402 protein-coding genes, 6 tRNA genes, 1 other RNA gene, 3 pseudogenes and 2 riboswitches (1 of these 414 only partly in view) are annotated in these 429,730 nt (G+C 67.5%); of the genes and pseudogenes, 191 read left to right on the top strand and 221 right to left on the bottom strand.

The window, feature by feature from the left end; translation table 11 throughout:
- The 5 genes and pseudogenes from U9J39_RS05905 to U9J39_RS05885 form a co-directional block, all read left to right on the top strand.
- Window positions 1–120: pseudogene (locus U9J39_RS05905) on the top strand (2-methylcitrate synthase); the annotation flags it as partial.
- Window positions 121–296: 176 nt separating this feature from the next.
- Window positions 297–857 carry a hypothetical protein gene (locus U9J39_RS05900; protein ID WP_115680686.1) on the top strand — a complete coding sequence of 187 codons (561 nt, stop codon included), beginning with the start codon at window positions 297–299 and terminating at the stop codon, window positions 855–857.
- Window positions 858–1,071: 214 nt separating this feature from the next.
- Window positions 1,072–3,777, top strand: coding sequence for an aconitate hydratase AcnA (gene acnA / locus U9J39_RS05895; protein WP_115710208.1), 2,706 nt, complete (start codon window positions 1,072–1,074; stop codon window positions 3,775–3,777).
- A 224-nt stretch (window positions 3,778–4,001) separates the two neighbouring features.
- A complete protein-coding gene (locus U9J39_RS05890; protein ID WP_172581746.1) occupies window positions 4,002–4,166 on the top strand; it encodes a hypothetical protein in 165 nt (54 codons plus the stop codon).
- A gap of 108 nt (window positions 4,167–4,274) precedes the next feature.
- Window positions 4,275–5,477, top strand: coding sequence for a DUF2863 family protein (locus tag U9J39_RS05885; RefSeq protein WP_115680688.1), 1,203 nt, complete (start codon window positions 4,275–4,277; stop codon window positions 5,475–5,477).
- 63 nt (window positions 5,478–5,540) lie between these two features.
- Here the strand turns inward: U9J39_RS05885 and trmB (U9J39_RS05880) are convergent, their stop codons facing one another.
- Complete coding sequence (gene trmB / locus U9J39_RS05880) at window positions 5,541–6,227, bottom strand: tRNA (guanine(46)-N(7))-methyltransferase TrmB (RefSeq protein ID WP_326346737.1); 687 nt, start codon at window positions 6,225–6,227, stop codon at window positions 5,541–5,543.
- A gap of 118 nt (window positions 6,228–6,345) precedes the next feature.
- Here trmB (U9J39_RS05880) and U9J39_RS05875 point away from each other — a divergent pair, with 118 nt between their 5' ends.
- Window positions 6,346–7,986: an ABC transporter substrate-binding protein gene (locus U9J39_RS05875; protein WP_326346730.1), complete on the top strand. Its 1,641-nt coding sequence runs from the start codon at window positions 6,346–6,348 to the stop codon at window positions 7,984–7,986.
- A gap of 55 nt (window positions 7,987–8,041) precedes the next feature.
- On the opposite strand, the gene U9J39_RS05870 is transcribed toward U9J39_RS05875, so the two are convergent.
- From U9J39_RS05870 to U9J39_RS05845, 6 genes are all read right to left on the bottom strand, one after another.
- Window positions 8,042–8,914, bottom strand: a complete 873-nt coding sequence (locus U9J39_RS05870; RefSeq protein ID WP_326346729.1) for a spermidine synthase — start codon at window positions 8,912–8,914, stop codon at window positions 8,042–8,044.
- Between the two features lie 64 nt (window positions 8,915–8,978).
- Window positions 8,979–9,731: a tetratricopeptide repeat protein gene (locus tag U9J39_RS05865; protein ID WP_116312853.1), complete on the bottom strand. Its 753-nt coding sequence runs from the start codon at window positions 9,729–9,731 to the stop codon at window positions 8,979–8,981.
- A 225-nt stretch (window positions 9,732–9,956) separates the two neighbouring features.
- The gene (locus U9J39_RS05860) at window positions 9,957–10,394 is read right to left on the bottom strand and encodes a universal stress protein (RefSeq protein WP_111521449.1); all 438 of its coding nucleotides are present in this window, start codon (window positions 10,392–10,394) and stop codon (window positions 9,957–9,959) included.
- Window positions 10,395–10,625: 231 nt separating this feature from the next.
- Window positions 10,626–11,129, bottom strand: coding sequence for a DNA-deoxyinosine glycosylase (locus U9J39_RS05855; RefSeq protein WP_115710217.1), 504 nt, complete (start codon window positions 11,127–11,129; stop codon window positions 10,626–10,628).
- Window positions 11,130–11,242: 113 nt separating this feature from the next.
- Window positions 11,243–13,144 carry a molecular chaperone HtpG gene (gene htpG, locus U9J39_RS05850; RefSeq protein WP_326346728.1) on the bottom strand — a complete coding sequence of 634 codons (1,902 nt, stop codon included), beginning with the start codon at window positions 13,142–13,144 and terminating at the stop codon, window positions 11,243–11,245.
- Between the two features lie 118 nt (window positions 13,145–13,262).
- A complete protein-coding gene (locus tag U9J39_RS05845) occupies window positions 13,263–14,813 on the bottom strand; it encodes an aminotransferase-like domain-containing protein (protein ID WP_326346727.1) in 1,551 nt (516 codons plus the stop codon).
- Between the two features lie 84 nt (window positions 14,814–14,897).
- On the opposite strand from U9J39_RS05845, the gene U9J39_RS05840 reads away from it, so the two are divergent.
- The 7 genes from U9J39_RS05840 (at window position 14,898) to U9J39_RS05810 (ending at window position 20,439) form a co-directional block, all read left to right on the top strand.
- Window positions 14,898–15,575 (top strand): VOC family protein, encoded by a 678-nt coding sequence (locus U9J39_RS05840; protein WP_115710223.1) that lies wholly within the window; start codon window positions 14,898–14,900, stop codon window positions 15,573–15,575.
- A gap of 32 nt (window positions 15,576–15,607) precedes the next feature.
- Entirely contained in the window at window positions 15,608–16,321 is a 714-nt protein-coding gene (locus U9J39_RS05835; protein ID WP_326346726.1) for an alanyl-tRNA editing protein, read from the top strand.
- Entirely contained in the window at window positions 16,318–16,980 is a 663-nt protein-coding gene (locus U9J39_RS05830; RefSeq protein ID WP_326346725.1) for a LysE family translocator, read from the top strand. Before U9J39_RS05835 ends, U9J39_RS05830 begins: the two co-directional genes overlap by 4 nt.
- Window positions 16,981–17,099: 119 nt before the next feature.
- Window positions 17,100–18,017, top strand: coding sequence for a DMT family transporter (locus U9J39_RS05825; protein WP_116378962.1), 918 nt, complete (start codon window positions 17,100–17,102; stop codon window positions 18,015–18,017).
- Between the two features lie 11 nt (window positions 18,018–18,028).
- Window positions 18,029–18,496, top strand: coding sequence for a RidA family protein (locus U9J39_RS05820; protein ID WP_115680699.1), 468 nt, complete (start codon window positions 18,029–18,031; stop codon window positions 18,494–18,496).
- A gap of 75 nt (window positions 18,497–18,571) precedes the next feature.
- The gene (locus U9J39_RS05815; RefSeq protein WP_326346724.1) at window positions 18,572–19,756 is read left to right on the top strand and encodes an aminotransferase-like domain-containing protein; all 1,185 of its coding nucleotides are present in this window, start codon (window positions 18,572–18,574) and stop codon (window positions 19,754–19,756) included.
- Window positions 19,757–19,794: 38 nt separating this feature from the next.
- Window positions 19,795–20,439, top strand: a complete 645-nt coding sequence (locus tag U9J39_RS05810; protein WP_115710232.1) for a glutathione S-transferase family protein — start codon at window positions 19,795–19,797, stop codon at window positions 20,437–20,439.
- Between the two features lie 27 nt (window positions 20,440–20,466).
- Here the strand turns inward: U9J39_RS05810 and U9J39_RS05805 are convergent, their stop codons facing one another.
- Window positions 20,467–21,117 carry a LysE family translocator gene (locus U9J39_RS05805; protein WP_115710234.1) on the bottom strand — a complete coding sequence of 217 codons (651 nt, stop codon included), beginning with the start codon at window positions 21,115–21,117 and terminating at the stop codon, window positions 20,467–20,469.
- Window positions 21,118–21,529: 412 nt separating this feature from the next.
- Here U9J39_RS05805 and U9J39_RS05800 point away from each other — a divergent pair, with 412 nt between their 5' ends.
- Window positions 21,530–23,212, top strand: coding sequence for an L-lactate permease (locus tag U9J39_RS05800; protein ID WP_115681473.1), 1,683 nt, complete (start codon window positions 21,530–21,532; stop codon window positions 23,210–23,212).
- Window positions 23,213–23,392: 180 nt separating this feature from the next.
- On the top strand, window positions 23,393–25,222 hold the full coding sequence (locus tag U9J39_RS05795; RefSeq protein WP_115710235.1) for an ABC transporter ATP-binding protein: 1,830 nt from the start codon (window positions 23,393–23,395) through the stop codon (window positions 25,220–25,222).
- A 68-nt stretch (window positions 25,223–25,290) separates the two neighbouring features.
- On the opposite strand, the gene parC is transcribed toward U9J39_RS05795, so the two are convergent.
- The 3 genes from parC to U9J39_RS05780 all read right to left on the bottom strand — a co-directional run bounded on the left by parC (window position 25,291) and on the right by U9J39_RS05780 (window position 30,595).
- Window positions 25,291–27,630, bottom strand: a complete 2,340-nt coding sequence (parC, locus tag U9J39_RS05790; protein WP_326346723.1) for a DNA topoisomerase IV subunit A — start codon at window positions 27,628–27,630, stop codon at window positions 25,291–25,293.
- Window positions 27,631–27,709: 79 nt separating this feature from the next.
- Window positions 27,710–28,507: a lytic transglycosylase domain-containing protein gene (locus U9J39_RS05785; protein ID WP_115710239.1), complete on the bottom strand. Its 798-nt coding sequence runs from the start codon at window positions 28,505–28,507 to the stop codon at window positions 27,710–27,712.
- Between the two features lie 96 nt (window positions 28,508–28,603).
- Window positions 28,604–30,595 (bottom strand): DNA topoisomerase IV subunit B, encoded by a 1,992-nt coding sequence (locus tag U9J39_RS05780; RefSeq protein WP_326346722.1) that lies wholly within the window; start codon window positions 30,593–30,595, stop codon window positions 28,604–28,606.
- Window positions 30,596–30,942: 347 nt separating this feature from the next.
- Between U9J39_RS05780 and U9J39_RS05775 the strand changes: the two genes are divergently transcribed.
- Together U9J39_RS05775 and U9J39_RS05770 are read left to right on the top strand one after the other, a co-directional pair.
- Window positions 30,943–32,154, top strand: a complete 1,212-nt coding sequence (locus tag U9J39_RS05775; protein ID WP_115680706.1) for an MFS transporter — start codon at window positions 30,943–30,945, stop codon at window positions 32,152–32,154.
- On the top strand, window positions 32,154–32,294 hold the full coding sequence (locus tag U9J39_RS05770) for a hypothetical protein (RefSeq protein WP_198035988.1): 141 nt from the start codon (window positions 32,154–32,156) through the stop codon (window positions 32,292–32,294). Before U9J39_RS05775 ends, U9J39_RS05770 begins: the two co-directional genes overlap by 1 nt.
- 28 nt (window positions 32,295–32,322) lie before the next feature.
- Here the strand turns inward: U9J39_RS05770 and U9J39_RS05765 are convergent, their stop codons facing one another.
- The gene (locus tag U9J39_RS05765) at window positions 32,323–34,257 is read right to left on the bottom strand and encodes an ATP-binding cassette domain-containing protein (protein WP_116312860.1); all 1,935 of its coding nucleotides are present in this window, start codon (window positions 34,255–34,257) and stop codon (window positions 32,323–32,325) included.
- A 341-nt stretch (window positions 34,258–34,598) separates the two neighbouring features.
- Here U9J39_RS05765 and U9J39_RS05760 point away from each other — a divergent pair, with 341 nt between their 5' ends.
- The gene (locus tag U9J39_RS05760) at window positions 34,599–35,777 is read left to right on the top strand and encodes a benzoate/H(+) symporter BenE family transporter (RefSeq protein ID WP_326346721.1); all 1,179 of its coding nucleotides are present in this window, start codon (window positions 34,599–34,601) and stop codon (window positions 35,775–35,777) included.
- A gap of 19 nt (window positions 35,778–35,796) precedes the next feature.
- Here the strand turns inward: U9J39_RS05760 and U9J39_RS05755 are convergent, their stop codons facing one another.
- Window positions 35,797–36,315, bottom strand: coding sequence for a hypothetical protein (locus U9J39_RS05755; RefSeq protein ID WP_115710245.1), 519 nt, complete (start codon window positions 36,313–36,315; stop codon window positions 35,797–35,799).
- Window positions 36,316–36,579: 264 nt separating this feature from the next.
- Here U9J39_RS05755 and U9J39_RS05750 point away from each other — a divergent pair, with 264 nt between their 5' ends.
- On the top strand, window positions 36,580–36,912 hold the full coding sequence (locus U9J39_RS05750) for a DMT family transporter (protein WP_115680710.1): 333 nt from the start codon (window positions 36,580–36,582) through the stop codon (window positions 36,910–36,912).
- A 96-nt stretch (window positions 36,913–37,008) separates the two neighbouring features.
- On the opposite strand, the gene U9J39_RS05745 is transcribed toward U9J39_RS05750, so the two are convergent.
- The 3 genes from U9J39_RS05745 to U9J39_RS05735 all read right to left on the bottom strand — a co-directional run bounded on the left by U9J39_RS05745 (window position 37,009) and on the right by U9J39_RS05735 (window position 37,889).
- Window positions 37,009–37,287, bottom strand: a complete 279-nt coding sequence (locus U9J39_RS05745; protein WP_115681475.1) for a hypothetical protein — start codon at window positions 37,285–37,287, stop codon at window positions 37,009–37,011.
- A 124-nt stretch (window positions 37,288–37,411) separates the two neighbouring features.
- Window positions 37,412–37,633: a DUF2188 domain-containing protein gene (locus U9J39_RS05740; RefSeq protein WP_115710247.1), complete on the bottom strand. Its 222-nt coding sequence runs from the start codon at window positions 37,631–37,633 to the stop codon at window positions 37,412–37,414.
- Window positions 37,634–37,814: 181 nt separating this feature from the next.
- Window positions 37,815–37,889: transfer RNA gene (locus U9J39_RS05735), tRNA-Arg, on the bottom strand.
- 169 nt (window positions 37,890–38,058) lie between these two features.
- On the opposite strand from U9J39_RS05735, the gene U9J39_RS05730 reads away from it, so the two are divergent.
- On the top strand, window positions 38,059–39,099 hold the full coding sequence (locus U9J39_RS05730; RefSeq protein ID WP_326346720.1) for a site-specific integrase: 1,041 nt from the start codon (window positions 38,059–38,061) through the stop codon (window positions 39,097–39,099).
- A gap of 171 nt (window positions 39,100–39,270) precedes the next feature.
- Here U9J39_RS05730 and U9J39_RS05725 read toward each other — a convergent pair whose 3' ends face one another.
- From U9J39_RS05725 to U9J39_RS05715, 3 genes are all read right to left on the bottom strand, one after another.
- Window positions 39,271–40,434, bottom strand: a complete 1,164-nt coding sequence (locus U9J39_RS05725; RefSeq protein WP_326346719.1) for an FAD-dependent oxidoreductase — start codon at window positions 40,432–40,434, stop codon at window positions 39,271–39,273.
- 135 nt (window positions 40,435–40,569) lie between these two features.
- Window positions 40,570–41,538 carry an AraC family transcriptional regulator gene (locus tag U9J39_RS05720; protein ID WP_326346718.1) on the bottom strand — a complete coding sequence of 323 codons (969 nt, stop codon included), beginning with the start codon at window positions 41,536–41,538 and terminating at the stop codon, window positions 40,570–40,572.
- A 632-nt stretch (window positions 41,539–42,170) separates the two neighbouring features.
- Window positions 42,171–43,019 (bottom strand): carbon-nitrogen hydrolase family protein, encoded by an 849-nt coding sequence (locus U9J39_RS05715; RefSeq protein WP_326346717.1) that lies wholly within the window; start codon window positions 43,017–43,019, stop codon window positions 42,171–42,173.
- 903 nt (window positions 43,020–43,922) lie between these two features.
- Between U9J39_RS05715 and U9J39_RS29445 the strand changes: the two genes are divergently transcribed.
- The gene (locus U9J39_RS29445) at window positions 43,923–44,546 is read left to right on the top strand and encodes a response regulator (protein WP_442784885.1); all 624 of its coding nucleotides are present in this window, start codon (window positions 43,923–43,925) and stop codon (window positions 44,544–44,546) included.
- A gap of 342 nt (window positions 44,547–44,888) precedes the next feature.
- On the opposite strand, the pseudogene U9J39_RS05710 reads toward U9J39_RS29445, so the two are convergent.
- Window positions 44,889–46,416, bottom strand: a pseudogene (locus U9J39_RS05710) (ATP-binding protein).
- Between the two features lie 1,033 nt (window positions 46,417–47,449).
- Between U9J39_RS05710 and U9J39_RS05705 the strand changes: the two are divergent.
- The 5 genes and pseudogenes from U9J39_RS05705 to U9J39_RS05685 all read left to right on the top strand — a co-directional run bounded on the left by U9J39_RS05705 (window position 47,450) and on the right by U9J39_RS05685 (window position 50,572).
- Window positions 47,450–47,725 (top strand): hypothetical protein, encoded by a 276-nt coding sequence (locus tag U9J39_RS05705; protein ID WP_326346716.1) that lies wholly within the window; start codon window positions 47,450–47,452, stop codon window positions 47,723–47,725.
- Window positions 47,726–47,931: 206 nt separating this feature from the next.
- A complete protein-coding gene (locus tag U9J39_RS05700) occupies window positions 47,932–49,044 on the top strand; it encodes a porin (RefSeq protein ID WP_326346715.1) in 1,113 nt (370 codons plus the stop codon).
- Window positions 49,045–49,231: 187 nt separating this feature from the next.
- A pseudogene (locus tag U9J39_RS05695) lies at window positions 49,232–49,449 on the top strand (SOS response-associated peptidase family protein); the annotation flags it as partial.
- Between the two features lie 616 nt (window positions 49,450–50,065).
- Complete coding sequence (locus tag U9J39_RS05690) at window positions 50,066–50,293, top strand: DUF2188 domain-containing protein (RefSeq protein ID WP_326346714.1); 228 nt, start codon at window positions 50,066–50,068, stop codon at window positions 50,291–50,293.
- A gap of 75 nt (window positions 50,294–50,368) precedes the next feature.
- On the top strand, window positions 50,369–50,572 hold the full coding sequence (locus U9J39_RS05685) for a DUF2188 domain-containing protein (protein ID WP_326346713.1): 204 nt from the start codon (window positions 50,369–50,371) through the stop codon (window positions 50,570–50,572).
- Between the two features lie 16 nt (window positions 50,573–50,588).
- Here U9J39_RS05685 and U9J39_RS05680 read toward each other — a convergent pair whose 3' ends face one another.
- The 31 genes from U9J39_RS05680 to U9J39_RS05530 form a co-directional block, all read right to left on the bottom strand.
- Window positions 50,589–50,879 (bottom strand): hypothetical protein, encoded by a 291-nt coding sequence (locus tag U9J39_RS05680; RefSeq protein WP_326346712.1) that lies wholly within the window; start codon window positions 50,877–50,879, stop codon window positions 50,589–50,591.
- Window positions 50,876–51,271: a hypothetical protein gene (locus U9J39_RS05675; RefSeq protein WP_326346711.1), complete on the bottom strand. Its 396-nt coding sequence runs from the start codon at window positions 51,269–51,271 to the stop codon at window positions 50,876–50,878. The genes U9J39_RS05680 and U9J39_RS05675 overlap by 4 nt, the downstream gene beginning before the upstream one ends.
- Window positions 51,268–51,759 (bottom strand): lysozyme, encoded by a 492-nt coding sequence (locus U9J39_RS05670; RefSeq protein ID WP_326346710.1) that lies wholly within the window; start codon window positions 51,757–51,759, stop codon window positions 51,268–51,270. The genes U9J39_RS05675 and U9J39_RS05670 overlap by 4 nt, the downstream gene beginning before the upstream one ends.
- A complete protein-coding gene (locus tag U9J39_RS05665; protein WP_062798388.1) occupies window positions 51,756–52,031 on the bottom strand; it encodes a hypothetical protein in 276 nt (91 codons plus the stop codon). The genes U9J39_RS05670 and U9J39_RS05665 overlap by 4 nt, the downstream gene beginning before the upstream one ends.
- Before the next feature lie 517 nt (window positions 52,032–52,548).
- Window positions 52,549–53,172 (bottom strand): hypothetical protein, encoded by a 624-nt coding sequence (locus U9J39_RS05660; RefSeq protein ID WP_326346709.1) that lies wholly within the window; start codon window positions 53,170–53,172, stop codon window positions 52,549–52,551.
- A gap of 770 nt (window positions 53,173–53,942) precedes the next feature.
- Entirely contained in the window at window positions 53,943–56,246 is a 2,304-nt protein-coding gene (locus U9J39_RS05655; RefSeq protein WP_326346708.1) for a hypothetical protein, read from the bottom strand.
- 71 nt (window positions 56,247–56,317) lie between these two features.
- Entirely contained in the window at window positions 56,318–57,145 is an 828-nt protein-coding gene (locus tag U9J39_RS05650) for a hypothetical protein (RefSeq protein ID WP_326346707.1), read from the bottom strand.
- A complete protein-coding gene (locus tag U9J39_RS05645) occupies window positions 57,138–57,386 on the bottom strand; it encodes a hypothetical protein (RefSeq protein ID WP_326346706.1) in 249 nt (82 codons plus the stop codon). The genes U9J39_RS05650 and U9J39_RS05645 overlap by 8 nt, the downstream gene beginning before the upstream one ends.
- 9 nt (window positions 57,387–57,395) lie before the next feature.
- The gene (locus U9J39_RS05640; protein WP_326346705.1) at window positions 57,396–58,712 is read right to left on the bottom strand and encodes a hypothetical protein; all 1,317 of its coding nucleotides are present in this window, start codon (window positions 58,710–58,712) and stop codon (window positions 57,396–57,398) included.
- A complete protein-coding gene (locus tag U9J39_RS05635) occupies window positions 58,712–60,208 on the bottom strand; it encodes a hypothetical protein (protein ID WP_326346704.1) in 1,497 nt (498 codons plus the stop codon). Before U9J39_RS05635 ends, U9J39_RS05640 begins: the two co-directional genes overlap by 1 nt.
- Window positions 60,205–66,201: a phage tail length tape measure family protein gene (locus tag U9J39_RS05630; RefSeq protein ID WP_326346703.1), complete on the bottom strand. Its 5,997-nt coding sequence runs from the start codon at window positions 66,199–66,201 to the stop codon at window positions 60,205–60,207. The genes U9J39_RS05635 and U9J39_RS05630 overlap by 4 nt, the downstream gene beginning before the upstream one ends.
- A 45-nt stretch (window positions 66,202–66,246) precedes the next feature.
- Entirely contained in the window at window positions 66,247–66,654 is a 408-nt protein-coding gene (locus U9J39_RS05625) for a DUF1799 domain-containing protein (protein ID WP_326346702.1), read from the bottom strand.
- Complete coding sequence (locus tag U9J39_RS05620; protein WP_326346701.1) at window positions 66,618–67,001, bottom strand: hypothetical protein; 384 nt, start codon at window positions 66,999–67,001, stop codon at window positions 66,618–66,620. Before U9J39_RS05620 ends, U9J39_RS05625 begins: the two co-directional genes overlap by 37 nt.
- Before the next feature lie 80 nt (window positions 67,002–67,081).
- Entirely contained in the window at window positions 67,082–68,014 is a 933-nt protein-coding gene (locus U9J39_RS05615; protein ID WP_326346700.1) for a phage tail tube protein, read from the bottom strand.
- On the bottom strand, window positions 68,011–68,226 hold the full coding sequence (locus tag U9J39_RS05610; protein WP_326346699.1) for a hypothetical protein: 216 nt from the start codon (window positions 68,224–68,226) through the stop codon (window positions 68,011–68,013). The genes U9J39_RS05615 and U9J39_RS05610 overlap by 4 nt, the downstream gene beginning before the upstream one ends.
- 10 nt (window positions 68,227–68,236) lie before the next feature.
- Window positions 68,237–68,659, bottom strand: coding sequence for a hypothetical protein (locus U9J39_RS05605; protein WP_326346698.1), 423 nt, complete (start codon window positions 68,657–68,659; stop codon window positions 68,237–68,239).
- Complete coding sequence (locus tag U9J39_RS05600) at window positions 68,656–68,952, bottom strand: head-tail joining protein (protein WP_326346697.1); 297 nt, start codon at window positions 68,950–68,952, stop codon at window positions 68,656–68,658. The genes U9J39_RS05605 and U9J39_RS05600 overlap by 4 nt, the downstream gene beginning before the upstream one ends.
- 2 nt (window positions 68,953–68,954) lie before the next feature.
- Window positions 68,955–69,959, bottom strand: coding sequence for a major capsid protein (locus tag U9J39_RS05595; RefSeq protein ID WP_326346696.1), 1,005 nt, complete (start codon window positions 69,957–69,959; stop codon window positions 68,955–68,957).
- 66 nt (window positions 69,960–70,025) lie between these two features.
- Window positions 70,026–70,367, bottom strand: a complete 342-nt coding sequence (locus U9J39_RS05590) for a head decoration protein (RefSeq protein WP_326346695.1) — start codon at window positions 70,365–70,367, stop codon at window positions 70,026–70,028.
- A gap of 31 nt (window positions 70,368–70,398) precedes the next feature.
- Window positions 70,399–71,529 carry a head maturation protease, ClpP-related gene (locus U9J39_RS05585; protein WP_326346694.1) on the bottom strand — a complete coding sequence of 377 codons (1,131 nt, stop codon included), beginning with the start codon at window positions 71,527–71,529 and terminating at the stop codon, window positions 70,399–70,401.
- 2 nt (window positions 71,530–71,531) lie between these two features.
- Window positions 71,532–73,034 (bottom strand): phage portal protein, encoded by a 1,503-nt coding sequence (locus U9J39_RS05580; protein ID WP_326346693.1) that lies wholly within the window; start codon window positions 73,032–73,034, stop codon window positions 71,532–71,534.
- Entirely contained in the window at window positions 73,034–73,243 is a 210-nt protein-coding gene (locus tag U9J39_RS05575; RefSeq protein ID WP_062801151.1) for a phage head-tail joining protein, read from the bottom strand. Before U9J39_RS05575 ends, U9J39_RS05580 begins: the two co-directional genes overlap by 1 nt.
- Window position 73,244: 1 nt before the next feature.
- On the bottom strand, window positions 73,245–75,344 hold the full coding sequence (locus U9J39_RS05570) for a phage terminase large subunit family protein (RefSeq protein ID WP_326346692.1): 2,100 nt from the start codon (window positions 75,342–75,344) through the stop codon (window positions 73,245–73,247).
- The gene (locus U9J39_RS05565; protein ID WP_326346691.1) at window positions 75,345–75,869 is read right to left on the bottom strand and encodes a terminase small subunit; all 525 of its coding nucleotides are present in this window, start codon (window positions 75,867–75,869) and stop codon (window positions 75,345–75,347) included.
- 137 nt (window positions 75,870–76,006) lie between these two features.
- On the bottom strand, window positions 76,007–76,666 hold the full coding sequence (locus U9J39_RS05560) for a hypothetical protein (protein WP_326346690.1): 660 nt from the start codon (window positions 76,664–76,666) through the stop codon (window positions 76,007–76,009).
- Window positions 76,667–76,931: 265 nt separating this feature from the next.
- A tRNA-Gly gene (locus U9J39_RS05555) sits at window positions 76,932–77,005 on the bottom strand.
- A gap of 128 nt (window positions 77,006–77,133) precedes the next feature.
- A complete protein-coding gene (locus U9J39_RS05550; RefSeq protein WP_326346689.1) occupies window positions 77,134–77,499 on the bottom strand; it encodes a hypothetical protein in 366 nt (121 codons plus the stop codon).
- Window positions 77,500–78,969: 1,470 nt separating this feature from the next.
- On the bottom strand, window positions 78,970–79,191 hold the full coding sequence (locus U9J39_RS05545) for a hypothetical protein (RefSeq protein ID WP_326346688.1): 222 nt from the start codon (window positions 79,189–79,191) through the stop codon (window positions 78,970–78,972).
- A gap of 9 nt (window positions 79,192–79,200) precedes the next feature.
- Window positions 79,201–79,350 carry a hypothetical protein gene (locus U9J39_RS05540; protein ID WP_326346687.1) on the bottom strand — a complete coding sequence of 50 codons (150 nt, stop codon included), beginning with the start codon at window positions 79,348–79,350 and terminating at the stop codon, window positions 79,201–79,203.
- 612 nt (window positions 79,351–79,962) lie between these two features.
- Window positions 79,963–80,430 (bottom strand): YmfL family putative regulatory protein, encoded by a 468-nt coding sequence (locus tag U9J39_RS05535; protein ID WP_326346686.1) that lies wholly within the window; start codon window positions 80,428–80,430, stop codon window positions 79,963–79,965.
- Window positions 80,431–80,620: 190 nt separating this feature from the next.
- Window positions 80,621–80,887: a transcriptional regulator gene (locus U9J39_RS05530; RefSeq protein WP_326346685.1), complete on the bottom strand. Its 267-nt coding sequence runs from the start codon at window positions 80,885–80,887 to the stop codon at window positions 80,621–80,623.
- Window positions 80,888–80,959: 72 nt separating this feature from the next.
- Here U9J39_RS05530 and U9J39_RS05525 point away from each other — a divergent pair, with 72 nt between their 5' ends.
- The 18 genes from U9J39_RS05525 to U9J39_RS05440 all read left to right on the top strand — a co-directional run bounded on the left by U9J39_RS05525 (window position 80,960) and on the right by U9J39_RS05440 (window position 93,281).
- The gene (locus tag U9J39_RS05525; RefSeq protein ID WP_326346684.1) at window positions 80,960–81,352 is read left to right on the top strand and encodes a hypothetical protein; all 393 of its coding nucleotides are present in this window, start codon (window positions 80,960–80,962) and stop codon (window positions 81,350–81,352) included.
- Window positions 81,353–81,581: 229 nt separating this feature from the next.
- Window positions 81,582–81,722, top strand: coding sequence for a hypothetical protein (locus tag U9J39_RS05520; protein WP_326346683.1), 141 nt, complete (start codon window positions 81,582–81,584; stop codon window positions 81,720–81,722).
- 7 nt (window positions 81,723–81,729) lie between these two features.
- The gene (locus tag U9J39_RS05515; RefSeq protein WP_326346682.1) at window positions 81,730–82,236 is read left to right on the top strand and encodes a hypothetical protein; all 507 of its coding nucleotides are present in this window, start codon (window positions 81,730–81,732) and stop codon (window positions 82,234–82,236) included.
- Window positions 82,229–82,372 carry a hypothetical protein gene (locus tag U9J39_RS05510; protein ID WP_326346681.1) on the top strand — a complete coding sequence of 48 codons (144 nt, stop codon included), beginning with the start codon at window positions 82,229–82,231 and terminating at the stop codon, window positions 82,370–82,372. The genes U9J39_RS05515 and U9J39_RS05510 overlap by 8 nt, the downstream gene beginning before the upstream one ends.
- The gene (locus tag U9J39_RS05505) at window positions 82,372–82,710 is read left to right on the top strand and encodes a hypothetical protein (protein WP_326346680.1); all 339 of its coding nucleotides are present in this window, start codon (window positions 82,372–82,374) and stop codon (window positions 82,708–82,710) included. The genes U9J39_RS05510 and U9J39_RS05505 overlap by 1 nt, the downstream gene beginning before the upstream one ends.
- A complete protein-coding gene (locus U9J39_RS05500) occupies window positions 82,711–82,941 on the top strand; it encodes a hypothetical protein (protein WP_062801169.1) in 231 nt (76 codons plus the stop codon).
- Between the two features lie 10 nt (window positions 82,942–82,951).
- Window positions 82,952–83,326 carry a hypothetical protein gene (locus tag U9J39_RS05495; RefSeq protein ID WP_326346679.1) on the top strand — a complete coding sequence of 125 codons (375 nt, stop codon included), beginning with the start codon at window positions 82,952–82,954 and terminating at the stop codon, window positions 83,324–83,326.
- Window positions 83,323–83,709 (top strand): hypothetical protein, encoded by a 387-nt coding sequence (locus tag U9J39_RS05490; RefSeq protein WP_326346678.1) that lies wholly within the window; start codon window positions 83,323–83,325, stop codon window positions 83,707–83,709. The genes U9J39_RS05495 and U9J39_RS05490 overlap by 4 nt, the downstream gene beginning before the upstream one ends.
- Window positions 83,710–83,725: 16 nt before the next feature.
- Complete coding sequence (locus U9J39_RS05485) at window positions 83,726–85,666, top strand: ParB/RepB/Spo0J family partition protein (RefSeq protein ID WP_326346677.1); 1,941 nt, start codon at window positions 83,726–83,728, stop codon at window positions 85,664–85,666.
- Window position 85,667: 1 nt separating this feature from the next.
- The gene (locus tag U9J39_RS05480) at window positions 85,668–86,147 is read left to right on the top strand and encodes a hypothetical protein (RefSeq protein ID WP_326346676.1); all 480 of its coding nucleotides are present in this window, start codon (window positions 85,668–85,670) and stop codon (window positions 86,145–86,147) included.
- Window positions 86,144–86,455: a hypothetical protein gene (locus U9J39_RS05475; RefSeq protein ID WP_326346675.1), complete on the top strand. Its 312-nt coding sequence runs from the start codon at window positions 86,144–86,146 to the stop codon at window positions 86,453–86,455. The genes U9J39_RS05480 and U9J39_RS05475 overlap by 4 nt, the downstream gene beginning before the upstream one ends.
- Complete coding sequence (locus tag U9J39_RS05470; protein WP_326346674.1) at window positions 86,448–87,035, top strand: hypothetical protein; 588 nt, start codon at window positions 86,448–86,450, stop codon at window positions 87,033–87,035. Before U9J39_RS05475 ends, U9J39_RS05470 begins: the two co-directional genes overlap by 8 nt.
- On the top strand, window positions 87,032–87,514 hold the full coding sequence (locus tag U9J39_RS05465) for a hypothetical protein (RefSeq protein ID WP_326346673.1): 483 nt from the start codon (window positions 87,032–87,034) through the stop codon (window positions 87,512–87,514). Before U9J39_RS05470 ends, U9J39_RS05465 begins: the two co-directional genes overlap by 4 nt.
- A gap of 266 nt (window positions 87,515–87,780) precedes the next feature.
- Window positions 87,781–88,020 (top strand): hypothetical protein, encoded by a 240-nt coding sequence (locus U9J39_RS05460; protein WP_326346672.1) that lies wholly within the window; start codon window positions 87,781–87,783, stop codon window positions 88,018–88,020.
- A gap of 557 nt (window positions 88,021–88,577) precedes the next feature.
- Entirely contained in the window at window positions 88,578–89,429 is an 852-nt protein-coding gene (locus tag U9J39_RS05455; protein ID WP_326346671.1) for an AAA family ATPase, read from the top strand.
- Window positions 89,426–91,654: a S8 family peptidase gene (locus U9J39_RS05450; RefSeq protein WP_326346670.1), complete on the top strand. Its 2,229-nt coding sequence runs from the start codon at window positions 89,426–89,428 to the stop codon at window positions 91,652–91,654. The genes U9J39_RS05455 and U9J39_RS05450 overlap by 4 nt, the downstream gene beginning before the upstream one ends.
- A 490-nt stretch (window positions 91,655–92,144) precedes the next feature.
- Entirely contained in the window at window positions 92,145–92,438 is a 294-nt protein-coding gene (locus U9J39_RS05445) for a hypothetical protein (protein WP_115710249.1), read from the top strand.
- 66 nt (window positions 92,439–92,504) lie between these two features.
- On the top strand, window positions 92,505–93,281 hold the full coding sequence (locus tag U9J39_RS05440; protein ID WP_115680713.1) for a PP2C family protein-serine/threonine phosphatase: 777 nt from the start codon (window positions 92,505–92,507) through the stop codon (window positions 93,279–93,281).
- Window positions 93,282–93,315: 34 nt separating this feature from the next.
- Here the strand turns inward: U9J39_RS05440 and U9J39_RS05435 are convergent, their stop codons facing one another.
- The 9 genes from U9J39_RS05435 to U9J39_RS05395 all read right to left on the bottom strand — a co-directional run bounded on the left by U9J39_RS05435 (window position 93,316) and on the right by U9J39_RS05395 (window position 106,038).
- Window positions 93,316–94,659 (bottom strand): sigma-54 interaction domain-containing protein, encoded by a 1,344-nt coding sequence (locus U9J39_RS05435; protein ID WP_115710251.1) that lies wholly within the window; start codon window positions 94,657–94,659, stop codon window positions 93,316–93,318.
- Window positions 94,656–97,769: a peptidase domain-containing ABC transporter gene (locus U9J39_RS05430; RefSeq protein WP_326346669.1), complete on the bottom strand. Its 3,114-nt coding sequence runs from the start codon at window positions 97,767–97,769 to the stop codon at window positions 94,656–94,658. Before U9J39_RS05430 ends, U9J39_RS05435 begins: the two co-directional genes overlap by 4 nt.
- Window positions 97,750–98,502: a peptidylprolyl isomerase gene (locus U9J39_RS05425; protein ID WP_115680715.1), complete on the bottom strand. Its 753-nt coding sequence runs from the start codon at window positions 98,500–98,502 to the stop codon at window positions 97,750–97,752. Before U9J39_RS05425 ends, U9J39_RS05430 begins: the two co-directional genes overlap by 20 nt.
- Before the next feature lie 78 nt (window positions 98,503–98,580).
- Window positions 98,581–99,963, bottom strand: coding sequence for an HlyD family efflux transporter periplasmic adaptor subunit (locus U9J39_RS05420; protein WP_115710254.1), 1,383 nt, complete (start codon window positions 99,961–99,963; stop codon window positions 98,581–98,583).
- Window positions 99,960–102,683 carry an FHA domain-containing protein gene (locus U9J39_RS05415; RefSeq protein WP_326346668.1) on the bottom strand — a complete coding sequence of 908 codons (2,724 nt, stop codon included), beginning with the start codon at window positions 102,681–102,683 and terminating at the stop codon, window positions 99,960–99,962. The genes U9J39_RS05420 and U9J39_RS05415 overlap by 4 nt, the downstream gene beginning before the upstream one ends.
- A 229-nt stretch (window positions 102,684–102,912) precedes the next feature.
- Complete coding sequence (locus U9J39_RS05410; protein ID WP_326346667.1) at window positions 102,913–104,376, bottom strand: efflux transporter outer membrane subunit; 1,464 nt, start codon at window positions 104,374–104,376, stop codon at window positions 102,913–102,915.
- A 177-nt stretch (window positions 104,377–104,553) separates the two neighbouring features.
- On the bottom strand, window positions 104,554–104,820 hold the full coding sequence (locus U9J39_RS05405) for a hypothetical protein (RefSeq protein ID WP_115680719.1): 267 nt from the start codon (window positions 104,818–104,820) through the stop codon (window positions 104,554–104,556).
- A gap of 305 nt (window positions 104,821–105,125) precedes the next feature.
- A complete protein-coding gene (locus U9J39_RS05400; protein ID WP_092307142.1) occupies window positions 105,126–105,554 on the bottom strand; it encodes a DUF4399 domain-containing protein in 429 nt (142 codons plus the stop codon).
- A gap of 58 nt (window positions 105,555–105,612) precedes the next feature.
- Entirely contained in the window at window positions 105,613–106,038 is a 426-nt protein-coding gene (locus U9J39_RS05395) for a DUF4399 domain-containing protein (RefSeq protein ID WP_115710260.1), read from the bottom strand.
- A 256-nt stretch (window positions 106,039–106,294) separates the two neighbouring features.
- Between U9J39_RS05395 and U9J39_RS05390 the strand changes: the two genes are divergently transcribed.
- On the top strand, window positions 106,295–107,596 hold the full coding sequence (locus U9J39_RS05390; protein ID WP_442784884.1) for a formylglycine-generating enzyme family protein: 1,302 nt from the start codon (window positions 106,295–106,297) through the stop codon (window positions 107,594–107,596).
- 49 nt (window positions 107,597–107,645) lie between these two features.
- Here U9J39_RS05390 and U9J39_RS05385 read toward each other — a convergent pair whose 3' ends face one another.
- A complete protein-coding gene (locus tag U9J39_RS05385; protein WP_116312862.1) occupies window positions 107,646–109,730 on the bottom strand; it encodes a serine/threonine protein kinase in 2,085 nt (694 codons plus the stop codon).
- Between the two features lie 408 nt (window positions 109,731–110,138).
- Between U9J39_RS05385 and U9J39_RS05380 the strand changes: the two genes are divergently transcribed.
- The 5 genes from U9J39_RS05380 to U9J39_RS05360 all read left to right on the top strand — a co-directional run bounded on the left by U9J39_RS05380 (window position 110,139) and on the right by U9J39_RS05360 (window position 114,133).
- Window positions 110,139–110,408, top strand: coding sequence for a hypothetical protein (locus U9J39_RS05380; RefSeq protein WP_115710266.1), 270 nt, complete (start codon window positions 110,139–110,141; stop codon window positions 110,406–110,408).
- 56 nt (window positions 110,409–110,464) lie between these two features.
- Window positions 110,465–110,734, top strand: a complete 270-nt coding sequence (locus tag U9J39_RS05375) for a hypothetical protein (RefSeq protein ID WP_111521419.1) — start codon at window positions 110,465–110,467, stop codon at window positions 110,732–110,734.
- Between the two features lie 87 nt (window positions 110,735–110,821).
- A complete protein-coding gene (locus tag U9J39_RS05370; RefSeq protein ID WP_062801221.1) occupies window positions 110,822–111,094 on the top strand; it encodes a hypothetical protein in 273 nt (90 codons plus the stop codon).
- A 106-nt stretch (window positions 111,095–111,200) separates the two neighbouring features.
- Window positions 111,201–111,443 carry a hypothetical protein gene (locus U9J39_RS05365; RefSeq protein WP_115680724.1) on the top strand — a complete coding sequence of 81 codons (243 nt, stop codon included), beginning with the start codon at window positions 111,201–111,203 and terminating at the stop codon, window positions 111,441–111,443.
- Between the two features lie 803 nt (window positions 111,444–112,246).
- Window positions 112,247–114,133 carry a DEAD/DEAH box helicase gene (locus U9J39_RS05360; RefSeq protein WP_115680725.1) on the top strand — a complete coding sequence of 629 codons (1,887 nt, stop codon included), beginning with the start codon at window positions 112,247–112,249 and terminating at the stop codon, window positions 114,131–114,133.
- A gap of 79 nt (window positions 114,134–114,212) precedes the next feature.
- On the opposite strand, the gene U9J39_RS05355 is transcribed toward U9J39_RS05360, so the two are convergent.
- Both U9J39_RS05355 and egtD read right to left on the bottom strand, forming a co-directional pair.
- Window positions 114,213–115,469 (bottom strand): SUMF1/EgtB/PvdO family nonheme iron enzyme, encoded by a 1,257-nt coding sequence (locus tag U9J39_RS05355; RefSeq protein WP_115710270.1) that lies wholly within the window; start codon window positions 115,467–115,469, stop codon window positions 114,213–114,215.
- Between the two features lie 165 nt (window positions 115,470–115,634).
- Window positions 115,635–116,729, bottom strand: coding sequence for an L-histidine N(alpha)-methyltransferase (gene egtD, locus U9J39_RS05350; RefSeq protein WP_115680727.1), 1,095 nt, complete (start codon window positions 116,727–116,729; stop codon window positions 115,635–115,637).
- A gap of 577 nt (window positions 116,730–117,306) precedes the next feature.
- On the opposite strand from egtD, the gene U9J39_RS05345 reads away from it, so the two are divergent.
- The 3 genes from U9J39_RS05345 (at window position 117,307) to U9J39_RS05335 (ending at window position 119,444) form a co-directional block, all read left to right on the top strand.
- The gene (locus tag U9J39_RS05345; protein WP_115710272.1) at window positions 117,307–118,014 is read left to right on the top strand and encodes a TerC family protein; all 708 of its coding nucleotides are present in this window, start codon (window positions 117,307–117,309) and stop codon (window positions 118,012–118,014) included.
- Between the two features lie 138 nt (window positions 118,015–118,152).
- Window positions 118,153–118,947: a thymidylate synthase gene (locus tag U9J39_RS05340; protein ID WP_115710273.1), complete on the top strand. Its 795-nt coding sequence runs from the start codon at window positions 118,153–118,155 to the stop codon at window positions 118,945–118,947.
- Window positions 118,944–119,444, top strand: coding sequence for a dihydrofolate reductase (locus tag U9J39_RS05335; RefSeq protein ID WP_116312864.1), 501 nt, complete (start codon window positions 118,944–118,946; stop codon window positions 119,442–119,444). The genes U9J39_RS05340 and U9J39_RS05335 overlap by 4 nt, the downstream gene beginning before the upstream one ends.
- Window positions 119,445–119,506: 62 nt before the next feature.
- Here U9J39_RS05335 and pmbA read toward each other — a convergent pair whose 3' ends face one another.
- Window positions 119,507–120,874, bottom strand: coding sequence for a metalloprotease PmbA (gene pmbA, locus U9J39_RS05330; protein WP_326346665.1), 1,368 nt, complete (start codon window positions 120,872–120,874; stop codon window positions 119,507–119,509).
- 58 nt (window positions 120,875–120,932) lie between these two features.
- On the opposite strand from pmbA, the gene yjgA reads away from it, so the two are divergent.
- Both yjgA and mog read left to right on the top strand, forming a co-directional pair.
- A complete protein-coding gene (gene yjgA / locus U9J39_RS05325; protein WP_442784883.1) occupies window positions 120,933–121,547 on the top strand; it encodes a ribosome biogenesis factor YjgA in 615 nt (204 codons plus the stop codon).
- On the top strand, window positions 121,544–122,182 hold the full coding sequence (gene mog / locus U9J39_RS05320) for a molybdopterin adenylyltransferase (protein WP_115710281.1): 639 nt from the start codon (window positions 121,544–121,546) through the stop codon (window positions 122,180–122,182). Before yjgA ends, mog begins: the two co-directional genes overlap by 4 nt.
- Before the next feature lie 46 nt (window positions 122,183–122,228).
- On the opposite strand, the gene U9J39_RS05315 is transcribed toward mog, so the two are convergent.
- Together U9J39_RS05315 and orn are read right to left on the bottom strand one after the other, a co-directional pair.
- Window positions 122,229–123,110, bottom strand: a complete 882-nt coding sequence (locus tag U9J39_RS05315; protein WP_115710283.1) for an AEC family transporter — start codon at window positions 123,108–123,110, stop codon at window positions 122,229–122,231.
- A gap of 80 nt (window positions 123,111–123,190) precedes the next feature.
- Complete coding sequence (gene orn / locus U9J39_RS05310; protein ID WP_115710285.1) at window positions 123,191–123,817, bottom strand: oligoribonuclease; 627 nt, start codon at window positions 123,815–123,817, stop codon at window positions 123,191–123,193.
- A gap of 220 nt (window positions 123,818–124,037) precedes the next feature.
- Here orn and U9J39_RS05305 point away from each other — a divergent pair, with 220 nt between their 5' ends.
- The 3 genes from U9J39_RS05305 to U9J39_RS05295 are packed head-to-tail and all read left to right on the top strand — an operon-like array spanning window position 124,038 to window position 126,591.
- Window positions 124,038–125,285, top strand: a complete 1,248-nt coding sequence (locus U9J39_RS05305) for a M48 family metallopeptidase (protein WP_116312867.1) — start codon at window positions 124,038–124,040, stop codon at window positions 125,283–125,285.
- Window positions 125,282–126,253 carry a ribosome small subunit-dependent GTPase A gene (gene rsgA, locus U9J39_RS05300; RefSeq protein WP_115710289.1) on the top strand — a complete coding sequence of 324 codons (972 nt, stop codon included), beginning with the start codon at window positions 125,282–125,284 and terminating at the stop codon, window positions 126,251–126,253. Before U9J39_RS05305 ends, rsgA begins: the two co-directional genes overlap by 4 nt.
- Before the next feature lie 32 nt (window positions 126,254–126,285).
- On the top strand, window positions 126,286–126,591 hold the full coding sequence (locus U9J39_RS05295) for a putative signal transducing protein (RefSeq protein WP_062801252.1): 306 nt from the start codon (window positions 126,286–126,288) through the stop codon (window positions 126,589–126,591).
- 55 nt (window positions 126,592–126,646) lie between these two features.
- Here U9J39_RS05295 and U9J39_RS05290 read toward each other — a convergent pair whose 3' ends face one another.
- Together U9J39_RS05290 and U9J39_RS05285 are read right to left on the bottom strand one after the other, a co-directional pair.
- Complete coding sequence (locus tag U9J39_RS05290) at window positions 126,647–127,651, bottom strand: CobD/CbiB family protein (RefSeq protein ID WP_326346664.1); 1,005 nt, start codon at window positions 127,649–127,651, stop codon at window positions 126,647–126,649.
- A gap of 193 nt (window positions 127,652–127,844) precedes the next feature.
- Complete coding sequence (locus U9J39_RS05285) at window positions 127,845–128,543, bottom strand: pirin family protein (RefSeq protein ID WP_115680739.1); 699 nt, start codon at window positions 128,541–128,543, stop codon at window positions 127,845–127,847.
- A gap of 152 nt (window positions 128,544–128,695) precedes the next feature.
- Here U9J39_RS05285 and U9J39_RS05280 point away from each other — a divergent pair, with 152 nt between their 5' ends.
- Entirely contained in the window at window positions 128,696–129,616 is a 921-nt protein-coding gene (locus U9J39_RS05280; RefSeq protein ID WP_111521403.1) for a LysR family transcriptional regulator, read from the top strand.
- A gap of 10 nt (window positions 129,617–129,626) precedes the next feature.
- Window positions 129,627–130,553, top strand: coding sequence for a tRNA glutamyl-Q(34) synthetase GluQRS (gene gluQRS, locus U9J39_RS05275; protein WP_116312868.1), 927 nt, complete (start codon window positions 129,627–129,629; stop codon window positions 130,551–130,553).
- A gap of 57 nt (window positions 130,554–130,610) precedes the next feature.
- On the opposite strand, the gene U9J39_RS05270 is transcribed toward gluQRS, so the two are convergent.
- Window positions 130,611–132,113 carry a DEAD/DEAH box helicase gene (locus U9J39_RS05270; RefSeq protein ID WP_115680741.1) on the bottom strand — a complete coding sequence of 501 codons (1,503 nt, stop codon included), beginning with the start codon at window positions 132,111–132,113 and terminating at the stop codon, window positions 130,611–130,613.
- A gap of 325 nt (window positions 132,114–132,438) precedes the next feature.
- On the opposite strand from U9J39_RS05270, the gene U9J39_RS05265 reads away from it, so the two are divergent.
- The gene (locus U9J39_RS05265; protein WP_326346663.1) at window positions 132,439–132,594 is read left to right on the top strand and encodes a hypothetical protein; all 156 of its coding nucleotides are present in this window, start codon (window positions 132,439–132,441) and stop codon (window positions 132,592–132,594) included.
- A gap of 34 nt (window positions 132,595–132,628) precedes the next feature.
- Here U9J39_RS05265 and U9J39_RS05260 read toward each other — a convergent pair whose 3' ends face one another.
- Both U9J39_RS05260 and U9J39_RS05255 read right to left on the bottom strand, forming a co-directional pair.
- Window positions 132,629–133,627 carry a Bug family tripartite tricarboxylate transporter substrate binding protein gene (locus U9J39_RS05260; protein ID WP_326346662.1) on the bottom strand — a complete coding sequence of 333 codons (999 nt, stop codon included), beginning with the start codon at window positions 133,625–133,627 and terminating at the stop codon, window positions 132,629–132,631.
- Between the two features lie 173 nt (window positions 133,628–133,800).
- Window positions 133,801–135,438: an acyl CoA:acetate/3-ketoacid CoA transferase gene (locus U9J39_RS05255; protein ID WP_326346661.1), complete on the bottom strand. Its 1,638-nt coding sequence runs from the start codon at window positions 135,436–135,438 to the stop codon at window positions 133,801–133,803.
- Between the two features lie 191 nt (window positions 135,439–135,629).
- On the opposite strand from U9J39_RS05255, the gene U9J39_RS05250 reads away from it, so the two are divergent.
- Both U9J39_RS05250 and U9J39_RS05245 read left to right on the top strand, forming a co-directional pair.
- Window positions 135,630–136,409 carry an IclR family transcriptional regulator domain-containing protein gene (locus U9J39_RS05250; protein ID WP_116312871.1) on the top strand — a complete coding sequence of 260 codons (780 nt, stop codon included), beginning with the start codon at window positions 135,630–135,632 and terminating at the stop codon, window positions 136,407–136,409.
- 771 nt (window positions 136,410–137,180) lie between these two features.
- Window positions 137,181–137,690 (top strand): nucleoside deaminase, encoded by a 510-nt coding sequence (locus U9J39_RS05245; protein WP_326346660.1) that lies wholly within the window; start codon window positions 137,181–137,183, stop codon window positions 137,688–137,690.
- A gap of 141 nt (window positions 137,691–137,831) precedes the next feature.
- Here the strand turns inward: U9J39_RS05245 and U9J39_RS05240 are convergent, their stop codons facing one another.
- The 5 genes from U9J39_RS05240 to U9J39_RS05225 all read right to left on the bottom strand — a co-directional run bounded on the left by U9J39_RS05240 (window position 137,832) and on the right by U9J39_RS05225 (window position 140,525).
- Complete coding sequence (locus U9J39_RS05240; protein ID WP_326346659.1) at window positions 137,832–138,410, bottom strand: hypothetical protein; 579 nt, start codon at window positions 138,408–138,410, stop codon at window positions 137,832–137,834.
- Between the two features lie 56 nt (window positions 138,411–138,466).
- Window positions 138,467–139,531, bottom strand: a complete 1,065-nt coding sequence (locus U9J39_RS05235) for an extracellular catalytic domain type 2 short-chain-length polyhydroxyalkanoate depolymerase (protein WP_326346658.1) — start codon at window positions 139,529–139,531, stop codon at window positions 138,467–138,469.
- Window positions 139,532–139,689: 158 nt separating this feature from the next.
- Window positions 139,690–139,860, bottom strand: coding sequence for a LuxR C-terminal-related transcriptional regulator (locus U9J39_RS29440; RefSeq protein ID WP_414247730.1), 171 nt, complete (start codon window positions 139,858–139,860; stop codon window positions 139,690–139,692).
- Window positions 139,857–140,132 carry a response regulator transcription factor gene (locus U9J39_RS05230; protein ID WP_115710313.1) on the bottom strand — a complete coding sequence of 92 codons (276 nt, stop codon included), beginning with the start codon at window positions 140,130–140,132 and terminating at the stop codon, window positions 139,857–139,859. Before U9J39_RS05230 ends, U9J39_RS29440 begins: the two co-directional genes overlap by 4 nt.
- Before the next feature lie 99 nt (window positions 140,133–140,231).
- Entirely contained in the window at window positions 140,232–140,525 is a 294-nt protein-coding gene (locus U9J39_RS05225) for a hypothetical protein (protein ID WP_147309720.1), read from the bottom strand.
- A 115-nt stretch (window positions 140,526–140,640) separates the two neighbouring features.
- Between U9J39_RS05225 and U9J39_RS05220 the strand changes: the two genes are divergently transcribed.
- From U9J39_RS05220 to U9J39_RS05200, 5 genes are all read left to right on the top strand, one after another.
- Window positions 140,641–141,396 (top strand): hypothetical protein, encoded by a 756-nt coding sequence (locus tag U9J39_RS05220; protein WP_116312877.1) that lies wholly within the window; start codon window positions 140,641–140,643, stop codon window positions 141,394–141,396.
- 118 nt (window positions 141,397–141,514) lie between these two features.
- Window positions 141,515–143,224 carry a S8 family serine peptidase gene (locus U9J39_RS05215; RefSeq protein WP_326346657.1) on the top strand — a complete coding sequence of 570 codons (1,710 nt, stop codon included), beginning with the start codon at window positions 141,515–141,517 and terminating at the stop codon, window positions 143,222–143,224.
- 68 nt (window positions 143,225–143,292) lie between these two features.
- Window positions 143,293–144,162 carry a hypothetical protein gene (locus tag U9J39_RS05210; RefSeq protein WP_326346656.1) on the top strand — a complete coding sequence of 290 codons (870 nt, stop codon included), beginning with the start codon at window positions 143,293–143,295 and terminating at the stop codon, window positions 144,160–144,162.
- A gap of 4 nt (window positions 144,163–144,166) precedes the next feature.
- Window positions 144,167–144,997, top strand: coding sequence for a bestrophin-like domain (locus tag U9J39_RS05205; RefSeq protein ID WP_116312880.1), 831 nt, complete (start codon window positions 144,167–144,169; stop codon window positions 144,995–144,997).
- Between the two features lie 50 nt (window positions 144,998–145,047).
- Window positions 145,048–145,587 (top strand): glycoside hydrolase family 19 protein, encoded by a 540-nt coding sequence (locus tag U9J39_RS05200; RefSeq protein ID WP_115681480.1) that lies wholly within the window; start codon window positions 145,048–145,050, stop codon window positions 145,585–145,587.
- A 62-nt stretch (window positions 145,588–145,649) separates the two neighbouring features.
- Here the strand turns inward: U9J39_RS05200 and U9J39_RS05195 are convergent.
- Both U9J39_RS05195 and rpoD read right to left on the bottom strand, forming a co-directional pair.
- Window positions 145,650–145,728 (bottom strand) — tRNA-Ile (locus U9J39_RS05195).
- Window positions 145,729–145,738: 10 nt separating this feature from the next.
- Window positions 145,739–148,012 (bottom strand): RNA polymerase sigma factor RpoD, encoded by a 2,274-nt coding sequence (rpoD, locus tag U9J39_RS05190; protein ID WP_172581750.1) that lies wholly within the window; start codon window positions 148,010–148,012, stop codon window positions 145,739–145,741.
- Between rpoD and U9J39_RS05185 the strand changes: the two genes are divergently transcribed.
- Window positions 148,002–148,409, top strand: a complete 408-nt coding sequence (locus U9J39_RS05185) for a hypothetical protein (RefSeq protein WP_326346655.1) — start codon at window positions 148,002–148,004, stop codon at window positions 148,407–148,409. The genes rpoD and U9J39_RS05185 overlap by 11 nt on opposite strands.
- A 106-nt stretch (window positions 148,410–148,515) precedes the next feature.
- On the opposite strand, the gene dnaG is transcribed toward U9J39_RS05185, so the two are convergent.
- The 4 genes from dnaG to U9J39_RS05165 all read right to left on the bottom strand — a co-directional run bounded on the left by dnaG (window position 148,516) and on the right by U9J39_RS05165 (window position 152,708).
- The gene (dnaG, locus tag U9J39_RS05180) at window positions 148,516–150,327 is read right to left on the bottom strand and encodes a DNA primase (RefSeq protein WP_115710321.1); all 1,812 of its coding nucleotides are present in this window, start codon (window positions 150,325–150,327) and stop codon (window positions 148,516–148,518) included.
- Window positions 150,328–150,526: 199 nt separating this feature from the next.
- On the bottom strand, window positions 150,527–150,976 hold the full coding sequence (locus tag U9J39_RS05175; RefSeq protein ID WP_115681481.1) for a GatB/YqeY domain-containing protein: 450 nt from the start codon (window positions 150,974–150,976) through the stop codon (window positions 150,527–150,529).
- 125 nt (window positions 150,977–151,101) lie between these two features.
- The gene (rpsU, locus tag U9J39_RS05170) at window positions 151,102–151,314 is read right to left on the bottom strand and encodes a 30S ribosomal protein S21 (RefSeq protein WP_326346735.1); all 213 of its coding nucleotides are present in this window, start codon (window positions 151,312–151,314) and stop codon (window positions 151,102–151,104) included.
- A gap of 134 nt (window positions 151,315–151,448) precedes the next feature.
- On the bottom strand, window positions 151,449–152,708 hold the full coding sequence (locus U9J39_RS05165; RefSeq protein ID WP_326346654.1) for an NAD(P)/FAD-dependent oxidoreductase: 1,260 nt from the start codon (window positions 152,706–152,708) through the stop codon (window positions 151,449–151,451).
- 150 nt (window positions 152,709–152,858) lie between these two features.
- On the opposite strand from U9J39_RS05165, the gene tsaD reads away from it, so the two are divergent.
- Entirely contained in the window at window positions 152,859–153,893 is a 1,035-nt protein-coding gene (tsaD, locus tag U9J39_RS05160; RefSeq protein ID WP_115681482.1) for a tRNA (adenosine(37)-N6)-threonylcarbamoyltransferase complex transferase subunit TsaD, read from the top strand.
- A gap of 60 nt (window positions 153,894–153,953) precedes the next feature.
- Here the strand turns inward: tsaD and folE2 are convergent, their stop codons facing one another.
- The 4 genes from folE2 to U9J39_RS05140 all read right to left on the bottom strand — a co-directional run bounded on the left by folE2 (window position 153,954) and on the right by U9J39_RS05140 (window position 158,093).
- Window positions 153,954–154,757: a GTP cyclohydrolase FolE2 gene (gene folE2, locus U9J39_RS05155; RefSeq protein WP_115710324.1), complete on the bottom strand. Its 804-nt coding sequence runs from the start codon at window positions 154,755–154,757 to the stop codon at window positions 153,954–153,956.
- A gap of 208 nt (window positions 154,758–154,965) precedes the next feature.
- Window positions 154,966–156,882 (bottom strand): 1-deoxy-D-xylulose-5-phosphate synthase, encoded by a 1,917-nt coding sequence (gene dxs, locus U9J39_RS05150; RefSeq protein WP_115710326.1) that lies wholly within the window; start codon window positions 156,880–156,882, stop codon window positions 154,966–154,968.
- A 24-nt stretch (window positions 156,883–156,906) separates the two neighbouring features.
- Window positions 156,907–157,791, bottom strand: a complete 885-nt coding sequence (locus tag U9J39_RS05145; protein WP_092307059.1) for a polyprenyl synthetase family protein — start codon at window positions 157,789–157,791, stop codon at window positions 156,907–156,909.
- Window positions 157,788–158,093 (bottom strand): exodeoxyribonuclease VII small subunit, encoded by a 306-nt coding sequence (locus U9J39_RS05140; RefSeq protein ID WP_115661532.1) that lies wholly within the window; start codon window positions 158,091–158,093, stop codon window positions 157,788–157,790. The genes U9J39_RS05145 and U9J39_RS05140 overlap by 4 nt, the downstream gene beginning before the upstream one ends.
- 375 nt (window positions 158,094–158,468) lie before the next feature.
- Between U9J39_RS05140 and U9J39_RS05135 the strand changes: the two genes are divergently transcribed.
- The 3 genes from U9J39_RS05135 (at window position 158,469) to U9J39_RS05125 (ending at window position 161,623) form a co-directional block, all read left to right on the top strand.
- Window positions 158,469–159,572, top strand: coding sequence for an aromatic ring-hydroxylating oxygenase subunit alpha (locus U9J39_RS05135; RefSeq protein WP_115710327.1), 1,104 nt, complete (start codon window positions 158,469–158,471; stop codon window positions 159,570–159,572).
- Between the two features lie 205 nt (window positions 159,573–159,777).
- Complete coding sequence (locus U9J39_RS05130; RefSeq protein WP_116312884.1) at window positions 159,778–160,701, top strand: DMT family transporter; 924 nt, start codon at window positions 159,778–159,780, stop codon at window positions 160,699–160,701.
- 55 nt (window positions 160,702–160,756) lie between these two features.
- On the top strand, window positions 160,757–161,623 hold the full coding sequence (locus U9J39_RS05125) for a sulfurtransferase (RefSeq protein WP_326346653.1): 867 nt from the start codon (window positions 160,757–160,759) through the stop codon (window positions 161,621–161,623).
- Window positions 161,624–161,628: 5 nt separating this feature from the next.
- Here U9J39_RS05125 and U9J39_RS05120 read toward each other — a convergent pair whose 3' ends face one another.
- The 4 genes from U9J39_RS05120 to polA form a co-directional block, all read right to left on the bottom strand.
- Complete coding sequence (locus U9J39_RS05120) at window positions 161,629–162,537, bottom strand: ZIP family metal transporter (protein WP_115710333.1); 909 nt, start codon at window positions 162,535–162,537, stop codon at window positions 161,629–161,631.
- 118 nt (window positions 162,538–162,655) lie between these two features.
- Window positions 162,656–163,534 (bottom strand): dienelactone hydrolase family protein, encoded by an 879-nt coding sequence (locus U9J39_RS05115; RefSeq protein ID WP_116312886.1) that lies wholly within the window; start codon window positions 163,532–163,534, stop codon window positions 162,656–162,658.
- Window positions 163,535–163,666: 132 nt separating this feature from the next.
- Entirely contained in the window at window positions 163,667–164,992 is a 1,326-nt protein-coding gene (locus U9J39_RS05110) for an NAD(P)/FAD-dependent oxidoreductase (protein WP_116312887.1), read from the bottom strand.
- Between the two features lie 186 nt (window positions 164,993–165,178).
- Window positions 165,179–167,998 carry a DNA polymerase I gene (gene polA / locus U9J39_RS05105; RefSeq protein WP_115710339.1) on the bottom strand — a complete coding sequence of 940 codons (2,820 nt, stop codon included), beginning with the start codon at window positions 167,996–167,998 and terminating at the stop codon, window positions 165,179–165,181.
- Window positions 167,999–168,002: 4 nt separating this feature from the next.
- Between polA and U9J39_RS05100 the strand changes: the two genes are divergently transcribed.
- The 4 genes from U9J39_RS05100 (at window position 168,003) to U9J39_RS05085 (ending at window position 171,544) form a co-directional block, all read left to right on the top strand.
- Window positions 168,003–168,950, top strand: coding sequence for a TIGR00730 family Rossman fold protein (locus U9J39_RS05100; protein ID WP_231942137.1), 948 nt, complete (start codon window positions 168,003–168,005; stop codon window positions 168,948–168,950).
- Between the two features lie 220 nt (window positions 168,951–169,170).
- Window positions 169,171–169,599, top strand: coding sequence for a hypothetical protein (locus tag U9J39_RS05095; protein ID WP_326346652.1), 429 nt, complete (start codon window positions 169,171–169,173; stop codon window positions 169,597–169,599).
- Between the two features lie 128 nt (window positions 169,600–169,727).
- On the top strand, window positions 169,728–170,732 hold the full coding sequence (locus U9J39_RS05090) for a homoserine kinase (RefSeq protein ID WP_326346651.1): 1,005 nt from the start codon (window positions 169,728–169,730) through the stop codon (window positions 170,730–170,732).
- Between the two features lie 5 nt (window positions 170,733–170,737).
- The gene (locus U9J39_RS05085; RefSeq protein WP_092307039.1) at window positions 170,738–171,544 is read left to right on the top strand and encodes a BPSS1780 family membrane protein; all 807 of its coding nucleotides are present in this window, start codon (window positions 170,738–170,740) and stop codon (window positions 171,542–171,544) included.
- Between the two features lie 90 nt (window positions 171,545–171,634).
- Here U9J39_RS05085 and U9J39_RS05080 read toward each other — a convergent pair whose 3' ends face one another.
- A complete protein-coding gene (locus U9J39_RS05080; RefSeq protein ID WP_116312889.1) occupies window positions 171,635–173,983 on the bottom strand; it encodes a UvrD-helicase domain-containing protein in 2,349 nt (782 codons plus the stop codon).
- A 255-nt stretch (window positions 173,984–174,238) separates the two neighbouring features.
- On the opposite strand from U9J39_RS05080, the gene U9J39_RS05075 reads away from it, so the two are divergent.
- Both U9J39_RS05075 and galU read left to right on the top strand, forming a co-directional pair.
- Complete coding sequence (locus tag U9J39_RS05075; RefSeq protein WP_115710342.1) at window positions 174,239–177,106, top strand: valine--tRNA ligase; 2,868 nt, start codon at window positions 174,239–174,241, stop codon at window positions 177,104–177,106.
- 138 nt (window positions 177,107–177,244) lie between these two features.
- Entirely contained in the window at window positions 177,245–178,135 is an 891-nt protein-coding gene (gene galU / locus U9J39_RS05070; RefSeq protein ID WP_115710344.1) for a UTP--glucose-1-phosphate uridylyltransferase GalU, read from the top strand.
- Window positions 178,136–178,240: 105 nt separating this feature from the next.
- On the opposite strand, the gene U9J39_RS05065 is transcribed toward galU, so the two are convergent.
- The 6 genes from U9J39_RS05065 to U9J39_RS05040 form a co-directional block, all read right to left on the bottom strand.
- The gene (locus U9J39_RS05065) at window positions 178,241–178,468 is read right to left on the bottom strand and encodes a sulfurtransferase TusA family protein (RefSeq protein WP_010813669.1); all 228 of its coding nucleotides are present in this window, start codon (window positions 178,466–178,468) and stop codon (window positions 178,241–178,243) included.
- Window positions 178,469–178,519: 51 nt separating this feature from the next.
- Window positions 178,520–179,104, bottom strand: a complete 585-nt coding sequence (locus U9J39_RS05060; protein WP_326346650.1) for an NUDIX domain-containing protein — start codon at window positions 179,102–179,104, stop codon at window positions 178,520–178,522.
- A 55-nt stretch (window positions 179,105–179,159) separates the two neighbouring features.
- Window positions 179,160–180,191 carry a threonine aldolase family protein gene (locus U9J39_RS05055; protein WP_115680769.1) on the bottom strand — a complete coding sequence of 344 codons (1,032 nt, stop codon included), beginning with the start codon at window positions 180,189–180,191 and terminating at the stop codon, window positions 179,160–179,162.
- Between the two features lie 28 nt (window positions 180,192–180,219).
- Window positions 180,220–180,408 (bottom strand): 4-oxalocrotonate tautomerase, encoded by a 189-nt coding sequence (locus tag U9J39_RS05050; RefSeq protein ID WP_012353493.1) that lies wholly within the window; start codon window positions 180,406–180,408, stop codon window positions 180,220–180,222.
- A gap of 56 nt (window positions 180,409–180,464) precedes the next feature.
- Window positions 180,465–181,238 (bottom strand): class II aldolase/adducin family protein, encoded by a 774-nt coding sequence (locus tag U9J39_RS05045; protein ID WP_326346649.1) that lies wholly within the window; start codon window positions 181,236–181,238, stop codon window positions 180,465–180,467.
- A gap of 134 nt (window positions 181,239–181,372) precedes the next feature.
- A complete protein-coding gene (locus U9J39_RS05040; RefSeq protein ID WP_326346734.1) occupies window positions 181,373–182,665 on the bottom strand; it encodes a YbfB/YjiJ family MFS transporter in 1,293 nt (430 codons plus the stop codon).
- Window positions 182,666–182,791: 126 nt separating this feature from the next.
- Between U9J39_RS05040 and U9J39_RS05035 the strand changes: the two genes are divergently transcribed.
- The 3 genes from U9J39_RS05035 to U9J39_RS05025 all read left to right on the top strand — a co-directional run bounded on the left by U9J39_RS05035 (window position 182,792) and on the right by U9J39_RS05025 (window position 185,997).
- Window positions 182,792–183,691, top strand: coding sequence for a LysR substrate-binding domain-containing protein (locus tag U9J39_RS05035; RefSeq protein ID WP_115680771.1), 900 nt, complete (start codon window positions 182,792–182,794; stop codon window positions 183,689–183,691).
- An 84-nt stretch (window positions 183,692–183,775) separates the two neighbouring features.
- Window positions 183,776–185,230 carry an NfeD family protein gene (locus U9J39_RS05030; protein ID WP_326346648.1) on the top strand — a complete coding sequence of 485 codons (1,455 nt, stop codon included), beginning with the start codon at window positions 183,776–183,778 and terminating at the stop codon, window positions 185,228–185,230.
- A gap of 2 nt (window positions 185,231–185,232) precedes the next feature.
- A complete protein-coding gene (locus U9J39_RS05025) occupies window positions 185,233–185,997 on the top strand; it encodes a slipin family protein (protein ID WP_115710353.1) in 765 nt (254 codons plus the stop codon).
- 110 nt (window positions 185,998–186,107) lie between these two features.
- On the opposite strand, the gene alaS is transcribed toward U9J39_RS05025, so the two are convergent.
- On the bottom strand, window positions 186,108–188,732 hold the full coding sequence (gene alaS / locus U9J39_RS05020; RefSeq protein ID WP_115710355.1) for an alanine--tRNA ligase: 2,625 nt from the start codon (window positions 188,730–188,732) through the stop codon (window positions 186,108–186,110).
- A gap of 293 nt (window positions 188,733–189,025) precedes the next feature.
- Here alaS and U9J39_RS05015 point away from each other — a divergent pair, with 293 nt between their 5' ends.
- From U9J39_RS05015 to U9J39_RS05005, 3 genes are all read left to right on the top strand, one after another.
- Window positions 189,026–190,246, top strand: coding sequence for a CaiB/BaiF CoA transferase family protein (locus U9J39_RS05015; RefSeq protein WP_326346647.1), 1,221 nt, complete (start codon window positions 189,026–189,028; stop codon window positions 190,244–190,246).
- A 124-nt stretch (window positions 190,247–190,370) separates the two neighbouring features.
- A complete protein-coding gene (locus U9J39_RS05010; protein WP_115680776.1) occupies window positions 190,371–190,826 on the top strand; it encodes a DUF2214 family protein in 456 nt (151 codons plus the stop codon).
- 29 nt (window positions 190,827–190,855) lie between these two features.
- Window positions 190,856–191,851, top strand: a complete 996-nt coding sequence (locus U9J39_RS05005; protein WP_115680777.1) for a tripartite tricarboxylate transporter substrate binding protein — start codon at window positions 190,856–190,858, stop codon at window positions 191,849–191,851.
- A gap of 115 nt (window positions 191,852–191,966) precedes the next feature.
- Here U9J39_RS05005 and U9J39_RS05000 read toward each other — a convergent pair whose 3' ends face one another.
- Window positions 191,967–193,748 (bottom strand): potassium/proton antiporter, encoded by a 1,782-nt coding sequence (locus U9J39_RS05000; protein WP_116312893.1) that lies wholly within the window; start codon window positions 193,746–193,748, stop codon window positions 191,967–191,969.
- A gap of 383 nt (window positions 193,749–194,131) precedes the next feature.
- Between U9J39_RS05000 and U9J39_RS04995 the strand changes: the two genes are divergently transcribed.
- Window positions 194,132–194,593, top strand: a complete 462-nt coding sequence (locus U9J39_RS04995) for a tripartite tricarboxylate transporter TctB family protein (protein WP_115710360.1) — start codon at window positions 194,132–194,134, stop codon at window positions 194,591–194,593.
- Window positions 194,594–194,606: 13 nt separating this feature from the next.
- On the top strand, window positions 194,607–196,109 hold the full coding sequence (locus U9J39_RS04990) for a tripartite tricarboxylate transporter permease (RefSeq protein WP_115680780.1): 1,503 nt from the start codon (window positions 194,607–194,609) through the stop codon (window positions 196,107–196,109).
- A 95-nt stretch (window positions 196,110–196,204) separates the two neighbouring features.
- On the opposite strand, the gene U9J39_RS04985 is transcribed toward U9J39_RS04990, so the two are convergent.
- Window positions 196,205–197,089: a LysR substrate-binding domain-containing protein gene (locus tag U9J39_RS04985; RefSeq protein WP_115710362.1), complete on the bottom strand. Its 885-nt coding sequence runs from the start codon at window positions 197,087–197,089 to the stop codon at window positions 196,205–196,207.
- 160 nt (window positions 197,090–197,249) lie between these two features.
- Between U9J39_RS04985 and U9J39_RS04980 the strand changes: the two genes are divergently transcribed.
- The 3 genes from U9J39_RS04980 (at window position 197,250) to U9J39_RS04970 (ending at window position 200,809) form a co-directional block, all read left to right on the top strand.
- Window positions 197,250–198,227, top strand: a complete 978-nt coding sequence (locus U9J39_RS04980; RefSeq protein WP_115680782.1) for a Bug family tripartite tricarboxylate transporter substrate binding protein — start codon at window positions 197,250–197,252, stop codon at window positions 198,225–198,227.
- A 48-nt stretch (window positions 198,228–198,275) separates the two neighbouring features.
- Window positions 198,276–199,901 (top strand): gamma-glutamyltransferase, encoded by a 1,626-nt coding sequence (ggt, locus tag U9J39_RS04975; RefSeq protein ID WP_326346646.1) that lies wholly within the window; start codon window positions 198,276–198,278, stop codon window positions 199,899–199,901.
- A gap of 290 nt (window positions 199,902–200,191) precedes the next feature.
- Complete coding sequence (locus tag U9J39_RS04970; protein WP_115710368.1) at window positions 200,192–200,809, top strand: pyridoxamine 5'-phosphate oxidase family protein; 618 nt, start codon at window positions 200,192–200,194, stop codon at window positions 200,807–200,809.
- Here the strand turns inward: U9J39_RS04970 and U9J39_RS04965 are convergent.
- Window positions 200,806–202,242, bottom strand: a complete 1,437-nt coding sequence (locus tag U9J39_RS04965) for a CoA transferase (RefSeq protein WP_326346645.1) — start codon at window positions 202,240–202,242, stop codon at window positions 200,806–200,808. The genes U9J39_RS04970 and U9J39_RS04965 overlap by 4 nt on opposite strands.
- A 222-nt stretch (window positions 202,243–202,464) precedes the next feature.
- Here U9J39_RS04965 and U9J39_RS04960 point away from each other — a divergent pair, with 222 nt between their 5' ends.
- The 7 genes from U9J39_RS04960 (at window position 202,465) to U9J39_RS04930 (ending at window position 206,984) form a co-directional block, all read left to right on the top strand.
- Window positions 202,465–204,222 (top strand): glutamine--tRNA ligase/YqeY domain fusion protein, encoded by a 1,758-nt coding sequence (locus U9J39_RS04960; protein ID WP_326346644.1) that lies wholly within the window; start codon window positions 202,465–202,467, stop codon window positions 204,220–204,222.
- On the top strand, window positions 204,222–204,464 hold the full coding sequence (locus U9J39_RS04955) for an RNA-binding S4 domain-containing protein (RefSeq protein ID WP_115680787.1): 243 nt from the start codon (window positions 204,222–204,224) through the stop codon (window positions 204,462–204,464). Before U9J39_RS04960 ends, U9J39_RS04955 begins: the two co-directional genes overlap by 1 nt.
- Window positions 204,465–204,530: 66 nt before the next feature.
- Window positions 204,531–204,914: an MAPEG family protein gene (locus U9J39_RS04950; protein WP_115710373.1), complete on the top strand. Its 384-nt coding sequence runs from the start codon at window positions 204,531–204,533 to the stop codon at window positions 204,912–204,914.
- A 5-nt stretch (window positions 204,915–204,919) separates the two neighbouring features.
- Window positions 204,920–205,507, top strand: coding sequence for a YceI family protein (locus tag U9J39_RS04945; RefSeq protein WP_115710375.1), 588 nt, complete (start codon window positions 204,920–204,922; stop codon window positions 205,505–205,507).
- 112 nt (window positions 205,508–205,619) lie between these two features.
- Complete coding sequence (locus U9J39_RS04940) at window positions 205,620–205,928, top strand: hypothetical protein (protein ID WP_115680790.1); 309 nt, start codon at window positions 205,620–205,622, stop codon at window positions 205,926–205,928.
- Between the two features lie 97 nt (window positions 205,929–206,025).
- Window positions 206,026–206,574, top strand: coding sequence for a YaeQ family protein (locus U9J39_RS04935; RefSeq protein ID WP_012353517.1), 549 nt, complete (start codon window positions 206,026–206,028; stop codon window positions 206,572–206,574).
- A gap of 62 nt (window positions 206,575–206,636) precedes the next feature.
- Entirely contained in the window at window positions 206,637–206,984 is a 348-nt protein-coding gene (locus U9J39_RS04930) for an FKBP-type peptidyl-prolyl cis-trans isomerase (protein WP_018008195.1), read from the top strand.
- 80 nt (window positions 206,985–207,064) lie between these two features.
- On the opposite strand, the gene U9J39_RS04925 is transcribed toward U9J39_RS04930, so the two are convergent.
- Window positions 207,065–207,385: a hypothetical protein gene (locus U9J39_RS04925; protein ID WP_062801360.1), complete on the bottom strand. Its 321-nt coding sequence runs from the start codon at window positions 207,383–207,385 to the stop codon at window positions 207,065–207,067.
- A gap of 267 nt (window positions 207,386–207,652) precedes the next feature.
- On the opposite strand from U9J39_RS04925, the gene U9J39_RS04920 reads away from it, so the two are divergent.
- Together U9J39_RS04920 and U9J39_RS04915 are read left to right on the top strand one after the other, a co-directional pair.
- Window positions 207,653–208,417, top strand: coding sequence for a gamma-glutamylcyclotransferase (locus U9J39_RS04920; RefSeq protein ID WP_115680793.1), 765 nt, complete (start codon window positions 207,653–207,655; stop codon window positions 208,415–208,417).
- 17 nt (window positions 208,418–208,434) lie between these two features.
- Window positions 208,435–209,235 (top strand): ankyrin repeat domain-containing protein, encoded by an 801-nt coding sequence (locus U9J39_RS04915; RefSeq protein WP_116312896.1) that lies wholly within the window; start codon window positions 208,435–208,437, stop codon window positions 209,233–209,235.
- A gap of 84 nt (window positions 209,236–209,319) precedes the next feature.
- On the opposite strand, the gene U9J39_RS04910 is transcribed toward U9J39_RS04915, so the two are convergent.
- Window positions 209,320–211,014: a long-chain fatty acid--CoA ligase gene (locus U9J39_RS04910; RefSeq protein WP_326346643.1), complete on the bottom strand. Its 1,695-nt coding sequence runs from the start codon at window positions 211,012–211,014 to the stop codon at window positions 209,320–209,322.
- A 193-nt stretch (window positions 211,015–211,207) separates the two neighbouring features.
- Here U9J39_RS04910 and trxA point away from each other — a divergent pair, with 193 nt between their 5' ends.
- Together trxA and U9J39_RS04900 are read left to right on the top strand one after the other, a co-directional pair.
- Entirely contained in the window at window positions 211,208–212,053 is an 846-nt protein-coding gene (trxA, locus tag U9J39_RS04905) for a thioredoxin (protein ID WP_326346642.1), read from the top strand.
- A gap of 72 nt (window positions 212,054–212,125) precedes the next feature.
- On the top strand, window positions 212,126–212,503 hold the full coding sequence (locus U9J39_RS04900) for a cupin domain-containing protein (protein WP_326346641.1): 378 nt from the start codon (window positions 212,126–212,128) through the stop codon (window positions 212,501–212,503).
- An 18-nt stretch (window positions 212,504–212,521) separates the two neighbouring features.
- Here the strand turns inward: U9J39_RS04900 and U9J39_RS04895 are convergent, their stop codons facing one another.
- Window positions 212,522–212,962 (bottom strand): bacteriohemerythrin, encoded by a 441-nt coding sequence (locus U9J39_RS04895; RefSeq protein ID WP_116312899.1) that lies wholly within the window; start codon window positions 212,960–212,962, stop codon window positions 212,522–212,524.
- 131 nt (window positions 212,963–213,093) lie between these two features.
- On the opposite strand from U9J39_RS04895, the gene U9J39_RS04890 reads away from it, so the two are divergent.
- On the top strand, window positions 213,094–213,672 hold the full coding sequence (locus U9J39_RS04890; RefSeq protein ID WP_326346640.1) for an AAA family ATPase: 579 nt from the start codon (window positions 213,094–213,096) through the stop codon (window positions 213,670–213,672).
- Window positions 213,673–213,693: 21 nt separating this feature from the next.
- Here U9J39_RS04890 and tcdA read toward each other — a convergent pair whose 3' ends face one another.
- On the bottom strand, window positions 213,694–214,563 hold the full coding sequence (tcdA, locus tag U9J39_RS04885; RefSeq protein WP_326346639.1) for a tRNA cyclic N6-threonylcarbamoyladenosine(37) synthase TcdA: 870 nt from the start codon (window positions 214,561–214,563) through the stop codon (window positions 213,694–213,696).
- A 210-nt stretch (window positions 214,564–214,773) separates the two neighbouring features.
- On the opposite strand from tcdA, the gene U9J39_RS04880 reads away from it, so the two are divergent.
- The 5 genes from U9J39_RS04880 to U9J39_RS04860 all read left to right on the top strand — a co-directional run bounded on the left by U9J39_RS04880 (window position 214,774) and on the right by U9J39_RS04860 (window position 222,014).
- Window positions 214,774–217,140, top strand: a complete 2,367-nt coding sequence (locus U9J39_RS04880) for an AsmA family protein (RefSeq protein ID WP_326346638.1) — start codon at window positions 214,774–214,776, stop codon at window positions 217,138–217,140.
- Window positions 217,141–217,450: 310 nt separating this feature from the next.
- Window positions 217,451–218,662, top strand: a complete 1,212-nt coding sequence (locus U9J39_RS04875; protein WP_116312902.1) for an MFS transporter — start codon at window positions 217,451–217,453, stop codon at window positions 218,660–218,662.
- 138 nt (window positions 218,663–218,800) lie between these two features.
- Complete coding sequence (gene pdxH / locus U9J39_RS04870; RefSeq protein ID WP_116312903.1) at window positions 218,801–219,439, top strand: pyridoxamine 5'-phosphate oxidase; 639 nt, start codon at window positions 218,801–218,803, stop codon at window positions 219,437–219,439.
- A gap of 241 nt (window positions 219,440–219,680) precedes the next feature.
- Window positions 219,681–220,922 (top strand): cyclopropane-fatty-acyl-phospholipid synthase family protein, encoded by a 1,242-nt coding sequence (locus tag U9J39_RS04865; RefSeq protein ID WP_326346637.1) that lies wholly within the window; start codon window positions 219,681–219,683, stop codon window positions 220,920–220,922.
- A 15-nt stretch (window positions 220,923–220,937) separates the two neighbouring features.
- Window positions 220,938–222,014 (top strand): DUF72 domain-containing protein, encoded by a 1,077-nt coding sequence (locus tag U9J39_RS04860; protein ID WP_326346636.1) that lies wholly within the window; start codon window positions 220,938–220,940, stop codon window positions 222,012–222,014.
- A gap of 41 nt (window positions 222,015–222,055) precedes the next feature.
- Here the strand turns inward: U9J39_RS04860 and msrA are convergent, their stop codons facing one another.
- The 5 genes from msrA to U9J39_RS04835 form a co-directional block, all read right to left on the bottom strand.
- Window positions 222,056–222,598 carry a peptide-methionine (S)-S-oxide reductase MsrA gene (gene msrA / locus U9J39_RS04855; RefSeq protein ID WP_326346635.1) on the bottom strand — a complete coding sequence of 181 codons (543 nt, stop codon included), beginning with the start codon at window positions 222,596–222,598 and terminating at the stop codon, window positions 222,056–222,058.
- Between the two features lie 77 nt (window positions 222,599–222,675).
- The gene (locus U9J39_RS04850; RefSeq protein ID WP_326346634.1) at window positions 222,676–224,226 is read right to left on the bottom strand and encodes a class I adenylate-forming enzyme family protein; all 1,551 of its coding nucleotides are present in this window, start codon (window positions 224,224–224,226) and stop codon (window positions 222,676–222,678) included.
- Window positions 224,223–225,476, bottom strand: coding sequence for an acyl-CoA dehydrogenase family protein (locus U9J39_RS04845; RefSeq protein ID WP_116312908.1), 1,254 nt, complete (start codon window positions 225,474–225,476; stop codon window positions 224,223–224,225). Before U9J39_RS04845 ends, U9J39_RS04850 begins: the two co-directional genes overlap by 4 nt.
- A 91-nt stretch (window positions 225,477–225,567) precedes the next feature.
- A complete protein-coding gene (locus tag U9J39_RS04840) occupies window positions 225,568–226,389 on the bottom strand; it encodes an alpha/beta fold hydrolase (protein WP_326346633.1) in 822 nt (273 codons plus the stop codon).
- Window positions 226,386–227,456, bottom strand: coding sequence for a peptidase M29 (locus tag U9J39_RS04835; protein ID WP_116312910.1), 1,071 nt, complete (start codon window positions 227,454–227,456; stop codon window positions 226,386–226,388). Before U9J39_RS04835 ends, U9J39_RS04840 begins: the two co-directional genes overlap by 4 nt.
- A gap of 165 nt (window positions 227,457–227,621) precedes the next feature.
- Between U9J39_RS04835 and U9J39_RS04830 the strand changes: the two genes are divergently transcribed.
- Together U9J39_RS04830 and U9J39_RS04825 are read left to right on the top strand one after the other, a co-directional pair.
- Window positions 227,622–228,182 (top strand): flavin reductase family protein, encoded by a 561-nt coding sequence (locus tag U9J39_RS04830; RefSeq protein WP_111519473.1) that lies wholly within the window; start codon window positions 227,622–227,624, stop codon window positions 228,180–228,182.
- A 17-nt stretch (window positions 228,183–228,199) separates the two neighbouring features.
- Window positions 228,200–228,658, top strand: coding sequence for a MarR family winged helix-turn-helix transcriptional regulator (locus tag U9J39_RS04825; RefSeq protein ID WP_116312911.1), 459 nt, complete (start codon window positions 228,200–228,202; stop codon window positions 228,656–228,658).
- Here the strand turns inward: U9J39_RS04825 and U9J39_RS04820 are convergent.
- Entirely contained in the window at window positions 228,655–229,137 is a 483-nt protein-coding gene (locus U9J39_RS04820) for an Lrp/AsnC family transcriptional regulator (protein WP_115710414.1), read from the bottom strand. The two genes, U9J39_RS04825 and U9J39_RS04820, sit on opposite strands and share 4 nt — an antisense overlap.
- Before the next feature lie 157 nt (window positions 229,138–229,294).
- Here U9J39_RS04820 and kynB point away from each other — a divergent pair, with 157 nt between their 5' ends.
- From kynB to kynA, 3 genes are read left to right on the top strand one after another with little or no spacing between them, the layout of a single operon-like run.
- Window positions 229,295–229,945: an arylformamidase gene (gene kynB, locus U9J39_RS04815; RefSeq protein WP_326346632.1), complete on the top strand. Its 651-nt coding sequence runs from the start codon at window positions 229,295–229,297 to the stop codon at window positions 229,943–229,945.
- A gap of 37 nt (window positions 229,946–229,982) precedes the next feature.
- A complete protein-coding gene (gene kynU, locus U9J39_RS04810; protein ID WP_326346631.1) occupies window positions 229,983–231,239 on the top strand; it encodes a kynureninase in 1,257 nt (418 codons plus the stop codon).
- Between the two features lie 13 nt (window positions 231,240–231,252).
- Window positions 231,253–232,143 (top strand): tryptophan 2,3-dioxygenase, encoded by an 891-nt coding sequence (gene kynA / locus U9J39_RS04805; protein WP_115710420.1) that lies wholly within the window; start codon window positions 231,253–231,255, stop codon window positions 232,141–232,143.
- Window positions 232,144–232,192: 49 nt separating this feature from the next.
- Here kynA and U9J39_RS04800 read toward each other — a convergent pair whose 3' ends face one another.
- Window positions 232,193–233,023, bottom strand: a complete 831-nt coding sequence (locus tag U9J39_RS04800; protein ID WP_442784882.1) for an IclR family transcriptional regulator — start codon at window positions 233,021–233,023, stop codon at window positions 232,193–232,195.
- Between the two features lie 271 nt (window positions 233,024–233,294).
- Here U9J39_RS04800 and U9J39_RS04795 point away from each other — a divergent pair, with 271 nt between their 5' ends.
- Window positions 233,295–234,488 (top strand): acyl-CoA dehydrogenase, encoded by a 1,194-nt coding sequence (locus U9J39_RS04795; RefSeq protein WP_115704244.1) that lies wholly within the window; start codon window positions 233,295–233,297, stop codon window positions 234,486–234,488.
- Window positions 234,489–234,636: 148 nt separating this feature from the next.
- On the opposite strand, the gene U9J39_RS04790 is transcribed toward U9J39_RS04795, so the two are convergent.
- On the bottom strand, window positions 234,637–235,275 hold the full coding sequence (locus tag U9J39_RS04790) for a peroxiredoxin (protein ID WP_012353545.1): 639 nt from the start codon (window positions 235,273–235,275) through the stop codon (window positions 234,637–234,639).
- 276 nt (window positions 235,276–235,551) lie between these two features.
- Between U9J39_RS04790 and U9J39_RS04785 the strand changes: the two genes are divergently transcribed.
- The 3 genes from U9J39_RS04785 (at window position 235,552) to U9J39_RS04775 (ending at window position 236,985) form a co-directional block, all read left to right on the top strand.
- Window positions 235,552–235,878 carry a DUF883 family protein gene (locus U9J39_RS04785; RefSeq protein ID WP_010813729.1) on the top strand — a complete coding sequence of 109 codons (327 nt, stop codon included), beginning with the start codon at window positions 235,552–235,554 and terminating at the stop codon, window positions 235,876–235,878.
- 223 nt (window positions 235,879–236,101) lie between these two features.
- A complete protein-coding gene (locus U9J39_RS04780; protein ID WP_115680817.1) occupies window positions 236,102–236,482 on the top strand; it encodes a phage holin family protein in 381 nt (126 codons plus the stop codon).
- Entirely contained in the window at window positions 236,479–236,985 is a 507-nt protein-coding gene (locus U9J39_RS04775) for a DUF3318 domain-containing protein (protein ID WP_116312913.1), read from the top strand. The genes U9J39_RS04780 and U9J39_RS04775 overlap by 4 nt, the downstream gene beginning before the upstream one ends.
- 13 nt (window positions 236,986–236,998) lie before the next feature.
- Here U9J39_RS04775 and U9J39_RS04770 read toward each other — a convergent pair whose 3' ends face one another.
- The 11 genes from U9J39_RS04770 to ybgC all read right to left on the bottom strand — a co-directional run bounded on the left by U9J39_RS04770 (window position 236,999) and on the right by ybgC (window position 247,735).
- Window positions 236,999–239,827, bottom strand: a complete 2,829-nt coding sequence (locus U9J39_RS04770) for an EAL domain-containing protein (protein WP_326346630.1) — start codon at window positions 239,825–239,827, stop codon at window positions 236,999–237,001.
- 200 nt (window positions 239,828–240,027) lie between these two features.
- A tRNA-Lys gene (locus U9J39_RS04765) sits at window positions 240,028–240,103 on the bottom strand.
- A 67-nt stretch (window positions 240,104–240,170) separates the two neighbouring features.
- Complete coding sequence (locus U9J39_RS04760; protein WP_115710425.1) at window positions 240,171–241,286, bottom strand: YeeE/YedE family protein; 1,116 nt, start codon at window positions 241,284–241,286, stop codon at window positions 240,171–240,173.
- A 34-nt stretch (window positions 241,287–241,320) separates the two neighbouring features.
- Complete coding sequence (queC, locus tag U9J39_RS04755; protein WP_012353550.1) at window positions 241,321–242,004, bottom strand: 7-cyano-7-deazaguanine synthase QueC; 684 nt, start codon at window positions 242,002–242,004, stop codon at window positions 241,321–241,323.
- Between the two features lie 123 nt (window positions 242,005–242,127).
- A complete protein-coding gene (gene ybgF, locus U9J39_RS04750) occupies window positions 242,128–242,886 on the bottom strand; it encodes a tol-pal system protein YbgF (RefSeq protein WP_115710426.1) in 759 nt (252 codons plus the stop codon).
- Between the two features lie 18 nt (window positions 242,887–242,904).
- Entirely contained in the window at window positions 242,905–243,414 is a 510-nt protein-coding gene (gene pal / locus U9J39_RS04745; protein ID WP_115710427.1) for a peptidoglycan-associated lipoprotein Pal, read from the bottom strand.
- A 15-nt stretch (window positions 243,415–243,429) separates the two neighbouring features.
- Window positions 243,430–244,803 (bottom strand): Tol-Pal system beta propeller repeat protein TolB, encoded by a 1,374-nt coding sequence (gene tolB, locus U9J39_RS04740; protein WP_115710428.1) that lies wholly within the window; start codon window positions 244,801–244,803, stop codon window positions 243,430–243,432.
- Window positions 244,804–245,029: 226 nt separating this feature from the next.
- Entirely contained in the window at window positions 245,030–246,109 is a 1,080-nt protein-coding gene (tolA, locus tag U9J39_RS04735; protein WP_115710429.1) for a cell envelope integrity protein TolA, read from the bottom strand.
- 36 nt (window positions 246,110–246,145) lie between these two features.
- Entirely contained in the window at window positions 246,146–246,589 is a 444-nt protein-coding gene (gene tolR, locus U9J39_RS04730) for a protein TolR (protein ID WP_111519458.1), read from the bottom strand.
- Between the two features lie 61 nt (window positions 246,590–246,650).
- A complete protein-coding gene (tolQ, locus tag U9J39_RS04725; protein ID WP_012353556.1) occupies window positions 246,651–247,334 on the bottom strand; it encodes a protein TolQ in 684 nt (227 codons plus the stop codon).
- Window positions 247,331–247,735: a tol-pal system-associated acyl-CoA thioesterase gene (gene ybgC / locus U9J39_RS04720; protein WP_111519457.1), complete on the bottom strand. Its 405-nt coding sequence runs from the start codon at window positions 247,733–247,735 to the stop codon at window positions 247,331–247,333. The genes tolQ and ybgC overlap by 4 nt, the downstream gene beginning before the upstream one ends.
- Before the next feature lie 165 nt (window positions 247,736–247,900).
- A riboswitch (ZMP/ZTP riboswitch) is annotated at window positions 247,901–248,026 on the top strand.
- Between the two features lie 120 nt (window positions 248,027–248,146).
- Here ybgC and glyA point away from each other — a divergent pair.
- Window positions 248,147–249,394, top strand: coding sequence for a serine hydroxymethyltransferase (gene glyA, locus U9J39_RS04715; protein ID WP_062801448.1), 1,248 nt, complete (start codon window positions 248,147–248,149; stop codon window positions 249,392–249,394).
- A gap of 155 nt (window positions 249,395–249,549) precedes the next feature.
- Window positions 249,550–250,014 (top strand): transcriptional regulator NrdR, encoded by a 465-nt coding sequence (nrdR, locus tag U9J39_RS04710; protein ID WP_012353559.1) that lies wholly within the window; start codon window positions 249,550–249,552, stop codon window positions 250,012–250,014.
- Window positions 250,015–250,029: 15 nt separating this feature from the next.
- Here nrdR and U9J39_RS04705 read toward each other — a convergent pair whose 3' ends face one another.
- From U9J39_RS04705 to U9J39_RS04680, 6 genes are read right to left on the bottom strand one after another with little or no spacing between them, the layout of a single operon-like run.
- Window positions 250,030–250,488: a type IV pilin protein gene (locus U9J39_RS04705; RefSeq protein ID WP_326346629.1), complete on the bottom strand. Its 459-nt coding sequence runs from the start codon at window positions 250,486–250,488 to the stop codon at window positions 250,030–250,032.
- A 5-nt stretch (window positions 250,489–250,493) separates the two neighbouring features.
- Window positions 250,494–253,880 carry a pilus assembly protein gene (locus tag U9J39_RS04700; RefSeq protein WP_326346628.1) on the bottom strand — a complete coding sequence of 1,129 codons (3,387 nt, stop codon included), beginning with the start codon at window positions 253,878–253,880 and terminating at the stop codon, window positions 250,494–250,496.
- Window positions 253,880–254,467 carry a pilus assembly PilX family protein gene (locus U9J39_RS04695; protein ID WP_115680873.1) on the bottom strand — a complete coding sequence of 196 codons (588 nt, stop codon included), beginning with the start codon at window positions 254,465–254,467 and terminating at the stop codon, window positions 253,880–253,882. The genes U9J39_RS04700 and U9J39_RS04695 overlap by 1 nt, the downstream gene beginning before the upstream one ends.
- Window positions 254,464–255,219 carry a PilW family protein gene (locus U9J39_RS04690; protein WP_116312917.1) on the bottom strand — a complete coding sequence of 252 codons (756 nt, stop codon included), beginning with the start codon at window positions 255,217–255,219 and terminating at the stop codon, window positions 254,464–254,466. Before U9J39_RS04690 ends, U9J39_RS04695 begins: the two co-directional genes overlap by 4 nt.
- Complete coding sequence (pilV, locus tag U9J39_RS04685) at window positions 255,216–255,779, bottom strand: type IV pilus modification protein PilV (RefSeq protein WP_326346627.1); 564 nt, start codon at window positions 255,777–255,779, stop codon at window positions 255,216–255,218. Before pilV ends, U9J39_RS04690 begins: the two co-directional genes overlap by 4 nt.
- Window positions 255,770–256,366, bottom strand: coding sequence for a GspH/FimT family pseudopilin (locus U9J39_RS04680; RefSeq protein ID WP_240991274.1), 597 nt, complete (start codon window positions 256,364–256,366; stop codon window positions 255,770–255,772). The genes pilV and U9J39_RS04680 overlap by 10 nt, the downstream gene beginning before the upstream one ends.
- A gap of 548 nt (window positions 256,367–256,914) precedes the next feature.
- Between U9J39_RS04680 and U9J39_RS04675 the strand changes: the two genes are divergently transcribed.
- The 8 genes from U9J39_RS04675 (at window position 256,915) to U9J39_RS04640 (ending at window position 263,480) form a co-directional block, all read left to right on the top strand.
- Window positions 256,915–257,232: a hypothetical protein gene (locus tag U9J39_RS04675; RefSeq protein ID WP_147299316.1), complete on the top strand. Its 318-nt coding sequence runs from the start codon at window positions 256,915–256,917 to the stop codon at window positions 257,230–257,232.
- On the top strand, window positions 257,229–258,176 hold the full coding sequence (locus tag U9J39_RS04670) for a PilW family protein (protein WP_326346626.1): 948 nt from the start codon (window positions 257,229–257,231) through the stop codon (window positions 258,174–258,176). Before U9J39_RS04675 ends, U9J39_RS04670 begins: the two co-directional genes overlap by 4 nt.
- Window positions 258,170–258,763 (top strand): pilus assembly PilX family protein, encoded by a 594-nt coding sequence (locus U9J39_RS04665; protein ID WP_116312920.1) that lies wholly within the window; start codon window positions 258,170–258,172, stop codon window positions 258,761–258,763. The genes U9J39_RS04670 and U9J39_RS04665 overlap by 7 nt, the downstream gene beginning before the upstream one ends.
- Window positions 258,760–260,592, top strand: coding sequence for a pilus assembly protein PilY (locus tag U9J39_RS04660; protein WP_326346625.1), 1,833 nt, complete (start codon window positions 258,760–258,762; stop codon window positions 260,590–260,592). Before U9J39_RS04665 ends, U9J39_RS04660 begins: the two co-directional genes overlap by 4 nt.
- The gene (locus U9J39_RS04655) at window positions 260,592–261,047 is read left to right on the top strand and encodes a type IV pilin protein (protein ID WP_326346733.1); all 456 of its coding nucleotides are present in this window, start codon (window positions 260,592–260,594) and stop codon (window positions 261,045–261,047) included. The genes U9J39_RS04660 and U9J39_RS04655 overlap by 1 nt, the downstream gene beginning before the upstream one ends.
- 7 nt (window positions 261,048–261,054) lie before the next feature.
- Complete coding sequence (locus tag U9J39_RS04650; RefSeq protein WP_414247671.1) at window positions 261,055–261,612, top strand: GspH/FimT family pseudopilin; 558 nt, start codon at window positions 261,055–261,057, stop codon at window positions 261,610–261,612.
- Window positions 261,613–261,682: 70 nt separating this feature from the next.
- Window positions 261,683–262,798 carry a bifunctional diaminohydroxyphosphoribosylaminopyrimidine deaminase/5-amino-6-(5-phosphoribosylamino)uracil reductase RibD gene (ribD, locus tag U9J39_RS04645; RefSeq protein WP_326346624.1) on the top strand — a complete coding sequence of 372 codons (1,116 nt, stop codon included), beginning with the start codon at window positions 261,683–261,685 and terminating at the stop codon, window positions 262,796–262,798.
- A 58-nt stretch (window positions 262,799–262,856) separates the two neighbouring features.
- A complete protein-coding gene (locus U9J39_RS04640; RefSeq protein ID WP_115710449.1) occupies window positions 262,857–263,480 on the top strand; it encodes a riboflavin synthase in 624 nt (207 codons plus the stop codon).
- Window positions 263,481–263,488: 8 nt separating this feature from the next.
- Here U9J39_RS04640 and U9J39_RS04635 read toward each other — a convergent pair whose 3' ends face one another.
- Window positions 263,489–263,731, bottom strand: coding sequence for a hypothetical protein (locus U9J39_RS04635; RefSeq protein ID WP_115710451.1), 243 nt, complete (start codon window positions 263,729–263,731; stop codon window positions 263,489–263,491).
- A gap of 400 nt (window positions 263,732–264,131) precedes the next feature.
- Between U9J39_RS04635 and U9J39_RS04630 the strand changes: the two genes are divergently transcribed.
- From U9J39_RS04630 to U9J39_RS04605, 6 genes are all read left to right on the top strand, one after another.
- Window positions 264,132–264,419 carry a hypothetical protein gene (locus U9J39_RS04630; protein ID WP_326346623.1) on the top strand — a complete coding sequence of 96 codons (288 nt, stop codon included), beginning with the start codon at window positions 264,132–264,134 and terminating at the stop codon, window positions 264,417–264,419.
- A gap of 75 nt (window positions 264,420–264,494) precedes the next feature.
- Window positions 264,495–264,746 carry a hypothetical protein gene (locus U9J39_RS04625; protein WP_115680883.1) on the top strand — a complete coding sequence of 84 codons (252 nt, stop codon included), beginning with the start codon at window positions 264,495–264,497 and terminating at the stop codon, window positions 264,744–264,746.
- A gap of 314 nt (window positions 264,747–265,060) precedes the next feature.
- Complete coding sequence (gene ribBA, locus U9J39_RS04620) at window positions 265,061–266,170, top strand: bifunctional 3,4-dihydroxy-2-butanone-4-phosphate synthase/GTP cyclohydrolase II (RefSeq protein ID WP_115710455.1); 1,110 nt, start codon at window positions 265,061–265,063, stop codon at window positions 266,168–266,170.
- A 92-nt stretch (window positions 266,171–266,262) separates the two neighbouring features.
- Window positions 266,263–266,763, top strand: a complete 501-nt coding sequence (gene ribH, locus U9J39_RS04615; RefSeq protein ID WP_115680885.1) for a 6,7-dimethyl-8-ribityllumazine synthase — start codon at window positions 266,263–266,265, stop codon at window positions 266,761–266,763.
- Window positions 266,756–267,274: a transcription antitermination factor NusB gene (gene nusB, locus U9J39_RS04610; protein WP_115680886.1), complete on the top strand. Its 519-nt coding sequence runs from the start codon at window positions 266,756–266,758 to the stop codon at window positions 267,272–267,274. The genes ribH and nusB overlap by 8 nt, the downstream gene beginning before the upstream one ends.
- A gap of 133 nt (window positions 267,275–267,407) precedes the next feature.
- Window positions 267,408–268,589, top strand: a complete 1,182-nt coding sequence (locus tag U9J39_RS04605; RefSeq protein ID WP_326346622.1) for a pyridoxal phosphate-dependent aminotransferase — start codon at window positions 267,408–267,410, stop codon at window positions 268,587–268,589.
- An 84-nt stretch (window positions 268,590–268,673) separates the two neighbouring features.
- Here U9J39_RS04605 and U9J39_RS04600 read toward each other — a convergent pair whose 3' ends face one another.
- Window positions 268,674–269,783 (bottom strand): lytic transglycosylase domain-containing protein, encoded by a 1,110-nt coding sequence (locus U9J39_RS04600; protein WP_326346621.1) that lies wholly within the window; start codon window positions 269,781–269,783, stop codon window positions 268,674–268,676.
- A gap of 650 nt (window positions 269,784–270,433) precedes the next feature.
- Here U9J39_RS04600 and ubiD point away from each other — a divergent pair.
- The 3 genes from ubiD (at window position 270,434) to U9J39_RS04585 (ending at window position 275,043) form a co-directional block, all read left to right on the top strand.
- Window positions 270,434–271,960, top strand: coding sequence for a 4-hydroxy-3-polyprenylbenzoate decarboxylase (ubiD, locus tag U9J39_RS04595; RefSeq protein WP_326346620.1), 1,527 nt, complete (start codon window positions 270,434–270,436; stop codon window positions 271,958–271,960).
- Between the two features lie 130 nt (window positions 271,961–272,090).
- The gene (locus U9J39_RS04590) at window positions 272,091–274,115 is read left to right on the top strand and encodes an acetoacetate--CoA ligase (RefSeq protein ID WP_326346619.1); all 2,025 of its coding nucleotides are present in this window, start codon (window positions 272,091–272,093) and stop codon (window positions 274,113–274,115) included.
- Between the two features lie 25 nt (window positions 274,116–274,140).
- The gene (locus U9J39_RS04585) at window positions 274,141–275,043 is read left to right on the top strand and encodes an aldose epimerase family protein (protein WP_326346618.1); all 903 of its coding nucleotides are present in this window, start codon (window positions 274,141–274,143) and stop codon (window positions 275,041–275,043) included.
- 14 nt (window positions 275,044–275,057) lie between these two features.
- On the opposite strand, the gene U9J39_RS04580 is transcribed toward U9J39_RS04585, so the two are convergent.
- Window positions 275,058–275,435 (bottom strand): DUF5594 family protein, encoded by a 378-nt coding sequence (locus U9J39_RS04580; RefSeq protein WP_115710464.1) that lies wholly within the window; start codon window positions 275,433–275,435, stop codon window positions 275,058–275,060.
- Between the two features lie 165 nt (window positions 275,436–275,600).
- Between U9J39_RS04580 and U9J39_RS04575 the strand changes: the two genes are divergently transcribed.
- The 3 genes from U9J39_RS04575 (at window position 275,601) to trmB (U9J39_RS04565) (ending at window position 276,760) form a co-directional block, all read left to right on the top strand.
- Window positions 275,601–275,786, top strand: a complete 186-nt coding sequence (locus tag U9J39_RS04575) for a hypothetical protein (protein WP_326346617.1) — start codon at window positions 275,601–275,603, stop codon at window positions 275,784–275,786.
- 68 nt (window positions 275,787–275,854) lie between these two features.
- Window positions 275,855–275,929, top strand: a tRNA-Gly gene (locus U9J39_RS04570).
- Between the two features lie 66 nt (window positions 275,930–275,995).
- A complete protein-coding gene (gene trmB, locus U9J39_RS04565; protein ID WP_326346616.1) occupies window positions 275,996–276,760 on the top strand; it encodes a tRNA (guanosine(46)-N7)-methyltransferase TrmB in 765 nt (254 codons plus the stop codon).
- Window positions 276,761–276,831: 71 nt separating this feature from the next.
- Here the strand turns inward: trmB (U9J39_RS04565) and U9J39_RS04560 are convergent, their stop codons facing one another.
- The 3 genes from U9J39_RS04560 to U9J39_RS04550 all read right to left on the bottom strand — a co-directional run bounded on the left by U9J39_RS04560 (window position 276,832) and on the right by U9J39_RS04550 (window position 278,695).
- Entirely contained in the window at window positions 276,832–277,713 is an 882-nt protein-coding gene (locus U9J39_RS04560; RefSeq protein ID WP_062801473.1) for an undecaprenyl-diphosphate phosphatase, read from the bottom strand.
- 78 nt (window positions 277,714–277,791) lie between these two features.
- Window positions 277,792–278,352, bottom strand: coding sequence for a DUF1439 domain-containing protein (locus U9J39_RS04555; RefSeq protein ID WP_326346615.1), 561 nt, complete (start codon window positions 278,350–278,352; stop codon window positions 277,792–277,794).
- Between the two features lie 58 nt (window positions 278,353–278,410).
- Complete coding sequence (locus tag U9J39_RS04550) at window positions 278,411–278,695, bottom strand: YkgJ family cysteine cluster protein (RefSeq protein ID WP_115710475.1); 285 nt, start codon at window positions 278,693–278,695, stop codon at window positions 278,411–278,413.
- A 251-nt stretch (window positions 278,696–278,946) separates the two neighbouring features.
- On the opposite strand from U9J39_RS04550, the gene U9J39_RS04545 reads away from it, so the two are divergent.
- From U9J39_RS04545 to U9J39_RS04520, 6 genes are all read left to right on the top strand, one after another.
- Window positions 278,947–279,771 carry a TetR/AcrR family transcriptional regulator gene (locus U9J39_RS04545; RefSeq protein ID WP_326346614.1) on the top strand — a complete coding sequence of 275 codons (825 nt, stop codon included), beginning with the start codon at window positions 278,947–278,949 and terminating at the stop codon, window positions 279,769–279,771.
- The gene (locus U9J39_RS04540; RefSeq protein ID WP_326346613.1) at window positions 279,768–280,877 is read left to right on the top strand and encodes an efflux RND transporter periplasmic adaptor subunit; all 1,110 of its coding nucleotides are present in this window, start codon (window positions 279,768–279,770) and stop codon (window positions 280,875–280,877) included. Before U9J39_RS04545 ends, U9J39_RS04540 begins: the two co-directional genes overlap by 4 nt.
- A gap of 20 nt (window positions 280,878–280,897) precedes the next feature.
- Window positions 280,898–284,152, top strand: coding sequence for an efflux RND transporter permease subunit (locus U9J39_RS04535; RefSeq protein ID WP_326346612.1), 3,255 nt, complete (start codon window positions 280,898–280,900; stop codon window positions 284,150–284,152).
- A gap of 113 nt (window positions 284,153–284,265) precedes the next feature.
- Entirely contained in the window at window positions 284,266–284,919 is a 654-nt protein-coding gene (locus tag U9J39_RS04530; RefSeq protein WP_111519380.1) for a protein-L-isoaspartate O-methyltransferase family protein, read from the top strand.
- A 12-nt stretch (window positions 284,920–284,931) separates the two neighbouring features.
- The gene (locus U9J39_RS04525; protein ID WP_326346611.1) at window positions 284,932–285,255 is read left to right on the top strand and encodes a rhodanese-like domain-containing protein; all 324 of its coding nucleotides are present in this window, start codon (window positions 284,932–284,934) and stop codon (window positions 285,253–285,255) included.
- 74 nt (window positions 285,256–285,329) lie between these two features.
- The gene (locus U9J39_RS04520) at window positions 285,330–286,862 is read left to right on the top strand and encodes a TolC family outer membrane protein (protein WP_326346610.1); all 1,533 of its coding nucleotides are present in this window, start codon (window positions 285,330–285,332) and stop codon (window positions 286,860–286,862) included.
- 18 nt (window positions 286,863–286,880) lie between these two features.
- Here the strand turns inward: U9J39_RS04520 and U9J39_RS04515 are convergent, their stop codons facing one another.
- Window positions 286,881–287,687, bottom strand: coding sequence for an META and DUF4377 domain-containing protein (locus U9J39_RS04515; RefSeq protein ID WP_326346609.1), 807 nt, complete (start codon window positions 287,685–287,687; stop codon window positions 286,881–286,883).
- A gap of 355 nt (window positions 287,688–288,042) precedes the next feature.
- Here U9J39_RS04515 and U9J39_RS04510 point away from each other — a divergent pair, with 355 nt between their 5' ends.
- Window positions 288,043–289,332 carry an O-antigen ligase family protein gene (locus U9J39_RS04510; RefSeq protein ID WP_326346608.1) on the top strand — a complete coding sequence of 430 codons (1,290 nt, stop codon included), beginning with the start codon at window positions 288,043–288,045 and terminating at the stop codon, window positions 289,330–289,332.
- Entirely contained in the window at window positions 289,329–290,420 is a 1,092-nt protein-coding gene (locus U9J39_RS04505; RefSeq protein WP_326346607.1) for a glycosyltransferase family 4 protein, read from the top strand. Before U9J39_RS04510 ends, U9J39_RS04505 begins: the two co-directional genes overlap by 4 nt.
- A gap of 7 nt (window positions 290,421–290,427) precedes the next feature.
- Here U9J39_RS04505 and waaA read toward each other — a convergent pair whose 3' ends face one another.
- The 3 genes from waaA to U9J39_RS04490 are packed head-to-tail and all read right to left on the bottom strand — an operon-like array spanning window position 290,428 to window position 294,189.
- The gene (waaA, locus tag U9J39_RS04500) at window positions 290,428–291,717 is read right to left on the bottom strand and encodes a lipid IV(A) 3-deoxy-D-manno-octulosonic acid transferase (protein WP_326346606.1); all 1,290 of its coding nucleotides are present in this window, start codon (window positions 291,715–291,717) and stop codon (window positions 290,428–290,430) included.
- A complete protein-coding gene (gene waaC, locus U9J39_RS04495) occupies window positions 291,717–292,823 on the bottom strand; it encodes a lipopolysaccharide heptosyltransferase I (protein WP_326346605.1) in 1,107 nt (368 codons plus the stop codon). Before waaC ends, waaA begins: the two co-directional genes overlap by 1 nt.
- Complete coding sequence (locus U9J39_RS04490; protein WP_111519373.1) at window positions 292,804–294,189, bottom strand: phosphomannomutase/phosphoglucomutase; 1,386 nt, start codon at window positions 294,187–294,189, stop codon at window positions 292,804–292,806. The genes waaC and U9J39_RS04490 overlap by 20 nt, the downstream gene beginning before the upstream one ends.
- A 243-nt stretch (window positions 294,190–294,432) precedes the next feature.
- Here U9J39_RS04490 and U9J39_RS04485 point away from each other — a divergent pair, with 243 nt between their 5' ends.
- From U9J39_RS04485 to U9J39_RS29435, 5 genes are all read left to right on the top strand, one after another.
- On the top strand, window positions 294,433–295,575 hold the full coding sequence (locus U9J39_RS04485; protein WP_326346604.1) for a glycosyltransferase family 4 protein: 1,143 nt from the start codon (window positions 294,433–294,435) through the stop codon (window positions 295,573–295,575).
- On the top strand, window positions 295,572–296,891 hold the full coding sequence (locus U9J39_RS04480; RefSeq protein ID WP_326346603.1) for a sugar transferase: 1,320 nt from the start codon (window positions 295,572–295,574) through the stop codon (window positions 296,889–296,891). Before U9J39_RS04485 ends, U9J39_RS04480 begins: the two co-directional genes overlap by 4 nt.
- Entirely contained in the window at window positions 296,891–298,024 is a 1,134-nt protein-coding gene (locus tag U9J39_RS04475; RefSeq protein ID WP_326346602.1) for a glycosyltransferase, read from the top strand. Before U9J39_RS04480 ends, U9J39_RS04475 begins: the two co-directional genes overlap by 1 nt.
- A complete protein-coding gene (locus U9J39_RS04470; protein WP_326346601.1) occupies window positions 298,024–299,274 on the top strand; it encodes a lipopolysaccharide biosynthesis protein in 1,251 nt (416 codons plus the stop codon). The genes U9J39_RS04475 and U9J39_RS04470 overlap by 1 nt, the downstream gene beginning before the upstream one ends.
- A 306-nt stretch (window positions 299,275–299,580) precedes the next feature.
- Complete coding sequence (locus U9J39_RS29435) at window positions 299,581–299,796, top strand: SymE family type I addiction module toxin (protein ID WP_442784881.1); 216 nt, start codon at window positions 299,581–299,583, stop codon at window positions 299,794–299,796.
- Window positions 299,797–300,000: 204 nt separating this feature from the next.
- Here U9J39_RS29435 and U9J39_RS04465 read toward each other — a convergent pair whose 3' ends face one another.
- The 13 genes from U9J39_RS04465 to rfbB form a co-directional block, all read right to left on the bottom strand.
- Window positions 300,001–301,104, bottom strand: a complete 1,104-nt coding sequence (locus U9J39_RS04465) for an MraY family glycosyltransferase (RefSeq protein ID WP_115710498.1) — start codon at window positions 301,102–301,104, stop codon at window positions 300,001–300,003.
- Window positions 301,105–301,123: 19 nt separating this feature from the next.
- Complete coding sequence (locus U9J39_RS04460; protein WP_326346600.1) at window positions 301,124–301,906, bottom strand: glycosyltransferase; 783 nt, start codon at window positions 301,904–301,906, stop codon at window positions 301,124–301,126.
- On the bottom strand, window positions 301,890–302,888 hold the full coding sequence (locus U9J39_RS04455) for a glycosyltransferase family 2 protein (protein WP_326346599.1): 999 nt from the start codon (window positions 302,886–302,888) through the stop codon (window positions 301,890–301,892). The genes U9J39_RS04460 and U9J39_RS04455 overlap by 17 nt, the downstream gene beginning before the upstream one ends.
- Window positions 302,878–304,116 carry a hypothetical protein gene (locus tag U9J39_RS04450; RefSeq protein ID WP_326346598.1) on the bottom strand — a complete coding sequence of 413 codons (1,239 nt, stop codon included), beginning with the start codon at window positions 304,114–304,116 and terminating at the stop codon, window positions 302,878–302,880. The genes U9J39_RS04455 and U9J39_RS04450 overlap by 11 nt, the downstream gene beginning before the upstream one ends.
- Complete coding sequence (locus U9J39_RS04445; RefSeq protein WP_326346597.1) at window positions 304,117–306,708, bottom strand: glycosyltransferase; 2,592 nt, start codon at window positions 306,706–306,708, stop codon at window positions 304,117–304,119.
- 132 nt (window positions 306,709–306,840) lie between these two features.
- The gene (locus tag U9J39_RS04440; protein ID WP_326346596.1) at window positions 306,841–307,587 is read right to left on the bottom strand and encodes an ABC transporter ATP-binding protein; all 747 of its coding nucleotides are present in this window, start codon (window positions 307,585–307,587) and stop codon (window positions 306,841–306,843) included.
- Entirely contained in the window at window positions 307,584–308,393 is an 810-nt protein-coding gene (locus tag U9J39_RS04435) for an ABC transporter permease (protein ID WP_252675521.1), read from the bottom strand. The genes U9J39_RS04440 and U9J39_RS04435 overlap by 4 nt, the downstream gene beginning before the upstream one ends.
- Entirely contained in the window at window positions 308,380–308,889 is a 510-nt protein-coding gene (locus U9J39_RS04430) for a GNAT family N-acetyltransferase (RefSeq protein ID WP_326346595.1), read from the bottom strand. Before U9J39_RS04430 ends, U9J39_RS04435 begins: the two co-directional genes overlap by 14 nt.
- Window positions 308,886–310,013 carry a DegT/DnrJ/EryC1/StrS family aminotransferase gene (locus tag U9J39_RS04425; RefSeq protein ID WP_115704352.1) on the bottom strand — a complete coding sequence of 376 codons (1,128 nt, stop codon included), beginning with the start codon at window positions 310,011–310,013 and terminating at the stop codon, window positions 308,886–308,888. Before U9J39_RS04425 ends, U9J39_RS04430 begins: the two co-directional genes overlap by 4 nt.
- A gap of 33 nt (window positions 310,014–310,046) precedes the next feature.
- Complete coding sequence (gene rfbC, locus U9J39_RS04420; protein WP_326346594.1) at window positions 310,047–310,598, bottom strand: dTDP-4-dehydrorhamnose 3,5-epimerase; 552 nt, start codon at window positions 310,596–310,598, stop codon at window positions 310,047–310,049.
- Window positions 310,595–311,476, bottom strand: a complete 882-nt coding sequence (gene rfbA, locus U9J39_RS04415) for a glucose-1-phosphate thymidylyltransferase RfbA (RefSeq protein WP_326346593.1) — start codon at window positions 311,474–311,476, stop codon at window positions 310,595–310,597. Before rfbA ends, rfbC begins: the two co-directional genes overlap by 4 nt.
- Window positions 311,477–311,478: 2 nt before the next feature.
- Window positions 311,479–312,441 carry a dTDP-4-dehydrorhamnose reductase gene (rfbD, locus tag U9J39_RS04410; protein ID WP_326346592.1) on the bottom strand — a complete coding sequence of 321 codons (963 nt, stop codon included), beginning with the start codon at window positions 312,439–312,441 and terminating at the stop codon, window positions 311,479–311,481.
- On the bottom strand, window positions 312,431–313,495 hold the full coding sequence (gene rfbB, locus U9J39_RS04405; RefSeq protein WP_115710521.1) for a dTDP-glucose 4,6-dehydratase: 1,065 nt from the start codon (window positions 313,493–313,495) through the stop codon (window positions 312,431–312,433). The genes rfbD and rfbB overlap by 11 nt, the downstream gene beginning before the upstream one ends.
- Before the next feature lie 231 nt (window positions 313,496–313,726).
- On the opposite strand from rfbB, the gene U9J39_RS04400 reads away from it, so the two are divergent.
- Entirely contained in the window at window positions 313,727–314,575 is an 849-nt protein-coding gene (locus U9J39_RS04400) for a symmetrical bis(5'-nucleosyl)-tetraphosphatase (RefSeq protein ID WP_326346591.1), read from the top strand.
- A gap of 35 nt (window positions 314,576–314,610) precedes the next feature.
- Here U9J39_RS04400 and U9J39_RS04395 read toward each other — a convergent pair whose 3' ends face one another.
- From U9J39_RS04395 to U9J39_RS04365, 7 genes are all read right to left on the bottom strand, one after another.
- Complete coding sequence (locus U9J39_RS04395) at window positions 314,611–315,444, bottom strand: lysophospholipid acyltransferase family protein (RefSeq protein WP_326346590.1); 834 nt, start codon at window positions 315,442–315,444, stop codon at window positions 314,611–314,613.
- The gene (locus tag U9J39_RS04390; RefSeq protein ID WP_115710527.1) at window positions 315,441–316,724 is read right to left on the bottom strand and encodes a dihydroorotase; all 1,284 of its coding nucleotides are present in this window, start codon (window positions 316,722–316,724) and stop codon (window positions 315,441–315,443) included. Before U9J39_RS04390 ends, U9J39_RS04395 begins: the two co-directional genes overlap by 4 nt.
- Window positions 316,725–316,795: 71 nt before the next feature.
- The gene (locus U9J39_RS04385) at window positions 316,796–317,767 is read right to left on the bottom strand and encodes an aspartate carbamoyltransferase catalytic subunit (protein ID WP_115704367.1); all 972 of its coding nucleotides are present in this window, start codon (window positions 317,765–317,767) and stop codon (window positions 316,796–316,798) included.
- A gap of 104 nt (window positions 317,768–317,871) precedes the next feature.
- On the bottom strand, window positions 317,872–318,408 hold the full coding sequence (gene pyrR / locus U9J39_RS04380) for a bifunctional pyr operon transcriptional regulator/uracil phosphoribosyltransferase PyrR (RefSeq protein WP_115680931.1): 537 nt from the start codon (window positions 318,406–318,408) through the stop codon (window positions 317,872–317,874).
- Window positions 318,405–318,830 carry a Holliday junction resolvase RuvX gene (ruvX, locus tag U9J39_RS04375; RefSeq protein WP_010813827.1) on the bottom strand — a complete coding sequence of 142 codons (426 nt, stop codon included), beginning with the start codon at window positions 318,828–318,830 and terminating at the stop codon, window positions 318,405–318,407. Before ruvX ends, pyrR begins: the two co-directional genes overlap by 4 nt.
- Complete coding sequence (locus tag U9J39_RS04370; protein ID WP_025583981.1) at window positions 318,823–319,395, bottom strand: YqgE/AlgH family protein; 573 nt, start codon at window positions 319,393–319,395, stop codon at window positions 318,823–318,825. The genes ruvX and U9J39_RS04370 overlap by 8 nt, the downstream gene beginning before the upstream one ends.
- A 102-nt stretch (window positions 319,396–319,497) precedes the next feature.
- Entirely contained in the window at window positions 319,498–320,205 is a 708-nt protein-coding gene (locus U9J39_RS04365; RefSeq protein ID WP_115710529.1) for a pseudouridine synthase, read from the bottom strand.
- Window positions 320,206–320,342: 137 nt separating this feature from the next.
- Between U9J39_RS04365 and U9J39_RS04360 the strand changes: the two genes are divergently transcribed.
- Window positions 320,343–321,902 (top strand): cryptochrome/photolyase family protein, encoded by a 1,560-nt coding sequence (locus tag U9J39_RS04360; RefSeq protein ID WP_116312965.1) that lies wholly within the window; start codon window positions 320,343–320,345, stop codon window positions 321,900–321,902.
- A 21-nt stretch (window positions 321,903–321,923) separates the two neighbouring features.
- On the opposite strand, the gene U9J39_RS04355 is transcribed toward U9J39_RS04360, so the two are convergent.
- Genes U9J39_RS04355 through hemC form a run of 3 tightly spaced genes read right to left on the bottom strand, consistent with a single transcriptional unit; the run spans window position 321,924 to window position 326,289 of the window.
- Entirely contained in the window at window positions 321,924–323,114 is a 1,191-nt protein-coding gene (locus U9J39_RS04355; protein ID WP_115680934.1) for a heme biosynthesis protein HemY, read from the bottom strand.
- A gap of 4 nt (window positions 323,115–323,118) precedes the next feature.
- Window positions 323,119–325,269, bottom strand: a complete 2,151-nt coding sequence (hemDX, locus tag U9J39_RS04350; RefSeq protein WP_115710532.1) for a fused uroporphyrinogen-III synthase HemD/membrane protein HemX — start codon at window positions 325,267–325,269, stop codon at window positions 323,119–323,121.
- A gap of 9 nt (window positions 325,270–325,278) precedes the next feature.
- Window positions 325,279–326,289: a hydroxymethylbilane synthase gene (gene hemC / locus U9J39_RS04345; RefSeq protein WP_115710533.1), complete on the bottom strand. Its 1,011-nt coding sequence runs from the start codon at window positions 326,287–326,289 to the stop codon at window positions 325,279–325,281.
- A 74-nt stretch (window positions 326,290–326,363) separates the two neighbouring features.
- Here hemC and ppc point away from each other — a divergent pair, with 74 nt between their 5' ends.
- Entirely contained in the window at window positions 326,364–329,408 is a 3,045-nt protein-coding gene (gene ppc / locus U9J39_RS04340) for a phosphoenolpyruvate carboxylase (protein ID WP_115710535.1), read from the top strand.
- 131 nt (window positions 329,409–329,539) lie between these two features.
- Here ppc and U9J39_RS04335 read toward each other — a convergent pair whose 3' ends face one another.
- Window positions 329,540–330,151 carry a ferritin-like domain-containing protein gene (locus U9J39_RS04335; RefSeq protein WP_198035993.1) on the bottom strand — a complete coding sequence of 204 codons (612 nt, stop codon included), beginning with the start codon at window positions 330,149–330,151 and terminating at the stop codon, window positions 329,540–329,542.
- Between the two features lie 156 nt (window positions 330,152–330,307).
- Here U9J39_RS04335 and U9J39_RS04330 point away from each other — a divergent pair, with 156 nt between their 5' ends.
- The 5 genes from U9J39_RS04330 (at window position 330,308) to U9J39_RS04310 (ending at window position 335,654) form a co-directional block, all read left to right on the top strand.
- Entirely contained in the window at window positions 330,308–330,907 is a 600-nt protein-coding gene (locus U9J39_RS04330) for a sigma-70 family RNA polymerase sigma factor (protein WP_116312967.1), read from the top strand.
- Window positions 330,904–331,656, top strand: coding sequence for an anti-sigma factor (locus tag U9J39_RS04325; protein WP_115710538.1), 753 nt, complete (start codon window positions 330,904–330,906; stop codon window positions 331,654–331,656). The genes U9J39_RS04330 and U9J39_RS04325 overlap by 4 nt, the downstream gene beginning before the upstream one ends.
- A gap of 132 nt (window positions 331,657–331,788) precedes the next feature.
- Window positions 331,789–333,201, top strand: a complete 1,413-nt coding sequence (gene argH / locus U9J39_RS04320) for an argininosuccinate lyase (protein ID WP_115710539.1) — start codon at window positions 331,789–331,791, stop codon at window positions 333,199–333,201.
- 195 nt (window positions 333,202–333,396) lie between these two features.
- Complete coding sequence (locus U9J39_RS04315) at window positions 333,397–333,939, top strand: TRAP transporter small permease subunit (RefSeq protein WP_012353642.1); 543 nt, start codon at window positions 333,397–333,399, stop codon at window positions 333,937–333,939.
- On the top strand, window positions 333,936–335,654 hold the full coding sequence (locus tag U9J39_RS04310) for a TRAP transporter large permease (protein ID WP_115710540.1): 1,719 nt from the start codon (window positions 333,936–333,938) through the stop codon (window positions 335,652–335,654). The genes U9J39_RS04315 and U9J39_RS04310 overlap by 4 nt, the downstream gene beginning before the upstream one ends.
- 49 nt (window positions 335,655–335,703) lie before the next feature.
- On the opposite strand, the gene U9J39_RS04305 is transcribed toward U9J39_RS04310, so the two are convergent.
- Window positions 335,704–336,618 (bottom strand): LysR substrate-binding domain-containing protein, encoded by a 915-nt coding sequence (locus U9J39_RS04305; protein WP_116313294.1) that lies wholly within the window; start codon window positions 336,616–336,618, stop codon window positions 335,704–335,706.
- Between the two features lie 126 nt (window positions 336,619–336,744).
- Between U9J39_RS04305 and U9J39_RS04300 the strand changes: the two genes are divergently transcribed.
- From U9J39_RS04300 to U9J39_RS04290, 3 genes are all read left to right on the top strand, one after another.
- Window positions 336,745–337,440, top strand: a complete 696-nt coding sequence (locus U9J39_RS04300) for a glutathione S-transferase family protein (RefSeq protein ID WP_326346589.1) — start codon at window positions 336,745–336,747, stop codon at window positions 337,438–337,440.
- A gap of 241 nt (window positions 337,441–337,681) precedes the next feature.
- A complete protein-coding gene (locus tag U9J39_RS04295; RefSeq protein ID WP_115680944.1) occupies window positions 337,682–337,918 on the top strand; it encodes a FitA-like ribbon-helix-helix domain-containing protein in 237 nt (78 codons plus the stop codon).
- The gene (locus tag U9J39_RS04290; protein WP_326346588.1) at window positions 337,905–338,330 is read left to right on the top strand and encodes a type II toxin-antitoxin system VapC family toxin; all 426 of its coding nucleotides are present in this window, start codon (window positions 337,905–337,907) and stop codon (window positions 338,328–338,330) included. The genes U9J39_RS04295 and U9J39_RS04290 overlap by 14 nt, the downstream gene beginning before the upstream one ends.
- Before the next feature lie 54 nt (window positions 338,331–338,384).
- On the opposite strand, the gene U9J39_RS04285 is transcribed toward U9J39_RS04290, so the two are convergent.
- The 14 genes from U9J39_RS04285 to apbC form a co-directional block, all read right to left on the bottom strand.
- Window positions 338,385–340,655: an arginine/lysine/ornithine decarboxylase gene (locus tag U9J39_RS04285; RefSeq protein ID WP_115680946.1), complete on the bottom strand. Its 2,271-nt coding sequence runs from the start codon at window positions 340,653–340,655 to the stop codon at window positions 338,385–338,387.
- A 147-nt stretch (window positions 340,656–340,802) separates the two neighbouring features.
- On the bottom strand, window positions 340,803–341,369 hold the full coding sequence (gene dcd / locus U9J39_RS04280; RefSeq protein WP_018008077.1) for a dCTP deaminase: 567 nt from the start codon (window positions 341,367–341,369) through the stop codon (window positions 340,803–340,805).
- Between the two features lie 94 nt (window positions 341,370–341,463).
- On the bottom strand, window positions 341,464–342,294 hold the full coding sequence (locus U9J39_RS04275) for a formate dehydrogenase accessory sulfurtransferase FdhD (RefSeq protein ID WP_115710542.1): 831 nt from the start codon (window positions 342,292–342,294) through the stop codon (window positions 341,464–341,466).
- Window positions 342,295–342,349: 55 nt separating this feature from the next.
- Entirely contained in the window at window positions 342,350–342,706 is a 357-nt protein-coding gene (locus U9J39_RS04270; RefSeq protein ID WP_116312971.1) for a hypothetical protein, read from the bottom strand.
- A gap of 48 nt (window positions 342,707–342,754) precedes the next feature.
- On the bottom strand, window positions 342,755–343,981 hold the full coding sequence (locus U9J39_RS04265; protein WP_115710543.1) for a formate dehydrogenase subunit gamma: 1,227 nt from the start codon (window positions 343,979–343,981) through the stop codon (window positions 342,755–342,757).
- 49 nt (window positions 343,982–344,030) lie between these two features.
- Window positions 344,031–344,267: a hypothetical protein gene (locus U9J39_RS04260; protein ID WP_018008073.1), complete on the bottom strand. Its 237-nt coding sequence runs from the start codon at window positions 344,265–344,267 to the stop codon at window positions 344,031–344,033.
- Window positions 344,264–344,965 (bottom strand): formate dehydrogenase FDH3 subunit beta, encoded by a 702-nt coding sequence (fdh3B, locus tag U9J39_RS04255; RefSeq protein WP_092306741.1) that lies wholly within the window; start codon window positions 344,963–344,965, stop codon window positions 344,264–344,266. Before fdh3B ends, U9J39_RS04260 begins: the two co-directional genes overlap by 4 nt.
- Before the next feature lie 15 nt (window positions 344,966–344,980).
- Entirely contained in the window at window positions 344,981–348,013 is a 3,033-nt protein-coding gene (locus U9J39_RS04250) for a molybdopterin-dependent oxidoreductase (RefSeq protein WP_116312972.1), read from the bottom strand.
- A gap of 73 nt (window positions 348,014–348,086) precedes the next feature.
- Window positions 348,087–348,302, bottom strand: a complete 216-nt coding sequence (locus U9J39_RS04245; protein WP_115710545.1) for a formate dehydrogenase — start codon at window positions 348,300–348,302, stop codon at window positions 348,087–348,089.
- Window positions 348,303–348,469: 167 nt separating this feature from the next.
- Window positions 348,470–349,108 (bottom strand): TorD/DmsD family molecular chaperone, encoded by a 639-nt coding sequence (locus U9J39_RS04240; RefSeq protein ID WP_115710547.1) that lies wholly within the window; start codon window positions 349,106–349,108, stop codon window positions 348,470–348,472.
- Between the two features lie 36 nt (window positions 349,109–349,144).
- Window positions 349,145–351,310 carry a 4Fe-4S binding protein gene (locus U9J39_RS04235; protein ID WP_326346587.1) on the bottom strand — a complete coding sequence of 722 codons (2,166 nt, stop codon included), beginning with the start codon at window positions 351,308–351,310 and terminating at the stop codon, window positions 349,145–349,147.
- Window positions 351,311–351,410: 100 nt separating this feature from the next.
- A complete protein-coding gene (locus U9J39_RS04230) occupies window positions 351,411–352,055 on the bottom strand; it encodes a DUF3306 domain-containing protein (RefSeq protein ID WP_115710550.1) in 645 nt (214 codons plus the stop codon).
- 29 nt (window positions 352,056–352,084) lie between these two features.
- Window positions 352,085–352,624, bottom strand: a complete 540-nt coding sequence (locus U9J39_RS04225; RefSeq protein ID WP_115710552.1) for a DUF3305 domain-containing protein — start codon at window positions 352,622–352,624, stop codon at window positions 352,085–352,087.
- A gap of 16 nt (window positions 352,625–352,640) precedes the next feature.
- Complete coding sequence (gene apbC, locus U9J39_RS04220) at window positions 352,641–353,729, bottom strand: iron-sulfur cluster carrier protein ApbC (protein ID WP_111519324.1); 1,089 nt, start codon at window positions 353,727–353,729, stop codon at window positions 352,641–352,643.
- 336 nt (window positions 353,730–354,065) lie between these two features.
- Here apbC and U9J39_RS04215 point away from each other — a divergent pair, with 336 nt between their 5' ends.
- Both U9J39_RS04215 and metG read left to right on the top strand, forming a co-directional pair.
- Window positions 354,066–354,704: an OmpA family protein gene (locus U9J39_RS04215; protein ID WP_115704410.1), complete on the top strand. Its 639-nt coding sequence runs from the start codon at window positions 354,066–354,068 to the stop codon at window positions 354,702–354,704.
- Window positions 354,705–354,992: 288 nt separating this feature from the next.
- Window positions 354,993–357,056 carry a methionine--tRNA ligase gene (gene metG, locus U9J39_RS04210; RefSeq protein WP_326346586.1) on the top strand — a complete coding sequence of 688 codons (2,064 nt, stop codon included), beginning with the start codon at window positions 354,993–354,995 and terminating at the stop codon, window positions 357,054–357,056.
- Window positions 357,057–357,134: 78 nt separating this feature from the next.
- Here the strand turns inward: metG and bamE are convergent, their stop codons facing one another.
- The 3 genes from bamE to U9J39_RS04195 are packed head-to-tail and all read right to left on the bottom strand — an operon-like array spanning window position 357,135 to window position 363,695.
- On the bottom strand, window positions 357,135–357,683 hold the full coding sequence (bamE, locus tag U9J39_RS04205) for an outer membrane protein assembly factor BamE domain-containing protein (RefSeq protein ID WP_115680966.1): 549 nt from the start codon (window positions 357,681–357,683) through the stop codon (window positions 357,135–357,137).
- Window positions 357,684–357,726: 43 nt separating this feature from the next.
- Window positions 357,727–361,884, bottom strand: coding sequence for a translocation/assembly module TamB domain-containing protein (locus tag U9J39_RS04200; RefSeq protein WP_326346585.1), 4,158 nt, complete (start codon window positions 361,882–361,884; stop codon window positions 357,727–357,729).
- Window positions 361,884–363,695, bottom strand: coding sequence for an autotransporter assembly complex protein TamA (locus tag U9J39_RS04195; protein WP_116312978.1), 1,812 nt, complete (start codon window positions 363,693–363,695; stop codon window positions 361,884–361,886). The genes U9J39_RS04200 and U9J39_RS04195 overlap by 1 nt, the downstream gene beginning before the upstream one ends.
- A gap of 189 nt (window positions 363,696–363,884) precedes the next feature.
- Between U9J39_RS04195 and U9J39_RS04190 the strand changes: the two genes are divergently transcribed.
- The 3 genes from U9J39_RS04190 (at window position 363,885) to panC (ending at window position 365,982) form a co-directional block, all read left to right on the top strand.
- Window positions 363,885–364,076: a DUF3460 family protein gene (locus U9J39_RS04190; protein ID WP_018008060.1), complete on the top strand. Its 192-nt coding sequence runs from the start codon at window positions 363,885–363,887 to the stop codon at window positions 364,074–364,076.
- Window positions 364,077–364,104: 28 nt separating this feature from the next.
- Window positions 364,105–364,995 (top strand): segregation and condensation protein A, encoded by an 891-nt coding sequence (locus U9J39_RS04185; RefSeq protein ID WP_115710570.1) that lies wholly within the window; start codon window positions 364,105–364,107, stop codon window positions 364,993–364,995.
- Between the two features lie 138 nt (window positions 364,996–365,133).
- The gene (gene panC / locus U9J39_RS04180) at window positions 365,134–365,982 is read left to right on the top strand and encodes a pantoate--beta-alanine ligase (protein ID WP_018008058.1); all 849 of its coding nucleotides are present in this window, start codon (window positions 365,134–365,136) and stop codon (window positions 365,980–365,982) included.
- A gap of 52 nt (window positions 365,983–366,034) precedes the next feature.
- Here panC and U9J39_RS04175 read toward each other — a convergent pair whose 3' ends face one another.
- Window positions 366,035–367,228 (bottom strand): PepSY-associated TM helix domain-containing protein, encoded by a 1,194-nt coding sequence (locus U9J39_RS04175; RefSeq protein WP_115710572.1) that lies wholly within the window; start codon window positions 367,226–367,228, stop codon window positions 366,035–366,037.
- Window positions 367,229–367,379: 151 nt separating this feature from the next.
- Window positions 367,380–368,897: a cobyric acid synthase gene (locus U9J39_RS04170; RefSeq protein ID WP_326346584.1), complete on the bottom strand. Its 1,518-nt coding sequence runs from the start codon at window positions 368,895–368,897 to the stop codon at window positions 367,380–367,382.
- 38 nt (window positions 368,898–368,935) lie between these two features.
- Here U9J39_RS04170 and cobU point away from each other — a divergent pair, with 38 nt between their 5' ends.
- Genes cobU through U9J39_RS04150 form a run of 4 tightly spaced genes read left to right on the top strand, consistent with a single transcriptional unit; the run spans window position 368,936 to window position 372,543 of the window.
- Window positions 368,936–369,640 (top strand): bifunctional adenosylcobinamide kinase/adenosylcobinamide-phosphate guanylyltransferase, encoded by a 705-nt coding sequence (cobU, locus tag U9J39_RS04165; RefSeq protein ID WP_115710576.1) that lies wholly within the window; start codon window positions 368,936–368,938, stop codon window positions 369,638–369,640.
- Window positions 369,634–370,608 (top strand): CobD/CbiB family cobalamin biosynthesis protein, encoded by a 975-nt coding sequence (locus tag U9J39_RS04160; RefSeq protein ID WP_116312981.1) that lies wholly within the window; start codon window positions 369,634–369,636, stop codon window positions 370,606–370,608. The genes cobU and U9J39_RS04160 overlap by 7 nt, the downstream gene beginning before the upstream one ends.
- Window positions 370,605–371,624, top strand: coding sequence for a threonine-phosphate decarboxylase CobD (gene cobD / locus U9J39_RS04155; RefSeq protein WP_326346583.1), 1,020 nt, complete (start codon window positions 370,605–370,607; stop codon window positions 371,622–371,624). Before U9J39_RS04160 ends, cobD begins: the two co-directional genes overlap by 4 nt.
- Window positions 371,625–371,637: 13 nt before the next feature.
- Entirely contained in the window at window positions 371,638–372,543 is a 906-nt protein-coding gene (locus U9J39_RS04150; RefSeq protein ID WP_116313295.1) for a cobalamin-binding protein, read from the top strand.
- Here the strand turns inward: U9J39_RS04150 and U9J39_RS04145 are convergent, their stop codons facing one another.
- From U9J39_RS04145 to U9J39_RS04115, 7 genes are read right to left on the bottom strand one after another with little or no spacing between them, the layout of a single operon-like run.
- Window positions 372,544–373,125: a histidine phosphatase family protein gene (locus U9J39_RS04145; protein ID WP_326346582.1), complete on the bottom strand. Its 582-nt coding sequence runs from the start codon at window positions 373,123–373,125 to the stop codon at window positions 372,544–372,546.
- Window positions 373,110–373,946, bottom strand: coding sequence for an adenosylcobinamide-GDP ribazoletransferase (locus U9J39_RS04140; protein WP_326346581.1), 837 nt, complete (start codon window positions 373,944–373,946; stop codon window positions 373,110–373,112). Before U9J39_RS04140 ends, U9J39_RS04145 begins: the two co-directional genes overlap by 16 nt.
- Window positions 373,943–374,983 (bottom strand): nicotinate-nucleotide--dimethylbenzimidazole phosphoribosyltransferase, encoded by a 1,041-nt coding sequence (cobT, locus tag U9J39_RS04135; protein ID WP_115710584.1) that lies wholly within the window; start codon window positions 374,981–374,983, stop codon window positions 373,943–373,945. Before cobT ends, U9J39_RS04140 begins: the two co-directional genes overlap by 4 nt.
- A 32-nt stretch (window positions 374,984–375,015) precedes the next feature.
- Window positions 375,016–375,648: a cob(I)yrinic acid a,c-diamide adenosyltransferase gene (gene cobO / locus U9J39_RS04130; protein ID WP_115710586.1), complete on the bottom strand. Its 633-nt coding sequence runs from the start codon at window positions 375,646–375,648 to the stop codon at window positions 375,016–375,018.
- On the bottom strand, window positions 375,641–376,483 hold the full coding sequence (locus U9J39_RS04125; RefSeq protein WP_326346580.1) for an ABC transporter ATP-binding protein: 843 nt from the start codon (window positions 376,481–376,483) through the stop codon (window positions 375,641–375,643). Before U9J39_RS04125 ends, cobO begins: the two co-directional genes overlap by 8 nt.
- Window positions 376,480–377,487, bottom strand: a complete 1,008-nt coding sequence (locus U9J39_RS04120) for a FecCD family ABC transporter permease (RefSeq protein ID WP_115710590.1) — start codon at window positions 377,485–377,487, stop codon at window positions 376,480–376,482. The genes U9J39_RS04125 and U9J39_RS04120 overlap by 4 nt, the downstream gene beginning before the upstream one ends.
- Before the next feature lie 15 nt (window positions 377,488–377,502).
- Entirely contained in the window at window positions 377,503–379,395 is a 1,893-nt protein-coding gene (locus U9J39_RS04115) for a TonB-dependent receptor domain-containing protein (RefSeq protein ID WP_326346579.1), read from the bottom strand.
- 74 nt (window positions 379,396–379,469) lie between these two features.
- Window positions 379,470–379,762: riboswitch (cobalamin riboswitch) on the bottom strand.
- A 210-nt stretch (window positions 379,763–379,972) separates the two neighbouring features.
- Here U9J39_RS04115 and U9J39_RS04110 point away from each other — a divergent pair.
- The 6 genes from U9J39_RS04110 to U9J39_RS04085 all read left to right on the top strand — a co-directional run bounded on the left by U9J39_RS04110 (window position 379,973) and on the right by U9J39_RS04085 (window position 383,388).
- Window positions 379,973–380,293 carry a hypothetical protein gene (locus U9J39_RS04110; RefSeq protein WP_012353681.1) on the top strand — a complete coding sequence of 107 codons (321 nt, stop codon included), beginning with the start codon at window positions 379,973–379,975 and terminating at the stop codon, window positions 380,291–380,293.
- On the top strand, window positions 380,290–380,622 hold the full coding sequence (locus tag U9J39_RS04105) for a cell division protein ZapA (protein WP_062801552.1): 333 nt from the start codon (window positions 380,290–380,292) through the stop codon (window positions 380,620–380,622). The genes U9J39_RS04110 and U9J39_RS04105 overlap by 4 nt, the downstream gene beginning before the upstream one ends.
- A 235-nt stretch (window positions 380,623–380,857) precedes the next feature.
- A non-coding RNA gene (ssrS, locus tag U9J39_RS04100) (6S RNA) lies at window positions 380,858–381,075 on the top strand.
- A gap of 97 nt (window positions 381,076–381,172) precedes the next feature.
- Window positions 381,173–381,655 carry an EVE domain-containing protein gene (locus tag U9J39_RS04095; protein WP_172581755.1) on the top strand — a complete coding sequence of 161 codons (483 nt, stop codon included), beginning with the start codon at window positions 381,173–381,175 and terminating at the stop codon, window positions 381,653–381,655.
- Between the two features lie 76 nt (window positions 381,656–381,731).
- A complete protein-coding gene (locus U9J39_RS04090) occupies window positions 381,732–382,556 on the top strand; it encodes a sulfite exporter TauE/SafE family protein (RefSeq protein ID WP_115711720.1) in 825 nt (274 codons plus the stop codon).
- A 133-nt stretch (window positions 382,557–382,689) separates the two neighbouring features.
- Window positions 382,690–383,388 (top strand): SIMPL domain-containing protein, encoded by a 699-nt coding sequence (locus U9J39_RS04085; protein ID WP_115680984.1) that lies wholly within the window; start codon window positions 382,690–382,692, stop codon window positions 383,386–383,388.
- 85 nt (window positions 383,389–383,473) lie between these two features.
- Here U9J39_RS04085 and U9J39_RS04080 read toward each other — a convergent pair whose 3' ends face one another.
- The 5 genes from U9J39_RS04080 to U9J39_RS04060 form a co-directional block, all read right to left on the bottom strand.
- Window positions 383,474–385,027: a malonate--CoA ligase gene (locus tag U9J39_RS04080; protein WP_326346578.1), complete on the bottom strand. Its 1,554-nt coding sequence runs from the start codon at window positions 385,025–385,027 to the stop codon at window positions 383,474–383,476.
- A 69-nt stretch (window positions 385,028–385,096) separates the two neighbouring features.
- Window positions 385,097–385,879 carry an enoyl-CoA hydratase/isomerase family protein gene (locus tag U9J39_RS04075; RefSeq protein WP_115680986.1) on the bottom strand — a complete coding sequence of 261 codons (783 nt, stop codon included), beginning with the start codon at window positions 385,877–385,879 and terminating at the stop codon, window positions 385,097–385,099.
- Window positions 385,880–385,918: 39 nt separating this feature from the next.
- The gene (locus U9J39_RS04070) at window positions 385,919–386,929 is read right to left on the bottom strand and encodes a Bug family tripartite tricarboxylate transporter substrate binding protein (RefSeq protein WP_116379117.1); all 1,011 of its coding nucleotides are present in this window, start codon (window positions 386,927–386,929) and stop codon (window positions 385,919–385,921) included.
- A gap of 165 nt (window positions 386,930–387,094) precedes the next feature.
- Window positions 387,095–388,528 (bottom strand): malonyl-CoA decarboxylase domain-containing protein, encoded by a 1,434-nt coding sequence (locus U9J39_RS04065; protein ID WP_115710597.1) that lies wholly within the window; start codon window positions 388,526–388,528, stop codon window positions 387,095–387,097.
- Window positions 388,529–388,598: 70 nt separating this feature from the next.
- Window positions 388,599–389,339 (bottom strand): GntR family transcriptional regulator, encoded by a 741-nt coding sequence (locus U9J39_RS04060; protein ID WP_115710599.1) that lies wholly within the window; start codon window positions 389,337–389,339, stop codon window positions 388,599–388,601.
- Between the two features lie 768 nt (window positions 389,340–390,107).
- Here U9J39_RS04060 and U9J39_RS04055 point away from each other — a divergent pair.
- Together U9J39_RS04055 and U9J39_RS04050 are read left to right on the top strand one after the other, a co-directional pair.
- Window positions 390,108–391,199, top strand: coding sequence for a YjgN family protein (locus tag U9J39_RS04055; RefSeq protein WP_326346577.1), 1,092 nt, complete (start codon window positions 390,108–390,110; stop codon window positions 391,197–391,199).
- A 6-nt stretch (window positions 391,200–391,205) separates the two neighbouring features.
- Window positions 391,206–392,225 (top strand): M48 family metallopeptidase, encoded by a 1,020-nt coding sequence (locus U9J39_RS04050; protein WP_115680991.1) that lies wholly within the window; start codon window positions 391,206–391,208, stop codon window positions 392,223–392,225.
- 21 nt (window positions 392,226–392,246) lie between these two features.
- On the opposite strand, the gene lgt is transcribed toward U9J39_RS04050, so the two are convergent.
- A complete protein-coding gene (gene lgt, locus U9J39_RS04045; RefSeq protein WP_115680992.1) occupies window positions 392,247–393,065 on the bottom strand; it encodes a prolipoprotein diacylglyceryl transferase in 819 nt (272 codons plus the stop codon).
- Window positions 393,066–393,363: 298 nt separating this feature from the next.
- Here lgt and ilvD point away from each other — a divergent pair, with 298 nt between their 5' ends.
- Window positions 393,364–395,037 carry a dihydroxy-acid dehydratase gene (ilvD, locus tag U9J39_RS04040; RefSeq protein WP_116312993.1) on the top strand — a complete coding sequence of 558 codons (1,674 nt, stop codon included), beginning with the start codon at window positions 393,364–393,366 and terminating at the stop codon, window positions 395,035–395,037.
- A 127-nt stretch (window positions 395,038–395,164) separates the two neighbouring features.
- Here the strand turns inward: ilvD and U9J39_RS04035 are convergent, their stop codons facing one another.
- Genes U9J39_RS04035 through U9J39_RS04025 form a run of 3 tightly spaced genes read right to left on the bottom strand, consistent with a single transcriptional unit; the run spans window position 395,165 to window position 397,705 of the window.
- The gene (locus tag U9J39_RS04035; RefSeq protein ID WP_326346576.1) at window positions 395,165–395,689 is read right to left on the bottom strand and encodes a hypothetical protein; all 525 of its coding nucleotides are present in this window, start codon (window positions 395,687–395,689) and stop codon (window positions 395,165–395,167) included.
- Window positions 395,686–396,120 (bottom strand): DNA polymerase III subunit chi, encoded by a 435-nt coding sequence (locus U9J39_RS04030; RefSeq protein WP_115680995.1) that lies wholly within the window; start codon window positions 396,118–396,120, stop codon window positions 395,686–395,688. Before U9J39_RS04030 ends, U9J39_RS04035 begins: the two co-directional genes overlap by 4 nt.
- A gap of 34 nt (window positions 396,121–396,154) precedes the next feature.
- A complete protein-coding gene (locus U9J39_RS04025) occupies window positions 396,155–397,705 on the bottom strand; it encodes a leucyl aminopeptidase (protein WP_116312995.1) in 1,551 nt (516 codons plus the stop codon).
- 187 nt (window positions 397,706–397,892) lie between these two features.
- Here U9J39_RS04025 and lptF point away from each other — a divergent pair, with 187 nt between their 5' ends.
- The 3 genes from lptF to U9J39_RS04010 are packed head-to-tail and all read left to right on the top strand — an operon-like array spanning window position 397,893 to window position 400,605.
- Entirely contained in the window at window positions 397,893–399,023 is a 1,131-nt protein-coding gene (lptF, locus tag U9J39_RS04020; RefSeq protein ID WP_115710611.1) for an LPS export ABC transporter permease LptF, read from the top strand.
- A complete protein-coding gene (gene lptG, locus U9J39_RS04015; protein ID WP_326346575.1) occupies window positions 399,020–400,198 on the top strand; it encodes an LPS export ABC transporter permease LptG in 1,179 nt (392 codons plus the stop codon). Before lptF ends, lptG begins: the two co-directional genes overlap by 4 nt.
- Before the next feature lie 8 nt (window positions 400,199–400,206).
- A complete protein-coding gene (locus U9J39_RS04010; protein ID WP_326346574.1) occupies window positions 400,207–400,605 on the top strand; it encodes a sirohydrochlorin chelatase in 399 nt (132 codons plus the stop codon).
- A gap of 83 nt (window positions 400,606–400,688) precedes the next feature.
- Here U9J39_RS04010 and cobA read toward each other — a convergent pair whose 3' ends face one another.
- Genes cobA through U9J39_RS03975 form a run of 7 tightly spaced genes read right to left on the bottom strand, consistent with a single transcriptional unit; the run spans window position 400,689 to window position 407,717 of the window.
- Window positions 400,689–401,489, bottom strand: a complete 801-nt coding sequence (cobA, locus tag U9J39_RS04005; RefSeq protein WP_115710616.1) for a uroporphyrinogen-III C-methyltransferase — start codon at window positions 401,487–401,489, stop codon at window positions 400,689–400,691.
- A gap of 38 nt (window positions 401,490–401,527) precedes the next feature.
- Complete coding sequence (locus U9J39_RS04000; protein ID WP_115710618.1) at window positions 401,528–402,832, bottom strand: sulfate adenylyltransferase subunit 1; 1,305 nt, start codon at window positions 402,830–402,832, stop codon at window positions 401,528–401,530.
- A gap of 25 nt (window positions 402,833–402,857) precedes the next feature.
- Window positions 402,858–403,823, bottom strand: a complete 966-nt coding sequence (cysD, locus tag U9J39_RS03995) for a sulfate adenylyltransferase subunit CysD (RefSeq protein WP_025583934.1) — start codon at window positions 403,821–403,823, stop codon at window positions 402,858–402,860.
- 11 nt (window positions 403,824–403,834) lie between these two features.
- A complete protein-coding gene (locus tag U9J39_RS03990) occupies window positions 403,835–404,638 on the bottom strand; it encodes a phosphoadenylyl-sulfate reductase (RefSeq protein ID WP_115710620.1) in 804 nt (267 codons plus the stop codon).
- Entirely contained in the window at window positions 404,635–405,216 is a 582-nt protein-coding gene (locus tag U9J39_RS03985) for a DUF934 domain-containing protein (protein WP_116313000.1), read from the bottom strand. The genes U9J39_RS03990 and U9J39_RS03985 overlap by 4 nt, the downstream gene beginning before the upstream one ends.
- A 16-nt stretch (window positions 405,217–405,232) precedes the next feature.
- Window positions 405,233–406,915 (bottom strand): nitrite/sulfite reductase, encoded by a 1,683-nt coding sequence (locus tag U9J39_RS03980; protein ID WP_326346573.1) that lies wholly within the window; start codon window positions 406,913–406,915, stop codon window positions 405,233–405,235.
- A gap of 28 nt (window positions 406,916–406,943) precedes the next feature.
- Entirely contained in the window at window positions 406,944–407,717 is a 774-nt protein-coding gene (locus U9J39_RS03975) for a sulfite exporter TauE/SafE family protein (RefSeq protein ID WP_115710626.1), read from the bottom strand.
- A 164-nt stretch (window positions 407,718–407,881) separates the two neighbouring features.
- Here U9J39_RS03975 and U9J39_RS03970 point away from each other — a divergent pair, with 164 nt between their 5' ends.
- From U9J39_RS03970 to U9J39_RS03955, 4 genes are all read left to right on the top strand, one after another.
- A complete protein-coding gene (locus U9J39_RS03970) occupies window positions 407,882–408,823 on the top strand; it encodes a CysB family HTH-type transcriptional regulator (protein WP_018008018.1) in 942 nt (313 codons plus the stop codon).
- An 86-nt stretch (window positions 408,824–408,909) separates the two neighbouring features.
- Complete coding sequence (locus tag U9J39_RS03965; RefSeq protein WP_326346572.1) at window positions 408,910–410,067, top strand: class I SAM-dependent methyltransferase; 1,158 nt, start codon at window positions 408,910–408,912, stop codon at window positions 410,065–410,067.
- Between the two features lie 89 nt (window positions 410,068–410,156).
- A complete protein-coding gene (locus U9J39_RS03960; RefSeq protein ID WP_115710630.1) occupies window positions 410,157–411,320 on the top strand; it encodes an ABC transporter substrate-binding protein in 1,164 nt (387 codons plus the stop codon).
- Window positions 411,321–411,364: 44 nt separating this feature from the next.
- Window positions 411,365–412,246, top strand: coding sequence for an NAD(P)-dependent oxidoreductase (locus U9J39_RS03955; RefSeq protein WP_326346571.1), 882 nt, complete (start codon window positions 411,365–411,367; stop codon window positions 412,244–412,246).
- A gap of 20 nt (window positions 412,247–412,266) precedes the next feature.
- Here U9J39_RS03955 and U9J39_RS03950 read toward each other — a convergent pair whose 3' ends face one another.
- Window positions 412,267–413,187, bottom strand: a complete 921-nt coding sequence (locus U9J39_RS03950) for an alpha/beta hydrolase (protein ID WP_326346570.1) — start codon at window positions 413,185–413,187, stop codon at window positions 412,267–412,269.
- Window positions 413,188–413,352: 165 nt separating this feature from the next.
- On the opposite strand from U9J39_RS03950, the gene U9J39_RS03945 reads away from it, so the two are divergent.
- A tRNA-Leu gene (locus U9J39_RS03945) sits at window positions 413,353–413,437 on the top strand.
- A gap of 65 nt (window positions 413,438–413,502) precedes the next feature.
- Here the strand turns inward: U9J39_RS03945 and U9J39_RS03940 are convergent.
- The 3 genes from U9J39_RS03940 to U9J39_RS03930 are packed head-to-tail and all read right to left on the bottom strand — an operon-like array spanning window position 413,503 to window position 414,282.
- Window positions 413,503–413,595: a hypothetical protein gene (locus U9J39_RS03940; RefSeq protein ID WP_240987689.1), complete on the bottom strand. Its 93-nt coding sequence runs from the start codon at window positions 413,593–413,595 to the stop codon at window positions 413,503–413,505.
- A gap of 44 nt (window positions 413,596–413,639) precedes the next feature.
- The gene (locus U9J39_RS03935) at window positions 413,640–413,951 is read right to left on the bottom strand and encodes a helix-turn-helix domain-containing transcriptional regulator (RefSeq protein WP_326346731.1); all 312 of its coding nucleotides are present in this window, start codon (window positions 413,949–413,951) and stop codon (window positions 413,640–413,642) included.
- Complete coding sequence (locus U9J39_RS03930; protein ID WP_326346569.1) at window positions 413,932–414,282, bottom strand: type II toxin-antitoxin system RelE/ParE family toxin; 351 nt, start codon at window positions 414,280–414,282, stop codon at window positions 413,932–413,934. Before U9J39_RS03930 ends, U9J39_RS03935 begins: the two co-directional genes overlap by 20 nt.
- 216 nt (window positions 414,283–414,498) lie before the next feature.
- On the opposite strand from U9J39_RS03930, the gene U9J39_RS03925 reads away from it, so the two are divergent.
- The 3 genes from U9J39_RS03925 to U9J39_RS03915 all read left to right on the top strand — a co-directional run bounded on the left by U9J39_RS03925 (window position 414,499) and on the right by U9J39_RS03915 (window position 419,063).
- Window positions 414,499–415,242: a M48 family metallopeptidase gene (locus U9J39_RS03925; protein ID WP_115710638.1), complete on the top strand. Its 744-nt coding sequence runs from the start codon at window positions 414,499–414,501 to the stop codon at window positions 415,240–415,242.
- A 415-nt stretch (window positions 415,243–415,657) separates the two neighbouring features.
- Window positions 415,658–417,343 (top strand): aspartate-alanine antiporter, encoded by a 1,686-nt coding sequence (gene aspT / locus U9J39_RS03920; protein WP_115710640.1) that lies wholly within the window; start codon window positions 415,658–415,660, stop codon window positions 417,341–417,343.
- 94 nt (window positions 417,344–417,437) lie between these two features.
- On the top strand, window positions 417,438–419,063 hold the full coding sequence (locus U9J39_RS03915) for a bifunctional aspartate transaminase/aspartate 4-decarboxylase (RefSeq protein WP_116313007.1): 1,626 nt from the start codon (window positions 417,438–417,440) through the stop codon (window positions 419,061–419,063).
- A gap of 71 nt (window positions 419,064–419,134) precedes the next feature.
- Here U9J39_RS03915 and hutG read toward each other — a convergent pair whose 3' ends face one another.
- The 10 genes from hutG to U9J39_RS03865 form a co-directional block, all read right to left on the bottom strand.
- On the bottom strand, window positions 419,135–419,947 hold the full coding sequence (gene hutG, locus U9J39_RS03910; RefSeq protein WP_326346568.1) for an N-formylglutamate deformylase: 813 nt from the start codon (window positions 419,945–419,947) through the stop codon (window positions 419,135–419,137).
- 32 nt (window positions 419,948–419,979) lie between these two features.
- Window positions 419,980–421,386, bottom strand: coding sequence for a formimidoylglutamate deiminase (locus U9J39_RS03905; protein ID WP_326346567.1), 1,407 nt, complete (start codon window positions 421,384–421,386; stop codon window positions 419,980–419,982).
- A complete protein-coding gene (gene hutI / locus U9J39_RS03900) occupies window positions 421,383–422,636 on the bottom strand; it encodes an imidazolonepropionase (RefSeq protein ID WP_326346566.1) in 1,254 nt (417 codons plus the stop codon). The genes U9J39_RS03905 and hutI overlap by 4 nt, the downstream gene beginning before the upstream one ends.
- The gene (locus tag U9J39_RS03895; protein WP_326346565.1) at window positions 422,633–423,235 is read right to left on the bottom strand and encodes a HutD/Ves family protein; all 603 of its coding nucleotides are present in this window, start codon (window positions 423,233–423,235) and stop codon (window positions 422,633–422,635) included. Before U9J39_RS03895 ends, hutI begins: the two co-directional genes overlap by 4 nt.
- Window positions 423,232–424,932, bottom strand: coding sequence for a urocanate hydratase (gene hutU / locus U9J39_RS03890; protein WP_116313011.1), 1,701 nt, complete (start codon window positions 424,930–424,932; stop codon window positions 423,232–423,234). Before hutU ends, U9J39_RS03895 begins: the two co-directional genes overlap by 4 nt.
- Window positions 424,933–425,007: 75 nt before the next feature.
- Complete coding sequence (gene hutH, locus U9J39_RS03885) at window positions 425,008–426,582, bottom strand: histidine ammonia-lyase (protein WP_326346564.1); 1,575 nt, start codon at window positions 426,580–426,582, stop codon at window positions 425,008–425,010.
- 63 nt (window positions 426,583–426,645) lie between these two features.
- Entirely contained in the window at window positions 426,646–427,407 is a 762-nt protein-coding gene (hutC, locus tag U9J39_RS03880; RefSeq protein WP_018008004.1) for a histidine utilization repressor, read from the bottom strand.
- Window positions 427,408–427,413: 6 nt separating this feature from the next.
- Window positions 427,414–428,193, bottom strand: coding sequence for an ABC transporter ATP-binding protein (locus U9J39_RS03875; RefSeq protein WP_012353726.1), 780 nt, complete (start codon window positions 428,191–428,193; stop codon window positions 427,414–427,416).
- Window positions 428,190–429,059, bottom strand: a complete 870-nt coding sequence (locus U9J39_RS03870) for an ABC transporter permease (protein ID WP_326346563.1) — start codon at window positions 429,057–429,059, stop codon at window positions 428,190–428,192. The genes U9J39_RS03875 and U9J39_RS03870 overlap by 4 nt, the downstream gene beginning before the upstream one ends.
- Window positions 429,060–429,087: 28 nt before the next feature.
- Window positions 429,088–429,730: the 3' portion of an ABC transporter substrate-binding protein gene (locus U9J39_RS03865; protein WP_115681024.1), read on the bottom strand. 326 nt of this gene lie beyond the right edge of the window; 643 of the gene's 969 nt are visible here — the last part of the coding sequence; the start codon falls outside the window, past its right edge; its stop codon occupies window positions 429,088–429,090.

The following is a 429,730-nucleotide window of genomic DNA, read 5'->3' as shown; positions in this document are numbered from 1 at the left end:
ACCTCGGGCTGGGCCGCGCACATCATCGAGCAGCGCATCGACAACAAGATCATCCGCCCCAGCGCCAACTACACCGGGCCGGAGAACCTGAAGTTCGTGCCGATCGGCAAGCGCAAGTGAAGCCGGCCCAAGTGAAGCCGGCCCAACAGCGGCGCCGATTATGTAACCAAAGCCCAGAGCACTACGCCGCCCCGGCCAAATCGTAGAGAATAGCGGCGGCAATGATCCCAGCGCCGCCCGCCTGCCGGGGGCACATGACCATAAATCGATTTCAGTATCCGAAAGGCACTCACAAAATGAAACATCTTGTCCTTGCCGCCTGCATCGGCGCCTTCAGCCTGACCACCGCCACCGCCGTGATGGCGCAGGAGCCGGCCAAGAAGACCACCACCAAGAAGAAGTCGTCGACCAAGAAGAAGGCCGCCGCCGGCGCGGCCGCCGCGGCCGGCACCGCTGCGGCGGTGACCCCGAGCGGCGAGAAGTGGCAATGCGAACTGGGCAACAGCCTGTATATCGCCGGCGACATGCTGCGCGACGAAATCCTGACCGTGCACTGGCAAGGCCGCGACTACAAGCTGCCGCGCCAGGCCACGGTGACCGGCGCCGACCGCTACTACGACGCCCGCACCGGCCTGGACCTGGTGGTGATCCCGAGCAAGGCCATGCTGTTCAACAAGAACTTGGGCCAGCGCCTCGCCGACGATTGCCAGAGCGCCGCCATGCAGGCCGGCGCCGCGGCCCCGACCCAGGCCGGCGGCCTGCGCGCGCCGGCCACCACCCCGCTGCTGGTGACCCCGCCGGACGGCCAGACGATTCAGCCCGGAAGCACCCAGCAAACCGCCGCGCCCAAGCAGTAAGCCGTACCGGGGCGCTGGCGGCCGCTGCCTTGCGGCCGCCAGCGCCCTTTTGCCTTGCCGTGCCGGGTGGCGGCGGAGCCGCACCCCGGTTAGAGTATGCAGTTGCAGTGCGCTGCCTGCCTCGGACCGCGGTCAAACGCCGTGGCAGCGCACCGGGGTCTCGATTCAGGTCCGAGCCAATGCCATCGCATCATCCTTCGATCGGAGTACGGCAATGCCCCACAACCTCAAGAACACGCTAAAAGAATTCAGCATCGGCTCTTCCGGCAAGGGCCAGTATTACTCCCTGCCCCAGCTGGGCGAGGCACTGGACCTGGACATCGGCCGCCTGCCGGTGTCGATCCGCGTGGTGCTGGAATCGGTGCTGCGCAACTGCGACGGCAAGAAGGTCACCGAGGAACACGTCCGCCAGCTGGCCAACTGGAAGCCCAACGCCGAGCGCGTCGACGAGATTCCCTTCGTGGTGGCGCGCGTGGTCTTGCAGGACTTCACCGGGGTGCCGCTGCTGGCCGACCTGGCGGCGATGCGCAACGTCGCCGAGAAGATGGGCAAGAACCCCAAGCAGATCGAGCCGCTGGTGCCGGTGGACCTGGTGGTCGACCACTCGGTGCAGATCGACCACTTCCGCGAAAAGAAGGCCCTGGACCTGAACATGCAGCTGGAATTCCAGCGCAACAACGAGCGCTACCAGTTCATGAAGTGGGGCATGCAGGCCTTCGACACCTTCGGCGTGGTGCAGCCGGGCTTCGGCATCGTGCACCAGGTCAACCTGGAATACCTGGCGCGCGGCGTGCACCGCAAGGACGGCGTCTACTACCCTGACACGCTGGTCGGCACCGATTCGCACACCACCATGATCAACGGCATCGGCGTGGTCGGCTGGGGCGTCGGCGGCATCGAGGCCGAGGCCGGCATGCTGGGCCAGCCGGTGTACTTCCTGACCCCGGACGTGGTCGGCGTCGAACTCAAGGGCCGCCTGCGCGAAGGCGTGACCGCCACCGACCTGGTGCTGACCATCACCGAGATGCTGCGCAAGGAGAAGGTGGTGGGCAAGTTCGTCGAGTTCTTCGGCGAAGGCACCGCCAGCCTGGCCCTGCCCGACCGCGCCACCATCGGCAACATGGCGCCCGAATACGGCGCCACCATGGGCTTCTTCCCGGTGGACGAGAAGACCATCGAATACTTCCGCGGCACCGGCCGCACCGACGAGGAAATCGCCGCATTCGAGGGCTATTTCCGGGCGCAGGACATGTTCGGCATCCCCGGCGCCGGCGAGATCGACTACAGCAAGGTAGTGACGCTGGACCTGGCCACGGTGGCGCCGTCGCTGGCGGGCCCCAAGCGCCCGCAGGACCGCATCGAGATCGGCAACGTCAAGAGCACCTTTGCCTCGCTGTTCAGCAAGCCGGTGGCCGAGAACGGCTTCAACAAGGATGCCGCCGACCTGAACCGCAGCTACAGCACCGCCGACGGCATCGAAGTGCGCAACGGCGACGTGCTGATCGCCGCCATCACCTCGTGCACCAACACCTCCAACCCCAGCGTGCTGCTGGGCGCCGGCCTGCTGGCCAAGAAGGCGGTCGAAGCCGGCCTGAGCGTGGCGCCGCATATCAAGACCTCGCTGGCGCCGGGCAGCCGCGTGGTCACCGAATACCTGAAGGCCGCGGGCTTGCTGCCGTACCTGGAAAAGCTGGGCTTCGGCGTGACCGCCTACGGCTGCACCACCTGCATCGGCAATGCCGGCGACCTGACGCCCGAGCTGAACGAGGCCATCACCAGCAACGACCTGGTCGCGGCCGCGGTGCTGTCGGGCAACCGCAATTTCGAGGCCCGCATCCACCCCAACATCCGCGCCAACTTCCTGGCGTCGCCGCCGCTGGTGGTGGCCTATGCCATCGCGGGCAACGTCACGCGCGACCTGATGACCGAGCCGGTCGGCAAGGGCAAGGACGGCCGCGACATCTGGCTGGGCGACATCTGGCCAAGCTCGGACGAAATCCACGCCCTGATGAAGTACGCGATGGACGCCAAGACCTTCAAGGGCAACTACGAGCAGGTCAAGAAGCCGAGCAAGCTGTGGGGCGCGATCCAGGGCACCAAGGGCCAGGTCTACGACTGGCCCCGCTCCACCTATATCGCCGAGCCGCCCTTCTTCCAGGACTTCAGCATGGAGCCGTCGGCGACCTCGGCGAGCGTGCGCGGCGCGCGCGCGCTGGGCATCTTCGGCGATTCGGTGACCACCGACCATATCTCGCCGGCCGGCTCGATCAAGGACACCTCGCCGGCGGGCAAGTACCTGCTGTCGCACGGCGTGCTCAAGGCCGACTTCAACAGCTACGGCTCGCGCCGCGGCAACCATGAGGTGATGATGCGCGGCACCTTTGCCAACGTGCGCATCAAGAACCTGATGATCCCGCCGACGGCGGACGGTGCGCGCGTGGAAGGCGGCATCACCATCCACCAGCCCACCGGCGAGCAGATGTCGATCTATGACGCGGCGATGAAGTATGTCGCCGAGGGCACGCCCACGGTGGTGTTCGGCGGCGAAGAATACGGCACCGGCTCGTCGCGCGACTGGGCGGCCAAGGGCACGCAGCTGCTGGGCGTGAAGGCCGTGATTGCGCGCAGCTTCGAGCGCATCCACCGCTCCAACCTGGTCGGCATGGGCGTGCTGCCGCTGCAGTTCAAGGGCGCCGACAGCGCCCAGACGCTGGGTATCACCGGCAACGAGACCTTCGACATCGAAGGCATCGAGGGCGACCTGAAGCCGCAGCAGGACGTGGTGCTGGTGATCAAGCGCGCCAACGGCGACGTGCAGCGCGTGCCGGTGCTGCTGCGCATCGATACGCCGATCGAGGTCGACTACTACAACCACGGCGGCATCCTGCCGTTCGTGCTGCGCCAGCTGCTGGCCGCCTGAGCGCCATCAGCGCCATCCGCGCCAACGACGCCGCCCGTCCCGTCCTTTCCAGGTCCGGGGCAGGCGGCGTTTTTTCATTGGCGCTTGCGACTCGGGCATCACCTGCGGGCCCGCGCATCGCGTGTAAGTTTGACGCAAGCCATGGCTGTCAAACTGTGTCGCACAAGAACGCGGCCGAACGACCGCAAGCCGGACCCCGGCATCACCCAGAACCAGGAGACACCATGGTCAAGATCCTCATCGCATTCATCGTGGTCGCCGGCGCGGCCCTCTACCTGCTGACCAAGGGCGGTAGCGACGTTTCCATTTCCGGCGAATCGCACAGCGTCGAGAGCCATGCACCCGCGGCCCCGGCAGCGTCCGCGGCCCCCGCCCCGGCCGAGAAATAATCGTCGCGCAGGCAGCAGCATCCACATCGACCGCACGCATATAGCGGTCTCCCTGTCAACGCAACGAGTAGAATACCGTTTTACGCAAAAAACGGACGGTTTCTTTCTATGGCAGGTTTTCGCCCCAAGGCTTCCCCGCGACTCTCTCCCGACGCCGAGCGTCTGGTGGCCGATGCGCTCGCCCTCGACGCATCGGGCAGCCGCATGGAAGACGGATACTGGGAGCGGCGGCTTTCGCAGCGCCTTGGCCGCCTGCTGAAGAACGGTAGCCAGACCGCGCTCGACGCGGCGCTGGAGCACCTGTTCAAGCACAATGCCGACGCCTCCGACGTGCTCGCCGAGCAGGCCGAGACGCTGGCCGAATCCGCCTCGATCGAGGTCGACGGCCAGCACTATGACGCGCTGCTGATCGCCGCGCCGATCCTGGCGCACACCCGCTACGCGATCCCGTCCGGCACGCTCAAGCCCGAACTGGCGCAGACCCTGGCGGTGCACCTGCAGGCACATGTGCTCGCCAACGGCACCAAGGTCGCGCTGTCGCCCTACCTGTACAGCATCGACCAGCTGCCGCGCACGCACAGCGACACCTTCGCGCTGACACACAAGCTGGCCGCGGCCGCCCTGGCCGGCGCGGTGCCCAAGGTCGACCTGCGCGACCTGCCCGAGACCGCGCCGATCCTGGCCGATCCGCGCTACCTGCTGGCGGTGGTGGTGGCGCCGCGCGAACAGGCGCTGTTCCGCTGGCAGGAAGACGCCAAGGACCATCACGCCGAGCGCTCGACCTGCCTGGAACAATGGCGCAGCCAGGTGCAGCCTTCGGTAGCGCTGCTGCTGCCGGGCTGCGAGTTCGAGCTGCTGCTGCCGGACGCGTTCTTCCTGTCCTGCCGCGAATCCGACAAGAGCATCCGCCCGCTGACCGTGCGCGCCGCCGTCAACTACCTGTGCGGCACGCTGGACATCTCCGCGGGTCAACTGGCCGCGGTGGTGGCCGCCTTCGGCGAGGAAGTGGTCGAGGAATACCGCGTCGGCTTCACCATGCGCGGCGAGAAGGATGTGATCTACGGCATCGTCTGGCCGGTCTACGGCCGCGAAGCCGGCGAGGTCGATGCCGACGAAAAAGGCAATCCGCTCGAGCAGATCTGCGAGGAACTGCGCAATGCCGGCGTCGAGGACATCTTCCGCCACGCCGCGCTGTTCGATCCGGAATACTGCGAAGACTGCGGCACGCCGCTGTACGCCGACCGCAACGGCGAGATCGTCCACGCCGAGCTGCCGGAAGACGCGCCGACGCAGCAGCCGCTGTTCCACTAAGCGCGCTGGCAGCGAGCCAGGCAGCGAAACGGCCCGCACTGCGGGCCGTTTTTCATCGTGCGTTCAGCCGGGCTGCCGCTCGCTGACGCAGCGCCACAAGCCATGGCCCGAGGCCGCGTACTTGCGCTCGAACGGCGTCATCGGCTGCGCCGGCGCCCAGGCCTCGATCCGCGCCGGCCGTCCCGCCAGTTCCAGCGCCTGCGCGAACTCGTCGATATAGATGCGCCAGTTGCTGCGGCACTCGAGGTAGTCGCCGCACGCCGCCAGCGCCGGGAACACCGCGTGCCCTTGCCAGCGCCGCCCCAGGTGGCCGATTTTCGGCCACGGGTTCGGGTACAGCACGTAGTGGCGCGCCACCGGCACCGCATCCGCCTGCAGCAGCCGCCAGACATCGACCAGATCGGCGCGGGCCCAGCAGAAATTCGCCGGCATCGGCGCGTCGCCCCACCAGTCCTTGCCGGCGGCCAGGCGCTTTTCGGACTGGTCGACGCCGATGACGAAATGGCCGGGGAACTGCGTGGCCAGGCGCAGCGTGCTTTCGCCGACGCCGCAGCCGGCATCGAGGATCAGCGGCGCGCCGCCAGCCTGCTGCCAGCGCTGCAGCGCCGCGGCCAGCTCGCGCCGGCTGGGCTCGCCGATGGGCTTGCGGAACGGCTCGGCCAGGTGGCGCGCGACGCGCGCGACCAGGTGTTCATGGACATCGGACTGCGCCGAGACGATGGTGCGGGAATTGGCGAACATGGACGCCATTTTACCGGGCAGCCCTGCCAGCAAGGCTGCAACCATGCCACTTTAGCGGCACAATGCGGGACAAACCCGTCTGAGAACCCGTCCGCGACCGCGCGGACCCGTACGAGGAGCCTGCCCGATGACCATGATCCACGCCCTGCCGCCGCAACGTCCGCCGCGCCGCCGTGCCACTCCCGCGCGCCGCGCGGTGCTCCGTGCCGCCGCGGCGCTCGTCTTCGGCAGCGCCGCCTTCACCCTGCTGCCGGCCGGCGCCGCGCATGCCGAAGACCTGCGCATCGGCCTGGCCGCCGACGTCACGTCGATGGATCCGCACTGGAACAATGCCGGTCCCAACAACGCCATTGCCCTGCACGTGTTCGAGTCGCTGGTGTTCATGGACAAGAACGCGCGCTACATCCCCGGGCTGGCGCTGTCGTGGAAGCCGGTCAACGCCATCACCTGGGAAATCAAGCTGCGCCCCAACGTGAAGTGGCACGACGGCTCGCCCTTTACCAGCGAAGACGTCAAGGCCTCGCTGGAGCGGCCGGAGAAGCTGGTCAACAGCCCGGGCTCGTTCACCAGCTACACCAAGCCGATCGCCCGCATCGACACGCCCGACCCGCTCACCGTGCGCCTGACCATGAGCGTGCCCAACTACGCCAACCTGGCCAATGACCTGAACAGCGTGCCGATCATGCCGAAAAAGATCGCGGCCACGCTGACGCAGAACGATTTCGACTCCGGCAAGGCCATGATCGGCACCGGCCCGTTCAGGTTCGTGCGTTTTGCGCGCGGCCAGGAAATCGTGATGGCGCGCAATCCCGACTACTGGGGCCCGAAGCCCGAGTGGGACCGCGCGGTGTTCCGCATCATCACCGACAACGGCGCGCGCAGCGCCGCGCTGCTGGCGGGCGATGTCGACGTGATCGAGAGCGTGCCCTCGGCCGACGTCGCCAAGCTCAGGCAGAACCCGAAGTTCAAAATCGAGCAGCAGGTGTCGTGGCGCACCGTGTTCTGGCAGATGGACCAGTCGCGCGACAACCCGCCCTTTGTCACCGACAAGGCGGGCAAGCCGCTGGGCAAGAATCCGTTCAAGGACGGGCGCGTGCGCGCCGCGGTCAGCAAGGCGCTGAACCGCGACGCCATCGTCAGCCGCATCATGGAGGGGCTGGCGGTGCCGGCCTCGTCGATCGTGTCGCCGCAGATCTTCGGCCATCCCGGCACCAAACCCGACGCCTACGACCCGGAAGGCGCGAAGAAGCTGCTGGCCGCGGCGGGCTACCCGGACGGTTTCGCCCTGACGCTGCACGCCACCAACAACCGCTACCTGAACGACGCCGCGGTGGCGCAGGCCACCGCCAGCATGCTGACCCGCATCGGCATCCAGACCAGGGTGGAAACCATGCCGGTGGCGGCCTACTTCACGCGCGCGCGCCAGGGCGAGTTTGCCTTCCAGATGCTGGGCTGGGGCTCGGCCGCCGCCGACGTGGCGCTGCGCTCGATCACCGGCACGCCCAACCCGAAGACCGGCTACGGCACCTGGAACTGGGGCAAGTACAGCAACCCGCAGCTGGACCAGCTGATCGAGAAATCGCTGACCACGGTCAGCAGCGACAAGGCGCGCGAGGACAACGCGCGCGTCGCGGCAAAGTTCGCTCTGGCCGACCACGCGATCATTCCGTCGCACAGCCAGCTGGCGATGTGGGCGATGAAGAAGGGTCTGAAGTACGAGGCGCGCACCGACGAGTGGTCGCTGGCGCAGTTCTTTCACAAGGAGTGAAGGCGTCCGCGCGCCGAGGGTTTTCTCCTCTCTCCCGCTTGCGGGGGAGAGGTGCTTAAATCATCAACCGCTCTTCCTGCCGTGCATTGGCCGCGCGCAGCTTCTTCACCCAGTCCCGCGCCGGCAGCCCGGTGGTGCCCTCGACCACGTCGGCGCGCGCTTCCAGCACGTCCCACGCCACATCGATTTCCGGCCCGTTGAAGGCCAGCGCGATGATGTTGCCGTCATGCACTTCCGGAAACACCAGCACGCGGTTGTCGAAGGCATCGCAGATGCGCTCGATGTTCTTCGGAAAGCTGTCGTGGTCGCCGAACAGGTTGATCGTCATCACACCCGGCGCCTTCAGCGTGCGGCGGCAGGCGCGGTAGAACGCGGTGGTGTCCAGCACCGGGCCGCGCGCGGTGGCGTCGTACAGGTCGACCTGCAGCACGTCGACGGCGCCGGCGTGGGCGCCGTCCATCACGTAGTCCCAGGCGTCCTGCTCGCGCACGGTCAGCCGTGCGTCGTCCTCGCGCAGGCCGAACATGCTGCGCCCGGCGACGATCACGGCGGGGTTCAGCTCCACCGCGGTCACCCGCGCGCGGCTGAACTGGCGATGGCAGAACTTGGTCAGCGCCGCGGCGCCCAGGCCCAGCTGCACCACGTGGAATTCATCGACCGACGGCGACAGGAACAGCAGCCAGGCCATCATCTGCTGCGCGTATTCCAGCTCGATCGCATCCGGCTTGCGCAGGCGCATCGCGCCCTGTACCCACTCGGTGCCGAAGTGCAGGTAGCGCACCCCTTCCATTTCCGAGAACGTCACCGGCGCGAAGCGCGGCGTCATGCGTTTTTCTTCGCGGGCTGGCGCCTCGCCACGGGTGCGGGTGCCGCGGGCCGGACGGCGCGAGGCCACGGCTTCAATCGATTTGCGTTTCAGTAGGGTCATGTCGTCGAGAAAGGCATTCGCCGCCCACGCCGAGGCGATGGAGGCGATGGGAACGAACGCGGATTTACCTGGCCAGCGCCGCCTGCGCGCGCTGCAGCCAGGCGCGGTTGTGGTCGCGGGCGTGGCGCGGCCAGTGGCGGGCGTCGTGGACGATTTCGGCATACAGCCGCTGCGCGCGCTCGCGGTCGGCCGGGTCGGGCTGGGCCGCCAGCCAGTCGGCGAACAGGCAGCGCGGCGCGGCGTCGCTGGCGCTGGTCAGCGCCTGCTCGAAGGCGGCGCGCGTGCCGGCCGCGCCGGTGGCGGCCAGGGCTTGCGCGTACAGCAGGGCCGGCTCCGGCTGCTGGCGGGCGCGCGGCTGGGCCGCGAACAGCTTCTCCAGCGTCGCTAGCGCGCCGGGCGCATCGCCGGTGGCGAACTGCGCCTGCGCCAGGCCCTGCAGCAGCGCGGGATCGGTCGCGAACGGGCCGTTGGCGGCCGCCTGGTAGTGCTGCAGCGCCTCGGCCGGCTCGCCGGCGGCCAGCAGCGCCGCGCCCAGGCGCATGCGGTGCGCCACCGTCGGGGCCCGATCGAAATCCGAGCGGGCCTCGCGCACCGCGCGGTTGGGATCGACCAGCTGCGTGATGGCGCGCGTCGCCGCGCGCGCCCCGCGCGACTGGCGCAGCTCGGGCAGGTAGATCGCAAAGAAATAGACCACGCTGCCGAGGCCCGGGAACAGGAACAGGATCAGCAGCCAGTACATGTTCTGGTGCGTGCGCACCGCGTGCACGGCAAAGAACAGTGCAACGATGATATGGATGCTGATGCCGAAAATACGCATAGGGAAATCACCTTTGAAACCACGGCGGGCGCGCCAGCCGCCGGCATTGTGACAGAAAGGCGCGGCGGCGGCCCGGGCGCGGGCGCCGCATAGGGTTGCAAACGGGGCTGCGGACAGGCCCTCAGGATGCCAGAAGCGCCTCGCGCCGGCAAAAAAGCGGCCCCGGCAGCGCCGGTTTTGCAACCGGTGCCCGCCAGGGCCTGCTGCTTGACGCGCGTCGCCGTGCTAGCGATAGACCAGCACCGGGATCTTGCTGTGCGTCAGCACCTTCAGCGTCTCGCTGCCGATCAGCATGCCCTGGATGCCGCGCCGCCCGTGCGATGCCATCACGATCAGGTCGCAGCCCTTGTCCTCGGCGGTCTTGATGATGGCTTCGTAGGGATGGTCGTTGACGGCGTAGGCGGTGTCGCACGGCACGCCCGCCGCGCTGGCTTCCTCGGCGCGCTCGCGCAGGTACTGCGTGGCGCCCGCCGCGGCTTCCTTGACGTAGGTTTCGCGGGTGTCCTCCAGCATCTCGACCTGGTAGGTCAGCACGTGGTAGTTCGGACAGACCCGCACCGCGGTGGTACGCGCCCCCATGTCCCGCGCCAGCGCGAGCGCCTTGCGGAACGCCGATTCAGACAGGTCGGAGCCATCGACCGCCAGCAGCAGATGCTTGAACATGATTGCCTCCTTGCCGCATGTTTGCCGGCTCAGGCAACTCACTTCCGATGCATTCGCGCCATGCGTCAGAAAGTGCGAGCCCGCAAGGCGCACAAGGAGCGGCCGATACTCCCGGTTTGGAATCATGGGCCAGCCCGATTCCAGTATAGGTGCGCGATCGCCCACGACAATCCGGAACGCGTCACTTCCAGGCAGGCCGATTCCATACGCGCAATGCCGGCAGCGAGCCCCTCAGTCCAGCAGGCTGCGCCATAACGAAAGCTTCTGCTCGAAGCTGCGCGCGGCATGCGCCGGGCTGGACGAGGGCAGCACCACGGTCTCGTAGCCCTGCGCGGCGAACTGCGGCGCAAAGCGGCCTGAGGTGCCGCCGTTGAAGCCGATGCGCCGCAGCGACGGCGCCAGCGCGCGCAGGCGCGTGAAATCGTTGGCCTGCGGATAGCGGATATTGCTGTCCAGGCTGCCTTCGCGCTGGCACGCGCCCAGCACGTCCCACACGCCGATGCGATGCGCCAGCAGCCGCACCAGCCGTTCGGCATAGGGCAGCTCCGCCAGCGGCTCGCCGGTCAGCGCGCCCAGCAGCGGCCAGAACTGGTTGCGCGGATGGGCGTAATACTGGCGCGCGGCGAGCGACGCGGCACCGGGAAAGCTGCCCAGCACCAGCACGCGGGTGTGGGCGTCGATGACGGGGGGCAGGCCCTGGTGGAGGTCGGGTTGAGGCGGGAACGTGTCGGGCATGGCAAGAACGCAGGGGCCTGCTGACAGTGCAAAAACTGCGATTGTTGTCTCCCCTCTCCCGCAAGCGGGAGAGGGGAGCAAACCAGCGGTGTGCAAGGCCGAATCGCGTCCGCTCAGGCCAGCAGCTTGTTCACGCGCTGGACGTAGGCTGCCGGGTCTTCCAGCATGCCGCCTTCGGCCAGCAGCGCCTGGTCGAACAGCACCTGCAGGCGGTCGCTGAAGGCATCCCCTTCCGGCAGGTCCCGCAGCTTCTTCACCAGCGCGTGCTCCGGGTTCAGTTCCAGGATCGGCTGGGCATCCGGCGCCTTCTGGCCGGCCTGCTTGAGCAGGCGCTGCAGGTAGCCGCTCATGTCGCCCTCGTCCGAGACCAGGCACGATGCCGATGCAGTCAGGCGCAGCGTCACGCGCACGTCCTTGGCCTTGCCGGCCAGCACGGCCTTGGCGCGCTCGACCACGTCCTTCCAGTCGGCTTCGGCCTTTTCCTGCTCGGCCTTTTCGGCCTCGTCGGCCAGCTTGCCCAGGTCGAGGTCGCCGCGCGCCACCGACACCAGCTCCTTGCCGTCGAATTCGCGCAGGAACGACAACATCCATTCATCGACACGGTCGGTCAGCAGCAGCACTTCGATGCCCTTCTTGCGGAACACTTCCAGGTGCGGGCTGTTCTTCGCGGCGGACCAGGTGTCGGCCGTGACGTAGTAGATCTTGTCCTGCCCTTCCTTCATCCGCCCGACATAGGCGGCCAGCGACACGTTCTGCTCGGCGGTGTCGTTATGGGTCGAGGCGAAGCGCAGCAGCTTTGCCACGCGCTCCTGGTTGGCCTGGTCTTCGCCGGCGCCTTCCTTCAGCGCCTGGCCGAATTGCTGCCAGAAGGTGTCGTACTTGGCGCGCTCGGCTTCGTCCTCGCTGTCGGCCATCGATTCCAGCATCGACAGCACGCGCTTGGTGCAGCCCTCGCGGATCGCCTTGACGTCGCGGCTCTCCTGCAGCAGCTCGCGCGACACGTTCAGCGGCAGGTCGGCGGAATCGACCACGCCCTTGACCCAGCGCAGGTAGCCCGGCAGCAGCTGCTCGGCGTCGTCCATGATGAAGACGCGCTTCACGTACAGCTTGAGCCCGGCCTTGTGGTTGCGGTCCCACAGGTCGAACGGCGCGCGCGCCGGGATGTACAGCAGCTGGGTGTATTCGCTGCGGCCTTCGACGCGGTTGTGGGTCCACGCCAGCGGCGCCTCGTTGTCATGCGCGATGTGCTGGTAGAAGGCGGTGTACTGCTCGTCGGTGATGTCGGACTTGGCGCGGGTCCACAGCGCGCTGGCCTGGTTCACGCTCTCCCACTCGTCGGTGCGCTTGTAGCTGCTGGCTTCCGCATCCCATACTTCCTTGGGCATGCGGATCGGCAGCGAGATATGGTCCGAGTACTTCTGGATGATGCTCTTCAGGCGCCACGCCGACAGGAAATCGTCCTCGCCCTCGCGCAGGTGCAGCGTGATGGTGGTGCCGCGCTCGGTGCGCGCGATCGCGTCGACGGTGAACTCGCCGTCGCCGGTGCTTTCCCAGCGCACCGCCTCCTCGGCGCCCAGGCCAGCGCGGCGCGTTTCCACGGTGACCTTGTCGGCGACGATGAAGGCCGAATAGAAGCCCACGCCGAACTGCCCGATCAGCGCCGCGTCCTTCTGCTGGTCGCCGGACAGCTGCTGGAAGAATTCCCTGGTGCCCGAACGGGCGATGGTGCCGAGGTTGCGGATGGCCTCGTCGCGGCTCATGCCGATGCCGTTGTCGGTGATCTTCAGCGTGCGTGCCTGCGCATCGGCCTCGATGCGGATGGCCAGGTCGGCGTCGTTCTCGAGCAGGGACGGATTCGCGATCGCCTCGAAGCGCAGCTTGTCGGTGGCGTCCGAAGCATTCGAGACCAGCTCGCGCAGGAAAATTTCCTTGTTGCTGTACAGCGAGTGGATCATCAGGTGCAGCAGCTGCTTCACTTCCGCCTGGAAGCTCATCGTCTCGTGCGGTGCGGTCATGGTTCTCCTCTTGAAAACAGGCGAATCTGGATAGGTTGGCTGGCCACCGGGGCCGTGCCGGCAAAAATAGGGACGCCCGGGCCATTTTCAAGACCCGGGGGGCGCGCCGGGCGCTCGGCTACAGCCGCTCGAGCTGCCGCGCCAGGAAGCGCAGCATGTCCGGATCGCCGCTGCTGGCGACGTTGAAGCGCATCCAGCCGGACGGCATCTGCGACGGCGAAAACAGGCTGCCCGGGGCGAACAGGTAGCCTTCTTCATGGCCGGCGGTGGTGATGGCGTTGGAATCACGGCCGGTGTCGGCCCACAGGTACATGCCGGCATGCTGGCCGGGGAACAGGCGCAGGCCCAGTCGTTCCAGCTCGCGCCGGGTCTCGTCGCGGGCGCGGTCGAGCCGGGTGCGCACGCGCTCGACGTGCTTGCGGTAATGCCCTTCGGTCAGCACCTTGTACAGCACCCGCTCGTTGATCTCGGGCGTGGCCAGCCCGGCCAGCAGCTTGCCGTCGGTCAGCGCCGCGGCCGTCTCCGGATGCGCCGCGACAAAGCCGACGCGCAGGTTGGCCGCCAGCGTCTTGGAAAAGCTGCCCAGGTAGATCACCCGGCGCAGCTGGTCCAGGCTGGCCAGCCGGGTGGCGGCGTGGCCGGGCGGGCACAGATCGCAGTAGATGTCGTCCTCGACGATCAGGAAGTCGTACTGCTCGGCCAGGCGCAGCAGCTGGAACGCCTTGGCGGCCGACAGCGAGGTGCCGGTCGGGTTGTGCAGCACCGAGTTGATGACGAACAGCCGGGGCCGGTGCGCCTGCACGATGCGCTCCAGCGCCTCCAGGTCCGGGCCCTCCCCGGTATAGGGCACGCCGATCACCTGCGCCCCCTGCGCGGCAAAGCGGCCGAACATCACGAACCATGCCGGGTCGCCCACCAGCACCGCGTCGCCGGGCTGCAGGTAAAGCCGGGCGATCAGGTCGAGTGCCTGGGTGATGCCCGAGGTCAGCACGATCTGCTCGGCGCCGGCGCGGATCTCCAGTTCTTCCAGCCGGGTGCGCAACTGCTGGCGCAGCGGCAGGAAGCCCTGCGGGGTGCCGCTGGCCAGGAAATGGTTGCCGGGCTGGCGGCCGAGCCCGCGCAGCGCGCTGGCGATCAGCTCGCCGTCGAGCCAGTCGTTGGGCAGGAAGCCCAGTCCCGGCGCCTTGTGTGCCTCGGCGGTATGGAACATGCTGCGCAGCAGCCAGGTCACGTCGATCTTGCGCGCCGCCGGCGCGTCGCGCGAGACCGGCGCCGCCGGCGCGGCCGGGGCCCGCTCGCGCACGTAGAAGCCCGAGCCCCGGCGCGATTCCAGGTAGCCCAGCGCCACCAGCCGCTCGTAGGCCTCGACCACGGTGAAGCGCGAGATGCCCTTCTCCTGCGCCAGCTGGCGGATCGACGGCATGCGCATGCCGGCGCGGAACACGCGCTCGTCGATGCGCATGCGGGCCCATTCGGTCAGCTGCTCGACCAGCGTCATCTGCGCCGACGGCACCGGGTCCGGCAAGCGCGCGGTGGACGGCAGCGCCAGCTGCAGCGCGCGCGCGGCTGCGGCGCCGGCTGGGGCTTGCGCGCCGCCTCGGCTATCCTTCTCGCGGGCCACGGCGGCGCTGACGCCGCCGGCGTCGCCCTTGCTGGATGGGGCATCCATGTGCTGCTCCTGCAACTGTACTGAAGACGATCCGCTGAACTGTACCGGTACTGTACCGAGTACCTTGTCTACCATCAAGCCAAGATGAAGCTAGCTCTCGATCACCTCGTCGTTGCCGCCCCCGACCTCGACACCGGCACCGACTACGTTGCCGGCGTGCTGGGCATTGCGCCCCAGGGCGGCGGCGCGCATGCGGCCATGGGCACGCACAACCGCGTGCTGGGCCTGTTCGGCGGCATCTACCTGGAAGTCATCGCGATCGATCCGACCGCTCCGGCGCCGGCACGGCCGCGCTGGTTCGGCCTGGACAGCGAAGCGCTCCGGCAGCGCCTGCGCGATGGCCCGTTCCTGCTGCACTGGGCCGCGCGCGTGGAACGGCCCGCCGACATTAGCCGCTGGCAGGCCCAGTATCCCGAACGCATCGCCCCGGTCATCCCGATGAGCCGCGGCAGCCTGCACTGGCGCATCACCGTACCCGCCGACGGCAGCCTGCCGGCCTGGCCGGGCGAAGCCGGCAGCGCCGGCGACGGCGCGCTGCCCAGCCTGATCCAGTGGGACGTGACCCCTGCCCCCGGCGCCAGCCTGCCGCGGCAGGACCTGGCGCTGCGCCGGCTGTGCGCGCGCCACCCGCGCGCCGAGCTGCTGCGCCAGGGGCTGGCATGGCTGGGTGCCGACCACCTGCTCGCGGTGGAGCAGGACGACGGCCCGCCCGGACTGATTGCCGAGATCGAAACCGCGCAGGGCATCCGCACCCTGCGCTAGCCGTCCCCACAACAAGCCCCAAGGAGCCCCCGATGTCCGCCACCCGCAAGCGTTTCGACGAATACCCGTACCTCGACCACTGCGCCGCCACCGTGGTGGCCGCCAGCGCCGAGGGCATCGAGCTCGACGAGACCGTGTGCTACGCGCGCAGCGGGGGCCAGGCCGGCGACACCGCCACGCTGACGCTGGCCGACGGGCGCACCGTGGCCATCGTCGACACGGTCTACGCCGACGACCGCCGCCGCATCCTGCATGTTCCGGCCGCCGGGGCGCCGCTGCCGCGCGTCGGCGAGCGCGTCACCGTGGCGATCGACTGGGACCGCCGCCACCGGCTGATGCGCCTGCATACCTGCCTGCACCTGCTGGGCTCGCTGATCCCGGTGCCGGTGACCGGCTGCGGCATCTCGCCGGACAGCGCGCGCATCGACTTCGACCTGCCCGAATCCACGCTCGACAAGGCCGACCTGAGCGAGCGCCTGAACGCGCTGATCCGCGCCAACACCGCGGTGCGCACCACCCTGATCACGCCGCAGGAACTGGCCGCGCAGCCCGACCTGGTGCGCACCATCGGCGCCGCGCCGCCGGCGGGCACGGCCAGCATCCGCATCATCGAGATCCCCGGGGTCGACCGCCAGCCGTGCGGGGGCACGCACGTGGCCAACACCGGCGAGATCGGCGCGGTGGTGGTGACGAAGATCGAAAAGAAGAGCCGCACCAACCGGCGCGTGGCGGTGGCGTTCGCATGACCGCTTCGGCACTGCTCACGGACCTGCTCACCGGCCTGAGCACGGCGCAGTTCGCGGCGCTGCTGACGCTGCTGACGGTCGGCCTGTTCACACCCGGACCCAACACCACCATCGCCGCGGTGAGCGGGGCCAACTTCGGCCTGCGCGCGACGCTGCCGCATTGCGTCGGCGTCGCCTTCGGCTTTGCCAGCATCCTGGCGCTGTGCGCGCTGGGCGTGGGTGCGCTGGTGCTGGGCCAGCCCGCGCTGGCCGCCGCCGTGCACGCGGCCGGCGTGGCCTACCTGCTGTGGCTGGCGTGGAAGATCGCGCGCAGCACCGCGCTGGCCGAAAAGCAGGTGCTGCGCCCGCTCAGCGTGTGGCAGTCGGCGGCGCTGCAGTACGCCAATATCAAGGCGTGGATGCTGGCGCTGGCGGTGGCGGCCTCGTACATGGCGGGCGCGGCGTCGCCGGTGCAACGCGTGCTGCTGGTGTGCGGCGTGTTTGGCGTGCTGGGCTTCGTCAGCAACGGCGTCTATGGCGCGGTGGGCGCGTCGCTGCGGCAGTGGCTGCAGCACGGCCAGCGCGTGCGCTGGTTCAACCGCGCCATGGGCGCGGCGCTGGCGCTGACGGCGCTGTGGATTGCGGTCGGGGCCCGCCCCGGCGTGCCCGCGGCAGCCTGACCCGCGAGTTCAACACCCTGACAACACCGAGGCCAATCATGCCCGCCAGCCGCCCCGCTCCGCCAACACCCTTGTCATCGACGACACCCCCGGCTGCTGCCGTGCCGGCCTCCGGCGGCATGCTGCTGGGCCTGGTCGGCGTGGCGATCTTCAGCCAGACCCTGCCGTTCACGCGCATGGCGGTGGCCGAACTGGACCCGATCTTCGTCGCGCTGGCGCGGGCCGTGCTGGCCGCGCTGCTGGCGCTGGCGCTGCTGGCCTGGCGCGGCGCGCTGCGCGCGGGCCGGCGCCCGCGCGGCGGGCAATGGACGCGGCTGGCCGTGACCGCGCTGGGCGTGGTGGCGGGCTTTCCGCTGTTTTCCTCGCTGGCCATGCGCGAGGTGCCGGCCAGCCACGGCGCCATCGTGATCGGGCTGCTGCCGCTGGCCACCGCGGTGTTCGCCGCGTGGTTCGGACGCGAGCGGCCGTCGCCGGCGTTCTGGCTGTCGGCGCTGGCCGGCAGCGCGCTGGTGGTCGGCTTTGCCGTGTGGCAGGGGGCCGGCGGCCTGCAGCATGCCGACTGGTTCCTGTTCGGCGCGGTGCTGCTGGGCGCCCTGGGCTATGCCGAGGGCGGCAAGCTGTCGCGCGAGCTGGGCGGGCTGGAAACCATCAGCTGGGCGCTGGTGGTATCGCTGCCGGTGCTGGTGCCGGTGGTGGCCTGGCTGACGCTGCGCGACCTGCCGGCGATCGCCGCGGCGTCGCCGCGGGCCTGGGGCGGCATGGCCTATGTTTCGGTGTTCTCGATGTTCGTGGGCTTCCTTTTCTGGTACGCCGGCCTGGCAAAAGGCGGCGTGGCCCGCGTCGGCCAGATACAATTGCTGCAGCCGTTCCTGACGCTGGCGGGCGGCGCGCTGATCCTGTCCGAGCCGCTCGACGCTGCCACCATCGCCTTCGCGGTGGCGGTGATTGCCGTCGTGGCCCTGGGCCGCCGCGCCGCCGTGCAGCAATCCGCACCTGCCCCGGAACCCTCACCGATCCTTCCCGGACGCATTCACTGACTGGAGCCTACATGTCCCAAACCTCGGTCTACGATACCCTTGCCCGCCTCGGCATCGAACTGCCGGCCGTCAGCGCCCCCGCCGCCGCCTACGTGATGGCCGCGCAGACCGGCAACACCGTGTTCCTGTCCGGCCATATCGCGCGCAAGGACGGCAAGGTCTGGACCGGCAAGCTGGGCCAGGAGATCGACACCGAAACCGGCAAGGCCGCCGCCCGCGCCGTCGCCATCGACCTGCTGGCGACGCTGCATGCGCATGTCGGCGACCTGAACCGCGTCACCCGCATCGTCAAGGTGATGAGCCTGGTCAATTCGACCACCGACTTCACCGAGCAGCACCTGGTCACCAACGGCGCCTCCGAGCTGCTGGCCGAGGTCTTCGGCGACAAGGGCAAGCACGCGCGCAGCGCCTTCGGCGTGGCGCAGGTGCCGCTGGGCGCGTGCGTCGAGATCGAACTGATCGCCGAAGTGCAGGGCTGAAGCTTTATCGTTGACTGAGCGGCCGGCCGTTGCCGTGCCGCTCTCCCAAGAATCACCGCAGACTAGAGACACATCATGAAATGGGCCATTTCCCGCCGGGCGCAGCAACTCACCAGCTCGGCCATCCGCGAAATCCTTAAGGTCACCGAGCGTCCGGAAGTCATTTCGTTCGCCGGCGGCCTGCCGTCGCCGGCGTCGTTCCCGGTAGCGGCGATGGAAGCCGCGACGGCCCGCGTCTTCGCCGACAACCCGCAGGCGGCGCTGCAGTACGCCGCGACCGAAGGCTACCTGCCGCTGCGCGAGTTCGTCGCCCGGCGCCATGACGTGGCGGTCGAGCGCGTGCTGATCACCACCGGCTCGCAGCAGGCGCTGGACCTGATCGCCAAGGTGATGATCGACCCCGGCAGCAAGGTGATGGTGGAAACCCCCAGCTACCTTGGCGCGCTGCAGGCGTTCTCGCTGTTCGAGCCGGAATTCGTCTCGATCCCCAGCGACGACAAGGGCCTGCTGCCCGAGGCGCTGACGCCCGAGCTGACCGCCGGCGCGCGCTTCCTGTACGCCCTGCCCAACTTCCAGAACCCGACCGGGCGCCGCCTGCCGCTGGAGCGCCGCCAGGCGCTGGTGGCGCGCGCGCAGGAACTGGGCGTGCTGCTGGTCGAGGACGATCCGTACGGCGCGCTCAGCTACACCGGCGACCAGCTGCCGAGCCTGCTGTCGATGAACCCCGATGGCGTGATCTACATGGGCTCGTTCTCCAAGATCCTGGCCCCCGGCATGCGCCTGGGCTACGTGATCGCCCCGCCCGAGCTGCATTTCAAGCTGTGCCAGGCCAAGCAGGCCTCGGACCTGCACACGCCCACGTTCACGCAGCGCGTGGCCTACGAGACCGTGCGCGACGGCCTGCTCGACACCCATATCCCGACCATCCGCGAGCTCTACGGCAAGCAGTGCCAGACCATGCTGGATGCGCTTGCGCGCCACATGCCCGAAGGCGTCAGCTGGAATACGCCGGAAGGCGGCATGTTCATCTGGATGGAGCTGCCCGAGGGGCTGGACAGCATGGTGATCCTGGAAGAAGCGGTCAGGCGCAACGTCGCCTACGTACCCGGCGCGCCGTTCTATGCCAACAACCCGAAGCGCAACGCGCTGCGCCTGGCCTTCGTCACGGTGCCGGCGGAGCGCATCGAGCAGGGCGTGGCGATCCTCGGCGAGCTGTTCCGCGAAGCCATTGCCGCGGCGCGGCAGCCGCGCGCGGCCTGACGCCACGGCAAACGGGCGCACCTGACTTGGGAGACGACATGTTGCGTATCTGGGGCCGGCTTTCCTCCATCAACGTGCAGAAGGTGGTCTGGTGCGCACGCGAGCTGCACCTGGACCATGAGCGCGTCGATATCGGCGTGACCAAGGGCGACCTCGACACCGAGGCCTACGTGCGCCTGAACCCTAACCGCCAGATCCCGGTGATCGAGGATTTCCGCGGCACGGATGTCGGTGGCGAGCCGTTCGTGCTGTGGGAGTCCAATGCGATCGTGCGCTACCTGTGCGCACGCTACGGCGAAGGCACGCTGTGGCCCGAGGACGTCAAGGCGCGCGCCTCGGCCGACCGCTGGATGGACTGGCAGACCACCGCCTTCAGCCCGGCGATGGTGACCGCGTTCCTGAACCTGGTGCGCAAGCCCGAAGCCGAGCGCGACCCGGCCGCCATCGAGGCCTCGTGCGAGCGCACCGAGCCGCTCGCCGCGCTGCTGGACAAGGCGCTGGCCGGACGCGAGTTCATCGGCGGCGACCGCTTCACCATGGCCGACATCTCGCTGGCCTGTGCCGCGCACCGCTGGATGGGACTGCCGCGCCAGCACCAGCCGCGCCCCGAGCTGGAGCGCTGGCTCAACGCCATGCGTGCCCGCCCAGCCGCCGGCGGCATCCTCGAACTGCCGCTGCGCTGAGCCGCGGCAGTTTTTTCACCCGCCCTTCTACTTCGGCGCGCGCGAGCCCGATGCCGCGGTGAACACACCCAGCCCGATAAAGGCCGCGCCGGTCAGGTAGCGGCCCAGCGCGCGCGCCCGGCCGGCGCGGCGCAGCGCCGGCATCACCGCGGCGGCGGCCATCACGTAGCACGCATCCGTGGTCGCGGCGATCAGCACGAAGGCCACGCCCAGCGCCAGGCTCTGCGCCAGCGCCGAGCCCGCCGGGTTCATGAACTGCGGCAGGAAGGCGGCGAAGAAGATCGCGGTCTTGGGGTTGAGCAGCGCCACCACGAAGCCGTCGCGTACCACCTGTCGCAGGCTGCGCGGCGACACCTCGGGGGTGCCGCCATCGGCCCCGCCGCCGCCGCGCAAGGCTCGCACGCCCAGCCAGATCAGGTACGCCGCGCCGGCGTACTTGACCACCGTAAAGGCCAGCGCCGACACCGAGAACAGCACGGCCAGCCCCAGCGAGGCGCCGATGGCATTGCCCAGGTTGCCCAGCGCCACCGCGCCGATCGAGGCCAGCCCGGCCTGCCGCCCCTGCGCCAGCGTGCGGGTGACGATATAGACCACGGCCGGACCCGGCGTGATCGCCAGCGCCAGGCTGGCCACCACGAAGGCCGTCAGCAGCGGCCACGGCGGAAGGAATTCAGTCATGGGGAAACCTCGTCTCGGAGTGGAATCGGTTCCGGCGTGTGCCGGCGCACTGCCCGCCAGTATGGCGCCACCGCGATGCCGGCGCCAGCCGGGGCATCGTCGTCGCCGCCAGTCATGCTGCCGCGCCGCTGGCTTGCATACTTTTGCAACGGGCGCCGTTTAGAGTACTCTGGCCGGTGTGCCGCAAGGGCCCCATGTGCGCCGCGCTGCTCGTCCGGGCAAACCCTGATCCCTGAATGTGGCTCATCGCGATCATGACGCGATGTACGGCAGGCGCCGGCAGGCCCTTTTTTAAAATCCTTGTTCTTTGCCGGCGCGGCGGCTAGCGCACGCCGGTGCAAAGCGCATGCGGGAGTTCCAGGGCACGCAGATCGCCCGGGCGCCCGAGCCAAACCAGAGGAGGATTTCGATCGTGTGGAGTCAAGTCTATGACCCGCTAGGCAATATGGCGCTGTCGACCATTGCCGCGGGCATTCCCGTCGCCGTGCTGCTGGCAGCGCTGGCGTTCTTTCATATGCAGGCGCATCTGGCGGCGGGCCTGGCGCTGGTGATCGGCATCGTGGTGGCGTCGACCGTGTTCGGCATGCCGGCGGCCATGGCGGGCAAGGCGGCGGGGCTGGGCATCGTCTCCGGGCTGTTCCCGATCGGCTGGATCGTGCTGAACATCATCTTCCTGCACCGGCTCACCACGCTGAACGGATCCTTCAAGGTCTTGCAGAACTCGATTTCCGGCATCACCGAAGACCGCCGGCTGCAACTGCTGCTGGTGGCGTTCAGCTTCGGCGCCTTCTTCGAGGGCGCGGCCGGCTTCGGCACGCCGGTGGCGGTGACCGGCGCGATCCTGATCGGGCTGGGTTTCTCGCCGCTGGCGGCTTCGGGCCTGGCGCTGATCGCCAACACCGCGCCGGTGGCATACGGCGCGCTGGGCGCGCCCATCATCGGGCTGGCCTCGGTGACCGGACTGGACCTGCTCGACCTGTCGGCGATGATCGGGCGCCAGCTGCCGTTCTTCTCGGTGATCGTGCCGTTCTGGCTGATCTGGGCCTTCGCCGGCTTCCGCGGCATGCTGGCGATCTGGCCGGCGATCCTGGTGGCGGGCGTGAGCTTCGCCGTGCCGCAATACCTGGTGTCGAATTTCCACGGCCCGTGGCTGGTGGACGTGATCGCCGCGCTGGTGTCGATGGGTTCGCTGACGCTGTTCCTGAAGGTCTGGCATCCGAAGGAAATCTGGACCTCGACCAAGATCCTCGGCCGCCACGACGACTCCAAGGTCGACCACCCCGAAGCACTGGAAGCCGACGCCCGCGCCAGCGCCGCCTCGGCCGGGATCTCGGTGGCCAAGGCCTGGATGCCGTGGGTGATCCTGACGGTGTTCGTGTTCGTCTGGGGCATCCCCGAGTTCAAGAAGCTGATGGACAGCCTGTGGGCCTGGAAATTCCCGGTGCCGGGCCTCGACAAGGCCATCGTCAAGGTGCCGCCGGTGGTGCCCAAGGAAGTCATCGAAGGCGCCGTGTTCAACTTCAACGTGCTGTCGATGGCCGGCACCGGCATCTTCGTCTCGGCCATCGCCGGCGGTCTGCTGATGGGCTACTCGGTGCCGCGGCTGTTCCGCGAGTACTGGGAAACCATCAAGCTGGTGCGCTACTCGCTGCTGACCATCTGCGCCATGTTCGGCGTCGGCTACCTGACCCGCTACTCGGGCCTGGATGCGACGCTGGGCCTGGCCTTTGCGCACACCGGCGTGTTCTACCCGCTGTTCGGCACCATGCTGGGCTGGCTGGGGGTGGCGCTGACCGGCTCGGACACCGCCTCGAACGTGCTGTTCGGCGGCCTGCAGAAGACCACCGCCGAGCAGCTGGGCCTGTCGCCGGTGCTGATGGCTTCGGCCAACAGCTCAGGCGGCGTGATGGGCAAGATGATCGACGCGCAGTCGATCGTGGTCGCGTCGACCGCGACCAAGTGGTACGGCCACGAAGGCGACATCCTGCGCTACGTGTTCTTCCACTCGATCGTGCTGGCGATCCTGGTGGGCCTGTTCGTGACGCTGCAGGCCTACGTGCCGCCGTTCACGCATATGGTGATCCACCACCCCTGACGCGGCCGGCGCGGCCGACGCCGCGGCGGATTTTCGCAGCGCGTATCAGACAAGGCCCCGCCCCCGGCGGGGCTTTTCCATTGCGCAAGGCGCGTATCATGTTGCGTCTGATCCGCCGCAAGCGCCCGGCATCCCACCAGGACGAGCAGGCGTGCCGTGGCACACAACGGGAACCCTGCCATGTTGCGTCGCCTGGAAAGACTGATCGACCCCTTCCGCCATATGCCGGACCGCGAGCCGCCGGGCCAGGTGCTGCGCTTCTACACCTGGTACCTGCGCGAGGTCTGGGGCGTGTTCGTGCTGCTGTTGCTGGTGGGCCTGGTCGGCGCGCTGATCGAGGTGGCGCTGTTCAGCTTCCTCGGCCGGCTGGTCGACATGGCGCAGACCACGCCCGGCGCCGAGTTCTTCAGCCGGCACCGCAACGAGCTGGTGTGGATGGCGGTGGTGGCGGTGCTGCTGCGTCCTATCTTCTTCGGCCTGCATGACGTGCTGGTGCACCAGGTGATCAGCCCCAGCCTGTCCAACCTGATCCGCTGGCAGAACCACCGCTACGTGCTCAAGCAGAGCCTGTCGTTCTTCCAGAACGACTTTGCCGGGCGCATCGCCCAGCGCATCATGCAGACCGGCTTCTCGCTGCGCGACTCCGCGGTGCAGGCGGTGGACGCGCTGTGGCACGTGGCGATCTACGCGGTCAGTTCGCTGGTGCTGTTCGCGCAGGCCGACTGGCGCCTGATGATCCCGCTGCTGCTGTGGATCGTCTGCTACGTGGCCGCGCTGCTGTACTTCGTGCCGCGCGTCAAGCAGCGCTCGGTGATCGCCACCGAATCGCGCTCGCGGCTGATGGGGCGCATCGTCGACGGCTATACCAATATCACCACGCTCAAGCTGTTCGCGCATACCCGGCAGGAAGAAGACTACGCGCGCGACGCCATGGCCGAGCAGACCGAGAAGACGCGGCAGGCCGGGCGCATGGTCAGCGGCATGGACGTCACCATCACCGCGATGAACGGCGCGCTGATCGCCGGCACCACCGGGCTGGCGGTATGGCTGTGGAGCACCGGCCATGTCACCACCGGCGCGATCGCGCTGACCACCGGGCTGGTGATCCGCATCAACAATATGTCGGGCTGGATCATGTGGGTGGTCAACGGCATCTTCGAGAACGTCGGGCAGGTGCAGGACGGCATGAAGACCATCGCGGTGCCGCGCCAGGTCACCGACCGCGCCAACGCGCAGCCGCTGCGCGTCACGCACGGCGAAGTCCGCTTCGAGCAGGTGGGGTTCCACTACGGCAAGGGCTCGGGCGTGATCGAGGGCGTCAACCTGACGGTGCGGCCAGGCGAGAAGATCGGGCTCGTGGGCCCGTCGGGCGCGGGCAAGTCGACGCTGGTCAACCTGCTGCTGCGGCTCTACGACGTCGAGCGCGGGCGCATCCTGATCGACGGCCAGGACATCGCCACGGTCACGCAGGAAAGCCTGCGCGCGCAGATCGGCATGGTCACGCAGGACACCTCGCTGCTGCACCGCTCGATCCGCGAGAACCTGCTCTACGGCAAGCCCTCCAGCACGGACGCCGAAATCGCCGCCGCGCTGCACCGCGCCCGCGCCGACGAGTTCATTCCGCACCTGGTCGATGCCCACGGCAATACCGGGCTGGAGGCACAGGTCGGCGAGCGCGGCGTGAAGCTGTCAGGCGGCCAGCGCCAGCGCATCGCGATCGCGCGGGTGCTGCTCAAGAACGCGCCGATCCTGATCCTGGACGAAGCGACCTCGGCGCTGGACTCCGAAGTGGAAGCCGCGATCCAGGAAAGCCTGGAAACGCTGATGCAGGGCAAGACCGTGATCGCCATCGCGCACCGGCTGTCGACCATCGCACGGATGGACCGGCTGGTGGTGCTGGACAACGGGCATATCGTGGAGAACGGCACGCATGCGGAACTGCTCGCGCATGGGGGGCTGTATGCGCGGCTGTGGGCGCATCAGACTGGGGGATTCGTGGGGGTGGATTGATATGTTGCCCGCCGGATTGGGGGCTCCCTCTCCCGCTTGCGGGAGAGGGGAGCAAACCAGCAGGCCACTCAATTGCCCGCAGGCACCTCCACCCGCACCGGCTCGATCCTCGGCTCCTTCAGCTTCGCCTCGAGCTGCCTGCCCTTGCGCGCCCGCTTGCCGACATACGGCAGCAGCGACTGCCCGGCCAGCTTCTGCGACGACGGTTTGCCGCCGCGGCCCGCGCCGGACAGCACCAGCCCGGGCGCGCCCACGGCAACCGCCTGCAGCAGCTTCTCCTTGGCTTCCAGCTCCATCAGGATCACGCCGCGCCCGCCGGCGGACAGCACCTTCACTTCATCCAGCGCCACCAGCAGCAGGCGGCCGTTGCCGGACAGGCACGCCGCATGGGTGGCCTCGTCGCCGATCGGTGCCGGCGGCAGCGGGGCATCGCCCTCGTCCAGCGTCAGGAACGACTTGCCGCCCTTCTGCCGGCCGGTCATGTCGCCCACCGTGGTCTGGAAGCCGTTGCCGTTGGCCGTGGCAATCAGCACGCGCTGGCTGGCGCTGCCGGCAAAGGTGTGCGCCACCTGGCTGCCGGATTGCAGCTCGATCAGCGTGGTGATGGGCACCCCGTCGCCGCGCCCGCCCGGCAGGCTGGAGACCGGCACGGAATAAACGCGGCCATTGGTGCCGAACACCAGCAGCACGTCGACGGTGCGGCAGTCGAAGGTGTTGTACAGCGCATCGCCCGCCTTGAAGGTGAACTGCTGCGGATCGTGGCCATGGCCCTGGCGCGTGCGTACCCAGCCCTTCTGCGACATCACCACCGTCACCGGCTCGTCGATCACGCGCACCTCGGCCGCGGCGCGGCGCTGTTCCTGGATCAGCGTACGGCGCGGGTCCTTGTCTTCCGGGCTGTATTGCTTGGCGTCGGTCTCGATCTCCTTGATGATGCGACGGCGCATCATGGTCTCGGACTTGAGCAGCACGTCCAGCTCGGCCTGCTCCTCGCGCAGCTCCTTCAGCTCCTTCTCGATCCGGATCGCTTCCAGGCGCGCCAGCTGGCGCAGCCGGATTTCCAGGATGTCCTCGGCCTGGCGGTCGCTCAGGCCGAAGGCCTCGATCAGCGCGGGCTTGGGCTCGTCGCTCTCGCGGATGATGCGGATCACCTCGTCGATATTGAGCAGCACCAGCATCCGGCCTTCGAGGATGTGGATGCGGTCCTCGACCTTGCCCAGGCGATGGCGCGTGCGGCGCGTGACGGTGTCGAAGCGGAACGCGATCCACTCGCCCAGGATCTCGCGCAGGCCCTTCTGGCGCGGACGGCCGTCGGTGCCGATCATCACCAGGTTGATCGGCGCGCCGGATTCCAGGCTGGTATGCGCCAGCAGCGTCTGGATGAACTCCTGCTGGTCGATGTTCTTGCTCTTGGGCTCGAACACCAGCCGCACCGGCGCGTCCTTGCCGGACTCGTCGCGCACCGCGTCGAGCACCGCCAGCACGGTGGCCTTGAGCTGCTGCTGGTCCGGCGTCAGCGCCTTCTTGCCGGTCTTGATCTTGGGGTTGGTGATTTCCTCGATCTCTTCCAGCACCTTCTGCGCCGAGGTATTCGGCGGCAGTTCGGTCACCACCAGCTGCCACTGGCCGCGCGCCAGCTCCTCGATGGTCCAGCGCGCGCGCACCTTCAGGCTGCCGCGGCCGTTCTCGTAGATCTGGGCAATGTCCGCCGCCGGCGAGATGATCTGGCCGCCGCCGGGATAGTCCGGCCCGGGCATCAGCGCCAGCAACTCGGCCAGCGCGATGTTCGGGTTGCGGATCATCGCCACGGTCGCGGCGGCGACCTCGCGCAGGTTGTGCGGCGGGATCTCGGTCGCCATGCCCACCGCGATGCCCGAGGCACCGTTGAGCAGCACGAACGGCAGCCGCGCCGGCAGCAGCCTGGGCTCCTGCATCGAGCCGTCGTAGTTGGGGATGAAGTCGACCGTGCCTTCGTCGATCTCGTCGAGCAGCACCCGCGAGATCGGCGTCAGGCGCGCTTCGGTGTAGCGCATCGCCGCGGCGCCGTCGCCGTCGCGCGAGCCGAAGTTGCCCTGGCCGTCGATCAGCGGATAGCGCAGCGAGAAGTCCTGCGCCAGCCGCACCAGCGCGTCATAGGCGGACTGGTCGCCGTGCGGGTGGAACTTGCCCAGCACGTCGCCGACCACGCGCGCCGACTTGACCGGCTTGGCGTCGGCGCGCAGCCCCATCTCGTGCATCGCGAACAGGATGCGCCGCTGCACCGGCTTCTGGCCATCGGCCACCTCGGGCAGCGCGCGGCCCTTGACCACGCTGACGGCGTAGTCCAGGTAGGCGCGCTCGGCGTAGCGGGCCAGCGTCAGCGAATCGGCCGGCTCTTCAGGTTGAAACGTGATGTCTTGTTGTTCCATGGATATGCAAGGATTCGGCGCGCCACGCGTTCGACCTCGACGGCCGGCGCACCGGTTGCTTGTGATTCTTCGGTGCCGGTCAGGGCATGGGCCGGCGCGCGCCGATCACCATCTTCACGCGCGGGCCGTCGTCGCCGCCGGCGCTGGCGCGCTTTAGCACCACGCCCTGCTGCGGCTGGTACAGCCGGTAGAACTGCAGCACGGTGCTGACATACTGCCGGGTCTCCGGATAGGGCGGGATACGGTTGTTGTAGCGCTGCACCGCGCCCTCGCCCGCGTTGTACGCCGCCAGCACCAGCTCGAGGTTGTCGGGGAACTGCTGCATCAGCCAGCTCAGGTAGCGCACGCCCGCGGTGATGTTGGTGCGCGGATCAGCCAGCTTCTGCTCGATGGTGCGGCGCGCATCGGCGCTGACGCCAAAGCGCGCGCCGGTGTCGGGAATCACCTGCATCAGGCCGATCGCGCCCTTGGGCGACACCGCCGCCGGGTTGAAGCCCGACTCCACCGCCATCACCGCCTTGACCAGCGCGGGATCGACATCCTGCTTGCCGGCGATCTGGTGGATCAGCGGCTCCACGGTCTTGATGTTGGGATGGTTGAGGACGTAGCGGTACAGCTTGTGCTGCTCGAAGTCGATGTCGCCGCGCGCCGCCTGCGCCTGCTTCGCCGCCAGGCGCCCGGTGTCGAGCCTGCCGCCGTCCTTCATGAACAGCTTGTAGCGCGCGTCGAGCTTCTGGTCGGCAAAGTGCGCCACGCCGTCGGCGTCGATAAAGCCCCACAGCTCGGCATGCGCCGCCGGCACGCAGGCAAGCCCGGCCAGCGCCAGCAGGACTGTCGTTGCCTTGCGCCAGGGATTGCCGGGGGTTCTCGTCTTCATCGTGCGTTCCAGAGTAGGCGGACCGGAGCGGGCATTATGCGCCAATCGGGCCTGGCCGGCACCGGAGCGGCCGCGCTCGCGGCGCGGCGCCCCGGCTCAGATGTCGGCCTCGACCTCGTTGCCCTTCTCTTCCAGCCAGCTGCGGCGCTGGGCGGCCTCGCCCTTGCCCATCAGCATGTTCATCATCTCGACGGTCTGCGGCAGGTCGTATTCGCCCAGCATCACGGGCAGCAGGCGCCGCGTGTCGGGGTTCATGGTGGTTTCCCACAGCTGCTCGGCGCTCATCTCGCCCAGGCCCTTGAAGCGCGAGATCTGCCACGAGTTTTCCTTGACGCCGTCCTTGAGCAGCTTGTCCTGGATCGCTTCGAGCTCGCCTTCGTCCAGCGCGTACAGCTTCTGCGCCGGCTTCTTGCCGCGCGCCGGGGCATCGACGCGGAACAGCGGCGGACGCGCCACATAGACGTTGCGGGTCTCGATCAGCTTGGGGAAATGCCGGAAGAACAGCGTCAGCAGCAGCACCTGGATATGCGCGCCGTCCACATCGGCATCGGACAGGATGCAGATCTTGCCGTAGCGCAGGTTGGACAGGTCGGGCTCGTCGTTGGCGCCGTGCGGGTCCACACCGATCGCCACGGCGATGTCGTGCACCTCGTTGTTGGCAAACAGGCGGTCGCGCTCGGTCTCCCAGGTGTTCAGCACCTTGCCGCGCAGCGGCAGGATGGCCTGGAATTCCTTGTCGCGGCCCATCTTGGCCGAGCCGCCGGCGGAGTCGCCCTCGACCAGGAACAGTTCGTTGCGGGTCACGTCGGTGGACTCGCAGTCGGTCAGCTTGCCGGGCAGCACGGCCACGCCGGAGCCCTTCTTCTTCTCGACCTTCTGCGCCGCGCGCGTGCGCGCCTGGGCCTGGCGGATCACCAGCTCGGCCAGCTTCTTGCCGTACTCGACATGGTGGTTCAGCCACAGCTCCAGCGCCGGGCGGCTGAAGGTGGACACCAGCCGCACCGCGTCGCGGCTGTTCAGGCGCTCCTTGATCTGGCCCTGGAACTGCGGGTCCAGCACCTTGGCCGACAGCACGAACGAGGCGCGCGCGAACACGTCCTCGCTCATCAGCTTGACGCCCTTGGGCTGCAGCGCGTGCATCTCGATAAAGCTCTTGACCGCCTGGAACAGGCCTTCGCGCAGGCCGGACTCGTGCGTGCCGCCGGCCGGCGTGGGGATCAGGTTGACGTAGGACTCGCGCACCGGGGCGCCGTCCTCGGTCCAGGCCACCACCCACGACGCGCCTTCGCCGTCGGCGAAGCCTTCCTCGCCGGGGTTGGCGTCGGGATCGGCAAAGTGCTCGCCCTCGAACATCGGGATCACCAGCTCGGCGCCACTGCCCTGCGCCAGCGCCTCCACCAGGTAGCCCTTCAGGCCCTGGTCGTACTGCCAGGTCTGGCGCTCGCCGGTCTTCTCGGTCACCAGCGTGACCTTGACGCCCGGCAGCAGCACGGCCTTGCTGCGCAGCAGGCGCTGCAGCTCGGCCAGCGGGATCGCGGCCGAATCGAAATACTTGGCGTCCGGCCACACCTGCACGCGCGTGCCGTTCTTCTTCTCGCCGCGTTCGAGCTTGCGCGAGGCCAGCGGCACCGTTACGTCGCCGCCCGAGAAGGTCAGCGTCGAGCACATGCCGTCGCGCCAAACGGTCACGTCCAGCTGCGTCGACAGGGCATTGGTCACCGACACGCCGACGCCGTGCAGGCCGCCGGAAAAGGCATAGGCGCCGCCCTTGCCCTTGTCGAACTTGCCGCCGGCATGGAGCCGGGTAAAGACGATCTCGACCACCGGCACGCCCTCTTCCGGGTGGATCCCCACCGGGATGCCGCGGCCGTCGTCTTCCACGCTGAGGCTGCCGTCGCGGTGCAGGGTCACCAGGATCTCGGAGCCATGACCGCCGAGGGCCTCGTCCGAGGCATTGTCGATCACCTCCTGCACGATATGCAGGGGGTTGTCGGTCCGGGTGTACATGCCGGGGCGCTGCTTGACCGGCTCCAGGCCCTTCAGGACCCGGATGGAAGATTCGCTGTACTGACTGGTTTTGCTCGCCATGGAGTCGCTACGAAAGTGATGGTCCCGGCTGCCGCGAGGCGCACAACTGTGCACGCGCCGGGGCACCGGGCACTGCATTGTAATGGAAGCGCGCGACGCCAATCCCGCAGAAAAAAGCCAACGCCCGCCAGGCCCGCACCGGCTCCGGCTTGCCGGGCCGCCGGCAGTTTTTGCCGGAGCGCCGCGTCTGCGGGCTGCGCCGTACGCGTTTTCCCGAGGCAGAGTAAACTCCCCACCACCCGGCCCCGGCAAGCCTGATTGCCGTTCCGGCGCGGTAAAACAACAAGCACAGACAATCCTGTCGGCACCGCTTCACCCGGCGCGGCCGCCGCACACCGAGCCAAGACATGCAGAACCGACAACTCTCCCTGACCACCGTGCTTGTGTGCGGTGGCCTGCTGGTCACGCTTTCGATGGGCATCCGGCACGGCTTCGGCCTGTTCAACCTGCCGATCACCCAGGCCCACGGCTGGAACCGCGAGACCTTTGCCTTTGCGCTGGCGCTGCAGAACCTGATGTGGGGCGCCAGCCAGCCCTTCGCCGGGGCCCTGGCCGACAAGTTCGGCGCGCTGCGCATCATGCTGGTGGGTGTGGCGCTGTACGTCGCCGGGCTGGTGGTGATGGCGCTGGCGACCAGCGGCACCGCCTTCGCCACCGGCGCCGGGGTGATGATCGGCATCGCCCAGTCCGGCACCACCTACAGCATCGTCTATGGCGTGATCGGCCGCGTGGCCAGTCCGGAAAAACGGGTCTGGGCCATGGGCATTGCCGCCGCGGCGGGCTCGTTCGGCCAGTTCCTGATGATCCCGGTGGAACAGGGGCTGATCTCCGGCCTGGGCTGGCAGAACGCGCTGTACGTGATGGCGCTGATGGCGTGCGTGATGCTGCCGCTGGCGCTGACCCTGCGCGAGCCGCGCGAGGCCGCCCACACTGGCGGCCACCACCAGACCATCGGCCAGGCCATCCACGAAGCCTTCGGCAACCGCAACTTCCAGCTGCTGACGCTGGGCTACTTCGTGTGCGGCTTCCAGGTGGTCTTTATCGGCGTGCACCTGGCACCGTACCTGAAGGACCAGGGGCTGACCGATCCCAAGGTGGCCGTGGTGGCGCTGGCGCTGATCGGCCTGTTCAATGTCTTCGGCACCTATACCGCCGGCGCGATGGGCCAGCGCCTGCCCAAGCGCTACCTGCTGGCGGCTATCTACCTGGCGCGCTCGGTGGTCATCGCCGCCTACCTGCTGCTGCCGCTGACAGTCGCCAGCACCTGGGTGTTCGCGGCGGTGATGGGTTTCCTGTGGCTGTCGACCGTGCCGCTGACCAACGGCATCATCGCGCAGGTGTTCGGGGTGAAATACCTGTCGATGCTGTCGGGGGTGGTGTTCTTTTCACACCAGATCGGCAGTTTCCTGGGCGCGTGGCTGGGTGGTTATCTCTACGACCGCACCGGGGGCTACAACACGGTGTGGATGATCGCGATCGCGCTGGGCGTGCTGGCGGCGCTGGTCAACCTGCCGATCCGCGAGCAGGCGGTAGTGCGGGCGCAGCCGGCGGCGGCGTGATGAGCACGGCCCAGGCGCGCATCGCGAAGGCAGCCGGGCTGGCGGTGCTGGCCGGGGTGCTGGCGCTCGGGTTCGTGGCCTACCTGCGGCCGGGGTTCATGGTCGACCTGACCAATATGGTGCTGGCCTGGTGTGGGTGAGGTCCGGCGCTTGCCGGACCCTCGGGCCTCAGGCGCCTTCGCCCTTCGACTTCGCCTCCAGCACTTCCCAGCGCTCCAGCGCTTCCAGCAGTTCCATCTCGATCTCGTCATGCCGCGTGCCGAGCTGCGCGGCCTTGGCCGCATCGCTGACATAGAGCGAGCCGTCCGCGAGCTGCGCCGAAATCGTTTTCTGCTCGGTCTCCAGCGCAGCGATGCGCTCGGGCAGCCCATCCAGCTCCCGCTGCTCCTTGTACGACAGCTTGACCGTGCGATTGGCCCCGCGCGCCTCGCGCGAATCCTTGCCCCTGGCCGGCTCCGCCGCCTTCTGCTCTGCCGGCTTGCGCGCCGCCTGCAGCGCCGCGCTGCGCGCTGATTGCTCGACCCAGTCGGAATAACCGCCCACCGACTCGCGCCAGACCCCATCGCCTTCGGCGGCCAGCGTCGAGGTCACCACGTTGTCGAGGAAGGCGCGGTCGTGCGACACCAGGAACACGGTGCCGCCGTAGTCCTGCAGCAGCTCCTCCAGCAGTTCCAGCGTGTCGATGTCGAGATCGTTGGTGGGTTCGTCGAGCACCAGCACATTGGCCGGCCGCGCAAACAGCCGCGCCAGCAGCAGCCGGTTGCGCTCGCCCCCCGACAGCGACTTGACCGGCGAGCGCGCGCGCTCCGGCGCGAACAGGAAATCGCCCAGGTAGCTCATCACATGCTTGCGCTGGCCGTTGACCTCGACCCAGTCGCTGCCCGGGCTGATGGTGTCGGCCAGGGACTTCTCCAGGTCCAGCGCGGTGCGCATCTGGTCGAAGTACGCCACCTGGAGGTTGCTGCCGTTGCGCACGGTGCCGCTGTCCGGCGCCAGTTCGCCCAGGATCAGGCGCAGCAGCGTGGTCTTGCCGGCGCCGTTGGGGCCGATCAGGCCGACCTTGTCGCCGCGCATGATGGTGGCGGTGAAATCGCGCACCACCACCTTGTCGCCGTACGCCTTGCCCACGTCGGTCAGCTCGGCCACGATCTTGCCGGAGCGGTCCGCCTGCGAGACCTCCAGCTTGACGTTGCCCTGCACCTCGCGGCGCGCGGCGCGCTCGTTGCGCATCGCCACCAGCCGCTGGATGCGCGACACGCTGCGGGTGCGGCGCGCTTCCACGCCCTTGCGGATCCACACCTCTTCCTGTGCCAGCAGCTTGTCGAACTTGGCCTGCTCGACCTGCTCGGCGGCCAGCATCTCGGCCTTGCGCGCCTGGTAGGCGGCGAAGTTGCCGGGAAAGGACACCAGCCGCCCGCGGTCCAGTTCGACGATGCGCGTGGCGACCCGGTCGAGGAAGGCGCGGTCGTGGGTGATCAGCAGCACGCTGCCGCGGAACTGCAGCAGCAGGTCTTCCAGCCAGCGGATCGCTTCCACGTCGAGGTGGTTGGTGGGCTCGTCCAGCAGCAGGATGTCGGGCTCGGCCACCAGCGCCTGCGCCAGCGCCACGCGCTTCTGCAGGCCGCCCGAGAGCGCATCGACGCGCGTGTGCGAATCCAGCCCCAGTCGCGCCAGCGTGGTTTCCACGCGGGTGCGCAGCTGCCAGGCGCCGGCGGCATCGAGCTCGGACTGCAGCCGGTGCAGTTCGGCCAGCGCCGCTTCGTCGTCATGGTGCTCGGCAACGCGGTCGGCGGCGGCCTCATAGCGCACCAGCAGGTCGTGCGCGTCGCCCATGCCCTGCGACACCGCGTCGAACACGGTGATGCCGGGCGCGAACTGCGGCTCCTGCGGCACGTAGGCGCTGGTCACGCCGCTCTGGCGGGCGATCAGCCCGTCATCCGGCGCCGACAGCCCCGCCACGATCTTCAGCAGCGAGGACTTGCCCGAACCGTTGCGCCCGATCAGCCCCACGCGCTCGCCAGCCTCCAGCGAAAAGTCGGTGTGATCGAGCAGGGCCACGTGCCCGAAGGCAAGCTGGGCGTCGGTAATGGAAAACAGGGCCATGGGAAGGAAGGCGAGACCGCGAGGAAAGAAGGGACGGGCCGGCGGCGCGGGGCCACCCGGCGGCAGCCCGCATTGTAGACGACCGGCCGCGTGGGCCGGCCGGGCAAAAAGAAGGGCCCGCGCATTGCGGGCCCAAGAGTCTCTCCTCGGTGCCCTGCTCGCAAGGCACGGAACCAGCATATCAACGGCCCACGGCCCGCTCCAGTCGGACAAGTCCGTAAGGGAAAGCCCCGTCAACGGCGGTCGCCGCGCCGCCGCCTGGCCGGGCCCGGCCAAATTGGTACGACCAAGGCACTCATGCGAAGATGGCGGCCGTACCCAAGTGCCTGCTGCCCGTCCCCATGACCACCGCCACCCTCAAATTTTCCGACCTGTCCGTGTCGGCGCTCGTCGCCGGGCTGGTCGCCACGCTCACCGGCTATACCAGTTCGCTGGTGCTGATGATCCAGGCTGGGCACGCGGCCCACCTGACCGACGCGCAGATCTCGTCGTGGATCTGGGCACTGTCGATCGGCATGGGGGTCACCACCATCGGCCTGTCGCTGGCGTTGCGCGTGCCCATCGTGGTGGCATGGTCCACGCCCGGCGCGGCGCTGCTGATTGCCAGCCTGCCCGGCGTGCCCTATGCCGAGGCGATCGGCGCCTTCCTGATGGCGGCATTGCTGATGACCGCGGCCGGCATGACCGGCTGGTTCGACAAGCTGATGCGCGCCCTGCCCGCCAGCATCGCCTCAGCGCTGCTGGCCGGGATCCTGTTTCGCATCAGCGTCGACGTGTTCGTGCAGGCGCAGCACCAGACCGTGCTGCTGCTGGCGATGTTCGCCGCCTTCCTGCTCGGGCGGCGGCTGTGGCCGGCCTATGCGGTGCCGGGGGTGCTGCTGGCCGGCGTGGTGGTGGCAGGCGTGCTCGGGCAGCTCGATTTCTCGGGCGTGCGGCTGGAACTGGCGGTGCCGGTGTGGACCACGCCGGCGTTCTCGATGCCGGCCTTCATCAGCCTCGCCATTCCGCTGTTCATCGTCGCGCTGGCGTCGCAGAACATCCCGGGGCTGGCCGTGCTGCAGGCCGATGGCTACCACGTGCCGGCCTCGCGGCTGATCACCATCACCGGACTGGCATCGGCCGCGCTGGCGCCGTTCGGCTCGCACGGCATCAACCTGGCGGCCATCACCGCGGCGATCTGCACCGGCCCGCAGGCCGATCCCGACCGACATCGGCGCTATACCGCGGCGGTGGTCTGCGGCGTCGGCTACCTGGTCGCGGGCACGCTGGCCGCCAGCATCGCGGCGCTGTTCGCGGCCTTCCCGCAGGCGCTGGTGGTGGGCGTGACCGCGTTCGCGCTGCTGGGCTCGATCGCCAACGGCCTGACCGTCGCCATGCAGGTCCCGGCCGAGCGCGAAGCCGCCCTGCTGACCTTCATGATCACGGCCTCGGGCATGACCCTGGCCGGCATCGGCTCGGCCTTCTGGGGCGTGGTGGGCGGCATGCTCGCCTACCACGTGCTGCGCCGCCGGGCAGGCTGACAGCAGATCCGGCGCGGGGCTACAGCAGCAGGAAAGCCAGGTCGGACAGGCCGATGTCCTCCGGCGGCACGCCCTTGCGCCGCTGGAACAGGATGTGCTGCAGCACGCGGTCGCGATTGCCGGCGAAGGTTTCCGGATCCAGCCGCAGCGCCACGCGCGCGTAGTGCTCGGCCAGCAGCCGGTAGACCCGGTGCCGCACCCGCAGCATCTCGTTCTCGGCATGCAGCTGGCTCATGGCGCCGGTGTTTTCTTCTTCCAGCTGCCGCATGCTCACCACCACCCTGGCGTGCATGCCGCGGTAGCGGTCGGTCTCCGCATGGGCCTTGCGCAGTTCCTCGCGCAGCGCGCGCAGGTCCTGCAGCTGCTTCAGGTTCTGCTGCACGCCGCGCTGGATGCGCGCGGCCTCTTCCAGCGCCTGGTCCGCCGCTGCGATGGTGTCCTGCCAAGGATTGCCGTCCGGCGCCATGGCCGTGTCCCCGGACGCCGAGGATGCCAAGGACGCCGGGACGGGTGCGCCGTCGATGCCAGTGTGTTGCATACCGCTCCCCTATACCCCATGCCCGCCGCCGGCATCGTCAGGGATGTGCCGGCCTGGTCAGGCGAGACTGCCGCGACTGCCTGGAACGACCGTCTTGCCGCGGGCCGGCCTGCGCCCGCCTGCTGCGGTCTTGTGCGGCACATTCAACCGTGCGTTGCCGCTTCGCACAACCACCGCGAGGGAGGGACGCGGCTTTGGCGCAACATGCGCGGGACGCTAAGATGCCGGCTCAGGCCCATTGCCGGCCAGCCTCTTCTGCATGCCATGAACGGATACGTGCTTCTCGCCCTCGCCATCGTCGCCGAGGTCATCGCCACCAGCAGCCTGAAAGCCTCGCAGGGCTTTACCCGGCTGCTGCCCAGCGTGCTGGTGGTCACCGGCTACGTCGCCGCCTTCTATCTGCTGATGCTGGTGATGCGCACCGTCCCGGTCGGCATCGCCTATGCGATCTGGAGCGGCGCGGGCATCGTGCTGGTATCGCTGATCGCAGTGGTGTTGTACCGGCAGGTGCCGGACCTGGCGGCCTGTGTCGGCATCGGGCTGATCATTGCCGGGGTGGCGGTGATCCAGCTGTTTTCCAAGACCAGCGCACATTGACAGGGCGGGAAAATCCAACACCGGTCAGTTCCGGGACGCCGGATTCCCCGCATTGCCGCGCACTTGCCGAGCGCCGCTTGGCCGACTCCAGGTCGGCTAGTTGTGAAACCGGGCCACGCGGGTACGCCCGGCACCGCGCCGGGCCATGGCATGCACCACCAGCGCGCGATGCATGACGAGCTGCTTGAGGCTCGCGCGCATGTTTGCCAGCATCGATTCCGCCGTGTCGGCGTTGACGCGCTCGCGCTTCAGCTGCGCAACCCGCAGCTGCTGGGCATCGATTCGGTTGGACAGGCGCTCGATCGCCTGATCGGTTTCGTCCAGATCCTGGAGATCCTCCTCGATGCTGCGAAGGGGCTCGACTCCCGGTTGCATGGCCATCTCCCATCTGAGCGATATGGTTAGGTGATAGGCCAGATGCAAAGCCCTGTGTATCAGGCTCCGTCCTACAAATCGGTAATTCACCGGGCAACGCGAATCATTCGCGCTGACAAGGGCATTATGGGTGGATCCGGACCTTGTCCTTGCCAAAGGAGATGCGCCGGCCGACGCGGCCATCGCGCGTGTGGACGATCAGGTCGACGCGATCTTCCTCGGCCTTCGCCGTGCCGGCCGCGATGGCCGCCTCCCGGTTGGGGAAAAGCAGACGGCCCTCGCTGCCGCAGGCGCGTTCCACCACCCACTGAAGTCCCTCGATCCGCAAAACGTGAACGTCCGACATGGCTGCTCCAAAACTGACGGAGAGAGTATCTGCAGTCGGCCCCCGGGTCGGTATCGGATTTTGTCCGACAGGGCAGATTTGCAACGGCGGAGGATGAGCTACGGCAGACGATAAGGCCGCTGAAAATCCTGGAGTGACGCGGGAGGAAGGATTTTTGGCAGACGGTTGCCAAAAGGATCGGTGGTCCCGCCGACAGGAATCGAACCTGTATCTAGCGCTTAGGAGGCGCTCGTTCTATCCATTGAACTACGGCGAGGGGATAGATTCTTCCCATTGACCGGGGACCCTTGCCGGAAGCGGCTTCGCCTTATTTGGCGCGGGTTTCCGGGAATGAGACCGACGTCACAACTGTCACTCCATGTCACCCCATATCATCCTGTCTCACGCACCGCGTGCTACAGATTTGCTACAGGGAGACAGACCGTATGGCGTCGATCCTCAAGATCGGGGAACGCTGGCGCGCCCAGATTCGGAAGCAGGGCCGGAGTATATCAAAAACCTTTCGCACCAAGGCGGAGGCCCAAGCCTGGGCCCGCGAAGCGGAAATCGGACTGGCAACGCCCGCCACCGCGGCGCAAGGATCGGTCGTCGACTGGATTACTGACTACCGCAACTTGCGCAAGGAGTCTGGCCGGCCGGTGGCCCCACAGTCGAACGAAGAGTACATGCTGCGCAAGCTGGCCAGCGCTCTGGGCCAACACCTGGTGCCGCGCCTGACGACCCAGGATTTGATCGAGTTCGCCCAGCATCGCAAGTTGGCCGGCGCCGGCGCCTATACCATCAGCATGGATATATCCAAGCTTGGGACGGTCCTGCGCCACATGGCAAGCATCAAAGGCATCACCATACCCGACATCGTCAAGAACGCCTGGCCGGCCCTGAACCATCTCAAGCTGGTCGGCCCCGGCGGCAGGCGGGAGCGCCGCCCTACCCAGGCCGAGCTACAGGCGATCTTTGCCTGGTCGCGTGAGAATCCCCAATACAAAGTGCCGCTCGAGGACATCATTCGCGTGCTCATGCAATCGGCCTTTCGCCGCGGCGAGATTTTTCGGATCACCTGGGACGACCTCGATGCGCAGCGCGCGCTCGTCCTGGTGCGCGATCGCAAAGATCCGCGCAAGAAGCAAGGCAACGACGAGCTCGTGCCGCTCATCGGCGATGCCCTGGACATCATCAACAGGCAGCCCAGAGGGTCGCCCGATAACAGGATCTTCCCCTACCTGCCGGGGACGGTCAGCAAGTACTTCAAATGGGCCTGCGACGCCAAAGACATCACCGACCTCCATCTGCACGATCTGCGCCACGAAGCGACCAGCTCTCTGTTCGAGGCAGGCTGGGACATTCCTGAGGTGGCGGCCGTCACCGGCCACAAGGACTGGCGCAATCTGAAGCGCTATACGAACCTTGACCCGGCCGACGTCGCGGAGAAAGGCAAGCTACTGGCGTTCAAAAGGAGGGCCGGCTGACCAGGTCCATGGCTGTTACCGCCCCATCTCGGTCAACAACAAATCGGGGATCAATGGCCGGATTGGGGTCGGGAACAGACTCCCCGATCAGGCCGACGAGAAATGGAAAGGCCCGAGCAAGCATCGCAGGCCAACATCGGACTGAGCCTGTCAGGCGCACTGTGCCGTGCGCTATTGAAAGCGTAACGCTTTTATCCGCGCGTAGAAGTCATCCACCTGCTGCTGTGCATTACGCCGCATTGTTTCGTTGCGCACGTTCAGAATGGCCGCGTCTTCTTGCGCTCCGGCCTCGCCGACTTTGCGCGAGGTGTCCTGCACGAACTTGCACAAAGGATAGCGTGCCTCGCCGAAGGCGTGCAGCGTGGCCTCTACGTCGCCACCGCGCGATAGCATCTCCGCCAGCAACACCGCGTCTTCGAGTGCCATCGCGCCGCCTTGTCCCATGAAGGGAGTGGAGGCGTGCGCGGCGTCACCAATCATGATGACGCGGCCACGGTGCCAGGGCAGTGGGGCGGCTACCTCCTCCACTGCGGTGTAGAGGACCTCGCTATCGGCGCAGAGGGCGTCCAGGAATTGGCGCGCCGGGCCGCCGAACTCCGCAAAGCGAGCTTGCATCAGCGCCGGCCAATCGGCGCGTTCATACCATTGCCCGGCGGGCTCAGGCAACGTGCCGAACAGGTACAGTTGGTCATCGCTGATCGGCATGATGCCGAGGCGCTTACCGGTGCCCATCATCATGATCTTCGCGGTGAGGTCTTTCGGTCGGCTGTGTACGCTGCGCCAGACGCCGAGTCCGGTATAGACCGGTTCCAGCGGGCCTGCGACGAGGCGGCGGATCTCCGAGCGAATGCCATCTGCCCCGACCACAAGATCGTATCGGCCCGAGGTGCCATCGGAGAGTGCGACGGTGACGTGGTCCGCCATGTCCTGATCGATCCGCACGGCCGTCGTGCTTAGGCGAATATCGGCGTGCAGCGCGTCGAGCCGGCTGGCGAGGATGCGATGCATCTCGGCCCGACGAATGCCGATGATCGGCGGAATGTCCGGGTGCGAGGAAGGATAGTACGTATCGGTGATCGGCTCGCCGCGCTCGTCCAGGTAGACGTTCCGGCCATCGGCGATGGCAAAGCCAGCCGACACGATCGGTGGCAGCACCCCGAGACTACCGAGCGCTGCAAGTCCGTTGTGATAGATAAAGATGCCGGAACTCTGGAATTTCCATTCCCGCTGCTTCTCCAGCATCGTCACCTGTACACCGGCCTGTGCCAACGCAATGGCCGCTGCACAGCCAGCAATGCCACCCCCCACGATCAGCGCGTGCTCCACCTGCTTCATGCCCATGTCTCCTTGTTTGCGAGCGAGTGCAATTGAGCGGCATTATTGGGTGGTGGCCATACCACGCTCAACATCCGGAACGCCGGATTGGGGCACCGATCGTCCGGATCGGCCCCGTGGGGCGAGGCAGTAACGTCAGCGCCCGGAGGCGTCGCGCTGGTATTGACTGGGTGAAACGCCGATCCAGCGCCGGAATGTGCGTGAGAATGCCTTCTCTGACGCATAGCCGACGGCTTCGGCGACGTCGGCGATCCGCGTGTGCGGCTGACGCAGTTGGTCGGTGGCCAGGTTCATGCGATAAGCTGACAGATACTGCATTGGCGGCACGCCAAGCAGCGCACGAAAGCGCTCGGTGAACACAGTGCGCGACTGTAATGCCACTGCGGCGAGGCGAGGGATGCTCCAGTCCCGTTGTGGAGATTCCTGCATGGCTGCAACCGCACGCGCAATGCCAGGGTCGTCAAGAAGGTTCGACTTACCCTGGCGCGCCGCTACGGGCGTGCGCAGGTACTCGCCCAGGATGTGCACGAGCAGCAGATCGCCCATGCGTGCCGCGGACAACTGCCAGCCCGGACGTTGGGCCAGCGAGTCCTGCACCAGCATTTCCATTGTGGTTGCGAGCGTGTGTGCCAGCAGAAGTTCGTCGCTGCGCAACACGATCAGCGGAGGCAATTCCGCCGGGATGGCGCCCACTCCAAGCGCAGGCATCCACAAGTGCAGGGAGAACAGTTGCGTGGGGGTAGCGCTCGCGCTGGCCGTGCCATATGTCAATTCGATCGGATGATCGCCGTGGCGCCCAATCATGTGTGCCTCCAGGAGATCGGCAAAGGGCACGATGTCATCACCGGGATCACGTGTCGATGACACCGTATGGGGAGTGCCGCGCGGCAGCATGACGATATCGCCCGGGCCAATCTTTGCAGGTGTGCCGCCGTCGGTGCAAATCCAGTAGCCGGATCCCGTACACATACGGATCAGTGCGCCCTCGGTGCCGGCCGACCGCAATGCCCACGGCGCGAAGAGCCGGAAACTTGCCGTTACGGCGCGTTCGGCTTTGCATGCGGAAAGGATCCGGCTCAGGACGTCATGCGGTCCGGGATTCATCACTAGGGGCTGGGGATAACGGGGGAGGCTTGGGCTACGGGATTTTAGCGCAGTGCCTTTGGCGCCAGAGACAAATGTCCGCTTTGGTCAGCTTCCGCCATTGGCGAGAGGAAGGTCGAACGTCAGCAACTGGCCGGTCTCAGTCTCAGCCATCCGCCCATCTGGGCGCAGGCTTGCCGGGGTCACTGGCGACTGCCGACCCATCACAGCCATTCGACAACAATCGGGCCCAATGTCCGTTAGGTGTAGGAAAGGCGCCACGGCAAACGTCTGCCCATGTGCCACCACTGGAAGTATGGGTCGATAGCGTCCCGTTCCGTGTCGACGGCGGTCGAGACGATGGTCTTCTTGACCTCCGGGTCCCTGTTCGCTGCCTCCATCATCGACCGGAATTGCCCATACAGCGCTTCCTCGCCGGGGCAACGGCGGGACAGTGACCGAAGTGACACCGGTCGGCTTGCTGCCTTTCCAGTTCGGCCCGCAAGCAGAAACCTGGCTGGGTCTTGTATGGCTTGCCGATGTGATCAAACTGATTGGTGCGGGCGTCGCGAGATCTGCGTGCGTCCAAAGCTGTTCGACCGTCATAGAGTACTTTCCAACGAGTCGACGGCCTGTCATATGGATTGGCGCGGTTACGCCGCGCTCCCCGCCTTTCGGGGGATGATCAGCACGTTCGCTCCGTCCGCCGTCGCCCGGCTGCGCGGCAGATCGAGCGACACCCGCGCATCGTCCAGATACCGATAGTCCTTGCGGCTCGCCGCAAGGCGCGAGCGGTCGATCTGCACCTTGATGGTGGTTTCGTCGGCGCCCGCCAACGCGACGATCTCGCCGAACGGATCCACGAGCGCCGATTCGCCGGGGAATGTCAGGTTGTCGTCGCCGTCGCCGCAGCGATTCACCATGACCGCGAACGCCTGATTCTCCATCGCCCGCGCGGCAATCGCTCGCCGGTGCACCGGGCCGAGCGGATCCATGTTGCCGTCGGTGACGATCAACAGATCGGCGCCGAGCGTCGCGAGCGCACGCGCGCCCTCGGGGAATTCGATGTCGTAGCAGATCTGCAGGCCGACGGTCATTCCGTTCCACGCGCAGGTCTCGTAACGGTCGCCCGGCGAGAATACGCCGACATCCGTCGCCCACAGGTGAACCTTTCGATAGCGCAAAACTACCCCGCCTCTCGCATCAATCAGGACCGAGGTGTTGTAGCATTCGCCACCGTCACGCTCCGCGAGACCGACCACAACCGCGACGCGCGCACGCCGGGCCGCCGCACGGACGGCGCTCAATGCCGCACCGTCGATCGGCTGCGAGATGTCGAATACGTTCTCGCGCGTCGGAAACCCCGACAACGTCGTCTCGGGAAAGACGACGAGCTGAGTGCCTCCGGCCACGTCGGCGGCCTCGATCGCGTTGATCACTTTGCTCGTGTTGTGTTCGACGTCGCAGTCGACGAGTGTGAGCTGAGCCAGTTCGACTTGCATCCGGATGCTCCTTTTGAATATGCAGCAATGGTTGGCCGCTTCGTCGCGGGCCGCATGACCTGATCAACACATTATCATCATAAAATCTTTGTCCGTTACGCCCCCAGATGGGTTACCTCAATGGAGCCGTCATGAACCTGGCCTGCGACCAAGATATGTCCCTTGTACTGCAGAGCATAATTCCCAATCGCGGCCGGCCCTCTAATCGAGGTGACGGCACATATAGTGAGTCCTTATGCCGAAGCGTCGGAGCGTCCCTCTGCATAATTGCAACTCATGCGTCACGCTGTCTGCAGGAGTCAAGGTGAAGCCGCATCGGGCAAAGAAGCCAGGTTGCTCGGGGTTGAGGACTGTTGCCTTCATGCAGCCATGGGCCCGTGCGCGCATCAGGAGTGTGCTGACCAGATAATTGGTCTGCTCAATGCTTGGGGACAGTGGAGATTCGGTCAAGTCCCGCAACCCAAGCCAGCTCGGTGCAAAGGACCGGAAATCATACAGGGCCATTCAGCAGCAAGGTAACGACATTGGCTCGGACGCGACAGTTCGCGGGCAACGGCGCGCGCTCCTAATAAGGAGCCGTGCTGCGTCAGAAATAGTTCCAGCGCGAGGCTTGAACACTTAGCGCGGGAACGATCCTTGCGATCGCTATCTTGGAGGTCGCAGGTAGTGTAGTGCGACAGGAACATCCTTGTTACTCACCGCATTAAGCGAGGGAACGTAGCCTGCTGGACCGTGCCAGATACACTGAGTTTCCTCTTGGTCACTTCCGCTTCGCATTTCGACACCGACCATTTCGTCCTGTCGGCTCCTCTGTGCAGTCATTACTGCCACGTCGGCATCATTACTTACAACTCATCGGAAGAGAAGAGCGATGGAGGGCAACGGGATCGCTCGTTTGGTGGCATGGCCTGGAATATATGGGGGCTTGAAGTGGCACGGTTCCTGCGGCTCAAACACAGGGAAATTGGTAGTGAGAGTACCGACATGGCGGCCCAATCTTTCGGAGGCAGGCTGTGTCGCGTTCGCCGACTCTCCCGAGCTATACGGGGTGCGGTCTTCAGTACAAGCGAACAGACAAGGGGGAAGACTGTGGACGGAAAGAGTGATACCGATGTCTGCGAACGCTGGTCAGAACGAACGATCGCGGTCCCGACTGCCTCATTGAAGGTCTTGGTTGTGGACGATCATGTTGAATCTGGAGAATCCCTCACGTTTTACCTTCGGACGCAAGGAATCGATACAAAGTATGTTGATAGTGGAGATGCTGCGATCGCGTTGGCCGAAGGGTGGGCACCACATGTGGTCATCCTTGATATTACAATGCCGATTCGAGATGGGTACTCGACAGCGTCTGCGTTGAGACGCTCCAAACGCGGCTCGGACGTTATCATCTTGGCACTGACGGCGCTTGATGAGGCGCAGGTGAGACGGCACGGGACGGGGTTCGATGCGTACTGCCAAAAGGGCACGAAGCTGCCGTTGTTGCTCACTTTGCTGGCCAGCTTCGTGGCCAGTCCAGCCGTTTAGCATTTTGTGACGCGGCCGGCCCGCAATCACGACAAGGGCGCGTTCGATGCGCTTCGACCGGGGTCGCTTCGCAACGAAGAAATCGCCGAGCCTGCATCCCGGATTCAGCTCGCGGCAAGGATTGGATCCCACAGCGATTGGCCCGCCCCGCCAATTGGAGTAGTGCACCTGAAACACGGTCTTCCCGATATCCACAAAACTCCGATTGCCGGGAAATGTGTACGAATGCTATGCGTCGGTACGACAGCCGGGGATCAAGCGATCGTGAGGTTGATCCCGAAGTACAAGTTCCCTTCAAGGAGCATTCCCGTCCGGCAACCAGACGCGTGTCTGGCAAGTCAATCAGGTTCTTAGCGCCTTCGCGATATCAGCTATGCGGTATGGCTTATATACGAATGGAAATTCGCTGATTGTTCCATGCTCGCGGCGCAGCGCGGCCCGTAAGAAGCCCGAGGTCAGGACCACCTTGGTATGCGGATATTCCGACCTGATGATGCGCGCCAGTTCCATGCCGCTTATACCCTGCGGCATGGAAATGTCCGCGAAAACGACGTCGATATCGATGCGTCTGCGCAGTATAATCGGCCTCAGCGGTGCTACTGACGGCCACGACTTCGTATCCAATGTTCCTGAACAACTCGGTCGCAAGTCCGAGCACATCGGGCTCGTCATCCACCACCATGACCGTCTCAACCTTTGAGGAAGCCCGGCAAATAGTGGCTTCCTACGGCTCGACCACTGGAAAATAGAGTTCGACCGTCGTACCTTTCCCACCTTCGCTCGAAATGACGATGTCGCCGCCCGACTGGGTAACGAATCCGTACACTTGACTGAGTCCTAGCCCCGTTCCCTTACCCGCCGGCTTGGTCGTGAAGAACGGCTCAAATGCCTGCGCCAGTATTTCCTTGGACATGCCGGTGCCCGTGTCGGAAACTGATATCCGCGCGTAGTGACCCGCAGAAAGCGCCGTCGTCACTTCTCTGTCTGATTCGACGGTGTCGACGGTGATCGTCACGGTACCCCCTTCGGGCATGGCGTCGATCGCATTTACCACGAGATTGAGGAGGGCCGCCTCAAACCTCGCCACGTCAACAAGAGCGAAGGCATGTTGAGTCTGAACTCTCAGTTCGACGCGCGTTTTGCGATCGCCGGCGCGCGTAAGCATCGGCTCAAAATCGCGCACCAGCGAACTGAGGTTGTGCACTTCCGCTTGCAGCGGCTGTTGACGCGCAAATGAAAGAAGTTGCTGCGTGAGCGATGCTCCCCGGTCGATCGCCCGGCGCATGCCTTCAATCATCTTCATGTCCATATGCGTGCGCGACTGCATCGCGAGAATCTGCAGGCCATTTGACAGCACCGCGAGCAGGTTGTTGAAATCGTGGGCGACACCTCCGGTCAATCGTCCAATGGCCTCCATCTTCTGCGCCTGAAACAATGCCGCCCTGGCTTTCTCTAGCGCAGCCGAAGCCTCCTTGCGCTCGGTAATGTCCCGCGTGACCTTCGCAAAACCGACTAGTGAACCTGTCTCGTCACGAATGGCGTCCACCACGACATGTGCCCAAAAGCGGGTGCCGTTCTTACGTATCCGCCATCCCTCCCGTTCGACGCGCCCCTCCCGAGCTGCCGTCGTGAGAGTGAGTGCTGGCACCCCCGCCGCCCGGTCCTCTTCTGTATAGAAACACGAGAAATGTCGGCCGATGATCTCTGAGTTGCAGTAACCTTTGATGCGCTCGGCCCCGGGGTTCCAGGTCGTCACGATACCTGCCGGTGAAAGCATGAAGATTGCATAGTCCGTGACCCCTTGAACTAGGAGCCGGAATTGCTCTTCGGTCTGGCGGGCCGTGTCTTGTGGCTTCTGAAGATCGGTCATAGGAGGAATTTACCGTCGCAAAAACACTTTTCCCTGTGGAAGTTGAGTTCTCCGCCGTCGGGCATGCTTCATTCCTACCCTCTTACAGCCGAAACCGCACGCGCCGGCTGCTCACATGGCGAGTACCAGCCAGGTGAAGAGGCCCATGAAGCACTTTTTTTAATCGAGATATGGCGCACAATCCGTGGTAAGCGGGCCGGCGGCGATCAGCGCCATGGATGCCTGGCGCCGTAGATGGCCTTGAGTCGCGGACGGACGCAGCGCATTGTCATTGTAGCTTTTACCGCCGACAATGAATCCGCCATCCGGACGGTGGAGATCGTGGGGCTCACGAGAGAGGCCGTTGACGAGGGTGCAACAACGGACCTTCGAATGTACAAGGCTATGCCTAGGTCGAATGACTAAAACCGGCCCGGCTACTGCCGTTGCTCTTCCGCCATTCCTGGGTACCTTGATGTCCCGTTTCTCCTGGCGCCCCTCCTGCTTCGTGTCGCGCTTGTCTTGCAGTCACTGGGAGTTGCTCTTCTGGTTTGCTGCCCGGCAGTCGACCTTGCCCCCGCGCGCTTCCTGTTTGGCAGCCTGGTTTGCGTCCCTGCCTTGTTGGCGCTGTTGTGACTGGTGGGTGGCCAGGCAGCCCCCGATAGTGCCAGGAGTCCGGCTACGGACAGCCCACCAGCAACGTGCGGATTTCCCTTGGGAGACGCAGGGCGCCAGTGCCACCTTCTGCGCCCGTGGCGAAGACGCATCGCACCCCCCGGGTCGAAAGCGCATCCGCCAGTGCATACCGTGGGTTCGCCGTGGAGATCGAGGTCGAGGATGGCCATGTCGACCCCGAACTCGGGCCCGGCCACGACCGTCAGGGCACGGAAATGGCTAGCGGCGGCATAAATTCCACGCTGCGCGACGCTGCCCGGTTTGCCGAGGCGGTGCGCCGGGCGGCGGAGGCCGATGCCTCGGGCGGGATCTCGCCGGGGCGGTACGTATCGCGCTGCAGCCGGCCGGCAACCAGGCCCGCTTTGCGCGCGGGAATTCCATGCCGGGCCGCGATGGCTACGGCTATCGCAACTACTGCTTCCAGCGCAACGACGGCGACGGCAGTATCGAGGCCAGCGGACGCTTTGGGCAGAAGATCTATATCAACCCGGCCAAGGGGCTGACTGTGGTGAAGTTCTCCGCCAGCCCCGATGGCGCCGCGCGCGCGACCAGCGCCGCCGGGGTGCGCAAGCGCGACGATCCGGCGCGCGCGATGAAATCCGCCGAGGCCATGGTGGCCGCGGCGCTCGCGGTCCATCGCGCGGTCAGCCGCTGATCCACGCCGGGCAGGGCCCGGCAAATCCCCCTGACTTACCTCTCACGCACGCCGCCGAGGCGTGCGGAGGACAACTGCGCGCCTGCGGCCGCGCAATGCCGGACCGTTGCTGTCCGGCAAGCCTCGCACGCTTGTGCAGTCCGCAATCCAGCCATCGGCACCTTCGCCGTGGCGATGACCAACCACAACGACACAGGATGGAGACCATGAAGATCAAGCTTGAGAATCTAATGCTGCCGGCGGCGCTGGCCATGCTGGCCGGCACGGCGCAGGCGAACGTGACGCTGTATGGCCTGGCCGATGCCAACATCGAATACGTCAATCACCTGTCGACGATGCTGCCCACGCAGGCGGGCTTTCCGGGGCCGGGGCATAGCCGCGTGGCGCTGGGCTCCGGCGGCTTGTCTGGCTCGCGCTGGGGCCTGCGTGGCACCGAGGACCTGGGCGGCAGCCTCAAGGCGGTGTTCGTGCTGGAGAACGGCTTCGGCATCGACGACGGCCGGCAGACGCAATCCGGCCGGCTGTTCGGCCGCCAGGCCTTCGTTGGCCTGCTGAGCGAGCGCGCCGGCCGGCTGACCTTCGGGCGCCAGTACACGTCGATCTTCGATGCCTTCTCCAACTTCTCGCCCAGCAGCTATTCGACCCAGTATGAGCCGATCGCGGCGCAGCTTGGCCTGGACTTTCGCTCGGACAACAACGTCAAGTACACGGGCGCGTTCGGGGGCTTGACCGCCATCGGCAACTATTCGCCCGGCAACGGCGTGTTCGGCGCCGGCGAGGTCGCGGGCCAATCGCGCCGGGATACGGGCTATGGCGCGGGCCTCAACTACTTTGCCGGTGGCTTCGGCGCGGCGCTGGCGTTCAACCGCTACAACCCGACTCTGGGGGCCGGCGGCGCCGTCGGCAACTTCCGCAAGGCCGGTGCCGCGCTCAGCTACCGCACCGGCCCGGTCAAGCTGATGGGCGGCTATCGCTGGGGGCTCAACACGTCGACCAACGGCGCGACTATCGTGCGTGACGACTACTACTGGGCCGGCATCAACTACCGTGCTACCTCCAATCTTGACCTGACGCTTGCGTACTACTACGACGACGTCAAGACGCTTGGCGGCAGCAATGTGAAGAACCCCTGGCAAGTGAGCTTCATCGCCGACTACAGCCTGTCTAAGCGGACCGATGTTTATCTGACCACGGCTTACGTCCAGCACGCCGGCATTAACTTCGATACCTCGGCGGTGAGCTTTGCCAACGGGTATTTCCTTGGTAGTGGCCATCGCAGCATGACGGCGGTGGCGGTGGGCATGCGGCATCGGTTCTGAGCGCGGGTTACAAACGGCTAGCAATGTCTCGCTTCGTTCGGGCCTTGCCTGCCTTTCGGCTTATTTGCTTACCAACCACGGATGGTACGGTTATCTGTACGAAGCCGACCGTTATCGACCTCATCTCGGTCGTTCGCATGTCGTTTATCGAATGACCTTTGTTGGCCGAAGACGGTCAATCCTCGCAATCTGGCTGCCTGACGAGCCCGCCTTCGCATCGCGGGACTGTGGCGAGACTGGCCCGACGGTGCCTACTCGTTCACCATGCTGACCGTCAACGCGGAAAAGCACCCCGTCATGAGCCGGATGCACGCCCCCGGCAAGGAAAAGAGGTCGGTGGTCATCGTGCCGCGGCAGCAGTGGGACGAATGGCTGGCGTGCCGCGACCCCGAAGTCGCGCGAACCGTTCACGCCACCGGCGGGCGCGATGCGGGCGAGGGGGGCGGCGTCTGGTACTACCAGAACGGCTCGCCGGAAGCGGTGGCATGGGCGCTGCGGCGCATCACCGGCAAGAGCTGAGCGCAACTGGTAACTGAGCGGCTGTGGTCGCGCTTTGCCGACGATGATGCCTACACCCAGTTGGGTTCGAACTCCGCTGGCATCAGCCATCACCTGATGGCGCACCTTCGTCAACTGCCTGGCCCAATGGTGTGCACCGCCGCACGCCTCCATTCCGATTAGGCAGGGAGCCTTCATGAGCCTCTTCACGGCGGAGGCGATGGCCACCGAGCCGGCGCCGATCATGAGGCGCCCGAAAGAGCCACCGTTGACTGCCGGTGCTCAACTGCAGCTTTAGCCGCTTTGGCGGCTTCGCGTGGCACCGTAGCAACACCACCAATAGGTGGGGTTCGAAAACGCCAGGCGGTTTGCGAACATTTTTTTGGGCGTCATCCGCGATTGCCCCACCCAAACTTGATGCCCTCGCCACCCGGCCGAGGGCTTTTCTTTTGTCGGACGGCGCCTGATAGCGGCGGCTGCATGGCGGGCACAGACTGGCTTCATCAACAGCCAGGAGACAGCCATGCCAGGAAAAAATATCCACGTCCTGCCCGCCGGCGACCAGGGCTGGGCGGTCGCGGTTGAAGGCACCGATGGCGCGACCACGCACTACCCCAGCCAGGAAGAAGCGATCGCTGCAGGAACCGAGAAGGCAAAGCAAGATAAGGTCGAGCTGCTGATCCACGGCCGCGATGGGCAGATCCGGGAGCGCAACTCGTTTGGGCACGCCCCCCGCAACATCAAGGGCTGAGGCAATGTGTTTCTGTTCGGTACCGTACATACCAGTTCTCGGACTAGACTGGCCTATGGCGCTCAGGAGCTAACCATGCCGCGCAAGCACGTGCATATAGTTTTGGCCGGGGACCGCTGGGCCGTTGTGGCTGACGGTGGTCACGGCCGCGAGACGTTTCGGACCCTTGAGGACGCTATCGCTGAGGGAGCTAGGAAGGCGCAGCAGAGGCAAGCGGAACTCTTGATCCACGGCCGCGACGGTCAAGTCAGGCAGCGAAGCAATTTCAGCGAAGCTTAGTCCCCCCGTCTTGCGATTACTGGCAGGCGGCGATCGCCGCCTGCTGCTTTTGCTCGTAAGCTCGGCGCTGCTCGAGCTCAACCAGCGCGGCTTGCCCCTTCGTGTAGACATCGGCGGCCGGATCCACTTGGTCAAGCGCCCAGGCTGGCCGCTCAATCAATGACACCCGACAGGGCACGCCCACGGGTATCTCCACAGTCCGCGTCTGAGTGATGGCCCCGGGCGTGCTGGCGCAGCCAGCAAGCATCGCGAGTGCCGTCAACCCTCCAAGCGTTTGTCCTTTCGAAATTTCCCAGATGCGCTTCATCGTCCGGCCCTCCGCTCTTTGATTGCCTCGGTCAGCAGCTCGTCGAGCGAGCCGCATAGGTCTTTCGGCCTGGCCGGCGGCCGGCGGGCTAAGTCGCCGGCCCGCCGCTCGTACACCGCAGCACGCTCTTCCGCTGCGGCCACGGCAGACGCGGCCTGCCTGGCACGCTCAGCGGCTTCCTGCTTCAAATCCTTAACAGCCTTGTCGGCCTTGCCCAGGTCAATCGAGCACTGTTTGTTAGCCCCCACGGCTAGATCCCGCTTCCCCTCGGCATCCTTCTGGCTCTTTCTGGCCAGCTCCAGGCGGGGGGTGTACCAGGACGCCGAGCCGAAGACGCCCAGCACCAGCCCCAACGCCAGCGCACCCACTGCCGCGTAGATCGCGGACCTCATGGCAGCCCCCTTTCACAAACACTGCGCTCAATCGCACGACGTTTGACCAAGCCGGGCAGCACCTTACCGCGTGCGGTTACCCATTGAGGCCGTCCGCTGTCACTCTCGTTCATCGCCTTACAGGCCCCGCGGAAGTTCCCAGCGTTGAATCGCGCCGCCGTCGCGCTGTCGCAGTAGGCACCGGCGCCCACGTTGATCGCGAAGCTTATGGCCGCCCCCAGTTGCCAGGGCCGTCCCTTCAGTCCCGGCGTGCAAGCGAGCACCGGCTCTGCATGCTCGATGAGATCATCGACAAGTAGCTTTTCGCATTCGGCCTCCGTGTATGGCCTGCCAAGCACGGCGGTCTTCGTGTGTCCCGAGCAAGCGGTGACAATGCCGATTGGGTCCCTGTACCCGCGCAGCACCTTGCCCTCAAGCTGAGGCGTGATGGCGAGCAGCCAAGCCGCCGTTGGCGCGCCGACCAGCGCGATCAATTTGGCCTTGCTCATTTGATTCCGCCTCCCTTGATGGCCGTCCACAAGCCAATGACCGCCGCCAGCGCGCCCGCGATGTAGCCGATGGGCTTTGCAGCCCGCCCAAGCCAGGCGATGACCTTGAATCCACCGGAGAGGGCATCGAACAGCTCGACCAGTCCCTGTGTGTTGGCTTCCGTCCTGCGCGTGCACTCGGTGTTCTCCGCCACGCTTTCCTTAAGAGCCTTTACCTCACCGACCAGCTGCTCGAACTCTTCCCGGCTGACATGGTTTGCGTTATCCGGCATGTATTCCCCGTCAAATGAAAAAGCCCGCATGCGGCGGGCACAAAAAAAAGCCGCACGAAGCGGCTTGTGATCTGCATCACAGAAACTTATGGCTGTCGGACTACAGTCAGTGCGTTCGGGGTCCTCCCCTCGAGCTTTGCCCGAATGCCAGGCTTCCCCCCCGGCTGCCTGGCTCTTTGTAGGCTAGTCGTGGTCGGCGTCAACACCAGCTCGCGAGATTACCTCTCCAATTCCTTGGTGACAATTCCAGCAGTTACCTATGGCGTGCCGTAATACCTCGCGCCGAAACTGCTCCCATGCCGACACGGCAGCAGGAATTGGAGCAACACGGACGTGAGAAAGAGCTTCCGAAACGCGAAGGCGAAAAGGACGCCGAATGGTTGGATCGTCGAATGGCCCATCCGAGGTTACACCCTGGTATTTAGTACCCCATACCCGACAGAACAGGCCGCGCTTTCCGCAGTGCACCGGATGTTATGGGACCACAGTTGTGAGGAAAACGGCTGCGAGCGCCAGCTCAGACCGGCCACCCCACCTCAATCTCGTCGCAAAGTGCCTTGACCTCCGGGACGCTTGTGCAACCGCGCACCGCGTCCTGCTTTCGCCCACACGTGCCCGCAATGCCTGCTTCAAGTTTGGACAAGGCCGCCGCTTTGGACAACACCTTCGCCACCAGCTCGACCAAGGGGATGTCTCGCACCTGCGCCTCCATCGCCAGATTCGGCGATCGGCTTGGGTCTTGTGTATCCTGATACGTGACCGCCTCCCAACGCTTGATGCCCCAAGATGCCATCTCTGCCGGGCTGTAGTTGGAAACCACTGCATCGCGCTTGCTCTTGGCCAGCGCTTCGATCGCCTCGATGGCGATGGCCTGCGCCGCCTCCAGTGAGCCAACCATGGCGATCGACCAAGTCTGGTAATAGGTACCGTCAACCAGCTTGAAGCCTGCATCCTCGACGGACTCGAGCAGTCCGACGGTGGGCTGTGCCATATCCATCGCCGGAACAAAACCATACTCCGCCGCCAGCTCGCCCGGAATCACCACTGGAAACGAGATTCCCGCCGGCAGCTGATGTCGAAGTTGGTGCTGGTTGATGATTGGGCCGGCCGGTTGGCCGTTTTCAATCTTCACGTAGTGCATGTCGTGTCCTCAAAGGTCCGCAGCGTTATTTGGATAGGAGCGCCCACCTCCCCACAGGATGCGCACAGCGCCCTTGCCACCTACACCGCCATCCGTGCTGCCGTTGCGCCCTCCAGCGCCGCCCCCACCGTAGTTGCCGCCGTTCTTGCCGATGCCAGCGGATCCGCCGGACCCGCCTCCACCGGGCGAACCACTTGAATAGGTGCCGTTCGGCCCTTGGCCTCTCAAGGCGACGCCACCTCCCCCATACTCGCGCCCGCCCCCGCCTCCGGCGCCGCCCCCGCCCGCCGTGCCGCTGCCGCTACCCTGTCCGTTGCCGCCTGCACCTGTGTAGCCACCTGCGCCTCCGCCTCCACCACCGAACGAGTACGAGGCACTGCTGCCGCCGCTGTAGACCGTGGCCGAACTGAACGCTCCCGATTTAACGCTCGCCTGCCCTGCATACACGTAGAGATCGCCAGCACCGTTCGGCAGCGAGACGCGACTGTAGATCTGCGCCCCACTGGATGAAAATTGGACAATGATCTTTGTGCCTGGAGTAACAGGGATTTCGTTTGCCCAGCCAAAATCGCCACCTTTGCCTCCTGTCGCAGTCGAGCCGCCCCAATCACCCCCATTACCCCCAGGCGACACAGCTGCAACGCAAACATGCGTGACACCATCCGGGACGGTCCAGCTATAACCATCAAAGCCGCCCGTTGTGGTGGATTCGAAGACCACCTGGCCTGGCGCAGCTTCTTGCGCACCACACATCATCAGCATCTTCGTACTCATGAGTTCTGCCCTGCCTTGAAGGCGCGCCAGGTTGCGCCACCATCACGAGTGCGCAGCACGAACACATCTGCCTTGCCGTTGGCTGCAGTGAGTGAAGGGGACGTGCCCCCCGGCCACTTCACGGTACCTGGCCACGCAATCGTGCGCGCAGTGCCATCTGCAACGAATTCCAGGTCCATGGCGTAACTCTTACCAGCCGCCGGCGGATTCGCGATTGTCAGCGTGGTGATGTTGGCGTTCAGCGAGACCGTGAACTGGTTGCCAGCGCTGCAGTCAAGCACCAGCGTCCCGCCGCTGATAGCCGGCGCGGTCGACGTTTCACTCATGCTCGTCAGCTGCTTCCCGGTCATCACAGACGGCAGTCGCGCATCATCCAGCGAGCCGCTGGTCAGGTTGCTCGCGTTCGCGGCAGCCGCCGCGTTGTCGGTGATCTGCCGCTGCAGTTTGCCCAGCGCCGCCAGCATTGTGTCGGTCGCCGCGATTGCAGCGTTGACCGCCGTCGACAGTCCGGTCAACACAGCGGCGCGCACGCGTGCGGCTGTGAAGTACTGGTTCATCGCCCCTTCGGGGACCGCATCTGTGCTGCCCGGACTCGCACTGATCTCGACGTAGGCGGATCCAGACCAGCGATAGGTCTTGTTCGTGTCAAGCGCAACATAGATTCTTCCGCTCTCACCGACGACCGGAAATGCGGCTTGACTGGCGTACTCGAGGACATCATCCACGAAGCTTGGCAGCTGCGCCGCAGGCACCTTGCCGCCGCCATCAAGCGTTGCAACGCCACCGACTGCACCCTTCTCCGCGAGCGGGATCTTGCCGTCCAGCGCGGCCTGCAATCCAGTCACCGCGCTGATCGGCTCCTCTCCGGTGTGATTTGCTCGATCCAGCAGGTGCGAATCCGCCGCGTTGGCCGTCGCCCCCGCAGCCACGCCATCGAGCTTGCCTTTGTCCGCCGCGGGCATCAGGCCAGCTGCAGCGGCAGTCGCCTCGGGCAGCGTGACGTCGCCACCGCCGTCCGGCGCAATGCCTTGAACCGACACCACTGACCCGGAGCCGTCGATCCCGCGCCGAGCGAACACCCGCCAGTTGACGGGATCCGCGGCCGGGTTCGTTGGCGTGGTACCTGCCACGATGCGCTCCCAGGTGGCACCGTCGTCTGTGGCGAGATCCCCGACGGCGTAGGCCGCCGCCGCCGCCCATGGGCCACGCGAGACCAGGCCTGGGACACCCTGTGCACCGCGCCCCCCGACCAGAGCGATGTTCCAGTCGGCATGCTCGACTGCGCCGACGAAGTACTCCACCGCCAGAGTCAGGCTCGTGCCGGCGTAGGCGGAGACCGGCCCTTCGACGAACACGGACCCGTCGTCGCTCGCCGCGCGCAGGCGCTGACCAAGCGTCCAGGCCTTGCCCGCCTGGGTGGCGAACACCGCAGGGCCGGCACCTGGAACCAGCGGCGTCACCGAGGATCCCGCCAGTGCCGCCGCGTAGTTCTGCGCGGCGTCCCGCGCCGCCTCGGCTTGGCCCTTTGCCGCAACCGCATCACCCTTTGCCGCAACTGCCTGGTCGCGCGCGGTATCAGCATCTGCCCTCGCCTGCCCGGCATCCGTGGCTGCCTGGACAGCTTCGTCGCGCCTCGCCGCGGCCGTCTCCGCGCTGGCGGCCGCCTCATCCGCTTTGTCGCCAGCAGACGAGGCACTGGCGGCCGCTGCACCGGCTGCCTCATCGGCGGCCTGTGCACGCTGACCAGCCAGCTGGGCGGATTGGCCAGCAGCCAGTGCGGCATCCGCTGCGCCCTGCGCATCGAGCTCCACCTGATCGCGCAACGCCTCTAGGGCAGCCGTGACGTCGCCCTGCGGGCCGCGAATATCCACGGCCTGCGCGATATCGGCCACCAGGCCCGCGGCGCCGACGTAGGCCCCGGATGACGGCTTGGCGCCCTGCCCACCGGCCCAGTCGATCACGCGCATGACGCGGCGTGCGCCGTCGACGATCACCGCGATCACCGGGCTCCAACCCTTATCCCCGACGGCTCCGGCCGGCCCACTCTGGCCGGACAGGCTGATCGTCCAGTTGGAGAACGTCCCTGCGCCTGAGGTGGCGGCAACCAGGACCGACATATCGCCAGTCTCGGCGTCGTAGGCCGACACCTGACCATCCATCCACTGCGTGACGTCGCTCGTGCGTGTGATACGCACCGGCATGCCGACGGCAAACTGCTTGCTCGCCTGCGTAATAAGGTTCTGTGTGCCGGTGCCGATCGTGAGGTCCGACGCACTGGTGCCCGAGATCTGCTCCGTCACACGATCCCAAAGGTTGTTCAACCAGCGGACCGCGTGAGGCCCTAGCATTTTGACGTAGAACGGTCCCGCCATCACCATCCCTCAATGTCGAACTGCGTTGAATAGAGCGTCGGGGAACCATGCCCGACGCCTGGCACCTGCTTGAGCTTCCCGTAGACCATGTTGTCCTGCTCGAGCAGCACATCATCCCACTCCGGATAGAGGCTGACGAACAACCAACGTCGCGTGCCCGCGCGCCTGAGAATCTCAGCCACATGGGCCCTGTCAGAAGTGCCAAGCCACGCCAGGTCGAAGCGGAGGGCGGTCAGACGAGTGCCGGGATCCGACCAGATGTCCCCCGACTCGGCCGTCGTGTTGCGCGTACTGTCTGAGTGCGTCACCGCGGCCCCGAACGACGCGTTCCAGCGCGGCTCGAAGTAGCCGCCGGCGATCAGCCGCACCACCTCGAGGAAGCCGGCCGCGTTCTCTGGATCTCGCAGATCTACGATCATTCGGCGGCCGGCAACTGCCTCGAACCAGATCGACGCCTTCGACAGCCCGTGCGAGCTGGCGGCGTTGACGCAAAGCGGCTGAGACCAGTCCCACTCGCCGAGCATCGCACCGGGGCACGCATACCGCCAACCGGTGTCGACCAGCAGCTCGCCCCCTGCCGCGGCGTCGAAGACCTGCACCCGGATTTCAGCGTTGGGCGACAAGTTGCAGCCCGGCAACGCCACACAGCCCACAGCTTCAAGTTGGGGCCAAGTCAGCGTGTAAGTTACGCTGGTACCGGCCGATCGATGTACCAGGCCAAGCGTGTCATTCTGCAGGTTTGCTGCCACCAGCCCGCCCGCGGTACTCGACGCGACGATAGCTGCCCTGTCGGCGGCGTTGTCGTGAACGATTCGCAGGTTAGGCATCCAAGCGCTCCAGCCTCAGTCCAACCGCGCCCAGCTTGTCATTCAGCGCGGCCAGCAGTTCCTGCGTGATGTCATCAGGCACCACCGCCTGCACCTGATGCGCCGGCTGGCCGACAATGCGGCCCTGGGGGTCCGTCACCACTTGCACGACGCTCATGGTCACGCCCTGACCGAAAGGCGCCGGCATGAACTGGTTATCCAGGTGGACTTGCAGGTTTGCCATCTGTTGGGTGCGTTGCATGTAGGCCTCCTAGCCGCAGTGGTAGTAGCACGCCACCAGACGGACGTCTGTTGGCGAATCGAAATGAATGGACTCGCGCGCCTGCGCGATCGTGTAGGCCATGAGGCCATCGCCATCCTGGCGCATGCCGATACCCGGCAGGCCGGACGATGTAATGAACTCGCCTTGCGTGATATCGCCGTTGGCACCGCACACGAGCACCTGGCCCTCACCAACGGCATTCATTTTCACCAGGTCGTACCGCTCGCAAAGCTCAGCGTAGGAGCGGACAGGAATCGGCTTGCCGTCCGCATCGAAATCCTCGATAAGCGCCGCAGGCAACGATTCATCGAGGGGAGCACGATGACTCACCACCCCGGCCCGCCTCCTGCTCGTGGTGCCCTGCACAGGGCGCACCTCGAAGATCGCGTCTGATATTCCGCGCTTGCGGACGCAGACCAGGTCCTCGAGCACCATGCCCTGCTCTGTCGGGGTTTCCTTGCGCACAAGCGCATCATGGCTGGCCGTGAATGGACCGACTGTGCCGGTCTCGGAATAGAACGAGTTGCCGCCGACCGTGGCTACGATGCCTGATGCTGTGATGGTGCCGCCGACGGCATTGCGCCGCATGCAACGAGCAGCATGCGCGTCGCTCGTGCCGGGCACGGCTTCGACCGTAAGGGTCGCTTTGTTGTTCTGCGGACGTCCCATCATGGCGACGTAGCCGGAAGACTGAAAGTTGTAGCCCGCGATCATCAGGATGCCGTTCGCGCCCTCCGTCGACGTGTTCGGTTGCCCCGACTGGCCAACGAAGATGGCGCCCATGTTGCAGAAAAGGCCCACATCGAAGGCAGCGCGGTTTTGGTAGAACTCGACACAGTTCGGAATCTGGATCGTGGCGGACCCGATGATCGAGACGCCGCTGAAGGTCCCTCCGGTGAAGGTCTTCCCCGCGAACGAGCCTGCGACAACCTGGCTTGCGTAGATGTTCTGTGCCGATAGATTCCCGGCCGTGATTACATCGGAAGCCAGGCGCGACGTGCTGATGGTCCCGGAGACGATCTGGTTGGCGCTGATGTTCTGAGCGCTCAGGTTAGCCGTGGTGACAACGGCAGCACTGAGTTGGTACGTCTGCAGCGTGCCAGTGACGCTAAGCGCCGGTACCGAGACGCTGCCCGGCAACGCCCCAGAGCTGAGGTTTCCTGGCGGCACAGTAACGCCGCCCGGCAGCTGCCCGTTGCCTAGTTGGCCAGGCGGAACCGTCACGTTGCCCGGGAGCGTGGTGGGCATGACCCGCGGTGACGCGGCCTGCAGCAACACATCGCGATCATTGACAATGGTAGCCATCAGATCAAAACCTCAACCATCGCTTCCCCGTTCAGCCAGTCAGACTCGATGCCAACCACCAAGCCCGTCTTTCCTCCAGCCAAACCGAACCGGCTGTTGTAGACAGTCACCGGCTCGCCGAGCTCCAGGGTCAGGAAGCTCGCGTTGCATTGCATCTGGTACACGTGTCGCGGAACCTTCCATAGCGCCAGCCGGCGATCGGCCTCGGCCTGCGCCTCTGCTCGGATCTGGAGCAGCGTGTCCTCTTGCTCCGGATCGCTGTGCAATCGGTACTGGGTGGCCACGCCCGAATCGCTCGCCGTAGCGACCAGCCATTCCTGGGCATACAGCGTCTTGTGAGCCTCCGGAATGCCTGTCTGCAGATTGGTTTGCTGCGTCCAGTTGCGGCAGTAGCCCACTTTCACGCCGGCACGCACGGTGCTGCGAGCCTTCGGGCGAAGACTGCCCTCCTTGTAGTCAGCTGGCCCGATCACACGCGCCTGCCCCGCGGGCGGCAGCGCCAGGCGCACCAGCCGCAGGAGTCCTGCCCGGGACATCAGGATCTGAGCCCCGACACTTGCGGCAACTTGCCGGCAGGCCTCCAGAACGTTCATCCGGTCCTTGACGTACAGCCCGATCGTCTGCGGATTGGCCGCAGCGAAGGCCATGAGATTGGCCGCATCGAGATCCGCTGCAGTGAAGCGCTCCGAAGCCTTGCCAAACATGGTCACCAGGCGCTGCACGATGCCGGCGGCATCCCTGGCGTACGTCCCGCCCTGCCGGTCGCCTTGGACGCTCGCCGTGATCTGCCCCGCAGGGGACTGGTTCAGCGTAAACTGGCTATTCGCCAACTGGGGGGTGAAGCTCACCGGCGCGCCGTTGTCGCGCACTTCGATCAGCCGCTCGCACTGGTAAGGGTTCACCGCATAGTTGTGCGTCGCTTCGCTCACCAGGAGCGGTTCCACGTTGTGGCACTCCCCCAGAACCTGGGGGATGAGCGCATCTTTGTTCTGGCCGCTCGTCAGCTTCACCTCGGACAGCGGCGCGTTCAGCCGCTGCAGCTTGTCGAGCATGCGAAGAGTCAGCTCGCCCCTGTCCGTGGGATCCAGATCGGCGACGATGCCGTCGAAAAGCAGATAGAACTGGCTACGCAGCCATCGCGCATCGCCCACGAACACGCGGATCTGTCGGTTCGCCCATACATCGGCCAACCAACCGTCCAAACGCCCGTCGGCATTCGCCAGGGCAAAGGATGCTGTCGCAACGCTCACGGACCCACTCGTCGCTGGCCCGTCAAAGCCATCCAAGGCGAGCCGCTCTGCAGCCTTGACGCCACCGGAGATGCACGGCAAGTACGCTGTATTGGCCGGAACCTCGGCGGGGCCGGTCACATAAGGCCGATTGGAGAGGTACCGAGTCACTTCCGCTCCGCCGGCGCGCACGTTGACCTCGACGAGGAAGACCGGATTCCGGTCGTCCCGCCGCAGCCACTGCTCAATTTCTGCTTTAGTCGTCATACTGGCTTGAACTGGCGTGTCGCGGCGACCTGCGCCGCTTCCTTCGTTGCTTCCCTGGACGCTTCCGCAATTGCCGCGGCGCTCTCGCGATTCGATCGGACGCTGTCGTCATGCTCCTTCTTCTGCTGAGCGCGCAGCTTGGCGACTTCCTCCTTGACGGAGCGCAGCTCTCCCACCAGCGCCTGCAGCGCGCCATCCCCCCGCCCAAACTGCCGCCAGTCGATTCCGGAAAAGATCCGGTTATCCTCAGCCGTCAGCACGCGCTCGCCGGCGTGCAAAATCGCCCGGTAGCCATCGAACGGCACGCTGGCCAGACCGTCGGCATGGCTACCGTTGGCCTTCGCCCATTCGAGCTCTTTCACGATCTCGCCGATCGGCTTGCCGCCCTGCATCTGCTGTACGTAGAACCGCAGGCCTGACGCATCCGCTTCCCTGCCCAGCACGTCCTTGTAGGCCTTCTTGATCTGCTCCTCGTAGGCGCCCCACATGAAGTCGTCGACCGTGCGCGTACCCTCGGCAAGCTGCTGGGCCCAGTAGTCAACGCCGGCCTTGTCTCCCGGCCGACCGAGATACTGCTGGTAGAGCTCATTGGCGTACTTCGTGCTGCCGCTCGCCGCGTTGATCAGCGGCTGCAGCGCGGCCGCCAGCTCCGCCGGCAAACCTGCCAGCAAGCCGGGCACGGTCGCCTGTAGCCCCAACGCCTTCTCCATAGCCTGCAGCACGCCGAGTTCGCTGGCCAGCTTGCCGGTCAGGTCCAGGTAGTTCGCATCTGCAGCCGACTCCACGCCCTGCACGAACGTCTGCAGCCGTGCCAGTTCGTCCAGCTGCGCCTGGGACAGGCCTGTCTGCTGCTGGGCCGCATTGAGCTGTCCCTGGGCGACTTCGATCTGCTTGTTAGCGGCATCGAGCTGAGCTTGCGCTGCGGCCGCCTGGCTGCTGCCCTGGCTCATCAAGCCCGTCCCGAGAGCGTCCACCGCACCGGTGACCTGGTTGAAGATTGCGGTGTACTGGTCGCTGCTGGCGTAGTAGGTGCGCGCGAGCTCCAGATAGCTGCTGGCCACCGCCTGCAGGTTGCCCAGAGCTGTCTGGTCGCCAGCCTGCGCCGCCGCAAGGGTCTGCTGGTACTGTCGTGCCGCTTCAGCCACCTTCTCGCCCATGGTGAGGGGCGACAGGTTCCCTGTCTTCAGGCTCTGCACCCAGTCGTGCAGCCTGCGGCCGGCATCCTCGAGGGCCTTCGCAGCGCTCAGCTGAGAGTTGGCCGCACTCGCTGCTGCCTGGGCTCCCGACATCAGTTCCTGGGCCGCCGACGTGTCGACGGCAGCCACCTGGGTGATCAGACCGAACAGCTCGCTAGCAATGTCGAGTTGCTGCTGCGGGGAAATTCCCGAGTTGAGCATCCCCCACAGCTGGTCCTTGCGGCCCGCGGTGCCGCCTGCCTGACCTAGTGCACCACTGATCTGGGAAAGCAACGACCGGGCATTGCCACGCAGCTGCAGCGCGGCCTGCGCCTCCGCTGCCAGCGCGGACACCTTACCGCGCAGCGCCTCGACCGCTGCCATCTGCTGCGCCATTACGTCTGCCAAGCCAGTGCCGAGTTGCTTTCCCTGCGCCTGCACCTGCTGCAGGAACGTCGACATCTGTTGCGCAAGCGCCATCAGCCCATCCTTCAGCTTGCGCCCACTTTCCGTGCTGGTGTCGATACTGTCGACGAGCTGGGTGTAGGCGCCCGCGCTCATCGGCAGCGCATGCCCGAGCTTGGCAAACTCGGCGGCGAGCTGCTCCTGCAGCCGCCCCAGTTGCTCAGCGGGCGACTTGAACCGGCTGAAGTAGCCGTCAGTCAGTTCGCGCGTGCGGGCAGCTGCCGCTTCAGCGGCGGCGGCGGCCTGGGCGGCGGCGGCCTCTACCTCAAGAAACGCGGGTGCGACCCGCACCAGCGCCTGATACGCCCGCTCGCCGGCTTCGCTGTTCCGGTCCAGGCCGCGCGCGTACTCCAGCAGGCCCTCGCGCGTGGTAATGCTGGACAGGCCGAGCTTGTCCAGCTCTTCCCGCATCGAGCGGATGCGGTTTTCCTGCTTCTGCTGGTCCGTCAGCAGAATGTGCTCGACATCGGCAATTCCGGTGCGGGCTTCCACCACGGTGCCATTAAGGCTCCGCATGGCGTCTTCGAGTTGCTTGTACGCCGGCGTCAGAGCCATGAGCGCCACGGCATGTTGAGCCTCGTTCTCACGGGACAAATCCTGTTGCTCAATCCACTCCCGCAGCTGCGCCGTGCTCTGAGGCATCGAGAACCCAAGCGCAGCGAACTGATCGCCCAGTTGCTTTGCGGCAAAGGTAATTTTCTCCTGTTCGGAGAACGCTGCCTCCATGTAAGCCGAGGTGATGGCGCCGAGCTGTTGGGTACCGCCGGCGGCGTCGACCATTGCCTCGCGCTTCGCGGCGCCGCCGATGCCGCCGATGCCGAAGGCGGCGTCCAGGTTCTTGCCGAGGGCTTCCGCGACCACGTTGGTCGACTTGAAGATATCGGTCAGACGCAGTGCGGTCTGCACCAGGTTCTCTCCCTCCTCCCGGAACGCAGCGATGCCTGGAATCATGTTCTCGGCAAGCGCGTCACCCAGATCGCCCCACGACTTCTTGCGATTCTCTTCACTGCGCCAGTCATTGCGAATCGAGTAGTCGAACATGCCAAGGCGACTATCCATCTCCCAACGATTCGAGACAGCGTTGAGACCCTTGAAGATGTCCACCATCCCGAAAAACTCGGTCTGGATAGCGCTGAACTCCTTATCGCTGAATGGTTTCGACTCGCTGCTGTACCGGTCGCTGCGGAACCATCCGCCCTTCTGCTTGTAGTCGGCATACTGGCCGCCGCTGAAGCCAGCGCCAGTGAAGCGCCCCTCGATGCCGGCACTCTGGAGCTCCTTAGGCCCGCGGCCGAACATGCGATTGACCACCCCGCCAATCGCGCCGCCGATCACGCCTCCGAGCAGCGTGCCCAAACCTGGGACAATGGAGCCGATGGCAGCGCCGGCTGCAGCGCCGCCGCCCGACGCCCAGGCCTGGGAATTGCCGATCGCCGCGTAGTTGCCGGAGATAAGGGAGCCCAGACCATAACCGGCACCCACACCACCGATGAAGTTCACTGCCGGTGCGACATAGGATCCTGCCTGCAGGCCAGACGCGAAGTTCCCCATACCGACTGCATTGGCGGTATCCGCCAGTGCGGATGCCGTGTAGGGGTTCAGTGCGAGACCCTGGCCAAAGCCGGTAAGGGTCTGGGAGCCCAAGAAACTGCCGATGCTGGACAGTCCTGCGCCAATGCCGACGCCGGCCTGCCCGCTGGTGAATGCGCTCCAGAGATTGGTTGCATTGCTGGCGAAGCCCAAAGCGTTCCCCACCGCGCCAAGTCCCCCGGAGCCGCTCCCCAGGAGCGTGCCAGCCATGTTCATGATGCCGCCCATCATGTTGCCGACAATTGGCTGAACAAACGCCTTGATTGTCGTCTGCAGCACCGTGGTCTTGAACAAATTTTTGAGGCTGTCGATCAGATTCTCACCAAAGCCCTTGCCGTTCTCAAAGCCGCGCATGAGCGAGTCCGTCAAAGCTCGCTCGATGTCGTCCCCTGCCGTCTGCCAGCTCTTGGCGGCTTCCTCGGCGGACTTGCGAGCTGCGTCTTTATCCTCCTTGTTGGTGAGCGCGATGGCGTAGTCGCGTTGCGCCTGCGCGAGCTTGGTCACGCCGGCGATCGCCTGGTCGTAATACGCGATCTCCTCGGCGGTACCGCCCAGCATCTGCGCACGGGCGCGACCCTGCTGCAGCAGCGCGAGCGACTCTTCGTAGCGCGCCGCGGTAATGGCCGCCAGCTCGCCCTTGGTCTTGCCGTAGTTTTCGTTCTCGAGGTTCAGCGCATCGGTCTGTTCCTGGAGCGACTTTACCTGCTTGTCGATCCCGTCGCGGTAGGCCTGCTCCAGCTTCACCTGCAGCTCCGCAACCTGGTCGACATATGCGCGCTCGTTCTCGACGCGCTTGGTCTGCAGGCCGGCCAGCTCGGCCATGTACTTGTTGTACGCAGCCGTCTGCTTCTTACCCAGTGCGGCCTCCGCCTCGAGCTCGACCACGGCCATACGGTCGACCAGATCGTTGTCCCGCAGCTGGCGCAACTCGTCCAGATAGCCGAGCTCGTCGAGCAACCCTTGTTCGCGTCGGCTCTTCAGCGCACGCTCGCCGCCCTTGAGGATGACATCGAGCTGCTTCTGGTAGCCCTCATACAGGGCGATCTCTTCAGTCAGCGTCCTGCGCAGCGCGCCGGCCCCGGTTGCTGATCCCTTGGGATCCGCGTACTTCGCCTCAATCGACGCGCGCAGTTTGACAATCTCCGCTGCGGACAGGCCCAGCCGTTTGGCATGGCGCTCCATGTCTGCGATCTCGTCTGCGCGAACCTCCTGGCGAGACCGCATCTGCTTGCGCATGCCATCGATCGCGTTCTGAGCTTGGATCTTGGCATCCTCGTCCGCCTGCTTCGCCGCATCCTGTTGCGCTTTGGCCGCCTTTCCCGCCAGCTCGGCTTCCTGTTGACGCAGCGCCGCCAGGTCATCCTGCAGCTTCTTCAGCGCGGCGATCCGCCCCTGCCCGCCGCGGCCGACGGCAGCGCCACCGTCAGTGGATCCGAATCCGTTGCCGAACTCGTCAATCTCACGCATGGTGGCCGCGATCTTGCTCTTGACGTCCCCCAACGTCGCAGCGCGGCCCAGGCCAAGCATAGCGTCCCACGCGCCCAGGGCAGCGCCCTTGAGCGCGTTCCAGCCGCGCTGCATGTAGCCGAGGTTCTCCAGTACCTGGTTAGCCCGCTCCTTCATGGCGTTGGCATACGTGCGTTGTGCAAGTGCCGCCGCTTCGTCCTGCCTTCCCTGCTCGGCAAGGGCCTTGATCTGGTTGTAGACCGACAGGGTCAGGTAGTGATATTGCTCGTTCAGCGCAGCCGAGGCCTTCACCGGCTCGTCTGCCAGCTTGACGTACTCCTTGATCGTGTCGTCGATGCCCTTCCCTGTGGCCTTGCTCATGGCAATCGCAGCCTCGCCGAGATCCACCATGACTTCCCCGGCAATCCTGCCGGTTTGTGCCATTTGGGTCAGCGTGTCTGCGGCCTGGCTATGCGTGCCGATGGTGCTAGACACCTTTGCTGCCATGGTGGCCATCTGGTCCGCTGTCGTGCCGGCGGCGTTGCCCGACAGGATCAGTGCTTTGCTGAACGTGCCGGCCTCCTGGCTCCCCTGATACATGGCGGTCGCCAGAAGTGCGCCGGCGCCAGCCGCGAGTGTCGCAGGGTTGACCAGGCCAGCGACGTAAGCGCCGAGAGCCTTGGCTGCAGGTACCACACCGCCAAATGCGTCCTTGAGCTGACCGCCTTGCTGCATGAGCACCGTCAGCGGCGCCTGGCCCGCCTGCAGGCTGACAATGATGTCCGTCATCTGCGCCGGCACCATTCGCATGGCGGCGGCCGTCTGCGCGGCGGAAACGCCGAGGTCGCCAAAGCCCTTTTTGCTTTCGAACAGCTTGGCAATCAGGGGATTGGCCTCGTGGCTCACACCGAGCTGGGCGGCCCTGAACTCCATCATCTGGCGGGTGCTCATGCCCAGTGTCTGCACCTGCTCCTGCAGGCGCGCGATATAGGCCATCGCCGCGCCCGCTGCCTGCTGATGCGCGGTGGCACCCACACGCGCGGCCTCCGCCTGGCGCGCGATGGCATCGCCCGCCGCAGCCGCCGCAGCGGCTTCCCGCCGCCCCGCGCTCTCGACCGCCACCGCGGCGGTTGTCGCGGCTGCCGTGGCCCCCTTGACTGCCGCGGTAGCCGCTTCCGCACTGCTGGACACGACGTCCATGGCGCGCTTGCCGCCAGCACCGAACGCCTGCAGGCGGCTCCCGCCCTCATCGATCGCGCTCAGGAACTCCCGAACATCAGCCCGGAAGCGAAAGACGAGATCCCCCAGCCCAGCCATTGTCGATCCAGTAATTGATTGCCCCCGAGACAATCGGTGGCGGATTTAGTTGCGTTGATCGGCCCACACATCAAGCGCGGCACGCTCCATCAGGCGGACAAGGCGATACAGATCGCGACGATGGTCCCGTCCGTCGACCGCGAACTCCAGATGGCTCAGTACCGAGGCGTAGTCCAGTCCGGTTCGGACCACGCCGGCAAGGCCACCGACGTGTCGCCACTGGGTGCTCAGGTCATCGGTAAACAGAACGAACGCCTCGGCGTTCTCCTCCCACACCACGAAGTCGTCGCCCGCCGCAAGACGCTCTGCTTCGGCAATGATTCCCGCCGGCGCACCGGCCTGCCGCAGGAGCTGGACGGCGTCGCTGCCCTCGACAAAGGACTGACGATCGCCGGCCCAGTAGCGCGCCGCCTCAATCAGTTTTTTTCTTTCGGCTTCTTGCCGTCGCCCCACGAGTTCATCCAGAAGGAGGCATACAGCGCCGCCGAGACGTGGGGAATGCTGAGCAGGTAGTCCCGGGCGTCTTCGTCGTAGGGAACCCTTTGATTGTCCGGGCCGACCAGGTCATCCATCGTCACGAGGACCTTGCGCAGCTGGCTTGCCTGCGCGCGCCAGAGCTTTTCCGGCGGCAGATCCCGCACTTCCTCTTCATACTCGGCGCGGAGCTGCTCGAGCTCTTCCTGGTTGCACCGGCGAAACGTCGCGGAGAATGTCGAGCGCTCCACCACGCCGCGCTCGTTGCGCATGTCGACTTCAATCTTGTCTTTGAAGTTGGTAGCCGCGCCGATACGAATTGCCATAGTTTTTCTCCTGTACAGAATGACGAAGGGCCGCGCGAGCGGCCCCTCTCCGGATGGTGCGTGCGCCAGGGCGCCCGCGTCTACTTGACCGTGATCACCAGCTCATCGTTGCCGACGTTCGGGTTGATCGTGAGTTGCGAGTTCATCATCAGCACGCCCTCCTGGTCGGCGTACTGGAGATTGGTGAGCTGCGCCTTGGGGGCATCGAGCTTGACGATGTTGCCCGCGGTCTTGCCGTGGGTGATGCTCAACGGCGCAGATGTGCCATCGAGGATGGCTTTCCACCAGTCTTTCTCCGCAACGGCGCCCAGCTCCATGCTGACGGAGCCGGTCGGCTTGCGGTCGGTCAGGTCGGTCCCCTCGCAGCCGATCAGCGATCGCCAGGGCGTGCTGTTCGCCATGTCGATCTGGAGCGACTGGAGGCAATTCGACTTGCCATGCAGCGACCAGGCCGGCGTGTTCTGCTTGCTGGCCACCAGCGGCGTCAGGAACTTGGTGTAGTCGATGTTTGGCGGCAGCGCCTGGTCGACCACATCATGGTAGGCGCCCACGAAAGCGAACTTCATGAACGGGATGGCCTTCGCCGAGATGTCGAACTGCACCGTGCCGAGTGCGCCGGTCATTTTGTGGAACAGGCCATCGATGAGCACGTAGAACGTGATCGTTTCCACGTCGTCGGTGACGGGCGCATACTTGACGTCGGTCCCCGCGGTGACGGTCTCGGCGAAGCCGCAGCTGCGCAGCACAGGGCCCCAACCCGGCGCGTCACCGGCGGTACCGCTTCCCGCCAGCTCGACCTCGAACTCCAGGCGGTTGTGTACACCGACGAGCAGTTGCTCGCTGTTGCCAAGGTACGGCCGGATCAGGTCCCGCGAGACCGTGTCGCCCTGCAGCGGGCTCAAGGTCATGTTGCGGATCAGAATGGCATTGGCCGCGCCAGTCGGGGTCGGGTCCACGCCGGGCGTGACCTCGTTCTTGGCGAGGATGAGAGAGTTGCGCAGGCGTTTCGTCATGTCGCTTGCTCCTTCGGGAGATCAATGGGTTGGTCATCGGCCGGCACCATGGCCGCCGCGGCTGCGATGGGTCGGCGCTCTCCGGTGACGGGGTCAAACAGATACTGGCCACCGCGGCCGGCGTAGGCATCCTTGGCCAATACGCTGGCCGAGTCCTGCGGTGGCGCAGGTGCAGTGAGCGCCAGCACGCCGGCGTGCTTCGTTTGCTTCATGGCTTCCCCCTTAGTGGGACAGACTGTCTTCCAGCGTGCGGTAGGCAATCCGGTACCGAACCACCACCACCGCCGCCTTGATGCCGTCCGGCCCATACTTCGGCTCGTCGGTGCCCACTTCCGTAATGCCGGTAACCCCTTCGGCCCGGTAGCGCATCACGACTGGATGGAACAACTCCGCGAGCGCGCTGGCATCGGCATCCGGTGCGTCGCCCCAGGAGACCACGATGCACTGCAGCTCTCGAAGCCGGTCCGCCATCGGAATGGGTGCGCCGGGGACGACAACTTCCTTGCCGCCGCGCAACACCAGCCCCTGCCGGTCGACTTCGGAGAAGGCGCGAACAATGCTGCGCTCCACTGCCGCCGGGAAGCCCGGGATTGCGCGGATGTCAGCCTCGAGTGCAGCGATGTAGCTCTCGAATCTGGTGGTCATGGCGCGGTCTCCAGTACAGCGCGGGAGAAGAAGCCGTCTCCTTGTTTCTGCGGCGTCTGGCTGAGCCGGTACCGCTTCCCGTCGATGGTCACGACGTCGTCGCGCCGCAGGGTGGGAGCGTCGTGCGTCTGGTACTCGATTGAGCGCTCCGCGACATGTAGTGAACCCTCGACCATCAAGGTTTCGGGCTCCTCGAAGCCAACGTCGAAGTCGGGCCCGCCTGACCAGGATGCCGTCGTGAGCATCCCGGCCGAGCGGAAAGCCGACCAGAAGACGGCCGGATCGAAGCCCATGCTCAGCTCTTCCGGAGCTTGATCACGCCGCGGGGCCGGGTATTCAGCGTAAGCGGATTGGACTGGGCTTCCAGGTCGACGCCCTTCCTGTGATCCAGCAGTTCCTGGCTGGCGTAGTACGGCAGGCCGAGTGTGTTCACCACATCGAGGTAGTCCCCCGGCGCGAAGTTCGTGACGAACATATCCGGTACGCCCAAGGGGATCAGATACCCCTCGTCGGGATTGATGAAATCGATGTTGCCGACCCGGCCGTAGAATTCCTTCCACACCACATTGCCGAAGTTGAAGCCGGCACGCATGTCGTCGCGCAGGAATTGCCCATCGTTCCAGCGATCGAAAGCCTTCTCGACGGATGCGTGCGTCGTGAAGGCATCGTAGAAGTTGCGCCCGACGATGCCGAGCCAGCCCGTGATTACGCCGGCGCCGGTCAGCGCGTCCTCGGCCTTGCGCCGAGCGTCGGTGATCTTGGTCAGGACCTTGGTGCCCGCGTTGTCCAACGCGAAGTTCACCGTCTGTTGCGCAATGCCGAATCGCTCATAGAGATCGACCAGCACGCGCTGGCCGTCGGCGTCATAGATCTTGCCCGTCACGGCGCCGACACGGTGGTAGGTGAGCGTCGCATCGATCTTGCGACGCATCTTGGCGATTCGTTGATTCACGACGGTCTGCACCGCCTGGGCCTCGGTCTCGCTACCGAAAGCGCGGATACCCTGTACCTCGTCGGCCCGCACGACTCCGCGCACCGGAAGATGCAACGCCTGGAACGGGATCACGTCGCGCTTGTTGCCGACCACGACCTGGCCGGGCGCGCCGCGGGGCGTGTCGGGCACAAGGGCCAACTGATCATTCTCCCGCTCGATGGCGATTTGCGTGGTCGTCACGCCCTCTTCGGTGAAGAGGCCATCGAGCAGCATCGGCACCTGCTGGCCTTCCGGGACCTGGTTGAGCGCCCTGGTCAGCGACATCACGCTGAAGGCATCATCGTTGAAGACGTCGAGACTTGCCATGGTGTTCTCCAATGAAACGGGGCCGCACAAAGCGGCCCCGTCGGGTCGTAATTGAACGGCGCCGGATCAGCGCACGATGATGTTCTTGCTCGCCAGGCCAGCCTTGGCGGCGACCGTATAGCCGGTCAGCCGCGCCTGAGCCACCTCGGCCAGTCTCGCGACATACGAGATCGGTTGGTCAACCGCGCTGGCGGGCACCGCGCCATACAGAACGGCTTCCGCCGGCTGGGTGGCCACGTCGGCTTCGTCGAACGGTTCGAACTTGCCGTCAGCGTTCTTGGCCAGGACCTGCCCGGACGGCAGCGCTGCCGCCGTCGGCGCCAGGACGCCTTGCTCGCGCGAGATCTGTCCCGGTCCCTCCGACAGCAGGAACTCCGCGGAGTGGTTTCCTTCTTGCAGGATTTGCATGTGTGCTCCTGAGAAATGTGGTTGAGTTGGGTCAGGCGGAATATCGACCTTGGCGGGCACGCGCCTGACCTCGCGCCGCATATACGCTGGCCGCCAGCGGCACTTCCGGGGCTGCTGGGCCAGTCGGATGCTTGTTGTCGATCTGCTGGCCGGACCGGTCGATCACGGTGTCGAAGAGTCTCGCTCGTGCCTGTTCCACGGACAGCCCTGCGCTGATCAGTTCGACCGCGCGATCCGGGGCCTTTGCCGCGACACAAAGTCCCGCGATCTCTCTTGCCTGGGCGATGCGTGCGTCAGCGCCGGCGCGGTCGACAAGCCCGCAACTCAGCAGAACCGACTCGCCGAGGTGTCCGATCTGCGCTGCCCGACACGAGGCCAGCACGTGGGCAACGAGACTTGCTGCCGGCTCCGGGGGTTCAGCGGGCGCCGGCACTTCCGTAGGCGCCGGTGCATCGACCGATGTCTGTGGGCCCGTCGGCGGCTCGGTTGCCGGATCGGTCAGCTCGGGCGGCTCCGCTGCCGGCGCGTCCTGTAGCTGCGCCCGAAGGTCTTCCGGTGTGCGTCGGTACTTTGCGATCACCTCGACGCTGCGGGCGGAGGCAGCCAGCCGTACGGGCGCTTCGATGACGTCGCACATGCCGAGGGCCTGCGCTTCCAGTGCAGTGAGCCAGGTCTCCTCGTCCATCATGCGGATCAGCTCCGCCTCGTCCTGACCGGATTTGTTCCGGTACGCAGCCATGATGCCGTCGCGGGCGTTGTCCATCATGTCCGCGACTCGCCGGAGATCAGAGGCCTCGCCGGCCGTTATCGTCCACGGGTTGTGGATCATCAGCTGCGCGTTCTCCGGCATGACGATCCGGTCGCCGGCCATGACGACTAGCGACGCGGCGGACGCGGCAATGCCGTCGACGCGTGTGGTCACCCGACCCGAGAAGCGACGCAGCGCGTTGTAGATGGCAAACGCATCGAAGACATCGCCGCCAATCGAATTCACACTGACAAGGACCTCGTCGGCCGTGTCGGCGATGGCATTGAGCGCGGACACGAACGCTCCGGCCGTCACGCCCCAGAACCCGATCTCGTCATAGATGCGCAGCTCGGCAATCGTCCGTTCGCCGTCTGTCCTTGCCTGCATCGCGTACCAGTTGCGAGGTTTCGGCATCGTTACTCCCCTTTAGTTGGTTGATCCTTGACCGGGCCGCCAGCGGATGTCGTCCGCCGCGGATCGGAATCGAGCACCAGGCCGTGACTATCCGCGCGCGCATTGTCCGCGTGGATTTCCTGGTCGGTCTGGTCCGGATCCTCGCCGCGCGCGAGGATGACGGAAGACCGGCTGCGGAAGCCGGCACGCACCTCGCGGGCCTGTGCCTCGACGTCCTGGACCGGATGGACATATGCCCAGCCTTGTGGCACCCAGCGCACCCGCAGATACAGGCGGCGGTTTCGGTGATAGTCGTTCAGCGACACCACGCCTGACAGGACCGCCGCATCGAGCCACGCCGCCCAGATTGGCCGGCAGTACTGGTGGATGAAGGTCGTCCAGATCAGTTGCTCGATCTGCCGGTGAAACTCGTTGAGGATCACACGCAAAACGCGATCGCTGACGTTGCGCAAGTCACCGGTCAGCACCTCGTAGGGCACGCCGACTGACGCGCATGCAGCCATCAACTGCTGACGCATGAAGCCTTCGTAGTTGTCGCCGGCATCCGGCGGCTGGGAGAACTTCACCTCCTCGCCTGGGCCAAGCTCCTGCATCGTTCCGGGCTCCAGCGACGTGAGGGGCGTGTAGCCGTCGTTGTCGTACTCCGCTAGCAGGCCCGTTGCCGGATCCTGGCCCTGCGCCTCCGGTTCGGGCTTGGTGACGAAGCCCGCGAACAGGTTCGCCACCTCCTGGCGGAAGAGGACCGCGTCGTCGAAGTTGTCGAGGGACTTCAGCCGCAGCAGCACCGTCGTGAGCTCGGGCATACCGCGAACCTGCCCGGGCCGCGTGATCTGGTAGACGTGCACCACCTGATCCGCCTGTACCGGTACCAGCGACTGCGGCAGCCTCGTGCCGAACTGGTAGTCACCGGGGTGGTGCCGCCACAGGTGGTAGTTCACTCGCTTGCCGATGCGGCCGTCGAACTCCACGCCGTGGACGATCTGGTTGCCGTTTGGCAGCCCCTCGCATTTCTCGACAGGCAGGTGGTCCGCCTCGATCGCCTGGATCTGCAGCGGCACGGCCAGACCATCCTCCGGCCGCCGCGGGCGCAGACGAGCCAGCGCCTCGCCGTCGGCGAACATGGCTCGCGCGGCCAATGCCTGCTGCCCATAGGCGTCGAGCTGCCCGTCCGCGTCCGCATCCGGCACCCAGTCCGCCCACAGGTCTTTCAGCAGTACCCGGACCTCCTTGTCCGGGTGCAGCGGGAAGGGCTGGATCCCAGTGCCGATGGTGTTGCTCACCAGCCGGGCAATGGCAGCCCTCGCCCACGGATCATTGCGGATGGCATCGCGGGAGCGACGCCGGATCATTGGCAGCGCCTGCGTCGCGGCGTTCGGCCCCGCATTGCTAGGCCGCCAGTTCGCCGAGCGGCTCCCACCCGTCGCACCGGCCTCGTAGGCGCTGCCCAGGTTGTTCAGGCGCCGAGGGAGGAGGAAGCCCCTCCCGCGCAACGTGGAATAGGCCATCAGACCCCCTTGCCGCCATGCCGTAGCCGCGACACGCGCGACTGCTTGCGCGGCGCCTGTTGCTCCAGGTCCTTCAGGATCGTCGCGCGCGCCTGGAGCAGTTCCCCCTGCGAGCGGTACCGCACCCGCTTGCCGTCGTACTGCACCTCCAGCTCGGAGCTGGCGATCGCGCGATTGACGCGCTCGAGATCCGCCTGGGTGTATGCCACTTCATCGCCTCTTCAAGTAACTCGAGCGGATGACTCGCCGCTGAGCAGGTTGCCGCTGTCGCGCCGCCACCGGTTCGGCTGCCGGCGGCGCTTCCGGTACCAGCACCCCCGACGCTTCCTGCGTCGGCTGGGCACCATGCAAAAGCCCCGCCGAAGCGGGGCTGGAAGCCGTCTCTTGCACCATATCGGGTGGACCGTCCGCCATGGCGAACAGGCTCAGATTGCGCGGCTGAACCTGTCCTTCCAGCGCATCCCACCAGGCCTCCGGGCGGCGACGGAGCTCCATGTGGTGCTCCAGCCAGATCGCGTAGACCGCGCAGTCCTTCGCCTCCAGACGCTTGCGCTGCGCCACCCATCGCGTCTGCGAACCAAACTGCGTTTTACGGGTTGCCCGCGCCTCGCCGGCAAACTGCCGGAACCACTCGTCACTGAGGTCCCTCGACAGATGCACGTAACCAGGCCCTGGCTTCTCGACCTCGAGCCGCCCATGCAGCAGGTCCTTGACCAGGTTGGTGCCGACCCACCAGAGCGTCACGCCCTTCTTGCGCCGCTTGCCGCGCCAGTCGATATCGACCTGGCTTGCGCCGTCGCGGATGTTGCGCTCGCCGGTCGGGCGGCCTTTGACCGCAAAGACCTTGTGTCGCGCATTCACCCGGGCGAACTCGTAGACCCGATGCGTACTATGGCCGCCGGAGTCGACGGCCGACGCCGCGATCTTTAGTTCGGTGCCGCTGACATGCGGGAACCGCGTTTCGACCAGGTAAGTCAGGACCTTGTCCCAGACTTCATCTTCCTGTGTATTCCCGAAGAAAATCTGATGATCGATCGTCCACATCTCCGAGCCGCGTCCGAACCCCCAGACACTTACCTCGACGCGGTTGTCCTGCGTATCACAACTCGCCAGGAGCAACAAGCAACCCCATGGCACCACGGCGAGCCGGAACGGCTCAGCCCGATGTTTTACCTCTTCCGCATCGGTGCGCTCGATCTCACCTTCCCACGTCTCGCCCAGCGTCGTGTTCCGGAAGGCCTTGAGCTTCGAATCGTCGCCCTCCTGCGCCTTGTCATATGCGGCCAGGAACTCCTTGACGATATCGGCCCACGACGCCGCCGGGCTGTATGCAGTCCAGACGCGGAAGGCAATGTGTCGCGGCGGCAGGACCCGCTCACCGGCGGCGTTGCGAAAGACGCCGTCGTGGTCGATCGTGCTGCCGTCGTCGCCGTACCAGAAGCCCCGCTCCCACACGGCCAGGTATTCGGCCTGCGTGATCAGTGCCCCGCAGTGCGGGCAGAGGTGCCGCGCTGACTCGGCATCGCGACCGGTCCACTTGAAGCCGTGCGGCTCGCCCTTGCCGCCCCACGTAATGGCGTGATGCCCATCGCAGTGCGGGCAGTGGACGTGGTAGTCGTAGCGCGCGTCGGCCTGCATCTCGCGCGCCTCGATCAGGCTGAACCCCTTCAGCTTCGGGGTCGAGCCGGTGACCATCTTGGGGAACGTCGCCCCTTCGATGCGCTTGCCGGCCAGAACATCGGGCGCGCCCTCCTTCTCGACATCCGCGTCGAACGCGTCTAGCTCGTCCAGGTAGACCACATCTACCGAAATCCGCCGGTAGCTCTTCGCCGCCTTGCCGCCGCGGAAGTGAGACATGCTGCCGAGGAATTTCTTCGCCTGCAGCGTGTTGTCCTTATGCCGCGCGAGGTAGGCCGGGAACACCTCCCGCATCGCCTTCACGTCACGCAGCATCGGGTCGAGCTCTGTCTTCACGAACTCGTCGCGGTCATCGTCGGTCGGCTGCCATAGCGCCTGGTTCCGGCGCTTGTGGTGAGCGAAGTAACCGATCGCGGCCAGGATCATCTTCGTGTACCCGACTCGCGCGGACTTCCTGAAGTCCACCGCCCGGATGTCGTCATTGCTGATGCAGGCGAGAATGGCGCGCTGGAAAGGCCACGGCCGCCAGGCCTGCTCGACGTAGGACGATTCCGCCGACAGGTAGAAGTGCTTGCGCGCCCATTCGTCGAGCGACATCGGCTCGGGCACACCGAAGGCGGCCAGGCCTCGCGAGAGGCGCCGCGCGATCGCCTCTCGCGAGTACTGGAACATTTAGCCGCCCTCGTCCGGCATGACTTCGGCCGTCGTGCTTCCGCCATCCTGCGGATCCCCCGGCTCCTCAAACATGTCCGCGGGCCGCAGGTCCTGCAGCGACACCGCCGCCGCGATATTCCGCGCCCGGGCAACCTCGAGCTCGATCAGCTTCACGCCTTCGGCCGACAGGCTAGGGATCCGCCGGCGCACAGCGCCGGGAATCGCGTCCAGGATGCCAGCCACCCGCGTGCCCGCCATTGAGAGGACCTGCTCAATCACGTGCACCGGCGCCAATTCGCCGCGAGTCTCCGCGTTTTGCATGGCCAGTCGGTCCGCCTGCTCTTTGGCCAGCCTGGCACGCTCCTCCACCAGGTCGAGGTCACCTTCCGAGTAGCGACCGGCGGCCTGCTCGCGCAGATGGCCGCAATACGCATGCAGCCAGCTCCCGGCACTGTCGCCGGCATAGAGCACCCCGCGAGAAATCAGATCACTCACTGCCTGCTGGCTGATGCCGACGATTGCCCCGAAGGCTGCCTGGGTCATCCTCTCATCCAGGCTTACCATACAACCCCCTTACATCTGCCCCAAGACTAGAGAAAAGGCGGGGCGCGAATTACCCTTGCCAGCCGGGACCCGCCAGGGGCCCCCGAGCCGGCACACGAGGCGGCGGCGAAGCCACATCAACGCGCCGACGCGATCGCCTTGGCCCAGGCCACCGCCATCTCGCGCGCGAAGCAGTCCCGCCCAGCCTGCTCCGCGATCTCCCCGAACGGAAAGCGCTCTTCGTAGACTGGTGGGCGGGCGAATACGAGGAGCGGCCTGATCGCTCCGCCATCGCGCCGGTTTTGACCAATCCGCTGGTAGATGCCACCCGGTAGATCATGTCCCTTCGGAACGCCGCGGAAGTAGCGCTTCGAAGCGCCCTGCCGCAGTTCGCTGCCGATCCTCTTGATCGTGGCCTTCGCAACATTGCCGTACTGGTTTCGCCTGACGCCGGCGCCCGGGACCACGTAGCCACCCGCGAACATCTCTTCGAAGGTCTTCAGGTCGCGCGGCCCTCCTTCGATCTCGGGGCGCAGGTACGAGGCCTGCCGTTCCTTGACGTAGACCGTCGCCTCCAGGTTCTGCTTGTCCGCGCGCTGGACGCCGACGGCACGCAGCGTGAATGGCGTGGGGTTGTCGAATGACCGCTGCAGCGCCTCCTCTTCAACCTTGCCGGCATGCTGCGCTGTACGCGTCAATGCCAAAGCAACCGCGAACGGCACCTGCTTGCCGTGCAAGCCATACAACTCTCGCACCACTTCTGCGACCGTCGTCGATATGGAGAAGCTCGTGGTCATATCAGCAATACGAGATGCCTGGCCCTCGGTCCATCGCGACTGCCTGCTCATTGACATCAGGCAAGACGGGAACGTTGTCGAGACGTCGGGGCGAATCACATCGCGTCATGCCGATGAAGACCACCACGGGCACGGTGTGAGCCGGCGCATCGCCCGCCTGATCGTGCTGCCAGTCGTTTGAGTCCATTACCACCTCGCAGAATATCGGCCCGCGGCCGGTAGCACCGGACAGGGCCTCAAACAGGCCGGACGCCCAGCGAGACGCTGGAGCGGACTGCCGGAATCGAACCGGCGTAGGCGGCTTGGAAGGCCGACGCCTGACCACTCGGCCAAGTCCGCAATTCTTTGAGTTGACGTCGTCCCAGACGAGCAAAACAAAAAACCCGACCTGGTAGTTACCGGATCGGGCTTTACTCTTACTGTCGACGCACGCATCGCACAGCGTAGCGGAAATGTACCACCGAATTTCACGATTTCAAGAGAATCACTACGGGTGGGGTTCTAACACTTTGATTTTCAAGGCAATATTTCACACCCTGCACAAGCATCTGTTTTAGCCGCGTCACCCTCGGCTCGTTGATGGACAGTTCGCGCGCGACCTCTCGTCCCGTCAACCTCCGGATGTAGAGCAGCTGTGCTATGCGCTGCAGCTCCCGCGGTTGCTTCCGTACAGCTTCGTCCGTCGCTTCGCCGTGGCCCGCCAGTTCCGGGACGAAACCATGCGGCCTTCCGGACCGGATCTCCGGCAGTGTGAGGCAGCTCTGACCATACCCGCCACCGCCGGTCCAGCCGTGCCGTCGCGCGGCCCCCCACTGCTCCAGACGCTCGATCACCCATCCATCCGTAAGGCCTTCGTAGCGCCGCGCTCCAAGGCTCTTCCCATTCGCCATCAATGCCTCCCGCCCACGATGTCCCTCATGTGTGCCAAAGCCCTATCCGCACGCGTAGCGTGCCGGCCCAGGGTATCGGCCTCCGCTTGACCTGGGATTGGCGGCAGGTGCTCCTGGTCGGCTTCTGCCAACAGCGCGGCCCATCGCTGCGCAACCGCTGGCCAAATCTCCGCACGTAATTCGCCGCACGCACTGAAGCGCACGGCCGCCCAAAACACCGTGCGCGATGACCACCGGTCCCGCCCCTGCCGACGAAGCGCCATCTGCTCAACAGCCTCCATATACGACGCCTGAGCCAGCCCGTCTGCAGTCATGGCTCAACCTCGGGCCACTCACCTGCGGGCCACGTATCGCCGGTCAACGCAGCCACCGGCCGGGGGGCGAGGCCCCAGCGCTCGGCGTGCGCCGCCTCCTGTGCTGCGAGTACCTCCTGAGTCTGGCGCCAGCGCGCCCGCTGTTCGGCGATACGGTCCGCATGCTCGGGCCGCCAGCCGGGCTCATCCCGGGCGCGTTGAAACAGATGTTGCATTAGCCCCCATGGATAATGGACCGTGCCGGCCTCCATAGCGCCCCTCAGTTCGTCGAAAACACGCTGGCCGAGCTCGGGCCCTACCTCGTCGTGCATCTTCGCAACGTCGCGCCTCTCTGCGGCTGTCAGCCCTATCGGCCAGGCACAGCCTGGTTTCCACCCGAGGCTTTTGCCTCGCCCCTTCTCTGATTGCCGGGCCGCAGGCCCATCCCCACGGCGGCTTGCAGACCTGCGGCGTTCCTCTGAGGGCCCCTGCCGTGTGCTGCGCGATGGGGGTTGGCAATCTTTGCCGTCCTCCCGCGCGCCAGGCGCGGGGGGCTCGATCTGCTGTTGGGGGTCCAACTCGCCCGCCCGCGCCGAAGGCGTGGGGGGGACGACTTGTTCCCCCTCGTGCTCCGGCACGGGGGGGTTAGGGGGGGTGGTTTTTATAGGGTTAACCGGACACTCCAGATGAGGTGCGGCTTTCGGCGAACTTTCATTGTGGACAATCCTGCGAGCCGGCTTCCGTGGCGGCTTCGCGGGCGGCGCTACCCCTTGTGGAGGGGGTGCGGGTTTTTTGGGCGCGCGCGAAAGCCTTGTGGCGAGCAGCAACCGGAACCGCAGGTGCGTGCTGGTGCTAATCACCTCCACCAGGCCCACCCGGACCAGTTGGCCTACGCGGCGGCGCAGCTGATGTTCAGATGGCTTGACGGTCTTCACCCCCGGCCTGCCAAGAACCTCCGTGTCCTCTCGCAGCGCTTGCCACGAGATCCGTTTGGCCTTGTCGCCAACGATGCCGGTCTTGAAGTCCATGCTGCGCCTGATTGCGCCGTAGAGATCCCTGGCCAGCCAGTCGACTCCGCGCAGCGCCAGCCACTCGGCGTTGTTTACTAGATGCCCGCCGCTCATGCCGGTCCCTCTTCGCGCCTGCAGGTGTCGCATTCGACGTGGCATAGCGCCGCGGCATCGCCAGCGCGGCCGCCTCCCCAGATGTAGCCGAGCCCCCACAGCTGGTGATGCTCTGTGCCGTGCAGGTAAGGATTGCCTTTCGTAGCGCATAGGCCGCCCTGGGCGGCAATACGTCCCTGTCCCATCACCGAACTGATGGGCAGAATTTCAAGATCCATCGGAGAACCTCAGATGCGGCCGAGAACCGCCTGGAAGAGAACATCAAAGGTGGCAACGAACTCGGGAGACGTCGACGCGACGAGTTCGGCGCGATAGCGGTCACGCTCGATCTGTGTTTGACCTGCTGCACAACGCTCGGCGCAGATTTGCGCGAGCACAGATGTCTCGCCGGCCGTACGGAAAACCCAGTGCACTTGGCTAACGGGCCAGCCGCATGTGCCCAGGAGTTGGATTGCGAATGCCCGCATCGGCTTCTCGCCGCGGGGCTTGAGAGCTGTGGCCAAGTGGTGCCAAGCGCAGCATTGCTGCGTCGAGCGATTGCAGCAGTAACCGCCAAACGCTCGCCAAGGCTTGCAGCACGAAATGTTCGGGGCAAACCGAAGGGCATCGGACTTGGGAGGTTCACCGCAGCGCTCATCGGCCATCGTTGAATCCGACCACGTCGTCCAGGACGTGGCAATCATTCGATCGGTGGCTGTAGTTTCCCAGCCAGTGCCGTAAGGTCGGCTCTCGCCCTAGTTCCACTTGAGCCTTTGTTGAGCCGCTTTCATAGGCGACCGTAACAACGCGGCCTGGCTTACGAAAGAGGAACACGCTGAAAACGAACTCGCTTGCCTCCCACCGCCGCCGGCGCAGCTTTGACACTACTTCCGCATAGACAACGCCCATTTCCCGCTCGGTCAAGCGGCCCGGACCGACAGTTCCTTGCCGCGCCAGAATCCGACGAGCAATGCGCGCGCCTGATGGGCTGCGCAAGTCCACCGCTGCCATCAGCGACGCCCCTCGGGCGGCGCCTCGTGCCGCTCGTAGATCCGGACCGCGACGGCCATGAACTCCTGCAAGCTTCGGTGGACTTCATCTGTCAAGCCGCGCAGCTTGGTGCTCTCTCGCAGGTCAAGCTCCCCGTCGGCGGTGAACTCTCGGAAGCGCCCGAAGAGGTCACCTAGTTCGGCGAGCAGTTCCTGCTGCTTGTCGAAGAGCTCTTCGCGTCCGGTAACGGCAATCTCTGGTAAAGGCACGAAGACGCCACCGGACTCCTGCGCGATCGCCTCGGCAAAGCGTCGCGTGCCGGAAAAGGCCTGCATTTGCATCGCCGTATCAACGTGCATGCGCTGTTCCTTCCGCTCGTAGATGCGGTTCTCGAGCGCAGCCTTCGACATGCCGAGCGCGGCTGCCATCGCGTCCCAGCCACCAGGCATCGCCCGGATCAGCGAGAGGTAAGCGTTACGAATTCCCATAGGTTCCAGTGGATTTGAGTGGTGGTGCGCCGGGATCTCGGCGCCTACATTGGCAATGTGGAAGCTCGCCTCGTGCCCAGGCATGCGCTACCAGCCAAACAACAATCGGCAGCTGGCGCCCAAGAAGGGCCAGTCCGTGGTGCGCATGGTGCGATCAACCTCGGAATAGATGAGGCGTAGAGAACCCTGATCATTCTGTCGTTGCTCCAGGGTGTGTGCCGGATGGCGCAGGGAGATTGGCCAGCTCCGGCCATATGCGATGCCAATCCTGAGGCCGGAGATCCCGTCGCCCGACAACTCCGAGCGTGTGTTGCTCGATCAAGACACAGCGCTCCGGCGAGATGGCCGCCGTCCCTTTTGCCATTTGCGAGAGAAATGACGGGGAGACGCCGAGCCCTGACGCGAGCCGCGCCGCCGTGCCACGGCCACCTTGTGAGATGTAAGTCTTGAGGTTCATGGCGCCGAGTTTAGTTGTTACTAAACCATAGAGTCAAGTGAATACTTGTTTAGAAAAAAATAAACTGCCACGATGGATATGCAAGAAAATCGCCGCCGGCAGTTGCGCCTTTGGCTTCAGGGACGCACAGCCCCAGCCAAAGAGAAGAGCTACTTCTCTCAATTGCTCAATGGCGCCTCGTTTGGCGAGCGCGCTGCACGACGCCTTGAGCGCGACTACGGTATGGGCGAGGGCTTTCTTGACCGTCCACCTACGCCACAAAGCAGCTACGATGACAACCCCAAGACAATGGCGCGCAGGCCAGGTGGCTCAACCGGTCATGGCGGATGGCCGTTCGTGAGGGTGACAAAGGAAGATTTTGATGCCCTGCCCGACTCCGTGAAGGAGGACATTGAGGACAATGTAGAACTGCTTGTGCGGAAATACGTTGTAGCAAAGAGAGCGCGCACGAAGCGCGCGAGCTAGCCCGCCCCTGCTGCGACTCGTCGCGATAGACGGGGTCCGGATCCGCTGAAAGCCGAGCATCCTGCCCGCTCAACCGAGTCGATTGAGGCAATAGTAGCAACCCGAATCGACGCGATCAGGTGACGCGTGTCACAAATCGCTTCTTGCTACTTGCGCGCCCTGTGGTTTAGTCTTTACTGTACTCGCAGTGCAGTATTTACTAAATTTCTCGAGCCACACAGGAGCCACCATGAAGCGCAACACCCGCATCAACGACTGGCTGCTTGCCCTTGCCTGGGCAGCCTTCATCCTAGTCGCCACATCTTGGATCGACGACGACCAAGCCGCACCGGCAACCGCGCCGGCTGTCCGGACCACCTATCGGACGTGAGGCGGCCATGCATCTCGAATTCGATCGCAACGGCAAGGTCTCAGTAAATCACTGGGCCGTCATCGACGACTTCGGCACGGAGCATGACTCTGTGCATGCCGGCGTTTTCGGCGGCTACACCGACCCTGTGGCCCAGGCGCGCCGCGATTTTATGGACACCGCGCTTCGCGACCCAGATTACAGCCGCGCGTTCTGGGGCAAGCCCACGTACCACCGCGCGTTCGAAACTGTTGCTTTCGCCAGCCCGATTGGCATGAGCATCGAGCTCGAGATCCGCATCGAGTTCGAGCTCCACCCCTTCTGGGATGAACGAACTTGGGAACCGCTCTGGACGCAAGCCGAGGGCGCGGCGATCAAGATCCTGCATGCCGGCACCAACGAGTGGAGATGGCAACCGGCCTCGACCGTTCTCACACGAGTAGCACTCGAAGCCTTCTGCTGGGCCTACCTCGACCTGGAGAAGGCCCGTGATGCAGAGGAGGTACGGGCCCGCAGGGAGGCGCGCCATGCATGAATCGCCTATCGACCGCCTCGCCAATGGCTACTTCTCTCGTCATCCCCTCCAAGCGCTTCTGCTGATCCTGCTCGGCTTCGGTCTGGCTGGCGACATTGCGCCGGGCGCGGACTGGCTACTTGCTGGAGGTATGTAATGGCATTCGCCGAAATCCTTCAACTGCAGGAGCTATCCAACCTGCTGGCAAGCGCGCTCCCCGCAGGCTTCTCCGCAGCAGCGCAGTTCTCCCTCCCCCATCCCAACGCAGTACACGAGGCGCCGGTCATCAACCTGACGGGCGCGCGCGACCCCGCCATGGCGTTGGCGTGGCTGGCATGGGCGGGCTTCATGGAGATCGGCCGTACCGCGCCATTTGTTGGGCAGGACTGCCTTTCCGGCCTGCTGACGGATCTAGTCTCGATCGAGCTGGTGCACGCGCAGTTGCCGGGCTCTGCCTGGCTGCACCTTCCTGCTGAGATCTCCTGGAGCAACTGAGTGGCCAAAGGCGCGTTCTCTCTTGCTGCGATGAGGGCCGAGTTTCTCCGCCAACGTGGCGATCCGGCTCTCTTCGACGACTACATTGCCGAACCTCATCACCGCAAGAAGCTCGTCGCAGACATCCAGGCGCGCCTCAACGCCAACCGCGCCCGGCGACGGCGCACCAGCCGCAAGCAACACCCCAACACGTTCGACCTCAAGAAGCTGCAGGCGAACGATAAAGACTGAGGAGCAAACCATGTTGTTAGGAATCGCGGGCGACGCCAATCGCCACCTGCGGCTGCTCGCCGCCATGTACTTGGTTGAGGTCCACCACTTTGTGGCAACGGAGCTCTATACCGAGCCCGGTCCCGCCTGGGATCGCACGCTCGATGGCTTCGCGGCACGCGGCATTGACGTTGTCATCTTGAACGTACACACGGAGAACGGTGGTGCAGTTGTCCACCGCCATGCGGGCCACTTGCTCTATCTCTCCTCCCTGGCAAAGGTCGCGCGCACGCTCAACCTCGCACCTGGCGACGTGGAGCTGCTCCCTGCCAACAGTGCGTGCAATCTCTACGCCCAGCTCGACGCCATCGTCGGCAACGTTGCATTCTCTGGGACAGTGCAATGACGCTGCCGAGCCGAACGAACGTCCTAGCCTCGGACGCGGCGATCTACGTGGCAATTGTCAGCTTTACGCATGCACCGACAATCGCTGCGTGCGCTCACCTGCAGCGAACTCTGGCGACCATCGACATTGCCCTGGACCTCCAAGGACTATCCGATGAGTTAGTCCATACGCGATCTGCCCAACTCGCCCTTGTTTCAGTGATCGACCGTCGGGACCGCATCGGTGTCCTGGCCGTCTCCGCGCTCGAAGCACTCACGCTTCGGGCCGCTGCGCCGCACATCGCTGAAGCCTTCGGGCGAATCCGCCTTAACACGTTTTTCTTCGCCCACGCAGTCGCCGAACGCGCACAAAACCATGAGCGCGACGCACTCCTATTCCTCTGAACCTTGGAGATAAACCATGAGCCATAAACCAGGTGATCTTCTTCACATCCGCGCGCGAGACCTGATCCTCTCGCCCCGCAACCAACGCACGCGCTTGCGCAAGCGCGTTCTGGAAATCGGCGCCTCGCTGGTTTCGCATGGACAGATCGAGAACCTTTCCGTCATTCCGCATGTCAGCCGCAAGAAGAATGCCCCTGCGTTCGAGGTGATCGACGGCGGAACGCGCCTCGAGGCGGCCATGCTCAAGATCTCGGCCGGCGAATTACCGGCGTCATTTGAGTTCCTTTGTATGGTGGCTGATCCAGACCAGGCCGAGGAAATCAGCGTGGCCGCAAACATGCACGAACCGATGCATCCCGCCGACGAGTTCGACGCATTCAAGGGCATGATCGATGCCGGCAAATCGATCGAGGACGTCGCCGCGAGGTTCGGCGTCACGCCACTGACTGTCCAGCGACGCCTCAAGCTCGCCAATGTCTCGCCCCACCTGGTCCAAGGCTACCGCGACGGGGAGCTCACCTTGGATCAGCTCATGGCATTTGCGATCAGTGACAGTCACAAGGCACAAGAGAGCTTGTGGAAACGGCTCACTAGCGCCTCCCCATGGGAGAAGACCGCCGACAAAATTCGAGCCGCGCTCGCCACACCTGGCGCAATCAACGCGAAGACGGATCGGCTCGCACGCTTCGTCGGCTTGGACGTCTACGAAGCTGCCGGCGGCAAAGTGATGCGCGACTTGTTCAGCGACGGCGGCGGCTTTGTCAGCGACGCCGGACTGCTGCAACGCCTGGCCGAAGAAAAGCTCGCGGCCGCCGCTGAGGACGTTCGCGCAGAGGGATGGAGTTGGGTCAAGGCAGTCGACAAATGGACCTACTCCGACGAGATGGCCTACAGCAAGAGCCAACCCCAAAAGCGCGATCTGACCGATGAGGAATGCCGCCTGCTGGCCAGTCTGCGCGAAAGGGAAGCGGCACTCGACAAGAAGATCGACGCGCTTGATTTCGAAGACGAGGAGCTGGATGCCGAACTGGACGATATCAGGGGCCAGATCGAAGCGATCGAAGCGCTTCAGCTGGAATTCAGCGATCGCCAGAAGTCAAAAGGTGGCTCGGTGCTTACCATCGACCACGGTGGCCAGCTCAAGATCGTGCGCGGTCTGATTGCGCCCACTGAACGCAAGGCGAAGAAGGATATAGCTGGCGACACGAGCAGTGACCGCCTCGACAAAGGCGCCACACCTGCGGAAGAGTCCGAACGGCCGCTGTCGGAGCGACTGGTGACCCAGCTCACTGCCCACCGTACCGCGGCCCTGCAGGCGCTGATAGCGCAATCCCCGCGCATTGCCCTGGTCTCCCTGCTGCACGCGCTGGTTCCCCAGGTCTTCATGCCCCCTGAGGACCGGTATCGCTACAGCGCGGCAGCCAAGGTGTCGCTAACCAACAACCGCGGCCTTGGGCGCGACGCCTCTGGCGACCTGGAAAATTCACGCGCCTGGCTTAGCCTGGACCAGAGCATAGGGCACTGGCAGGCTGAGCTGCCTGGCGAGGATGAAGATCTCTTTGTGTGGCTCCAGAACCTCAGCCCAACCAAGCAGCTTGAGCTGATGGCCGTGTGCGTGGCTCACAGTATTAACACAGTCGAACTCAGTGAAGTAGCAGCTGGCCACGCACGCGCGCATCAATTGGCCGCCGCTGTCGGTCTCGATATGGCGGACTGGTGGGAGCCCACCGGCGCGTCATACCTTGCCAGCGTACCTAAATCTCGACGCATGGATGCGGTGCGCGAAGTTGCCGGAGACGAAGCGGCCGAACGCATCGGCACCATGAAGAAGGACGCCATGATCGGTGCGGCAGAGGAATACCTCGCCGGCCGCCGTTGGCTGCCCCACATCCTCCGCCAACCGGGTGCACCGGCCACAGACGGGAAGCTGCCCACGACTGCCGAAGCGGAGGCCTGAAATGGAAAGCCTCGATCTCCTCCACATGGCTACTAACGCCGGCGGCATCCCCGAGGGCCGGCATAGCGTGCGTATGCGCGCTCCGGACCTGCACCACCTGGCTACGCGAATCATCCGTGCTGCCGGCGCGGTGCGTGCGGACTTGCAGCCCGCCCCGGTGGTGAGGCAGCCCGACGGCACGTTCTGGCACCCCGCCCTGCCAGCGGCTATGCACGACAGCTTCCGTCTCGACTGGTTCGCCTTCGCCAACGGCATGGACGCGAAGTGCGTGGCCATGAACGAGGCCGACCTGAGTCCAGCGGCGCTTGCCCGGTACGAAAGCGAAGCCACCGCCGGTGACTTTTCGGGCTGGGAGCCGAAGTGCCCCGCTGGCAAGGGCTGGTTTTGCCTGGCGATCTACGACACCGAGGACGGGCCGCATGCTGTCTTCGTGCGACCGATGGCTGCACAGATGGATGGCCATGCAGGAGAGCCATCATGACCGGCGACACCATGTGCCAGATCGAAGGCGAGGAACTGGTCATTCGCGTGCGCATTGACGCGCTGGCGGCCGCTGCCGAGATCATCTTGCCCGAGCTCCTGGGCATCGACCCGCTTCGCGAACGTCCCGTCAAGGTCACTGACCCTCTGGTGTGGGCCAACGAGGTCGTCAACACACTACTCGAAGAAGGCGAAATCGGACAGACGCGCATCACCAACATGTTTGACGAGGCCTTCGAGCACGCGCTGGAGTATGGCGCCGAAGGCATCGAGGTCGAAGAAGCGCCAGAGGAGGATAGCGATGACTGACCGCGGCATCGAACAACCCTCGCAGCGCACTGTGCCTGCCGCGGTCGCGCCCAGCCCTGTGGCATTCCCGGCGAGCGTCTTCAATCTAGCGGGAGCTGGCCCGGCGGCCGCTCGCGAAGCTCCTGCCGAAAAGAAGACCCGCGTCCCACGCGGCCTCGATTACGTCCGCGAGCATGGGTGCGCAACCAATGACGAGATCGCAAAAGCGATGGGCCTGAGCGCTGGATCGCACCCTGGAAGCTACCTTGCCGTCGCTGTGAAAGACGGCCGCCTCGAGACCCGTGAGGGCCGATGGCATCTGGGGCCCGGCAGGCGATCAGCGGTACTTCCGCCCACCTCTCAATCGAATCAGGACCCGCCAGAGGCAACCGAGCAAGAGCGGCTCGAACAGATTCCAGCGATGTCTGACCCGGCGCCGGCGAGTATCCAGATCTTCCCAACGGATGTTGCTGTTGTAGCCAGAGTTGACGGCTCCATCCTGATCGCCGTCGACGGCCAAGCCGTCGACCTCACGCCAAAACAGGCTCGCCTGATGCAGGCATTCAGCGCGATGCTTTCCCACACTGGAGTCGAGCAATGAAGAGGATTCCCGGAGGCCTCCAGATGATCGAATCCATCATCAAGCCCAAGCGGCCGACTGGCGCCGGGTGGGTCCGGAAGAGTGGCGCGGCCCTGGAGGCCATTATGCGTGCCGCAGCCATGGCCACAACTACCGAGGCTTGGTTCCACCGTGGGAGCGGCATCCAGGTCTTCAGCTCAGTGGAAGTCGCACGTGAGCCTGGCCAAGCAGATCTTGGCCCGGAGTACCACCTCAGCTTGAGCAGGAACGGCGGCCACCACGGCCCGCTCCGGACAACGAGCGCCGAGGCTCTTTGGTGCATAGCGCAGTTCGACCTGGTCGACGCCAGAGAAGACAACCACGTGCCCAGCGGCAAAGTTCGTAACTTCTGGAGACCTGTCGCTGATCACTTGTCCGACTATGAGTGCCCCTGTGCTGACCACGAGCCACCTATGCGCGAAGACAAGGGTGACTATGTCTGGCGAGGAGTGACGCGATGAAGGCACCGCACACACTTGCTCTGACAACTGCCGTGCTGGCCGCGGTGACGCTGCCGACTGGATGCTCAGACCCAGCTGGCGCCCATCGCGTGCTGGAGGCGGCCGGCTATAGCGGGGTCCAAGTAGATGGCGTCGCCTTGTGGGCCTGCGCAGACGACGACAGGTTCCAAACCGCGTTCCGCGCGTTGGGGCCGGAAGGCAAGCCGGTCCAAGGCGTTGTCTGCGCCGGCTGGCTGACGGGCTCAACGATACGGCTGGAGTAGCACATGAGCCTGCTAACACACGCATATGTGCTGGACAAATACGGCCCGCGGTTGAGTGTCGCCCAGCTGTCAACGCTACTTGGAATCGCCGAAGGGACGATAAGGAATCAGATCAGTACTGAAGCATTCCCAATCAAGACCTACGTAGAAGGTGGCCGCCGCTTTGCGTCCTACCAGGCGGTAGCCGAGTACCTTGACGCAATGGACGCTTTAGCGCGCGGACAACAACTGAGGGCCGCGTAGAAGCCCCTACCTGTGGTCTTCCACGGCGAAAGACTTAGCCTGCCCGCCCACCTTGCCAGGGCAACGGCTATGTCCCGTGATGCATGACGTTGCACTTCTCTGACTGGATCGGCGCCCCTACTAGCCCTGTCCTCCGCCCCCCCAAAACTGCCGTCATCGGACTCGTCAAGTCCCCTTCCAAGTTGATTTCCGATGTCACGGGTGCCATAATTGCAACTAGGCCATACATGGCATAGTTTTTTTCCTGATTTTTCAATAGTTTACAGAATTTCTGGCCTAAAATGACAGACACAATCTCAGAACTAGTCCAGATAGCAAGGTACGGCGCAGCGGGTGATGCGGAGCGCGTGCGTATACAGCTCATGCGGCTGATCCGCGCTTTGCGCGCGAACAATGACCCTTTGGCCGAAACTCTAATGCAGGTCATAGGACGGCCGGAGGCCGGCGGCGCCCCCACTCGCGCAGTCAGAAAGTCACCACCGACCGGGGTGGCCCACGCTGTTCCCGTCGACATAGACAGCCGGTTAGATCTACTACGCGTTGAGGATCCTCCTTCAATGCCGCACCCGCTCGTGTGTGCCGATTCAGTTGAGATACAGCTTGGGCGACTGCTTGATGAACGGAAAGCCGCATCGAAGCTTAGAAAGCTCGGACTTGTACCAACACGCACCGTACTTTTTACTGGCCCTCCAGGCGTCGGTAAGACACTTGCGGCACGCAAGGTAGCTGTTGAATTGAAACTACCGTTGCTTGTCCTTGACCTTGCAACTGTGGTGAGTAGTTTCCTTGGGAAAACAGGAAATAATCTTAAACAGGCATTCGAGTTTGGAAGGAAGCAACCCTGTGTTCTACTTCTCGATGAACTGGACGCGGTTGCAAAACGCCGTGACGACGACGCCGATGTCGGTGAACTGAAGCGACTGGTAACTGTTATCTTGCAAGAGATGGATTTATGGCCATCAGAAAGCCTACTCATTGCCGCAACAAATCACGCCCAACTGCTGGACCCCGCAGTCTGGAGACGTTTCGATATAACAATTGACTTTCCCCGACCATCTTCTGTTGAACTTAAACGGCTAGGCTCAATTCCCACAATCAAGAACGACCCACTCCCCAAAAGCTGGCGCATGGTTTTAGCCATATTAATGGCAGGAACCTCGCAAAGTGACTATATTCGTGAATCCGACAGATTACGAAGGACAATTGTTATCGGCGGAATAGAGACCGGAGAAGAACTATTATCTGAGATTGTCCTGGAAAGATCTAAGAACCTGGAAAAGACAGATCGCAAAAACCTAGCAGTTGCTCTCGTTATTGAAGCAGGACTGTCTCAACGAGCCTCCAGCCGGGTCACCGGAATCGCTAGAGAAACTTTACGCACAGCCCTCGAAGAGGAGAAGAAAAAGTGAGTGATAAAGTAAATTTCATTTTGGGTCGCGGTGAAAATTTGACAGCACCCGTTCCATACCGGAGCCGTGACGGTCGCACTGAACCTCCGTATGAATTTGGCGCGCAGATAAAGCATCTACGCCCATTACTCAAGAAGCAGGTCGCGGACATGGACGCGCTAGCAGCTGGTGCATGCCCCAATGATCAGGCCGTTTCTATCGTAACACTTCATCCACAGTACTTATCACGCAGCGCTTTTCCCGAAAGTCTGTTGAAAGAGTATGACTTGCGACTTGTGGGCAGCAAACCGGTCAAGGTTCGTCCACGCGAGGGAAGGGGCAGCGACAATGCCGCAGGGGCCGCATCTACTGCCCTGTTTGTCGCAGGAAAGAGAGACTCATTTCGCGACCTCTACCTGGGAATTGGCGATATTTCCTCAACGGACAAGGTAGCAGCCGATATCCTAAAGATTGAGAATATCGCGGCCCTCTCCTGGAAAGATCGCATCATGGGCAAGATCGATCCCAAGGCCTCCGAAGAACTCGAAATCGTAGTTCACTTCGACACTTATACTGATATCGAATGGGAAGATGATTTTCTAGAATTTGCAGAACAATCAGGAATTGTTATCGACAGATCGCGGCTCTTCCAAACTCGCGGGTTGCTATTCTTCCCAGCAAGCGGAAATGCCCATGCCGCCGAACGGCTAGCACAATTCTCGTTCATTCGCGCCATTCGTCCAATGCCGAAGTTTCGGATATTGGAACAACCGTCCGTATTACGATCCGCCAAGTTATCGTCTCACGTTTTTTTACCAGCGGATGGCCCGGTGGATCCTGATTGCCGGGTCGCCGTCTTTGACGGTGGCTTACGGAAAGATCATCCTTTCGGCCCTTGGGCGACGCCTATTGAGCCCGGACAAAGCGATAACATTGGCAGGCCCATTGATGAACTTTTGGACCACGGGACCGCTGTCACGTCCGCGGTATTATTCGGCCACGTTGAACCCGGCCATCAACCGCGTCCATACTGTACCGTAGACCACTACCGAGTGCTCGGCTCCAAAACGAACGACCGCTCTCTATATAGTGTCATGCTCTACGTCGATAAGGTCTTATCGCAGAGCAATTACTCATTTGCCACATTCAGCTTCGGGCCTTATGAGGTCGCTGGGGACGACTTGGTAACCGCCTGGACCTCAATGCTTGATGATCACCTTGGATCCTCCGAATTGCTCGCGACTGTGGCGGTCGGTAACGATGGAAATGAACCATGGCCGCAGTGTCGCATCATGGTGCCAAGCGACAGCGTGAACGCTATCGCCGTCGGAGCTTCGGATTCGATGGACGCGGATTGGAAAAGAGCGCCATATAGTTCAATCGGACCTGGGCGACACCCCGGCACCGTTAAACCTGATTTAGTGTATTTCGGCGGGGTCCCCGAAAACCCGTTTCGATTCGTATTTCCGGGGCCCGTATTGGCTGAAGACTGCGGAACAAGCTATGCTACGCCGGCCGTCATGCGAATCGCAACAGGTTTGCGTGCTTATTTCGGGAGCGCCCTGTCACCTCTTGCGATCCGCGCTTTACTGCTGCATTGCGCATCGCCTGCCAACCATCACCGGGACGAAGTAGGCTGGGGTTCCATTCCTAACGACATTGCAAGTATCGCTGTCTGCCCTGACGGATCCGTTAGAGTTCTGTACTACGGTAAGCTAAAGCCTGGCAAGGTCCTACGAGCGGCGATCCCATTACCGAAGGAACCTCTTAAGGGTGAAGTCTCGATCCGGGCTACTTTCTGCTATACGTGCACGACGGACCCTCATACACCAGGTGATTACACCAGGGCCGGTCTGGAGGTGACATTCCGGCCTCACTCCCAAAAATATGAACGTGACCCGCTGTTCCCAACCTCTACAAGCTTCTTTAAGCGCCATGAACGAAGTCAAGAACAAGACCTTCGGCTCGACGCCCATAAGTGGGACACGGTTCTTCATAACGAGGTGAAGAAGCGAGCGACATCGTTACATGATCCTGTGTTCGATATCCACTATCTCGCTAGGCGGCCAGGTGACGCGGGCAGTCCTTCAGACGCGCAAAACCTCACATACGCACTTGTTGTGACAGTGAGCAGTCCAAAGAACAAAGATCTTTACGACAAGGTCTTGGCGCGATACGCGAATCGCCTAGCAGCCATTCGTCCGCGCGTGGATCTTCCGATTCAAGTATCAACAGGGAAACAGTAACACCCATCAGGGAAGTAGAACGGGCCGGACTAAGTCTCGGTCCGTTCTTCACGCACGGTCCCGCAAGGACAAGGCCCCGCCGACGTGTGCGCTACAACATTGCTATAGCAAGAGGAAAAATCCCTGCAAATCAGGGGCTTATGCTCTCATTCCACACCGTGAACTACGGCGAGGGACAGGACTGCCAGGACCGGAAGCCGCGGGCGCGGTGATCCTGGAGACGGGCGGGAGTATATCAAAATCCGCACGCCCGCGGCCCGGCGCCGCCGGGGTGGTGGGTGTTGGCCGACACCGGCATGCCGGGGTGTCGGCGCGCATCCAACGCGGCGGCGCCGGCGGCAAGTGGCGGCGGGTCCCCCGCCCTGCCGGGAACCCGCGTCAGGCCCCGGCCCTCCGGCCCGAGCCGGCCCGCTGGCCGTCGGTGGCACGCCGCTTGCTCGATAGCCCGTACCGCCCCCGGCGCATCGGCGCCTTCCACCGGAGACCACATATGGCCACCCTCTCGATCAATGACCTTGCCGCCTGCCGCGAACTGGCTCCCGCCGCCATGGCGCGCGTACGCGGCGCGGGTGGGCAATGGGTATTCGGCTGGATCCGGCCGTTCGTGCCGTCGTCGCCGGCGCCGCTCGGCACGGTGATCAACTTTTACGAGATCAACTACAGCTTCTATGCTGATCAGATAAACAACCAGTTCCAGAACATCGATATCCGCAACAACGCGCCGAACGCCAATATCAATGTGCGGGGCGACCAGGGTGCCAGGAACGACGGCCGGCTGGTCTGATTTGGCCGTAGCCCGGGTGCCCTCCGGCGCTGGCGTGGAGCGTTGCGGATCGCAGCGGAGACCAGCTTGGGTTTCGACTCGCATTTCCGGTGGACCTCGGCGGCGTGCACCGACGTCGGGCGCGTGCGCGAGCGCAATGAGGACGCCTGCCTGGACCTGCCCGGGCAGGAACTGTGGGCCGTGGCCGACGGCATGGGCGGCCATGCCGTGGGGGATTTCGCCAGCCAGGCCGTGGTGCGGGCGCTGACAGCCCTGCCGCCGCAGGCGCGGCTGGAAGACCGCATCGACGCCACGCGCGCGGCCTTGCAGGGCGTGAATCTGGCGCTGGTCGACGAAGCCGCGCGCCTGGGCGTGCGCTGCATCGGCAGCACGGTGGTGGTGCTGCTGGCCGGCGACAGCCGCTGTGCCTGCCTGTGGGCCGGGGACAGCCGCCTGTACCGGCTGCGCGGCGGCCAGCTGGCGCGCCTCACGCGCGACCACAACCAGGTCGAGCGCCTGCTCGCGCGCGGGCTGATCACGCCGGAGCAGGCGCGCCACCATCCCGCCCAGAACACCATCACCCGCGCCGTCGGCGCGGCGCCGACGCTGGCGCCGGAACAGCTGCTGACCGACGTGGCCGACGGCGACGTCTACCTGTTGTGCAGCGACGGCCTGAGCAACGAAGTCGACGATGATGCGATCGCCGCGGTGCTGGCGCAGCAGGACGTGGCGCAGGCCGCGCTGACGCTGGTGCAGAAGGCGCTCGACGCGGGCGGGCGCGACAACATCTCGGTGGTGGTGCTGCGCGCGGCCGATCCTTGCGGATCGGACCGCACCCTGGTCAACCCCGAGCTCGACACCTGACGCCTGACGCCTGACGCCAGAAACCCGCCGCGCCCTAGCCCTTGCCGGCTTCGGCCTGCCGGCTGGCGCGGAAATCCTTCGAGTGGATGCCGTGCTTCTTCAGCAGCATCTGCAGGTGCGAGCGGTTCATGTCGAAGCGCCGCGCCAGTTCGGCGACGGTGCCGCCCACCTCCTGCAATCCGCGCTCGAGAAAGGCGCGCTCGGCCTCGTCGCTGGCCGCGCGCTTGGCTTCGCTCAGCGAGGTCGCCATGGCGATGTCAGCGCCGGATGCGCCCGCGCCGACCACCGCCAGCGCGGCAGGCTTCGGGCGGATGTCCTGCGGCAGGTGCGGCAGGTCGGCGGTATCGCCGGCCAGGCAGCTCAGCCGGTACAGCAGGTTGCGCAGCTCGCGGATATTGCCGGGGTAGTCGTAGTGCAGCAGGAAGTCGCGCAGCCGCGGCGTCAGCCGCACCGGCGCGCGCCGCAGCATGCCAGCAGCCTCGTCGCTGAAGTACGACACCAGCAGCGGGATCTCGTCGCGCCGTTCGCGCAGCGCCGGCAGGCTGACGTGGATCACGCTCAGGCGATAGAACAGGTCCTCGCGGAAGGTGCCGGCCTGGCTCATGCGGCGCAGGTCCTTGTTGGTCGCGGCGACGATGCGCGCATCGACCGAGATGATCTCGTCCGAGCCGACGCGCTGGATCTCGTGCGCCTCCAGCACGCGCAGCAGCTTGACCTGCCCGGTCAGCGGCAGTTCGCCGATCTCGTCCAGGAAAATGGTGCCGGTATGCGCGCTCTCGAACTTGCCGCGCCGGTCGTTGCTGGCGCCGGTGAAGGCGCCCTTCTTGTGCCCGAACAGCTCAGACTCGAGCAGGCTGTCCGGAATGGCGCCGCAGTTGACCGAGATGAATGGCTTGTCGGTGCGCGCACCGTTGGCGTGGATCACCTTGGCCATCAGCTCCTTGCCGGTGCCGCTTTCGCCGTCGATCAGCACCGGCAGGTCGGTCGGTGCGGCCTTCTCGGCGATTTCCAGCGCCTCGAGCAGCCGGGGATTGTCGCCGAAGGTCCCCTCGAAGATAAAGCTGCGCTCCATCAGCGCCTGGCGGCGCTCGCGCGGCAGCCGCTCGACCTCCGCCTGCGGCGGCGCATCTGTGGCCGTGGATCCTGCCGCGGTGTCGGCAGACGATGCCGCCTGCACGAAGCGCTCCTTGTGCGACAGCCCCATCACCTCGTCGCGCAGCGTGGTGGCCTGCTTGAGCAGCTTCTCGATCTCGGGCCGGTCAAGCTTCGACGCCCAGCGCAGCGTCGAGCGCAGGATCTCGATTTTCTCGATCAGCCCGGCGAACGACACCGGCGAAGTCACCGAGACGGGGGTGGCACCCTGGTTGTATAGCTTCATGCGGCACTCAGTTGCTTCTGCACCAGTTGGAAATACATGCCCTTGCGCTCCAGCAGCTCCTCGTGCCGGCCCTGCTCGACGATGGCGCCTTCGTACAGCACCAGGATCTTGTCGGCCTGCATGATGGTGCTGAGCCGGTGCGCGATGATCACCGCCGTGCGCCCGCGCAGGATTTCCTGCATATTGGCCAGGATGTTGCTCTCGGACTGCGTATCCAGCGCCGAGGTGGCTTCGTCGAACACCAGCAGGCGCGGGTCGTGGTACAGCGCGCGCGCAATGCACAGCCGCTGGATCTGCCCGCCCGACAGTCCGATGCCGCGTTCGCCGACAACCTGCTCGTAGCCCAGCGGCAGCTTGCTGATAAAGGCATGCGCGTCGGCCATGCGCGCCACTTCCTCGATGCGGCGCCGGTCCGGGCTGTCGTCGCCGCAGGCGATGTTCTCGGCGATGGTGCCGGAGAACAGCAGGTTGGACTGCATCACATAACCGACCTGGGCGCGGTAGAACGCCGCATCGATCACGTTGAGGTCGTAGCCGTCGACCGTCATCGAACCCTCGGTGGGCTTGTAGAAGCCCACCAGCAGCTTGGCCAGCGTGGTCTTGCCCGAGCCGCTGCGGCCGACGATCGCCACCATCTCGCCGGGCCGGATGGCGAAGCTGATGTTCTCCAGCACATAGGGCGTGTCTTCGCCGCCGTAGCGGAAGTACAGGTCCTTCATCACGATCTCGCCCTGCAGGTCGGGCAGCATCACGCGCGACAGCACGTCCTGCGGCTTCTGCTCCGGCTCCAGATCGAGCACGTCGCCAAGCCGCTCCATCGCCACGCCGGCGTCGTTGAGCTGGCCCCACAGCGCCACCAGCCCCATCAGCGGTGCCAGCACGCTGCCCATGAAGGCGTTGAAGGCCATCAGCTGGCCGATGGTCAGCTCGCGCTCCAGCACCAGCGTCGCGCCCACCCACAGCACCGCGATGGTGGTGGCGGCATTGAGCAGCTGGCTCGCCAGCCCCACCAGGATATGGAACTGCTGCGCCTTGTATTGCGATTCCAGCGCCTTGGTGTACTTGCGCTCCCAGCGCAGCCGCACCGGGCGTTCGATGCCCATGCCCTTGACGGTCTCGGCGCCGCCCAGCGTTTCCATCAGGTAGGCCTTGGCATCGGTGGAGGTAGCGAACACGTCGCGCGCATAGCCCTTGACCCGCGGCGTCACCACCACCGTCAGCGCGGCGATCGGGATCACGAAGGCGATCAGCAGCAGCGTCAGCTTGACGTTGTAGAGAAACATGATGGTGAAGTAGATAAACACCATCAGCAGGTTCAGCGCCGTGGTCACCGTCGATTCGGTCAGGAAGGCGCGGATGGTCTGGTTCTCCTGGAAGCGCGCGAAGATGTCGCCGGTCTTGCGCTTGGCGAAGAACGACAGCGGCAGCGACAGCGTGTGCCTGAAGAAATGCGACATCATGGCGAAATCCATGTTGCGCACCATGAAGTTGGCCAGGTAGGCGCGGATGGTAGACATCAGCTGCGAGAACACGCTCGAGATGATCAGCCCCGCGATCAGCAGGTGCAGCAGCCCCACGTTCTGGTGCACCACCACGCCATCGAGGATGTTCTGGATGATCAGCGGCGGCACCACCCCCAGCATCTGGATCACGAAGGTCGCCAGAAACAGGTGCGCCAGGATCTTCTTGTACGGCGCCAGGTAGCCGATGAAGCGCAGCCACGGCGAGCGCTGCACCGAAAGCTGGGTCATGCTCTCGCCCGGCGTGAACAGCAGGCAGGTGCCGCTCCAGCCGCGCTCGAATTCCTCGGCACTCATCTTGCGGAAGCCGATGGCGGGATCCGCCACCCACACCCAGCGCGACGAGATCCCGTACACCACCACGTAGTGGTAGCCCTCCCAATGGACGATGAACGGCAGCTCGAAGCCCATCAGCGAATCGCGCGTGCATTGCACCCCGCGCGTGGTGAAGCCCAGCGATTCGCCGGCACGCGCCAGGCTGTCGAGCGTGGCGCCCTGCGTGGTGACGTTGGCCAGCTCGCGCAGCTTGCCCAGCGTCATCGGGATGCCGTAGTGCCGGCAGATCATCGCCAGGCAGGCCGCGCCGCAATCCATTTCCTCGGCCTGCTCCACCAGCGCGAAGCGGCGGATCAGCTTTTCGCCGAGCTCGGGCCGGGAGGCCAGGTCGAGCAGTACCGGACGCTTGCGCCGCTCGGCCAGCTTCTTCTGCCGATGCAGCTCGCGGTCCAGTACCCGGATGCGCTCCTCCAGCACCTCGCGCAGGCGCGGATTGCGCTCCAGGATCAGCTGCACGGTTTTCTCGGGAATCACCAGCAGGCGCACGTCGGTCTCGGCCATGGCCGACGCCAGCTGCTCCTGCCGCATCACGCAGGCGCGCTCGCCGAAGATATCGCCCTGGCCCAGCGTCGCCAGCGGAAACTCGCTGCCGTCTTCGCTGCGCACGATGCGCACGGTGCCCTGGCGCACCACGTACAGGCGCCGGTCCTCGCGTCCGTCCTGCTTCAGGATTTCCCGGCCGGCCGCGACGCGCTTCACACCGACGCTGCGCACCGCGTCTTCCAGTTCCTGCTTGTCAAGCTTGCCGCGCAGGTCGAACAGCCGCGCGACAAAGCCGCCGGCCGAACTGATCGCGACATAGCTGGTGATGAAGGCCAGCGCCGCGGGATTGCCCGCCACCACGGGCTCGCTCACGCTGCGCGGGATCATCAGCAACTCGGTCTTGCCCGAGGCGCGCACCGACGACTCGTGCCGGTATTCGCGCAGCAGCGCGAGATCGGCAAAGACCTCGCCGGTCTTGCGCACCCCCATGCTGATTTCCTTGCCGTGCTCCTCGTTGAACACGCGCACCGAGCCGGACCTGACGATAAACAGGCCGGGCGCGGCTTCGCCGGCATTGCAGACGGTGTCGCCAAAGCCGAAGTTCAGCACCTGCGCGGCGTCGGCCAGGCGCGCCAGTTCATCCGGCGTCAGCACCGACAGGATCTCGACCGTCGCCAGGAAAGCGGCCAGCGCCGGGCCCGCCTCCAGCGGCTGCGGCGCGGCGGTGGCGGCGTCGGCCGGACCGGCCTCGCTAGCGGGCTTCGATGACATGTTCCTGCGCCCTGGCCATCAGCCAGTCCTCGCGCAGCAGGCGCCGCACTTCGACCGCCACCTCGCTGTCGAGCGTCGCCGGGTGCTTGGCCCGCACCAGGAAGACCTCGAAGAACGAGCGGTCGGCGGCCGGGAACGGCCCCAGCAGGTCACCCGGCTCGGCATTGAATACCTTGGCCTCGATCTCGGTCTTGAGCGAGCCGCGCAGCACCTTGCCGATCTCGCCGCCGCGCTCGCGCGTGTCGGCGATGGAATGCTCGCGCGCCATCTCGGCAAAGGCGTCGGGATCGTCCTGCAGGTACGAGATCAGCTCCCTCGCCTTCCCTTCGCTGTCGACCACGATATGGCTGACCTCGATGCTGTCGAAGCGCGGCGAGTTCAGCGCAAAGTATTCCTGCACCGCCGCATCGCTGCACACCTGCGCCATCATCCGCTCCTGATACAGGCTGTCGGTGATGAAGGCCTCGAACTCGTCCAGGCTGACATTGAGCGCATCCAGGTAGTGGTTCATGTCGGCGGCGCGGTGCAGGCCCTGCACGCGGCGGAACTGGTCGGCGCGTTCCTGGATCTCTTCCGGCGTGACCACCAGCCCCTGGCGCCTGGCGGCGTGCACGGTCAGCTTGTCGCGCACGACCTGCTCGACCAGCCCTTCGAACTGCCCGGTCAGCTTGAGCAGGCGCACGAATTCCTCGACGCCGAGCACCTCATCATCGATACGCACGATGCCAGTCATTTTTCCGACTCCTTTGGCGGCCTGGCGCGGTGGCGCGCCCGGCTGTCCAGATTCCTGTTCCTGTGTGCCACCACGACGCTAGCCCGCCACCTCGCGGAAGGGATCGAGCCCGAGGTCGATCAGGCGCCGTTCGCGCACCACGATCTCCGCCGTGGCGGTCATGCCATAGCGCAGCGGATACTTGTTGTCGGCCACGGTGTAATAGTCGCGCGCCAGGCGCACGCGGCCCTCGTAGACCGGCTGCTTGTCAGCCCCGCCCGGCTTGGTCGCAGGCGAGATGAACTCGAGTGTGCCGTCGATGATCCCGTAGCGCTGGTACGGGAAGGCATTGAACTTGAGCTTGACCGGCAGCCCTTCGCGCAGGAAGGCGCGGTCGCGCTCGGCAATCACGATCTTCACCACCGGGCGCGCATCCTTGGGCGCGATGCCGCCCAGCGGCGTATTGGCCTGCACCTTGTCGCCGCGCTGGGTCGAGGTGACGTCGGTGATCACGCCGGACACCGGCGCCAGGATCAGCAGGAAATTGTCCTTGTCGATGTTCTCGAAGCGGATGCGCGCGGCGGCGTCCGCCACCAGCCGGGCGGTCTGCACCTGCAGGCGCAGCTTGTCCTCGGTATTGGCGATCTCGCGCAGCGCCGCGTCATATTGCACGCGCAAGCCCGCGAGGTCCTGGCCGCTGCTTTCCAGCTCGGAGCTGGCCTGGGTCAGCTCGCGGCCCAGGCGCGCCTCCAGTTCGCCCAGCCGCGACTGCGCCACGCGCAGGTTGTTGTCCGCATCCTGCGCCGCGGCACGCTTGGCATCGACCTGCGATTGCGAAACCCCGCCCCCGCCGGGCAGCGCCAGCAGGCGCGCATAGCGGTCCTGCTCCTGGCGCGCGAACTCGCGCGCGCGGCGCGCATTGTCCAGGTTGCTGCGCGCTTCCTGCAGTTGCGCGCGCTGCTGCTCGGCCAGCCGCGTGGTGCCTTCGGCGATGCGGGTCTCGTGCTGGCGCGTGGCCACGTCGATCTGCTGCTTGAGCGCCGCCGCGCGGCGTTCCATCAGCGCCTTCTTGTCGGGGAACTGCTTCCACTCGCGCTCGGAGTCTTCCAGCTTGAGCTGCGCCTCCAGCGCGTTGGCGGCGGCTTCGATCGCGCCACGCGCATTCAGTCGCGCCAGCACATCGTCCTTGGACACGGGCTGCCCTTCGGCCACGTAAAGGTCGGCCAGCTCGCCGTCCACCGGGGCATAGAAGCGCCGCACCTCGGATTCGGGCGCCAGCGTACCCTGCGCGGTGACGATGACATCGGCGTGGCCGACGAAGGACCAGACCAGCCCGCACAACACCAGTGCGAAGGTGGTGACGATGGTCAGCAGGCCCAGGCGCGACGGCTCCGCGCTGAGCAGGCCGATGCCTTCGGCGCCGTGGTCTTCGAGCGCCTCGGACAGCGGCTTGAGGCCGGCGTGGCGGGCATCGTCCTTCATGGTTTCCCCTGTGGCGGGACCGTGGCTGCAGCCGCAGACGCAGCCGCGACTGACTCCGGCGCCTTGCCGGTGTCTTCACCGCCGATCAGCGCGAGCTTGGCCTTGAGCACGGCGGGGTCGAGCACCGTGCTTAGCTCGCGCAGCGCGTGCCGCTGCTGCTCGGCCTCGGCGCGGATCTCCTGCTCGACCTTGGCCAGTTGCGCCAGGTCGGCGCTCTCGCCCGCGCGCAGTTGCGTGAAGATGCGCATGCCCTGGCGCGCGTCGTCCTGCGCCTGCGACAGCAGCCGCGCCTGCGCGCGGAACTTCGGCGAGATGCCGGGCTCGAGCCGCTGCTCGCCGCCGATCACGCCGTTGGCGCGATACTGCTTCCACGCCGCGAGCGCGCTCGCCATCAGCTCGCGCGCGCGGCGCAGGGCGCTGTCGCGCACGCCGTTGACATCGGCCTCGACCGCCTTGGCGAAATAGCCGTCCTCCTCCGCCTCGAGCATGGCGTAGAAATCGAGCAGGCGGTCCTCGTAGCCACGGCTGCCGCGCGCGGACTGCAACGCGGCATACTGCGCCGCCACCTTCTGCTTGTGCGCCAGGTCGCGCGCCAGGTCGTCGGCCCACGGCCCGCCACGGATCTGCCCGAGCGCGGCCAGCGCGGTGGTGCTGTCGCCGCGCTGCCACGCCCGGGCCGCGGTCGCATACGCGCGCGCCACCTCGGCCGGCGGCAGGCGCGCGCCCAGCGTGGCCAGCTGCGCCTGGAACGGCGGCGTGGCGAAACGGCTGTCGGCCAGCCGCGCCACCAGTTGCCCCGGCCGGCGCGCGCGCAATGCCTGCAGCAGGCCGGTGTAGCGATCCAGGTCCGACTGCAGCCGGTCCAGGCCGGCCAGGCGCGGATACTTCTCGCGGTATTCGGCAAGCACCGGCTGCAAGGCCTCCGGGCGGTCGCGGCCCAGTTCGGCAGCGATGGTGGCATTGAGCCGGTCGATCGCCGCCAGATAGACCGAGGCATCGTTCTGCAGCCGGCGCACATCGCTGAGCGCATCGGCATACAGGTCGCGGAACGCCGGCACGTCGGCCGCGATGCGCCCGAGCGCGCGCTGGTGCGCGGCGGTGTCCTGGTTCCAGTACGCCAGCAGCTGGCGCATCGGCGTCTCGTCGGTGTAGAGCCGGATCGGCGCATCGACGGCGCGCGGCGCGGTGAAGCGCTCGAGCCTGCCGACCCAGTCGAGCTCGGCCACCAGCGGCCGTGCTTCCGCGTTGTGCGTGCTGAGCTGGCGCAGGCGCGCCAGCACGGCATCGGCGCCGGCCATGTCGCCGGCCTTCAGCCTGGCGGCAAAGTCGGGCACGTAGGCGCGCAGCAAGGCTTCGGTGCCGACGGCCTGGACTTCGACATCGTCGGGATGCCGCGCCAGGTAGCTGTCGGCCGCCTGCGCCGCCCCCGCATGGTCGCCCGCGGCGAAGCGCGACTGCACCGCGCGCTCCGGCGCGCCACGCCAGTAGACCGCGGCGCCCGCCACCAGCACGAGCAGCAGCAAGGCGCCGCCCCAGCGCGTCGCGCGCCGCATGCGCGGCGGCTGCTCCAGTCCGAACAGCCGGGCCCCTTCCGCCAGCAGCAGCGCGGCACGGCCGCGCGCACGGTGTCCCCCGCGCGCGCCGTCAGCGGCGGCGGTGGCTGCCGCGGCCTGGGCCTCGGCTTCGGTGTTGACCTCGTCTTCCTGATGGGCGGCATAGTCGACGCAGAAGATATCGAGGAAGGAATCGGGCGCGCCGACAAAGGTGGTGCGGTCGCCGTCGTCGCGGGCGGGCGGCGTGGCAATTGCGGCAGCCAACGCGGCAGGCGATGCGGGCGTGCCGGGCGTGTCAGGCGCGGCCGGCGGGTCTGGGAGCTGCAGCAGCGAACGCGTCGCCGTGGCATCGCCGGCGCCGTCGGATCGCACCTGGGCCTGGTAGACAAAGTGGTTGCCGCCGAACGCGATCAGGTCGCCATCGTCGAGCGGCACGCCGTGGTCGGCCAGGCGCTTGCCGTTGACGAAGGTGCCATTGGTGCTGCCAAGGTCCTCGACGAAGGGGATGCCGCCCTTCAGGTAGATATGGGCATGGCGCCGCGACAGGTAGTTGACCTGGTGCGGATAGCTGTCGCGAAAACGCGCGAAGGCATCGTCGCCCTTGCTGATCAGGTAGGGGAACTGCTCCACGTGCAGCGGCTGCAGCCCGACGTCATGGCGTTCCGGGACCAGCGTCAGCGCCACGCGCGGCGGCTCGGGCCGCAGCGCGCGCGGCGACAGCCGCACCCGGAACGACAGCATCGGCCCGAACGCGACTTCATCGCCATCGCAGAGGCGCGCCGGCTGGCGCGCCACGGCCACGCCGTTGACGCGCGTGCCGTTCTTGCTGCCGAGGTCCGCCACATAGACTGCGCCATGCTCGGCAAAAATGCGCGCATGGCGCCGCGATAGCGGTGCGGCCAGCGCTTCCGGGTAAGTCGCGAACGGCAGCTCGCTGCGGCCGACCGCGAACAGCGCTTCGTCGATGCGGATTTCGCCGAGCTCGGGGCGCGCCACCGGCGTCAGGAAGACATCGAATTCCTGCGCCGCGTCTTGCGCGGCGTTTTGCGCCACGTTCGGCGCCACATTCGGCGCCACGTCCTGCGCCGCATGCTGAGCGAGTTCCCGTGCGGATCCCTGGGCCATTTTCACCGGCATTTCCATGATCAGTGCTTCGTCAGGAGCCATGTTTCCAGCGAGCCAACAGCGCGGCTGCCGCGGCCGGCGGGCCAGGGGGGATGAAGCGACTAAGAACATAGTAGGCGACGGCCTAGGCTAGTCAATCGGCCACGGCAGGCGTGGTTGGGGTGGCAGCGGCATCGGCTTGAAGCCAGCGGCCGGCGTGCGCGCAGGCGTTGCGCAACGCGTTGCGTGCGCCGGCATCACCTTTGCACCGGCACGGCATCGCCGGCACCACTTACTGCGGTGGATTCAGGGCGGTGTTGCGTACATCGGCCTCGGGCCAGCCGCCGCCGAGCGCCTTGTAGAGCGTGATGGTGTCGCCCAGGATTTGTTGGTGGACCGCCAACAACTGCAGCTGCGCGGCCAGCAGCGAGCGCTCAGTCTCGAACACTTCGAGCTGCGAGACCACGCCTTCCTTCAGCTGCGCCTCGATCTGCGCGGATACCACGCGCAGCTGTTCCACCTGCTGCTGCAGCTCGATGCGCTGTTTCTTGTGGGCGTCGACGTTGACCAGCGCGGTTTCGACTTCCTCGAACGCGGTCATCACGGTGCGGCCATATTCGTTTTCCGCCACGCCCACCTGCGCCTCGGTGGTCTTGACCCGCGCACGCACGTTCGGGTCCAGCATCGGCAGGTTGATGCTCGGCATGAAGCCGAAGGTGAAGGACTTGAGCAGGTCGCTCAGCGCGAAACTGGCGGTGCCGCCGCGCGCGGTCAGGCTGATGCTGGGCAGCTGCGCCAGGCGCGCCTGGCCGACGATGTTGTAGGCGGCCAGCACGCGGTACTCCGCCGCCACCACGTCCGGGCGCCGCGCCAGCAGCTGCGACGGCAATCCCGCCGGCACCGCCGGCGGCTGCACGCGATCCTGCAGGCGCCCGGCCGGCACCTTGAGATTGCCGGCGGGCACGCCCACCAGCGTCGCCAGCGCGTTCTCCGCCACATCGCGCGAACGGCGCAGCTCGAGCAGGTCCTTGTTCAGGCGATTGATCTCCGCCTGCTGCTGCATCACGCGGATCTTCGGCACCAGCCCGTTCTGGTACATGGCCTGGTAGGTCGACAGGATCTGCCCGTTCCTGGCCACGGTGCGCGACTGCTGCTCGATCTGCTCGTCGAACTGCAGGATCTGGAAGTACGTGGTCGAGACATTGGCCACCAGCGTCAGGTAGCCGGCGCGCCAGTCGGCCTCGGTGGCACGGAACTCGGCCGTCTGCGCCTGCACGCCCTTCTCGACCTTGCCCCAGATATCGATGTCCCAGTTCAGCTGGGCGCCGGCGCTATAGGTCCATGTGGACTTCTGCCCGGTGCTTTTTTCGAAGCTCGCGCCCGCGCCGATGTCGATCACCGGCAGCCCGCCGGCGCGGGCCTCGCCGATTTGCGCGTTGGCTACGCGGATGCGCGCCGTGAGCACCTTGATGTCGTAGTTGCCGCCAAGCGCGCGTTCGATCAGCTGGTTCAGGTACGGGTCCTTGAAGCCCAGCCACCAGTTGGGCTGCACCGCTTCGGACGGCGATACCGTGATCGAGTCCTGGCGCGACCATTCGGCCTTGGCGGGCGTTTCGGGACGCTGGTACACCGGCGGGCGGAAATCGGCGCAACCCGCCAGCAACGCCAGGCCGGCCGCCAACGCGGCAAGCCAGGCCGCACGGCGCGGCGCGCGGATCACCGCAGGCACGGACGGAGCGATGGGGAATTCGGGCACGATGTGTTCCTGCGTGCGGCGTTCGGCAGGGCTGTGCCGGTTCGCCGGTCCAGTGGGGCCGCCGCGTCTGTCTGTATTGTGGTGCGCGCGGGCGCGCGCTCCAACCCCGATCGGCACGGGGTCGGCAAAAGCGCCGCGGGGTCGCCCCCGCGGCGCTGCGCCATCTCAACCATCCTCTCAACGATAGATATTGTTGCTGGCGTTCTGGTTGGTATCCACATGCGAACGGACATGGTCGAGGAAGGCCGAGCCGTTGCCGTTCAGGTTGGTGACGGACTGCATCTGCGCGATCTCCTGCACGGCGGTGATGCTCTTGTCGAACGACAGGTTCAGCGGCTGGAACACGGCCACGAACGGCAGCGCGCGGCCGCCGCGCACGGCGTGCATGCCCTTGCGGTCCAGGGTTTCGACGGTGGTCAGGTCGGTGAGGGTCAGCTTGGTCATGATGGTCTCCGGTAGAGGAAGGGTGTTGCCTGGGGTTTCGGGGTTCGAGCATCGGGTTGGTGTCGCGCTCGGGAGGGACAAACGCAGGGACTGTGCCAGCGCGCCCGCGATGCCGGGGCAGATGGCCGAAGTGCCTGTAAACACGGGGTTTTTTTGTTTCCGGCGCGTGGCCGGGAAGGACTGCGGCACGATTGCCGCGCGGCGTGGTGGCGGGAGCGCGCCAACAGATGGGGGGATGCGTGTTGGGATCGGGCCAACAATCCGGCCCGATCCCGCGCCAGGTCAGCTGGCCGCCTGCAGCAGGCTTACTTCACGTAGATCGTGATCCGCTTGGAATACACCGGCGGGTTGGTCGGTATGTGCTTGTCATCGCCCATCAGCAACTGCAGCGTGTGCTTGCCCGGCGCCAGCTCGATCATGGTTTCGGTCTCGCCCGCGCCGAAATGCAGGTGATTGCGGTCGTTGGGAATTTCCTTGTCCATCGGCGGCAACTCTACGTCGATCAGCAGGTGATGGTGCCCGGTATTGGGAAACTTCACGTCCTTGGGCGCCACCCCCATGTTGCGCAGCCCGAACCACACCTTGAACGGCTTTCCGGCGGGCAGGGTCTGCCCGTCATTGGGCCAGCCGATATACAGGTAGGCATTGGGCGGCGCGGCCGTGGGGCCGCCCTGCACCCACGCGGACAGCAACAGGCTGACGGCGAAGACAGCCGCGGCAAGTAGTCGGGACATGGCGCTCTCCCTGTCTGTTGATCGGCATCTGCGAGCGTGCGCGGCGCACGCTGCGTCGCTATTTCACCGTGATCGTGATCTTCTTCGAATAGATCGGCGGCTCGAACGGAACATGCTTCGCGTCGCCCATCAGCAATTGCAGCGTGTGCTTGCCGGGCGGCAGTTCGATGCGCGCATCGGTCTCGCCCGCGCCGAAGTGCAGGTGGTTCTTGTCCGAAGGGATTTCCTTGTCGAGCGGTGGCAGCTCGGTGTCGATCAGCAGGTGATGGTGTCCGCAGCGCGGCGATTCGACGCCCTTCGGGCAGACGCCCATATTGCGCAGGCCCATGCGCACCCAGAACTTGCCGCCGCCGATGACAGCGCCGTCGTACGGCCAGATGATATAGACCTCGGCATTGGGCGGCGCCGCCGTCGGCAACGACAGCGAAGGCGCAGCGGCCAGCGTGGCGGCCGCCAGCAGGCGGAGCAGGAATCGTCTGGACATACGCGTCGCCTCCCCGAGATTTATCCCGAAACCCGATCACGTTGTCCCGAAAGCCCCTTGTTGTTGCTTGTTGGTCAGCGCTCGGCGATTCGTCATTCAGGTTAGAACGCAAGCGCGGAAAAGGCGACCCCGGTTTGCGGCGGCGGCCTCGCAATGCTCCGCCGCATCCACACCCGCTGTGCTATCTTGAAGCAAGCCGGTCGACGTCCTGCCACACCCCGATGTGCCCAGCGCATGCCGGCGGGTACGGCATGCAATGGAATCGCGGCGGCTCCAGCGAGGTGTGAAGATGTGGCGCAACCTACCAGTGGTACGCGTGGCTGCGATGATTCCGATGGCCGCCACGGCCGCGCTGCTCGCCACGGCAATGCCCGCGGCTGGCGAATCGGCGCAAGATTCGGCGGCGCAAGATTCGGCGGCGCAAGATTCGGCGGCGCAAGACCGGACACTGCTCGCCGGCATCATGCCGAAGAACACCGACGAGCAGTATGAGCTGAGCTTCTGGGAATCGATCAAGAACAGCAACTACGCCGCCGACTACGAGGCCTACCTGAAGCAGTACCCCAACGGGCGATTCGCGGGACTGGCCAGGGCACGGCTCGAGCGCCTGGCGGGCAGCGCCCCCGCGCCCAAGGCACAGGCGCCCGCGCCACGCGCCGGCGCCGCGCCCGGCGGACAAGCGTCGCGATCCCCGGCGCCTGCTGCGGCTTCGGCGCCCCCGCCCAAGGCCGCGCCGCCTGCGCCAGCGGCCGCGCGTCCTGCAGCGCCCGCACCAGCGCCAGCGGCCCAGGCGCCGCGCGCCGGCGCGGCGGGCGACGGCGTGGTCAGTACCACGCTGCGCACCGCGGAGATCCGCGATTGCCCGGCCTGCCCGGCGCTGGTGACGGTGCCGGCGGGCAGCTTCACCATGGGCAGCAGCGCCAGCGACCCGGCCGAAAAGCCGCCGCATCAGGTCTCGATCGCCCAGCCCTTTGCCATCGGCCGCTATGAAGTCACGGTCGAACAGTGGAACGCCTGTGCCGACGCCGGCGGCTGCCAGCGCATTCCCACCGTCGCCGACAGCGCCAGGAACGCACCGGTACGCGACGTCAGCTGGGACGACGCCCAGCAGTACGTGGCATGGCTCAGCAAGACCACCGGCAAGAACTACCGGCTGCCCACCGAAGCGGAATGGGAATACGCGGCGCGCGGCGGCAGTGCCTCCACTTACTGGTGGGGCGACCAGATGCGCAAGGGCAATGCCAACTGCAAGGACTGCGGCGATCCGTGGAGCCAGGATGCGCCGGCGCCGGTGGGTTCGTTCGCGGCCAATCCCTACGGCCTGCATGACGTCAACGGCAGCGTGTGGGAATGGGTGGCCGATTGCTGGCACAGCTCGTACAAGGGCGCGCCCGCCGACGGGCGCGCATGGAACGAGAACGCCTGCGGCGCGCGTGTCATCCGCGGCGGCTCGTGGCGCGAAGGCGCCAGCTACATGGTGTCGTCGACACGCTTCAAGTACAGCCCGAGCGTGCGGCAATCGCAGAACGGTTTTCGCGTGGCACGCGACATGAAGTAGCAAGCCGCTGCGGCGTAAAGCGCAAGCCCGCGCACCGTGGTCAGCGCCGTCAGCGTGCGCGCGTGGAAATCTGCACCAGGTCCGCGCTGATGCGGTCGCGGCCATACGTGCGCGCCATCTGCGCCAGCGGCTTTTCCAGCGCCCGCAAATACTCCTGCCGCGACTCGACCTCGGCCCGGCGCGCCGCGAACAGCGGCGCCGGCGTGGTCAGCAGCACCACCAGTTCGTTGCCGAAGGGTGCCGATACGACCCAGTCGCCGCTGTCGCCGATGGTGGCGTGATACGCCGGCGGCGCCTGGTGAGCCGGTATGCGCTGGCTCGGCACCATATGCGCCACCTTGCCGTCGGCGGCAAAGTAATCGACATAGACATAGGAATCCTGCGCCGGCGTGCGCAGGTCGAGCACCATCGGCGCGCCCTCGGTCAGTTGGGTGCCCTTGCCGCGCAACTGCAGCGAAGACGCCGTCTCGCCCTGCCGGTTGCCAGACCAGTACGGCGCGATCATCCTGGCCACTTCGCATTTGTCGGCGGCCAGCGGCTGGGCGTCGACCACTACCTCGCGCAGCGCCTTGGCGCCGGGCAAGCCACTGAGCTGTTCGCGCAGGCGCGCGGCACCCACGCTTTCCGCCAGGTAGCCGCGCACGTGCAGGGTCTGGTCCTGGCGCGCGCCGGCAAGCAGCGAGCACGGCACCGCGGCCAGCAGCTTGCCGACCTCGGCCATCGACAACTCCGCCGGCGCGGCTGGCGCGGGCGCTGGCGGCGCCGGCACGGGCGCGGCAGGCGGCTCCGCCGCCGGCGCGGCAGCGCTGAGCGGCGCCGTCGTACCGGCATCCGCGGCCGGGGCTTCGGCCTGCCGTTGCGACTGCCAGGCGTAGTAGCCGAGTGCCGCCACGCCTGCCAGCGCGGTCAGCACGCCACCCGCCACCAACGGCCCGGAGCGGCGCGCCGGACCGCTTACGGCGGCCGACGCCACGCTCATGCCCTGCAGGAAGCGCGCGACCGTCGGCGTGCGCGTCTCGCGGTCGAGCGAAAGTGCTTCACGCAGGGTCTTCCATTGCGTGCGGCCCAGCTGCGGCAGCGGCGCCGGCTTGAGCCCCGCTTCGCGCGCCTGGTTGGCCGACAGCCGCTGGTAGGGATGCTTGCCGCTCAGCAGTTCGTAGGTCACGCAGGCCAGCGCGTAGATATCGTCGCGCGGGTCGGGCTCGCGATGCTCGAACATCTCGGGGCTGGCATAGGCCGGCGTCATGCCGCCCAGCGAACCGGGATCGAATACGGTGCGGTCGGACTCGTCGGCCGGCGGCAGGAAGCCGCGTGCGATGCCGAAGTCGATCACCTTGACCTCGCCGTTGCCGGTCAGGAAGACATTGGCGGGCTTGAAGTCGCAGTGCACGAAGCCGCGCTCGTGCGCATACGCCAGCGCATTGCCCATGCCCTGGATGATGGGCATGGCGCGCGCCATCGGCATGCCGGCAAAGCCCGGGGCCTTGAGTACATGGTTGAGCGACGAGCCCGACAGGTACTCCATGGTGAGGAAGACCACCGGCCCGTCGCGGTCGAAGTCATAGACCGTGACGATGTTCCGGTGCGCCAGCGTCTGCGCCTTGCGCGCCTCGCGCTGCAGCGCCATCAGCGACTTGGGATGGCCGCTGAATTGCAGGTTCAGCACCTTGATGGCGATATAGGGCCGGCGGTCCGAGGCTTCCAGCTTGCGCAGGTCGAGCGCCTTGTAGACCGTGCCCATGCCGCCGACGCCCAGGCATTCCTCCAGCACGAAGCGGCCGTTGAGCGTATCGCCCACGCCCTTGGTGGCCGGCGTCTGCGGCAGCGTGCCGGGTTCGGGCGAGGCCGCATACATCGAGCCGGTCTCGGTGCCGGCCAGGCGCGTGGCGTCGGTGGCGCCATCGTATTGGGTGGCGCCGCGGCGCTCGATGCGCCGCATCACTTCGGCATAGACCGCGGGCGGAAACGGAAAGCGCGTGTTTTCCTCGATCACCACCCGGGCCGCCTGGCTCGGCGTGGTGGGGTCTTGCGCCAGCGCCGTTTCGAACGACGCGACGAACTCGTCGTCGGAGAGACCACCGTTCTGGAACTTGCGGATCAGGTCTTTGAGACTGGCCACGGAATGCCCTGACATGGTTGCTGGCAGGGCCTGTCCCACCGTGCGGATATGCCCTCTCCTCGCTGGATACTAGTGCGCACCCAAGGCATGCGCAAACCGTGCGAGGACGGCATGCCACCGCACCTCGGCGCGCTTTGCATGCGCCATCGCCGCCTGCGCGCGGCACTGTCGCGGCGGCACCAACACCGGCGCCCCCAGTGTTGGCCGCGGCCCGTCACAGCGGGCCGCCGGCAGCGCCGCGCGGGGGGTGGCCGCGAGCCGACATCGGCCGCGAATACCCCTTGTTTTCAGGCACTTGCGTGCGCGCAGCGCGCGCGCCCATAGCCCTGGCACAGTCCCTGCGTTTGTCCCTCCCGAGCGCGACACCAACCCGATGCTCGAACCCCAAACCCAAGGCAACACCTTCCTCTACTGGAGACCATCATGACCACGCTGACCATCAAGGACCTGTCCTCCGCCGCAACCCTCGACAGCAAGCGCATGCACGCCGTGCGCGGCGGCATGTCGTACCTGCCCTTCGCCGCTGTCTACAGCCCGGTAAAGCTGTCGATCGACAAGAGCATCACCGCCGTGCAGGAGATCGCGCAGATGCAGTCCGTCACCAACCTGAACGGCAACGGCTCGGCCTTCCTGGACCACGTCAAGTCCGACGTGCGCACCAACCAGAACGCCACCAACAACATCTTCGGCTGAGCCTTCGCGCCCCGCTGACTGAATCCAGACACTGACTACCGATACCGGAGACCATCATGACCACGCTGACCATCCAGGACCTGTCCGCCGCCGCAACCCTCGACCGCAAGCGCATGCACGCCGTGCGCGGCGGCATGTCGTACCTGCCCTTCGCTGCCGTCTACATGCCGATCAAGGCGTCGGTCGACAAGAGCATCAGCGCCGTGCAGAGCATCGCGCAGATGCAGTCCGTCACCAACCTGAACGGCAATGGCTCGGCCTTCCTGGACCACGTCAAGTCCGACGTGCACACCAACCAGAACGCCACCAACAACATCTTCGGCTGAAACCCGATGCGCAGCGCGCGCAGAGCCTGCCCGACCGCAGCAATCTCCGCGCCTGCCACCCCCACACCGATTCAAAGGAGCCCCATCATGTCAACCATCCTCGTCCGCGACCTTGCCCTGAGCAAGGAACTCGACCGTGCCTCGCTGGGTGCCGTACGCGGCGGCAGCTCGTGGCTCAGCCGCGGTGTCGGCGATGTCGGCCCGCTCGCCAATGTCACCGTCAACGTCAACCAGAACATCGCGCAGCTGCAAAGCATCAACGTCAACACGCTCAACAACAGCTTTGTCGGCCCCGGCGTCGGCCCGGTGCGCGTCAATGTCAACCCGTCGCAATGGGCCGGCAACTTTGCCGCCGTCTGAGCGCAGCGCGCGGCGGCCCGCGGCAGGATCGCGGGACCGCCTCGGCGCCTATACTGAAGCGGTCCCGCGGCCGCAAGGCCGTGGTCCCGCTTGACCGGAGACAGCCATGGCAGTGATCGTCATCAAGGATTTGCCCGACAGCATGGATCTCGACCGGCAGGCCATGACCACCATCCTCGGTGGCGGGCGCACTGCCGGCGGCCAGGCATGGCATGGCTTGCGGCGCCAGGGCGCCGCGCGCATCGTCGACTACCCGGGTGGCCTGCCCGGCAACCGCCATGTGATGCCGCGCGAGGCGCCGCTTGGCCGGCTGCCGCGCAAGTCCGCGGGCAAGGATGCCGGGGACTGAAGCGACCGCCGGCCCAAATGAAAAGCCCGCCATCTCTGGCGGGCTTTGGATGCGGACGGGCCCGGACCGCCTGGGTCACGCGGTCAGCAGTTCGGTCATTCTGTGTCCATGCAGGCTTCCCATGATTCCGCCCATGACGCGGACGCCCATCCGGACCACCCGGAGAGTCGCAGGAAGACTGGCGCCTGGAGTCAATGACCGCAGTGCTTGCCGCGAACAGCGGCGCAATGCCGCTGAAGGAGGTCAAGCGGGAACGTTTTCGTCCGCCCCGTGCGGGCATCCTGTGTGCTCGCGCCTAAAGTATAGGCGGGGCATTTCCGCTTTCAACCAGCGGGCCGGTCACTGCTACGCAGGTGCTGCAGCGCAGACATATCCGGTTACGTTTTCGCAGTGCAACAAAATTCTGGCACTCTGCTATAATCCGCGCCGTGAGTTTCGCAACTGTGAGATCCGCCAAGCGCCCGGCTTCCTGCCCGGCGAATCCGCTGCCCTCCCAAGCTCTGTTTCCTCGCTGCCGGACGCCTAGTCATCACAAATGGCCCCAGCCGCCCAGCAGAACGCACCGCTCACCTGACGTCGCCTCGTCTCCGATCCTGTTGAACAGCCTGAACTGAGCTGTTTGCCTGCCAGGGACATGGCCGGACCGCCCCGCGGTTACCAGCCACCACCCTGCCTGCCGCCGTACTGCCAGCTGTGTCTGTCGTAACGGCCTCACCGATTGGCGCCGAAGCCTTTTTAAGACTTTGCACTGCGCCCACCCCATTCTGCGTTCGGGGTGCCATGCATTTATTTGACCATTCGACATGACCCAGCACGACATTCGTGCGGAGCAAGCTATTGCCTCCGCGACCGACGCTTCGATCACTTCCGACGCTGCCCAGAGCCCGCTCGACAAGCTCGACGCCCTGCTCAACCCCAGCCCGGCAGTTGAAGAAGCCCCGGCCGTGGAAAGCGGTTTCGCCAAGCTTGGCCTCGATGCGGCCATCCTGCGCGCCCTCTCCGAACTGAACTACAACACGCCCACGCCGGTGCAGGCCCAGGCCATCCCGGCCTTCCTGGCCGGCCGCGACCTGCTGGTCTCGAGCCAGACCGGCTCGGGCAAGACCGCCGCGTTCATGCTGCCCGCGATCCAGCGCATCAGCGAAATGCCGGCGCCGCAGCGCGCCACCGAGCCCGCCAAGCGCATGAAGGGCAAGCGCCCCCGTCCGGCCCCGGCCCAGCCGGCGCTGCTGGTGCTGACGCCCACGCGCGAACTGGCGCTGCAGGTGACCGAGGCCGCCGCCAAGTACGGCCGCAACCTGCGCCGCATCGTCTGCGCCAGCATCCTGGGCGGCATGCCCTACCCCAAGCAGCTGGCCATGCTGGCCAAGATGCCTGACATCCTGGTGGCGACGCCGGGGCGCCTGCTCGACCATATCGATGCCGGCCGCATCGACCTGTCGGCGCTGCAGATGCTGGTGTTCGACGAAGCCGACCGCATGCTCGACATGGGCTTTGCCGACGACATCGACGCCATCGTCAATGCCACCCCGGCTTCGCGCCAGACGCTGATGTTCTCGGCCACGCTGGATGCGCGCATCGCCCAGCTGGCGTCGCGCCAGCTGAAGGATCCGCAGCGCATCGAGATCGCCGCGGCCCGCGCCGACCAGAGCCATATCGAGCAGCGCCTGCACTTCACCGACGACATGTCGCACAAGGAGCGCCTGCTGGACCACCTGCTGCGCGACGCGTCGCTCAAGCAGGCCATCGTCTTCACCGCGACCAAGCGCGATGCCGATTCGCTGGCCGAGCGCCTGTCCGACACCGGCTTCTCCGCCGGCGCGCTGCACGGCGACATGACCCAGGGCGCGCGCAACCGCACCCTGACCGCGCTGCGCCGCGGCAACCTGCGCGTGCTGGTGGCCACCGACGTGGCCGCGCGCGGCATCGACGTGCCCGATATCACCCACGTGGTCAACTTCGACCTGCCCAAGCAGGCCGAGGACTACGTGCACCGCATCGGCCGTACCGGCCGCGCGGGCCGCTCGGGCATCGCCATCAACCTGGTCAACCACAACGACATGTTCCAGTGGCGCCGGATCGAGCGCTTCACCAACCAGCGTGTCGACGCGTCGGTGATCGAGGGCCTGGAGCCGCGCCGCGCGCCCAAGCCGCGCTCGAACTTCGGCGGCAAGCCGGGTGGCGGCCGCGGTGATTTCCGCGGCAACGGCGGCGGCAATGGCGGCTACCGTGGCGGCGAACGCAGCTTCGGCGACCGCAAGTTCGGCGGCGACAACCGCACCGGTTTCGGCGAGCGCAAGTTCGGTGGCGAGAGCCGCGGCTTCGGCAACCGCACGGAAGGCGCGCGCCCGTTCGGCGACGACAACCGTGGCGGCTTCGGCAACCGCGAAGGCGGCTACCGTGGCCAGGGCGGCGGCTACCGCGGCGCCAGCGACGGTGCCCGCGGCTTCGGCAACCGTGACGGCGGCCGTCCGTTCGGCGACGATCCGCGCGGCGGCTTCGGCAACCGTGACGGCAACCGCGGCTTCGGCGAAGGCCGTGGCAATGGCGGCGGCTACCGTGGCAATGGCGGCAGCGGCGAAGGCCGCAGCTTCGGCAACCGCGACGGCAACCGCGGCTTTGGCGGTGGCTTCGCCGGCAACGGCGGCAACGGCGGCAACCGCAACAGCCGCTCGCGCTACGAGCGTTGAGCGCGCGGTGCGCTGAGCGCACCTGCCGCATGACAAAACAGGGCACCTTCGGGTGCCCTGTTTTTTTTTGCTGGCGCTGCTACAACGCGCAGGTACGAAAGCCGATGAAGGACAGGTCGTCCTCGGGCAGCCTCGCCCAGCGCGCGCGCACATGGCGCAGCCGCGCCGGGCTGGCGAACGAGACCGCGCGCACCGCCTGGTGCGTGCCGAAGCGCCCCACCATGTCGCCGTCGGACGGCGCGGCGACAAAGCCGGCATACGGCTCGTACGGCGTGGCGGTCCACTCGCGCAGCGCGCCCCACTGCAGGCCGCGGTTCTGGGTCGCGGCGAGTTCCCATTCCGATTCCGCCGGCAGGCGCCGGCCGGCCCAGATGCACCACGCCTGCGCCTCGTACAGCGTGACGTGGCGCACCGCCTCGTCGGGATTGAGCGTGCGCAGCGTGCCGAAGCGTTCCAGCATCCATGCGCGCGACTCCGGATGGCGCGACCAGTAGCGCGGCGCGGAGCGTTCCTGCGTCATCAGCCATTGCCGCCCCGCCGACGACCACCAGGCCGGATGCTCGTAGCCGCCGTCCTCGACGAATTCGAGGAACTGCGCGTTGCTGACCAGCGCCATGTCGATTTCGAACGCGGGCACGTAGGTCGGCTGAGGCGGCAACTCATCGGGCCAGGCAAAGCCATCGGCATCGCTCCAGCCGAGGGTGAAGCGCCCGCCCGGGAAATGCAGCGTGCCGCCATGTCCGGCGGGCGGCGCCGGCGCGGCGCCGGCGGCCTCCGCGGGGGCCATGCCAAGCGCCTGCAGCAGCGCGGCCACGCCCTCGCCCTGCGCGTCTTCGTGCAGCAGCGCGCGACGGTACGGGTACAGCGTCAGGTCGGTGTCGTCGGGCAGCAGCGCAATCCGGCGCAGCACGCCGTCGAGCACCTCGGCGGCATAGCGCTTGATCACCGCGACGTCGGGCAGCGCGATCTCCCAGCGCTCGTCGGGCCCGATGCGGTCGGGATCGAACCATTCATCGGCGCCGTCCAGCAGCGACGGCTCCGATGCCACCGGCACCGGCACGCCGCCGCGATCGACCTGGCGCACGCCGCGCAGGCACCACCACTCCGCATGCCAGGCAACGTGGCCGAGCGTCCACAGCGGGGGGTCGGCATCGTACTGGCGCGGCACGTCCCAGGCGCGGCGGGTCTGCCCGAACGGCGCCAGCCACGCCAGCGTGCGGCTGCGCGTGTCGACCAGTGCCTGCGCCAGCCCTTCGCGCGGCAGCCGGCGCGGGTCCGACCACGTCGCCTTGCCGCCGGTGAAGTAGAGATCGGGAAGCATGGGAAAGCCGCTCATCGGGAAGTCCGCGCAGGGGGTGGAGGGTGGACAGGCAGCGGTCCGGACGGCCGCGGGCGACCGGGGCGACCGGGACAACCGGGGGCAGCCGCGGCCGGAGGTGGCGCGCCGTGACACGCCGCGCCGGACTGCGGCCATTATGACACTACCCGACCCACGGGCCGGTCAGCCGCGCGCGTGGAACACCGCGAACCAGCCGCGCGGGTCGGACCAGTACACCGGGTCGTCGAAACCGGCGGCTTCGAGCAGCAGTGCGAAGTCCTCCGGGCGGTACTTGTACGAATCCTCGGTATGGATGCGCTCGCCCGCGGCGAACTCGCGCGCGCCGCCGTCCCATTGCACGCGCACGTCGCGGCTTGCCTGCAGGTGCATCTGGATGCGCGAGGCCGCGCGGTCGAAACTGGCCTGGTGGCGCCAGTCGTCCAGCGCGAAATCGGTGCCGACGATGCGGTTCACATTGCGCAGCACATTGCGGTTGAAGGCCGCGGTGACGCCCAGCGCATCGTCATAGGCCGATACCAGCGTGGCTTCGTCCTTGTGCAGGTCCACACCGATCAGCACGCCGTCGCCGCGCCCGGCCGCGCCGCGCAGGCGCTGCAGCAGCGCCAGCGCCTCCACCGGGGCGAAATTGCCGATGCTCGAGCCCGGATAGAAGAACAGGCGCCTGCCGCGCCTGACCTGGGCCGGCAGGTCGAACGGCGCGCACAGGTCGGCGCCCAGCCCGAGCATCGGGATCTCGGGATGCTGCTGCTGCAGCGACGACAACGTCGCGCGCAGAAACTCGACCGAGATATCCACCGCCACGTACTGCGCCGGGCGCAGGCTGCCGAACAACCGCGCCGCCTTCTCGCAGTTGCCGGCGCCCAGGTCCACCAGCACGCAGCCGCTGCCCGCGCGTGCGGCGATGGCGGGCGCCGCGCTGGCAAAGATCGCGGCCTCGGTGCGGGTCGGGTAGTACTCGGGCAGGTCGGTGATGGCTTCGAACAGGCGCGAACCCAGCACGTCGTAGAAGAACTTGGGACTGATCGCCGCCTGCGCGGCGCGCAGGCCGGACAGCACCTGCTCGCGCAGCGCGCCGCTGTCTTCGCGGTACTGCTGCACGAACTCCGGCTGCGGCGGGCGCTGCGCGCGGCCGTTGGCCAGCGCCACCAGCGCCGGCGGCGCCACGGCATGGCCGTTATGGTGGTTCAGGGGCGGGAGGGGGGTCTGTGGAGCTTTGTGGCGCGAGGGCGGGTTGGGCGGGTTCGGGACAACCGGCATGTCGTTTCCTTGTGTGGTCGCAAATGGGCACTGCTTCACTGCGTATTCCCCAAGGCCGCGCTGTGCATGTCGTGCGCGCCGGTCTCCGCAATGCACGCCTGTGCTGTCCGGGGCGCATCGGTCGGAGCCGAACCTCAAGGATAGGCCGATCCGGCGGATCGCGCAGCCCCATGGCCGGGCCCGATACAAAATCGCCATCTACGCGGCGGCGCCCTGGCGCGGCCGGATGGCGCGACGGGGCGAGACGATTACGGCACCCGTGCGAACTTGAGTCAGTATCTTTCCTAATGGGGCATGTCCCTTGCAGTTCGTTTATAATCCCGCCCAACGCGGCCCTGAACCGGCCGTGCCCTCAAAGGGGAGTAGCTCCGGGGCTGATGCCCTTAGCACAATCGTCATTCCGGGACCGCAGTCCCCGGTTGTGCTGACTACCGGCGCGCATACCGCGCCAGTGGTCGAGCAAGACCTTTGCAACCTGGACTTCATGGTTTGCAAAGGCGCCCCCACGCTCCCGTGCCCGTGAATCCAGGCGAACCCAATGCGCGCGCTTGCGCTGATTCGTACCTGAGGAGAGTTCATGGAGTGGTTTACCGATCTGTTCACGATGCAGTTCCTGACGGCGCTGCTGTCCATCGTCGTCATTGACCTGGTGCTGGCCGGGGACAATGCCATCGTGATCGCGCTGGCGGCACGCAACCTGCCGCCCCACCTGCAGAAGAAGGCCATTATCTGGGGTACCGTGGGTGCCGTGGTGGTCCGCTCGGCCATGACGATCGGCGTGGTCTGGCTGCTGAAGATTCCGGGCCTGATGCTGGTGGGCGGCCTGGCGCTGGTGTGGATTGCCTACAAGCTGCTGTCCGACGACAGCGGCGAAGAAGGGCACGGCGCGGGCGCAGCGACCCTGTGGGGCGCGATGAAAACCATCATCATCGCCGACGCGGTGATGGGCGTGGACAACGTGCTGGCCGTGGCCGGCGCCGCGCACGGCAGCTTCCTGCTGGTGGTGCTGGGCCTGCTGATCAGCATCCCCATCGTGGTGTGGGGCTCGAGCCTGGTGCTCAAGCTGATGGCCCGCTTCCCGGTCATCATCTACCTGGGCGCCGGCGTGCTGGCGTTCACGGCGGTCAAGATGATCGTGCACGAGCCGATGATCAAGGCGTTCTTCGAAGCCAACCCGGTGGTCAACTGGGGCCTGTACGTGCTGATCGTCGGCGGCGTGCTGGGCGCCGGCTACCTGGTGCAGAAGCGCCGCGAGCAGCAGCAGGAGCCGGCCGGCAGCCACTAAGCCTGCCCCGGCGCCAGGGCCCCGTGCCCTGGCCCTGCCGCAAAAGACGGGCCGCCCGGAGGGGCGGCCCGTCTTGCTTTAAAATGCCAGCTTTGCGGGCCCTCGCGCCCGCGCCACCTTCCATCCCGCCCCGCGCCGATGAAACAGTACCTCGACTTCATGCGCCATGTTTACGAGCATGGCACCGACAAGGCCGACCGCACCGGCACCGGCACGCGCTCGGTGTTCGGCTACCAGATGCGCTTCGACCTGCGCGAAGGCTTCCCGGTGGTCACCACCAAGAAGCTGCACCTGAAGTCGATCATCTATGAACTGCTGTGGTTCCTGCAGGGCTCGACCAACGTGCGCTGGCTGCAGGAGCACGGCGTCACCATCTGGGACGAGTGGGCCGACGAGCACGGCGAACTGGGCCCGGTCTACGGCTCGCAATGGCGTTCGTGGCCCGCGCCGGATGGCCGCCATATCGACCAGATCACCGAGCTGGTGGCGCAGATCCGCGCCAACCCGGATTCGCGCCGGCTGATCGTGTCGGCCTGGAACGTGGCCGACATCCCGCGCATGAAGCTGCCGCCCTGCCATGCGTTCTTCCAGTTCTACGTGGCCGACGGCCGGCTCTCGTGCCAGCTGTACCAGCGCAGCGCCGATATCTTCCTGGGGGTGCCGTTCAATATCGCCAGCTATGCGCTGCTGACCCACATGATGGCGCAGCAGACCGGGCTGGAAGTGGGCGACTTCATCTGGACCGGCGGCGACTGCCACCTGTACAACAATCATTTCGAGCAGGTGCAGACCCAGCTGGCGCGCGCGCCGCTGGCGCTGCCGCAACTGAAGATCCTGCGCCAGCCCGACAGCCTCTTCGATTACCGCTACGAAGACTTCGAACTGGCCGGCTACCAGTCGCACCCCGCGATCAAGGCACCGGTGGCCGTATGACGCTGCTGACACTGGTTGTAGCGCGCGCCCGCAACGGCACCATCGGCCGCGACAATACGCTGCCGTGGCGCCTGCCGGAAGACCTGGCGCACTTCAAGCGCACCACCATGGGCGCGCCCGTGATCATGGGGCGCAAGACCTGGGATTCGATCGGCCGCCCGCTGCCGGGGCGCCGCAATATCGTGGTCAGCCGCAACCCCGGGCTGCGCATCGAGGGGGCCGAGGTGGCGCCTTCGCTGGAAGAAGCCCAGCGCCTGTGCGTGGGCGCCGAGCAGATCTTCCTGATCGGCGGCGCGCAGCTGTATGCCGAGGCCATTCCGAGCGCGGACCGGCTGGTGGTGACCGAGATCGATGCCGATGTGGAGGGCGACGCGTTCTTCCCCGAGATCGACCGCAGCCAATGGATCGAAACCGCGCGCGAGACCCATCATTCGGCGGCGAACGGCTTCGACTACGCCTTCGTCACGTACGAGCGGCCGCCGTCGGAAGAATCTTGACCGGCGCATGAAATAAAAAAAGCGGGCCCTGGCCCGCTTTTTTATTGGGGGATCGATGCCGCTCAGTTGCCCGCGATGGTCATCTGCTCGAGCAGGATCGAGCCGGTTTCCTTGGTGCCGCGCACCAGCGCATCCGCGCCGATCGCGACGATCTGCCGGAACATCTCGGCCATGTTGCCGGCGATGGTGATTTCCTCGACCGGATACTGGATCGCGCCATTCTCGACCCAGTAGCCCGACGCGCCGCGCGAATAGTCGCCGGTGACGTAGTTGACGCCCTGCCCCATCAGCTCGGTCACCAGCAGGCCGGTGCCGAGCTTGCGCAGCATGGCGGGGAAATCGTCGCCGGGCTGGGTCAGGCTGCTCGACAGCGTCAGGTTGTGCGAGCCGCCGGCATTGCCGGTGGTCTGCATGCCGAGCTTGCGCGCCGAATAGGTGGACAGGAAATAGCCCTGCACCACGCCGTCCTTGACCACGTCGCGCTCGCGGGTGCGCACGCCTTCCTCGTCGAACGGCGCGCTGCCCATGGCGCCGGGGGTATGCGGCTGCTCATGGATCTGGATATGCGGGGCGAACACGGCCTGGCCCAGCGAATCGCACAGGAAGGTGGACTTGCGGTACAGCGCGCCGCCCGACACCGCCTGCACGAAGGCGCCCAGCAGCCCCGCGGCCAGCGGCGCCTCGAACAGCACCGGGCAGCGGCGCGTCGACAGCTTGCGCGCCTGCAGCCGCGCCAGCGCGCGCTCGGCGGCGTAGCGGCCGATGTCCTCGGGCGCGGCCAGCGCCAGCGGCGAGCGCTTGGACGAATACCAGTCGTCGCGCTGCATGCCGCTGCCGCTGCCGGCGATCGGCGCGCACGAGATGAAATGGCGCGAATACGGATAGCCGCCGGTGAAGCCGCGCGTGGTCGCCAGCACGAACTGCGAATGCTGGGCCGAGACGCTGGCGCCGTCGCTGTTGCGGATGCGCGGCGATACCGCGAAGGCCGCGGCCTCGGCGCGGGTGGCGATGTCGATCGCGGCTTCGGCGTCGAGCGCCCAGGGGTGGAACAGGTCCAGGTCCTGCGGCGCGCGCTCGAGCAATTCCTCTTCGGCGAGGCCGGCGCAGTCGTCCTCGGCGGTGAAGCGGGCGATGTTGTAGGCCGCCTCGGCGGTGGCGCGCAGCGCGGCCGGCGAGAAGTCGGAGGTGCTGGCGTTGCCGCGGCGCTTGCCGATCATCACCGTGACCCCGACCACCTTGTCGCGGTTCTGCTCGATGGTCTCCACCTGCCCCTTGCGCACCGACACCGACAGGCCGCTGCCTTCGGAAATCTCGGTGGCGGCGTCGGTCGCCCCCAGTTCGCGTGCCACCCGCAGCACATCGGCGGCCATCTCGCTGAGCTGGGCCTGGGTGTAGGTGAAATGCGCGGTCTGTTCGGCGATCTGGTCCATGCTGGGCGGGTGTCATCAAAAGTCCAAGCGGCAATCATAGCAAGATAAAATGCCGGGCATGACGCGAAATTCCCGTAACTCCCAAGGCGCGCGCTTTCCCGGAGGCTTTGCCCCCGAGCCGGAAGACGACGAACCGAAAAGCAAGTCGCAGCGCAAGCGCGACATGACCGCCCTGCAGGACCTCGGCGCCGAACTTGAAGCACTGCCCAAGGACCGCCTGGCGCGCGTGCCGATGCCCGAGGCGCTCGCCGATGCCATCCATGAGGCGCGCCGCATCAACAGCCACGAAGGCAAGCGCCGCCAGATGCAGTACGTCGGCAAGATCATGCGCGGCCTCGAGGACGAAGAGGTCGAGGTGATCCGGCAAGCGCTGGAGGGCTTCAAGGGCACCAGCAAGGCCGAAACCGCCCGCATGCATCTGATCGAGCGCTGGCGCGAGCTGCTGCTGGCCGATGACGCTGCGCTGACGCGTTTCCTCGGCGAGCATCCCGGCATCGACGTGCAGGCGCTGCGCAACACCATCCGCAACGCACGCAAGGAAAAAGAGCTGGGCAAGCCGCCGCGCTATTTCCGCGAGCTGTTCCAGGCAATCAAGACGGCGCTGGACCTGAAGGACGGCAAGGGCCGCGCCGCCGAGGAACCCACCCCCGACCATCCGGAGCCCCAGGCATGACCCAGACCACCCAGCCGGTTGTCCGCCACCACCCCGACGAACTCGTGGTCGGCTTCGTTTCGATCTCGGACCGCGCCTCGGCCGGCACCTACCAGGACGAGGGCATCCCGGCGCTGCGCGACTGGTTCGGACGCACGCTGACCTCGCCCTGGCAGGCGGTGGAGCGCCTGATCCCCGACGAGCAGGCGCAGATCTCGCGCACGCTGATCGAGCTGGTCGACGTGGCCGGCTGCGACCTGGTGCTGACCACCGGCGGCACCGGCCCGGCGCGCCGCGACGTGACGCCCGAGGCCACGCTGGCGGTGGGTACCAAGGAAATGCCTGGCTTTGGCGAGCAGATGCGCCAGGTCAGCCTGCATTTCGTGCCGACCGCGATCCTGTCGCGCCAGGTGGCGGTGATCCGCGAGACCGCCAGCCGCGCCGCGCTGATCATCAACCTGCCCGGCCAGCCGCGCGCCATCCGCGAAACCCTGGAAGGCCTGCGCGATGCCGACGGCAAGCCCGTGGTGCAAGGCATCTTTGCCGCGGTGCCGTATTGCATCGACCTGATCGGCGGCCCCTACATGGAAACCGACGAGGCCATGGTCAAGGCCTGGCGCCCCAAGAACGCCGTGCGGGCCAAGCCAGCGGCCTGATCCGAACGCGTCCGCCCGCCGGCATGCGCCGCGCGGGCATGCCGCCTCAGCGCAGCCCCAGGTACAGCCCCACCGGCACGAACACCACCGCGGCGATATTGCCGAGCAGCACGATCGACGCCACCTGGTCCGGCTCCTGCCGGAAGTGGTCCGCCACCAGGAAATTCAGCACCGCCGGCGGCAACGCCGCAAACACGAACAGCAGGCCGCGCTGCAGTTCGGACAGAGGCACCCACTGCGCCAGCGCCAGCGCCACCGCGATGCCGGTCAGCGGGCACACCGCCGCGCCGACCAGGCCCATGCCCCAGTTGCGCAGGCTCACATCCTTCATGCGCACGCCCAGCGCAAACAGCATCAGCGGCACGGTGGCATCGCCCAGCAGCTTGACCGACTGGTAGACCGGGTCCGGCAGCGTGAACCACGGCCGCGCCAGCGCCAGCGCCACGCCCGCCACGGTGGCCAGCACCATCGGGTTGCGCGCGATCTGCGCCAGCGACGCATGCCGGTTGACGATCTTCATGCCGATGGTGAAGTGCATCAGGTTCGACGCCGCGAACAGCGCCACCGCCGGCGCCAGCCCGGCCGGGCCGAAGGCGAACACGGACAGCGGCAAACCCATGTTGCCGCAGTTGTTGAACATCATCGGCGGCACGAAGGTGCGCGGATCGACCTTCATCCAGCGCGCCAGCCCCCACGCCAGCACGCCCGAGCCCAGCACCACCGCCACCGCGCAAGCCAGCAGCACCAGCTGGTCGGCCAGCACGAAATCCTTGCTGACGAAGGCCGATACCACCAGCAGCGGCGCGATCACGTCCAGCGTGGCGCGGTTGATGCCGGCCATGTCCGGATGGGCCTTGCGCCCGTACAGCCACCCGACCAGGATGATCAGGATGACCGGCGTGATGATGGAGACGATGCGCTCGAACATGGGCAGGCGGACGGGAACGCGCCGCCTGCACGGCACGGCGCGCCGGGAATGGTGATGGGCTTGCGGGAGCCGCGCTCCGCTTACTGCGCCGGCGTGCCGGCGGCCGGGGCCTCGCCGGAGGGCGCCGCGCCGGGCGCGGCGTGCCGGATAAAGTGGGTGCGGTAGTAGCGCAGCTCTTCCACCGACTCAAGGATGTCGGCCAGCGCCGTGTGCAGCTGGCGCTTGACGAAGCCCTTGTGGACGGCGGGCTCCCAGCGCTTGCACAGCTCCTTGAGCGTGGACACGTCCAGGTTGCGGTAGTGGAAGAACGCTTCCAGCTTGGGCATGTAGCGCGCCATGAAACGGCGGTCCTGGCAGATCGAGTTGCCGCACATCGGCGACTTGCCTGCCGGCACCCAGCGCTTGAGGAAGGCCAGCAGCTCGGCCTCGGCCTGCTCTTCGGTCAGGGTCGAGGCCTTGACCTTGTCGATCAGGCCCGAGCGGCCGTGGGTGCCCTTGTTCCAGTTGTCCATGCCGTCGAGCACGGCATCGCTCTGGTGGATCACCAGCACCGGGCCTTCGGCCAGGATATTGAGCTCGGAGTCGGTAATCACCACCGCCACTTCGATGATGCGGTCGGTATCCGGCTGCAGGCCGGTCATTTCCATGTCCAGCCAGATCAGGTTGTTTTCGCTTTTGACGGATTTGGCGGCGGCTTGGCTTGTCATCGGGACTGCGGGAGAAAGGGATTTGGGGAAAGCGGCCGCGGCGGCGCCGGGCGCGAACAATTTATAATTCTCGCATATCCGTCCGGGATGGCTGACCGCGCACCAGCGCGGCGCCGTTTCCGGAATTCCCGGACTGCCGCCTGCCCCACCCCGCGGCGCGGTCCCCACGGGCACCCGTCGCCTGCAGCGCCGGGCGCCCGCACCCACAAGGCGCTTGCCGATGTTCACGATTGTCTTTCTCGCCGCCCTGGTGCTGATGGTGCTGACCAAGCTGTGGCTGGCCGCGCGCCAGGTGCGCCATGTCGCGCAGCACCGCGCTGCCGTGCCGGCGCGCTTTGCCGACACCATCAGCCTGGCCTCGCACCAGAAGGCCGCCGACTACACCATCGCCCGCACGCGGCTGTCGATGCTGGAGGTGCTGGCCGGCGCCGCGGTGCTGATCGCCTTCACCATGCTGGGCGGGTTGCAGTGGCTCAACCAGTTCTGGCTGGGCGTATTCGGCCCGGGCTATGCCTACGGCGTGGCGCTGGTGGCCAGCGTGGCGCTGATCGGCGGCCTGGTCGACCTGCCGTTCTCGCTGTATGGCCAGTTCGGCATCGAGCAGCGCTTCGGCTTCAACAAGATGACCTTCGGGCTGTGGTTGGCCGACCTGGTCAAGATGCTGCTGGTGGCCAGCGCCCTGGGCCTGCCGCTGCTATTGGCGGTGCTGTGGCTGATGGAGCGCGCCGGCTCGCTGTGGTGGGTGTGGACCTGGCTGGTGTGGATGGCCTTCAACCTGTTCCTGCTGGTGGTGTTCCCGACCTTTATCGCGCCGCTGTTCAACAAGTTCGAGCCGCTCGACGACGCGTCGCTGCGCCAGCGCATCGAGAGCCTGATGCAGCGCTGCGGCTTTGCCAGCAAGGGGCTGTTCGTGATGGACGGCAGCAAGCGCAGCGCGCACGGCAATGCCTACTTCACCGGCTTCGGCGCGGCCAAGCGCATCGTCTTCTTCGACACGCTGCTGTCGCGCCTGTCGGGCGACGAGATCGAGGCGGTGCTGGCGCACGAGCTGGGCCATTTCAAGCGCCGCCACGTGGCCAAGCGCATCGCCGTGACCTTCGCGCTGAGCCTGGTGTTCCTGGCGCTGCTGGGCTGGCTGGCGACGCGCAGCTGGTTCTACACCGGGCTGGGGGTGGCGCCCAACCTGGGCGTGTCCAACAGCGCGCTGGCGCTGGTGCTGTTCTTCCTGACGCTGCCGGTCTTCACCTTCCTGCTGGGGCCCCTGTCGAGCCAGTCGTCGCGCCGCCATGAATTCGAGGCCGATGCCTTCGCCGCCGACCAGACCAACGCCAGCCACCTGGTGTCGGCGCTGGTGAAGCTGTACAAGGACAATGCCTCGACGCTGACGCCCGACCCGCTCTACAGCGCCTTCTACTACTCGCATCCGCCCGCGGCGCAGCGGATCGACCGCCTGCTGGCGCACGCATGAGCCGCGCCACGCGTCACCGCAACGCCGGCGGCGGCACCCACGCCGGCACCGCCACCGAATCCGCGCTGATCGTCGCCGCCCATGGCCGCCACTATGTGGTCGAGCTGGCGGACGGCGCGCGCATGCACGCCTTCCCGCGCGGCAAGAAAAGCGACTGCGCGGTGGGCGACCACGTCAGCGTCGAAAGAGCCGCCGCCGACCAGTGCGTGATCACCGGGGTTTCGCCGCGCAAGAACCTGCTGCACCGCTCGGACCAGTTCAAGTCCAAGCTGCTCGCGGCCAATATCGACCAGGTCATCATCGTGCTGGCCACCGAGCCGGGATTCTCCGAAGACCTGCTCGGGCGCGCGCTGGTATCGGCCGAGGCGCTCGGGATCCGGCCGCTGGTGGTGCTCAACAAGACCGACCTGCCCGAACGGCTGGAAGAGGCGCGCGGCCGCCTGGCGCTGTACCGCGGGCTGGGCTACGACACGCTGGAACTGTCGGTGCGCGCCGATCCGGCGCAGGCCCTGGCCGCGCTGCGGCCGCGCGTGGCGGGGCTGGCCAGCATCCTGATCGGGCAATCGGGCATGGGCAAGTCGTCGCTGCTGAACCTGCTGATCCCGGGCGTCGATGCGCAGACGCGCGAGATCTCGGCCAAGCTCGATTCCGGCAAGCACACCACCACCTTCACCCGGCTCTACCACCTGCCGGCGGACTGGGGTACCGTCGATGGCCGCCAGGGGGCGCTGATCGATTCGCCGGGCTTCCAGGAATTCGGGCTCTACCACCTCAGCGAGGGCATGCTGGAACGCGCCTTTCCGGAATTCCGCCCGTTGCTGACCGCGTGCCGCTTCTACAACTGCCATCACGTCAACGAACCCGGCTGCGGCGTGCTGGCCGCGGTGGCCTCCGGCGATATCTCGGAGCGCCGGCACCAGCTCTACACGCAGCTGCTGCACGAATCCAGCCAGCAGAAGCCGTGGTAAGGTAAGCGCACCTGGGTTCCCGGTGCGCTGTCATGAAACTGCTGTTGTCCGCCACGTCCCTCGTCCACGCGGCCCATTGCCAGAACGTCCTGCGCGCGGCCGGCATCCGGGCGGAACTGCGCAATACCTGGCTGGCCGGCGCGACCGGCGAGATCCCGTTCCGCGAGAGCGCGCCGCAGGTGTGGCTGGTCGATGACGAGATGGAGGCGCAGGCGTGGGCGGTGCTCAATGCCGCGGCCAACCCGGTGCCGGGGCCCAGCTGGCAATGCGACCGTTGCGGCGAATGGCACGAGGCGCAGTTCGGCGCGTGCTGGCGCTGCGGCGCGGCGCGCGGCTAACCTGCCTTGCTCGACTGGCCACACTCGCCGGCCGCGCTTGCCGGCCAGGCGCTGCTCAACCCACCCACAGCGCCAGCGACAGCATCGCCAGCAGCAGCATCCACAACACCACCGCGCGCCACACCAGGCCCACCGCCGATTGCAGCGTGCGCACGCCGGGCTCGGTGCCGAACTCGGGCGGTGCCGGCTCCGGGCCGCCGTTGGCGCCGTCGGCGTCTTCCATGCCGGGCGCATAGTCCACCGCCGGGCCGGCCACGCTGGTGCGCAGCACCACCGTGGAATCGTCCTCGGCCAGCGGCGTGCCCAGGCGCACGCCCAGCGCGCCGCCGCCGCTCGCCAGCAGGATGCCGTTGACGGCATCGTTCCACTTGCGCGCATGGTTGCGCCAGGCGTAGACCGCGTCCTCGAAGTTGCCGACGATGGCAAAGCCGATCGAGGTCAGCCGCGACGGGATCCAGTCCAGCAGGTAGAAGGCGCGCGCGGCGAAGCGGCCCAGCGCAGGGCTGCGCTCGGTCGATGGCAGGTTCCAGTGGCGGCCCAGGTATTCGGCGGTGCGGTACAGCACCACGCCGCCGGGGCCGACCGGCACCAGGAACCAGAAGAACACGCCGAACACATGCCGGTGCACGGCGATGATCGCCGCTTCCAGCGTATGGCGCACGATTTCGGACACCGGCATCTCGACCGTGTCGAGCCCGGTCCACTCGTGCAGCAGCGTGCGCGCGGCATGGAGGTCGTCGCGGTTGAGCGCCTCGTGGATATCGGTGAAGTAATGGCTGAACTGGCGGAAGCCCAGCGTCATGTACAGCACCAGCACGTTCCACGCGAGCGTCAGCGCCACGCTGATCGACGCGAGCAGGTAGTGCACCACGATCACCGCCAGCGTCAGCGGCAGCACCACGGTCAGCCAGGCCAGCGCGGCGTCGCGCGGGCGGCCGGTGTCGAAGGCGTGCTCGGCGCGGTCGCCGAGCGCGCGCACGATCTCGTAGATCGGGTTGTTGCGGCCCAGGGCGCGGAACTGCTCGGCAATCAGCGCCAGGAGAATGGAAACAAAGGTCATCTTGGTACGGGGTGCTCCAAGGGCACGCCGGCCCGTTGGGGCCGGCCGGCGCGACTGGCCAGCGATGTGCCGGCGCAGGCGCAATGCATAGCGAGAAGATAGCACAGCGCTACCCGCCGGCACCCGCTGCGCGCCGCGCCAAAGGCAAAAGCCCGCCATGGGGCGGGCTCTTGCATGGGACCGCAAGCGATCCTCAGGGCAGGTCGAACACCAGCACTTCGGCGCCATCGCCGCCGGACAGCGCGACCTCGGCCACGTCTTCCAGCCGGGCGGCGTCGCCGGCCTCGAGCGCCTTGCCGTTGACCGTGACCCGGCCGCGCGCCACGTGCACATAGGCGCGGCGCCCCGGCGCCAGCGCCAGCGTGGCGGCCTCGTCGCCGTCGAACAGGCCGGCGTAGAGCCGGATGTCCTGGTGCACCAGCACCGAGCCGTCGGCGCCGTCGGCGCTTGCCACCAGGCGCAGCTTGCCGCGCTTGTCGGCCGCGTCGAAGTGCTTTTCCTCGTAGCCGGGATCGATGCCGTTTTCGGCCGGGATGATCCAGATCTGCAGGAAGTGGGTGGTGTCGTGCGCGGCGTGGTTGTATTCCGAATGGCGCACGCCGGTGCCGGCGCTCATGCGCTGCACGTCGCCCGGGCGGATCACGCTGCCGTTGCCCATGCTGTCCTTGTGCGCCAGCTCGCCTTCGAGCACGTAACTGATGATCTCCATGTCGCGGTGGCCATGGGTGCCAAAGCCCATGCCCGGCGCGACGCGGTCTTCATTGATCACGCGCAGCGGCCCGTACTGCACATGCTGCGGGTCGTAGTAGTCGGCGAATGAGAACGAATGATAGGACTTCAGCCAGCCGTGATCGGCGTACCCACGCTCTGCGGACTTTCTGATTTCAATCATTTTGATGGCCCTCCTTGAGCCTTTTCGCCGACAGCACAGTCTGGCTAACCGTGTCGCGGCATGTGTTTTCGCTTTGGATGCTAGGCAGTTTAGGCCTTCAGGCGTATATTGACGGGGACCACCTTAGAAGCAGTCATTCAGAATTTCTGAACATGGCCCTCTCGCTAGAATCCCTCGAAGTCCTCGACGCCATCGAACGCAAAGGCAGCTTTGCCGCCGCCGCCCACGAGATGGGCAAGGTCCCCTCCGCGCTGACCTACGTGGTGCGCAAGCTGGAAGAAGACCTCGACGTGCTGCTGTTCGACCGGCGCCGCCATCGCGCCGAACTGACCCCCGCCGGCCGCGCCCTGCTCGACGAGGGCCGCCACCTGCTGCACGCCGCCGACGACCTGGCGCGGCGCGTCAAGCGCCTGGCCACCGGCTGGGAGGCGACCCTCACCATCGTGGTCGACGACCTGATCAATTTCCGCGCGCTGCTGCCGGTGATCCACGACTTCTACGCCGAAAACACCGCCACCCGGCTGCGCTTTTCCAAGGAAGTGCTGGGCGGCGCGTGGGACGCGCTGGTCAGCAACCGCGCCGACCTGGTGATCGGCGGCGCCTACGACGCGCCCAGCACGCAGGGCTTCCAGATCCGACCGCTGGGGTCGGTGCCCTTTGTCTTCGCCGTGGCCGCGCACCACCCGCTCGCCACCGAGGAAGGCCCGCTCACCACCATCCAGATCGCCAAGCACCGCATCGTCGCGGTGGGCGATACCTCGCGCAACCTGCCGGCCCGCACCCATGGCGTGCTGGCCGGCCAGGACGTGCTGGTGGTGCCGACCATGCGCGACAAGCTCGAAGCGCAGATCCGCGGCCTCGGCTGCGGCTGGCTGCCGGCGCCGATGGCGCAGCCGCATATCGAAAGCGGCGTGCTGCAGGCGCGCGAAACCGTCGAGGTGCGCGCGCCGGGCAACTTCAAGGTGGCATGGCGCACCAGCAACCGCGGCAAGGCGCTGCAGTGGTGGGCCGGCAAGCTGGAAGACCCGCGCCTGGCGCAGGCGCTGCTGCAGCAACCCGACTTCGCCGGCTGAGGGCGGGCTGATGGCAGAGCGGGCTGCAACCGCAGTGCAGGAGAGCGCCGCGCGCGGCTATCGCGGCCGCTTCGCGCCCTCGCCCACCGGGCCGCTGCACATGGGCTCGCTGGTGACCGCGCTGGCCAGCTGGCTGGATGCGCGCGCGCATGGCGGGCAATGGCTGGTGCGCATCGAGGACATCGACACGCCGCGCTGCGTGCGTGACGCGGACCACGACATCCTGCGCACGCTGGAGCGCGTCGGCATGACGCCCGACGAGCCGCCGGTGTGGCAGAGCCGGCGCGAGCCGCACTATGCCGAGGCGCTGCGCCGGCTCGATGCCGCGGGGCAGCTCTACCCGTGCGGCTGCTCGCGCAAGGAGATCGCCGATTCGCTGGTGCACGTGCGCGAGCGCCACCAGACCCTGGGCTATCCCGGCACCTGCCGCCACGGCCTGAACGGCAAGCTGCCGCGCGCATGGCGCGTGCGCGTGCCGGACGGGCCGGCCGCCGTCGTGTGCTTCGACGACCGCTGGCAGGGACGCCAGTGCCAGAACCTGGAAACCGAGCTGGGCGACTTCGTGCTGCGCCGCGCCGACGGGCTGTGGGCCTACCAGCTGGCGGTGGTGGTCGACGACGGACTGCAGGGCATCACGCATATCGTGCGCGGCGCCGACCTGCTCGACTCCACGCCGCGGCAGATCCACCTGCAGCACCTGCTGGGGCTGCCCACGCCGGCCTACCTGCACGTGCCGGTGGTGGTGAACCAGGCCGGCGAGAAGCTCAGCAAGCAGAGCGGCGCGCAGCCGATCGACACCAGCGCCCCGCTGGACGCGCTGCGCGAGGCCGGCGCGCACCTGGGACTGTCGAATCCCGCCGGCACGGTCCAGGACTGGCTGGCGCGGGCCACCGACGGCTGGCGCGAGCGGCTGGCCACGCTGCCGGCATCGGTCTAGCCGCCGCAAAAACAAATGGCCCGCGCAGGCGGGCCATTCATCGGAACGACAATCCGTTCAGGACTTGCGCGGCACACCGCCGAGCAAGGCCGCCACCGGCCGCTTGGGCGCCTGGCGCCCGCGCGTGAGCGCGGCGGCGACTTCGTCGGCGGCCTTGGCCTGCGCCGCGCTGGCGGGGCTGGGCTCATACGGGCGCGAGAAGAACGGGTCGTCCGAAGCGCGGAAGGCCTGGCGGCTGGCGCCGTGGTCGTGGCGGCGCGGACGGTCTTCGCTGTCGGCGCTGCCGCGCGCGCGGCGCACGTCGCTGCGCTCGCGGCGGCGCTCGCCGTCGGCCTGGCGGGCACGCTCGCCGGTGGGATCGAAGCCCTCCAGCTTGCCGCGCGGGATGCTGCGCTTGATCAGCTTTTCGATATCGGACAGCAGGCGCTCGTCATTGCCCGGCACGTAGATCGACAGCGCATCGCCGCTGGCGCCGGCGCGGCCGGTCCGGCCGATGCGATGCACGTAATCCTCGGCGCTGTACGGCACGTCGAAGTTGATCACGCACGGCATGTCGGGGATATCCAGCCCGCGCGCCGCCACGTCGGTGGCGACCAGCGCATCGATGGTGCCGCTCTTGAAGCCGTCGAGCGTTTGCATGCGCTCGGTCTGGGTCTTGTCGCCATGGATCGCGGCGGCGTTGATGCCCTCGCGCTCCAGGTGGCGCGCCAGCCGCGAGCAGCCAATCTTGCTGTTGACGAAGACGATGCACTGGCGCGACATGCCCTGCGCCGCGCGCTGCTTGAGCAGGTGCACCACCGCGGCCTGCTTGTGACCGTCCTCGACCTGGTACACCGCCTGGCGCACGTTCTCGTTGGTCGAGTTGCTGCGTGCCACTTCGATGGTGACCGGCTGCTTCAGGTAGCTGGAGGCCAGCCGCTTGATTTCCGGCGAGAACGTGGCCGAGAACAGCAGCGTCTGGCGCTGCGCCGGCAGCAGGTTGATGATGCGCTGCAGGTCCGGCAGGAAGCCCATGTCGAGCATGCGGTCGGCTTCGTCCAGCACCAGCATTTGCACCTGCGACAGGTTCACCGACTTCTGCTGCACGTGGTCGAGCAGGCGGCCGGGGGTGGCCACCAGGATCTCGACGCCGCGGCGCAGCGCGTCGGTCTGCGGGTTCATGTCGACGCCGCCGAACACCACCGTGCTGCGCAGGTCGGTGTGCTTGGCGTAGCGGGCGACGTTGTCGTAGACCTGGTCGGCCAGCTCGCGCGTCGGGGTCAGCATCAGCGCGCGCACCGGGTGGCGCGCCGGCGAGGCACTGGCATTGGCCAGCGGCAGCAGGCGCTGGATGATCGGCAGCGCGAAGCCGGCGGTCTTGCCGGTGCCGGTCTGCGCGGCGCCCATCACGTCCTTGCCCAGCAGCACGACCGGAATGGCCTGCGCCTGGATCGGCGTGGGAGAGGTATAGCCCTGCTCGGACAAGGCCCGCAGGATGCGCGCGTCCAGGCCGAAGCTGTCGAAGGTCTGCACAGCGGTCGCAACCGCGGTGGTAGGTTCTGGTGCGTTCGTAGTGGTCATGGGTATCGGTATTGGCGGGAGGCGAACCCGGCACAAACGGATACGCGTCTGGAACTCATCTCGCCCTGAATCTCGCCTGGCGCCGGGGAGTTTCCGGCGCGGCCCTGCTGGCTACAGCATTTGGCCAAGAGAATCAAAGACTTAGATTTTAGCATCTCTGCCCGCGCAGTGGGCGCTCCGGCGCCGCCGTGCGCAGGGCGCGACAAGCCGGCGCCAGCGGCTTGCGCACGCGCACATTGTCAAGACATTGTCATATCGGCCAAGCAAGATGCCGGCGGCGCGGCGGCCATGCCGGACCGCGCGCCTTCTTCACATCGAGACCGACATGGACTTCGAGCTGTTTCGCCAGACCTGCCAGCAATTCCTGCGCACCTCCAGCCAGTTCCTGGGACTGGCCGCGGCCGGGCGCCAGGCCACGCTGCCGATGCCGGCGCTACCGACGCTGCCGGCGAGCCAGCCCCAGGGCCGGCAGCCCGCCTGAACCGGAGCGCGCCGCCGGTTCGTCATCCAAAAGCTCAGTCGCCGCGGATGCCGTTGTCCTGGATCACCTTGCCCCACTTGCTGTAGTCGGCCTTCATGCGCGCGGCCAGCTGCTCGGGCGGCATATAGGCGGCCACCGTGCCGGCGCCCAGCATCTTCTGCTGCACGGTCGGATCGGCCAGCGCCTTCTTCAGCTCGGCCGACAATGTCGCCACCACTTCCTTGGGCGTGCCGGCCGGCGCCAGCAGCCCGCCCCATGCGGTGGCGTCGAAGCCCGGGAAGCCCTGCTCGGCCACCGTCTTGACCTCCGGCGTAAAGCTGACGCGCTTGTTCGAGCCGACCGCGATCGGGCGCAGCTTGCCGGCCTTTATATGCGGCAGCGCCGCGATCATGTCCGAGAACATCATCGGCACCTGGCCCGCCAGCAGGTCTGAGATCGCCGGTGCGCTGCCCTTGTAGGGCACGTGCTGCACGTCGAAGTTGCCCAGGTTCTTCAGCAGCTCGGTCGACAGGTGGCCGAAGCTGCCGTTGCCGGCGCTGGTGTAGTTGAGCGCGCCCGGCCTGGCCTTGGCCTTGGCGATGTATTGCTGCAGGCTGGTCACGTCCGGCATCGCCTGGGGATTGACCACCATCACGATCGGCAGGTCATAGGCGGCGCCGATCGGCGCGAAATCCTTGAAGATGTCGTAGCCCTTGCGGTTGATCAGGTGCGGCGCCAGCAGCGTGGGCGTGGCCAGCACCAGCAGCGTGTAGCCGTCGGCGGGGCTCTTGGCGACGTTCTCGGCGCCGATGGTGCCGGAGGCGCCGGGGCGGTTGTCCACCACCACCGGCTGCTTCAGCGTTTCGCTCATCTTCTGGCCGATGATGCGCGCGGCGGTGTCGGTCGGGCCGCCCGGCGGGAACGGCACCACCAGCCGGATCGGCTTGCTGGGGTAGGTCTCGGCCAAAGCCGGTGCGGCGGCGAGCGGCAGCGTGGCGCTCAGGAGCACGGCGCCCAGGCGGCGCTGGAAGGTACGGCGGCTGGTGTTCTGCATGGTGTGACTGTGTCCTGCGGTGAATCGCGGTGAATCAGAATCGATGCGCGGCCCAGGCCGCGCCGGGATGAGGCGACTGCGGTTGCGTAACGTCATGACAGATCTGGCGTGCCTCCTTGCGAACCGGTCGTGGCCGGCCCGTCCGATGGAATGGTTTTCTGGTGCGGCGGCCGTTACAGGCGCATGGTGCCGGCCTGGAACAGGCGTGCATCCATCTGGCGCAGGTCGGGCGCCACCGCCACCGGCGTGGCGCACTGGTCGAGCACATCGCGCTGCAGGTCGACGCCGGGAGCGATCTCGACCAGCGTGAGGCGCGCTTCGCCGCCTTCGCCGGCGCGCATCTCGAATACCGCGCGTTCGGTGATGTACACCACCGGGATGCCCAGCGATGCCACGTAGGGGCCGTTGAAGCTCAGGTGCGACACCTCCGGCACGATCTTTTTCACGCGGCCTTCGCGCACGATCCGCAGGCTGCCGTCACCGGCGCTCACTTCGAGGCCGCCCGCCGTCAGCGTGCCCATGAACACCACGGCACGCGCGCTCTGGGTGATGTTGATGAAGCCGCCGACGCCGGCAATCAGCGCGCCCTCGCCTTCACCGAACTTGCTGACATTGACGTTGCCCTGGCCATCCAGTTCGGCCAGGCCGAGGACCGCCAGGTCGATGCCGCCGCCTTCGTAGAAATCGAACTGCGCGGGCTGGTCCACCACCGCCTCCGGGTAGGCCGAGGCACCGAAGCTGAGGCCATCCGCGGGCGTGCCGCCGATGGGGCCGGCTTCGACCGTCAGCGTGAAGCCGTCCAGGCCGGCCTGGTGCGCGAGCATCCCCACCGCGGCCGGCATGCCGACCCCCAGGTTGACCACGTGCGGCGCGCGCCGCGCCAGTTCCATCACCGCGCGGCGCTGCACGATGGTGCGCGCGTCGAGCGGCACGGCCTCGGGCGACGGAGCGGCGGCATCATCTGCGTCATCGGCAGCGCCCTCGCCCTGCCACGGCGTGACGTAGGCCGGGTTGAAGGATTCCGCGAACGTCATCTGGTGGTTGGCGGGGTTGTCGCAGACCACCACGTAGTCGACCAGGATGCCGGGCACGTGGATGGCCTGCAGGATCTCGTGGTGATCGACCAGGCTTTCGACCTGCGCGATGACGATGCCGCCCGAGTTGTGCGCCGCCTGCGCCAGTGCCAGCAGTTCATGGTGGAAAGCTTCGCGATGGGTGCTGAGATTGCCGCGCGCGTCGGCGGCGGTGCAGCGGATCAGTGCGCAGTCGATCGGGAAGCTGGGGTAGAACAGGTATTCGTCGCCGCGGAACTCGACCGCATCGACCCAGCACGCCTTGCCCTCGGCGATGGCGCGGCGCGCGCGCTGGTTGACGGCGCCGCCGTGGTAGCGCGCGTCCTGCGCGGTGCGCGGGTCGACAAAGGTGTGCAGGCCAATTTTCGTCATCACGCCGGGCTTGCCGCCGGCAATGGCCCGGTACAGGTGGGTCAGCACGCCCTGCGGCAGGTTGTAGCCCTCGCACTGCTCGGCCATCGCCAGCGTGGCCAGCCGCGTGGCCGAGCGCCAGTGGCCGCCGACCACGGTGGCAGTCATGCCGGCGTTGCCGAAATGGTTCACGCCGCGCGCGCCGCGGTCGCCCTGCCCGGCCGAGTACACCAGCGTCAGGTCGCGCGGCAGGCCGTGCTGCAGGAAGCGCTGCTCCAGCGCCTCGGTCACGGCCTCGGCGTGGCCGGCGCCGACAAAGCCCGCGCTGGCCACGGTCCAGCCATCCTGCACGAGCGCCGCCGCTTCACGCGCGGTGATTACCTTCATCGTTGTCTCCGTTTCCGGTCGTACCGTCCCGCATCGCTGGCGGCACGCTTTCCGTGAATTCGTTTTGCGAACATTTGTTCGGAAAACGCTATCATACGGAGATGCTGCCGGTCGGCGCAAGTCCTCCGCAAAGGCATCGACCGGCACGTGCCTGATCGTTCATTTCACCACTGCTCTCTGCCAGACGCCCCATGCCGCAAGCCGAAACCGCCAAGAAGGAAGAACTGCTGGAATCGCTGAGCAAGGGCCTGGCGCTGCTGCGCCTGCTGGGTGCGGGCGCGGAGCGGCTGACCATGCAGGAGGTCGCCGACCAGCTCGACGTGACCCGCGCCGCCGCGCGCCGGCTGCTGCTGACGCTGGAGCACAACGGCTACGTGGCGCAGGACGGCCGCCACTTTGCGCTGACGCCGCGGGTGATGGAACTGGGCTACGCCTACTTTGCCTCGATGAGCCTGCCGCAGGTGGCGCGGCCCTACCTGCAGCAGCTGTGCGAGTCCCTGGGCGAAAGCTGCTCGCTGGGCGTGCTCGATGCCGAATCGGTGGTGCTGGTGGCGCGCGAGGAGCCGCGCCAGCTGCTGCGCGTGGACATGGCGCTGGGGCGGCGGATGCCGGCCTATGCGCATTCGCTCGGCCGGGTGCTGCTGGCCGGCCTGGACGACAGCGCGCTGGAGGCCTACCTGGCGGGCGCGACGCTGCGCAAGCTGACGCCGTTCACGGTCAGCTCGCGCACCACGCTGGCGCGCACGCTGCGCCAGGTGCGCGCCGATGGCTATTGCGTGCTGGTCAGCGAACTGGTCGACGGCTACGCCGGGATCTCGGTGCCGCTGCGCGACCAGGCCGGCGAGGTGGTGGCCGGGCTGGGCTTCAGCATGGTCCTGGGCAGCCGCGACCGGGCCCACCTGGAAACGCGCTTCCTGGCGCCGCTGCGCGAGGCCGCCGCCCGCATCGAAGCCATCCTGCAGGCGCGCTGAGCCGCGGCCCGGCCCAAGTAGAAAAGCCCCGCGTGCCGGGGAGGCAGCGGGGCTCAAGCGGTAGCGGGGCAATCGGTTCGACCACCCACGCCGTCGATCTTGGCGCATCGCGCCGACTCGGGCATCCCCCAAATGCGGGCCATTGCATGCGCCGTGGCTGGCGGACTGCAGGCGCGCCCGGCAAAGCCAGTCAATCATGGCCCTGTCACACGCTCGTAGGAATCCGGGTTTTCGCCGAGCGGGTTTTCGCCAGCTTCCGGCCGGCCGCCGGATGCGGTCTACTGGTCTCACATCGACGCCCCTGGCACCGCCCACGCCGGCTTGCCACCGCCGATGGTGCTGTAAAACTAGTCCACTGACCGGGAGACAGACCATGGTGACGAAGAAAGAAGAGGCATTCGTACTGAAGAACCTTCTCGCCCTTGCCGCGGTGGAAACCGTGGGCGGCGCGATTGCCCTGAGCATGGTCTTCCACCTGATCTGATACGCCCACCCTGGCCGCCGGCGCTGCCACGCCGGCGCCGCGCCTGCCCGTCGCCTTCACCGCATGGCCGGTTGCCCGCGTTCGCCTCGGGCACCATGTTGTCGCGCAAGCGCTGCCGCAGCGATTGCCTGGCCCGGCCCAGCCCCCCTTTCACCATCCCCACCCGCGCCAGGTAGCTTTCTGGCGCGCGCAGCGCCATCATCGTCCCGTTGCCCCGACGCGGCTGCAAGACCGGGCCGAAACGTTCTCCCAATCCTGCTGCCTTCCCCAACCGGAGATCCCCGAGCATGAGCCGAATCACCGATCCGTCCGGCGCCGAACTGTCGCCGCTCGACCTCGCGCTGCTACGCCGGTCGATTGCGCTGTCCGACGAATCCAGGACCCGCGGCCGCCATCCGTTCGCGGCGCTGGTGGCCGACGCGGCCGGCAATATCATCGCCAGCGCCGGCAACAATTCGATGCCGCCCGAAGGCGACCCGACCCAGCATGCCGAGCTGGTGGCCGCCGCGCAGGCCGCGCGCGTGCTGCCGCCCGAACAGCTTGCCGGTTGCACGCTCTACACCAGCGCGGAGCCGTGTTGCATGTGCGCGGGCGCGGTCTACTGGACCGGCATCGGGCGCGTGGTCTATGCGCTGTCGGAACACAAGCTGCTGGGCCTGACCGGGGACCATCCGGAAAACCCGACCTTTTCGCTGCCGTGCCGCGAGGTATTCGCGCGCGGCCAGCGCAAGGTCGAGGTGGTGGGGCCGGTGCTGGAAGACGAAGCCGCGGCATCGCACGCGGGCTTCTGGCAGTAGCGCGGTATCCGCTGCCCGCCTCCCGGGCGGACGGCATCGGGAAGGCATCCAATCCTGTCATCGGCACGTCACCGCGCCTTCCTACATTCGCCTGGCTCCGGCTCGCAGCAGCCGAGCAGCGGGCCCGCGCCGCCGCGGGGTTCAACCGTCCTGCGCCGCGCGCGGTCCCGCCGCGCCCGCGACGGCGCGCGACGCGCCGGGTTCGGCCAGCGCCGACTGCAGCCACTGCGTCCACGCCGGCATCATCGCGGCACTCATTGCCGCGACTTGCCCGGCGCAGGTCTTGCCAGCCTCCTGCCAGTCGGTCAGCGCGCGCAGCAGCGCCAGGCCGAGGTCGTTGCCGTCGCGCGCCTCGCCCACGTCTTCGAGGCAGCGCGCCAGGGCTTCGCGCACGGCATCGTTGTAGCTGGACCTGGCCTGCGACGCGCGCGCGGCCAGGTCGGCCTCGATGGCATCGAGGCCGCGCCACGCATGCGCGACGCCGGCCAGGTCGAGGCGGTCGCGCTGCGCGCGCCACCATTGCGCTTGCTGCGCGGCGCGTTCTTCGGCATAGCGGTTCAGCACGGCCAGCGCCTGGCGCGCCGGCGCCCGGGCCGCGGCAGGATCGGCGGCGCTGAAGGGTGACTGCGCCAGCACGGTGGCGGCTTGCAGCTGGCACAGGGTCAGGTCCAGCGCCGTACGGCTGGCGCTTGCCCATTGGGCTTGCAGAATCGAAAGCATGGCGGATCTCCTTGCGGATTGGAGCAGTGGATCGGAAGGGGCCGGCGCGGCAGCGCTCACTGCGGCGCGGCGCCGAGCCGGCGGACCATGCGCATGACCGCGGCCATCTGCGGCGCCTCGCGCGAGAAGAAGTCCGGCTGGGCCGGGTCGTCGCTGGTATAGCCCCAGAAATCCCAGCACCCGAGCGGGTTATGCCGCGACGCCACGACCTGCGGAAACAGCACCACGATGCGGTTGGCCTCGGCACTCTCCAGGTAGCCGGCGCCACGGACGAAGCGTTCGCCGATGGTGCCCTCGCCCTGCAGGCAGCCATGGAAGGCCACGTGCACGCGGCAAGCCGCAGCACCGCCGTCGGTGCCGCCCGCGCCGCACTCGCGCGGCACGTAGGCATAACCGCTGTCGGCCAGCAGCGCCTTGCCGCCGGGATCGAACGCGCGCTGGTCAAAGCGCAGCAACTCGCCCGCCGGCCGCGCCGCCGGCTTCAGCGCACCATAGATCCACTGCAGGATCTGCCGCGCCTGCTCGAGCCCGCAGTTGTTGATGTAAGGCGATGCGCTCACCGCGCAGGCGGCGTCGCCCGCCTGGCTGGTGATGAAGGCATGGCCGGCCGCGACATCGGCCACATACTGCAGCTGCGACGCCGGCACACCGGCCAGGGTATAGAACCGCCCCACCTGCGCTGCGACGCGTGGCAGCACGGTCTGGTCGCGCGTGCCGGAAAACACGTAGACGCGCTGCCGCGCGAGGTTCTGCACCGGGTCGATGCGGCCATCGCGGGCAAAGGTGCGCGCCGCGTCCAGCGCCGCCTGCGCGTCGGGGCCGGTATCGCCGACCGGCTGCATGCACTGGGTCGCTGCGGCGGTCGCGGGCGGCGTGGGCGCGAACAGGCCGGCGCAGTAGAACGGTCCGCCCGCGACCACGCCGGCGCCGACCATGGTGCCGGAATACGCCACGTGGAACTGCGTGGCCATGAACGCACCGGACGACAGCCCCGACACCGAGGTCTGCGCCAGGTCCGCGCCCAGCGCGGGCAGCGCCTGCGCGGCGACGCCCCCGCTGACGCCGAGCGCGCACGCTGCGGCAAGTGCCCGGTAGCGGGCGGTTGGCTTGCATCGAATCATGATGGCTCCAGCACGGCGACGGGAATCGGAGCGCCGCGCGGATCGCGGCAGGCAGCACGCTGGTCGCCATGCGGCGGCTGCGTGGACCATTGTCGGGAGCCACCGCCACGCCGGGCCATTGGGCAAATGCGGTAGCGCGCCACACTGCCACGCACCCGCTATGCCTCGAAGGCCTGCTGCGGCGGCAACTCCAGCCATCCCTGCTGCACGCTCAGGAACAGCAGGGCGCACACATTGCTGGCGCCCGCCTTCTGCAGCAGCCGGGCCCGATGCGTGCGCGCGGTCTGGTCGCTGATGCCGAGCGCGCGCGCGATTTCCTTGTCGCTCAGGCCGCGCCCGAGCCATTCCAGATATTCGCGCTCGCGTTGCGAGAATGGATTATCCGCGGCTGCCGGCCCGCTTTTTTAAACGGCTCATGCTGGCGCGCGAGATAGTACAGGGTCAATTGCGAGGATTTTCGCAATTGCATTTTCGCGAGCAAATGCTCACGGTGCTTTCGCGCCGTGGATACGGAAAATGCGAGACGTGCGGCGATCTCGCGATCGCTCATGCCGCGCGCAATAAAGGCGAGCACCGTCTCTTCCCGAGTGGTGAGGTTCATGCGGAGGACTCCATGCGATGGAACGAGTGGTTCCGTCGCAGGAGCGGCAGCCGCGCGTCTATCTGTGCATCAGTGCATCACAGGACCCTTCGTGCAAGGCTAGTGCGGACCTACGAGCGGAACCGGGGACAGCCCGGCCGGGCTCCAGATCACTGCTTTTGTTTTCAAACTCTTGCGGTGTTGCGCCGGCATGGGATTGCGCACTACCCGACGGTGCGTTCCGGATTTCCGGATGCCGGCAGCAGAGGCGAATTCTAGGTGCTGGTTTTTATATTTAAAAGCCCATTCATGCTGCGCGATATTTAACTCTGATTGTTGTCCGGCATTATCCACTGCCAATACCGCATTTGCCCAATGGCGACGGCGTGCCGGAAAAACCAAGAATGATTCCACCTGTCCGGTGCCGCGCCATGGCGCAGCAACGCGGCAGGCGCGGCATCCGGAGCCAGCCCTGCGCGGCCCGCCGCCCTAGCTTCCTCAATCCACGCAGTCATTCAAAGGAGTCATCATGACCTACCCCATCCACGCCGCCGTCCTGGCGCCGCAAGGCGTGCTCGGCAATCTCGTCAGCGGTATCGGCAGCCTGCTGCCGTTCGCCGCGCAGCCGATGCTGGTGCCCCAAAGCGCGATGACCGACGCGGTCGCTCCGGCGGTGCGGGACGGCGTGCAGGCCGTGGTCACGCACTACGTGAACCCGGTGATCGGCCATGCGGCCGGCGCCGCCGCCGGCGCGCTGGCGCAGCATCTTCCGTTCCCCGAGCCCGGGCATACCGGCCCGATCGGCAACGCGATCTCGGCGCACGCACCGGGATTCATCCAGGCGGCGGGCACCGCCGCGGGCTATCCGACCATCGCCATCCATGGCGCCAACATCGTTCGCGAAGGCGCGCGCTACCTGCCGTTCTCGGCCATGCCCGCGGTCACGCTGGCACCCCAGGGCGTGTTCGGTTCGCTGATCGGCGCGGTGGCACCGACCCTGGGCCATGCCGTCGGCGGCCTGCTGGGCAATGCCAACGTGGGCCAGCAGATCGGCACCGTGGCAGGCCACCTCGGCGGCCTGCTGCCGTTCTCCGCGCAGCCGCAGGCTGCGCTGGCCCCGCAGGGCGTGTTCGGCTCGCTGATCGGCGCGGTGGCGCCGACCCTGGGCCATGCCGTCGGCGGCCTGCTGGGCAATGCCAACGTGGGCCAGCAGATCGGCACCGTGGCCGGCCACCTCGGCGGCCTGCTGCCGTTCTCGGCGCAGCCGCAAGTGGTCTATGCCTGAAGGCGCATGACGTCCTGGGCATGACCGTGGCGCTCGACGGCGCCGCCGCGGGCCGGCGTACGCGCCGGCCCGCCCGAATCGATGCGCGCGCCGCCTGGCGCCGCGGTGGAGATAGCAAATGGAACGAGACAAGAAAGGCGAGGCCACGCGCGCCGGCGCAGACCGCGCCGCCACGCCCGGCGCGGGCAGCCGCGAGGCCGTGGCGCTGGACGCCGGCCGCAAGCAATACCTGATCGCGCCGCGGCGCCACGTACTGGCCCGGCAGGCGGGCGTGGCACCGATGTCGGCCAGCGAACTGCACAGCACGGTGACGCAGCTGCCCGGCGTTGAAGTGGTGCATGTGGTCGAAGGCCACAAGAACACGCACCTGCATTCGGTACGGCCCGACGAGGCCGCCCACACCTATGTGGTCAAGCTCGACGCCGCGCACGCGCAGATGCTGCAGGCCACGGCGCCGCCGCACATGATCGTCGAGGAAGACCATCCCCTCGGCTATGGCCGCAAGGCCGAAATCGAGACCTCGGACCGGCTGCATCCGCAATCGGCATTCGATGGTCCGTTATCGCGCGAGGTGCTGGTGCGGGTGCTGGGCACCGGCGACACGCCGCTGCCGGGCGTGGCCATCACGCTGGCGGGCGATGGCTTCCCCGCAACCGCCACCACCGATGCCAGCGGCGAAGCAACGCTGACGCTGGTGCAGCAGCAGCCCGGCCCGGCGCGCTCGCTGTTCGTGCGGCCGCTCAGCGGCTACTGGAACAAATATTTGCTGTCGCCCAATGTCGTTTCCGGCCAGGCCAATGTGATACGCGTGACGCCGCTGTCGCAGCCGAATCCGGACGTGCCGCCGCACGGGCGCTTCGGCTGGGGCCAGCGGCTGATGGGGCTGGACCGGCTCACGCGCAGCTTCGGCGGCCGCGGCGTGCGCGTGGCGGTGGTCGACTCGGGCGCCGATGCCGCGCACCCGCTGCTGGCGCATATCCGTCATGGCATGGACTTGACCGGCACCGGCGCCGACGCCGGCACCAACGCCAACGACACCTGGCGCCTCGACACCATCGGCCACGGCTCGCACTGCGCCGGCGTGGTCGGCGCGCGGCCGCAGCCGGGTGCGCCGGCCTCTGCCAGCGCAGAGGCCCAGGCCACCATGCTCGGCTTCGCACCCGAGGCGGAAATGCATGCGCTCAAGATCTTTCCGGGCGGGCAGTTCAGCACGCTGCTGCGCGCGCTGGACTACTGCATCGACCACGACGTCGACGTGGTCAACCTGAGCCTGGGCGCGCCCCAGCCATCGCAGGCGGTCGAGCAGAAGCTGATCGAAGCCGTGCACAGCGGCGTGGCCTGCATTGTCGCTGCCGGCAACTCGGGCGGACCGGTGCAGTACCCGGCGGCCTCCGCCTCGGTGCTGGCGGTCTCGGCGCTGGGCCTGCAGAGCGAACTGCCGCACGACGTATGGGAACGAACCCAGGTAGTGCAGCACGCGGCCACGCGCGCCGGGCTGTTCGCGCCGACGTTCTCGTGCTTCGGCCCGCAGATTGCGGTGTGCGGCCCCGGTGTGGGAATCATCTCGACCGTGCCGGGCGCCGCCTTCATGCCCGACTCCGGCACCTCGATGGCCGCGCCGCATATCGCCGGGCTGGCCGCGCTGCTGCTGTCCGATCCGCAGCTGGCGGCGTGGATGGGTCCGCGCGGACCGCGCCGCGTCGCGGCGCTGTTCCAGCTGATCCGCGCCATCAGTTCGCCGGTCGTTGCGCACGATCCCGAGAACCGCTTCGGCAGCGGACTGCCGCAGCTGCAGAACCTGCAGCGCCTGCTGGGCCGGCCGCAGTAGCGCGCCGCCCGCCGCGCGGGAAACAACGCGGCCCGGGCCACCGGGCCGCCCTACTTCTTCCACAGATCATGCGCACGCTCGACTTCACCGCCGCGCCGTTGCGGCGCGCCGCTGCCGCGGCCGCCGAACCCGTCGCGGCAACGCCCCGGCTTGCCGCGGCGACGGCTGCCCCGTTGCCGCTCGATGGCCAGCTGCGCCGCGAATGCGAGGCCATGGCCAGCCATGCACTGCGGCTCGGCATCGCCATGCCTGCCGGCTGGACCATGCTGCTCGGCAGCGATCACGAAGCGGGCCCGGCATCATCGGCTTCGTCGCAGCAGCAAGCCGGGACGGGCCTTGCCGCGCAGCAGCTCGCACAACTCCACCAGGACCTGGCCCGCGCCATCGCGCCCGCCACGCCGCAATGCATCACGCTGCTTGACGATGAGCGCCGCCGCGCGCATCCGCTGGCCTGCCTGGGGCCCGTGCCGCTGGTGCGCGCATTGACCGGCACCGCGGTGTGCTGCCTGCTGGCGGTGGTGCTGACCGGCTTGCCGGCAGAGGTGTCGATGGAGAACATGCGCGCCGGCATCCTGGCCTCGTCGGGCCGCACGCTGCTGTTCAACATGCTGTTCCTGCTGTTCTGCGCCGGGCTGGGGGCCTCGTTTGCGTCGCTGTTCCAGGTGCACGGCTACATCGCCCGGGGTACCTATGACCCCAAGTACGACGCCGCCTACGCCGCGCAACTGATCCTTGGCATCATGTCCGGGCTGATCCTGGTCGAGATGCTGCCGCCGCAGTTGTTCGATTCGGCCGGCATGCGCAGCTTCGGCAAGCCGGCCTTGTCGATGCTGGGCGGCTTCTCCGCCACCGCGGTGCATCGCCTGCTGCAGCGCATCGTCGAGATCGTCGAGACCGCGGTGCGCGGCAGCACGCCGCGCGAGCCGCGCAAGGAGTAGCGCCATGCTGTTCCTCTACAGCCTGCCCAGCACCGGCATGGCCGCCATCGTGGTCACGGCCATCGTCGCGGTGGTGCTGGCCGGCTATGCGGTCGCGCGCCGCTTCGCGCTGATCGAGCTCGATGCCGAGCAGCGCGCAATGGCGGTGTCGATGGTCTCGATCATCACCACCATCAACTCGCTGCTGGTCGCCTTTGCCGCGATCAACGTCTGGGACACCTACAACGCCGCCGACCGCACCGTCGCCGCGGAAGCCACCGCCGCGGGCGAACTCGCGCGCGACCTGGCCGCATTCGACAGCAGCGCCGCCGATGCCGCCGCGGCGGCATTGCGCACCTACCTGGTAATGGTGGTGCATGAGGAATGGCCGCGCATGCAGCGCCTGGGCAGGCCCGATGCGCACACCGAACAGCGCTTCGACGCGATGTTCGATCTGGCCAACCGGATCCGTCCGCTCGACAGCCGCCAGACCGTGCTGCTGGGCGAAGTGCTGATGCGCGTCAACGAGATGGTTAAGTACCGCCAGCAACGGATCCTGACGCTGCATGCGGCGATGCCGAACACCTTGTGGGGCGTGATCCTGATTGTCAGCGCCCTGTCGTTCGCGTTGCTGTACGTGCTGCCGGCAACGCCCTTCAACCTGGCGCTGATCACCGCGTGGGCCATCACCATCGGCCTGGCGTTCTTCTTCCTGCTCGCGGTCGACCGGCCCTTCGCCGGCGAATTCAGCGTCAGCGCCGACCCGCTGCAGCACACCATCGACACCCTGGTGGCCAATGGCACATGGCCGGAGTCGCAACCGGCGTCACAGCCGATGCCATACCCAGCGCCATAACGGCACGCCGCAACGGTCGCCAAATCACAACAAGGAGACACAAGATGCAGATGACCCCGGAGCAATTCCGCGCCGCCACCGGACTGAGCGAGCCGCAATGCGAGCGCTGGTTCGCGCGCCTGTGCGAAGCGATGCAGGCGTACGACATCACCGGCGCGGCGCGCATGGCCGCGTTCCTGGCGCAGACCGGGCACGAGTCGCTCGGCTACCAGTTCACGCATGAGCTGTGGGGGCCGACGCCGGCGCAGGCGCTGTACGAGCCGCCGTCGCGCAAGGCCATGGCGCTCGGCAATGTGCGGCCGGGCGATGGCAAGCGCTTCCGCGGCCGGGGCCTGATCCAGATTACCGGCCGCGCCAACTATGCGGCATGCGGCGCCGCGCTCGGCGCCGACCTGACCGGCACCCCCGAACTGCTCGAGCAGGACGCCTGGGCCGCGCGCTCGGCGGCATGGTGGTGGCGCACGCACGGCTGCAATGCGCTGGCCGACAGCGGCGACTTCATCGCGCTGACGCGGCGCATCAACGGCGGCACCAACGGACTCGAGGACCGCCTGCGCCGCTGGAAGGTCGCCACCGCGGCGCTGGCCTGAAGCGACACGGCACCATGAAAAAAGGGGCTACGGCATTTACCGTAACCCCTTTTTCACTGCATTGGTGGGCCTCCCGTGAGTCGAACACGGCACCAACGGATTATGAGTCCGCTGCTCTAACCAGGCATGAGCTAGAGGCCCTTGGAAGCGTTTAGTTGCCTTCCAGGAAACTCTTCAGCTTGTCGGAGCGGCTCGGGTGGCGCAGCTTGCGCAGCGCCTTGGCCTCGATCTGGCGGATCCGTTCACGCGTGACGTCGAACTGCTTGCCGACCTCTTCCAGCGTGTGGTCGGTGCTCATTTCGATGCCGAAGCGCATGCGCAGCACCTTGGCTTCGCGCGGCGTGAGCGAGTCCAGCACGTCCTTGACGACGTCGCGCATGGAGCCGTGCAGCGCCGCTTCGGCCGGGGCCAGCGTGTTGGTGTCCTCGATGAAGTCGCCCAGATGGGAGTCGTCGTCGTCACCGATCGGCGTTTCCATGGAGATCGGTTCCTTGGCGATCTTCATGATCTTGCGGATCTTGTCTTCCGGCATCTCCATCTTCTCGGCCAGCGTTGCCGGATCCGGCTCGTTGCCGGTTTCCTGCAGGATCTGGCGCGAGATGCGGTTCATCTTGTTGATGGTCTCGATCATGTGCACCGGAATACGGATGGTGCGCGCCTGGTCGGCGATCGAGCGCGTGATGGCCTGGCGGATCCACCACGTGGCATAGGTCGAGAACTTGTAGCCGCGACGGTATTCGAACTTGTCCACCGCCTTCATCAGGCCGATGTTGCCTTCCTGGATCAGGTCGAGGAACTGCAGGCCGCGGTTGGTGTACTTCTTGGCGATCGAGATTACCAGGCGCAGGTTGGCCTCGGTCATCTCGCGCTTGGCTTCGCGGGCGCGGCGCTCGCCTTCCGACATCTTGCGGTTGACGTCCTTCAGTTCCTTCAGCGGCAGCACCACGCGCGCCTGCAGGTCGATCAGCTTCTGCTGCAGCTCGTGCACGGCCGGCACGTTGCGCTCGACGATGGTGCTGTAGCCCTTGCCGTCGGCCACCACGGTGTGGATCCACTCGAGGTTGGTCTCGTTGCCCGGGAAGCGGGCGACGAAGTCCGAGCGCGGCATGCCGCACTTGTCGACCACGATGTTCAGGATGGCCCGCTCGAGCTTGCGCACTTCGTCGACCTGGCCGCGCAGCGTGTCGCACAGGCGCTCGACATTGCGCGCGGTGAAGCGGATGCCCATCAGCTCGGCCTGGATCGCTTCCTGCGCCTTGACGTAGGGCTTGGACTTGTAGCCTTCCTTCTCGAACGCACGACGCATCTTGTCGAACTGCTCGGCGATCACGCGGAATTTCTCCAGCGCGTTCTGCTTCAGTTCTTCCAGCTGGCGCGCGGACGCGCCGGCGCCGGCGCCGCCTTCGTCGTCATCGTCCTCGTCGCCTTCCTCGTCTTCGTCGGACTCGAGGTCCTCGTCGTCGGCCGCCGCGGCCGGGGCCGACGGGGCTTCCGGGGTTTCGTCGGCGTTCGGGTCGATCAGGCCGTCGACGAACTCGTCGATCTTGATCTCGTCGTTGGCGACGCGCTCGGCATGGGCCAGGATCTCGGAGATGGTGACCGGGCACGCCGAGATCGCCATCACCATGTCCTTCAGGCCGGCCTCGATGCGCTTGGCGATCTCGATTTCGCCTTCGCGCGTCAGCAGCTCCACCGTGCCCATCTCGCGCATGTACATGCGCACCGGGTCGGTGGTGCGGCCAAACTCGGAGTCGACCGTGGACAGGGCCGCCTCGGCCTCTTCCTCGGCTTCTTCCTCGCTGGTGGCGGACGGGGCGTTGTCGTTGAGCAGCAACGTCTCGGCATCCGGCGCCTGTTCATAGACGGCGATGCCGATGTCGTTCAGCGTCGCGACCAGGGTGTCGATCGTTTCCGAATCGACCATGTCGTCCGGCAGGTGATCGTTGATTTCCGCGTAGGTCAGGTAGCCGCGCGACTTGCCCAGCTTGATCAGCGCCTTGAGCTTCTGGCGACGCAGCTCGAGCTCTTCCTCGGTGCCTTGCTGGGTCGAGGCGAACTCCTTGAGCAGGGCCTTTTCCTTGGCCTTGCGGTCCTTGGCTTTCTGCTTTTCGGTCTTCGGCGCCGCCGGGGTTGCCGGCGCGCGCGTATCGTTCTCGTAAAACTCTTCGGTCACGTCGTCTGTTGTGCTGTCGTCGTGCTGCATCTCGGCCTTGGGCTTGCGGCCACGCTTTTTCGGCTCCGGCTTGATTGCCGGCGCAGCGGGACGCTCGGATGCAACGGATGCAGGTGTCGCGGCACGCGCCTTGGCGGCCGTCGCGGCCGCGCCTTGCTTGGCGCCTCCGCTCTTGGCGCCGGCGGCTGCCGCTCGCTTGCTCTCGACTTCGGTATTCTGCTGTTTCGCCACGGTGATACTCTTGCCTTTCACTGGTGCAGATGCTGCTGCAGATGCGGCGACCTTGCCGCTCGTACTGGCGCTCTTGCCGCTCTCGCGTGCCGAAGTCGAGGCCTTTGTCTTTTCGGATGTGCGGGTTCTGGTGGGAGTCGTCACGGCGGGCGCTTGCGCGCGGCGCACGGACTTTGATGGCGCAGACCGGGCTGGCGTCTTGACGGTCGCGGTCGATGTCTTCGCCGCCGTGGTTTTCACAGACGCCTTGCCGCTCCCTGATTGGGGAGCTTTCGAGGTAACCCTTTCGGTTGCTTTGGCCTTTGCCATTGGCACGCTCACTTTCACCAGAACTGGAGAGAAAGATTTCGCAATCCAAACCGGCTATTGTAGCACGCCACGCATAGCCGGCTCCCTGTCAGGTGAGGTTTTCACCTGAAAAATCAAGGCTTAAGCTCGGCGCGGCCGGGCCCGGTCCCTGATCCACTGCTTGTCCAACGCTTGATGCCGCCTCCCGGTTGAAGGCCAGGGCGCCCGCCGGCGCCTCAGCCCAGTTGGCGCCGCCGGTGGATTTCGCCCACCAGCCAGCGCATGCGCTGCTTGGCCGCCTCGTCGGCCGTGCCGGCGACCACCTCCGCCTGCAGGCTGTCAAGTTCGCGCCGCAGCGGCTCGGCCAGCAGCTTGGTGATGGCCGCATCGAATTCCTGTGTTGCAGGTGCCTCTTCAATCTCTTCGCGCAATACCGCCGTGCGCGCCGCGGCATAGACCTCGGCATACGGCGACTGGGCCAAATGCTCGCTGAAGGCCGCGAAATTCACTTCGCCCTGGACGCCGTCGCACGCGCTGACCAGGTGCGCCAGCACTTCGCTGTCGCCACCTTCGCCTTCCAGCAGCAACGCCCGCGCATCCTCGTCCAGCCGTGCCGACAGCGTCGGGTAGCACATCAGCAACTGGATCACCCGCTGCTCCAGCCCGGTCGGGGCCTGGCGGCGCGCGCGCGGGCGCGGCTGGGCGAAGCGCCCGACCCGTGCCGGATCACTGCGCAGGCCGCAGATCGCCTCGATCTCCGCGGGTGTCGTACCAGTGGCATCGGCAAGTTCGCGCACGATCTGTAGCCGCAGCCCGCCCGCCGGCATCGCCTGCAGCAGCGGCTTGGCGTCGTACTGGGCGCGGGCGCGGCCCTCGGGCTGGCGCAGGTCCAGTTCCTCGGTCACCGACTGCAGCAGGAAGCGCGACAGCGGCATGGCATTGCGCACCTGCGCGGCGAAGGCTTCGGTGCCCTCTTCGCGCACATAGCTGTCGGGGTCGTGCTCGGCCGGCAGGAACAGGAAGCGGATGGTCTTGTTGTCGGCCACGTGCGGCAGGCAGGCTTCGAGCGCCCGCCTGGCGGCGCGCCGCCCTGCCGAATCGCCGTCGAACGAGAACACCACCGCGTCGGCCTGGCGCAGCAGCTTCTGCACGTGCACGGGCGTGCACGCCGTGCCCAGGGTGGCGACGGCGTTGGCAAAACCGAGCTGGGCCAGTGCCACGACGTCCATATACCCTTCGACCACCAGCACATAGCCGGTTTCCCGGATTGCATGGCGGGCCTCGAACAAGCCATACAGCTCGGTGCCCTTGCTGAACAGCGGGGTCTCGGGGGAGTTCAGGTACTTCGGTTCGCCCTGCCCCATGACGCGGCCGCCGAAGCCGATCACCGCGCCCTTGGTGTTGCGGATCGGGAACATGATGCGGTCGCGGAAGCGGTCGTAGCGCCGCGGCTTGCCGTCGGCGTCGCGTTTGTCGCTTTCGATCAGCAGGCCGGCCTCGACGAGCGGCGCGGCCACGTTGTCGTCGCGGTAGCTGCCGAACACCGCTTCCAGGCCCTGCCAGTCATCGGGCGCATAGCCCAGTCCGAACTGACCGGCGATCTCGCCGGTCAGCCCCCGCCCCTTCAGGTACTGGATCGCCTGCGGCGCGCCGCGCAACTGGCGGCGGTAGAAATCGGTGGCGCGGGTCATGGCGTCGGACAGCGCCACCGAGCGTGCCTGTTGCTCGGCGCGCTGGCCGGGGGGCAGGCGGTCGCGCTCTTCCGGCACGGTCATGCCGACCGACTGCGCCAGCTCGCGCACCGCCTCCGGATAGGACTGGCCGGAAAACTCCATCAGGAAGCCGATGGCCGAGCCATGCGCGCCGCAGCCGAAGCAGTGGTAGAACTGCTTGGTCGGCGACACCGTGAACGACGGGGATTTCTCGTTATGGAACGGGCAAAGTCCCATGAAATTGGCGCCGCCCTTCTTCAGCTGCACATACTTGCCCACCACATCGACAATGTCGACACGGTTGAGCAGGTCCTGAATAAAGGATTGCGGAATCACCCGACTGACCGTCCTGAGGCTTGGCCGTCCCTGGCGGGCGGCCCTTTTAGGAATGCGTGACCGGTGCGGCGCCCGGCTGCTATCGGAATATTGTAGTGCAGCGCGGAACGGCCGCCCGGATTGCTTCACTTCTGCGCGCAACCTCCGCTATCCGCGGTGAGATTGCGCGCATCATGTCGGCAATCGTTTAAATCAGTACTTACTTTGGCGCCAACGCGGCCTTGACCAGGGCCGATACCGCGGTCATGTCGGCACGGCCGGCCAGCTTGCCCTTCAGCACGCCCATGACCTTGCCCATGTCCTGCGGGCCCGCAGCGCCGGTGGCGGTCACGGCTTGCTGTACCTCGGCGGCCACCTCCTCGTCCGACAGCGCGGCCGGCATGTAGACCTTCAGCACCTCGACCTCGGCCAGCTCCTTGTCCGCGAGGTCGTTGCGGCCGGCCTGCTGGAACTGCGCGATAGAGTCCTTGCGCTGCTTGATCAGCTTTTCGACCACGGCCAGCACGGCGGTATCGTCCAGCTCGACGCGCTCGTCGACTTCGCGCTGCTTGATCGCCGCCAGCAGCAAGCGGATGGTGCCAAGGCGCTCGGTCTCGCGGGCGCGCATGGCGGTCTTCATGTCTTCGCTGATACGGGCTTTGAGGGACATCGTGATCTTCCAGAAAGTGGGCAGGCACTTACACATGGCGGCGGATGCCGTTCCTGCAAGGCCCATAACGCAAAAACCCGCCGAGCATACGCCACAGCGGGTGATGGGCAAGCGCGAAGCCGGTGTCAGTACAGCTTCTTCGGCAGCATCTGGCTGCGGATGCGCTTGTAATGGCGCTTCTCTGCCGCAGCCTTCTTGCGCTTGCGCTCGGCGGTGGGTTTTTCGTAAAACTCGCGGGCCCGCAGTTCCGGGAGCAGCCCGTTCTTCTCGATGGTGCGCTTGAATCGGCGCAGGGCAACTTCAAAAGGCTCGTTTTCCTTGAGGCGGATCGTAGTCATTTGGCCGGAAAATGAAAGTATTTTCGGGATGGCGGCGTTACGAAGCTCTGGATTGTAGCACCAACAATCCGGCGCGGAAGTGGCGTGCGACTGGCGTGCCGCGTGTGATTCACGCAGCACGATACAGCCTGGCTCTAAGCTGCCGATTGCCCGGCGCGGGCCTGCCGTGCCGCCTCCGCCGCGGCCTGCCCCGCCGCCACCGCGGAGGCCCAGGCCCACTGGAAGTTGTAGCCCCCCAGCCAGCCGGTCACGTCGACCACTTCGCCGATGAAATACAGGCCCGGTACGTCGCGGGCCATCATGGTGGCCGACGACAGCGCGCGCGTATCCACCCCGCCCAGCGTGACCTCGGCCTTGCGGTAGCCCTCGGTGCCGGACGGCACGATGCGCCAGTCGTTGAGCGCGCCGCCGAGCTTGCGCAGGGCCTTGTCGGTCACGTCATGCAGCGGCATCGTCGCCGCCACGCCCGCGGCCGCGCACCACGCCTCGGCCAGCCGCGACGGCAGCCGTTGCGCCAGCAGGTTGCCCAGGTGCTTGCGGCTGCCGGCCTTCTGCTCGAGCAGCCAGGCGGCGGCGTCCTCGCCATCGAACAGGTCGATGGCGACCGGCGTGCCGGGATGCCAGTAGCTGGAGATCTGCAGCACCGCCGGGCCGGACAGGCCACGGTGCGTCCACAGCAGGTCCTCGCGGAAGGCGCCCGCGGCCTTGCCGCTGCCGGTAGCGATGTCCACTTCCAGCGAGACCCCCGCCAACGGCACGAACGGCGCCCAGTCCTTGCCATCGAAGGTCAGCGGCACCAGCGCCGGGCGGGTCTCGACGATGCCCAGCCCGAACTGCCGCGCAATGCGGTAGCCGAAGTCGGTGGCGCCGATCTTCGGGATCGACAGGCCGCCCGTGGCCACCACCAGCGCTCCGGCCCGCACCGTGCCCGCGGCGGTCAGCAGCAGGAAGTCATCGCCCTCGCGCCGGATCTCCGCCACCGTGCAGCCGGTCTGCCAGCGCACCTGCCCCGCGTCGCATTCGGCGCGCAGCATGGCGATCACGTCTTCGGCGCTGTCGTTGCAGAACAGTTGGCCACGGTGCTTCTCGTGCCAGGCGATGCCATGGCGGCGCATCAGCGCCAGGAAATCCTGCGGCGTGTAGCGCGCCAGCGCCGAGCGGCAGAAGTGCGGATTGGACGACAGGTAGTTGGCGGGGCCGGCCTGCAGGTTGGTGAAATTGCAGCGGCCGCCGCCCGAGATGCGGATTTTCTCGGCGAGCCGGGTGGCATGGTCGATCAGCACCACGCGCGCGCCGTTCTGGCCCGCCACCGCGGCGCACATCATGCCCGCGGCGCCGGCGCCCAGTACCGCCACGTCATACCGGCCGGTCCGGGCCTGGGCTGCCCCGCTCATTGCACGCCTCGCGAATCCATGTGTCTTGCCACCGCCTGAGAAAGGGCAGATTGTAGCGAAAAGCGCGCCGCGCGCCGCTGTGCTACCCTGCGCGCTTCCCGCACACCCTTGTTTCGACGGCCGTTTCCCGGAGACGGCGTCATGGCTCCCATGCTTGTCCTCGGCATTGAATCTTCCTGCGACGAAACCGGCCTCGCGCTCTATGACACCGGCGCCGGCCTGCTCGCGCATGCACTGCACTCGCAGATCGCCATGCATCGCGACTATGGCGGCGTGGTCCCCGAGCTGGCCTCGCGCGACCATATCCGCCGCGTGCTGCCGCTGCTGGAGCAGGTGCTGGCCGACGCCGGCCGCACCCGCCAGGACATCGACGCCATTGCCTTCACCCAGGGCCCCGGACTGGCCGGCGCGCTGCTGGTCGGCGCCTCGGTGGCCAATGCGCTCGGCTTCGCGCTGAACGTGCCGATGGTGGGCGTGCACCACCTCGAAGGCCACCTGCTGTCGCCGCTGCTGACGCGCGAGCCGCCGCCGTTCCCGTTCGTGGCGCTGCTGGTATCGGGCGGGCATACGCAGCTGATGGAAGTGCGCGGCATCGGCGACTACGCGCTGCTGGGCGAAACCCTGGACGATGCCGCCGGCGAAGCGTTCGACAAGACCGCCAAGCTGCTCGGCCTGGGCTACCCGGGTGGGCCGGAAGTGTCGCGCCTGGCCGAGTTCGGCGTGCCCGGCGCGTTCGAGCTGCCGCGGCCGATGCTGCATTCCGGCAACCTGGATTTTTCCTTTGCCGGCCTGAAGACCGCGGTGCTGACGCAAACCCGCAAGCTCGCCAATACCTGCGAGCAGGACCGCGCCAACCTCGCGCGCGCCTTTGTCGATGCGATCGTCGACGTGCTGGCGGCCAAGTCGATGGCGGCGCTCAAGCAAACCGGCCACAAGCGGCTGGTGGTAGCCGGCGGCGTCGGCGCCAACCGGCAGCTGCGCGAACGGCTGGACCAGGTTGGCAGGCAGCGCAAGCTCGAGGTCTACTATCCTGACCTGGCGTTCTGCACCGACAACGGCGCGATGATCGCGTTTGCCGGCGCGATGCGCTTGCAGGCCGCGCCCGAACTGGCGCGGCACGAGTATGGTTACGGCGTGACGCCGCGCTGGGACCTGGCGGATATCCGCCTGCCTTCCGCGGCCTGAACCGGACCGAAAAAATAGCCACCGCATGCGGTGGCTATTTCCATTGCAGCGACAACGCGGTCAGTCGACGCGCTTGTCCCGCTCGATCACCGCATACGCGCTGTGGTTGTGGATCGACTCGAAGTTCTCCGCCTCGAGCACATAGGCCACGATGCGGTCGTCCGCATTCAGCCGCATGGCGATGTCGCGCACCAGGTCCTCGACGAACTTGGGATTCTCGTAGGCACGCTCGGTGACGAACTTCTCGTCGGGCCGCTTGAGCAGCCCCCACAGCTCGCACGACGCCTCTTCCTCGGCCATGCGCACCAGCGCCTCCACCGGCAGCTCGCCGGCCAGCTCCACGTTCATGGTGATATGCGAGCGCTGGTTGTGCGCGCCATACTGCGAGATCTTCTTCGAGCACGGGCACAGGCTGGTCACCGGCACCAGCGCCTTCAGGAACACCCGCGTGGCGCCGTTGCGCACTTCACCGGTCAGCGTGACCTCGTAGTCCAGCAGCGACTCCACGCCGGACACCGGCGCGATCTTGCTGATGAAGTACGGGAACGTGACCTCGATGCGGCCGGCCTCGGCTTCGAGCTTCTCCAGCATCTTGTCCAGCATCAGCCGGAAGCTGGCCAGCTCCAGCGGCGCCCGCTCTTCTTCCAGCAGCGCCACGAAGCGCGACATATGCGTGCCCTTCTGGTCGGCGGGCAGGTGCACGTCGAGGTTGAAGGTGCCGACGGTCGGCACGATGCCGGTCGGGGTCTTCAGGGTCACGGGATAGCGCACGCCCTTCACGCCGACTCGCTGGATCGGGATCTGGCGGGTGTCGGGGCTCGACTGGACGTCGGGCATGATGAAGGCGGGGTTGATGTCATTCATCTACGGTTTCCTCCAGGGTTGCGCAGCCTGGCGCAAGCCCTTACGGTCGCGGCATTTTCGCAGTCCCTCATGCCGCGCAACGAGTGTGAAACCACGGGACCCGGCACTGGCGTGCCGACCCGCAGCTGCGAACACAAAAATCGGAGTGTAAGGGAATTCGGACGCACCCGTGGCGCGGCGGCCCGAATCCCCTCGGGATGGCAGGTGATCAGGCCACGCGCGAGGCGACCGTGACCTGCGGCTGGTCGAGCCCGAAACGCTCGCGCACCGAGCGCTCGATGCCGGCCGCATCCAGGCCGCATTGCTGCAGCAGGTAGGCCGGGTCGCCATGGTCGACGAAGCGGTCGGGCAGGCCCAGCGTCAGCACCGGCTTGTCGATGCCGGCCTCGGCCAGGGCCTCGAGCACGGCGCTGCCGGCGCCGCCCATCACGCTGCCCTCTTCCACCGTCACCAGGTAGTCGTGGTCGGCGGCCAGGCGCTTGACCAGCGCGACGTCGAGCGGCTTGACGAAGCGCATGTCGGCCACGGTGGCGTCCAGCGCCTGCGCCGCGCCCAGCGCCGGCTGCACCATCGAGCCGAACGCCAGCATGCCGACGCGATGCCCGGCGCGCGCGCCGCCCTCGCGGCGCACCACGCCCTTGCCCACCGGCACCGGCGCCAGGTCGGCGGCGATCGCCGCGCCCGGGCCGGAGCCGCGCGGATAGCGCACCGCGCTAGGGCAGTCCTGCTGGAACGCCGTGGTCAGCAACTGGCGGCACTCGTTTTCGTCGGACGGCGTCATCACCATCATGTTGGGGATGCAGCGCAGGTAGGCGATATCGTAGGCGCCCGCGTGAGTCGCGCCGTCGGCGCCGACCAGGCCGGCGCGGTCCAGCGCGAACACCACCGGCAGGTTCTGCAGCGCCACGTCGTGGATCAGCTGGTCGTAGCCGCGCTGCAGGAAGGTCGAGTAGATCGCCACCACCGGCTTCAGCCCTTCGCACGCCAGGCCGCCGGCGAAGGTCACCGCATGCTGCTCGGCGATGCCGACGTCGTAGTAGCGCTCCGGGAAGCGCTGCTCGAACTCGACCATGCCCGAGCCCTCGCGCATGGCCGGGGTGATGCCGACCAGGCGCTTGTCGGCCGCGGCCATGTCGCACAGCCAGTCGCCGAACACCTGGGTGTAGGTCTTGCGCGCCGGCTTGGCGGCCGGGCGGATGCCTTCGGCCGGATTGAACTTGCCCGGGCCGTGGTACAGGATCGGGTCGGCCTCGGCCAGCTTGTAGCCCTGGCCCTTCTTGGTGACCACGTGCAGGAACTGCGGGCCGCCGCCTTCGAGCGCGCGCTCGCGGATATTCTGCAGCGTCGGCACCAGCGAATTCAGGTCGTGGCCGTCGATCGGGCCGATGTAGTTGAAGCCGAACTCCTCGAACAGCGTGGCCGGCACCATCATGCCCTTGGCATGTTCCTCGAAGCGCTTGGCGAACTCCAGCACCGGCGGCGCCACCGACAGCACCTTCTCGATGCCCTTCTTGGTGGCGGCGTAGAACTGGCCGCTCAGCAGCCGCGCCAGATGCCGGTTGAGCGCGCCCACCGGCGGCGAGATCGACATGTCGTTGTCGTTGAGCACCACCAGCAGCGGCAGGTCCTTGTAGACGCCGGCGTTGTTCAGCGCCTCGAAGGCCATGCCCGCGGTCATCGCGCCGTCGCCGATCACCGCCACCGAGACCCGCTTCTGGCCCAGCGTGCGCGCGCCCAGCGCCATGCCCAGCGCGGCCGAGATCGAAGTCGACGAGTGCGCGGTGCCGAAGGTGTCGTATTCGCTCTCGCTGCGGCGCGGGAAGCCCGAGATGCCGCCCCACTGGCGCAGCGTGCGCATGCGCTCGCGGCGTCCGGTCAGGATCTTGTGCGGATAGCTCTGGTGGCCCACGTCCCACACCAGCCGGTCATCGGGGGTGTTGAAGACATAGTGCAGCGCGATGGTCAGTTCGACCGTGCCCAGGTTGGACGACAGGTGGCCGCCGGTCTGCGAGACCGATTCCAGCACGTAGGCGCGCAGTTCGTCGGCCAGGGTCTGGAGCTCGCGCCGGTCGAGCTTGCGCAGGTCCGCGGGGGCGTCAATCTTGTTGAGGAGTGCGTAGGTCATGATGTCCGTTCGGCCGGCTCTAGTTTAATGCGTGCGCAGCACGATCAGGTCCGCCAGGTCGCGCAGGCGCGCGGCGCGCTCGCCGAAGCCGGCCAGCGCCTCGTACGCCTCGGCGCGCAGCGACCCGGCCAGTTCGCGGGCCGCGTCCAGCCCCAGCAGCGACACGTAGGTCGGCTTGTCATGGGCGGCGTCCTTGCCGGCGGTCTTGCCCAGCGTCGCGGTGTCCGCGGTGACGTCCAGAATATCGTCTACCACCTGGAACGCCAATCCCACCGCCGCCGCGTAGCGGTCCAGCGCGGCCAGGCCCTGAGCATCGATCTCGCCACACAGCGCGCCCATGCGCACGCTGGCGCGCAGCAGCGCGCCGGTCTTCATGCGGTGCATGGCCTCGAGCGCGTCGCGCGTCATGGCCCGGCCCACGTTCTGCAGGTCGATCGCCTGGCCGCCGGCCATGCCGGCCGAGCCCGACGCCCGCGCCAGCTCCGCCACCAGCTGCAGCCGCACCGCGGGCGCGATCGGCCCGGCTTCCGCCAGCACGATGAAGGCCTGGGTCTGCAGCGCATCGCCTACCAGCAGCGCGGTGGCCTCGTCATAGGCCTTGTGCACAGTGGGGCGGCCGCGGCGCAGGTCATCGTCGTCCATGCACGGCATGTCGTCGTGGACCAGCGAATAGGCGTGGATCATCTCCACCGCGCAGGCGGCCGCGTCGCAGGCCGCCGGGGCCGCGCCGCTGACCTCGCCGGCGGCATGGACCAGCAGCGGGCGCACGCGCTTGCCGCCGCCCAGCGCAGCATAGCGCATCGCTTCGTGCAGCGTATGCGGCACCGTGCCGGCATCGGGCAGCGCGGCCTGCAGGGCGGCCTCGGTGCGCACGCCCTGCGCCTGCATCCATTGTGCGAAGTCGCTCATGCCTCGTCCGTCCCCTGTGCTCCATTGGCACCGTTGCCTTCGCCCGCCAGCGGCCTGAGCGCGTCGCCCTCCAGTACCCGCACCTGCTGCTCGACCCGCTCCAGCTTCTGCTGGCAGTAGCGCACCAGCTCGGCGCCGCGGCGGTACGCTGCCAGCGAGGCCTCGAGCGGCAGCTCGCCGCTTTCCATGCTGGCCACCAGCGTCTCCAGTTCGGCCATCGCCGCCTCGTAGGAGGCGGGCGGCGCCGAGGCGGCGTCGGCGGTGTTGTCGGTCTGGACCGGAGCGGTCGTCGTTTTTGGCATATCAGGCCCTGGAAGCTGGAACCGGGGGAAACCCGGATGGGGAAGCCCGGATTTTACGCCAAAGCGCGGGCCTGCCCCCATCTCGCAGGGGGATACCGTGCCCCGATCGGGTGCTTCCGATGCAGAAGTGACTTGTGCGCTCGGGTCGTCTTTCCGAATGCGGCCGCTACGGCACCCCGATGACGACCCGGGTCGACTTTTTCGCTAAAAAGGCAAAAAAATCAGTCCCTTAACTTTTTGGGTCGGGTACAATCTTCCGTTCGCCGCCGGGGGTTGCCAGCGCATCCCGCTAGGCGGCAGTCTTTCCCAAATCGATTCCATTTTCGATGGTTGGGTTGTTCACTGCTTTCACCTGTTCATCTGGGAGTGGGGATAATGTCCAATCTCAGCACCGCGCTCAACCTGGCGCCGGCTGATACGCAACTGCCCGTCGGCGTCTACTTCGACGAAGCGCTGCATCAACAAGAACTCGAACTGCTGTTCAGCAATGGCCCGGGCTATGTCGGCCATGAACTGATGGTCCCGGAAACCGGCGACTACCACACGCTCAAGGCCGAGGACGAGGGCCGCATGCTGGTGCGCAACGCCGCCGGCGTCGAGCTGATGTCCAACGTCTGCCGCCACCGCCAGGCCATCATGCTGAACGGCCGCGGCAACAAGCAGAACATCGTCTGCCCCCTGCACCGCTGGACCTACGACCTGAAGGGCGAACTGCTCGGCGCGCCGCATTTCGACCAGCAACCCTGCCTGCACCTGAAGCGCTCGCCGCTGCAGAACTGGAACGGCCTGCTGTTCGAGGGCCCGCGCGACGTGCGCGCCGACCTGGCGCGGCTGGGCGTGGCGCAGGACCTGAACTTCGACGGCTACATGCTCGACCACGTCGAGGTGCACGAGTGCGACTACAACTGGAAGACCTTTATCGAGGTCTACCTCGAGGACTACCACGTGGTGCCGTTCCACCCGGGGCTGGGCAGCTTCGTCTCGTGCGACGACCTCAAGTGGGAGTTCGGCGAATGGCACAGCGTGCAGACCGTCGGCCTGCACGCCGGCCTGAAGCGCCCCGGCAGCCCGACGTACCAGAAATGGCATGACGCGGTGCTGCGCTTCAACAACGGCGTGCTGCCCAAGCACGGCGCGATCTGGCTGACCTACTACCCCAACATCATGGTGGAGTGGTACCCGAACGTGCTGGTGATCTCGACGCTGCACCCGATCGGCCCGCGCAAGACCCGCAACGTGGTGGAGTTCTACTACCCCGAGGAAATCGCGCTGTTCGAGCGCGAGTTCGTCGAGGCCGAGCGTGCCGCCTACATGGAAACCTGCATCGAGGACGACGAGATCGCCGAACGCATGGACGCCGGCCGGCTGGCGCTGCTCAAGCGCGGCACCAGCGAGGTCGGCCCGTACCAGTCGCCGATGGAAGACGGCATGCAGCACTTCCACGAGTGGTACCGCCGCGCCATGGCCTACACGGGCTAGTGCGATCAGCGCACAACGCAAGCTGCAACGGACCGCCACGGCGGTCCGTTTTGCTTTGGGTGGCGATGTGCGCTGCTAGAATCTTTGTCCGGCGCGGCGGTTCCCGCCGCCGCGCCGGACCGCATGCGCGACGCGGGGCCTCAGAGCCCCGCTCGCGTGCCGGCCTCCTCTCCTTCGCTCCTGCCCGCTTCACCGCGCCCTCGCCATGCAATCGCTCTGGATGCTGTTCGCCGCCTTCGCTTTTTCGCTGATGGGGGTTGGCGTCAAGCTGGCGTCCGACCTGTACACCACCGGCGAGATCGTGTTCTACCGCGGCCTGATCAGCGTGGTGATCATGTGGGTGCTGCTGTCCTCGCGCGGGGTCTCGGTGCGCACTCCGTACATGCTGTCGCATATCAAGCGCAGCGTGTTCGGCGTGACCTCGCTGATGCTGTGGTTCACCTCGATCTCGCTGCTGCCGCTGGCCACCGCGATGACACTGAACTACATGTCGCCGGTGTGGATCGCGCTGATCCTGGGCGCCAGCGCGGCGCTGGCCGGCACCGGCGGCAATGCCGACCGGCGCCTGGTGCTGGCGATCCTGCTGTCGTTTGCCGGCGTGATCTGCCTGCTGCAGCCGTCAGTCGGCAAGGACCAGCTGACCGGCGGCCTGGTCGGGCTGATCTCGGGCATGTTCACCGCATTGGCCTATGTCGAGGTGCGCCAGCTCGGCCAGCTGGGCGAGCCCGAAGGCCGCATCGTGTTCTATTTCTCGCTGGTCGGCATGATCGCCGGGCTGGTGTGGATGCTGCTGGGCGGCACCAGCCCGCATACCTGGTACGGCGCCGGCCTGCTGCTGGCGATCGGCATCCTGGCCACGCTGGGCCAGACCGCGATGACGCGCGCCTACAAGCGCGGCAACACCCTGCTGACCGCCAACCTGCAATACGCCGGCATCGTCTTCTCCAGCGTGTGGGGCATGCTGATCTGGTCCGACCGCCTGAACTGGCTGTCGTGGCTGGGCATGGGGCTGATCATCGCCAGCGGCATCGCCACCACGCTGATGCGCGCGCGCCAGGGCACCGACGCCAAGCCCACGCCCGCCACCCCGGTCAAGTCGCCGGAGGCGGAAGTGCACCCCGAGGTGTAGCATTCGGTAAGCCCGACCGCCCCGGATTTCTTTCTCCGCTCGCTACAGGATTCCCATGCAGAAACCGCTGATTTCCGTCACCGTACTGCAGTCTCTGCTGGCCGGCCCCGGCCGCTGCGTCGTCGTCGACTGCAGCTTCGACCTGGCCGACCCGGCCGCCGGCCGCGAAGCCTACCGCACCGGCCACGTGCCCGGCGCCTTCTACCTGCACCTGGACAACGAACTGTCCGGTCCCAAGACCGGCCGCAACGGCCGCCATCCGCTGCCGGACGCCGACGACCTGGTCGCGCGCCTGCAGGCACTCGGCATCGACGACGACACCCCGGTGGTCGCCTATGACGCCCAGGGCGGCATGTTCGCCGCGCGGCTGTGGTGGCTGCTGCGCTGGATCGGCCACGATGCCGTGGCCGTGCTCGATGGCGGCAAGGACGCCTGGGTCAAGGCCGGCCTGCCGCTGGAGCACGATGCCGCGGCAGAGCCCGAGGTTCCGGGCACGATCCGCCGCGGCAAGTCACTGGTGCCAACCGTCGATGCGGACGCACTGGTCGACAATCTCGGCCAGGGCCGGCTGCTGGTGGTCGATGCGCGCGCGCCCGACCGTTTCCGCGGCGAGAACGAGACCCTGGACCCGGTCGGCGGCCATATCCCGGGCGCGGTCAATCGATTCTTCAAGGACAACCTGGACGCGGAAGGCCGCTTCAAGCCGGCCGCGACCCTGCGCGCCGAATTCGGCGCGGTGCTGGGCACGCACGCCGCCGCCCAGGCGGTGATGCAGTGCGGCTCGGGCGTCACGGCCTGCCACAACCTGCTGGCGCTGGAAGCCGCCGGCCTGGGCGGCGCGGCGCTGTATCCCGGATCGTGGAGCGAGTGGTGCGCGGATCCGGCGCGCCCGGTTGCTACCGGGGCCACCGGGGCGGCCTGAGCCGGCTAGCGTGACGACGACGCCACGGGCGCGGCGTGGCTGTGGCCGTCGCGGCCCTGAGCGCCGTGAGCGCCGTGGCTGTGGCTTTCGTGCACGCCGTTAGTGATGAAGACGATGGCCGAGATCCCCGCGGCCACCAGCACCACCTGGATCGCCGACTCGCGCCAGCGCGGCTTGCGCTGCATCTGCGGCATCAGGTCGCTGACCGCGATATAGATAAAGCTGCTGGCGGCGATCACCAGTACGTAGGGGATCCACCCGCTCAGCTGGTCGAGCAGGAAGTACCCCACTACCCCGCCGGCAATCGCCGCCAGGCTCGACACCAGGTTGAAGGCAAAGGCGCGCGCCTTGGAGAAGCCGGCGTTGAGCAGCACGATAAAGTCGCCCACCTCCTGCGGGATCTCGTGCGCCGCGATCGCCAGCGCGGTGACCACGCCGATATGCGGATCGGCCAGGAACGCCGCCGCGATCACGATGCCGTCGGCGAAGTTGTGGAAGGTGTCGCCGACCAGGATGGTCAGGCCGCTGCGGCCCGCTTCCTCGCGGTCATGGCCGTGGTGGTGGTGGTGCCCGTCGCCCTCGTGATGGTGCGAATGGCGCAGCAGCGACAGCTTTTCCAGCAGGAAGAAACCCAGCAGCCCGGCCAGCAAGGTGCCGAACAGCGCGCGCGGATCGGCGCCGGACTCGAACGCCTCGGGCAGCGAATGCAGCAACGCGGTGGCCAGCAGCACGCCCACCGAGAAGCTCACCATGCGCTCGACCACGCGGGACGCCACCGTCAGCGACAGCAGCGCCGCCCCGAAGATGCTGCCCACGCCCGAAATCGTGGCGGCGAGCAGGATATACAAAAGCGTCGAATGGATGATGGGCTCCCGGGGTAGCGGTGCCGGGCGGCCCCGCCGTTCCGCCCGCATCGCGCCGGGCGGCAAACGCAACAATGTTGCAATAACTCAAAGGCCGCATTGTACGTATCCGCCGGGACTTTGCAATCCTGCCGTCGGCCGGCCCCACGGGCGGGGGCCGCGTGCCAGGTCAGGCGACGCCGTACTGCCGGAACCAGTCCAGGCACTTCTGCCAGCCGTCCCTGGCGTCGGCTTCGCGGTAGCTGGGCCGGTAGTCCGCGTGGAAGGCGTGGCCGGACTCGGGATAGACGATAAAGCGCGAGCGCTTGGCGTCCGGGTCGGACGACGACGCCAGCGCGGCCTTCATCCGGTCCACCTGCTCCAGCGGGATGCCGGTGTCCTTGCCGCCGTACAGGCCGAGCACCGGCGCATGGAGCTGGCCGACCAGGTCGATGGGATTCTTCGGCTTGATCGGCGTCGGCTCGGGCGCCAGCTGGCCGTACCAGGCCACGCCGGCCTTCAGGCGCTGGCTGTGCGCGGCGTAGAGCCAGGTTATGCGGCCGCCCCAGCAGAACCCGGTGATGGCCAGGCGCGAGACGTCGCCGCCGTTGGCGCCGGCCCAGGCCACCGCGGCATCCAGGTCGCCCATCACCTGCGCGTCGGGCACCTTGGCGATCACCTCGCGCTGCAGTTCCTGGATCGTGCCGAAGCTCTGCGGATCGCCCTGGCGCGCGAACAGTTCGGGTGCGATCGCCAGGTAGCCCTGCTTGGCAAAGCGCCGGCACACATCGGCGATATGCTCGTGCACGCCGAAGATCTCGCTGATCACCAGCACCACCGGCAGGCTTTTCTTGCCTTCCGGCTGGGCACGGTAGGCCGGCATGCTGAAGCCGCCCGACGGGATGGTGACCTCGCCCGCGTTCAGGCCGGCAAAATCGGTCTTGATCGCCTGCTGGGCCATCACCGGCAGCGCCGCGGCCGCAAAGGCCGAACCCAGCGCGGTCTTGACGAAGCCGCGGCGGTCGAAGGTCTGGCCGGGGACCAGGCTGTCCACTTCTGGTTTGAGCATGCTTGTCTCCAGGATCGTTGGTGGCTGGGCCGCCACGCGGCGCCCGCGCCCGATTTTAAGCAGACATGGAGAAAACATGGCGGCGCAGGCCCGCCGGCACCCCCACCCACAAGCGGGGGGCCGGTCCATGCGTCAGTGCAGCTTGACGCGCGGACTGGTCTTGCTGCGCAGCCAGTGCGAGACGGTATGCAGCGCCATCCCCACCGCGCCGTGCAGCGCCATCACGTGCATCCGGTACAGCGAGGTGTACATGACGCGCGCCAGCAGCCCTTCGATAAACATCGAGCCGCCGATCAGTCCGCCCATCAGGCTGCCCACCGCGCTGAAATGGCCCAGCGACACCAGCGAGCCAAGGTCCTTGAAAGCGAACGCCTGCAGCGGCCGCCCCGCCAGCCGGGCGCGCAGCGTGTTGTACAGGAAGACGGCCTGCTGGTGCGCGGCCTGCGCGCGCGGCGGCACCGAGGTCTGCTTCTCCGGCCACGGGCAGCTGGCGCAATCGCCGAAGGCGAAGATGTCCGGGTCGCCCTCGCTCTGCAGCGTCGGGCCGACCACGACCTGGCCCTGGCGGCTGACCGGCAGGCCCAGGCTGGCTAGCACCGCGGGCGCGGTGATGCCGGCCGCCCACACCGTCAGGTCGGCGTCGATGGTCTTGCCGCTGGCGGTCAGCACGGCCTGCGGCGTGACTTCGGTCACGCGTTCGCTGGTGAAGACGTCGACATCCAGCTTCCTGAGCAGCTTGGCGGTCTCGGCCGAGACCCGCTCGGACAGCGCCGGCAGGATGCGCGGACCGGCCTCGATCACATGGATGCGCACGTCGCGGCGCGGATCGAGCCGGTGCAGGCCATAGGCGCTTAGCACGTGCGCGGTGTTGCGCAGCTCCGCCGACAGCTCCACGCCGGTGGCGCCGGCGCCGATGATGGCCACGTCCACGCGCGGACGGCCGTCCTCGCCGACGCGGCCGCGCCCGTTCTGGGCACGCACGCAGGCCGCGATCAGCCGCTTGCGGAAGCGCTCGGCCTGGGCCACGGTGTCCAGCGCAATGGCGTGCTCGGCGGCGCCCGGCACGCCGAAGAAATGCGTGACGCAGCCGATCGCCAGCACCAGCGTGTCGTACGGCAGTTCGCGCGCGGGCAGCAGTTCGGCGCCGTCCTGGTCGACGCAGGCCGATACCGAAATGGTCTTGCGGCTGCGGTCGATGCCGGTCAGCTCGCCCTGCTGGAACTCGAAATGATGCCAGCGCGCCTGCGCTGCGTATTCCAGCTGATGGGTGTTGGGATCCATGCTGCCGGCGGCGACTTCATGCAGCAGCGGTTTCCAGATATGGGTAGGCAGGCGGTCCACCAGCACCACCTGCGCCGCGCCCTTGCGGCCGAGCTTGTCGCCCAGCTTCGTTACCAGTTCCAGCCCCCCTGCTCCGCCGCCGACGACGACGATGCGGTGCGTCCTTGTTTCTGTCATGGTCTACCTGCTGCGTTTTTGTAAATTCTTTGCCTGAAGCGCTTGCCGAGGCGTTTGCCACAGTCTGCTGCATTGCAGCATGGCTGGCAAGCGCCGCACGCTGACTCAGCAGTCGCTTCATTCGATACCACCACGCAGGGCAGCGAGCCGGCCGGGGCGCCGGCTCGCCAGGGGGCCAGTGCAGCCTCAGTGCGCTTCTTCCCAGTTGGCGCCGCTGCCGACTTCGGCCACCAGCGGCACGCGCAGCTCGGCCACCGCGCACATCAGTTCGGGCAGGCGCGCCTTGACCAGTTCCAGCTCGTGCTCGGGCACTTCCAGCACCAGTTCATCGTGCACCTGCATGATCTGGCGCGTCTGCAGGCCATCGCGCTCCAGCCAGTCCTGCACCGCGATCATCGACAGCTTGATCAGGTCGGCCGCGGTGCCCTGCATCGGCGCATTGATGGCGGCGCGCTCGGCGGCCTGGCGGCGCGGGCCGCTGCCGCCGTTGATATCGGGCAGCCACAGCCGCCGGCCGAACACGGTCTCGACATAGCCCTGCTCGCGCGCGGTCTGGCGGGTCTCTTCCATGTAGTGCGCCACGCCTGGATAGCGCATGAAGTAGCGGTCGATGTAGTGCTTGGCGGCCTCGCGCTCGATGCCCAGGTTGCTGGCCAGCCCGAACGCGCTCATGCCGTAGATCAGGCCGAAGTTGATGACCTTGGCGTAGCGGCGCTGCTCGCTGCTGACGGCCTCGCGCTCGACGCCGAAGATCTCGGCGGCGGTGGCGCGGTGGATGTCCTCGCCGTTGGCAAAGGCGCGCAGCAGGTTCTCGTCGCCCGAGATATGGGCCATGATGCGCAGCTCGATCTGCGAATAGTCGGCCGACACGATCACGCTGCCCGGCTCGGCGATAAAGGCCTCGCGGATGCGGCGGCCTTCCTCGGTGCGCACCGGGATGTTCTGCAGGTTGGGCTCGGTCGACGCCAGCCGCCCGGTCACCGCGGTGGCCTGGCCGTAGCTGGTGTGCACCCGTCCGGTCCGCGGGTTGACCATCTTCGGCAGCTTGTCGGTATAGGTGGACTTGAGCTTGGACAGGCCGCGGTAGTCCAGCAGCAGCTTGGGCAGCGGGTAGTCCTCGGCCAGCTTCTGCAGCACCTCTTCGTCGGTCGAGGGCGCGCCGCTGGCGGTCTTCTTCACCACCGGCAGCTTCATCTGGTTGAACAGGATCTCGCCGATCTGCTTGGGCGAGCCCAGGTTGAACGGCTGCCCGGCGGCCTCGTAGGCCGACTGCTCCAGCGCCAGCATGCGCTGGCCCAGCTCGGCGCTCTGCGCGGCCAGGCGTTCGGCGTCGATCAGCACGCCGTTGCGCTCGACCTTCTGCAGCACCACCGAGACCGGCATCTCGATCTCTTCATAGACCCGGCGCAGCCCGGCCGCGGCTTCCACTTGCGGGAACATCCTGCGATGCAGGCGCAGCGTCACGTCGGCATCCTCGGCGGCGTACTCGGTGGCGCGCGCCAGGTCGATCTGGTCGAAGCCGATCTGGCTCGCGCCCTTGCCGCACACCTCTTCATAGGTGATGGTCTTCAGGCTCAGCAGGCGCTCGGCCAGGCTGTCCATGCCATGGTTGCGGTGCGAGGCCAGCACGTAACTCTGCAGCATGGTGTCGTGTGCAATGCCGCGCAGCTTGATGCCGTGGTTGGCGAACACATGGACGTCGTACTTCAGGTTCTGGCCGAGCTTGGGGCGGCTGGCGTCTTCCAGCCAGGCACGCATGCGTTCCAGCACGAACTCGCGTGCAAGCTGGCCGTGCTCGGGCAGGCCGGCCACGTCAGGGCCGCGGTGCGCCACCGGGATATAGCAGGCCTCGCCCGGCGCCGCCGACAGCGAGATGCCGACCAGCTGCGCCTGCATCGGATCGAGCGAGGTGGTCTCGGTATCGATCGCCACCAGCGGCGCCGATTCGATACGCCGCAGCCAGTCTTCCAGCATGCCCGCGGTGGTGACGGTCTCGTAGCGGATCTCGGTGGGCGCCGCGTCCTCGGCCGGCGCCGCGCCGGCCTCGGCCGACGGTGTGGGCGCATCGAACAGGCCACCCTGCGCGGGCGCGCTGGCCGCGGCGCGGGCACGGGCCTGGGCGCGCGCGTCGGGCAGGCTTTCACCGGTGGCTTCGCGCAGCCAGGTCTTGAAGCCATAGCGCTGGAAGAACGCCACCAGCTGTTCCTTGTCCTCGCCGGTCTCGCGCAGCGCGTGGAAGTCCGCGACCGACTTGCTCAGGTCGCAGTCGGTCTTGACCGTCACCAGCCGGCGCGCCATCGGCAGCCATTCCAGCGTGTTGCGCAGGTTCTCGCCCACCACGCCCTTGATGCCGGGCGCGGCCGCGATCACGCCGTCGAGCGAGCCATGCTCGGCCAGCCATTTGACCGCGGTCTTGGGGCCGACCTTGGGCACGCCCGGCACATTGTCGACCGCATCGCCGATCAGCGACAGATAGTCGATGATGCGCTCGGGCGGCACGCCGAACTTGGCCACCACGCCGGGAGGATCGAGCACCTCGCCGCTCATGGTATTGACCAGCGTGACGTGCTCGTTGACCAGCTGCGCCAGGTCCTTGTCGCCGGTGGACACCACCGTGCGCACGCCCTGCTCCATGGCCTGGCGCGACAATGTGCCGATCACGTCGTCGGCCTCGACGCCGTCGACCACCACGATCGGCCAGCCCAGCGCGCGCACGGCCTCGTGGATCGGCTCGATCTGGCGCGCCAGGTCCTCGGGCATCGACGGGCGGTGCTCCTTGTAGGCCGGGTACAGGTCGTCGCGGAAGGTCTTGCCCTTCGCGTCGAACACGCAAGCGGTATACTCTGCCGGGTAGTCGTTGCGCAACTTGCGCAGCATGTTGATCATGCCGTAGATTGCCCCTGTGGGCAGACCCTCCCCATTCCTCAGGTCCGGCAAAGCGTGATAAGCGCGATACAGATAGCTCGATCCATCGACGAGCAAGAGTGTTTTTGGACTATCCGACATTCCCATGGACTCAAAATTGACTGGTGCCGCTGCAGGCGGTGCCTCGACCGCCCCCCTTGCTGACCCGGATGTTGCTGATATCTCCGGCGATACCGTGCAACCCCCGCCGGAAGCTGCCTCCGAGCACGCCGCGGCCATTGCCGCGGCCGCCGATGCTGCTGCCGCGGGTCATCCGCCTGAAGTTGCTGCTGAAAAGGCTGCTGCGGCGGCGGCGCGCGCCAATCCGCGCAAGATGATCCCCAGCCTGCGTGCGCTGGCCGACGAAGACCGCGCGACCGCTAAGAAGGCGCGCGCCTCGTGGCAAATGTTCACGATTATGGCAGAGTTCATCGAGGCCACCGAGTACCTGTCCGAGATCCGCCCGGCGGTGTCGATCTACGGCAGCGCGCGCCTGCGCGAGGACTCGCCCTACTACCAGCGCACCATCGAGATCGCGCGGCTGTTCTCCGACGCCGGCTTTGCCGTGATCTCCGGCGGCGGCCCCGGCATCATGGAGGCCGCCAACAAGGGCGCGCATGCCGGCAAGTCGGCCAGCGTGGGCCTGAACATTGAACTGCCGCACGAGCAGCAGGGCAATCCGTACCAGGACATTGCCATGCGCTTCCGCCACTTCTTCACCCGCAAGGTCACCTTCGTCAAGAATTCCGACGCCTTTATCGTGATGCCGGGCGGTTTCGGCACGCTCGACGAACTGGCCGAGGTGCTGACGCTGGTGCAGACCGGCAAGTCGCGCTCGGTGCCGGTGATCATGTTCGGCAGCCGCTTCTGGAAGGGCCTGCTGGACTGGTTCCGCTTCACGCTGCTGCCGATGGGCCTGATCGCCGAGCACGACCTGGACCTGATGAAGATCGTCGACGAGCCGCACGAAGTGCTGGAAGCGGTCTACGACTATTACGAACAGCGCGGCGGCGACAAGCCGATCCCGCCGAAGGAAGAGATGTTCTACCTGTAAGGCCGGGATCCGGGGATCGCCGCGGCACCGCGCCACGCATGCGCCACCCGGCGCCGTGGCGCAGGTGCCCCCCGGGGCACGGCGGCGGCCTGTGCGGGGCAGGAATTGCTAGAATGGAACCTGTCCGTCTGCCAAGCCCGGCGCCGCCGGGTTGCAGACCAACCGCCGCATGCCGCGGCGCTGCGTGCCGCTTGCGCCGCAGCCCGCACAGGAGCATCTGATGACCTCCCCTTCTCCCGTCCGCCCGGTCCGGTCCACGCGCGCCGCCGCCGTGGCCGGCGAGCCTGAATCGCCTGCCAGGCGGTCCGTGTCCGGCCTGGCCGCGGCCGCCGCCCTGGCACTGGCGTCCGGCTGGGCCGTCGCGCAGGAAAGCAATGCGCTGACCCAGCAGGAACTGAACCAGATCAACAACCAGCCGATCGCCCCGGCCGCCAGGTCGCAGCTGAACCAGCCGCGCGAGCCGAGCTTCCAGCTGAACGAACGCGATGGCACCCAGGTGCGCGAGTACCGCGACAAGGGACGCGCCACCGACATCCAGGTCAGGTCGGGCTTCGGCACCAGGTACGAGATGAGCAAGCCGGAAGACAGCTCGCCCAAGATCCGCGAGCACGACGTCAACCGCGTGCCATCGGTCAACCTGAAGTTCTGAACCCGCTTGCCCACGGCCTGGCCTGAGCGCCAGGCCGCGCCGGCCCTCCGGCAGTCATGCCGCGGCGGCGGCCCGGACTTTGTCCGCAACTGGCGCCGCCGCTTTCCGATTCGCTTCACACAACAAGTATGGCCGTATTCACCACGGTCTCGCAGGACGAGATCGCACGCTGGCTGCTGGATTTCGACCTTGGCGAAGTGCGCGACCTGCGCGGCATCGCCTCGGGCATCGAGAACAGCAATTTCTTCCTCACCATGGAGCACGAGGGCCAGACGCGCCATTACGTGCTGACCATCTTCGAGCGGCTGTCGTTCGCGCAGTTGCCCTATTACCTGCACCTGATGGCGCATCTGGCCGAGCGCGGCATCCGCGTGCCCGCGCCGATCCCGGCGCGCGACGGCGAGATCCTGCGCCCGCTCAAGGGCAAGCCCGCCACCATCGTCACGCGCCTGCCCGGCGCGTCGCAGCTGGCCCCCGACGCGCAGCACTGCGCCGAGGTCGGCGACATGCTGGCGCGCATGCACCTGGCCGGCGCCGATTACCCGCGCCGCCAGCCCAACCTGCGCAGCCTGCCATGGTGGCAGCAGACCGAGCGCGAGATCCTGCCCTTCCTCGATGCCGGCCAGCGCGCGCTGCTGCAACGGGAAATCGCCCACCAGGCAGCGTTCTTCGCCAGCGCGGCGTACGCCAGCCTGGGCGAAGGCCCGTGTCACTGCGACCTGTTCCGCGACAACGCGCTGTTCGAGGAAGACCCCAGCGGCCGCCACCGGCTGGGCGGCTTCTTCGATTTCTACTTCGCCGGCAACGACAAGTGGCTGTTCGACCTGGCGGTCACCGTCAACGACTGGTGCATCGACCTCGCCAGCGGCGAACTCGACCCCGCGCGCGCGCAGGCGCTGCTGCGGGCTTATCATGCGGTCAGGCCGCTGACCGGGACCGAGGCCGCGCACTGGCAGGACATGCTGCGCGCGGGCGCGCTGCGCTTCTGGGTGTCGCGCCTGTGGGACTTCTACCTGCCGCGCGAAGCCGACATGCTGCAGCCGCACGATCCGACCCATTTCGAACGCATCCTGCGCCGGCGCCTGGACGCACAACCCGCGAACCCCGAGAGCGCCCCGCTCCCCTGGATCTGACCCGTATGCAACTACTGGAAGTCCCTGCCAAGGAAGGCTACACCTGGTTCCGCCAGGGCATCTGGCTGTTCCGCAAGAACCCGCTGACCTTCCTGATGCTGCTGTTCGTCTACCTGATCGCCGCGCAGCTAGCCATCGTGGTGCCGCTGATCGGCATCATCGCGCTGCTGGTGGTCACCCCGGGCCTGTCGGTCGGCGTGATGACCGCGTGCCGCGACGTGATCCAGAACAAGCGGGTGCTGCCCACCGTGCTGCTGGCGGGCTTCCGCGCCAACGGCAAGGAAGCCACGCGCAACCTGCTGGTGCTGGGCGGCATCTACGCCGGGCTGGTCTTCATACTGGGGCTGATCGCTGGCGCGGTGGTCGACATGAGCGCGCTGGTGCCGATCGTGCTGAAGGAAGAAGCGCCGACCGCCGAGGCGGTGCGCCAGCTGTACTACGCCATGCTGATCGGCGCGCTGCTGTACACCCCGATCGCGATGATGTTCTGGTTCGCACCGCTGCTGGCGGCCTGGCACGGCGTGCCGCCGGTCAAGGCGCTGTTCTTCAGCTGGACCGCATGCTGGCGCAACCGCGGCGCGTTCTTCACCTACGCGGTGCTGTTCGCGATGCTGCTGGTGGCGATCCCGTTCTTCCTGGAGGCGGTGTTCAGCGCCTTCGGCGCCGAGACGGTGCTGTCGTTCCTGGTTACGCCGTATTCGCTGCTGATGCTGGCGATCTTGTACTGCTCGTTCTATGCGACGTACCGCGGCTGCTTCAACGTGACCCCGCCGGGGGTCGAGCCGGCTGCGCCGGCGACGCCGGGCGCCTGACCACAAGCGCTTGCTACCCGATGGTTTGCTCCCTCTCCCGCTTGCGGGAGAGGGAGCAAACCAGCATGACGCGAGACGGCGCTCGCTACCTCAATCGATCGCGTCCAGCTTCGCCACCGCCAGCGCCAGCCACTTGGCGCCATGCCGCTTGAAGTTGATATTGGCGCGTGCATCGGCGCCCTCGCCTTCCAGCGCGGTGATCACGCCTTCGCCGAACTTGTTGTGGAACACCGACTGGCCGACGCGGAACCCGCTGCCGGCTTCGCGTTTGGCATCGGCATAGCCGTTGCCGTTGTCCATGCCGCCGGTGGGCCGGGTGCCGGTATAGGGCACGTCCTCCGGCTTGCGGAACCAGTCGCGGCCCCAGGCATTGTCGCGTTCCTGGCGGCGCACGCCGCCGTAGCTCTGCGCCGGCGGGGTCAGCCATTTGAGCGAGGTCTCGGGCAGTTCCTCGAAGAAGCGCGAGCGCACGTGGTAGCGGGTCTGGCCGTGCAGCATGCGGCTTTGCGCGAACGACATGTAGAGGCGCTTGCGCGCGCGCGTGATCGCCACGTACATCAGCCGGCGCTCTTCCTCCAGGCCGTCGGGATCCATCATGCTGTTCTCGTGCGGGAACAGTCCTTCCTCCAGGCCGCTGATGAAGACCACATCGAACTCCAGCCCCTTGGCCGCGTGCACGGTCATCATCTGCACCGCGTCCTGGCCGGCCTGGGCCTGGTTGTCGCCGGCCTCGAGCGAGGCGTGGGTCAGGAACGCGACCAGCGGCGTCATCACCACCGGCAGCGCTTCGGGATCGAGCAGCTGCTGTGACTGGTCGCCGTCGGCCAGCACCGGCGTGGCGGGGCCGCGCTCGGCCGGGATCACCGCGGCCAGCGCTTCCAGGCCGTAGCCTTCCTCGACCACGAAGGCCTGCGCCGCGGTGACCAGTTCCTGCAAGTTCTCGATGCGGTCCTGGCCTTCCTTCTCGCCCTGGTAATGCGTGATCAGGCCGCTGTGGTTGATCACGTATTCGACGGTCTCGGCCAGCGTCAGGCGGCGCGTGTCCGCGCGCATCTGGTCGATCAGCCGCGTGAACGCGGCCAGCTTGCTGCCGGCCGCGCCGGGCACGTAGGCCACCGCCTCGGCCAGCGCGCAGTCATACTGGCGCGCCATGTCCTGCAGCACTTCCAGCGAGCGCGCGCCGATGCCGCGCGCCGGGAAGTTGACCACGCGGCCGAAGGCGGCGTCGTTGCGCGGGTTCTCCAGCAGCTGCAGGTAGGCCAGCGCGTGCTTGATTTCGGCGCGCTCGAAGAAGCGCAGGCCGCCGTACACGCGGTACGGGATGCCGGCCGAGAACAGCGCGTGCTCGATCACGCGCGACTGCGCGTTGCTGCGGTACAGGATCGCGATCTCGGCGCGGCTGGCGCCCTGTGCGATCTGGTCGCGGATCTCCTCGATGATCCACGCGGCTTCCTGCCCGTCGGAGCCGCCCTGGAACACGCGCACCGGCTCGCCGTGGCCGGCGTCGGTGCGCAGGTTCTTGCCGAGGCGACGGGCGTTGTGCGAGATCAGGTGGTTGGCCGAATCCAGGATATGCCCGTGCGAGCGGTAGTTCTGCTCCAGCTTGATCATCCGGCGCACGCGGAACTCATGCTCGAAGTCGCGCATGTTGCCGACATTGGCGCCGCGGAAGGCGTAGATGCTCTGGTCGTCGTCGCCCACCGCAAAGACCGCGGCCGGGTTGTGCGTGCCGTGGCCGGCCAGCAGCTTGAGCCACTGGTACTGCAGCACGTTGGTGTCCTGGAACTCGTCGACCAGCACGTGGCGGAAGCGGTGCTGGTAGTGCTGGCGGATGGCGTCGTTGTAGCGCAGCAGCTCGTAGCAGCGCAGCAGCAGCTCGGCGAAGTCGACCACGCCCTCGCGCTGGCATTGCATGTCGTAGGCGGCGTAGAGGTCGACGAAGCGCTTGTTGAAGTCGTCGTTGGCCTCGACGTCGGCCGGGCGCAGGCCCTGCTCCTTGGCGTTGTTGATGAAGTACTGCAGGTTCTTGGCCGGGTACTTCTCGTCGTCGACGTTGAGCGACTTGAGCAGCCGCTTGAGCGCGGAGAGCTGGTCCTGGCTGTCCAGGATGGCGAAGGTCTGGGGCAGCCCGGCGTCGCGGAAATGCGCGCGCAGCATGCGGTTGCACAGGCCGTGGAAGGTGCCGATCCACATGCCGCGGGTGTTGATCGGCAGCATCGACGCCAGCCGGGTCTGCATTTCCTTGGCGGCCTTGTTGGTGAAGGTCACCGCCAGGATGCCCGCCGGCGAGACATGGCCGTTCTGGATCAGCCAGGCAATGCGCGTGGTCAGCACGCGCGTCTTGCCGCTGCCCGCGCCCGCCAGGATCAGCGCCGGTTCGTCGGGCAGGGTGACGGCGGCTAGTTGTTCGGCGTTCAGGTTGGCAAGCAGGTCGGGCATCGGAAAGGCCTAATGGAATCGCCCGCAATTATACCGGGGGCCCCTGTTGCATGAATCACATCCGGCCCCGCCGCCAGGGCGCGCGCACGGGTCGCGGACCGGCCGCCGCCGGCCACGAAATAGGCACCACGCGCCCGCCCCCGTATAATTTGTGGTTTCACTGGCGCCAGGCCGGCCATCACAGGCCGCCAGCGACCGCCAGGCGCAGGGCACCGCACCTGCCACGCATCCAGACGCCAACCTCGACATCCCAGCATGACCGCCCAAGACCAATCGCTTGCCAAGAGCTTCGAACCCGCCGCCATCGAGGCGAAATGGGGCCCCGAGTGGGAGAAGCGCGGCATCGCCAAGCCGACCTTCGACCCAGCCCGCCCGGACTTCGCGATCCAGCTGCCGCCGCCGAATGTGACCGGCACGCTGCACATGGGCCATGCCTTCAACCAGACCATCATGGACGGCCTGGCGCGCCACGCGCGCATGCAGGGCGCCAATACGCTGTGGGTCCCGGGCACCGACCACGCCGGCATCGCCACCCAGATCGTGGTGGAGCGCCAGCTCGAGGGCCAGGGCGTGTCGCGCCACGACCTCGGCCGCGAGAAGTTCACCGAGAAGGTGTGGGCCTGGAAGGAAGAGTCGGGCTCGACCATCACGCGCCAGGTGCGGCGCATGGGCGCGTCGATCGACTGGAGCCGCGAGTACTTCACCATGTCGCCCGAGATGTCGAAGGCGGTCACCGAAGTCTTCGTGCGGCTGTACGAACAAGGCCTGATCTACCGCGGCAAGCGCCTGGTCAACTGGGACCCGGTGCTGGGCACCGCGGTGTCGGACCTGGAAGTCGACAGCGTCGAGGAAGAAGGCTCGCTGTGGCATATCCGCTATCCGCTGGTCGAGGCCGACGCCAAGGGCGGGCTGACCCACCTGACCGTGGCCACCACGCGTCCGGAAACCATGCTGGGCGACGTCGCCGTGATGGTGCATCCGGAAGACGAGCGCTACGCGCACCTGATCGGCAAGTCGGTGCACCTGCCGCTGACCGGCCGCCAGATCCCGGTGATCGCCGACGAATACGTCGACCGCGAGTTCGGCACCGGCGTGGTCAAGGTGACCCCGGGCCATGACTTCAACGACTATGCCGTGGGCCTGCGCCACAACCTGCCGCAGCTGTCGATCCTGACCCTCGACGCGAAGATCGTTGCCGACGCGCCCGCCGCCTATGCCGGCCTGGACCGCTTCGATGCGCGCAAGGCCATTGTCGATGACCTCGACAAGCAGGGCCTGCTGGAAGACGTCAAGAAGCACAAGCTGATGACCCCGCGCAGCGAGCGCACCGGCAGCGCGATCGAGCCGATGCTGACCGACCAGTGGTTCGTCGCCATGAGCAAGCCGGCGCCGGAAGGCACCTTCTACCCGGGCCGCTCGATCGCCGAGGTCGCGCTCGAGGCCGTGCAGAGCGGCGAGATCAAGCTGGTGCCGGAAAACTGGATCAGCACCTACAACCAGTGGCTGGGCAATATCCAGGACTGGTGCATCTCGCGCCAGCTGTGGTGGGGCCACCAGATCCCGGCGTGGTACGACGATGCCGGCAACTGCTATGTCGGCCGCACCGAAGAAGAAGCTGCCGCCAAGGCGAAGGCCGCCGGCAGCACCGGCGCGCTGCGCCGCGAGGAAGACGTGCTCGACACCTGGTTCTCGTCGGCGCTGGTGCCGTTCTCCTCGCTGGGCTGGCCCGAGGAAACGCCTGAGCTGAAGCACTTCCTGCCGTCGTCGGTGCTGGTCACCGGCTACGACATCATCTTCTTCTGGGTGGCGCGCATGGTCATGATGACCAAGCACTTCACCGGCAAGGTGCCCTTCCACACCGTCTACGTGCATGGCCTGGTGCGCGATTCGGAAGGCAAGAAGATGAGCAAGTCCGAGGGCAACACGCTCGACCCGGTCGACCTGATCGACGGTATCGACCTCGACACGCTGCTCAAGAAGCGCACCACCGGACTGCGCCGGCCCAAGGATGCGCCCAAGATCGAGAAGAAGACGAAAAAGGAATTCCCCGAGGGCATTCCGGCCTTCGGCGCCGACGCGCTGCGCTTCACCTTCGCCTCGCTGGCCACGCTCGGGCGCAACATCAACTTCGATACCGGCCGCTGCGAGGGCTACCGCAATTTCTGCAACAAGCTGTGGAATGCGACCCGCTTCGTGCTGATGAACACCGAGGGCCATGACTGCGGCATGGGTCCGTGCAACCAGGACTGCGGCCCGGACGGCTACCTCGATTTCTCGCAGGCGGACCGCTGGATCGTGTCGCTGCTGCAGCGCGTGGAGGCGGAGGTCGAAAAGGGCTTCGCCGAGTACCGCTTCGACAATATCGCCAACGCCATCTACAAGTTCGTCTGGGACGAGTACTGCGACTGGTACCTGGAACTGGCCAAGGTGCAGATCCAGAACGGCACCGAAGCGCAGCAGCGCGCCACCCGCCGCACGCTGCTGCGCGTGCTCGAGACCGTGCTGCGGCTGGCGCATCCGGTGATCCCGTTCATTACCGAGGAACTGTGGCAGAAGGTGGCCCCGCTGGCGGGGCGCGCCAGCGGCGATGGTGCGGAAACCATCGCATTGCAGCCGTATCCGCTGCCCGCCGTCGCCAAGATCGACGAGAATGCCGAGCAGTGGGTCGCGCGCCTGAAGGAAGTGATCGATGCCTGCCGGAACCTGCGCGGCGAGATGAACATCTCGCCGGCCCAGCGCATCCCGCTCTATGCGGAGGGCGACAGCGCCTTCCTGAAGGCGGCGAGCGCACATATCCAGGCGCTGGCGAAACTTTCGGAGGTGCGGGTCTTCGAAGATGAAGCCTCCCTGCAAGCGGAGGGCGCCGGTGCGCCGGTCGCCATTGCCGGGGGCAACCACCTGCTGCTGAAGATCGAGATCGATGTCGCCGCCGAGCGCGCGCGCCTGTCGAAGGAAGTCGAACGCATCGGTGGCGAAATCGGCAAGTGCCGCGCCAAGCTGTCGAACGAGAGCTTTGTCGCCAAGGCACCGCCGGCGGTGGTGGCGCAAGAGACGCAGCGCCTGTCCGATTTCGAGCAGACGCTGGCCAAGCTGCAGGGCCAGCTGCAGCGGCTGCCGGCCTGACCCGAGGGTCAGTCAGGCGGCCTGCATCACGCCCCTGCCAGCCGGGGGTTCTGTGCGGCATCGTCGGACAGAACCGGACAGACGGCGCCCACGCTGGCTGGCAGGGTTATGGACTGGAATCTGAGAGGTACACCTGATATGGAAAATCGCGTCACCAAGGCTGTGTTCCCGGTTGCGGGCCTGGGCACCCGCTTCCTGCCAGCCACCAAGGCCAGCCCCAAGGAAATGCTTCCGGTGGTGGACAAGCCGCTGATCCAGTACGCCGTGGAAGAAGCCATGGCCGCCGGCATTACCGAGATGATCTTCGTCACGGGCCGCTCCAAACGTGCCATCGAGGACCATTTCGACAAGGCCTTCGAACTGGAAGTGGAGCTCGAGGCCAAGAACAAGCAGGCGCTGCTGGACGTGGTGCGCTCGATCAAGCCGGCCAACGTCGAGTGCTACTACGTGCGCCAGCCCGAGGCGCTGGGCCTGGGCCACGCGGTGCTGTGCGCGGCCAAGCTGGTGGGCGACACCCCGTTCGCGGTGATGCTGGCCGACGACCTGATCGACGGCAACCCGCCGGTGATGAAGCAGATGGTGGATGCCTTCAACCACTACAACTGCTCGGTGCTGGGCGTCGAGGAAATCACGCCCGAGCAGAGCCGTTCCTACGGCGTGATCGATGGCCGCGAATGGGACGAGGACGTGATCAAGGTCTCGGGCATCGTCGAGAAGCCGGCGCCGGAAGATGCGCCGTCCAACCTTGGCGTGGTCGGCCGCTACATCCTGACGCCGCGCATCTTCGACCACCTGCGCGAGCTCAAGCCCGGCGCCGGCGGCGAACTGCAGCTGACCGACGCGATCCAGTCGCTGCTGGGCCAGGAGCAAGTGCTGGCGTACCGCTACCAGGGCCGCCGCTATGACTGCGGCAGCAAGCTGGGCTACCTCAAGGCGACCGTCGAGTTCGCGCTGAAGCACCCCGAAGTGGGCAACGATTTCAGCGCCTACCTGGAATCGCGCGAACACCTGAACGGCCTGGGCCGCTGAGCTCGCCCGGACGGGTTACGAAGAAAAAGCCGCTTTCGAGCGGCTTTTTCCTTTTCGGACGGATGAACCCTCCCCTGCCCCGCGGGCGGGAACGGGAGCAATCCATCAGCGACGGCGCATGTAGAACACGAACACCTTGTCCACTTCCGAGTGCGACAGCAGCTCGTTGCCGGTCTGCTTGGCAAAGGCCTGGAAATCGCGCGTGGCGCCGGGATCGGTGGCCAGCACCTTGAGCACGTCGCCGCTGGCCATGTCGGCCAGGGCCTTCTTGGTGCGCAGGATCGGCAGCGGGCAGTTCAGGCCGCGCGCGTCCACTTCTTTCTGGAACTCCATTCGTCTCTTCCTCTGATGCTTGGGGGCTGGAGGCTGGCTGAAAAACCGGCCTTACCAGCGGTATTGTAGCGAAGCCCCGACCTGGCTGAAGTCGTGGGGTCGGCGCGGGTCCGCAATGTCGGCGCCGGTCTGGCGATCGAAGAAGCGCACCGGGTAGCCGCGCGCGGCAAGCCAGTCTGCCACCGCGAAGCCGGTTCCGGCCGACCACACCCGCACGTCCTCTGGCGCCACCAGCTTGTATTCGGCCAGTTCCTCGGACAGTTCGACGGTGCCGGTCGCCTTGACGTGATAGGCGATGATCAGCTCGTTCTTGCGCATGAACTCGTAGACGCCGATCAGCGCGACCGACTCGGTATCGAGGTTGGTCTCTTCCTTCAGTTCGCGCGCCACGCCCAGCTCGGGCGGCTCGTCGCGCTCCAGGAAGCCCGTCACCAGCGCAAACATCTTTTCCGGCCACGCGGCGTTGCGCGCCAGCAGCAGCTTGTCCTGGTACTCCACCACCGCCGCCAGCACCGGCAGCGGGTTGTTCCAGTGCACGAAGCCGCAGTCCTGCTGCACGCAGGCGTGGCGTTCGCGCCCGGACAGCGGCAGCACCTCGAGCGGCGCGCCGCACTGCGGGCAGAATCGGTATGACATGGGGGCTCCTGAAGTCTCGTCGTTATCAGAATGAATATGGCGGAATTCGGCCCCGCTATGCGCCGCAAGCAGCGCGCATGTCGGCGGCCAGCGCCTCCACGGTCTGCGGCTGCAAGTCCCAGGCGCACATGAAACGGCAGCCGCCCGCGCCGATAAAGGTGTAGAAGCGCCAGCCCTTTGCACGCAGCGCCTCGATCGCCGGCAGCGGCAGCTCGGCGAAGACCGCATTGGATTGGGTCGGGAACATGATGCGCACACCGGGGATGTCGCGGATGCGCTGCTGCAGCAGTTGCGCCATCGCATTGGCATGGCGCGCGTTGGCCAGCCACACGTCGTTCTCGAGCAAACCCAGCCACGGCGCGGAGATGAAGCGCATCTTCGACGCCAGCTGCCCGGCCTGCTTGACGCGGTAGGCAAAGTCCTCGGCCAGGCGGCGGTCGAAGAACACCACTGCCTCGCCCACCGGCAGGCCGTTCTTGGTGCCGCCGAAGCACAGCACGTCGACGCCGGCGCGCCAGGTGATTTCGGAAGGATGCACGCCCAGCGACGCCACCGCGTTGGCAAAGCGCGCGCCGTCCATGTGCACGCGCAGCTGGCGGCGCTTGGCGATGGCGGCGATGGCGCGCACCTCTTCAACGCTGTAGACGGTGCCGACTTCGGTCGACTGCGTCAGCGACACCACCTTGGGCTTGGGGTAATGGATGTCGGCGCGGCGCGTGACCAGCGCCTCGACCGCATCGGGGGTGAGCTTGCCGTGCTCGCCCGGCGCGGTCAGCAGCTTGGAGCCGTTGGAGAAGAACTCCGGCCCGCCGCATTCGTCGGTCTCGATATGCGCCAGCTCGTGGCAGATCACCGAGTGGTACGACTGGCACAGCGCCGACAGCGCCAGCGAGTTGGCCGCCGTGCCGTTGAACACGAAGAACACTTCGCAATCGGTCTGGAACAGGTCGCGGATGCGGTCGCAGACCTTCTGCGTCCAGCTGTCGTCGCCATAGGCCTGCTCGTGGCCGCTGCCATTGGCTTCCAGGAAATACTTGAGCGATTCCGGGCAGAAGCCGGCGTAGTTGTCGGAGGCGAAGTGCTGCATGGTGTTCAGTGTGGAGCGGCCTGGCGCCTTACTTCTTGTCGGCCCACAGCTCGCCGCCGGTGGCCCAGTTCTCGCGCTTGATATCGGTAATGATGATGTCGACCGCCGACGGCGAGCAGCCCAGCGTTTCGCAGCTGACGCGGGTCACTTCCTCGACAAACTTGCGCTTCTGCTCGATGGTGCGGCCTTCAAACATTTCGACGTGGAAAGTCGGCATACATTGCTCCTGTGCTTGATTGATTGTTGTGGTCCGGGCGGGGACGGCGCTTGCCTTCAGTCCCGGTAGGAAGGATCGATTCTATCCAGTTTGCGCAGCAGCGCGGGCCATTCCAGCACGCCCTCGACCGCGCCATCGTCATAGAGCTGCGCCGAGGTCTTGTCCGCCACGGCGGCGTCGGGCTGCACCAGCGCGCCGCCCGCCTGCGCCGCGATCTGGATTTCGCAGGCCTTGATCAGCGTCGCCATCAGCACATAGGCTTCGGCCACGGTGCGGCCCACCGTCAGCGTGCCGTGGTTGCGCAACAGCATGGCCGGATGCGTGCCCAGCGATGCGGTCAGCCGCGCGCCCTCGGCCGGGGTGAAGGCCAGGCCCTCGTAGTCGTGGCAGGCGATGCGGCCATGGAAGCGCATGGCGTGCTGCGACAGCGGCAGCAGCCCGGCCGCCTGCGCCGACACCGCGATGCCGGCGGTGTTATGCAGGTGCATCACGCACATCGCGTCGGCGCGCGCGGCATGCACCGCGGCGTGCAGCGCGAAGCCGGTCACGTTGACCGGATGCACGGTGTCGCCGACCACCTCGCCGCGGCCGTTGATCTTGACCAGGTCGCTGGCGCGGATCTCGTCGAAGGCAAAGCCGAAAGGGTTGATCAGGAAGTGTTCCGGCTCGCCCGGCACCGTGGCCGAGATATGGGTGTAGATCAGGTCATCCCAGCGCTCGCGCGCGGCCAGGCGATAGGCCGCGGCCAGGTCGACGCGCACGCGCTGCTCTTCGGCTGAGACGGGATGGGAAGCGCCCGCGGCACGCGCGGGCTGCAAGGCAAAAGACATGGGGTCGCTCCTGCGCCGCCCGGTCTGGCGTGCCGGGTACGGCCCGGCCTTCTGTGCCGCGCCGCGGGACCGCGATGCCGGCTGACCGGCCCCGCGATCCCTCGCGCGGCGCGCCGGACGGCAAAGGCAATACTTTAGCGCACCTTGGCGGCCGGGCTCGGGCCGCTGCTTGCCGACTCCCCGGCCGCCGGCAGCGGCCACGCGCGGCGCATCCAGGCGAATACCAGCGCGCCCAGCGCCAGTGCCGCGGCGGCACACGCCAGCGAACCGGCGAAGCCGCCGCTGCGCGCCACCAGCGCGGTCGCCAGCGGCGGGCCGGCGATCTGGCCCAGGCCGTAGGACGCGGTCATCAGGCCCATCAGCCGCGGTGCCTGCGGGCCCCACAGCCGCCGCGCCTCGCGCATCGCGAACGCCACCAGCGCGGTGAACGGCAGGCCCGCCAGCAGGCTGCTGAGGGCAAAGCCGGCGACGCTCGGCAACACCACCGCAATCGCCACGCCCAGCGCCTGCATGCCGTACAGCAGCGCCAGCAGCTTGCGGTTGTCGTGCGCCATGCCGACCCGCGTTGCCAGGAACGCGCCCACCGCCACGCCTGCGCCGAAGACCGGCCAGAACAGGTCAGCCCACACCGTGCCGGGCAGCGCTGCGCGCGCGATCACCGGCAGGAAGGTCGCGGTGATGATGTAGCCGAAGCCGGCCAGGCCGTAGGCCAGGGTCAGTACCCAGGTCTGGGCATCGAGCCGCGCGGCGCCAGGCCCGGCATCCGCGGTACCCGGCGACGGTGCCGCTGCCGCCACGGCGGGCGGCGCGGCGAAGACCCGCCAGACCGCCGCCGCGAGCACCGCCGCCAGCGCGGCGAATGCCAGCCAGCCGTGGTCGGCATGCCAGCCCGCTGCGACCATGCCGGATGCGCCCAGTCCGGTGACCACGATGCCCAGGCCCGGGCCGCAGAAGATCAGCCCGGCCAGCTCGGGCCGGCCCAGCTCGGCCAGGCGCTGCAGGCACCAGCCGGCGGTGTAGACCATCACCACGGCGCTGGCCACGCCCGCGGCGGCGCGCCACAGCGACCACGCCGGCATGCCGCCCGGCAGGGCCATGCCCAGCGTCAGCAGCACGGTGGCCACCAGGCCCCAGCGCACCATGCGCACCGCATCGGGCTGGATAAACATGCAGACCGCGGCGCCGGCGAAATAGCCGATGTAGTTCACCGTGGCCAGCCACCCGCCCTGTTCCAGCGTGACGGTGCCGTCATGCAACATCATCGGCAGCAGCGGCGTGAAGGCGAAGCGGCCGATGCCCATCACCACCGCCAGCGACACCAGGCCCGCCAGCGCCACCGCGAACGGGCCGGCTGCATGGCCCGGCCGGGACGCGGCCGCTACGCACGCGGCAGGGGGCTTGGTCTCCAGGCTGTGCGGGGTCGGCATGATGGTGGCTGGGGGCAGCGGTTGCATTGCGATCCCTGTATGCTACGCTGCCATCAGCATCCCGAAAAATGAATTATCAAGATGTCATGCATCTTGAATTCAGATGAATAACGCCGGAGCCTCGTCATGGACCTTGCCGCGCTCGAAATTTTCCGTGCCGTCGTCGAAGCCGGCGGCATCACCCGCGCGGCCGAGCGGCTGCACCGGGTGCAATCCAATGTCACCACCCGCATCCGCCAGCTGGAGCAGTCGCTGGGCGTCGAGCTGTTCGTGCGCGACGGGCGGCGCATGGTGCTGACCCCGTCCGGCCAGACCCTCTTCGACTACGCCTGCCGCATCCTGACCCTGACCGAAGAGGCGCGCCACGCGGTGTTGCCGGCGCGGCCGCATGGCCGGCTGCGCATTGCCTCGATGGAGAGCACCGCCGCGAGCCGCCTGCCCGGGGTGCTGGCCGCGTATCACCAGGCCTGGCCCGAGGTGCAGCTGGAACTGGTGACGCTGGCAACGCGGCAGGCGTTCGACGCGCTGGCGCGCTTCGAGGTGGACTGCGCCTTCGTCGCCGAGCCGTTGGCTGATCCGGCGCTGCGCGCGGTGCCGGTGTTCGAGGAAGAGCTGGTGGTGATCACGCGCGAGCACCACCGCCCGGTGCACAGCGCGGCCGACCTGGAGGTGCCGACGCTGCTGGCGTTCGAGCCGGGCTGCAATTACCGCGCGCGGCTCGAGACCTGGTACGGGACCGGCCCGGCGCCGACGCCGCGCGTGCTGCAGCTCAGCTCCTACCATGCCATCGTCGCCTGCGTCGCGGCCGGCATCGGCGCGGCGATCGTGCCGCGCTCGGTGCTGGGCCTGTACCGCGACCTGCCCGCCATCCGGCAGCACAGCCTGGGCGCGGCGGGCCGGGTGCGCACGCTGCTGGCGTGGCAGCCGTCGATGGCCAGCGCCGCGCTGCATGCGCTGGTCGAGGCCCTGCCCGAACTCACGCCCGCACCGCCCGGCTCGGCGGGTCCCGAACTGGCGGCGGCCTGACCCGCGGGGTTGCGTGCAAGATGTGCCCGGTGGCCTACACTTGAAGTGGCGCCACCAAGGCACCTTGCCTGCCCTGCTCCTGCCATGAACCCTGCTTCCGCGTTGCTGCGGGCCTTCCGGCTGCTGTCCAGCCTGGCGCTGGCATGCTGCGCGCTTGCCTTCGGCGGCAGCGGCGCCGCGGCGCCGCCGGCGGGCACGGCCACCGCCACCGCCACTGCGCCGGTGTACGTGATCCCGCTGAAAGGCGCGGTCAGCCCGGCCAGCGCCAGCTTTATCCTGCGCGGCATGGCGCGCGCCCGCGAAGCCGGCGCGCAACTGGTGGTGCTGGAAATGGACACGCCCGGCGGGCTGGATGCGTCGATGCGCGACATCATCCAGGCGATCCTGGCCTCGCCGGTGCCGGTGGCCAGCTATGTTTCTCCCGGCGGCGCGCGCGCGGCCAGCGCCGGCACCTACATCCTCTATGCCAGCCATATCGCAGCCATGGCGCCGGGCACCAACCTGGGCGCGGCGACGCCCGTGCAGGTCGGCATCGGCGGCCCGCAGAAGCCCGACGCCCTGCCCGGCGCCAGCCCGGCCTCGGCCCCGGCCAGCGCGCCCGCGGCGGGCGACACCATGGCGCGCAAGCAGATGCATGACGCCTCGGCCTATATCCGCGGCCTGGCGCAGCTGCGCGGTCGCAACGCCGAATGGGCCGAGCGCGCGGTGCGCGAATCGGTCAGCCTGTCGGCCGACGAAGCGCTGGCGCAGCGCGTGATCGATGTGGTCGCGGCCGACCTGCCCGCGCTGCTGCGCCAGCTCGACGGACGCAAGCTGACCACCGCCGGCGGCAAGGCCAGCACGCTGCACACGCGCAACGCCCCTTCGGTGACGCTGGAGCCGGACTGGCGCAACCGCTTCCTGGCCGTGATCACCGAGCCCAGCGTCGCGCTGCTGCTGATGATGATCGGCATCTACGCGCTGATCTTCGAGTTCTCCACGCCGGGCATGGTGGTGCCCGGCATCGTCGGCGCGATCTGCCTGCTGCTGGCGCTGTTCGCGCTGCACATGCTGCCGGTGAACTACGCCGGGCTGGCGCTGGTGGCGCTGGGCATCGGCTGCATGGTGGCGGAGCTGTTCCTGCCCACCTTCGGCGCGCTGGGCGTCGGCGGCATCATCGCCTTCGCCTTCGGCGCGGTGATGCTGATCGATACCGACGTGCCCGGCTTTGGCGTGCCGCTGCCGATGGTGGCGGCGATGTCGGCGCTGTCGGCGGTGTTCGTGTTCGGCATGTCGGCGATGCTGATGCGCTCGCGCAAGCGGCCGGTGGTCAGCGGTGCCGACACGCTGGTCGGCAGCCGCGGCGAGCTGCTCGACGACCTGCGCGAGGAAGGCTGGGCCAGCGTGCGCGGCGAGACCTGGCGCGTGCGCAGCGCCACCCCGCTGGCGCGTGGCACGCCGGTGCTGGTCACTGGACGCAGCGGCCTGCTGCTCGAAGTGATCGCCGCCGGCAGCGCGCCGGCCTCCTCTTCCCAACCGACCCCCGACAAGGGAGCCTGACCATGGCCTACGGATTCAGCTTCGGCGGTGTGATCTTCCTGCTGGCACTGCTGGTGATCACCTCGTTCCGCGTGCTGCGCGAATACGAACGCGGCGTGGTGTTCATGCTCGGGCGGTTCTGGAAGGTCAAGGGCCCGGGACTGGTGCTGCTGATCCCGGCGGTACAGCAGATGGTCCGGGTCGACCTGCGCACGGTGGTGATGGACGTGCCGCCGCAGGACGTGATCTCGCGCGACAACGTCTCGGTCAAAGTCAATGCGGTGGTGTATTTCCGCGTGGTCGATCCCGAACGCGCCATCATCCAGGTGGCGAACTTCCTCGAAGCCACCAGCCAGCTGGCGCAGACCACGCTGCGCTCGGTACTGGGCAAGCATGAGCTGGACGAGATGCTGGCCGAGCGCGAGAAGCTCAACCTCGACATCCAGCAGGCGCTGGACGCGCAGACCGACGGCTGGGGCATCAAGGTCTCGAACGTCGAGATCAAGCATGTCGACCTGAACGAGACCATGGTCCGCGCCATCGCCCGCCAGGCCGAGGCCGAACGCGAGCGGCGCGCCAAGGTGATCCATGCCGAAGGCGAACTGCAGGCCTCGGAGAAGCTGCTGGAAGCGGCGCAGATGCTGGCGCGGCAGCCGCAGGCGATGCAGCTGCGCTACATGCAGACGCTGACGCAGATCGCGGGGGACAAGAGCTCGACCATCGTGTTTCCGCTGCCGATCGATTTATTGACGACGCTGGGCGGCGGCAAGGGAACGCCGGAAAAATAAAAAGCAGGAAGGGCGCCGGGGCGCCCTTCCTGCTTTTATGACAACGTGGCCTCGACCAATTGTGTACTCCCTCTCCCGCATGCGGGAGAGGGGAGCAAACCCTTAGCCGTTCAGACCTTGCCAGCCACCCACTCGCTGACACCCGCCAGCGCCTGCGGCAGCTTGGCCGGCTCGGTGCCGCCGGCCTGGGCCATGTCGGGACGGCCGCCGCCCTTGCCGCCCACCTGCTGGGCGACAAAATTGACCAGCTCGCCGGCCTTGACCTTGCCCGTGGCATCGGCGGTGACGCCGGCGATGAGGCTGACCTTGCCGTCGGCGACCGCACCCAGCACGATGGCGGCGCTCTGCAGCTTGTCCTTGAGCTTGTCCATGGTCTCGCGCAGGGTCTTCACGTCGGCGCCGTCCAGCTGCGCGGCCAGCACCTTCAGGCCCTTCACGTCGACCGCCTGCGCCGCCAGCTCGTCGCCCTGCGACGCGGCCAGCTTGCTCTTCAGGCGCTCCAGCTCCTTTTCCAGCGCACGCACCTGCTCCTGCACCTGGCCGATGCGCGGCACCAGCTCGGACGGCTGCGCCTTCAGCACGGCGGCGGCTTCGTTCAGCCTGGCGTCCAGGCCCTGCAGGTAATGCAGCGCGTTGTCGCCGGTGATGGCTTCGACGCGGCGGATGCCGGCGGCGACGCCGCCTTCCATCACGATCTTGAACAGGCCGATATCGCCGGTGCGGTGCACGTGGGTGCCGCCGCACAGTTCCTTCGAGGTGCCGATCGACAGCACGCGCACGTCGTCGGCGTACTTCTCGCCGAACAGCGCCATCGCGCCGCTCTTGACCGCGTCGTCGAACGGCATGATCTCGGCGTGGGTGTCTTCGTTGCGCAGGATCTCGGCGTTGACGATCTCTTCGACCTGGCGGATCTGCGCGTCGGTCAGCGCGGCGTTATGCGAGAAATCGAAGCGGGTCTTGTCCGCGTCCACCAGCGAGCCCTTCTGCTGCACGTGGCTGCCCAGCACTTCGCGCAGGGCCTTGTGCATCAGGTGGGTGGCCGAGTGGTTGCGCACGGTGCGCGCGCGGCGCAGCGCGTCGACCTGCGCCGACACGGCATCGCCCACCTTGAGCGCGCCGCCCTGCAGCGTGCCCTGGTGGCCGAACACGTCGGCCTGGATCTTGGTGGTATCGGCCACGGCGAAGGTGGCATTGCCGGCCTGCAGCACGCCCTGGTCGCCGGCCTGGCCGCCGGACTCGGCGTAGAACGGGGTGTTGTCGAGCACCACCACGCCGGTCTGGCCCGGCTGCATGGATTGCACTGCGGCGCCATCCACGTACAGCGCGGTGACCCTGGCCTGCGGCAGCTCCAGCTTCTCGTAGCCGTGGAACACGGTCTTGTCGCCGGTGTACTCGAGGCCGGCGGCCATCTTGAACTTGCCGGCGGCGCGCGCCTGTTCGCGCTGGCGGTTCATGGCGGCGTCGAAGGCGGCCTCGTCCACGCCGATTTCCTGCTCGCGGCACACGTCCTGGGTCAGGTCCAGCGGGAAGCCGAAGGTGTCGTGCAGCTTGAAGGCGAGTTCGCCGTCCAGCGTCTTGCCGCCCTTGAGCTTGAGCTCGGCCAGCGCGGCGTCGAGGATGGCCATGCCGTTCTCGATGGTCTCGAAGAAGCGCTCTTCCTCGGCCTTCAGCACTTCGGTCACGCGCGACTGCGCCTCGGCCAGCTCCGGATAGGCCTGGCCCATCTGCTCGACCAGGTCCGGCACCAGCTTGTGGAAGAACGGGGTCTTCTGGCCCAGCTTGTAGCCATGGCGGATGGCGCGGCGGATGATCCGGCGCAGCACGTAGCCGCGGCCTTCGTTGCCGGGGATCACGCCATCGACGATCAGGAACGCGCACGCACGGATATGGTCGGCGATGACCTTCAGCGAGTTCTGGTTCAGGTTGTCAATATGGGTCTCGCGCGCGGCGGCCTTGATCAGCGCCTGGAACAGGTCGATCTCGTAGTTGCTGTGCACGTGTTGCAGCACCGCGGCGATGCGCTCCAGGCCCATGCCGGTGTCGACGCACGGCTTGGGCAGCGGCGTCATGTTGCCCTGCTCGTCGCGGTTGAACTGCATGAACACCAGGTTCCAGACCTCGATGTAGCGGTCGCCGTCTTCCTCGGGCGATCCCGGCGGGCCGCCCCATACGTCGGGGCCGTGGTCATAGAAGATTTCCGAGCACGGGCCGCACGGGCCGGTGTCGGCCATCTGCCAGAAGTTGTCCGAGGCATAGCGCGCGCCCTTGTTGTCGCCGATGCGCACGATGCGCTCGGCCGGCACGCCGACTTCCCTGGCCCAGATGTCGTAGGCCTCGTCGTCTTCGGCGTAGACCGTGACCCACAGCTTCTCGGCCGGCAGCTGGTAGGTCTTGGTCAGCAGTTCCCATGCGTACTGGATGGCTTCGCGCTTGAAGTAGTCGCCAAACGAGAAGTTGCCCAGCATCTCGAAGAAGGTGTGGTGGCGGGCGGTGTAGCCCACGTTCTCGAGGTCGTTGTGCTTGCCGCCGGCGCGCACCGAGCGCTGCGCCGAGGTGGCGCGGCTGTACGGGCGCTTGTCGGTGCCCAGGAACACGTCCTTGAACTGCACCATGCCGGAGTTGGTGAACAGCAGCGTCGGGTCGTTCGCCGGCACCAGGCTGGACGAGCGGACCACGGTATGGCCCTTCGATTCGAAGAACTGCAGGAACTTGCTGCGAATGTCTGAGACTTTCATGGGATGGCGGACGCTTGCCCTGGCGTGGCCGGGCGCGACGAATCAGTATGGGATTTGCAAACCGTTGATTATACGGGCAAGGCAGGCCGCCGGGCAGGTCAGCCACGGGGCCCGGGAAGCGGCCGGCTATCGCCCTGAATCCCACCGCATCGAGATACGCATAAATCACTTATGGCGGCAACGGCGGTTGGCCGGTGGTACAGTGCAGCCAGCCCGCGCCGCCCTGTTTCCGGGGCGTGCCGACCACCGCATCCCGGATCCGATCCCGCCTTACCTCTGCCTTGAATACCGCCATGGGAGCCTTGAGCCATCTCCGCGTCCTCGACCTCACCCGCGTCCTCGCCGGGCCGTGGTGCGCCCAGAACCTTGCCGACTTCGGCGCCGATGTGATCAAGATCGAGCGCCCCGGCGCCGGCGACGACACCCGCACCTGGGGCCCGCCCTGGCTCAAGGACGAAGACGGCCGCGACACCGCCGAGGCCGCCTACTACCTGGCTGCCAACCGCAACAAGCGCTCGGTCACGTGCGACATCAGCACGCCGGAAGGCCAGCAGATCGTGCGCGACCTGGCCGCGCAGAGCGACGTGGTGCTGGAGAACTACAAGGTCGGCCAGCTGAAGAAATATGGCCTGGACTACGACTCGCTGAAGCAGGTCAAGCCGGACCTGGTCTACTGCTCGGTCACCGGCTTCGGCCAGACCGGCCCGTACGCCGCGCGTCCCGGCTATGACTTCATCATCCAGGGCATGGGCGGCTTCATGAGCCTGACCGGCGAGCGCGACGATCTGCCCGGCGGCGGCCCGCAGAAGGCCGGCGTGGCGATTTCCGACCTGATGACGGGCCAGTACGCCACCATCGCGGTGCTGGCGGCACTCGCCCACCGCGACCGCACCGGCGAGGGCCAGTACATCGACATGGCGCTGCTCGACGTGCAGGTGGCCATGCTCGCCAACATGAACACGAATTACCTCGCCAGCGGCGAGGCGCCGCGCCGCTGGGGTAACGCGCATCCGAACATCGTCCCCTACCAGACCTTCCAGGCCGCCGACGGCTGGATCATCGTCGCGGTGGGCAACGACGGGCAGTTCCGCAAGTTCGTCACCGACGGCGGCAAGCCCGAGCTGGCCGACGACCCACGCTTTGCCACCAATCCGCAGCGCGTGGCCAACCGCGACGTGCTGGTGCCGATCCTGGCCGAGATGGTGCGCCCGCGCACGCGCGCCCAGTGGATCCGCGACCTGGAAGCCGCGGGCGTGCCGTGCGGCCCGATCAACACGCTCGACGACGTGTTCGAGGACGACCAGGTCAAGGCGCGCGGCCTGCGCGTGGACCTGCCCCACCCGAGCGCGGGCGAGGTCAGGCTGGTCGGCAGCCCGATCAAGATGAGCGCGACCCCGCCGCAGGCGCTGCGCCACCCGCCGCTGCTGGGCGAGCACACCGACACGGTGCTGGCCCAGACCCTGGGCTACAGCCCTGCGCAGATCGCCGCACTTCGTGCAAAAGGTGTGCTGTAAGATTCTCCTCCTGCCCGCGGCGGGCCAGCCGGCCGCGGGTGCTTTCCGGAAGTTCAGTCCCCACTGAAGTACTTTCCCCGGGCCCGCGCCTTTGCGCGCGCCCGTGCAAAGCGAAGGAGAACCCATGCTGACCGACGCCATCCTCGCCTTCCTGCATTTCCTGGCGATCTTTGTCCTGATCACGCTGATGGCCGCCGAGGCCGTGGCGCTGCGCCCGGACCTGACCCCGGCCACCGTGCGGCGCCTGTCGCTGTACGACCTGTTCTATTTCCTGTCGGCGATGCTGGCGCTGGCCACCGGCCTGCTGCGCCTGTTCTACGGCGCCAAGGGCGCGGACTTCTACCTGCACAACCCGTGGTTCCACGCCAAGATGGGGGTGTTCGTGCTGATCGCGCTGTGTTCGCTGCCGCCGACCCTCGCCATCGCGCGCTGGCGCAAGCAGGCGCGCAGGCTGCCCGATTACGTGCCGCCGCCGTCCGAGATCAAGGCGGCGCGGCGCTGGGTCATGATCGAATCGCACCTGGTGATCCTGCTGCCGCTGTGCGCCGTGATGATGGCGCGCGGCATCGGGGCCCGCTGAGAATCCCTATCCCTTTTGTCCTCCGCAACATGCTGAAGAAACTGCTCGCCGCCGCGCTGACCGCGGCCCTGGTGCCGGCCGCCGCCGTTGCCGCCACCAACGCCTACCCGACCAAGCCGGTCCGTTTCGTCGTGCCTTACCCGGCCGGCGGCCCGCTCGACACCGTGGCGCGCGCCATCGGCGACAAGCTGCGCGACAGCCTGGGCCAGCCCGTGATCGTGGAAAACAAGCCGGGCGCCGGCGGCAACCTGGGTGCGGACTACGTTGCGAAGCAGCCGGCCGACGGCTACACCATCGTCATGGGCGCGGTGGCCACGCACGCGATCAACCCGACCCTGTTCAGCAAGATGCCGTACGACCCCGTGAAAGACTTCGCGCCGATCACGCTGGTCGCCGACGTGCCCAACGTGCTGGTGATGCACCCGGGCAAGGCCGCCGAGCTGCATATCGACAACGTGCGCGACCTGGTCGCCTACGCGCGCAAGAACCCGGGCAAGCTGGACTACGCCTCGGGCGGCAACGGCAGCGCCGGCCACCTGTCGGGCGAGCTGTTCAAGAGCATGGCGAAAGTCAGCATGGTCCATATCCCCTACAACGGCGCGTCGCCCGCGCAGTTGTCGGTGCTGTCGGGCCAGACCGACCTGATCTTCGACAACCTGGCGTCGGCGTCGGCCAATATCAAGGCGGGCAAGCTCAAGGCCTTCGCCGTCACCACCGCCGGCCGCGCCGCATCCTTCCCGGACCTGCCGACCATTGCCGAGGCCGGCAAGGGACTGGGGCTGGAAGGCTTCGACATCTCGACGTGGTTTGGCGTGTTCGCGCCGGCCAACACGCCGCGCGAGATCGTGGAAAAGCTGAACCACGAGATCGTGGCGATCCTGAAGACCGACGACATGAAGGCCCGCCTGGCCCGCATCGGCGCCCAGCCGGCGCCGACCACGCCGGAGCAGTTCGCGGCGCTGATCCAGAAGGAACTGAAGAAGTATGCGCAGATCGTGAAGGTGTCTGGGGCGAAGGTCGACTGACCCCCAAACAGCGAGAGGAAGAGCGGTTCTGGTGCTCCCAAGCCGCACGAGCTAGCCTTAGCAAGAGGTGTTCTCCCTCTCCCCTCACGGGGAGAGGGGCGCAAACCGGCAGCGATTACACACCTTCGCGGCTCTCGCCCCCCTTGCGCCGCCGCACCCACAACTTCCCGCCCGAATCCCCCTCCAGCCGCGGCAGCAGCAACCCCACCTGCACGATCTGCGCACCTTCCATGCGCGTTACCGTCAGCGGCAGCCCCGCGATCACGACGCTGTCGCCCTCTACCGGTGGCGACGTGAACGCGCGCTGCATCGCGCTTTCCAGCGTCAATGGCTCCTCGTCAGCGGTCAGTTCGCGCGTGCCGTAGAGCGCGGCCACGTCGCGCAACGGCGCGTCGCCCGACAGCAGGAAATCGTGCGAGACCTGTTCCCAGGTGGGTCCCCGGCCCGGCGTCTGGAACAGCGCCGACAGCAGCGGCAACGAGACCGTCGGTCCCAGCACGCAGACTGCATCGCCGGCGCGCAATACCGTCTGGCCGGGCTCGGCCAGCGCGTCATCGCGGGCCACCGTCAGCAGCCGGCAGCGCGGCGGCAGCTCCAGCTGGTCGGCGCGCACGTTCTCGACCGGCGCGTTGGGCCCGACCTCGAACTGCATCACTTCCAGGATCGGCGCGCGCGTGCCCCGCAGGCGCGAGCGCGCCAGCGGCTCGGGGTAGCCGGGGCGCAGCACGCGTGCCAGCCGCGCCGCCACCGCCACGGTGGTGCCCTGGAACAGCAGGCTGGCCAGCACCACCGCGAAGGCAATGCGGAACAGCAGGCCCGACTGCGGCACCTCGCGCAGCAGCGGGAACAGCGCCAGCACGATCGGCACCGCGCCGCGCAGGCCCATCCAGGCGATAAAGCCGGTCTCGCGCGCGTTGAAACGGAACGGCAGCAGCGCCAGCCATACCGCCACCGGCCGCGCCACCAGCATCAGGAAGGCCGCCACCGCCACCGCGGGGCCGGCGACTTCCCAGATCCGGTGCGGCGCCACCAGCAGGCCCAGCAGCAGGAACATGGCGGACTGCGCCAGCCACGCCATGCCGTCCATGGCGCGCATGGTGTCGGCGGTGACGGCGCGCTCGCGGTTGCCGATCAGCATTCCGGTCAGGTACACCGCCAGGAAGCCGCTGCCGCCGGCGCTCTGCACGATGGCAAAGACCATCGCGCCGCCCGAGCACAGCAGGATCGACTGCAGCCCTTCAGCCACGCGCGTGCGCTCCAGCACATTGGCCAGGCAATAACCAAGCCCGAGCCCCAGCACGCCGCCCACGCCGAACTGCACCAGCAGGCGCAGCACCAGCCCCAGCGGCGTCAGGCCCTCGGGCGCGGTCAGCCATTCGATCAGCGTCAGCGTCAGGAAGATCGCCATCGGGTCGTTGATGCCGGACTCGATCTCCAGCACGCTCGCGACCCGGTCCTTGAGCCGGATGCCGCTGCTGTTGAGCGTCGAGAACACCGCGGCGGCGTCGGTCGAGCCGACGATGGCCCCCAGCAGCAGCCCCAGCCGCCAGTCGATGCCCAGCAGCCAGGCGGCGAATATCCCCACCAGCGCGGCGGTCACCAGCACCCCGACCGTGGCCAGCGACAGAGACGGCTTGAGCGCGACGCGAAAGGTGGCGAAGCGGGTGCGCAGCCCGCCGTCGAGCAGGATGATGGCCAGCGCCAGGTTGCCGACCAGGAAGCTGAGCCACGTATCGGAGAAACGGATGCCGCCGGGGCCGTCCACGCCGGCCAGCATGCCCACGGCCAGAAACACCAGCAGGACCGGCACGCCAAAGCGCGCCGAGAACGCGCCCAGCACGATGCCCAGCGACATCACGACGGCGCCGAGCAGGATGACATGGTCGATGCTTTCCAAAACGCTCCTTGTGTTGCCTGGGGATTCGCCTGCGGAAGCTTTCAGGACCTTTCAGAACCTTTCAGAACCTTTCAGAACCCTGCCGGCACGGTGGGCCGCCATGGCGCGCAAGACCGTTCCGGATGATAGCGCAGCGGCCGGGGCCGCAACCCGCCAGGCCGCCTGCAGCCTGGCGCAGCGGCACTTTTAAGCGGGCTCTCACTAGGGGATACCCGAACCATGACCCCATTTGCAGACATCTGAAAGGTAGCTGAAAGGTCGCCCCCTTACCTTCCACCCTGCCCGTCGGAAGGCCTCCGGAATTCGCTGCATTGATGCAATGCAACAAAACCAGCAAAGAGGCCCGCCGCAGATTTCAAGCAGTCTTATCGAGGAGATTCACTTTGCGCATACGTAGCCAAAAGGACTTTGCCTCCGGCCTGATGTTCATCCTGGTCGGATTCGGCTTTTCCTGGGTCGCGCGCGGTTATTCCATGGGAACCGCCGCAAAAATGGGACCGGGATACTTCCCGTTCTGGCTCGGCATCGTGCTCGCCCTGCTGGGCGTGCTGGTGCTGTTCGGCTCGCTGTCGTCCAAGTCGGAAGAAGACAGCCTGGCCCGCTGGGACATCAAGACGCTGTTGTGGATCCTCGGTTCGGTGGTGCTGTTCGGCCTGCTGCTGAAGCCGCTGGGCATGGTGCTGTCGGTGCTGGTGCTGGTGCTGGTGTCGTCGATGGCCAGCCACGAGTTCAGCTGGAAGGGTGCCATCCTGAACGCGGTCATCCTGGTGCTGATCAGCCTGGGCGCGTTCGTGTACGGCATCAACCTGCAGATGCCGGTGTGGCCGGCTTTCCTGGCAAGCTAAGGAGGCCGCCAACATGGAACTACTCACCAACCTGGGTCTGGGCTTCTCCACCGCCCTGACCTTCCAGAACCTCGCGTACGCCTTCCTCGGCTGCGTGCTGGGCACCCTGATCGGCGTGCTGCCGGGCCTGGGGCCGCTGGCCACCATCGCCATGCTGCTGCCGGTGACCTACACGCTGCCGCCGGTGGCCGCGCTGATCATGCTGGCCGGCATCTACTACGGCGCCCAGTACGGCGGTTCGACCACCGCCATCCTGGTGAACCTGCCCGGTGAATCGTCGTCGGTGGTGACCACCATCGATGGCTACCAGATGGCCAGGCGAGGGCGAGCGGGGGTGGCGCTGGCGACCGCGGGCCTGGGCTCCTTCTTCGCCGGCTGCGTCGCCACCATGATCCTGGCCGCGTTTGCCGCGCCGCTGTCGGAACTGGCGTTCAAGTTCGGCCCGGCCGAGTACTTCTCGCTGATGGTGCTGGGCCTGATCGGCGCCGTGGTGCTGGCCTCGGGTTCGCTGGTCAAGGCCATCGCCATGATCGTGCTGGGCCTGCTGCTGGGCCTGGTCGGTACCGACGTCAACTCGGGCGCCGCGCGCTTCTCGTTCGACGTGCCGGAACTGACCGACGGCCTGAACTTCGTCTCGGTGGCAATGGGTATCTTCGGCTTTGCTGAAATCATCGCCAACCTGGAGCAGAAGGAACACCGCGAGACCTTCACCGACCACATCACCAACCTGTTCCCGACCAAGGACGACTTCAAGCGCATGATCCCGGCCGTGCTGCGCGGCACGGCGCTGGGCTCGGCGCTGGGCATCCTGCCGGGCGGCGGCGCCTCGCTGGCCTCGTTCGCGGCGTACTCGCTGGAGAAGAAGACCTCCAAGTATCCGCAGGAATTCGGCAAGGGCGCGATCGAAGGCGTGGCGGGTCCGGAATCGGCCAACAACGCCGCTTCGCAGACCTCGTTCATCCCGCTGCTGACGCTGGGCATTCCGCCCAACGCGGTGATGGCGCTGATGGTGGGGGCTATGACCATCCACAACATCCAGCCCGGCCCGCAGGTGATGACCAGCAACCCGGCGCTGTTCTGGGGCCTGATCGCCTCGATGTGGATCGGCAACCTGATGCTGATCGTGCTGAACCTGCCGCTGATCGGCATCTGGGTGAAGCTGCTGAAGGTGCCCTACCGCTATCTGTACCCGGCCATCCTGACCTTCTGCTGCATCGGCGTGTACTCGGTCCAGAACACCACCTTCGACGTGTTCCAGACCGCTGCCTTCGGCGTGATCGGCTACCTGTTCATCAAGCTGCGCTGCGAACCCGCTCCGCTGCTGCTCGGCTTCGTGCTGGGGCCGATGATGGAAGAGAACTTCCGCCGCTCGCTGCTGCTGTCGCGTGGTGACTTCAGCGTGTTCGTGACGCGCCCGCTGTCGCTGGGCCTGCTGATCGCCGCCGCGGTGCTGGTCGTGATCGTGGCGCTGCCGTCGATCAAGGCCAAGCGCGAAGAAGCGTTCCAGGAAGAATAAGCAGGGAACATCGCCGGCCTGGCGCCGGCGGCAACAAAGCTGAAGGGCACCGCAAGGTGCCCTTTTTTTCGTCCACCGTCCGTCGCCAGTGGCCGCTAGGCCCCGAACAGTTCGCTGCAGGCCGCCCGCACCGCCGCCGTGACCTGCCCGCGGCCGTGGTCGCGCCGCTCCAGCATGCCGATCTGGCGCATCACCGGCGCGCCGTTGACCAGCAGCGGCAGCACGCGCAAGGCGTCGTCGTCGCGCCAGCGCGCGCGCCGCAGCAGCGGCACCACCGTCACCCCCACCTCCTGCCGCACCAGTTCGACCAGCGCCTCGATCGCGTTCAGCTCCAGGAACTCATTGACCTTCAGGTGGGCGCGGCGCAGCGCGCGCTCGACCAGCACGCCGGTGCGCTGGCTGCGGTCGAAGCGCAGGTAGGGGTTGGCCGCCAGCGCCTCGCGCGCGTCGCGGCCCGGGCTGCCGCGCGCGGCGATGGCCACCAGCGGCTCCTGGTACAGCGGCGTCCAGCGCAGCGTGCCCGGCACGCGTGCCGCGCCTTCCACCAGGATGGCGGCGTCGAGTTCCCCGGCTTCCACCTGCGCCGCCAGCTCGATCGACTTGGCGCCGACCAGTCTCACATCGAGGGCCGGATAGGTGCGCTTCATGCGCGCCACCGCGTGCGACAGGCCGCCCATCACCGACACCACCGCGCCCACCGCGACCGCGCCCGCCATGGCTTCGGCCGACGCCAGCGGCAGCCGCATCTCGTCATACAGCGCCAGCAGCTTGCGCGCCTGCGGCAGCAGCGCGCGGCCATCCGCATTAAGCACCGCCACGCGGCCGTTGCGGTCGAACAGCTCGCGGCGCAGCTCGGTCTCCAGCGCACGCATCTGCAGGCTGACTGCGGCCTGGGTCAGGGCCACCTGCGCCGCGGCGGCGGCGAACGAGCCGTGCTCGGCCACGGCGACGAAGGTTCGGAGGAAACGGACAGTGCTCATGCTGCACACCAGGCAAGGAACGCCGGTGTCGCCATGGCGTTCGATACTTAAAAAATTCTTGCGACATCGGAAAGAAATATTAGCTTTCTTTGTGACCGGCGGCACGGAATAATGAAGGCCGATCATCAATCCGCCCTGCGCGTGATTCTCGGAGACACCCATGACATCCTGGCTGCGCCGCCTCGGCACCGGCCTCGGCATCGGCCTGTGCCTGGCCGCCACCCCCGCACTGGCCGACAGCTACCCGAGCAAGCCGATCCGGCTGCTCGTGCCTTTCCCCGCCAGCGGCGCGACCGATCTGCTGGCCCGCGCCATCGCGCAGAAGGTGGGCAGCAACATGGGCCAGCAGATCGTGGTCGACAACCGTCCCGGCGCGGGCGGCGCGATCGGCTCCGACATGGCCGCCAAGGCCGCGCCCGATGGCTATACGCTGCTGATCGCCACCACCAGCACGCATGCGATCGGGCCGCATATCAATCCCCGGCTGCCGTACCAGACCGAGACCGACTTCACGCCGGTGGGCCAGGTCGCGATCGCCACCAACGTGCTGGTGGTGCCCAACAGCCTGCCGGTAAAGAACGTGCGCGAGCTGGTCGACTACGCCAAGAAGCATCCCGGCGAGCTGAACTACGCCTCGAGCGGCAATGGCACCGTGGTGCACCTGACCACCGAGGCGTTCAAGACGCAGGCGGGCGTGTTCATCACCCACATCCCCTACCGCGGCACCGCGCTGGCCGTGCCTGACCTGATCTCGGGCAAGGTGCAGGTGCTGTTCGACAGCATCGTCTCGGGCCTGCCGCATGTGAAGGACGGCAAGCTCAAGGCGCTGGCGGTGACCAGCGCCAAACGCTCGCCGCTGGCGCCGGAAATCCCCACCGTCAGCGAATCGGGCCTGCCAGGCTTCGTCTCCGATACCTGGTTCGGCATCTATGGCCCCAAGGGCATGCCGGCCGATATCGTCAACCGCCTCAATGCCGAGTTCAACAAGGCCATCCAGTCGCCCGAGGTGAAGGAACGGCTGGCCAAGCTGGGCGCCGAACCGGTCGGCGGCACGCCCGCCCAGTTCGCCGCCATGGTGAAGCAGGACAGCGCGCGCTGGGGCAAGCTGATCAGGGATCGCAAGATCACGGCAGAATAAATACGCCACCGAGCGCCCCCGCGCGCACCGAGCACAAAGGACATACCCATGCAGAACTTCAACTGGACCAACCCCTACCCGTCCGTGCGCATTCCGCTGTTTGCGCGCAACGTGGTCTCGACCTCGCACCCGCTGGCCGCGCAGGCCGGCCTGCGCATGCTGCTCAAGGGCGGCAATGCCGTCGATGCCGCCATCGCCGCGGCCGCCGCCATCACTATCGTCGAGCCGGTGTCGTGCGGCCTGGGCAGCGACGCCTTTGCCATCCTGTGGGATGGCAAGTCGCTGCATGGCCTGAACTCGTCGGGCGTGGCGCCGGCGGCATGGAGCCCGGAATACTTCAAGGCCAAATACGGCACCGACGCCAACGGCCTCGCCAACCGCCCGATCCGCGGCTGGGACTCGGTCACCGTCCCCGGCGTGGTCGCCGGCTGGGCCGCGCTGCACGAGCGTTTCGGCAAGCTGCCGTTCGCGGATCTGATGGAACCCGCGATCGAGATCGCAGAGCGCGGCTACGCCGTGCCGCCGGTGGTGGCGCACAAGTGGGCCGCCGCGGTGCCTGAACTGAAGGACCAGCCCGGCTACGCCGAGACCTTCATGCCCAACGGCCGCGCCCCGGCGGTGGGCGAGAAGTTCACCATGAAGGACGCCGCCGAGACCCTGCGCCAGATCGGCGCGACCCGCGGCCGCGCCTACTACGAAGGCGCGATCGCCGAGAAGATCGCCGCCTTCAGCAAGCAGTGCGGCGGCGCGATGACGCTCGACGACCTGCGCAACTACCAGCCCGACTGGGTCAAGCCGATCAGCAAGTCCTACCGCGGCTATGAACTGCACGAGATCCCGCCCAATGGCCAGGGCATCGCCGCGCTGATCGCGCTGGGCATCCTCGACCAGTTCGACCTGGCCTCGATCCCGGTGGATTCGGTCGATTCGCAGCACCTGCAGATCGAAGCCATGAAGCTGGCCTTCGCCGACCTGTACCAGTACGTGGCCGATCCGCGCAGCATGGAAGTCACGCCCGAACAGATGCTGGACGACGCCTACCTGAAGTCGCGCGCCAAACTGATCGACATGCAGCGCGCCACGCATTTCAACTTCGGCATGCCCAAGGTCGGAGGCACCATCTACCTGACCGCGGCGGACGAGAACGGCATGATGATCTCGTTCATCCAGTCGAACTACATGGGCTTCGGCTCGGGCGTGGTGGTGCCGGGCACCGGCATCAGCCTGCAGAACCGCGGCGTCGGCTTCTCGATGGATCCCAGGTCCGCCAACGTGGTCGCGGGCGGCAAGCGTCCGTTCCACACCATCATCCCGGCCTTCCTGACCAAGAACGGCCAGCCGGTGATGAGCTTCGGCGTGATGGGCGGCGACATGCAGCCGCAGGGCCACGTGCAGACCGTGGTGCGCATGCTCGACTACAACCAGCAGCCGCAGGCGGCCTGCTGCGCGCCGCGCTGGAAGGTCAACCGCGACTTCACGCTGGACGTGGAAGGCACCATGGACTCGGCCACGGTCGAGGGCCTGAAGGCGCGCGGCCACCAGCTCAAGTCGGTGGACGATCCGTACATGGACTTCGGCTCGGGCCAGTTCATCTGGCGAATGTCGGACGACGCCGAGCACGGCTACGTCGCCGCCAGCGACAGCCGGCGCGACGGGCAGGCGGTGGGGTTCTAAGGCAAAAAAAAGCGCGGTTTTGGGTGCGCCAACGCCGCCCGAACTCGCCCAAGCAAGGTGTTCTCCCTCTCCCCTCATGGGGAGAGGGACCGGGGTGAGCGGTGGGCTAGCAAGGTACCAAACGGAGCGAAGCCTTTGGTTTTCACCCACGGGCGTCAGCCTTTGACCCGCCGGCCCTCTCCCCCGCCCCTCTCCCGCAAGCGGGCGAGGGGAGCTTGCTGCAAGCGGCAGCGCGAGAATTGTGCGCTACATTGACGCTTTCGCCTCCCAGCCCCACTGCCCAGCCTGCCATGACCCCGCACGCCATCACCACGCTGGCCGAACTGGAAGCGCTCTACGCGCAACCGGCGGCGCCCTCGCTGTCCAAGCAAGTCGATTACCTGCACCCGCACTACCAGGCCTTTATCGAGGCGGCGCCGTTCTGCCTGCTGTCGACGGTGGGCCAGGACTGGGCCGAATGCTCGCCGCGCGGCGACGCGCCCGGCTTCGTCCAGGTGCTGGACGAGCGCACGCTGCTGCTGCCGGACCGGCGCGGCAACAACCGCATCGACAGCCTGCGCAATATCGTTGCCGATCCGCGCGTGGGCCTGCTGTTCGTGATTCCCGGCATCAACGAGACCATCCGCGTCAACGGCACCGCGCAGATCAGCGTCGATCCGGCGCTGATCGCGCGCTGCGTGGTCGACGGCAAGGCGCCGACCACGGTGCTGGTGATCACGGTGCAGGCGGTGTTCTTCCAGTGCGCCCGCGCGCTGATCCGCTCGCGCCTGTGGGCCGCGCAGTCGCAGGTCGCGCGCCAGACCCTGCCGAGCAACGGCGAGATCCTGGCCACGCTGAGCGGCAACGCCATCGACGGCGCCGCCTATGATCGCGAGCTGCCCGAGCGGCAGCGCACCACGCTCTACTAGCGCGGCAGCCACTCCGGCGCATGCGTGCCGAGCGGCTCGGACGGCAGCGTCCAGCGCGCCGGCGTCGCGGACAGCTGCGCGGCGTGGCGCACCGCCGTCAGCATGCCGAAGCCGGACGGCACCGCTTCGAGCAGATCGGCCACGTCGTCGATCTTCTGCTCTGGCGCCTTGAGCCCGTCCGTCACGCGCCCCAGCCCGCGCAGCCACTGCCCCACCTGCGCCAGCGACACGCGCACATGCCAGCTGCCGCCCTCCACCGCGCGCCGGTGCAGCGCGGCCATGGCGCCGAACGCCAGCAGGTAGCCCGCGGCGTGGTCCAGCACCTGGGCCGGCAACGGCCGCGGCGTGTCGCCGCCCGCGGCTTCCGCCTCGGCGTGGTTGAAGCCGGTGGCGGTCTGCACCAGCGAATCGAAGCCGCGCTTGTGCGCCCACGGCCCGACGTGGCCATACGCGCTCAGCGACACATAGATGATGCCCGGACGGGCGCGCGCGGCGGCCTCCGGGCCGGCGCCCAGTTCGGCCAGGCCGCCCGGCCGGTAGCCTTGCACCAGCACGTCGGCGCCGTGCAGCAGCTTGTGCAGCGTGCGCTTGTCGTCGGCATCGCGCAGGTCCAGCTGGCAGCTGCGCTTGCCGCGGCCGGTGTCGATCACCAGCGGTGCGATCGACGGCAGGTGCGGCGCGGTCACCAGCAGCACGTCGGCGCCATGCGCGGCCAGCGTGCGGCCCGCCACCGGGCCGGCGATGATGCGGGTGAAGTCGAGCACGCGCACGCCCGACAGCGGCTGCGCGTCCGCGGACAGCGGCGCCGGCAGCGGCTGCGGCGGGGCGTCGCCGATCCGCTCCAGTGTTACCGGCGGCAGGCCGCGCAGCGCCGCGGCTTGCGGATGGCGGTCCCATGCGTCGAAGCTGCGCAGCGCAGCCACGACCAGGCCGGCGTCGGACGCAGCCGTTTCGAACGCCTCGGCTTCCCATTTTTCCAGCGCCGCCTGTACCGCGTCCTTGTCATAGGCGCATCCGAGCAGGCGCAGCACGCCGTCGCGGTGATGCGGGAAATTGGTGTGCAGGCGGACCCAGCGGCCGTCGCCGCAACGGTAGATGCCGGCGATCCGGTCCCACAGTTCCGGTGCCGGGCCGCCATCGACGCGCAGGTAGCGCTCGCTGCGGAACTCGGTGATGGCGTGGCGCATGTCGACGCTGACCTGCTGCCCGTGGCCGCTGCGCCCTTGCCACAGCGTGGCGGCGGCCAGCGCCGACGCGGCCAGGCTGGCCTGCGCCGCGGTGCCCACGGCAAAGCTCGAAGGCAGCACCGGCTCGGCGCCATCCAGGCGCAGGTGGGCCAGCGCCCCGGCGGGCAGGCCGGCATCGCGCCATAGCGCGGCAACGACATCGTGGGGCATGGGCGGCACTTGTGCCGCAACGGTGGGGGCATTCATGGGCGTTCCTGATGCGATGGGTCACGCTCCATGCTACTCCGACACATCACTTTGCGGTGCGGCGGCCGGCGCGCGGCAACGGACAAGACCACAAATGAGCCGGTGCTCAAGGCGTGCGGCGCCGCCGGCACGGTAAAATCCCGCTATTGGCATTCCGCCACGCAATCCGACGACCCGGCCCCACGCCTTGCAGGCGCTTGCGGCCGGCCAACCGGCGCCATCATGAGCCACGACAACAAGCCTACCGACAGCACCCCAGCCGCCTCCAACTTCCTGCGCAGCATCATCGACCAGGACCTCGCCGCCGGCACGTACGCCGGGCGCCAGGACCAGCAGGGCGAGCCGCTGCCGGCCGTCATCACCCGCTTCCCGCCGGAGCCCAACGGCTACCTGCATATCGGCCACGCCAAGAGCATCTGCCTGAACTTCGGGCTGGCGCGCGACTACGGCGGCCGCTGCCACCTGCGCTTCGACGACACCAACCCGGTCAAGGAAGACACCGAATACGTCGACTCCATCATCGACGCCGTGCACTGGCTCGGCTTCTCCTGGGACAGCACCGGCAAGGACGGCGCCGCGCAGCCGCACCTGTACTACGCCAGCGACTACTTCGACCAGCTCTACGCCTTTGCCGAGACGCTGATCGAGCGCGGCGCCGCCTACGTCGACAGCCAGTCGGCCGAGCAGATCGCCGCCAGCCGCGGCAATTTCTCCGAGCCGGGCAAGGCCTCGCCCTTCCGCGACCGCAGCGTCGAGGAAAACCTGCAGCTGTTCCGCGACATGCGCGCCGGCAAGTACGGCGACGGCGAGCACGTGCTGCGCGCCAAGATCGACATGGCCGCGCCCAATATCGTCATGCGCGACCCGGTGCTCTACCGCATCCGCCACGCGCATCACCACCGCACCGGCGACAAGTGGTGCATCTACCCGATGTACGACTTCACGCACTGCATCTCGGACGCGCTGGAGAACATCACCCACTCGCTGTGCACGCTGGAGTTCGAGAACAACCGCCCGCTGTACGACTGGGTGCTGGAGCACCTGCGCGACAGCGGCGTGTTCCGCGACCCGCTGCCGCACCAGTATGAGTTCGCACGGCTGAACCTGACCTACGCCATCACCAGCAAGCGCAAGCTCAAGCAGCTGGTCGACGAAAAGCGCGTCGATGGCTGGGACGATCCGCGCATGCCCACGCTGGTGGGCGTGCGCCGCCGCGGCTACACGCCGGAATCGATCCAGCTGTTCTGCGACCGCGTCGGCGTGGCCAAGGCCGACAGCTGGATCGACATGAGCACGCTCGAAGGCTCGGTGCGCGACGACCTCGACGGCCGTGCCGCCCGTGGCGTGGCCGTGCTGGACCCGCTCAGGCTGATCATCGACAACTACCCCGAAGGCCAGAGCGAGGAATGCTCGGCGCCGGTCCACCCCAAGAAGCCGGAACTGGGCAAGCGGGTGTTCCCGCTGTCGCGCGAGCTGTGGATCGAGCGCGAGGACTTCAACGAGGCGCCGCCCAAGGGCTACTTCCGCCTGTTCCCCGGCAACAAGGTGCGCCTGAAGTACGGCTATGTGATCGAGTGCACCGGCGTGGACAAGGACGCCGACGGCAACGTCGTGGCGGTGCACGCCACCTATCTGCCCGACACCAAGAGCGGCACGCCGGGCGCCGACAGCGTCAAGGTCAAGGGCGTGATCCACTGGGTCAGCGCGGCGCATGCGTATGAAGCCGAGGTGCGCCTGTACGACCGCCTGTTCAGCGATCCCAACCCGGATGCCGGCGGCAAGAACTTCCTCGATGCGCTCAACCCGGATTCCAAGCAGGTGATCACCGCCTACCTGGAGCCGGGCCTGCGCGAGGCGCAGCCGGAAGACCGCTTCCAGTTCGAGCGCCATGGCTACTTTGTCGCCGACCGCAGCGATTCGACGCCGGGCAAGCCGGTGTTCAACCGCATCGTCGGCCTCAAAGACAGCTGGGGCAAGTAATGGGCAGACCTGGCAAGGCAGCCGTGCAGACCATCACCTTCCCGCTCGAGGGCGAGTTCATCGCCCTCAATGACCTGCTCAAGCTGGCGGGCGTATGCGACAGCGGCGGCGCCGGCAAGGCGCTGGTCGCGGCCGGCGAAGTCTCGGTGGACGGCGCGCCCGAATCGCGCAAGACTGCCAAGATCCGCGCCGGGCAGGTGGTGGGCCTGGCGGGCATCGAGATCCGCGTGGTCGCCGCCTGAACGCGCGGACCAGCCGGCGCGCCGCCCCAGGCGGCCAGCGCCGGCACAGCAACCGAAAGGACGACTATGCCGATCGCTTTCTGGTGCGTGCTGCTGGCCGGCGTGCTGCCGCTGGCGACGGTGGCCATCGCCAAGGCCAGCGCGCCGGGCTACGACAACCATGACCCGCGCGGCTGGCTGGACCGGCAATCCGGCCGCGCGCGCCGCGCCGACCTGGCGCACCGCAACCATTTCGAGGCCTTCCCCTTCTTTGCCGCGGCGGTGCTGAGCGCCACCTTGCTGCAGGCGCCGCAGGCCCGCATCGACGAACTGGCGATGGCCTTCATCGCGGTGCGCCTGCTCTACACCCTGTGCTACATCACCGACCGCGCCACCCTGCGCACGCTGTGCTGGACCATCGGCTACCTGACCGTGGTGGGGATCTTCCTGCTGCCGGTCTTTGTCCACTGACGCCCATGGGCCTGCGCGCGCTGGTGCTCATGGCCGCCATCGGCATCACCGCCGCCCACGCGGCGCCGGTCGAGTACACCCTGGATCCGGCCCATACCACCGTCTATTTCTCCGCCAGCCATTTCGAGCGCAGCTCGGTGCGCGGGCGCTTCGGCAAGCTCGACGGGCGCCTGCTCTATGACGCGGACAGCGGCGCCGGCGCAATCGACGTGACCGTGGACCTGGGCTCGGTCGATACCGGCAACCGCACGCTGGATGGCGTGCTGCGCTCGCCACAGTTCTTCGATATTGCCGAGCATCCGGTGGCGCGGCTGCGTGCTGACCGGTTCCTGACGGAAGCCGGCCGCCTTGTCGCCGTGGAGGGCGAGCTGACGCTGCACGGCGTGACCCGGCCCGTGCGCCTCACGGCCGAGCGTTTCCGCTGCGGCGAGGTCACGCTGTTCGGCGTGCGCCGCCAAGTCTGCGGGGGCGACTTCCGCGCCGAAGTGCCGCGCAGTGCCTTTGGCATGACCCGGTTCCTCCCTGAGGTCGGCGACATCGTTACGCTGCAAGTGGCGGTCGAGGCATCGCCTGCCGCAAGCCTTCCGCGCTGACTCCGCGCTTACCCTACTCGTCACCTGCGCCACAAATTTCTCTTGTAGAATCAGCGCTTTGCAAAATCCCTGCCACGCCCGTCCGCGTGTGCGGCGACGCGAGACAGAGACCATGTTCGAGATTCATTCCGGCGACATCGTGGCCGCCGCGCTGGCGGCTGCCGGGGCCTGCCTGGCCTGCAGCATTCCGGGCGACTTCCTGCGCCGCTTCCCGCTGTGGGCAGTACGCACCTACGGGCGCGGCGCGCTGCTGATGCCGTTCCTGGCGATGATGGTCGGCACCTGGCTGTTTCGCCTTGGCCTGGCCGGCCAGCTCGACACCCCGCCGGGCCAGGCACTGCTGGTGGCGGCGGCCTTCCTCGGCACCCTGCTGGTGTCGGCGCTGCTGCGCTTCTACCTGAAGGAATACCGCAAGCGCTGAGGCGCGGGCTTTGAATCGACGGGGCTGAATCGCGTATGATGCGGCCTTTTGCGTCGTACGCACCCCAGCCCGGGGCGCCTGCCGCTTACCTCACCTCATGGCGCTCAAATCCACCATCTTCAAGGCCGAACTGTCCGTGTCGGACATGGACCGGCCCTACTACGGCAGCCACAGCCTGACCATCGCCCAGCACCCGTCCGAGAACGACGCGCGCATGATGGTGCGCCTGCTGGCCTTTGCCTGCGAAGCCAGCGAAACCCTGGCCTTTACCCGCGGCCTCGACGAACCCGACGAGCCCGACCTGTGGGACAAGCGCCTGACCGGCGACATCGCCCATTGGGTCGAACTGGGCCAGCCCGACGAAGCCCGCCTGAAACGCGCCGCGGCGCGCGCCGAGCGCGTGACCGTCTACACCTACAATGCCGCGAGTGCGCGCGAATGGTGGAAGGGCATGGCGGGCAAGGCCGGCAAGCTGCGCAATGTGACCGTCTACAATGTCCCGGCGGAGGCCGTCGACGCGCTGGCCGCGCTGGCGCAGCGCGCCATGCGCCTGTCGGTGACGATCCAGGACGGCGATATCTGGGTGGCCGACGACGACCGCAACGTACAACTGACGCTGGAAGTGCTCCAGCGCGCCCAAGCCTGAGCGCAGCGGCGCTGCGCTCATCTTCCCTGTCCACGTCTTTTCCATCGCAAGGAAACCACGCCATGCAAACCACGCCCTCTGGCCTGCAATACGAAGACACCACCGTCGGCTCCGGCGCCGAAGCCACCGCCGGCAAGCACGTCACCGTGCACTACACCGGCTGGCTGTACGAGAACGGCCAGGCCGGCCGCAAGTTCGATTCGAGCAAGGACCGCAACGACCCGTTCGTGTTCCCGCTGGGTGCCGGCCATGTGATCCGCGGCTGGGACGAGGGCGTGCAAGGCATGAAGGTCGGCGGCGTGCGCCGCCTGGTGATCCCGGCCGACCTGGGCTATGGCGCGCGCGGCGCCGGCGGCGTGATTCCGCCGAACGCGACGCTGCTGTTTGAAGTGGAACTGCTGGCGGTTTAAAGCTAGCGATTCAGGCCGGCGCCGCCGCTCCCGCGCCAGCAGGAGCGGCGTCCCGGCCGAAGCATTCAGCCCGGACGCTCTCAGAAACCGATGGCGGCGTTGCCGACATCGACGCGGACCTTGTCCCGGTCCAGCAGCCGCGCCGCATGGCGCGCATAGTCCTGCGCCCAGGCAGCATCGCCGGAGAAGCGCGCTTCTCCAGAGAACTTGGCGACGTTCAGGATCTTGTCGATCACCAGCACCTTGCCCACCGGGCTCGAGGCCTGGCAGTCCAGCTCGGTGTATTCCCGGTCGAACCAGCGCCAGGCGGCATCCTCGGTGACCGCGGCCAGCTCGTCCGTGCCGATCGTGAAGTCATATTCCTTGCCGCTGCCGAACACCACCGTAAGCGTACGTGCCATCGCAGGTTCCCCCTGGGTTGGATTGAGGCCCCATTGTAAGGACTCGGCGGCGCAAGCGGCGCGCCATTGCACCGCATTTCGCGCCGGCCTGACCACCGACAAGGCGCGCCGCCGCACCGCCATCGCACGTGGCAACGGCGACACGCGGCCGCGACCGTTGTCTGGCGCCCACACCGCGACCGCTGACTCGGACAATTCCGAGTAAAAGTGCCACTTGTGGCATTTCCGCGACCCGCCCGGGACGCCGCTTTGATTTATGCTTGCAGCATGGGCATCACGCGACAGGACCTCGAATCCGACCGGCTGCGCACCTCGCTGTGCAGCACCCCGGTTGCGTCCTCGCTGTTGCCCGAGGCCGCGCTGGAACAGTCGCTGGCCGATACGCTGGCGCGCCGCCCCGACGATCCCGCGCTGGGCGGCGATGTCTGGGTGTTCGGCTACGGCTCGCTGATCTGGAACCCGATGGTGGTGCACACCGAGCGCCAGCGCGCCACGGTGCACGGCTACCACCGCGGCTTCTACCTCTATTCCCGTATCAACCGCGGCACCTGGGACAATCCCGGGCTGGTGCTGGGCCTCGACCGCGGCGGCTGCTGCCACGGCATGGCCTTCCGCGTGCCCAGCCATGTGGTCGAGCAGGAGTTCCGCGTGCTGTGGCGCCGCGAGATGCTGACCGGCGCCTACCATCCGCGCTGGCTGCGCATCCGCGTTGGCGCCGCCGGCGCGCCGGAGCAGCGCGCGCTGGCCTTCGTCATGAACCGCTCCCACGAGGCCTACGCCGGCCGGCTGCCGGACACCAGCGTGGTGGAGCGGCTGCGCCACGCCACCGGCCTCTACGGGCCGGCACGCGAGTACCTGCAACAGACCCTGCTGGGACTGGCCACCAACGGCGTCGACGATCCCTACCTCGGGCGGCTCTGGCGCCAGTTGCAAGCGGGCGATGCCGCCGATGCCGCCGATGCCGCCGAACCTGCCGGCGGCCAGGTGCCGGACCACGCCACGCTGCCGACCAGCCCTCACGAAACCGTCTGAGCCCAGGAGCTGCCGCCATGACGCGCCCCGCCGCCCGCACCCGCAGACAGGCACTCAATGAGTTGCTGGGGCTGGTGGGCTTGCTGATGGGCGGCGGCCTGCTGGCGGCGCAGGGCGGCCAGACCCTGGCGGCGCGTCCCGCCGGCGGCGCCGCCAACCCGCCCGCGGCGCGCCTGCCGCGCACCCCCGCCACGCAGGCGCCGGCACGTCGCGACGCCATCGGCACGCTCGACCGCAACCTGATCACCGCCGCCAGCGCCGGCGACCAGGCCCTGGTGGCGCGCCTGCTGGCCGCCGGCGCCTCGGCCCGCGCCGCCGACGAACGTGGCCACAGCGCGCTGCTGGCGGCCGTGCAGAACCGCCACACCGAGGTCGCGCGCACGCTGATGCTGGCCGGCGCCGACGTCAACCTGAAGGATGCCGATGCCAACAGCCCGTTCCTGCTGGCGGCCGCCAGCGGCCAGGCCGACATGGTGCGGCTGGCGCTGGCGCACGGCGCCGACCTCGCCAGCACCGACCGCTACCATGGCACCGCGCTGATCGTGGCCAGCCAGCAGGGCCACGTGGAAGTTGTGAAGCTGCTGCTCAAGGCCGGCATCGCCGTCGACCACGTCAACGACCTGGGCTGGACCGCGCTGCTGGAGGCGGTGATCCTGGGGGACGGCAGCGCGCGCTACGAGGATACGGTGCAGCTGCTGCTGGACGCGGGCGCCGACGCCAACCTGGCCGACCGCGAAGGCGTGACGCCAACGCGCCATGCGCGCCAGCGCGGCTACAAGACCATGGTGAAGATGCTGATGCGGGTGCGCGGCCATTGAGGCTGCGCACCCGCCACCACGCTCGCGATTGTGTACTCCCTCTCCCCATGAGGGGAGAGGGAGTACCCCCTTCTGCCTCTTGGCCTAGGCGCCGGCCCGTGCGTTCTCGCTTTCCTGCAGCTGCCGCCACATCACCTTGCCGGTGCCCGACTTCGGCAGCGCCTCGACGAATTCCACCACGCGCGGGTACTTGTAGGCGGCCATGTTGTCCTTCGCCCAGTCGATGATCTGCTCGGGCGTGGTCTTGCCCCTGGCATGGGCGCGCAGCACCACCACCGCCTTGACGGTCTCGCCGCGGTATGGGTCGCGGGTGCCGATGATGCAGGCTTCCTGCACGTCCGGGTGCTTGTACAGCAGGTTCTCGACCTCGGCCGGCCACACCTTGAAGCCCGACGCATTGATCATGCGCTTAAGCCGGTCAGTGATGAAGTAGTAGCCCTCTTCGTCCATGCGGCCCAGGTCACCGGTGCGGAAGAAGGTCTTGCCCTCGAACTCGATGAAGGCCTCGCGGGTGGCTTCCTCCTTGCCCCAGTAGCCCTTGAACACCTGCGGGCCGCTGACGATGATCTCGCCGATCTCGTTGGGCGGCAGCTCCTTGAGCGTGACCGGGTCGATCACGCGCGCGTCGGTGTTGAAGGTCGGCACGCCCAGGCACTGCAGCTTGGGCCGGTCCGACGGGTTGCTGTGGGTCGGCGCCATGGTCTCGGACAGGCCATAGCCCTCCAGGTAATTCAGCCCGAACTGCTCGCGCAGGCGCTCGGCCACCGCCTGCGGCATGGCCGCGCCGCCGCCGCCGATATAGCGCAGGCTCGACAGGTCGAATTCGGCCAGGTTGGGGCTGGCCAGGAAGTCGATCACCATGGTCGGGATATTGGTCCAGTGCGTGACCTGGTAGCGCGAGATCAGGCGCCCCGCCACTTCGCGGTCCCAGCGCGGCAGCATCACCACGGTGGCGCCGCTGTAGATCGGGCCGTTCATGCCGTACTGCATGCCGGTGACGTGGAACAGCGGCAGCACCGACAGCACCACCGACTCCGCGCCCGAGCCCGACCAGGTCGCGCCGCCGACGATGTTGTGCATCACCGAGCGGTGGGTGTGGATGCAGCCCTTGGGGAAGCCGGTGGTGCCCGAGGTGTACGGCATCACCGCCATGTCGTCCGGGCCGGCGGTATGCGGCCCCGGCTGCAGCCCCGCGCCGAGCGCGTCGGCCCACGTGGTGGCGCCGGCGGGCAACGGATGCGGCGTGGTCAGCCAGGCCGGCGGCGCGTCTTCCGGATGTTCGTGGGCCGGCGGCAGCGCGTCGGCGTATTGAGTCACCAGCAGGTGCTGCAGGCGCTGCGCCGGCTCCAGCTCGGCCTGCGCCTGCTCGACGCCGGCGGCGAGGTCGGCGGTGAAGATCGCCACGCGCGCCTGGGCGTCGGTGACGTAGTGCTTGAATTCCTCGGCGCGGTTCATCGGGTTGACCGGCACCACCACCGCGTCGGCGCGCAGGATGGCGTAGTAGCTGACGATGAACTGCGGACAGTTCTGCATGTACAGCAGCACCCGGTCGCCCTTCTTCACACCCGCCTTCTGCTGCAGCCAGCCGGCCAGCGCGGTGGCCTGGTCTTGCAGCTCACGGAAGCTGATGGCGTTGCCGAAATAGCGGATCGCGGCCTTGTCGGCATAGCGCAGCGCCGAGACCTCCAGGTTGGCCCACAGCGATGTTTCCGGCAGCACGATGGCGGGCGGCAGGCGCTTTGGCCAGAACTGGAAATGCGGGCGGTCGGGGTTCGGCATGAAGGGTCTCCTGTGCGGTCTCGCGGACCGGGTCTGTCGTATGGTCAAGGACTATAACCGAACGATCGTTCTATTTTCAACCGGTGACTTCCCGCACGGCGCGTGCGAGGGCGGCCGCGGGCGTTGCAATCGGCGCCTTCGCCCTCACAATAAGGGGTATCGATTCCCCTTTCTCTCCCGACCAGGATTCCCCATGAGCGACGTCACCCTGCAGAATTTCGAAACCGAAGTGATCGACGCCTCGCGCCAGATGCCGGTGCTGGTCGATTTCTGGGCGCCGTGGTGCGGCCCCTGCCGCACGCTGGGCCCGATGCTGGAGCGCCTGGAAGCCGAAGCGAACGGCCAGTGGAAGCTGGTCAAGGTCAATGTCGACGAGAACCAGGAGCTGGCCGCGCACTTCGGCGTGCGCAGCATTCCCCATGTGGTGGCGATCGACGACGGCCAGGCGGTGGACCAGTTCACCGGCGTGCTGCCGGAATCGGGCCTGCGCGAGTTCCTGAGCCGGCTGGCGCCGGGCCAGGCCAGGTCGCCGCTGGCCGACGCGCTGGCACTCGCCGCCGCCGGCAACCGCGACGGCGCCGAGACCTTGTTCGCCGATGCGATCGCAGCCGATCCGGAATCCGATGCCCCGCGCCTCGCCTATATCGGCTTCCTGCTGGACGGCAACGCCGTCGACCGGGCCCGGGCCGAGTTCGCGGCGCTGTCGCCACGGGCGGAACAGGAAGATGGCTATGGCGCGCTGCGCACGCGCATCGATGCGATGGAGAACGCCGCCGGGCTGCCCGATGCGGCCACCCTGGCCGGGCGCATCGAAGCCGATCCGCGCGACCTCGCCGCGCGCCTGGACCTGGCGCGGCTGATGATCGCGCAGCAGCAATACGAGCCGGCGCTGGAACAGCTGCTGGCGATCGTGCGCGCCGACCGCGGCTTCGACGACGATATCGGCCGCCGCACCATGCTGTCGGTATTCGAGATGCTGGCCGACCGGCCCGAGGTGGTGTCACGCTGGCGCCGCCAGCTGAGCACGTCGCTGAACTGACGGTGACGCGGGCCCGGCGCGGTAAACTGGCGCATTCTCAGTTCCGCCGCCTCCGCGATTCCCCCCGCTGACATGACCGCGCCCCGCCTGATCGACTTCAAGACCGCACCCGCCCCCAGCCACGACCGGCCGCGCCCCGACCGGCTGGTGGCGGGCAATCCGGACCGCACCACCTGGACGCACTACAGCGCGCAGCATGGCGATTTCGATTGCGGTATCTGGGCGTGCGAGCCGGGCGCGTGGCGCATCGCGTTCCCGGCGGGAAAGGAAGAATTCTTCCACGTCATCAGCGGCCGCATCCGCATCAGCGACGACAGTGGCCAGGCCAGCGAATTCGGCCCTGGCGATGCCTGCGTGATCCCGGGCGGCTTTACCGGCGTGTTCCAGGTGCTGGACCCGGTGCGCAAATACTTCGTGGTGATCGACCGCGATGCGGCGCGCCAGGCCTGAGCGCCGGGCCCGCGGCGATCACGCCGCCGTGGCGGGACCTTCGATCAGCGTGAAGCCGTTTTCGCGCATATGCTCGACCATCATCGCGTCCATCGACTTGACGTGATGGTCGAACCAGCCTGACAGCTCGGCCACCAGCCGGCGGCCAAGCTGGAACTCCGCCTCGCTGTGCACCTTGTCGCGCACCGCGACCGCCACCGCCAGCACCTGCTGGTGCTCGCCCGCGTGGCAATGGCGCGGGCCGAACCCCATGGCCTCCATCCACTGTTCTTCCTGGGCGAAATGATGGCGCGTATGGTCGATCCATGCGTCCATCGCCGCCAGGAAGGCGTCGTCGTCGGCGCTGGCGACCGCCGCCAGCAGCTGCACGAACTCGGCGTGGGTGGCGTCGGTGACCGGTTCGCCCAGGTGCAGGTGGTCCGGCAGGCCGGCGGAGGAAAGCTGGTCTTTGGCGTCCATGGGGAGGGGCGGCAAGCGTGGAGAAAAACGGCAAGGATACCGAATCGGCGCGACCCGGGCCTGATCTGGCGCAAGCGAGCGGGTATGCTGTGAGCAATGCGGCCGGTCCGTCACCCTACCGTCTTACGCTCATGCCACGACTGATCTTCTTCTGCGGCCATGCCGGCACCGGCAAGACCTCCCTGGCCCACCGCCTGATCGGCCCGCTGATGCAGGCCACCGGCGAGCCGTTCTGCCTGCTCGACAAGGACACGCTATACGGCCGCTACAGCGCCGCGGCCATGGCCGCCATCACCGGCGATCCCAACGACCGCGACAGCCCGGCCTACCTGGAGCACCTGCGCGACCCCGAATACCAGGGCCTGCTCGACACCGCGCGCGAGAACCTGGCGCTGGGCATCAGCGCGATCGTGATCGGGCCGCTTTCGCGCGAGGTCCGCGCCCACCTGCTGAACGACCCGGACTGGCTGCACGTACCCGCCGGCACCACGGTGCGCACGGTCTGGGTCCACCTGCCCGAGGACGAGGCCCACGCGCGCATCATCCGGCGCGGCAACCCCAACGACGCCTACAAGCTGGCGCACTGGGACGCGTACCGGACCCGGCGCTTCATGCCGGCGCCCGCCGACTATCCGGAACTGATCTTTTTCGACAACCGGGCACCGGAGCAGGCCGACATCGACGCGCTGCTGCGCGCGCTGAGCGCCTGAACGGCGCGGCGGCGCCAGTCCTCAGCCGCGCGCGATCGCGCCGATCGCCGCCGACGCCGCGACAAAGCCGAACACCGCCGTCACCGCCACCGACGAGCCGAAGCCGGCGCAGGCCAGCCCTTGCGGCCCGCGCGCGGCGGGCTGGCCCGGCTGCACCTCCAGCGGCGGCGCCTCGTCGATCTCGCAGGCCTGCTGCTCGGGCTCCGGATATTGCAGCGGCTCGTCGGAGTAGACCGCGGCGATGCCGAACTTCTTTTTCGGGTCGCGGGTAAAGCCCCACTGCTTGCGCAGGCCGGCGCGCACCTTGGACAGCAGCGGGTCCTGGATCGTGCGCGCGAGGTCGTCGATGCGCACGCGCGTGGGGTCGAGCTGGCCGCCGGCGCCGCCGCAGGTGATCACCGGCACGCCCTGACGCCGTGCCCAGCCCAGCATGGCGGTCTTGACCCGCACCGCGTCGATGGCGTCGATCACATAGTCATAGCCGGCGCCGAGCAGGTCCGGCACGTTGTCGGCGGTAACAAAGTCGTCGACCTGGGTCACGCGGCAACGCGGGTTGATGGCGACGATGCGCTCGGCCATGGCATCGACCTTGGCACGCCCGTAGGCGTCGCCCAGCGCATGGATCTGCCGGTTGGTGTTGGACAGCGCGATATGGTCCAGGTCGATCAGCGCGATGCGGCCCACCGCGTTGCGTGCCAGCGCCTCGGCCGCCCAGCTGCCGACCCCGCCGATGCCGACCACGCACACGTTGGCCGACTCCAGCCGCGCCAGCCCGGCGGCGCCGTACAGCCGCGCCACGCCGCCGAAACGGCGGTGGTAGTCGTCGTCGGCCGGGCTTTCGTGGGTCAGCGGCTCGGGCAGGCCAGCCAGCTCGTGTGCGGCATCGTTCATACGGAAAGGAGCGGATCCGGGGACGCGTGGCCATGCCACCCACGCCAATGCCGGCGCAAAAAATCCGGCATTTTCCGGCGGCGATGTCAGCCAGTCCCCGACAAGGACGGGAAGCGCGCAACTATACAATAGACCTGCAGTGGTCCGTTCGCCGCGCCGCCCCGCGCGGGTTCCGCGGGCCCTCGCCCCCGCCAGCCAGGAGCCCGCCTCATGCCCGTGCGCCGCAAGGTCGTTCTGTGGAGTGTCCTGACACCGGTCGCGCTGATCGCGCTGCTGGTGGTCGTGATCCTGACCTTCGACTGGAACCGGATCAAGCCCTGGCTCAACGACCGCGTCTCCGAAGCCATCGGCCGCCCCTTTGCCATCAATGGCGACCTCACCGTGACCTGGCGCCGCGGCGAGGGCGAGCAAGGCTGGCGCACGCTGGTGCCATGGCCGCGGCTGTCGGCGCGCGACATCACCGTCGGCAACCCGGACTGGGCCGCGCAGCCCCACATGGCGACCGTGCGCGAGCTGATCTTCGTGCTGCGCCCGCTGCCGCTGCTGGCCAACGAGATCGCGGTGCCGACCATCGTCATCGACAGCCCCGCGGTATGGCTGGAACGCCTGGCCGACAGCCGCAACAACTGGACCTTCGACACCGGCCCGAAAAAAAATGGCACCTCGAAATGGCAGCTGGATGTCGGCGAGGTGGTGCTGGCGCGCGGCAACCTGGCGCTGACCGACCAGCTCAAGAAGATCTCGCTGCAGGCGGAACTCGACACCATCGGCAACGCGCCGCTCTATGACAAGGCGCGCGATGGCGCGCTGGTCGAGCCGCAAGCCTCGGCCGTGCCACCCGGGCCGCCGGGCAGCGCCGCCCAGGCGGCCTCGGCGGCGCCCGCCAATGGCGGCGACGGCCGCTATGGCGTGCGCTGGAAAGCGACCGGGCGCTACAACGAAGCCACCATCAACGCCAGCGGCAAGGCCGGCACGGTGCTGAGCCTGCGCAATACCGACGTGCCGTTCCCGATCCAGGCCGATGTGCGCGTGGGCACCACGCGCGCCCAGATCGAAGGCACGGTCACCAATCCGGCGCACCTGGCGGCGCTGGACGTGCACCTGACCCTGGCCGGCGACAGCATGGCCAGGCTCTACGCGCTGACCGGCGTGGTGCTGCCGTCGACGCCGCCATACCAGACCCGCGGCCGGCTGATGGCGACGCTGCGCAAGGAAGGCTCGATCTACGAGTACCAGAAGTTCACCGGCCGCGTCGGCGGCAGCGACCTGTCCGGCACGCTCACCTTCACCAAGCGCGACCCGCGCCCGCTGCTGGCCGGCAACCTGGTGTCGAACCAGCTCCGCTTTGTCGACCTGGCCCCGCTGATCGGCGCCGACGCCAAGCCCGGCCGCCCGGCCAAGGACAGCCCGGTGGCCCAGCCGGCGGACAAGGCGCTGCCGGTGGCGCCGTTCCGCACCGAGCGCTGGGACGAGATCGACGCCGACGTTCACTTCACCGGCAAGCGCATCATCCGCGACGCCGAGCTGCCGATCACCGACCTGGTCACGCACCTGAAGCTGCAGGACGGCGTGCTGCTGCTCGACCCGCTCAACTTCGGCGTGGCCGGCGGCAACCTGGTGTCGACGGTGCGGCTCGACGGCAAGCGCGAGCCCATGGGCGCGATGGTCGACCTGAAGGCGCGGCGCATGAAGCTCAAGCAGCTGTTCCCGACCATCGACCTGATGCGCGCCAGCATCGGCGAACTCAACGGCAGCGCCAAGCTGTCGGCCACCGGCAATTCGGTGGCGGCGCTGCTGGGCTCGTCCAACGGCGAGGCGCGGCTGCTGGTCGAGAACGGCACGGTCAGCAAGTTCCTGCTCGAGGCGATCGGCCTCAATGTCGGCAGCCTGGTGGTGTCGAAGCTGTTCGGCGACAAGCCGGTGCAGATCAACTGCGGCGTCAGCGACTTCGCCATGACCGACGGCGTGGCGCGCGCGCGCACCTTCGTGCTCGACACCCAGGACGCGGTGATCGAGACCACCGGCGGCATCGACCTGCGCAGCGAGCGGCTGGCGCTGACCATCCACCCGGACTCCAAGGGCCTGCGCGTCTTCTCGCTGCGCTCGCCGCTGTATGTGGGCGGCACCATGAAGAACCCGCGCGTCAGCCCCGATATCGGCGTGCTGGCGCTGCGCGCCGGCGGCGCGTTGTCGCTGGCGCTGCTGGCGCCGGTCGCCACCGCGGTGCTGCCGCTGCTCGACCTCTCGCCGGGCGGCGACGACACGCAGTGCGCCAAATTGCTGGCCGAACTCCGCAAGCGCCCCACCGCCCCGCCGCCGGGCAAGACCTACAAGGACCCGAAGGCCGCGGCGGCGCCCGCCGACGCCACCGGCGCGACGGACACAAGCCGGTCCGGCGCGGAGGCCACGGCCAGGCGCCCTGGCCAGCCCGCGGCCGAAGCCCGTGCCGGCAAGCCGCCCGCCGCCAGTCGGCAAGAACCGGCCCGGCCCGCCGCCCAGCGCCCGCCACAGCGCCCGGCCAACGAACGCGCGCCGCAACGCCCCGGCAACGACCGGTCGTTCTACCAGGGCGGATAGATGCACTCGCCACACCGGGCCCCTCGCCGTTTAAACAAAATCGCAACACTTGGCGCCGCTGCGGCAAGTTGACGCACGTTGTCGTTGTGCCGCGCCGCGCTCAGGCGCATAATTAAACGGCCATTTACAAGAAGCTCAAGCATGGCAAGCATTGGCTGCGACGCGGGCTCGCCCGTGTGGCATCCTTGAAGGTGCGGCTGCGGCCGCCCTTTGTTCTTGCTGCCTGTTTTGCGGCCATTTTCCGATTCACCGCTCTGGTACGGCACCCGGCCGGCACCGGACGCGCCTCACCGACGCTTCGCCCCGCCCCATGACGCTGACGCATGCCGCCGTCCCGCCGATCACCTGGCTGATCGCACTGACGGTGTGCAACCACGTGGCCTTCAATGCCAGCCGCGTGGTGGTGTCGCTGTTCGCGATTTCCCTCAAGGCCTCCACCGTCACGCTGGGCGTGCTGATGTCGCTGTACGCGCTGCTGCCAATGCTGCTGGCGATCCGCGCCGGCAAGCGCATCGACCAGATCGGCCCGCGCAAGCCGATGATGGCGGGCTCGCTGATGGTGGTGGCGGGCACGCTCCTGCCGGCGCTGTGGCACGAGCTGGATGCGCTGTACCTGTCGTGCGCGCTGATCGGGGTCGGCTTCATGCTGGTCCAGGTGGCGATGCAGCTGCTGATCGGACAGGTCTCGACCGATGCCACCCGGCTGCGCAACTACACCTGGCATGCGCTCGGGCTGTCGGTGTCCGGCACGCTCGGGCCGGTGGCGATGGGCTACGTGATCGAGCATGCGGGCTTCCGCCCCGCCTTCGCCGTGCTGGTGGTGGTGGCATTGGCGGGTCAGGCCGGCCTGCAATGGGTGCGGCCGCGGCTGCCCGCGCGCGGCGGCAACGCCGGGCGCATCGCCATCGCGGACGGCACCCGCCATTCCACGCTGGACCTGCTGCAGCATCCCGAACTGCGCGCGGTCTTCGTCGCCAGCGCGGTGCTGTCGGCCGCGTGGGACCTGCACGCGTTCCTGATCCCGATCCAGGGCTCGCGCATCGGGCTGTCGCCGTCGTCGATCGGCTGGGTGCTGGGCGCTTTCGCCATCGCCACCTTTGCCATCCGGGTGGCGATGCCGGCGGTGTCGCGCCGGCTGTCGGAATGGAAGATCATCCGCGCCGCCCTGCTGGTGGGCGCGCTGGCCTACCTGGCCTACCCCTTCGTCGCGCACTTCTGGCTGATGTGCGCACTGGCCTTCGTGCTGGGCCTGGCGCTGGGCAGCGCGCAGCCCAATGTCATGAACATCCTGCACGCCGCGTCGCCGCACGGCCGCGCGGGCGAGGCGCTGGGCCTGCGCTCGGCGGTGCTGAACACCAGCCAGGTGGTCTGGCCGCTCACCTTCGGCGTGGTCGGCACGGCGCTGGGCATGCTGCCGATCTTCCTGTCGATGGCGGGGGCGATGGGCGCGGCCGGCTACTATTCGCGGCGCCAGGGACGCAAGGCGCTGGCGGCGCCGGCGCAGCCGACCGCCGGCGGGTGACGCGCCCGGGACCGCCGGTTGGGCTTGTCGCCACGCAAATGCGGCCCCCGATGCATTCGCTATACTCGAATCAGCCGGACCCGCGCTCCCGCCCCCCGGCGCACCGCGCTTCCGGACCGATTCCCTGATGATTGCGACATGACCCAACTTGCCGACCTGCGCCGCACCTATGTGCTGGGCGCGCTGTCCGAATCCGACGTGGCCCCCGACCCCATGAGCCAGTTCAGACGCTGGTTCGACGAAGCGGTCACGGCCAAGCTGCCCGAGCCCAATGCCATGACCCTGGCCACGGTCGACGCCGACGGCCAGCCCTCGGCGCGCATCGTGCTGCTCAAGGGCATCGACGACCGCGGCTTCACCTTCTTCACCAACTATGAAAGCCGCAAGGGCCTGGACCTGGCGGCAAACCCGCGCGCCGCGCTGCTGTTCCACTGGGTCCAGCTGGAACGCCAGGTGCGCGTCGAAGGCCGCGTCGAGAAGGTCTCCGACGACGAAAGCGACGCCTATTTCGCCACGCGTCCGCTGGGCTCGCGGGTGGGCGCCTGGGCTTCCGCGCAGAGCCGGGAGGTTCCCGGCCGCGATGTGCTGGAGCAGCGCGAGCAGGAATACCGCAGCAAGTTCGGCGAAAACCCGCCGCGCCCGCCCTACTGGGGCGGCTACCGCCTGGTGCCGACCGCACTGGAATTCTGGCAGGGGCGGCCGTCGCGTCTGCACGACCGCATCGCCTACCGGGTCCAGCCGGGCACGGGCTGGCAGATCGTGCGGCTGTCGCCCTGAGCCCGGCCGGCGGACGCCACGCGCGTCCACGCTGATGCGTCTACGCCTCTCCCGGGACGACGGCAGGGTCTTCCGGGGGTGCGCTGCACGGGCTGCGGAATTGGACTAAAGTGAGACAGGCGTCGCTTGGCTACTCTTTTCTTGCAGCGCTCGCGATGGATCGGGCAAGGTTTGCGCGGTGTTTCTCCTTGCCGGATGCGTCCGCCGAAGCGTGTGCCGCAACCATCGGGAGGTAAAGCGCATGTTTTTCAAGCAAACCCTGGAAAAGCAACTCGACAACTGGATCGCCGACCTGCGCGAGAACGCCAATCTCCCGGTCAGCCTGCGGCTGTGGAATGGCACCGAATACCCGTTGGGGCAATTCGACAAGCCGGTGGTGACGCTAACCGTGCGCGAAGCCGCGGCCCTGCCGCTGTTGCTGACCCCAAGCCTGGACAACCTGGGCGAGGCGTACGTCCAGGGCAAGATCGATTTCGACGGCCGGCTCGCGGACATCATCAAGGTGGGCTACGGCTTCTCGGCCGCCGCCACGCGCCGCGCCGGCGGTGCCCTGTACAAGGTGGCGCAGCACTTCTCGCATTCCAAGCAGGAAGACAGGGAATCGATCCAGTACCACTACGACGTCTCCAACGACTTCTACCAGCTCTGGCTCGACCCCAACATGGTCTATTCCTGCGCCTACTTCGAGCACGGCGACGAAGACCTGGCCACCGCGCAGGTCAAGAAGATCGACCACATCCTGACCAAGATCCGGCTGCAGCCGGGCCAGACCCTGCTCGACATCGGCTGCGGCTGGGGCGCGCTGGTGCTGCGCGCGGCGCAGAAGTTCGGCGCGCGCTGCGTGGGCATCACGCTGTCGCAGAACCAGTTCGACCTGGCCACCGAGCGCGTCAGGGCCGCGGGCCTGTCCGACCGCATCGAGATCCGGCTGCAGGACTACCGCGACACCACCGGCACCTTCGACCGCATCACCAGCGTCGGCATGTTCGAGCACGTGGGCAAGAACAACCTGGCCGGCTATTTCGGCCGCATCCGCGAACTGCTGGCCGACGACGGCTTTGCCATGAACCACGGCATCACCTCGCCCGACCCCGACAACGGGGCGACGCCGATGGACGGCGCCGAATTCATGGACCGCTACGTGTTCCCGCAGGGTGAGCTGCCGCATATCGGGCTGGTGCTGCGCACGCTGCAGCAGGGCGGCCTGGAGGCCTTCGATGTCGAGCTGCTGCGCCGGCACTACGCGCGCACGCTGCACCACTGGGCCGACAACTTCGAGGCGCGCGGCGACACCATCCGCAGCATGGTCGGCGAGAAGAAGTACCGCATCTGGCGCGTGTACCTGGCCGGCTGCGCCCACGCCTTCGAGACCGAGAAGATGTCGATCTACCAGGTGGTGTGCCACAAGTCCGGGCTGCAGGCCGACTCGCTGCCGTGGTCGCGCCGCTATATCTACGAGCAGCCCATCGGCCGCAACGACTGAAGGCAACCGAAACGATTGACTGAAGACCTCTTCGGCGGGCTGCCCCTGCCCGCCCCCGCAGCCCCTCCCGGGCAGCCCGCGACGCCAGCCGGCGCCGCCCGACCCGACTCCCCAGGCAGACCGGCGCGCGGCAAGAGCGTGCAGCCGTTTCCGGCCGCGCCAGCGCTGCAGGCGCTTGCTGCGCAACTGCCGCCCCACCTGCATTTCGGCACCTCGTCCTGGGCCTATCCCGGCTGGAACGGGCTGGTCTACGACGGCGAGTACAGCGACAGCCTGCTGTCGCGCAAGGGCCTGGCCGCCTATTCGCGCCACCCGCTGCTGCGCGCCGCCGGCATCGACCGCGGCTTCTACGGCCCGATCCCGCTGGCCGATTACCTGTCCTACGCGGCGCAGGTGCCGGAGGGCTTCCGCTTCCTGGTCAAGGCCCCGGCCAGCGTCTGCGACGCGTGGCTGCGCGGCCCCGACGGCGCCGGCCGGCTCGCCAACGCCGCCTTCCTGGATGCGGAGATCGCGGCGCGCGACTTCATCGTGCCGGCCACCAGCGGCCTGGGGCACAAGTGCGGGCCGTTGCTGTTTCAGCTGTCGCCGATGGGGCCGCTCGCCGACAGCGCGGTATTCCTGGAGCGGCTCGACGCCTTCCTCGGCGCACTGCCGGCGCTCGATCCGGCGCTGACGCCGCACGCAGCCTATGCCGTCGAGCTGCGCGACCCGGCCCTGCTGACGCCGCGCTATATCCGGCTGCTGCGCCACCATGGCGTGCGCTTCTGCCTGTCGGCGCGCGACCGGCTGCCGCCGGTGCCGCGCCAGGCGGCGGCGCAGGCGCTGATGGATGAAGCCGGGGCGGGCCCGCTGGTGCTGCGCTGGATGCTGCATGCGGGCCGGCCCTATGCCTACGCGGAAAAGCGCTATGCGCCGTTCGACCGCATCGTCGACGACGATCCCGACACCCGCGACGCGATTGCCGACGTGGTGGCGCGCACGCTGCGCGCCGGGCAGCCCGCCATCGTCATCGTCAGCAACAACGCCGAAGGCTGCGCGCCGCTGAGCTGCGCGCGGCTGGCGGAGGCCATCGTGGCGCGGCTGGAGCGCTGAGCCCGCCGCCGCGCCGGCGCACGACTTTACTTGCGCACGACTTACTTGCGCACCTTCGCGCCGAACTGCTTGCGGAATTTCGCCAGCTTGGGCGAGATCACGAACGCGCAGTAGCCTTGGCTGGGATGGTCCTGGTAGTAGTTCTGGTGGCCGGCCTCGGCGCGCCAGTACGGCTGCTCCGGCTCGACCTGGGTCACGATCGGCGCGTCGAACGCCTTGGCGGCGACCAGCTCGCGCATCACGTATTCGGCCGTCGCGCGCTGCGCCTCCGAGTGCGTGAAGATGGCCGAGCGGTACTGCGGCCCGACGTCGTTGCCCTGCCGGTCCGGCGTGGTCGGGTCGTGGATGGCGAAGAAGATCTCGAGGATCTCGCGGTAGCTGATCACCGACGGATCGAAGCTGACGCGCACCACTTCGACGTGGCCGGTATCGCCTGCGCAGACCTGCTGGTAGGTCGGGTGGTCGACATGCCCGCCGGTATAGCCGGACTCGACCGCGACCACGCCTTCGACCTGCTGGTAGACCGCCTCCAGGCACCAGAAGCATCCGCCGCCCAGCGTGGCGGTTTCCAATCCATGTTCCATTTGCGCCGCTCCCTTGCGTAATCGTCTGTCTTGCCAGGCCTCAAGCATAAGCGCAGATCGACGCGCTTGCAGCGGATTCAGCCGGGCTCGCGGCGCGCCTCCAGCAGCGCGCGCAATTGCGGCTTGAGCACCTTGCCCAGCGCGCTGCGCGGCAGGTCTTCCATCAGCACCACCTCGCGCGGCAGCTTGAAGCGGGCGATGCGCGCGGCCAGCAGCTCGCGCAGCGGCTCGGCCGCCAGCGCGCCGCGCGGCGCGCCCGGCGCCGGCACGATCACCGCCACCGGCACTTCGCCCCAGCGCGCATCGGCCACGCCGACCACCGCGCATTCCTGCACGCCGGGCAAGCCGGCCAGCACGTTCTCGATCTCGGCGGGATAGATGTTCTCGCCGCCCGAGATGATCATGTCCTTGCTGCGGCCCACCACCTCGATGCAGCCGTCGGCATCGCGGTGCCCAAGGTCGCCGGAATGAAACCAGCCGCCCGGCAACCCGTTGTCGGTCAGCCCACTCTCGGGCTGGTTCCAGTAGCCCGCCATGACGTTGGCGCCGCGCACCCACAGCTCGCCCACCGCGCCCTGCGCCACCTCGGCCCCGTCGGGGCCGGCCAGGCGCACTTCGGCCTCGGGCTGCGGCCAGCCGGCGTAGCCTGGACGCGCCATGGCCTGCTCCAGCTTCAGCACCACCGACACCGGCCCGGTCTCGGTGGCGCCATAGACCTGCCCGAGCGGCACGCCGCGGGCGTGGAAGGCGTCGATATACGAGCGCGGGATGGTCGACGATCCGGCCATCACCCCGCGCAGCGCCGTCAGGTCGGCATCGGCCCAGCCCGGGTGCTCCAGCACCGCGCGCAGCGTCGCCGGCACCATCAGCGACAGGCTCGGCCGCGCCCCGGCCACCGCGTCCAGCCAGGCCTGCGGCGCGAAGCGGTCATGCAGCGTGACGCGCGCGCCGGCCAGCAGCGCCGGCAGGGTCTGGATGCACAGCCCGCCGACATGGAACAGCGGCAGCACCGACAGCACGTGGTCGTCGGCGCTCATGCCGTGCGCCCACCAGCTGGCGCGCGCATTGGCCAGCAAGCCAGCCTGGGTATGCACCGCGCCCTTGGGCTTGCCGGTGGTGCCGGAGGTATAGGCCAGCAGCAGCGGCGCATGCTCCGGCACGGGGGCATGGACCACGCCGGACGGCGCCGGACAGTCGACCAGCCGGTCGAGGTCAGCCACGCGGGCATCGCCACAGGCCTCGCGCGCCAGCGCTTCATGGTCCGCATCGTGGAACAGCAAGGCCAGTTGCGCGTGATCGCAGATCGCCCGCAACTCGGCCGGCGCCAGCCGGTAGTTCAGCGGCGCAAAGATGGCGCCGACGCGGGCGCAGGCGAACAGCAGCACCAGTTGCAGCTCGTGGTTCAGGCACAGCGTGCCGACCCGGTCGCCGGGGCGGATGCCCCAGGTCGCGGCCAGGTGGGCGCTGGCGCGCTCCACGCGCCGCCACAGCTTGCCGTAGGTGAAGGTCCGGCCCCGGTAGTGCAACGCCGGCCGGCCCGGCGCCGCGTCGGCATGGCCATGCAGCATGGCCGGCAGCGCGCCCAGGCCAGCGGCACCGGCGCGGATGGCCCGGCGGGGGGCGCTCATTCGTCGCGCTCGCCGGATTCGTACAGGGTCTCGCGGCCCATGCGGTCGAGGATCAGCTCGGCGGTCCACGGCAGCATCAGCGCGCCGCAGCGCGAATCGCGATAGAGCCGCTCCAGCGGCAGGTCCTTGAGCATCGACTGGCCGCCGCAGGTGCGGATCGCCAGCCGGGCGATATCGTTGGCGCCTTCCATCACCGTGTAGTGCGCGGCGTACAGGCGCAGGCGCTCGTCCTTGGACGGATTGGGCTTCGCTTCGTGGATCGCGCGCCAGAAGATCGAGCGCATGGTCTCCAGCTGGATGCGCATCTGCGCCACCGCGATCTGCTTGGTTGGATACATGCGCCGCTTGACCGGCGGCTGTCCCGGCACCTCGCCGCGCAGGTACTGCACGGTGAAGTCGTACGCCGCCTGCGCCACCCCGAGGTAGGTCGGCGACAGCGTGAAGAACATTGCCGGCCAGGTCTGCGCGGCGCGGTAGTAGACCCCGCGCGGCATCAGCTGCTCGTGGTCGGGCACGAACACGTCCTTGAGCAGCAGCGTGCGCGACACCGTGCCGCGCATGCCCATCGGGTCCCAGTCGCCGGTCACGGTGAGCCCGTCCGCCTTTCCGGGCACGGCGATGTAGAGCGTGTCGCGCATGTCGGGATGCTGGTCGCCGCGGTCCTCGGTGCACAGGATGCCGTAGTAGTCGGCCGCGCCGGACAGCGAGGCGAAGATCTTGCGACCGTTCAGCACCCAGCCGCCGTCGACCTTGCGCGCCGTGGTGCCGAACGGCGCCTTGCCGGCGGCCGCCGCCGAGCCTTCGGAGAACGGCTGTGCGTAGACCGCGCCGTCGCGCACCACCCGCGCGAAATGCAGTTCGCGGCGGGCCTGGTGTTCGTCGCGCTGTGCCGGGGTCATGTCGATGCCATCGGACAGCACGCCGGTCCACATGGTCGAGCAGATATGCATGTTGTAGGTGAGCGCGGTGGCGCCGCAGAAGCGGCCGATCTCGGCGCCGACCATGCAGTAGGTGGCAAAGTCCGCGCCCGCGCCGCCAAACGCCCGCGGCACGCACAAGGCCAGCAGGCCGGCCTCGCGCAGGTCGTCATAGTTGGCGAACGGGAAGCTGGCCTCGCGGTCCCAGGTGGCGGCGCGCGGCGCGAAGCGCTCGCGGCCCAGGCGGTTGGCCAGCGTCAGCCATTGCGCCTGTTCCGGCGAGAAGTCGGCCGTACCGACGGCGGGAATGAAGTCGAGCTGGCCGGATGGCATGTCGCGTCTCCTTTTTGTCCTGCTCGCGCCGGATGGGGAACGGGGGCGGCGCGGCGGTTGTTGTGTTGGCGTGGCCGGAAAGCGGCGCGCTTCAGTGCACGGGAAAGTGCCGGCGCAGGAAATCCAGCACCGCGTCGTTGAACAGCTCGGGGCGCTCCATGCAGGCCAGGTGGCCCACGTCGGGCAGGCAGCGGTACTCGGCGCCGGCAATGCGTTGCGCCATGCGCTGCATCACCTCGGGCGCGGCGTTGGTGTCGTGCTGGCCGGCCAGCGCCAGCACCGGCACCGCGATGCGGGCCAGCGCGTCGCGCTGGTTGAAGCGCACCAGCGCACCCAGCGCGGCGCGGTAGGTCGGTGCCGGCACCGCCGCCATCACCGCGGTGGCGAAGGCCACGGCCTGCGCGTCGGCATCGGGCGCGACCATGGTGCGCACCAGCCCGGCCGCCATCTGCGCCATGGTCTTGCCGGCATCCAGCGGCGCGGTGCGCGCGGCGATGAACTCGCGCTGCCACGGGCCATCGCCCTTGCCGAAGGCGGGCGAGGTGCCGGACAGCACCATGCCGTCGACCAGCGCTGGCGTGGCCGCGCAAGCCTGCTGCGCCACCATGCCGCCCATGCTGTGGCCCAGCAGCACCACACGCCGGCCGGCGTCGCGTTCGAACAGCAGCACGGGCGTCAGCGCCTGCGCCAGTCCGTCGAAGTCATAGGGGTCGATCAGGGCACTGTCGCCATAGCCCGGCATGTCCCACGCCAAGGCGCGGTAGCCGGCCTGCGCCAGGGCCTCGCCCTGCGCGGGCCAGGCGGTCTTGCCGCCGCCGATGCCATGCAGCATCACCACTGCCACCGGCCCGTCGCCCCAGGCCAGCGTGGCGATGCCGTTGGCGTGGCGCTGCATTGTCGCGGCGGCGCTCATGCGGCCACCTCCACCAGCGTGCCGGCCTCGACCTCGTTGCGGCCGTCGAGCGAAACCGTGCAGTGTCGCAGCGGCAGGTCGAAATGGCCCAGCGTATGCCGCCCGGCGACCTCGTTGGCGCCGGTCGAGAACAGGAAGTTGCCGGCGAACGCGCGCAGCTCGGTGCCGTTGCAATCGCGCTTGTCGTAGAACGTCATCGCGTCCCAGCGCGCCATCCGGTTCAGGCCCCAGCCCACGTGCGAGACCGCATAGGCATCGCGCGTGCCTTCGCGGTCGGCCCAGGCCTGGTAATAGCCGCGCATCATGTCGGCGTCGACGCCCTGGCCCTCGACCGCGACGATGTAGTCGTCCTCGATATGGCATACCACGGTGTCGCGCAGGTAGGTCTTGAAGGTCAGGTTGACGTCGCCCGGCGCCAGCACCAGCGTGCCGTTGACCTGGCGCCCGGCCGGGAACGCCAGGCACAGCCCGCCAGGCCAGTGCGAGACCTGGCCGGGCTTGTTGCAGAAGCCCCAGACACCGCCCACGCGCGCCTCGGCCAGGCCGATGCGCAGCTCGGTGCCGGCGGCCGAATGCACGCGCATCTCGCGCGCGCCGCGCAGGCGCTTCATCGCCGCGCGCACGGTGGTCTCCAGCGACGGATCGGGTTGGCAGCGCTCCAGGATCTCCGGGTGCTCGTTGCTGACCATCAGCATGCGCGGGACCACGCCGTCGGCGCCGCGCAGGATCTGCGGCAACTCAGGCGCATGCAGCAGGCCTTCGACGGTGCAGTCGAGCACCAGCTGGCAGCGCGACAACGCCGCCAGCACCGGGGCCAGATTCTGCAAGGCATCGCTGGCACCGGTCGAGCGTACCGGCGCTGGCGCCGCAAGCGCCGGGCTCGGCACCTGGATCCGAACCGGCGTGGCGCCAAGGCCCTGCACGGCCAATTCGGCCAAGGCCACGTTGACAGGGCGGGATTGGGACTCCGTTACAATTCCCACGACATCCCCGTGCCGCAGGGCACAGAGTTCCAGCGTGCGGCGGAACGCCGCCAGCCAGCGGTGTTCGATCTGCTCGATGAGCATGCGCTTGTCTCCTGCTGCTTGTTGCTTGTTATCGGCTTCTTGTTCTATGGGGCCCGGGCCGCCCACGCATTGTGTAGCGGCCAGCGCCGGCGGCGCCGGACTTGAACTCGCCGCCCCTGGCGCGAATAATATATATGAAATTTCATGAACTCCAGTGGAGCCCCCATGGGCATGCCTGAGGCCCAGCCACGGATCGCCAGCGTAGCCGCCGCCCCGGACTTCGATGCGATGCACTTCCGCCGCACCCTGTCGCAGTTCGCGACCGGGGTCACGGTGATCACCACGCGCGCCAGCAACGAGTCGGTTGCGGCCGGCGCGCCGCCCTTTATCGGCATTACCGCCAGCTCGTTCAACTCGGTATCGCTGGAGCCGCCGCTGGTGCTGTGGAGCATGGCTACGCGCGCCAACAGCCTGCCGATGTTCCGCGACGGCACCCACTACATCATCAATGTGCTGTCGGCCTCGCAGCTGGACCTGTGCCAGCGCTTCGCCACGCTCAAGGGCGACCGTTTCGCCGGTGTCGACTACCGGCTCTCGGCCACCGGCCTGCCGATCCTGTCGAATGCGCTGGCCTGGTTCGAATGCCACAACCGCAGCCGCTACGACGAGGGCGACCACGTCATCTTTGTCGGCGAGGTGGAGCGCTGCGGCGTGCTCGATGGCAAGGACGGCCCGCTGATATTCCAGGGCGGCCAGTTCACCACCACCACCCCGCTCGATCTCTGAACACCCACTGAGCCATCATGGCGGACCTGCCGGCAGTGCCCTCGCCCCAAACCTTCGTCGACGGCTACCTGGCCTACCTGCTGGCCCGCGCCAGCCATCTGATCTCGGGCGAATTCCATCGCGAGGTCGAGGCCAGCGGCCTGTCGGTGCAGGAATGGCGCGTGCTGGCGACGCTGGCCGACCGTCCCGACTGCACCGTCGGCGCGCTGGCGGAAATCACGCTGACCAAGCAGCCCACGCTGACCAAGCTGGTCGACCGCATGGCGCACGACGGCCTGGTCCGGCGCCGCGCCGGCAAGACCGACCGCCGCCAGGCGCTGGTGTCGATCACGCCGCGCGGCCTGGCGCTGGTGCAGCCGCTGCTCGAGCGCGCCGCGCAGCACGAGCGCGCGGTGCTGGACGACTTTGGCGCCCGCCAGGGCGCGCAGCTGAAGGAAACCCTGCGCCAGCTGATCGCGCTGCACACGCAGCGCTAGGCTTGTTCAGCGACCTTCAGGATTGCCAGCGGCGAACTGTCCACCTTGATCCGCTGCAGCACGATATTCGAGCGGATATCCATCACGCCCGGGGTGCGGTACAGGCGGTTCACGATGAAGTCCGAGTAGTGCTTCAGGTTGCGCGCCTGCACGCGCAGGATGTAGTTGCTGTCGCCGGTGATGATGTACGCCGACAGCACTTCCGGCCACGACTGCACCGCAGCAATGAAGGTGTCGTGCCAGCCCTCGACGTCATGGCGCATCGACACCTGCACGATCGCCTCCAGCTCCAGCCCCAGTTGCTCGGCATCGAACCAGGCGCGATAGCCGCCAATCACCCCTGACTCTTCCAGCAGCCGGACCCGGCGCAGGCACGCCGACGGCGACAGCGCCACGCGGTCGGCCAGGTCCTGGTTGCTGATGCGGCCGTTCTCTTGCAGGCAGGTCAGGATGCGCAGATCGGTGGGATCGAGGTTCATTCGAATTTCCTTCGATTATTTGTCATTTTTTCGCATTCTATGCGAAAGAGAGACCGGATGACGGGCCATTTAGCAAGCCTCTTGCCGTCGATTTTGACTATGATTCCCGACATCGAGGCACACAGAAACGGCGCCCGCAGACGGCGCCGCGCAACCCATGACCGCCCCCAATCCCGACCCGCGCCGACTGTGGGACATCAGCCCGCCGCTGTCGCCCGCCACGCCGGTGTGGCCCGGCGACACGCCGTTCCAGCAGCAGCCGGCCTGGCAGATCGACGCACATTGCCCGGTCAATGTCGGCCGCATCACGCTATCGCCGCACACCGGCGCGCATGCGGACGCACCGCTGCATTACACCGCCGACGGCGCCCCGATCGGCGCCGTGCCGCTGGCGCCCTACCTGGGCCGCTGCCGCGTGATCCACTGCATCGGCGCAACGCCGCTGGTGCAGCCCGATCATGTCGCGCACGCGCTCGAGGCGCTGCCGCCGCGGGTGCTGCTGCGCACCTACCGGCAGGCGCCGCAGGCGCAGTGGGACCCCGGCTTTTGCGCGGTGTCGCCGGACACCATCGCGCTGCTGGCCGCGCACGGCGTGCAGCTGGTCGGCATCGACACGCCCTCGCTCGATCCGCAGGACTCCAAGACCATGGACGCGCACAACGCGGTGCGCCGCCATGGCCTGGCAATCCTGGAAGGCATCGTGCTGGACCAGGTCGATGCCGGCGACTATGAACTGATCGCGCTGCCGCTGCGCTTCGCCGCGCTGGATGCCAGCCCGGTGCGCGCGGTGCTGCGCAGCCTCGACTGAACCTTTTCCCGAAACCCGCCTGGCCTTTCTGCACGACATGACGACCATTGACCGCGAGCACTGTATCCGGCTCGACCAGCAAGACCCGCTGCGCCCGCTGCGCGACCAGTTCGCGCTGCCCCAGGGCGTGATCTACCTCGACGGCAACTCGCTCGGCGCCCGCCCGCGCGCCGCCGCCGCGCGCGCCGCGCAGGTGGTGGCCGAGGAATGGGGCGACGGCCTGATCCGCAGCTGGAACACCGCCGGCTGGTTCGACCTGCCGCAGCGCCTTGGCAACAAGCTGGCACCGCTGGTCGGCGCGGGCCACGATGAAGTGGTGGTCACCGACACCACCTCGATCAACCTGTTCAAGGTGCTGGCCGCGGCGCTGCGCGTGCAGCAGACGCGCGACCCGGCGCGCAAGGTGATCGTCTCCGAGGCCAGCAACTTCCCCACGGACCTGTATATCGCCCAGGGCCTCGCCGACCTGCTGCAGCAAGGCTATTCGCTGCGGCTGGTGGACTCGCCGGCCGAGATCGACGCGGCCGTTGGCGCCGACACCGCGGTGCTGATGCTGACCCACGTCAACTACAAGACCGGCGAGATGCTCGACATGGCCGGGCTGACCGAGCTGGCCCACGCGCGCGGCGCGCTGACGGTGTGGGACCTGTGCCATTCGGCCGGCGCCGTGCCGGTCGACCTGAAGGCGGCCGGGGCCGACTACGCCATCGGCTGCACCTACAAGTACCTGAACGGCGGCCCGGGCTCGCCCGCCTTCGTCTGGGTCGCGCCCGCGCTGCGCGATGCCTTCTGGCAGCCGCTGTCGGGCTGGTGGGGCCACGCCGCGCCGTTCGCGATGGACCCGCAGTACCGGCCGGTCGAGGGCGTGCGCCGCTTCCTGTGCGGCACGCAGCCGGTCACGTCGCTGTCAATGGTCGAGTGCGGGCTGGACATCTTCGCGCAGACCAGCATGCAGGTGCTGCGCGCCAAGTCATTGCTGCTGACCGACCTGTTCATCGAACTGGTCGAAGCCCGCTGCGGCCACCACCCGCTGACGCTGGTGACTCCGCGCGAGCATGCGCGCCGCGGCAGCCAGGTGAGCCTGGAGCATCCGGACGGTTATGCCGTGGTGCAGGCCCTGATCGAGCGCGGCGTGATCGGCGATTACCGCGAGCCGCGCATCGCCCGCTTCGGCTTCACGCCGCTCTACACCAGCTTCGCCGAGGTGTGGGATGCTGTGGAAATCCTGCGCGACGTGCTGGACAGCGGCGCCTATCGCGACGCGCGCTTCCAGACGCGCGGCCAGGTGACCTGACCGGGAGCGCATCATGAGCGATTTCAAGGGATGCCCCTTCTCCGGCGCGGCGCCGGCAGCCACGCCGGCAACCACCCCGCAAGGCGACGGCTGGCACGGCGCGCAGATGGATTTCGCCCGGGACATGAGCTATGGCGACTACCTCGGCCTGGACCAGATCCTGAGCGCGCAGCATCCGCTGTCGCCGGACCACAACGAGATGCTGTTTATCGTGCAGCACCAGACCACCGAGCTGTGGATGAAGCTGATGCTGCACGAGCTGCGCGCGGCGCGCGAGTCGGTCAAGGCCGACAGCCTGCCGCCCGCGTTCAAGATGCTGACCCGCGTGTCGCGCATCATGGACCAGCTGGTGCAGGCGTGGAACGTGCTGGCCACCATGACGCCGCCTGAGTATTCGGCGATGCGGCCCTACCTGGGCATGTCGTCGGGCTTCCAGTCCTACCAGTACCGCGAGATCGAGTTCATCCTGGGCAACAAGAACGCGGCCATGCTCAAGCCGCATGCGCACCGGGCCGAGCATCTGGCGCTGGTGGAAACCGCGCTGAAGACGCCGTCGCTGTACGACGAGGCGATCCGGCTGATGGCGCGGCGCGGCTTTGCCATCGACGCGGATTGCGTCGAGCGCGACTGGACCCAGCCGACCGCGTACAACGCCTCGGTCGAGGCGGCGTGGCTCGAGGTCTATCGCAATCCCGGCGCGCACTGGGAACTCTATGAACTGGGCGAGAAGTTCGTCGACCTGGAAGACGCATTCCGGCAATGGCGCTTCCGCCATGTGACCACGGTCGAGCGGGTCATCGGCTTCAAGCGCGGCACCGGTGGCACCGAGGGTGTCAGCTACCTGCGCAAGATGCTGGACGTGGTGCTGTTTCCGGAATTGTGGAAGTTGCGGACCGATCTTTGATCCACGCGGTCCCTGTGCGCAGGGACGGTGCTACGACCGGCGGGCTGCCTCAGCCCGCCGGTTCGGACAACCTTGCCGCCAGCGTCTGCAGCGCCGGCGCCAGCGTCTGGTGGAACACCGCCTCGTCCACCGCCCCGTAGGAAGCGCTGCAGCTCAGCATGTGCAGCTCCTTCTCCCCCACCGGCCGGAACGCCACTGCACAGGCATGGATGGCCGGATGCCAGTCGCGAAACGATGCGGCATAGCCGCGCTGCTGCGCCTCCGCCAGCGCGGCGCGGGTGGCGGCCTCCTGCTGTTTCCATTGCTCCGGGAAGGCCTGGCTGAACTCGGCCATCACGCGCTCGCGGCGCGGCGCCGGCAAGGCGGCCAGGTAAGCCCGCCCCATCGAACTCGACACCAGCGACAGTCGCGAGCCGACGCCCAGCCCGAGCATCACGCCGGCGTCGTTGCGGATCGACTCCAGGTAGATCACCTCCATGCGCTCGCGCTTGCCGAGCGACACCGAGACCCCGTACGACTGCGCGAACGCCAGCATGTGCGGGCGCGCCAGCGACACCACGTCCGACGCCGACAGGTAGGCATAGCCCAGCGCCAGCACCCCGGCATCGAGCGCGTACTTGCCCAGGCTCTCGTCATAGCGCAGGTAGCCCAGCTGCACCAGCGTACCCGCGAGCCGGCTCACGGTGGCCTTGGGAAAGCCGGTGCGCCGCACGAATTCCTGGTTGCCCAGCATCGCCTCGCCGGTGCGGAAGCAGCGCAGCAGTTCCAGGCCGCGTGCCAGCGCGGTGACGAAGTTCGGGTCGCTGTCGCGCACGGGTGCCGCGGCAGGCTCCTGGGAAAGCGACGGATCGGGCTGGGGGTTGGGATTGAGGTTGGCCAAGGTTCGCGGCTCCAGTCGGCGCTTGTTCGTTCATCGCACAAAGGCGCGGAGGTTCAGGGTTTTGCCTGTTGCGTGGCAAGACCATTGCGATATACTAATTCAACGGAACACAGTTCCGCAATGCGGAACATCAAGGATCCCGAAAAAATCCTCCGCACGGATCACCCGACCGATCACCAAACCCGTTACGAATGACGGAATCCGCCGGCGCGGACCGTGGCACACCAGCCGCCCGCCCGGCGCTTCCCCTGCGCTACCGAAGGAGACCTGCATGGCTGCCAACGCCGAATTCCACTGGGCCGACCCCCTGCTGCTGGACCAGCAACTGAGCGCCGACGAGCGCATGGTGCGCGACGCCGCCGCGGCGTACTGCCAGGACAAGCTGATGCCGCGCGTGCTGCAGTCGTTCCGCAACGAGAAGACCGACGTCGAGATCTTCCGCGAGATGGGCGAACTCGGCCTGCTCGGCCCGACCATCCCCGAGCAATACGGCGGCCCGGGCCTGAACTATGTCAGCTACGGGCTGATCGCGCGTGAAGTCGAGCGCGTCGATTCGGGTTACCGCTCGATGATGAGCGTGCAGTCGTCGCTGGTGATGGTTCCCATCTACGAATTCGGCACCGAGGCGCAGAAGCAGAAGTACCTGCCCAAGCTGGCCACTGGCGAGTGGATCGGCTGCTTCGGCCTGACCGAGCCGAACCACGGCTCCGACCCCGGCTCGATGGTCACCCGCGCCAAGAAAGTCGACGGCGGCTACGAGCTGACCGGCGCCAAGATGTGGATCACCAACTCGCCGATCGCCGACGTGTTCGTGGTCTGGGCCAAGCTGCAGGGCGAAGACGGCAAGGAAGACATCCGCGGCTTCATCCTGGAAAAGGGCTGGAAGGGTCTGAGCGCCCCGGCCATCCATGGCAAGGTCGGCCTGCGCACCTCGATTACCGGCGAGATCGTGCTCGACCAGGTGTTCGTGCCGGAAGAGAACATCATGCCGGGCGTGAAGGGCCTGAAGGGTCCGTTCACCTGCCTGAACTCGGCCCGCTACGGCATCGCCTGGGGCGCGCTGGGCGCCGCCGAATTCTGCTGGCACACCGCGCGCCAGTACACCCTGGACCGCAAGCAGTTCGGCCGCCCGCTGGCCCAGACGCAGCTGGTGCAGAAGAAGCTGGCCGACATGCAGACCGAGATCACGCTGGGCCTGCAGGGCTGCCTGCGCCTGGGCCGCATGAAGGACGAAGGCACCGCGGCGGTGGAAATCACCTCGATCATGAAGCGCAATTCGTGCGGCAAGTCGCTCGACATCGCCCGCGTGGCGCGCGACATGCTGGGCGGCAACGGCATCTCGGACGAGTTCGGCGTGATCCGCCATGTGGTCAACCTGGAGGTGGTCAACACCTACGAAGGCACCCATGACATCCACGCGCTGATCCTGGGCCGCGCCCAGACCGGCCTGCAGGCCTTCTTCTGAGCCCCGTCCCGATCTTCCGGACAGGCGCTCCGCAATAAAAAGGCCCGGCGATGAAGCCGGGCCAAGCACACTACCAAGGAGACGACGAGGCTGCCCCCGTCGATACAACAGCTGCCTTGCACACGGCCCCGCCCTGGCGGGGCCGTGTTCATTTGTTGGGCTGGGGCGTCAGGCGCAGGTACGGACGCACCGCCTGGTAGCCCTTGGGGAATTTCTCGCGCAGCACGGCTTCATCCTTCAGCGACGGCACGATGACGACGTCGTCGCCGTCCTGCCAGTTGCCCGGCGTCGCCACGCTGTGGCTGTCGGTCAGCTGCAGCGAGTCGATCACGCGCAGCACCTCGTTGAAGTTGCGTCCGGTGCTGGCCGGATAGGTGATGATCAGGCGCACCTTCTTGTTCGGGTCGATGATGAACAGCGAGCGCACCGTCAGGGTTTCGTTCGCGTTCGGGTGGATCATGTCGTAGAGCTGCGACACCTTGCGGTCGGCGTCGGCCAGGATCGGGAAGTTGACCTCGGTCGACTGGGTCTCGTTGATGTCCGCGATCCAGCCGCGGTGCGAGTCGACGGTATCCACCGACAGCGCGATCGCCTTGACGCCGCGGCGCGCGAATTCGTCCTTCAGCCGTGCGGTGAGGCCCAGTTCGGTGGTGCACACCGGGGTATAGTCGGCCGGGTGCGAGAACAGCACGCCCCAGCTGTCGCCAAGCCACGCATGAAAGCGGATGCGGCCTTCGCTGGAATCCTGCTCGAAGTCCGGCGCGATATCGCCAAGTCGCAGTGCCATGTCCTGTTCTCCTGATTTCACGGTGGAACCAGAGTAACTGGATTGATATCCAACCCAAACGAATATAAAGTCACTACAAAATCACTCGTAGTCATATAGACATTCTCTGACAGTCATCACGCGCGCTTTCGTGCATGCTGGCAATACTTGGACGTCCGACCCCGCAGCAACCCTGCAGCGAACCTCGTTCCGGGTGCGTTGCCTTGAAAGGGCGACGTGTCGCCACATATGCTAAGTATCAGACCGACAAATGCCGTTAGCCTCGGAGCGTAGAAAATGTCAGAATCCGCACAAACCGAACCAACCGCCCGCAAACAGGAGAAACTGATGAGCGATGTCAAGACCGTGCTGTCCGACGCCGAGGAACTGCTGAAGCAAGCCGCCTCGACCACCGGGGAAAAGGCCGCCGAACTGCGCGAGCGTGGCATGGGCCTGCTCAAGCAAGCCAAGGAAAAGGCCCAGGACCTGCAAGACGCCGTCGTAACCAAGAGCAAGGCCGCCGCGCGCGCCACCGACGACTACGTGCACGACCACCCGTGGCGCGCCGTGGGCGTGGCGGCCGGCGTGGGCCTGCTGATCGGTCTGCTGCTCAACCGCAAGTAAGCGCTGCAAATCCGGCGCGGCACGCCAAGGCCGCGCCATCGCGGCACCCCGCCCGGCGGGTTGCCAATGGCCGGGGCGCCCGGTGTGCCGGTAACGCTGTCGCGGTTGGCCCGTCAGGGCCAACCGCTCGTTGCCGACACAACCTGGCGCCGTCATCCGGCCCCGCCAGCTGGATAGGTGCGTACGGCCATGCCGGCGCACCGCTCTTTCACGCCGGAGCCGCATGAGCGAAGCCACCCCTTCCCCCAAGTTCCTCGACGCCGTGCGCAACCTCGCCGGCTCGCTCGTGGCGATGGTGCAGACGCGCCTGGAGCTCGCCAGCGTGGAGCTGGCCGAGGAGCGCACGCGCTTGCTGAAGGTAGCCCTGCTGGCCTTGTTCGGGCTGGCGTTCTTCGGGCTGGGCCTGGTCACGCTGACCGCCCTCATCGCGATCCTGTTCTGGGACACCTACCGCTGGCAGGCCCTGGGCGCGCTGACGGTGCTCTACCTGGTGCTGTGCGCCGTCTGCCTGGCGTACGCCCGCAACGTGCTGCGCAACGCGCCGCCGATGCTGGAAGCCACCCTCGCCGAAATCGACAAAGACCGGGAGATCCTGCGCCGATGAGCACACTCGACCCTGACGACGCCACGCCCGCACGCGAAGGCGGCGAATACCCGCGCGCGCCCCGGTTCACGCAGGAGGTGCGCCTGCCGCTCGCGGTGCGCAAGGAACTGCTGCTGACCCGCGCCGCCCTTGAACGCCACGATTGCCGGCAGGCGCTGCACGCGGTACGCGGCGGCGTGCACCGCCTCGGCACCGTCAGTGCCTGGCTGCCGCGGATCGCGCGACCGGGCTCGTGGATGAAGGTGGTCGGGTTGACCAAGGACTACCCGATGCTCAGCACCGCGGTGACACTGGCGTTGCCGCTGGTCAAGCGCGTGCCGGTGCTGCGCCTGACCTGGAAGCTGTCCAAGCTGGGCCTGGTCGCGGGCGCGGCCTACTGGGCCTACAACACCTGGCGCGAAGCCAAGGGCCAGGCGGTGCCGCCGGCCAACGTGCCGACCCCGGCCCCGGCCGGCACCCCGCCCGACGCCGACACCGGCTTCCGCGATCCACTGATCCCCTGACCCTCCTGCCGACTCACCCGGCCAGCGCCAGCGCCGGCCGCGCGCCGGCTTCGGGGCCGGCCGGCGCGAACGGCACCGGCGGCGCAATGTGATAGCCCTGCGCCAGGTCCACGCCCAGCTCGCGCAAGCGCGCGAGCATCGCCTCGTTCTCGACGAATTCCGCAATGGTCTGCTTGCCCATGGCGTGGCCGATGCGCTGGATCACCTCGACCATCACCAGGTTGACCGGATCGGCCAGCATGTCGCGCACGAAGCTGCCATCGATCTTCAGGTAAGCGGCGGGCAAGTGCTTGAGGTAGGTGAACGACGACATGCCGGCGCCAAAGTCATCCAGCGCGAAGCGGCAGCCAAGCTGCTGCAACTGCATGATGAACGCCCCGGCCTGCGCCAGGTTGGCAATGGCCGCGGTCTCGGTGATCTCGAAGCAGACGCCGTCCAGCGCGATGCCGAAGCGCAGCGCCTGCTCGCGCACGAAATCCGGGAACTGGATGTCCGCCAGCGACGCGCCTGACAGGTTGATCGCGCAGGTCGCGATCTCGGCCTGGCGCCCCGCCAGCGTGGCAAACGCGGTCTCTACCACCCAGCGGTCGATCATCGGCATCAGGTTGTAGCGCTCGCAGGCCGGCACAAACGCCATCGGCGGCACCAGCCGGCCGCGCTCGTCGACCATGCGCAGCAACAGCTCCACATGGCGCCCCGCCGCCGGCACCGTGCCCTGCTGCACCGGCACGATCTCCTGCGAGAACAGGCAGAAGCGTCCGGCGGCCAGCGCCGCGTGCACGCGGCTGACCCACTCCATCTCGCCTTGGCGCGCCTGCACCGCGCTGTCCAGCGGATGGTAGACCTGGACGCGGTTGCGCCCGCCCTCCTTGGCCACGTAGCAGGCCGCGTCGGCCGCGCTGAGCGCCTCGGCCACGCTGCCGGTGTGCCGGTCCAGCGTGACCAGGCCGATGCTGACCCCCACCGCGAAGGTGCGCTGCCGGTGCGCAAAGCGGAAGCTGGCAATGGCGTGGCGCAAGCCCTCGGCCACGCGCTCGCCGTCGGCGCTGCCGCAATGCTCGAGCAGCACGCCGAACTCGTCGCCGCCCAGTCGCGCCAGCATGTCGCTGCGGCGCAGCTGGCCGCGCATGATCTCGGCCATCTGCCGGATCAGCTCGTCGCCGGCGGCGTGGCCGCAGGTATCGTTGACCACCTTGAACTGGTCCAGGTCCAGGTACATCAAGGTGTGGGGGGTGCCTTGCGCGCGCGCACGCTCGATCGCCGCGGCCAGCCGGCGCTCGAACTCGGCGCGGTTGACCAGGCCGGTCAGCGCGTCATGGCTGGCCTCGTAGGCCAGGCGCGCGGCATGCGCGCGTTCCTGGCTGATGTCGTGCAGCACCACCACCACGCCGATGGCCTGCGCGGCGCGGTCGCGGATCAGGGCCACCGACGGCTTGACCGCCAGCGCCTGCCCTGGCTGCCCGGCACCATCGCGCTGCACCAGCTGGGCAGAGCGGCTGTGCCAGCGCTGGCGCAGCGCCAGCGTCACGATATCGGGCAGCGGCGCCAGGCTGTCCTCGTCGCGCAGCACGCACACCTCGCTCAGGGGCACGCCGCGGGCATCGGCCTCGCACCAGCCGGTCAGCGCTTCGGCGGCCGGATTCAGCGACTGCACGCGGCCCCATACGTCGGCGGTCACCACCGCGTCGCCGATCGCCTGCAGCGTGACCTGGGCGCGCTCCTTTTCGGCAAACAGCTGGGTCTTGTAGCGCTTGTGCTCGGAAATGTCGGTCAGCGAGCCCGCCATGCGCGCGCGCCGGCGCCCGGCACCGCGTACCAGCCGGCCGCGCGCGCGCACCCAGAGGTAGTCGCCGGCGCGGTTGCGCAGGCGGAATTCGGCGTCGTAGGGCTCGCCGCTGCGCAGGTGGTGCGCCAGCTTGGCCTCGAACGCCGCCAGCTCGGACGGATGCAGCAGGCCCAGCACGGTTTCGCGCGCATGCGGCAGCTCGTCGGCGCGGTAGCCCAGCATCTGCGCGCAGCGCGGCGAGAAATACAGCTCGCCGCGGCCAAGATGCCAGTCCCACAGGCCGTCGTTGCTGCCTTCGACCGCGAGCTGCAGCTGCTCTTCACTTTGCGCCAGGGCCTCGCGCAACCGGCGCTCGCGCCGCAGCGGCCCGACCGACAGCAAGATCGCCGACATCAGCAGCGCCGCCGCCATCACCGCGCTGCCGGTGGTGAGCAGCCGCGTGACCCGGCGCGACGCCTGCCCCAGGTGGCCCGAAAAGGCGCGCTCCAGCGGCGTCAGCCGGGCGTCGATCTGCGCGATGTTGCGCAGCACCGGCGCAACACAGGCGTCATCGCAGTCGGGCTGGGCGGCCAGGCGCCGCAGCGCCAGCGCCTGCTCATGCAAGGCAAAGATCTCGAGATCGCCCTGCGCCCACACGCGGATGGCGGCATCGACTTCATGGATCTGGCGGAAATTCCGGTACAGGCGCACCATCCGCGGGATGTCTTCGGGGTCATTGCCGCCGGCGAGCAGGCCCTCGTGCACGCGTTCCAGGTCAGGCTCGGCACGGTCCAGCTCCAGGCGCGCGCGATGGTCGCCGAACGGGATCGCGATGGACGCAAGGTAGGCGTCGAAATCCGCCGGATCGCGGTCCTCGCCGTAGCGCAGCAGGTGCAGCACGGCGTTCTTCTGGCCCTTGGACCACTGGCTCTCGCCCGCCACGAAGGCGCGCGCGGCCGACAGCAGGTCCAGGCTGGCGATGCTGAACAACGCCAGCGCGACCACCACCGGTACGAACGGCCAGATGATGCGCAGCACATGCCCGCTGGCCGGCAAGGAAACGCCTGCTCGCCGCATAGGTCTTGTTCGAGGGGCCGTGTCTCGCGGCCGTTCCGAGGGCCCGCGGTCCACACGCCGCGGTTAGACCCATTGTGCTGCGCTGGCCGGGCGTGCGTCTCTACCTCGAACTAGTTAAAGCACCCCCCACCCTCGGGGCATGCCGGACGGAAAAAATGCAAAAAGGGCCTGTGGCGTGCGCCACAGGCCCTTCGTAATGCTGGTGGGTCGTGCGTGACTCGAACACGCGACCAACGGATTAAAAGTCCGCTGCTCTACCGACTGAGCTAACGACCCGAAAAAACAGAACCGCGATTATAGTGATGCGATTCTCGATGTGTCAAGGGAAAGGCGCGCCAGCGGCTCACACCATGCGTTCCAGGCGCCACATCTGGTAGCGGAACGCCAGCACCGCGCCGGCCAGGATGCCGGCCAGCGCAATGAACGAGCCCAGCGCCAGCGTCGACACGCCCGACAGCCCCTGCCCCACCGTGCAGCCCAGCGCCGTGACCCCGCCCGCGCCCATCAGGATGCCGCCGACCATGTGGTTGGCGACGTCCTCGGCATTGCCGAAGCCTTCCCAGCGGAAGGTGCGCGTGGCCAGCGCATACGCTGCCGCGCCGGCGATCACGCCGAACACGCTGACGATGCCGATGGTCAGCACCTTGCTCTTGTCGCTGAACATCATCAGCCAGTCGAGCGTGTAGGCATACGGCGCGACGAAGCTCAGGCTTTCCATGCGGCCGCTGTTGGTCGAGACAAACAGTTCTTCCAGCGTATTGGGGTCTTCGGCGACGTAGCCGAGGTGGCCGGACACGTACCACATCGCCACGATGATCAGGCCCACGCCGATGCCGCCCAGCAGGTTGTCGAAGGTGCGGAAACCGCGCCCGGCCAGCGCCCACGCCGCCAGCACGCCGCCCAGCGCCAGGCCCAGGCCGAGTTGCAGCACGGAACGCGCCGCGCCGGTGCCCTGCGCCAGCACCGACGGCAGGTCCTGCGTGGTCGGCAGCGCCAGCGCCACCGCGTCGACGGTATTGACGCGCACCACGCCGAACAGGCCGCGCAGCGTCATGTAGGCCGACAGCCCCAGGAACACGAACACCACCAGCGACTTCAGGTTGCCCGCGCCGATGCGCACCAGCGTCTTGCTGCCGCAGCCCGACGCCAACACCATGCCGAAGCCGAACATCAGCCCGCCGGCCAGCGCCGACAGCCACGCCAGCTTGCTCGCGGCATAGATGGTCTTGGTCGGGTCGATGGCGCCGTTCCAGGCCAGCACGCCGGTGCCGATCATGGCCACGCCGATCGCCAGCACCCACATGCGCATGCGGCTCCAGTCGCCCATGTTGACGATGTCCGAGACCGCCCCCATGGTGCAGAAGTGGGTGCGCTGCAGCACCGCGCCGAACAGGAAGGCCAGGACAAAGGTGCTCAGCAGCACCGAGCGCGACAGCGCGGCAAGATCGATTTCAGGCATGGGGCGGGAACGGCGGGCTCAGGCTCGGGATCAGTCAGGCGGCGGCCTGGTAGCGGGTCGGGTCGGGCACGCCGGCGGCCTCGAAGCCGGCGCGGCGGATGCGGCAGGAATCGCACACGCCGCAGGCGCGGCCGTCGTCGTCGGCCTGGTAGCACGACACCGTCAGGCTGTAGTCGACGCCCAGCGCGATGCCGGCGCGGATGATCTCGCCCTTGGTCATGTCGATGATGGGCGCATGCACGCGGAAGCGGTCGCCCTCGACACCGGCCTTGGTGGCCAGGTTGGCCAGGGTCTCGTAGGCCGCGACGTATTCCGGGCGGCAGTCCGGGTAGCCCGAATAGTCGACCGCGTTGGCGCCGAAGAACAGGTCGCGCCCGCCCACCGCCTCGGCCCAGCCGAGCGCCAGCGACAGCATGATGGTGTTGCGCGCCGGCACATAGGTGACCGGGATGCCGCCGCTGGCGCCGTCGGTGGGGACCTCGAGCGCGTCGTCGGTCAGCGCCGAGCCGCCGAAGCGGCGCAGGTCGAGGTCGACGATCTCGTGGCGCACGGCGCCCAGCGCCGCGGCCACGCGCTTGGCGGCCTCCAGTTCCGAGGAATGGCGCTGGCCATAGCGCATCGACAGCGCATAGGTCTCGAAGCCCTGGGCGCGGGCCATGGCAAGTACGGTGGCGGAGTCGAGTCCGCCGGACAGCAGGACGATGGCGCGTTGGGTCATGGTGCGGTTCGCGCCGGGGGCGGCGCGCAAGAACATTCAGGCGAATCGCATATTCTAGCGCGACAAACGAAAGAGGCCCGCCGAAGCGGGCCTTGCGATGGCGGGCGGCGGCGCCGGCGGCGCTTACTTCAGCGTCTTGAGCCGGTTGCTCGCCGCCTGCGCCCCCTCGGTGCCGGGATACTTCGCCACCACCTGCTCCAGCGTCTTGCGCGCGGCCGCCTTCTGGCCGGACTCGAGCTGGTTGTTGGCGATGGCGATCATCGCGTCCGGCACCTTGGGGTGGGTCGGGTTGGCGTTGACCATGTTCTGCAGCACGAAGGTGGAACCCTTGTAGTCGCGCTGCGCGTACAGCGAGTTGCCGAGCCAGTACTGTGCCAGCGGCAGGTACGGGCTCTGCGGGTACTTCTTCGCGAACGCCGAGAACGAATTCCCCGCGCTCTTGAAGTCGCCCGCCTGGAACTGCTTGAGCGCGGCATCGTATTCGGGCTTTTCGCCCGGCTGCGCGACCCCTTCGCGGCCTTCGACCGTGACCTGCTGCGGCTCGAATTTCTTCAGGCGCGCATCCAGGTCGGCGTAGTAGTCCTTCTGCTGCTTCTGCAGCGTGTCCACCGTGTTCTGCAGGACTTCGTTCTGGCCGCGCAGCCGCGCCACTTCCTGGCGCAGGCCTTCGAGCTGGTTCTGCATGTCGAGCAGGGTGCGGCTGTTCTGCTCGATGCGCTGCGTCGCGGTCGCCTGGAAACCGTTGAACTGGTCGCGCAGGCCGATGACGGCCTTGCGGGCCTCGTCATCGTCGAACACTCCGGCATGCGCCTGCGACAGCGGCAGCATGCCGCCGCCGGCCACGGCGGCGAGCCACAACAAGGTGGAAACGCGTGCTTTCATGGAGGGTCAGTCCGCAGATCAGTAGTTGATGTCCGCGCGGCGGTTTTCCGCCCACGAGGCTTCATCGTGGCCGGTGGCCTTGGGCTTTTCCTTGCCCAGGCTCACGGCTTCCATCTGGCCGTCGGGCACGCCCATCGAGGCCAGCGAGCGGCGCACGGCTTCGGCGCGCTTCTGGCCCAGCGCGAGGTTGTACTCGCTGGTGCCGCGTTCGTCGGTGTTGCCCTGGATCAGGATCTTGCGGCCCTGGTTGGTGCCCAGGTACTTGGCGTGCGCGCCCAGCATGCCCTGGTAGTCGGCCTTGACGGTGTAGCTGTCGAAGTCGAAGTAGACGCTGCGCTTGGCCAGCGGGCTGTTCGGATCGTTCAGCGGATCGGCGGCGGTCACCGGGGTGACGGCGCGCGGATCGGCACCCGTGCCGCCGGCACCGGCGCCGGCATTGGCGGTGTCGTCCAGCTTGACGCCGGAGCTACAGGCGCCAAGGGCCAGCAGTGCGGCAACGGCAAGGGTTTTGGTCATCAGTTGGGCCATGGTGGTTGACTCCTGTTATTGCATGAAAGGACCCCAGGACGGCTCGCGAACATCGCCGGACTGGAGGGACAGAACCTGCCGGGTACGCCCGTCAGTGGACACCGCCGCCAGCACCGCACGACCGCCCACGCGGGTGGCATAGAGGATGTACTTGCCGTTGGCGGCGAAGCTGGGCGCCTCGTCGTTGGCCGTATCGGTCAGCGACGTCACGTCGCCGTTGGTCAGGTCCTGCAACTGCAGCTTGAAGCCGCCCCCGCGCGAAATGTACGCCAGGTACTTGCCATCCGGCGAAATGCGCGGGCTCACGTTGTAGCTGCCCTTGAAGGTGACGCGTTGGGCCCCGCCGCCCTCCTCGCCGGAGGCGGGCATGCGGTAGACCTGCGGCGCACCGCCGCGGTCGCTGGTGAAATAGATGCTCTTGCCGTCGGGCGAGTACTGCGGCTCGGTGTCGATGGCGCTGCTGCGCGACAGGCGGCGGATGCCCGAGCCGTCGGCGTTGACCTGGTAGACCTGGGTATTGCCGTCGCGCGACAGCGCCAGCGCCAGGTGGCGCCCGTCCGGCGACCACGACGGCGCGCTGTTGTTGCCCTTCTGGTTCGACACCAGCGTGCGCTTGCCGCTGGCGAGGTCGTGCACGTAGACCACCGGCTTCTTGGCCTCGAACGAGACGTAGGCCACGCGCGCGCCGTCCGGCGACCACGACGGCGAGATGATGGGCTCGTTGCTGGTCAGCGCCACCTGGGCGTTCTGACCGTCCGAATCGGAGATCAGCAGCTGGTAGCGGCCGCCCACCTTCGACACGTAGGACAGGCGCGTGGCAAACACGCCGCGCTCGCCCAGCAGCTTTTCATAGATGTAGTCGGCGATCTTGTGCGCGGTCACGCGCAGCTGCGACTGGTTCACGGTGAAGGCCAGCCCGCCCAGGCTCTGTCCCTTGACGGTGTCGTACAGGCGGAAGCGCACTTCGTACTTGCCACCCGCGGCCGGGGTCACGCTGCCGGCGACGAAGGCATCGGCGCCGCGCGCCTTCCAGCTGCCCAGGTCGACATTGGCGGACTCGGCCACGGTGGCGCCGCCGGGGTCGACGTTGCGGAAACGGCCGCTGCGGGCCAGGTCCGAACGGATGATCGCGGTCAGGTTCTGCGGGGCCTGGGCCTCGCCCTGGAAGTTGGCGGTGGCCACCGGGAACTGGCTGCTGCCAACCCCGGAGATCTCAACATTGAGCTGCGCGTGCGCGGCGCCCGCGGCCATGGTCATGGCCGCGGCCAGCCACGCCATCAGCGCGCGCCGGCCGGCCAGCGGCATCGGCCGGCTCGCACCTCGGGATGCGGGGGAATCTGCGTTGTGCCGCCTCGCGGACAGCCAGTTGGGGGCCCAAAGCTTTCGCATGCTGCTCCTCAGTCGATTTCAAGTTTCGTCGGGCACCGTCGGGCACGCCGGGCAATCGTCAACACGGGCAAATGCGGCATTGCAGCGCGTGGCGCATGCCCCGTCCGTGTGCATACCGCACCGTCGGCTGCGTCGGGCAACCTGTCATGCTAGCGCTGGGACCGGAACCCGACGATGAAGGTTGCATTATGTTGCAAATCGTGCCGTGCCGTTCACCCGGTCCCACTCAGTCCTTCGGCCGGAAGGTAATGGTGAAGCTGGCCGGCGCCTTGCCGTTCTCGTCGCGCGGCAGCGGATCGGAACGCTCGACCGCGCGCAGCACGGCATTGTCCCAGCCGGAGTTGCCGCTGGACTTGGACAGCCGCGCCGACAGCAGCGAACCGTCCGGCGCCAGCTGCACCGAGACCACCGCGTTCGGGTTGCCCGGCACGTCTTCGGTAAAGACGATGTTCGGCTTGACGCGGCGGCGCACGCGGTCGGCATAGCCGGGCGAAGCCTTGCCGCCACCGCCGGCACCGGCGCCGGCCGCGTTGCCGACCCCGCCACCACCCGCGCCGGAGCCGCCGGCCAGCGCCTGCAGGCGCGCCAGCTCGCTCTTGCGCTGGGCGTTGGCGGCGGCTTCGCGCTTGGCCTTGGCGTCGGCATCCGCCTTGGCCTTGGCGTCGGCCTGCGCTTTCGCCTTGGCGTCGGCCTGGGCCTTGGCCTTGGCATCGGCCTGGGCCTTGGCCTTGGCCTCGGCGGCTTCCTTGCGCTCGCGCTCGGCCAGTTCCTTGCGTTCCTGCTCCTGCTGCGCGGCCTTCTTCTTCGCGTCGTCCTTGCGCTGCGCTTCCTTGCGCTCGGCCTCGCGCCGCTCGGCTTCCTTGCGGTCGGCCTCCTTGCGCAGCGCTTCCTTGCGCGCCTCTTCCTTGCGCTCAGCCTCCTTGCGCTCGGCCTCCTTGCGGGCCGCTTCCTTGCGCTCGGCTTCTTCGCGCGCGGCCGCCTCGGCGCGGCGCTTCTTCTGCTCCAGCGCGATATCGGCGTCGTCCTCGACCTTGCTCTTCACCTGCGGCGGCGGCGGCGCCGGACGCGGCTGCACCACCGGCTCGGGCTCTGGCTGCGGCTGCGGCCGTGGCGGCGGGGGCGCGGTGGCGGCGGGGATTTCCTCCCATAGTTCGGCCTCGGCCCCGACCGGGGTGCTGCTCTGCCAGCTCACGCCGTAGTACAGCACCACGGCCAGCAGCAGGTGCATGAGCAGCGCGAGCAGGAAGGAACGCAGGGTTCCCCGCTCCTTGACCGGCTGGTAGGGATAGGCGGCGGCGGTCGTCATCAAGCGCAACGGCAATCGGATAGGTGCTTCAATACGTCAGGAGGTCTTGGACTTGACCATCAGGCCCACGCGCTTGACGCCGTCGGCTTTCAGGACCGACATCACGTCCAGCACCGCCTCGTACTTGACCGCGCGGTCGGCGGCGATCACCACCGGCTGGTCCGGGTTCTCGTTCTGGCGCTGGTGGACGAAGTCCAGCAGGCCCTGCTTGTCGAGCTTGCGTTCGAAGGCGTTGCCGGCGGTGTCCTTGCCGCGCGCGGTGAGCTGGCCGTCTTCATGCACGGTGACGACGATCGGGGGCGCCTTCTGCTGCGGCGTGGCATTGGCCACGGTGGGCAGGTCGACGGTGGCGGGGCTGACGATCGGCGCTGCCACCATGAAGATGACCAGCAGCACGAGCATGACGTCGATATACGGCACGACGTTGATCTCGGCGCTGGCCCGGCGGCGCGAGCCGCCGCGGCGCTGAATGGCTGCCATTGCAGGACTCCTGGAAACGCCGGCCCGGGCTCACCGCCCGGGCCGTTGATAGGGAATACGGTTAGCGGGTCTGCCGCTGCAGGATGTTCAGGAACTCTTCCATGAAGCTCTCGAAGCGGATCGCCAGACGATCGATTTCGGTGGCATAGCGGTTGTAGGCAATCACTGCCGGGATCGCCGCGAACAGGCCGATCGCGGTCGCCACCAGCGCTTCGGCGATGCCGGGCGCCACCGACGCGAGCGTCGCCTGCTGCACATTGGACAAGCCGCGGAACGCGTTCATGATCCCCCACACCGTGCCGAACAGGCCGATATACGGGCTCACCGAACCGACCGAGGCCAGGAACGGCAAATGCGATTCGAGCACGTCCATCTCGCGCTGGTAGGCCGCGCGCATGGCGCGGCGGGCGGCGTCGAGCAGCGCGCCGGCCTCGTTGCCGCGCTCGCGCGCCTTCAGGAACTCGCCCATGCCGGATTCGAAGATCCGTTCCAGCGCACCGGTGTTGTGGCGGTTGTTGACGGCACTGTTATAGAGCGCCTGCAGGTCGCCGCCGGCCCAGAAGTCGCGCTCGAAGCCTTCGGTCTGGGTGCGCGCCGAACGCACCGCCAGGTGCTTGCGGAAGATATAGGTCCACGAAAACAGCGACATGACGAGCAACAGCGCCATGACGGCCTGTGCCAGCACGCTGGCGTGGAGCACCAGCGTTACGATCGACATGTCTTGCGTGACGGTCACGGGATTCATCGTGCTGACTTGATGGTGGCTAGAACGGGGTCGGGGATCGGGGCGGGGCGGAAAGTGCTTTTGTCGACGCAGCCAACGCGGATCGCGCCGGTCGCGAGCATCAGCTCGCCACGCCAGGCTTCCTGGGTGAACTGCACCGAAGCCGGGCCGACCCGGTCGATGCGCGTGCGGATCTCAAGCTGGTCGTCCAGCCGGGCGGGCGCATTGTAGTCCACCGCCGTACTGCGGACGATGAAGACCACGCCCGCCTGGTCGGCGAGCGCCTGCTGTTCGATGCCGAGCGAGCGCAGCCACTCGGTGCGGGCGCGCTCGAAGAACTTGAGGTAGTTGGCGTAGAACACTACGCCGCCTGCATCGGTGTCTTCCCAGTACACCCGCAGGGTCCAGACAAAGTTTGGCATGGCCGCGATTGTAACGGAGAGCGATACCCGTTTCGTGTAAACCCGCAGGACGACTTTGCAACAGCAAGTTGCTGGCCAGGGCCGCGCCAGCCCTTGCCAGCCCTCGGCTGGCGGGTCCACGGCTTGCGGCGGGCGGCCGCCTCGCGCTACACTGCGCGCAACCATTCCATCTTGCGCGACTGGCGAAGTCAGTGGGCACTACCACGAGGAAGCGCAAGTTCTCTGGCGTGAAGTTTCCAAACGCCATGGCGTTGACGCGAGTCATGCCTGCCGCTCGCCTGGGCAGCGAATGGGAAGCAGGGTGCGCCTGCGCCGACGGCCAAGCCGCCGGTGCCGGTCGCCGCTAGCCTTCCCCGCGCGCCCTACCCCCGATGCCTGCATCGGATTCCCTTTTTTCAGACGAGTTTCGCCATGTTCGAACGCAGCCGTTTTACGATCGACCAGATCGACCCCGAGGTCTTTGCCGCCATCCAGCAGGAAAACCAGCGCCAGGAAGACCACATCGAGCTGATCGCCTCCGAGAACTACACCTCGCCCGCGGTGATGGCCGCGCAGGGTTCGCAGCTGACCAACAAGTACGCCGAGGGCTATCCCGGCAAGCGCTACTACGGCGGTTGCGAGTATGTCGACATCGTCGAGCAGCTGGCCATTGACCGCGTCAAGCAGCTGTTCGGCGCCGAAGCCGCCAACGTCCAGCCCAACTCGGGCTCGCAGGCCAACCAGGGCGTGTACTTCGCCGTGCTCAAGCCGGGCGACACCATCATGGGCATGAGCCTGGCCGAAGGCGGCCACCTGACCCACGGCATGGCGCTGAACATGAGCGGCAAGTGGTTCAACGTGGTCAGCTACGGCCTCAACGCCCAGGAAGACATCGACTACGACGCGCTGGAAAAGCTGGCGCAAGAGAAGAAGCCCAAGCTGATCATCGCCGGCGCCTCGGCCTTCGCGCTGCGCATCGACTTCGAGCGTATCGGCAAGGTCGCCAAGTCGATCGGTGCCTACTTCATGGTCGACATGGCCCACTACGCCGGCCTGATCGCCGCGGGCGTCTACCCGAACCCGGTACCGCACGCCGACTTCGTCACCACCACCACCCACAAGAGCCTGCGCGGCCCGCGCGGCGGCGTGATCCTGATGAAGGCCGAGCACGAGAAGGCGATCAACTCGTCGATCTTCCCGGGCATCCAGGGCGGCCCGCTTATGCACGTGATCGCCGGCAAGGCGGTGGCGTTCAAGGAAGCGCTGACGCCGGAGTTCAAGGAATACCAGCAGCAGGTGGTGAAGAACGCCGCGGTGCTGGCCGAGACCCTGATCGCGCGCGGCCTGCGCATCGTCTCGGGCCGCACCGAAAGCCACGTGATGCTGGTCGACCTGCGCGCCAAGAACATCACCGGCAAGGAAGCCGAGCGCATCCTGGGCGAGGCGCACCTGACCGTGAACAAGAACGCGATTCCGAATGACCCGGAAAAGCCGTTCGTCACCTCCGGCATCCGCGTGGGCTCGCCGGCCATGACCACGCGCGGCTTCAAGGAAGAAGAAGCCCGCATCGTCGGCAACCTGATCGCCGACGTGCTGGACAACCCGCACGACGCCGCCAACATCGCCGCGGTGCGCGAGCAGGTGTCGGCCCTGACCAAGCGTTTCCCGGTCTACGGCTGACGCGCCCAGGCCGCCCGCGCGCACGCGCACGGGCGGCCGGCAGCTCCGCGGTCCGTGCCACCCCCGGCGCAGGTCGCGGGCCTCGCCAACCCGCCCCGCCGCCGCAGAACGACAACACGGACAAGGCGATGGGGTTCAACTGAAGGTGGTCCGGCATGAAATGCCCCTTTTGCGGTCATTCCAATACCCAGGTTCTCGACACCCGCATGTCGGAAGACGGCGATGCCGTGCGCCGGCGCCGCCGCTGCGAAGCCTGCGATCGCCGCTTCACCACCTATGAGCGGATCGAGCTGTTCTTCCCCGCCATCGTCAAGAAAAACGGCTCGCGCGTGGACTACGCCCGCGCCAAGCTGAAGGATTCGATGCGCCTGGCGTTGCGCAAGCGCCCGGTCTCGGCCGAAGCCATCGACGAAGCCATTACCCGGATCGAGGAAAAACTGCTGGCCCTGGGCGAGAAGGAAATCCCCAGCAGCCAGGTCGGCGAACTGGTGATGCGCGAGCTGCGCAAGCTCGACAAGATCGCCTATATCCGCTTCGCCTCGGTCTACCGCAGCTTTGAAGACGTGTCCGAATTCTCGGACGTGCTGGCCGAAGTCACCGCCGGCAGCGGCAAGCGCTGACGCCTGCGTCTTCTGCTACCAGCACTGCGCCGACGCCACGCCGGCGCGCATCCCCGTGTTCCCCTGCAGCCCCAGGTGGTTGATGGTATAGCTGCCGCAGTCGTCCCCCGCCTGCGCGCCGACCGGCGTTGCCGTCGCGCTGTAGCTGGTCGCAGGATTGCCGGCCACCACGCTCAGCTGGTAGTAGGCCTGGCCGCCTGACTGGACCGCCACCGGGAACGCCGCGCCGGCATATCCCAGCGCCGCGGGCGTGCCGCCATAGACGTTCTGCGTGCTGAACAGCCGCTCCTGGCGCGCCGCGAGATCCAGCAAGGCGGTCTTGGCGTCGGTGCGGCGCGACTTGCGCACGTGTTCGGTGTAGGACGGGTAGGCGATCGCGGCCAGGATCGCGGCGATCGCCACCGTGATCATCAGCTCGATCAGCGTGAAGCCGGCGGCGGCACGCCGCGGCGATGGGGATGCGGACAGGTTCATGGGCGTCAGCGCAGGCGTATCCAGTTGAGGCGGGCGCCGGCGCCATTGGCGCCGGGGTTGATCTGGGTGATGGCGCCGCTGCCGCCCACGGTCTGCTGCACCAGGTAGGGCCGCTTCTTCGCCGTCACCACCGACGGCGTGCCGGTGCCGCTCAGGCCGATGCCGCTGACGATGCCGTTGTTCAGCAACGGGAAGGTGCTGCTGTTGGTGCTGCTGAAGAACGACTGCGCGGCCGCGCCGCCCGAGCCCATCGACACGCCCATGGTAAAGCCCGACGGCACCTCGGCATTGCACGACAGCGCCTGCGACAGCGCCGAACTGGGCGGGATGGTGGTGTTGACGATCACCATGCCGTAGGCGATCACCGGGTTGTAGATCACCTGCTCGCGCGTGGCCGACGGCAGCGGCAGTTGCCAGCCGTACTTGTTGTTGCCGCTGGCGCAGGCGTTCGAGCCCTGCCAGCACACCTTGCCGGCGCTGACCGTGCGCACCGTGACCGTGCTGCCGGCCGCGCGCCCTTCGGCGGTAATCGACTGCTGCGTCAGGTTGGCGCCGGACAGCGGCCGCGTGGCGCTGGCCAGCGAGGCATAGCGGGCCTGTGCCCCGGCCACGGCGTTCCATCCCGCCATGTCCCAGTCCCACACGCCATACAGTCCCTGCCCGCCCGGCTCGAACACCGCTTCGCTGCCCTGGGTCTGCTCCAGCCGGCGGCCGGTGCCGAACGCCACCACCACGCGCGGCATCGCCGCGGCGCCGGTTCCGGTGCCGGGCACCGAGCCCACCGCCACCCTGGTGGAGATCGGCTTGCCGCCGGTCTGCATCAGCGGGCGGCTGCCGGCGCGCCAGTGGTCCGGATTGTCCGAGGTCAGGTCGAAGCGCCACAGATTGCCGAACACGTCGCCAGCGTAGACGTAGTCGGTGATGTGGTCGCCGTCGAGGTCGGCCGGCGTGACATAGGCAATGCCGTTGCGGCTGCTGGCGCCGGCCGGGTCCTGCTGCGGCCCGTAGCCGGTGCCGAGATAGCGGAAGCTGCGCGAGCCGTCGGCCGGGTCGACCAGCATGATGAAGAGCCCGGCCGAGCCGCTCTTGCTGCCCAGGCCGTTGCCGAACAGCACCGCCCACTGGCCGTTGTGCAGGCGGCGGATCACGGGCGTGCCATAGGTGTTGCCGAGGTTGTCGCCGCACGCGCTATCGCCGGTGCACTGCAGCGTGTTGTTCCACTCGCCGATCACCGTGGCGCTGGCCGCCGCCGGGGTATCGCTGAAGCGTTCCGGATCGGTCACGTCGAGCGCGTAGAGCGCGCCGCCGGTCGCGGCCGCGGTCTTGCTGGCGAGCGGGCCGCCGCGGTTCGCGCCCGGCCCCAGGCCGCCGACCAGCCAGGTATGCCAGGCACCGGCGTAGTAGAGGTCGCCGGTGCCTGGCGTGGCATCGACAAACAGGTTGTGCACGTATTGCGGCGAACTGTAGGCGAGCGCCGCATTCGTCGACTGGATGGTGTCTAGCACCGCGCCGGGCATGTACGCCAGCACCTCGCGCCCGTCGTTGGGCTTGCTGGCGTCGTTGCCGACGAATGCTCCCGCGGCGTTGTAATAGCCGGAACGGAAGCCGTGCAGCAGCCCGTCGTTAGCGCCGACATAGACCACGTTGAGCCGCTGGGCCTTGGCTTGCCGGAAGGCGTCGTAGCTGCCGGCGGGCTCTGGCGGGCTGGCGCGCTTGTACAAGGCATCGGTCCACGGCCCGCTGTACGGCGATGACGGTGCGCCGACCCAGGCCGGGCTGGAATCGATGATGTCGCCCAGCACGCCGGTGCGCTTGCGGAACTGCCCGGCGCCGGCCGCGGTCAGCTCCTTGCTGCGGTCCCCGCGCAGGTAGTCGAGGCGGTCGCCGCCCGGCGCGGCATCGCCCGCGCTCAGCTTCGCCTTGTGCGCGTCGGGCAGGTTGGCGTCCCAGCGCAGCGGGATGCCGCTGCTGCCGCTCCAGGTCAGGATCCTGCGGCTGTCGGGCGCCTGCGCCACCACCGCGGTGCCGGTCGCCGCGCAGTGGCCGCCGGTCAGCGTGCAATGCGCGTTCCAGTTGGCCACGGTGGCAATCGACACCGAGTCGGTGGCGGGATCGTAGAGCAGGTTCTGCGCGCTCAGCTCGCCCCACCAGTTGGTCGGGTGGTAGTAGGCCAGGTACACCTGCGAGCCGGCCTCGACCCGCGCCGACTGCTGCACGTTGGTGCCGGCCGAGCTGCTGGACTGGCCCACCGGCTCGGCCTTGAAGCAGGTGATCTCGTGCACGTTGCTGCCGCTGCCGGTGCCCGCGGCGAAGCCGAAGCGCAGCGACGCCGGCACCGGTCCGTTGGCCTGCGTGATGTCCTGGTCGGTGATCACCGGCGTGGCGGCGCCGCCGTTGTAGCTGTAGGACATGCTCAGCAGCCCGTTCTGGGTCAGCTTGAGCGAATAGACGATGGGGATGCCTTTGGCCCGCGTCGGCCTCGACACCGCCTGCTGGTTGGCGATCTTGTCGGGCAGGTCGCTGATGCCGAGCATGCGGTAGTTGTAGGCCAGCCGCCGTCCCCTGACATCGCCGCCGTCCTTGCCGCTGCTCCAGTCCTGCACATAGCCGCGCGCACAGGTGTTCTGCACCGCCTGCGCGCGCTTGCTGGCGCTAAGGCTGTCAGGGTAATAGGCCGGATAGGCGGCGCGCAGGCCGGCCCAGTTGGTGTCGCCCGAGCCGCGCACGCTGATGCGGTTGGCCTGGAAGGCCGGGCCCGAGTCGGTGTTGTCGGCCTTGTTCGAGAAGTTGCCGAACTCATCAATGCCGATGCCGATATAGCCCCCGGCGACGCCGTCGTACGCACCATTGACGTTCGAGCAGCTGTAGCCCAGGCTGCCGCCCAGCCCGCCCACGGTTGGGCTCTTGCTGCCGTCGGCGAGGTAGAAGCTGATGCCGTCGGCGCCGGTGCCGCGCAGGTTGTCGCCGCCGTAGGTGACGGTGGAGAACGTGACCTGCAGCCCTTCCTGCATGCCGAAGGTGAACCGGGACACCACCGCGCCGTTCTGGTTGTCGCCGTTCGCGCCCTCGGCCGTATCGCCGTTGGTCAGCCGCAGCGCGCCGTAGCCCGCGGCATCCGGCACGCTGCCGCTGGCGCCGCCGACCAGCTTCGAATTGCGGTCCCGGTAGTAGGTGAAGCTCGACGTGGCGCAGCCAGGAATCGAGCCGGTGCCGTTGCCTGCGGTCAAGCACGCGCCATTCAGCGCCACCCAGTCGTAAGAGGACGCAGCCCCGTTCAGGTTGTCCTGGATCACCAGCGCATGCGCCGGCCCAGCCAGCAACACGTTGACGGCGGCGCTGACGGTGGCACCAACGGCGGCGGCAATGCCAGCAAGGCGTGGAGGTTGGCTCATCACTCTTTCCCGAGATCCTTGGTGCCGGCGCCAAGCTGGTAGGTGCTCTGCACCACCGCGGCGGTGCCGTCGCTGCCGCCGTAGCCAGCGCCGGTCACGCGGAACAGCATCGACAGGCCATCCGGCGACAGCCCCAGATAGTGGATGTAGAGGCTGGGCGCGCGCGCATAGTTGATGTCGGTGCCGTTCAGGCCGCCGGGGCTGCCGGCCGTCGCAAGGCGCATCGACGGCGGCAGGTAATCCGCCCGCGCCGGCGTCCACGGCAGGCTGGCCGGATCCGCCAGCGCGTTGGCGCAGACCTGCAGGTTGGCCGGGTCGTTGGCGTCGATCACGCTGTTGCAGGCCGCGCCGGCGGAGCCGTTGCCCTGCCCCAGCCACCATTCGCCGTACTGAAGCGCGCCCTGCGCGGCCTCGAACGCGCGCTGCTTCTCGCGGGTGTTGCCGGCGATCTTCTCCTGCAGGCCGAAGCCGCGGAACATCGTCACCGACAGCAGCGACAGGATCAGCAGGAACAGCAGGCCGATGATCAGGACATAGCCGCGCGGCGCGGCGCCGGCGCGCAAGCGGTCTGGCTGGGCGCGTGTCATGGGCGGTTCATCAGGCTGATGGTCTGGGTCCAGCCGAGCGTGGCCGGCTGGCCGGGCTGACCGGCAAAGGGATTGGCAAAGGTCAGCGTCACGCGCGCACTGCGCACCTGGCCCCACAGTGCGCCGGCGCTGACCGCGCTGGCGCTCAGGTAGGTGTCGACGTTGCCGCCGTTGCCGGTGTCGGTGCCGTAGCGCACCCGCAGCGCGGAGATGCCGCCGGCCAGCGGCACCGGCGCGCCGCCGTTGACCGCGCAGGTCAGCTCGTTGGCGGCATTGACCGCAAAGGTGTTGAGGTAGGCGACACTGGCGCCCGAGGTATTGGCCGCCCCCTGGCAGTTCATGATGCCGTCGCCGCTGGCGGTGACAAAGCGCGCCGTCAGCGTATCGCTGGCGCCGTCGGCACCGGACTGGCCGACGATGGCCTGCCCCGCGACGAAATCGCCGAAGGCATTGTCCGCCAGCGCCGGCAGCGCGTCCGCCGCGACCTGGTTCAGCGGATCGGGGAAGTACCCGGCCGACTGCACCGTGTTGGCCAGCATCGTCATCACCAGGCGCTCGCTGTCCTGCAGCGCGGCCAGCCGCTCCTGGTCGCGCACGGTGCCGCGCAGGTTGAGGAACACCGTCATCAGCGCCGCCAGCATGAACAGCGCGATCACCATCGCCACCAGCACCTCGACCAGCGAGACACCGGCCTGCGCGCATCGATACCCGCGGCGAGACCCGCGGAGCGGGATTTGAAGGATCGCTCTCATGGCTGGACGTGCAGCGTCAGGCTTTGCGTGGCGGCCATGGCCGAGGTCCGCGCCGCGGTGGTCTGGTTGTAGGCCAGGTAGTGCTCGCTCCAGGTGGCGGTCAGGCTGCAGCGGATCGGGCGGCTGATGTCGTTGCTGCAATTGACCGTGGCCGCGTAGGTGGGGAAGTGTGCTGCCATTTCCGCGGCCCAGTGCTGCACGTCGTAGGCGGCCATCTGGATCGGCGTGCAGGCTACGCTGGCGCAGTCCGGCGCGGTGGCGCTGAGCGCGCCGGTGCTGTCGGTCACCGTCGCGCCGGACAGCGTGAAGGTCTGCGGTGCCGTGCCGGCCGCCCAGAAGCCGCGGTTGCCGTGCATCGCCGCGGCCAGGCTTTCAAGTTGCAGCGCCACCAGCGAACGCCCGCGCGCAATCTGCGTATTGGCCAGCGCCGCCGCCTGCATCTTGGCCAGGCCGAGCAGTCCCACCGAGGTGATCACCAGCGTGATCAGCACCTCGATCAGCGAGAGTCCGCGCGCCATGCGGCGCCGGTGCAGGCAGCCGTCCCGTCCGGTCACTGGCATGCGCCCTCCCCGGCGCGCTGGATGGTCTGCCGGCCGGCAATATTGATGGCGATGCAGCGCGTGGCTGCGTCGGCCACCGGGCTGGTGCGCAGCGTCATCGTCAGCGCGCCGCCGGGCAGCACGGCGAAGCCGTCGCGGTTGTAGCTCAGGAAAGCCGCGCCGGCGGGCGTGGTGAAGGTGTCGGTGGCGGACCAGCCGGCGCGGTAGTGCAGCACCTCGTCGGCCGGCGGGGCCGCGTCCACCGTTCCCGACCCATTGCGGTCGACGAACGCGATCCAGCCGCGCGCCCAGTTGCCGGCGCCCAGGCAGGCGCTGCCATTGGCGGACGGGCACACGCTGACCGGCAGGCCGCGCTTGACGGCCTCGCTGCGCGCGAGCTGCAGGGTGCCGACCATCGACTGGATCTCGCTGTCGACGCGGCTGGTGCGCAGCAGCGAGACGAACGAAGGCGTGCCGATCGCCGCCAGGATCGCCACCATCACCACCACCGCCATCAGCTCGACCAGCGTCAGCCCGCGGCAGCGCCGGCGCAACGCGCGCGGACCGGCGCCAGCGCGGCTGCCGCTGCTAGCCACGCGCACAGGCATGCCCGGGCCGGGCAGGGCCACATCGCGGTGAAGGCAGGGAGGCGCGGTATCGCGAAGGCGAACCGTCGCCGGCATGTCAGCGCGCGGGCAGAGGTGCCGCCGCCGATGGACAAGGAACTGCCAGGATGACCCGATGCATGTTGACCCCCGATAAATGGCTTTGTTACCTGGGCAAGGCGATCCGCTCTGACGGTGGAAAGGCCTGCCCGCACCCGAAATTCTTATTCTGTGCCTCGCTGCCGCCGGAGTGGCTGGCAACGGGATACCGCGAAATCGCGATTCGCCATTCGAATAGCGGAATCGTTACGACTTTGCAACACCCGCGATAGTGGGGAATTTGATAATTCCTGTCAATTGCATCGCGTCAGCGTCTGGCGGCGAGCCGGCAACGCGTTGGGCCGCCGCAACTGACTGCCGGCAAGCGTCACGATCGGGGCCGGCATGCCCGCGCTTAACACAATGGTGCGGATCTTCCCGCTTTACGTTTCGGCACGTTCGCGGCCGGGAGGGCTGGCTAATCTGGGCCCATCGCCTTCACCGCCCATGCCATGTCCTCACCCGCAACCCGGCGTCCACCGCCGCCGCCAACTACCCCGCAACCCAGGCTCCAGCGCGCCTACGCACTGATCGAGGCACTTGGCGCCCTGTCGATCGTACTGGCCGGACTGCTGCCGATGGCAGTGGTCGGCACCACTGGGCTGGGCTGGCTGCGCGAACTGGAGCGCCTGGCGCAGGCCACGCGCAACGCGGCCGACGATGCTGAGCTGGGGCGCTGCGCCACGGCGCTGGCCGCCGTCGCCGTCATCGCGCCGTTGCCGGATGTCGGCGGCTGCCAGCCGGCCGGCGCAACATTGGGGCGCCCATGAACGTGCTCATTGACGCGCGCAGCTCACGGCCCCACCCGCGCGGCTTCTCGCTGGTCGAATTGATGGTCGGCATGGTGCTGGGCCTGATCGCCTCGGCCGCGGCCGGCGCCGCCTTCCTCAACGCGCACGCGGCCTACCTCGCCGCCACCGACCGCGTGCTGATCGAGGAACGCGGCCAGCGCGCGCTGGCCATTCTGTCCACGCTGCTACGCCAGTCCGGCTGGCCGGGCGAGCCCGCGTCCGGCATGGCCGCCACCGCCCTGCCCGCGGTCAGCGGCACGGACAATTGCGGCCAGCCCGCCATGGCCGCCGTGCCCGCCTGCGCCAGGGCCGCGGTCGGCCAAAGCGACGCGCTGCTGGTCCGCTTCAGCGGCAGCGGCCTGCCCGCCGCGCCGGCGCAGCCGGACGACACCATGACCGATTGCAGTGGCTATCCGGTTGCGGCAAGTGCAGCGGGCGCTGCGGGCACCGGAACAATCGCCGGCTACGTCGCGGAGAACCTGCTCTATGTGGCGGCTGGCGCCGACGGCGTGCCGCAACTGCTGTGCCGTTACCCGGCCCGCCGCAATGGCCTGATCGACGGCAGCGGCTGGACCTCGGGCGCGCTGGTGCGCGGCGTGGAATCGCTGCAATTGCGCTATGGACTCGACCTGGACCAGGACGGCCGCCCCGAGCGCTTCGAGACGGCATCGGCGATCCCGCCGCTGGGCGATGCCGCCTGGCAACGCGTGGTGGCGGTCCAGATCGCCGTCGCCGTGCGCGGCGACCGGCCGGGCTCGGCCACGCCAGTCCGGAGCAGCGCTACGGACACGCTGTCGCTGCCCGGCACCGCCGCGGCGGACCTGCCGCCCGCTGCGCCGACGCACGCCGGCACAGCGCGCCGCGTGTTCGCCGCCACAGTGCGGCTGCGCAATGCGCCACGCTGCCAGGAGACGCTGTGCTAGCGCCCCGCCCGGCACGCTCGCGCCACACCGGCGCCGTCACGCTGCTGCTGTGCGCCACCCTGCTGCTGATGGTGGTGCTGATCGCGGCCGCCACACTGCAGATGCTGCTGGCCGGCCGGCAGCTTGCCGTCATGCAGCGCGAGCGCGAACTCGCCTTCCGCGCCGCCGAGGCGGCGCTGCGCGACGGCGAGGCCGAGCTGCTGACAGCCGCCACATCGCCGGACACGCACGACCGCCTGGCGCTTTTGCCTGCGCCGGGTCGCTGCGGCAGCGGCCAGCAGGCGGGCGTCTGCCGGCCCGCGCTGGCCGGGCCTCCGGTGTGGCAGCCGTGGCTGCGGGTCGATGCCGACGTCGACGCCATCGGCGTGCCACTGGGCCGCTTTACCGGCGCTGCGCTGCCGGCCAACGCAGCCGCACAGGAGCCGCCGCGCTATGTCGCGGAAATTCTGGATGAAGCGCCGGCCGGCTACAGCGCGCCGGACCCCACTGTCGCAATCGCCCCGTGGCCGCGGGTCCGTGTGACCGCGATCGGCTTCGGCCCCACGCGCGCCGTGCGCGCACTGTTGCAAAGCGTGATCCAGCCATGACCCGCCTCGCCCGCTGCGCGCTCCTCTGCCTTGCCCTGATGCTTGTTCCCGCGTGCCATGCCGCCGGGTCCGAAGCGGGCCGGCTGCCGCTGGCCTACCGGAGCGCGAACGGCGCCTATCCGTGGACCGGGCGCTTGTTCGCCATCGGCTGGCAGGACCTGACGCAGGCGCCCTCGCCTGGCTTGTGGGAGGCCGGCGACCATCTCGACCGTCGGACGGTGCCATCGCGACGGATATTCACCTACGCCGCGCCGGACGGCGCAACGGCACGCGCCATGCCGCTGCAGTGGGATGCTGTAACCGAGGCCCCGCACATGGGCGACAGCGCATCGGTGGACTGGCTGCGCGGCGACAAGACCCGCACCAACCTGCGCCCGCGCGATACCCGCCTGGCCAATGCGGCAGGCGCGCGCGTGCGGGTGGTGGCGCCGCCGGCCTGGTCGCCCGGCAAACCCGGCCACGCCGGCTTTCGTCTGCGCTACAGCCTGCGCCCGCACGTGGCCTGGCATGGCAGTGTCGACGGCCTGCTGCACGCGTTCGATGCCGCGACCGGCGAAGAGCGTGCCGCTTACCTGCCGGGCGCGCTGCTGCCCTATGCCCTGGCCATGCCGGCCCCGGGCACACCGACGCTGCCACCGCCATGCCCGCGCCCGGAAGCGCAGGACGTCACCCTCCGCGGCGAATGGCGCACGGTGCTGCTGTGCGGCGTCCCGGCCAATGCCGCGGTCGGCAACCCCGCCGCAGTCTTCGCGCTTGACGTCACCGATCCCGACGGACAGATGCCGTTCGTGCCGATCTGGGAGATCGCTGCGACCCACGCCTTGCCACTGGCCGCGCGCGGACCGGTACGCGCTGCCGGCATCCGTAGCCAGGATGGGTTGCGCTGGTTCGCGGTGGTGATCGTCGATGCGAGCGCCAATGGCGAATCGGGTGTTGCCCGCGCCGGACTGGCGCTGCTGCCACTGGACAAGCCCGCCGGCGCCGCATGGGCCGGCCAGTACGCTGTACGCACCTTGCCCTTGCCGGAGCGCGATTGCCTCGGCGGCCCTGCGGCCGGCCGGCTGGTGGCGGTCAGTGTGTTGTCCGATCTCACCGGTGCCGCGCTCGCGGCCTATGCCACCGACGATGCCGGCCAGCTCTGGCGCTTCGCGCTCGCCGACGCGCCGCCGGCCGGGGCAAGCCCTGCCGCGGCCTGCCTGTACCGGATGCAGGTGTCCGCGCGACCGGCCAGGGAAGAGGCCCCCGTATTGCTCGGATCCCCCACCGCGCCCGTGGTGATCTACGGCGCCGGCAACGAACTGGCCGCGGTGCCCGATGGCGCTGCGACACGCAGCGCCACGGCCCGCACGCCCCGGCAGGTCACGGCCCAGGTTGCGGACAACGGCCATATCCTGCGCGCGGCCCCCGACGGCACACAGGATCCCGGCTGGCGCCTGACCCTGCCCCATGCCGGCGAACAGCTGGTCCAGGTCGAGCCGGTCTTCCCCGGCTACCTGCTGTTCGTGACCCGCACGCCCGATGGCGCGCAGCGCAGCTACCTGGTGCTGGCGGCGACGGGGGAATCCGTCGTGCAGCGCAGCTCCGGCGAGCGCCTGCTGGTCGCCACCGGCCAGTTGCTACCGCCCGGGGCCAGCGTGTTCGCGACCCGCACCGAATTGCCCGGCACGCCCGCTCAACCGGGCGGCGCCGGACGCCAGGCCTTTGCCCTCTCAGTGTGGGCAGCGACGGGCAACGCCGTCACGCAGATCGCACAAACGCTGGCCACGCGCCGCACCGGACGCCTGCGCTGGCGCGAGATCGTCGGCCCGGCCAGGGAGGATGCGCCATGATGAGCCTGGCATCGGCCGGCCGGCGCAAGCGCGGCTTCAGCCTGATCGAACTGGTGGCGGCGCTGGCCGTGATGGCCTTCCTCGCAGCCATCGCCGTGCCCGCGTGGCACCGCCATCTGGCGCGAGGCTGGCGCGCGCAAGCCCGCGCAGCGCAGACCGGCGCGATGCTGCGGCTGGAGCGGCATGCGCTCGAAGCCATGACCTTTGCCGCCGCGCCAGGGTCCGACATGGTTGCCGGCGAGTGGCCGCTGCGCGTGCCCGCCAATGGCCCGGTGCGCCACCTGGTAAGCGCCGGCGCTTGCCCGCAAGCCACGCTCGATACCTGTGTCGAACTCCGTGCCGTGCCGCAAGCCGCGGATCGCGAATGCGGGACGCTGATCCTGCGCAGCACCGGCCAGTGGCTGGCGCTTCCCGATGGCGCGGCGGTGCCGCAGCCTTTGCCGCACCATTGCTGAGGCGCGCATGGACATGACATGGGATGCCGGCAGGCATCGACACACTGCCGGGCTGACGCTGGTCGAACTGGTCGCCGGCCTGGCCATTCTCGGCGTGTTCACGGCCGCGGCCTATCCAGTGTTCAGCGGCATGCTCGCGCGCCAGCAGGTCACGCTGGCCGCCGACCGGCTGGCGATGTCGCTGGCGCTGGCACGCGCCACCGCGCTGTCGCGCCGCGTCGAGGTGACGCTGCAGCCGCTGCCGGGGGAGTCCACGCTGAGTCCGGGCTGGCAACTGGCGACGGCAGGCGCCAGCCCTGACCAGCCGGTGGTGCTGTCCGTGGTCGAGCCCGGCACGCCGTGCCTGTCCGTGACCCTTCGGCAGACCGTGCGCGGCGCCAATGTGCTGAAATTCCTGCCTGTGGGATACTCTCGTTCTGAGCAGGGCGGTTTCCAGGCCGCCACCTTCACGCTTGGCTGCCGTGGCGAGCAGCGGCAAGTCAGGATGGGCGCGCAAGGACGTATCCGACTCTGCACACCCGGCCGCGACGCCGACTGCGAGGCGGAATCCTCAGAACCGCCATGACCCGGCAGCCCTGCCACCTCCCTGCCACCTGATCGCAGCGCCAAGGCCCAAGGCCCTACCCAATCGCCGAATGTTTTCCGATACCGACCACGCCGCCATGCAGCAGGCGCTCGCGCTCGCCGCGCGGGGCATGTTCAACACCACGCCCAATCCGCGCGTCGGCTGCGTGCTGATCAAGGATGGCCAGGTCATCGGACAGGGCTTTACCCAGCCGGCCGGACAGGACCATGCCGAGATCCAGGCGATGAAAGACGCGCTGTCGCGCGGGCTCGATCCGGCCGGCGCCACCGCCTATGTCACGCTGGAGCCGTGCAGCCATTTCGGCCGCACCCCGCCGTGCGCCGATGCACTGGTGCGCGCCGGCGTGGCGCGCGTGGTGGCGGCGATGGAAGACCCCAATCCGTCGGTCTCCGGGCGCGGCCTGCAGCGCCTGCGCGATGCCGGCATCGACGTGCGCTGCGGCCTGCTGGAAAAGGAGGCGCGCGACCTGAATATCGGCTTTGTCTCGCGCATGACGCGCGGGCTGCCGTGGGTGCGCGTCAAGGTGGCGGCATCGATGGATGGCGGCACGGCGCTCCATGACGGCACCAGCCAGTGGATCACCGGCCAGGCCGCGCGTGACGACGGGCACGCCTGGCGCGCCCGCGCCTGCGCCATCCTGACCGGCATCGGCACCGTTCGCGACGACAATCCCGCGCTGACGGTGCGCGCCATCGCCACGCCGCGCCAGCCACAGCGGGTGCTGGTCGATTCTCGCCTCGAAGTGCCGCTCGACGCGCAGATCCTGACGCCCGACACCGGCGAATTCGCCCGGCCCGTGCTGGTGTTCTGCGCGGTGGAAGACCGCCAGCGCCAGCGCGCGCTGGAAGGCCGCGGCGCTGAAGTCGTGGTGCTGCCCAATCCGCACGGCAAGGTCGAGTTGCGCCGCATGCTGGAAGAACTCGGCCGGCGCGGCATCAACGAATTGCACGTCGAGGCGGGCTTCAAGCTCAACGGTTCGCTGGTGCGCGAGCGCTGCGCCGACGAACTGCTGATCTACCTGGCGCCCAAGCTGCTCGGCGATGCCCAGGGCATGTTCAACCTGCCGCCGCTGGCGCGGCTGCAGGATGCCGAGCTGTTCCACTGGCATGAAGTCCGGCAGATCGGCGACGACCTGCGGCTGATCGCCCGGCGCAACGATGCGTAGCGCCAGAACGCCGGCAGCCGATTCGAGATTCCCAACACCTCAAGCACAAGACTCCACCATGTTTACTGGCATTGTCGCGGCGGTCGGCCGCATTGAATCCGTGACCCCGCTCGGCGCCGCCGCAGACGCCGGCGTGCGCCTGCGCATCGCCGCGGGCGGGCTCGACCTGTCGGACGTCATCATCGGCGACAGCATCGCCATCCAGGGCGCCTGCATGACCGTGGTCGCCATGGCGCCCGACGCCTTCGAGGTCGAGGTCTCGCGCGAATCGCTGGACAAGACCGTGGGGCTCGACCGCGCCGGCCGCGTCAACCTGGAGAAGGCGCTGCGCCTGGCCGACCGGCTCGGCGGCCACCTGGTGTCGGGGCACGTCGACGGCCTGGGCGAAGTGGTGCATTTCGCCCCGGTGGGCGAGTCGCACGAACTGCGCATCCGCGCCCCGCGCGAGCTGGCGCGCTACCTGGCCTACAAGGGCTCGGTGGTGGTCAATGGCGTGTCGCTGACCGTCAACCGCGTCACCGATGAAGCCGACGGCTGCGTGTTCTCGATCAACCTGATTCCCCACACCGTCGAAGTGACCACGCTGCAGGAGCTCAAGCCCGGTGCGCGCGTGAACCTGGAGATCGACCTGATCGCCCGTTACGTGGAACGGATGCTGTCGAACACGCAGGCTCCCGCGTAAGACGCACGCTAGCGGCCCTCGTCGGGCACGTTGTAAGCCTGGCGCAACTGATCGGTGAAGGGCCGCAGCGCTTCCATGCACGCGGCGCTGTCGCCGCCTTCCATGGTCGACAGGCTCCAGTTGCAGCCGCTGGCATCCGGGGCGTGCCAGACAATATCGCCAAAGCAGGCGCCCTCGCACGCGGGCACCTTGGCCTGCTCTGCCCGGACCATCGCACGCAGTTCGGCCTTGTTCTTGATCTGTCTCGGCATGGCTGTCTCCCTGGGTAATGCGAACCTGCGGACGCGCCCGGACCGGTCTCAACCCCCGGTGCCGCGCGCAGTCCGGCGAACACTTCAGATGCGCCACTGGTGCAGCTTACGCTACCGCCCCTTGCTGGTGGCAAGTTTTCTCGCCGCGAGGCCTATGTTGTAAGTGAACTGGGAGGGACGGCGCGGTACGCCTAGAATGAAAGGGCTGTGCCGACGGCTGGTCTGGCCCACGGCGCACCCCCGCGCATTTCGCATTTCGCTTTTCCCTCGCCTACGCCTTATCGGACGCTGCCGCCTGGCGATCGCGTCCTGCTCACTGGCGTTTCCATACATCCGCCACGCCGCGCAACCGCGCCGTGACCGCCGCGCCGCTTGCGCCCGGCGACCAGGAGGATCTCGCATGCCCGCGCCTGCTTCCCGAATGACTTACCGCTGGATTCCGGCGATGCCGCGGCTGCAGTCGCCGCACCATGCCGCCCGCGCGCCGCATCACATGGGCCTGCTGAGGCTCGGTTCGACGCCGATGCGGCGCGCGGTCACGCTGCTGATCGACTGGGATCGCGCCGTCGGCGACGGCTGGCCGCGCCTGCAGCCGCCGTCATTGCCGTTGTGGCGCTTCCGGCCGTTCAAGCGCCCCGCCGCGCGGCGGTATGCCGGTTTTCCGTGGTGCCATGGCCGGACCGACTGAAACGCTGAAACGCAGCGTACCGCCATCCCGCCATCCATCGCGCGTTGCACACGCGCCAACCACGCCGGAACCAGCATGGACGAAAGCTTCTTCTATCAGCACTGCCACGTGGTCGTAACGCTGGCCGAGGTGACCTTCGGCAAATGGGAATGGTCGTATGCGCTCGATGCGCACGCCAGGTTCCACCGGCCCAACGCCGGCTTCCCCACCCGCGAGCTCGCGCTGGCTGACGCCACGCGCGCAGCCCGGACCCGCATCGCCAGGACTTCGCGCCTGCGCACCCCTGCCGCCGCCGCGGACTGGACGCCGCTGGCCGAAGCCGCGTAAGGCAAGATACCGGCAGCGCATACGACCAGGCGCCGCAGCCGCCACGCGCCTGGCTCCAGCGTCCTTCCGCGGATCCCCCTTCCCCGCTCGCCACGCCAGCCGGCGCACTTTCCGCTGCCGCTGCCTCCCGCGTGGGCTGCCTTGGCGTACAATAGCCGGCTTGACTGGGCAACCTGCCGGGCGTATATGGCCCGGCCGGCCCGGCCCGAAGCCCCGCCTCAGTCCGGCCGCTTTCCACCGCGGCCATGGTTCCTGCCACAGCCATTCGCCGGTTTTTCGCCTGATTTCCGCCCCAACCTGCCGTTCAGCACGCCATGACAATCGCCCGTACCGAAGACATCATTGCCGACATTCGCGCCGGCCGCATGGTCATCCTTGTCGACGAGGAAGACCGCGAGAATGAGGGCGACCTGGTCCTGGCTGCCGATTTCGTCACGCCGGAGGCGATCAACTTCATGGCCAAGCATGGCCGCGGCCTGATCTGCCTGACGCTGACCGCCGAGCGCTGCCGCCAGCTCGACCTGCATCCGATGGTAAGCCGCAACGGCACCCAGCACGGCACCAACTTCACCGTCTCGATCGAAGCTGCCGAGGGCGTGACCACCGGCATTTCCGCCGCCGACCGCGCCCGCACCGTGCAGGCTGCCGTCGCCCGCGACGCCAAGCCGGCCGACCTGGTCCAGCCGGGCCATATCTTCCCGCTGACGGCGCAGCCCGGCGGCGTGCTGATCCGCGCCGGCCATACCGAGGCCGGCTGCGACCTGGGCGCGCTGGCCGGGCTGACGCCGGCTGCGGTGATCTGCGAGATCATGAAGGACGACGGCACCATGGCGCGCCTGCCGGACCTGGTCGAGTTCGCGCGCGAGCATGACCTCAAGATCGGCACCATCGCCGACCTGATTCACTACCGCAGCCGCACCGAGAGCATTATCGAGCGCGTCGGCGAGCGCGCCATGCAAACCCCGTACGGCACCTTCCACAGCATCGCCTATCGCGACAAGCCGACCGGCCAGGCCCACCTGGCGCTGGTCAAGGGCAAGCCCACGCCGGAACAGGAAACGCTGGTGCGCGTGCACGAGCCGTTCTCGGTGCTCGACCTGCTGGAAGTGAAATGCACGACGCACTCGTGGAGCATCCCCGCGGCGATGCAGGCCATTGCCGAGGCCGACAAGGGCGTGATCGTGCTGCTGAACTGCGGCGACACCGTCGAGCAGCTGTTCACGCAGTTCAGCGCGCTCGACGCCCCGCAGTCGCGTCCGCGCCGCAAGCCGGACCTGCGCACCTATGGCATGGGCGCGCAGATCCTGAAGGATGTCGGCGTCGGCAAGATGCGCGTGCTGGCCGCCAGGCAGCGCATGCCCAGCATGACCGGCTTCGACCTGGAAGTGACCGGCTACCAGCCGATGAGCGGCCAGGCCGACTGAGCCGGCCCCGGTACCGAGCCGCCCCCCCCCCCGAATACCCGGGCCGCGGCGCATGCCGCCGCGGCCCTCCCGAAAAACTGGAGAATTGAACAATGGATCACGGCTTCTACCCCAGCAACCTCGACGGTGAAGGCCTGCGCATCGGCATCGTGCAGGCGCGCTTCAACGAGCCGGTCTGCGCCGAACTGCTCGAGGCCTGCGTGGCCGAGCTGGAAAAGCTTGGCGTCGAGGGTGAAGACACCCTGGTGGTAACCGTTCCGGGCGCACTGGAAGTCCCGCTGGCACTGCAGAAGATGTGCGAGAGCGGCCAGTTCGACGCGCTGGTCGCGCTGGGCGCCGTGGTGCGCGGCGAGACCTATCACTTCGAGCTGGTCTCGAACGAGTCGGGCGCGGGCATCACCCGCGTCGGCCTGGACTTCAACGTGCCGATCGCCAATGGCATCCTGACCGTCGACACCGACGAGCAGGCCCATGCCCGCACCCGCGAAAAGGGCCGCGACTGCGCGCGCGCCGCGGTGGAGATGGCCAACCTGGTGGCGGCGCTCGATTCGCTGCGCGGCCAGGAAGACGAAGACGAGGACGATGATGAGTGATACCTCGAACACGCCGGACAACGACGCCGGCAAGGCGGCCGGGGGCAAGCCCGGCGCTGCCCGCACCGAAGCCAAGGCGCCGCCCAAGAGCGCGCGCCGCCGCTCGCGCGAACTGGCCCTGCAGGGCCTGTACCAGTGGCTGCTGAACCGCAACGACATCGGCGCGATCCAGGCCCACCTGCACGACGCCCAGGGCTTCAACAAGGCCGACCGCGAGCACTTCGACGCGCTGCTCAATGGCGCCGTGCGCGAAGAGGCACGCCTGACCGCCGCGTTCGAGCCGTTCCTGGACCGCTCCGTCGATGAACTGTCGCCGGTCGAGCGCGCCGCCCTGCTGGTCGGCAGCTATGAGCTGGTGCACTGCCTGGACATCCCGTACAAGGTCGTGATCAACGAAGCCGTCGAGCTGACCAAGACTTTCGGCGGCGTCGAGGGCTACAAGTACGTCAACGGCGTGCTGGACAAGCTCGCTGCCCAGGTACGCGCCGCGGAAGTGGCTGCGCGCCGCTAAACCACCCCGGGGCTGCGCCGTGCCGTCGCGCTGGCCCTGGCGCCAGCGGCGATGAAGACGACACCCGCCGCGGCGGGTGTTTTCATTCCCACCGACCCCTTTTGCTGAACGGGCCCCTGCCGCCCGGAACACCATGGACTTGCAGCACCTGGCCACCGCCTCCCGCCTCGCCAACATTGACGCCTTCCATGTGATGGAGCTGGCCAAGCAGGCCGCCGCGCTGGAGCGCGCCGGCCGCCATATCGTGCACATGGGCATCGGCGAGCCGGACTTCACCGCCGCCGAGCCGGTGGTGCGCGCCGCCGAAGCGGCGATGCGCCGCGGCGTCACGCAGTACACCGGGGCGCTGGGCATCCATCCGCTGCGCGAGGCCATCGCCGGCTATTACCAGACCGCCTACGGCCTGGACATCCCGGCGCGGCGCGTGATCGTCACCGCCGGCGCCTCCGGGGCGCTGCTGCTGGCGTGCGCGGTGCTGGTCGAGATCGGCGCCGAAGTGCTGATGCCGGACCCGAGCTACCCGTGCAACCGCCACTTCGTCGCCGCCTTCGACGGCGTCGCGCGCATGATCCCGAGCGGCCCGGCCGAGCGCTTCCAGCTGACCGCCGCGCAGGTCGAGACCCACTGGGGCGAGCAGACCCGCGGCGTGCTGCTGGCCTCGCCGTCCAACCCGACCGGCACCTCGATCCTGCCCGACGAACTCGCGCGGATCCTGCAGGCGGTGCGCGCGCGTAACGGCTTCGCCATCCTGGACGAGATCTACCAGGGCCTGTCCTACGATGCCGCGCCGGTGTCGGCGCTGAGCCTGGACCCGAACGTGGTCACGGTGAACAGCTTCTCGAAGTACTTCAATATGACCGGCTGGCGCCTGGGCTGGCTGGTGGTGCCGGAGGCGCTGGTCGAGGCCTTCGAGAAGGTCGCGCAGAACCTGTTCATCTGCGCCTCGGCGGTGGCGCAGTACGCCGCGCTGGCGTGCTTCACGCCCGAGGCGCTGGCCATCTACGACGAGCGCAAGGCCGAATTCCGCCGCCGCCGCGACCTGATCGTGCCGGCACTGGAGTCGCTCGGCCTGCGCGTGCCGGTGCGCCCCGACGGCGCCTTCTATGTGTATGCGGACTGCCGCGGCGTCAACCACCCGGCCGCCGGCGACGCCGACCGCCTGACGCAGGCCATGCTGCACGACGCGGGCGTGGTGATGGTGCCGGGGCAGGACTTCGGCCCGCATACGGCCCGGGACTACATCCGGATCTCGTACGCGACCTCGCGCGAGAATATCGAGGAGGCGATGGCGCGGCTGGGCCAACTGTTCCGCTGACCGGCACCCCTGCCGCTGTGGCGACAGGCCAACAAAAAAGCACCCCGCGGGGTGCTTTTCTTCTGGGCGATGCCGGGGCCAGGCTCAGGCGTTGTGCGGCCCGTTATTGGCTTCCAGCTTCTCGGTCGGTGCATGCTCGACCGGCGCCTTGTCCTCCGCGGCCGGCTTGTCGGCATTGGCCGGCGCGCTGCGCACGCCGATCAGCTGGCGCAGGCGGGCACGTTCGGCCAGCACCTTGGCGCCGTAGCCGCCGTCGGTGGCCGTGGTGGCGCCGACGTAGTACTTCAGGCCACCCTCGAGCGAGCCGGCGCGGGCGATGCAGTCCTTGAGCACCAGCGCACCGATCTTGATGTTGGCGTACGGGTTCAGCGCCGCGGACACGCCGCCGACGGCTTCGTACTTGTCCTGGTGGACCTTGGTCATGACCTGCATCAGGCCCTGCGCGCCCACGCCGCTTTCGGCGTACGGGTTGAAGCTGGACTCGATCGCGATCACGCCCAGGATCAGCAGCGGGTCGATGCCGACCTCGCGCCCGGTCAGGTAGGCCGCCTTGACCAGCTGCGCGGTCGCCTGGGCGGCCACGCGGTACTTGCGGGCGATATAGTCCGCCACCGCGGCCTGCTCGCGCGCGCTGCCCAGCGTGGCGCCGGTGCTGCGGGCGTCCATCGCCACGCGCGTCACCGGGATGCGCGCGGCCAGGTGCGCGACCGACGGCACCTTGGTATTGGCCGCCAGGCTCCATTCGTCGACGCCCGACACGGTCGGCAGGCCGAGCTTGCCACCGCGGCCAGTGCCATAGCCGAACTTGGCCGCCGCGACGTCCGCCGTGCTCGGCGGGACGGCGCTGGATACGGCCGGGCTGTTGGCAGCGTTGGCGGCAGTGCCGGCATGGGCGGGCGCTGCCACGGCGGCGCTCACCAGCACCGCCGGCGCTTCGTCACCGGCCAGCAAGGCGGCCAGCGTGGTGCGCCACTCCTGGCTCACCGACAGCGACACCGCCGAAACCACCGCCATCACGCCCAGGCTGTTCAGGGCGTACTTCAGCGTCGTGCGGCCACCGCGCAAGGCGCGGCCCGCGACCGGATGCGCAAGACGGACCTGCAATGCCCGACTCACTCCGGGTACCGGCTGTCGGAGGCGGACCTGCAGGGCCCGCCCGATGCCGGGAAGATGAAGGGTTTTCCAACCGCTCATGCTTACCTCCATCCGTTGCCCGCTTCGCGTGCCAGACTGCGGCATGCGCCCGATCTCAACGTACTCAAGTAAGGATGCCGCGCCGTCTAGCAGTGACGACCAAGCACCTGTTGGCAGGGCGCTCCCCATGCGCCCAACTGGAAACAGGCCACGCCCTGGGGGGGCGCTACCTGCCACGACTTAACTCTCTACACTCCGGCAAGTCGCCGGAGGCGACCGGTCGCCCGCCATGCGCGCGGGTCTATGACCATCGGTCCTTGCTGGAGGGACTTTCTGGCACGTTGTTTTAATGTGCACCCCTTGACACAGGGAGAAAATCCATGTTGCGACGCAACACTCCATGGAGCAGACCGGATTGTAGGAACGGTGTTATATCCCGTCAAGAATAACAATTCGATAATTCACTACTTTCAGTTATTTGTAACAAGGCGGTTTTGGTCGACCCGGCATCACTCCGATGCCCGCAAACGCAGGCGTAGCCTTGGCTCGCCACGTTACGGCCCGCCCCGGGGCGGGCAAAAAACTTACAATTTCCGCGGCACCGGCTGGACGATTTTTTTGCCGCCGCCCCGAGGAATGTGTATCGTCACCGACCTGACCGCCGCCTCCCTGGATCCGGTGCGGGATGCCGCACCACAACAGAATTCACCATGCAATACAAAGACTTGCGCGATTTCATCGGCCAGCTCGAAGGGCTCGGCGAGCTGCGGCGCATCGCCCGCCCGGTATCGCCCGCCCTGGAAATGACCGAAATCTGCGACCGCCTGCTGCGCGCCGGCGGTCCCGCGGTCGTCTTCGAGCAACCTGCGGGCGCTCCCCATGGCGACATCTATAGCGTGCCGGTGCTGGCCAATCTGTTCGGCACGACACGCAGAGTCGCATTTGGCATGGGCGCCGAATCGATGGAAGACCTGCGCGACATCGGCCGGGTGCTGTCGGCGCTGAAGGAACCCGAGCCGCCGCGCGGGCTGCGCGAGGCCGGCAAGCTGTTCACGCTGGCCAAGTCGGTGTGGGACATGGCGCCCAAGCGCGTCAGCGGCCCGGCCTGCCAGGAGGTGGTCTGGGAAGGCAACGATGTCGACCTGGCGCGCCTGCCGATCCAGACCTGCTGGCCCGGCGACGCCGCCCCGCTGATCACCTGGGGCCTGGTGGTGACCAAGGGCCCGCACAAGAAGCGCCAGAACCTGGGCATCTACCGCCAGCAGGTGATCGGCCGCAACCAGGTCATCATGCGCTGGCTGGCGCACCGCGGCGGCGCGCTCGACTTCCGCGAGCATGCGCTGGCCAACCCCGGCAAGCCGTTCCCGATCGCGGTGGCGCTGGGTGCCGACCCGGCCACCATCCTGGGCGCGGTGACACCGGTGCCGGATACGCTGTCCGAATACCAGTTCGCCGGGCTGCTGCGCGGCAGCCGCACCGCGCTGGCGGGCTGCCTGACCCCGACGCTGTCCGAACTGAGCGTGCCGGCCTCGGCCGAGATTGTGCTGGAAGGCCATATCCAGCCCGATCCCAATCACCCGTCCGGCTACCAGCACGCGCTCGAGGGCCCGTTCGGCGACCACACCGGCTATTACAACGAGCAGGACTGGTTCCCGGTCTTCACCATCGACCGCATCACCATGCGGCGCGACCCGATCTACCACTCCACCTACACCGGCAAGCCGCCCGACGAGCCGGCCGTGCTGGGCGTGGCGCTGAACGAGGTTTTCGTGCCGCTGCTGCAGAAGCAGTTTCCGGAAATCACGGACTTCTACCTGCCGCCCGAAGGCTGCAGCTACCGCATGGCGCTGGTGCGCATGAAGAAGCAGTACGCCGGCCATGCCAAGCGCGTGATGTTCGGCGTGTGGAGCTTCCTGCGGCAGTTCATGTATACGAAGTTCATCGTGGTGGTCGACGACGATGTCGACGTGCGCGACTGGAAGGAGGTGATCTGGGCCATCACCACCCGCGTCGATCCCAGCCGCGACACGGTGCTGGTCGACAACACCCCGATCGACTACCTCGACTTCGCCTCGCCGGTGTCGGGCCTGGGCTCCAAGATGGGGATCGATGCCACCGACAAGTGGCCAGGCGAGACCACGCGCGAATGGGGCACCCCGATCGCCATGGATGCCGCGGTCAAGGCGAAGGTCGACACCCTGTGGGAAACGCTGTTCGAGCGTCCCGCCGGCCGATGATGGCAGCGGGCACGCGCCTGCGCCCAACCGCCGTTATCATGTCACGCTGATGCAGGGCGCCCGCGACAGGCGCCCGCAACCTACCCTCGCACCATCCGATGCCCGCAACAGACGGGCCCAAGGAGGAGACATGACCACCGCCGCCCCGCTCGCCGAAGGCAACCTGATGTGGACGCCGTCCGAGGCGTTCCGCGACCGCAGCCAGATTGCGCAGTTCATGCGCTGGCTGCGCACCGAACGCAGCCTGGCCTTCGACGACTACGACAGCCTGTGGCAATGGTCCGTCACCGAGCTCGAAGCCTTCTGGGATGCCGTGCGCGCGTACTTCGACGTGCGCTTCGACACCCCGGCCAGGCAAGTGCTGGACCGGCGCACCATGCCGGGCGCGCGCTGGTTCGAAGGGGCCACGCTGAACTACGTGCAGCAGGTGTTCCGCCACGCCGGCAGCGGCAGCGCCCGCCAGCGCACCGCGATCCGCCATGCCGGCGAGGCACAGCCGCTGGCCGATATCAGCTGGCACGCGCTCGAGGCGCAGGTCGCCTCGCTCGCGCATGCGCTGCGCCGGATGGGCGTGCAGCGCGGCGACCGCGTTGCCGGCTACCTGCCCAATATCCCTGCCACCGTGGTCGCCTTCCTGGCCACCGCCAGCCTGGGCGCGGTCTGGTCCGGCTGCGCGCCGGACATGGGCCAGGTGGCGGTGGTCGACCGCTTCCGCCAGATCGAGCCCAAGGTCCTGATCGCCGTCGACGGCTACCGCTACGGCGGCAAGACCTACGACCGCGCGCCTGTGCTGGCCGAACTGGTCGCCGCCCTGCCCTCGCTGACCGACCTGGTGCTGGTGCCGCAAACCGGCAGCGGCGCCGCGACGCCCGCCGGCGTGCGCGTCCATGCCTGGCACGACGTGCTGGCGCATGACGTGCCGCTGGCGATCGAACCCGTGCCGTTCGACCATCCGCTGTGGATCGTCTATTCGTCCGGCACCACCGGCATGCCCAAGCCGATCGTGCACGGCCATGGCGGCATCGTCATCGAGCAGCTCAAGCTGATGGCGTTCCACAACAACCTGGGCCCGGACGACGTGTTCCACTGGTACAGCAGCAGTGGCTGGATCATGTGGAACGCGCAGGTGGCGGGGCTGCTGCTGGGCACCACCATCGCGCTCTACGACGGCAACCCGGCCTGGCCCGACGCGGGCGTGCTGTGGCGTTTTGTCGACGATGCCGGCGTAACCCTGTTTGGCGCCGGCGCGGCGTTCTTCACCAACTGCATGAAGGCCGGCATCGAGCCCGCGCGCATCGCCGACGTGTCGCGCCTGCGCGGGCTGGGCTCGACCGGCTCGCCGCTGCCGGTCGAGGCCTACGACTGGATCTACCGCCATGTGCGCGAAGACATCTGGCTGGTGCCGATGTCGGGCGGCACGGACTTCGCGGGCTCGTTCGTCGCCGGCTGCCCGCTGCTGCCGGTCTATTCCGGCGAGATGCAATGCCGCTGCCTGGGCGCGAAGGTGGAAGCCTTCGACGATCACGGCCAGCCGCTGGTCGACGCGGTTGGCGAACTGGTCTGCACCGAGCCGATGCCGTCGATGCCGCTCTACCTGTGGGGCGACACCGATGGCAAGCGCTATCGCGACAGCTATTTCGACACCTACCCCGGCGTCTGGCGGCATGGCGACTGGATCAAGATCACAACACGCGGCGGCGCGGTGATCTACGGGCGGTCGGACGCCACCATCAACCGCCACGGCATCCGCATGGGCACCAGCGAGTTGTATCGCGTGGTCGAAGACCTGCCCGAGGTGATGGACAGCATGGTGGTCGACCTCGAATACCTCGGCCGCGAATCGTATATGCCGCTGTTCGTGGTGCTGCGCGAAGGCATGGTGCTGGACGACGCCTTGCGCGACACCCTGCGCGCGCGCATCCGCAACGCGCTGTCGTCGCGCCATGTGCCCAACGAGATCGTGCAGGCGCCCGGCGTGCCGCGCACGCTGTCGGGCAAGAAGATGGAGGTGCCGATCAAGAAGCTGCTGCTGGGCCATGCGCCGCAGGGCATCGCCAACCGCGACGCCATGGCCAACCCCGGCACGCTCGACTGGTACTTCGACTACGCCGCGCGCTTCCTCAAGGCCCGCCAGGCCGAGCCGGCCGCGAACTGAGCGCCATGCCCTGATCTCTCCCCCCATGCACAACCTGCCAACCGAAGACTTCCAGGGCCAGCCGCTGGTGCGCATCGGCCAGGCCGACACCTACCTGCTGCTGGCGCCGCAATTCGGGGCTCGGCTGGTCCGCTGGGTGCACCGCGGCCAGGACCTGCTGTACTGGCCCGACGCCGCCGACTGGAGCCGGCCGGCCAAGATCCGCGGCGGCAACCCGCTGCTGTTCCCGTTCATCGGCCGGCATTTTGTCGACGGAACCCCGGGGCAATGGCGTGACGGACAAGGGACGGTCCATACCTTGTCGCAACACGGCTTTGCGCGCGACCTGCCCTTCGACGTCAGCGCCATCGACCCGCTGGCTGCCATCACGATGACGCTGCGCGACAGCGAGGCGACGCGCGCCGGCTATCCGTTTGCCTTCGTGTTCGATGTGGTCTACACCTTGCTGCCCGACGGCCTGGAGGTGGCGCTGCGCACCACCAACACCGGCACGCAGCGCCTGCCCTGTTATCCCGGCCACCACTTCTATTTCGCCCTGTCCCACACGCAGCGCGCGGCGGCGTCGCTGGCGCTGCCCGACACGGAGCGCAAGCGTCAGTTGCCGGATGGCAGCCCGGGGTCAGCCGAGTCTGGCGAGCCGACCTACCAGCTGGACGATCCCCGGCTGCAGGACACGTTCCACGTCTTCCGCGGCAGCCCTTCGGCGCAACTGGCCATGCCCGGCCGCAACATCCGGTTCGAACTCGACCTGCAGGGCAGTGCGCCCTGGCACGCGGTGACCACGTGGTCCGAGACCGAGACCTCGGACTTCTATTGCGTGGAACCGTGGGTGGGCCTGCCGGATGCCATCCACCACGGCCAGGGATTGCGCTGGATCGAGCCAGGGCAATCGGAAAGCGCGGTGTGCCGGCTGCGTGTGACTGGCTGATTCCTGCCAGCCGCTCAGTGTTCGAAATCCAGCCCGCCGATCAGGATCCGCGGGTCGGCCTGCGACAGCGAGCGGAAATCGATGCCGCGCGGTTCCTGCCACGCCCGCAGCTTGGACGGCAGCGCTGCCAGGTAGCCGGCAAAGCGCGCCTCGCCGCCCGCGGCGAACAGCCGCTGCACCTCCAGCCCGTCCCACGCCAGCGTGATATCGAGCGCATACGGATGGCGCCGCAGCTCCGGCGGGCCTTCTGCCGTCATGCGCAGGCGCGGCGGCATCCCGGCACCATCGGCAGGCAGCGGCTGGAGTTGCAAGCGCCGGTGCTGCTGGCCGATCGCATCGGCGATGCGCGGCAGGCATTCGGCTTCGAAGCGGGCGAAGAAGTCGGTGGTCAAGGTGGGGGGTATCCTGACATTGCGGGAGGGCGCCGGCGCTTGGGGCCCTGTGCGCCGGCGTGCCAGCCACTATACGCCGCGCGTCGCCGGCCGCGGCAAGTCAGTCCAAACACGGCCTATCATTGGCAGCTATGCAGCCCTATCGGAATCTCAGCGGCAAATCGGGTGTGGTCGCCTACGAACTCGGTCCTGAGCACATCCCGCTTCGACAACGGCCACGTCTACACCTATGACTACCGCAGGCCCGGCCGCCGTCATGTCGAACAGATGAAGCGCCTCGCCACGGCGGGACGCGGCCTGTGCAGCTATATCAGCCAGGAGGTCGGCAAGGACTTCGCGTACAAGGCCTGAGACGCCGAATGCGCCCCATCGGCCACTCGCTTGCATCCCCCCGGGATCCCGCATAGAATCGCGGGTTCGCGGGCGTCGTATAATGGCTATTACCTTAGCTTCCCAAGCTAAAGACGTGGGTTCGATTCCCATCGCCCGCTCCACTTCCAGTCGAGACAAGCCGCCTTTGCCACCGTTACGGTGATCCGCCCGGCGGCTTTTTTGTTGCCATGCTTCCCCAAGACCCCAGCACCGGGCCGGCCGACGACGCCGTGCCAGCGTCCGCCCCCTCTCCTGCCGATCCTGAAGGCGTTGCGCATCCGCGCCGCATCCGTTCGTTCGTGCGCCGCGCGGGCCGGACTTCGACCGGGCAGCAGCGCGCCATCGACGAGGTCGGGCCGCGCATGCTGGTGCCGTACGCGCCGCAGCCGCTGGACTGGGAGGCGACCTTTGGCCGCCAGGCGCCGTCGATCCTGGAAATCGGCTTCGGCATGGGCGAGACCACGGCGCATATCGCCGGCCTGCGGCCGCAGGACAATTTCCTGGGCTGCGAGGTGCATGAGCCGGGCGTGGGCGCGCTGCTCAAGCTGATCGACGAGCGCGGCCTGTCCAATGTGCGGATCCTGCAGCATGACGCGGTGGAAGTGATCGCGCATATGCTGACCGACGACTGCCTCGACGGCGTGCACATCTATTTCCCGGACCCGTGGCACAAGAAGCGCCACAACAAGCGCCGGCTGGTGCAGCCGCCGCTGGTGAAGGTGCTGGCCGCGCGCCTGAAGCCGGGCGGCTATATCCACTGCGCGACCGACTGGGAAGAGTACGCGCACCAGATGGTGGAAGTGCTGTCGGCCGAGCCGCTGCTGGAGAACACCGCGGCGGCGCCGGACGGTTTTGCCGAGCGGCCGGACTACCGGCCCGTGACCAAGTTCGAGCGGCGCGGTGTGCGGCTCGGGCATGGCGTGTGGGACGTGGTGTTCCGCAAGCGCGCCTGAGCGCAGCAAACGCGCAAACAAAAAAGCGTGGCATTTGCCACGCTTTTTTTGTTGCCCGCGGTACGGCGAGGTCAGGCGTGCCAGGACACCAGCCCGGTGTAAGCGGTCAGCAGCACCACGATGCCGAAGGCGATGCGGTACCACGCGAACGGCTTGAAGTCGTGCGTGGCGACGAAGCGCAGCAGCCAGCGCACGCACAGGAAGGCGGACAGGAAGGCAAAGACGAAGCCGACCGCGAAGATGCCGAGGTCGTCGCCGTTCAGCAGCGCGCGCGCCTTGTACAGTTCGTAGACGGTGGCGCCGAAGATCACCGGGATCGCCAGGAAGAACGAGAATTCAGTGGCGACCTGCCGCGACAGCCCGAACAGCATGCCGCCGATGATGGTGGCGCCCGAGCGCGAGGTGCCCGGCACCAGCGCGAAGCACTGCGCCAGCCCCACCTTGAGCGCGTCGCGCCAGTTCAGGTCGTCGACCGACTCGATGCGCGGCGCGCCGGCCTTGGCGGCTTCCAGCAATGCATTGCCCTGCGGATGCGAGACCGTGCCGCGGCGCGCATCGCGCCATTCGGCCAGCAGGATCACCACGCCGCCGACGATAAAGGCCAGCGCCACCGAGATCGGGTTGAACAGGTGGGCCTTGATCCATTTGCCGAAGATAAACGCCAGCACGATCGCCGGCACCGAGGCGATCACCACGTTGGCGGCAAAGCGCTGCGACAGCGGGTCGTCGCGCAGGCCGCGCACCACCTTGCCGATGCGCGCGCGGAACTCCCAGCACACCGCCAGGATGGCGCCGAACTGGATCACGATCTCGAAGATCTTGCCCTTTTCGTCGTTGAAGTCGAGCAGCTGGCCGGCCAGGATCAGGTGGCCCGTGCTCGAAATGGGAAGAAACTCGGTCAGGCCTTCGACGATGCCGAGGATCACGGCCTTCAGCGCTAGTGCGATTTCCATGCGGAACGAAAGAGACGTAGGCGCGGGCGTTGTCCGGCCTGGTGCCGGACCGCCTGCATTGTTGTTCGATGCGCCCGGTCAGGGGCGGTTGATCTTGACGTTGATGCCGTCGGGCAAAACGGTGATTGTACCGGGCTCGACGTGCGTGCCGGCAATGCGCAGCTGGTCTTCGCGGAAGGTATAGAGCGGATAGCCCTGCAGCAGCTGCTCGGCCAGGATGCCGCCCAGCGCATTGAGCTGGCGCGAGAACTGCGCGGGCATGCCCTGCACGTCGAAGCGCTTCACCTCCGGATCCTGCAGCACCACCGAGCGGGTGGGCTCGTCATAGCGCAGCCCGCTGTCCAGCGCGAAGCGGCCGCTCAGGGCCTGGCTGAAGAACAGCTTGTTGTCGATGGTCGCGTCGAACTGCACGTTGACGCGGTTGCGCACGGAATCCAGCGTCAGCTGCGGGTTGGTCAGCTGGATGTCGAACAGCTCCATGTAGCGCTTGTTGAACGGGAACTTGCGTTCCAGCGCCGCCTGCAGCTGGCTTTGCGAAAAGGTGTATTCGCTGCGGAAGGCGCCGCAGGCGGCCAGCCCCACGGCCAGCGTGGCCGCGGCGGCGGCGGCGAACCAGCGCCGTCGGGAAGTCCGGATCATATTGCCTCCGATTGCGGAACATCAGGAATGAATGCCAGGCGGCATGCCACCGGACGGCTCAGGCGTGCGCTTGCGGCGCGGTCAGGATCTCGAGCCGGGTCAGCCAGTGCAGCGCCGCTTCGCGCGAATCGCCGCACATCTCGGCCGACGGCTTCAGGCCACCGCAGAACGCGGGCCGGTCCGGGCTGCCGAACACCGCGCAGCGCATGTCCGGCAGCAACTGCGCGCACGGCACGCCCGCCGGCTTGCCGCCCGGCATGCCCGGCAGCGGCGAGGCGATCGACGGCGCGATACAGCACGCGCCGCAGCCCGCGCGACAGGAAAGGTCTGACCGGCAACTCATGACGATGGTTCGGGATCGGCGGCCGTTGAGGCTGCCAGCACAAAGGCGACATTGTGCCCGAAGGACCGCGGGTCTCCTGTAAGAAAAGGAAAACGCCGTAAGCGGGCGCAGGTGACAAGCAACCGTGCATTTAGGATCACATGACGGGACGGGTTGCGGCCCCGAGCATAGTGCATGGCCTGCTTGACCCTCTGGGGGGCCTCATCTACATTACTGACCCACAAGTTATTAACTTTTCGACGCGCCCCCTCGTGCCCCGAAGTCTTCGCAAGCCCGCCGTGACCAAGCCACCCGCCGATCCGCACAAGGACACCGACAGCCCGCGCTGGAGCCGGCGCAAGGCGGCGCGGCCGCAGGAACTGGTGGCGGCCGCGCTGGACCTGTTCGTCGAGCGCGGTTATGCCGCCACGCGGCTGGAAGACGTGGCCGCCGCGGCCGGCGTTTCCAAGGGCACGGTGTATCTGTACTTCGCCAACAAGGAAGAACTGTTCAAGTCGGTGGTGCGCGAGAACCTGGTGCCGGCACTGGCGCGCGGCGCCGACCTGGTCGATGCCTACCAGGGCAGCACGCCCGAGTTGCTGCGCGAACTGCTGCGCGGCTGGTGGGGCCTGATCGGCGCCACGCCGGTGGCGGGGCTGACCAAGCTGATCATGGCGGAGTCGGCCAATTTCCCGGACATCGCGCGCTTCTATAACCAGGAAGTGATGGTGCCGGGCGACGAGCTGTTCGCCAAGGTGCTGGCACGCGGCGTGGCGCGCGGCGAGTTCCGCGCGCTGCCGGCCAACCCCACCACCACGCTGATCTGCGCGCCGCTGGTATTCCTGATGATGTGGCAGCGCGCGCTGCGCGCCACCGCCGAGAAAGACATCGATCCCGAGGCCTTCCTCGATGGCCTGCTCGATACGCTGCTGTTCGGGCTGACCGCCGGCGAAGCCCGTGACCGCCCGCTGCCGCCGCAGCACGGCCCCTATATCTGGGAAGTGATCCGCGACGACATGCTGGCGCAACGCGCCGGCGCGCTGGCCGCCGACGCCACGCCCGCCGCTTCCGCGCCGCTACCCGGCACCTCCACATGAAACGAAAGCCCCTGCTGATCACTGCCGCCTGCCTGGCGCTGGCGCTGAGCGCCACCGTGGCCGTGCGCAAGGCCGGCAGCGCGCGGCAGCCGCAAGTCGCGGCGCCGGCCGCCAATATCGTCGAGTTCCTGCAGACCGACCTGGTACGCGTGGCGCGCCAGGACCTGCAGCTGTCGCTGCCGCTGTCGGGCAGCCTGCGCGCGCTGAACCAGGCCTCGGTCAAGGCCAAGGTCTCCGGCGAAGTGAAGCAGGTGCTGGTGCGCGAAGGCGAGCCGGTGCGCGCCGGCCAGGTCATCGTGCGCATCGACGCGACCGAATACGAAGCCCGGGTCGCGCAGGCGCGCGGCCAGATGCTGGCCGCGCGTGGCCAGTTCGAGAACTCGCGCCAGACCTGGGAGCGCAACCGCGAGCTGGTCGACAAGGGCTTTATCTCGCAGACCGCCTTCGACAAGTACCAGTCCGACCTGGCGGTGGCGCGCGCCAACCTCGACGCCGCCCAGGGCGGACTGGCGGTGGCGCAGAAGGCGCTGGCCGACACCGTGGTCAAGGCGCCGCTCGACGGCATGGTGGCCGCGCGCGCGGTGCAGCCGGGCGAGAAGGTGTCGCCGGATACGCGCCTGGTCGATGTGGTCGACCTGCGCGTGCTGGAGCTGGAAGCACCGGTACCGATGGCCGACGTGGCGCGCGCCGCGGTGGGCCAGCCGGTGGCGCTGGAAGTGGAAGGCGCCGGCCGCTTTGCCGGCAAGCTGGTACGCATCAACCCGGCCGTCAGCGAGGGCACGCGCAGCATCATGGTCTATGTCCGCGTCGACAACGCCGACCAGGTGCTGCGCGCGGGCATGTTCGCGCGCGGCGCGCTGGTGCTGGGCCAGCGCGCCGCCGTGGTGGCGGTGCCGGTGTCGGCGGTGCGCACCGAGGGCGAACGCGCCTTCGTCTATGCCATCGACCGCGACACGCTGGCCGAACGCCCGGTGCAACTCGGCCTGCGCGACGAAGCCAACGGCATGGTGGAAATCGTCGCCGGCCTCGACGCCGGCGCCGAAATCGTGCGCAACAACCTGGGCACGCTGCGCGGCGGCAGCCAGGTCAGGCGCGTCAAGGCCTGACGGTACAGAGGACGCGCGCCATGTGGTTCACCCGCCTGTCGATCCGCAATCCGGTGCTCGCCACCATGATGATGATGGCGTTCATCGTGGTGGGGCTGTTCTCCTACCAGCGGCTGCCGGTCGACCAGTTTCCCGACATCACCTTCCCGGTGGTGGTGGTGCAGACGGAATATCCGGGCGCGGCGCCCGAGTCGGTGGAATCCGACGTCACGCGCAAGGTCGAGGAGATCGTCAATACCATCTCCGGCATCGACGAGATCTTTTCGCATTCCTACCAGGGCACTTCGGTCGTCGTCATCAAGTTCGACCTGAGCGTCGATGTCGGACAGGCCGCACAGGACGTGCGCGACAAGATCGCGCTGATCCGGCCGCAGTTCCGCGACGAGGTCAAGGAACCGCGCGTGCTGCGCTACGATCCGTCCGACGCGCCGATCTTCTACCTGTCCGTCTCCAACGCGCCGGGCGCCAGCCGCAGCCAGCGCGAGCTGACCACCATCGCCGACCAGATCGTGCGCAAGCGGCTGGAAACCGTGCGCGGCGTGGGCGCGATCAATCTTGTCGGCGGCACCAAGCGCGAGGTCGAGATCCGCATCCGTCCCGCGCAGCTGGAAGCGCTGGGCATCGGCGTCGACCAGGTGATGAACGCAATCCGCAACGAGAACCAGGAGTTGCCCGCGGGCGAACTGCGTTCCTCGGCGACCGAGACCGTGGTGCAGATCAAGGGCCGCGTGCCCACGCCGGATGCGTTTCGCCAGATCATCGTGGCACGCCGCGCCGGCCAGCCGGTCACGCTGGGCGAGATCGCCGACGTGCGCGACGGCGAGGAAGAGCAGGAAAGCCTGGCGCTGCTCGACGGCAAGCGCGCCCTCTTCCTGTCGGTGGTGAAGGCGCAGGGCCAGAACACCGTCGATACCGTCGACGGCCTGGTACGCATGACCGACGAGGTGCGCAAGCTGGTGCCCGCCGGCGTGCAGCTCAACGTGGTCAACGACACCGCGCGCGGCATCCGCAGCAGCGTGAAGGAGGTGCGTTCGACGCTGCTGGAAGGCGCCTTCCTGACCGTGGCGATCGTGTTCCTGTTCCTCGGCTCGTGGCGCAGCACGGTGATTACCGGGCTGACGCTGCCGATCGCGCTGATCGGCACCTTCGGCGTGATGTATCTGTGCGGCTTCACGCTCAACGTGATCACGCTGATGGCGCTGTCGCTGTGCGTGGGCCTGCTGATCGACGATGCCATCGTGGTCCGCGATAACATCGTGCGTCACAACCTGATGGGCAAGGACCACCGCACGGCGGCGCTGGATGGCACCAACGAGATCGGGCTGGCGGTGCTGGCCACCACCTTCTCGATCGTCGCGGTGTTCCTGCCGGTGGGCTTCATGGGCGGCATCATCGGGCGCTTCTTCCACCAGTTCGGCATCACCGTGGTGGCGGCCGTGCTGATCTCGATGTTCGTCTCGTTCACGCTGGACCCGATGCTGTCCTCGGTCTGGCATGATCCCGACCTGCACGGCACCGGCAACAAGCGCAGCTGGTACGGACGCACCGTGGGGCGGCTGCTGGACTGGTTCTCGGCCAGGATGGACCGGCTTGGCGACGGCTATGCCGGCATGCTGGGCTGGGCGCTGAAGCACCGCCTGGCCACCGCCATCATCGCCGCCGCCACCTTCTTCGGCAGCTTCGCGCTGGTGCCGCTGATCGGCACGGAGTTCGTGCCCAATGCCGACCTGGGCGAGACCCAGGTCGGCTTCACCACGCCGGTCGGCACCTCGCTCGACGTCACCGAAGCCAAGGTGCGGCAGGTGGAAGCCGCGCTGAAGGCCTTCCCCGAAGTGGCCTACACCTACGCCACCATCAACTCGGGCAACGCGTCGGGGCGCAACAACGCGCTGGTGTCGGTGCGCCTGACCGAGCGGCGCGCGCGCACCCTGACCACCGCGCAGCTCAACCCGTTGATCCGCGAGCGGCTGGCCGGCATTGCCGGCATCACGCTGACCCTGGTCGGCATGCCCGACGGCGCCGGCGGGCAAAAGGCGATCCAGGTGTCGATCCAGGGCGACGACCTGGAAGAGCTGCGGCGCCTGTCGCGCGAAGCCGGCGCACGCATGGCGGCGATCCCGGGCCTGACCGACCTGGATTCGAGCATGAAGGACGACCGCCCCACCATCGAGGTCCGTATCCGGCGCGAGCTGGCCTCGGACCTGGGGGTGGGCGTGGCACAGATCGGCAATGCGCTGCGTCCGCTGCTGGCCGGCGATGCCATCAGCTCCTGGCGCGCGCCGGACGACGAGAACTATGACGTGCGCGTGCGCCTGCCGAAGGACGCGCGCACCGGCATGGCCGACCTCAGCGCGCTGATGATCGCCAGCAGCCACGCCAACGCCGACGGCTCGCCGAAGATGGTGCCGCTGCGCCAGATCGCCGAGCTGGTGCCCACCACCGGCGCCAACCAGATCAGCCGGCGCGACCTGAACCGCGAGGTCGAGCTGACCGCCAACGTGGCCGGCCGCTCGGCCGGCGAGGTGGCGCGCGACATCAAGGCCGCGCTGGACGGCGTCAACTGGCCGGCCGGCTACAAGTACCGCTTCGGCGGCTCGACCAAGTCGATGAACGAGTCGTTCGGCTACGCGGTGTCGGCGCTGGCGCTGGCGGTGATCTTCATCTACATGATCCTGGCCTCGCAGTTCGCCAGCTTCTTCCAGCCGATCGCCATCATGACCTCGCTGCCGCTGACGCTGGCCGGCGTGTTCGCGGCGCTGCTGCTGTTCGGCTCGACCCTGAACATGTTCTCGATCATCGGGTTCATCATGCTGATGGGGCTGGTAACCAAGAATGCGATCCTGCTGGTGGACTTTGCCAACCAGGCGCGCCAGGGCCATGTTGACGGCGCCTGCGGTCGCGAGCCGCTGTCGCGGGAGGCCGCGCTGGTGGAAGCCGCGCGCGTGCGGCTGCGCCCGATCCTGATGACGACGCTGGCGATGATCTTCGGCATGGTGCCGCTGGCCTTCAGCCTGGGCGAAGGCGCCGAGCAGCGCGCGCCGATGGGGCAGACCGTGATCGGCGGGATCATCACTTCGTCCATCCTGACGCTGGTGGTGGTCCCGGTGATCTATACGTATCTTGATGATTTCGGCGCGTGGCTGCGCCGGCTGTGGCAAGGCAAGGCGCGTAATGCGTCAGCGGCGCCAGCCGAGCCGGCAGCGCCCGCGCAGGCCGGGACCGGCCGGCCTTCGGCAGCGGAACGCCCGGCCCCGGTGGAGGCCAGCGCGGAATGAGCCCGCAGGCGCCCGCAAGGTTAAAATAACGGGTTTGATAAGACTGTCCGGCCGTGGCACCGCGCGGCCGGCGCACAGACCGACAGCGGTTGGCATTGGTAAGGAATGGCAAGATGGATCTCGAAAAAGCCCGATTCAATATGATCGAACAGCAAATCCGCCCGTGGGACGTGCTGGACCAGGAAATCCTGGACCTGCTGGCGGTGGTCAAGCGGGAGCAGTTCGTCCCGTCCGCGTACGCCTCGCTGGCGTTCGTCGACATGGAGATTCCGCTGCCCGCCGGGCAGAACATGCTGGCGCCGCGCGTCGAAGCCCGCATCCTGCAGGACCTGGCCGTGCGCAAGCATGAGACCGTGCTGGAAATCGGCGCCGGTTCCGGCTACATGGCCGCGCTGCTGGCCAACCGTGCCCGCCACGTACTGACGGTCGACATCGTGCCCGAGTTGGTCGAACTGGCCCGCACCAACCTGGCCAACGCCGGCGTGACCAACGTCGAGGTCGCCGAAGGCAATGCCGCCGACGGCTGGGCCGCCGCCGCGCCCTACGACGTGATCTGCATTTCCGGCTCGCTGCCGGCGATCCCGCCGTCGATCCTGGCGCAGGTGAAGGTGGGCGGGCGCATCGCCGCGTTCGTCGGCGAACTGCCGGTGATGGAAGCGCGCCTGGTCACGCGCGTATCCGAGACCGAGTACCAGGTCGTCAACCTGTTCGAGACCGCGGTCAAGCCCCTGCAGGGCGCGGCCCGGCCGTCGCAATTCCAGTTCTGAGGACGTACCGCCATGCAGGTCATCCAAGCGACCGAACTTGCCCAGTGGCTGGCCGACGCCAGGCGCGCCAAGCCGGTCCTGCTCGACGTGCGTGAAGGCTGGGAGGTGCAGACCTGCGCCCTCCCCGGCATCACCCACATCCCGATGCGCGACATCCCGGCGCGCGCAGCCGAACTCGACGAAGACGCCGACATCGTCTGCATCTGCCATCACGGCGCACGCAGCATGCAGGTGGCGGCCTACCTCGAGCGCCAGGGCTTCGGCAAGGTCTACAACCTGACCGGCGGCGTCGACGCCTGGGCCAGCCAGGTCGACCCCGCCATGCCGAAGTACTGACGCGGCAGCCAGCAGCAACACGAAGAAGAAACGACTGTCGGCCGCGGCACCCGCCGCGCCCACCTGGAGGTGTCATGACGTTTGCGCCCAACGCCCAGCCCGGAGCGATCCGGACGCGCCTGGCGATCGCGGTTTCCCTGCTGGGCCCGCTGCTGGCCCCGCTGCTGGCCCTGATGCCCGCGGCGCCGGCCAGCGCGGCCGACCTGCTGCAGGTCTACCGCGATGCGCAAGCCAATGACGCCCAGTTCGCCAGCGCGCGCGCCCAGCTGCTGGCCACGCGCGAGAAGCTGCCCCAGGGCCGCGCCGGCCTGCTGCCGCAAGTGGTGGGTACCGCGGGCGCCAACCGCACCAAGCTGGACCAGACCGCGTCGCTGCCGATCGGCGGCGCACCCAGCGCCTCCGGCACGCGCTTCTTCAACAACAACAACTGGCAGCTGCAGCTGAGCCAGCCGCTGTTCCGCTGGGACCGCTGGGAAACCTACAAGCAGGGCGAGCTGGCCGCGCAGGCGGGCGAAGTCACCTTCCACCAGGCCGAGCTCGACCTGATCACGCGCAGTGCGCAGGCCTACTTCGACGTGCTGGCCGCGCAGGACAACCTCTACCTGGCGCGCGCGCAGAAGAAGGCCATCTCGGAGCAACTGGAACAGGCCAGGCGCAATTTCGAGGTCGGCACCGCCACCATCGTCGACGCCAACGACGCCCAGGCCCGCTTCGACCTGGCGACCTCAACCGAGATCGCCGCGCAGAGCGACCTGGAGATCAAGCGCGCCACGCTGCAGCAGGTCACCGGCAAGCCCGTCGACGAACTGATGGGCCTGCGCGCCGAAGCGCCAATCCCCGGACCCCAGCCGCCCGATGTCAACGCCTGGGCGGCGCAGGCCGAGACCAGCAACCTGCAGGTCAACCTGGCCAGCTACAACCTCGAGACCGCGCAGCGCGAGACCAACAAGGCCAAGGCCGGGCACCTGCCGTCGGTGGACCTGGTGGCCTCGTATGGCTTCAACAACCAGACCGGCAGCGCCACGCAGGCGATCTCGACGCACTACAACGCGTCGCAGATCGGCGTGCAGCTGACCCTGCCGATCTTCGCCGGCGGCCAGATCCAGTCGCGCGTGCGCGAGACCCTGGCGCTGGCCGACAAGGCCGCCAGTGACCTCGAGTTCGCCCGCCGCACCGCCGCCCAGACCGCGCGCCAGACCTACTCCGGCGTCTCCAACGGCCTGGCCCAGGTCAAGGCGCTGGAGGCAGCCGAGCGCTCGGCCACCAGCGCGGTGGAATCCAACCAGCTCGGCTATGAAGTGGGCGTGCGCATCAATATCGACGTGCTCAACGCCGAAGCCCAGCTGTTCTCCACCCGCCGCGACCTGGCCAAGGCGCGCTACGACACCATCATGAACGGCCTGCGGCTGAAGGCTTCCACCGGGGTACTGCAGGAAGAGGACGTGGTGCAGATCAACACCCTGCTGACCTCGTCGCCGGGCGCGCTGTACAAGCTGCCGGTGCCGGCACAGGCGGGCGCGAAGGTGCCGGCAAACCCGCGCGCGTCGTCGGCCGAGCGCGGCGGCACGCGGCGCGAAGCCACGCCCGCGGGCACGCCGCGCTCCTGATCCTCCGCCTGGTGCGCCTTACTGCGCGCGCGTGCGGGACTCCACGTTGAGCAACTGCCAGCGGATCGCCGATGCATCCGCCGGCGGGTTCGGCACCTGGTATTCGCGCACGCGCAGCCGGTAAGCCACGCCCGGCTCGAAATCCAGCCCTTCGATCGGCCCATACCACAGCTGCCACGGCGCATCCGGCGACTCGCGCCAGCGGTAGCACGTCATCTTGCCGACGCCCGTGCACTCCACACGCTGCGAGTCGATATAGACGGTCTTCTCCACGCCCGCGGCTTCCACGCGCGCACCACGCTTGCCCACGCCTTCGCGCTCGACGAACTGCAGCAGGTCGCCGTCCACGGTCTTCCAGATGATCTGCCGGCCGGTACTGGCCGCCGACGGCTGCGTGCCCACGGTGGCAAACGGCGTCTGCATCGCCTTCAGCAGCGCCGACTCCAGCGCCATGCGCGGCGGCGGGCAAGCCATGCGCGTGCCGGCGATGCGATCGAAGCGGATGCCGGTTTCGGTCTTGCCATAGCTGCCGGTAAAGCGATTGCAGCCGCTGGTGCCGCTGACCGTGCCCTGCGCGGCATCGATGCCCTCGTTGAACTCGAAAATGATCGGCTGGCCATTGTCGCCGTGCGGAATCTCGCGCAGCGAGCCGTCAGGCTGCTGCCAGCGCACCAGTTCCCAGCGGCTCGGTCCGGACGGCTGGGTCTGGTTCAGGTTGGTGCCGGCCGAGGGAAGATTGGGCGCGGTCGCGGTGGTGCAGGCGCCCAGCACGGCGGCGACCAGCACGGCGGCCGCCAAGGGGATCGGGCGATTACGGCTATCCATAAGAGCTCCTGTTGCGGGCTGCCCCGGGGCGCCCGTAGCGATGTCATCGATGGATGTGACAAGCAGCATGCCGGAAAGTGCACCCCGGCCATGGACCTTCAGTTTAGCAAGCCGATCCGGCAAGGCCTCCACCAAGCGCCTGACCCTCCACACACATCCTGTAACGGGTAGTCACGCTCACCCGGCTAGGATGCGGAACTCCTGGAAATGCCACCGTGGCCATCCGATATAATCGCTTCGCCCCGAGCCGCAATGCCGGCGCCGGGCACCGCTCCTCAGGAGACGGCGACAATAATAAGACGGACGGAACGGCACGCATCTCCCATGCACCACCTTCCTCCGGAAACCTTTCTCCATGCTCTTGATGACGAGATTGCAAGGGTCCCTACCGTTGGGGATCGACAAAGCTCTGTACCTGAGCGCCTGTGTTGTCCTGGCTGCGTTTCCCGCGCTGATGTTCGTCAAGCCGTCGCTCAGCAACACCTGCTTCGGGCTGTTGCTGGGGTGGAGCGCCATCGCCCTGGCTGCCGGCGGCCGCGCGGCCCTGGCCGAATACGGCGCGATCCTGAGCCGCTACTGGCCCTTCATGCTGGCCATGGCGGCGCTGCCGCTGGCCGTGCTGCTTCAGCAACTGCTGACTGGGGCCGAAGACCCGCATGTGCCCTATCTTTACCTGCGTTTTGCGCTGTTCATCCTTCTGGTCCCTGGCATGCTGCGCCTGGGCCGGCGCGGCATGCAGAGCATCCAGTGGGGCTTCGTCGCCTGTGCGCTGATAGCCGCCTTGTGGCTGCACGAAGTGGCCGCAGCAGGCCGCCCCAGCCATGTCGGCTTCTCCAATGTCATTCCCTTCGGCAACCTCGCCCTGCTTACCGGCATGCTCGCCGTGATCTCGATCGGTTGGAACCGCCCCGGCGATCACTGGCTGGCCGGCCTGAAACTGCTGGCCGGCTTCGCGGGCCTGTATGCCTCATACATGAGCGGTACGCGGGGCGGATGGCTGGCGATTCCGGTGTTGGCATTGATCGCATTGGCCGCCTCGCGCCGGTTGACGCGGCTGCACAAGGCGGGGGTGCTGGTGGGGCTGGCCGGGCTGATGGCGCTGGGGTGGTTCAGCAGCGCGATGGTGCAGCAGAGGACGGCTGCGGTTGTATCGGAACTGTCTCAATTTGTTCAGCATGTAACGTCGGACACTTCGATCGGAGTTCGCCTTCAGCTCTGGCGCGCGTCGCTTGAACTGTTCCAGGCCCAACCCTGGACCGGCGTCGGACCGGAACACTTCGAAACGACCCTGCAGACCCTTGCCACTCAGCATGTGATTACGCCGCTGGCGGCGACCATGCCGCATTCTCATAATGAACTGCTGCATGCCGCCGCGACGCTCGGCATTCCTGGATTGCTGGCGATCCTTGCGTTGTACCTTGTGCCCGCCGTCTTCTTCCTGCGCCACCTGCGCGGAACCGACCGCGGCACCCGGGTCGCCAGCGCCATGGGCCTGGCGCTGTGCTGCGGCTTCATGGTGTTCGGGCTGACCGAAGTCATGTTCGCCACGACGCTGGTCAATGCCTTCTATAGCCTGGTCATGGCGTTTTGCTTTGCCTACGTCGTCGCGCGCCAAAGCAAACTGCCGGCACCGGCAACGCCTTGAACCCGGACTCGCGGCGCCATATCTGCTTCCTGACCGGCACCCTGAATGCGATGGCCGGCGCGGAGCGGATGACCGCCACCATCGCCAACGCGCTGGCTGCGCTCGGACACTGCGTCACCATCCTTAGCCTTTGGGACAGGTCCAGCCAGTTTCCATTGCACCCCGAAGTGCGCCATGAAGCGGTGTTCGCGCAACGCCCTTCGTTCAAGCGCGCCTATTTCGCCACCGTTGCCGGCATCCGCCGGCACTGCATTGCGCATCGCATCGATGTGCTGGTGCAGGTGGACCCCATGCTGGAACTGTTCGTGCTGCCTGCCACGCTCGGCCTTGGCCTGCACCATATCGCCTGGGAGCACTGTCACTTCGACCAGGACCTCGGCAAGCCCGCACGCAAGCTGGCGCGTCGGCTGGCGGCGCGGTTCTGCCGCCAGGTGGTGGTACTGACGGAGCGCGACCGCAGCCGCTGGCTGGAAGCCCTGCGGCCGCGCAGCGAGGTCGTGTGCCTGCCGAACCCGCTGCCGTTTGCATTGCCGGATGCGCCGGCGACACGCGCGCAAAGGACGGTGCTGGCCATGGGGCGACTGGTCCCGGCCAAGGGTTTCGATGTGCTGCTGCGCGCCTGGAAGATCGTGGCGGCACAGGCGCCGCAATGGCAGTTGCTGATACATGGCGAAGGCGAGGAGCGCCCCGCCCTGGCGGCATTGATCCGGGAACTGGGGCTGGCAGACAGCGCCAGCCTGCCCGGCATCTGCCATGACCCCGTGCAAACCTATGGCAGTGCCTCGGTGTTCTGCCTGAGTTCGCGCTATGAGGGCTTCGGGCTGGTGCTGATCGAAGCGATGGCCTTCGGGCTGCCGATCGTAGCGACCGATTGCGAGACCGGCCCGCGCGAATTGCTGGATCCGGGCCGGGACGCGCTGGTGGTTGCCCCCGACGACGCCAATGCCTTGGCCCAGGCGCTGCTGGCCGTGATCCGCCAACCGGAACTGGCAGCAAGGCTCGGCGCCAGCGGCCGCCAGAAAGCCAGCCGGTTCGCGCTGGAACAGATCGCGCAACAATGGGACGCCCTGGTCAGGGCGCCGAGCTAATCTTCAGTCAGCCTTCCAACGTCGGTGCAACGGCCGCCAGGGTGCGCACCGTGGCGCCGCGATGCAAGCCCGAAAAAGTCTGCGCATGCGCACGCATCTCAGCCAGGCGCGCCGGATCTGCCAGCACGCTGGCCGCGGTACGCATCAGCACGTCGGCATTGTCGACACGCATGCACGCGCCCGCGGCAATTGCATCCTCGGTCGCCTGCGCAAAGTTGAAGGTGTGCGGCCCGATCAGCACGGGGGTGCCGACGGCGCAGGCTTCGATCAGGTTCTGCCCGCCCAGTGGCAACAAGCTGCCACCGATAAACGCCAGGTCCGACGCGGCAAAGTACATGGCCATCTCGCCCATCGAATCGCCCAGCACGATGTCGGCCGTCAGCGGCGACCGCACGCGATCGAGATCCAGATTGCTGCGGCGTTCGACCGAAAACCCGGTCCGCGCCGCCATCGCGGCCACTTCATCGAAACGCTGCGGGTGGCGCGGAATCAGCAGCAGCGCCGGCCGGGGCACGCCTGGCGCCAGGGACTCCCAGCGCGAGAAGGCGTCGAGCAGCATCGCCTCTTCGCCCTCGCGGGTACTGGCCGCCGCCAGCACCGCGCGCGCGCCGAAGGCCTGGCGCAGCTGCCCGCCCAGCGCCACGCCGGCCGGCGCGGGCTGCATGTCGAACTTGAGGTTGCCGGTGATCTGCACCGCCGGCACGCCCAGTGCGCGAAAGCGCTCGGCATCGCCCGCCGTCTGTGCCAGCACGCCGGCAAAGTCGCGGTACATCGACGTTGCGGCGCGACCGAAGCGGGCCGTGCGCCGGTAGCTGCGCGGCGACAAGCGGGCGTTGACGAGGTACAGCGGCACGCCCGCCTTGCGCGCGCCATGTACCAGGTTCGGCCACACCTCGGTCTCCATCAGCATGCCCACCTGCGGCCGGAAATACCGCATGAACCGCCGCACCAGCCACGGCAGGTCGTACGGCAGGTAGCACTGCACCACGCGCGGCTCCTTGCCAAACAACTGCGCGCCGGTCTGGCGGCCGGTTGGCGTCATGTGGGTCAGCAGCAGGCGGTGATGGGGATGCGCAGCCAGCAGCGCCTCGACCAGCGGCTGGGCGGCGCGGGTCTCGCCCACCGACACGGCGTGGACCCATAGCCACGGCCCCGGCTTCGGCAGGCCGCCATAGGCCCCGAGGCGTTCGCCGACATGCTGCAGGTAGCCCGGCTCCTTGCGCGCGCGCCAGGCCAGGCGCAGCAGCGCCAGCGGCAGCACCGCCACCCATAACAAGCTGTACAGGAGACGCAACATCAGGCAGCCACTCCGCGCACGCGGCACGCCGCCTCGTAGACTTCATCGACCGACGGCACCACGCCGTCGTCGCCGACATTGGCAATGCGCTCCGACCAGTAGCCTTCGGTCTTCCAGCGCCAGGTGGCGGTATAGATTTCCACGGTGGGCCGGCACAGCGCCGCGGCGATATGGACCAGGCCGGTATCCACGCCGATCACCACTTCGGCGCGATTGATCAGGCCAAAGCCCTGCATCACCGAGAAGCGCGGCAACACCCTGGCCCGTGGCACGCCGGCGGCGATGGCTTCGGCGGCCTGGCGCTCCTTGTCATTGCCCCATGGCAGCAGCATCACCAGGCCAGCTTGATCCAGGCGCCTGCCCAGCGCGTGCCAGTTCTGCAGCGCCCATTTCTTGCGAGCCCCCGCGGTCGCATGGAAGCACACGGCATAGCGCGCCGGCAAATCCGCCCATAGCGGATCGTCGACAGACAGCGTCCGCGCGCCCTCCCCGAAAAACAACGGCGGCTCGGCCGGCGCGGTCCCGGTCAGCGCTGCGCCCAGCAAGCGCGAGCGCCGCACCGAATGGGTCTGGCGCGGCACTGACACCGGATCGGTATAGAGCCGCCGTGCCGCCGGTTCATAGCCCGAGCCCTGCGTGGCGTTGCCAAGCCCGATGATGGGCGCGCCCGGCGCGCGCGCGGCGACGCGTGCCACCACCGCCGTCTTGAGCAAGCCCTGGCTCTCGATCACGGCGTCATAGCGTTCCTGGCGCAAGGCGTCGCGCACCGCGCCGATCTCGCGCCAGGTGCCGCCCTGCAGCAGGCGCTTGCGCCAGCGCCGCAGCGCAAACGGGATCACGCGGCGCACCTCGGGCAGCAGGCGTACCAGCTCAACGTAGCCTTCTTCGACAACCCAGTCGATCTCGGCGCCCGGCCAGCGCGCGCGCAAGTCGTGCACCAGCGGCATGTTGTGCACCACATCGCCGAGCGACGATACCTTGACCAGCAGGATGCGCGGCCGCTCCGGCAGCGCAAAAGGCACCGCGGCCGGCATGGGCTGTGCCACACCGGCCGCGTCAGACGATGCCGCAGGCACCGTCGCGCCCTCAGAACGGGAGCTGAGCATCCGGCTTCTCGGCGAGGATCACGCGCTTGAACTCTGCCTGGATGCGCGCCAGCGCGGCGTCGTTGTCCGCTTCGAAACGCATCACCACCACCGGCGTGGTATTGGACGGACGCGCCAGGCCAAAGCCGTCGGCATATTCCACCCGCACGCCGTCGATGGTGATCACTTCGCGCGCGCCGTCGAACCTGGCGTTGGCGCGGATCTTGTCGAGCAGCGTGAAGGGCTCGCCCTCGGCGCACTTCAGCTGCAGTTCAGGGGTGTTGTTGGCGTTCGGCAGCGCGTTCAGCACCGCGCTGGGATCGGCATGGCGCGACAGGATTTCCAGCAGCCGCGCGCCGGTGTACAGGCCATCGTCAAAACCGTACCAGCGGTCCTTGAAGAAGACATGGCCGCTCATTTCACCGGCGATCGGCGCGCCGGTTTCCTTCAGCTTGGCCTTCACCAGCGAATGCCCGGTCTTCCACATCAGCGGCTCACCGCCGTGCTGTCGGATCCACGGCGCCAGCTTGCCGGTGCACTTGACGTCGTAGATCACCTGCGCACCGGGATTGCGCGACAGGATTTCCTCGGCGAACAGCATCAGTTGGCGGTCCGGGAAAATCACCTGTCCGTCCTTGGTCACCACGCCCAGGCGGTCGCCGTCGCCATCGAAGGCCAGGCCCAGCTCGCAGTCGGTCTCGCGCAGGGTCTTCATCAGGTCCTGCAGGTTTTCGATATGCGCGGGATCGGGATGGTGGTTGGGGAAGTTGCCGTCGACCTCGCAGAACAGCTCGACCACTTCACAGCCCAGGCCGCGGAACAGATCGCCGACAAAGGCACCGGCCACGCCATTGCCGGCATCGAGTGCAATCTTCATCGGGCGGGACAGCTTGACGTCTCCCAGGATGCGATCGAGATACTTCGCGCGCACATCGACTTCCTTGTACGCGCCTGCGCCCTGGGTGAAAGCGCCGGCCTCGATGCGCTTGCGCAGGTCCTGGATCTGCTCGCCGTAGATGGCCCGGCCCGCCAGCACCATCTTGAAGCCGTTGTAGTCGGGCGGGTTATGGCTGCCGGTGACCATGATGCCCGAGGTGGGGCGCACGCCGTCGATCTCGATATTGGTTGCGAAATAGACCATCGGCGTCGCCACCATGCCCAGGTCCAGCACGTCCAGCCCGGTGGCGCGCAGCCCCTCGACCAGGCCACCGATCAGGTCCGGGCCGGACAGCCGGCCGTCACGGCCGACGGCGATGGAAGTCTCGCCAAGCTCCACGGCGGCGGAGCCGAACGACAAGCCGATCTGGCGCGCGACGTCGCGGGTGAGCGTTTTACCCACGATGCCGCGAATGTCATAGGCTTTGAAGATGGAAGGATCGATTTGCATGTAGGGTCCTGAGTTGCTTGTCGTCCGCGCCACACCTTGCCAGCAGGCCGATGCGGCGCCCCAAAGGCAGCTATTTTGCCGGATTGCGGCGGGCCCGGGCGGTATAATCGCCGCATTATCACGGATGGACACAATTTTCGGAGTCTGTCCTACATCCGGCGGTGCCCTGCCCAGCGCTCAGGGGTATTTTGTCCTGCCGCGGCACCCGCGGCGGACCCGATCCGTCACGAAACGTACACAGCCTTGAAGCCATCCGCGCAACCGTCGTCCCGACCTCGCATTGCCTACCTGATCACCAATGCGGAGATCGGCGGCGCGCAGTCGCATGTCGCCGACCTGCTGCGGTCGATGGCCGGCAAGGCGGATACCGTGCTGCTGGCGGGCGGCGAAGGCCCCCTCTTCGAGATCGCCGCACGCACCGGCGCGCAGACCATCCGGCTGACACGGCTGGACAATGCCCTGTCGCCCTGGCGCGCCATCCATGCCTTGCGTGAACTGGTCGGGGCATTGAAACACGCCGCGCCGGACCTGATCCATGCCCACAGCGCCAAGGCAGGCGCCCTGGGCCGCATCGCCGGACTGTTACTCGGCATACCCGTGGTATATACCGTCCACGGCTTTGCCTTCAAGGCCGAAGCCCCACCCCGCCAGCGCCTGGCCGCGCGCGTGGCGGAATGGCTGCTGGCACCGCTGGCCGCGCGCGTAATCTGCGTCGCGCAAGCGGAACGACAACTGGCCCGATCGCTTCCGCTTACCGCCGAACGCATCTCGGTCATTCCCAACGGCATCCCCGATACACCCCATCGCGCCGACCCGCAAGCCCCCCTGCGAAGGATTGTGATGGTCGCGCGCTTTGCCGCGCCCAAGCGCCCGGACGCGGCGATCCGCGCGTTCGCGCGCGCAGGGCTGGAGTCGTGCGTACTGACCCTGGTCGGAGACGGCCCGCAGCGGCACGCCATGCAGCAGCTGGCGCAACAGCTTGCACCGGGGCGCGTGGAGTTTCCCGGCAACGTCACCGAAGTACCGGCGCTGCTGGCTTCGGCGCAGGCCTTTGTGCTGGCGTCGGACCACGAAGGCTTTCCGCTGTCCGTGCTCGAGGCGATGCGTGCCGGACTGCCGGTAGTCGCCTCAAACCTGCCTGGCATCCGCGAGCAGCTCGAAGACAACCGGTACGGGCTGCTGGTCGATCAGGATGACGAGCATGCGTTCGCCGCAGCGCTGCGCCGCCTTGCCGACGACAGCGCCCTGCGTGTGGCGCTTGGCCATGGCGCGCGCCAGCGCTGGGAGCAATGCTATGGCCTGGAACGCATGACCGACGCCACCTGGTCCGTCTACCGCGACGCCATCGCCCAAACGCCCCGCGCCGCGCGGGTGCCGACGTCATGACCATCAAGGCCGACAGCATGCGGCACCGCGCCCTGCGCATGCGCACCGGCGGCTCGGAGACCGTGCGCCGCGTGAGCCGGATGGTGGCGTGGGCGTTGCTCGGCCTGGCGCTGTTCGCGCTCAGCGCGGTCGGCGCCGAAATGGCCCACCGCGCCGGCATCGTGACCTACGTGTTCACGCGCACCCTGCTATGGTCCGTCGTGCCGTACCTGGTCGCGTTCATGCTGCTGCATCGCTCGCTGCACCTGCCGGCGATGGAAGGCAACAGCCTGGCCGGACTTGCCGCGACGCTGCCGTTCTGCGGCCTGCTCTTCGTGTTTGCCGCCTTCCATATCGAATACTCGCGCGGCGCGCTGCTGCTGTCCTACCTGATCACGCTGGCGTGGCTCTGGACCGGCTATCGACGCTTCGTGCAGAACTACGTGCCGCTGTTCGGCTATACCGATCCGGGTACGCTGGCGCAGCTGGACGCCATCCTCGCCATGCCCGGCGCCGCGGCGCCGGCGCGCATCCGCTTTGAACCGGTGGGCTCGCTGGAGGACGCCAGGCACTTCGACGGCCTGATGGTAGAGCGCAGCGCCACCGGCGACCCCGAACGCACGCGGCTGCTCGCGCACTACAAGATGAGCCATGTCCGCATGTACTCGGTCGAGCGCGTCGGCGAAATGCTGACCGGCCGCGTCGGCCTGGCGCACATCGACGAGAACTTCCTGGACGACTACGCCGCGCACTACCTCTACGGCTACCTGAAGCGCGCGATCGATATCGTGGCCGTCACCTGCCTGGCACCGCTGGCCGTGCCGCTGGGACTCGCCGTCGCGCTCGCCATCCGACTCGAAACGCCTGGCGGCGCCATCTTCAGGCAAGAACGCGTGGGCCTGTTCGGCAAGCCCTTCGTCATGCTCAAGTTCCGCAGCATGGGCGTCGACGCCAGCGCGCCCGCCCTGTTCGCGGCACGCCGCGATCCGCGCGTGACGCGGGTCGGGCGCATTATCCGCAAGTACCGCCTGGACGAGATTCCGCAGCTGTGGAACGTGCTGCTCGGGCATATGAGCCTGATCGGCCCGCGGCCGGAGCAGGCGCCCATGGTCGACCGGTTTTCCGAGACCATTCCCTATTACCCGTACCGGCACCTGGTGCGACCCGGCCTCTCCGGCTGGGCGCAGGTGCAGCAAGGTTATGCCGGCAGCCATGAAGAGACTGTGACCAAGCTCAGCTATGACCTGTACTACGTCAAGCATTGTTCGCTGGCACTGGATTTGCTGATCGGGGTGAAGACGCTCAGGACCCTCGCGACCGGTTACGGAGCCCGCTGATGGGCAGCGTCGACGAGACTGCCGCGCCGGCGCCATTGCGCATCCTTGTCATCACCACTGGCCTCAAGCTGGGCGGCGCCGAGCAGCAGATCGCGGCGCTGGCGCGCGCCTTCCTGGCACTGGGCAACGAGGTCGCCATCCTCAGCCTGACGCAGGGGCAGGAGATCGACTTGCCTGCCGCCATCCACGTCACCGAACTGGACATGCGCAAGACCCCGCTGTCGATGCTGGCGGCCCTGCGCAAGGCCCGGCTGCTCGTGCAGCAATGGCGCCCGGATGTTATCCACGCCCATATGGTCCACGCCAATCTGTTCGCACGGGTGCTGTCCAGGACGGGACGCATGCCGCCAGTCATCTGCTCGGCGCACAGCGCACGCGAAGGCGGCCGCCTGCGCGCCCTCGCCTACCGCGTCACGGACCGCTGGTGCGCCCTGACGACCCACGTCAGCGACGCCGGCCGCCTGGCGATGGTGGCCAGCGGCGCCGTGCCGGACGGGCGTGTGATCGTGATGCCGAACGGCATCGATACCGGCCGCTTTCGCCCGGACCAGGCTTCGCGCGAACTGGCCCGACGCGACCTCGGCCTGGGCCCCGACGACGTGCTGGTCCTCAACGTCGGCAGGCTGGTACCGGAAAAGGACCAGGCCATGCTGATCGAGGCCTTCGCCGAGCTCAGCCGCGACATGCCCAAGGCACGGCTCATGATTGCCGGAGATGGTCCGTTGCGCGATGAACTGGCGCATCGGGTCGCCCGGCGTGGGCTGAATCATGCCGTACTGTTGGCCGGCGCCAGGAAGGACATCCCGGAGCTGCTACGCGCCGCCGATGTCTTCGTGCTGTCTTCGCGTATCGAAGGCATGCCGCTGGCGGTAGGCGAAGCGCTGGCCAGCGGTCTGCCGGTCGTGGCGACCGCCGCGGCAGGTGTATCCGAACTGGCGGCAGACACCGCCACGCTAACCCCCCCGGGAAATCCACAAGCCCTGTCGAGCGCCTTGCGCAACGCCATCGCAGGCCTGCCCGGCACCGAAACTGAACGCGACCGGCGCCGCCAGCGGATCGTCGGCCATTTCGACGTGAATGGTGTGGCGCGGCAATGGCTGGCGCAATACCGCAGCCTGAGGAAACAACCCTGATGCGCCGCAAAGTCGCGGGCAACCTGCTCTGGCTGCTGGCCGACCGTGGCTTGCAGGTGGTCGTGGGCATCGGCGTGGTGGCCATGCTGGCGCGGGCGCTGGGCACCGAAGGGTTCGCGCATTTCCAGTATGCGCAGTCGCTGGTGTTTATTGCGGCGTCGATACCGTTGATCTGTTCGGCGGAAGTCGTGGTACCGCGGTTGGTGGCACGGCCGGACCCAGGAGCTACGCACGCGCTGCTCACCCATGCCTTTACGATCCGCCTGACCGCAGGCATTGCTGGCTATGTACTGATGAACGCCTATCTGGCATTCACACAACAGCCGGCGGACACATGGATCCCCGCAGCCATCCTCGGCACAGCCATCATGCTGCGCGAACCGTTCGGCGTGGTCATTGCATGGATGCAGGCGCGTTCGCATAACCGGCCGAACGTGGTCTTCAACCTCGTTGCAATGGCTGCGAAGGTCGCTCTGATCGGCGCGCTGTTCTTTACAGGCGTCAATTTGGTGCCTGCGTATGCGACAGCCTTTGCCATCGAACCGCTGATTGCCGCTGCGTTGTTAGCCTGGTACTACCTGGCGCGCGCGCCGCGTACCGTACCAATCCGCGACGCGTCGCTGACACGGGACCTGGTACGCGATGGGACGCTGTTCTGGGTTAGCTTCATGCTGATGGTGTGCGCGCGGCGTGCCGACCAGTTGATTCTCAAGCCGCTTGTGCCGCTGGCGGAACTGGGGGCGTATGCGGCGACGATGCAAGTGCTGGATAACTTTACGACTGTCGCTACGATCCTGGCGGCCGGGGTCGCGCCGATGTATGTGTTCGGTCAGCAATCGGTGGGGGCGGCACGACGCAATGTGCTGCGCGTAACCGGCGGCATGATCGCAGTTGGGCTTTGCGGGGCAACGATCCTGGCACTTTGTGCTGAATGGGTGGTTCAGTTGCTGTATGGGCAGGCGTTTGGCGAGACGGTCGTGCTGCTGCGATTGGCAGCGCTCGCGTCGACGCTGATCTTTGCGGACGTTGGATTGAGTTTATTTCCGGTGTATTTGCGTAAGCCGCGCTGGGTGGCGGTGAAGTGGGCGCTGGTGCTGGTTACGACCGTTGTCGTCGATTTCGTCGCGGTACCGCGTCTTGGTACGCGCGGGGCCGTCCTTGGCTATGCGGTGGGTAACGCCGTAGCATTGGTCTTTGGCTTAGCCTTGGTGCTTCGCACTAGGACTGCGACTGCTGTTGCCTCTGCTTGAGCGAATCCTTTTCTTGCATGCCAACCATTCCTGCCAGCGCAGTTCTCAGAATTCTGAGAGTCGTCTCATTCCCCCAACTATCCGTGCAGCGTAGCGTTGCCAGTGGTGCTGACCACACCTCTCACGGCGACTAAGTTGCACTCGGCAGTCGTAGTTACATAGCAGCCAAAGCTCCGCTTTGGCCGGGTAGCGCGCATTGATACAAGACCCGAAAGGGGAAAAAATGCGGGCCGTCTGTGAGCGGTGGTCAAAGTACCCGGCCGCCCCCTTGACCAGGGGCGAAGTGAAACCTCACAGGAGTTGGCTATGACGGAGCAATCTGCTTGCACTCAGGTACGCACTCTTACCACTGGGCGTACATACTTTCCGGTTCGGTGCGCCAAGGATAACGGCTTTAGTGGGTTGCGGGCCGTGCCTTGGATTCGGTTGAAAGGGGTCTGGCTGGAGGAGGCCGGATTTGCCATCGGGCGGCCGATAAAGGTCGAGGTACGGCAAGGGCAAGTTGTTATTTGGCTTGCATAGTGCCCGAGCCTGGAACCACGGCCGGCAGGAGTCCTGGTCGACCTGGCTGCAATCCTCAGCTTGGCGTCGGCGGCGCCGTGGCCGGATATGCGGCCGCCAATGCCGTCGCCGTGGTGTTTGGCTGATCCTGATCCTTCGCGTCCGCGCCACCGCTATCAACGCGGCAATATCCGCCTGACCAGATCGGAATACCCCGAGACGGCCCTACTCTCCATTATTGCCCGAGTTGAAACTGCGCTTACCGCGCAGCACGATTCGGCGGCCAACGCGCAGGCAGCGCCATGCGTTACGCATAAGCAACAGATGAAGCCCGGTGACACCAAGGAACGAAAGAAATAGCACCTGCTCCGAGACCCCTTGCTTCCAGCAGTAAACGCCGACGAAACCCAGCAAGGCGTTGCTGACGAGGATGACCCAGACAATGGCATCCGGGCTCAGGCCAAGGCGAAGCAACACGTGGTGCAAATGAGTGCGGTCAGCAGAGAGCGGATTGCGGCGCTTCAATGCGCGACGAATGACCACCACCAGCAGGTCGATCAGCACAAAACCCAGCACCCAGAGCATGACAACTGGCGGCACATGACGGCCGTTGTTGTAAGTTGGCTGCGACAACTCCACCGCAAACCAGACGATGCCATATCCGAGCATCAGACTGCCGGCATCGCCGAGAAACACGCGCAACTTTCCCCGGAAGGGGTTGCGCATATTGAAGATCAGAAAGCCGAGAATAGCGCCGCAGAAAATCACGCATACGCGCTGCGCAGCGAGATTGCCCAACTCGCCTGCCAGATAGGCGTACCAGCCGAATACGATCAGCGAAAGCCCGCCCGCCAGGCCATCGAGCCCGTCGCTCATGTTCATGGCGTTGATGACGGCGACTACGGCAAAAAGCGTCAGCGGGATCGCCCAGTTTGCCAGTTCGATCTCGCGCCGGCCGAAGATGTCGCCCAGCGACGTCAGATAGACACCACCCCATGACGTCATCAGGATCGCCGCAAAGATCTGTGCGCCCAGTTTGGCCACCGGAGACATGCCTTGCATGTCGTCGATCAGGCCGACAAAGGCCAGCAAAGTCAGCCCTCCCAACAGGGCGACGTAGTAACCCTGGTTGCGCATGAACAGCAGGCAACCCGCCCAGATCGCCAGCGTTACGGCGATGCCGCCGACCAGGGGCACGGCTCCGTGGTGTCGCTTGCGATTGTCGGGACGATCCAGCAGGCCGCCGACCATGGCAACTGGCCGCAGCAGCAGAACGCTCAGCGCGGAGACCAGGAAGGCAAAAGCTGGAACCCAGAAGAAATCGAACATGGAATCGTTCTAATAATGTTCAATTGCCGGCGGCGAGATGGCGCAAGCGGAACCGCCAATAGGCGGAAGACGTAAACAGACGCATCATGCTTGCCAGATGCCAGCGTAGGTAGCGAAGACGGCGGTGGCTGTCGCGGCGGGCATCGTGCATCACGATGACATCATTGGCGAGATGGACGCTCCCTCCATTCAGCCATGTACGCAGGCAAACGTCCACATCCTCGCAATAGAGATGGTACCGGTCGTCGAAGCCGCGCAGCCGCTTGAATACGCTGGCATCAAAAAGCAGAAACATGCCGGCAGCCCAGTCAACCGGAACCGTGCCTTCGCCGGCGTAGTCCGGAGGCATGCGGTTGTTGGTCAACCGGGTCAGCGCACGTCGCAGCAAAACCAATGGTCTCGGCACTTTCCGCGCACTGTCCTCGACGGCGCCGTCGTTGGCGACCACCCGCGGCGCCACGACTCCCGGTCGCGCCCGGGCTTGCGCCAACAGCGCAGGAAAGGGATTTTCGATCAACCGGACATCGGGATTGACCACGCAAAAATACGGCGTGTCGCAAAAAGCGAAGGCTGCGTTGTGGTTTGCCCCGAACCCCTTGGGCTCGGCATTCTGGATATACCGGATGTCGAGATCGCCGAAGCCGTCATCCGCGGCACGGCGTTCGGGCAGGTTCTCGGTAATTACGACTTTCAGGGGGACTTCATGGGCAATCGCAGACAATTGCCTGATCAGCGGACGCATCAATTCCCCCTGGCCGTGGCTGACCAGGGAAACCGTCAACAGCTTAGCGGTTGCTTCCACGACCTGGCCTCGCATCCACCAACGCACCACCGCGGCCCTTTACGCCGTCGATGATGCCTCGGGTCATCAATCGGATTCGCTTCAGCCGCGGCGACATGCCGAGGCCGAAGAACACCGCAAACTGCGACAGGCGGAACACATGGGTAATCCGCCACGCAAGACTCATCGGCGTCGTCAGCAGCATGCGCACGGTATTGCGGAACATGTAGTAATCGCGCGCAGGAGAATGCACGGGCACCTCACGCCACCGGCCAAGCCAGACCCGTACCACATGGTCGCCCAGCGCATGCTCCAGCCGCGCGCCTGGTATTGCAAAGAGTCGCATGCCCCGCGCCCTTACGCGCAGGCACCATTCAGTGTCGACGTGGTCGATAAAATAGCCCTCGTTCATCATGCCGTAGCGTTCGAGGACCGAGATGGCGATCATGGTGCCGGAGGCAATCAAGAAGTCGGCCTCGACATAAGGCTCCGAGGTCACGGTGGCAAGCCGCTGCACGCGTCCGCGCACCATGCGCACCACCTTGGAAGTCGTGCCGGTTCGGCGGTCGTGTGCCACCGCCCCCACCGCCCCAACCTCGACACCGGCGTCGCGCAACTGCCGGTCTGCTTGCCGCAGCGCGGCGACCATGTTGTCGGCCGGCACGCTGTCGTGGTCCAGCAGGAGAACGTATTCGGCACCAGCGGCCTTTGCGGCTTCGATACCGCGGTTTTGGGCCGCGGCGATGCCGAGGTTGGTGCCTAGTGGCACGAATGTGACCGGACATCGGGTCTCGAAAGGACGGCAGAGGGCTGGGACATCTACCGCTGTCGTTCCGTTGTCAACCACAATGATCCGCGCTACCTGATCAGCGCAACGGTCTAACAAGCGTGGCAACACCTCCCCATCCGGGTTGTAGGTGATAACCACCGCAGCAACGCCACCGCCCGGCTCGTGGGCAGGAGCCACTGCGCCGGCGCTCCCGACGCGCAGATCAGTCACCATGCGAGCCCCCGATCAACCGCCTCGCCCATCCACGGATGCGCAGCAGCTTCAGCGTTACCCGCAGGCGCGTTTTGGCAATCCAGCCGCCGATGCGGATTGCGACCGTGTCCGCGGCGACGACGCCCGGAGACAGTACTGGTTTTGGACTTTCAAAGGCAAACTGCAGCAGCAACTCGCGCCATTGCGCGGCCACCACTGTCTGGGCGTAGTTTTCTTGAACGTCCATGTACGCGCCATCGGCAAGGCACTGCCGCAATTGGGGGTCGCGCACCAAGAGCGCTATCGCGTCATACCACTTGTCTGCTTGCATCGGCACGAGCAATCCGTTTTCGCCGCTCCGGATTGATTCGCGATATGGCGAACTGTCGGAATAGACGCCTGCAACATGCAATGCACCGTACTCGCGGTATTTGTTGTTCGTCTTGTAGAGGTTCGAACTAGTATTGGCCATCGGCGCGAGCCCGATGTCGAGCGCGCTCTCATTCTTAAGCCGAATAAAGTTCTCATAGCTATCGACATGCGCGAAGAAATACACGCGATCGACACCGCGCAAGACCGGCGGACAGTACCCGAAGAAATACAACGACACCTCGTTGAAGTCAGCGAGTATGCGCTGTAGCGCCGGAATGATTTCGATGAAATCCCGATCACGGGTCACACTCCCCGCAAAACCGATGCGTACTTCCCCGGGATGCGAGGCGCGCGAACACCGATCTCCGAGAATGCTGAAATCGAAAGGCGCATGCAAAACGCAAACGTTCGCATCGAAATGCTCGCTCAGGTAAGCTCCTAACAATGGCGAATTGACAATCACGGTGTGCGCGTTGCGTATTGCCAATTCAAGCGTCGCCCTGACTTCCGGAGCCTGGTAATACTGCGCTAGCGGGCTATCCCCCTTCAATTCCCAGAAATTGTCATCCACGTAATACAGAAACGGGATGCCACGCCGGATCATCCATTTCAACATCTGCCGGCTGCCAGGGTCCCCCACTCGGATAAGCAGGGGCAAGGCGTTGCCTGCCAGCCGCGAAGGCAAGAACTCAGGAACGAGCATCTGCTCGACCGTCCCCTCTTTCCCAATAGCTTCGCGGACCAGTCGGCCAATGATATGCGTAGTCGGGATCTCGCCTTCAATAACTAATTTTACTGACGCGGCATCCTCGGAATTCTTACGAGCCGTGCTGCTCCCACCGACACGAAAGGATGATACGGTTGCTACCTTCGTCATTTAATCGGCCATTACAAATTCTGCGAATGGCGTCGCAGCTGCAAACCGCAGCCCAAAGAGACGGCGATTGATAAATTCATATACATAGACCGGACACTGCGAACGGCAGAAAACGCGGAACCGCCAGGTTTCATCAGCGGACACAGGCAAATCGCTGAAGGAAAACTGCACCGGGCGCGTCAAATCAAGCGACGCAAGATCATGTCCAACTTGAGCAACAATTGCGTCATTCGGAGCAACCACCTCTACACCTATCATTCCTTGCTTCAGCCAGTCCACTGCTATGGCGAAAGACACGCCACGCAACCTGCCTGCAGGTAGCTTCACCTTGTACTCACGAAACGCAATGTCATGCAGGGAGTCGCTTAGCTCCAATGACGATTTCGGCCCCCGCCAACCTACCGATTCACTGTACTTGCAAAGTGACGAAAACTCCGGGGCGCATGACCCCCACAGATCACTGGGACGACGAAAGACGCGGTGCCGCCAAGAATAACGATGCATCTTCCGATACCGCGCAAGCTGTGTCCCGTCGGTGGACGCACCCCCCATCGCGATAACCCCGGACCCAAGGTGCGCGGTAGAGACGCGTAACCATCCGGCCAATTTATGCAAACGTCGCTGCTGCTCCATCGCGTCCGGCTCACCGCCGTGCTTCGTGAAAATTTGCTCGAGCACTCGCGCATTCTCGGAGCCGGAAAAGTGCTCTTCACAATATTGTGCATTCCGTCGCTTCAGACCTTCGCAATCAACCTCTCCGTCCATAAGCTTCTTGAATGCCTGATACCAATAAGAGGTCAGGAACGGCTCCTCAACCACGACGGCGATTTCTTTCGCCGCTATATCACGATATGGATCGGTATCCGGCAAAACTGCGACCGCGCCCAGCAAATTTGCCGTCAATAGGACATTCTTTGTTTTGTACTGGTTATTTTCAGTTTCGCTAGGACCATGAACCACGAAATCTGGCTTGTATCGTCCATATCTTCTTACAGCGAAAGCATAACCTGGGTCATACGGCAGAAACGTAACCCTGAAATTCTCATGCCCCACAGCTTCACTCGACACATCTTCATCCACCTCAGTCGTAACAAAGTGAATTGTTCGACCTTCATCAGCTAATTTCTGAAGAGCTGGAACAACAGCTTCCCATAAGCCTTTATGCCGGTGGGAACCTCCGGCAAAGGCCACGACAAAATCTTCCTCGCGCGGAATTGGCTCCGCGTTCCCGATGAAATTTCGCTGGTCGACACATGCCGGCGGAAAATAGATCAAATTATCATGAATAATCCGATCCGCAAAGTATTTGACCAGCGCCTGTGAAGTGAGCAAGACCCCCTCAAATCGGCGCAATGCATTTCGCAGGGCTCGCGGCGAATAGTCTTCTCCCGGAATTTTAAGTTCGTTTCGCTCCATCAGGAGCGAAAGATTATCATCCAGATAGAAATAAACCGGAATACTCATACGGCTGGCCGCGTCTATCCAAAAATCGAATGGGTACAAGCGCCGCACAAAAATCACGCATGTAGCGCGCGCCATTTCCTCCATCCCAAACGCGCCATTAGTGGTTAGCACGCGCACACGTTGGGCATACTTTTGCGGCAGCATATCGAAGCACAGCGCCGTCGAGGCGTTGTAGTCGATATTCACTATGAGAGCATATCCGTCTCCAGCATCAGGAGATACTTGCCGCTCTTTCCAACCCCGCTGCAAGGCATGCTTATCGCCCAGACTTTTGCACACTGCACGAGTGCTATGGCCATGCAGAGGGTTTGGCTCAAGCACCTCATATTCGAGGAACGACGTTGGCCTTAGCTGATCATTTCTTGCAGTGCGCATCCACTCGTCAGCTGCCCATGAGTCCAGTTGGTAAGTATTGCCCAGGCTGTCGGTCGTAGAGGGACCATCAACCAATGCGACTGCAACGTCGACGAAACGCAGCTCATAGCGATCGGCAACACGGCACCACAAATCCCAATCGCAAACGCGTGCCATTACCACATGGGGATCATAGAAGCCTACATCCTCTACTATGTGCCGGGGCAGCAACACACCGTTGTTGGGAACAAAATTCCCCCCTCTAAGGGCGCCTTGCGAGCTTCCCCCGCCCAGTCTTGCTGTTGCTGTCTCTCCTGATACGGGATGGCGAACTGTCCACTCAACATAGCCATAGCAAACGGCCCAAGGGCATTTCTCCGCTTGCTTCAACAGCTCTTCCAGAGCATCCGGGTAAAACGCATCATCATCAAATGCGAAGGCAATCATATCTGCCCGCGCACGCATATAAGCTTCGTACTCGGAAATAGCGGGCAACCCGATATTCTTGGGATGCCTCAAACAACTCACCCGGCCGTCGCGCCGCATGAACTCGGCAATCTGGTCAGCGGTCCCATCGGTACTAGCGTCATCGACGATGATTAGTTCAAGATCCGTCAGGGTCTGCTCGAGGACGGCTTCCACCGCGCGGCGGAACAGCCCGCTCTTGCCGCGCCGAAATGTTGGCAGTAGCACAGAAATCTTCGGCTTGGCGTGCTCGGAGTAATCCGAACCCGGCATCCAGATGGTATCCCTGACGAGATCTTTGACTTTCATTCACTATTCCCTAACGGAGAAACCCAATTATTGGAGCCCATTGCTACAGGGTCTTCTAATCATCTTGGGCATTGGCACAGGCAGGACACCAAGCCTGGCCCCTCACCAACGATCATCCCTCTGCCGCTTCCGCTATCGCACAGGATGCGCTGTGTACTCTGAGAGAACGTCCTTCACAGGCCCGTCCATGGCGACCTCGCCTTTCCTCAGCCAGATCGCGCGCTCGCAGAAATCTTCGACGAGGGGAAGCGAGTGGCTTGAAAAGACGAGGATCTTTCCCTGCTCCATAAATTCATACATGCGGCGCTTCGCCTTTTCAGCAAAGACGAGGTCACCGGCACCCATCACCTCGTCCAGCAGCAGGATTTCAGGGTTGATTGCCGTCGAGACGGAAAAGGCCAGCCGGATGAACATCCCCGCCGAGTATGTCTTCACGGGATAGTCGAGGAAATGTCCGAGCTCGGAAAACTCGGCGATGCTATGAATACGTTCCTCGACCTCGTCCGGCGTCAGACCTAGCAACATCGCTCTGATGCGGATGTTGTCCCAGCCGGTCTGCGTCATTTCGAAGCCAGTCGCAAGTTCAAACATCGGCGATACATGGCCCACAATTTCCGTTTCACCTGCGGTCGGAGGGTAAATACCCGCCATCACCTTCAGGATCGTACTCTTGCCAGCGCCATTCAAACCCACAAGCCCAACGCGCTCGCCATGCTTGATTTCCAGGTTGATACCTTTTAGGGCATCGACATATTCGCGGCTGCCGTTCGTCTGACCACGCAGCAAATTCAAGACCGTGCCTTTTAGGCTGTCCTGACGCATCGACACGTCAAAACGCACGCGCACATCGCGCAGACTGATCTTTAGCTCAGAGGTCATAGAACATACACAATGCGATGAGACATGCGCTTCATCACTGCGAACGCAGCGATACCAATCAGGACGGCGTAGCCGACGGCAACCATCCAAACTTCCTCCGGAGGCGACGCGTTATTGAGCAGCGGGTACCTAACGATCTCGATCAGGTAATACAGCGGATTGTATTGATAGATGAAGCCGAGACCGCGGTCCTTGAGCATGGTGACGGTGTACATCACAGGTGTGACGTAGAAGCCAATCTGGATCAAACCGCTCAGAAGATGCGGCAGATCGCGGAACCTTGCGCCAAGGTGAGCAACGATCACCAGGTGGAAGAAATTAATAACGATGAACAGCAGGAAGCCGGGCAAGAACCACAGCGCACCGAGATCGAATTTCCGCCCATAGGCCAGGGCCACTGCAAAGAAAACCAGCATGCCGACGCAGAACACCACCAGGTAGGGCACCATAGCCCGATACAGGTAGGTGACTTTCGGGAAGGAAAACTGCTTGATATAACCCTCGGCATTGACGAAGGCGGAACCGCCCTCCGTCAATGCCGAAGTCATGAATGCCCAAATGGCCAAGCCAAGTGTCAGAAACGGTAGAAACTCTTCCATCGGTTGATGGAAGAGCTTCCCGAAGATAATGCCCACCGCCGCCATCGTGGCCGACAGGTTGATCAGTATCCAGAGCGGTCCCAGCACCGAATTCCGAAACCGCCCCTTGACGTCTTGCACTCCCATATGGAGCCACACACGCCACAGTTTGGCTGCAGCAGCATACTCCGTCAGCGGATGCTTGCGGCTGCTGTTATAGACTGTCATCTAGTACACGCTCCATTGCGACCCGCCCATCCTGACGACCTGTTTCCACGAAGCCCAGCTTCTCGTAAATGCGAGCAGCATGGAGATTCGATTCCAGCACCTCTAGGTAAGCCTTGGACAAACCAAGCTTGTCGCGCGCGAACACCAGCAGCGCCTCGATCGCACGGCGCATCTTCCCTTGCCCGGCTGCCTCCGGCGACACGACAAAGCGGCCGATCTCGGCGCGGCCGGTCGACCCATTGACGTCGTAGATCGCGACCTGGCCAATCAGCGCGCCCGTCTCCGGGTCCTGCACTACGAAGACAAAATCGTCGGGCTTCTCGGAATACTTTCGAAACCAGCCCTGATGGCTCTCCAGGGTCAGAAGGTCGGAAAAAATGAATTGCTGCCTGACGCCCTCGCGGTTGCGCCAGGCCAGCGTCAACGGAAGGTCTTCCGTCGCAAGGGGGCGCAGACGCACCCCCTTGGCTTCGAATGGCTCGAAGATGGGCTTCATGCAGCGTACTTGCGAACCAGTTCGCAGACGAATTCGACGTCGTTGCGGCTGATACCCATGTGCATAGGCAGGGACAGCACTTCGTTGCTGGCCGCGTGTGCGCGCGGGCACTTGCCCTTGCCGCTAGCGTACATCCGGTATTCGGTATTGTCGCGGTAGTGCACACCCGGATAAACCTCATGCTCGTGCAGCGCCAGCATGAGTTCGTCACGATTCTTTACACGGATCTGGAACAGGTGGCGCGACGAATCGCAGCCTTCGGTAATCGTCGTCAGGCGGATATTGTCATGGCCAGACAGCAGTTCCTCATACCAGTTTGCCAGTTGGCGGCGGTAGGCGTTGTCGTTGTCCAGATACTTCAACTGCACCAGGCCGATCGCTGCCATGATGGAGTTGCCGTGGTACTTATAGCCGACCTCTTCCACGTCGTACATCCACTTGTATGCGCCTTGCGTCGTGGTACGTGCAAAGGTGTCCTTGTTAATGCCCAGCCACGTCATCTTGCGCACGCGCTCGTCATCTTCGGCCTCCTGGAAGCAAATCATGCCCGAGTCGGCGGTGGGCAGGTTCTTCACGGCCTGGAAGCTGAACACCGTCACATCGGCATCGTGGCCGACGTGGCGTCCGTGATAGCGCGTACCCGACATGTGGGCCGCGTCGAGCACCAGCTTGATGCCCTTTTCCTTGCACAGGGCAACCACCTTGTCGTACTGGCCGACATTGCCACCCAGGCCGACAAAGATGACAGCACGAGTGCGGTCCGTGATGCGCTCGGCAATGCTGTCCGGGTCCAGGCACAGCGAGTCATCGACATCGGCGAAGACCGGCGTCAGCCCGGAATACAAGATGGCATGGTTGGTCGAAACAAAAGTCAGCGGCGTGGTGATGACCTCATCGCCGTCCGCCCAGCCATACTTGGTCTTGAACAGTTCGAAAGCGAGGTGCAGGCCAACGGTATTGGAGCCGAGGAAATGCGCGTACGGCAGGCCGGTGTAGGACTTCCAAGCTTCTTCCATTGCGTTGGTCTTGAAGCCGAGCCCGGTCCAGCCTTTTTCCAGACATTCCTGGATTTCTTTCAGGCATTCTTGGACACGGAAATTAGGTACAAACAATTGGATTGCCATTTTTTTCTCCCAGGAATTCAGATATGTATTTAATCACTCAAACAATTCAGCAGCTGCGAAAGCCGGCGCGTCCTCATCTTTCTTCGAGAGCACAGGTGCGCCGTCGATTGGCCAGTGGATGGCCAGTGCCGGGTCGTCCCAGCGCAGCGATCGCTCGAACTGCGGGGCATAGTAGTCGGTGGTCTTGTAGAGGAATTCTGCGCTCTCGGACAGCACCACAAAGCCATGCGCAAAGCCTTCGGGCACCCACAGCTGGCGCTTGTTCTCAGCCGAGAGCTCGACACCAACCCACTTGCCGAAATTCGGCGAGCTGCGGCGGATATCCACTGCCACGTCGAACACAGTACCCGCTACGACGCGCACCAGCTTGCCTTGGGGCTGCTGGATCTGGTAGTGCAAGCCACGGAGTACATTCTTCGCAGAGCGAGAATGATTGTCCTGTACGAAGTCCCGCTTTAGTCCCGTGGCATCCTCGAACTGGCGCGCATTGAAGCTTTCAAAGAAAAACCCCCTGTCGTCGCCAAAAACCTTGGGTTCGAGGATGAGCACCTCGGGCAAAGCTGTCTTGACAATATTCATACTCATGCAATCGACTCCTTCAATACCTGCTGGAGGTACTGGCCATAACCGTTCTTTGCCAATTCCGCCGCAATCTTCTGCATCGTATCCGCCGAAATCCATTGATTGCGGAAAGCAATCTCTTCCGGACACGCCACCATCAGCCCCTGCCGCTTCTGCAGTGTCGCGATGAAGGTCGCGGCCTCCTGCAGCGAATCGTGAGTACCGGTGTCCAGCCAAGCATAGCCGCGCCCCATGATTTCAACTTCCAGTCGAGCGGCTTCGAGGTAGCGCTTGTTCACATCCGTGATTTCAAGTTCGCCACGGGCCGACGGCTTGATATCTGCCGCAATGTCGCAAACCTGATTGTCGTAGAAATAAAGGCCCGTCACGGCATAGTTGGAGCGAGGCTGCGCCGGCTTCTCTTCCAGCGACAAGGCACGGAAATTCGCATCGAATTCGACCACCCCATAACGCTCGGGGTCGTGCACATGATAGGCAAAGACGGTGGCGCCCGCCTCACGCGACGCGGCGCGCTGCAGTTGCTTGGCCAGATCGTGACCGTGAAAAATGTTATCGCCGAGAATCAGCGCTGAGGGATCAGAACCGACGAACGACTTGCCGATAACGAAAGCCTGGGCCAGCCCATCCGGGGAGGGTTGCACCGCATACTCGAGGTTCAGGCCCCACTGACTGCCATCACCCAGCATCTCGGTAAAGCGCGGGGTGTCCTGCGGCGTCGAAATCACCAGGATGTCACGAATACCTGCGAGCATAAGCGTGCTCAGCGGGTAATAAATCATCGGTTTGTCGTAAACGGGAAGCAGCTGCTTGGACACCGATCGCGTGATGGGATACAGACGGGTGCCGGAGCCACCAGCCAGAATTATGCCTTTACGTTTCATGTCTACTCTTTAGAGTTCTTGCAAGCATCTGTTACCAGTGCGAATTCCGCAATATCGATGAATTCGCGTAGCGTACGTTCCACGTCACGGTGCCATTGTGGAAGTGCAACACCCAAGCCATCCCTCAACTTTGTCGTATCGAGGCGAGAGTTTGCCGGCCTTGGTGCCGGGCTGCCGTATTCCTCGGCAGTGATCGCGCGGATATTGTCCACGCTAAGTGCCAGCGGCACGCCATTGTCCGCTAGATACCGGACAATCAGTTTTGCATACTCGCACCAGTTGGTCTCGCCCAGCGCAGCAAGGTGATAAACCCCAGGAACGAAGCCCTGCTTCGCCCGGTTCAGGTACCGGCCCACGGCAACAGCCGTGATGTCCGCAACCAGCGAGGCCGGGGTTGGGGCACCCCACTGATCGGACACCACGCTCAGCGATTCGCGAGTCGTAGCGGCACGAACGATGCTCTTTAGGAAATTGCCGCCATGCAAGCCGTAGACCCAGCTCGTACGGAAAATCAGGTGGTTCGCCGTCGCAGCCTGCACCATTCGCTCGCCGCCCAGCTTCGACTTGCCATAAGCGGACAACGGATTGGGCACGTCGGTCTCCACGTATGCACCGGCCTTCAAGCCGTCGAAAACGTAGTCAGTCGAATAGTGGACGACCAGCGCTCCCAGATTCGCGGCTTCTTCTGCCAGAATCCCCGGCGCAACCACATTGACCGCATTGGCCAGGTCGATCTCGCGCTCCGCGAGGTCGACCGCGGTGTAGGCGGCGGCATTGACGATGATGTCCGGGCGGGCTGTCCTGACAGCACCTCGCACACTGTCGGCATCGGTCAGATCGCATTGACGGCGGTCCACGGCCACCACGGTACCGTGCAGCGCGAGGCTGCGTGTCAGCTCAAAACCCAGTTGACCATTGGCGCCGATGAGCAGAATCCTTGGGAACATGCCGTACTCAAGCGGCATATTGCTTCGCCACCCAGTTCCGATACTCCCCCGACATCACGTCCTGCACCCAAGCTTGGTTATCCAGATACCACTGGACCGTCTTGCGCAGGCCGCTTTCAAACGTCTCGGCCGGCTTCCAGCCCAGTTCGCGTTCCAGCTTGCGGGCATCGATCGCATAGCGGCGATCATGACCGGGGCGATCCTTGACGAAGGTGATCTGGTCGCGGTACGAGCCGGTAGCCTTGGGCGACAGTTCGTCGAGCAGGTCGCACAAGGTGTGCACGACGTCCAGGTTGGTCTTCTCGTTCCAGCCGCCCACGTTATAGGTTTCGCCCAGGCGGCCGCGTGCCAGCACCTCGCGGATGGCCGAGCAGTGGTCGCGCACATACAGCCAGTCACGCACGTTCTTCCCGTCGCCATAGATGGGCAGCGGCTTGCCGGCGAGGGCGTTGGCGATCACCAGTGGGATCAGCTTTTCCGGGAAATGATACGGCCCGTAGTTGTTCGAGCAGTTCGTCGTCAGAACCGGCAAGCCGTAGGTATGGTGATACGCGCGCACCAGGTGGTCCGATGCGGCCTTCGACGCCGAGTACGGGCTGTTCGGTGCGTATGGGGTGGTTTCCGAGAACTGCGGATCGGTTTCGCTCAACGAGCCGAACACCTCGTCGGTTGACACATGCAGGAAGCGGAATTCGGACTTCGCGGGCTCTTGCAGCCCGCTCCAGTAAGCGCGCGCGGCCTCAAGCAGCGTAAACGTGCCAACGATATTGGTCTGGATGAACTCGCCGGGCCCATGGATGGACCGGTCAACATGGCTCTCGGCGGCGAAGTGCACCACGGCACGCGGCTGGTAGGTGGCGAAGAGCCGGTCCAGTGCGGCACGGTCGCAAATATCGGTTTGCGAAAACACGTGGCGGGGGTCGTCCTCGACCGCTGCGAGGGTCTTCCGATTGCCCGCATAAGTGAGCTTGTCGACGTTGACGACCCCATCCGCCGACTTATCGCCCAGCCATGCCAGAACGAAATTGGCGCCAATGAACCCAGCGCCCCCAGTGACCAAAATATGGGACAAAACTTGCTCCTTGCCTCGATATGTTTCGATGGCCCGACAAAAGCCGAGCGCCCACCTTGTCCTCTTCCGGGACGGCGGGGCGTTAAGTGCCTGCAGAAGTGGCGGTATTCTATCTGACTGAATGCACCAGCTTACGGGCTGCCTCCCACTTTTTGTTGCCTCATGTAACCGTGCCACGGTATATCGGTCACAAAACTACAAATAGAAGCGAATTTATTCTGACTGGACCCGATGCCCGACCATAACGTTACCCATACATCACTTTACGCCATCGGTGACCTGCAAGGCTGCGCACCCTCCCTGGACGCCTTGCTGGCTCGCCTGCCGGCGCAACCCGCGGTGCGCCTTGTCGGCGACCTCGTCAACCGGGGCCCTGCCTCTCTTCAAACCCTGCGCACCATCCGCGCCATGGGCGAGCGCGCGGAAACCGTCCTCGGCAACCACGACATCCACCTTCTGGCCGTAGCGTCCGGTGTCCGAAAAAAAGGCCGCCACGACACGGTGGACGACATCTTGGCCGCCTCCGACCGTGACGACCTGCTCACCTGGCTGCGCCACCGCCCTCTGGCCCTGCTGGATAACAACTTCCTGCTGGTCCACGCAGGCGTCCTGCCCCAATGGACCGCTGCACAGGTAATCGACCTCGCCCACGAAGTCGAAGAACAACTCCAGGGCCCCAACTGGCAAGGCTTCCTCGCCGACATCTTCGGCAACACGCCTGACCGCTGGCACGACGGCCTGCGCGGCATCGACCGCCTCCGCGTGGTGGTGAATGCTCTCACCCGCCTGCGCTACTGCACGATCGACGGGGTGATGGACTTCAAGGCCAAGGATGGCCCGGGCAAGGCGCCGGAAGGGTTCATGCCATGGTTCGACGTACCGGGGCGGCGCACCGAGGCGGTGACGGTGGTCTGCGGGCACTGGTCGACGCTGGGCCTGGTCATGCGCCCGAACCTGATGGCGCTGGATACGGGTTGCGTCTGGGGTGGCAAGCTGACGGCGGCGCGCCTGGCGCCGGAACCCGCCGAGCGAACCGTGATCCAGGTGGATTGCCCGCAATATTGCGATCCGCTGGCGTGACTCGCTATCCTGCGTTGGCGGGGACGACAGGGCGGCTAGCCGATGGCAGCGGGCGCGGGTTGGGGTGCGCTGCCGGGCTCGGGCGGTTGGTTCAGGCGTTGGGCTGCCGTGGCGGCGTGCTCGGCGGCACCCTGGCTGAGATGGGCGACGACTTCCCTTGCAGAAGCCGCCAGTTCGCGGCGGTCGCCCGAGGCCGGCACCAGCGCCGGCCCGACCACCAGCCGCGCCTTGATCCGCGGCGCACGCAAGACCGCCTCCAGCGATTGCAGCAGCGTGGTGTCGCCGATATAGGCGGCGGCCAGCGTCGGCTGGCCGGTGGCAGCATCGAGGTAGTTCAGGCCCAATGGCTGCACCGGCAGCCCGCCTGAGATCGGCGCCTGCATCAGGTTGGCATGGAACGGCAGCACGCTGGTCCCATCCGTCGTCGTCCCTTCCGGAAACACCCCGACCAGGTCCCCCTGCAGCATCACATCCGTAATGTCATGCAACACGCGGTGCGCGTCACGCTTGCGCGCCCGTTCGATAAAGATGGTGCCGGTCTTGTCGCACAGCCACCCGATCAGCGGCCAGTTGCGAATCTCGGATTTGGCGACGAAGCGCACGGGCTGCCAGCTGTGGATGACGTAGATGTCCAGCCACGAGATGTGGTTGGACACCACCATCGCGCCCTGCCGCGCCGCGCCGGTGTGCGCGGCGCCGGTGGCGTCGACCACCTCCACTTCCACCCCGCAGATCCGCAGCAGGCGGCGCGACCAGCGCCGGATATGCCATGCGCGCGAGCGCACGCCCAGCCATGGGAACAGCAAGGCGCAGGTCAGCAACCCGCGCAGCAGGTGCAGGACCAGTGCGGTCTTGCGCAGCCAGATCATGCCTGGGCGTGGTTGCCGTAGACGACTTGCCCGCTGACCAGGGTCATGCGGACCTTGCCTTCCATTTCGTAGCCGAGCCACGGCGAGTTCTTGCCCTGGCTCTTGAGTGAGCGGCGCTCGACCTTCCACACCTGCCTGGGATCGAACACGCACACGTCGGCGGCGCTGCCGACGGCGAGGGTGCCGGCCTTGAGGCCGATCACGCGGGCGGGCTCGGCGGTGATGCGGGCCAGCGCCTGCGCCAGCGGGACCTTGTGCTCGCTGGCCCAGCGCAGGGTCAGCGGCAGCAGCAGTTCCAGGCCGGTTGCGCCCGGCGAGGCCTCGGCGAAGGGCAGCAGCTTTTCGTCATCGTCGACCGGCGTGTGGTCCGAGCACAGCGCGTCGATGGTGCCGTCGGCCAGCGCGGCGACGATGGCGTCGCGGTCGCGCGGGCTGCGCAGCGGCGGCGAGAAGCGCATCTGCGAATTGAAGTAGCCGATATCCATGTCGGTCAGCGAGACGTGGTGGATATTGACGTCGCAGGTCACCTTCAGGCCTTCGCGCTTGGCCTGGCGCACCAGTTCCAGCCCGGCGGCGGACGACAGCCGGCACAGGTGCACGCGGGCGCCGGTGCTGCGCATCAGCTCGAAGATGGTGTGCAGGCGCACGGTCTCGGCGATCACCGACACGCCCGACAGGCCCAGGCGCGATGCCACCGCGCCGCTGGCGGCGACGCCGCCTCCGAGGAACGGGTCTTCCGGGCGCAGCCACACGGTGAAGCCGAAGGTCTGCGCGTACTGCAGCGCGCGCAGCAGCACCTGGGTGTTGCGCACCGGCGCCTCGGCCTGGCTGAAGCCGACGCAGCCGGCCTCGGTCAGCTGGCCCATCTCGGTCAGGGTCTCGCCCTTCAGGCCCAGCGTCAGCGCGCCCAGCGGGTAGACGTGGGTCTGGTTCAGCGTGCGGGCGCGGAACTTCAGCATTTCGACCAGGCCGGGCTCGTCGAGCACCGGGTCGGTGTCGGGCGGGCAGACCAGGCTGGTCACGCCGCCCGCGGTGGCGGCCGCGACCTCGGATTCGAGCGTGGCTTTGTATTCGTAGCCGGGCTCGCGCAGGCGCGCGGACAGGTCGACCAGGCCCGGGCACACGATCAGCCCCTTGGCGTCGATGACCTTGTTGGCGGTGAAGTCTGCCGGGGCGCTGCCGACGCCGACGATCTTGCCGGCGGCGATATAGAGGTCCTGCGCGGCGTCGGTGTTGCTGGCCGGATCGATCAGGCGGCCACCCTGGATGTGAATCTTCATAGCTTGGCTTGTCGTGTCGCTGGGCTGGTTCGGTGTGTTCTGGCTGGCGTGCGGGGTCGGGCTGGCCGGCATCAGTCGTTGTTCCCGGCAACGATGCCCATCACCGCCATGCGCACGGCGATGCCGAAGGTCACCTGGTTCAGGATCACGGACTGAGAGCCATCGGCCACGGCGGAGTCGATCTCGACGCCGCGGTTCATCGGCCCCGGGTGCATCACGATGGCGTCGGGCCTGGCCAGCGCCAGGCGCTCCGGCGTCAGGCCGTAGGCCTTGAAGTATTCCTGCGCCGAGGGCAGCAGCGCGCCGCTCATGCGCTCGTTCTGCAGCCGCAGCATGATGACCACGTCGACGCCCTTGAGGCCCTCTTCCATGTTGTGGAACACGCGCACGCCCATCTGCTCCAGCCCGGACGGCAGCAGCGTGCGCGGGCCGATGGCGCGCACTTCGGGCACGCCCAGCGTGGTCAGCGCATGGATGTCGGAGCGCGCCACGCGCGAGTGCAGGATGTCGCCGACGATGGCCACCGTCAGGTTGGTGAAGTCCTTCTTGAAATGCCGGATGGTGTACATGTCCAGCAGCCCCTGCGTCGGGTGGGCATGGCGGCCGTCGCCGGCGTTGATCACGTGCACGTGCGGCGCGACGTGCTCGGCGATCAGGTAAGGCGCGCCCGAGCTGGCATGGCGCACCACGAACATGTCGGCGGACATCGCCGACAGGTTGTTGATGGTGTCCAGCAGCGACTCGCCCTTGCTGGTCGACGACGCGTTGATGTTCAGGTTCAGCACGTCCGCCGACAGCCGCTTGGCGGCGATCTCGAAGGTGGTGCGGGTGCGGGTGGAGTTCTCGAAGAACAGGTTGAACACGCTCTTGCCGCGCAGCAGCGGCACCTTCTTGACATCGCGGTCGGAGTCGGACAGCGAGACAAACTGGCTGGCGGTGTCGAGGATGTGCGTGATCATGTCACGCGACAACCCCTCGATCGACAGCAGGTGCTTCAGTTCGCCGTTCTTGGTGAGCTGCGGGTTGCGGAACGTCTTGGTCATGGCTGGTCGGGCGCGGGCAAAAAACGGGGAGGTGGTCTGGTCTCGGGGCTGGCTTTCGGGCTTTCCGGCGTTCGGGCGCGCCGGGCGCGCCCCGCGGTGCCGGTTCAGCCGGTGGCGGAATCGGTGGGTTCGGTGGCGAAGGTGAATTGCGCGGCGGCGCCTTCGCCCTGGCGCGACAGCACCAGGGTCGTGCCGGGCGGCAGCGCCATCTCGCCGGCGCACAGGTCGGCGGCGATCGGCAGCTGGCGCCCGCCGCGGTCCACCAGCACGCCCAGCGCCACGCGCGCGGGGCGGCCGTAGTCGAACAGCTCGTTGACGGCGGCGCGGATGGTGCGGCCGGTGGCCAGCACGTCGTCGATCAGCAGGATGTTGCGCTCGTCCACGGCAAACGGCAGCGTGGTTGGCTGGGCCTGGCTATGCAGGCCCTTCTTGGCATAGTCGTCGCGATGGAAGGCGACGTTGATCACGCCGTGCTCGGGCAACTGCAGGTCCGCCGCCAGGCGCGCGGCGATCCATGCGCCGCCGGAATGGATGCCGGCCACCGACCAGCGCGCGCGCTCGGCCTCGGGGATCAGTGCCTGCGCCTGCTCCAGCAGCTTGCGGTACAGCGACTCGGCGTCGGGAACGGAAATCTGCGTCATAGCGGGAATTGGTCGAAGTACTGTTGCAGGATGATGCGGGCGGCCTCGGCATCGAGTTCGCCGCGGCGGGCGCCGGCCATCGACGCGGCGCGCGAGGTATAGCGCTCGTCCACCCATTCCACCGGCAGGCCGAAGCGGCCGTTGAGCTGGTTGCCGAAGCGCCGCGCCAGCTTCATCGACGGCTGCTCGCCGCCTTCGGGGTTGACCGGCATGCCGACGATCAGCTGCACCGGGTTCCACTCCTGGATTAGCGCGGCCACGGCCTCGAAGCGGCCTTCGACGGTGATATTGGGAAGAATGGTCAGGGCCCGCGCCTCGCGCGTGATGAAGTTGCCCAGCGCAACGCCGATCTTTTTTTCGCCGTAGTCGAATGCCAGGACCGTGCCGTCGCGGGGCAGTTCACGCCCCACGGCATCAGGCATGCCCGGCCTCCCCGGACAGCATGGTGAAGTCGATGCCGAGCAGCCGGATGGCGGCGGCAAAGCGCTCGTCGGGCGGCACGCTGAAGATGATTTCGGGATCGGCCTGGACCGTGAGCCAGCCGTTGCGGCTGAGTTCTTCCTCGAGCTGGCCGGCGCCCCAGCCGGAATAACCCAGCGTCAGCAGGAAGCGGTGCGGGCCGCTGCCATTGGCCACGGCTTCCAGCACGTCCTTGGAGGTGGTCATCTCCAGTCCGCCGGGCACGGCCAGCGACGAGACATAGACGCCGACCGGGTCGTGCAGCACGAAACCGCGCTCGGTCTGCACCGGGCCGCCGAAGTAGACCGGCTGGTGCGCCACGGGCTGGATCTCGAGCTTGAGGTCGATCTTGTCGAACAGCGTGGCCATGTCGATGTCGATGGGCCGGTTGATCACCAGCCCGAGCGCGCCACGCTCGTTGTGTTCGCAGATGTAGACGACGGAACCCGAAAAGGTCGGATCGGCCATGCCGGGCATGGCAATCAGGAACTGATTGGTCAGATTGATGGGTGCTTCGGGCTTCGCCATGCCTTGCATTTTATCAAATCGCCGGGGGTCTTCCGGAAAAGATTGGCGGGCGTTCCAGTGCAGCAAGGGGCGCTCCGCCACGCGCGGTGACCGCGGGCTGGATTACGCCTTGCCGGTCAGCGCGGCCAGTTCCTGGGCCGTCAGCCAGCGCCACTCGCCTTCGGCCAGCGCCGGATCCAGCTGCAGGCTACCGATGGCGCTGCGATGCAGCGCGTCGACGTGGTTGCCCGCGGCCGCGACCATGCGCTTGACCTGATGGTACTTGCCTTGCACCAGCGTCAGCCGCAGGCTGCGTTCGCCGGTGATCTCGCAGGCTTCCGCGGCGATCGGCGCCGGTTCGTCCAGCAGCTGCACGCCGCTGCGCAGCGCCTCGGCCTGGGCCGGCGTGACCGGCTCGGCGGTGGTCACTTCATAGATCTTGGGCACCTTGCGCTTGGGCGAGGTCTGGGCGTGGATGAACTGGCCGTCGTCGGTCAGCAGCAGCAGTCCGGTGGTGTCGTGGTCGAGCCGCCCCACCGCCTGCACCTCGCGCTGGCGCAGCGGCACCGGCAGCAGGTTGTAGACGCTCGGGTGATGGCGCGGGCGCTGCGAGCATTCATAGCCGGCGGGCTTGTTCAGCATCAGGTAGGCCTTGGTGCAGGCCAGCCACTCCTCGCCGTCGACGGTCAGGCGCAGGCCGTCCACGTCGAACTGCGCGCGCGGGTCTTCGCACAGTTCGCCGTTGACCTCGACCAGCCCGGCGGCGATCAGGTCGCCGCAGTACCGGCGCGTGCCAAAGCCCTGGGATTGAAGAATTCGGTCGAGAGTCATGAGCTTCTGTAGAGAATGGGATGGCGGCATGGCGGCCGGCGGCCGGCTCCTGTACCGCTATGTTAGGGTATCGGCGCGATCGATCCGGCGTTGCACGAGGTTCAGCGCCGGCAAACCCGTCAGACAGGCAAGCGAACATGCAGGCAGCAGCCACCCCGGCTACGTCCCGGCCACCGTACCGGATCGGCAAGACCTTTGCGCGCGGACTGGTCTGGTTCCGGCGCGACCTGCGCGCCACCGATCACGCGGCGCTGCATTATGCCTTGCGGCACTGCGCGCAGGTGTGGTGCGTGTTCGTGTTCGACCGCGACATCCTTGAGCCGCTGCTCGCACGCGGCCTGCGGGCCGACCGGCGGGTCGAGTTCATCCGTGAATCACTGGTGGAACTCGCCGGGACACTGGCCGCGGCCGGCGGCGGCCTGATCGTACTGCACGACCGCGCGCGGACCGCCATCCCGGCGCTGGCGCGCGCACTGGAAGTGGAGGCGGTCTTCGCCAACCACGACTACGAGCCCGCTGCCAATGCCCGCGACGAAGCGGTGCGCCAGGCGCTGTCGGAACAGTCCTGCGCGCTCTTTACCTTCAAGGACCAGGCGGTGTTCGAGCGCGACGAGATCCTGAACGGCCAGGGCAAGCCGTTTTCGGTGTTCACGCCGTACAAGAACGCCTGGCTCAGGAGCGTGGAGCCGTTCGACCTGCGCCCTTATCCCGTCGAACCGTACCTGCCGGCGCTGGCGCCGGTGCCCGCCGCGTACCGCCAGCCGGTGCCGACGCTCGCGCAGCTCGGCTTTGGTGCCAGCAACCTTGCCGAGATCGCAATGCCCACCGGCGCATCGGGTGCCCAGGCCTTGTTCGAGGAATTCAGCGGGCGCATGGGCGACTACGGCCGGCGGCGCGACTACCCTTCCCTGCGCGGCCCCAGCTACCTGTCGGTGCACCTGCGCTTCGGCACCATCTCGATCCGCACGCTGGCGCGCACGGCGCACGCCGTCATGCTGCGCGGCGGCGCCGACAGCGCGGGCGCGGCGGTGTGGCTGTCGGAACTGATCTGGCGCGATTTCTACTTCATGATCCTGCATCACCATCCGCGTGTGGCCGCCGGCGCGTCGTTCCAGCCAGCCTATGACGCCATCCGCTGGCAGGACGGCGACACCGGCGAGCGCTATTTCCGCGCCTGGCGCGACGCCGCCACCGGCTATCCGCTGATCGACGCGGCGATGCTGCAGATCCGGCAAAGCGGCTATATGCACAACCGCCTGCGCATGGTCACGGCCAGCTTCCTGGTCAAGGACCTGGGCGTCGACTGGCGCCGCGGCGAGCAGTATTTTGCCGACCAGCTCAATGATTTCGACCTGGCCGCCAACAACGGCGGCTGGCAATGGGCCGCGTCCACCGGCTGCGATGCGCAGCCGTGGTTCCGCATCTTCAATCCGGTGACGCAGTCGCAGAAGTTTGATCCGCAGGGCCGCTTTATCCGCAAATATCTGCCGCAACTGGCCGCGTTGCCGGACAAGTACCTGCACGCGCCGTGGACCGCCCCGGAAGCCGTGCTGGCCGAGGCCGGCGTGCGGCTGGGCGACAACTACCCGCGCCCGCTGGTGCAGCACGACGTGGCGCGCCAGCAAACGCTGCGGCGCTATGAAGTGGTGAAGCAGGTGGTGAAGCCGGAGGTGAAGGGCGCCGGCGCGGAGGACTGAACGCGCCGGCCGCCGTGCCGCTCAGGCGGCCAGCATCGCGCTTTCGCGATAGTGGCGCTGCGCGTCTTCGAAGCGCTCGGTTTCCTCGAACAGCCGCGCCAGCGCCAGGTGCGTGCGCACGCGCAGGCGGCGCTGCTGATCGGGGTCGGCATACTTGAGCGCGCGCTCGAAGCTGGACTGCGCCTTGCCCCACAGCTTCTCGCCCAGGCACAGCACCCCCAGCGTGTAGTACAGGTCGGCGTCCGCGGGATGCGCGGCCAGCCATTTCTCGGCCTGCTGGATCTGCGGCAGCGCATGGCCGGGCACGGCGCAATCGGCATAGCGCAGCACCAGGCGGCTGTCCCAGTTGACCTTGAGCGCGTCTTCGATGATGCGGCGGGCCTCGTTCTGCCGACCCAGCGCCGCGAAGTAGCGCGCCGCCGGCTCGGCGATGCGGGTGGCGCGGCGTTCGTCGGCGGACAGCGAGCGCCAGAACTCGGACAGCGCCTCGGCATCGTGGCGGCGCTCTTCCAGCATGGCTTCGACGGCCATCTGCTTGAGCCGCAGCGCCAGCACCGGATGCAGCGCGTTGCGCTTCTCCAGCGAGCGCGCCAGGCGCAGCACCTCGGACCAGTTCTTCAGGTGCTGGTGCGCGCGCAGCGCGATGCGCTGCACATGGATCTGGCGCGCGCCCTGCGACTGCAGCTGGGCGATGGTTTCGAGCGCGCCGTCGGCATCGCGGGCATCGACCAGCAGCTCGGCCATCGACACCAGCCGGGCCTGCTCGCGCTCGGGGTCGGTCACCTGCGCCATCCAGGCGTCGCGCCGCTCGGTTTCCTGCATGCGGTGGGCGGCGCGCGCGCCGATCAGCGCGGCGGTCTGGGCCTGGTCGTCCCACGACTGGGCTTCGCGCGCGGCGCGCTCGGCGCGGGCGAAGCGGCCGGCGAACAGGTTTTCGATCGACTCGCGCAAAGCCGCCTGGGCCTTGCTCATGCGGCTGCGCTCGCGATAGGCGGCGGCGCGGCGCGGCATCTCGGCCAGATGGCGGATGGTGGACATCACCGTCCACACCACGAAGAAGATCAGCAGCAGCAGCGCCAGCGCCAGGTTCAGCGACAACTCGACGCGGTACGGCGGATAGAACAGCACCACATTGCTGTGGTTGAACTGCGTGAACAGGGCCAGCCCGACGGCGCCGCCGAACAGGACCGCAACCCAGAACAGAAGGCGCATGGGCTTACTCCTTCTTCAGGGCTTGCAACGCGCCCAGGCTTTCGGCCATGGTCGGCAGCTGCACCGTGACCGCGCCGGCCTGCGCCTGGCGCAGCAGCGTCAGCACACCCTGCACGCGGCGCGACTTGGTATCGAAATAGCGGCCGATCATCGCCTGCGCCGCGGCCAGGTCGTTGCGGAACACGGGCTCGTTGCGCGACAGCAGCGCCAGGCGCGCATTGAGCAGGCGCAGCTTGACGTTCTCGCGCAGGAACCAGCCCTGGTCGCCCGAGAGCAGCAGCGCCTCGGCATCGTCGACCTTGCGGATGCGGATCACCTGCGCCAGTTCTTCGCGCAGGTAGTCCCAGAAGCGGGTGAACCAGCCCGGGCCGGTGCCGTTGGCGGCGGCCGGCGCGCTGGCGCCATTGCCACCGTTGGCGGCGGCGCCCTTGCGGGCATCGGCCTCGCTGCGCTCGAGCATGCGCTCGCTCGACAGCAGCGGCAGCGCATCGACCTGGTTGATGGCTTCGTCCAGCTTGATCGCGGCGCCGGTCAGGTCGGTGTCGGGCACCGCCTTCATGCGCGCCACGTCGCGCGCGATGGCCCGGCGCAGCAGGTTGTATTGCGGCTTGTCGGCGCGCGCCAGGCGCGCGTCGGCGCTCTGCAGCGCGGCCAGCGCGACCTGCACGTTGCCGGTCAGCTGCAGCTGCTGGCCGGCGCTGGTCAGCAACTGCTGGATCTCGGCGATTTCCCAGTCGTCACGATTACGCATCAGGTCCTGGTAGACCTGCTCCAGCGCCACCTGCTTGTCGCGGGTCTCGCCCACCTGGTTCTCCAGCGCGCCGACCTTGGCCTGCAGTTCCTTGACGGTGTCCTGCGCGTTGCGCGTCAGCACGCGCGACTCCTGCACCAGCGCGTCGTTGCTTTGCTGGCGGCGCGCCAGCTCGCCGGTCAGGTGGTCGACACGCTGCTGCAGCCACCAGAAGCCGCCGGCGGTCGCCACCACCAGCACGGCGACCAGCGCCCATAGCGCGGCGGAGCGGCGCGCGGCGGGACGGGCAGCGCCGCCGTCGCCGGCGCCTTGCGGCGGCACCGCCTGCGCGGACTGCGCCGGGTGGACAGAGGCCGCGCCAGGCGGCGGCGTAGCGGAGGAGGACGTGGTTTCTTGCGTCACGCGTTCGACCTTCGTTGACATTGCAGGGACTGCGGCAGGCGCGCTGGCGGCCGGCGGCGTTGCTTCGACCGGCTTGGCGGCCGCGGGGGCGATCGGCGCTGGCAGGCTCGATGGCGCAGGCCCGGCAGGCGCAGGACCGGCATACGCATCGGCCCACTGCAGGCACGCCGCCAGCAGGCCGGCATCGCCGGGCGCGGCACGCTGGATATGGGCGAAGCCTAGCGCCAGCGCCTGTTCGGCGATTCTCGCATGGGGCGCGATGCACTGCACCTGCCGCAGCGAAGCGTCTTCCTGGGGCGACAGATGCTGCCGTGCCAGCACGTCGAGGTTGCGCACCGCCTCGGAACTGGTTAGAAGCCAGGCATGCGGTGCGGCGCCGGGACGCAGGTTGTCGCGCACGGCCTGCCATTGCATCGCAGTCGGTTCGGGCAGCGTGCGCTGGTAGGCCTCGACGGCTTCGACCTGGGCGCCGGCCTCGCGCAGGCGGTCGCCGAGCCAGTCGCGTCCGCCGTTGCCGCGGATGATCAGCACCGGCTTGCCGGCCAGTGCGGCGGGATCGAGCTGCGCCCACAGCGCCTCGGAATCGAAGCGCAACGCCTCGGCATCGGGCACCGTATCGTCATGGCCGGCCCCGTTGGCGTTGGCACCCGCGGGCGCAATCACGCGATACGCCGGTGCGGCGATGCCGCGCTCGGCCAGCGCGGCGACGCTGGCCGGGCCGACCACTGCCACCGCGACCTGAGCCGGCCAGCGCGCCACGGCCGAGCCCTGCACGCCGGCGAGCGCGTCCAGCGCAAAGGCAATGGCATTGGGGCTGACGAACACCACCAGCGCAAACGTGTCCAGCCGCGCCAGCGCCGCGCGCAGCGGCGCGTCGTCAGCGGCCGGGCCGATCGCCAGCAGCGGGAAGCTGAGTACATCCAGACCGGCGCCCTGCAGGGCCTCGGTCAGTTGCCGGGACTGCCCGGCGGGTCGTGTCACAACGACGGTCGGGCGGGGCATCGGGCAGCCTCAGGCAGGAGATGGAGCAGCGGCGTCGCCTGAATCGGCCAGCGCGGCGAGGATCGACTCGGCGCCCTGCGCCAGCAGGTCGCTGGCGCAAGCCTGGCCCAGCGCTTCGGCGGCAGCCAGGTCGGCGGCGGGCCCCGCCGCCGCGGCGCGGATGGCACGGCTACCGTCGGGCAAGGCGACGAAGGCCTCCAGCCGCAACTGGTCACCGTCCCAGCGCGCGTGCGCCGCCAGCGGAACCTGGCAGGAGCCGCCCAGCCGGCGCGACACGGCGCGCTCGGCGGTCACGGCCAGCGCGGTCGGCTGGTGGTTCAGCGGCGCCAGCCACTCGGCCAGTTCCGGGCGGGTGGAAAGGGTCTCGATCCCAAGCGCGCCCTGCCCCGCGGCCGGCAGCGACGCCTCGACCGTGATCAGCGCGCGGATGCGATCGCCCAGCCCGAGCCGCTTCAGGCCCGCGGCGGCCAGGATGATGGCGCCATATTCGCCGCGATCGAGCTTGCCGAGCCGCGTGTCGAGGTTGCCGCGCAGCGGCTTGATCACCAGGTGCGGGTAGCGGCTGCGCAAAGCAGCTTCGCGGCGCAGGCTGGAAGTGCCGACCACGGTGCCGGGCGGCATCTCGTCCAGCGATGCATAAGCCGATGACACCAGCGCGTCGCGCGGATCTTCGCGCTCCATCACCGCCGCCAGGGTGAAGCCCGGGGGCAGCTCCATCGGCACATCCTTGAGCGAATGCACCGCGAGGTCGGCCCGGCCTTCGTCCATCGCGAACTCCAGTTCTTTGACAAACAGACCCTTGCCGCCGACTTTCGACAGCGTACGGTCTAGAATCTGGTCTCCCCGGGTGGTCATGCCAAGAATGGACACGTCGCACGCGGGATAGTATTGTTGCAATGCAGCACGCACATGTTCTGCCTGCCACAGCGCCAGACGGCTCTCTCGGGAGGCAATGACGAGCTTTTGCGGAAGGTTGCGAGACACGACAGCGGTAGCGGAAGACGGGGTGGCGGACGACATGCGTCAATGGTAGCACGCGCCCCAATCGCCCCTCCGCACCATTAGATAAGCTTAGAGAAGCAAGAGGAGATTGCATGACGCAGCATGCTGCGCGGCCCAACGGTCGGAAGACCGGCGCGGCCGCCAAGGATTCGTCCGCCGCGAAAGGTGACGCAACCGGCGCAACCAGCGCTAAACCGCCCCGCTCCGCCCCCCGCGCAGCCAAGCGTTCTACCAAGCCCACGCTTTCGATCGTGTCGAGCAACGGAACCACCATCGCCACCGCCCCCTCCCGCCGCACCGCCCGCACCGCTGACAAGGACGTGCCGCTGCGCGAGGACATCCGCTTCCTGGGCCGCCTGCTGGGCGACTGCCTGCGCGAGCAGGAAGGCGACGCCGCCTTCGAGGTGGTCGAGACCATCCGCCAGACCGCGGTGCGCTTCCGCCGCGAGAACGACCGCGCCGCCGGCGCCGAGCTGGACCGGCTGCTCAAGCGCCTGTCGCGCGACCAGACCAACCAGGTGGTGCGCGCCTTCAGCTATTTCTCGCACCTGGCCAATATCGCCGAGGACCAGCACCATAACCGCCGCCGCCGCGTGCATGCGCTGGCCGGCTCGCCGCCGCAGGACGGCAGCCTGCAGCACGCGCTGGAAAAGATCGACGCCGCCGGCGTCACCGGCAAGCAGCTGCGCAAGTTCCTCGACGAGGCGCTGATCGTGCCGGTGCTGACCGCGCACCCGACCGAAGTCCAGCGCAAGAGCATCCTCGACGCCGAGCGCGAGATCGCCCGCCTGCTGGCCGAGCGCGACCTGCCGATGACCGCGCGCGAGCGCGAGCACAACACCGCGCAGCTGCGCGCCAAGGTCACCACGCTGTGGCAGACCCGCATGCTGCGCGACGCGCGCCTGACGGTGGCCGACGAGATCGAGAACGCGCTGTCGTACTACCGCACCACCTTCCTGCGCGGCATCCCGCAGCTGATGAGCGAGCTGGAAGAAGACATCGCCGCAGTGTTCCCGGGGACGCGCAAGCGCAAGGGCGCCGCTGGCGCCTCGGGCACGCAAGCCGCGCCGCTGGCGCCGTTCCTGCAGATGGGTTCCTGGATCGGCGGCGACCGCGACGGCAACCCCAACGTGACCGCCGAGACCCTGGAGCACGCCGCCAGCCAGCAGGCGCAGCTGATCCTGGACTGGTACCTGGAAGAAGTGCACGCGCTCGGCGCCGAGCTGTCGATGTCGATGCTGATGGTCGACGCCAGCCCGGAACTGCTGGCGCTGGCCGAGCGCTCGCCCGACCATTCCGAGCACCGCGCCGACGAGCCCTACCGGCGCGCGCTGATCGGTATCTACGCGCGCCTGGCCGCCACCTGCAAGGCGCTGAGCGGACATGCCGCGACCCGCCGCCCGGTGGCGCCGGCCGAGCCCTATGACAGCGCCGAGGCCTTCGGCGCCGACATCCAGGTCGTGATCGATTCGCTGCGCGCGCACCACGGCCAGGCCCTGGCCAGCCACCGCATCGATGCCCTGGCCCGCGCCATCGCCGTGTTCGGCTTCCACCTGGCCTCGGTCGACATGCGCCAGGTCTCCGACGTGCACGAGGCGGTCATCGCCGAACTGTTCGCCGCGGCCGGCATCGCCCCCGACTACGCCGCGCTGCCCGAGGCGCGCAAGCTGGAACTGCTGCTGGCCGAACTGCGCCAGCCGCGCCTGCTGACGCTGCCGTGGCACGAGTACTCGGAGCAGACCCGCAAGGAACTGGCGATCTTCGCCGCCGCGCGCGAGCTGCGTGCGCGCTATGGCAAGCGCGTCGCGCGCAATTACATCATCTCGCACACCGAAACGCTGTCGGATCTGGTCGAGGTGATGCTGCTGCAGAAGGAATCCGGCATGCTGCAGGGCACGCTCGGCAGCAAGACCGACCCGGCGCGCATGGAGCTGATGGTGATCCCGCTGTTCGAGACCATCGAGGACTTGCGCAACGCCGCCGGCATCATGCAGTCGCTGCTGGACCTGCCGGGCTTCGATGCGGTGCTCGCCCACCATGGCGTCGAGCAGGAGGTGATGCTCGGCTACTCGGATTCGAACAAGGACGGCGGCTTCCTGACCTCGACCTGGGAGCTGTACAAGGCCGAGCTGGAACTGGTGCAACTGTTCGAGCAGCGCAACGTCAAGCTGCGCCTGTTCCACGGTCGCGGCGGCACCGTCGGCCGCGGCGGCGGCCCGACCTACCAGGCCATCCTGTCGCAGCCGCCGGGCACGGTCAACGGCCAGATCCGCCTGACCGAGCAGGGCGAGATCATCAACAGCAAGTTCGCCAATGCCGAGATCGGCCGGCGCAACCTGGAAACGGTGGTCGCCGCGACGCTGGAAGCTTCGCTGCTGCCACAGCAGAACGCGCCGAAGGACCTGGATACCTTCGAGGCCGTGATGCAGCAGCTGTCGGACCGCGCCTTCACGGCCTATCGCGACCTGGTCTACGAAACCCCCGGCTTCAAGGACTACTTCTTCGCCACCACGCCGATCACCGAGATCGCCGACCTGAACCTGGGTTCGCGCCCGGCCTCGCGCAAGCTGATGGACAAGAAGAACCGCCGCATCGAAGACCTGCGCGCGATCCCGTGGGGCTTCTCGTGGGGCCAGTGCCGCCTGCTGCTGCCGGGCTGGTACGGCTTCGGCAGCGCGGTGCGCTCGCTGCTCGACAGCGCGCCGGACGACAAGGCGCGCAAGCAGGCCGTCACCACGCTGCGGCGCATGGTCAAGACCTGGCCGTTCTTCTCGACGCTGCTGTCCAACATGGACATGGTGCTGGCCAAGACCGACCTGGCCGTAGCCTCGCGCTACGCCCAGCTGTGCGACGACGCCGCGCTGCGCCGCAATGTGTTCAACCGCATCAGCAAGGAATGGCACCTGACCTGCGACATGCTGGCGCTGATCACCGGCCACCAGGAGCGGCTGGCGGACAACCCGCTGCTGGCGCGCTCGATCAAGAACCGCTTTGCGTATCTGGATCCGCTCAACCACTTGCAGGTGGAACTGCTCAAGCGCTACCGGGCCGGCAAGGATGGGGATGATATCCGCGTACGGCGCGGGATCCACCTGACTATCAATGGGGTGGCGGCGGGGTTGCGCAATACGGGCTGATAGCCCAACCCAAGCCTCGGCCAAAGAGAGCGGTTTTGGTGCTCCAAAGCCGCCCGCCCTGGCCCAGGCAAGGTGCTCCCCTCTCCCGCGCGCGGGAGAGGGGAGCACCCACCCGGCAAGCTTCAACCGCCTCACCCCACAAACGCCCCCGGCACCGGATCTTCACCCAGCGCGTGCAGCAGCACCGCCCAGTGCATCGCCTCGTCGCCGAGGATGCTGCCGGCCGCGCGCGTCAGCTCGCGGTTGTAAAAGTTCGGCAGCACGCCCAGGTAAGCCGACGTGGCGCCCTTCTCCAGCCCCGCGGCAAAGCGCAGCACGTCGGCCTGCGTCTTCAGCTTTTCGGTCGGAAACTCATACGCCGACGCCTTCTTTGCCGTCACCGGCGTGCCGCCGAGCTTCGACACCGTCCCGGCCAGCACCTGCGCATGGGCCTTGTGGTGGTCCTGGAACTTGACCGCGGTGGCCAGCACCGGCTTCTGCAGCAGCCCGCTTTCGGCGCCGACCTGGTAAGCCGCGATCGCCTGGTATTCCAGCCCCAGCGCGGTATTGAGGATATTGATGTCGTCCTTGGTGCTGCCCGATTGCGTCTGCGCCCACGCCGGCATCGATTCGCCGAGCGTGATGACGGCCAGCGAGCCCAGCGCGAACAGGCCGGGCGCCTTGAGCAGCCCGCGCCGGCGCGCGTCCGGCGGCGTGATGAGGGTTCCGGGCTCGCGTGCGGGCTTTTGTGACATGCGGTCCATGGTGTGCTCCTGTGAGGGATGACAACGTGGCGCCCCCGGGACGGGGTGCCTGGCTTGCGCCTGTCAGCATCTACGCAGCTGCCGGGCGTTTGGATGCGCGTTTGGATGCAGCGCTACCTATAATCCGGCAAAGCTTGCTTGCAAGGAGCCGTCCCGGTGCCGCCCTCCCCGCAGCCGTCCTATGCCACGCCCGCCAGCCCCGACCGGCTGGAAGGACTGCTGCAGGCCGTGGCCGTGGGTGAGCGCCAGGCACTGCGCGCACTCTACGACCTCACCGCAACGAAACTGTTTGGCCTTGCGCTGCGTATTACCGGCAGGCGCGATTGGGCGGAGGATGTCGTGCAGGAAAGCTTTGTCAGCATCTGGCACCACGCCGGCGACTACCGGCCGCAGCTGGCCGCGCCGATGACGTGGATGACCGCGATCGTGCGCAACCGCGCGCTCGACTGCCTGCGCCGGGCGGCGGCCGCGCGCGTGCCGCAGACCGCCGAGCTGGAGCAGGACCTGGCCGAATGGCTGGCCGACGACTCGGCCGGGCCCGCCGAACTTGCCGAGGCCAGCCAGCAGGCGCGCGCGCTCAACCGCTGCCTGCAGCGGCTGGAGCAGCCCCAGCGCCAGGCCATCATGCTGGCGTACCTGCAGGACCTGAGCCACGCCGAGCTGGCCGAGCGCCTGCGCACGCCGCTGGGCACGGTCAAGTCCTGGATCCGGCGCGGGCTGGAGCGGCTGCGCAACTGCATGGAGGGCGCGGCATGAAGCTGGCCAGCCACCCCGACCTGCTCGACCGGATCGCAGCCCAGTACGCGCTGGGCGTGCTGCGCGGCGGCGCGCGCCGGCGCCTGGAGCGGCTGGCGCATGAAGAACCGGCGGTGCGCACGGCGATCCACCGCTGGCAGGCGCGCCTTGCCGGCGTGGCCGAATTGCAGGCGGCGGCCGAGCCGGTAGACAAGGTCTGGTGCGGGATCGAGGAAAGGCTTGGCTGGAAGGCGGCCGAGGAGCGCAGTTCGCTCGCCGCACCCCGCGCCGCTGGGCCCGGCGCCGGCGGCTGGTGGCAGCGCCTGTGGTGGGCGCCGGTGTTCTGGCGCGGCGCCGCGGCGGCGATGGCGGTGGTGGCGGTGCTGGCCATCGGCATCGGCATGCACTTGGCACAGCAGCGCGAGGCGGTGCCCGCCGACGTCATCGCCGTGCTCAACGACGACCGCGCGCAGCCGGCCATGCTGGTGTCATGGGATGCAGGCAGCGGCGACCTTGTGGTGCGCCGGCTGGATCACCTGAAGCTGAACGATCAGCAGGTACTGCAGTTGTGGGCGCTGCCGGCAGGCGGAAAGCCACAGTCCCTGGGCTTGATCGGCCGTGTGCCGCAAGCGCGGCTGGCGCTGGCGCAGCGGCCAACGGCGGTGCCCGCGCTGGCCGCCAGCATCGAACCGGCCGGCGGCTCGCCCCGTGCCGACGGGCCCAGCGGCCCGGTGGTGTTCAAGGGACCCGTGATCCACAGCCGGCCCTGAGCAGCGCGCCGCCGTCGCGGGCCGCACCGCCAGCGTGCCGCCGGGCGATATAATCGCCGTTTCCCAATTTTTCGCGCCCGCCGCCGTCCGCACGCCGGCCGCCTGCCGCGCGAGCCACTGCAGCCGACGTCCATGTCCACCTCCCAACTTGCCAAGAAAGGCGAAGCCTGGTCCGCCCGCTTCTCCGAACCGATGTCCGACCTGGTGAAGCGCTACACCGCCTCGGTGTTCTTCGACAAGCGCCTGGCCCTGTTCGACATCCAGGGCTCGCTGGCCCACGCGGCCATGCTGGCACAGCAGGGCATCATCGCCGAGGCCGACCGCGCCGAGATCGAACGCGGCATGGCGCAGATCCGTGGCGAGATCGAGGCCGGCAGCTTTGAATGGAAGCTGGACCTGGAAGACGTCCACCTGAACATCGAGGCACGCCTGACCGCGCTGGTGGGCGATGCCGGCAAGCGGCTGCACACCGGCCGCTCGCGCAACGACCAGGTCGCCACCGACATCCGCCTGTGGCTGCGCAGCGAGATCGACAATATCATCGCGCTGCTGGGCGCGCTGCGCACCTCGCTGCTCGACCTGGCCGAGCAGCACGCCGACACCATCCTGCCTGGCTTCACCCACCTGCAGGTGGCGCAGCCGGTCACCTTCGGCCATCACCTGCTTGCGTACAACGAGATGTTCACGCGCGATGCCGAGCGCATGGCCGACTGCCGCAAGCGCGTCAACCGCCTGCCGCTGGGTGCCGCCGCGCTGGCCGGCACCAGCTACCCGATCGACCGCGAGTTCGTCGCGCAGCAGCTGGGCTTCGACGGCGTCTGCCGCAATTCGCTGGATGCCGTGTCGGACCGCGACTTCGCCATCGAATTCTGCGCCGCCGCCGCGCTGGTGATGACGCACGTGTCGCGCTTCTCGGAAGAGCTGGTGCTGTGGATGAGCCCGCGCGTGGGCTTTATCGACATCGCCGACCGCTTCTGCACCGGCAGCTCGATCATGCCGCAGAAGAAGAACCCCGACGTGCCCGAGCTGGCGCGCGGCAAGACCGGCCGTGTCAACGGCCACCTGATCGGCCTGCTGACGCTTATGAAGGGCCAGCCGCTGGCGTACAACAAGGACAACCAGGAAGACAAGGAGCCGCTGTTCGACACCGTCGATACCGTGGTCGACACGCTGCGCATCTTCGCCGACATGGTGCCGGGCATCAGCGTCAAGCCCGAAGCGATGCGCGCCGCCGCGCTGCAGGGCTACGCCACCGCCACCGACCTGGCCGACTACCTGGTGAAGAAGGGCCTGCCCTTCCGCGATGCGCATGAAGCCGTGGCCCACGCCGTGCGCGCCTGCGACGGCCGCCAGTGCGACCTGGCCGACCTGAGCGTGGCCGAGCTGCGCGAGGTTTCCGGCCTGGGCGACCAGGCCGCGCTGATCGGCGACGACGTGCACGCGGTGCTGACGCTGGAAGGCTCGGTCGCGGCGCGCAACCATGTCGGCGGCACCGCGCCGGACCAGGTGCGCGCGGCCATCGCCGCGGCACGCGCGGCGCTGTAAGAGCCAGGCAGCGCCCTGTAAGTTTCGCGTAAGTTCTCAGCAAGAAATAGCCACCGTGGCGCGAGCCCGGTGGCTTTTTTCATTGTTGCTGCGCGCTTTGGCGCAATCTCGCCCGCGCCCGTAGGTAGTAGCCCCTAGCGCCGCCACTTTTTGTTACAGATAAACTAATCGCCGCAAAAACCGGGGAGACAACCCATGTATTACTTGCTTGGTCTGTCACGACAGATCGACAGGTTGAATCAGCACACTGGCAGGCTTGCAAACATCATGATCCTGCTGTCGTGCCTGATCAGCGCCGGCAACGCCCTCCTGCGCTATGGCTTCAACTTGAGCGACAACTGGCCACTCGAACTGCAGTGGTACATGTTTGCCATTGCCGTGATGTTCGGCGCCTCCTACACCTTCCAGCGCAATGAACACGTGCGCGTGGACCTGATCTACGGCAACGTCTCGGAACGCGCGCAGCACTGGATCGACATCTTCGGCATCCTTGTGTTCCTGCTGCCCTCGTGCGTGCTGTTCACCTGGCTGTCGTGGGAATCGTTGTTTCTGCCCTCGTGGCGCATCCTCGAGCAATCGGGCAACTCCGGCGGCCTGCCGCGCTACCCGATCAAGCTGGTGGTGCCCGTCGGCTTCGCCCTGCTGACCCTGCAAGGCGTGTCCGAGCTGATCAAGCGCTTCGCCGCCCTCAAGGGCCTGGTGCGCATCGAATCCAAGTACGAGAGGCCGGTTCAATGATCCCGTTGGAATATATGCCGCCGATGATGTTCGGCGGCCTGGTGCTGTTCATGCTGATCGGCTTCCCGGTCGCATTCTCGCTGTCAGCTGTGGGGCTGGCCTTCGGCTTCCTGGCCATCGAATGGGGCTATTTCCCGCTCAGCTTCCTGCAGGCCATCCCGAGCCGCATCTTCGGCAGCGTGCTGGGCAACGAGCTGCTGCTGGCGATCCCGTTCTTCACTTTCATGGGCGCGATCCTGGAGAAGTGCGGGCTGGCCGAGGACATGCTGGACTCCATGGGCCAGCTGTTCGGCCCGGTGCGCGGCGGCCTGGGCTACTCCGTGATCCTGGTGGGCTTCATCCTGGGCGCCATCACCGGCACGGTGGCCGCGCAGGTGATCGCCATGGCGATGATCTCGCTGCCGGTGATGATGCGCTACCGCTACAACATGAAGTACGCCACCGGCGTGCTGGCGGCATCGGGCACCATCACGCAGCTGGTGCCGCCCTCGCTGGTGCTGGTCGTGCTGGCCGACCAGCTCAAGACGCCGATGGGCAGCGCCGACGTGGGCAGCATGTACCTGGGCGCCTGGGGGCCGTCGGTCATCCAGATCGCGCTGTTCGCGCTCTACACCTTCTTCCTGACGCGCTTCAAGCCTGACTGGCTGCCGCCGGTCCCGCCCGAAGCCCGCACCCTGCGCGGCTGGGCGCTGTGGCGCAAATGCCTGCGCGGCATCGTCCCGTGCGCGGTGCTGATCTTCCTGGTGCTGGGCACCATCATGCTAGGCATTGCCACGCCGACGGAATCCGGTGCCATGGGCGCGGTTGGCGCGCTGGTGCTGGCCGTGATCCGCGACAAGGCCTTTACCCGCATCGACCGCCAGGTCTACCGCGTCGGCATCGCCGCCACGCTGGTGGCCGCCGCGGTGGGCGTCTTCGCCTTCGGCTCGCACGCCTTCCGCATCCCGCTGGCGGTGATGTACCTGGTGATCGTCTGGCTGCTGCTGCGCGCCGGCCAGATGACGGACCTGCGCCTGCTTATCGTCGACGCCTACCAGTCCACCGCGCGCATCACCGCGATGGTGGTATTCATCCTGATCGGCTCCACCTGCTTCTCGGTGGTGTTCCAGGGCGTGGACGGCGGCGCGTGGGTCGAGCATCTGTTCACCTCGCTGCCGGGCGGCTGGATCGGGTTCCTGATCGTGGTGAACCTGTTCATCTTCTTCCTGGCCTTCTTCCTGGACTTCTTCGAGATCGCCTTCATCGTGGTGCCGATGCTGGCGCCGGTGGCGGTCAAGGTGCTGGCACCGGTGGTCGCCGACTCCATGGGCGGCAACCCGGAAGCCGCGGCAACGGCAGCGCTGGTGTGGTTTGGCGTGATGCTGTGCGTGAACATGCAGACCTCCTTCATGCACCCGCCCTTCGGCTTCGCGCTGTTCTACCTGCGCGGCATCGCCCCGAAGGAAGTGAGGAGTTCGGACATCTACTGGGGCGCCCTGCCCTGGGTCGGCCTGCAAATGGCCATGGTGCTGCTGGTGATGTTCTGGCCCGGCATGGTGACCGGCCTGCTCGACAAGGGCTCGCTCAAGCATAGCAACGCGGCGGAAGTCAGTATCCCGCTGGGCGAACCCGAGAAGCCGGCATCGGCGCCGGCCTCGCCGGGTTCACTGGAGCTGCCGGGTGCCGCGCCGGCGCCGGAACCGGCCGTGCCGCAGTTCGAGTTCGAGAAGAAATAGGTCGCGGCCTGATCGCCGCCCGCAGGCCCCGCAGCGATGCGGGGCCTTTTTATTGCGGCATGGCAGTGCCGGCGCCGCCCGGCGCCAGGCATTGGGCGAGGAAGTCGACAGTGGCCCGCACCGCAGGCAACTGCCCGCGCCGCGCCGGCAGCAGCAGCGTGGTGGTCACGCTGCCGGCCGTCCACTGCGGCAGCACGCGCGCCAGTTGCCCGGCCGCCAGCGCCGCGCGGCACAGCTCGTGCGGCAGCGGCACGATGCCAAGCCCCGCCACGGCGGCGCCGAGCAGCACGGTGGATTCATTCACGGTCATGCGCGGCACCGGGGTGGCTTCTGCACGCGCGCCCTGGCCCCCCCACAGCCGCCATGTGCCGGCGGTGGCACCGGTCAGCAGACCGTCGTGGCCAGACAGCGCGGCGGGCGTTTCCGGCATGCCGCGCCCCGCCAGGTAGTCGGGCGACGCCACCAGCACGATGTCCTCGACGGCAAGCTGGCGTTGCACCAGGCCGGAGTCCGGCAGCGGCGCGAAATGGCTGCGCACCGCGATATCGAAGCCCTCCTGCACCAGGTCGACCATGCGGTCGGACACCTCCAGCTGCACGTGCAGGCGCGGATAGGCGCGCGCCAGCGCCGGCAGGTGCGGCGCCAGGTAGCGCTGCGCGGTGGGCACCGCGGCGGTGATCCGCACCGTGCCGCTGGGCTCGGCCACGCGCCGCTGCACCGCCTCTTGCGCGGCCTCGGCTTCGATCAGCGCGGCATGCGCGTGATCGTAGAAGTCGCGGCCGGCATCGGTCAGCGTGAAGCTGCGCGAACTGCGGTAGAGCAGCCGCGCCTGCAGGGCCTGCTCCAGCTCGGCCACGCGCTTGCTGACCGTGGACTTGGGCACTCCCAGCGCCCGCCCCGCGGCGGCAAAACCCCCATGGGTCACGGCGACGACGAAGAAGCGCAGGTCGTTGAGATTGATCATCGCAGGCAAAGTCTATGTGTGTAGACGATAGGTCGAATTTTTGCCTACTACTCACGCAAAGTCCACGCATCTACAGTTCACCTGTGCCCGATCGGCGGGCCCTAACCGAATCCAGGAGAACTACCCATGACTACCCCCACCCTCTTCTACGGCGTTCCCTCCGGCTGCTCTTTCGGCTCGATCGTGGCGCTGGAATGGCTTGGCCAGCCCTATCTCCTGAGCCGCATCGAAATGCCCGAAGTCGTGACCAGCGATGCCTACCGCCAGATCAACCCGGTCGGCGAAACGCCGACGCTGATGGACGCGCAAGGCAATTTCCTCAGCGAAAGCATGGCGATCCTCAACCACATCGGCGCGCGCGGCATCGAGCGCAAGCTTGGCTTTGCCCAGGGCACGCGCGATTTCGACCGGCTCAACCAGCAACTGGCCTACCTCAACACCAGCTACTTCGGCGCCTTTGCCCCGCTCTGGCATGCATTGGAAGGCGTGGACGAGACCGACCGGCCTGCACTGGTGCGCTATGGCACGGAGCAAGTCCGCCACGTGCACCAGGAACTCGAAGCCATGCTGGGCGAGCGGCCCTGGCTGCTGGGCGAGCATCGCACCGTGGCCGACGCCTACTTCAGCGGCATCGCGCGTTGGTCGAAGTACCACAAGGTGCTGAACGTCGAGGACTTCCCGAACCTGCAGCGTCTTTACAACCAGCTCGAAGCCGATCCGGCGGTGCGCTTTGCCCATGCCATCGAGCGGCAGGCGCCGGCGCAGAGCGCGGGGGCTTTCCAGGGCCACGTGACGCTGGAGGAAGTGCTGGCGCAGCGCTGACGCGACAGGCATCGGCGTCGCGACGAGGCACCCGCGCAATTGCGAATCGGCTCATCGACCAGCGGGCCGGCACGGCCCAGACTGGTTCCTGCGTTCAGCCCATATCCAGGAGAACACCATGCCGAGCACCAAATGCGCGGGGCACTTCGCCGCGACCCCGTTTTACTGCCTGCCATCGATACGTGACCGCCGTAATGATAACAATGCTATCATCGCACCATCCAACGGTGAGGAGTTCACGATGGCAACCCTACTGGTTCGTGGCGTCGATGAAGCGCTGGTCCAGCGCCTGCGCGAGCAGGCCGTCGCCAATGGCCGCAGCGCCGAGGCTGAACACCGCGCCATCCTGGCGCAGGCGCTGGGCGGCACGGCCCGGCGCACTTTTGCCGAGGTGCTTGCCGGCATGCCGGACGTCGGCCAGGACGCCGACTTCGAGCGCATCCAGGATACGGGCGAGGCGCCGCGTGTATTTGATTGATACCAACGTCATCAGCGAGACCCGCAAGCGGGAGCGCGCCAACCCCGGCGTCCGCGCCTTCTTCCGGCAGGCGGCGCGCGACGGGGCCGCGCTCTACCTGTCGGCGCTGACCGTGGGCGAACTCCAGCGCGGCGTGGCACTGATCCGCCATCGCGGCGACGCGGTGCAGGCGGCGCTGCTGGAGCGCTGGCTGGCCCATGTGCTCGAGGACTTCGGACGGCAGGTGCTGCCGGTCGATGCCGAGGTCGCGCAGGTCTGGGGCCAGTTGCGCGCGGGGCGGCCCGAGCACGCGCTGGACAAGTTCATCGCCGCCACCGCGCTGATCCACCGCCTCACCATCGTCACGCGCAATGTCGCGGACTTCCGCGGCACCGGCACGATGGTGATGAATCCGTTCAGCCAGGACAAATAGAAAGGGCCCCGCCTTGGCGGGGCCCTTTCTGCATCCACGGATGCCGGCTGGCGCTCAGGCGCCCTGCTTCACGCAGTCGACGAAGTACGCCTTCTTGCCGTCGACCTCGTCCTCCACCAGGCCGTGGATGTCGGTCTCGAAGCCCGGGAACAGCTTGTTGAACTCGCGCGCAAACTTCAGGTACTGCACGATGGTGCGGTTGAAGCGTTCGCCCGGGATCAGCAGCGGAATGCCCGGCGGGTACGGCGTCAGCAGGATCGCGGTGACGCGGCCTTCCAGGTCGTCGACCGGCACGCGCTCGATCTCGCGGTGGGCCATCATGGCCCACGCGTCCGACGGCTTCATCGCCGGCTCCATGTCCGACAGGTACATCTCGGTGGTCACGCGCGCCACGTCGTTGGCCTTGTACACGCTGTGGATCGCATCGCACAGGTCACGCAGGCCCATGCGCTCGTACTGCGGATACTTGCCGACGAATTCCGGCAGCACGCGCCACAGCGGCTGGTTCTGGTCGTAGTCGTCCTTGAACTGCTGCAACTCGGTCACCAGCGAGTTCCAGCGGCCCTTGGTGATGCCGATGGTGAACATGATGAAGAACGAGTACAGCCCGGTCTTCTCGATGATGATGCCGTGCTCGGCCAGGTACTTGGTGACGATCGCCGCCGGGATGCCGCGCTCGCTGAACTCGCCGTCGACGTCCAGGCCCGGGGTGATGATGGTGGCCTTGATCGGGTCGAGCAGGTTGAAGCCGTCGGCGAGGTCGCCGAAGCCGTGCCAGCGCTCGTTGGCCTTCAGCATCCATTCCTCGCGGTCGCCGATGCCGTCTTCGATCAGCGCGTCCGGGCCCCACACCTTGAACCACCAGTCGCCGTTGTTGCCGGCATCGTAGTCGCCCTCGACCTTGCGCATGGCGCGGCGGAAGTCCATCGCTTCCTGGATGCTCTCCTCCACCAGCGCGGTGCCGCCCGGCGCTTCCATCATCGCCGCGGCCACGTCGCACGAGGCGATGATCGAGTACTGCGGGCTGGTCGAGGTGTGCATCAGGTACGCCTCATTGAAGCGGTAGCGGTCCAGCTTGCGCGTCTCGGAGTCCTGCACCAGGATCTGCGAGGCCTGCGACAGGCCGGCCAGCAGCTTGTGCGTGGACTGCGTGGCGAACACCAGCGCGTCCTTGCTGCGCGGGCGGTCCTTGCCGATCGCGTGCATGTTGCGATAGAAGTCGTGGAAGGCCGCGTGCGGCAGCCAGGCCTCGTCGAAGTGCAGCGTGTCGATTTCGGCCGCCAGCATTTCCTTGATCTGCTCGGCGTTGTACAGCACGCCGTCGTAGGTGCCCTGGGTGATGGTCAGGATGCGCGGCTTCTGGTTCTTCGCCTTGCTGGCGAACGGGTGGCTGGCGATCTTCTTCTTGATCGTCTGCGGATCGAACTCGCTCTTCGGGATCGGGCCGATGATGCCGTAGTGGTTGCGCGTCGGCATCAGGAACACCGGGATCGCGCCGGTCATCATGATCGCGTGCAGGATCGACTTGTGGCAGTTGCGGTCCACCACCACGATGTCGCCCGGCGCCACGTTGGCATGCCACACCATCTTGTTCGAGGTGGAGGTGCCGTTGGTGACGAAATACATGTGGTCGGAGTTGAAGATGCGCGCGGCATTGCGCTCCGACGCGGCCACCGGGCCGGTGTGGTCCAGCAGCTGCCCCAGCTCGTCGACGGCGTTGCAGACGTCGGCGCGCAGCATGTTTTCGCCGAAGAACTGGTGGAACACCTGGCCCACCGGGCTCTTCAGGAAGGCCACGCCGCCCGAGTGCCCCGGGCAGTGCCACGAATACGAGCTGTCCTGCGCGTAGTCGATCAGCGCCTTGAAGAACGGCGGCGCCAGCGTGTCCAGGTAGACCTTGGCTTCGCGGATGATGTGGCGCGCCACGAACTCGGGCGTGTCCTCGAACATGTGGATGAAGCCGTGCAGCTCGCGCAGGATATCGTTGGGGATATGGCGCGAGGTGCGGGTCTCGCCGTACAGGAAGATCGGCAGGTCGGAATTGCGGCGGCGCACCTCGGCGACGAAGGCGCGCAGCTTCTCGATCGCGGCGGCCTCGAGTTCCTCGCTGTCGCTGGCGAACTCGTCGTCGTCGATCGACACGATGAAGGTCGATGCCCGGCTGGCCTGCTGGGCGAACGAGGTCAGGTCGCCGTAGCTGGTCAGCCCCATGACTTCCATGCCCTCTTTCTCGATCGCCTCGGCCAGCGCGCGGATGCCGGAGCCGGAGATGTTCTCGGAGCGGAAGTCTTCGTCAATGATGATGACGGGGAAGCGGAATTTCATCGGGCATCCTTGATGGAAAGCGGGACATAAAGGACTTGAGCCACATGGCCGGCAGGGGTTCCCCGCGACGGCGACATGTGGCTCTCACGTCAGATTTGGCGGCCCTGGCGGGCCCGCCGTGCCGGCAGACGCCGGATTGTAATGCGCTCAGGTCTTCGGCAGTGTGACACCGTGCTGGCCCTGGTACTTGCCGCCCCGGTCGGCGTACGAGGTCTCGCAGATCTCGTCGCTCTCGAAGAACAGTACCTGGGCGCAGCCCTCGCCGGCGTAAATCTTGGCCGGCAGCGGCGTGGTGTTCGAAAACTCCAGCGTCACATAGCCTTCCCATTCCGGCTCGAACGGCGTCACGTTGACGATGATGCCGCAGCGGGCGTAGGTGCTCTTGCCCAGGCAGATGGTCAGCACGCTGCGCGGGATGCGGAAATATTCCATCGTGCGCGCCAGCGCGAACGAATTGGGCGGGATGATGCAGACCTCGCCCTTGAAGTCCACGAACGACTTCTCGTCGAAGTTCTTCGGGTCGACGATGGTGCTGTTGATATTGGTGAAGATCTTGAATTCGTCGGCGCAGCGGATGTCGTAGCCGTAGCTCGAGGTGCCGTACGACACGATCTTGCGGCCGTCGGCCTCCCGGACCTGGCCTGGCTCGAACGGCTCGATCATGCCGTGCTGCTCCGCCATGCGGCGGATCCATTTGTCGGATTTGATGCTCATAGGGTTGGGAGGATAGACGGCTCGGAGTGCGCCGCATTGTACAACCATTCGGCGCGCGCCCCCCAAAGCCTCGAAGCGGCCATGCAAGTGGCCGCTACGCCACTACATCCTCGGGTTGGCGGTGGCGGAAGCGCTCGCGCCCGGTATAGAGCAGGAAGTGCTTGCCGGTGCAGCGCGCGAACAGCGTCAGGTTGACGCGCCGGGCCATCTGGTAGCCCATCTGCGTCACGCCCGAGCGCGACAGCAGGAACGGGATGCCCATCTGCGCGCCCTTGATCACCATTTCGGAAGTGAGGCGCCCGGTGGTGTAGAAGATCTTGTCGCCGCCAGTCATGCCTTCGAGCCACATGCGCCCGGCAATCGCGTCGACGGCATTGTGGCGGCCAACGTCCTCGATGAACATCAGCAGTTCGGTGCCCTGGAACAGCGCGCAGCCATGCACCGAGCCGGCCTGCTTGTACACCGACTGCTGCAGCCGGATGGTGTCGATGATGCCGTACAGGGTGTCCTGGTCGAGCGTCGGGCCCAGCGGCAGGCGGATGCTGTCGACCTCGTCCAGCAGCGAGCCGAACACGGTGCCCTGGCCGCAGCCCGTGGTCACCACGCGGCGCGCGGTGCGCTCCTCGATGCGGTCGACGCCGGTGCGGGTGGTCACCGCGGCGGATTCGGTTTCCCAGTCGACCTGCACCGCGGCAATATCCTCGATCGATTCCACCAGGCGCTGGTTGCGCAGGTAGCCCAGCACCAGGTGCTCGGGCGCGCCGCCCAGCGTCATCAGCGTGACCAGCTCGCGCTTGTCGAGATAGACCGTCAGCGGCCGCTCGCCCGGCAGGTAGGCCGCGCGCACGCGCCCTTGCTCGTCGACGACTTCAACCTCTTCGATCAGGGGAACGGCTGCCTGGGTAAGCTCGGGACGCAAGGTCATGACGAGGGACTCGGGGCTGCGGGTGAAGCCCCGAGCGGCATGCAGGGGGCAGAAGTTATGGCGCCTTTGCGGACGATTGTACCGCGCCTGCCGCGGGGGCACCGGCGGTGCTGGCGATGGCCGGGGCCGGCGCCACGAACGGTCCCGGATCGGCGCAGGCGGCGGTCTGCACCGGCTCGCGCGCCTGCTGCCCGTGCGCCTTGCGGTCGGCCAGGTAATGCGCGGCGATCTTGTCCTGGGCACGGCACAGCTGGTACGCCGCGACCTTGTCGGACCAGGCGGCGCGCGCCCGGGTCTCGGCGGTCTTGGCCTGCTGGGCTTCGGTCGGCGCGGGCAGCTTGGCCAGCGCGCCCGGGGCGAAGGCCGTGCATGCGGCACCGGCAACGGCAATCAGCGTCAGGATGCGTGTCATGGTTCTGGATTCCTGCTGTGTCGTGGGGACCCGCTCGCCAGGCCTGCGTCAGGCTTCGCCGGGACTCTGCCGGGCCGGCCGGGCCGCGGCGGCGTCCGGGCTGGCCGAACGCTGGGCCGGGATCTTGCCGGACTTGATGTCGTCGTACCAGAGCTCGTGGTGCTCCTTGGCCCAGGCCTCATCGACCCAGCCATCGCGCATGGCACGGTACGCGCCTTCCATGCCGATGGTGCCCATATAGATATGGCCGCACGCCATGGCAGTCATCAGCACCGCCGAGATGCCGTGGATCACGTTGGCGATCTGCATGGTGGCGCGGTAGTAGTCCATGCCGGGCACGATCATGTCGAGCACCCAGCCCGAGGCCGACAGCACCAGGCCGAACACAAACACGCCCACCCAGAACCACATCTTCTCGCCGGCGTTGAAGCGCCCGCTCGGCACGTGCTTGCCCGAGGCCAGCCCGCCGAGGCTGGTGACCCAGCGGACGTCGTCGCGGCTGGGCAGGTTGTCGCGCAGGAACACCACGAAGGCGACGATCACTGACAGCGTGAAGATCGGCCCCACCACGTTGTGCAGGTTCTTCAGGATGTAGCTGAGCCAGCCGAACAGCATATGGCCCATCAGCGGTAGCAGGAAATGCTTGCCCAGCAGCATCACGATGCCCGACACCGCCAGCACCACGAAGGAAATCGCCATGGTCCAGTGGACGATGCGCTCGAGCGGGGTAAAGCGCTCGATCATGCGACCGGTCTTGGGCGTGCGCAGCGGGATGGTGCCGCGCCACAGGAAGAAGCCAAGGATCGCCACCGGCACGATCAGCAGCAGCCAGCCGCCCCAGACCGTGATGACGCCGTTGCGGAACAGCCGCCACGACTGGCCGGTGCGCTGGATCAGCACCCCGGCTTCCTTGTCGGGCAGGCTGCTGTAGTGGCGCTGGTCGGAATTGACCTCGCGCCACATCGGCGCGTTGTTGCCGGGCTGCGTGACGCTGCGCTGCTGCTGCGACCTGGCCTCGGCGGCGATGTCGCGCGGCGGGATGTCGAAAATGTTCTCGGACGCAATGCCGGCCAGCGGCTGGGCGGGATGCGTGGCCGGGTTGTTGGCGTCGGCGCTGGCCGATGCGGTCGCCGGTCCGGTCGACGGCCCGGGCGCGGGTGCCGGGGCCTGTGCCACGGCATTGCCGGCCGCGGCCAGCGCCAGCGCGCCGGCGGTCAGCCAACCCCGCCAGCCACGCCAGCCTCCGGCGCGGCATCGATTGTGCGACGGCGTCATAGCCCCTCCTTCAGTTCCCGGCTGGCGGGAAGTCCACACGGCGGCGCGGTCATTGCACCCGGTTGTACTCGTTCTGCAACTGGTTGCGCTGGCGGATCTGGTTGTTCCAGCTGTTGCGGTCGCCCGCGGTCCAGCCCTTGGCCACGAACGGATCGTCCGGGGCGCCCTGGAACGCCTGGGCGTCGGCCTTGCGGTGCGACGGACCGATGGTCTGCGGCTTCTCGCCGCACGCGGCCAGCAGCACGCCGCACAGCGACACCAGTGCAACGACGCGGATGCGATTCATGACGCTTTCCCTCCTGCAGGTGCCGTGGCGGCCGGCGCGGTCGGCGCGGCGGGCGCGGCCGGTGCGGGCGCGGGCTGCTGCGCCGGGGCCGCGGGCTTCGCGCCGGCCTGGGCATTGCCATAGGCCGTGCCCCAGCCGAATACGTCGCCGCCGGTGCCGCGCTTGATCACGCGGTTGCGCAGGATGTCGGCGATCACGTCGCCGTCGCCGCCCAGCAGCGCCTTGGTCGAGCACATCTCGGCGCACAGCGGCAGCTTGCCTTCGGCGAGCCGGTTGCGGCCGTACTTCTCGAACTCGGCTTCCGAGCCGTTCTTCTCCGGGCCGCCCGCGCAGAACGTGCACTTGTCCATCTTGCCGCGCACGCCGAAGGTGCCGGTCGACGGAAACTGCGGCGCGCCGAACGGACAAGCATAAGAGCAGTAGCCGCAGCCGATGCAGACGTCCTTGTCGTGCAGCACCACGCCGTCCTCGGTGCGGTAGAAGCAGTCGACCGGGCAGACCGCCATGCAGGGCGCGTCCGAGCAGTGCATGCAGGCCACCGAGATCGATTTCTCGGCGCCGACCATGCCATCGTTGACCGTGACCACGCGGCGCCGGTTCACCCCCCAGGGCACCTCGTGCTCGTTCTTGCAGGCAGTGACGCAGCTGTTGCACTCGATGCAGCGCTCGGCGTCACAGATAAATTTCATGCGTGCCATGGTGTTCCTCTGCGCTTAGGCAAACCGCTCGATCTGGCAAATGGTGGTCTTGGTTTCCTGCATCATCGTCACCGCGTCATAACCATACGTGGTGGCGGTGTTGACCGCTTCGCCACGCACCACCGGCATCGCGCCCTCGGGGTAGTAGTCCTTCAGGTCCTTGCCCTGCCACCAGCCCGAGAAGTGGAACGGGACAAAGGCGGTATCGGGCCCGACCCGCTCGGTTACCAGCGCGCGCACCTTCAGCCTGGCGCCGGTCGGGGTCTTGACCCAGCAGTAGTCCCCGTTGCGGATGCCCCGGTCGGATGCGGCGCGCGGGTTGATCTCGACGAAGTTCTCCTGCTGCAGTTCCGCCAGCCACGGGTTGGAACGGGTTTCCTCGCCCCCGCCCTCGTACTCGACCAGGCGCCCCGACGTCAGGATGATCGGGAATTTCTCGGCCACCTTGTTCTCGAGGTTGCGCTGCTGCACCGATTTGTACAGCGTCGGCAGCCGCCAGAACGCCATCTTGTCGTCGTGGGTCGGGTACTTCGCGACCATGTCGGGACGCGTGGAGTACAGCGGCTCGCGGTGCTGCGGGATCGGGTCCGGGAAGTTCCATACCACCGCGCGCGCCTTGGCATTGCCGAACGGATGGCAGCCATGGTTCTTCAGCACCACGCGCTGGATGCCGCCGGACAGGTCGGTCTTCCAGTTCTTGCCCTCGGCCTTGGCCTTCTCGGCATCGGTCAGGTCGTCCCACCAGCCCAGCTTCTTCAGCAGCACGTGGTCGAACTCGGGATAGCCGGTGGTGATCTCCGCGCCCAGCGAGTGCGAACCGTCCTCGGCCAGCAGGTTGACGCCATCGCGCTCCACGCCGAAGTTGGCGCGGAAGTTGCCGCCGCCGTCCATCACGTGCTTGGTGGTGTCGTACAGGTTGGGCGAGCCCGGATGCTTCAGTTCCGGCGTGCCATAGCATGGCCACGGCAGACCGAAGTAGTCGCCGGTCAGGTCATAGCCGGTCACCGGATCCTTGCCCGACTTGCAGCGCAGCGTCTTGACGTCGAACATCTGCATATTGCGCATGTGCGACTTCAGGCGTTCGGGCGACTGGCCGGTGTAGCCGATAGTCCAGTTGCTGGCGTTGATCTCGCGCAGGATCGACTCGGGCTCGGGTTCCATCCAGGTCCGGCCGGCCCGCTTGACCTCGATCATCTTGTAGTTCTTCGACAGCTCCTTGCCGAAGCCGAGCTTGTCGGCGAACGCCTGCATGATGGTCTGGTCGGGCATCGACTCGAACAGGGGCTCGATCACCTTCTCCCGCCATTGCAGCGAGCGGTTCGAGGCCGTGCACGAGCCCGAGGTCTCGAACTGCGTCGCCGCGGGCAGCAGGTACACCGCGCGGTTGGGGTTGACCTTGTCGCCCTCGGCCGGCGGCATGTTGGCCATGGCCGCGGTCGCCGACGGGTACGGGTCCACCACCACCAGCAGGTCGAGCTTGTCGAGCGCCTTCTTCATTTCCAGGCCGCGCGTCTGCGAGTTCGGGGCATGGCCCCAGAAGAACACGCCGCGCACGTTGTTGTCCTGGTCGATCAGCTCGTTCTTCTCGGTGACGATATCGATCCAGCGCGACACCGTGGTGCCGGACTTCTCCATCATCACCTGCGAGGCGAACTGTTTCTTGATCCATTCGTAGTCCACGCCCCAGACCGCCGCATAGTGCTTCCACGCGCCGGTGGCCAGGCCGTAGTAGCCCGGCAGCGAATCGGGGTTGGGGCCCACGTCGGTGGCACCCTGCACGTTGTCGTGGCCGCGGAAGATGTTGGCGCCGCCGCCCGCGACGCCGATATTGCCCAGCGCCAGCTGCACGATGCACGAGGCGCGCACCATTGCGTTGCCGATGGTGTGCTGGGTCTGGCCCATGCACCACACCAGCGTGCTGGGCCGGTTCTTGGCCATGGTCTCGGCCACCAGGTAGACCTGCGCCTCGGGCACGCCGGTGACCTCCTCGACCTTGTCGGGGGTCCACTTGGCGAGCACCTCTTCCTTGATCTTGTCCATGCCGTAGACACGGTCGTTCAGGTACTTCTGGTCTTCCCAGCCGTTCTTGAAGATGTGGTACAGCACCCCGAACAGGAATGCGATATCGGTGCCCGAGCGGATCCGCACATAGTGGTGCGCCTTGGCCGCGGTGCGCGTAAAGCGCGGATCGACCACGATCACCTTGCAGCCGTTCTCCTTGGCATGCAGCAGATGCAGCATCGACACCGGGTGCGCCTCGGCCGCGTTCGAACCGATATACAACGCAGCCTTCGAGTTCTGCATGTCGTTGTACGAGTTCGTCATCGCACCGTAGCCCCAGGTGTTGGCCACGCCCGCCACCGTGGTGGAGTGGCAGATGCGCGCCTGGTGGTCGGTGTTGTTGGTGCCGAAGAACGACACCCATTTGCGCATCAGGTAGGCCTGCTCGTTGCTGTGCTTGGAAGACCCGACGAAGAACATCGAGTCCGGGCCGCTCTGCTGGCGGATCTCCTTCATCTTCGCGGTGATCTCGTCGAGCGCCTGGTCCCAGCCGATGCGCTGGTACTTGCCGTTGACCAGCTTCATCGGGTACTTGAGCCGGTATTCGCCGTGGCCGTGCTCGCGCAGCGCCGCGCCCTTGGCACAGTGCGCACCCATGTTCAGGGGCGAATCGAACACCGGCTCCTGGCGGATCCACACGCCGTTCTGCACCACCGCGTCGACCGCGCAACCGACCGAGCAGTGGCCGCACACGGTGCGCCTGACCACGATGCCGGTCTTGCCATCGCCGGCGGCCTTCTTGTCGTCGGCGGCATCGGCCTTGCGCAGCAGCGTCAGCTGCCCGGCCGCGAGGCCGGCGCCGACGCCGATGCCGGAGCGCTTGAGGAAGCCGCGGCGGTCCATGGTCGGCATGGCGCCGGCCAGGCTGGCCGCGAGTCGTTGGGAGAGCCGGCCGGAGCTTGCGTCGGCGGAGTCGGGCCGGTTGGCGTGGCCGTCAGCGAGGCGGGCGGATGCGCCCTGCGCCGCGCGTTTGCGGGTCAAGATCATGTCTCACCTCAGAAACGGACGACTGGATTGCGTCCGGTTGCAGGCGGCGCGCCAGACCACGCCGCCTTGGCAGTTACACCAGCGTGGTCCGGTAATACTTGCGGATGTGGTCGGAGACCCGGTAACCCTTGCTGTCCGACGGAGGATCGGTGGGTTCCGGCAGGGCTGCAGCCTGGCCCGGCATGGCGGGTGTGTGCGCGCTCAGCGCTGCCGCACCGGTGGCGGCGGCTACAACTCCGGCGCCCGCGAGAAACGTGCGGCGCGCGACCCTGGTTGGCTTCTCTCTCATGTGGGGGCTCCTCGGTTGTCAAAGCCCGATGGTTGTGCCGTTATGCGTTGTTATGCATATTCTAGAATCAACTGGAAGGAAAGACCATGACAAGCACGGGTTTTTCCTTACCTTCTGCTTCAACTTGAGCTAAGAAACCTGCGCCTTGCGCCGCATCGGTCCCGCGCTCAGGCCATCTCGAGCGCCACCGCCTCGATCCCGGCGAAGGCGCCCAGCAGTCCGGCCACGCTGCGATAGAAGCGCGCCTGCGGGTGCGCCGCCACCGCCTCGCACAAGGGCTCGATCCAGGGCTGCATATGCTTCGCATAGAAGCGCTGCTGCTCGCCCAGGTTGGACACCGACAGGTCGTCGCCCGCCACCAGGAAGCGCATCACCTCGCACAGCGTGGCGATGTGGTCCTCGGTCTCGCTGACGCCTTCGTGGCGCTCCAGCCCGTAGCGGGCCAGGTCTTCGCGCAGCGCCACCAGCGGGCGCTCGTTGAGGAAGCCTGTCATATAGAAAGAGCCGTAGAGGAACACGTCCTGGCGTCCCACGCCGACGAACAGTTGCCGGTACTCCTCCTCTGCCTCGGCCGCGGTAGTCTCGGATGCTGCGTCGCACAACACATTCCACGCCTTGCCCAGCACGGTCTGCGCGTCTTCGCCCACGGCGCGGTTGGCCGCGATGTGATGCAGCAAGGCCGCGTCCGGGGCGCGGTAGAACAGCGTCGCGAGCAGACCGTACAGGTCGGCGCGGGCGGTGTCTTCGCTGTCCGCGGGGTCGGCGGGCGGCGCGGCGGTGAGCTGGATCGGCTGGAAATCTGTCATGTCGTGATGAATTGTGCCCGGCGGGCCGGGCGGGTCTCAGCGCAGGGTGGCGCCGGTGACGGCGCCTGGGTCGCGTTCCATCATGTCAACCACGCGGCAGTCCGGGCACATCTTGAGGCGCTCCGCGGCGGCGCCGGCAAAGGCGGGATGGCCGGCCAGGCGCACCAGCATCGACTCGACCATCTGCGCCGTGCCGAACGGCTTGGCGCAGCGCACGCAATGGAACGGCTGGGCCTCGTTGAGCGTGACCGGGCGCCGGGCCGCGTCGCCGGCCAGCAGGCGCGGCACCAGCGTCACGGCGTCTTCCGGGCAGGTCTTCTGGCACAGCCCGCACTGCACGCAGTTGCGCTCGATAAAGCTGAGCACCGGGCGCTCGGGGTTGTCACGCAGCGCCTGCGACGGGCACGCGCCCACGCACGCCAGGCACAAGGTGCACTTGCCGGTATCGACGGCGATGGCGCCGATGGGCGCGCCCGCCGGCAGCGGCACGCTCTGCGCCGGCGACGGCGCATGGCGCACCAGGTGGTCGAACGCGAAGTCGAGCAGCTCGCGCTTGGCCGCGACCGGGCCGAAGGGCGCGGGCGGCAGCGCGTTGCGTGCCGGCCGCAGCGCCGCCAGGCCGGCATCGAGTGTTTCCGTGTCTGCGGCCTCGACCAGCGACAGCGCCTCGTCGTCATAACCCAGGCCCGACAGCAGCGCGCGTCCCACCGCCATCTGCTCGAGCAGCGCGGTGCGGTATTGCGGGGCCTCGTCGCCGGTCAGCAGCACCGCGACGCGGCTGGCGCCCCAGCACAGCGCGGCCAGCCACAGCTCCAGCCCCACCGAGGCCGGATGGAACAGCGACAGCGGCATGACCTGCGCGGGCACGCCGCGCGCCTTGCCACCACGGGCGGCGCGGCCCAGCGCCAGCAGCGCGGGCGTGCCGGATTCCTCGCCGTGCAGCAGCACCACCGGATCGCGCGCGCCGGCGTGCCGGTACGCGGACAGCAGCGTGCGCAGCCGCGCGCCGGTCGTCTCGGGGCCGGGGTAACCGTAGCTGATGGCACCGCTGGGGCAGACCGTGGTGCAGGCGCCGCAGCCCATGCAAAGGTTGGGCGTGACCTCGATGCGGCCCTTGCCGTCATGCCAGCGCGAGGTGATGGCCTGGGTCGAGCAGATATCGATGCAGGCGGTGCAGCCGGTGGTCTGGTTGCGGCCGTGCGCGCACAGGCTGTCCTTGTAGCGGAAGAATTTGGGCTTCTCGAACTCGCCCACCAGACCGGCCAGCGCCAGCGCCTGGGCCTGCTGGCGGGCCGGATCGGCGCCGGCATGCAGGTAGCCTTGCGGCGGCTGGTGCATGGTGAAGGCGGGCGTGTCGCACAGGTCGAAGACCAGGTCGAAGCGGCCCGCGCCGGTGCCCTGCGGACGGTCGAAGTCGATCGCCGCGGCGGCGCCGCAGGCGCGCACGCAATCGCGATGCGCGCGGCAGCGAGACAGGTCGATCTGGTAGCTGAAGTCGATCGCGTCTTCGGGACAGGCATCGATGCAGGCATTGCAGCGCGTGCACAGGTCCAGGTCGATCGGGTTGCTGCGGCCCGCGCCGGTTTCCCAGCTGGCCTCGAAGGCGCCGAGCCAGCCCGTCAGCGCGGCCAGCTGGCCGCTGTGGACCGGATAGGCGCGCGCCGCGGGCTGCGCGGCGGTCCCGTCGCGCGGGTCGCCGCCGGTCAGCAGCACCGTGACTTCGAGCTGCATCGCGGCCAGCCGCTCGGCCCAGGGCAGCGCGCGCGCGGCCGGCCCCAGCACCAGCACCGCGCCGTCGCTGCGGTAGTCCACCACCGGCACCGGTTCGGGTTCGGGCAGCGCCGCCACCGCCAGCAGCGCGGCGATCTTGGCATTGGCGGTCCTGGGGTCGCGCCGGGCACCCTGCGACCAGCCGCCGGTTTCGCGAATATTGACGAAGCGCACCGGCGCGGTCACCACCGCCTGGCCATCGCGGCCCTGCGCGGCTTGTGCGGCCACCTCGGTGAACAGCTGGCGCTCCTGGGTGCAGGCGACGATCACGTCCTCGGTGCCGTCCAGCGCGGCGGTGAAGTCACCGATTTCACGCCGGCACAGCAGTCGATGGACCTTGAGCGGCCCCTGGCTGGCGTCGCGGGTTGCGTCTGACAATGCCGCCCCGTCCAGCGGCATGGTGTCGTTGCAATTGCAGATCAGCGTCGGCATGGCGAGTGCGGCTGACCGGTCCGGACGTCCCTTCTTGGCGGGGGTCTGCGGGCCGGCGGATTGTGGGGATGCCTATTGTAGGCTGCGCTGCCCCCTGGGGCTACGCGCACTTATGCGGATCTTGCCGCGGGTCTTGCTGGCCCCGTTGTTCGCTTTGACCGGGATCCGTCGGCGGCGTTTCGGCGCCTGCCGGTGCATCGGCCAGCACCAGCGGCGCGGCGGCGTCTTCGCCTGGTGCCGGACCCGTCTGATGCGGTGCCTGCTCCGCTTCCGTTTGCGCTGCCGGCGGTACCTGTTCCGGCTCCGACAGCCGGGCCGCGGCTTCGGCCGCGGCGCGCTCCTCGTCGGTCGGCTCGAACAGGCCCAGGGTCTCCGCCTGGCGCAACTGGCGCAGGATCTCGGGCGGGATCGGGTCCGGCTTGCTGTAGTCGTCGATATAGATATCGAGCCCGTCCATCACATTGAAGTGCGGATCGGCAAACAAGGTCTTTAGCGCGGCGCGCTTGACCGATTCGTCCACGCCGCGCGCGACGAAGCGGGCGATCTCGTCACCGGGCCGCAGCGCCGCGACATCGGCCAGCGTCGGCGGGGGATCCCGCGGCGCCTCGGGAGCGGCTTCGACGGTCGCAGGGACAGGCTCGCTCTCGGTCCGTAGCGGCTGCGGCGGTTCGGCGGGAACGGCCACGCCCTCGCGCACCGCGGCCTTGCGGCGCGACCAGCGCGACAGGAAGGACGATTCGCTCATGAGCAGGGCCGTTTGCCAGTGGTGTCGGATCAGTAGCGGGCGCGCTCGTCCGGCGCCTTGAAGGATTCGGGCCGGCGCCGCTGCTTGGGCTCGGGCCGGTAATGTTCGTTGACGTAGGCCTGCAGCCAGTCGCGCTGCTCGGGCGCCAGCGGCACGTTCTCGACGGTCTCGCCGGCATCGAGCCAGCGGCCGGCCTCGTTGTACGACAGCGCCACGGTGACCGGCACCGGATGCGCATCATCTGCGTCGCCCTTGCCTTCATCCTCGGGCATGCGCCACAGCACGAACCAGCACGGCGTGGCCGAAGTCAGGTTCAGGTAGTAGCCCTCGCCCTGGTCACGGAACAGCTCGACCTCGTAGCCCGGGTACAGCCAGCGCGCGCCGTGGGCATCGTGCTCCAGGCACACCGGCTGCGTGCCGAACTCGCCCAGGTCGGGCAGCACCGCGTCCAGCTGCCATTTCCAGGGCTGCCAGCGATTCGCCAGCGCCACCTTGCGCATCACCACGGCCATGGTGACGGCGGGGCGGGCGCCGGGCGGCGGCAGGTTGGCGGTGGGCTGGCTGTCCATGGCGGCAGGCGGGCGCTCAGGTGTTCTGCACGACGATGCTGGGGAACTTGCTGGTCATGTCGCGCGCCTTGTCGGCGACCTTGATCGCCACCTTGCGCGCGATGGCACGGTACATCTCGGCCACCGGGCTGTCGGGCTCGGCCACCACGGTCGGGCGGCCGGAATCGGCCTGCTCGCGGATGCTCAGGTTCAGCGGCAGGCTGCCCAGCAGGTCGACGCCGTAGTCGGCGCACATCTTCTCGCCGCCGCCGTGCCCGAAGATATGCTCGACATGGCCGCAGTTCGGGCAGCAATAGACCGCCATGTTCTCGACGATGCCGAGGATGGGAATGCCCACCTTCTCGAACATCTTCAGGCCCTTCTTGGCGTCCAGCAGCGCGATGTCCTGCGGCGTGGTCACGATCACCGCGCCGGTGACCGGCACCTTCTGCGACAGCGTCAGCTGCACGTCGCCGGTGCCCGGCGGCATGTCGACGATCAGGTAATCGAGGTCGCGCCAGTTGGTCTGGCGCAGCAGCTGCTCCAGCGCCGAGGTCACCATCGGGCCGCGCCACACCATGGGATTGTCCTGCTCGATCAGGAAGCCGATCGAGTTGGCCTGCAGGCCGTGGCCCTCCAGCGGCTCCATGGTCTGGCCGTCGGCGGATTCGGGGCGGCCGTCGATGCCCAGCATCATCGGCAGGCTGGGGCCGTAGATGTCGGCGTCGAGCATGCCCACGCGCGCGCCTTCGGCGGCCAGCGCCAGCGCCAGGTTCACGGCCGTGGTCGACTTGCCCACGCCGCCCTTGCCCGACGCCACCGCGATCACGTTCTTCACGCCCGGCAGCAGCTTGACGCCGCGCTGCACCGCGTGGGCGACGATCTTCATGCTGACGGCCACGCTGACATTGGTCACGCCCGGCAGCTGCCGCACCGCGGCCACCACCAGCTTGCGGATCGGATCGAACTGGCTCTTGGCGGGATAGCCGAGTTCGACCTCGAGCGAAACCTCGCCGCCATCGACGCGGATGTTCCGGGCCGAGCGGGTGGAGACCAGGTCCTTGCCCGTATTGGGGTCGATGACGGTGCGCAGGGCTTCGGTAACCTGCTCAGTGCTGAGGCTCAAGACAAACTCCGCTTGGGTAGTGGGGAATGGGCGCATGATGGCCTGCGCCTAATGTATCAAAGTATGCAGCACCGGCCATGAACGCCGGAAATCCGCGCGCAATCCCCTCTGTTGGGTGGGGGATTACAGACAATTACAACTCTCACAAGCTTGCACTTGTGCGCGCGCCGCCATATCCATATTGTAGTGCGGTTGGACGGCCCGGCATGCCGACACCGCAAGCGGTGCCGCGCCCGGCCGGGCCGACGGGCACAATGGGTTACCTGCCGCTTGCCTTGGCGTTACCATCGCCACGCGGTACCAAGAACATTTACGGGAACATCAGAAGGAGAAAGCATGAAGATCAAGCTCGTTACCGTTTCGCTCGCCGCCGCCACGCTGCTGGCCGCTGGCTGCGCCACCGAACAGCAAACCCACACGGCGGTTGGTACCGGCGTCGGCGCCGCGGTCGGCGCGGGGCTTGGCAACCTGATCGGCGGCAACACCACCGGCACGCTGGTGGGCGCGGCCGTCGGCGGCGCCATCGGCGGCGCGACCGGTTACAACTGGAACGCGATCCGTGGCAAGCTGAACAAGGACACCGCGGGCACGGGCACCCAGATCACCGAGCAGCCGGACGGTTCGCTGAAGGTCAACATCCCGAGCCAGGTCACCTTCGACACCGACAGCGCCTCCATCAAGCCGTCGTTCCGCTCGGTGCTCGACCAGGTCGCGCAGACCCTGGGCCAGCACCAGGACGTCAGCGCCAACGTGGTGGGCCATACCGACAGCACCGGCAACCCCAACTACAACATGCAGCTGTCGCAGCGCCGTGCCCAGAGCGTGGCCGGTTACCTGGGTGATCGCGGGGTCGCACGCAACCGGCTGAGCGCCGAAGGCCGCGGCCAAAGCCAGCCAGTCGCGGACAACGGAACCGAGGCCGGACGGGCACAAAATCGCCGCGTCGAAATTTTTTTGAAACCAATTCAAGGGTGACCCTGTCATAGAAACAGGTGCCGCTTGCCACCGTTGCTGGCTCGCGATGGGTGGCTGACCTCCCGGGCGGTACCTGATTTCTCCTCCTTTTCCGTTGTGGAAAGCTGCGCCGGCACTGACCGGCGCTTTTTTTTGCCCGAACGGGTCCGGCGGCCCGTCTATTCCGCGATGCGGAACCGCCGCGCGGCGGCCGGCCAGTTGTTAAAATAGCCCCTTCCCGGCACGCGCCCGCCCGTCCTGGCTGGCGCCGTCCCCCTCGATTTCCCCGCTCCTGACCGGCTCCTGTTTATGACCGCACGTCGCATCCTCGTCACATCCGCCCTGCCCTACGCCAACGGCCAGATCCATATCGGCCACCTGGTGGAGTACATCCAGACCGATATCTGGGTGCGGTTCCAGCGCATGATGGGCAACGAGGTCTACTACGTCGGCGCCGACGACACCCATGGGACCCCGGTCATGCTGCGTGCCGAGAAGGAAGGCATCACCCCGAAGCAGCTGATCGACCGCGTCTGGACCGAGCACAAGCGCGATTTCGACAGCTTCCTGGTGTCGTTCGACAACTACTACAGCACCGACGCCGAGGAAAACCGCGAGCTGTGCGAAAAGATCTACCTGTCCCTGAAGGCCGAGGACCTGATCGCCGAGCGCGAGGTCGAGCAGTTCTACGACCCGGTCAAGAACATGTTCCTGCCCGACCGCTTCATCAAGGGCGAGTGCCCGAAGTGCGGCGCCAAGGACCAGTACGGCGATTCGTGCGAGGTATGCGGCACCACCTACGTGCCGACCGACCTGAAGAACCCCTACTCGGTGGTGTCGGGCGCGACGCCGGTGCGCAAGTCGTCGGCCCACTACTTCTTCAAGCTGTCCGATCCGCGCTGCGAGAGCTTCCTGCGCGAGTGGGTGGCCGACCTGGCGCAGCCCGAAGCCGCCAACAAGATGCAGGAATGGCTGGGCGTCGAGGGCGAGGCCTCGACCCTGTCCGACTGGGACATCTCGCGCGATGCGCCCTACTTCGGCTTCGAGATCCCGGGCGCGCCGGGCAAGTACTTCTACGTGTGGCTGGACGCGCCGATCGGCTACTACGCCAGCTTCAAGAACCTGGCGCAGCAGCGCGGCATCGATTTCGATGCCTGGGTCGGCCCGCACTCGACCGCCGAGCAGTACCACTTCATCGGCAAGGACATCCTGTATTTCCACACGCTGTTCTGGCCGGCGATGCTGCGCTTCTCGGGCTACCGCACCCCGACCAATGTGTTCGCCCATGGCTTCCTGACCGTGGACGGCGCCAAGATGAGCAAGTCGCGCGGCACCTTCATCACCGCGCAGAGCTACATCGACACCGGCATGAACCCGGAGTGGCTGCGCTACTATTTCGCCGCCAAGCTCAACGCCAGCATGGAAGACCTCGACCTGAACCTCGACGACTTCATCGCGCGCGTGAACAGCGACCTGATCGGCAAGTACGTCAACATCGCCAGCCGCGCCGCGGGCTTCCTGGTCAAGCGCTTCGACGGCAAGGTCGATGAGGCCGCCCTCGCCCATCCGCTACTCGAGCAGTTGCGCCAGGCCGCGCCGCAGGTGGCGCACCTGTATGAAAGCCGCGAGTACAGCAAGGCGCTGCGCCTGGTGATGGAACTGACCGACGCCGTCAACGCCTTCGTCGACACCGAGAAGCCGTGGGAGCTGGCCAAGGACGACAGCAAGCGCGCCGCGCTGCATGCGGCGTGCTCGGTCTCGCTGGAGGCGTTCCGCCTGCTGACCATCTACCTGAAGCCGGTGGTGCCCAACGTGGCCGCCGGCGTCGAGCGCTTCCTCAACGTCGCGCCGCTGGACTGGCGCGCGATCGACCAGCAGTTGTCGGCCGCCAGCCCGGTGCAGCCCTACCAGCACCTGATGACGCGCGTCGACGCCAAGCAGGTCGACGCGCTGCTGGCCGCCAACCGCGAATCGCTGCAGGCGACCGCGGCGCCGGCCGCCAGCGGCAACGCAGCAATCGAGCCGATCGCCGACACCATCACCATCGACGACTTCGCCAAGATCGACCTGCGCGTGGCCAGGATCGTCGAATGCCAGAAGGTGGAGGGCTCGAACAAGCTGCTGCAGCTGACGCTGGATCTCGGCGAAGGCCGCACGCGCAACGTGTTCTCCGGCATCCAGTCGGCCTACTCGCCCGAGCAGCTGGTCGGCAAGCTGACCGTGGTGGTGGCGAACCTGGCGCCGCGCAAGATGAAGTTCGGTGTCTCCGAAGGCATGGTACTGGCGGCCTCGGCCGCGGATGAAAAGGCCGCGCCCGGCCTGTACATCCTGGAGCCGCACAGCGGCGCGGTGCCGGGCATGCGCATCGGCTGATCGTCTTTTATCGCTGCACCCTCTCCCGGCACGCGGGAGAGGGTTGCATCCCGCGGCACGCCCGTGACGCGGTACGCCTCAGCCGCCCTGCATCCGCGACGGATCGTCGCTGCGCGAGGTCGTGGTGACCGTGCCGTCGCTGTTGAAATGCACGTTGAAGAAGGCCTTGTCGGTCGAGGTTTCCATCCAGCGGTAGCCCCACACCTCTTCCTTCTTCAGCGCGAACGCTTCCACCTTGGTGGGCTTGCCCAGCAGGCGGCGGATATCGTCCTTGCTCATGCCGGCGCGCACGCGCGCAAAATTCTCGGCCGACAGCACCTGCTCGATCTTAGCGACCTTGCCGTCGGCGCCGATGGTGACCATCCACGTGGTGGTGCCCTCGGGGCCGCGCGGGTATTCCAGGCGGCGCCCGCCGTCGGCCTCTTCCCAGACGATCTCGGGCTTGCCGGCCTGGCGGCGCAGGTCTTCCTCGGTCGACTGGCCCGGCACGATGCCCTTGAACAGCTCGCTGTCGGGCTTGATCGCGTTCCAAGTGTTGCGCGCGGTCTCGCCCGCCTTCTTCATGGCTTCGTCGACCTTCTGCTGGTCGCAGCCGAACAGCGCAAGCATCGAGGCAATCAGTCCCATGGCGGCAAGGCGTCGTGGCGACGCGGCAAAGGTCGAAGGGAAGTCATCGGCGCACCGGCTCGGCGATGACGGCCGAGGCCGCCTGTGCGGCGCCCTGGGGGTCGAGTGGCTGGCTTTCATCCTGCTGGCTCCTCCTGGTGCCGCGATTCGGGGCCCCGCTGAACAGGTTGGCCCAGGTATCGAAGCGGCGGTTGAACAAGACCGACAAACCGTTGATGGAACCGCCCTTGGCAATCAGCGACCAGCGCCGCGAGAACTGCCAGCTCAGCTTCACCACGTTCGAGGCCGAGGTCAGGCTCTGCTCGTAGCCGACCGACATGCGGTCGGTGATGGCCTTGCCCATACTGACCACCTGCTGGTCGTTCAGGCCCGCGGTGCTGGGCCCGATCGAGAATTCGTCGATGCCGAAATGCGAGACGATGCCCTTGCCGGCCTTGCCGCCGATCAGCCCCAGCGCGGCGCCGCCCAGTGCCGAGCCGCTCAGCTGGCGCTGCTGGCCGGCGCCCGCGCTTTCCGCGCCGTAGCCGAACATCAGCCACGACAGCTTGTCCTCGTCGGGCACGTTGGGCTCCGACACCAGCCGCACGCGCGGCAGCCGCACCGTGCCGGTGACTTCGACGCCGGCCTCGACCTCCTGGTTGCGGCGCATGGCGCGGATGTTCATGTTCGGGTTGTCGATCGGGCCGTTGAAATTGATGATGCCGCGTTCGATGTCCAGCTTGCGCCCGAAGGCCTCGTAGGTGCCGTCGGTGACGCGCACCGTGCCGGTGGCCTTCATCGGCGCCAGCGGTTCGCTCTTCACGCCCATCTGCCCGGCCAGCAGCAGGTCGGCGCCGGCACCGCGGAAGCGGAAGTTGTTGCCAAGGTCGACGGTCAGGTCGATCAGCGGGCTGAAGCGGCTGGCGGGCTTGCTTTCCGGCACCGGCGTGGCCGCGGTCTTGACCGCGCGCTGGTCCTTGCGCCGGATCACCACGACATCGTCGCCCAGCACCGGGGCACCGGCCTTGGGCAGGTCGAACAGCCCCCGGTCGACGCGGAACTTGCCGCGGATCACCACCTGCTTGTTCTCGTTGGCGATGCTGGCATCGCCCGACACCACGAGGGTGCGTTCCGGGCTGGCGAACAGCTGCAGCTTGTCGGCGACGATGCGGCCGGTCAGGTTGGGATCGGCCTCGCCCAGCTTGATATTGCCGGTGGCGGTGAGCTTGCCCTCGCCGCCATGGAACTCCACCTGCCTGAGCTCGACCGTGTTCTGGTCCAGCACCACGCGCACGGTGCCGTCGGTCAGGCGCAACCCCTGGTCGTACAGCGTGACCGCGAGGTCGTCGCCATTGATGGTGCCGGTCAGCAGCGGCGCCGCCACCGTGCCGGCCAGCCGCATCGCCGCGGCCAGGCGGCCGTCGAAGGCGTACTGCGGGCCGGTCAGCGCTTCCAGCGACTTCAGCCGCGGCACGTCGACGGTGACGGTTCCGCCCAGCGTCGAGGCCGGGCCCACGGTCTGCAGCCCCTGCTCCTGCACCAGCCCGGCCGAGGCATCGACCACCACCTTGCCGATGCGCCCCGACACCATGCCGCCGCGCAGCGCGATGCGGTTGCCGCCGGCGTCGGCGCGCAGGCTGGTCTCGCCCAGGCCGAGCGTGGTGAAGCCCCGGCCCGCGTTGACCGACAGGTCGCCGCTGCGCCGGCGCACTTCCGCAAACCCGCTGGCGGTCTCGGCCAGCGCCAGGTTCCAGCGGCCGTCGATGACCAGGTCGGAACGCACCGGCGGGCGCTCGCCGGTGATGGTTTCCATCAGCTCCAGCACGCGCGCCACCTGCAGGCCGTCGAGGCTGCCGGCGCTGCGGATGCGGCCGTGGTCCCAGTCCAGGCTGTCGATCACCAGCGTGGCGCGGTCCAGCAGCAGGCGCGTCGCGCCCAGGCGCACGCGCTGGTCGGCCACCAGCAGCTGCGTCGGCGCGGCCAGGCGCAGGTTGACGGTGCCGCGCTCTTCCAGCGTCCGGATGGTGCCGTTCCAGCCGTCCTTGCCCCGCCACGCGCCCTGACCCGCCAGCGCCAGCTGCAGGGGCCGCTGATTCATACTGCCGGCCGCCTTGACGTCGAAGCCGTGGTTGGCCTGGGTGCCGTTGAGGGTCGCGTCGAGCGTGGCGAGGCTGGCATGCGGGCCACGGTAGCCACGCGCCGCCAGTTGCACCGACAGTGGGCCGTCGAGCCCGCCGCGGATCTCGGCGCGGCCGCTGGCGCTGGCCAACTTGTGGGGGCCCACTTCCAGCGTTTGCGCGTTGTAGTCGGCCACCACCTCGGGCTTCTTCAGCGTGCCGGTGATGGTGGCGTCGAGCTTGAGCTGGCCGGCCACGCCGAACTTCAGGCGCTCCAGTTGCGGCGCATCGACCGCCAGTTTCAGCGCATCGCCGCGCGCGCCGAAGCTGCCGCGCAGGCTGGCCTGGTTGCCGGCCATGCTGAGCGCGGCCTCGCTCGGCAACAGCCGCTCTCCCGCCAGGCGCAGCTTGCCGCCGCCGGTCATCGGCAGGCCCGCGTATTCGCTTTCATGCACGGCGAAGTCCAGCGCCACGCCCAGTTGCGGCGCGAGTTCGCCGGTCGCGGTGAAATCCGCATTGATCCGGCCCGCGGCCACCTTGGCCAGGCGCGACGGATCGAACGCCGACAGCTTGCCCTTGAAGCTGTACGGCTGCTTGTCCTTCAGCCCCAGCTTGCCCTCGGCGGTCAGCAGGCCGGTGCCGACCACGGCGCGCAGCGCGGCCAGGGTCACGGTCTCGGCGTCCATGCTGGCGTCGGCAAATAGCTTGAGCTGGCCGCCCGACAGGTCCAGCGCCACGCTCTGGCGGCCCGGCTCGATGCGGACCACCACCGGGCCTGACAGGCTGGCGCTGGTCAGCGAGCCATGCAGCGCCGCCGGGTCCAGCCTGCGCACGTCCAGGTCGAAGCCGCCGCGGCCGCCGCGCAGCGAGCCGCTGCCGGCGATCTCGGCCTTGCCGGGCAGCGCCACGCGCAGGTTCGACACCGTCTGCGCCGCCTCGCTCAGTTCGACCCGGGCGCGCACCGACTGCACCGGCAGCCGCTCGCGGTCGAGCGGGCCGGCCTCCAGGTTGCGGATCTCGATCTCGCCGGCGACCGCCAGCGGCGCCGGCGCGGGCGCGGCCGCGGGGGCAGAGGCCGCCGATGCCGGCGATGGCGCGGAGGCGGCCGGCGCGGAAGCCGCAGGCGCCGAAGCACCCGCCGCGTTGCTGCCGGCCGCCACGCCATCCACCGGCCGCAGCTCGGCATGCACGGTCAGGTTGGCGTGCGGCGCCGACGGGCTGAACAGGCGCGGGTTGATGCGGTCGCCGTCGACCAGCAGGTGCGTGAACGGGACCTTGCCGAACGGCGTCAGGTCGGCGCCGGCACGCAGGCGGATGCGGTCGCCGCTGGCCTGGACTTCGGCGCGCAAGGCGTCGAGGTTGCCGTTGGCGGTGGCATTGACGGCAAAGGCCTCGTCCTGCCAGCTGCTTTCCAGCAAGGCTTCGGCGCTGAGCGCGAACGGCGCGGCGGCGCCCAGCTGCGCGTTGGCGGCGAGCTTGCCGTAGGGCGTTTCCAGCTTGTCGACGCTGACGCGGTGGCGCTGGCCGTCGCTGTGCAGCGCGCCTGACAGGTTGCCGAACACCATCGGCTCGGCGGTGGGCGCCGGGCCCTGCACCAGCGCCAGGCGCTCGAGCGTCAGCGCATCGACATCGACGGCCAGCGGCAGTTCGAGCGAAGCGGGTTTGCGCATCGGCTCCGTGCTGGGCTCGGACGGCCCGAGCCGAACTTCGGCCTTGCCGATGCGCAGCCACTGCACATGCAGCCGCCGCGGCTGCCAGCTCAGCTTCCAGCTGCCGTCGACGCGGTCGACCGTCACGCGCGTCTGGCCGCTCACGAACACCACGTCGCGCAGGCGCAGGCCGTGCGCCACGGTGCCGCCTTCCAGGCGGCCGCCGAGCATGCCGGCCGACAGCCGCGTGGCCAGCGTCCACAGGTGCCGCGTGCCGGTTTCGGTGCGCAGCGCCGCCACGCCGGCGGCCGCCAGCACCACCACCAGCAACAGCAGGATGCCGGCCAGCCAGCCCAGCGCGCGCCACAGCCGCCGGCGCTTGCGCGGTGCCGGACCGGACGGCGGCGGCGCGGCGTCGCCGCCGCCGGGCACGGAAGGCAGGTCGTGCACGTTCATCAGAACGCCACCCCCAGCGAGATATGCGGCCGGAACTGCTGCTCCTGGATGCCATAGCCCACGTCCAGCTGCAGCGGGCCCACCGGCGTGCGCCAGCGCACGCCGACGCCCACGCCGTTGTAGATGGTCACGCCGCGCAGGTCGTTGGCGGCGGTGCCGGCATCCCAGAACACGGCCACGCCCCAGTCCGGCTTGAACCAGTACTGGTACTCCAGGCTGCCGGTGGCCAGGTACTTGGCCGGCAGGATGCTGGCGCCGCTGGGCGTGCCGATCGACTGGTAGCTGTAGCCGCGGATCGAGTCGGTGCCGCCGGCGCGGAAGCGCAGCGTCGCCGGGATCTGGCTGGCGCTGTCGCCGGTGACGTTGGCGCCCAGCTCCAGCCGCGCCACCACCAGATCGCGCTTGCCCACCGGGACGTACTGGCGGATCCGGCCGTACAGCCGCAGGAAGGTGGCATCGCTGAGCAGGTTCTTGGCGGCCACCCCGATCTGGGTGTTGATGACGTTGCCGCGGCGCGGGAATACCGGGTTGTCGACATCGCGCCGGGTCCAGGCAAAGGCCGGCACCAGCGCCTTGCTGATCTGGCTGGCCTGGCCCACCGGCAGCAGCTTGTCGTAGTAGAAATCCAGCGACGTGGTCACGTCGTACTTCTCGCGCGAGCGCGAGCGCTTCAGGCCCGCGCGCAGGCTGGTGGTGTCGGTGTTCTCGATATCGATGGTGCGCTCGTAGCTGCTGTAGACGCTGTTGCGGTAGGCACCGCGCGACGGCGGCATCGCCGCCTCGGCGAACAGGTAAGAGCGCTTCTGTTCGATGCGCGCCTGCGAATCGAAGGTCCAGGCGCGGTTGAACAGGTTGTAGTAGGAATAGCGCCCTTCGACCTGGGCCCCGGTATCGGTGGTAAAGCCGACGCCGCTGTTGAGCCGGTGCACCGGATATTCGCGCACGCGCACCGACACCGGCGCGGTGACCACCCCGTCCGGCGCCTGCTCGGCATCCGGCGGCGGCTCCAGGTCGACCTGCACGTTGGAGAAATACGGCTGGTTCTGGATCGCGCGCTGCAGCTCCAGCAGCCGCTCGACCCGGTACGGTTCGCCCTCATTGAGCGGGTTGACGTTGACGATGATCTGTTCCGGGTAGCGGCGCGTGCCCGTGACCTTGAGCGGGCCCAGGCGGTAGGCCGGGCCGCTGACGTAGTGCGCCGACAAGTCCGCGCGCAGCTCGTCCGGCTCGACCCGCGCCTGCGACGCGGCCAGCCGCGCGCCGTAGTAGGTATGGCTCTGCAGCGTCACCAGCGCGTCTTCCTTGGCCTTGTCCCAGTCGTCCTGGCGAAACGGCTCGCCCGCGGGCAGGCCCCACTTGGCCTTCATCTCCGCCACCTGTTCGGGCGACTGGGTCGCCGCCGGGCCGGTCACCTGCAGGTCGACGTTGCGGATCAGCGTGCGCGCGCCGGGGTCGACCATCACATGGACCACGCGCTGGTCGCCCTCGCGCTCGACGCGGGTGGTGGTGGTGGGATCGAAATAGCCTTCGGTGGAGGTGAAGGCCCGCACCTGCTCGCCGACGGTCTCGACCATGTAGTCGAACTGGTCCTGCGACAGGTCGGTGCGATCCTTGTAGCGGGCCAGGTCGAGGTGCTCCTCGAGCATCTCGCGGATCGGCTTGGGCGCTTCGACCTCGACCTTGTAGGCGGCCTGGACCGCACCCGCGGCAAGTGCCAGCACCAGCGCCGCGAGCACGCCCGGTGCGCGCGCGGCCAGGCTCCTGGCGGCACGGCCAGCCGAGTCAGCGGTGTTAGCGGTGTCTTGCGGCATCGCCCCATTGTCCACACATACAAAGTCGGTATTTGACCACACCCGGCCGCGCGCCCGGAACTTTCCCACGCGTTGCGGTGCCGTCGCGGCCCCCGGCTACGGTCTGGCGTGCATCCCGGGGGGCCGATACTGTAAAATCATGGCCCACTGTACCTATCTGGCGCCCGCACGGGTGCATCCCGGTTGAACATGGCCCTCTACGAATCCGATATCACCCAGTTCCTGAAGCAGCTCAAGCAAGAGCGCCCGACGCTGGAGGCCGAGCAGCGCGACGGCCGCGCCCTGCTGTGGGACAAGGCACCGATCGACCTCGAAGAGCGCGCCCGCGCCCAGGCTTCGCGCGTGGCGCAGAAGCCCTACGTCTACTCGCAGGACAACTGATCCCCGCCGCCCCCGAGCCGAGCGCACCATGAGCGCAGCCGACCAGGACAAGCTGCCGCTGCCCGTGGAGCTGCCCGCCGTGGCGCCCGCCGCCGCCGGCCCGGCCGGCCCCGCCGACATGGTCGACGGGATGGCGTTCGCGCGCCTGTACGGCGAGCCGCTGTTCAAGCTGCCGCAGGATCTCTACATCCCGCCGGACGCGCTCGAGATCTTCCTCGAAGCCTTCGAAGGCCCGCTGGACCTGCTGCTGTACCTGATCCGCAAGCAGAACTTCAATGTCCTCGACATCCCGATGTCGCAGGTCACGCGGCAGTACCTGTCGTATATCGAGCAGATCCGCAAGACCAACCTTGAGCTGGCGGCGGAATACCTGCTGATGGCGGCGATGCTGATCGAGATCAAGTCGCGCATGCTGCTGCCGGTCAAGAAGGCCGACAGCGACGAGGAAGCCGAGGACCCGCGCGCCGAGCTGGTGCGCCGCCTGCTGGAATACGAGCAGATGAAGCTGGCCGCGCAGCGCCTGGATACGGTGCCGCAGCTGGGCCGCGACTTCCTGCGCTCGCAGGTGTATATCGAACAGAGCCTGGCGCCGCGCTTTCCCGACGTGGAAACCGTCGACCTGCAGGCGGCCTGGGCCGACGTGCTCAAGCGCGCCAAGCTCAACCAGCACCACAAGATCTCGCGCGAGGAGCTGTCGGTGCGCGAGCACATGAGCCAGATCCTGCGCCGTTTGCAGCATGCGCGCTTCATGGAGTTCTCGGAGCTGTTCGAGGACGCGGTGCGCTCCGGCAAGGGCGTGCCGGTGGTGGTGGTGAACTTCATCGCCATGCTCGAGCTGTCGCGCGAATCGCTGGTGGAGATCACCCAGGCCGAGCCGTTCGCGCCGATTTATGTGCGATTGGCGTACAGCCCCAGCTGACCCGTCCGAACCGCCGAGGCCAGCCCCGCCCCAGTTGATCTACAATCCGCCGACAGCCGGCCCAGACCGGCACGGCAGCCGCCGCGCGCCGCGGACCGGCGTCCGGGTCACCCCTACACGACCAGCACACCAAGGCAGATGAAAGTCATTTCCTCCATCCAAGAGCTGCGGGACCAGTTGCGCGGCCAGAACCGCGCGGCCTTCGTCCCCACCATGGGCAACCTGCACGAAGGCCACCTGTCGCTGATGCGCCTGGCGCGCCAGCACGGCGACCCGGTGGTGGCATCCATCTTCGTCAACCGCCTGCAGTTCGGCCCGAACGAGGATTTCGACAAGTACCCGCGCACGCTGCAGGACGACATCGAAAAACTGCAGAGCGAAGGCGTCTACGTGCTGTTCGCGCCCTCCGAGCGCGACATGTACCCGGTGCCGCAGGAATACCGCGTCGAGCCGCCGCACGACCTGGGCGACATCCTCGAAGGCGAGTTCCGCCCCGGCTTCTTCAAGGGCGTGTGCACGGTGGTGATGAAGCTGTTCTCGTGCGCGCAGCCGCGCGTGGCGGTGTTCGGCAAGAAGGACTACCAGCAGCTGATGATCGTGCGCCAGATGGTGCAGCAGTTCGCACTGCCGATCGACATCATTCCCGCCGAGACCGTGCGCGCCGAAGACGGCCTGGCGCTGTCGTCGCGCAACCGCTACCTGAGCCCGGACGAGCGCGCCGAGGCGCCGGTGCTGTACCGCACCCTGCACGACGTGCGCGACACCGTGCTCGGCGGCGACCGCGCCTCGGCCGACCTGCTGGCGGTGGAGGCCAGCGCCCGCGCGTCGCTGGAACAGCGTGGCTGGAAGCCGGACTATGTGTCGATCCGCAAGCGCGTCAACCTGCAGGCACCGACGCGCGAGGAATTCCTCGCCGGCGAGCCGCTGGTGATCCTGACCGCGGCCCGGCTGGGCGCGACCCGGCTGATCGACAACCTGGAAATCTGAGCGGCGCAGCCGCGTCCGCCAAAAAAAGGCAGGCCCGCAGGCCTGCCTTTTTTCATGCCCGGCGCATGCCGGCGCGCTGCGCGCTCTTCACCACATGGCGCTGGTGGCCGCGCCGCCGCTTCCACCAGATCAGCGTGCCGGTCACGGCAAATGCCAGCGGCGCCAGCCCGAACAGCGTGACGAAGATCCGCCCCGGCAGGCCGAAGGCCTCGCCGGTATGCAGCGGAAACTGCCAGTTCAGCAGCGTGTCGCCGGCGGGCGCCTGGTGCGGGTCGCGCACGCCCAGGGGCGCGCCGGTCCAGGCATCGAGCCAGAGCCGCGTGGCGCCGGTGTGCTGGCGCACCTCGCCGGGCTGGCACAGCCGGATCTCGAAGGCGTCGCCGGGCTTGCGCGGAAAGCCGATGCGGGTGACCTGCGCCTGCGGGAACTGCGCCTGCGCCGCGGCCATGATCTCGCCCGCTTCCAGCGGCCGCGCTCCCGCCGGCGCGGGCGCCGAGACGTGCTTGGCCGGTGGCGTCACCGTCATCACGCCCGCCACGATCGGCGTGACCCACTTGGGCAGGTTCAGGTACCAGCCGGAAAACGCGATCACGGCCAGCACCGGCGCGGCCAGGATGCCGCCGGCGCGGTGCAGCGAATAGTTGAAGCGCGACCATGAACCGCCATGCGTAATGCGGAACGCCTGCACCACCGAGCGCAGCTTCATCTTGGGCCACCATGCCGCCACCCCCACCAGCGTGGTCAGCAACAGCAGCATGCCGGCGACGCCGGTGATGGTCTTGCCGGTATCGCCCGACAGCAGGTAGCGGTGCAGGTGGAACAGCGTGGGCAGCAGCAGCTGGCGCGACAGCCCCGCCTCGCCCCAGACGCGCTCGCCCTTCACCGCCAGCGTGACCGGGTCGACCATCACCTGGCGCGAGCGCCCCGCCACCACGCCGCCGGGTCCCTTGACCGGATACCAGGCGATAAAGACCCCGTCGGCATGGGTCGGCAGCATCAGCAGGTTGGGCTTGCCGTAGGGCGGCGCCGCCAGCCGCTCGGTCACGGCCTGGACCGTGTCCGGAGTCACCGGCGCGGTCATCGGCGCGGACGCCACCAGCAGGTCGGGATTGAGCCAGGCGTCGAGTTCATCGCGCCAGGCGATGGTCATGCCGGTCAGCCCCATCAGGACGAACAGCAGGCCGAGACTCAGGCCGATATAACGATGCAGCTTGACGAGGACGACGCGCAGGCGGCCGGTAACCATGACGGGGTGAAGTACGTTGAGCGGACGCTGCAAGGCGCGGAATATGGCGGAAAAGCCATCTCCATGCCACGATGCGAATGCGAAGGATTCGCGATTCTAGCAGGGCCGCTGCTTGCCGCCGCCTGCCCGTCGCAACCTCAGCGCCACGACCTCAGCGCCGCAACGGCGCCAGCAGTGCCGCCAGGTCCAGGTGCGCGGCCAGGGTGTCGGCCAGGCGCTCGATCGACGCTTCACGCAGCGCGTCGAGATCGACCGCCTGGGCGTGTTCCAGCCCGGCCCAGCGCAGCAGCGCCTGGCAGCCGGCGGGATCGTCGAACAGGCCGTGCACATAGGTGGCCAGCACCTGGCCATCGGCCGAGCGCGCCCCGTCCGGCCGCAGGGTGCCGTCGCCGCGGTCGAGCCACAGCGCCGGCTGCTCCAGGCCCTTGCCGGTGGTGACGCCGAGGTGGATCTCGTAGCCGCGCACCGGCGCGTCGGCCGGGTCCAGCGCAAGCCGGCCGCGCACCTGGCGCAACTGCTTGTCGGCGGCCAGCGTGGTTTCATAATCGAGCCAGCCCAGCCCCGCGCTGCTGCCGGCGGGGCCTTCGCGGCCATCGGGGTCGTGCACCTGCCGCCCCAGCATCTGCATGCCGCCGCAGATGCCGACCAGCTTGCCGCCGTAGCGCAGGTGCCGCGCCAGCGCCGCGTCCCAGCCCTGGGCGCGCAGGAAGTCGAGGTCGCCGCGCACGTTCTTGCTGCCGGGCAGCACCACCAGGTCGGCAGGCGGGATGGGCCGGCCGGGGCCGACAAACTGCAGGTCCACCTGCGGATGCGCGCGCAGTGCGTCGAAATCGGTATGGTTGGCGATGCGCGGCAGCACCGGCACGATCACGCGCAGGCGCCGCGCGGCCTGGCCAGCATCGGCCTGCGCGCCGATGATGGCGTCCTCGGCATCGAGGTGCAGGCCGTGCAGGTACGGCAGCACGCCGAACACCGGCTTGCCGGTGCGCGCCACCAGCCAGTCCAGTCCCGGCTCCAGCAGCCCGATATCGCCGCGGAAACGGTTGATGATGAAGCCGGTCACGCGCGCGCGCTCGCTCTCGGACAGGCAGTCGAGCGTGCCCACGAGATGCGCGAACACGCCGCCGCGGTCGATGTCAGCGACCAGCACCACCGGGCAGTCGACCTGCTCGGCAAAGCCCATGTTGGCGATGTCGCGCTCGCGCAGGTTGACCTCGGCCGGGCTGCCAGCGCCCTCCACCAGCACCACCTCGTGCGCCTGCGCCAGGCGCGCGTGCGAGGCCAGCACCGCCTGCATCGCCTGCGGCTTGTAGGCGTGGTAGGCGCGCGCGTCCAGGTCCAGCCGCGCGCGGCCGTGGATGATGACCTGGGCGCCGGTGTCGCTGCTGGGCTTGAGCAGCACCGGGTTCATGTCGGTATGCGGCGCCAGCCGCGCGGCCTGCGCCTGCAGCGCCTGCGCCCGGCCGATCTCGCCGCCATCGGCGGTGACGGCGCTGTTGAGCGCCATGTTCTGCGGCTTGAACGGCGCCACGCGCGTGCCGGCGCGGGCCAGCACCCGGCACAGGCCGGCGACGATGGTGCTCTTGCCGGCATCGGAGGTGGTGCCCTGGACCATCAACGTGCCGCGCAGGGCACCCGGCGGCAGGAATTGCGGAGAGTCGGGTTGCATCGGCGGATTATCGCACCGGCCCGCACGCGGGCCGTGCCATGCCCGGATGCGGCGGCTACAATACGCGGATGGAAACCCCGGCCATCGCACCCGCTAACGCATCCGGCATCGCCCCTGCCGCACAGCCGCGCGCTGCCGCCAGCGGGAGCGGCGGCCGCCAGCTGACCCTGGTGCTGGGCGGGGCACGTTCCGGCAAGAGCCATTTTGCCGAACAGCTCGCCACCGACCACGCCACCCTTACCGGCGGGCCGGTCACCTACATCGCCACCGCGCACCAGGACCCGGCCCACGCGGACCAGGAACTGGAGGTGCGCATCGCGCTGCACCGCGCGCGCCGCCCCGCCGACTGGCGCCTGGTCGAAGAGCCGGTGCACCTGGCCGACGCGCTCTATGCCAACGCGCGCCACGACGGCTGCATCCTGGTCGATTGCATGACGCTGTGGATCAACAACCTGCTATTCCCCAATGGCCGCAGCTATCCTGAGCATGGCGTGATCACGCCACCGGCGGCCTTCACCGAAGAAATCGAGGCGCTGCTCAACGCGCTGCCGACGCTGCCCGGCCACGTGATCCTGGTCTCGAACGAGATCGGCTTCGGCGTGATCCCGATGGGCGCCATCACCCGCTTCTATGTCGATGAACTGGGCCGCCTGAACCAGAAGCTGGCCGCCGCGGCCGACTGCGTGCGGCTGCTGGTGGCGGGCATCCCGGTGGCGGTAAAGGGGCCCGATCCCGCATGCTGATGCTGGCCTGGCCGGCATGCGTGGCAGCGGCATGGATCGGGGCACTGCTGGACCGCTGGCTCGGCGAGCCGCGCCGCTGGCATCCGCTGGTGGGCTTCGGCCGCATCGCGGCCGCATTGGAACGACGCCTCAACCCTCCCTCGCAACGTAATGCTCCATGGCGCCCGCGCCTTGCCGGACTTGCCGGGTGGTGCGCGCTGGTGCTGGTCCCGGCCGCGCTGACATGGTGGCTGGTGGCCGCCGCGGCCCGCTGGCACCCGCTCGCCGCGCTGGCGCTGCATGCGCTGGTGCTGTACGCGGCGCTGGGCGCGCGCAGCCTGCACCAGCATATCGCCCCGATCGCCGACGCGCTGGGCGCGGCCGACCTGCCCGCCGCGCGCGCGCTGACCGCGCGCATCGTCTCGCGCGACACCGCCGATGCCGACGCCGAGGCACTGGCCCGCGCCGCCTGCGAATCGGCGCTGGAAAACGGCAATGACGCGGTGTTCGGCGCGCTGTTCTGGTTCCTGGCCGGCGGCGCGCCGGCCGTGGTCGTGTTCCGGCTGGCGAATACGCTCGATGCGATGTGGGGCTACCGCACGCCCCGGCTGCTGCATTTCGGCTGGGCCGCGGCGCGCCTCGACGATGCGCTCAACCTGGTACCGGCGCGGCTTACCGCGCTGTCGTATGCGCTGCTCGGCGCCACCGCGCAGGCGCTGCGCTGCTGGCGCACGCAGGCGCCGGCGTGGTCGAGCCCCAATGCCGGCCCGGTGATGGCCGCGGGAGCCGGCGCCGTCGGCGTGCGGCTTGGCGGCCCGGCGCGCTATCACGGTGAAATCGAGCAACGCCCGCCGCTGGGCACCGGCACCGCGCCGCAGGCGGCGCATGTGATGGCCTGTCTGCGGCTGGTCGAACGCACGCTATGGCTGTGGCTGGCACTGGCAGCCGCCAGCGCGCTTGCCGCACTGATGGTGTCCGCACCGGCATGAGCACCGCCGCCCTGCCCCCGATCCGCCATGGCGGCGACCTGCTTGCCGCGGTGCGTCGCTACGGCCGCGCGGCCGACGACTGGCTCGACCTGTCCACCGGCATCAACCCCGACGGCTATGCGGTGCCGATGCTGCCGCCGCAGGTGTGGCAAAGGTTGCCGCAGGACGACGACGGCCTGGCCGAACTGGCCGCGGCGGCATGCGGCGCGCCCCATACGCTGCCGGTGGCCGGCTCGCAGGCCGCGATCCGTACGCTGCCGGCGCTGCTGCGCCCGGGACGGGTCGGCGTCGCCGCGCTGGGGTACAGCGAATACGCGCCGGCGTTCGCCGCCGCGGGGCACACCGTGGTGCTGCTGGACGAAGCCGACTTCAACCGGCCTGATCTGGCCGACGCGCTCGATCATCTGGTCGTGGTCAACCCCAACAATCCGACCGCGCGCGTGCTGCCCGCCGCCACGCTGCTGCGCTGGCATGCCGCGCTGGCGGCGCGCGGCGGCACGCTGCTGGTCGACGAGGCCTTTATCGATTGCCTGCCCGGCGGTTCCGTCGCCGCGCACAGCGAACGCCCCGGGCTGGTGGTGCTGCGCTCGATCGGCAAGTTCTACGGGCTGGCAGGCATCCGCTGCGGCTTCGTGCTGGCACAGCCGGCGCTGCTGGACGCGCTGCGCGCGCGCCTGGGCCACTGGACCGTCGCCGGCCCCGCGCGCGAGGTGGCGCGCCGCGCGCTGGCCGACCAGCCGTGGCAGCACGCCACGCGGGCACGGCTGCAAGCGTGCGGGGCGCGACTGGCCGCCGTGCTGGAACACCACGGCCTGCCGCCGGTGATGCATCCCTTGTTCTGCTGGGTCCCGCATCGCGACGCGGCGCAGCTGCAACACGTGCTGGCGCAGCACGGCGTCTGGACCCGTTATTTCGATGCCGCCGGCGGCTGCCCGCCGAGCCTGCGCCTTGGCCTGCCACCGGACCAGCCGCTGGCCTGGCAGCGGCTGGACGCGGCGCTGGCGGCCGCTGCCTGACCTTGACCATGCCATGCCGAATCGCCTGACTCCTGTCCTCGCCTGCGCGCTGCTGCTCGCGGCGCTGCCCGCCAGCGCCACTGTCTCCGCCATCGACGACGCCGGCCAGACCGTGACCCTGGCGCAGCCGGCGCGCCGCGTGGTCTCGCTGGCGCCGCACGTCACCGAGATGCTGTTCGCCGCTGGTGCGGGCGACCGCATCGTCGGCACCGTCAGCTACAGCGACTACCCGCCGCAGGCGCGCGAGATCGCGCGCGTGGGCGACAACAAGGCGCTGGACCTGGAGCGCATTGCCGCACTCAAGCCCGACCTGATCGTGGTGTGGCGCCACGGCAATGCGCAGAAGCAGGCCGACCGCCTGCGCGCGCTCGGCATCCCGCTGTTCTACAGCGAGCCGCGCAGGCTGGCGGCAATCCCGGACAACATCGAGAAGCTCGGCACGCTGCTCGGCACCGAAGCCACCGCGCGGCGCGCCGCCGACGGCTTCCGCCAGCAAGTGGAAACGCTGCGCAAAACTTATGCGGCACGCCCGCCGGTGACGGTGTTCTACCAGGTCTGGCAGCAGCCGCTGATGACGCTCAACGGCCAGCACCTGGTCAGCGACATGCTGGTGCTGTGCGGCGGCCGCAACCTGTTCGCGGCCGAGACGCCGCTGGTGCCGACGGTGTCGGTCGAAGCGGTGATCGCGGGCAATCCGGAAGCGATGGTGACGGCGGGCATGGGCGCCACGCGCTCGGACCAGCCGCTGCCGGATTTCGAGATGTGGCGGCGCTGGAAGCAGGTCACGGCGGTGGCGCGCAACAACCTGTTCGTGATCGACGGCGACCTGCTCAACCGTGCCGGCCCGCGCGTGGTGCAGGGCGCGGCGCAGCTGTGCAAGGACCTCGACACCGCGCGTAGCCGCCGGCCGGCGCGCTGATCAGCCGGCGCGGTTCCACCAGCCCAGCCGCGCCCCGCCCTGGCCCAGCCTGAAGCCGCAGCTGGCGCCGAAGCCCAGCTCCCAGCTGACCGTGGTCGACAGCGGCACGCCCAGCCAGTGTGCCGCCAGCATGCGCATCGGCCCGGCATGGCCGACCACCCACAGACATTGCGCGCGAGCTTCGGCCAGCGTCGCGGCCCAGCCAACCACCCGCGCCATCGCCTGCGCCGGCGATTCGCCGCCGTGCGGGCGCGCATGCAGCAGGTCGGCCGCCCACTGGTCGAGCGCGCCGCGGTCGATCGCATCCCAGGCCACGCCCTCCCAGCTGCCGAAGTCGATTTCGCGCAGCGCAGGTTCGGTGTCGATGTCCGGCACGCCGCCAGGCCATGCCCGGGCCAGTGCCTGTGCCGTGCCGAGCGCGCGCGCCAGCGGGCTGGCCACGATGCGATCGGGAGCCGGCAGGCCGCCAACGATACGCGCCGCGGGCGGCGTCAGCGGCGCCAGCAGCGGCAGGTCGAGGCAGCCATAGCAGGTGCCTGCCGGCACCTGCGGCTGCGCATGCCGGATCAGGACCACGTCCATGCGGCGGCCACCAGGTAGAGTCCGATCTCGGCGCATTGCTGGGCCATGCCGAGGCAATCCCCGGTATAGCCGCCGATGCGGCGCACGAAGTAGCGGCCGAGCAGCAGGCGCAGCACCAGCAGCATCCCGACCGCCACCGCGCAGAAACCTGGCGACACCAGCCACAGCGGCACCAGCCCGCACAGCAGCGCGAACACCAGGCCCGTGCCGGCCAGCTTCTGCGCCACCGGCTTGGCCTTGCCCTCGGGGCGCACGTAGGTCAGCGTGGCTAGGTAGCTGACCGCCATCGCGCGGCTGGCGGCATGCGCGGCGACCAGCACGGCAAGCAGCACCGCGATGCCGCCGCGCCCGGCGATCGCCACCAGCAGTTGCCACTTCAGCAGCAGCGCCACCACCAGCGCGATCGCGCCGAACGCGCCGATGCGCGAATCGTGCATGATGCGCAGCACGTCCTCGCGCTGCCACGCACCGCCGAAGGCATCGACGCAATCGGCCAGCCCGTCTTCATGGAAGGCGCCGGTGAGCAGCAGCGTCGCGGCCATGCCCAGCAGCACGGCCACGCCGGGCGGCCACCACAGCGCCGCGCCCCAGGTGGCCAGCGCGCCCGCGCCGCCCACCAGCAGCCCGACCAGCGGGAAATAGCGTGCGGCGGCATGCAGGTAATGGGGTTCGAAGCCGACCCAGCGCGCCAGCCAGCCCGGCAGCGGCACGCGCGTAAAGTAGCCCAGCGCCGTCAGGAAATAGCGCAGTTCGCCGGCCACGCCCGCGGGGCTGCGGGGTCCGGGTTCGGGCACGGGCACCGGGTCGGTCGGCACGCTCATGGCGATGCGGTGCTGACGCCGGCGCCGCTGAAGGTGGCCATCTCGTTCAGGAACGCCGCGGCCGAGGCCAGCAGCGGCCACGCCAGCGCACAGCCGGTGCCTTCGCCCAGGCGCAGGTCCAGCGCCAGCAGCGGCGCGGCCTCGAACTGCGCCAGCAGCGCGCCGTGGCCGCGCTCGTGCGAGCAGTGCGTGAACACGCAGTACGGCAGCACGTTGGGGTCCAGCCGCTGCGCCACCAGCAGCGCCGCCGTGGCGATAAAGCCGTCGACCATGATCACCATGCGGCTGGCCGCGGCGGCCAGGAAGGCGCCGGCCATCATCGCGATCTCGAAGCCGCCGAAGGTGGCCAGCACGTCCAGCGGTGCCTGCGCATCGGCATGCCGCGCCAGCGCGCGGGCCAGCACCTCGCGCTTGCGCGCCAGGCCGGCGTCGTCCAGCCCGGTGCCGCGCCCGATGCAATCCTCCAGCGGCAGGCCGGTCAGCCGCTGCATCAGGCACGCCGCGGCCGAGGTATTGGCGATGCCCATCTCGCCGAAGCCGATTACGTTGCAGCCCTGCTGCGCATGGCGCAGCACGCGCGCCATGCCGGCGGTCATCGCCGCGGCCGCCTGTGCCGGCGTCATCGCGGGCTCGGCGGCGAAGTTGCGGGTGCCATCGGCAATGCGGCAGTTGACCAGGCCCGGCGCCGCCGGCAGCGGCACGCGCACACCCGCGTCGACGATTTCCAGCGCAATGCCGTGCTGGCGCGAGAACACGTTGATGGCCGCGCCGCCGGCCAGGAAGTTCTGCACCATCTGCGCCGTGACCTCGGCCGGATAGGCGCTGACACCGGCGTCGGCCACGCCATGGTCGGCGGCGAACACGATCACCGTGGGCCGGCGCAGCACCGGCCGCGCGGTGCCCTGGATCAGGCCCAGCTGCAGGGCCAGCGCTTCAAGCCGGCCGAGCGCGCCGAGCGGCTTGGTCTTGTCATCGATGGCGGCCTGCAGCACGGGGCGCAGCGCTTCGTCGAGTGGAGGGATTTCGGGAAACTGCATGATGCCTGGATCGGGTACTCAGAAAAAAAGGGCTACATTTCCACGCCACGCTGGGCCTTGATGCCCTGCTGGAACGCGTGCTTGACCGGGGTCATGTCGGTGACGGTGTCGGCCGCCTCCACCAGCGCCGGCGGCGCGCCGCGGCCGGTGATGACCACGTGCTGCATCGGCGGGCGCGCGCGCAGGTCGGCGATGACCTGCTCCACATCAAGATAGTGCAGCTTGAGCGCGATGTTGAGTTCGTCGAGCAGCACCAGGCCGATGCCGGGATCGCGCAGCATGGCGCGCGCCACCTCCCACGCGGCCTGCGCCTTGGCCACGTCGCGGGCGCGGTCCTGGGTTTCCCAGGTATAGCCCTCGCCCATCACATGGAAGGCGCATTGGTCGGGAAAGCGGCGCAGGAACATTTCTTCGCCGGTCGGCTGCGCGCCCTTGATGAACTGGACCACGCCGGCGCGCATGCCATGGCCGAGCGCGCGCACCACCATGCCGAAGCCGGAGCTGGACTTGCCCTTGCCGTTGCCGGTGGTAATGACGATCACGCCGCGCTCGTCCTGCGCGGCGGCGATCTTGGCATCGACGACTTCCTTCTTGCGCACCATGCGCGCCTTGTGGCGGGCATCGCGGTCGGGGTTCTGCTCGGCGGGGTTGTGGTTTTCAGTCATGGTGTGAGTGTGGTGTAGTCGGGCGCGCGCCGTCGGGAATCAGCGCGGTATGGGCGCCGTCGCTGACGCTGACGATCGCGGTGCGCAGCGCGCGCGAGCAGTGTTCGGGGGTCAGCACCTGCGCGGCGGGGCCGTGCAGCGCGGTGCCGTCTTCGGCCATCAGCAGGGCATGGGTGGCGTAGCGCAGCGCCAGCGTCAGGTCGTGCAGGATCACCACGATGGCGTGGCGCCCGGCCCTGGCCAGCGCGGCCAGCTGCTCCAGCACCAGGATCTGGTGGCGCAGGTCCAGGTGCGAGACCGGCTCGTCCAGCAACAGCAGCGGCGCCTGCTGCGCCAGTGCCGCGGCCAGCGAGACACGCTGGCGCTCGCCGCCGGACAGCGTCAGCACATCGCGCGCGGCCAGCGCCTCGATATCCATGGCGCGGATCACGTCTTGCACGATGCGGTCGTCCTCGCGGCCGGTCCAGCCCCAACCCGAGAGGTGCGGATGGCGGCCCACGCGCACGGCGTCGAGCACCGGCATCGGGAAGGTGTCGTGTACGGCTTGCGGCAGGTAGGCGCGCTGGCGCGCCAGCAGCGCGGGGTCGACCAGCGCCGGCGCGTTGCCGTCGATCTCGACGCTGCCGCCGTCGGCGTGACGCAACCCGGCCAGCACGGTCATCAGCGTGGACTTGCCGGCACCGTTGGGGCCGGCGATGCACCACAGCTCGCCGGGGCCGACGGCCAGGCTCAGCCGGTCCACCAGCACGCGCTGGCTGGTGCGCAGCCGCAGCTCGCGCAGCGTCAGCCGCGGGCAAGCCGTGAGCGGCAAGGACCAGTGCCTGGCGGCGCTCATCGCGGCCTCCGCAATAGCAGGTAGAGAAAGGTCGGCACGCCCAGCAGCCCGGTGATCACCCCCACAGGCAACTGCGCCGGCGCCACCACGGTGCGCGCGATCAGGTCGGCCGCCATCAGCAGCGCGCCGCCCAACAGCGTCGCGGCCGGCAGCAGCATGCGCTGGTCGTTGCCCCAGGCCAGCCGCACCAGGTGCGGCACCACCAGCCCGACAAAGCCGATCGAGCCGGCGGTGGTGATGGCCGCGGCAATGCACAGCGATGCCAGCATGAAGGTCGCCAGCCGCACGCGCCCGACGCGCACGCCCAGCGCCTGCGCCACGGTCTCGCCCAGCAGCATCACGTTGAGCGCGCGCGCCATCGGCATGGCCAGCAGCAGCGCCGCCACCAGCATGGCCAGCGCGCCGCCGTAGCTGGCGGTGCCGCCCAGATCGCCGGTGAGCCAGAACAGCATGCCGCGCAGGCGCGACTCCGGCGCGACCGACAGGATCAGCGTAATCACCGCGCCCCAGCCGGCAGCCAGGATCACGCCGGTCAGCAGCAGCCGCGCGCCGGCTTCGCGGTGCCCGCCCTGCACCTGCGGATGCAGCAGGTCGCGCCGCGCCAGCGATGCCACCAGCACCATCGCCAGCAGGGCGCCGAGCGCGGCGGCCGCCTGCACGCCCCACCACGGCGCCAGCGCCAGCATCGCCAGCAGCGCGGCGGTGGAGGCCCCGCCCGATACGCCCAGCACGTAAGGCTCGGCCAGCGGGTTGCGCAGCAGCACCTGCATCAGTGCACCGGACAGGGCCAGCAGCCCGCCGCAGGCAAAGGCCGCGGCCGCGCGCGGCAGCCGCAGCTCATGCACGATGGCGCCGGCGGTGCCGGTGTCGGCGCCGCTCAGCGCCAGCCACAGCGCGCGCGCATCGAGCGCAACGCTGCCCAGCGCGAGCGACAGAGCGAACGCCAGCAGCGCCGCAAACGCCAGCGCCAGCCAGATCGCCAGGGCGCGCCGGAATTCAGACATGGCGCGCCCGCGCGCTCATCGCTGGCGCCAGCCCAGCGTGATGAAGCCCGCGCGCCCCTGCGTGTTGTAGGGGTAGGCGAGCTGGTAGTCCTTGTCGAACAGGTTTTCGACGCGGGCGGCGATGAACCATTGCTTGTCGATGTTGTAGCGGGCGGTGAGGTTGACGATACCGTATCCGCCCAGCCGGCGCGAGCCGGCATCCATGCGCGACGACGACAGCAGCCATTCGCCGCCGAAGCGCCAGTTGCCGATATCGCGGCCCACGTCCAGCGCGGCATGGCGGCGCGCGCGGCGCAGCAGCTGGGTGTTGGTCTGCTCGTCGACCGGGTTCTGGAAGGTCACGCTGGCGCCAAAGTCGGTGCCATACACGGTGGCGCGCCACGATGCCTCGATGCCCTGCACCTTGGCCTGGTTGACGTTCTGCGCCAGGAACATGCCGTTGGGCTGCTGTGCCGACACGATCAGGTCGTGGTAGCGCGTCTCGAAGGCGGTCACGCGCAGCAGGCCGGCGCTGGCGGTGGTGTACTGCACGCCGGCCTCGATCGACTTGGCGCGCTCGGGCTGCAGGTTGGGCTGGCCGAAGTTGGGGTAGTACAGCTCGTTGAAGGTCGGCGCGCGGAAGGCATTGCTGACGCTGGCGATCAGCTTGAAGGCGTCGGTCAGGTTGTAGCCGTAGCCGGCGAAGAAGCTGCCCTGGTTGCCGAAGTCGGAATAGTGGTCGTTGCGCGCGTTGAGCTGCAGCTGGTGCTTGCCGAAGCGCCCGTCATAGCCGCCGAACACCGAGAACACATTGCGCGTCGGCGCGCCGTAGGCGCTCGAGTCCAGCTCCTGCTGCAGGTAGTCGGTGCCGAACAGCAGCGTGTGGTTGGCGGCCAGCGCATACTCGTTCTGCCAGTTGAACTGGCGGTTGCGGGTATTGAAGGTGCCGTTGGGCCTGCCGTTGAGGAAGGTGTCGCTGCGGTCCTCGCTCTGCGACAGCTTGAAATGCGTGGTCCAGTCCGTGCCCAGCTTGCCGTTGACGAAGGCCGACAGCGTGTACAGCTCGCTGTCGGTGCGGTTCTCGTCGGTGGGGCGGCCGAAGGCGCTGTCGAACGACAGCTTGCTCTTCGAGTAGTAGCCGGTGATGCCGGCATCCCAGTTGGGCGTGAAGCGGTGCTTCACCTGCCCCGACACGCTCTGGTTCTCGTACGGGTTGTCGTTGGGGTTGGCGCGCGGCGCCTGCTTCGTATTGATCGACGAGAAGCCGTCGGTCTTGAACGCCGAGCCGGTCAGGTTGAACGAGGTATCGCCGACCTGGCCGCCATAGCCGACCGTGCCCTGGCGCGTATTGTTGCTGCCGTACTCCACCGCGGCGTTGGCCGCCGGCGCCTGGCCTGCACCGCTCTTGGTGAAGATCTGCACCACGCCGCCGATCGCGTCCGAGCCGTACAGCGCCGAGACGTTGCCGCGCACCACCTCGATGCGGTCGATCTGGTCGGGCAGGATATTGGCCAGTTGCGCGGTGCCGCTGCTGGCCGACGACACCCGTACGCCGTCGATCAGGATCAGGGTCTGGTTGGAGTTGGCGCCGCGCATGAACAGCGAGGTATTGCTGCCCATGCCGCCGTTGGTCGCGAACTCGACGCCGGCCTGGCTGCGCAGCAGCGTGCGCAGGTCCGGCGCCTGCGCATTGGCGATGTCCTGCTGCGTGACCACCGTGGTATGCGGCAGCGCCTCGGTGATCGACTGCGCGGTGCGGGTGGAAGTGACCACCACCGGCGCGAGCTGCGCGGTGCGGCTGTCCGCCGCCTGCGCGGAAGCGGTACCGGGAACCAGGGTGAACGAGGCCATGGCCGCCAGGATGGCGGGCACGGACGGACGCACCGCCGGGCTTGCCGGGCGGGTCGACCTGTGAAGCGATGAACGCATGATGCAGGACTGGATAGGAACGGCCGGGCCCGTTCCCCCGCGGGCCATATGGCGATGAGGCGTGCCGCGCACGGGCGGCAGCCCGCGTTCAGGCCGGTATCCGGGCTGGCGACACGGAACCGGCGCCTTCCCGAACCTGCGGTTCAGTGGCGTGTGGCCGGTCCTGCGGGCATGTGGCCTGGCATCCGATGACGGATCGGGCCTTGCCAGCGATGTGGCTGGCGCATGCGCACCGCGGTCGCTTACCGTTGCGGGGGCAGCACAGGTTGGCCTGTCCGGCGCGCAGCCGGCCCGGCTCCCTGTTTCCCGTTGAACTGCCCCTTCGCCAGGGACGAAAAGGGCGAGCACCTGGAACGTGCGCGAGTCTATGGCGTTTCGCCCCCCGCGTCAACGCGGCAACCCCACTGCGCGCATGGGCCGCGTGGTAGCGTTTTGTCACACTCTCGCGGCGTCTTGGGTGCAGAAGCCTGCAACTTCCATGCGGGCGGCCGGTCACAAACCTTTCCTCCGCATTGTGCATGCCGGCGCATCGGCTAGAATCGCGATACCTGACACTACTCCCATCATGACAGGCCCTATGCTCACCGAACTCGAACAACTGGCCGCCAAGATCGGGCGCGTGCTGCACCATGCGGACACCCTGGCGGCGGAGAACCAGCGGCTGCGCGACGAGATCGCGCGGCTGGAGGGCGAAGCCGCGCAGTTGCGCGGCGAGCGCGAGGCCATGGCCGCCGACCGCGAACTGCTCAATATCAAGATCGAGGAAGCGCAGCTGCGCATCCAGTCCATCCTTGACAAGCTGCCGACCGCCAGCGACACGCGCCAGCTCGACCTGCTCGGCGAAGAAGCCGTGGCGCAGGGCGCCGAAGCGCACAAGGCCCCCGGAGAACACGCATGAGCAACAAGCAAGTCGAAGTCAACATCGCCGGCCAGGCCTACCGCTTCGCCATCGCGCCCGAGAACGAGGCCGCGCTGCTCGAGGCCGTGGCCCTGGTCGACACGCAGATGAACAAGCTGCGCAGCGGCAGCGCGGCCAAGGGTGTCGAGCGCGTGGCGGTGATGGCCGCGATCAGCATCGCCTCGGACCTGCTGTCGCTGCAGCGCAAGCAGCAGGCCGAGGGCGCGATCCCGGTCGACGCCATCCGCGCGCGCATCCGCGAACTGAACGATCGCGCCGACGAAGCGCTGCGGCAATATGCCCACGTGGGCACCGGTACGCGCGGCTGAGCAGCACGGGTGGGATGTGCTGCGGATGCCGCGCTGCCGCGCAAAATGTAACGACACGCGCGAGCGCACTTGGTATGGCCTGCAACGCGGTGTATAGTGTAGCCAGACTGCACGAGGCACCACAGAAGTGCAGCTGACAGGTCAGGTTATCGCGCCTGGCCGCCGTTTTCATCCCATCCTTGTTAGAAACGGCAAACGTCTGACATCCAGCACGTGGACAGTCAGACGTTTGACAGTTTCCCTGCCTGGTTCGTGAGGGTCATAAACTCCTTGAACCGATATGCATTGCATGGTGCGGGATTATGTCGCGTGGGCGAGCGCGTCGTCGCATTCATAGTCCGGGCCTGGCCTGGACTCCCTGAGTGGATGATGTACCCGAAATGCGACTTCCGCAGCCACTCTGAACCTCACTTGGGTTCAGGATGCCGACCCAGCGGCCGAGGCGGGGACCCCCTAAAAAAGGCGGTGGTTTTCTGAACCATCGCCTTTTTTCTTGCCTGCATGCTTGCCCGTGTTTTCCCGCTCGGGCCTTCCTTTCCTGAGCAGCGCCGTGAGCCCTAACCAGAACCAACGCGCCCGCCAGTACTGGCTGATGAAATCGGAACCCGACGAGGCCAGCATCGACGACCTGGCCCGGGAACGGACGCTGCCGTGGACCGGCGTGCGCAACTACCAGGCGCGCAACTTCATGCGCGACGCCATGCAGGTGGGCGACGGCGTGCTGTTCTACCACTCGTCGTGCCCCGAGCCCGGCATCGCCGGACTGGCCGAGGTCTGCTCCGCGCCTTACCCCGACCCCACGCAGTTCGACCGCAAGAGCCCGTATTTCGACGCAGCATCCAAGGCGGAGGCGCCGCGCTGGCTGCTGGTCGACGTGCGCTTCGAACGCAAGAGCCGGCTGATCCCGCTGGCCGAGCTGCGCGAGCATGAAGCGCTGGCCGACATGGTGGTGCTCCGGCGCGGCAACCGGCTCTCGATCACGCCGGTGACGCCTGCGGAATGGCGCTATATCACCGGCAAGCTGATGGGCTGACGGGCTTGGCGTTGCCACGCCGCACCAGGCCTTGCGCGGCAAGGCTGACGACAATAACAACCACCTTGCTGACACGATGCCGTTCGACAACCTGCCGGTGCTGATCCCCGCCCTGCTCGCACTGGGCGCATTCACCGGCTTCTGCGCCGGCCTGCTCGGCGTGGGCGGCGGCATGATGATGGTGCCGTTCCTGACGCTGCTGTTCACCAGCCTGGGCTTTGCCGGCGAAGCCATCGTCCATATGGCGATCGCCACCTCGATGGGCACCATCCTGTTCACCTCGCTGTCGTCCGTGCGCGCGCACCACAAGCGCGGCGCGGTGCGCTGGCCGATCGTGCTGGCGCTGGCGCCCGGCATCGTGATCGGCGGCATGGTCGGCGGCGGCAAGGTCTTCGCGGCGCTGAAGACCAGCTGGCTGTCGCTGGCGTTCGCGGGCTTCGTCGGCTTCTCGGCGCTGCAGATGCTGCGCAACCGCCGGCCCAAGCCGGGGCGCCAGCTGCCGGGCTTCGCCGGCATGGCCGGCGCGGGCGGCGTGATCGGCTTCCTGTCTAGCCTGGTGGGCGCGGGCGGCGCCTTTGTCTCGGTGCCGTTCATGACCTGGTGCAATGTGCCGATCCACAACGCGGTGGCGACCTCGGCCGCGCTCGGCTTCCCGATCGCCGCGGCCAGCGTGGCGGGCTACATCTGGAGCGGCTGGCACGCGCCGGGGCTGCCGCCCGCCTCGCTCGGCTATCTCTACCTGCCCGCGCTGCTGGTGATCGCCGCGGCCAGCGTGCTGACCGCGCCGCTGGGCGCGCGCACCGCGCACCGCATGGATGTGGGCCAGCTGCGCAAGGTCTTCGCCGTGCTGCTGCTGTGCCTGGCCACGTATATGTTGTGGAAGGCCTGGCAGGCATTCTGACGATCCGCGTCACCCGCACGGGGGAAGCAAGACCACTCGCGCGACGCCACCGCAACAATCGTTTGCAATATCGCGGAACGATCGCCCTCGCGGCCACGTCTGATACCCATCACGTTTTGATTGGGAGAACCACATGAAACAATGGCTCGCCGCCACCCTGCTCGGCACCACCGCCGTCGTCGCTTCGGCCCACGGCGGTCCCACGGAAACACCGTCGGGCGTGCTGTCGCTGACCGCGCAGGCCGTCACCGAGGTGCCGACCGATATCGTGCACCTGACGCTGGCCGCGGAGCAGGAAGGCGCGGAACCGGCCGCGATCTCCTCGGGCCTGTCGACCCGGACCCAGGCCGTCATCACGCAGGCGCGCCGCGTGCAGGGCGTGACCGCCGAATCCGGCGGTTTCACCATCCACCCCAGCACCGACCGCAACGGCCGCATCAGTACCTGGCGCGGACGCTCCGAGGTCATCCTGAAGTCGCGCGATTTCTCGGCGGTGTCCAAGCTCGCGGGCGAGTTGGCGAGCCAGATGCAGGTGCAGAACATCGCCTTCTCGCTGTCGCGCGAAGCACGCGAGGCCGCCGAGGCCAAGCTCGCCGAGCAGGCCATCGCCTCGTTCCGCAACAAGGCGCAGGCCACCACCAAACTGTTCGGCTACAACAGCTACACCATCCGTGAAGTGAACGTGAACGAGACCGGCATGGTGCCGCCGGTGCCGCGCATGTACGGCGCCGCCAAGGCCATGATGGCCGACGCCGCGGTACCGGTGCCGGTTGAGGGCGGCAAGACCCAGGTCACGGTGTCGGTGAACGGGTCGGTGCAGATGCTGAAGTAAGCTGGCGCTTGCCACCGCCACTGGTAAGGGCTCCCCTCTCCCGCAGGCGGAAGAGGGGAGCAAACCCCCAGCTTTCGCCGGTTCCTCACAGCGCCGCAAACTTCTCCCGCAGCACGTTCTTCTGCACCTTGCCCATGGTGTTGCGCGGCAGCTCGTCCACCACGTGCACGCGCTTGGGCACCTTGAAATTGGCGATGCGGCCCTTGAGCGTGCCGATCAGCGCGCCCTCGTCGATGTCGGCACCGGGCTTGCGCACCACCACCGCCACCACCGCCTCGCCGAAATCCGCGTGCGGCACGCCGATCACGGCGCTCTCGGCCACGCCCGGCATCTCGTCGATAAAGCTCTCGATTTCCTTCGGGTAGACGTTGTAGCCGCCCGAGATGATCAGGTCCTTGCTGCGGCCGACGATGGTCAGGTAGTGGTCCGGCACCGCGCGCTCGCCCGCCTGGCTGACGATGGCGCCGCCGAAGCGGCCGACGTCGCCGGTCTTGAACCAGCCATCGTCGGTGAACTCTTCGCGGGTCTTTTCCGGCATGCGCCAGTAGCCCTGGAACACGTTCGGTCCCTGCACCTCGACGTTGCCGATCTCCCCTGGCGCGCAGCGCTTGCCGTCGCCGTCGACCACGCGCACCGACACCCCCGGCAACGGCATGCCGACGGTGCCGCCGATGCGCTCGCCCAGCGCCGGGTCATAGGGGTTGGACACCAGCATCACGGTCTCGCTCATGCCGTAGCGTTCCAGGATGGTATGGCCGGTGCGCTCGCGGAAGGCGTCGAAGGTTTCCAGCAGCAGCGGCGCCGAACCCGACACGAACAGGCGCATGCGGCGGCAGGTGTCGTCGTCGAAGCGCGGCTCCTGCAGCATGCGCACGTAGTAGGTCGGCACGCCCATCATCACGGTGCAGCGCGGCAGGAATTTCAGCACTTGCGCCATGTCGAGCCTGGGCGCCCAGATCATCTTGGCGCCGGCCAGCAGCGCGCCATGCGAGGCGACGAACAGGCCGTGCACATGGAAGATCGGCAGCATGTGCAGCAGCACGTCGTCGCTGCGCCAGCCCCAGAACTCGTGCAGCGTCTGCGCATTGGAGGCCAGGTTGCGATGGCTCAGCATCGCGCCCTTGCTGCGGCCGGTGGTGCCCGATGTATAGAGGATGGCGGCGAGGTCATCGTCGGCGCGCGCCACCGTCTCGAAGGCGTCGGCCTTGCCCGCCGCGCGCGACAGCAGCGAGCCGCTGCGGTCGTCGTCCAGCGTAAACACATGGTTCACGCCGTGGCGGAACGCCACCTTGGAGACCCAGCCGAAGTTCTTGCTGCTGCAGACCACCACCGACGGCTCGGCATTGCCGACGAAGTAGTCGATCTCGGCCTCCTGGTAGGCCGTGTTCAGCGGCAGGTAGACATAGCCGGCGCGCAGCGTGGCCAGGTACAGGAACAGCGCTTCGGGCGATTTTTCTACCTGCACCGCCACGCGCGCGCCTTCGGGCAGGTGCAGCGAGGCCAGCAGGGTGGCCAGCTTGGCGGTGGCGCGGTCAAGGTCGTCCCAGCTGTAGTACAGGCCGTCGTGCGTCTCGATGCAGCAGGCGGTACGGTCAGCGGGGAAGCGGGATTCGAACAGGGCGAACAGGTTGGCGTTCATGGCAGGGAGCGAAGCAAAGACTGAGAAAGCAAAGACAACGAGGATAGGAAGCAGTGCCGTCGGCGCGCCCTACTCCCCGCGAAAATGTGGTGGCCGGCGCGCCAGGAAGGCAGCGACGCCTTCGGCGTGGTCCGCGCCTTCGGCATAGGCGAAATGCGCGTCCAGGTCGGCCGGCGACAGCGGCGCCGGCGACGGCGCCAGCCGGTGGATGGTGGCCTTGTTGATGCGCGCTGCGGCGGGCGCGCCGGCGGCGATGCGGCGCACCGTGGCGTCGACCTCCGCGGCCAGCGCGGCGGGCTCGACCACGCGGGTCAGCAGGCCTTTTTCGCGCGCCTCCGCGGCATCGAAGACGCGGCCCTCGAGCAGGATCTCCAGCGTCGCGGCGCGACCCGCCAGCGCCAGCAGGCCTTGCAGCTCGCCAGGCGCCATCGGGAAGCCCAGCCGATTGATCGGCACGCCGAAGCGGCTGTCCGAAGCGGCGATGCGCAGGTCGCAATGGCAGGCGATTTCCAGCCCGCCGCCCACGCACACGCCTTCGATCATCGCCACGGTGGGATGCGTGCATTGCGCCACCGCCGCCAGCGCGGGCGCGATGGTGGCCATGTGGTAGTGGCGCACGGCGGCCTCGTCGCCGCGCTCGGCGGGAAACTCGGCAATGTCGGCGCCGGCGGCAAAGTTGCCGTCGGCACCACGCACCACCACGCAGCGCAGCGAGTTATCCGCCGACAGGCGCGCAAACCCCGCCGCCAGCTCGCGCCACATCTGCGCGGAAATGGCGTTGAGCTTGCCCGCGTGCGCAAGCGTCACGGTGGCGGTGGTGCCCTGCGCGGCAAATCGCACGGTGCCGCTCATGGGCGCATCCCCCGGCTTCGGATCGGCATGGGCATGGCGTCAGTCCATCTTGGCGCCGGACTGCTGCACCACCTGGGCCCAGCGGCGGATCTCGGCGTGCTGGAACTGGCCGAACTGCTCCGGCGTGAACGCCGGCGTTTCCGAGCCGTTGTTCAGCCAGACCTGCTTCAGCTCCGGCGTGTTCAGCGCCTTCTCGGTCTCGGCGTAGAGGCGGTCGACAATGTCTTTCGGCGTGCCCTTGGGCACCCACATCGCGTACCACGTCGATACCTCGTAGTTGGGCACCCCAGCCTCGGCCGCGGTCGGCACGTTGGGGAAGGCGGGCGAGCGCTTGTTCGACGCCACCGCCAGCGCCTTGATGCGGCCCGCGCGGATATGCTGCGCCGACGAGCCGAGCCCGTCGAACATCAGGTCGACCTGGCCCGCGATCAGGTCGGACAGTGCCGGGCCGGCGCCCTTGTACGGGATATGGGTGATGAAGGTCTTGGTCTGGATCTTGAACAGCTCGCCCGCCAGGTGATGCGACGAGCCGTTGCCGGCCGAGCCGTAGTTGAGCTTGCCGGGGTTGGCGCGGGCGTAGGCGATCAGCTCCTGCAGCGTATTGGCCTTGACGCGGTTGGGATTGACCACCACCACCTGCGGCGGCTGCGCGATCACCGTGACCGGAATGAAGTCCTTCTCGATGTCGTAGTCCAGCTTCTTGTAGAACGACGGCGCGATGGCGTGGTGGGCGCCGCCGATAAACACGGTGTAGCCGTCCGGCGCGGCCTTGGACGCGAGGCTGGCGCCGACCGTGCCGCCGGCGCCGCCGCGGTTGTCGATCACGAACTGCTTGCCCAGCTGCTTGGACAGCTGCGCGGTGAGCGGGCGCGCGAAGGCGTCGGTGCCGCCGCCGGCGGGGAACGGCACGATCACGGTGACCGGCTTGGACGGCCAGGTATCGGCGTGCGCGGGGGCGGCAAGCATGGCGCCGGCACCGATGCCGGCCACGCCAAGGACCAGCCCCGCTGCGCGCGCGCAGGCGGCCAGGCTGAACTGACGACGATTCATCTTTGTCTCCTCTCTCTTCTGGAAAGTCAATCTGATGGCCGCGCGCGCCCGCATGGGCACTGCGCGGCTGGCTTTGCTTCTACGACATGGCTCCCGACAAAACGTCGCGGCGCGCCAGGCGCCGCGGGTGCAAGGGCAAGGACAATCCCCGTGACCGGACCAGGATCACAGCAGCTTGCCGACGCTGCGGCTGATGCGCGGGTTGCCTGCGCCCAGGCGTGCCAGATTGTCATCCAGCGCCTCGGGTACGTAAAGGTAATTGACCATCATGCCGCAGCTCTGGCTGCGGCCCTTGCGCGACAGGTCGGCGCCCCAGTTGAGCCGTTCCACGCAGGCGCCGTTGCCGAGGTGGAAACGCGCCACCGGGTCGGCCGGCATCGACTGGTTGCGTTCGCGCACCAGGAAATGCGCGGCCAGGGTCAGCGCGGTGTCGCGCACCACGGCATCGGCGGCATCCGGCGCCAGCGCCTCCAGCCAGGCCGCGCCGTCGGCGGGCGCGCTGCCGTGGCGTTCGCTCCAGCGCGCCAGCCGCTTGTCGCCCAGCACGCGCGCCACGGCCTCGCCGTCCTGCTTGCGCAGCCAGTCGGCGAACCCGGGAATCGGCGACAGCGTGGCGAACTGCTTCACCTTGGGGAATTCGCGCTGCACTTCCTCGATCACGCGCTTGAGCAGGAAGTTGCCGAAGCTGACGCCGCGCAGCCCCGCCTGCGTGTTGCTGATCGAATAGAAGATCGCCCACTTGACGCGGCGCAGGTCTTCCAGCGGCGCGGCTTCGTCCAGCAGGGTATGGACGTCGGCGGCCATCTCGGGGGCAAAGGCCACCTCGACGAAGATCAGCGGCTCGCGCGGGATGCGCGGGTGGAAGAAGGCGTAGCAGCGGCGGTCGGAATCGAGCCGGTTGCGCAGGTCGGTCCACGAGGCGATCTCGTGCACGGCCTCGTAGCGGATCAGCTTTTCCAGCAGCGACGCGGGCGAGTCCCAGGTGATCGGCTGCAGCTCGAGCAGGCCGACGTCGAACCAGTTGGAGAACAAGCCCTCGAGGTCGTCGTCGAGCGGGCGCAGCCCGGGCATGCGGCGCTGCCAGCGCAGCATGTCGGCGCGCAGCTGGATCAGGAAATGCAACCCGCAGGCGCTGTTGCCGCGCTGGCCATGCAGCGCGGCCAGCCGCTTGAAGAAACGGATGCGCGCGTTGGACTGGGCCTGGCCCGCGCGCGCGCCCTTGTCGCCATCGGCCGCGGCCTCTTCGCTGCCGTTGCTGGCCACTTCGGCCAGCACCGCCAGCATGCCGCGCCGCGTGGCCTCGCCGGCGGCTTCGTATTCGGCCTGCCAGGCCTGCGCGGCGGCATTGGCGGCGCCGTCGGTCAGGCGCGCATCGAAGCACAGGCGCAGTTGCTCGCGCTGGCGGCGCACCACCCGCGCCGGCAGCGGCGCCTCGCCATCGGCCGGCGTGGCGGCCCTGGCATCGCCATTGGCCTTGGCGTCGGCCTCGCCCTTGCGCCCCCACCAGCGGCCCAGCCGCGACAGGATATTGGAGCTGGACGGCTCGTTCTCGCCCAGCGGCGCGCTGATCTTCTGGTCACCCGTATCGAAGGAGTTCATGCGGTACCTGCCTTTGATGCATCGATGTGAACGTGGGGGAAACTGTGGCTGGCGTGGCGGTGTGCGGGAGTCAGTCTTCGGCGCCCGCCACGCGCAAGGCCGGCGGGGCGCGCACGGCCGCCTTTACCTCGGCTAGGTCGGTGACGTCCTGCGTCATCGCGGCGCCGCCGGCATCGAGCGCCTGCAGCGCGCCGCGCTGGCGCAGCAAGTGGGTCTTCATCATGGCTTCGGCGCCTTCCGGGTCGCGCGCCTTGAGCGCGGCAAACACGCTCAGGTGCTCGGCGCAGGATTCATGGATCCGCCCCGGCAGCTTGAGGCTCTTGTGGCGCGACAGCCGCAGCACCTTGCGCAGGTCGCTGATCAGCCCGCTCAGCCAGCGGTTGCCCGCCAGCCGCTGGATCGCTTCATGGATCTGGGCGTTGGTCTCGTAGTAGGCGTCGATATCGCCGGCCTGGGCATAGCGCGCCAGGTCGGCGTGCAGGCCGTCGAGCGCGTCGAGGTCGGCGCGGGTGGCGTTGCGCGCGGCCTCATAGGCGCAACGCCCTTCGAGCAGCGCCATCAGCGGGAAGATCTCGTCGAGGTCCTGCTCGGACAGTTCATTGACGAAACAGCCACGGCGCGGCTCCAGCCGCACCAGGCCTTCGGCGGCAAGCACCTTGAGCGCCTCGCGCAGCGGCGTGCGCGAGATGCCCAGCGTTTCGGCCATCGCGCTTTCGTCGATCCATGCGCCCGGCACCAGCGTATGCGCGTCGATCATGGCGCGCAGCCGGTCTGCCACTTCCAGGTACAGCGCCTGCTGGACGATGCGCATGCCATCTCCTGTATCGCACGGAGAATCCAATGGCGTGTGCATCGGATCCCATAATTCATAATTATGGATTAGGGCGCGAACGATACAAGGACTTTCGATGGTGCACCGCAAGGTCGTGCGTGCAGGTCCAGCGGGAAATGATGTGGTGAGGTGCGGCGGGCGTCCCTTGCCTCCCCGCAAGGAACCGCCCGCGCCTGAAAAGAACTGCCGAACTGCGTGATTCATCGCTGGCGGATACGAATGCATCCGTCGCGTGGGTCCATGGATTGACCTGGCGCTGGCCCCGCGCCACCCCTGTTGCAAACGCGCCAAAGCGCGTGGATTTTCCCGTGCCCTTTGATCCGTGCAGCGCGGCTAGCGTAACTCTCGACCCGAAGAGCCGTACTCCCCCCTGGCACTGCCGTTGGCGGCTGTGGCTCGCCGCTCATCTTGTAACAGTGATATTAGCGATTTACGTGCCAGTCTGGCTAAGCCCTTGATTTTATGGATGGCACCGAACCGCAACTTGTTACAGGATGAGATCAGTGTAACAGAATGTTTCCAAAGTGTTACGAGGGTTTTCCATGGTGAGGACGATACGGCATGGGCTGGCGGCACGCGGCCATACAAATTGTGCCGTCGGCGGTATTTATCGATGTCAGAATGTGAGGCCGTCGCCGCAATCGCCTTGCCTGGCATCGTTGCGTTTTTGAAACAGGCGCCGGCCGCCGCGGATATCCCCCGCCGGTTTCCTGTAGCCATCGCACACATCACTCTGGAGGTCATGCCATGCAAGCTGGCAGCAGCGATTTCACCCTGGCCGCCAACCCGGCCGAACCGGCATCGCCCGCCAGCCCTGGCGCCGCCGCGCTGCGGCCGCTGGGCCTGAGCTTCACCGGGTCGGGCTCGGAATATTTCCGAATCTGGATCGTCAATGCGCTGCTGACCATCGTCACCCTGGGCATCTATTCCGCCTGGGCCAAGGTGCGCACGCTGCAGTACTTCTACCGCAATACGCGGCTGGACGGCGCCAGCTTCGACTATCACGGCAAGCCGTCGGCAATCCTGAAAGGCCGGGCCATCGTGTTCGGGCTGGTGCTGGCGTTCCAGTTCGCGTCGACCTTCTCGCCGTTCCTGGCGCTGGCGATGCTGCTGGTGCTGCTGGCGGTGTTTCCGTTGCTGCTGGTGCGTTCGCTGCGCTTCCGCATGGCCAACTCCAGCTACCGCGGCCTGCGCTTCGGCTTCACCGGCGGCGATGCCGAGGCCTACCGGGTGTTCGTACTGTGGCCGCTGGCCGCGGTGGCCACGCTGGGCTTGCTGGGACCGCTGGCGCACCAGCGCTTCAAGCGCTACCAGCACAACCACACCCGCTTCGGCACGGCACCGTTCGGCTTCCACGCCGGCGCGGGCGATTTCTACCGGGCCTACCTGCGCGCCTTCGGCGTGGTGCTGGCGGGCACGCTGGTGATGGCCGCGGCCGGCTTCCTGATGGCGCCGGGGATCGGCAATTTCGGCGCGGCGGCGCTGCTTGGCTTCGGCATCGCCGGCTTCTACCTGGGCATGCTGTCGGTCAGCCCCTACCTGATGGCGCGGCTGCAGAATGTGGTGTGGAGCCACACCACGCTGGCGCCGCACGCGTTCCGCAGCCAGGTCAGCGCCGCGCGCATGGTCTTTATCTTTGTCACCAACCTGATTGCGATCGCCCTGACGCTCGGCCTGTTCCTGCCGTTCGCGCGCGTGCGCGCCACGCGCTACCGGCTGCAATGCGTGACCATGCTCGCGGCCGGTCCGCTCGACAGCTTCGTCGCCGGCGAAGCGCAGCAGGTGGGCGCGCTGGGCGACGCGGCGGTAGACTGGTACGACATCGACATCGCGCTCTGACGCGCCATGATCCCGGTCACCTTCTTCGACGGCCGCTCGTCGCGCGCGCATCCTGCCACGCTGGCCGTGGAGGCGCAGCAGGCCGTGCTGCGCGACGCCGACGGCACCGAATTGCGGCGCGCGCCGCTGTCGCAGCTGCGCGTGTCGGAGCGCGTGCGCCGCGCGCCGCGGCTGGTCACCTTCGTCGACGGCGCCTTCTGCGAGGTCACCGACCATGCCGCCTTCGACCGATTGCTGGCCTCCACCGGCCACCGCGACGGCCTGGTGACGCGCGCGCAGAACAGCTGGCGCCTCGCTGGCCTGGCCGTGGCGGCGCTGGTGGCGGTGCTGGTGCTGGGCTACTACGTCTTGCTGCCGTGGGGTGCCGGCATGATGGCACGCGCGGTGCCGGCCGAACTGGAGGCCCGGCTCGGCCAGCTGACGCTGGAGAGCCTGGACCACGGCATGCTCGCGCCGACGCAGTTGCCGGCCGCCGAGCAGGCCCGCATCCGTGCCGGCTTCGCGGCGCTGCGGCGCCCGCGCGACGCCGCGCACGACTACCAGGTGGTGTTCCGCCAGGGCGGCGAAATCGGTGCCAATGCGCTGGCCCTGCCGGGGGGCATCATCATCGTCACCGACGAGCTGGTCGGCCTGGCGGGCAGCGGCGCCGGCCTGATGGGCGTGCTGGCCCACGAGGCGGGCCACGTGGCGCGCCGCCACGGGCTGCAGCAAGTGATCCAGGGCTCGGCCCTGGCCGCGCTGTCGGCCTACCTGTTCGGCGATATCTCGTCGGTGCTGGCGGGCGTGCCGGCCGCCATGCTGACCTTGCGCTATTCGCGCGACCACGAGCGCGAGGCCGACGCCTATGCCATCGACGTGATGCAGCGCAACGGCCTGCCGCCGGCGGCGCTGGCCGACGTGCTGGTCGCGCTGGAGCAGCGCGAGGGCAAGCCCGACGAAGCGCAGGCCGGGCGTGGCGAAGACTTCCTGTCGACGCACCCGCACACGCAGGCGCGCATCGACGCGCTGCGCCGTGCCGGCCGCTAGCGCGCGCTGGGCAGGCGGGGCTCAGGCCGCCGGCTGCGGCGCGCCGGCGCCGGGCTGGCGGCGGTAGGCCCAGATCACCATGGCGATGCCCGCCAGGATCATCGGCAGGCTCAGCCACTGGCCCATCGACAGCTTCAGCGCCAGCAGGCCCAGGAAGGTGTCGGGCTCGCGCGCGAATTCCGCGGCGAAGCGGAACGCGCCATAGCCGATCAGAAACACGCCCGAGACCGCGCCCATCGGCCGCGGCTTGCGCGCGAACAGCCACAGGATGACGAACAGCGCCACGCCCTCGCCGGCAAACTGGTAGAGCTGCGACGGATGGCGCGGGATGTTGTCGCCGGCCTGCGGGAAGATCATGCCCCACGGCAGGTCGGTGGCGCGCCCCCACAGCTCGCCGTTGATGAAGTTGCCAATGCGTCCGGCAGCCAGCCCGCAGGGAATCATCGGCGCGATGAAGTCGGTCACTTCCATCCAGTGGCGCCGGCGCAGCCGGCCGAACAGCCACATCGCCACCACCACGCCAAGGAAGCCGCCATGGAAGGCCATGCCGCCCTCCCACACCTTGAAGATCTCGATCGGATGCGCCAGGTAGTACGTCGGCTTGTAGAACAGCACGTAGCCCAGTCGCCCGCCCAGGATCACGCCCAGCACGCCGAAGAACAGCATGTCGTCCAGGTCGCGCGTGGTCCAGCCCTTGGCGGCGATATGCGGCTGGCGGATGCGCAGGCGCCCGAACCACAGGAACATGACGAACCCGGCCAGGTACATCAGCCCGTACCAGCGGATCGCAAGCGGGCCCAGGTGGATGGCAACCGGGTCGAACTGGGGATGAATCAGCATGTTGGCGTGAATGGTGGTTATGGGGCAGCGGCGGCGCCGGCCGTGCGGCGCCAGGTATGACGCGCGGGTGCGGCGAAGGTTGCACGGCAATGCCAACGCGTGGCCCGCGCACGCATCGTAGCCCGTAATGATGTCACAAATCCCCGCGGCGCCCCGCGAGGCGGACGCCGCGGGCGGCGCACTCCGGCGCCCCAACAATCCATTTGACACGCCAAAACGCACGCGTCATTCTTGCCCCATCACAGCGCCCGCCGCGCGCGCGCGGCGGCATAGAACAAGGATTCCGGAGACCCCAACCATGGCATTCAACAAGCGCTCCCGGCACATCACGCAAGGCGTGGCGCGCTCCCCCAACCGCTCGATGTACTACGCGCTCGGCTACCAGAAGGAGGACTTCGACAAGCCGATGGTGGGCATCGCCAACGGGCATTCGACCATCACGCCGTGCAATGCCGGCCTGCAGCGCCTGGCCGATGCGGCCATCGACGCGATCCGGGCCGCCGGCGCCAACCCGCAGGTGTTCGGCACCCCGACCATCTCCGACGGCATGTCGATGGGCACCGAGGGCATGAAGTACTCGCTGATCTCGCGCGAGGTCATCGCCGACTGCATCGAGACCGCGGCCCAGGGCCAGTGGATGGACGGCGTGGTGGTGATCGGCGGCTGCGACAAGAACATGCCGGGCGGCATGATCGCGCTGGCGCGCACCAACGTGCCGGGCATCTACGTCTACGGCGGCACCATCAAGCCCGGCCACTGGAAGGGCAAGGACCTGACCATCGTGTCGTCGTTCGAGGCGGTCGGCGAGTTCACCGCCGGGCGCATGAGCGAGGAAGACTTCGAAGGGGTGGAACGGAACGCCTGCCCGTCCACCGGCTCGTGCGGCGGCATGTACACCGCCAACACCATGAGCAGCTCGTTCGAGGCGTTGGGCATGTCGCTGCTCTACTCGTCGACCATGGCCAACCCGGACCAGGAAAAGGTCGACAGCGCCGCTGAATCGGCGCGCGTGCTGGTCGAGGCCGTCAAGCGCGACCTCAAGCCGCGCGACATCATCACGCGCGAGTCGATCGAGAACGCGGTGGCGCTGATCATGGCCACTGGCGGCTCCACCAACGCGGTGCTGCACTACCTGGCGATCGCGCATGCCGCCGAGGTGGAATGGACCATCGACGACTTCGAGCGCATCCGCCGCAAGGTGCCGGTACTCTGCAACCTCAAGCCGTCGGGCCAGTACGTGGCAACCGACCTGCACCGCGCCGGCGGCATCCCGCAGGTGATGAAGATCCTGCTCAAGGCCGGACTGCTGCACGGCGACTGCATCACCATCACCGGCCGCACCCTGGCCGAGGAACTCGAGCACGTGCCCGACGCCCCGCGCGCCGACCAGGACGTGATCCTGCCGATCGAGCGCGCGCTCTACGCCGAGGGCCACCTGGCCATCCTCAAGGGCAACCTCGCCGAGGAAGGCGCGGTCGCCAAGATCACCGGCCTGAAGAACCCGGTCATCACCGGCCCGGCGCGCGTGTTCGAGGACGAGCAGAGCGCGATGGACGCGATCCTGGCCGACCGCATCAACCCCGGCGACATCCTGGTGCTGCGCTACCTCGGCCCCAAGGGCGGCCCCGGCATGCCGGAAATGCTGGCGCCGACCTCGGCCATCATCGGCAAGGGCCTGGGCGAGTCGGTCGGCTTTATCACCGACGGCCGCTTCTCGGGCGGCACCTGGGGCATGGTGGTCGGCCACGTCGCGCCGGAGGCGTACGTCGGCGGCACCATCGCGCTGGTGCAGGAGGGCGACTCGATCACCATCGACGCGCACCAGTTGCTGCTGCAGCTGAACGTAGCGGACGAAGAACTGGCCCGGCGCCGCGCCAGCTGGAAGGCACCGGCGCCGCGCTATACGCGCGGGGTGCTGGCGAAGTTCGCGCGGCTGGCATCGACGGCGAGCAAGGGGGCGGTGACGGACTGAGAGCGGTCCGCTGGATGGCAAAAAGCCTGCGATCCCTCGCAGGCTTTTTCGTTTGCAGAGCGCTTGCAGTACCGTCGCCCCTGGCAGGCGCCCGCCTCTCCCGCAAGCGGGAGAGGGGAGAAAACCCTCAATCCTCCCCCGGCGCCTTCTCCATTTCCTCCAGCGTCGCGTCCAGCCACTCGACCAGTCGCGCCTCCAGCGACTGCGTCAGCTCGCTGGCCAGCTGCGCCGTCAGCGGCGCGAGCCGCGACTGCAGCGTGGCTTCGGTGTGGGCCGCGACCACCTGCGGCCATTCGGTGCGAAAGCGCATCATCACGCGGCTCAGCAGCTCGGTGCGCACCGCGCGCAGGTCGTCGTCGCCGGTGCCGGTGGCGGCGTCCGTCTGCACGGCGGGCTGGGCCGGCACGATCGCGTCGTCCAGCGCGGCGTCGCCGGTGTCACCCACCTGCATCACCATGCCGGCATCGTCCATGCCGAAGGTGTCGATCACGCCGTCGTCCGCCGCGGCGCCCGCCTGCGCCGGCGCTTCGGTGTCGGCTTCAGTGTCGGCTGCGGTGTCGACATCCGGCAGGTCGACCACCTCGGTCAGCAGCGGGATGCTGTCGTGCGGTTCCGGCCGCGGGATCACCCGCGAGGTGGTGCGTTCGCTCATGCGGCGTCTCCCTTGGGCTGGCCGATGTCGTGGTGCGTCAGCGGATACCCGCGTTCGCGGTAGAAGCGGTAGCGCTGGCGGCCGGCTTCGCGCGCGGCATCGCCGGCGCCGACCACCTCGATCAGCCGCTCGAAGCTGGCGAACTGCGCCGGGGCTTCGTCAGCCAGGTTGATCAGCAGCTGGTGGTGCGGCACGCCCTCGGTGGTGGCGGCCAGCAGGATCGGCGTGACCGCCGCGTTGGGGCTTTCCAGCCCGCAATGCGGCAGGAAGTCCAGCGGGGAGAAGGTCCACAGGCGCGCGTCGAGGTCAGCCAGCTGCGCCGGGGCGCCGTGGATCACCACCTTCTGCCCGGCGCCGTAGGCCTTGCGGACCAGCCGGCAGACATAGCCGAGCACGTCCGGCACGTTGCTATGGAAGTCGATGCGCGTCATGGACGGTTGCCGCTCCTGCTCCGTTGCGCCGCGCTCAGGCCGCGCGGTCCATCAGGAACTGCGTCAGCAGCGGCACCGGACGGCCGGTGGCGCCCTTGGCCGCGCCGCTCTTCCACGCGGTGCCGGCGATGTCCAGGTGGGCCCAGTCGTACTTCTCGGTGAAGCGCGCCAGGAAGCAGGCGGCGGTGACGCTGCCGGCCGGGCGGCCGCCGATATTGCCCATGTCGGCAAAGTTGGACTTGAGCTGGTCCTGGTATTCGTCGTCCAGCGGCATGCGCCAGGCGCTGTCCATGGCGCGGCGGCCAGCCTGCAGTAGCGCGTCGGCGAGCGCGTCGGAGCGCGCGTACAGGCCGCTGTTGACATGGCCGAGCGCGATGATGCAGGCGCCGGTCAGGGTGGCGACGTCGATCACCGCGGCCGGCTTGAAGCGCTCGACATAGGTCAGCGCATCGCACAGGATCAGGCGACCCTCGGCGTCGGTGTTCAGGATCTCGATGGTCTGGCCCGACATGCTGGTGACCACGTCGCCGGGCTTGGTGGCGATGCCGCTGGGCATGTTCTCGCAGGTGGGCACCACCGCGACCACGTTGAGCTTCAGGCCCATCTCGGCCACGGCCTGGATCGTGCCCAGCACCGAGGCGGCGCCGCACATGTCGTACTTCATCTCGTCCATGCCCTCGCCCGGCTTGAGCGAGATGCCGCCGGTATCGAAGGTGATGCCCTTGCCCACCAGCACCACCGGCGCCTGCTTGGCGCCGGCGCCGTCGTAGCGCAGCACGATGAACTGGGGCGGCTCCTCGCTGCCCTTGGTCACGGCCAGGAACGCGCCCATGTTGAGCGCCTCGATCTGCTTGCGCCCGAGGATCTCGGCCTTGAGCTTGTGGCGCTTGGCGATGGTGCGCGCGGTATTGGCCAGGTAGGTCGGTGTGCAGATATTGGAGGGCAGGTTGCCGAGGTCGCGCGTCAGCTCCATGCCGTTGGCGATGGCGGTGCCGCGCACCGCGGCCTGGGTCGCGGCGCGGGCGTCGCCGCTGTCGACCGCGATCACGACCTTGCGCAGCGAGGACTTGTCATTGGCGTTGGGCTTGCCGCTGGCCGCATTCTGGGCGTTGGCGCGCTTCAGTCCGGGATGGCGCTCGAGCAGGCGGTAGCCGGCTTCGCGCACCAGCGTGATGGTGGTGATCACGGCCCACGATACGTCGCGCTGCTGCGGCGCCTGTTGCGCCAGGCACCACAGCGCCGAGGTCGCACGCGTGGACGACAAGGCACGCACCGCGGTGCGCACCGCATCGGCGAAGGCCTTGTCCGTAAAGTCGGCTTCCTTGCCCAGGCCCACCAGCAGCACGCGCGCGGCGCCCACGCCGGCCACTTCGTGCAGCATCAGCTGGGTGCCGCGCTTGCCCTCGAAGTCGCCCTGCTTGACCAGCCGTCCCACCAAGCCCTTGGTGGCCACATCGAGGGCCTTGGCTACGCCGCCGAGATTCTGGCCTTCGAACAGGCCGACCACCAGGCAGTCGGTCTTGGTCGCCAGGAAACCATTTTGGCCGGCTTTGCTCCAATCCAGGGCTTTTGTGCTAAATTCCATCGCGCTTCCTTCCAGGGGCTCGTTAGACACGAAAGCCTCCATTATCCGCGATTTTTACCCCGCGACCTGCCGCCGCTGATACGCCCCGGTCACGTTGACAGCACGCTGTGCCGTCAGCCAGCTGTTCTGCCAGGCACCTCGCACGGCACATCGCCCGCTCCGGCCGGCAGCCCGGAACCGAACCCGCATGATCCTTCAACAAGCCCTGCGACGCGAGCTTGCCTACACCGCCGGGGCGGTGTTCCTGGTGATGCTGACCTTCATGCTCACCTCGCTCGTGATCCGCATCCTGGGGATGGCCGCCAACGGCAAGGCCAGCCCCAACGACGTGCTGATGCTGATCGGCCTGGCCACCATCGGCTACCTGTCGATCCTGCTGTCGGCGACGCTGTTCATTTCCACCCTGATCGTGCTGACGCGCTGGTACAAGGATTCGGAAATGGTGGTGTGGTTCTCGGCCGGCATCTCGCTGCGCGACCTGGTCAAGCCGGTGCTGCAGTTCGCCGCGCCCTTCATCGTGCTGGCGCTGCTGCTGGGCCTGTTCGCGTGGCCGTGGGCCAACCAGCAGAGTGCGCTGTTCCGCGACCGCTTCGAGCAGCGCGGGGTGATGTCGATGATCGCCGCCGGCCGCTTCATCGAGCCGGCCAAGGCCAACTACGTGCTGTTCATCGAAGGCATCGACGCCGACATGAAGCATGCGCGCAATGTCTTCGTCGCCAATGCCGAGGCCGACAAGATCGGCGTGGCGCTGGCGCACCAGGGCCAGTTCGAGACCATGCCCAACGGCGACCGGCTGGTGGTGATGGAGAATGGCCGCCGCTACTCAGGCACGCCCGGCCAGATCGACTACCGCATCGTCGAGTTCGAGCGCTATGCGGTCAAGGTGGACAACAAGCCGCCCGAGTCCGAGGCCAAGCTGCCGCCCAAGAGCCGCGACACCATCGAGCTGATCCGCAACCCCACGCGCGAGAACCTGGGCGAGCTGATCTGGCGCATCTCGCTGCCGATCCTGGCCTTCAACTTCGTCATGATCGCGATCCCGCTGGCCTACGTTAACCCGCGCCTGGGCCGCTACACGCCGCTGGTGTTCGCGGTGCTGATCTACCTGACCTACAGCAACCTGATCAACCTGTCGCAGTCCTGGGTGCGCAACGGCTCGATTCCGTTCTGGCTGGCCTGGTGGCCGATCCACCTGGCCGTGTTCCTGGGCGCGCTGGTGCTGTTCCGCTACCGCCAGAACCGCAGCCTGGGAGGCTGGCGCGCCGTGTTCGGGCTGCGCAAGCGCGATGCCGCGACTGCTGCCGGAGGCCGGGCATGAGGGTCCTGCGCGTCTATGAACGCTATTTCGGCCGGCTGGTCTATGGCGTGTTCGCCTTCATCCTGTTCGCGGTGCTGTCGCTGTTCGTGTTCTTCGACATGCTCAACGAGCTGGAGAACGTCAACGCCCAGTACACCTCGCTGGTGGCGCTGTTCCACGTCCTGCTGCAGGCACCCACGCGGGTGTACGAGGTGCTGCCGATCGCGGTGCTGATCAGCGCGATCTATGTGTTCTCGCAGCTGGCCAGCCAGTCCGAGTACACCATCTTCCGCGTGGCCGGCCTGAACACCCGCCAGGCGCTGTTCTCGCTGTTCAAGCTGGCGGTGCCGCTGGCGCTCGTGACCTTTCTGTTCGGCGAGTTCATCGGCCCGCGCGCCGAGCAGTATGCGCAGAAGGTCAAGCTGGAGGCGATCGGCGCGACGGTGTCGTCGGGCTTCCGCTCCGGGGTCTGGGTCAAGGACCGCGACAAGGATGCCACCGGCGAGGGCGAGATCACCCGCTTCGTCAACGTGGCGGGGCTGCGGCCAGACCAGACCATCACCGGCATCACCATGTACGAGTTCGACCCCCAGTACCGGCTGCGCGTGATCCGCGTGGCGCAGGAGGGGCGCTACCAGGGCGGCCAGTCGTGGGAGCTGCAGAACGTCAGCGAGACCCGCTTCGTCGAACTGGCGCCGCAGGCCCAGGGCGCTCAACCCGCGCCCGGCGCGCCGGCACGCGACGCGCTCGCGCCGGACTTCCGCGCCGAGCAGGTCAAGTTCCCGCGCGTGGCCATGCATTCGGAGCTGACCCCGCAGATCCTGTCCGTGCTGCTGGTGACGCCGGAGCGGATGTCGACGCTGGACCTGTTCCGCTATATCCGCCACCTGCGCGACAACAAGCAGGACACCCAGCGCTACGAGATCGCGTTCTGGAAGAAGGTGATCTACCCGCTGACGCTGTTCGTGATGGTGGCGCTGGCCCTGCCCTTCGCCTACCTGCACGCGCGCGCCGGCGCGGTCGGGGTCAAGGTGTTCGGCGGCATCATGCTGGGGCTGTCGTTCCACCTGTCGAATACGCTGTTCTCGCACGTGGGCCTGCTGCATACGTGGCCGCCGATCATTTCCGCGCTGGTGCCAGGCACGCTTTACCTGACGTTGGCGCTGCTGGCGCTGCGCTGGGTGGACCGGCACTGAGGACGGCCATGGCAGCTTCCGATCGCGCCCTGGTCCTGTTCGCGCATGGCGCGCGCGATGCGCGCTGGCGCGAGCCGTTCGAGCGGCTGCAGCAGAAGCTGGTTGCCGCCCTGCCCGGCTGCGAGGTGCGGCTGGCATTTCTGGAACTGATGTCGCCGCTGCTGGCCGATACGCTGGCGGAACTCGCCGCGGGCGGCGTCGCCGAGGTTACCGTGGTGCCGGTGTTCTTCGGCCAGGGCGGGCATATCCGGCGCGATTTGCCTGCCTTGCTCGACCAGTGCCGGCAGGCCCATCCCGGCATTCGGCTGCATTGCGCGGCCGCGGTCGGCGAGTCCGATGCGGTGCTGGATGCGATCGCGGCCTATTGCATGGCGTCGCTGCCCGGGACGGACCGCGCCCAGCCCTGAACGGCAGCTTGCCCCGGCCATGAAAAAAGCCCCGTGCCGGCGTACCGGCACGGGGCTTTGTCGTTCTGGCGTGCGCTTGCGGCTCAGGCAGCGCGCGGCGTGCGCACTTCAGTCACGCCCGCATCCTCGCGCGGCGCCTCGGTCGCGCGCGCGGCCAGCGCGGCGCCGATCATCAGCAGGCTGGGCTGCACCGGGTCGATCCATGCCGCCGCTTCGCCGGCCGCCATCTGGCCGAGCGTGAACTCGCGGCTGCGCTGGCGCGGCGTGGTGGCAGCTTCCACCACCCAGGTCGGCGTCGACGCGGGCTTGCCGTGCGCGATCAGCTGCGCGGCAATCGAGGCGGCCTGGTCCCGGCCCATGTAGTAGACCAGCGTGTCGGCCTTGACCGCGGCTTCGATATCGGGCGAGCCCTCGCCATCCGCTGCCTTGGCCTGCGTGGCAAACGCCACGCTGCGCGACACGCCGCGCTTGGTCAGCGGCTTGCCGATGGCCGACGCGGCCGCCAGCGCCGCGGTGATGCCCGGCACCACCTCGTACTCGATGCCGGCCGCTTCCAGCGCCTGCAATTCCTCGTCGGCGCGCCCGAACAGCATCGGGTCGCCGCCCTTCAGGCGCACCACGCGTTCGTACTTGCTGGCCAGATCCACGATCTGCCGGTTGATGAACAACTGCGCGGTGGAGCGCTGGCCGCAGCGCTTGCCGACTTCGACCAGCTCCGCCTGCGGACACCAGGCCAGCATCTCCGGGGACACCAGTGCATCGTGCAGCACCACCTGGGCTTCGCCCAAAAGCCGTGCACCACGCACCGTAATGAGGTCTGCCGCACCGGGGCCTGCCCCGATGAGGAACACCTTGCCGTAGGTCTTCTGCGCCTGCTTGTCCATCTGTTGCCCCTTGTCCGCTCGTTCCTGTTCGTTACCGATCAGGAAAACGCACGGATCATGCCTGCGGCCACCGTGTGGTTGGTCGCCTCGTCGATCAGCACGAAGGCGCCCGTGGCCGGATTATCGCCGTAGGCATCGCACACGATCGGCTTCTGCAGCGAAATCTGCACCGAACCGATGTCGTTCAGGCGGATATCGTGGCGGCCGGTCTCGTGCGACAGCGTGTGCACGTCCAGCACGCGGTCCACCGCCGACACGCGCGCGAACACGCTGGCCGTGGTGTGCTTGAGCACGTACTTGCGCGACGGGTTCAGCGACTCGTCGTCGAACCAGCACAGGTCGGCCTGCAGCTTCTTGGCGGAAGCCGCGGTCGCATCGGCGGCAACGAACATGTCACCGCGTGATACATCGACGTCCTCGGCCAGGCGCACGGTGACCGTGTCGCCGACGTTGGCCGATTCCGCGGCGCCGTTCGGGGTCAGCACTTCGGCCACCACCGCTTCGCGGTTGGCGGGCAGCACGCGCAGCTTCTGGCCGACGCGCACGGTGCCGGCTTCGACGCGGCCGGCATAACCGCGGAAGTCGTCCGACTGCGAACCGTCCTGGCGGATCACCAGCTGCACCGGGAAGCGCAGCGCGGCGTCGTCCTCGGGCGCGGCTTCTTCCACCGGCAGCTCTTCCAGCAGCGGCAGCAGCGGCTCGCCCTGGTACCACGGCATGGCATCGCTCTCATGCACGATGTTGTCGCCGCGCAGCGCGGACACCGGCACGTAGCGCACGTCCTTCAGGCCCAGTTGCTCGGCCAGTTCGGCATAGGCGGCGCGGATCTCGTTGAAGGTCTGCTCGCTGAAGTCGACCAGGTCCATCTTGTTGACGGCGACGATCACGTGCTGGATCTCCAGCAGCTTCAGGATGGCCGAGTGGCGCTTGGTCTGTGCCAGCAGCTCGGCACGGCCGTCCTTGACGGTCACGCGGGTGGCATCGACCAGCACGATGGCCGCGTGCGCGGTCGACGCACCGGTGACCATGTTGCGGGTGTACTGCTCGTGGCCCGGCGTATCCGCGATGATGAACTTGCGGCGCGCGGTCGAGAAGTAACGGTAGGCCACGTCGATGGTGATGCCCTGCTCGCGCTCGGCTTCCAGGCCGTCGGTCAGCAGCGAGAAATCGATCTGCTCGCCGGCGGTGCGCTTGTTCTTGGCGTTGGCCAGCGCGGTCAGCTGGTCGGACAGCACGGCCTTGCTGTCGTACAGCAGGCGGCCGATCAGCGTGCTCTTGCCGTCGTCGACCGAGCCGGCGGTGATGAAGCGCAGCAGGCCTTGGTGGGTTGCTTGGTGAGTCATGTCTGGATCCTTTGCTGCGTGCGGCTTAGAAGTAGCCTTCCTTCTTGCGGCGTTCCATCGAGGCTTCGCTGGTCTGGTCGTCCATGCGGGTGGCGCCGCGCTCGGTGATCTCGGTCACCGCGGTCTCGGCGATGATCGCTTCCGGCGAATCGGCAACGCTGGCCACCGGGCAGGTGCAGCTGATGTCGCCGACGGTGCGGAAGCGGACCGACAGCACTTCGCTGACGTCGCCGTCCTGCTTGGGCGTGATCGGCGTGACCGGGACCAGCAGGCCATTCTTGCGCACCACTTCGCGCTGGTGGGCGTAGTAGATCGGCGGCAGCGCCAGGTTTTCGCGGGCGATGTACTGCCACACGTCCAGTTCGGTCCAGTTCGAGATCGGGAACACGCGCATCTGCTCGCCCTGCGCCATGCGGGCGTTGTACAGGCTCCACAGCTCGGGGCGCTGTGCCTTGGGGTCCCACTGGCCGAACTCGTCGCGGAACGAGAAGATGCGCTCCTTGGCGCGGGCCTTCTCTTCGTCGCGGCGGGCACCGCCCATCAGCGCGTCGAACTTGTGCGCCTCGATGGTTTCCAGCAGCGTCACGGCCTGCGCGGCGTTGCGTGAATCGGTTTCCTTGCGCAGGCGCACGGTGCCGCGCTTGATCGAGTCTTCCACATGGCCCACCACCAGGCGCGCGCCCAGTTCGGCCACGCGCTGGTCACGGAACGCGATCACTTCCGGGTAGTTGTGGCCGGTGTCGATATGCACCAGCGGGAACGGCAGCTCGATCTTGCGGTCACCCAGGCGGAAGGCCTTCAGCGCCAGGTGCAGCATCACGATCGAGTCCTTGCCGCCGGAGAACAGCAGCGCCGGGTTGCGGCACTCGGCCACCACCTCGCGGATGATGTAGATCGACTCGGCTTCGAGGCGGTCGAGGTGATCGTTCTGTACTTGCAACAGGTGCGCCACGCTGCTGGTGGCTTCTGCGATGTCGTTCATGATGCCCATTTTTTCCGGCCTCAATGCTTGATGTTCTGTTCGTGAAGCCCGCACTCTTTCGAGTCCTTGCTCTCCCACCACCAACGTCCCGCACGGACATCCTCGCCCGCGCGCACGGCACGCGTACACGGCTCGCAGCCGATGCTCGGGTAGCCCTTGGCGTGCAGGTCGTTGATGGGCACGTTGTGGCGCTTCAGGTAGGCCCACACTTCGGCCTCGCTCCAGTCCGCCAGCGGGTTGAATTTGGGGATGCCGCGGGCCTCGTCCATTTCCTCGAACGGCAGCTCGGCGCGCGTCACGGCCTGCTCGCGGCGCTGGCCGGTCAGCCAGGCGTCGGCGTGCGACAGCGCGCGGTTGAGCGGCTCGACCTTGCGGATGCCGCAGCATTCCTTGCGCAGGTCGATGCTGTCGTAGAAGCCGTTCAGGCCATTCTTCTTCAGGTAGTTCTCGACGGCCTCGGCGTCCGGCGTGAACTGCTCGATGCTGTAGCCGTAGTGCGACTGCACCTTGTCCAGCACTGCCAGCGTCTCGGCGTGCAGGCGCCCGGTCTGCAGCGTGAACACGCGGATGCCGGCGCGCACGGCTTCGGTGCCGCGCAGGATCGCGTCGGTCAGCACCATGTCCTCGGCCGCCAGGCTCGAGGCAAAGCGCGCGCGGAAGAAGCGCGCGGCGATGCCCGCCAGGCGCTCGCCCAGCTCGCGCTCCTTCTGCTCCAGCGCGGCGATGCTGCCGGTGTATTCCGGCGCAACCCACAGCGCAGGCGGACGCAGCGCCGACGCCGCACCGGCGTCGACCACGGCGATGTCGCTCAGCACCGTGCTCATGCCGCTTCCTTCGGTTGCGCGCCAACCTCTGCCCGCGCACGGCGGAACAGCGGCAGCGGCTCATCCACCGAAGCCTGGTAGGTCACGGTGAACTCGGTGAAGCCCTTGATGGCGTCGTCGATGTTCTTGTCGGCGCGCACCGCGAAGGCGTCGAAACCGCAGCGCTTCATGAAGTTGAGCTGGTCGCGCAGCACGTCGCCGATGGCGCGCAGCTGGCCCTTCCAGTGGTAGCGGGTGCGCAGCAGGTAGGCAGTCGAGAAGCCGCGCCCGTCGCGGAACACCGGGAAGTCCACCGCCACCAGCGCCACGCGCGCGAAGTACGCCTCGGCATCGCCCGGCTCGTCTTCCGGGGCCAGCCACACGCCGGTGCGGGCCGCATCGCGGCCGGCCAGCAGCGCTTCGTTGGCCTTCCACACCGACAGCGGGAACAGCACCGCGTCCTGGCTTTGCGCGGCCGCGGCAATCTGCTCGTCGGTCAGCGGCTGCTCGGCGGTGCCGCGCAGCACGGTCCAGGCGTCATCGACGATGACGGGGGCGACGGTAGCGCCGTCCTGTTGCAGTTGAATGATCTTTGCCATGTTCAGTCTCCGGTCCTCAGGCTTCGGCGCGCTCGCGCGGCTGCTTGTCGGCATAAACGCGCTCCTTGAACGGGGCGATGCCGATGCGGGACAGGGTTTCGATAAAGCGTTCGTCTTCGATGCGGTTGGCCACGAAGGTGTCGATGATGCGGCTCACCACCTCGGGCATTTCCTCGGCGCTGAACGACGGGCCGATCACCTTGCCCAGCGCGGTCTGGTTGCCCTGGGCGCCGCCCAGCGTGACCTGGTACCACTCCGAACCATCCTTGTCGACGCCCAGCACGCCGATATTGCCGACGTGGTGGTGGCCGCAGGCGTTGATGCAGCCCGAGATGTTCAGCGAGATCTCGCCCAGGTCATAGACATAGTCCAGGTCGTCGAAACGCTCCTGGATCGCCTGCGCGATGGGGATAGACTTGGCGTTGGCCAGCGAGCAGAAATCGCCGCCGGGGCAGGCGATGATGTCGGTCAGCAGGCCGATGTTCGGCGTGGCCAGGCCGGCCTTCTTCGCCAGCTGCCACAGCGCGTACAGGTCCTGCTTCTTCACGTCCGGCAGCACCAGGTTCTGCTCGTGCGCGACGCGCAGCTCGCCGAAGCCGAACTGGTCGGCCAGGTCCGCCACGGTTTCCATCTGCGCGTCGGTGGCGTCGCCCGGGGGCGAGGCCAGGCCGGGCTTGGTCGACAGCGTCACCGCGGCGTAGCCCGGCACCTTGTGGCCGTGCACGCTGCGGCTGACCCAACGCGCGAACGCCTTGTCTTCCAGCAGGTGGTTTTCGTACGAAGCGTCGGTGTCGGCCAGCTTTTCATACGCGGGCGGCGTGAAGTACTGCGCCACGCGGTCGAACTCGACCTGCGTCAGCGTGGCCGGACCGTCCTTGCTGTGCTGCCATTCTTCCTCGACTTCCTGGGCGAACTTGTCGGCGCCGATCGCCTTCACCAGGATCTTGATGCGGGCCTTGTACTTGTTGTCGCGGCGTCCGTAGCGGTTGTACACGCGAATGGCCGACTCGATGTAGGTCAGCATGTGCTGCCACGGCAGGTCGTCCTTGATGATCGTGCCCAGGATCGGGGTACGGCCCAGGCCGCCGCCGGCGAGGATGCGCAGGCGCGTTTCGCCGTCGGCATTCTTGTAGGCGTAGACGCCGATGTCGTGCATCTGCACCACGGCGCGATCGTCCTTCGACGCCGAGATCGCGATCTTGAACTTGCGCGGCAGGAAGGCGAATTCCGGCTGGAACGTGCTCCACTGGCGCAGCAGCTCGGCCAGCACGCGCGGATCCACCGACTCGTCCGGCGCCACGCCGGCGAAGTGGTCGGTGGTGATGTTGCGCACGCAGTTGCCCGAGGTCTGGATCGCGTGCATCTCGACGCTGGCGAGCTCGGCCAGCACGTCGGGCACGCGCTCCAGCTCCATCCAGTTGTACTGGATGTTCTGGCGGGTCGAGAAGTGGCCGTAGCCGCGGTCGTATTCGCGCGCGATATGGGCCAGCTTGCGCATTTGCTTCGACGACAGCAGGCCGTACGGGATCGCCACGCGCAGCATGTAGGCGTGGCGCTGCATGTACAGGCCGTTCTGCAGCCGCAGCGGCAGGAATTCTTCCTCGGTCAGCTCGTCCGCCAGGCGGCGGCGCACCTGGTCACGGAACTGGGCGACGCGCTCGGCGACGATACGCTGGTCATATTGGTCGTACTGATACATGGCGGGGTCCGTTCAGTATTCGTTGAATTCAGGAAACGAGCTTGATGGCGACGAGTGTCAGCGTCGTCGCCAGGGCGGCACGCACCAGCCGCTCGGGCAGCGCCCGCGACAGTTGCGCGCCCAGCCAGATGCCGGGGATCGAACCCACCAGCAGCGCCAGCAGCAAATTCCAGTCGACCGTGCCTAGCCACACGTGGCCCAGCCCGGCCAGCGCCGTCAGCGGGACGGCGTAGGCAATGTCGGTGCCGGCCACTTCGGCCGGCTTCATTTGGGGATACAGCAGCAGGATCAGCGTGGCGCCGACCGCGCCGGCACCGATCGACGAGACCGTGACCAGCACGCCGATCACCGCGCCGACGATGACGGTGGCAACCACCTGCCTGCGGCCATGCAGCTGGAAGCGCGGGTTGCGTTCCAGCCAGGCCAGCATCTGGCGGCGGAACAGCAGCGACAGCACCGTCAGCAGCACCGACACGCCGATGGTCACGCGGATCGCATGCAGCCAGCGGGCGTCGAGTTCGCCGGCGCTCTTCAGCACCAGGATGGCGGCCACGGCCGCCGGCAGGCTGCCAATGCACAGGCGCCGCACCACCTGCCACTGCACGTGGCCATGGGCGCGATGCGCGATGGTGCCGAAGCCCTTGGTGATGGCCGCGAAGGCCAGGTCGGTGCCGACCGCGGTGGCCGGCGAGAAGCCGAACAGCAGCGTCAGCAGCGGCGTCATCAGCGAGCCCCCTCCCACGCCGGTCAGTCCGACGAGGACGCCTACGAACAGACCGGAAAAGGTATAGGCCAGGGACATGGGGGACTCGGTGTGGCGAGGCCCGCGGATCTCGCCGTGGAACTGGCCGCGGCGGGAAGGCGCACCGAGGGCAGGCCGTTCATTAACAAAGTTCGAGAATCGTAATAAACTGGCCTCATACCTCAAACTAATAAGAAGTTGTTTGTTTATACGAACGCAGATATATGAACTTGCACCAGTTTCGCTTCGTGCGGGAAGCCGTCCGGCAGAATTACAACCTGACCGAGGCCGCTAAAGCGCTCTATACGTCACAACCCGGCGTATCCAAGGCCATCATCGAGCTGGAAGAAGAATTGGGGGTCGATATCTTCACGCGCCACGGCAAGCGCATCCGCAGCCTGACCGAGCCCGGCCGCCGCATCCTCAGCTCGGTCGAGAAGATCCTGCAGGAGGTGGAAAGCCTGAAGCGCGTCGGCATGGACTATGCGGCTCAGGACCAGGGCAACTTCACCATCGCCACCACGCATACCCAGGCGCGCTATGCGCTGCCCCGCGTGATCAGCGAGTTCACCAAGCGCTACCCCAAGGTGCGGCTGTCGATCCAGCAGGGCAATCCGGCCCAGATCGCCGACATGCTGCTGCATGACCAGGCCGACATCGGCATCGCCACCGAGGGCATCTCCAGCGACAAGAACCTGGTGTCGCTGCCGGGCTACCAGTGGACTCACATGGTGATTACGCCGCCCGAGCACCCGCTGCTGGAAAAGAAGCACCTGGCGCTGGAAGACCTGATGGGATACCCGCTGATCACCTACGATGCCAACTTCGCCGGGCGCACCAAGATCGACAAGGCCTTCGCGCTGCGCCACCTGGCGCCGGACATCGTGCTCGAGGCCATCGACGCGGATGTGATCAAGACCTATGTGGAGATCGGGCTGGGCGTGGGCATCGTCGCCGGCGTCGCCTATGATGCCGAGCGCGACCGCAACCTGCGCGGCATTGCCGCCGGGCACCTGTTCGGCAGCAACGTGACCCACCTGGCCGTAAAGCAGGGGGCCTACCTGCGCAGCTTTGTCTATACCTTCATCGAGCTGTTCTCGCCGACGCTCAACCGCAAGCTGGTCGAGCAGGCCATGTCCGGCGAACACGAAGCCTACGAACTCTGAGGCGGCCACCGCTGCCGCCCCACTCTAATAAGAAGTCAATCCACGATGCCTGCCCTGCCTATCCCAACCTGCCGTCCGGAGGTCCTGTGAGCGACCTGCCCGGCATCCACTGGACCGAAAACGGCGTCGAGCACAGCGCCGCCTGGCGCTCCGAGGCCGGCCTGCCGCCGCCGCGGCGCGTGGTCGTCGCCGACGACACCACCAGCGCCGATACCGCCTACCGGCTTGCCTGCGAAGGCACCGCGCTGCTGTGGCGGGGCGATTTCCAGAACGCGCGCCAGTTGCTGAATGCGCTGGCGCGCCGCACCGAGCGCAAGCCCAAGAAGGCCAGCCGCCCCGGCCACAAGGCCCGGGACAAGAGCCAGGCCGCGTCGCCCACCGAGGCCTTCCACCTGCACCGGCTGGCGCAGTCGCAGCGCGCGCGCACGCTGGGCATGCTGCTGCTGCCGTTCGAGGCAGGCCACCAGATCCCGCTGCGCCGCGCGCCCGATGTGCAGGAAGCGTGCGAACAGGTCTACGGCCCGGCCGGCGAGCCCTACGTGGCCTCGCTGCGCGAGCTGCTGGGCATGATCGGCGCGTTCGAATGGCGCAGGAAGGGCGTGGAGATCCCGGCGCTGGAAGACCGCATCCACCCGTGGTACGGCGTGTTCTCGCCGGTGCGCGGCGAGTACATCGACCTGGTCGCGGCCGAGCCGCTGCCGGCTACGACGCTGGCCTTCGATATCGGCACCGGCACCGGCGTGCTGGCCGCGGTGCTGGCCCGCCGCGGCGTGCAGCGCGTGGTGGCCACCGACCAGGACGCGCGCGCGCTGGCCTGCGCGCGCGAGAACATCGCCAGGCTCGGCTACACCGGGCAGGTCGAGGTGATCGAGGCCGACCTGTTTCCCGCCGGCCGCGCGCCGCTGGTGGTATGCAACCCGCCGTGGGTGCCGGCACGGCCGAGTTCGCCGGTCGAGCGCGCCGTCTATGACCCCGACAGCGCCATGCTGCGCGGCTTCCTGCAAGGGCTGGCCGAGCACCTGGAACCCGGCGGCGAGGGCTGGCTGCTGCTGTCCGACCTGGCCGAGCACCTGGGCCTGCGCCAACGCGACGAACTGACGGGCTGGATCGAGGCCGCGGGGCTGAAGGTGCTGGGCCGTTCCGACATCCGCCCGCGCCACCCGCGCGCGGCCGATGCGGCCGACCCGCTGCACGCGGCGCGCTCGGCCGAAGTGACCTCGCTCTGGCGCCTGGGGGTGCGCTAAGGCTGCTAAAGCCGCTGCCGCGGGGCCACGGTGCCCCGCCGGCCGAGTTCGGCTATCCTTTCCCGTCACATATAAGAACGGAGGAGACCATGCTGAAGCTGCCCCTGCGCCCCCTGCTGCTTGCCGGCGCGCTGTTCGTCGCCGGCGCCGCGCATGCCGACATCCGCGTCGGCATCGATGTGTCCACCACCGGGCCGGCCGCCTCGATCGGCATCCCGTCCAAGAACACCGTGCTGATGTGGCCGCAGACGCTGGGCGGCCAGAAGGCGCACTACATCATCCTCGACGACGGCACCGACCCGGCCGCCGCGGTGCGCAACGTGCGCAAGCTGATCTCCGAGGAAAAGGTCGACGTGATCGTCGGCCCCAACATCACGCCCACCGCAATCGCCGCGCTCGACGCCGTGGCCGAGGGTGAGACCCCGATGGTGGCGCTGGCCGCCTCGGCCGCCATCGTCGAGCCGCAGACCGACGCCAAGCGCCGCTGGGCCTTCAAGATGCCGCAGAACGACTCGCACATGGCCACTGTGCTGACCGAGTACATGAGCAACCACGGCGTGCGCACGGTCGGCTTTATCGGCTTTGCCGACGCCTATGGCGAAAGCTGGTGGCGCGAGTTCTCGAAGCTGGCCGAGCTGCGCAAGATCCGGGTGGTGGCCAACGAGCGCTTCTCGCGCAACGACACCTCGGTCACCGGGCAGGTGCTCAAGCTGATGGCGGCCAACCCGGACGCGATCCTGATCGCCGGCGCCGGCACGCCGTCGGTGCTGCCGCAGAAGACGCTGGGCGAGCGCGGCTACAAGGGCAAGGTCTACCAGACCCATGGCATCGCCACCTGGGACTTCCTGCGCATGGGCGGCAAGGACGTGGAAGGCACGCTGTTCCCGACCGGGCCGGTGGTGGTGGCGCGCCAGCTGCCCGAGAGCCACCCAGTGCGCAAGGTGGCGCTGGACTTCGTCAATCGTTACGAAGCAAAGTACGGCGCCGACAGCGTGACGCAGTTCGCCGGAGATGCGTGGGGCGCATGGATGCTGCTCGACGACGCCGCCCGCCGCGCGCTGAAGACCGGCGCCCAGCCCGGCACGCGCGAGTTCCGCGCGGCCATGCGCGACGCGCTGGAGACCACCACCAATCTCACCATCCCCAACGGCGTGATGAACCTGAACCCGAAGGACCACCAGGGCTTCGACCAGCGTTCGCGCGTGATGGGGGTGATCCGCAACGGCAAGTTCGCCTACGCGGGCGACAAGTAGCCCGCCGCATCAATGCAACAACGCATCAGGAAAGGAAGCATCGCATGAGCACCACTCCCACCCCCGTCACCGTCGCCTTTATCGGCCTGGGCGCCATGGGCTCGCACATGGTGCGCCACCTGCTGGCCGCCGGCCACACCGTGCGCGCCTTCGTGCGCCGCCCGGAAGCAGCCGAGGCCGCGCGCGCGCTGGGGGCAGAGCCCTTCTTCACGCCCGCCGAGGCGGCCCGCGGCGCCAGCGTGGTCTTCACCAACGTGACCTCGTCCGAAGACGTGCGCGAGGTGCTGCTGGGCGCGCAGGGCGTGATCCACGGGGCCGCGCCCGGCACCATCTGCGTCGACCACAGCACCATCTCACCCATCGTCACGCGCGAGATCGCCGCGGCCCTGGCCGCGCGCGGCATCGAGGCGCTGGACTGCCCGGTCTCGGGCGGCACCATGGGCGCCGAGGCCGGCACGCTGACCATCATGGTCGGCGGCAAGGCCGAGATGCTGGAACGCGTGCGCCCGCTGCTCGAGCTGCTGGGCAAGACCATCACCCATATCGGCGACCACGGCGCGGGCCAGGTCGCCAAGCTGTGCAACCAGATCGCCCAGGTGGTGAATATCGAAGGCATTGCCGAGGCGATGCGCTTTGCCGCCGCGCAGCAGGTCGATACCGGCCGCGTGTTCGAAGCCATGGCGACCGGCATGGCCGGCAGCCGCATGCTCGACCTGATGGGCCCCAAGATGGTGGCGCGCAACTTTGCCGCGGGCATCGAGGCGCGGCTGCACGACAAAGACTTCGGTCTGGCGCGCGACATCGCCGAGGAAATCGGCCTGGAACTGCCGGCGATGCAGGCCACCTCGGCGCAACTGCGCGCGCTGATGGCCAGGGGCTGGGGCAAGGACGATACCTCGTCGCTGCTGCGCGTGCTGGAGGACTGAGGCCCGGCGCGCGCCGGGGCTCAGCGCTCCACCAGCCGCAGCACCGCTTGCGTCAGCGCGCCGTCCGCGCTGGCCAGGCTGTCCAGCACGTTGAAATGATGGCAGTCCGGCAGCACCAGGTCGCTCGCCGCCGGATGCGCCACCTTGGCCGGCCACGCCGCGCGGATCAGCGCATGCTGGCGGTGGTATTCGGCCGCCTCCAGCTCGCCCACGGCGATCGCCAGTGGCGCATCGCTGGCGGGCGCCATGTACGCGGGCGACAGCCGCGCGACATCGGCCGCCGATAACTTCAGGTCGCACTGCAGGAAGGCTGCGCGCCGCAGCGGCTCCAGGTCGTACAGCCCGCTGACCGAGAGCCCGCCGCGGATCAGCCCTGCAGGCAGGTCGGCTCCGAACTGCGGCCAGCGCGCGGCCATCAGCATCGCCACCAGGTGGCCGCCCACCGAATGCCCCGCCACGAACAGCCGCTGCGGGTCATGGCCGAGACGGTCCGCCTGCCGGTACAGCCAGGCCACGCTGCGCAGCACCTGCTGCACGATCTCCGGCACCGTCGCCGCCGGCACCAGCGTGTAGTTGACCACGGCCACCGACACCCCCAGCGCCGGCAGCGCGCCGGCGACGAAGCTGTGGTCGTGCTTGTCCAGCGCGCGGTAATAGCCGCCGTGCACGAACACCAGCAGCGGCGGCAAGGCCCCGTTGGCGCGCTGCGCGGGAAAGTAGTCCAGGGTCTCGCCCGACGCATGGCGCGAGTCCGCGCCGGCATAGCTCAGGTCCGCCAGGAACGCCCCGCGCGCACGCACCTGCGCGGACCACTGCGCCCAGCGCGCCAGATGCGCCGGGTTGTCCGGCACATTGGCGCGGTTGTTGTACTCGCGGTCATAGAAGGCGGGGTCCTGCGAAGGCAGGCTGGCAAGGCGCGCAAGCAAGTCTGGGTCGGTCATGGCGGTCGGGGTCGGCACAGTCGGTACGGTTGGCGGGCGCAGGACTGGACGCCATGCTACCGGATTTGCGTGGCCCGGGACCGGCCCGGCGCCGGTTGTCCGGCGGCCGGATTTCCGGCATAATCCCCGGCTCAGCCCGGCATCGGTTCCGATGCCGTCACACCTGCCCGGGTGGTGAAACAGGTAGACGCAGGGGACTCAAAATCCCCCGCCGCAAGGCGTGTCGGTTCGAGTCCGACCCCGGGCACCAGATTCCTTCCCTGCCAAAGCTCGCAGCCAAAAAGCCGTCCACCTCAGGCCGGCTCCTGCCCGGGCTCAGACCTCGGTTTCCTCTAGCTTGTGCGTCTTCAGCCAGTCGCGCACCAGGACATTGAGCCGCGTTTGCCAGCGCGGTCCGCTTGCCTTCAACGCCTCGAGAACATCGTCATCGAGGCGTACCGTCGTGGCAGTCTTCAGGTCGCGTGAGCAGATGTGTTCAATGGCTGCACCGCCAGCCGCATTCCCATCGCCTCGAGAATGGCCGACAGGCTGCTGAGCGCCGGATTGCCCTTTGGCGACAGCGTGCGATAGAGCTGGGTAGGATTCAGGTGCGCCCGCTCGGCCACGGCCTGAACACCGCCAAAGGCCTGCGCCATCTGGCGCAGCACGACCAGCAACTCTGACTGGTCACCATCGGCCAAGATGCCATTGATGACCTCCAGCGCCAGAGCCGGATCGCTGTGGTACAGCTCGGCCATCGCCTCGTCATGGGGCCTGCTTCTCATCATCCGATCTCCGTTGCCAGTCCTGCCAACAGCCCACCGCTCGGGCGATATCCGCGTCCTGCGTCCGCTTGTCGCCACCACACAGGAGCAGCACCACGCGATGACCGGACACGGAGTAATAAACCCGATAGCCCGGCCCGACGTCGATGCGCAGCTCCCACACGCCGTCACGGCAGAACTTGTGATGGCCGAAATTTCCCAGCTCGACCCGGGCCACCCGGCGAATCACCGCCACCTTGGCCTGGCTGTCGCGCAGCCGCCGAAGCCAGTCCAGGTAGAGATCCTGATGCTCGCCCGGCGTCAAGTAGTGCTCGATTCGGTAGAGATTCATTTTCGTCTATAAACGAATAAAGATCAAGCCACCGACTCGACATTGCTGAGGCCCGCTTTGGAAATTCGCCCTCTCACCAGCCGGTTCGGTCACATCGCTTATACCTGCAATGCCTTCCGACCGACGTTTCAAGGTGTGTCGGACAGCGCCCACTGGTGCCCCGGGGCGTGGCTTCCTATCCTATGGCATTGCCCTCCCATCAACCCCGGAGCGACCATGAGCCGACTGACCCTATCCGCCCTCGCCTGCGCCACGCTGCTGGCCGGCTGTGCCGGCGCCAACATGGAAAGCCTGACCCAGGCCGGCGGCAGCCTGTTCACCGCGGCCACGCTGTCGGACAGCAACGTGAAGACACTGTCGGACCAGTCCTGCGCCGAGATGGACAAGAAGAACACCATCGCGGCGGCGAACAGTACGTACGCGCGTCGGCTGGCCACCGTGATGAGCGGCCTGGGCAATACCGGGCTGCCGCTCGACGCCAAGGTCTACGTGACCAAGGACATCAATGCCTGGGCCATGGCCAACGGCTGCGTGCGTGTCTACAGCGGCCTGATGGACCTGCTCAGCGACGACGAGGTGCGTGGCGTGGTCGGCCATGAGATCGGCCATGTGGCGCTGGGCCACACCAAGGCGGCGATGCAGGTGGCCTACACCGCGGCCGCGGCGCGCGGCTTGCTGGGGTCGACCGGCATCGCTTCGCTTACGGCGCTGTCGTCGTCGCAGATCGGCGCGCTGGCCGAGCAGTTCGTCAATGCGCAGTTCTCGCAGCGCCAGGAAACCGCGGCCGACGATTACTCCTTCGACCTGCTGACGAAGAACGGCGCCAACCGCCAGGCGCTGGCATCGGCGTTCCGCAAGATGTCGCAACTCGATGGCGGGCAATCGAGCATGCTGAGTTCTCACCCCGGTTCGCTCGAGCGCGCCAAGCATATCGAAGCACGCCTGGCCGGCGGGCGCTGAGCGCGGCGCATTCCTCGCTGCCGCCGCACCCATCCGGGTGAGGCGGCACCCTCCCTGCGGCGGGTGCGCGCCGTGCCCTGGCGCGCTGCCATCGAGCCCGCTACCGCGAGGCGCGCAACCCCGCGCGCGCATTGTTGACCGCGTTTAATTCGCCGACAAAAGCTTTCACTACGCCGACCCCGGGGCGGCAGAGATAATCCTTTCGCTGCTCGACACGGCCATGCCGTCGCACGCGCTGCCTGCGTGCCGACACCGCAAACGGCCAGCGTCGCCACGCTCGCCCTCGCCCGGGCCGGTATGCCGCGCCACGCACCGCGGCACCTGCGCGCGCGCCGCCTGCGAGGCCGAGCCCAAGCGCCCCCACACCCGGATGCCACAACTCGCCCAACCTGCCTCACTCGTTCAGGAGCCCTCGATGGACTGGTTGCACGTGATTTTCCAGAAGTCGCCCGAATCCGCGCTGTTCCTGTCGCTGGCGGTTGGCTACGCGATCGGCAAGATCACGTTCGGGCGTTTCCAGCTGGGCGGTGTCGCCGGCTCGCTGCTGGCCGCGGTGGTGATCAGCCAGGTCGGCGTCGAGATCGACAACGGCGTCAAGGCGGTGATGTTCGCGGTCTTCATCTACGCGGTGGGCTATGAAAGCGGCCCGCAGTTCTTCAACTCGCTGAACCGCAGCTCGCTGCGCGAGATCGCCATGGCGGTGTTCATGGCGGTGTGCGGCCTGGTCACGGTGGTGGTGCTGGCCAAGCTGTTCCATCTCGACAAGGGCCTGGCCGCGGGCCTCGCCGCCGGCGGCATGACGCAGTCGGCGATCATCGGCACCGCGGGCGATGCCATCACCAAGCTTGGCCTGCCGCCCGACCAGGTCAAGACCCTGCAGGCCAACGTCGCGATCGGCTATGCGGTGACCTATGTGTTCGGCTCGCTCGGCGCGATCATCGTCTGCGTCAACATCCTGCCGCGCTTCATGAAGGCGGACCTGAAGGCGGATGCCAAGAAGGTCGAGGCCAAGCTCAACGGTGGCCTGCCCCAGTACGGTCCGGGCCAGCGCGGCGCGCTGCCCCGGCTGGTCGGCCGGCTGTATCGCGTGAATGACGCATCCGGACAGACCGTCGCGCAGCTCGAGATGAGCGGCGAGGACCTCGTCACCGTGGAAAAGGTGCAGCGCGCCGGCAAGCAGCTCGACGTCACGCAGGACCTGGTGCTGCAGCACGACGACCTGGTGCTGCTGGTCGGCCGCCGCGATGCCATCGTTCCGGCCGCCGCCCAGATCGGCGAGGAAGTGGCCGATGCCGATGGCATGGGCGCGGTGATGCAATCGCGCAACGTGGTGTTCACCGCCAAGGGCATGAACAACAAGACCGTCGCCGAGATCGTCGACATGGTCGGGCGCGACATGCGCCATGGCGTCTATATCGAGCGCATCGAGCGCTATGATCACCCGCTGCCGCTGCTGCCCGAGTTGAAGCTGCAGCATGGCGACATCCTGACGCTGTATGGCACCCCCGCCGATACCAAGCGCGCGGCGGGGATGGCCGGCTACGAGCTGGTGCCCAGCGAGAAGACGGACTTCGTCTACTTCGGCGCCGGCGTGCTGGTGGGCCTGCTGATCGGCCTGCTGGTCTGGCGCGTCGGCTCGATCCCGCTGACCCTGGGCGCGGGCGGCGGCGCGCTGCTGTCGGGGCTGGTGTTCGGCTGGGCACGGTCCAAGCACAAGATGTTCGGCGCCATGCCGACCGCCGCGTGCCAGTTGCTGAAGGATTTCGGGCTGGCCGCGTTCGTCGCCATCGTCGGCATCAATTCCGGCCTGCAGGCAGTGACCACGCTGCGCCAGAGCGGCCTGACCATCTTCCTCCTGGGCGCGGTGGTGACGCTGCTGCCGCTGTTCCTGACCATGCTGTTCGGCCGCTACGTGCTGAAGTACGACAACGCCGCGCTGCTGGCCGGCGCGCTGTCGGGCTCGCGCAGCGCCAACCCGGCCTTCGGCGGCATCCTCGACAAGGCCGAAAGCCCGGTGCCGACGGTGCCGTTCGCCATCACCTACGCGCTCGCCAACGTGCTGCTGACGCTGCTGGGCCCGCTGGTGGTGGGCCTGGTCTAGCGCGTTTCCCTTTGCCCTCTCCGCTGCTGCGCGGGCCCGTGCCGCCGGTGCCGGCCCGCCAACCCAACAACAAGCGTCTACACAGGAGCAAGCCATGAGCAAGTTCGATATCTCCAAGCTGTCCAGCCTCTCGCCGTTCGAACTGAAGGATGAACTGATCAAGCTGGCCAGCAGTGACGCCGAGCGTCTCATGCTGAACGCCGGCCGCGGCAACCCCAATTTCCTGGCGACGGTGCCGCGCCACGGCTTCTGGCAACTCGGCCTGTTCGCGATGCGCGAATCGGAGCGCTCGTTCTCGTACATGCCGGAGGGCGTCGGCGGCTTTCCGCGCCGCGAAGGTATCGAGGAGCGCTTCGATCTGTTTGCGCGAGAGTTCGCCGATACTCCGGGCGTGAAGTTCCTGGCCGGCGCGGTGTCGTACGTGCGCGACCAGCTGGGGCTGAGCGCGACCGATTTCCTCTACGAAATGTGCGAAGGCATCCTCGCCTGCAACTATCCGGTGCCGGACCGCATGCTCAAGCTGTCGGAGAAGATCGTCGGCCAGTACATCCGCAAGGAGATGATCGGCGACCATCCGTTCATCGGCGAGTTCGACCTGTTCGCGGTCGAGGGCGGCACCGCGGCCATGACCTACCTGTTCAACTCCATCCGCGAGAACCGCCTGCTCAAGCCCGGCGACACCATTGCGCTGGGCATGCCGATCTTCACGCCGTATATCGAGATCCCCGAGCTGAACGACTACCAGCTGGAAGAGCTGTCGATCGACGCCGATCCCGACTCGCGCTGGCAGTATTCGAAAAAGGAGCTCGACAAGCTGCGCGACCCCAAGGTCAAGGCCTTCTTCCTGGTCAACCCGAGCAACCCGCCGTCGGTGCGCATGAGCGACGAGAGCCTCGAATACCTGGCCTCGATCATCGAAGAGCGCCCCGACCTGATCATCCTGACCGACGATGTCTACGGCACCTTTGCCGACAACTTTGTCTCGCTGTTCGCGATGTGCCCGAAGAACACCATCCTGGTGTACTCGTTCTCGAAGTACTTCGGCGCTACCGGCTGGCGCCTGGGCGTGATCGCCACGCATCGCGACAATATCTTCGACCTGCAGATCGGCAAGCTGCCGGACGCGGATCGGCGGGAACTGAACCAGCGCTACAGCTCGATCACCACCGAGCCGGAGCAGCTCAGGTTCATCGACCGCCTGGTGGCCGACAGCCGCACCGTGGCGCTGAACCATACTGCCGGCCTGTCCACGCCGCAGCAGGTGCAGATGGTGCTGTTCTCGCTGTTCTCGCTGATGGACACGCCGGACAACTACAAGAACGCGATGAAGCGGCTGATCCGCAGCCGCAAGGCGTCGCTGTATCGCGAGATCGGCATCGCGCCGGAAAGCGATGATCCGAACGCGGTCGACTACTACACCCTGCTGGACATCGAGCAGCTGGGCGGCAAGGCGATCGGGCCAGACTTCGTCAAGTGGATCATGAACTCGGTCGAGCCGAACGAGCTGCTGTTCCAGCTGGCCGACGAAGCCGGCGTGGTGCTGCTGCCGGGTCGCGGCTTCGGCACGCGCCACCCGTCGGGGCGGGTGTCATTGGCTAACCTGAACGAAGCCGACTACGCCAAGATCGGGCGCTCGATCCGCAAGCTGTTCGAGGCCTATGTCGAGAAGTACAACGCGGCGACGGGGAGCAAGGCCGACAAGAATGTCGTGAAGAAATAAGCCTTCGTTGACGTGTTCACGCCCGGCACTGCCGGGCTTTTTCTTTTGCTGTCAGCGGCACCCCGCCAGATTCACCGCGCTTCCACAAACTCCAGCACCGTCGCCAGCATGCCGCGCAGCGCCGGCTGCAGCGCCGTGGCACGCGCCTCGTCATAGGCGAACGGATACACCTCGCTCATGTAGGCGCACTGCGACAGCTCCAGCTGCACCGCGTGCACGCCCTCGGCCGGCTTGCCGTATTGCCGCGTGATATAGCCACCCTTGAAGCGGCCGTTGAGCACCGCGGTATGGCCCGGTACCGCGCTGGCCTGTTCCAGCAGCTGGCCGGCGAGCGCGGCGTCGCAGCTGTCGCCGTTGGCGGTGCCGAGGTTGAAGTCGGGCAGCTTGCCGTCGAAGAAGCGCGGCAGCACCGAACGGATCGAATGCGCATCCCACAGCGCGACAGTGCCATGCGCAGCCTTGAGCCGCGCCAGCTCCTCGGCCAGTGCCTGGTGGTACGGGCGCCAGATCGCATCGCGGCGCGCGGCGATCTCGGCGTCGTCGGGACCGTTGCCGTCGGCATAGAGCGGCGTCTTGTCGAAGGTATCGACCGGGCACAGGCCGGTGGTGTCCTGGCCGGGATACAGGTTGGCGTTGTCGGGCGGCCGGTTCAGGTCGACCACGTAGCGCGAGTGCGTGGCCGCCAGCACCGACGCGCCCAGTTCGCGGGCGAAGTCGTACAGGCGCTCCAGGTGCCAGTCGGTGTCGGGCACGGTGCGGGCCTCGGCGCTCAGGCGCTGCGAGACCGATGCGGGCAGGTGCGTGCCGACATGCGGCATCGAAACCAGCAGCGGGCGCGTGCCCCGGTGCAGGGTGAAGGCGGGGGTATCGGTGGAAAAGGACATGGTGGTTCGATGCAGTGGGCGTGTGCCCGGTTTCAGTCGGCCAGCAGGCTGGCGCGCGCCGCGATAAACAGGCGCCCGGCCTCCGCCTGCAGCGGATGCGCGCCATGCTGCACGCGGCTGCGGCCGGCAGTGCGGACTTCCGCTAGTGTCTCATGGCCGTGGCAGGCGAACACATGCGTGGCCAGTGCCTGCGGCCCGTCGAGCCCCGCCAGGGTCGGATGCGCGCCGTCCAGCACGACGAAGTCGGCCTGCTGGCCCGCTGCCAGTCCGGCCACCGCGCGGCCTGCTGCACGTGCGCCGCCGGCCACCGCTTCCAGGTACAGGCGGTCGGACACCTGCGCGTGCGTGTCGGATGCCAGCACGTTGCGCCGCTGCAGGCCGAGCCGCTGGCCGTATTCGAACAGCCGCAGCTCCTCCGCCACGCTGACGCTGGCATGGCTGTCCGAGCCGATGCCCCATGCGCCCTGCTGCGCCAGGTAGGGCGCTGCCTCGAACACGCCGTCGCCCAGGTTGGCCTCGGTGGTCGGGCAGATGCCGGCCACCGCGCCGCTGTGCGCCAGGCGCCGGCGCTCGTCCCAGTCCATATGGGTGGCGTGCACCAGGCACCAGCGCGCATCGACTTCGACATGGTCGAACAGCCACGTCACCGGCCGCGTGCCCGACCACGCGATGCAGTCGTCGACCTCTTTCTGCTGCTCGGCGATATGGATGTGCACCGGCGCTTGCGCGTCGATCGCGCGCAGGCCCGCCAGCGCATGCAGCAGGCTTGCCTCCGGCACCGCGCGCAGCGAGTGCGGTGCCAGTCCGAGGCGCGCGCCGGATTGCGCGCACGCGGGGCGCAGCCGTTCCAGCAGCCTCAGCATTGCATCGGTGTCGTGCAGAAAGCGCCGCTGTCCTTCCAGCGGCGGCTTGCCGCCAAAGCCCGCGTTCTGGTACAGCACCGGCAGCAGCGTCATGCCGATGCCGGCGTGCTGCGCCGCGCGCAGCAGCCGCAGCGACATCTCGGCGGCATCGGCATAGGGCCTGCCGCCTTCATCGTGATGCACGTAGTGGAACTCGCACACGCTGGTGTAGCCCGCGCGCAGCATCTCGATATAGAGCTGGGTGGCGATGGCTTCCAGCGTGTCGGGCGAGAGCCGCTGCGCGAAGCGGTACATCAGCGTGCGCCAGCTCCAGAACGAATCGGCGCCGGCCGGATCGTCGCCCTGCGGGCGGCTGCGGAATTCCGTCAGGCCGGCAAAGCCGCGCTGGAATGCATGCGAATGCAGGTTGGGCATGCCCGGCAACACCGGGCCCGCCGCACGCGGCACGCCGGCCGCTGGCGCCGCCCCCGCCTGCACGGCGGTGAAGCGGCCGTGCTCGTCCCAGGCCAGCAGCACGTCGCGGGCCCAGCCGTCCGGCAGCAGCGCAAACGGCGCGAACAGTTGCGTGCCGCTCATGCCGTGGCTCCCGCGCAGGCATGGACCCGACCCTGGCGCACCACCGTCGCGACCGGATTGCGGCCGAACCAGTACGCTAGCTCGGCGGGCGAATCGATGCGCCACAGCGCGAAATCGGCAGCCCGGCCCGCTGCCAGCCGCCCATGGCGATCGGTGGCGCCCAGCGCTTGCGCCGCGTGCGCGGTCACGCCGGCGAGCGCCTCCGGCACCGTCAGCCGGAACAGCGTGCAGGCCATATTCATCATCAGCAGCAGCGAAGTCACCGGCGAGGTGCCCGGGTTGTGGTCGGTCGAGATCGCCATCGGCACGCCGTACTGGCGCAGCAGCGCGATCGGCGGCAGGTTGGTGTCGCGCAGGAAGTAGTAGGCGCCCGGCAGCAGCACCGCCACCGTGCCGGCTTCGGCCATCGCGGCCACGCCCGCCTCGTCCAGATGCTCGAGATGGTCGGCCGAGAGCGCGCGATGGCGTGCCGCCAGCGCGGCGCCGCCCAGGTTGCTGAGTTGCTCCGCATGCAGCTTGACGCACAGGCCATGGCGCGCGGCGGCGTCGAACACGCGTTCGGTCTGGGCGATCGAGAAACCGATCGACTCGCAGAAGGCATCGACGGCATCGACCAGGCCCTCTTCGGCCAGCGCCGGCAGCATGGTGTTGCAGACCAGCTCGATATAGTCGTCGGCACGGTCCGCGTATTCCGGCGGCAGCGCATGCGCGCCGAGGAAGGTGGTGTAGACCGAGATGCCGAAATGGTCGCCCAGCCGGCGCGCCACGCGCAACTGCTTGCGTTCGGATTCCAGGTTCAGGCCATAGCCGGACTTGATCTCGATGGCGGTGACGCCCTCGGCCAGCAGCGGCTGCAGGCGCGCCGCGGCCTGCGCGAACAGCGTGTCTTCGTCGGCGGCGCGCGTGGCGCGCACGGTCGAGACGATGCCGCCGCCGGCGCGCGCGATCTCTTCATAGCCGGCGCCGGCCAGGCGCATGGCGAATTCGTCGGCGCGCTGGCCGCCGTAGACCAGGTGCGTGTGGCAATCGACGAGGCCAGGCGTGATCCAGGCTCCCTCGGCATCATGCCGCGGCGCGCCGCGCCAGGCTTCGGGCAAATCCGCTGCCGAGCCAAGCCAGGCGATGCGTCCGTGCTCGACCACCAGCGCGGCATCGCGGATCGCCTGCGCGGGATCGGCGTCGGGCAGCAGGTGGCAGTTGTGCCAGACACCGTCCGCGCTAGGCACGGCGGATGCATAGGTCAGCGTCATTGAGCGGGCTCCATTTCCAGGGTGACGCACAGGCACAGCGCCGCGTCACCGGCGGGTTCAAACGCAAGGCTCGATGCGGCCGCGGCCGCGCCAGCCAGCAGGCCGTCGCCCGCTTGCAGCAGCGTGGCGCCGTCCTTCGCCTGCCAGGCACCGTTGACGGCCAGCAAGCACAGCGTGTGGCTGCCGGTGCTGACCGCAAATCCTGCGCGGAACGCTTCGACGCGCGCACGGCAGCGTCCGCGCCGCGTCATCACGTTGAAGTCGCGCGTGGCGCCGTCGAGCAGCGTCGCCTGCAAGCTGGTATCGCCGGAAAACGCGAACGGCTCGCCGACGCCGGCCAGACGATGACTGAAGCTGCCGTCGTCCGCGCGCAGCGTCACGCCCGCGCCGTCGAGCAGCACGATCTGGCGGTCGATGCCTGGGAACGCCGAGAACGGTCCATCGCTTTCGATATCGGCCACGCTCAGGCGCCAGACAAAGTCATCCATGCCCGCACCCGGCGGCCACACCGCGATCTCGCGCGTGTTGCCGCCGCCATTCTTCCAGCGCGTGGGCGCGATCTCGGCCAGCGCGAAGGATTCAAACAGCGCCGGGCTCATACGCCCTTCACCATCGGCAGGTCCAGGCCCTTCTCGTGCGCGCAGGCGATGGCAAGGTCATAGCCCGCATCCGCATGGCGCATCACGCCGGTGGCCGGATCGTTCCACAGCACGCGCTCGATGCGCTTTGCCGCCGCGTCTGTGCCGTCGCACACGATCACCACGCCGGAATGCTGCGAGAAGCCCATGCCCACGCCACCACCGTGGTGCAGGCTGACCCAGGTGGCGCCGCCGGCGGTGTTCAGCAGTGCGTTCAGCAGCGGCCAGTCCGACACCGCGTCGGAACCGTCGCGCATCGCCTCGGTCTCGCGGTTCGGCGACGCCACCGAGCCGCAGTCGAGGTGGTCGCGCCCGATCACCACCGGTGCCTTCAGTTCGCCCGACTTCACCATCTCGTTGAAGGCCAGCCCGGCGCGATGGCGCTCGTCCAGACCCACCCAGCAGATCCGCGCCGGCAGGCCCTGGAAGGCGATGCGGTCGTGCGCCATGTCGAGCCAGCGATGCAGGGCTTTGTCCTCGGGGAACAGTTCCTTCATCTTGGCGTCGGTCTTGTAGATATCCTCGGGATCGCCCGACAGCGCGACCCAGCGGAACGGCCCCTTGCCGCGGCAGAACAGCGGGCGGATATAGGCCGGCACGAAACCGGGAAAATCGAAGGCGTTCTGCACGCCTTCGTCGAACGCCACCTGGCGGATGTTGTTGCCGTAGTCGACCGTCGGCACGCCCATCTTCTGGAAGTCGAGCATGGCCTGCACGTGCTTGACGATCGACGGACGCGCGGCGGCTTCCACCGACTTGGGATCGTGCTGGCGCGCATGCTCCCACTGCGCGACGGTCCAGCCTTGCGGCAGGTAGCCGTTGACCAGGTCGTGCGCGGAGGTCTGGTCGGTGACGATATGCGGTCGCATGCCGCCGCCCTGCGCGCGCTTTGCCAGCTCCGGCACGATGTCGGCGGCGTTGCCGAGCAGGCCGACCGAGATCGCCTCCTTCTTTGCCGTGGCCTCGGCGATCATCGCCAGTGCTTCGTCGAGCGTGGTGGCCTTCTTGTCGAGGTAGCGCGTGCGAATGCGGAAGTCGATGCGCGATTCCTGGCATTCGATCGCCAGCACGCACGCACCCGCGAGCACGCCCGCCAGCGGCTGCGCGCCGCCCATGCCGCCGAGGCCCGCAGTCAGGATCCACTTGCCCGACAGGTCGCCGTCGTAGTGCTGGCGGCCCGCTTCGACAAAGGTCTCGTACGTGCCCTGCACAATGCCCTGGGTGCCGATGTAGATCCACGAGCCCGCGGTCATCTGGCCGTACATCATCAGGCCGGCACGGTCCAGCTCATTGAACTTGTCCCACGTAGCCCAGTGCGGCACCAGGTTGGAGTTGGCGATCAGCACGCGCGGCGCATCGGGATGCGTGCGGAACACGCCGACCGGCTTGCCCGACTGCACCAGCAGCGACTCGTCTTCACCTAGCCGGCGCAGGCTGTCCAGGATCGCGTCGAAGCATTCCCAGTTGCGCGCGGCCTTGCCGATGCCGCCGTACACCACCAGGTCCTGCGGGCGCTCGGCTACGTCAGGATCGAGGTTATTCTGGATCATGCGGTAGGCGGCTTCGATCAGCCAGTTCTTGCAGTGCAGCTGGGTGCCTCGCGGCGCGCGGATCTCGCGCTGGCCGCGTTGCAGGGATTGGGATTCGGGAGCGTTCATGTGTTGTTCTCCTTATGGGATGGCGCTGGTGGCGCGATCGGTTTCTGATGCGCTTGGTGCGTGACTGGGACCGGCTCAACCCGCGTTGGTCGGCAAAATCGCCCTCACCGCAGCAGGCCATCCCGCCCCCGCATCGCCCTGCACCACCCACTGTTTCATCGCCTCGATATCCGGCGCCAGATAGCGGTCGGCCTCGACAAAATCCACCCGCGCACGGATACGTGCCAGCTCCTGTTCCACCAGCGGCGACGACTTCAGCGGGCGGTGGAACTCGATGCCCTGTGCCGCGGCCATGGCCTCGATGCCGACCACCACCGCGGTGTTGGCCGCCATCTCGCCCAGCCGGCGCGCGCCGTAGGTGGCCATCGACACATGGTCTTCCTGGTTGGCCGAGGTCGGCAGGCTGTCGACGCTGGACGGATGCGCGAGCGACTTGTTCTCCGAGGCCAGCGCGGCCGCGGTCACCTGCGCGATCATGAAGCCCGAGTTCAGGCCGCCATCGCGCACCAGGAACGGCGGCAGGCCGGACAGGCCGGTATCGAGCAGCAGCGCGAGCCGGCGCTCGGAAATCGCACCGATCTCGGCGATCGCCAGCGCAATGATGTCGGCGGCAAAGGCCACCGGCTCGGCGTGGAAGTTGCCGCCGGAGACCACGTCGCCCTGCGCGGAAAACACCAGCGGGTTGTCCGACGCGGCATTGGCCTCGATCTGCAGGATGCGCGCGGCGTGCTGCAGGTTGTCCAGGCAAGCGCCCATCACCTGCGGCTGGCAGCGGATCGAATACGGGTCCTGCACGCGGCCGCAGGCCTTGTGCGAATCGACGATCTCGCTGCCATCGAGCATGGCGCGCACGGCGCCGGCCACGGCGATCTGGCCAGCCTGGCCGCGTGCTGCATGGATGCGGGCATCGAACGGCTTGACCGAGCCCTTGATCGCCTCCAGCGACAGCGCGCCGGCGACCAGGCCTGCCGCGAACGCGTCCTCGGCGGCGAACAGGCCGGCCAGCGCCAGCGCGGTCGACACCTGGGTGCCATTGAGCAGCGCCAGGCCTTCCTTCGGGCCCAGTTCGAACGCCTTCAGGCCGGCATGGGCCAGGCCTTCGGCGGCCGGCACGCGCTTGCCGCCGACCATCACCTCGCCCACGCCGATCAGCGTGCACGACATATGCGCCAGCGGCGCCAGGTCACCCGAGGCGCCGACCGAGCCCTTGGCCGGGATGCACGGGGTCACGCCGTGGTTGACCAGCGCCAGCAAGGCCTCGATCAGTTCCGGACGCACGCCGGAATGGCCGCGCGCCAGGCTGACCGCCTTGGTCGCCAGGATCAGCCGCACCGTGTCCTCGGCCAGGTCCGGGCCGGTGCCGACGCTGTGCGACAGCACCAGATTGCGCTGCAGCTGCGCCAGCTTGTCGTTGGGGATGCGGGTCTGCGCCAGCTTGCCGAAGCCGGTGTTGATGCCGTACACCACGGCGTCGGCGTCGATGATGTCCTGCACCGTGGCCTGCGCGGCGCGCACGCCGGCCCAGGCGGAATCGGCCATGGCCAGGCGCACCTCGCCGCGGTAGACACGGCGCAGGTCGGCCAGGGTGACTTGGCCCGGCTGCAGGGTCAGCAGCGGACGGGAGGCTTGGTCATGTGGGCTGGCAGTCATTTGTATGTTCCTGTCTATACAGCTTAGGTAAAAATTTGAGGTAGCAGGCGGATTCTTGTGGAATCAGCCGAAAGCGGGGTTGCCGTCGGCGCGGAAGCGGCTGCCGAGGCGATAGCGGTTGCCCGGATGCAGGCAACGCACGAAGGTCACCGGCACGCCGTTGGTCCAGGTGCGGCGGGTCAGCATCAGGCAGGCCTGCGTAGGCGGCATTTCCAGCTGCGCGGCCTGCTCCGGCGTGGCGGCGATGGCGTCGACCACATGCTCGACCTGGTCGTAGGGCACGTGGCGCAGCAGGTATTCGCCAGGCTGGGTCGCGCTGAAATCCTGCGTGATGAAATCGGGCGCCACGCGCGGGTTCACGTAGCGGTCCTCGAGCTGCACCGGCACGCCGTCCTCGCGGTGCACGCAGACCGAGTGAAACACCGACTCACCGGTGCGCAGCTCCAGCGCCGCGGCCACCTCGATCGATGCCGAGACACGCTCCACCAGGATCACGTCGCAGGCGTAGTCGTGCCCGCGCATGCGGATCTCGTCCTGCAGGTTGACCACCGACAGCAGCGTCGACTGCGGCTTGTGCTCGGCGACGAAGGTGCCCACGCCGGCCACGCGCACTACCCTGCCCTGCTCCTGCAGTTCGCGCAGCGCCCGGTTGACGGTCATGCGCGAGACCCCGAAGCGGTTCACCAGCTCCTGCTCCGACGGCACCCGGTCACCCGGCTGCCACGCGCCGCTCTGGATCTGGCGGGCGATGTACTCCTTCACCTGCTGGTAAAGCGCGGTGGGAGAGGCAGAAGCGGATGTCGGGGTACCGGCGGCGTGGTTCATAAGGTCTTAGTGCTCGGCCGCGGCCATGGCCTCGGCGCGGATTTCCTCGGTCAGCCGCGCCTTGAGCGCGGAGAACTCCGGCGTGGTCTTGATCGTGTAATGGCGCGGATGCGGAAAATCGACCGCGATCTCGCTCTTGATCCGACCCGGCCTGGCGGAAAACACCGCCACCCGGTTGGCCATGAAGATGGCCTCGTCGATATCGTGGGTCACGAATAATACCGTCTTGCGCGACGCCTCCCAGATGCCCAGCAGCAGCTCCTGCATCAGCACGCGGGTCTGGTTGTCGAGCGCGCCGAAGGGTTCGTCGAGCAGCAGGATCTTGGGATCGTTGGCCAGCGCGCGCGCAATTGCGGTGCGCTGCTGCATGCCGCCGGACAGCTGCTTGGGGAAATGGTGCTCGAAGCCGCGCAGCCCCACGCGCTGGATGAAGAAGTCGCTGCGCTCCTTCTGCTCGGCCGCGCTCATGCCGCGCTCGCGCAGGCCGAAGCGCACGTTCTGCTCGATCGTCAGCCACGGGAACAGCGTGTATGACTGGAACACCATGCCGCGGTCCGCGCCGGGCGCGAACACCGGCTGGCCGTCGAGCAGCACGCGCCCGCTGGTCGGGGTATCCAGCCCCGCGACGATGCGCAGCAGCGTGGACTTGCCGCAGCCCGACGGGCCCAGGATGGTGACGAAGTCGTTGTCGCGCACCTCGAAATCGACCGGCTGCAGCGCCAGGGTCTGGCCGCCGCGCGGGTTGGAGAAGGTCCGCGAGACCTGCTGGATGGACAGTGCGCTCATTGGATCGAACTCCACGGGAACAGGCGCTGGTTGGCGCGCTTGAAGACAAGGTCCGAGACCAGGCCGATGCAGCCGATCACGATGATGCCGAAGATGATCTGCCCGGTATTGAGCAGCGCCTGGCTGTCGGTGATCATGTGCCCGATGCCCGACGACGAGCCGATCAGCTCCGCCACGATCACGTAGGTCCAGGCCCAGCCCAGCACCAGCCGCAGGATCTCGGCGATTTCCGGCGCCGCGCCCGGGATCAGCACGCGGCGCACGATGCCGGCGCTGTTGGCGCCCAGCGTGTAGGCCGCCTCGACCAGGTCCTTGCGCGCGCCGCCGACCGCCACCGCCACCATCAGCACGATCTGGAAGAACGAGCCGATGAAGATCACCAGCAGCTTCTGGGTCTCGCCGATGCCGGCCCACAGAATCAGCAGCGGGATGAAGGCCGACGCGGGCAGGTAGCGGCAGAACGACACGAACGGCTCGAAGAACGCCTCGGCCGCCTTGTACGCGCCCATGAAGATGCCCAGCGGCACCGCGATCACCGCCGCCAGCACGAAGCCGCCGACCACCCGCCACACCGTCATGCCGATGTCGCCGATGAAGTTGTGCTCGGTGAACAGGATCATGCCCTCCCTGGCCATCGTCAGCGGATCGGCCAGGAACGTGCGCGGCACGAAGCCGCCCAGCGTCACCACGGCCCACACGCCGAAGAACAGCACGAAGAAGGACAGGCCCAGCATCCAGCGGGTGTTGGGCGCCACCGGCACCAGCGGTGCCAGCCACGGATGGCGCCGGCGCAGCGGCGCTTCCCCGGTAGCGGGGGCCGCCACGGCGGCAGCCGGGGCGGGTGAACCAATACGGGCTTGCGTCATGACGTCACGCCTCCTGAAAGCTGCCGGGTTACTTGAGGAAACGCGCGTCGTACAGCTTGGTCACGTCCGGCACCTGGCGGATCACGCCGATGTCCAGCAGCACCGCGGCGGCTTCCTTGCTGAAGCTGGCGAGCTCGCCCTCGAAGAATTTCTTGTTGGCCTCGCGGTCCTGCCAGCGCAGGTAGGCGGACGACTTGGCGAACTGCTCGCCGGTCTGCTTGACCGCCGCGCCCATGATGTCGTTGGCCTTGGCCGGCTCCTTGCGGATCATCTCGAGCGCCTCGAAGTAGCTGTCGACCAGCGCCTGCGCGGCCTTGGGATTGTCCTTGAGCCACTTGGGGGCGCAGCCGAGCGTGTCGGTCACCATCGGATAGTCGAGCGTGGTGGCCAGGATCTTGCCCTTGTCCGGGTTCTGGCGCACCGTCGACAGATACGGCTCATAAGTCATGGCGCCATCGTTCTGGCCCGCGACGAAGGCCTGCGCCGCCGCCTGCGGCGACAGCGTGGTGGTCTTGACGTCCTTGAGCGACATGCCGTTCTTCTTGAGCATCCAGGCCAGGCCGAAGTACGGCGCGGTGCCCGGCGCATCGACGCCGATGGTCTTGCCCTTGAGGTCGGCAAAGCTCTTCACGTCGGCGCGCACGGCCAGGCCGTCGGCGCCGTAGGACTTG

This window comes from Cupriavidus sp. SS-3 (genome assembly GCF_035818815.1).
Lineage (GTDB): Bacteria > Pseudomonadota > Gammaproteobacteria > Burkholderiales > Burkholderiaceae > Cupriavidus > Cupriavidus taiwanensis_C.
The sequence above is the reverse complement of the archived record's forward strand: the minus strand, read 5'-3'. Positions and strand labels throughout refer to the sequence as shown.

Coding starts and splice junctions, on each gene's coding strand:
- U9J39_RS04650 (WP_414247671.1), top strand. CDS start 261,055: ATGGACATGACATGGGATGCCGGCAGGCATCGACACACTGCCGGGCTG.
- U9J39_RS04455 (WP_326346599.1), bottom strand. CDS start 302,888: ATGGTGACTGATCTGCGCGTCGGGAGCGCCGGCGCAGTGGCTCCTGCC.
- U9J39_RS05690 (WP_326346714.1), top strand. CDS start 50,066: ATGCCAGGAAAAAATATCCACGTCCTGCCCGCCGGCGACCAGGGCTGG.
- trxA (WP_326346642.1), top strand. CDS start 211,208: ATGAGCGACGTCACCCTGCAGAATTTCGAAACCGAAGTGATCGACGCC.
- U9J39_RS04655 (WP_326346733.1), top strand. CDS start 260,592: ATGAGCCTGGCATCGGCCGGCCGGCGCAAGCGCGGCTTCAGCCTGATC.
- U9J39_RS05455 (WP_326346671.1), top strand. CDS start 88,578: ATGCCGCACCCGCTCGTGTGTGCCGATTCAGTTGAGATACAGCTTGGG.
- U9J39_RS04680 (WP_240991274.1), bottom strand. CDS start 256,366: ATGCCTGTGCGCGTGGCTAGCAGCGGCAGCCGCGCTGGCGCCGGTCCG.
- U9J39_RS04185 (WP_115710570.1), top strand. CDS start 364,105: ATGAGCGCAGCCGACCAGGACAAGCTGCCGCTGCCCGTGGAGCTGCCC.
- U9J39_RS03950 (WP_326346570.1), bottom strand. CDS start 413,187: ATGACCGACCCAGACTTGCTTGCGCGCCTTGCCAGCCTGCCTTCGCAG.
- U9J39_RS05840 (WP_115710223.1), top strand. CDS start 14,898: ATGAAGCTAGCTCTCGATCACCTCGTCGTTGCCGCCCCCGACCTCGAC.
- U9J39_RS04845 (WP_116312908.1), bottom strand. CDS start 225,476: ATGCCATCCGGCCAGCTCGACTTCATTCCCGCCGTCGGTACGGCCGAC.
- U9J39_RS05635 (WP_326346704.1), bottom strand. CDS start 60,208: ATGACGACTAAAGCAGAAATTGAGCAGTGGCTGCGGCGGGACGACCGG.
- U9J39_RS04705 (WP_326346629.1), bottom strand. CDS start 250,488: ATGAACCTGTCCGCATCCCCATCGCCGCGGCGTGCCGCCGCCGGCTTC.
- U9J39_RS04310 (WP_115710540.1), top strand. CDS start 333,936: ATGATCCCGTTGGAATATATGCCGCCGATGATGTTCGGCGGCCTGGTG.
- U9J39_RS04795 (WP_115704244.1), top strand. CDS start 233,295: ATGGCTGCCAACGCCGAATTCCACTGGGCCGACCCCCTGCTGCTGGAC.
- U9J39_RS05795 (WP_115710235.1), top strand. CDS start 23,393: ATGTTGCGTCGCCTGGAAAGACTGATCGACCCCTTCCGCCATATGCCG.
- U9J39_RS05515 (WP_326346682.1), top strand. CDS start 81,730: ATGCATCTCGAATTCGATCGCAACGGCAAGGTCTCAGTAAATCACTGG.
- U9J39_RS04875 (WP_116312902.1), top strand. CDS start 217,451: ATGACGCTGACGCATGCCGCCGTCCCGCCGATCACCTGGCTGATCGCA.
- U9J39_RS05900 (WP_115680686.1), top strand. CDS start 297: ATGAAACATCTTGTCCTTGCCGCCTGCATCGGCGCCTTCAGCCTGACC.
- U9J39_RS04950 (WP_115710373.1), top strand. CDS start 204,531: ATGCCGATCGCTTTCTGGTGCGTGCTGCTGGCCGGCGTGCTGCCGCTG.
- U9J39_RS05590 (WP_326346695.1), bottom strand. CDS start 70,367: ATGCAAATCCTGCAAGAAGGAAACCACTCCGCGGAGTTCCTGCTGTCG.
- U9J39_RS05560 (WP_326346690.1), bottom strand. CDS start 76,666: ATGACCACGAGCTTCTCCATATCGACGACGGTCGCAGAAGTGGTGCGA.
- U9J39_RS04930 (WP_018008195.1), top strand. CDS start 206,637: ATGCAAACCACGCCCTCTGGCCTGCAATACGAAGACACCACCGTCGGC.
- hutH (WP_326346564.1), bottom strand. CDS start 426,582: ATGACTGCCAGCCCACATGACCAAGCCTCCCGTCCGCTGCTGACCCTG.
- U9J39_RS05785 (WP_115710239.1), bottom strand. CDS start 28,507: ATGAAGACGAGAACCCCCGGCAATCCCTGGCGCAAGGCAACGACAGTC.
- U9J39_RS04080 (WP_326346578.1), bottom strand. CDS start 385,027: ATGAACGCCAACCTGTTCGCCCTGTTCGAATCCCGCTTCCCCGCTGAC.
- U9J39_RS04200 (WP_326346585.1), bottom strand. CDS start 361,884: ATGAACGTGCACGACCTGCCTTCCGTGCCCGGCGGCGGCGACGCCGCG.
- U9J39_RS05390 (WP_442784884.1), top strand. CDS start 106,295: ATGGAATCGCGGCGGCTCCAGCGAGGTGTGAAGATGTGGCGCAACCTA.
- U9J39_RS04125 (WP_326346580.1), bottom strand. CDS start 376,483: ATGAGCGCCGCCAGGCACTGGTCCTTGCCGCTCACGGCTTGCCCGCGG.
- U9J39_RS04960 (WP_326346644.1), top strand. CDS start 202,465: ATGAGCCACGACAACAAGCCTACCGACAGCACCCCAGCCGCCTCCAAC.
- U9J39_RS04465 (WP_115710498.1), bottom strand. CDS start 301,104: ATGTTCGATTTCTTCTGGGTTCCAGCTTTTGCCTTCCTGGTCTCCGCG.
- mog (WP_115710281.1), top strand. CDS start 121,544: ATGACCCAGACCACCCAGCCGGTTGTCCGCCACCACCCCGACGAACTC.
- U9J39_RS04260 (WP_018008073.1), bottom strand. CDS start 344,267: ATGAATCGCATCCGCGTCGTTGCACTGGTGTCGCTGTGCGGCGTGCTG.
- U9J39_RS03955 (WP_326346571.1), top strand. CDS start 411,365: ATGAGCACCACTCCCACCCCCGTCACCGTCGCCTTTATCGGCCTGGGC.
- U9J39_RS03895 (WP_326346565.1), bottom strand. CDS start 423,235: ATGAGCCCGGCGCTGTTTGAATCCTTCGCGCTGGCCGAGATCGCGCCC.
- U9J39_RS05610 (WP_326346699.1), bottom strand. CDS start 68,226: ATGAAGCAAACGAAGCACGCCGGCGTGCTGGCGCTCACTGCACCTGCG.
- U9J39_RS04225 (WP_115710552.1), bottom strand. CDS start 352,624: ATGGACAGCCAGCCCACCGCCAACCTGCCGCCGCCCGGCGCCCGCCCC.
- U9J39_RS05585 (WP_326346694.1), bottom strand. CDS start 71,529: ATGCCGAAACCTCGCAACTGGTACGCGATGCAGGCAAGGACAGACGGC.
- U9J39_RS05475 (WP_326346675.1), top strand. CDS start 86,144: ATGACCGGCGACACCATGTGCCAGATCGAAGGCGAGGAACTGGTCATT.
- U9J39_RS05460 (WP_326346672.1), top strand. CDS start 87,781: ATGAGCCTGCTAACACACGCATATGTGCTGGACAAATACGGCCCGCGG.
- U9J39_RS04355 (WP_115680934.1), bottom strand. CDS start 323,114: ATGCGCCTTCTGTTCTGGGTTGCGGTCCTGTTCGGCGGCGCCGTCGGG.
- U9J39_RS04865 (WP_326346637.1), top strand. CDS start 219,681: ATGTTTTTCAAGCAAACCCTGGAAAAGCAACTCGACAACTGGATCGCC.
- U9J39_RS05595 (WP_326346696.1), bottom strand. CDS start 69,959: ATGGCAAGTCTCGACGTCTTCAACGATGATGCCTTCAGCGTGATGTCG.
- hemC (WP_115710533.1), bottom strand. CDS start 326,289: ATGTCGTCCGCCACCCCGTCTTCCGCTACCGCTGTCGTGTCTCGCAAC.
- fdh3B (WP_092306741.1), bottom strand. CDS start 344,965: ATGGCACGCATGAAATTTATCTGTGACGCCGAGCGCTGCATCGAGTGC.
- U9J39_RS05565 (WP_326346691.1), bottom strand. CDS start 75,869: ATGACCCAGGCAGCCTTCGGGGCAATCGTCGGCATCAGCCAGCAGGCA.
- U9J39_RS03980 (WP_326346573.1), bottom strand. CDS start 406,915: ATGTATCAGTACGACCAATATGACCAGCGTATCGTCGCCGAGCGCGTC.
- cobD (WP_326346583.1), top strand. CDS start 370,605: ATGAGCACCGCCGCCCTGCCCCCGATCCGCCATGGCGGCGACCTGCTT.
- U9J39_RS04770 (WP_326346630.1), bottom strand. CDS start 239,827: ATGCGGCGAGCAGGCGTTTCCTTGCCGGCCAGCGGGCATGTGCTGCGC.
- U9J39_RS04025 (WP_116312995.1), bottom strand. CDS start 397,705: ATGGAATTTAGCACAAAAGCCCTGGATTGGAGCAAAGCCGGCCAAAAT.
- U9J39_RS05385 (WP_116312862.1), bottom strand. CDS start 109,730: ATGTCAGGGCATTCCGTGGCCAGTCTCAAAGACCTGATCCGCAAGTTC.
- U9J39_RS05645 (WP_326346706.1), bottom strand. CDS start 57,386: ATGCAACGCACCCAACAGATGGCAAACCTGCAAGTCCACCTGGATAAC.
- U9J39_RS04055 (WP_326346577.1), top strand. CDS start 390,108: ATGCAAGCTGGCAGCAGCGATTTCACCCTGGCCGCCAACCCGGCCGAA.
- kynB (WP_326346632.1), top strand. CDS start 229,295: ATGACCGCCCCCAATCCCGACCCGCGCCGACTGTGGGACATCAGCCCG.
- U9J39_RS05375 (WP_111521419.1), top strand. CDS start 110,465: ATGACCACGCTGACCATCCAGGACCTGTCCGCCGCCGCAACCCTCGAC.
- U9J39_RS05030 (WP_326346648.1), top strand. CDS start 183,776: ATGAACCCTGCTTCCGCGTTGCTGCGGGCCTTCCGGCTGCTGTCCAGC.
- ybgC (WP_111519457.1), bottom strand. CDS start 247,735: ATGCCAAACTTTGTCTGGACCCTGCGGGTGTACTGGGAAGACACCGAT.
- U9J39_RS05005 (WP_115680777.1), top strand. CDS start 190,856: ATGCTGAAGAAACTGCTCGCCGCCGCGCTGACCGCGGCCCTGGTGCCG.
- U9J39_RS04430 (WP_326346595.1), bottom strand. CDS start 308,889: ATGAAGCCCATCTTCGAGCCATTCGAAGCCAAGGGGGTGCGTCTGCGC.
- U9J39_RS05395 (WP_115710260.1), bottom strand. CDS start 106,038: ATGTCCAGACGATTCCTGCTCCGCCTGCTGGCGGCCGCCACGCTGGCC.
- ppc (WP_115710535.1), top strand. CDS start 326,364: ATGACGCAGCATGCTGCGCGGCCCAACGGTCGGAAGACCGGCGCGGCC.
- U9J39_RS04445 (WP_326346597.1), bottom strand. CDS start 306,708: ATGAAAGTCAAAGATCTCGTCAGGGATACCATCTGGATGCCGGGTTCG.
- U9J39_RS04215 (WP_115704410.1), top strand. CDS start 354,066: ATGAAGATCAAGCTCGTTACCGTTTCGCTCGCCGCCGCCACGCTGCTG.
- tolB (WP_115710428.1), bottom strand. CDS start 244,803: ATGCGAAAGCTTTGGGCCCCCAACTGGCTGTCCGCGAGGCGGCACAAC.
- U9J39_RS05830 (WP_326346725.1), top strand. CDS start 16,318: ATGACCGCTTCGGCACTGCTCACGGACCTGCTCACCGGCCTGAGCACG.
- U9J39_RS05890 (WP_172581746.1), top strand. CDS start 4,002: ATGGTCAAGATCCTCATCGCATTCATCGTGGTCGCCGGCGCGGCCCTC.
- kynA (WP_115710420.1), top strand. CDS start 231,253: ATGAGCGATTTCAAGGGATGCCCCTTCTCCGGCGCGGCGCCGGCAGCC.
- U9J39_RS04825 (WP_116312911.1), top strand. CDS start 228,200: ATGGCGGACCTGCCGGCAGTGCCCTCGCCCCAAACCTTCGTCGACGGC.
- U9J39_RS04305 (WP_116313294.1), bottom strand. CDS start 336,618: ATGATCAATCTCAACGACCTGCGCTTCTTCGTCGTCGCCGTGACCCAT.
- U9J39_RS04435 (WP_252675521.1), bottom strand. CDS start 308,393: ATGACAGTCTATAACAGCAGCCGCAAGCATCCGCTGACGGAGTATGCT.
- U9J39_RS05110 (WP_116312887.1), bottom strand. CDS start 164,992: ATGACAGAAACAAGGACGCACCGCATCGTCGTCGTCGGCGGCGGAGCA.
- U9J39_RS05235 (WP_326346658.1), bottom strand. CDS start 139,531: ATGATTCGATGCAAGCCAACCGCCCGCTACCGGGCACTTGCCGCAGCG.
- U9J39_RS05495 (WP_326346679.1), top strand. CDS start 82,952: ATGTTGTTAGGAATCGCGGGCGACGCCAATCGCCACCTGCGGCTGCTC.
- hutI (WP_326346566.1), bottom strand. CDS start 422,636: ATGACGCTGACCTATGCATCCGCCGTGCCTAGCGCGGACGGTGTCTGG.
- U9J39_RS05245 (WP_326346660.1), top strand. CDS start 137,181: ATGAGCCGAATCACCGATCCGTCCGGCGCCGAACTGTCGCCGCTCGAC.
- argH (WP_115710539.1), top strand. CDS start 331,789: ATGTCCACCTCCCAACTTGCCAAGAAAGGCGAAGCCTGGTCCGCCCGC.
- U9J39_RS05315 (WP_115710283.1), bottom strand. CDS start 123,110: ATGTTCGAGCGCATCGTCTCCATCATCACGCCGGTCATCCTGATCATC.
- U9J39_RS04090 (WP_115711720.1), top strand. CDS start 381,732: ATGCCGTTCGACAACCTGCCGGTGCTGATCCCCGCCCTGCTCGCACTG.
- U9J39_RS05090 (WP_326346651.1), top strand. CDS start 169,728: ATGGCCGTATTCACCACGGTCTCGCAGGACGAGATCGCACGCTGGCTG.
- ribH (WP_115680885.1), top strand. CDS start 266,263: ATGGATCACGGCTTCTACCCCAGCAACCTCGACGGTGAAGGCCTGCGC.
- U9J39_RS03935 (WP_326346731.1), bottom strand. CDS start 413,951: ATGAGAAGCAGGCCCCATGACGAGGCGATGGCCGAGCTGTACCACAGC.
- msrA (WP_326346635.1), bottom strand. CDS start 222,598: ATGGAACATGGATTGGAAACCGCCACGCTGGGCGGCGGATGCTTCTGG.
- U9J39_RS03985 (WP_116313000.1), bottom strand. CDS start 405,216: ATGGCAAAGATCATTCAACTGCAACAGGACGGCGCTACCGTCGCCCCC.
- U9J39_RS05445 (WP_115710249.1), top strand. CDS start 92,145: ATGGCCACCCTCTCGATCAATGACCTTGCCGCCTGCCGCGAACTGGCT.
- U9J39_RS05130 (WP_116312884.1), top strand. CDS start 159,778: ATGCAATCGCTCTGGATGCTGTTCGCCGCCTTCGCTTTTTCGCTGATG.
- U9J39_RS05765 (WP_116312860.1), bottom strand. CDS start 34,257: ATGGCCCTGTTTTCCATTACCGACGCCCAGCTTGCCTTCGGGCACGTG.
- U9J39_RS05640 (WP_326346705.1), bottom strand. CDS start 58,712: ATGGCTACCATTGTCAATGATCGCGATGTGTTGCTGCAGGCCGCGTCA.
- U9J39_RS05260 (WP_326346662.1), bottom strand. CDS start 133,627: ATGCAGAACACCAGCCGCCGTACCTTCCAGCGCCGCCTGGGCGCCGTG.
- U9J39_RS05230 (WP_115710313.1), bottom strand. CDS start 140,132: ATGAACCTCACCACTCGGGAAGAGACGGTGCTCGCCTTTATTGCGCGC.
- U9J39_RS05630 (WP_326346703.1), bottom strand. CDS start 66,201: ATGGCTGGGCTGGGGGATCTCGTCTTTCGCTTCCGGGCTGATGTTCGG.
- U9J39_RS04490 (WP_111519373.1), bottom strand. CDS start 294,189: ATGCAAATCGATCCTTCCATCTTCAAAGCCTATGACATTCGCGGCATC.
- U9J39_RS04390 (WP_115710527.1), bottom strand. CDS start 316,724: ATGAAGATTCACATCCAGGGTGGCCGCCTGATCGATCCGGCCAGCAAC.
- U9J39_RS05295 (WP_062801252.1), top strand. CDS start 126,286: ATGAAACTGCTGTTGTCCGCCACGTCCCTCGTCCACGCGGCCCATTGC.
- U9J39_RS04070 (WP_116379117.1), bottom strand. CDS start 386,929: ATGAATCGTCGTCAGTTCAGCCTGGCCGCCTGCGCGCGCGCAGCGGGG.
- U9J39_RS04110 (WP_012353681.1), top strand. CDS start 379,973: ATGCTCACCGAACTCGAACAACTGGCCGCCAAGATCGGGCGCGTGCTG.
- U9J39_RS05080 (WP_116312889.1), bottom strand. CDS start 173,983: ATGCCCGACCTGCTTGCCAACCTGAACGCCGAACAACTAGCCGCCGTC.
- U9J39_RS05505 (WP_326346680.1), top strand. CDS start 82,372: ATGGCATTCGCCGAAATCCTTCAACTGCAGGAGCTATCCAACCTGCTG.
- U9J39_RS05605 (WP_326346698.1), bottom strand. CDS start 68,659: ATGACCACCAGATTCGAGAGCTACATCGCTGCACTCGAGGCTGACATC.
- htpG (WP_326346728.1), bottom strand. CDS start 13,144: ATGACCGCACCGCACGAGACGATGAGCTTCCAGGCGGAAGTGAAGCAG.
- U9J39_RS04695 (WP_115680873.1), bottom strand. CDS start 254,467: ATGACACGCGCCCAGCCAGACCGCTTGCGCGCCGGCGCCGCGCCGCGC.
- hemDX (WP_115710532.1), bottom strand. CDS start 325,269: ATGCCCCGCCCGACCGTCGTTGTGACACGACCCGCCGGGCAGTCCCGG.
- U9J39_RS04605 (WP_326346622.1), top strand. CDS start 267,408: ATGGACTTGCAGCACCTGGCCACCGCCTCCCGCCTCGCCAACATTGAC.
- U9J39_RS05045 (WP_326346649.1), bottom strand. CDS start 181,238: ATGTCTTTTGCCTTGCAGCCCGCGCGTGCCGCGGGCGCTTCCCATCCC.
- U9J39_RS05120 (WP_115710333.1), bottom strand. CDS start 162,537: ATGCGGGCGGAACGGCGGGGCCGCCCGGCACCGCTACCCCGGGAGCCC.
- U9J39_RS04940 (WP_115680790.1), top strand. CDS start 205,620: ATGTTCGAGATTCATTCCGGCGACATCGTGGCCGCCGCGCTGGCGGCT.
- U9J39_RS04365 (WP_115710529.1), bottom strand. CDS start 320,205: ATGACTCTCGACCGAATTCTTCAATCCCAGGGCTTTGGCACGCGCCGG.
- U9J39_RS05620 (WP_326346701.1), bottom strand. CDS start 67,001: ATGGCAATTCGTATCGGCGCGGCTACCAACTTCAAAGACAAGATTGAA.
- U9J39_RS04555 (WP_326346615.1), bottom strand. CDS start 278,352: ATGATCCGGACTTCCCGACGGCGCTGGTTCGCCGCCGCCGCCGCGGCC.
- U9J39_RS05285 (WP_115680739.1), bottom strand. CDS start 128,543: ATGATTGAAATCAGAAAGTCCGCAGAGCGTGGGTACGCCGATCACGGC.
- U9J39_RS04230 (WP_115710550.1), bottom strand. CDS start 352,055: ATGAGCGAATCGTCCTTCCTGTCGCGCTGGTCGCGCCGCAAGGCCGCG.
- nusB (WP_115680886.1), top strand. CDS start 266,756: ATGAGTGATACCTCGAACACGCCGGACAACGACGCCGGCAAGGCGGCC.
- rfbA (WP_326346593.1), bottom strand. CDS start 311,476: ATGAAACGTAAAGGCATAATTCTGGCTGGTGGCTCCGGCACCCGTCTG.
- orn (WP_115710285.1), bottom strand. CDS start 123,817: ATGACAAGCCAAGCCGCCGCCAAATCCGTCAAAAGCGAAAACAACCTG.
- U9J39_RS05305 (WP_116312867.1), top strand. CDS start 124,038: ATGTTCACGATTGTCTTTCTCGCCGCCCTGGTGCTGATGGTGCTGACC.
- panC (WP_018008058.1), top strand. CDS start 365,134: ATGAAAGTCATTTCCTCCATCCAAGAGCTGCGGGACCAGTTGCGCGGC.
- glyA (WP_062801448.1), top strand. CDS start 248,147: ATGTTCGAACGCAGCCGTTTTACGATCGACCAGATCGACCCCGAGGTC.
- ruvX (WP_010813827.1), bottom strand. CDS start 318,830: ATGCCTGATGCCGTGGGGCGTGAACTGCCCCGCGACGGCACGGTCCTG.
- U9J39_RS05875 (WP_326346730.1), top strand. CDS start 6,346: ATGACCATGATCCACGCCCTGCCGCCGCAACGTCCGCCGCGCCGCCGT.
- U9J39_RS03990 (WP_115710620.1), bottom strand. CDS start 404,638: ATGAGCACGGTGCTGAGCGACATCGCCGTGGTCGACGCCGGTGCGGCG.
- U9J39_RS05570 (WP_326346692.1), bottom strand. CDS start 75,344: ATGTTCCAGTACTCGCGAGAGGCGATCGCGCGGCGCCTCTCGCGAGGC.
- U9J39_RS05145 (WP_092307059.1), bottom strand. CDS start 157,791: ATGAGCGACTTCGCACAATGGATGCAGGCGCAGGGCGTGCGCACCGAG.
- U9J39_RS05250 (WP_116312871.1), top strand. CDS start 135,630: ATGCCGCAAGCCGAAACCGCCAAGAAGGAAGAACTGCTGGAATCGCTG.
- U9J39_RS04550 (WP_115710475.1), bottom strand. CDS start 278,695: ATGAGTTGCCGGTCAGACCTTTCCTGTCGCGCGGGCTGCGGCGCGTGC.
- U9J39_RS05855 (WP_115710217.1), bottom strand. CDS start 11,129: ATGCCCGACACGTTCCCGCCTCAACCCGACCTCCACCAGGGCCTGCCC.
- ilvD (WP_116312993.1), top strand. CDS start 393,364: ATGGCATTCAACAAGCGCTCCCGGCACATCACGCAAGGCGTGGCGCGC.
- U9J39_RS05175 (WP_115681481.1), bottom strand. CDS start 150,976: ATGTCCCTCAAAGCCCGTATCAGCGAAGACATGAAGACCGCCATGCGC.
- U9J39_RS05725 (WP_326346719.1), bottom strand. CDS start 40,434: ATGAAGCAGGTGGAGCACGCGCTGATCGTGGGGGGTGGCATTGCTGGC.
- U9J39_RS05470 (WP_326346674.1), top strand. CDS start 86,448: ATGACTGACCGCGGCATCGAACAACCCTCGCAGCGCACTGTGCCTGCC.
- U9J39_RS05430 (WP_326346669.1), bottom strand. CDS start 97,769: ATGTCATCGAAGCCCGCTAGCGAGGCCGGTCCGGCCGACGCCGCCACC.
- U9J39_RS05870 (WP_326346729.1), bottom strand. CDS start 8,914: ATGACCCTACTGAAACGCAAATCGATTGAAGCCGTGGCCTCGCGCCGT.
- U9J39_RS05165 (WP_326346654.1), bottom strand. CDS start 152,708: ATGAGCGGGGCAGCCCAGGCCCGGACCGGCCGGTATGACGTGGCGGTA.
- U9J39_RS04530 (WP_111519380.1), top strand. CDS start 284,266: ATGGATCTCGAAAAAGCCCGATTCAATATGATCGAACAGCAAATCCGC.
- U9J39_RS04120 (WP_115710590.1), bottom strand. CDS start 377,487: ATGTCTGAATTCCGGCGCGCCCTGGCGATCTGGCTGGCGCTGGCGTTT.
- U9J39_RS04105 (WP_062801552.1), top strand. CDS start 380,290: ATGAGCAACAAGCAAGTCGAAGTCAACATCGCCGGCCAGGCCTACCGC.
- U9J39_RS04920 (WP_115680793.1), top strand. CDS start 207,653: ATGGGCATCACGCGACAGGACCTCGAATCCGACCGGCTGCGCACCTCG.
- U9J39_RS04820 (WP_115710414.1), bottom strand. CDS start 229,137: ATGAACCTCGATCCCACCGATCTGCGCATCCTGACCTGCCTGCAAGAG.
- U9J39_RS05035 (WP_115680771.1), top strand. CDS start 182,792: ATGGACCTTGCCGCGCTCGAAATTTTCCGTGCCGTCGTCGAAGCCGGC.
- ggt (WP_326346646.1), top strand. CDS start 198,276: ATGCAGAACTTCAACTGGACCAACCCCTACCCGTCCGTGCGCATTCCG.
- U9J39_RS05685 (WP_326346713.1), top strand. CDS start 50,369: ATGCCGCGCAAGCACGTGCATATAGTTTTGGCCGGGGACCGCTGGGCC.
- U9J39_RS04585 (WP_326346618.1), top strand. CDS start 274,141: ATGCACAACCTGCCAACCGAAGACTTCCAGGGCCAGCCGCTGGTGCGC.
- U9J39_RS05755 (WP_115710245.1), bottom strand. CDS start 36,315: ATGCAACACACTGGCATCGACGGCGCACCCGTCCCGGCGTCCTTGGCA.
- yjgA (WP_442784883.1), top strand. CDS start 120,933: ATGACGCGAAATTCCCGTAACTCCCAAGGCGCGCGCTTTCCCGGAGGC.
- U9J39_RS05545 (WP_326346688.1), bottom strand. CDS start 79,191: ATGGATCTTGAAATTCTGCCCATCAGTTCGGTGATGGGACAGGGACGT.
- U9J39_RS05600 (WP_326346697.1), bottom strand. CDS start 68,952: ATGGGCTTCGATCCGGCCGTCTTCTGGTCGGCTTTCCGCTCGGCCGGG.
- U9J39_RS04450 (WP_326346598.1), bottom strand. CDS start 304,116: ATGACGAAGGTAGCAACCGTATCATCCTTTCGTGTCGGTGGGAGCAGC.
- U9J39_RS04895 (WP_116312899.1), bottom strand. CDS start 212,962: ATGGACGCCAAAGACCAGCTTTCCTCCGCCGGCCTGCCGGACCACCTG.
- U9J39_RS04010 (WP_326346574.1), top strand. CDS start 400,207: ATGGCAGCTTCCGATCGCGCCCTGGTCCTGTTCGCGCATGGCGCGCGC.
- U9J39_RS05220 (WP_116312877.1), top strand. CDS start 140,641: ATGACCTACCCCATCCACGCCGCCGTCCTGGCGCCGCAAGGCGTGCTC.
- U9J39_RS05740 (WP_115710247.1), bottom strand. CDS start 37,633: ATGTCGGACGTTCACGTTTTGCGGATCGAGGGACTTCAGTGGGTGGTG.
- waaA (WP_326346606.1), bottom strand. CDS start 291,717: ATGTTGCGTCTCCTGTACAGCTTGTTATGGGTGGCGGTGCTGCCGCTG.
- U9J39_RS04590 (WP_326346619.1), top strand. CDS start 272,091: ATGACCACCGCCGCCCCGCTCGCCGAAGGCAACCTGATGTGGACGCCG.
- U9J39_RS04790 (WP_012353545.1), bottom strand. CDS start 235,275: ATGGCACTGCGACTTGGCGATATCGCGCCGGACTTCGAGCAGGATTCC.
- trmB (WP_326346737.1), bottom strand. CDS start 6,227: ATGGCGTCCATGTTCGCCAATTCCCGCACCATCGTCTCGGCGCAGTCC.
- U9J39_RS05535 (WP_326346686.1), bottom strand. CDS start 80,430: ATGGGAATTCGTAACGCTTACCTCTCGCTGATCCGGGCGATGCCTGGT.
- hutC (WP_018008004.1), bottom strand. CDS start 427,407: ATGAACCACGCCGCCGGTACCCCGACATCCGCTTCTGCCTCTCCCACC.
- U9J39_RS04600 (WP_326346621.1), bottom strand. CDS start 269,783: ATGAGCGGTTGGAAAACCCTTCATCTTCCCGGCATCGGGCGGGCCCTG.
- U9J39_RS04670 (WP_326346626.1), top strand. CDS start 257,229: ATGAACGTGCTCATTGACGCGCGCAGCTCACGGCCCCACCCGCGCGGC.
- bamE (WP_115680966.1), bottom strand. CDS start 357,683: ATGGGACTGATTGCCTCGATGCTTGCGCTGTTCGGCTGCGACCAGCAG.
- U9J39_RS04910 (WP_326346643.1), bottom strand. CDS start 211,014: ATGCCGAACCCCGACCGCCCGCATTTCCAGTTCTGGCCAAAGCGCCTG.
- U9J39_RS05255 (WP_326346661.1), bottom strand. CDS start 135,438: ATGAAGGTAATCACCGCGCGTGAAGCGGCGGCGCTCGTGCAGGATGGC.
- U9J39_RS05380 (WP_115710266.1), top strand. CDS start 110,139: ATGACCACGCTGACCATCAAGGACCTGTCCTCCGCCGCAACCCTCGAC.
- U9J39_RS05660 (WP_326346709.1), bottom strand. CDS start 53,172: ATGCACTACGTGAAGATTGAAAACGGCCAACCGGCCGGCCCAATCATC.
- waaC (WP_326346605.1), bottom strand. CDS start 292,823: ATGCTCAGCTCCCGTTCTGAGGGCGCGACGGTGCCTGCGGCATCGTCT.
- U9J39_RS04980 (WP_115680782.1), top strand. CDS start 197,250: ATGACATCCTGGCTGCGCCGCCTCGGCACCGGCCTCGGCATCGGCCTG.
- U9J39_RS04190 (WP_018008060.1), top strand. CDS start 363,885: ATGGCCCTCTACGAATCCGATATCACCCAGTTCCTGAAGCAGCTCAAG.
- U9J39_RS03870 (WP_326346563.1), bottom strand. CDS start 429,059: ATGACGCAAGCCCGTATTGGTTCACCCGCCCCGGCTGCCGCCGTGGCG.
- rpsU (WP_326346735.1), bottom strand. CDS start 151,314: ATGACTACGATCCGCCTCAAGGAAAACGAGCCTTTTGAAGTTGCCCTG.
- gluQRS (WP_116312868.1), top strand. CDS start 129,627: ATGGCAGAGCGGGCTGCAACCGCAGTGCAGGAGAGCGCCGCGCGCGGC.
- U9J39_RS04915 (WP_116312896.1), top strand. CDS start 208,435: ATGACGCGCCCCGCCGCCCGCACCCGCAGACAGGCACTCAATGAGTTG.
- U9J39_RS05520 (WP_326346683.1), top strand. CDS start 81,582: ATGAAGCGCAACACCCGCATCAACGACTGGCTGCTTGCCCTTGCCTGG.
- U9J39_RS04520 (WP_326346610.1), top strand. CDS start 285,330: ATGACGTTTGCGCCCAACGCCCAGCCCGGAGCGATCCGGACGCGCCTG.
- cobU (WP_115710576.1), top strand. CDS start 368,936: ATGCCCGGATGCGGCGGCTACAATACGCGGATGGAAACCCCGGCCATC.
- U9J39_RS04195 (WP_116312978.1), bottom strand. CDS start 363,695: ATGCCGCAAGACACCGCTAACACCGCTGACTCGGCTGGCCGTGCCGCC.
- U9J39_RS05280 (WP_111521403.1), top strand. CDS start 128,696: ATGGCCCTCTCGCTAGAATCCCTCGAAGTCCTCGACGCCATCGAACGC.
- U9J39_RS04285 (WP_115680946.1), bottom strand. CDS start 340,655: ATGAAATTCCGCTTCCCCGTCATCATCATTGACGAAGACTTCCGCTCC.
- acnA (WP_115710208.1), top strand. CDS start 1,072: ATGCCCCACAACCTCAAGAACACGCTAAAAGAATTCAGCATCGGCTCT.
- lptG (WP_326346575.1), top strand. CDS start 399,020: ATGAGGGTCCTGCGCGTCTATGAACGCTATTTCGGCCGGCTGGTCTAT.
- pilV (WP_326346627.1), bottom strand. CDS start 255,779: ATGCCAGTGACCGGACGGGACGGCTGCCTGCACCGGCGCCGCATGGCG.
- U9J39_RS05140 (WP_115661532.1), bottom strand. CDS start 158,093: ATGCCAAAAACGACGACCGCTCCGGTCCAGACCGACAACACCGCCGAC.
- polA (WP_115710339.1), bottom strand. CDS start 167,998: ATGTCGGATAGTCCAAAAACACTCTTGCTCGTCGATGGATCGAGCTAT.
- ribD (WP_326346624.1), top strand. CDS start 261,683: ATGTTTTCCGATACCGACCACGCCGCCATGCAGCAGGCGCTCGCGCTC.
- U9J39_RS04935 (WP_012353517.1), top strand. CDS start 206,026: ATGGCGCTCAAATCCACCATCTTCAAGGCCGAACTGTCCGTGTCGGAC.
- U9J39_RS05770 (WP_198035988.1), top strand. CDS start 32,154: ATGAGCACGGCCCAGGCGCGCATCGCGAAGGCAGCCGGGCTGGCGGTG.
- U9J39_RS05075 (WP_115710342.1), top strand. CDS start 174,239: ATGACCGCCCAAGACCAATCGCTTGCCAAGAGCTTCGAACCCGCCGCC.
- tolQ (WP_012353556.1), bottom strand. CDS start 247,334: ATGAATCCCGTGACCGTCACGCAAGACATGTCGATCGTAACGCTGGTG.
- U9J39_RS05290 (WP_326346664.1), bottom strand. CDS start 127,651: ATGACCTTTGTTTCCATTCTCCTGGCGCTGATTGCCGAGCAGTTCCGC.
- U9J39_RS05425 (WP_115680715.1), bottom strand. CDS start 98,502: ATGACTGGCATCGTGCGTATCGATGATGAGGTGCTCGGCGTCGAGGAA.
- U9J39_RS04245 (WP_115710545.1), bottom strand. CDS start 348,302: ATGAGAGAGAAGCCAACCAGGGTCGCGCGCCGCACGTTTCTCGCGGGC.
- tcdA (WP_326346639.1), bottom strand. CDS start 214,563: ATGAACGATGCCGCACACGAGCTGGCTGGCCTGCCCGAGCCGCTGACC.
- U9J39_RS03915 (WP_116313007.1), top strand. CDS start 417,438: ATGAGCAAGTTCGATATCTCCAAGCTGTCCAGCCTCTCGCCGTTCGAA.
- pyrR (WP_115680931.1), bottom strand. CDS start 318,408: ATGACGCAGATTTCCGTTCCCGACGCCGAGTCGCTGTACCGCAAGCTG.
- U9J39_RS05265 (WP_326346663.1), top strand. CDS start 132,439: ATGGACTTCGAGCTGTTTCGCCAGACCTGCCAGCAATTCCTGCGCACC.
- U9J39_RS04000 (WP_115710618.1), bottom strand. CDS start 402,832: ATGACTCACCAAGCAACCCACCAAGGCCTGCTGCGCTTCATCACCGCC.
- alaS (WP_115710355.1), bottom strand. CDS start 188,732: ATGAAAGTCTCAGACATTCGCAGCAAGTTCCTGCAGTTCTTCGAATCG.
- U9J39_RS04540 (WP_326346613.1), top strand. CDS start 279,768: ATGAAACGAAAGCCCCTGCTGATCACTGCCGCCTGCCTGGCGCTGGCG.
- U9J39_RS04840 (WP_326346633.1), bottom strand. CDS start 226,389: ATGAGCGCCGCCGCGACAATGCAGCGCCACGCCAACGGCATCGCCACG.
- U9J39_RS04700 (WP_326346628.1), bottom strand. CDS start 253,880: ATGAGCCAACCTCCACGCCTTGCTGGCATTGCCGCCGCCGTTGGTGCC.
- U9J39_RS04880 (WP_326346638.1), top strand. CDS start 214,774: ATGCCCGTGCGCCGCAAGGTCGTTCTGTGGAGTGTCCTGACACCGGTC.
- U9J39_RS04830 (WP_111519473.1), top strand. CDS start 227,622: ATGGGCATGCCTGAGGCCCAGCCACGGATCGCCAGCGTAGCCGCCGCC.
- U9J39_RS05650 (WP_326346707.1), bottom strand. CDS start 57,145: ATGCCTAACCTGCGAATCGTTCACGACAACGCCGCCGACAGGGCAGCT.
- U9J39_RS04140 (WP_326346581.1), bottom strand. CDS start 373,946: ATGAGCGTGCCGACCGACCCGGTGCCCGTGCCCGAACCCGGACCCCGC.
- U9J39_RS05670 (WP_326346710.1), bottom strand. CDS start 51,759: ATGAGCAAGGCCAAATTGATCGCGCTGGTCGGCGCGCCAACGGCGGCT.
- U9J39_RS05405 (WP_115680719.1), bottom strand. CDS start 104,820: ATGACCAAGCTGACCCTCACCGACCTGACCACCGTCGAAACCCTGGAC.
- pmbA (WP_326346665.1), bottom strand. CDS start 120,874: ATGGACCAGATCGCCGAACAGACCGCGCATTTCACCTACACCCAGGCC.
- ribBA (WP_115710455.1), top strand. CDS start 265,061: ATGACAATCGCCCGTACCGAAGACATCATTGCCGACATTCGCGCCGGC.
- U9J39_RS05135 (WP_115710327.1), top strand. CDS start 158,469: ATGTCCAATCTCAGCACCGCGCTCAACCTGGCGCCGGCTGATACGCAA.
- U9J39_RS05085 (WP_092307039.1), top strand. CDS start 170,738: ATGCAACTACTGGAAGTCCCTGCCAAGGAAGGCTACACCTGGTTCCGC.
- U9J39_RS04115 (WP_326346579.1), bottom strand. CDS start 379,395: ATGCGTTCATCGCTTCACAGGTCGACCCGCCCGGCAAGCCCGGCGGTG.
- U9J39_RS05335 (WP_116312864.1), top strand. CDS start 118,944: ATGACGCTGCTGACACTGGTTGTAGCGCGCGCCCGCAACGGCACCATC.
- U9J39_RS05760 (WP_326346721.1), top strand. CDS start 34,599: ATGACCACCGCCACCCTCAAATTTTCCGACCTGTCCGTGTCGGCGCTC.
- U9J39_RS05780 (WP_326346722.1), bottom strand. CDS start 30,595: ATGGCGAGCAAAACCAGTCAGTACAGCGAATCTTCCATCCGGGTCCTG.
- U9J39_RS04640 (WP_115710449.1), top strand. CDS start 262,857: ATGTTTACTGGCATTGTCGCGGCGGTCGGCCGCATTGAATCCGTGACC.
- U9J39_RS04085 (WP_115680984.1), top strand. CDS start 382,690: ATGAAACAATGGCTCGCCGCCACCCTGCTCGGCACCACCGCCGTCGTC.
- U9J39_RS04630 (WP_326346623.1), top strand. CDS start 264,132: ATGCCCGCGCCTGCTTCCCGAATGACTTACCGCTGGATTCCGGCGATG.
- U9J39_RS04900 (WP_326346641.1), top strand. CDS start 212,126: ATGACCGCGCCCCGCCTGATCGACTTCAAGACCGCACCCGCCCCCAGC.
- U9J39_RS04480 (WP_326346603.1), top strand. CDS start 295,572: ATGACCATCAAGGCCGACAGCATGCGGCACCGCGCCCTGCGCATGCGC.
- U9J39_RS04515 (WP_326346609.1), bottom strand. CDS start 287,687: ATGGATAGCCGTAATCGCCCGATCCCCTTGGCGGCCGCCGTGCTGGTC.
- U9J39_RS05095 (WP_326346652.1), top strand. CDS start 169,171: ATGACCTCCCCTTCTCCCGTCCGCCCGGTCCGGTCCACGCGCGCCGCC.
- U9J39_RS04925 (WP_062801360.1), bottom strand. CDS start 207,385: ATGGCACGTACGCTTACGGTGGTGTTCGGCAGCGGCAAGGAATATGAC.
- U9J39_RS04990 (WP_115680780.1), top strand. CDS start 194,607: ATGGAACTACTCACCAACCTGGGTCTGGGCTTCTCCACCGCCCTGACC.
- U9J39_RS05370 (WP_062801221.1), top strand. CDS start 110,822: ATGTCAACCATCCTCGTCCGCGACCTTGCCCTGAGCAAGGAACTCGAC.
- lptF (WP_115710611.1), top strand. CDS start 397,893: ATGATCCTTCAACAAGCCCTGCGACGCGAGCTTGCCTACACCGCCGGG.
- U9J39_RS05705 (WP_326346716.1), top strand. CDS start 47,450: ATGCCGGGCCGCGATGGCTACGGCTATCGCAACTACTGCTTCCAGCGC.
- U9J39_RS04970 (WP_115710368.1), top strand. CDS start 200,192: ATGACCCCGCACGCCATCACCACGCTGGCCGAACTGGAAGCGCTCTAC.
- U9J39_RS04955 (WP_115680787.1), top strand. CDS start 204,222: ATGGGCAGACCTGGCAAGGCAGCCGTGCAGACCATCACCTTCCCGCTC.
- U9J39_RS05420 (WP_115710254.1), bottom strand. CDS start 99,963: ATGAAGGACGATGCCCGCCACGCCGGCCTCAAGCCGCTGTCCGAGGCG.
- U9J39_RS05675 (WP_326346711.1), bottom strand. CDS start 51,271: ATGAGGTCCGCGATCTACGCGGCAGTGGGTGCGCTGGCGTTGGGGCTG.
- U9J39_RS05465 (WP_326346673.1), top strand. CDS start 87,032: ATGAAGAGGATTCCCGGAGGCCTCCAGATGATCGAATCCATCATCAAG.
- U9J39_RS05580 (WP_326346693.1), bottom strand. CDS start 73,034: ATGGCCTATTCCACGTTGCGCGGGAGGGGCTTCCTCCTCCCTCGGCGC.
- U9J39_RS05680 (WP_326346712.1), bottom strand. CDS start 50,879: ATGAAGCGCATCTGGGAAATTTCGAAAGGACAAACGCTTGGAGGGTTG.
- U9J39_RS04300 (WP_326346589.1), top strand. CDS start 336,745: ATGACTACCCCCACCCTCTTCTACGGCGTTCCCTCCGGCTGCTCTTTC.
- U9J39_RS04560 (WP_062801473.1), bottom strand. CDS start 277,713: ATGGAAATCGCACTAGCGCTGAAGGCCGTGATCCTCGGCATCGTCGAA.
- U9J39_RS05510 (WP_326346681.1), top strand. CDS start 82,229: ATGCATGAATCGCCTATCGACCGCCTCGCCAATGGCTACTTCTCTCGT.
- U9J39_RS04510 (WP_326346608.1), top strand. CDS start 288,043: ATGCTCTTGATGACGAGATTGCAAGGGTCCCTACCGTTGGGGATCGAC.
- U9J39_RS04315 (WP_012353642.1), top strand. CDS start 333,397: ATGTATTACTTGCTTGGTCTGTCACGACAGATCGACAGGTTGAATCAG.
- U9J39_RS04325 (WP_115710538.1), top strand. CDS start 330,904: ATGAAGCTGGCCAGCCACCCCGACCTGCTCGACCGGATCGCAGCCCAG.
- U9J39_RS04160 (WP_116312981.1), top strand. CDS start 369,634: ATGCTGATGCTGGCCTGGCCGGCATGCGTGGCAGCGGCATGGATCGGG.
- U9J39_RS05050 (WP_012353493.1), bottom strand. CDS start 180,408: ATGCCGACTTTCCACGTCGAAATGTTTGAAGGCCGCACCATCGAGCAG.
- U9J39_RS05270 (WP_115680741.1), bottom strand. CDS start 132,113: ATGACCACTACGAACGCACCAGAACCTACCACCGCGGTTGCGACCGCT.
- U9J39_RS04270 (WP_116312971.1), bottom strand. CDS start 342,706: ATGACACGCATCCTGACGCTGATTGCCGTTGCCGGTGCCGCATGCACG.
- U9J39_RS05355 (WP_115710270.1), bottom strand. CDS start 115,469: ATGAGCGGCTTTCCCATGCTTCCCGATCTCTACTTCACCGGCGGCAAG.
- U9J39_RS04395 (WP_326346590.1), bottom strand. CDS start 315,444: ATGATCTGGCTGCGCAAGACCGCACTGGTCCTGCACCTGCTGCGCGGG.
- cobA (WP_115710616.1), bottom strand. CDS start 401,489: ATGGACAAGCAGGCGCAGAAGACCTACGGCAAGGTGTTCCTCATCGGG.
- U9J39_RS05345 (WP_115710272.1), top strand. CDS start 117,307: ATGGAGTGGTTTACCGATCTGTTCACGATGCAGTTCCTGACGGCGCTG.
- U9J39_RS04275 (WP_115710542.1), bottom strand. CDS start 342,294: ATGACCTTGCGTCCCGAGCTTACCCAGGCAGCCGTTCCCCTGATCGAA.
- U9J39_RS04235 (WP_326346587.1), bottom strand. CDS start 351,310: ATGCCGACGCTGATCTGCAATTGCAACGACACCATGCCGCTGGACGGG.
- hutG (WP_326346568.1), bottom strand. CDS start 419,947: ATGTCCTTTTCCACCGATACCCCCGCCTTCACCCTGCACCGGGGCACG.
- U9J39_RS05485 (WP_326346677.1), top strand. CDS start 83,726: ATGAGCCATAAACCAGGTGATCTTCTTCACATCCGCGCGCGAGACCTG.
- tsaD (WP_115681482.1), top strand. CDS start 152,859: ATGCTTGTCCTCGGCATTGAATCTTCCTGCGACGAAACCGGCCTCGCG.
- U9J39_RS03975 (WP_115710626.1), bottom strand. CDS start 407,717: ATGTCCCTGGCCTATACCTTTTCCGGTCTGTTCGTAGGCGTCCTCGTC.
- U9J39_RS05115 (WP_116312886.1), bottom strand. CDS start 163,534: ATGCTCAAACCAGAAGTGGACAGCCTGGTCCCCGGCCAGACCTTCGAC.
- U9J39_RS05720 (WP_326346718.1), bottom strand. CDS start 41,538: ATGAATCCCGGACCGCATGACGTCCTGAGCCGGATCCTTTCCGCATGC.
- egtD (WP_115680727.1), bottom strand. CDS start 116,729: ATGCCGGTTGTCCCGAACCCGCCCAACCCGCCCTCGCGCCACAAAGCT.
- U9J39_RS05865 (WP_116312853.1), bottom strand. CDS start 9,731: ATGCGTATTTTCGGCATCAGCATCCATATCATCGTTGCACTGTTCTTT.
- galU (WP_115710344.1), top strand. CDS start 177,245: ATGGAAAATCGCGTCACCAAGGCTGTGTTCCCGGTTGCGGGCCTGGGC.
- U9J39_RS05805 (WP_115710234.1), bottom strand. CDS start 21,117: ATGACTGAATTCCTTCCGCCGTGGCCGCTGCTGACGGCCTTCGTGGTG.
- U9J39_RS04065 (WP_115710597.1), bottom strand. CDS start 388,528: ATGAACTCCTTCGATACGGGTGACCAGAAGATCAGCGCGCCGCTGGGC.
- U9J39_RS04785 (WP_010813729.1), top strand. CDS start 235,552: ATGTCAGAATCCGCACAAACCGAACCAACCGCCCGCAAACAGGAGAAA.
- U9J39_RS05820 (WP_115680699.1), top strand. CDS start 18,029: ATGTCCCAAACCTCGGTCTACGATACCCTTGCCCGCCTCGGCATCGAA.
- U9J39_RS29435 (WP_442784881.1), top strand. CDS start 299,581: ATGACGGAGCAATCTGCTTGCACTCAGGTACGCACTCTTACCACTGGG.
- U9J39_RS04985 (WP_115710362.1), bottom strand. CDS start 197,089: ATGAGCACTGTCCGTTTCCTCCGAACCTTCGTCGCCGTGGCCGAGCAC.
- U9J39_RS05435 (WP_115710251.1), bottom strand. CDS start 94,659: ATGAAGCTATACAACCAGGGTGCCACCCCCGTCTCGGTGACTTCGCCG.
- U9J39_RS04370 (WP_025583981.1), bottom strand. CDS start 319,395: ATGGCGAAGCCCGAAGCACCCATCAATCTGACCAATCAGTTCCTGATT.
- U9J39_RS05210 (WP_326346656.1), top strand. CDS start 143,293: ATGCGCACGCTCGACTTCACCGCCGCGCCGTTGCGGCGCGCCGCTGCC.
- U9J39_RS04775 (WP_116312913.1), top strand. CDS start 236,479: ATGAGCACACTCGACCCTGACGACGCCACGCCCGCACGCGAAGGCGGC.
- U9J39_RS05480 (WP_326346676.1), top strand. CDS start 85,668: ATGGAAAGCCTCGATCTCCTCCACATGGCTACTAACGCCGGCGGCATC.
- U9J39_RS04890 (WP_326346640.1), top strand. CDS start 213,094: ATGCCACGACTGATCTTCTTCTGCGGCCATGCCGGCACCGGCAAGACC.
- U9J39_RS04360 (WP_116312965.1), top strand. CDS start 320,343: ATGCAGGCAGCAGCCACCCCGGCTACGTCCCGGCCACCGTACCGGATC.
- U9J39_RS05400 (WP_092307142.1), bottom strand. CDS start 105,554: ATGTCCCGACTACTTGCCGCGGCTGTCTTCGCCGTCAGCCTGTTGCTG.
- U9J39_RS05125 (WP_326346653.1), top strand. CDS start 160,757: ATGCAGAAACCGCTGATTTCCGTCACCGTACTGCAGTCTCTGCTGGCC.
- U9J39_RS04385 (WP_115704367.1), bottom strand. CDS start 317,767: ATGACCAAGACGTTCCGCAACCCGCAGCTCACCAAGAACGGCGAACTG.
- U9J39_RS04660 (WP_326346625.1), top strand. CDS start 258,760: ATGACCCGCCTCGCCCGCTGCGCGCTCCTCTGCCTTGCCCTGATGCTT.
- U9J39_RS05015 (WP_326346647.1), top strand. CDS start 189,026: ATGGGAGCCTTGAGCCATCTCCGCGTCCTCGACCTCACCCGCGTCCTC.
- tolA (WP_115710429.1), bottom strand. CDS start 246,109: ATGACGACCGCCGCCGCCTATCCCTACCAGCCGGTCAAGGAGCGGGGA.
- U9J39_RS04525 (WP_326346611.1), top strand. CDS start 284,932: ATGCAGGTCATCCAAGCGACCGAACTTGCCCAGTGGCTGGCCGACGCC.
- tolR (WP_111519458.1), bottom strand. CDS start 246,589: ATGGCAGCCATTCAGCGCCGCGGCGGCTCGCGCCGCCGGGCCAGCGCC.
- rfbD (WP_326346592.1), bottom strand. CDS start 312,441: ATGCCGCTTGAGTACGGCATGTTCCCAAGGATTCTGCTCATCGGCGCC.
- U9J39_RS05340 (WP_115710273.1), top strand. CDS start 118,153: ATGAAACAGTACCTCGACTTCATGCGCCATGTTTACGAGCATGGCACC.
- dcd (WP_018008077.1), bottom strand. CDS start 341,369: ATGAGCATCAAATCCGACAAATGGATCCGCCGCATGGCGGAGCAGCAC.
- U9J39_RS04035 (WP_326346576.1), bottom strand. CDS start 395,689: ATGAGCGAACGCACCACCTCGCGGGTGATCCCGCGGCCGGAACCGCAC.
- U9J39_RS05715 (WP_326346717.1), bottom strand. CDS start 43,019: ATGCAAGTCGAACTGGCTCAGCTCACACTCGTCGACTGCGACGTCGAA.
- U9J39_RS05490 (WP_326346678.1), top strand. CDS start 83,323: ATGACGCTGCCGAGCCGAACGAACGTCCTAGCCTCGGACGCGGCGATC.
- U9J39_RS05240 (WP_326346659.1), bottom strand. CDS start 138,410: ATGCTTTCGATTCTGCAAGCCCAATGGGCAAGCGCCAGCCGTACGGCG.
- rfbC (WP_326346594.1), bottom strand. CDS start 310,598: ATGAGTATGAATATTGTCAAGACAGCTTTGCCCGAGGTGCTCATCCTC.
- U9J39_RS04425 (WP_115704352.1), bottom strand. CDS start 310,013: ATGGCAATCCAATTGTTTGTACCTAATTTCCGTGTCCAAGAATGCCTG.
- U9J39_RS04075 (WP_115680986.1), bottom strand. CDS start 385,879: ATGAGCGGCACCGTGCGATTTGCCGCGCAGGGCACCACCGCCACCGTG.
- U9J39_RS03930 (WP_326346569.1), bottom strand. CDS start 414,282: ATGAATCTCTACCGAATCGAGCACTACTTGACGCCGGGCGAGCATCAG.
- U9J39_RS04690 (WP_116312917.1), bottom strand. CDS start 255,219: ATGAGAGCGATCCTTCAAATCCCGCTCCGCGGGTCTCGCCGCGGGTAT.
- U9J39_RS04470 (WP_326346601.1), top strand. CDS start 298,024: ATGCGCCGCAAAGTCGCGGGCAACCTGCTCTGGCTGCTGGCCGACCGT.
- U9J39_RS04060 (WP_115710599.1), bottom strand. CDS start 389,339: ATGCGCATCGTCCAGCAGGCGCTGTACCTGGAAGTGGCAGACCGGCTG.
- dxs (WP_115710326.1), bottom strand. CDS start 156,882: ATGACCTACGCACTCCTCAACAAGATTGACGCCCCCGCGGACCTGCGC.
- folE2 (WP_115710324.1), bottom strand. CDS start 154,757: ATGAATGACATCAACCCCGCCTTCATCATGCCCGACGTCCAGTCGAGC.
- U9J39_RS03925 (WP_115710638.1), top strand. CDS start 414,499: ATGAGCCGACTGACCCTATCCGCCCTCGCCTGCGCCACGCTGCTGGCC.
- U9J39_RS04335 (WP_198035993.1), bottom strand. CDS start 330,151: ATGGACCGCATGTCACAAAAGCCCGCACGCGAGCCCGGAACCCTCATC.
- U9J39_RS04760 (WP_115710425.1), bottom strand. CDS start 241,286: ATGCCTGAAATCGATCTTGCCGCGCTGTCGCGCTCGGTGCTGCTGAGC.
- U9J39_RS05530 (WP_326346685.1), bottom strand. CDS start 80,887: ATGAACCTCAAGACTTACATCTCACAAGGTGGCCGTGGCACGGCGGCG.
- U9J39_RS03905 (WP_326346567.1), bottom strand. CDS start 421,386: ATGAGCGGCACGCAACTGTTCGCGCCGTTTGCGCTGCTGCCGGACGGC.
- U9J39_RS04625 (WP_115680883.1), top strand. CDS start 264,495: ATGGACGAAAGCTTCTTCTATCAGCACTGCCACGTGGTCGTAACGCTG.
- parC (WP_326346723.1), bottom strand. CDS start 27,630: ATGGAACAACAAGACATCACGTTTCAACCTGAAGAGCCGGCCGATTCG.
- trmB (WP_326346616.1), top strand. CDS start 275,996: ATGCTTCCCCAAGACCCCAGCACCGGGCCGGCCGACGACGCCGTGCCA.
- U9J39_RS03970 (WP_018008018.1), top strand. CDS start 407,882: ATGAACTTGCACCAGTTTCGCTTCGTGCGGGAAGCCGTCCGGCAGAAT.
- U9J39_RS05010 (WP_115680776.1), top strand. CDS start 190,371: ATGCTGACCGACGCCATCCTCGCCTTCCTGCATTTCCTGGCGATCTTT.
- U9J39_RS05415 (WP_326346668.1), bottom strand. CDS start 102,683: ATGGCTCCTGACGAAGCACTGATCATGGAAATGCCGGTGAAAATGGCC.
- U9J39_RS05615 (WP_326346700.1), bottom strand. CDS start 68,014: ATGACGAAACGCCTGCGCAACTCTCTCATCCTCGCCAAGAACGAGGTC.
- U9J39_RS04400 (WP_326346591.1), top strand. CDS start 313,727: ATGCCCGACCATAACGTTACCCATACATCACTTTACGCCATCGGTGAC.
- U9J39_RS04295 (WP_115680944.1), top strand. CDS start 337,682: ATGGCAACCCTACTGGTTCGTGGCGTCGATGAAGCGCTGGTCCAGCGC.
- U9J39_RS03875 (WP_012353726.1), bottom strand. CDS start 428,193: ATGAGCGCACTGTCCATCCAGCAGGTCTCGCGGACCTTCTCCAACCCG.
- U9J39_RS05750 (WP_115680710.1), top strand. CDS start 36,580: ATGAACGGATACGTGCTTCTCGCCCTCGCCATCGTCGCCGAGGTCATC.
- rsgA (WP_115710289.1), top strand. CDS start 125,282: ATGAGCCGCGCCACGCGTCACCGCAACGCCGGCGGCGGCACCCACGCC.
- ybgF (WP_115710426.1), bottom strand. CDS start 242,886: ATGAAAGCACGCGTTTCCACCTTGTTGTGGCTCGCCGCCGTGGCCGGC.
- U9J39_RS04150 (WP_116313295.1), top strand. CDS start 371,638: ATGCCGAATCGCCTGACTCCTGTCCTCGCCTGCGCGCTGCTGCTCGCG.
- U9J39_RS05815 (WP_326346724.1), top strand. CDS start 18,572: ATGAAATGGGCCATTTCCCGCCGGGCGCAGCAACTCACCAGCTCGGCC.
- U9J39_RS05860 (WP_111521449.1), bottom strand. CDS start 10,394: ATGTTCAAGCATCTGCTGCTGGCGGTCGATGGCTCCGACCTGTCTGAA.
- pal (WP_115710427.1), bottom strand. CDS start 243,414: ATGGCCCAACTGATGACCAAAACCCTTGCCGTTGCCGCACTGCTGGCC.
- U9J39_RS04145 (WP_326346582.1), bottom strand. CDS start 373,125: ATGGACGTGGTCCTGATCCGGCATGCGCAGCCGCAGGTGCCGGCAGGC.
- U9J39_RS04170 (WP_326346584.1), bottom strand. CDS start 368,897: ATGCAACCCGACTCTCCGCAATTCCTGCCGCCGGGTGCCCTGCGCGGC.
- U9J39_RS05060 (WP_326346650.1), bottom strand. CDS start 179,104: ATGTCATACCGATTCTGCCCGCAGTGCGGCGCGCCGCTCGAGGTGCTG.
- aspT (WP_115710640.1), top strand. CDS start 415,658: ATGGACTGGTTGCACGTGATTTTCCAGAAGTCGCCCGAATCCGCGCTG.
- U9J39_RS04240 (WP_115710547.1), bottom strand. CDS start 349,108: ATGACAGATTTCCAGCCGATCCAGCTCACCGCCGCGCCGCCCGCCGAC.
- U9J39_RS04780 (WP_115680817.1), top strand. CDS start 236,102: ATGAGCGAAGCCACCCCTTCCCCCAAGTTCCTCGACGCCGTGCGCAAC.
- U9J39_RS05745 (WP_115681475.1), bottom strand. CDS start 37,287: ATGCAACCGGGAGTCGAGCCCCTTCGCAGCATCGAGGAGGATCTCCAG.
- hutU (WP_116313011.1), bottom strand. CDS start 424,932: ATGAACGCTCCCGAATCCCAATCCCTGCAACGCGGCCAGCGCGAGATC.
- U9J39_RS04475 (WP_326346602.1), top strand. CDS start 296,891: ATGGGCAGCGTCGACGAGACTGCCGCGCCGGCGCCATTGCGCATCCTT.
- queC (WP_012353550.1), bottom strand. CDS start 242,004: ATGACCCAACGCGCCATCGTCCTGCTGTCCGGCGGACTCGACTCCGCC.
- U9J39_RS05665 (WP_062798388.1), bottom strand. CDS start 52,031: ATGCCGGATAACGCAAACCATGTCAGCCGGGAAGAGTTCGAGCAGCTG.
- U9J39_RS05810 (WP_115710232.1), top strand. CDS start 19,795: ATGTTGCGTATCTGGGGCCGGCTTTCCTCCATCAACGTGCAGAAGGTG.
- U9J39_RS05700 (WP_326346715.1), top strand. CDS start 47,932: ATGAAGATCAAGCTTGAGAATCTAATGCTGCCGGCGGCGCTGGCCATG.
- U9J39_RS05835 (WP_326346726.1), top strand. CDS start 15,608: ATGTCCGCCACCCGCAAGCGTTTCGACGAATACCCGTACCTCGACCAC.
- cobT (WP_115710584.1), bottom strand. CDS start 374,983: ATGCAGTTTCCCGAAATCCCTCCACTCGACGAAGCGCTGCGCCCCGTG.
- U9J39_RS04175 (WP_115710572.1), bottom strand. CDS start 367,228: ATGGTTACCGGCCGCCTGCGCGTCGTCCTCGTCAAGCTGCATCGTTAT.
- U9J39_RS05200 (WP_115681480.1), top strand. CDS start 145,048: ATGACCCCGGAGCAATTCCGCGCCGCCACCGGACTGAGCGAGCCGCAA.
- U9J39_RS05775 (WP_115680706.1), top strand. CDS start 30,943: ATGCAGAACCGACAACTCTCCCTGACCACCGTGCTTGTGTGCGGTGGC.
- U9J39_RS05845 (WP_326346727.1), bottom strand. CDS start 14,813: ATGGATGCCCCATCCAGCAAGGGCGACGCCGGCGGCGTCAGCGCCGCC.
- kynU (WP_326346631.1), top strand. CDS start 229,983: ATGACGACCATTGACCGCGAGCACTGTATCCGGCTCGACCAGCAAGAC.
- U9J39_RS05525 (WP_326346684.1), top strand. CDS start 80,960: ATGGATATGCAAGAAAATCGCCGCCGGCAGTTGCGCCTTTGGCTTCAG.
- U9J39_RS05055 (WP_115680769.1), bottom strand. CDS start 180,191: ATGCAGCACTTCGCCTCCGACAACTACGCCGGCTTCTGCCCGGAATCG.
- U9J39_RS04965 (WP_326346645.1), bottom strand. CDS start 202,242: ATGAATGCCCCCACCGTTGCGGCACAAGTGCCGCCCATGCCCCACGAT.
- U9J39_RS04635 (WP_115710451.1), bottom strand. CDS start 263,731: ATGCCGAGACAGATCAAGAACAAGGCCGAACTGCGTGCGATGGTCCGG.
- U9J39_RS29445 (WP_442784885.1), top strand. CDS start 43,923: ATGGCCTGGAATATATGGGGGCTTGAAGTGGCACGGTTCCTGCGGCTC.
- U9J39_RS04945 (WP_115710375.1), top strand. CDS start 204,920: ATGGGCCTGCGCGCGCTGGTGCTCATGGCCGCCATCGGCATCACCGCC.
- ubiD (WP_326346620.1), top strand. CDS start 270,434: ATGCAATACAAAGACTTGCGCGATTTCATCGGCCAGCTCGAAGGGCTC.
- lgt (WP_115680992.1), bottom strand. CDS start 393,065: ATGCTGATTCATCCCCAGTTCGACCCGGTTGCCATCCACCTGGGCCCG.
- U9J39_RS04675 (WP_147299316.1), top strand. CDS start 256,915: ATGTCCTCACCCGCAACCCGGCGTCCACCGCCGCCGCCAACTACCCCG.
- U9J39_RS05825 (WP_116378962.1), top strand. CDS start 17,100: ATGCTGCTGGGCCTGGTCGGCGTGGCGATCTTCAGCCAGACCCTGCCG.
- U9J39_RS05365 (WP_115680724.1), top strand. CDS start 111,201: ATGGCAGTGATCGTCATCAAGGATTTGCCCGACAGCATGGATCTCGAC.
- U9J39_RS05065 (WP_010813669.1), bottom strand. CDS start 178,468: ATGGAGTTCCAGAAAGAAGTGGACGCGCGCGGCCTGAACTGCCCGCTG.
- U9J39_RS05885 (WP_115680688.1), top strand. CDS start 4,275: ATGGCAGGTTTTCGCCCCAAGGCTTCCCCGCGACTCTCTCCCGACGCC.
- U9J39_RS04030 (WP_115680995.1), bottom strand. CDS start 396,120: ATGACGCGCATCGACTTCCATAGCAACGTGCCGGACGTGCTCGGCTAT.
- U9J39_RS03960 (WP_115710630.1), top strand. CDS start 410,157: ATGCTGAAGCTGCCCCTGCGCCCCCTGCTGCTTGCCGGCGCGCTGTTC.
- nrdR (WP_012353559.1), top strand. CDS start 249,550: ATGAAATGCCCCTTTTGCGGTCATTCCAATACCCAGGTTCTCGACACC.
- U9J39_RS05215 (WP_326346657.1), top strand. CDS start 141,515: ATGGAACGAGACAAGAAAGGCGAGGCCACGCGCGCCGGCGCAGACCGC.
- metG (WP_326346586.1), top strand. CDS start 354,993: ATGACCGCACGTCGCATCCTCGTCACATCCGCCCTGCCCTACGCCAAC.
- U9J39_RS05360 (WP_115680725.1), top strand. CDS start 112,247: ATGACCCAGCACGACATTCGTGCGGAGCAAGCTATTGCCTCCGCGACC.
- cobO (WP_115710586.1), bottom strand. CDS start 375,648: ATGACTGAAAACCACAACCCCGCCGAGCAGAACCCCGACCGCGATGCC.
- pdxH (WP_116312903.1), top strand. CDS start 218,801: ATGACCCAACTTGCCGACCTGCGCCGCACCTATGTGCTGGGCGCGCTG.
- U9J39_RS04440 (WP_326346596.1), bottom strand. CDS start 307,587: ATGACCTCTGAGCTAAAGATCAGTCTGCGCGATGTGCGCGTGCGTTTT.
- U9J39_RS04250 (WP_116312972.1), bottom strand. CDS start 348,013: ATGATCTTGACCCGCAAACGCGCGGCGCAGGGCGCATCCGCCCGCCTC.
- U9J39_RS04850 (WP_326346634.1), bottom strand. CDS start 224,226: ATGAGCGCCCCCCGCCGGGCCATCCGCGCCGGTGCCGCTGGCCTGGGC.
- U9J39_RS04265 (WP_115710543.1), bottom strand. CDS start 343,981: ATGACGCCGTCGCACAATCGATGCCGCGCCGGAGGCTGGCGTGGCTGG.
- U9J39_RS04835 (WP_116312910.1), bottom strand. CDS start 227,456: ATGCTCATCGAGCAGATCGAACACCGCTGGCTGGCGGCGTTCCGCCGC.
- U9J39_RS05040 (WP_326346734.1), bottom strand. CDS start 182,665: ATGCCGACCCCGCACAGCCTGGAGACCAAGCCCCCTGCCGCGTGCGTA.
- cysD (WP_025583934.1), bottom strand. CDS start 403,823: ATGGGCATCATGAACGACATCGCAGAAGCCACCAGCAGCGTGGCGCAC.
- U9J39_RS05205 (WP_116312880.1), top strand. CDS start 144,167: ATGCTGTTCCTCTACAGCCTGCCCAGCACCGGCATGGCCGCCATCGTG.
- U9J39_RS05100 (WP_231942137.1), top strand. CDS start 168,003: ATGGACTCAAAATTGACTGGTGCCGCTGCAGGCGGTGCCTCGACCGCC.
- U9J39_RS04050 (WP_115680991.1), top strand. CDS start 391,206: ATGATCCCGGTCACCTTCTTCGACGGCCGCTCGTCGCGCGCGCATCCT.
- U9J39_RS05025 (WP_115710353.1), top strand. CDS start 185,233: ATGGCCTACGGATTCAGCTTCGGCGGTGTGATCTTCCTGCTGGCACTG.
- U9J39_RS05730 (WP_326346720.1), top strand. CDS start 38,059: ATGGCGTCGATCCTCAAGATCGGGGAACGCTGGCGCGCCCAGATTCGG.
- U9J39_RS04535 (WP_326346612.1), top strand. CDS start 280,898: ATGTGGTTCACCCGCCTGTCGATCCGCAATCCGGTGCTCGCCACCATG.